The 461,373-nt window shown below is 58.4% G+C and carries 405 protein-coding genes, 13 tRNA genes, 3 rRNA genes, 7 pseudogenes and 1 riboswitch (2 of these 429 running past the window's edge); of the genes and pseudogenes, 264 read left to right on the plus strand and 164 right to left on the minus strand.

Annotated features, from left to right (window positions below; translation table 11 throughout):
* On the plus strand, positions 1–3,669 hold the final stretch of the coding sequence (locus ATI02_RS24180) for a retention module-containing protein (protein ID WP_100847582.1). It extends 4,203 nt beyond the left edge of the window; the window shows 3,669 of its 7,872 coding nt (coding positions 4,204–7,872); its start codon lies off the left edge, out of view; its stop codon occupies positions 3,667–3,669.
* A gap of 229 nt (positions 3,670–3,898) precedes the next feature.
* Here the strand turns inward: ATI02_RS24180 and ATI02_RS32140 are convergent, their stop codons facing one another.
* The 5 genes from ATI02_RS32140 to ATI02_RS24200 all read right to left on the minus strand — a co-directional run bounded on the left by ATI02_RS32140 (position 3,899) and on the right by ATI02_RS24200 (position 9,562).
* Positions 3,899–4,039, minus strand: a complete 141-nt coding sequence (locus tag ATI02_RS32140; RefSeq protein ID WP_157815148.1) for a hypothetical protein — start codon at positions 4,037–4,039, stop codon at positions 3,899–3,901.
* Positions 4,040–4,166: 127 nt separating this feature from the next.
* Positions 4,167–4,526, minus strand: coding sequence for a DUF6124 family protein (locus ATI02_RS24185; protein WP_100847583.1), 360 nt, complete (start codon positions 4,524–4,526; stop codon positions 4,167–4,169).
* Between the two features lie 396 nt (positions 4,527–4,922).
* Positions 4,923–5,501, minus strand: a complete 579-nt coding sequence (locus ATI02_RS24190) for a hypothetical protein (protein WP_146166086.1) — start codon at positions 5,499–5,501, stop codon at positions 4,923–4,925.
* 97 nt (positions 5,502–5,598) lie between these two features.
* On the minus strand, positions 5,599–6,846 hold the full coding sequence (locus ATI02_RS24195; RefSeq protein WP_095191982.1) for an IS256 family transposase: 1,248 nt from the start codon (positions 6,844–6,846) through the stop codon (positions 5,599–5,601).
* The gene (locus tag ATI02_RS24200; RefSeq protein ID WP_100847585.1) at positions 6,818–9,562 is read right to left on the minus strand and encodes a hypothetical protein; all 2,745 of its coding nucleotides are present in this window, start codon (positions 9,560–9,562) and stop codon (positions 6,818–6,820) included. Before ATI02_RS24200 ends, ATI02_RS24195 begins: the two co-directional genes overlap by 29 nt.
* 671 nt (positions 9,563–10,233) lie before the next feature.
* Here ATI02_RS24200 and ATI02_RS33375 point away from each other — a divergent pair.
* Together ATI02_RS33375 and ATI02_RS33380 are read left to right on the plus strand one after the other, a co-directional pair.
* A pseudogene (locus tag ATI02_RS33375) lies at positions 10,234–11,010 on the plus strand (PAS domain-containing protein); the annotation flags it as partial.
* Between the two features lie 114 nt (positions 11,011–11,124).
* Positions 11,125–11,553 (plus strand): annotated as a pseudogene (locus ATI02_RS33380) (methyl-accepting chemotaxis protein); the annotation flags it as partial.
* A 437-nt stretch (positions 11,554–11,990) separates the two neighbouring features.
* Here ATI02_RS33380 and ATI02_RS24210 read toward each other — a convergent pair.
* The 4 genes from ATI02_RS24210 to ATI02_RS24225 form a co-directional block, all read right to left on the minus strand.
* Positions 11,991–12,371: a hypothetical protein gene (locus tag ATI02_RS24210; RefSeq protein WP_100847587.1), complete on the minus strand. Its 381-nt coding sequence runs from the start codon at positions 12,369–12,371 to the stop codon at positions 11,991–11,993.
* 189 nt (positions 12,372–12,560) lie between these two features.
* A complete protein-coding gene (locus ATI02_RS24215) occupies positions 12,561–13,121 on the minus strand; it encodes a hypothetical protein (RefSeq protein WP_100847588.1) in 561 nt (186 codons plus the stop codon).
* A gap of 152 nt (positions 13,122–13,273) precedes the next feature.
* Entirely contained in the window at positions 13,274–14,698 is a 1,425-nt protein-coding gene (locus ATI02_RS24220; protein ID WP_100847589.1) for an MFS transporter, read from the minus strand.
* A gap of 125 nt (positions 14,699–14,823) precedes the next feature.
* Positions 14,824–15,264, minus strand: coding sequence for a PACE efflux transporter (locus tag ATI02_RS24225; protein WP_095668504.1), 441 nt, complete (start codon positions 15,262–15,264; stop codon positions 14,824–14,826).
* Positions 15,265–15,387: 123 nt separating this feature from the next.
* Here ATI02_RS24225 and ATI02_RS24230 point away from each other — a divergent pair, with 123 nt between their 5' ends.
* Positions 15,388–16,260 carry a LysR family transcriptional regulator gene (locus tag ATI02_RS24230; protein WP_095188076.1) on the plus strand — a complete coding sequence of 291 codons (873 nt, stop codon included), beginning with the start codon at positions 15,388–15,390 and terminating at the stop codon, positions 16,258–16,260.
* Between the two features lie 138 nt (positions 16,261–16,398).
* Here the strand turns inward: ATI02_RS24230 and gntR are convergent, their stop codons facing one another.
* A complete protein-coding gene (gene gntR / locus ATI02_RS24235) occupies positions 16,399–17,430 on the minus strand; it encodes an HTH-type transcriptional regulator GntR (RefSeq protein WP_100848492.1) in 1,032 nt (343 codons plus the stop codon).
* 215 nt (positions 17,431–17,645) lie between these two features.
* On the opposite strand from gntR, the gene ATI02_RS24240 reads away from it, so the two are divergent.
* Both ATI02_RS24240 and ATI02_RS24245 read left to right on the plus strand, forming a co-directional pair.
* Entirely contained in the window at positions 17,646–18,179 is a 534-nt protein-coding gene (locus ATI02_RS24240) for a gluconokinase (protein ID WP_095188077.1), read from the plus strand.
* Between the two features lie 82 nt (positions 18,180–18,261).
* The gene (locus ATI02_RS24245; RefSeq protein ID WP_095188078.1) at positions 18,262–19,614 is read left to right on the plus strand and encodes a GntP family permease; all 1,353 of its coding nucleotides are present in this window, start codon (positions 18,262–18,264) and stop codon (positions 19,612–19,614) included.
* Positions 19,615–19,797: 183 nt separating this feature from the next.
* On the opposite strand, the gene alaC is transcribed toward ATI02_RS24245, so the two are convergent.
* On the minus strand, positions 19,798–21,015 hold the full coding sequence (alaC, locus tag ATI02_RS24250) for an alanine transaminase (RefSeq protein ID WP_100847590.1): 1,218 nt from the start codon (positions 21,013–21,015) through the stop codon (positions 19,798–19,800).
* A gap of 154 nt (positions 21,016–21,169) precedes the next feature.
* On the opposite strand from alaC, the gene ATI02_RS24255 reads away from it, so the two are divergent.
* From ATI02_RS24255 to ATI02_RS24265, 3 genes are all read left to right on the plus strand, one after another.
* Positions 21,170–21,832, plus strand: coding sequence for a LysE family translocator (locus ATI02_RS24255; RefSeq protein ID WP_100847591.1), 663 nt, complete (start codon positions 21,170–21,172; stop codon positions 21,830–21,832).
* Between the two features lie 69 nt (positions 21,833–21,901).
* Complete coding sequence (locus ATI02_RS24260; protein ID WP_100847592.1) at positions 21,902–22,396, plus strand: GyrI-like domain-containing protein; 495 nt, start codon at positions 21,902–21,904, stop codon at positions 22,394–22,396.
* A 323-nt stretch (positions 22,397–22,719) separates the two neighbouring features.
* Positions 22,720–23,208: a GNAT family N-acetyltransferase gene (locus tag ATI02_RS24265; RefSeq protein WP_100847593.1), complete on the plus strand. Its 489-nt coding sequence runs from the start codon at positions 22,720–22,722 to the stop codon at positions 23,206–23,208.
* A gap of 183 nt (positions 23,209–23,391) precedes the next feature.
* Here ATI02_RS24265 and ATI02_RS24275 read toward each other — a convergent pair whose 3' ends face one another.
* Positions 23,392–23,877, minus strand: coding sequence for a GNAT family N-acetyltransferase (locus tag ATI02_RS24275; protein WP_100847594.1), 486 nt, complete (start codon positions 23,875–23,877; stop codon positions 23,392–23,394).
* A gap of 141 nt (positions 23,878–24,018) precedes the next feature.
* On the opposite strand from ATI02_RS24275, the gene ATI02_RS24280 reads away from it, so the two are divergent.
* From ATI02_RS24280 to ATI02_RS24290, 3 genes are read left to right on the plus strand one after another with little or no spacing between them, the layout of a single operon-like run.
* A complete protein-coding gene (locus ATI02_RS24280; RefSeq protein WP_095188083.1) occupies positions 24,019–24,444 on the plus strand; it encodes a YybH family protein in 426 nt (141 codons plus the stop codon).
* A 40-nt stretch (positions 24,445–24,484) separates the two neighbouring features.
* Positions 24,485–24,829, plus strand: coding sequence for a YciI family protein (locus tag ATI02_RS24285; protein WP_095188084.1), 345 nt, complete (start codon positions 24,485–24,487; stop codon positions 24,827–24,829).
* Positions 24,822–26,051 (plus strand): RNA polymerase sigma factor, encoded by a 1,230-nt coding sequence (locus ATI02_RS24290; protein ID WP_100847595.1) that lies wholly within the window; start codon positions 24,822–24,824, stop codon positions 26,049–26,051. Before ATI02_RS24285 ends, ATI02_RS24290 begins: the two co-directional genes overlap by 8 nt.
* A gap of 954 nt (positions 26,052–27,005) precedes the next feature.
* Here the strand turns inward: ATI02_RS24290 and ATI02_RS24295 are convergent.
* Positions 27,006–27,860: a LysR family transcriptional regulator gene (locus ATI02_RS24295; protein WP_095188086.1), complete on the minus strand. Its 855-nt coding sequence runs from the start codon at positions 27,858–27,860 to the stop codon at positions 27,006–27,008.
* 89 nt (positions 27,861–27,949) lie between these two features.
* Between ATI02_RS24295 and ATI02_RS24300 the strand changes: the two genes are divergently transcribed.
* The gene (locus ATI02_RS24300; RefSeq protein ID WP_095188088.1) at positions 27,950–28,387 is read left to right on the plus strand and encodes a multidrug/biocide efflux PACE transporter; all 438 of its coding nucleotides are present in this window, start codon (positions 27,950–27,952) and stop codon (positions 28,385–28,387) included.
* A gap of 57 nt (positions 28,388–28,444) precedes the next feature.
* On the opposite strand, the gene ATI02_RS24305 is transcribed toward ATI02_RS24300, so the two are convergent.
* Positions 28,445–29,200, minus strand: a complete 756-nt coding sequence (locus ATI02_RS24305; RefSeq protein WP_100847596.1) for an SDR family NAD(P)-dependent oxidoreductase — start codon at positions 29,198–29,200, stop codon at positions 28,445–28,447.
* A 120-nt stretch (positions 29,201–29,320) separates the two neighbouring features.
* Here ATI02_RS24305 and ATI02_RS24310 point away from each other — a divergent pair, with 120 nt between their 5' ends.
* Positions 29,321–30,217 carry a LysR family transcriptional regulator gene (locus ATI02_RS24310; RefSeq protein WP_100847597.1) on the plus strand — a complete coding sequence of 299 codons (897 nt, stop codon included), beginning with the start codon at positions 29,321–29,323 and terminating at the stop codon, positions 30,215–30,217.
* Positions 30,218–30,340: 123 nt separating this feature from the next.
* On the opposite strand, the gene ATI02_RS24315 is transcribed toward ATI02_RS24310, so the two are convergent.
* Together ATI02_RS24315 and ATI02_RS24320 are read right to left on the minus strand one after the other, a co-directional pair.
* Entirely contained in the window at positions 30,341–31,954 is a 1,614-nt protein-coding gene (locus ATI02_RS24315) for an inorganic phosphate transporter (protein WP_100847598.1), read from the minus strand.
* Positions 31,955–32,249: 295 nt separating this feature from the next.
* Positions 32,250–33,272: a transporter gene (locus tag ATI02_RS24320; protein ID WP_095188096.1), complete on the minus strand. Its 1,023-nt coding sequence runs from the start codon at positions 33,270–33,272 to the stop codon at positions 32,250–32,252.
* A gap of 276 nt (positions 33,273–33,548) precedes the next feature.
* Between ATI02_RS24320 and ATI02_RS24325 the strand changes: the two genes are divergently transcribed.
* Positions 33,549–35,171 carry a methyl-accepting chemotaxis protein gene (locus ATI02_RS24325; protein WP_100847599.1) on the plus strand — a complete coding sequence of 541 codons (1,623 nt, stop codon included), beginning with the start codon at positions 33,549–33,551 and terminating at the stop codon, positions 35,169–35,171.
* 109 nt (positions 35,172–35,280) lie between these two features.
* Positions 35,281–35,721: a hypothetical protein gene (locus ATI02_RS24330; protein WP_100847600.1), complete on the plus strand. Its 441-nt coding sequence runs from the start codon at positions 35,281–35,283 to the stop codon at positions 35,719–35,721.
* A 140-nt stretch (positions 35,722–35,861) separates the two neighbouring features.
* Here ATI02_RS24330 and ATI02_RS24335 read toward each other — a convergent pair whose 3' ends face one another.
* From ATI02_RS24335 to ATI02_RS24345, 3 genes are all read right to left on the minus strand, one after another.
* On the minus strand, positions 35,862–37,037 hold the full coding sequence (locus ATI02_RS24335; protein ID WP_100847601.1) for a GAF domain-containing sensor histidine kinase: 1,176 nt from the start codon (positions 37,035–37,037) through the stop codon (positions 35,862–35,864).
* Between the two features lie 161 nt (positions 37,038–37,198).
* On the minus strand, positions 37,199–37,504 hold the full coding sequence (locus tag ATI02_RS24340) for a PepSY domain-containing protein (protein WP_007917758.1): 306 nt from the start codon (positions 37,502–37,504) through the stop codon (positions 37,199–37,201).
* Between the two features lie 151 nt (positions 37,505–37,655).
* Complete coding sequence (locus tag ATI02_RS24345; RefSeq protein ID WP_100847602.1) at positions 37,656–38,783, minus strand: glycerophosphodiester phosphodiesterase; 1,128 nt, start codon at positions 38,781–38,783, stop codon at positions 37,656–37,658.
* 222 nt (positions 38,784–39,005) lie between these two features.
* On the opposite strand from ATI02_RS24345, the gene ATI02_RS24350 reads away from it, so the two are divergent.
* Positions 39,006–39,332, plus strand: coding sequence for a DUF2025 family protein (locus ATI02_RS24350; protein WP_100847603.1), 327 nt, complete (start codon positions 39,006–39,008; stop codon positions 39,330–39,332).
* Between the two features lie 127 nt (positions 39,333–39,459).
* On the opposite strand, the gene ATI02_RS24355 is transcribed toward ATI02_RS24350, so the two are convergent.
* Complete coding sequence (locus ATI02_RS24355) at positions 39,460–39,774, minus strand: antibiotic biosynthesis monooxygenase family protein (RefSeq protein WP_100847604.1); 315 nt, start codon at positions 39,772–39,774, stop codon at positions 39,460–39,462.
* Complete coding sequence (locus ATI02_RS24360; RefSeq protein WP_100847605.1) at positions 39,771–40,478, minus strand: CTP synthase C-terminal region-related (seleno)protein; 708 nt, start codon at positions 40,476–40,478, stop codon at positions 39,771–39,773. The genes ATI02_RS24355 and ATI02_RS24360 overlap by 4 nt, the downstream gene beginning before the upstream one ends.
* A gap of 15 nt (positions 40,479–40,493) precedes the next feature.
* Between ATI02_RS24360 and ATI02_RS24365 the strand changes: the two genes are divergently transcribed.
* Positions 40,494–41,435, plus strand: coding sequence for a LysR family transcriptional regulator (locus ATI02_RS24365; protein WP_100847606.1), 942 nt, complete (start codon positions 40,494–40,496; stop codon positions 41,433–41,435).
* On the opposite strand, the gene ATI02_RS24370 is transcribed toward ATI02_RS24365, so the two are convergent.
* From ATI02_RS24370 to ATI02_RS24385, 3 genes are all read right to left on the minus strand, one after another.
* The gene (locus ATI02_RS24370; RefSeq protein ID WP_100847607.1) at positions 41,436–41,966 is read right to left on the minus strand and encodes a DUF1003 domain-containing protein; all 531 of its coding nucleotides are present in this window, start codon (positions 41,964–41,966) and stop codon (positions 41,436–41,438) included. It abuts the gene before it with no gap.
* A gap of 186 nt (positions 41,967–42,152) precedes the next feature.
* Positions 42,153–43,472 carry a methyl-accepting chemotaxis protein gene (locus tag ATI02_RS24380; protein WP_100847608.1) on the minus strand — a complete coding sequence of 440 codons (1,320 nt, stop codon included), beginning with the start codon at positions 43,470–43,472 and terminating at the stop codon, positions 42,153–42,155.
* Positions 43,473–43,740: 268 nt separating this feature from the next.
* Positions 43,741–44,349: a TetR/AcrR family transcriptional regulator gene (locus ATI02_RS24385; RefSeq protein WP_100847609.1), complete on the minus strand. Its 609-nt coding sequence runs from the start codon at positions 44,347–44,349 to the stop codon at positions 43,741–43,743.
* A 217-nt stretch (positions 44,350–44,566) separates the two neighbouring features.
* On the opposite strand from ATI02_RS24385, the gene ATI02_RS24390 reads away from it, so the two are divergent.
* The gene (locus ATI02_RS24390; RefSeq protein ID WP_100847610.1) at positions 44,567–45,622 is read left to right on the plus strand and encodes an MBL fold metallo-hydrolase; all 1,056 of its coding nucleotides are present in this window, start codon (positions 44,567–44,569) and stop codon (positions 45,620–45,622) included.
* Positions 45,623–45,661: 39 nt separating this feature from the next.
* Here ATI02_RS24390 and ATI02_RS24395 read toward each other — a convergent pair whose 3' ends face one another.
* Together ATI02_RS24395 and ATI02_RS24400 are read right to left on the minus strand one after the other, a co-directional pair.
* Entirely contained in the window at positions 45,662–45,979 is a 318-nt protein-coding gene (locus tag ATI02_RS24395; protein WP_100847611.1) for a helix-turn-helix domain-containing protein, read from the minus strand.
* Between the two features lie 93 nt (positions 45,980–46,072).
* Positions 46,073–46,840: an AraC family transcriptional regulator gene (locus tag ATI02_RS24400; RefSeq protein WP_100847612.1), complete on the minus strand. Its 768-nt coding sequence runs from the start codon at positions 46,838–46,840 to the stop codon at positions 46,073–46,075.
* Positions 46,841–46,952: 112 nt separating this feature from the next.
* Here ATI02_RS24400 and ATI02_RS24405 point away from each other — a divergent pair, with 112 nt between their 5' ends.
* The gene (locus ATI02_RS24405) at positions 46,953–47,768 is read left to right on the plus strand and encodes a sulfite exporter TauE/SafE family protein (RefSeq protein WP_100847613.1); all 816 of its coding nucleotides are present in this window, start codon (positions 46,953–46,955) and stop codon (positions 47,766–47,768) included.
* Between the two features lie 101 nt (positions 47,769–47,869).
* The gene (locus ATI02_RS24410; RefSeq protein ID WP_100847614.1) at positions 47,870–49,066 is read left to right on the plus strand and encodes a hypothetical protein; all 1,197 of its coding nucleotides are present in this window, start codon (positions 47,870–47,872) and stop codon (positions 49,064–49,066) included.
* Positions 49,067–49,069: 3 nt separating this feature from the next.
* On the opposite strand, the gene ATI02_RS24415 is transcribed toward ATI02_RS24410, so the two are convergent.
* The 6 genes from ATI02_RS24415 to ATI02_RS24440 all read right to left on the minus strand — a co-directional run bounded on the left by ATI02_RS24415 (position 49,070) and on the right by ATI02_RS24440 (position 53,871).
* Positions 49,070–50,059 (minus strand): hypothetical protein, encoded by a 990-nt coding sequence (locus ATI02_RS24415; protein WP_100847615.1) that lies wholly within the window; start codon positions 50,057–50,059, stop codon positions 49,070–49,072.
* Positions 50,060–50,239: 180 nt separating this feature from the next.
* Positions 50,240–50,473 (minus strand): DUF7683 domain-containing protein, encoded by a 234-nt coding sequence (locus ATI02_RS24420; RefSeq protein ID WP_100847616.1) that lies wholly within the window; start codon positions 50,471–50,473, stop codon positions 50,240–50,242.
* Between the two features lie 61 nt (positions 50,474–50,534).
* Entirely contained in the window at positions 50,535–50,765 is a 231-nt protein-coding gene (locus ATI02_RS24425) for a DUF7683 domain-containing protein (protein WP_100847617.1), read from the minus strand.
* On the minus strand, positions 50,762–51,958 hold the full coding sequence (locus ATI02_RS24430) for a colicin E3/pyocin S6 family cytotoxin (protein ID WP_100847618.1): 1,197 nt from the start codon (positions 51,956–51,958) through the stop codon (positions 50,762–50,764). Before ATI02_RS24430 ends, ATI02_RS24425 begins: the two co-directional genes overlap by 4 nt.
* A gap of 238 nt (positions 51,959–52,196) precedes the next feature.
* A complete protein-coding gene (locus ATI02_RS24435) occupies positions 52,197–52,712 on the minus strand; it encodes a BRO-N domain-containing protein (RefSeq protein ID WP_100847619.1) in 516 nt (171 codons plus the stop codon).
* A protein-coding gene (locus ATI02_RS24440; protein WP_095191983.1) for an IS3 family transposase occupies positions 52,709–53,871 on the minus strand; the annotation gives its coding sequence in 2 pieces (ribosomal slippage) (positions 52,709–53,616 and positions 53,616–53,871; 1,164 coding nt in all). The genes ATI02_RS24435 and ATI02_RS24440 overlap by 4 nt, the downstream gene beginning before the upstream one ends.
* Positions 53,872–54,437: 566 nt before the next feature.
* On the opposite strand from ATI02_RS24440, the gene ATI02_RS24445 reads away from it, so the two are divergent.
* Positions 54,438–56,639, plus strand: coding sequence for an ATP-binding protein (locus ATI02_RS24445; protein ID WP_100847620.1), 2,202 nt, complete (start codon positions 54,438–54,440; stop codon positions 56,637–56,639).
* Between the two features lie 11 nt (positions 56,640–56,650).
* Positions 56,651–57,715 (plus strand): histidine kinase, encoded by a 1,065-nt coding sequence (locus tag ATI02_RS24450; protein WP_202864010.1) that lies wholly within the window; start codon positions 56,651–56,653, stop codon positions 57,713–57,715.
* Between the two features lie 92 nt (positions 57,716–57,807).
* Here the strand turns inward: ATI02_RS24450 and ATI02_RS24455 are convergent, their stop codons facing one another.
* Complete coding sequence (locus ATI02_RS24455; RefSeq protein WP_100847622.1) at positions 57,808–58,242, minus strand: very short patch repair endonuclease; 435 nt, start codon at positions 58,240–58,242, stop codon at positions 57,808–57,810.
* Between the two features lie 21 nt (positions 58,243–58,263).
* Here ATI02_RS24455 and ATI02_RS24460 point away from each other — a divergent pair, with 21 nt between their 5' ends.
* Genes ATI02_RS24460 through ATI02_RS24470 form a run of 3 tightly spaced genes read left to right on the plus strand, consistent with a single transcriptional unit; the run spans position 58,264 to position 61,565 of the window.
* Complete coding sequence (locus ATI02_RS24460) at positions 58,264–59,856, plus strand: DNA cytosine methyltransferase (protein ID WP_238156204.1); 1,593 nt, start codon at positions 58,264–58,266, stop codon at positions 59,854–59,856.
* Positions 59,857–59,913: 57 nt separating this feature from the next.
* Complete coding sequence (locus ATI02_RS24465; RefSeq protein WP_100847623.1) at positions 59,914–60,498, plus strand: hypothetical protein; 585 nt, start codon at positions 59,914–59,916, stop codon at positions 60,496–60,498.
* Complete coding sequence (locus ATI02_RS24470) at positions 60,498–61,565, plus strand: DUF262 domain-containing protein (RefSeq protein WP_100847624.1); 1,068 nt, start codon at positions 60,498–60,500, stop codon at positions 61,563–61,565. The genes ATI02_RS24465 and ATI02_RS24470 overlap by 1 nt, the downstream gene beginning before the upstream one ends.
* 63 nt (positions 61,566–61,628) lie before the next feature.
* Here the strand turns inward: ATI02_RS24470 and ATI02_RS24475 are convergent, their stop codons facing one another.
* Positions 61,629–62,879 (minus strand): ribonucleotide-diphosphate reductase subunit beta, encoded by a 1,251-nt coding sequence (locus tag ATI02_RS24475; RefSeq protein ID WP_095191667.1) that lies wholly within the window; start codon positions 62,877–62,879, stop codon positions 61,629–61,631.
* Between the two features lie 553 nt (positions 62,880–63,432).
* Positions 63,433–63,693: a DUF2790 domain-containing protein gene (locus tag ATI02_RS24480; RefSeq protein ID WP_003227290.1), complete on the minus strand. Its 261-nt coding sequence runs from the start codon at positions 63,691–63,693 to the stop codon at positions 63,433–63,435.
* A 417-nt stretch (positions 63,694–64,110) separates the two neighbouring features.
* Here ATI02_RS24480 and acs point away from each other — a divergent pair, with 417 nt between their 5' ends.
* On the plus strand, positions 64,111–66,066 hold the full coding sequence (acs, locus tag ATI02_RS24485; RefSeq protein WP_100847625.1) for an acetate--CoA ligase: 1,956 nt from the start codon (positions 64,111–64,113) through the stop codon (positions 66,064–66,066).
* Positions 66,067–66,738: 672 nt separating this feature from the next.
* On the opposite strand, the gene ATI02_RS24490 is transcribed toward acs, so the two are convergent.
* Positions 66,739–67,986, minus strand: a complete 1,248-nt coding sequence (locus ATI02_RS24490) for an IS256 family transposase (RefSeq protein ID WP_095191982.1) — start codon at positions 67,984–67,986, stop codon at positions 66,739–66,741.
* A gap of 584 nt (positions 67,987–68,570) precedes the next feature.
* Between ATI02_RS24490 and ATI02_RS24495 the strand changes: the two genes are divergently transcribed.
* From ATI02_RS24495 to argR, 6 genes are all read left to right on the plus strand, one after another.
* On the plus strand, positions 68,571–69,344 hold the full coding sequence (locus tag ATI02_RS24495) for an L-arginine-binding protein AotJ (protein WP_100847626.1): 774 nt from the start codon (positions 68,571–68,573) through the stop codon (positions 69,342–69,344).
* A 91-nt stretch (positions 69,345–69,435) separates the two neighbouring features.
* Positions 69,436–70,125 (plus strand): ABC transporter permease, encoded by a 690-nt coding sequence (locus ATI02_RS24500; RefSeq protein ID WP_007912702.1) that lies wholly within the window; start codon positions 69,436–69,438, stop codon positions 70,123–70,125.
* Positions 70,122–70,820: an ABC transporter permease gene (locus ATI02_RS24505; RefSeq protein WP_100847627.1), complete on the plus strand. Its 699-nt coding sequence runs from the start codon at positions 70,122–70,124 to the stop codon at positions 70,818–70,820. Before ATI02_RS24500 ends, ATI02_RS24505 begins: the two co-directional genes overlap by 4 nt.
* Position 70,821: 1 nt before the next feature.
* Positions 70,822–71,934: a succinylglutamate desuccinylase/aspartoacylase family protein gene (locus tag ATI02_RS24510; RefSeq protein WP_100847628.1), complete on the plus strand. Its 1,113-nt coding sequence runs from the start codon at positions 70,822–70,824 to the stop codon at positions 71,932–71,934.
* A gap of 27 nt (positions 71,935–71,961) precedes the next feature.
* On the plus strand, positions 71,962–72,726 hold the full coding sequence (locus tag ATI02_RS24515) for an ABC transporter ATP-binding protein (protein ID WP_003227281.1): 765 nt from the start codon (positions 71,962–71,964) through the stop codon (positions 72,724–72,726).
* Between the two features lie 234 nt (positions 72,727–72,960).
* Positions 72,961–73,941 carry a transcriptional regulator ArgR gene (gene argR, locus ATI02_RS24525; protein WP_095191413.1) on the plus strand — a complete coding sequence of 327 codons (981 nt, stop codon included), beginning with the start codon at positions 72,961–72,963 and terminating at the stop codon, positions 73,939–73,941.
* Between the two features lie 47 nt (positions 73,942–73,988).
* On the opposite strand, the gene ATI02_RS24530 is transcribed toward argR, so the two are convergent.
* A complete protein-coding gene (locus ATI02_RS24530; protein ID WP_100847629.1) occupies positions 73,989–78,956 on the minus strand; it encodes a dermonecrotic toxin domain-containing protein in 4,968 nt (1,655 codons plus the stop codon).
* Between the two features lie 287 nt (positions 78,957–79,243).
* On the opposite strand from ATI02_RS24530, the gene ATI02_RS24535 reads away from it, so the two are divergent.
* From ATI02_RS24535 to astE, 7 genes are all read left to right on the plus strand, one after another.
* Positions 79,244–80,464: an aspartate aminotransferase family protein gene (locus ATI02_RS24535; RefSeq protein ID WP_100847630.1), complete on the plus strand. Its 1,221-nt coding sequence runs from the start codon at positions 79,244–79,246 to the stop codon at positions 80,462–80,464.
* Between the two features lie 205 nt (positions 80,465–80,669).
* Positions 80,670–81,689, plus strand: a complete 1,020-nt coding sequence (gene aruF, locus ATI02_RS24540) for an arginine/ornithine succinyltransferase subunit alpha (RefSeq protein ID WP_100847631.1) — start codon at positions 80,670–80,672, stop codon at positions 81,687–81,689.
* A 51-nt stretch (positions 81,690–81,740) separates the two neighbouring features.
* Positions 81,741–82,766 carry an arginine N-succinyltransferase subunit beta gene (gene astA / locus ATI02_RS24545; RefSeq protein WP_100847632.1) on the plus strand — a complete coding sequence of 342 codons (1,026 nt, stop codon included), beginning with the start codon at positions 81,741–81,743 and terminating at the stop codon, positions 82,764–82,766.
* The gene (gene astD, locus ATI02_RS24550; protein WP_167394921.1) at positions 82,763–84,232 is read left to right on the plus strand and encodes a succinylglutamate-semialdehyde dehydrogenase; all 1,470 of its coding nucleotides are present in this window, start codon (positions 82,763–82,765) and stop codon (positions 84,230–84,232) included. The genes astA and astD overlap by 4 nt, the downstream gene beginning before the upstream one ends.
* Before the next feature lie 142 nt (positions 84,233–84,374).
* On the plus strand, positions 84,375–85,721 hold the full coding sequence (gene astB / locus ATI02_RS24555) for an N-succinylarginine dihydrolase (RefSeq protein ID WP_100847634.1): 1,347 nt from the start codon (positions 84,375–84,377) through the stop codon (positions 85,719–85,721).
* 57 nt (positions 85,722–85,778) lie between these two features.
* Positions 85,779–86,069, plus strand: coding sequence for a hypothetical protein (locus ATI02_RS24560; protein ID WP_016983958.1), 291 nt, complete (start codon positions 85,779–85,781; stop codon positions 86,067–86,069).
* A gap of 12 nt (positions 86,070–86,081) precedes the next feature.
* Entirely contained in the window at positions 86,082–87,092 is a 1,011-nt protein-coding gene (gene astE / locus ATI02_RS24565; protein WP_100847635.1) for a succinylglutamate desuccinylase, read from the plus strand.
* A gap of 152 nt (positions 87,093–87,244) precedes the next feature.
* Here the strand turns inward: astE and ATI02_RS24570 are convergent, their stop codons facing one another.
* A complete protein-coding gene (locus ATI02_RS24570) occupies positions 87,245–87,754 on the minus strand; it encodes a 6,7-dimethyl-8-ribityllumazine synthase (protein ID WP_100847636.1) in 510 nt (169 codons plus the stop codon).
* 101 nt (positions 87,755–87,855) lie between these two features.
* Positions 87,856–88,028, minus strand: a riboswitch (FMN riboswitch).
* 275 nt (positions 88,029–88,303) lie between these two features.
* Here ATI02_RS24570 and ltaE point away from each other — a divergent pair.
* The 8 genes from ltaE (at position 88,304) to ATI02_RS24610 (ending at position 94,416) form a co-directional block, all read left to right on the plus strand.
* Positions 88,304–89,308 (plus strand): low-specificity L-threonine aldolase, encoded by a 1,005-nt coding sequence (gene ltaE, locus ATI02_RS24575; RefSeq protein WP_100847637.1) that lies wholly within the window; start codon positions 88,304–88,306, stop codon positions 89,306–89,308.
* Positions 89,309–89,454: 146 nt separating this feature from the next.
* Positions 89,455–92,073 (plus strand): alanine--tRNA ligase, encoded by a 2,619-nt coding sequence (gene alaS, locus ATI02_RS24580; RefSeq protein ID WP_100847638.1) that lies wholly within the window; start codon positions 89,455–89,457, stop codon positions 92,071–92,073.
* A gap of 92 nt (positions 92,074–92,165) precedes the next feature.
* The gene (locus ATI02_RS24585) at positions 92,166–93,407 is read left to right on the plus strand and encodes an aspartate kinase (RefSeq protein WP_025112914.1); all 1,242 of its coding nucleotides are present in this window, start codon (positions 92,166–92,168) and stop codon (positions 93,405–93,407) included.
* A 186-nt stretch (positions 93,408–93,593) separates the two neighbouring features.
* On the plus strand, positions 93,594–93,782 hold the full coding sequence (gene csrA, locus ATI02_RS24590; protein WP_002554426.1) for a carbon storage regulator CsrA: 189 nt from the start codon (positions 93,594–93,596) through the stop codon (positions 93,780–93,782).
* Positions 93,783–93,844: 62 nt separating this feature from the next.
* Positions 93,845–93,935, plus strand: a tRNA-Ser gene (locus ATI02_RS24595).
* 107 nt (positions 93,936–94,042) lie between these two features.
* Positions 94,043–94,119: transfer RNA gene (locus ATI02_RS24600), tRNA-Arg, on the plus strand.
* Between the two features lie 71 nt (positions 94,120–94,190).
* Positions 94,191–94,267: transfer RNA gene (locus tag ATI02_RS24605), tRNA-Arg, on the plus strand.
* 72 nt (positions 94,268–94,339) lie between these two features.
* A tRNA-Arg gene (locus tag ATI02_RS24610) sits at positions 94,340–94,416 on the plus strand.
* 19 nt (positions 94,417–94,435) lie between these two features.
* Here ATI02_RS24610 and ATI02_RS24615 read toward each other — a convergent pair.
* A complete protein-coding gene (locus ATI02_RS24615; RefSeq protein WP_100847639.1) occupies positions 94,436–94,954 on the minus strand; it encodes a cell envelope protein SmpA in 519 nt (172 codons plus the stop codon).
* A gap of 320 nt (positions 94,955–95,274) precedes the next feature.
* Here ATI02_RS24615 and mgtE point away from each other — a divergent pair, with 320 nt between their 5' ends.
* On the plus strand, positions 95,275–96,717 hold the full coding sequence (gene mgtE / locus ATI02_RS24620; protein WP_095191425.1) for a magnesium transporter: 1,443 nt from the start codon (positions 95,275–95,277) through the stop codon (positions 96,715–96,717).
* Positions 96,718–96,838: 121 nt separating this feature from the next.
* Here the strand turns inward: mgtE and ATI02_RS24625 are convergent, their stop codons facing one another.
* The gene (locus tag ATI02_RS24625; protein WP_003178899.1) at positions 96,839–97,165 is read right to left on the minus strand and encodes an Arc family DNA-binding protein; all 327 of its coding nucleotides are present in this window, start codon (positions 97,163–97,165) and stop codon (positions 96,839–96,841) included.
* Between the two features lie 388 nt (positions 97,166–97,553).
* Here ATI02_RS24625 and phnN point away from each other — a divergent pair, with 388 nt between their 5' ends.
* Positions 97,554–98,123 carry a phosphonate metabolism protein/1,5-bisphosphokinase (PRPP-forming) PhnN gene (phnN, locus tag ATI02_RS24630; RefSeq protein WP_100848494.1) on the plus strand — a complete coding sequence of 190 codons (570 nt, stop codon included), beginning with the start codon at positions 97,554–97,556 and terminating at the stop codon, positions 98,121–98,123.
* Here phnN and ATI02_RS33385 read toward each other — a convergent pair.
* From ATI02_RS33385 to ATI02_RS24645, 4 genes and pseudogenes are all read right to left on the minus strand, one after another.
* A pseudogene (locus ATI02_RS33385) lies at positions 98,098–98,184 on the minus strand (PA3371 family protein); the annotation flags it as partial. The gene phnN and the pseudogene ATI02_RS33385 overlap by 26 nt on opposite strands.
* A protein-coding gene (locus ATI02_RS24635; protein WP_095191983.1) for an IS3 family transposase occupies positions 98,181–99,343 on the minus strand; the annotation gives its coding sequence in 2 pieces (ribosomal slippage) (positions 98,181–99,088 and positions 99,088–99,343; 1,164 coding nt in all). The pseudogene ATI02_RS33385 and the gene ATI02_RS24635, both read right to left, overlap by 4 nt.
* A complete protein-coding gene (locus ATI02_RS24640) occupies positions 99,312–99,515 on the minus strand; it encodes a hypothetical protein (protein ID WP_100847640.1) in 204 nt (67 codons plus the stop codon). The genes ATI02_RS24635 and ATI02_RS24640 overlap by 32 nt, the downstream gene beginning before the upstream one ends.
* A gap of 20 nt (positions 99,516–99,535) precedes the next feature.
* Positions 99,536–99,763, minus strand: a complete 228-nt coding sequence (locus tag ATI02_RS24645) for a hypothetical protein (protein WP_095191763.1) — start codon at positions 99,761–99,763, stop codon at positions 99,536–99,538.
* A gap of 298 nt (positions 99,764–100,061) precedes the next feature.
* Here ATI02_RS24645 and ATI02_RS24650 point away from each other — a divergent pair.
* The 7 genes from ATI02_RS24650 to ATI02_RS24690 all read left to right on the plus strand — a co-directional run bounded on the left by ATI02_RS24650 (position 100,062) and on the right by ATI02_RS24690 (position 108,187).
* Positions 100,062–100,138, plus strand: a tRNA-Arg gene (locus tag ATI02_RS24650).
* Positions 100,139–101,159: 1,021 nt separating this feature from the next.
* Positions 101,160–102,696: ribosomal RNA gene (locus ATI02_RS24660) — 16S ribosomal RNA — on the plus strand.
* A gap of 162 nt (positions 102,697–102,858) precedes the next feature.
* A tRNA-Ile gene (locus tag ATI02_RS24665) sits at positions 102,859–102,935 on the plus strand.
* Positions 102,936–102,965: 30 nt separating this feature from the next.
* Positions 102,966–103,041 (plus strand) — tRNA-Ala (locus tag ATI02_RS24670).
* A 246-nt stretch (positions 103,042–103,287) separates the two neighbouring features.
* Positions 103,288–106,181 (plus strand): 23S ribosomal RNA (locus ATI02_RS24675).
* A gap of 151 nt (positions 106,182–106,332) precedes the next feature.
* Positions 106,333–106,448: ribosomal RNA gene (gene rrf / locus ATI02_RS24680) — 5S ribosomal RNA — on the plus strand.
* The 16S, 23S and 5S rRNA genes sit together here with 2 tRNA genes alongside, the layout of an rRNA operon.
* Positions 106,449–106,885: 437 nt before the next feature.
* Positions 106,886–108,187: an IS4 family transposase gene (locus ATI02_RS24690; protein ID WP_100848404.1), complete on the plus strand. Its 1,302-nt coding sequence runs from the start codon at positions 106,886–106,888 to the stop codon at positions 108,185–108,187.
* 11 nt (positions 108,188–108,198) lie between these two features.
* On the opposite strand, the gene ATI02_RS24695 is transcribed toward ATI02_RS24690, so the two are convergent.
* Positions 108,199–109,407, minus strand: coding sequence for a lysozyme inhibitor LprI family protein (locus ATI02_RS24695; protein ID WP_238156207.1), 1,209 nt, complete (start codon positions 109,405–109,407; stop codon positions 108,199–108,201).
* A gap of 251 nt (positions 109,408–109,658) precedes the next feature.
* Here ATI02_RS24695 and ATI02_RS24700 point away from each other — a divergent pair, with 251 nt between their 5' ends.
* From ATI02_RS24700 to ATI02_RS24715, 4 genes are all read left to right on the plus strand, one after another.
* Positions 109,659–111,263 carry a tetratricopeptide repeat-containing response regulator gene (locus ATI02_RS24700; RefSeq protein WP_095191860.1) on the plus strand — a complete coding sequence of 535 codons (1,605 nt, stop codon included), beginning with the start codon at positions 109,659–109,661 and terminating at the stop codon, positions 111,261–111,263.
* Positions 111,260–111,952 (plus strand): sensor histidine kinase, encoded by a 693-nt coding sequence (locus ATI02_RS24705; RefSeq protein WP_095191859.1) that lies wholly within the window; start codon positions 111,260–111,262, stop codon positions 111,950–111,952. Before ATI02_RS24700 ends, ATI02_RS24705 begins: the two co-directional genes overlap by 4 nt.
* Positions 111,953–112,154: 202 nt before the next feature.
* Entirely contained in the window at positions 112,155–113,396 is a 1,242-nt protein-coding gene (locus ATI02_RS24710; RefSeq protein ID WP_192886542.1) for a glutamine synthetase family protein, read from the plus strand.
* A 69-nt stretch (positions 113,397–113,465) separates the two neighbouring features.
* Positions 113,466–114,842, plus strand: coding sequence for an MFS transporter (locus ATI02_RS24715; protein WP_095191857.1), 1,377 nt, complete (start codon positions 113,466–113,468; stop codon positions 114,840–114,842).
* A gap of 65 nt (positions 114,843–114,907) precedes the next feature.
* Here the strand turns inward: ATI02_RS24715 and ATI02_RS24720 are convergent, their stop codons facing one another.
* The 4 genes from ATI02_RS24720 to flgA all read right to left on the minus strand — a co-directional run bounded on the left by ATI02_RS24720 (position 114,908) and on the right by flgA (position 117,508).
* A complete protein-coding gene (locus tag ATI02_RS24720) occupies positions 114,908–115,654 on the minus strand; it encodes a flagellar brake protein (RefSeq protein WP_095191856.1) in 747 nt (248 codons plus the stop codon).
* Between the two features lie 88 nt (positions 115,655–115,742).
* Positions 115,743–116,210, minus strand: a complete 468-nt coding sequence (locus ATI02_RS24725) for a flagellar protein FlgN (protein ID WP_100847643.1) — start codon at positions 116,208–116,210, stop codon at positions 115,743–115,745.
* Positions 116,211–116,258: 48 nt separating this feature from the next.
* Positions 116,259–116,585, minus strand: a complete 327-nt coding sequence (flgM, locus tag ATI02_RS24730) for a flagellar biosynthesis anti-sigma factor FlgM (RefSeq protein ID WP_077574151.1) — start codon at positions 116,583–116,585, stop codon at positions 116,259–116,261.
* A 161-nt stretch (positions 116,586–116,746) separates the two neighbouring features.
* Positions 116,747–117,508, minus strand: a complete 762-nt coding sequence (gene flgA / locus ATI02_RS24735) for a flagellar basal body P-ring formation chaperone FlgA (protein ID WP_095191853.1) — start codon at positions 117,506–117,508, stop codon at positions 116,747–116,749.
* Between the two features lie 82 nt (positions 117,509–117,590).
* Between flgA and ATI02_RS24740 the strand changes: the two genes are divergently transcribed.
* The 6 genes from ATI02_RS24740 to flgE all read left to right on the plus strand — a co-directional run bounded on the left by ATI02_RS24740 (position 117,591) and on the right by flgE (position 122,641).
* The gene (locus tag ATI02_RS24740; protein ID WP_095191852.1) at positions 117,591–118,523 is read left to right on the plus strand and encodes a chemotaxis protein CheV; all 933 of its coding nucleotides are present in this window, start codon (positions 117,591–117,593) and stop codon (positions 118,521–118,523) included.
* 46 nt (positions 118,524–118,569) lie between these two features.
* Positions 118,570–119,397, plus strand: coding sequence for a protein-glutamate O-methyltransferase CheR (cheR, locus tag ATI02_RS24745; protein WP_100847644.1), 828 nt, complete (start codon positions 118,570–118,572; stop codon positions 119,395–119,397).
* Positions 119,398–119,683: 286 nt separating this feature from the next.
* Positions 119,684–120,094, plus strand: coding sequence for a flagellar basal body rod protein FlgB (gene flgB, locus ATI02_RS24750; protein ID WP_095191850.1), 411 nt, complete (start codon positions 119,684–119,686; stop codon positions 120,092–120,094).
* 3 nt (positions 120,095–120,097) lie between these two features.
* On the plus strand, positions 120,098–120,541 hold the full coding sequence (gene flgC / locus ATI02_RS24755; RefSeq protein ID WP_003227217.1) for a flagellar basal body rod protein FlgC: 444 nt from the start codon (positions 120,098–120,100) through the stop codon (positions 120,539–120,541).
* Positions 120,542–120,556: 15 nt separating this feature from the next.
* Entirely contained in the window at positions 120,557–121,285 is a 729-nt protein-coding gene (flgD, locus tag ATI02_RS24760) for a flagellar hook assembly protein FlgD (RefSeq protein ID WP_095191849.1), read from the plus strand.
* A gap of 30 nt (positions 121,286–121,315) precedes the next feature.
* Positions 121,316–122,641, plus strand: a complete 1,326-nt coding sequence (gene flgE, locus ATI02_RS24765) for a flagellar hook protein FlgE (RefSeq protein WP_095191848.1) — start codon at positions 121,316–121,318, stop codon at positions 122,639–122,641.
* A gap of 1,209 nt (positions 122,642–123,850) precedes the next feature.
* Here flgE and ATI02_RS24770 read toward each other — a convergent pair.
* A complete protein-coding gene (locus ATI02_RS24770) occupies positions 123,851–125,002 on the minus strand; it encodes an ISL3 family transposase (RefSeq protein WP_244196561.1) in 1,152 nt (383 codons plus the stop codon).
* Between ATI02_RS24770 and ATI02_RS32835 the strand changes: the two genes are divergently transcribed.
* Positions 124,925–125,146 (plus strand): hypothetical protein, encoded by a 222-nt coding sequence (locus tag ATI02_RS32835; protein ID WP_238156161.1) that lies wholly within the window; start codon positions 124,925–124,927, stop codon positions 125,144–125,146. The genes ATI02_RS24770 and ATI02_RS32835 overlap by 78 nt on opposite strands.
* 87 nt (positions 125,147–125,233) lie before the next feature.
* On the opposite strand, the gene ATI02_RS24775 is transcribed toward ATI02_RS32835, so the two are convergent.
* On the minus strand, positions 125,234–128,128 hold the full coding sequence (locus ATI02_RS24775) for a ribonucleoside-diphosphate reductase subunit alpha (protein ID WP_095191896.1): 2,895 nt from the start codon (positions 128,126–128,128) through the stop codon (positions 125,234–125,236).
* Between the two features lie 854 nt (positions 128,129–128,982).
* Between ATI02_RS24775 and ATI02_RS24780 the strand changes: the two genes are divergently transcribed.
* Both ATI02_RS24780 and ATI02_RS24785 read left to right on the plus strand, forming a co-directional pair.
* Positions 128,983–129,705 carry a response regulator gene (locus ATI02_RS24780; RefSeq protein WP_100847646.1) on the plus strand — a complete coding sequence of 241 codons (723 nt, stop codon included), beginning with the start codon at positions 128,983–128,985 and terminating at the stop codon, positions 129,703–129,705.
* Positions 129,702–131,312, plus strand: a complete 1,611-nt coding sequence (locus ATI02_RS24785) for an ATP-binding protein (RefSeq protein ID WP_100847647.1) — start codon at positions 129,702–129,704, stop codon at positions 131,310–131,312. Before ATI02_RS24780 ends, ATI02_RS24785 begins: the two co-directional genes overlap by 4 nt.
* 117 nt (positions 131,313–131,429) lie before the next feature.
* Here the strand turns inward: ATI02_RS24785 and ATI02_RS24790 are convergent, their stop codons facing one another.
* Both ATI02_RS24790 and ATI02_RS24795 read right to left on the minus strand, forming a co-directional pair.
* Positions 131,430–132,155 (minus strand): 4'-phosphopantetheinyl transferase family protein, encoded by a 726-nt coding sequence (locus tag ATI02_RS24790; protein ID WP_100848496.1) that lies wholly within the window; start codon positions 132,153–132,155, stop codon positions 131,430–131,432.
* 152 nt (positions 132,156–132,307) lie between these two features.
* A complete protein-coding gene (locus ATI02_RS24795) occupies positions 132,308–133,099 on the minus strand; it encodes a dienelactone hydrolase family protein (RefSeq protein ID WP_100847648.1) in 792 nt (263 codons plus the stop codon).
* A 142-nt stretch (positions 133,100–133,241) separates the two neighbouring features.
* Here ATI02_RS24795 and ATI02_RS24800 point away from each other — a divergent pair, with 142 nt between their 5' ends.
* The 3 genes from ATI02_RS24800 (at position 133,242) to ATI02_RS24810 (ending at position 136,018) form a co-directional block, all read left to right on the plus strand.
* Entirely contained in the window at positions 133,242–133,847 is a 606-nt protein-coding gene (locus tag ATI02_RS24800) for a hypothetical protein (RefSeq protein ID WP_100847649.1), read from the plus strand.
* A gap of 150 nt (positions 133,848–133,997) precedes the next feature.
* A complete protein-coding gene (locus ATI02_RS24805; protein ID WP_100847650.1) occupies positions 133,998–134,675 on the plus strand; it encodes a response regulator in 678 nt (225 codons plus the stop codon).
* Positions 134,672–136,018 (plus strand): ATP-binding protein, encoded by a 1,347-nt coding sequence (locus ATI02_RS24810; RefSeq protein ID WP_100847651.1) that lies wholly within the window; start codon positions 134,672–134,674, stop codon positions 136,016–136,018. Before ATI02_RS24805 ends, ATI02_RS24810 begins: the two co-directional genes overlap by 4 nt.
* Positions 136,019–136,154: 136 nt before the next feature.
* Here the strand turns inward: ATI02_RS24810 and ATI02_RS24815 are convergent, their stop codons facing one another.
* Complete coding sequence (locus ATI02_RS24815) at positions 136,155–137,402, minus strand: IS256 family transposase (protein ID WP_095191982.1); 1,248 nt, start codon at positions 137,400–137,402, stop codon at positions 136,155–136,157.
* Positions 137,403–138,380: 978 nt separating this feature from the next.
* Between ATI02_RS24815 and ATI02_RS24820 the strand changes: the two genes are divergently transcribed.
* Positions 138,381–139,682: an IS4 family transposase gene (locus ATI02_RS24820; protein WP_100848404.1), complete on the plus strand. Its 1,302-nt coding sequence runs from the start codon at positions 138,381–138,383 to the stop codon at positions 139,680–139,682.
* Between the two features lie 100 nt (positions 139,683–139,782).
* Here ATI02_RS24820 and ATI02_RS24825 read toward each other — a convergent pair whose 3' ends face one another.
* Entirely contained in the window at positions 139,783–140,781 is a 999-nt protein-coding gene (locus ATI02_RS24825; RefSeq protein WP_100847652.1) for an AraC family transcriptional regulator, read from the minus strand.
* A 351-nt stretch (positions 140,782–141,132) separates the two neighbouring features.
* On the opposite strand from ATI02_RS24825, the gene ATI02_RS24830 reads away from it, so the two are divergent.
* The gene (locus ATI02_RS24830; protein WP_095188657.1) at positions 141,133–142,467 is read left to right on the plus strand and encodes a dicarboxylate/amino acid:cation symporter; all 1,335 of its coding nucleotides are present in this window, start codon (positions 141,133–141,135) and stop codon (positions 142,465–142,467) included.
* Between the two features lie 144 nt (positions 142,468–142,611).
* On the plus strand, positions 142,612–143,793 hold the full coding sequence (locus ATI02_RS24835) for a CaiB/BaiF CoA transferase family protein (protein ID WP_100847653.1): 1,182 nt from the start codon (positions 142,612–142,614) through the stop codon (positions 143,791–143,793).
* 109 nt (positions 143,794–143,902) lie between these two features.
* Here ATI02_RS24835 and ATI02_RS24840 read toward each other — a convergent pair whose 3' ends face one another.
* Both ATI02_RS24840 and ATI02_RS24845 read right to left on the minus strand, forming a co-directional pair.
* A complete protein-coding gene (locus ATI02_RS24840) occupies positions 143,903–144,397 on the minus strand; it encodes a SprT family zinc-dependent metalloprotease (protein WP_095188655.1) in 495 nt (164 codons plus the stop codon).
* Between the two features lie 148 nt (positions 144,398–144,545).
* On the minus strand, positions 144,546–145,148 hold the full coding sequence (locus tag ATI02_RS24845; protein WP_100847654.1) for a Yip1 family protein: 603 nt from the start codon (positions 145,146–145,148) through the stop codon (positions 144,546–144,548).
* Positions 145,149–145,436: 288 nt separating this feature from the next.
* Here ATI02_RS24845 and ttcA point away from each other — a divergent pair, with 288 nt between their 5' ends.
* On the plus strand, positions 145,437–146,261 hold the full coding sequence (gene ttcA, locus ATI02_RS24850; protein WP_100847655.1) for a tRNA 2-thiocytidine(32) synthetase TtcA: 825 nt from the start codon (positions 145,437–145,439) through the stop codon (positions 146,259–146,261).
* Positions 146,262–146,394: 133 nt separating this feature from the next.
* Positions 146,395–147,069, plus strand: coding sequence for a DNA-3-methyladenine glycosylase I (locus ATI02_RS24855; RefSeq protein WP_095188653.1), 675 nt, complete (start codon positions 146,395–146,397; stop codon positions 147,067–147,069).
* 90 nt (positions 147,070–147,159) lie between these two features.
* On the opposite strand, the gene ATI02_RS24860 is transcribed toward ATI02_RS24855, so the two are convergent.
* From ATI02_RS24860 to arsC, 3 genes are read right to left on the minus strand one after another with little or no spacing between them, the layout of a single operon-like run.
* Positions 147,160–147,585 carry a DUF2069 domain-containing protein gene (locus ATI02_RS24860; protein WP_095188652.1) on the minus strand — a complete coding sequence of 142 codons (426 nt, stop codon included), beginning with the start codon at positions 147,583–147,585 and terminating at the stop codon, positions 147,160–147,162.
* A 1-nt stretch (position 147,586) separates the two neighbouring features.
* The gene (wrbA, locus tag ATI02_RS24865) at positions 147,587–148,183 is read right to left on the minus strand and encodes an NAD(P)H:quinone oxidoreductase (protein WP_095188651.1); all 597 of its coding nucleotides are present in this window, start codon (positions 148,181–148,183) and stop codon (positions 147,587–147,589) included.
* Positions 148,180–148,533 carry an arsenate reductase (glutaredoxin) gene (gene arsC, locus ATI02_RS24870; RefSeq protein WP_100847656.1) on the minus strand — a complete coding sequence of 118 codons (354 nt, stop codon included), beginning with the start codon at positions 148,531–148,533 and terminating at the stop codon, positions 148,180–148,182. Before arsC ends, wrbA begins: the two co-directional genes overlap by 4 nt.
* 113 nt (positions 148,534–148,646) lie before the next feature.
* On the opposite strand from arsC, the gene ATI02_RS24875 reads away from it, so the two are divergent.
* Positions 148,647–149,114 carry a TlpA disulfide reductase family protein gene (locus ATI02_RS24875; RefSeq protein ID WP_095188649.1) on the plus strand — a complete coding sequence of 156 codons (468 nt, stop codon included), beginning with the start codon at positions 148,647–148,649 and terminating at the stop codon, positions 149,112–149,114.
* Positions 149,115–149,245: 131 nt separating this feature from the next.
* Here the strand turns inward: ATI02_RS24875 and ATI02_RS24880 are convergent, their stop codons facing one another.
* A complete protein-coding gene (locus tag ATI02_RS24880; RefSeq protein ID WP_095188648.1) occupies positions 149,246–149,650 on the minus strand; it encodes an META domain-containing protein in 405 nt (134 codons plus the stop codon).
* A complete protein-coding gene (locus ATI02_RS24885; protein WP_100847657.1) occupies positions 149,650–150,084 on the minus strand; it encodes a hypothetical protein in 435 nt (144 codons plus the stop codon). The genes ATI02_RS24880 and ATI02_RS24885 overlap by 1 nt, the downstream gene beginning before the upstream one ends.
* 133 nt (positions 150,085–150,217) lie before the next feature.
* On the opposite strand from ATI02_RS24885, the gene ATI02_RS24890 reads away from it, so the two are divergent.
* Entirely contained in the window at positions 150,218–150,673 is a 456-nt protein-coding gene (locus ATI02_RS24890) for a hypothetical protein (protein WP_100847658.1), read from the plus strand.
* Positions 150,674–150,676: 3 nt separating this feature from the next.
* Here the strand turns inward: ATI02_RS24890 and ATI02_RS24895 are convergent, their stop codons facing one another.
* Positions 150,677–151,666, minus strand: coding sequence for a 2-hydroxyacid dehydrogenase (locus ATI02_RS24895; RefSeq protein ID WP_100847659.1), 990 nt, complete (start codon positions 151,664–151,666; stop codon positions 150,677–150,679).
* Positions 151,667–151,749: 83 nt separating this feature from the next.
* Positions 151,750–154,503 carry a response regulator gene (locus ATI02_RS24900; RefSeq protein ID WP_100847660.1) on the minus strand — a complete coding sequence of 918 codons (2,754 nt, stop codon included), beginning with the start codon at positions 154,501–154,503 and terminating at the stop codon, positions 151,750–151,752.
* A gap of 219 nt (positions 154,504–154,722) precedes the next feature.
* Here ATI02_RS24900 and ATI02_RS24905 point away from each other — a divergent pair, with 219 nt between their 5' ends.
* From ATI02_RS24905 to ATI02_RS24940, 8 genes are all read left to right on the plus strand, one after another.
* The gene (locus ATI02_RS24905) at positions 154,723–155,445 is read left to right on the plus strand and encodes a response regulator transcription factor (RefSeq protein ID WP_100847661.1); all 723 of its coding nucleotides are present in this window, start codon (positions 154,723–154,725) and stop codon (positions 155,443–155,445) included.
* Positions 155,432–156,856 (plus strand): sensor histidine kinase, encoded by a 1,425-nt coding sequence (locus ATI02_RS24910; RefSeq protein WP_095188642.1) that lies wholly within the window; start codon positions 155,432–155,434, stop codon positions 156,854–156,856. The genes ATI02_RS24905 and ATI02_RS24910 overlap by 14 nt, the downstream gene beginning before the upstream one ends.
* 211 nt (positions 156,857–157,067) lie before the next feature.
* Positions 157,068–157,970, plus strand: coding sequence for a cysteine synthase CysM (gene cysM / locus ATI02_RS24915; protein ID WP_167394922.1), 903 nt, complete (start codon positions 157,068–157,070; stop codon positions 157,968–157,970).
* Entirely contained in the window at positions 157,970–159,370 is a 1,401-nt protein-coding gene (gene rlmD / locus ATI02_RS24920) for a 23S rRNA (uracil(1939)-C(5))-methyltransferase RlmD (protein ID WP_095188640.1), read from the plus strand. The genes cysM and rlmD overlap by 1 nt, the downstream gene beginning before the upstream one ends.
* A gap of 76 nt (positions 159,371–159,446) precedes the next feature.
* Entirely contained in the window at positions 159,447–161,690 is a 2,244-nt protein-coding gene (relA, locus tag ATI02_RS24925) for a GTP diphosphokinase (RefSeq protein ID WP_007917476.1), read from the plus strand.
* A 127-nt stretch (positions 161,691–161,817) separates the two neighbouring features.
* Complete coding sequence (gene mazG / locus ATI02_RS24930) at positions 161,818–162,651, plus strand: nucleoside triphosphate pyrophosphohydrolase (RefSeq protein WP_100847662.1); 834 nt, start codon at positions 161,818–161,820, stop codon at positions 162,649–162,651.
* A gap of 24 nt (positions 162,652–162,675) precedes the next feature.
* Positions 162,676–163,218: a DUF2058 domain-containing protein gene (locus ATI02_RS24935; RefSeq protein WP_016987455.1), complete on the plus strand. Its 543-nt coding sequence runs from the start codon at positions 162,676–162,678 to the stop codon at positions 163,216–163,218.
* A gap of 121 nt (positions 163,219–163,339) precedes the next feature.
* Complete coding sequence (locus tag ATI02_RS24940) at positions 163,340–164,671, plus strand: IS4 family transposase (RefSeq protein WP_100847663.1); 1,332 nt, start codon at positions 163,340–163,342, stop codon at positions 164,669–164,671.
* A gap of 50 nt (positions 164,672–164,721) precedes the next feature.
* Here ATI02_RS24940 and ATI02_RS24945 read toward each other — a convergent pair whose 3' ends face one another.
* The 6 genes from ATI02_RS24945 to ATI02_RS24970 form a co-directional block, all read right to left on the minus strand.
* On the minus strand, positions 164,722–164,910 hold the full coding sequence (locus tag ATI02_RS24945) for a hypothetical protein (RefSeq protein WP_007917473.1): 189 nt from the start codon (positions 164,908–164,910) through the stop codon (positions 164,722–164,724).
* A 388-nt stretch (positions 164,911–165,298) separates the two neighbouring features.
* A complete protein-coding gene (gene fabB, locus ATI02_RS24950) occupies positions 165,299–166,519 on the minus strand; it encodes a beta-ketoacyl-ACP synthase I (RefSeq protein WP_003227152.1) in 1,221 nt (406 codons plus the stop codon).
* 11 nt (positions 166,520–166,530) lie between these two features.
* Complete coding sequence (gene fabA, locus ATI02_RS24955; RefSeq protein ID WP_040065317.1) at positions 166,531–167,046, minus strand: 3-hydroxyacyl-[acyl-carrier-protein] dehydratase FabA; 516 nt, start codon at positions 167,044–167,046, stop codon at positions 166,531–166,533.
* 246 nt (positions 167,047–167,292) lie between these two features.
* A complete protein-coding gene (locus tag ATI02_RS24960) occupies positions 167,293–169,197 on the minus strand; it encodes a response regulator (RefSeq protein ID WP_100847664.1) in 1,905 nt (634 codons plus the stop codon).
* Positions 169,194–170,126, minus strand: coding sequence for an ABC transporter substrate-binding protein (locus ATI02_RS24965; protein WP_100847665.1), 933 nt, complete (start codon positions 170,124–170,126; stop codon positions 169,194–169,196). Before ATI02_RS24965 ends, ATI02_RS24960 begins: the two co-directional genes overlap by 4 nt.
* A 1-nt stretch (position 170,127) precedes the next feature.
* Positions 170,128–172,251: a TonB-dependent receptor plug domain-containing protein gene (locus ATI02_RS24970; RefSeq protein WP_095188636.1), complete on the minus strand. Its 2,124-nt coding sequence runs from the start codon at positions 172,249–172,251 to the stop codon at positions 170,128–170,130.
* A 196-nt stretch (positions 172,252–172,447) separates the two neighbouring features.
* Between ATI02_RS24970 and ATI02_RS24975 the strand changes: the two genes are divergently transcribed.
* From ATI02_RS24975 to ATI02_RS25015, 9 genes are all read left to right on the plus strand, one after another.
* Positions 172,448–173,473, plus strand: a complete 1,026-nt coding sequence (locus ATI02_RS24975) for an NAD(P)H-dependent glycerol-3-phosphate dehydrogenase (protein ID WP_095188635.1) — start codon at positions 172,448–172,450, stop codon at positions 173,471–173,473.
* 18 nt (positions 173,474–173,491) lie between these two features.
* Positions 173,492–173,839 carry a DUF4389 domain-containing protein gene (locus tag ATI02_RS24980; protein ID WP_100847666.1) on the plus strand — a complete coding sequence of 116 codons (348 nt, stop codon included), beginning with the start codon at positions 173,492–173,494 and terminating at the stop codon, positions 173,837–173,839.
* Complete coding sequence (sixA, locus tag ATI02_RS24985) at positions 173,836–174,288, plus strand: phosphohistidine phosphatase SixA (protein ID WP_095188633.1); 453 nt, start codon at positions 173,836–173,838, stop codon at positions 174,286–174,288. Before ATI02_RS24980 ends, sixA begins: the two co-directional genes overlap by 4 nt.
* A 203-nt stretch (positions 174,289–174,491) precedes the next feature.
* Entirely contained in the window at positions 174,492–176,147 is a 1,656-nt protein-coding gene (locus ATI02_RS24990) for an AMP-binding protein (RefSeq protein ID WP_100847667.1), read from the plus strand.
* A 31-nt stretch (positions 176,148–176,178) separates the two neighbouring features.
* Positions 176,179–176,619, plus strand: coding sequence for a hotdog fold thioesterase (locus tag ATI02_RS24995; protein ID WP_095188631.1), 441 nt, complete (start codon positions 176,179–176,181; stop codon positions 176,617–176,619).
* Positions 176,620–176,739: 120 nt separating this feature from the next.
* On the plus strand, positions 176,740–177,546 hold the full coding sequence (locus tag ATI02_RS25000; RefSeq protein WP_100847668.1) for an alpha/beta fold hydrolase: 807 nt from the start codon (positions 176,740–176,742) through the stop codon (positions 177,544–177,546).
* Positions 177,543–178,397, plus strand: a complete 855-nt coding sequence (locus tag ATI02_RS25005) for an alpha/beta hydrolase (protein WP_095188629.1) — start codon at positions 177,543–177,545, stop codon at positions 178,395–178,397. The genes ATI02_RS25000 and ATI02_RS25005 overlap by 4 nt, the downstream gene beginning before the upstream one ends.
* A 115-nt stretch (positions 178,398–178,512) precedes the next feature.
* Complete coding sequence (locus ATI02_RS25010; protein WP_095188628.1) at positions 178,513–179,319, plus strand: DUF4892 domain-containing protein; 807 nt, start codon at positions 178,513–178,515, stop codon at positions 179,317–179,319.
* 69 nt (positions 179,320–179,388) lie between these two features.
* Positions 179,389–180,429, plus strand: coding sequence for an AI-2E family transporter (locus ATI02_RS25015; protein ID WP_095188627.1), 1,041 nt, complete (start codon positions 179,389–179,391; stop codon positions 180,427–180,429).
* Positions 180,430–180,812: 383 nt separating this feature from the next.
* Here ATI02_RS25015 and ATI02_RS25020 read toward each other — a convergent pair whose 3' ends face one another.
* The 4 genes from ATI02_RS25020 to ATI02_RS25040 all read right to left on the minus strand — a co-directional run bounded on the left by ATI02_RS25020 (position 180,813) and on the right by ATI02_RS25040 (position 184,664).
* Positions 180,813–181,280: a hypothetical protein gene (locus tag ATI02_RS25020; protein WP_100847669.1), complete on the minus strand. Its 468-nt coding sequence runs from the start codon at positions 181,278–181,280 to the stop codon at positions 180,813–180,815.
* 501 nt (positions 181,281–181,781) lie between these two features.
* Positions 181,782–182,636: a XopAW family type III secretion system calcium-binding effector gene (xopAW, locus tag ATI02_RS25025; protein ID WP_100847670.1), complete on the minus strand. Its 855-nt coding sequence runs from the start codon at positions 182,634–182,636 to the stop codon at positions 181,782–181,784.
* A gap of 229 nt (positions 182,637–182,865) precedes the next feature.
* Positions 182,866–183,915 carry a sensor histidine kinase gene (locus ATI02_RS25035; protein WP_100847672.1) on the minus strand — a complete coding sequence of 350 codons (1,050 nt, stop codon included), beginning with the start codon at positions 183,913–183,915 and terminating at the stop codon, positions 182,866–182,868.
* Entirely contained in the window at positions 183,915–184,664 is a 750-nt protein-coding gene (locus ATI02_RS25040; protein WP_100847673.1) for a response regulator, read from the minus strand. Before ATI02_RS25040 ends, ATI02_RS25035 begins: the two co-directional genes overlap by 1 nt.
* Before the next feature lie 295 nt (positions 184,665–184,959).
* On the opposite strand from ATI02_RS25040, the gene pyrF reads away from it, so the two are divergent.
* Entirely contained in the window at positions 184,960–185,658 is a 699-nt protein-coding gene (gene pyrF, locus ATI02_RS25045; protein WP_167394893.1) for an orotidine-5'-phosphate decarboxylase, read from the plus strand.
* A 126-nt stretch (positions 185,659–185,784) separates the two neighbouring features.
* Here pyrF and ATI02_RS25050 read toward each other — a convergent pair whose 3' ends face one another.
* Positions 185,785–186,789: an NADP-dependent oxidoreductase gene (locus ATI02_RS25050; protein WP_095188663.1), complete on the minus strand. Its 1,005-nt coding sequence runs from the start codon at positions 186,787–186,789 to the stop codon at positions 185,785–185,787.
* Between the two features lie 242 nt (positions 186,790–187,031).
* Between ATI02_RS25050 and ATI02_RS25055 the strand changes: the two genes are divergently transcribed.
* The 4 genes and pseudogenes from ATI02_RS25055 to ATI02_RS33395 all read left to right on the plus strand — a co-directional run bounded on the left by ATI02_RS25055 (position 187,032) and on the right by ATI02_RS33395 (position 191,450).
* Entirely contained in the window at positions 187,032–187,793 is a 762-nt protein-coding gene (locus ATI02_RS25055; RefSeq protein ID WP_095188621.1) for an SDR family oxidoreductase, read from the plus strand.
* 186 nt (positions 187,794–187,979) lie between these two features.
* A complete protein-coding gene (locus ATI02_RS25060) occupies positions 187,980–189,374 on the plus strand; it encodes an aminotransferase-like domain-containing protein (RefSeq protein WP_100847674.1) in 1,395 nt (464 codons plus the stop codon).
* 1,017 nt (positions 189,375–190,391) lie between these two features.
* A pseudogene (locus ATI02_RS33390) lies at positions 190,392–190,592 on the plus strand (HAMP domain-containing protein); the annotation flags it as partial.
* Positions 190,587–191,450, plus strand: a complete 864-nt coding sequence (locus ATI02_RS33395; protein ID WP_374730003.1) for a methyl-accepting chemotaxis protein — start codon at positions 190,587–190,589, stop codon at positions 191,448–191,450. The pseudogene ATI02_RS33390 and the gene ATI02_RS33395, both read left to right, overlap by 6 nt.
* Positions 191,451–192,061: 611 nt before the next feature.
* On the opposite strand, the gene ATI02_RS25070 is transcribed toward ATI02_RS33395, so the two are convergent.
* Complete coding sequence (locus tag ATI02_RS25070) at positions 192,062–192,820, minus strand: hypothetical protein (protein WP_170947233.1); 759 nt, start codon at positions 192,818–192,820, stop codon at positions 192,062–192,064.
* A 384-nt stretch (positions 192,821–193,204) separates the two neighbouring features.
* Here ATI02_RS25070 and ATI02_RS25075 point away from each other — a divergent pair.
* The 6 genes from ATI02_RS25075 to ATI02_RS25100 all read left to right on the plus strand — a co-directional run bounded on the left by ATI02_RS25075 (position 193,205) and on the right by ATI02_RS25100 (position 193,829).
* A tRNA-Glu gene (locus ATI02_RS25075) sits at positions 193,205–193,280 on the plus strand.
* A 2-nt stretch (positions 193,281–193,282) separates the two neighbouring features.
* Positions 193,283–193,358: transfer RNA gene (locus ATI02_RS25080), tRNA-Gly, on the plus strand.
* Positions 193,359–193,462: 104 nt separating this feature from the next.
* Positions 193,463–193,538: transfer RNA gene (locus ATI02_RS25085), tRNA-Glu, on the plus strand.
* Positions 193,539–193,541: 3 nt separating this feature from the next.
* Positions 193,542–193,617: transfer RNA gene (locus tag ATI02_RS25090), tRNA-Gly, on the plus strand.
* Between the two features lie 58 nt (positions 193,618–193,675).
* A tRNA-Glu gene (locus ATI02_RS25095) sits at positions 193,676–193,751 on the plus strand.
* A gap of 2 nt (positions 193,752–193,753) precedes the next feature.
* Positions 193,754–193,829: transfer RNA gene (locus ATI02_RS25100), tRNA-Gly, on the plus strand.
* Positions 193,830–193,961: 132 nt separating this feature from the next.
* Here the strand turns inward: ATI02_RS25100 and ATI02_RS25105 are convergent.
* From ATI02_RS25105 to ATI02_RS25120, 4 genes are all read right to left on the minus strand, one after another.
* Complete coding sequence (locus ATI02_RS25105) at positions 193,962–195,701, minus strand: dipeptidase (RefSeq protein ID WP_100847676.1); 1,740 nt, start codon at positions 195,699–195,701, stop codon at positions 193,962–193,964.
* 196 nt (positions 195,702–195,897) lie between these two features.
* Entirely contained in the window at positions 195,898–196,536 is a 639-nt protein-coding gene (locus ATI02_RS25110) for a LysE family translocator (protein WP_100847677.1), read from the minus strand.
* 1 nt (position 196,537) lies between these two features.
* Complete coding sequence (locus ATI02_RS25115) at positions 196,538–197,308, minus strand: 2OG-Fe(II) oxygenase (RefSeq protein WP_100847678.1); 771 nt, start codon at positions 197,306–197,308, stop codon at positions 196,538–196,540.
* A gap of 88 nt (positions 197,309–197,396) precedes the next feature.
* On the minus strand, positions 197,397–198,023 hold the full coding sequence (locus tag ATI02_RS25120; RefSeq protein WP_095188614.1) for an alanyl-tRNA editing protein: 627 nt from the start codon (positions 198,021–198,023) through the stop codon (positions 197,397–197,399).
* Between the two features lie 90 nt (positions 198,024–198,113).
* Between ATI02_RS25120 and ATI02_RS25125 the strand changes: the two genes are divergently transcribed.
* Positions 198,114–199,112, plus strand: coding sequence for a LysR family transcriptional regulator (locus ATI02_RS25125; protein ID WP_095188613.1), 999 nt, complete (start codon positions 198,114–198,116; stop codon positions 199,110–199,112).
* 144 nt (positions 199,113–199,256) lie between these two features.
* On the opposite strand, the gene ATI02_RS25130 is transcribed toward ATI02_RS25125, so the two are convergent.
* Positions 199,257–199,664: a PA2817 family protein gene (locus ATI02_RS25130; protein WP_100847679.1), complete on the minus strand. Its 408-nt coding sequence runs from the start codon at positions 199,662–199,664 to the stop codon at positions 199,257–199,259.
* Positions 199,665–199,753: 89 nt separating this feature from the next.
* Entirely contained in the window at positions 199,754–202,201 is a 2,448-nt protein-coding gene (locus ATI02_RS25135; protein ID WP_100847680.1) for an acyl-CoA dehydrogenase, read from the minus strand.
* A 249-nt stretch (positions 202,202–202,450) separates the two neighbouring features.
* Here ATI02_RS25135 and ATI02_RS25140 point away from each other — a divergent pair, with 249 nt between their 5' ends.
* From ATI02_RS25140 to ATI02_RS25155, 4 genes are all read left to right on the plus strand, one after another.
* A complete protein-coding gene (locus tag ATI02_RS25140) occupies positions 202,451–203,110 on the plus strand; it encodes a transglutaminase-like domain-containing protein (RefSeq protein ID WP_100847681.1) in 660 nt (219 codons plus the stop codon).
* Positions 203,111–203,153: 43 nt separating this feature from the next.
* Positions 203,154–203,777 carry a glutathione S-transferase family protein gene (locus ATI02_RS25145; RefSeq protein WP_095188610.1) on the plus strand — a complete coding sequence of 208 codons (624 nt, stop codon included), beginning with the start codon at positions 203,154–203,156 and terminating at the stop codon, positions 203,775–203,777.
* Between the two features lie 136 nt (positions 203,778–203,913).
* On the plus strand, positions 203,914–204,846 hold the full coding sequence (locus tag ATI02_RS25150; protein ID WP_095188609.1) for an ABC transporter ATP-binding protein: 933 nt from the start codon (positions 203,914–203,916) through the stop codon (positions 204,844–204,846).
* Entirely contained in the window at positions 204,843–205,622 is a 780-nt protein-coding gene (locus tag ATI02_RS25155) for an ABC transporter permease (protein ID WP_100847682.1), read from the plus strand. The genes ATI02_RS25150 and ATI02_RS25155 overlap by 4 nt, the downstream gene beginning before the upstream one ends.
* A gap of 156 nt (positions 205,623–205,778) precedes the next feature.
* Here ATI02_RS25155 and ATI02_RS25165 read toward each other — a convergent pair whose 3' ends face one another.
* Positions 205,779–206,297: a DUF2062 domain-containing protein gene (locus tag ATI02_RS25165; protein WP_095188607.1), complete on the minus strand. Its 519-nt coding sequence runs from the start codon at positions 206,295–206,297 to the stop codon at positions 205,779–205,781.
* 136 nt (positions 206,298–206,433) lie between these two features.
* Here ATI02_RS25165 and ATI02_RS25170 point away from each other — a divergent pair, with 136 nt between their 5' ends.
* The 12 genes from ATI02_RS25170 to ATI02_RS25225 all read left to right on the plus strand — a co-directional run bounded on the left by ATI02_RS25170 (position 206,434) and on the right by ATI02_RS25225 (position 217,891).
* Positions 206,434–208,668: a DNA internalization-related competence protein ComEC/Rec2 gene (locus ATI02_RS25170; protein WP_100847684.1), complete on the plus strand. Its 2,235-nt coding sequence runs from the start codon at positions 206,434–206,436 to the stop codon at positions 208,666–208,668.
* Positions 208,669–208,769: 101 nt separating this feature from the next.
* A complete protein-coding gene (locus ATI02_RS25175; RefSeq protein WP_167394894.1) occupies positions 208,770–209,405 on the plus strand; it encodes a flagellar polar localization protein PocA in 636 nt (211 codons plus the stop codon).
* Positions 209,402–209,830: a flagellar polar localization protein PocB gene (locus ATI02_RS25180; protein ID WP_095188604.1), complete on the plus strand. Its 429-nt coding sequence runs from the start codon at positions 209,402–209,404 to the stop codon at positions 209,828–209,830. Before ATI02_RS25175 ends, ATI02_RS25180 begins: the two co-directional genes overlap by 4 nt.
* Positions 209,830–210,840 (plus strand): tetraacyldisaccharide 4'-kinase, encoded by a 1,011-nt coding sequence (gene lpxK, locus ATI02_RS25185; protein WP_100847685.1) that lies wholly within the window; start codon positions 209,830–209,832, stop codon positions 210,838–210,840. Before ATI02_RS25180 ends, lpxK begins: the two co-directional genes overlap by 1 nt.
* Before the next feature lie 22 nt (positions 210,841–210,862).
* On the plus strand, positions 210,863–211,048 hold the full coding sequence (locus ATI02_RS25190) for a Trm112 family protein (protein WP_003174668.1): 186 nt from the start codon (positions 210,863–210,865) through the stop codon (positions 211,046–211,048).
* A complete protein-coding gene (gene kdsB / locus ATI02_RS25195) occupies positions 211,045–211,809 on the plus strand; it encodes a 3-deoxy-manno-octulosonate cytidylyltransferase (RefSeq protein ID WP_100847686.1) in 765 nt (254 codons plus the stop codon). The genes ATI02_RS25190 and kdsB overlap by 4 nt, the downstream gene beginning before the upstream one ends.
* Positions 211,809–212,273: a low molecular weight protein-tyrosine-phosphatase gene (locus ATI02_RS25200; RefSeq protein ID WP_100847687.1), complete on the plus strand. Its 465-nt coding sequence runs from the start codon at positions 211,809–211,811 to the stop codon at positions 212,271–212,273. Before kdsB ends, ATI02_RS25200 begins: the two co-directional genes overlap by 1 nt.
* Positions 212,270–213,289 carry a UDP-N-acetylmuramate dehydrogenase gene (gene murB / locus ATI02_RS25205; protein ID WP_095188600.1) on the plus strand — a complete coding sequence of 340 codons (1,020 nt, stop codon included), beginning with the start codon at positions 212,270–212,272 and terminating at the stop codon, positions 213,287–213,289. The genes ATI02_RS25200 and murB overlap by 4 nt, the downstream gene beginning before the upstream one ends.
* 246 nt (positions 213,290–213,535) lie before the next feature.
* Complete coding sequence (locus tag ATI02_RS25210) at positions 213,536–214,006, plus strand: (2Fe-2S)-binding protein (protein WP_034155364.1); 471 nt, start codon at positions 213,536–213,538, stop codon at positions 214,004–214,006.
* Positions 214,003–216,324 carry a xanthine dehydrogenase family protein molybdopterin-binding subunit gene (locus ATI02_RS25215; RefSeq protein WP_100847688.1) on the plus strand — a complete coding sequence of 774 codons (2,322 nt, stop codon included), beginning with the start codon at positions 214,003–214,005 and terminating at the stop codon, positions 216,322–216,324. The genes ATI02_RS25210 and ATI02_RS25215 overlap by 4 nt, the downstream gene beginning before the upstream one ends.
* The gene (locus tag ATI02_RS25220; protein WP_100847689.1) at positions 216,324–217,304 is read left to right on the plus strand and encodes an XdhC family protein; all 981 of its coding nucleotides are present in this window, start codon (positions 216,324–216,326) and stop codon (positions 217,302–217,304) included. The genes ATI02_RS25215 and ATI02_RS25220 overlap by 1 nt, the downstream gene beginning before the upstream one ends.
* On the plus strand, positions 217,301–217,891 hold the full coding sequence (locus ATI02_RS25225; RefSeq protein ID WP_095188597.1) for a nucleotidyltransferase family protein: 591 nt from the start codon (positions 217,301–217,303) through the stop codon (positions 217,889–217,891). Before ATI02_RS25220 ends, ATI02_RS25225 begins: the two co-directional genes overlap by 4 nt.
* An 80-nt stretch (positions 217,892–217,971) precedes the next feature.
* Here ATI02_RS25225 and rne read toward each other — a convergent pair whose 3' ends face one another.
* A complete protein-coding gene (gene rne, locus ATI02_RS25230; protein ID WP_100847690.1) occupies positions 217,972–221,193 on the minus strand; it encodes a ribonuclease E in 3,222 nt (1,073 codons plus the stop codon).
* 699 nt (positions 221,194–221,892) lie between these two features.
* Here rne and rluC point away from each other — a divergent pair.
* The 3 genes from rluC to ATI02_RS25245 are packed head-to-tail and all read left to right on the plus strand — an operon-like array spanning position 221,893 to position 224,515.
* On the plus strand, positions 221,893–222,852 hold the full coding sequence (gene rluC, locus ATI02_RS25235; RefSeq protein ID WP_095188595.1) for a 23S rRNA pseudouridine(955/2504/2580) synthase RluC: 960 nt from the start codon (positions 221,893–221,895) through the stop codon (positions 222,850–222,852).
* Entirely contained in the window at positions 222,839–223,501 is a 663-nt protein-coding gene (locus ATI02_RS25240; protein ID WP_095188594.1) for an HAD-IA family hydrolase, read from the plus strand. The genes rluC and ATI02_RS25240 overlap by 14 nt, the downstream gene beginning before the upstream one ends.
* A gap of 24 nt (positions 223,502–223,525) precedes the next feature.
* Positions 223,526–224,515 (plus strand): S49 family peptidase, encoded by a 990-nt coding sequence (locus ATI02_RS25245; RefSeq protein ID WP_095188593.1) that lies wholly within the window; start codon positions 223,526–223,528, stop codon positions 224,513–224,515.
* Between the two features lie 94 nt (positions 224,516–224,609).
* On the opposite strand, the gene ATI02_RS25250 is transcribed toward ATI02_RS25245, so the two are convergent.
* Positions 224,610–225,188 carry a Maf family protein gene (locus tag ATI02_RS25250; RefSeq protein ID WP_100847691.1) on the minus strand — a complete coding sequence of 193 codons (579 nt, stop codon included), beginning with the start codon at positions 225,186–225,188 and terminating at the stop codon, positions 224,610–224,612.
* A 105-nt stretch (positions 225,189–225,293) separates the two neighbouring features.
* Between ATI02_RS25250 and ATI02_RS25255 the strand changes: the two genes are divergently transcribed.
* From ATI02_RS25255 to ATI02_RS25400, 28 genes are all read left to right on the plus strand, one after another.
* Complete coding sequence (locus ATI02_RS25255) at positions 225,294–225,821, plus strand: YceD family protein (protein WP_095188591.1); 528 nt, start codon at positions 225,294–225,296, stop codon at positions 225,819–225,821.
* Between the two features lie 13 nt (positions 225,822–225,834).
* Entirely contained in the window at positions 225,835–226,017 is a 183-nt protein-coding gene (gene rpmF / locus ATI02_RS25260) for a 50S ribosomal protein L32 (RefSeq protein WP_003179396.1), read from the plus strand.
* A 4-nt stretch (positions 226,018–226,021) separates the two neighbouring features.
* Positions 226,022–227,032, plus strand: a complete 1,011-nt coding sequence (gene plsX / locus ATI02_RS25265) for a phosphate acyltransferase PlsX (protein ID WP_095188590.1) — start codon at positions 226,022–226,024, stop codon at positions 227,030–227,032.
* Positions 227,033–227,155: 123 nt separating this feature from the next.
* The gene (gene fabD / locus ATI02_RS25270) at positions 227,156–228,094 is read left to right on the plus strand and encodes an ACP S-malonyltransferase (RefSeq protein WP_095188589.1); all 939 of its coding nucleotides are present in this window, start codon (positions 227,156–227,158) and stop codon (positions 228,092–228,094) included.
* A 16-nt stretch (positions 228,095–228,110) separates the two neighbouring features.
* Complete coding sequence (gene fabG / locus ATI02_RS25275; RefSeq protein ID WP_095188588.1) at positions 228,111–228,851, plus strand: 3-oxoacyl-ACP reductase FabG; 741 nt, start codon at positions 228,111–228,113, stop codon at positions 228,849–228,851.
* Positions 228,852–229,047: 196 nt separating this feature from the next.
* On the plus strand, positions 229,048–229,284 hold the full coding sequence (acpP, locus tag ATI02_RS25280) for an acyl carrier protein (RefSeq protein ID WP_003175607.1): 237 nt from the start codon (positions 229,048–229,050) through the stop codon (positions 229,282–229,284).
* Positions 229,285–229,392: 108 nt separating this feature from the next.
* The gene (gene fabF, locus ATI02_RS25285) at positions 229,393–230,637 is read left to right on the plus strand and encodes a beta-ketoacyl-ACP synthase II (protein ID WP_100847692.1); all 1,245 of its coding nucleotides are present in this window, start codon (positions 229,393–229,395) and stop codon (positions 230,635–230,637) included.
* Positions 230,637–231,452 (plus strand): aminodeoxychorismate lyase, encoded by an 816-nt coding sequence (gene pabC / locus ATI02_RS25290; RefSeq protein WP_095188586.1) that lies wholly within the window; start codon positions 230,637–230,639, stop codon positions 231,450–231,452. Before fabF (ATI02_RS25285) ends, pabC begins: the two co-directional genes overlap by 1 nt.
* A 3-nt stretch (positions 231,453–231,455) precedes the next feature.
* Complete coding sequence (gene mltG / locus ATI02_RS25295; RefSeq protein WP_095188585.1) at positions 231,456–232,631, plus strand: endolytic transglycosylase MltG; 1,176 nt, start codon at positions 231,456–231,458, stop codon at positions 232,629–232,631.
* Positions 232,632–232,650: 19 nt separating this feature from the next.
* Positions 232,651–233,283 carry a dTMP kinase gene (gene tmk / locus ATI02_RS25300; RefSeq protein ID WP_095188584.1) on the plus strand — a complete coding sequence of 211 codons (633 nt, stop codon included), beginning with the start codon at positions 232,651–232,653 and terminating at the stop codon, positions 233,281–233,283.
* Positions 233,276–234,259 carry a DNA polymerase III subunit delta' gene (locus tag ATI02_RS25305; protein WP_100847693.1) on the plus strand — a complete coding sequence of 328 codons (984 nt, stop codon included), beginning with the start codon at positions 233,276–233,278 and terminating at the stop codon, positions 234,257–234,259. The genes tmk and ATI02_RS25305 overlap by 8 nt, the downstream gene beginning before the upstream one ends.
* A gap of 42 nt (positions 234,260–234,301) precedes the next feature.
* Positions 234,302–234,658 carry a PilZ domain-containing protein gene (locus ATI02_RS25310; RefSeq protein WP_095188582.1) on the plus strand — a complete coding sequence of 119 codons (357 nt, stop codon included), beginning with the start codon at positions 234,302–234,304 and terminating at the stop codon, positions 234,656–234,658.
* A 15-nt stretch (positions 234,659–234,673) separates the two neighbouring features.
* Complete coding sequence (locus ATI02_RS25315; RefSeq protein ID WP_095188581.1) at positions 234,674–235,465, plus strand: TatD family hydrolase; 792 nt, start codon at positions 234,674–234,676, stop codon at positions 235,463–235,465.
* A gap of 243 nt (positions 235,466–235,708) precedes the next feature.
* Positions 235,709–237,040, plus strand: a complete 1,332-nt coding sequence (locus ATI02_RS25320) for an IS110 family RNA-guided transposase (RefSeq protein ID WP_095191980.1) — start codon at positions 235,709–235,711, stop codon at positions 237,038–237,040.
* A gap of 494 nt (positions 237,041–237,534) precedes the next feature.
* Positions 237,535–238,173: a TetR/AcrR family transcriptional regulator gene (locus ATI02_RS25330; RefSeq protein ID WP_007908276.1), complete on the plus strand. Its 639-nt coding sequence runs from the start codon at positions 237,535–237,537 to the stop codon at positions 238,171–238,173.
* Between the two features lie 137 nt (positions 238,174–238,310).
* Positions 238,311–239,279, plus strand: a complete 969-nt coding sequence (locus ATI02_RS25335) for a GTP 3',8-cyclase MoaA (RefSeq protein ID WP_095188579.1) — start codon at positions 238,311–238,313, stop codon at positions 239,277–239,279.
* Positions 239,280–239,449: 170 nt separating this feature from the next.
* Positions 239,450–240,055 carry a DUF4823 domain-containing protein gene (locus ATI02_RS25340; protein ID WP_100847694.1) on the plus strand — a complete coding sequence of 202 codons (606 nt, stop codon included), beginning with the start codon at positions 239,450–239,452 and terminating at the stop codon, positions 240,053–240,055.
* A 15-nt stretch (positions 240,056–240,070) separates the two neighbouring features.
* Complete coding sequence (locus ATI02_RS25345; protein WP_100847695.1) at positions 240,071–240,631, plus strand: DUF1285 domain-containing protein; 561 nt, start codon at positions 240,071–240,073, stop codon at positions 240,629–240,631.
* A gap of 195 nt (positions 240,632–240,826) precedes the next feature.
* On the plus strand, positions 240,827–241,543 hold the full coding sequence (locus tag ATI02_RS25350; RefSeq protein ID WP_100847696.1) for a FadR/GntR family transcriptional regulator: 717 nt from the start codon (positions 240,827–240,829) through the stop codon (positions 241,541–241,543).
* 131 nt (positions 241,544–241,674) lie between these two features.
* Positions 241,675–242,550: an SMP-30/gluconolactonase/LRE family protein gene (locus ATI02_RS25355; protein WP_100847697.1), complete on the plus strand. Its 876-nt coding sequence runs from the start codon at positions 241,675–241,677 to the stop codon at positions 242,548–242,550.
* A 270-nt stretch (positions 242,551–242,820) separates the two neighbouring features.
* Positions 242,821–243,639 (plus strand): SDR family oxidoreductase, encoded by an 819-nt coding sequence (locus ATI02_RS25360; RefSeq protein ID WP_100847698.1) that lies wholly within the window; start codon positions 242,821–242,823, stop codon positions 243,637–243,639.
* Between the two features lie 144 nt (positions 243,640–243,783).
* Positions 243,784–244,788, plus strand: coding sequence for a substrate-binding domain-containing protein (locus ATI02_RS25365; protein WP_095188573.1), 1,005 nt, complete (start codon positions 243,784–243,786; stop codon positions 244,786–244,788).
* Positions 244,789–244,836: 48 nt separating this feature from the next.
* Complete coding sequence (gene araG, locus ATI02_RS25370; protein ID WP_095188572.1) at positions 244,837–246,381, plus strand: L-arabinose ABC transporter ATP-binding protein AraG; 1,545 nt, start codon at positions 244,837–244,839, stop codon at positions 246,379–246,381.
* Positions 246,382–246,393: 12 nt separating this feature from the next.
* Positions 246,394–247,362 carry an L-arabinose ABC transporter permease AraH gene (gene araH / locus ATI02_RS25375; protein WP_095188662.1) on the plus strand — a complete coding sequence of 323 codons (969 nt, stop codon included), beginning with the start codon at positions 246,394–246,396 and terminating at the stop codon, positions 247,360–247,362.
* Between the two features lie 604 nt (positions 247,363–247,966).
* Complete coding sequence (locus ATI02_RS25385; RefSeq protein WP_100847699.1) at positions 247,967–248,680, plus strand: GntR family transcriptional regulator; 714 nt, start codon at positions 247,967–247,969, stop codon at positions 248,678–248,680.
* Positions 248,677–249,675 carry an ADP-ribosylglycohydrolase family protein gene (locus ATI02_RS25390; RefSeq protein ID WP_100847700.1) on the plus strand — a complete coding sequence of 333 codons (999 nt, stop codon included), beginning with the start codon at positions 248,677–248,679 and terminating at the stop codon, positions 249,673–249,675. Before ATI02_RS25385 ends, ATI02_RS25390 begins: the two co-directional genes overlap by 4 nt.
* A gap of 202 nt (positions 249,676–249,877) precedes the next feature.
* On the plus strand, positions 249,878–251,344 hold the full coding sequence (locus ATI02_RS25395; RefSeq protein WP_095188569.1) for a purine-cytosine permease family protein: 1,467 nt from the start codon (positions 249,878–249,880) through the stop codon (positions 251,342–251,344).
* Positions 251,337–252,266, plus strand: coding sequence for a PfkB family carbohydrate kinase (locus ATI02_RS25400; RefSeq protein WP_100847701.1), 930 nt, complete (start codon positions 251,337–251,339; stop codon positions 252,264–252,266). The genes ATI02_RS25395 and ATI02_RS25400 overlap by 8 nt, the downstream gene beginning before the upstream one ends.
* 186 nt (positions 252,267–252,452) lie before the next feature.
* Here ATI02_RS25400 and ATI02_RS25405 read toward each other — a convergent pair whose 3' ends face one another.
* The 4 genes from ATI02_RS25405 to ATI02_RS25420 form a co-directional block, all read right to left on the minus strand.
* A complete protein-coding gene (locus ATI02_RS25405) occupies positions 252,453–252,707 on the minus strand; it encodes a hypothetical protein (protein ID WP_092279308.1) in 255 nt (84 codons plus the stop codon).
* Positions 252,708–252,754: 47 nt separating this feature from the next.
* On the minus strand, positions 252,755–253,090 hold the full coding sequence (locus tag ATI02_RS25410; protein WP_095188568.1) for a hypothetical protein: 336 nt from the start codon (positions 253,088–253,090) through the stop codon (positions 252,755–252,757).
* 82 nt (positions 253,091–253,172) lie between these two features.
* On the minus strand, positions 253,173–254,369 hold the full coding sequence (locus tag ATI02_RS25415; RefSeq protein WP_100847702.1) for an MFS transporter: 1,197 nt from the start codon (positions 254,367–254,369) through the stop codon (positions 253,173–253,175).
* Positions 254,370–254,480: 111 nt separating this feature from the next.
* On the minus strand, positions 254,481–255,134 hold the full coding sequence (locus ATI02_RS25420) for an HD domain-containing protein (RefSeq protein WP_100847703.1): 654 nt from the start codon (positions 255,132–255,134) through the stop codon (positions 254,481–254,483).
* Between the two features lie 110 nt (positions 255,135–255,244).
* On the opposite strand from ATI02_RS25420, the gene ATI02_RS25425 reads away from it, so the two are divergent.
* The 10 genes from ATI02_RS25425 to ATI02_RS25470 all read left to right on the plus strand — a co-directional run bounded on the left by ATI02_RS25425 (position 255,245) and on the right by ATI02_RS25470 (position 263,746).
* A complete protein-coding gene (locus ATI02_RS25425; RefSeq protein WP_095188660.1) occupies positions 255,245–255,724 on the plus strand; it encodes a GNAT family N-acetyltransferase in 480 nt (159 codons plus the stop codon).
* Between the two features lie 160 nt (positions 255,725–255,884).
* On the plus strand, positions 255,885–256,547 hold the full coding sequence (locus ATI02_RS25430) for a hypothetical protein (RefSeq protein WP_100847704.1): 663 nt from the start codon (positions 255,885–255,887) through the stop codon (positions 256,545–256,547).
* The gene (locus ATI02_RS25435; RefSeq protein ID WP_095188564.1) at positions 256,544–257,038 is read left to right on the plus strand and encodes a PAAR domain-containing protein; all 495 of its coding nucleotides are present in this window, start codon (positions 256,544–256,546) and stop codon (positions 257,036–257,038) included. Before ATI02_RS25430 ends, ATI02_RS25435 begins: the two co-directional genes overlap by 4 nt.
* A gap of 5 nt (positions 257,039–257,043) precedes the next feature.
* The gene (locus ATI02_RS25440; RefSeq protein WP_095188563.1) at positions 257,044–257,784 is read left to right on the plus strand and encodes an alpha/beta hydrolase; all 741 of its coding nucleotides are present in this window, start codon (positions 257,044–257,046) and stop codon (positions 257,782–257,784) included.
* Positions 257,777–258,271, plus strand: coding sequence for a hypothetical protein (locus tag ATI02_RS25445; protein WP_095188562.1), 495 nt, complete (start codon positions 257,777–257,779; stop codon positions 258,269–258,271). The genes ATI02_RS25440 and ATI02_RS25445 overlap by 8 nt, the downstream gene beginning before the upstream one ends.
* A gap of 292 nt (positions 258,272–258,563) precedes the next feature.
* Positions 258,564–259,553 (plus strand): 2-dehydro-3-deoxygalactonokinase, encoded by a 990-nt coding sequence (locus ATI02_RS25450; RefSeq protein WP_095188561.1) that lies wholly within the window; start codon positions 258,564–258,566, stop codon positions 259,551–259,553.
* Between the two features lie 19 nt (positions 259,554–259,572).
* A complete protein-coding gene (locus ATI02_RS25455) occupies positions 259,573–260,193 on the plus strand; it encodes a 2-dehydro-3-deoxy-6-phosphogalactonate aldolase (protein WP_100847705.1) in 621 nt (206 codons plus the stop codon).
* 47 nt (positions 260,194–260,240) lie between these two features.
* A complete protein-coding gene (dgoD, locus tag ATI02_RS25460) occupies positions 260,241–261,389 on the plus strand; it encodes a galactonate dehydratase (RefSeq protein WP_095188559.1) in 1,149 nt (382 codons plus the stop codon).
* Between the two features lie 182 nt (positions 261,390–261,571).
* A complete protein-coding gene (locus ATI02_RS25465) occupies positions 261,572–262,882 on the plus strand; it encodes an MFS transporter (RefSeq protein ID WP_100847706.1) in 1,311 nt (436 codons plus the stop codon).
* 60 nt (positions 262,883–262,942) lie between these two features.
* Complete coding sequence (locus ATI02_RS25470) at positions 262,943–263,746, plus strand: IclR family transcriptional regulator (protein ID WP_095188557.1); 804 nt, start codon at positions 262,943–262,945, stop codon at positions 263,744–263,746.
* A gap of 3 nt (positions 263,747–263,749) precedes the next feature.
* Here the strand turns inward: ATI02_RS25470 and ATI02_RS25475 are convergent, their stop codons facing one another.
* Positions 263,750–264,802, minus strand: coding sequence for an NAD(P)-dependent alcohol dehydrogenase (locus ATI02_RS25475; protein WP_100847707.1), 1,053 nt, complete (start codon positions 264,800–264,802; stop codon positions 263,750–263,752).
* A 190-nt stretch (positions 264,803–264,992) separates the two neighbouring features.
* Here ATI02_RS25475 and ATI02_RS25480 point away from each other — a divergent pair, with 190 nt between their 5' ends.
* Positions 264,993–265,883 carry an AraC family transcriptional regulator gene (locus ATI02_RS25480; protein ID WP_100848497.1) on the plus strand — a complete coding sequence of 297 codons (891 nt, stop codon included), beginning with the start codon at positions 264,993–264,995 and terminating at the stop codon, positions 265,881–265,883.
* A 46-nt stretch (positions 265,884–265,929) separates the two neighbouring features.
* On the opposite strand, the gene ATI02_RS25485 is transcribed toward ATI02_RS25480, so the two are convergent.
* Entirely contained in the window at positions 265,930–266,871 is a 942-nt protein-coding gene (locus ATI02_RS25485) for an IS110 family transposase (RefSeq protein WP_100846149.1), read from the minus strand.
* A 427-nt stretch (positions 266,872–267,298) separates the two neighbouring features.
* On the opposite strand from ATI02_RS25485, the gene ATI02_RS25495 reads away from it, so the two are divergent.
* The gene (locus ATI02_RS25495; protein ID WP_100846722.1) at positions 267,299–268,630 is read left to right on the plus strand and encodes an IS4 family transposase; all 1,332 of its coding nucleotides are present in this window, start codon (positions 267,299–267,301) and stop codon (positions 268,628–268,630) included.
* Positions 268,631–268,674: 44 nt separating this feature from the next.
* Here ATI02_RS25495 and ATI02_RS25500 read toward each other — a convergent pair whose 3' ends face one another.
* Positions 268,675–270,339, minus strand: coding sequence for an electron transfer flavoprotein-ubiquinone oxidoreductase (locus tag ATI02_RS25500; RefSeq protein ID WP_095188555.1), 1,665 nt, complete (start codon positions 270,337–270,339; stop codon positions 268,675–268,677).
* Positions 270,340–270,890: 551 nt separating this feature from the next.
* On the opposite strand from ATI02_RS25500, the gene ATI02_RS25505 reads away from it, so the two are divergent.
* The 10 genes from ATI02_RS25505 to ATI02_RS25550 all read left to right on the plus strand — a co-directional run bounded on the left by ATI02_RS25505 (position 270,891) and on the right by ATI02_RS25550 (position 280,325).
* The gene (locus tag ATI02_RS25505) at positions 270,891–271,640 is read left to right on the plus strand and encodes an electron transfer flavoprotein subunit beta/FixA family protein (RefSeq protein ID WP_007908338.1); all 750 of its coding nucleotides are present in this window, start codon (positions 270,891–270,893) and stop codon (positions 271,638–271,640) included.
* Between the two features lie 2 nt (positions 271,641–271,642).
* Positions 271,643–272,572, plus strand: coding sequence for an electron transfer flavoprotein subunit alpha/FixB family protein (locus ATI02_RS25510; RefSeq protein ID WP_095188554.1), 930 nt, complete (start codon positions 271,643–271,645; stop codon positions 272,570–272,572).
* A gap of 80 nt (positions 272,573–272,652) precedes the next feature.
* Complete coding sequence (locus ATI02_RS25515) at positions 272,653–273,474, plus strand: substrate-binding periplasmic protein (RefSeq protein ID WP_100847709.1); 822 nt, start codon at positions 272,653–272,655, stop codon at positions 273,472–273,474.
* A 9-nt stretch (positions 273,475–273,483) separates the two neighbouring features.
* Complete coding sequence (locus ATI02_RS25520; RefSeq protein ID WP_095188552.1) at positions 273,484–273,840, plus strand: DUF4398 domain-containing protein; 357 nt, start codon at positions 273,484–273,486, stop codon at positions 273,838–273,840.
* Positions 273,837–274,649 carry an OmpA family protein gene (locus ATI02_RS25525; protein ID WP_100847710.1) on the plus strand — a complete coding sequence of 271 codons (813 nt, stop codon included), beginning with the start codon at positions 273,837–273,839 and terminating at the stop codon, positions 274,647–274,649. Before ATI02_RS25520 ends, ATI02_RS25525 begins: the two co-directional genes overlap by 4 nt.
* A 201-nt stretch (positions 274,650–274,850) precedes the next feature.
* The gene (locus ATI02_RS25530; RefSeq protein ID WP_100847711.1) at positions 274,851–276,290 is read left to right on the plus strand and encodes an aminotransferase-like domain-containing protein; all 1,440 of its coding nucleotides are present in this window, start codon (positions 274,851–274,853) and stop codon (positions 276,288–276,290) included.
* 78 nt (positions 276,291–276,368) lie between these two features.
* Positions 276,369–276,848 (plus strand): translation initiation factor 2, encoded by a 480-nt coding sequence (locus tag ATI02_RS25535; protein ID WP_100847712.1) that lies wholly within the window; start codon positions 276,369–276,371, stop codon positions 276,846–276,848.
* Positions 276,849–277,014: 166 nt separating this feature from the next.
* The gene (locus tag ATI02_RS25540) at positions 277,015–277,269 is read left to right on the plus strand and encodes a YkgJ family cysteine cluster protein (RefSeq protein WP_095188548.1); all 255 of its coding nucleotides are present in this window, start codon (positions 277,015–277,017) and stop codon (positions 277,267–277,269) included.
* Positions 277,270–277,310: 41 nt separating this feature from the next.
* The gene (locus tag ATI02_RS25545) at positions 277,311–277,916 is read left to right on the plus strand and encodes an START domain-containing protein (RefSeq protein WP_095188547.1); all 606 of its coding nucleotides are present in this window, start codon (positions 277,311–277,313) and stop codon (positions 277,914–277,916) included.
* Positions 277,917–278,231: 315 nt separating this feature from the next.
* Positions 278,232–280,325: an LTA synthase family protein gene (locus tag ATI02_RS25550; protein WP_100847713.1), complete on the plus strand. Its 2,094-nt coding sequence runs from the start codon at positions 278,232–278,234 to the stop codon at positions 280,323–280,325.
* A gap of 60 nt (positions 280,326–280,385) precedes the next feature.
* Here the strand turns inward: ATI02_RS25550 and ATI02_RS25555 are convergent, their stop codons facing one another.
* Entirely contained in the window at positions 280,386–281,717 is a 1,332-nt protein-coding gene (locus ATI02_RS25555) for an IS4 family transposase (protein ID WP_100845361.1), read from the minus strand.
* Between the two features lie 121 nt (positions 281,718–281,838).
* The gene (locus ATI02_RS25560) at positions 281,839–281,997 is read right to left on the minus strand and encodes a DUF3309 family protein (protein WP_169432680.1); all 159 of its coding nucleotides are present in this window, start codon (positions 281,995–281,997) and stop codon (positions 281,839–281,841) included.
* A 300-nt stretch (positions 281,998–282,297) separates the two neighbouring features.
* Between ATI02_RS25560 and ATI02_RS25565 the strand changes: the two genes are divergently transcribed.
* The 3 genes from ATI02_RS25565 (at position 282,298) to csrA (ATI02_RS25575) (ending at position 283,843) form a co-directional block, all read left to right on the plus strand.
* Positions 282,298–283,113, plus strand: coding sequence for an SDR family oxidoreductase (locus ATI02_RS25565; RefSeq protein ID WP_100847714.1), 816 nt, complete (start codon positions 282,298–282,300; stop codon positions 283,111–283,113).
* A 63-nt stretch (positions 283,114–283,176) separates the two neighbouring features.
* On the plus strand, positions 283,177–283,509 hold the full coding sequence (locus ATI02_RS25570) for a YnfA family protein (protein WP_003226957.1): 333 nt from the start codon (positions 283,177–283,179) through the stop codon (positions 283,507–283,509).
* 148 nt (positions 283,510–283,657) lie between these two features.
* Entirely contained in the window at positions 283,658–283,843 is a 186-nt protein-coding gene (csrA, locus tag ATI02_RS25575; RefSeq protein ID WP_095189253.1) for a carbon storage regulator CsrA, read from the plus strand.
* A gap of 5 nt (positions 283,844–283,848) precedes the next feature.
* On the opposite strand, the gene ATI02_RS25580 is transcribed toward csrA (ATI02_RS25575), so the two are convergent.
* The 4 genes from ATI02_RS25580 to ATI02_RS25600 all read right to left on the minus strand — a co-directional run bounded on the left by ATI02_RS25580 (position 283,849) and on the right by ATI02_RS25600 (position 289,115).
* The gene (locus tag ATI02_RS25580) at positions 283,849–284,076 is read right to left on the minus strand and encodes a YheU family protein (RefSeq protein WP_003192759.1); all 228 of its coding nucleotides are present in this window, start codon (positions 284,074–284,076) and stop codon (positions 283,849–283,851) included.
* A 185-nt stretch (positions 284,077–284,261) separates the two neighbouring features.
* On the minus strand, positions 284,262–285,452 hold the full coding sequence (locus tag ATI02_RS25585) for an osmoprotectant NAGGN system M42 family peptidase (protein ID WP_100847715.1): 1,191 nt from the start codon (positions 285,450–285,452) through the stop codon (positions 284,262–284,264).
* Positions 285,453–285,593: 141 nt separating this feature from the next.
* Positions 285,594–287,339 carry an N-acetylglutaminylglutamine synthetase gene (ngg, locus tag ATI02_RS25595; protein ID WP_095189251.1) on the minus strand — a complete coding sequence of 582 codons (1,746 nt, stop codon included), beginning with the start codon at positions 287,337–287,339 and terminating at the stop codon, positions 285,594–285,596.
* 3 nt (positions 287,340–287,342) lie between these two features.
* Positions 287,343–289,115, minus strand: coding sequence for an N-acetylglutaminylglutamine amidotransferase (locus ATI02_RS25600; protein ID WP_100847716.1), 1,773 nt, complete (start codon positions 289,113–289,115; stop codon positions 287,343–287,345).
* 348 nt (positions 289,116–289,463) lie between these two features.
* Between ATI02_RS25600 and ATI02_RS25610 the strand changes: the two genes are divergently transcribed.
* The gene (locus ATI02_RS25610) at positions 289,464–294,389 is read left to right on the plus strand and encodes an NEL-type E3 ubiquitin ligase domain-containing protein (RefSeq protein WP_157815149.1); all 4,926 of its coding nucleotides are present in this window, start codon (positions 289,464–289,466) and stop codon (positions 294,387–294,389) included.
* 26 nt (positions 294,390–294,415) lie between these two features.
* Here ATI02_RS25610 and mnmC read toward each other — a convergent pair whose 3' ends face one another.
* Positions 294,416–296,395, minus strand: coding sequence for a bifunctional tRNA (5-methylaminomethyl-2-thiouridine)(34)-methyltransferase MnmC2/FAD-dependent 5-carboxymethylaminomethyl-2-thiouridine(34) oxidoreductase MnmC1 (mnmC, locus tag ATI02_RS25615; RefSeq protein WP_100847719.1), 1,980 nt, complete (start codon positions 296,393–296,395; stop codon positions 294,416–294,418).
* A gap of 172 nt (positions 296,396–296,567) precedes the next feature.
* Here mnmC and pap point away from each other — a divergent pair, with 172 nt between their 5' ends.
* Positions 296,568–298,082: a polyphosphate:AMP phosphotransferase gene (gene pap, locus ATI02_RS25620; RefSeq protein ID WP_095189247.1), complete on the plus strand. Its 1,515-nt coding sequence runs from the start codon at positions 296,568–296,570 to the stop codon at positions 298,080–298,082.
* 102 nt (positions 298,083–298,184) lie between these two features.
* Positions 298,185–299,369: a thiolase family protein gene (locus ATI02_RS25625; protein WP_100847720.1), complete on the plus strand. Its 1,185-nt coding sequence runs from the start codon at positions 298,185–298,187 to the stop codon at positions 299,367–299,369.
* 112 nt (positions 299,370–299,481) lie between these two features.
* Here the strand turns inward: ATI02_RS25625 and ATI02_RS25630 are convergent.
* Positions 299,482–299,675: pseudogene (locus ATI02_RS25630) on the minus strand (DUF6316 family protein).
* Positions 299,676–299,886: 211 nt separating this feature from the next.
* Between ATI02_RS25630 and ATI02_RS25635 the strand changes: the two are divergent.
* Positions 299,887–300,846 (plus strand): DMT family transporter, encoded by a 960-nt coding sequence (locus ATI02_RS25635; protein ID WP_100847722.1) that lies wholly within the window; start codon positions 299,887–299,889, stop codon positions 300,844–300,846.
* A gap of 122 nt (positions 300,847–300,968) precedes the next feature.
* On the opposite strand, the gene ATI02_RS25640 is transcribed toward ATI02_RS25635, so the two are convergent.
* On the minus strand, positions 300,969–302,363 hold the full coding sequence (locus ATI02_RS25640; RefSeq protein ID WP_100847723.1) for a class II fumarate hydratase: 1,395 nt from the start codon (positions 302,361–302,363) through the stop codon (positions 300,969–300,971).
* A 193-nt stretch (positions 302,364–302,556) separates the two neighbouring features.
* On the opposite strand from ATI02_RS25640, the gene ATI02_RS25645 reads away from it, so the two are divergent.
* From ATI02_RS25645 to ATI02_RS25665, 5 genes are all read left to right on the plus strand, one after another.
* Positions 302,557–303,078: a DUF2059 domain-containing protein gene (locus ATI02_RS25645; RefSeq protein ID WP_095189242.1), complete on the plus strand. Its 522-nt coding sequence runs from the start codon at positions 302,557–302,559 to the stop codon at positions 303,076–303,078.
* A gap of 12 nt (positions 303,079–303,090) precedes the next feature.
* Positions 303,091–303,390: a BolA family protein gene (locus tag ATI02_RS25650; protein ID WP_064391455.1), complete on the plus strand. Its 300-nt coding sequence runs from the start codon at positions 303,091–303,093 to the stop codon at positions 303,388–303,390.
* 152 nt (positions 303,391–303,542) lie between these two features.
* Positions 303,543–304,484 carry an oxygen-dependent tRNA uridine(34) hydroxylase TrhO gene (gene trhO, locus ATI02_RS25655; protein WP_095189240.1) on the plus strand — a complete coding sequence of 314 codons (942 nt, stop codon included), beginning with the start codon at positions 303,543–303,545 and terminating at the stop codon, positions 304,482–304,484.
* A gap of 35 nt (positions 304,485–304,519) precedes the next feature.
* Positions 304,520–305,122, plus strand: coding sequence for a DsbA family protein (locus ATI02_RS25660; protein ID WP_170947248.1), 603 nt, complete (start codon positions 304,520–304,522; stop codon positions 305,120–305,122).
* A complete protein-coding gene (locus tag ATI02_RS25665; protein WP_100847724.1) occupies positions 305,115–306,932 on the plus strand; it encodes an ABC transporter ATP-binding protein in 1,818 nt (605 codons plus the stop codon). The genes ATI02_RS25660 and ATI02_RS25665 overlap by 8 nt, the downstream gene beginning before the upstream one ends.
* Position 306,933: 1 nt before the next feature.
* On the opposite strand, the gene ATI02_RS25670 is transcribed toward ATI02_RS25665, so the two are convergent.
* Complete coding sequence (locus tag ATI02_RS25670; protein WP_100847725.1) at positions 306,934–311,055, minus strand: deaminase domain-containing protein; 4,122 nt, start codon at positions 311,053–311,055, stop codon at positions 306,934–306,936.
* A 216-nt stretch (positions 311,056–311,271) separates the two neighbouring features.
* Between ATI02_RS25670 and ATI02_RS25675 the strand changes: the two genes are divergently transcribed.
* Both ATI02_RS25675 and ATI02_RS25680 read left to right on the plus strand, forming a co-directional pair.
* On the plus strand, positions 311,272–313,731 hold the full coding sequence (locus ATI02_RS25675) for an EAL domain-containing protein (protein ID WP_100847726.1): 2,460 nt from the start codon (positions 311,272–311,274) through the stop codon (positions 313,729–313,731).
* A gap of 79 nt (positions 313,732–313,810) precedes the next feature.
* Positions 313,811–314,572 (plus strand): iron-containing redox enzyme family protein, encoded by a 762-nt coding sequence (locus ATI02_RS25680; RefSeq protein WP_371857629.1) that lies wholly within the window; start codon positions 313,811–313,813, stop codon positions 314,570–314,572.
* A gap of 136 nt (positions 314,573–314,708) precedes the next feature.
* Here ATI02_RS25680 and ATI02_RS25685 read toward each other — a convergent pair whose 3' ends face one another.
* From ATI02_RS25685 to ATI02_RS25705, 5 genes are all read right to left on the minus strand, one after another.
* Positions 314,709–315,635: a GGDEF domain-containing protein gene (locus ATI02_RS25685; RefSeq protein WP_095189234.1), complete on the minus strand. Its 927-nt coding sequence runs from the start codon at positions 315,633–315,635 to the stop codon at positions 314,709–314,711.
* 361 nt (positions 315,636–315,996) lie between these two features.
* Entirely contained in the window at positions 315,997–316,737 is a 741-nt protein-coding gene (locus ATI02_RS25690) for a YciK family oxidoreductase (RefSeq protein ID WP_085710824.1), read from the minus strand.
* 123 nt (positions 316,738–316,860) lie between these two features.
* Positions 316,861–317,532, minus strand: a complete 672-nt coding sequence (gene mupP / locus ATI02_RS25695) for an N-acetylmuramic acid 6-phosphate phosphatase MupP (RefSeq protein ID WP_095189233.1) — start codon at positions 317,530–317,532, stop codon at positions 316,861–316,863.
* A gap of 4 nt (positions 317,533–317,536) precedes the next feature.
* The gene (ubiG, locus tag ATI02_RS25700; protein WP_095189232.1) at positions 317,537–318,235 is read right to left on the minus strand and encodes a bifunctional 2-polyprenyl-6-hydroxyphenol methylase/3-demethylubiquinol 3-O-methyltransferase UbiG; all 699 of its coding nucleotides are present in this window, start codon (positions 318,233–318,235) and stop codon (positions 317,537–317,539) included.
* A gap of 57 nt (positions 318,236–318,292) precedes the next feature.
* Positions 318,293–319,627, minus strand: coding sequence for a TRZ/ATZ family hydrolase (locus ATI02_RS25705; protein WP_100847727.1), 1,335 nt, complete (start codon positions 319,625–319,627; stop codon positions 318,293–318,295).
* Between the two features lie 108 nt (positions 319,628–319,735).
* Here ATI02_RS25705 and mtnA point away from each other — a divergent pair, with 108 nt between their 5' ends.
* The 18 genes from mtnA (at position 319,736) to ATI02_RS25795 (ending at position 342,199) form a co-directional block, all read left to right on the plus strand.
* Positions 319,736–320,812 (plus strand): S-methyl-5-thioribose-1-phosphate isomerase, encoded by a 1,077-nt coding sequence (gene mtnA, locus ATI02_RS25710; protein WP_095189230.1) that lies wholly within the window; start codon positions 319,736–319,738, stop codon positions 320,810–320,812.
* A gap of 423 nt (positions 320,813–321,235) precedes the next feature.
* Positions 321,236–324,025 carry a DNA gyrase subunit A gene (gene gyrA, locus ATI02_RS25715; protein ID WP_100847728.1) on the plus strand — a complete coding sequence of 930 codons (2,790 nt, stop codon included), beginning with the start codon at positions 321,236–321,238 and terminating at the stop codon, positions 324,023–324,025.
* 231 nt (positions 324,026–324,256) lie between these two features.
* Entirely contained in the window at positions 324,257–325,342 is a 1,086-nt protein-coding gene (serC, locus tag ATI02_RS25720) for a 3-phosphoserine/phosphohydroxythreonine transaminase (RefSeq protein ID WP_100848499.1), read from the plus strand.
* Complete coding sequence (gene pheA / locus ATI02_RS25725; protein WP_007908404.1) at positions 325,342–326,436, plus strand: prephenate dehydratase; 1,095 nt, start codon at positions 325,342–325,344, stop codon at positions 326,434–326,436. The genes serC and pheA overlap by 1 nt, the downstream gene beginning before the upstream one ends.
* A gap of 13 nt (positions 326,437–326,449) precedes the next feature.
* The gene (gene hisC / locus ATI02_RS25730) at positions 326,450–327,562 is read left to right on the plus strand and encodes a histidinol-phosphate transaminase (RefSeq protein ID WP_100847729.1); all 1,113 of its coding nucleotides are present in this window, start codon (positions 326,450–326,452) and stop codon (positions 327,560–327,562) included.
* Between the two features lie 28 nt (positions 327,563–327,590).
* Positions 327,591–329,798, plus strand: coding sequence for a bifunctional prephenate dehydrogenase/3-phosphoshikimate 1-carboxyvinyltransferase (locus ATI02_RS25735; RefSeq protein WP_238156303.1), 2,208 nt, complete (start codon positions 327,591–327,593; stop codon positions 329,796–329,798).
* The gene (cmk, locus tag ATI02_RS25740) at positions 329,795–330,484 is read left to right on the plus strand and encodes a (d)CMP kinase (RefSeq protein ID WP_100847731.1); all 690 of its coding nucleotides are present in this window, start codon (positions 329,795–329,797) and stop codon (positions 330,482–330,484) included. Before ATI02_RS25735 ends, cmk begins: the two co-directional genes overlap by 4 nt.
* 119 nt (positions 330,485–330,603) lie before the next feature.
* Positions 330,604–332,289: a 30S ribosomal protein S1 gene (gene rpsA, locus ATI02_RS25745; RefSeq protein WP_100847732.1), complete on the plus strand. Its 1,686-nt coding sequence runs from the start codon at positions 330,604–330,606 to the stop codon at positions 332,287–332,289.
* Between the two features lie 211 nt (positions 332,290–332,500).
* Positions 332,501–332,779, plus strand: a complete 279-nt coding sequence (locus ATI02_RS25750; RefSeq protein ID WP_100847733.1) for a hypothetical protein — start codon at positions 332,501–332,503, stop codon at positions 332,777–332,779.
* Between the two features lie 150 nt (positions 332,780–332,929).
* Positions 332,930–333,226 carry an integration host factor subunit beta gene (ihfB, locus tag ATI02_RS25755; protein WP_003189779.1) on the plus strand — a complete coding sequence of 99 codons (297 nt, stop codon included), beginning with the start codon at positions 332,930–332,932 and terminating at the stop codon, positions 333,224–333,226.
* A gap of 30 nt (positions 333,227–333,256) precedes the next feature.
* The gene (locus tag ATI02_RS25760) at positions 333,257–333,496 is read left to right on the plus strand and encodes a lipopolysaccharide assembly protein LapA domain-containing protein (protein ID WP_100847734.1); all 240 of its coding nucleotides are present in this window, start codon (positions 333,257–333,259) and stop codon (positions 333,494–333,496) included.
* Positions 333,497–333,722: 226 nt separating this feature from the next.
* Positions 333,723–334,799: a dTDP-glucose 4,6-dehydratase gene (gene rfbB, locus ATI02_RS25765; protein WP_192886601.1), complete on the plus strand. Its 1,077-nt coding sequence runs from the start codon at positions 333,723–333,725 to the stop codon at positions 334,797–334,799.
* Positions 334,796–335,692, plus strand: a complete 897-nt coding sequence (gene rfbD, locus ATI02_RS25770) for a dTDP-4-dehydrorhamnose reductase (RefSeq protein ID WP_100847736.1) — start codon at positions 334,796–334,798, stop codon at positions 335,690–335,692. The genes rfbB and rfbD overlap by 4 nt, the downstream gene beginning before the upstream one ends.
* Positions 335,689–336,585, plus strand: a complete 897-nt coding sequence (gene rfbA, locus ATI02_RS25775) for a glucose-1-phosphate thymidylyltransferase RfbA (RefSeq protein WP_100847737.1) — start codon at positions 335,689–335,691, stop codon at positions 336,583–336,585. The genes rfbD and rfbA overlap by 4 nt, the downstream gene beginning before the upstream one ends.
* 49 nt (positions 336,586–336,634) lie before the next feature.
* Positions 336,635–337,558 (plus strand): glycosyltransferase, encoded by a 924-nt coding sequence (locus ATI02_RS25780; RefSeq protein WP_100847738.1) that lies wholly within the window; start codon positions 336,635–336,637, stop codon positions 337,556–337,558.
* Entirely contained in the window at positions 337,555–338,517 is a 963-nt protein-coding gene (locus ATI02_RS25785) for a UDP-glucose 4-epimerase family protein (RefSeq protein WP_100847739.1), read from the plus strand. Before ATI02_RS25780 ends, ATI02_RS25785 begins: the two co-directional genes overlap by 4 nt.
* Complete coding sequence (locus ATI02_RS25790) at positions 338,514–339,539, plus strand: MraY family glycosyltransferase (protein ID WP_100847740.1); 1,026 nt, start codon at positions 338,514–338,516, stop codon at positions 339,537–339,539. The genes ATI02_RS25785 and ATI02_RS25790 overlap by 4 nt, the downstream gene beginning before the upstream one ends.
* 965 nt (positions 339,540–340,504) lie before the next feature.
* Positions 340,505–342,199 (plus strand): acyltransferase family protein, encoded by a 1,695-nt coding sequence (locus ATI02_RS25795; RefSeq protein WP_157815150.1) that lies wholly within the window; start codon positions 340,505–340,507, stop codon positions 342,197–342,199.
* Between the two features lie 253 nt (positions 342,200–342,452).
* Here the strand turns inward: ATI02_RS25795 and ATI02_RS25800 are convergent, their stop codons facing one another.
* The 7 genes from ATI02_RS25800 to ATI02_RS25830 all read right to left on the minus strand — a co-directional run bounded on the left by ATI02_RS25800 (position 342,453) and on the right by ATI02_RS25830 (position 352,522).
* Positions 342,453–344,486, minus strand: a complete 2,034-nt coding sequence (locus tag ATI02_RS25800; RefSeq protein WP_100847742.1) for an HAD family hydrolase — start codon at positions 344,484–344,486, stop codon at positions 342,453–342,455.
* Complete coding sequence (locus ATI02_RS25805) at positions 344,483–345,679, minus strand: glycosyltransferase (protein WP_100847743.1); 1,197 nt, start codon at positions 345,677–345,679, stop codon at positions 344,483–344,485. Before ATI02_RS25805 ends, ATI02_RS25800 begins: the two co-directional genes overlap by 4 nt.
* Positions 345,680–345,722: 43 nt before the next feature.
* Positions 345,723–347,018: a hypothetical protein gene (locus ATI02_RS25810; RefSeq protein ID WP_238156296.1), complete on the minus strand. Its 1,296-nt coding sequence runs from the start codon at positions 347,016–347,018 to the stop codon at positions 345,723–345,725.
* 168 nt (positions 347,019–347,186) lie between these two features.
* Complete coding sequence (locus ATI02_RS25815; RefSeq protein ID WP_100847744.1) at positions 347,187–349,232, minus strand: glycosyltransferase; 2,046 nt, start codon at positions 349,230–349,232, stop codon at positions 347,187–347,189.
* Positions 349,232–350,350, minus strand: coding sequence for a class I SAM-dependent methyltransferase (locus tag ATI02_RS25820; protein WP_100847745.1), 1,119 nt, complete (start codon positions 350,348–350,350; stop codon positions 349,232–349,234). Before ATI02_RS25820 ends, ATI02_RS25815 begins: the two co-directional genes overlap by 1 nt.
* Positions 350,351–350,361: 11 nt before the next feature.
* Positions 350,362–351,684 (minus strand): ABC transporter ATP-binding protein, encoded by a 1,323-nt coding sequence (locus ATI02_RS25825; RefSeq protein WP_100847746.1) that lies wholly within the window; start codon positions 351,682–351,684, stop codon positions 350,362–350,364.
* The gene (locus ATI02_RS25830; protein WP_100848501.1) at positions 351,674–352,522 is read right to left on the minus strand and encodes an ABC transporter permease; all 849 of its coding nucleotides are present in this window, start codon (positions 352,520–352,522) and stop codon (positions 351,674–351,676) included. Before ATI02_RS25830 ends, ATI02_RS25825 begins: the two co-directional genes overlap by 11 nt.
* Positions 352,523–353,818: 1,296 nt before the next feature.
* Here ATI02_RS25830 and ATI02_RS25835 point away from each other — a divergent pair.
* The gene (locus ATI02_RS25835) at positions 353,819–355,813 is read left to right on the plus strand and encodes a polysaccharide biosynthesis protein (protein ID WP_100847747.1); all 1,995 of its coding nucleotides are present in this window, start codon (positions 353,819–353,821) and stop codon (positions 355,811–355,813) included.
* A 416-nt stretch (positions 355,814–356,229) separates the two neighbouring features.
* On the opposite strand, the gene ATI02_RS25840 is transcribed toward ATI02_RS25835, so the two are convergent.
* Positions 356,230–357,168: a UDP-N-acetylglucosamine epimerase PgnE gene (locus ATI02_RS25840; RefSeq protein WP_100847748.1), complete on the minus strand. Its 939-nt coding sequence runs from the start codon at positions 357,166–357,168 to the stop codon at positions 356,230–356,232.
* A gap of 416 nt (positions 357,169–357,584) precedes the next feature.
* Between ATI02_RS25840 and ATI02_RS25845 the strand changes: the two are divergent.
* From ATI02_RS25845 to fabF (ATI02_RS25860), 4 genes and pseudogenes are all read left to right on the plus strand, one after another.
* A pseudogene (locus tag ATI02_RS25845) lies at positions 357,585–357,832 on the plus strand (polysaccharide biosynthesis protein); the annotation flags it as partial.
* 110 nt (positions 357,833–357,942) lie between these two features.
* Complete coding sequence (locus ATI02_RS25850) at positions 357,943–358,278, plus strand: ComEA family DNA-binding protein (protein ID WP_100847749.1); 336 nt, start codon at positions 357,943–357,945, stop codon at positions 358,276–358,278.
* Between the two features lie 210 nt (positions 358,279–358,488).
* Positions 358,489–359,283 (plus strand): SDR family NAD(P)-dependent oxidoreductase, encoded by a 795-nt coding sequence (locus tag ATI02_RS25855; RefSeq protein WP_100847750.1) that lies wholly within the window; start codon positions 358,489–358,491, stop codon positions 359,281–359,283.
* Positions 359,284–359,315: 32 nt separating this feature from the next.
* Positions 359,316–360,590 carry a beta-ketoacyl-ACP synthase II gene (fabF, locus tag ATI02_RS25860; RefSeq protein WP_100847751.1) on the plus strand — a complete coding sequence of 425 codons (1,275 nt, stop codon included), beginning with the start codon at positions 359,316–359,318 and terminating at the stop codon, positions 360,588–360,590.
* On the opposite strand, the gene ATI02_RS25865 is transcribed toward fabF (ATI02_RS25860), so the two are convergent.
* The 3 genes from ATI02_RS25865 to eat all read right to left on the minus strand — a co-directional run bounded on the left by ATI02_RS25865 (position 360,587) and on the right by eat (position 362,941).
* Positions 360,587–361,144 carry a TetR/AcrR family transcriptional regulator gene (locus ATI02_RS25865; RefSeq protein ID WP_100847752.1) on the minus strand — a complete coding sequence of 186 codons (558 nt, stop codon included), beginning with the start codon at positions 361,142–361,144 and terminating at the stop codon, positions 360,587–360,589. The two genes, fabF (ATI02_RS25860) and ATI02_RS25865, sit on opposite strands and share 4 nt — an antisense overlap.
* Before the next feature lie 136 nt (positions 361,145–361,280).
* Positions 361,281–361,448: a DUF2897 family protein gene (locus ATI02_RS25870; RefSeq protein WP_100847753.1), complete on the minus strand. Its 168-nt coding sequence runs from the start codon at positions 361,446–361,448 to the stop codon at positions 361,281–361,283.
* 128 nt (positions 361,449–361,576) lie between these two features.
* Positions 361,577–362,941 carry an ethanolamine permease gene (gene eat / locus ATI02_RS25875; RefSeq protein ID WP_100847754.1) on the minus strand — a complete coding sequence of 455 codons (1,365 nt, stop codon included), beginning with the start codon at positions 362,939–362,941 and terminating at the stop codon, positions 361,577–361,579.
* 400 nt (positions 362,942–363,341) lie between these two features.
* Here eat and kdpF point away from each other — a divergent pair, with 400 nt between their 5' ends.
* The 6 genes from kdpF to ATI02_RS25905 all read left to right on the plus strand — a co-directional run bounded on the left by kdpF (position 363,342) and on the right by ATI02_RS25905 (position 371,404).
* Complete coding sequence (kdpF, locus tag ATI02_RS25880) at positions 363,342–363,431, plus strand: K(+)-transporting ATPase subunit F (RefSeq protein ID WP_007899818.1); 90 nt, start codon at positions 363,342–363,344, stop codon at positions 363,429–363,431.
* A gap of 8 nt (positions 363,432–363,439) precedes the next feature.
* On the plus strand, positions 363,440–365,134 hold the full coding sequence (gene kdpA, locus ATI02_RS25885; RefSeq protein WP_100847755.1) for a potassium-transporting ATPase subunit KdpA: 1,695 nt from the start codon (positions 363,440–363,442) through the stop codon (positions 365,132–365,134).
* A gap of 10 nt (positions 365,135–365,144) precedes the next feature.
* Positions 365,145–367,202 carry a potassium-transporting ATPase subunit KdpB gene (kdpB, locus tag ATI02_RS25890; protein ID WP_100847756.1) on the plus strand — a complete coding sequence of 686 codons (2,058 nt, stop codon included), beginning with the start codon at positions 365,145–365,147 and terminating at the stop codon, positions 367,200–367,202.
* 130 nt (positions 367,203–367,332) lie between these two features.
* The gene (gene kdpC / locus ATI02_RS25895) at positions 367,333–367,878 is read left to right on the plus strand and encodes a potassium-transporting ATPase subunit KdpC (protein WP_100847757.1); all 546 of its coding nucleotides are present in this window, start codon (positions 367,333–367,335) and stop codon (positions 367,876–367,878) included.
* Between the two features lie 130 nt (positions 367,879–368,008).
* Positions 368,009–370,660: a DUF4118 domain-containing protein gene (locus tag ATI02_RS25900; protein ID WP_095189196.1), complete on the plus strand. Its 2,652-nt coding sequence runs from the start codon at positions 368,009–368,011 to the stop codon at positions 370,658–370,660.
* A 48-nt stretch (positions 370,661–370,708) separates the two neighbouring features.
* A complete protein-coding gene (locus ATI02_RS25905; protein WP_095189195.1) occupies positions 370,709–371,404 on the plus strand; it encodes a response regulator in 696 nt (231 codons plus the stop codon).
* Positions 371,405–371,523: 119 nt separating this feature from the next.
* On the opposite strand, the gene ATI02_RS25910 is transcribed toward ATI02_RS25905, so the two are convergent.
* Positions 371,524–372,561, minus strand: coding sequence for a patatin-like phospholipase family protein (locus ATI02_RS25910; protein ID WP_095189194.1), 1,038 nt, complete (start codon positions 372,559–372,561; stop codon positions 371,524–371,526).
* Between the two features lie 216 nt (positions 372,562–372,777).
* Here ATI02_RS25910 and ATI02_RS25915 point away from each other — a divergent pair, with 216 nt between their 5' ends.
* From ATI02_RS25915 to ATI02_RS25925, 3 genes are all read left to right on the plus strand, one after another.
* A complete protein-coding gene (locus tag ATI02_RS25915) occupies positions 372,778–373,056 on the plus strand; it encodes a hypothetical protein (protein ID WP_053122404.1) in 279 nt (92 codons plus the stop codon).
* A gap of 80 nt (positions 373,057–373,136) precedes the next feature.
* Positions 373,137–373,904 (plus strand): CHAD domain-containing protein, encoded by a 768-nt coding sequence (locus ATI02_RS25920; RefSeq protein ID WP_100847758.1) that lies wholly within the window; start codon positions 373,137–373,139, stop codon positions 373,902–373,904.
* Positions 373,905–374,140: 236 nt separating this feature from the next.
* A complete protein-coding gene (locus ATI02_RS25925; RefSeq protein ID WP_100847759.1) occupies positions 374,141–374,935 on the plus strand; it encodes an acyl-CoA thioesterase in 795 nt (264 codons plus the stop codon).
* A 1-nt stretch (position 374,936) separates the two neighbouring features.
* On the opposite strand, the pseudogene ATI02_RS25930 reads toward ATI02_RS25925, so the two are convergent.
* Positions 374,937–375,302: pseudogene (locus tag ATI02_RS25930) on the minus strand (Mpo1-like protein).
* A gap of 164 nt (positions 375,303–375,466) precedes the next feature.
* Between ATI02_RS25930 and ATI02_RS25935 the strand changes: the two are divergent.
* Positions 375,467–376,714, plus strand: coding sequence for an IS256 family transposase (locus tag ATI02_RS25935; RefSeq protein ID WP_095191982.1), 1,248 nt, complete (start codon positions 375,467–375,469; stop codon positions 376,712–376,714).
* 169 nt (positions 376,715–376,883) lie between these two features.
* Here ATI02_RS25935 and ATI02_RS25940 read toward each other — a convergent pair whose 3' ends face one another.
* A complete protein-coding gene (locus tag ATI02_RS25940; protein WP_100847760.1) occupies positions 376,884–378,365 on the minus strand; it encodes a methyl-accepting chemotaxis protein in 1,482 nt (493 codons plus the stop codon).
* A gap of 214 nt (positions 378,366–378,579) precedes the next feature.
* On the minus strand, positions 378,580–379,386 hold the full coding sequence (locus tag ATI02_RS25945) for a TatD family hydrolase (RefSeq protein WP_100847761.1): 807 nt from the start codon (positions 379,384–379,386) through the stop codon (positions 378,580–378,582).
* Positions 379,387–379,622: 236 nt separating this feature from the next.
* Here ATI02_RS25945 and ATI02_RS25950 point away from each other — a divergent pair, with 236 nt between their 5' ends.
* The 3 genes from ATI02_RS25950 (at position 379,623) to ATI02_RS25960 (ending at position 382,141) form a co-directional block, all read left to right on the plus strand.
* A complete protein-coding gene (locus tag ATI02_RS25950; RefSeq protein ID WP_095189189.1) occupies positions 379,623–381,044 on the plus strand; it encodes an MltF family protein in 1,422 nt (473 codons plus the stop codon).
* 107 nt (positions 381,045–381,151) lie between these two features.
* Positions 381,152–381,586, plus strand: a complete 435-nt coding sequence (locus ATI02_RS25955; RefSeq protein WP_095189188.1) for a DoxX family protein — start codon at positions 381,152–381,154, stop codon at positions 381,584–381,586.
* Positions 381,587–381,832: 246 nt separating this feature from the next.
* The gene (locus ATI02_RS25960; protein WP_100847762.1) at positions 381,833–382,141 is read left to right on the plus strand and encodes a hypothetical protein; all 309 of its coding nucleotides are present in this window, start codon (positions 381,833–381,835) and stop codon (positions 382,139–382,141) included.
* Between the two features lie 6 nt (positions 382,142–382,147).
* On the opposite strand, the gene greB is transcribed toward ATI02_RS25960, so the two are convergent.
* Genes greB through ATI02_RS25975 form a run of 3 tightly spaced genes read right to left on the minus strand, consistent with a single transcriptional unit; the run spans position 382,148 to position 385,867 of the window.
* Positions 382,148–382,645 carry a transcription elongation factor GreB gene (gene greB, locus ATI02_RS25965; protein ID WP_003226818.1) on the minus strand — a complete coding sequence of 166 codons (498 nt, stop codon included), beginning with the start codon at positions 382,643–382,645 and terminating at the stop codon, positions 382,148–382,150.
* A 34-nt stretch (positions 382,646–382,679) separates the two neighbouring features.
* On the minus strand, positions 382,680–385,184 hold the full coding sequence (locus tag ATI02_RS25970; RefSeq protein ID WP_100847763.1) for an ABC transporter permease: 2,505 nt from the start codon (positions 385,182–385,184) through the stop codon (positions 382,680–382,682).
* On the minus strand, positions 385,184–385,867 hold the full coding sequence (locus ATI02_RS25975) for an ABC transporter ATP-binding protein (RefSeq protein WP_016770883.1): 684 nt from the start codon (positions 385,865–385,867) through the stop codon (positions 385,184–385,186). The genes ATI02_RS25970 and ATI02_RS25975 overlap by 1 nt, the downstream gene beginning before the upstream one ends.
* 10 nt (positions 385,868–385,877) lie before the next feature.
* Between ATI02_RS25975 and ATI02_RS25980 the strand changes: the two genes are divergently transcribed.
* The 3 genes from ATI02_RS25980 (at position 385,878) to ATI02_RS25990 (ending at position 388,019) form a co-directional block, all read left to right on the plus strand.
* Positions 385,878–386,483 carry an arylesterase gene (locus ATI02_RS25980; RefSeq protein WP_167394895.1) on the plus strand — a complete coding sequence of 202 codons (606 nt, stop codon included), beginning with the start codon at positions 385,878–385,880 and terminating at the stop codon, positions 386,481–386,483.
* Between the two features lie 57 nt (positions 386,484–386,540).
* Entirely contained in the window at positions 386,541–386,834 is a 294-nt protein-coding gene (locus ATI02_RS25985; RefSeq protein ID WP_007955656.1) for a hypothetical protein, read from the plus strand.
* A 213-nt stretch (positions 386,835–387,047) separates the two neighbouring features.
* Complete coding sequence (locus tag ATI02_RS25990) at positions 387,048–388,019, plus strand: L,D-transpeptidase family protein (protein ID WP_100847764.1); 972 nt, start codon at positions 387,048–387,050, stop codon at positions 388,017–388,019.
* A gap of 125 nt (positions 388,020–388,144) precedes the next feature.
* Here ATI02_RS25990 and oprI read toward each other — a convergent pair whose 3' ends face one another.
* Entirely contained in the window at positions 388,145–388,396 is a 252-nt protein-coding gene (gene oprI / locus ATI02_RS25995; RefSeq protein WP_003199355.1) for an outer membrane lipoprotein OprI, read from the minus strand.
* A 636-nt stretch (positions 388,397–389,032) separates the two neighbouring features.
* Between oprI and ATI02_RS26000 the strand changes: the two genes are divergently transcribed.
* Entirely contained in the window at positions 389,033–389,314 is a 282-nt protein-coding gene (locus tag ATI02_RS26000; protein WP_095189182.1) for a GNAT family N-acetyltransferase, read from the plus strand.
* Positions 389,315–389,374: 60 nt separating this feature from the next.
* Here the strand turns inward: ATI02_RS26000 and ATI02_RS26005 are convergent, their stop codons facing one another.
* Together ATI02_RS26005 and ATI02_RS26010 are read right to left on the minus strand one after the other, a co-directional pair.
* Complete coding sequence (locus ATI02_RS26005) at positions 389,375–390,451, minus strand: 3-deoxy-7-phosphoheptulonate synthase (protein ID WP_042560279.1); 1,077 nt, start codon at positions 390,449–390,451, stop codon at positions 389,375–389,377.
* Positions 390,452–390,577: 126 nt separating this feature from the next.
* On the minus strand, positions 390,578–391,021 hold the full coding sequence (locus ATI02_RS26010; RefSeq protein WP_095189181.1) for a PilZ domain-containing protein: 444 nt from the start codon (positions 391,019–391,021) through the stop codon (positions 390,578–390,580).
* Between ATI02_RS26010 and ATI02_RS26015 the strand changes: the two genes are divergently transcribed.
* The 5 genes from ATI02_RS26015 to cysB all read left to right on the plus strand — a co-directional run bounded on the left by ATI02_RS26015 (position 391,020) and on the right by cysB (position 394,987).
* A complete protein-coding gene (locus ATI02_RS26015; protein WP_095189180.1) occupies positions 391,020–391,406 on the plus strand; it encodes a thioredoxin family protein in 387 nt (128 codons plus the stop codon). The genes ATI02_RS26010 and ATI02_RS26015 overlap by 2 nt on opposite strands.
* Positions 391,407–392,360 (plus strand): putative 2-dehydropantoate 2-reductase, encoded by a 954-nt coding sequence (locus ATI02_RS26020; protein ID WP_100847765.1) that lies wholly within the window; start codon positions 391,407–391,409, stop codon positions 392,358–392,360.
* Between the two features lie 31 nt (positions 392,361–392,391).
* Positions 392,392–393,297, plus strand: a complete 906-nt coding sequence (locus tag ATI02_RS26025) for a 5'-nucleotidase (protein ID WP_095189178.1) — start codon at positions 392,392–392,394, stop codon at positions 393,295–393,297.
* A gap of 98 nt (positions 393,298–393,395) precedes the next feature.
* Positions 393,396–393,899 (plus strand): universal stress protein, encoded by a 504-nt coding sequence (locus tag ATI02_RS26030; protein WP_095189177.1) that lies wholly within the window; start codon positions 393,396–393,398, stop codon positions 393,897–393,899.
* Between the two features lie 113 nt (positions 393,900–394,012).
* Positions 394,013–394,987: an HTH-type transcriptional regulator CysB gene (gene cysB / locus ATI02_RS26035; RefSeq protein WP_007908591.1), complete on the plus strand. Its 975-nt coding sequence runs from the start codon at positions 394,013–394,015 to the stop codon at positions 394,985–394,987.
* 9 nt (positions 394,988–394,996) lie between these two features.
* Here cysB and ATI02_RS26040 read toward each other — a convergent pair whose 3' ends face one another.
* Positions 394,997–395,479, minus strand: a complete 483-nt coding sequence (locus ATI02_RS26040) for a GreA/GreB family elongation factor (protein ID WP_042607891.1) — start codon at positions 395,477–395,479, stop codon at positions 394,997–394,999.
* 2 nt (positions 395,480–395,481) lie between these two features.
* On the minus strand, positions 395,482–395,889 hold the full coding sequence (locus ATI02_RS26045) for a hypothetical protein (RefSeq protein WP_095189176.1): 408 nt from the start codon (positions 395,887–395,889) through the stop codon (positions 395,482–395,484).
* A 124-nt stretch (positions 395,890–396,013) separates the two neighbouring features.
* Between ATI02_RS26045 and earP the strand changes: the two genes are divergently transcribed.
* The gene (gene earP, locus ATI02_RS26050; protein ID WP_100847766.1) at positions 396,014–397,156 is read left to right on the plus strand and encodes an elongation factor P maturation arginine rhamnosyltransferase EarP; all 1,143 of its coding nucleotides are present in this window, start codon (positions 396,014–396,016) and stop codon (positions 397,154–397,156) included.
* Positions 397,157–397,204: 48 nt separating this feature from the next.
* The gene (locus ATI02_RS26055) at positions 397,205–397,774 is read left to right on the plus strand and encodes an elongation factor P (RefSeq protein ID WP_028619992.1); all 570 of its coding nucleotides are present in this window, start codon (positions 397,205–397,207) and stop codon (positions 397,772–397,774) included.
* 190 nt (positions 397,775–397,964) lie between these two features.
* Here ATI02_RS26055 and ATI02_RS26060 read toward each other — a convergent pair whose 3' ends face one another.
* The 3 genes from ATI02_RS26060 to ATI02_RS26070 form a co-directional block, all read right to left on the minus strand.
* The gene (locus ATI02_RS26060; RefSeq protein WP_095189174.1) at positions 397,965–398,384 is read right to left on the minus strand and encodes an organic hydroperoxide resistance protein; all 420 of its coding nucleotides are present in this window, start codon (positions 398,382–398,384) and stop codon (positions 397,965–397,967) included.
* 327 nt (positions 398,385–398,711) lie between these two features.
* A complete protein-coding gene (locus tag ATI02_RS26065; RefSeq protein ID WP_170947263.1) occupies positions 398,712–399,176 on the minus strand; it encodes a MarR family winged helix-turn-helix transcriptional regulator in 465 nt (154 codons plus the stop codon).
* Between the two features lie 73 nt (positions 399,177–399,249).
* The gene (locus ATI02_RS26070; protein ID WP_095189567.1) at positions 399,250–400,206 is read right to left on the minus strand and encodes a LysR family transcriptional regulator; all 957 of its coding nucleotides are present in this window, start codon (positions 400,204–400,206) and stop codon (positions 399,250–399,252) included.
* 110 nt (positions 400,207–400,316) lie between these two features.
* On the opposite strand from ATI02_RS26070, the gene ATI02_RS26075 reads away from it, so the two are divergent.
* Complete coding sequence (locus ATI02_RS26075) at positions 400,317–401,066, plus strand: sulfite exporter TauE/SafE family protein (protein ID WP_170947262.1); 750 nt, start codon at positions 400,317–400,319, stop codon at positions 401,064–401,066.
* Here the strand turns inward: ATI02_RS26075 and ATI02_RS26080 are convergent.
* A complete protein-coding gene (locus tag ATI02_RS26080) occupies positions 401,056–401,910 on the minus strand; it encodes a LysR substrate-binding domain-containing protein (RefSeq protein ID WP_170947264.1) in 855 nt (284 codons plus the stop codon). The genes ATI02_RS26075 and ATI02_RS26080 overlap by 11 nt on opposite strands.
* A gap of 96 nt (positions 401,911–402,006) precedes the next feature.
* Between ATI02_RS26080 and ATI02_RS26085 the strand changes: the two genes are divergently transcribed.
* A complete protein-coding gene (locus ATI02_RS26085; RefSeq protein WP_100847767.1) occupies positions 402,007–402,219 on the plus strand; it encodes a DUF1127 domain-containing protein in 213 nt (70 codons plus the stop codon).
* Between the two features lie 64 nt (positions 402,220–402,283).
* A complete protein-coding gene (locus ATI02_RS26090; protein WP_100847768.1) occupies positions 402,284–403,510 on the plus strand; it encodes a winged helix-turn-helix domain-containing protein in 1,227 nt (408 codons plus the stop codon).
* Between the two features lie 98 nt (positions 403,511–403,608).
* Here the strand turns inward: ATI02_RS26090 and ATI02_RS26095 are convergent, their stop codons facing one another.
* Positions 403,609–404,955, minus strand: a complete 1,347-nt coding sequence (locus ATI02_RS26095) for a class II 3-deoxy-7-phosphoheptulonate synthase (RefSeq protein WP_095189572.1) — start codon at positions 404,953–404,955, stop codon at positions 403,609–403,611.
* A gap of 151 nt (positions 404,956–405,106) precedes the next feature.
* On the opposite strand from ATI02_RS26095, the gene ATI02_RS26100 reads away from it, so the two are divergent.
* The gene (locus tag ATI02_RS26100) at positions 405,107–405,862 is read left to right on the plus strand and encodes a spermidine synthase (RefSeq protein WP_095189573.1); all 756 of its coding nucleotides are present in this window, start codon (positions 405,107–405,109) and stop codon (positions 405,860–405,862) included.
* A 110-nt stretch (positions 405,863–405,972) separates the two neighbouring features.
* Here ATI02_RS26100 and ATI02_RS26105 read toward each other — a convergent pair whose 3' ends face one another.
* Positions 405,973–406,764, minus strand: coding sequence for a crotonase/enoyl-CoA hydratase family protein (locus ATI02_RS26105; RefSeq protein ID WP_100847769.1), 792 nt, complete (start codon positions 406,762–406,764; stop codon positions 405,973–405,975).
* Between the two features lie 421 nt (positions 406,765–407,185).
* On the opposite strand from ATI02_RS26105, the gene ATI02_RS26110 reads away from it, so the two are divergent.
* Positions 407,186–408,859, plus strand: coding sequence for a DEAD/DEAH box helicase (locus ATI02_RS26110; RefSeq protein WP_008088238.1), 1,674 nt, complete (start codon positions 407,186–407,188; stop codon positions 408,857–408,859).
* A 117-nt stretch (positions 408,860–408,976) separates the two neighbouring features.
* Here ATI02_RS26110 and ATI02_RS26115 read toward each other — a convergent pair whose 3' ends face one another.
* A complete protein-coding gene (locus tag ATI02_RS26115; protein ID WP_095189575.1) occupies positions 408,977–409,744 on the minus strand; it encodes a DODA-type extradiol aromatic ring-opening family dioxygenase in 768 nt (255 codons plus the stop codon).
* A 101-nt stretch (positions 409,745–409,845) separates the two neighbouring features.
* Between ATI02_RS26115 and ATI02_RS26120 the strand changes: the two genes are divergently transcribed.
* Positions 409,846–410,502 (plus strand): thiopurine S-methyltransferase, encoded by a 657-nt coding sequence (locus ATI02_RS26120; protein ID WP_095189576.1) that lies wholly within the window; start codon positions 409,846–409,848, stop codon positions 410,500–410,502.
* Positions 410,503–410,700: 198 nt separating this feature from the next.
* Here ATI02_RS26120 and htpX read toward each other — a convergent pair whose 3' ends face one another.
* Positions 410,701–411,588 carry a protease HtpX gene (gene htpX, locus ATI02_RS26125; RefSeq protein WP_007908619.1) on the minus strand — a complete coding sequence of 296 codons (888 nt, stop codon included), beginning with the start codon at positions 411,586–411,588 and terminating at the stop codon, positions 410,701–410,703.
* A 303-nt stretch (positions 411,589–411,891) separates the two neighbouring features.
* Complete coding sequence (locus ATI02_RS26130) at positions 411,892–413,103, minus strand: pyridoxal phosphate-dependent aminotransferase (RefSeq protein ID WP_095189577.1); 1,212 nt, start codon at positions 413,101–413,103, stop codon at positions 411,892–411,894.
* A 224-nt stretch (positions 413,104–413,327) separates the two neighbouring features.
* Here ATI02_RS26130 and msrB point away from each other — a divergent pair, with 224 nt between their 5' ends.
* From msrB to ATI02_RS26145, 3 genes are all read left to right on the plus strand, one after another.
* Complete coding sequence (gene msrB / locus ATI02_RS26135) at positions 413,328–413,723, plus strand: peptide-methionine (R)-S-oxide reductase MsrB (protein WP_095189644.1); 396 nt, start codon at positions 413,328–413,330, stop codon at positions 413,721–413,723.
* A gap of 142 nt (positions 413,724–413,865) precedes the next feature.
* Positions 413,866–414,351 (plus strand): glutathione peroxidase, encoded by a 486-nt coding sequence (locus ATI02_RS26140; RefSeq protein ID WP_095189578.1) that lies wholly within the window; start codon positions 413,866–413,868, stop codon positions 414,349–414,351.
* Positions 414,348–414,809: a MarR family winged helix-turn-helix transcriptional regulator gene (locus ATI02_RS26145; protein WP_095189579.1), complete on the plus strand. Its 462-nt coding sequence runs from the start codon at positions 414,348–414,350 to the stop codon at positions 414,807–414,809. The genes ATI02_RS26140 and ATI02_RS26145 overlap by 4 nt, the downstream gene beginning before the upstream one ends.
* Here the strand turns inward: ATI02_RS26145 and ATI02_RS26150 are convergent.
* A complete protein-coding gene (locus ATI02_RS26150) occupies positions 414,793–417,114 on the minus strand; it encodes a hybrid sensor histidine kinase/response regulator (RefSeq protein WP_100847770.1) in 2,322 nt (773 codons plus the stop codon). The two genes, ATI02_RS26145 and ATI02_RS26150, sit on opposite strands and share 17 nt — an antisense overlap.
* 166 nt (positions 417,115–417,280) lie before the next feature.
* Here ATI02_RS26150 and ATI02_RS26155 point away from each other — a divergent pair, with 166 nt between their 5' ends.
* Positions 417,281–418,171, plus strand: coding sequence for an ATP-binding protein (locus ATI02_RS26155; protein ID WP_095189581.1), 891 nt, complete (start codon positions 417,281–417,283; stop codon positions 418,169–418,171).
* Positions 418,168–418,650: a free L-methionine (R)-S-oxide reductase MsrC gene (locus tag ATI02_RS26160; RefSeq protein ID WP_100847771.1), complete on the plus strand. Its 483-nt coding sequence runs from the start codon at positions 418,168–418,170 to the stop codon at positions 418,648–418,650. The genes ATI02_RS26155 and ATI02_RS26160 overlap by 4 nt, the downstream gene beginning before the upstream one ends.
* Here the strand turns inward: ATI02_RS26160 and ATI02_RS26165 are convergent, their stop codons facing one another.
* From ATI02_RS26165 to ATI02_RS26200, 8 genes are all read right to left on the minus strand, one after another.
* Positions 418,651–421,596 (minus strand): HD domain-containing phosphohydrolase, encoded by a 2,946-nt coding sequence (locus ATI02_RS26165; RefSeq protein WP_100847772.1) that lies wholly within the window; start codon positions 421,594–421,596, stop codon positions 418,651–418,653. It lies immediately after the preceding gene.
* A 47-nt stretch (positions 421,597–421,643) separates the two neighbouring features.
* Entirely contained in the window at positions 421,644–425,288 is a 3,645-nt protein-coding gene (locus tag ATI02_RS26170) for a transporter substrate-binding domain-containing protein (protein ID WP_100847773.1), read from the minus strand.
* An 8-nt stretch (positions 425,289–425,296) separates the two neighbouring features.
* A complete protein-coding gene (locus tag ATI02_RS26175) occupies positions 425,297–425,923 on the minus strand; it encodes a response regulator transcription factor (protein ID WP_095189585.1) in 627 nt (208 codons plus the stop codon).
* A 318-nt stretch (positions 425,924–426,241) separates the two neighbouring features.
* A complete protein-coding gene (locus ATI02_RS26180; protein WP_100847774.1) occupies positions 426,242–427,570 on the minus strand; it encodes a deoxyguanosinetriphosphate triphosphohydrolase in 1,329 nt (442 codons plus the stop codon).
* 77 nt (positions 427,571–427,647) lie between these two features.
* Positions 427,648–428,811, minus strand: a complete 1,164-nt coding sequence (locus tag ATI02_RS26185; RefSeq protein ID WP_100847775.1) for an EAL domain-containing protein — start codon at positions 428,809–428,811, stop codon at positions 427,648–427,650.
* A 125-nt stretch (positions 428,812–428,936) separates the two neighbouring features.
* Positions 428,937–429,275, minus strand: a complete 339-nt coding sequence (locus ATI02_RS26190; protein ID WP_095189588.1) for a hypothetical protein — start codon at positions 429,273–429,275, stop codon at positions 428,937–428,939.
* A complete protein-coding gene (locus ATI02_RS26195; protein WP_095189589.1) occupies positions 429,272–429,658 on the minus strand; it encodes a phage holin family protein in 387 nt (128 codons plus the stop codon). Before ATI02_RS26195 ends, ATI02_RS26190 begins: the two co-directional genes overlap by 4 nt.
* 2 nt (positions 429,659–429,660) lie before the next feature.
* Positions 429,661–429,975 (minus strand): ElaB/YgaM/YqjD family protein, encoded by a 315-nt coding sequence (locus tag ATI02_RS26200; protein WP_025113166.1) that lies wholly within the window; start codon positions 429,973–429,975, stop codon positions 429,661–429,663.
* 306 nt (positions 429,976–430,281) lie between these two features.
* On the opposite strand from ATI02_RS26200, the gene ATI02_RS26205 reads away from it, so the two are divergent.
* Positions 430,282–431,490, plus strand: coding sequence for an ammonium transporter (locus tag ATI02_RS26205; RefSeq protein WP_100848502.1), 1,209 nt, complete (start codon positions 430,282–430,284; stop codon positions 431,488–431,490).
* Here the strand turns inward: ATI02_RS26205 and ATI02_RS26210 are convergent.
* On the minus strand, positions 431,487–433,199 hold the full coding sequence (locus ATI02_RS26210) for a cation:proton antiporter (RefSeq protein WP_100847776.1): 1,713 nt from the start codon (positions 433,197–433,199) through the stop codon (positions 431,487–431,489). The two genes, ATI02_RS26205 and ATI02_RS26210, sit on opposite strands and share 4 nt — an antisense overlap.
* Before the next feature lie 207 nt (positions 433,200–433,406).
* Between ATI02_RS26210 and ATI02_RS26215 the strand changes: the two genes are divergently transcribed.
* From ATI02_RS26215 to ATI02_RS26230, 4 genes are all read left to right on the plus strand, one after another.
* On the plus strand, positions 433,407–433,643 hold the full coding sequence (locus ATI02_RS26215) for a glutaredoxin family protein (protein WP_095189591.1): 237 nt from the start codon (positions 433,407–433,409) through the stop codon (positions 433,641–433,643).
* A 112-nt stretch (positions 433,644–433,755) separates the two neighbouring features.
* Positions 433,756–434,073: a transcriptional regulator gene (locus ATI02_RS26220; RefSeq protein WP_095189592.1), complete on the plus strand. Its 318-nt coding sequence runs from the start codon at positions 433,756–433,758 to the stop codon at positions 434,071–434,073.
* 71 nt (positions 434,074–434,144) lie between these two features.
* Positions 434,145–435,035 (plus strand): pseudouridine synthase, encoded by an 891-nt coding sequence (locus ATI02_RS26225; protein ID WP_100847777.1) that lies wholly within the window; start codon positions 434,145–434,147, stop codon positions 435,033–435,035.
* Positions 435,036–435,164: 129 nt separating this feature from the next.
* Entirely contained in the window at positions 435,165–436,496 is a 1,332-nt protein-coding gene (locus ATI02_RS26230; protein WP_100845381.1) for an IS4 family transposase, read from the plus strand.
* 52 nt (positions 436,497–436,548) lie between these two features.
* Here the strand turns inward: ATI02_RS26230 and ATI02_RS26235 are convergent, their stop codons facing one another.
* Positions 436,549–436,770: a YgdI/YgdR family lipoprotein gene (locus ATI02_RS26235; RefSeq protein ID WP_008088233.1), complete on the minus strand. Its 222-nt coding sequence runs from the start codon at positions 436,768–436,770 to the stop codon at positions 436,549–436,551.
* A 78-nt stretch (positions 436,771–436,848) separates the two neighbouring features.
* Positions 436,849–437,451 carry a molybdenum cofactor guanylyltransferase MobA gene (mobA, locus tag ATI02_RS26240; protein ID WP_095189594.1) on the minus strand — a complete coding sequence of 201 codons (603 nt, stop codon included), beginning with the start codon at positions 437,449–437,451 and terminating at the stop codon, positions 436,849–436,851.
* 82 nt (positions 437,452–437,533) lie between these two features.
* Between mobA and moaB the strand changes: the two genes are divergently transcribed.
* Together moaB and ATI02_RS26250 are read left to right on the plus strand one after the other, a co-directional pair.
* A complete protein-coding gene (gene moaB / locus ATI02_RS26245; protein WP_095189595.1) occupies positions 437,534–438,073 on the plus strand; it encodes a molybdenum cofactor biosynthesis protein B in 540 nt (179 codons plus the stop codon).
* Positions 438,057–439,283 (plus strand): molybdopterin molybdotransferase MoeA, encoded by a 1,227-nt coding sequence (locus ATI02_RS26250; RefSeq protein WP_095189596.1) that lies wholly within the window; start codon positions 438,057–438,059, stop codon positions 439,281–439,283. The genes moaB and ATI02_RS26250 overlap by 17 nt, the downstream gene beginning before the upstream one ends.
* Before the next feature lie 60 nt (positions 439,284–439,343).
* Here ATI02_RS26250 and ATI02_RS32415 read toward each other — a convergent pair whose 3' ends face one another.
* The gene (locus ATI02_RS32415; protein ID WP_170947265.1) at positions 439,344–439,652 is read right to left on the minus strand and encodes a hypothetical protein; all 309 of its coding nucleotides are present in this window, start codon (positions 439,650–439,652) and stop codon (positions 439,344–439,346) included.
* Between the two features lie 317 nt (positions 439,653–439,969).
* Between ATI02_RS32415 and yegS the strand changes: the two genes are divergently transcribed.
* A complete protein-coding gene (gene yegS, locus ATI02_RS26260; protein ID WP_100847778.1) occupies positions 439,970–440,887 on the plus strand; it encodes a lipid kinase YegS in 918 nt (305 codons plus the stop codon).
* Here the strand turns inward: yegS and ATI02_RS26265 are convergent.
* From ATI02_RS26265 to ATI02_RS26275, 3 genes are all read right to left on the minus strand, one after another.
* Entirely contained in the window at positions 440,871–441,530 is a 660-nt protein-coding gene (locus tag ATI02_RS26265) for a response regulator (protein ID WP_095189599.1), read from the minus strand. The two genes, yegS and ATI02_RS26265, sit on opposite strands and share 17 nt — an antisense overlap.
* On the minus strand, positions 441,527–442,420 hold the full coding sequence (locus ATI02_RS26270; RefSeq protein WP_100847779.1) for a sensor histidine kinase: 894 nt from the start codon (positions 442,418–442,420) through the stop codon (positions 441,527–441,529). Before ATI02_RS26270 ends, ATI02_RS26265 begins: the two co-directional genes overlap by 4 nt.
* A 489-nt stretch (positions 442,421–442,909) precedes the next feature.
* A complete protein-coding gene (locus tag ATI02_RS26275; protein WP_100847780.1) occupies positions 442,910–443,380 on the minus strand; it encodes a chemotaxis protein CheA in 471 nt (156 codons plus the stop codon).
* A 454-nt stretch (positions 443,381–443,834) separates the two neighbouring features.
* Here ATI02_RS26275 and ATI02_RS26280 point away from each other — a divergent pair, with 454 nt between their 5' ends.
* Positions 443,835–444,770, plus strand: coding sequence for a chemotaxis protein CheV (locus tag ATI02_RS26280; protein WP_064391361.1), 936 nt, complete (start codon positions 443,835–443,837; stop codon positions 444,768–444,770).
* 190 nt (positions 444,771–444,960) lie between these two features.
* The gene (locus tag ATI02_RS26285; RefSeq protein WP_095189602.1) at positions 444,961–445,767 is read left to right on the plus strand and encodes an MOSC domain-containing protein; all 807 of its coding nucleotides are present in this window, start codon (positions 444,961–444,963) and stop codon (positions 445,765–445,767) included.
* 73 nt (positions 445,768–445,840) lie between these two features.
* On the opposite strand, the gene ppnP is transcribed toward ATI02_RS26285, so the two are convergent.
* The 8 genes from ppnP to ATI02_RS26325 all read right to left on the minus strand — a co-directional run bounded on the left by ppnP (position 445,841) and on the right by ATI02_RS26325 (position 455,151).
* A complete protein-coding gene (ppnP, locus tag ATI02_RS26290) occupies positions 445,841–446,125 on the minus strand; it encodes a pyrimidine/purine nucleoside phosphorylase (RefSeq protein ID WP_095189603.1) in 285 nt (94 codons plus the stop codon).
* Between the two features lie 71 nt (positions 446,126–446,196).
* Entirely contained in the window at positions 446,197–446,739 is a 543-nt protein-coding gene (locus tag ATI02_RS26295) for a 3'-5' exonuclease (protein ID WP_100847781.1), read from the minus strand.
* A gap of 58 nt (positions 446,740–446,797) precedes the next feature.
* Positions 446,798–448,759 (minus strand): acetyl/propionyl/methylcrotonyl-CoA carboxylase subunit alpha, encoded by a 1,962-nt coding sequence (locus tag ATI02_RS26300; RefSeq protein ID WP_100847782.1) that lies wholly within the window; start codon positions 448,757–448,759, stop codon positions 446,798–446,800.
* Positions 448,760–448,867: 108 nt separating this feature from the next.
* Positions 448,868–449,665 (minus strand): enoyl-CoA hydratase/isomerase family protein, encoded by a 798-nt coding sequence (locus tag ATI02_RS26305; protein ID WP_100847783.1) that lies wholly within the window; start codon positions 449,663–449,665, stop codon positions 448,868–448,870.
* Positions 449,662–450,819, minus strand: coding sequence for a citronellyl-CoA dehydrogenase (gene atuD, locus ATI02_RS26310; protein ID WP_095189607.1), 1,158 nt, complete (start codon positions 450,817–450,819; stop codon positions 449,662–449,664). Before atuD ends, ATI02_RS26305 begins: the two co-directional genes overlap by 4 nt.
* A 30-nt stretch (positions 450,820–450,849) precedes the next feature.
* Positions 450,850–452,466: a geranyl-CoA carboxylase subunit beta gene (gene atuC / locus ATI02_RS26315; protein ID WP_095189608.1), complete on the minus strand. Its 1,617-nt coding sequence runs from the start codon at positions 452,464–452,466 to the stop codon at positions 450,850–450,852.
* 3 nt (positions 452,467–452,469) lie between these two features.
* Positions 452,470–453,354 carry an SDR family oxidoreductase gene (locus tag ATI02_RS26320; protein ID WP_100847784.1) on the minus strand — a complete coding sequence of 295 codons (885 nt, stop codon included), beginning with the start codon at positions 453,352–453,354 and terminating at the stop codon, positions 452,470–452,472.
* Between the two features lie 12 nt (positions 453,355–453,366).
* Complete coding sequence (locus ATI02_RS26325; RefSeq protein WP_100847785.1) at positions 453,367–455,151, minus strand: acyclic terpene utilization AtuA family protein; 1,785 nt, start codon at positions 455,149–455,151, stop codon at positions 453,367–453,369.
* A 183-nt stretch (positions 455,152–455,334) separates the two neighbouring features.
* On the opposite strand from ATI02_RS26325, the gene ATI02_RS26330 reads away from it, so the two are divergent.
* The 3 genes from ATI02_RS26330 to ATI02_RS26340 all read left to right on the plus strand — a co-directional run bounded on the left by ATI02_RS26330 (position 455,335) and on the right by ATI02_RS26340 (position 457,947).
* Positions 455,335–455,958, plus strand: coding sequence for a TetR/AcrR family transcriptional regulator (locus ATI02_RS26330; protein WP_095189611.1), 624 nt, complete (start codon positions 455,335–455,337; stop codon positions 455,956–455,958).
* A gap of 90 nt (positions 455,959–456,048) precedes the next feature.
* Positions 456,049–456,846 (plus strand): substrate-binding periplasmic protein, encoded by a 798-nt coding sequence (locus tag ATI02_RS26335; RefSeq protein ID WP_095189612.1) that lies wholly within the window; start codon positions 456,049–456,051, stop codon positions 456,844–456,846.
* An 87-nt stretch (positions 456,847–456,933) separates the two neighbouring features.
* Positions 456,934–457,947: a GNAT family N-acetyltransferase gene (locus ATI02_RS26340; protein WP_095189613.1), complete on the plus strand. Its 1,014-nt coding sequence runs from the start codon at positions 456,934–456,936 to the stop codon at positions 457,945–457,947.
* Between the two features lie 144 nt (positions 457,948–458,091).
* Here ATI02_RS26340 and ATI02_RS26345 read toward each other — a convergent pair whose 3' ends face one another.
* Positions 458,092–458,646: an RNA polymerase factor sigma-70 gene (locus ATI02_RS26345; protein ID WP_095189614.1), complete on the minus strand. Its 555-nt coding sequence runs from the start codon at positions 458,644–458,646 to the stop codon at positions 458,092–458,094.
* Between the two features lie 367 nt (positions 458,647–459,013).
* Between ATI02_RS26345 and ATI02_RS26350 the strand changes: the two genes are divergently transcribed.
* Positions 459,014–461,373: the 5' portion of a non-ribosomal peptide synthetase gene (locus ATI02_RS26350; RefSeq protein ID WP_100847786.1), read on the plus strand. 10,639 nt of this gene lie beyond the right edge of the window; the window shows 2,360 of its 12,999 coding nt (coding positions 1–2,360); it begins with the start codon at positions 459,014–459,016; the stop codon falls past the right edge of the window.

Consider the following 461,373-nt stretch of genomic DNA (forward strand, 5'->3'; position numbering starts at 1 on the left):
GATGCCGATGGCGACACCAGCACCGCCAACCTGGTGCTGAATATCCATAACAACGATGATCCGGTGGTGCTCAACGGTCTCGATGTGAATGGCGGCGAACTCACCGTCTACGAGAAAAACCTCAGCGACGGTACCAGCCCTGACACCCCGGCGCTGAGCCAAAGCGGCACCTTCACCGTCACCGCGCTTGATGGTCTGCAAACCCTCACCGTCGGCGGTATTGCCGTGGTCACCAATGGTGTGGCCGCAGGCTTCCCGCAATCTGTTGTTTCGCCGCTGGGCAGCACGTTCACCATCACCGGTTACAACCCGGCGACCGGCGTGGTCAGCTACAGCTATACCCTGGTGGATAACGAAACCCATCCGAATGCCAACGGCGCCAACAGCATCACCGAGAACTTCAACGTGGTGGCGACCGACACCGACGGCAGCACCGCCAGCGGTCAGATCAACGTCAACATCGTCGATGACCTGCCGACCGCCAAACCCGACACCGGCTCGGTGGCGGAGGGTGGCACGGTCAATGTCAGCGTGCTGGGCAACGACATCAGCGGTGCCGATGGCGCGGCCTCGGTGGTCGGCGTGCGCGCGGGCAGCAACACCGGCACCTCGGCCGTCGGCGGCCTCAACAGCAACATCAACGGCGCCTACGGTTACCTGACCCTGGACGCGGCGGGCAACGCCGTTTACCACAGCAACCCGAACTCGGTCAGCCCACCGGGCGCCACCGACACCTTCACCTACACCATCCGCGACAGCGACGGCGATGAGAGCACCACGACCCTCACCATCAATGTTGCCGACAGCAAACTCGTGGCTTCGGTCGATCAGGACGTGACGGTTTATGAAAAAGCGCTCGACCTGACCAAGGACGGCGCGGATCTGGCCCCCGGTACAGTCACCGGCAGCGACCCGAGCAACACCGGCGAAACCGCGACCGGCACCCTGGTGGGTGCGGTTACCGGCGGCACGGGCGCGATCACCTACACCCTGGTCGGCAGCGCCACCGGCACCTATGGGCAGATCCAGCTCAACGCCGACGGCACCTATACCTACACGCTGACCTCAGCACCGAAAACTTCGCCGAACGCCAACGACGGGGCCAACACCCTGAGCGAAAGTTTTACCTACAAAGCCACCGATGCACTGGGTAACAGCACCACCAGCACCCTCGTCGTCAATATCGTTGATGACGTGCCCAAAGCCGTGGCCTCGGATCGCTCGGTGGCGGCGGTGGAAATCGATTCCAACCTGCTGATCGTTCTCGACATCTCCGGCAGTATGGCCGACGCCTCCGGCGTGCCGGGCCTGTCGCGGCTGGCGCTGGCCAAGCAGGCGATCAGCGCCTTGCTCGACAAGTACGATGATCTGGGCGATGTGAAAGTGCAGCTCGTCACCTTCAGCAGCAACGCCACCGACCGCACCTCGGTGTGGGTGGATGTGGCCACGGCCAAAACCATTCTCGCCGGCCTCACCGCCGGCGGCGGTACCAACTACGACGCTGCCGTGGCAGTGATGCAAACTGCGTTCAACACCTCGGGCAAACTCACCGGGGCGCAGAACGTCGGCTACTTCTTCTCCGACGGCAAACCCAACGAGGGCGACATCAACGCTGCCGACGAAGCCGCGCTGAAAAACTTCCTCGATGCCAACAACATCAAGAACTACGCGATCGGTCTGGGCAGTGGCGTGAGCAACGCCAACCTCGATCCGCTGGCCTACGACGGCATCAGCCACACCAACACCAACGCGGTGGTGGTCACCGATCTCAACCAGCTCAACTCGGTGCTCTCGGGCACCGTGCAAGGCGCGCCGGTCACCGGTTCGTTGCTGGGCGAGGGCGGTACTTTTGGTGCTGATGGCGGCTTCATCAAATCCATCGTGGTCGACGGCACCACGTACACCTACGATCCGAAGGCCAACGGCGGCCAAGGCTCACTGGTGCCAAGCGGCGGCGTCAACCACGGCACTTTCAACACCGTGAACAACACGCTGAGCATCGCCACCAACAACAGCGGCACGCTGCTGATCAACCTCGATACTGGCGAATACACCTACACCTCGCAAAAAACCACCGCCGTGGTGATCACCGAGAACATCGGGTTCACCGTCAGTGACAACGACGGCGACCTCGCCAGCTCGACGCTGACCGTGAAAGTGATCCCTAACGCGCCACCAGTGGCGGCGGACGACCACGTCATCACCAACGTGCTGTCGAGCAACATCGTCGTGCCGGGTGAACTGTTGCTGGCCAACGACACCGATCCGAACGGCGATACCCTCAACGCGACGCCAACCAGTTTCAACACCGGTTGGATCTCGAAAGCAGCGGACTTCACCGGCACCGGCGCGATCAGCTTCACCGGCACCAATGCCAACACCGCCGCCAACCAGAACCTGGCCAACGTGCGCAATGCGTTCTCGGCCAACGCGGCAACCATGACCGCCGTGCTGGTGGTCAGCGGCTACCTCGGTGGAGTGAGCAACAGCAACGCCAACGATGAAGATCGCATCACCGTCAACCTGCGCCAGGGCGAAACCCTCAACCTGGATCACAACCTGGCGGCCGGTAACGTCAGCATGGAGTACTCGATCAACGGTGGCGCGTACATTGCGCTGGCGGACGGGCAAACCCTCACCGCGACGTCGGACGGCGTTTACCAGATCCACATCACCAACATCACCAACCCCACAGGTGGTAACGCCAACGGGTCGGAAAACTACCAGCTGACCATGACCCTCAACTACGCCGGGGCGCATGACATCACCCCGGACTACCACGGCACCTACACCGCCAATGACAACCACGGCGGCAGCGACACCGCCGCCGTGACCATCAGCTATCAGGATGGCCACACGCTCACCGGCACAGCGGGGGATGACATTCTGGTGGCCGGCACCGGTAACAACATCATCAATGCCGGTGACGGTAACGATGTGCTCACCGCCGGTTCCGGCAACAACGAATTGCATGGCGGCGCGGGCAATGACTTGCTCTACAGCGGCCCGGGCAACGACCTGCTGGACGGCGGTACTGGTATCGACACCGCGAGCTATGCGCATGCCACCGCCGGAGTCACGGTCAATCTCGGTCTGCTCGGCGCGCAAAACACCCTTGGCGCCGGGACCGACACCCTGACCGGCATCGAAAACCTCGTCGGTTCGAACTTCAACGACACCCTCACCGGCGACAACAATAACAACGTGATCAACGGCGGTCTGGGCAACGACATCCTCAATGGCGGGGGCGGCGATGACCTGCTGATCGGCGGCCTGGGCAACAACACGATGACGGGCGGGGCAGGGGCCGACACCTTCCAGTGGCTCAAGGGCAACAGCGGCCACGACCTCATCACCGACTTCACCCCCGGCACTGACAAGCTCGATCTGTCGCAACTGCTGCAAGGTGAAAACGGCACCACGGCATCGCTCGACGACTACCTGCACTTCACCGTCACCGGCACAGGCGCGTCCGTGATGACCAGCATCGACGTCAGCGCCATGGCCGGCGCCACACCCAACCAGACCATCGACCTGGCCGGCGTCAACCTGGCCAGCCACTACGGCGTAACGCCGGGCGCGGGGGGGATGATTGCCAGCGGGCATGACACAGCGACGATCATCAGCGGCATGCTCAATGATCATTCGTTGAAGGTGGATACCGTCTGATCAAGGCCTGAAACGACAAAACCCGCCGTCCCGGTTGAACGGGACGGCGGGTTTTTTCTGCCTGAAGCGATGTATCGCCTGTGAGTCAGTCTTCGCGGGCAAGCCCGCTCCCACAGGTTTGGCGGTGGGGCAAAGATTTGTGATCGACCCGGATCCCTGTGGGAGGGGGCTTGCTCCCGAATGCGTCAGCCACCACAACACATCAATAAAGGCTTGTCACTGAGGCCTGCTACTGCGGCAGTTCCAGATTATTCAGCACCCGATTCACCGCCAGCTCCCCGAGCATGATCAATTGCGCAGTGCCCAGCACGGTTCTGCGTTGCTTCTGCCTGAAGCGATGTGTCGCCTGTGAGTCAGTCTTCGCAGGCAAGCCCGCTCCCACAGGTTTGGCGGTGGGACAAAGATTTGTGATCGACCCGGATCCCTGTGGGAGGGGGCTTGCTCCCGAAGGCGTCAGCCACCACAACACATCAATAAAGGCTTGTCACTGAGGCCTGCTACTGCGGCAGTTCCAGATTATTCAGCACCCGATTCACCGCCAGTTCCCCGAGCATGATCAATTGCGCAGTGCCCAGCACGGTTCTGCGTTGCGGCGCGGGCAACAGGCGGGCGAAGTCATGGGCGATGGTCTTGGCCGACGCGAGTGTTTCGCAGGCGTCGAGCAGCAATTCCTTGTTTTTGGTGTCGGCAGTCGCGGCATACATCCCGCGGGTTTTACGGGGCGGCGGCGTGGATCCGGGCGGGCAGAGGTAATGATCGAGAGCGCGGTCGGCGGCCTCGTGGAGTTTTTTTGAATCGAGGGATTCGTAGGGGGAGGTGGCGTCGGTTTCGGGTGGGTTGGGTGTGGGTTTGATCATGGTGAAGCTCCTTGATGAATGGAGCTGCCGACATTCGCGGTCAAACAAACAGGGTGGCAGCTGTACGCGGGTTGACCGACCGGACATCAAGGACTCCGGCACACCCGAAGGTGTCCCACGCACAGCCACCGCGACATGATTTCAGGCAATGCCTGAACACGTGCAGGACGCTGCTGCGCCTTGATGTTGGGCGGACGGTCAAATCCGATCACTGATTCGTCAGCGACCGCCCCACAATAGAACCCGCCCCCAAGGCGCACAAGCCGGCGGATTCTGGCGTAGCTGTAGGCAAAGACGCAAGGTTGCGTAGCCTGGAAGGCGTGTCTTCAGGTGTCTTTTAAACAACCTGAGATTGCCAGATAAATAAACCTGCCCCGGTTTTTGCTCCTAAGGCACTTAGCTCGCATAAAGGGCATCCACGAATATGTCATTGTGGTTAGTAAACTCAACCGAAATTATGTTGGCATGGCTCGAGGTATAGGAAACGTAGGCGTGTTGAAACGAGTTGGTGTAAGGCAGGGGTCTGCGAGCAATAATGTTGCCCGCTTCATCCCGGTAAATCACCGCGTCGTTTTCCTGCAACTGATGCGAGTCAATGAGGAAGCTGACGGAGGTTGCCGGGCTGGGGAATGTGAAGCGAACGCTGCCCAGCATGTTCAATGTGCGTGAGCCGAGCAGGGGCGTGTGGTGTTGCCCCGGCAAGAGGTGAGAGCTGGTGATAAAGGTAATGCCTCCCAGGTTGGTGAGAATGATGCCGCTTGGCAGTGTGTAGGGCTGGCCCGTCTGGAAGTAGATCAAAGGTGTGCTGTCGAAGTTTTCGTGTGCTGTGAATGATGGGCGGCGCACCGTATAGACGCTGTCTCGCAAATGCACAGGATTGGATGGCAGGGCTCTGTTGCTCACACTGGTTTTAAGTGTGACGGTGGTGTTGTTCGGCAGGCTTGCCAGAGGTGCACGGGCAATGGACTGGCTCAAACCGTTAATGGTGTCGCTTGCCGTGACCAAATGGTTTGAGAGTGTCAGATTTTTTGTGTGCGGGCCGGTAATGGCCTGCCGTCAGGCAGGCCGGGTTTTACCAGGTCGGCCTGATAAATCGATCTCCGTACAGAATCGCAAATTGGTTCATCGCACTCTTCCAGTCATGAGCCGCCGAGCCCCAGTTTGCCGTGATGTTACGCAGCCCAAGCCAGATCAGCTTGGTCGCTGCGTCATCCGTCGGGAAGTGGCCCCGGGTCTTGATGATCTTGCGTAGCTGAGCGTTGATGCTTTCGATAGCGTTGGTCGTATAGATCACTTTTCGAATGGCAGGCGGGAAGACAAAAAATGGAATCACTCGATCCCAGGCTCGTCTCCAGGCCGCCACCACCGTTGGGTATTGCTTACCCCAAGGGCCATTTTCAAAGGCATCCAGTGCTTCCTCAGCCGCTTCTGCGTTGATGGCTTGATAGATCGGTTTTAGCGCCTTGGCCAGCTCACGGCGCTTGTCCCACGCCGCGTAATCGAGGCTGTTGCGGATCAAGTGGACGATGCATGTTTGCAGCGTTGTTGCCGGAAATACTGCGCTTAGCGCCTCTGGCATGCCTTTGAGACCGTCAGTCACGGCGATCAGCACGTCCTCTACGCCGCGGGTCTTGAGGTCGTTGAAGACCTTCATCCAGAACTTCGCACCCTCGGTGTTTTCGATCCAGATACCAAGAATATCGCGCGTTCCATCGGGTAAAACACCCAGCGCCAAGTAAATCGCCTTGTTGCGGACAAGGCCTTCTTCTCGGATCTTGACCCGCAGCGCATCGAAGAAAATGACTGGGTACATCGGCTCAAGCGGTCGCTGTTGCCACGCACCAATTTCCTCCATCACCTCGTGCGTGACTGAGCTGATGAAGTCATGGGAAACGTCCGTCCCGTATTGCTCAGAGAGGAAAGCGCGGATTTCTCGAACGGTCATGCCTCGGGCATACATGGCGATGATCTTGTCATCAAAACCGGTGTAACGCCGCTCATGCTTGGGGATCAGAATGGGGGCAAAACTGCCATCCCGATCACGGGGAATCTCCAGCCGCAGCGGGCCATCCCCCGTCAAAATCGTCTTGCCCGTTTTGCCATTGCGCTGGTTGGTTTCATCCTCTGGGCGCTGCGCGCCCGGCGGATACCCCAGGTGGTGACCGAGCTCGGCACTCAATGCTCGCTCAATCAAGGCCTTCTTGAAGGCCGCAGAAGCGTCTTCAATAGCCTCTGCGGTAATCAGCCCCTCACCGAACTCTTCGAGCAGCTCCTTGGGGATTTTTGGTAGGTCACGCAGGGGTTTCTTTTTGGTTGGCATACATGCACCTCTTACTCATGTTATGCCCGAACACAAAATTTCTGACACCCCCATATACGTAGGCATAGGCGTTGGCGTGGATGATCGACTCAGCAAAGTATTCTCCAGCCAAAAGCCCTATTTGTGATCTGTATATAGTAGGCAGCGACCACCCATTCCAATCAAAGCCATTGAAGGTCGTGAGTTCATCCAGCCCGGCCTGCACGCTATAAACCCTGGCCTGACACTCCACTGCGTCAACCAACGCAGCCTCCCTGAACAACCCCACCTTCAACACGATCGCCACTTTCGAATCGGCCCGGCACTCGCGCAACCATTGCACCTCAGTCGTGTAAGTCAGCCCCGCACCCTGATCGTGTGCCGCTCCCACCCACTGATCCTTGGTCCGTGAAGTTCCGTCGGTGCGGGTTTCCACATAACTCAACCACACCGGCAACCCCGAACGCTGGAACGGCCATCTGTCACACAACACTTTGGTGGCGTCCTTGATGGTACCGATCTGCAGTTCGGCGCCAGTGAAACCTTCGATCAACGGTGTCGGCATGCTTTGTTGCAGCAACTCGCCAATGCTCAGGTCCAGCGTTTTGGAAGGCGTCTCCTGTCCCAGACGAATCACTTTGTAGCTGACCTTCACCACCTGCTTCAGGTTGGCCCCGGTAATGCCCGCCAGGATGCTGAAATCCACGTATGCCTGACCGTTGACTGACTTGCGCTCGGGAACCGTCGAACCGTCGCCCGGACGGCCGAGAATCGTCAGTTCGATCGTGTCCTCTGGCTTGAACGCTGTCGTCACGACACGCACGGTAAAATCGTCCTGATAACGATTCGGATCGAGCAAACCATTGGGCGCCTCGACAACGCTCGGTTCAAGCAGGCTGGGCAATGGGCTGCCGATGCGCACTTCGCGATATTCGGAGTACATCTCCACGCCGTCACGCCGCAGGTTGTAAAACAGCTTTACGGTGTGGTCCAGATTGAGCTCGACGAAGTGACGGGATAGCGGAATGCGAATAGCGCGTGCCGCCGAGCCTGGCGTCAGTTCGAACGTCCCTTGTGTGCTGCCTTCACGGCTGAAGCCCTGGAAATACCAACTGCCTTGATCCTTGGTGTTGGTCAGAATCAATGGGATGTGATAGATCACTTCGCGATCGGGCGCCGGGTCGAACACGTTGTCGTCGGTGGTGCCTTCCAGAATAGGCGCCGGCAGGAGTTTTATCGGTTCGCCCACCCTCAGGTGTAACGGATCGGAGATCTGCACCACGTTGGTATGCACCTCGTAGGTGACGGTCACACTCAGTCCGGCAAAACGGTCGAGATCCGGCCCTTGGACCAGTCGGGTGATCGGCATGCCGGGTGGCAGGACGCCGACCAGACGTGCATCTTCATAGAGTTCGGTACCGCCGCCGGGCCGGACGGCGTTGATAAACAGAATCACCTGATCATTGGACGCACGTCCGGGGTAACTCGGAATCGTCACCGTGGCCCGCTCAAGATTCAGCGGCAGGTAATTGCCATTGGCCTTATCGATCGACGGAGCGAGCAAAGCATTGAGCTTGCCGGCGATGCGCACGATGGTTTTTTTCGAGTACAGGCGGCCGTTGTTGGTCTGCACCTCATACGAAACGATGGCTCTGCCGTAGGGGATCGCCTTGACGTTGTCATGGGCGACAAATGCTTCATAAGTCCTGCCTGGGGCCGTGACGGGAATCTCGAAGGTCTGCTTAATCGATGTGCCCTCTACGGTTTCACCGGCCCAGGACAAATGGATGATATTGCCCGGTACATAGTTCTGTCGGCTGGTTTGCACTTCAATCTTTACATCCCGACCATTCAAACCCAGGAGATCTATTTCACAGGTGTGGTAATCCGCGTCTTCAACGAAAGGCTCGGGCAGTTTCGAGTCGTCCAGATCGACGTTCACATAGGACGGAGTTGACCAAGGGCCGTTTTCATCGGGCAGGTTATGGGCTTCATCGATAGGTTTGAACATGACTGGCAGCTTGTTCGAGCTTCCCGCATTTTCGATGACAGTACGGCTGACAAACATTTTGATCGGATTGGTTCGCGGAGACTCGGCCTGCTCTTTGGTAACGGTGTGACGGATCGACTCATTGCCCCACAGCAACTCGATGCTGTCGTCCTCTCGCAGGTACTGGTAGGGCTCAATCGTCACCCACGTTCCGGTCTTGGCGCGCTCTGCATCGATGCCACGCTCCGCGACGTCCGGTTCAAGCGTCTGATGCAACCCTGAATGGCTGACGGGATCGGAGTTGTTGTCGACACCCCCGGGGCGAGTCAGCAGCACCAGTACGTTTAGCGGAGCCGAGTTTTCGATATTTCCGGAATAACGCGTGATCCGATAGTGGACGTTTTTGTATGTTCTTGAGAGAAAGTTCTCCCGGCCAATGGTAAACAACAAACGTTTATCGGGGTTGTCGAGGTCCTCCTTGCGGATGAATTTGTAAGCATCAGCACGGTTTTGGGAGGTGAAGAACACTTCAACGGTGTCACCGACTTCTATATTCAGATAGTGGTCGATAGCGCACAGTGCACCGGTGCTGAGTTGATTGATGCCTAAAGCAAAGTCGGCTCCTGTGACGTTTTCAATCATGCCCGCGACCTTTAGGGGCGTGAGGGTTGCGTTCGCCGAATTGTTGAACACACTGAAAGCACCTAACGCGCTAAGGTTTTCTGTCGGCGGAATATAAAGGCTCATGTCTTGGCTCCTGTCGAGTCATGGTCTGGGGGCCGGCTGATCCGGCTAAACCATGAGGCGCCCAGTAGTCGATGCATCACCACTGTCAGAAATTACAGTTCCGACGAACGGCCTCTGCGTTTGCGGCGCTTTTCAAATAATTCTGATGAGTGCCGACGCTCGTTGCACATCGGGTTCATAACCCGGCTGCGCGTTCGTCATGCCCCATTACTTCGACGCCGCCCACCGCCGGCCAATCGAAACCCTGCGCTGAACCGATTCTTGTGCAAAAAGTGCCAGATACTGGCCGACTAGTGGCCTTGCGCAAGGCTTTGCGCTGGCTATGCTGACAGCTAACTAACCATGTCGACCGTCATGTCACTGCCGGTCGGTTAGTCCGTGATCCATGCTGCCAGAGTGCGCAATCCAAGGCACCGACACTGAACCAACAAGGAGCGTCATCTAAATGGAAGTTCTTCAACACGTTAGGGTTGGCCCGCGTGCGGGCTATCAAGAGAAGGATGTCTTGATTAGAGCGTTGCGGCATGGACGCTCCGATTGACCATCATTTATCACCTGACAACGCCTCCCTTTGGAGGCATGCGTGTGCCTGTTCCAAGGAACGTAGTGGTGGATTCTGAAAGACCTGAACTTTCATCAAATCAAAAGACCGCGCTGAAGGTGATACAACCATGTTCAACCTACATCACAAGGCTGATCTGCAGGAAATCGAGCGATTCAGCTGTGCCTTGACCGAGGCCAACGCCAAATTGGCCGCGATCAGTCGTTCGATGGCGATGATCGAATTCACCCCCGAAGGCATTGTTCTCGATGCCAATGAAAACTTCTGCAAAACCATGGGCTACGGCGCTGAAGAAGTGCGCGGCAAGCATCATCGGATCTTTTGCGAAGAGGCGTTCTACCGCAGTGAGGAGTACGTCAGATTGTGGCGTGACCTGGCCCGTGGCGAACCCATCAGCGGGACCTTTTTACGCTTGAACAAAAGCGGCAAAGAGATCTGGCTCGAGGCCAGTTACATGCCCGTGTACGGCCCGGACAAACAAGTCAAAAGCGTGATCAAAGTGGCTTCGGACATTTCCGCCCGGGTTAACAAGGAACACGAAGAGGAAAGCATGCTCGCGGCGATCAGTCGTTCGATGGCGGTGATCGAGTTCACCCCTGAAGGCAATGTGATTACCGCCAACGAAAACTTCCTGAATACCATGCAGTACTCGCTCAACGAAATCGTCGGGCATCACCACAGCCTGTTTTGCCACCGTTCGGAATCCGAGTCAGCGCAATACAAGGCATTTTGGGCTTCGCTCAATCGCGGCGAATATCACTCGCACCGATTCGAACGCAAGAACAAATCCGGGCAGATGGTCTATCTGGAGGCCTCCTACAACCCGTTGTTCGACACCAAGGGCCGCTTGTACAAAGTGGTCAAGTTCGCCAGCGACATCACCCATCAAATGACCACGTTGCAGAACGCTGCGGAATCGGCCCACAGCACGTCGGTACAAAATGACGCCTGCGCGCAAAAAGGCTCACAGGTCGTGCAGCAAACGGTGCAGATCATTCAGGACATCTCCCGCGATCTCAACGAAGCGGCCGTCAGCATCGATGCGGTCAGCAAACAGTCGGACATCATCGGCACCATCGTCCAGACCATCCGCGGCATTGCCGATCAGACCAACCTGCTGGCGCTCAACGCCGCCATCGAAGCAGCGCGGGCCGGTGAGCATGGGCGCGGGTTCGCCGTGGTCGCGGATGAGGTGCGCAGCCTCGCGGCGCGCACCAGTCAGGCGACGCTGGAGATTGTCGAGGTGGTGCGCAAGAACCATGACTTGTCCTTGAGCGCGGTGTCGAGCATGCAATCAAGTCTGAGCCGAACGGGCCTTGGCGTCGAATTGGCGAACGAGGCGGGGGAGGTGATTCTGGAGATTCAACAGGGATCGCGGCATGTAGTGGATGCGATCAGTCAGTTTAATGAGACGCTGCAGTTGAATTGAGTGTCTCAGGGTAATGGCCCCTCTAACTTGAGGGGCAATTGCTGAGTTCAGGAGCTGGAGATATTGATACGCCCTAATACATACGTATATTCGGAATTAAACGCCAATAGGAGACAGCCGGTTGGAACACTCTGTTCGCCTTGGTTATTCTCATTTACGAACAACGCGAAATGTCCTGAAGCGCTCTCGATTTTCTTTCCAGGTCTTCACTCATATTCTTCTTCCTTGCAGATGATTGTCATAGCCCGCCCACATCGCTGCACGCGCGATTCCATGCTCTTTCATGCAAGGCATACCGTCTACTGTCAGAAATTACAGGTGCAGGATGTTTCGCGACGAACGGGCTGTTGAAAATCGCAACCTGGCCCATGCGCTTTATCCTGCACCTGAACAAGGGCGACACTCCATGCCCTTGTTCAAGGCGGCGGATCTCGATATCACGTCAACTTGGCATCAAAATCGCCTTGGATGATAAGCTCCCGTCCCCAGTTGTCATAGTATTTCCCTTTAAACTCACCGCTCCGCGCATTCGTCCCGATTGTTAGTTCTACCGTTCCAACCACGTCGTAGATACGATCAATGCCTCCATGGTTGGTACGATATTTAATTTGCGTTTCCTTATCAGGACCGACCTCCAGTTCATGAACGTTTTCATCAAGTGAAGGGGAGTGAAGAACTTGTAAAAACTTCGAGGATTTGGTCGCCTGGAAGTATTCCTTGGTAAAGGAAACATCCGTTGTGAAGAGGTCTTCCCCGTAGGGCTCGTCGTTATAAGTGGATCTAACGTTGCATTCACCTGTGAATGGACTGTTACTCATGATGAACTCCTGTTCATAGTTTCAAGTCTGTGACCACAGGGGTGATCACGACCCATTGAACAGGGATTTTTTGCAAAAAATCTACTGTCATATCTAACAGGTATCGTGCTGTTTCCGATGAGTGGTCGTATAGTCCCAGAAAGTACACAGGCATACAGGGTCGCGGTGGACCCTGTTGCAATGGCGTGATCAAAGCGCCGCGAGAAACGTGTCCGCCAACTTGTCACTCACCTTGACGTCATTGACGTTTTCTTTTTCCGCCTGCGCCAGTTGCATCTTGTCCTGCATGCGCTGGGCGATCTCTTTGCCGATGGCCAGTTGTTGCGCCGGCGGCATGTTGCGGATGTCTTCTTCGGTAATTCCCAGGTCTTTGAGGATACTGTCGCGCATACGCTGTTCCGGCGATTTGCTCATGTAGTCCTTGAAGGCATCGGTGGCCGAGGTGCCGGTGGTCTGGGTGGCATCGGAGATATCGGTGGTTTGCAGACCGACACGGGTCTTGGCGAATGCCTCGTCGACGTTGTCGCTGATGCGCGTGGCTTCGGCGACTTGCTGGGTGGCGATTTGCGTCGCCGACTCCTGCACCTTGGCGCTGGCATCGGTGGATTGCAGCTGCGTCTGATTCTGCAGCGATTGCAACATGGCGCCGTGCAGGCCGCCCTGCAAACCGGCGGCGGCCGTGGCGGTGGCATCCTCTGCGAGCCGCTTGGGCAAGTGGATTATTTGCGCTTGCTTGGCACTGACCAACATGATGATTGGACCTTGGATAATTGCTGACTGACGTAGGTCAGCAATAACCGTGCCTTGAGTCCAAAGCCCTGTATTTCGGGGGGAATGAGCACTCGCGGTGGTGAGAAGCGGTCATCCCTTGCCGTTCGGCGGCAGTGGATGACCGTCGTTCATCAGCGATGGGCAATGTTTTCCAGTGCGAGATTACGTGTGCGCGGCCCGAAACAGCCAATGGTCAGCATCACGATGAGCATGCTGCTGACGATAAACGCCAACACCCCGGGTGTGCCGAAGTTGTCGAGAAACATGCCGATCAACAGGCTGCTGAACACCGTCGACAAACGGCTGAACGAATAGCAGAAGCCGACAGCGCGGGCGCGGATGTTGGTCGGGAACAGTTCGCTCTGATACGAGTGATAACTGAAGCTCAGCCAGGCATTGCAGAAGGTGATCATCACCCCGCAAAAGATCAGCCCGAGCGCGCTGGTTTGCAAAGCGAACAAGGTGCCGAAGGTCATGGCGCCGAGGGCCGAGCCGACAATTTGCCATTTGTTTTCGAAACGGTTGGCGAACTTCACGAACAGCAACGGCCCGAGCGGGTAGGCGAGGGTGATGATGAAGGCGTACATCAGGCTGTGGGTGACGCTCACGCCCTGGCCGGAAAGCAGCGCCGGCAACCAGTTGCCGAAACCGAAGAAACCGATGGCCTGAAAGACGTGAAACACGATCAGCATCAACGCGCGACGACGGTAGGGCGGTTGCCAGATGTCGGCAAAACGGCCCTTGCCTTCGACGTCGACCGGGACCGTTTCAGGGGCGTCCAGCGGTTTGCCGTGATCCTTCTCGCAACGTGCTTCGATGTTGTCGAGAATCCGATTGGCCTCATCAAAGCGGCCGTGTTGCGCCAGCCAGCGCGGCGACTCCGGCAGACGCTTGCGCAGCCACCAGATAAATAGCGCAAACACCGCACTGGCCAATACCACCCAGCGCCACCCGGAGACGCCGAATGGCGCTTGCGGCACCAGCCACCACGACATCAGCGCCACCGCCGGCACCGATAAAAACTGTATGAAAAATGCGAAGGCAAATGCCGAACTGCGCATGCGTTTGGGCACCAGTTCCGAGAGGTAAGCGTCGATCGTCACCAACTCGATACCCAGGCCGATGCCCACCAGAAAGCGCATGCAGATGATCCCCAGCGCCGAACTCTGAGTGCCCATCAGCACGGTGGCAACGGTGTACCAGACCAGCGCGAAGGTGAAGATCGCGCGCCGGCCAAAACGATCTGCCAACGGGCTGAGCATGCTCGCGCCGATGAACAGGCCGAGGAAGGTTGCCGAGGCAAACGCCGCCTGATCGGAAAACCCGAACACACCCTGACTACCGGTGGCGAAAATCCCGTCGCGGATCAGACCGGGGCTGATGTAGGCAGTCTGGAACAGGTCGTAGAGTTCGAAGAATCCACCGATCGACAGCAGCGCCACCAGTCGCCAGATCGTTGCGACCGCCGGGAGGCGGTCGATGCGGGCGGAAACCTCGGCGGCGCGTATCGGGTCGATGCCGTCGCTTGGCGCGACGGTGGGGGCGTGAGCAGTCATGGGGCTGATCCATTTTTATTGATGGAAAAGCTTAGCCTGCTATCGGAGTTTACGGATTGTGAATATGAGCGGTTTACTCGGGTAAACCGCTGATTTCTCGCAATATCTGTTTACGAATTAACGATTTATGCCGCAGCGGTTGAATCTGGCAACGCCGAGGCTGGCAGGCCGAATACCCGATCAAACAGCCAGTTGAAGGCAAACGTGTAGCACGGGATGAAAATGATCAGTGCCAGATCGAGCAGAAATGCCTGCACCAGGCTGATGTTCATCCACCACGCGATCAACGGAATCAGGAACACGATCAACGTCAGTTGAAACCCGACGGCGTGGGCGATCCGCCGTTTGACCGTGCGGGTGCGCGACTTTTGGCGACTTTCCCAGTGCTCGAACAGGGTTGTGTAAATGAAGTTCCAGGTCACCGCGATGGTGGTGATGATCACCGCCAGCGGCCCGGTGCTGCCCGGCGATGTACCCGACAACAGCGCCAGACCGAGGGCGGAGAAGGTCATGCCGATCACTTCATAGAGCGACACGTAGACCAGTTTGCGTTTAACGCCTTGCATGCGGATTTGCCTCTTTCTTTGAATTCGATTTGCCAACAGAGCTGGCCAAGGCGATGAAAGATAGCTTCAATAGACCTGACAGAAAAAGTCAGTAGCTTTCATATTTATTGATAGGTTGATCTTTTGAATTTCAACAGCGACAGCATCGAACTGTTTCTCGCGGTGATCGAGCGTGGTTCGTTTTCCGCCGCCGCTCGGGCCTTGGGCAAAGTCCCCTCGGCCGTGAGCATGGCCATCGGTAATCTTGAGGCCGAACTGGGCTATCCGCTGTTCGACCGCAGCCATCGCGAGCCACAACCGACGGCGATGGCCTTGTCATTGGTGCCGCATGCGCGGTTGATCGCCGAACAGCTCAAGCAACTGCAAGTCCACGCGGTTGAATTGTCTTTGGGGCTGGAGAGCAAATTGTCGATTGGTGTGGTCGCGGACATTGACCGAAGCCGCTTGCTGGCGGCGATCAGGGTGATTGCCCAGCGTCATCCGCTGCTCGACATAGAAGTGCTGACCGCGCCGCAGGATGACGTGTTGGCGATGTTGCACAGCGGCCGCGTCAGCGTGTGCCTGGCGTTCGCCGGGTTGAGCGTGAACGTGCTGGAGCGGTTTCAGTTTGTCGGCAACGAACGCATGATCGCCACGCTGGCGGCGGACAGTCCTTTGTTGCAGGGGCAGGATCTGTTTCTTGAAGACCTGGTGCATGTGCGGCAGATCTTCGTCGCCAGCCGCGACTTGCCGATCAGCGAGACTCGGCCTTTGGTGGCTGAATCCCACTGGCGCACCGACACGCTGGAAACGGCGATGGAGATGGTCGAGGCGGGATTGGGCTGGGGCAATTTTCCGCTGTCGGTGGTGCAGCCGTGGCTGGACAGCGGACGCTTGAAGCGACTGAATTTCCGCAATATCGAGAATGGACTGGTGCTGCCGGTGCATGCGGTGTGGCTCAAAAGCCAGCCATTGCAGAAGGGTGCCTTGGCGCTGGTTGACTTACTCAGCCATTAGCGTCTGTGAAGATCCAGTGTGGGAGCGAGCCTGCTCGCGAAAGCGTCGTTTCACTCGGCACATGCTTATCTGACACACCGCTTTCGCGAGCAGGCTCGCTCCCACAGGGATGGTGTTTCAACTTTGAATCTGTGGGGGTCAGGTACTTTCGCGGATCTTCAGTTCGAAGCCCATGTCCTCCACCGGGCGCGCCACGCTGTTGCCGGCCATCAACGTCAGCATCTGCTCCGCCGCGCGTCGGCCGATTGCTTCACGCGGGGTGTTGATGCTGCTCAGGCGCGGCACCATGTGCTCGGACATCGGCAAGTCGTTGAAACCCAGAATCGCCACCTGCTGCGGAATCCTGATGCCGTTGCGCAAGGCCTCCAGCAAAGCACCCTGCGCCAGGTCGTCGTTACCAAAAAAGATCGCATCGACATCCGGATGCGCCGCGAGCAATTGCAAAAACAACTCGCCGCCCAGACCCACCGACGAGGAGCGCGGCGTCAGCACTTCCAGGTCCGGGTCATAACGCCCAGCCTTCTGCAACGCTTTGCGAAAACCTTCACCGCGCAACAACGTGCGCTGATCAAGCTGCGCACCGATGTAGGCCAGACGCTTGCGCCCACGGGACAGCAAATGCTCGGCCGCCGTTTCACCGGCACTGAGTTGCGAGAAACCGACGCAGTTCACCCCGGCGGCGCTGTCCAGCTCCATCATGTACACGCAGGGAATGTTGCTGGCCTCGATCATTCGCCGCGAACTTTCAGTGCGATCAAACCCGGTCAGCAGGAAGCCGCGTGGCTGATACGCCATGTAGTTGCGCAGCAGTTTTTCTTCTTCATCACGCGAATAGTGGAAGTTGCCGATCAGCACTTCGAAGCCCTTGGGCGTCAGCACCCGATGGATGGCTTCCAGGGTATCGATGAACAACAGGTTGGATAACGAAGGCACTAAAACCACCACCGAATGGCTCTGCGCTGAGGCCAGGGCGCGGGCGGCAGGGTTGACCACGTAGTTGAGTTCCAGGGCAGCTTTCTGGACTTTTTCCACAAGCTCCGTGGCCACGGTGCTGACCCCGCGCAAGGCGCGAGAAGCGGTAATCGGACTGACCCCGGCCAGGCGGGCAACTTCATTAAGGGTGGGACGGCCGGTGGTGCGGGTATTTTTATCGTTTTTAGGGGTGGTCATCGACGGCTTGCCAAACAAAAATCAAGGCACTAAGGTAGCGCTGTCCTGATGCAGCTGTAAATGCGTAAGCGAGGTCCTGCCTGATCTTCGCTTTTTGGCGTTGGGAACAAACCTGCTGCAACCCAAAAAAACGACAAGAAGGCGTCGGCAACTTCTGCCTGTGCACTAGAGTCATAGCTAGCAAAGGTAGCGCTGTCTGCGCGCTGAGGTGTTATATGAGTCATCCCATCACCGCCCTGGTCATCATGGGCGTTGCCGGTTGCGGCAAGACGTGCGTCAGCGAGGCCTTGTGCCAATTGAGCGGCGCCACTGCCATTGAAGGCGATACTTTTCATCCGGCCGCGAACATCGAAAAGATGAGCGCGGGGATCCCCCTGAACGACGACGACCGTGCCGGCTGGCTCGACAGCCTGTGCGATGAACTGCGTCGCGTCGATGCCACAGGTCAGCGCCCGGTGCTGACCTGCTCGGCCCTCAAACACAGCTATCGCGAAGTGCTGCGCAGTGCCTTGCCAGGCCTGGGCTTTGTGTTTCTTGAGCTGACCCCTGAAGTCGCCGCCGAGCGTGTATCGCACCGCCCGGGCCATTTCATGCCAGCGACGTTGATCGAAAGCCAGTTCGCCACCCTCGAATCGCCCAAGGGCGAGCCGTTGACCCTGGCGCTGAATGCTTCGATTCACAGCGTTGAAGAACTCGCTGCACAAGCTCACGTCTGGTGGCAGGCCAATGGCCTGAAACAGGCGGTATGAGTGTGTTCATGCAGATAGCGCTGTCATCACGACTTCTGATTAACCCGCTTTAATAACAACAACAAGCCAGGAGACACCCCCCATGTTTGGCATGTCCCACGACGCCTACCTGCTGCTCGATGCAGTGGTTACGGTGATCGGACTTATCATCCTGATCACCAAATTCAAGATTCACCCGTTCATTGCCCTGACCATCGCCGCCGCGTTCCTCGGTCTGACCTCCGGCATGCCGATCGGCACCATCATCAAGGCGTTCCAGGACGGCTTCGGTGGCGTGCTCGGTTTCGTCGGCATCATCCTCGCGCTGGGCACCATGCTCGGCAAAATGATGGCCGAGTCGGGCGGGGCGGATCAGATCGCCCAGACCCTGATTCGCGCATTCGGCAAGGACAAAGTCCAGTGGGCAATGATGTTCGCCGCGTTCCTCGTCGGCATCCCGCTGTTCTTCGAAATCGGCTTTGTATTGCTGATTCCGCTGGTGTTCATCGTGGCCCGCCGCACCGGCGTATCGATCATCAAGATCGGTATTCCGCTGCTGGCCGGCCTGTCGGCGGTACACGGTCTGGTGCCACCGCACCCGGGCCCGCTGCTGGCCATCGGCGTGTTCGGCGCTGATATCGGCAAGACCATTCTGTACGGTCTGATCGTCGCGTTGCCGACCGCCATCATTGCCGGCCCGATCTTCGGTACGTTCATCGCCAAGCACATTCCGGGTCACCCGAATCAGGAACTGGTCGATCAACTGGCCCGTGAAAACGATTCCGCCGTTCTGCCGAGCTTCAGCATCACCCTGATCACCGTGCTGCTGCCGGTGTTCCTGATGCTGCTGAAAACCTTTGCTGACGTGGCGCTGCCGGACGGTAACTTCTTCCGCACCTGGATGGACATGATCGGTCACCCGATCTCGGCGTTGCTGCTGGCGTTGCTGCTGTCGCTGTACACCTTCGGCTACAAGCAGGGCATCGGCTCCAACCAAATGCTCAAGTGGCTCGATGCGAGCCTGGCGCCAACTGCGGCGATCATCCTGATCATCGGTGCCGGCGGTGGCTTCAAGCAGATGCTGGTCACCAGCGGCGTGGGCGATGTGATCGGCCACATGGCGGTCAGCGCGCAGATCTCGCCGATTCTGTTGGCCTGGCTGGTGGCAGCGGTGATTCGTATTGCCACCGGTTCGGCTACCGTGGCGACCATTACCGGTGCAGGCATCGTGGTGCCAGTGGTCGGCATGATCCCGGGCGTCAACCGTGAGCTGCTGGTACTGGCCACGGGGGCCGGTTCGCTGATCCTGTCCCACGTCAACGACGCCGGTTTCTGGCTGGTGAAGCAGTACTTCAACATGACCGTGGCTGAGACGTTCAAGACCTGGACGGCGATGGAAACCATCCTCTCGGTGGTCGCGTTGGGCTTTATCCTGTTGTTGTCGATGTTCGTTTAAGCGGCGCTTTCGCAGGCACAAAAAAACCGCAGCGATGCGGTTTTTTTGTGGAGTGTGATTTCACGGCTGAACACAAATCCCCTGTGGGAGCGGGCTTGCTCGCGAAAGCGGTGGGTCAGTCAACATTGATATCGGCTGACACGACGCCTTCGCGAGCAAGCCCGCTCCCACAGGGGGTAGGTGTCAGTTGCCGGATTTCGGGACCAGCCCATCCGCCCGGAACATCCCGCGAATCCCGCGTACCGCCTGACGAATCCGGTCCTGGTTCTCGATCAGCGCGAAGCGCACGTGATCGTCGCCGTACTCACCAAAGCCGACCCCCGGCGAGACGCAGACCTTGGCCTCGGCCAGCAGCTTCTTGGCGAACTCCAGCGAACCCAGATGGGCGTAAGCCTCAGGAATCTTCGCCCAGACATACATCGAAGCCTTCGGATTCTCGACCATCCAGCCCAGCTCGTGCAGGCCTTTGACCAGCACATTACGCCGCTGCCGGTACTGCTCGGCGATGTCGCGCACGCATTGTTGATCGCCTTCCAGCGCGGCAATCGCCGCCACTTGCAGCGGGGTGAACGTGCCGTAGTCGTGGTAACTCTTGATCCGCGCCAGAGCGTTGACCAGCTCCGGATTACCGACCATGAAACCGATGCGCCAGCCGGCCATGTTGTAGCTCTTGGACAGGGTGAAAAACTCCACCGCAATGTCCTTGGCGCCCGGCACCTGCATGATCGACGGGGCTTTCCAGCCGTCGTAGACGATGTCAGCGTAGGCCAGGTCGTGGATTACCAGTACGTCGTACTGCTTGGCGAGGGCGATCACCCGCTCGAAGAAATCCAGCTCCACGCACTGCGCGGTGGGGTTGGACGGGAAGCCGAGGATCATCATCTTCGGCTTGGGGATCGAACCACGAATGGCACGCTCAAGCTCGGCGAAGAAGTCCACACCCGGCACCAGCGGCACCGAACGCACCTGGGCGCCGGCAATCACCGCGCCGTAGATGTGAATCGGATAACTCGGGTTCGGCACCAGCACGGTGTCGCCCTGATCCAGCGTGGCCAGCATCAAGTGCGCCAGGCCTTCCTTGGAGCCGATGGTGACGATGGCTTCGCTTTCCGGGTCGATGTCGACTTCGTAGCGTTGCTTGTACCAGTTGGAAATCGCCCGGCGCAGGCGCGGAATGCCCTTGGACGTGGAGTAACCGTGGGTGTCTTCGCGTTGAGCGACTTGTACGAGTTTTTCGACAATGTGCGGCGGCGTGGCGCCGTCGGGGTTGCCCATGCTCAAGTCGATGATGTCTTCACCACGACGCCTGGCGGCCATTTTCAGCTCGGCGGTGATGTTGAAAACGTAAGGGGGGAGTCGATCTATGCGCGCAAAGCGGCGCGGCGAACCTTGTTCGGCCATTGTTGCCTCGGATAACGTAAGCGCCCGGAACCGTCCGAGCGACGCTGGTCACTGCGGTGACCTGTTGGCGAAGATAAGGGCAGTGATGGCAGACTGTCCAGCCCCCCGGTGTTCAAACAATCGTTAAACGAATTTTTCCCAAGGAAATCGGTAGATGGAATTCACCAGCGGCTTCTTGCTGAGCCTTTCGCTGTGCCTCGATATCGGCGTGGCTAACATTGCCATGATCACGTTGGCGATGCAGCGCGGTTATTTTCAAGGCTTCGCGCTGGGCCTCGGCACCTGTGTCGGCGACCTGATTTACGCGGTGCTGGCGCTGGCCGGGATGACCGTTTTGCTGCAATACGAAACCGTGCGCTGGGTCCTGTGGATCGGCGGGTCGGCGCTGCTGATCTACTTTGCGGCGAAGATGATCTACTCGGCGATTCACCACGAGGCGCTGTTGGCAGAGACGGCTGAGGTCGGGCAGAACTCTCATCGCAAGGAGTTCTTTCGCGGTATCTTTCTGGCCATGTCCTCGCCGAGCGCGATTCTCTGGTTCGCCGCTGTCGGTGGAACGCTGATCGCCCGTTCCGGTGGCGGTGGCCCGGTCAGTTCGGCGCTGTTTTTGGGCGGTTTCCTCTGTGCCGGGCTGCTGTGGTCCGCCGGTTTGTGCTTCGCCGCCAGCCACGGTGGCAAGCTGCTGGGTGATAAACTGTTGCGCTATTCTTACATGGCATCTGCAGCGATCTTCTGCTATTTCGCGGTGTACGTGATCGTATCTGGCTACAACGAATTTGTTGGCTCAGGTGCCGTCGAGCAGTTGCACGCGCTGTAACAGTGCGAATCGCATTGGGCTTTCTATACTCACCGGCCGAACCCCCTATTTTGTTGCAGGAGTCGAGTCATGGATGAGCAAACCCGCGTCGAAGTGGCTGAACCTCGCTTCGAACATGGACACTTCCTGCTGATTGCAGGATTTCGTGGTCGATTTAACCAAGACACTGCGAAAGACATCCCCGCGCTGTGGGAAAAGTTCTTGCCGCATCTGGGAAAGATACAGGGACAGAAAAACGAAGTGACCTATGGGGTGTGCAGCAACTTCGACGGCAAGGGCGGCTTCGATTACATCGCCGGGGTCGAAATCAGCAAGCTCGATGACCTGGACCAGAAGGTGTACCAGTGGGTCGAAGTGTTGCCCCGTCAGTACGCGGTGTTCGAGCACAAGGGACCGCTCGATCAATTGCCACAGACCCTGCAATACATCTACAAGACCTGGCTGCCGACCTCCCACTACGTGGAACTCAACGCCCCGGAGCTGGAGCGTTATAGCGCCGATTTCAATCCGAAGCTGCACACGGGCAAGCTGGAAATCTGCGTGCCGGTCGATACCAGGATCTGAGCCAGCAACGATGAGGCGGATCACTGATCCGCCTCATGCTTTCAACCGCGCTTATTCTTGCCAACACGTCGCGCCCGCAACAGGTCGATGCCCAGGGTGATAAAGCCGAACGTGCTGATGCCCAACACCATCAAAAGGCCAATCTCTACGCTGCTCATAAGCTGTTTCCCCCATGGGTGATCAGAGACACACCGCAGAAATAGCTGCCCGAGACCCGGAAGAAAAGCGCTTATACGCAGGCTTTACGCGGCCCGTATGGATCGATATGAACACCTTATTCCTTTATGCTTTGCGCACTTTTTTCCGCTGATTTCCGAGCTGCCATGAACACCGTCATCCGCCACGTCACGCCTGCCGACCTGGACCGCTGCTACGCCATCGAAACCGTTGCCTACGAAGGCGATGAAGCCGCCACCCGCGAGAAGATCGCGACACGCATTGCGACATGGCCGGAAGGTTTTATCGTGGCCGAGGTGGACGGCGTGGTCGCAGGGTTCGTGAATTCAGGCGCGGCATTCGACGTGCAGATGTCCGACGAGGCGTTCAAGGAACTGATCGGCCATGATCCTGCGGGTCCGAACGTGGTGATCATGTCAGTGGTGGTGCACCCGGATTATCAGGGCCAGGGCCTGGCAAAGCGCTTGATGGCGGATTTCATCGAACGCATGCGCGGGATGGACAAGGCGACGATTCACCTCATGTGTAAGGAAAAACACATCCCGCTGTATGCCGGGTTTGGTTTTGCCTACATCAAACCGTCGGAGTCCGATCATGGTGGGATGGCGTGGCACGAGATGATCCTGACCCTCTGAACAACAACACAAAACCCCTGTGGGAGCGGGCTTGCTCGCGAAGGCGGTGTATCAGTCGCTGAAAATGTTGACTGACACGACGCCTTCGCGAGCAAGCCCGCTCCCACAGGGGAACAGTGGTGTGTTCAGGCTACGTATCAGTAAGGGGTGATCTGTTTGCGCACCGCCCGCTCGTGGGGCGACTTAGAAAAACAGCCCCATGCGCCGCTCGTAACCAATCCGGCCCTTGTACGCTTCGCCGCTGTCGACGTAGCCATGTTTGGCGTACAGCGCGATGGCCGCGTCGTTGTCGGCATCCACTGACAATTCCAGCCCTTTGATCTGCGGCCATGCTTCACGCGCCACATTCGGCAGCGCTTGCAGACACGCCTTGCCATAACCCTTGCCCTGTGCCCGATGATCGACCTGCAACGCATGCAACGTGGCGCTGTGTTCATCAGCCCAGGCTGGCAACACCGGCGGGCGCTTGAGCAGCAGGAACGCCACTGGCACTTCATCCGCCAGCAGCGCAAACCCCTTCACGCCGGGGCCGGGTTTCGACAGCAAGGTATGCAGGGCGCCATGAATGTCGCCGGAGAACTTGATCTGCTCGGGGAGGATTTCAATCGCCTCGACTTGCTGACGCTGCAAAGCGTTCAGGCTGTCGTACGGCACGAGTTGGGCTGACACGGGAATTTCCTTTTTCCTACAAAGATGAGCCTCGGATTCTAGCGACTTTGCCCTCGTTGGAAATTTTTTGTTTCGTCTGTCGATCTGCCGATTCGCCGAACGACTAAAGGTGTCTTCACAACAACAATCACGGAGAACACCATGAGCGCACAGACTGAAATCAAAGCCCTGATCGATACCTATCGTCAGGCCGTCATGACCAAGGACGTCGAGAAAGTCATGGCGTTGTACGCCGACGACATCCTCTCGTTCGACGCGATCAAGGCCCTGCAATTCAAGGGCAAACCGGCTTACCGCAAGCACTGGGTGGAATGCATGGAAATGTGCCCCGGCCCGCACATTTTCGAATTCCACGAAATCGCCATCGAAACCGCCGACAACATCGCCTTCGCCCATTGGGTGGCCAATTGCGGCGGCACCAACGAGAAAGGCGAAACCCAAAGCTGCTGGATGCGCGTCACCGCATGCTATCGCCAGGTCGGCGGGGCGTGGCGGATCGCCCACGAGCATTGGTCGGCACCGTTCGATCCGATGAGCGGCGCGACGCTGTTCGATGTGCAGCCGTGATCTTCAGCCATAGTTGATCCGTTCGAATCAGGAGAACGTCATGAAATATCTATGCCTGGTCTACAGCGATGAACGCCTGCTGCATTCATCGCCCGACAGCCCCGAGGACGCCGAATGCTGGGCTTACGCCGCGTCGGTTCAGGGCAGCGGGCGGATGGTTGCGGCCGAAGCGCTGGAGTCGGTGCAGACCGCCACCACCGTGCGTATGCGTAACGGCAAGCTGTCGATTACCGACGGCCCGTTTGCCGAAACCAAGGAACAACTGGCTGGTTTCTACCTGATCGATGCCAAGGATCTCAACGAAGCGATTCAAGTCGCCGGCAACATTCCGGCGGCGCGGGTTGGCAGCGTTGAAGTGCGCCCCGTGCGCCAGTTGAATGTCTGAGGTCAGGTCGCGGGTCGAGCAGGTCTATCGTGAAGACTCGCGGCGGATTCTGGCGACGCTGATTCGCCTGCTCGGTGATTTCGACCTCGCCGAAGAAGCCTTGCACGAGGCGTTCTTCGTCGCGGTCGAGCGCTGGCAGCGCGACGGTGTGCCGGACAATCCGCGCACCTGGCTGGTGTCCACCGGGCGCTTCAAGGCTATCGATGTGTTGCGCCGGCGCGCACGGTTCAAGGCCTCGCAGCCATTGTTGTTGGCGCAGCTGGAAGAGTTGGAGCAGGCCGACTGGAGTGACGAAGACGTGGAAGACGATCGCTTGCGGCTGATCTTCACCTGCTGTCACCCGGCGCTGGCGGCGGATGCGCAAGTGCCGCTGACCTTGCGTGAAGTCTGCGACCTCACCACCGAGGAAATCGCCCGCGCGTTTCTCTCGGCCCCGGCGGCGATTGCCCAGCGCATCGTGCGGGCGAAAGCGAAAATCCGCGACGCGAAAATCCCTTATCAAGTGCCGAGCCTGAGCGAACTGCCCGAGCGCCTCGACAGCGTGTTGCGGGTGATTTATCTGGTGTTTAACGAAGGGTATTCGGCGTCGATGGGGGCAGAAGTGACGCGCGAAGAACTGACCCGTGAAGCGATTCGGCTGGGGCGGTTGTTGATTGAGTTGCTGCCGGAGCCCGAGGTGATGGGCTTGCTGGCGCTGATGCTGCTGCACGAATCGCGACGACCGGCGCGTACTTCGCCGAATGGCGAACTGGTGTTGCTGGATGATCAGGATCGTTCGCAGTGGGATGCCGGTTTGATTGCTGAAGGCTGTGCGCTGGTAGAAAGGGCGCTGACCACGCGGCGCTTCGGACCCTATTGTTTGCAGGCGGCGATAGCGGCGGTGCATGCCGAAGCGCCCAGTGCCGAGCAAACAGATTGGCAGCAGATCGTCGGGCTGTACGACGTGCTATTGCGCGCGCTGCCGTCACCGGTGATCGAGTTGAACCGGGCGGTGGCGGTGGCCAAGCGGGACGGGGCGTTGGCGGGGTTGACGCTGATTGAAGGGATATTGGCGCGAGGGGAGTTGCAGGATTACCACTTGGCGCATTCGGCGCAGGCGGAGTTTTGTCGGCAGTTGGGCCGGGTGGAAGAGGCGCGGGCGGCGTATCTCCGGGCCCTGGAGCTGACGCGGCAGGCGCCGGAGCGGCGGTTTATCGAGGCGCGGTTGCAAGCGTTGGACTGATCCGAATGGGGCGCTGACCCTACTGGCCTCTTCGCGGGCAAGCCCGCTCCCACAGTGTCCGTGTCGTACACAAATCCAATGTTCAATACAGAACCCTGTGGGAGCGGGCTTGCCCGCGAAGGGGCCAGTAAAGCCAAATCAGAACATCAGGCCTGCTCAGAACCCTGTGGGGCGGGCTTGCCCGCGAAGGGGCCAGTAAAGCCAAATCAGAACATCAGGCCTGCTCAGAACCCTGTGGGGCGGGCTTGCCCGCGAAGGGGCCAGTAAAGCCAAATCAGAACATCAGGCCTACTCAGAACCCTGTGGGAGCGGGCTTGCTCGCGAAGGGGCCAGTAAAGCCAAATCAGAACATCAGGCCTGCTCAGAACCCTGTGGGGCGGGCTTGCCCGCGAAGGGGCCAGTAAAGCCAAATCAGAACATCAGGCCTGCTCAGAACCCTGTGGGAGCGGGCTTGCTCGCGAAGGGGCCAGTAAAGCCAAATCAGAACATCAGGCCTACTCAGAACCCTGTGGGAGCGGGCTTGCTCGCGAAGGGGCCAGTAAAGCCAAATCAGAACATCAGGCCTGCTCAGAACCCTGTGGGGCGGGCTTGCCCGCGAAGGGGCCAGTAAAGCCAAATCAGAACATCAGGCCTGCTCAGAACCCTGTGGGAGCGGGCTTGCTCGCGAAGGGGCCAGTAAAGCCAAATCAGAACATCAGGCCTGCTCAGAACCCTGTGGGAGCGGGCTTGCCCGCGAAGGGGCCAGTAAAGCCAAATCAAAACATCAGGCCTGCTCAGAACCCTGTGGGAGCGGGCTTGCCCGCGAAGGGGCCAGTAAAGCCAAATCAGAACATCAGGCCTGCTCAGAACCCTGTGGGGCGGGCTTGCCCGCGAAGGGGCCAGTAAAGCCAAATCAGAACATCAGGCCTGCTCAGAACCCTGTGGGAGCGGGCTTACCCGCGAATGGGCGCGCCGCTATTCGAGCATCTTGCTCAGTAGCCAGCTCCCCGCCGGCCCCGGCGGATACAGCCGCGACCACAAGGCATCGACAAACACCGGTTTCGGCCAGCCGCGCACGTTCAATTCCACCAGCGTGCCATTGCCGAAACGCCCCACCAGCCAGCGCGGCAGCGGCGCCCAGCCGAAACCCATTTCGGCCATCTCCATCAGCATCAGATAACTCGGCGCCGACCACACACGGCCCTTGCCTCGACTGTCGTACGGATTGATGATCGTCGCCAGGCGCAGTTCGCGATGCTGTTCGAGGATGGCTTGATCGATGTATTCCAGCGTCGTCAGTGGGTGTTCGCGGCTTACAAACAGCGCGATATCAGTACGCTCGGCGACGGTCGAGGTCACCAGATCCGGCGGGTAACTGTCCTGCATCTCGGCAAACGCCAGATGCGCGCGACCGCGTTGCACCAATTCGATCAAGTCGTCGCATTCAGCAATCAGGCATTCCAGTTCCAGATCCGGGTAACGTTGCTCGAACCCGACCAGCGCCGCTTCGAAACGCGCCGACTGATAAGTGTCGGAAATCGCCACGGTCAATTTCGGCTCGACCCCTTGGGACAATTGTCGCGCGGTCATTTCCAGCCGACTGTTGGCCGCCAGAATGGCTTCGGCCCGTTGCAGCATCACGTGCCCGGCCGGGGTCAGCGTGGGTTTGCGGCTGCTGCGATCGAACAGGATCAGATCCAGATCAATCTCCAGACTCGCCACCGCCGCACTGATGGTCGACTGACTGCGCCCGAGTTTGCGCGCCGCCGCCGAAAATGAACCCTGGGTCGCCGCCTGGACAAACGCCAACAGCACTTCTTGCGAAGCCATGAACTATCGCCTTGATCGATGGTTATTGGTTATGAAGTATCGGTTTATGGGTTGATCATGGCAACCATCTTCACTCAAGGAGTCAGGCCATGACTGCCCACAAATCCCTCACTGAACGTATTTTTCAGGCCATCGGTTTCGAACTGCTGGCGATCCTGATCTGCACGCCTTTACTGGCGTGGATCCTGCAAAAACCGCTGCTCGACATGGGCGCGGTGACGGTGTTGATCGCAATGCTGGCGCTGGGCTGGAACGTGGTGTTCAACCGCTTCTTCGACCGCATGTTGGCGCGCCTGAACGTCGCCCACAACGCCTGGGTGCGGGTGGTGCATGCGCTGTTGTTCGAGGGTGGTTTGATCGTGATGGGCGTGCCGCTGATTGCGTGGTGGCTGTCGGTCAGCCTGTGGCAAGCGTTGTTGCTCGACATCGGCGTGTTGCTGTTTTTCCTGCCGTACACCTACGTGTATCACTGGGGCTATGACGTGGTGCGCGAGCGCTTCCTGCTGCGTAACACCTGTCAGGGATAACCCCATTCCTATGAAGGCGCTGCCGCAGGCTGCGCCTACACAGGAAGGTGTTTGCAGTCAGAGAAACATTCCGCCCGAGGCCTCAACCCGCTGCCCGTTGATCCACTGCCCACCCGGCGACAGCAGCAGCGCCAGCGCACCGCCAATATCATCCGGCTGACCGGCGCGGCCCAGCGCGGTGTTTTCGGCGACCATCGCATTCACCGCCGGGTTGTCGCGCACGGTGCCGCCGCCAAAGTCGGTTTCAATCGCACCCGGCGCCAGGGTATTTACGGTGATCTGCCGTGAGCCCAGCTCCTTGGCCTGATAGCGGGTCAGTACTTCAATCGCACCTTTCATCGCAGCGTAAGCACTGGCGCCCGGGATGCTGAAACGAGCAAGACCGCTGGAAACGTTGATGATCCGTCCTCCATCATTAATCAGTGGCAGCAGTTGCTGAGTCAGGAAGAACGGCCCTTTGAAATGCACATTCATCAGCATGTCGAATTGCGCCACGGTCGTTTCGGCGAAACTGACATGCAAACCGACCCCGGCGTTATTGACCAGAAAATCAAACCGCTGACGGTCAAAGTGCTTGAGCGCCTGCTCGACCCGCGCAGCGAAATCGACAAAGCCTTCGCTACGGCCGACGTCCAGTTGCAGCATCACGGCTTTGCCGCCGAGTGCTTCGATTTCGCGCACCAGCGCCTGGGCTTCATCGGCGCGGCTGTTGTAGGTGCCGATGATGTCGATGCCTTGAGCGGCGAGATGCAGGGCGGCGTTTTTGCCCAGGCCACGACTGGCGCCGGTGATCAATGCGATTTTGCGGTTCATGGGGCTTCCTCGATTGCGGTGAGTGATGATGGATCGAAGTTTATTTATCCGCCGACAGGTGATAAACAGGCTTAAATCGGAATCACTGGTCGGTTAAACCGAACAATAAACGGGTGGCCCATGAACAAACTGGAACTGCTGCGCACCTTCGTCCGGGTCAGCGAGTTGTCGAGTTTCACCCTCGCCGGGGAAAACCTAGGCCTGCCGCGCTCTACCGTGTCCGAGCATGTGCAAGCGTTGGAAGCGCTGCTCGGTACGCGATTGCTGCAACGCACCACGCGCAAGGTGCAGGCGACGCAGGACGGCCTGGTTTTGTATGAGCGCAGCAAGGATCTGCTGTCGCACATGGACGAGATCGAAGGTTTGTTCCGCCAGGACGAAGCCTCGCTGGCCGGGCGCATCCGCATCGACATGCCGAACATTCTCGCCCGGCGCGTGGTGATGCCACGGCTACCGCAATTCATGGATCGCCATCCCAATCTTGAGCTGGAAATCAGCAGCACCGACCGCCGCGTCGATCTGCTCAGCGAAGGTTTTGATTGCGTGTTGCGGGTCGGCGCGCAGCCGGATCAATCGGTGGTGGCGCGGCATCTGTGCGACTTGCCGATGATCAACTGCGCCAGCCCTGCGTATCTTGAGCGTTATGGTGTACCGCAGACGCTTGAGGATCTGGCGCAGCATCGATTGGTGCATTACGTCGGCGTGCTGGGTTCGCGTTCGGAAGGGTTTGTTTATGAAGAAAACGGTCAGATACGCCGCGTGGCGATGGCTGGCAGTGTCACGGTCAACAGCACCGATGCTTATGAGGCGGCGTGTCTGGGCGGCTTCGGCATTGTGCAGGTGCCCAATACCGGCTTGCGCTCGCATCTGCAAACCTGCGAGTTGGTGGCGGTGCTGCCGCAATACAACGCGCCGGCGATGGCCGTTTCACTGTTGTATGCGCGGCAACGGCATTTGCCGCTGCGGGTGCGCGCGTTTATGGATTGGTTGGGGGAGGTGATTCGTTCGACCCTCTGACCAACACCACCCATCAAATGTGGGAGGGGGCTTGCTCCCGAAGGCGGAGGGTCAGCCAATGTTGATGTCGGCTGGAACACCGCTTTCGGGAGCAAGCCCCCTCCCACAAGGGTCTTGCGTAGATCAGAAGATTTGGGTGAACAGCCAATACAGGCTGCCCGACAACAAAATCGCCGCCGGCAACGTCAGCACCCAGGCCATCAACAGATTGCGGATGGTCTTCATCTGCAAACCTCCGCCATTGGCGACCATGGTCCCGGCAACCCCCGAAGACAACACATGCGTCGTCGACACCGGCAAACCAAACATGTCGGCAGCACCGATGGTCAGCATCGCCACGGTTTCCGCCGAGGCGCCTTGGGCGTAAGTCAGGTGAGTCTTGCCGATCTTCTCGCCGACCGTCACCACAATGCGCTTCCAGCCCACCATGGTGCCCAGCCCCAGCGCGATGGCCACGGCAATCTTCACCCACAGCGGAATGAACCGCGTGGCGTTGTCGATTTGCTGCTTGAACAGTTGCAGTTTGCCGCTGGTGTCGGCATCGAAGTTGCCGACTTTGTTCTTGTCCATCAGGCGAATGGTTTCGCTGGCCAGGTACATGTCGTTACGCACGTTGCCCATGGCTTCGGCCGGGACTTTCGCCAGCGAGCCGTAGCCTTTGACTTCCTCGCCGATGTGCCCGGTGAGGGCGGCGAGGGCGGGGATCAATTGCGGCGTGGTTTCCTTGCTGCGCATGTAATCCGAGAGGATCGGGCGCGGATCGGCCGGCGCCGGTAGCGGTGAACTTTTTACCAGCGCTTGCTGGGTGACTTGCGCCACAGCGGCGAATTGCAACGATTGCTCCTCCGGCATGGTGCGGTTCAGTGCATAGGCCATCGGCAGGGTGCCGACCAGAATCAGCATGATCAGGCCCATGCCTTTCTGCCCGTCGTTGGAACCGTGGGCGAACGATACGCCAGTGCAGGTCAGGATCAGCAAACCACGAATCCACCAGGGCGGCGGGGTGTTGCCTTGCGGTGCCTTGTACAGCGAACGGTTCTTCACGAACGCGCGCAATGCGAGCAGCAACAGCGCCGCAAAACCGAAACCCACCAGCGGCGACAGCAGCAACGCATAGCCGATCTTGGTGGCCTGCGCCCAATCCACACCGCTGGTGCCGTCACGGCCGTGCATCAGCGCATTGGCCACGCCGACGCCGATGATCGAGCCGATCAAGGTGTGCGATGACGAGGCCGGCAAGCCCAGCCACCAGGTGCCGAGGTTCCACAGAATCGCCGCGATCAGCAGGGCGAAGATCATCGCGAACCCGGCGGACGAGCCGACCTGCAGAATCAACTCCACTGGCAGCAACGCGATGATGCCGAACGCCACCGCGCCACTGGACAGCAGCACGCCGAGGAAATTGAAGAACCCCGACCACACCACTGCCACATTCGGCGGTAGCGAGTGGGTGTAAATCACCGTGGCCACGGCGTTGGCGGTGTCATGGAAACCGTTGACGAACTCAAAGCCCAACGCAATCAGCAGTGCCACGCCAAGCAGCAGGAACGGCGTCCAGGTGGTAACCACCGTGCCGAGTTCGTGCATGTCGTGCATCAGGCTATAGGCGGTGAACAACATGCCCATGGCCAACACCGCAAAAAAGATCACGTAGGTGAACGGGCTGGCTTTCTTGTCGAGGGCAGGCCTGCCGCTGGGGGCGGACGCCGGGCGGGCGGTCAGGGACGGAGTAGCCATGAGCGGACAATCCTGAGCGAGGGAAGGAATGTCGCCCATGATCGTTGCTAAATATTACAGAGAGGCTGCGTCAGATCAGTGTTTGCTTTATTAGCCCGACCACTGATCTGAACAGCTATGCATATCTCCACAGGACTTTCTGCTGAGCCCGGTTTCTGTGACTGGCCCGGCCAATTGTGGGAGGGGGCTTGCTCCCGAAAGCGGTGGTTCAGCCAATCTGATGCCGACTGACACGATGCCTTCGGGAGCAAGCCCCCTCCCACAAGGATCTGTTGTGGGCATAAAGTATTGCGGGTCAGTAATCCCCGCGTTTACGGAAGGCCCAGCGGCCGGCAATCACGGTGAACGTCGCCACCAGCGCGACCAATATCCAGAAGCCTTCCGGGTCCTGCGACAACGGCACGCCCCCGACATTCATCCCGAAGAAACCGGCAATGATGTTGATCGGCAGTGCCAGCACCGTCACCACGGTCAGGGTGAACAATGTGCGGTTGCTCTGTTCGTTGAGGTTGGCGGCGATCTCTTCCTGGAGCAGTTTGATCCGTTCGCCGAGGGCGGTGAGGTCGTTGATGATCAGCGCGAACTCCTCGGTGGATTTGCGCAGCTCCTTGACGTCTTCCTTCTGCAACCACGCGGGCGGGCGATTGAGCAGGCGCAGCAACGAACCCGGCTCCAGCGCCAACAGCCGCTGCAAACGCACCAGCACCCGCCGGTTGGCACCGAGTTCGGCGCGGTTGGTCGACAGCCGCGAGGAGAGCAATTCGTCCTCGACCTGATCGACACTCAGGCTGGTCTTGCGCACGATCTGTGTCAGCACTTCGCCCTGATCGCGCAGCAAGTGCACAAGCAATTCCGAGGGCGAGCGAAAGCGCTCGCCGGCCTTCACCGACGAACGCAGTTTGTCCACCGAGTGCAGCGGTTGCAGGCGTGCGCTGACGATCAGTTTGCTGCGCACGCAGACCCACAGCGTCGACACATCCGAGGAGACCATGCTGCTGAGGTTGAACACCACGTCGTTGACCACCGCCAGCAGCGCCGAGTCGACATGCTCGATGCGCGTCGAGCGCGAGCCTTCGTGCAGCGCCTCGAAAAATTCTTCGGGCAATTGCAGATGGCTTTTCATCCAGCGCTCGCACGCGGCGTGGGCGAGGTTCAGGTGCAGCCAGAGGAATTCGCCGCTGTCGCTGTCGTCCTGCAAGCAGCGCAGGGCGGTCGCCGAATCGACTTCGCGGCCACGTTCGCCGGGCAGAAAACGGAAGCCGTAGAGCAAGCCAAACAGGTCAGGATCGCGATGGCTGATATCGAGGCTGTGGTTCATGAAGGCTCGCTGCGAGGAGGGCGTTAGACGGGGAATTCACAGATTCACCTGAGCCGCATCATCGCAACCGCACATGACGTTTACATGACGGCAAAATGACGCCAAATCAGCGACTTACCGGCGGTCGGATTTATATTCAAGAGCGCTCTGGCACGCCGATCACAGGGACATCAGGTTGCGCGCCATTGGCCACGGGCCAAGGTTCGCCGACAGGGAAGTCCGGCACTATTTCACGCTCGTTTCGGGCGTGCCTCATCCCTGTCTTGAGTACCTGCGATGCTGCAAAAATCCCTGAGAGCGCAAATTCTCGCCCTGCTGAGCGGCAGCCTGATGGCGATGCTGTTGATCGCGCTGGCCTGTTTTCATTTCCTGTCCAACGGCGTGCAAAGCTACAGCCAGTTGATCGCCGGTCCCTTGCACACCTCGCAGCTCATCGACGAAGCCAACCTGCAATTCAAGGTGCAGGTGCAGGAATGGAAAAACGTCTTGCTGCGCGGCAAGCAACCGGCGGACCTGGCCAAATACTGGGGCCAGTTCGAAGATCGCCAGCGCGATGTGCAGAACATTCTCGGTGAACTGGCCGGCCAGAAAGGCATCGAGCCCAGCCTGAAAAACCGCATCGAACGACTGCGCGACGAGCATCGTCAACTGGGCGCCGCCTACCAAAAGGGCCGCGATGCCTACGTAGCGGCCGGCGCCGATCCTGTGGCGGGCGACCTCGCGGTCAAAGGCGTCGACCGCGCGACCAGTGACCAGATGAGCGAACTGGTCAGCGAACTGCGCAAACAGGGCACCGAGCAGTCGGCGTTGATCAGTGCCGAGGCCGATCGCACCGTATTGCTCGGCACCCTGGTGATGCTGGCTTCGAGTTTGCTGATTGGGCTGCTCAGCTTGTGGCTGGTCAATCGCAATCTGGTCGAGCCGATCCGCAAACTGATTGATTACGTCAGCCAATTGAGCCGCGGCAAACTCGCCGAGCGCGTGGTCAGCGACCGTCAGGATGAGCTGGGCAACCTCGCCGCAGCGGCCAACACCTTGCGTGACTTCCTCGCTGAAACCTTCACCCGTTTGCAGCGCAGCGCCAGTGATCTGGACAGCGCCAGCGGCGAGTTGAACGCCATTGCCACGACCATGGCCGGCGGCACCAACGAGCAGTTCAACCGTACCGATCAAGTGGCCACGGCAATGAACGAAATGTCCGCCACTGCTCAGGAAGTGGCGCGTCACGCCGCCGATGCCGCACGGGCCGCCGACGATGCCGACCAGTCCGCCCAACAGGGTGAAAAGGTCATGCAGAGCACCATTCACAGCATCACCCAGATGCGCGGCGAGATCGCCAACACCGCGACGGTGATCCGTCGTCTGGAGGCTGATAGCGGCCGCATCGGCAAGGTGCTGGAAGTGATTCGCGGCATCGCCGAACAGACCAACCTGCTGGCATTGAACGCGGCGATTGAAGCGGCGCGGGCCGGTGAGGCCGGGCGTGGGTTTGCCGTGGTCGCCGACGAAGTGCGCAATCTGGCGCAGCGCACGGCGGAGTCGATCATCGAGATCAACCAGATCATCCAGAGCGTGCAGACCGGCGCGGTGGATGCGGCGCAAGCCATTGATAGCGGCCAGACCCGCAGCGATGAAAGCGTCGAGCAAGTGACTCAGGCCGGCGCGATGCTGGAGCGCATCACCCACGCGGTGGAAGCGATTCGCGACATGAACCGCCAGATCGCTACCGCCCCCGAAGAGCAGACCTCGGTGGCCGAAGACATCTCGCGCAACCTGACTGAAATCACTTCGATCGCCAGCACCAACCTCGACAACGTGCAGCGCACCGAAAGCGCCAGCCAGAATCTGCATAGCCTGTCCGGGCAACTGAACGAAGTCACCGCTCGCCTGAGCGCGTAAGCCGTTGACTGTGTACCGGTTCGGATACCGAGTCGGTACACAGTCGATCTCAAATTGAAGCGACCCGGGTCGATGACCGGTTATCTATAACCGGCATTGGAGTATTTCCATGGTCAGCATCACCTCTGTTTCGATCACTCAGCCTGTCGTCACCTCGGCCAGCAAAGCGGCGGTCAGTGACGCCAATGAAGACACCGCGACCAGCGCAACCGCGAGCAACGGTGTGGCGGCCGATACCCGCAAAATCGCCGCAGGCGGCGCTGCACCGGCGGGCGACAGCGATTCCAGCAGCAGTGAGTCGGACACGGTGAAAGAGCTGCGCAAGCAGATTGCCGAACTGCAAAAGCAATTGCAGGAAGAGCAACAAGCGTTGCAAGCGGCACAGACCAAGCAGGAAAGCGCTGACGCCAAGGCTACCGAAGTGGCCGCCGCCCAAGTACAAGTCACGACCACTTCGGCCTCGCTGCAAACCGCCACGGCGGCGTTATTGCAAGCGTTGCAGGATTCCGGTTCGAGCAGCTCGGGTTCGCTGGTCAGCACGTCGGCCTGAACATCAAGTAATTCCCCCTGTAGGAGTGAGCCTGCTCGCGAAGGCACAGTGTCAGTCGCCTCAGATGTGGCAGACAGACCGCTTTCGCGAGCAGGCTCGCTCCCACAGGGATCTGTGGTGGTCTTGAGTCTTGTGGTTTTTCAGGTCGTGGGCAGGCTAAAGGTAAACAGCGTGCCGCTTTGTGCGGTCGACGCCACATGCAGGCGGCCGCCGTGGGACTGCGCAATCTGGCTGGCGATGTAGAGACCCAGACCGAGGCCGGCCTGGGGCGCGCTGCCGGTCGGGCGCGAGTAGGGCTGGAACAGATGCGGCAGAACCGCCTCGGGAATGTGCCCCTGGTTCTTTACCGCCAGCATCAACGCACCGTGTTCGACCTGAGCGATGACCTCGATCTCGCCCTCCGGGTCGCCATGGGTCACGGCGTTGGCCAGCAGGTTCGACAGCAGTTGGGCAATCCGTCCACGGTCGCAGTGCACACCCTGCAAGTCGCCAATGGTCGCGCTGATCGTGCGTTGGGGATGCACGTTGCGGATCTCCGTTACCACCTGCTGCACCGCTTCGGTCAGGTCCGCGCAGTGCTGGATATCCACCGGAATGCCTTTGCCCAAACGCCCGCGAGCGAAATCGAGTACATCATCTACCAGTCGCGTCGCCCGTTGCGCGCTACCGAGGATGTTGCGTACGCGCACTTCAATGGCCGGGTCCGGATACTTGCGCAGGTGCATTTCGGCGCCGGCGCTGATGGCGAACAACGGGTTGCGCAAATCGTGGCCGAGCACGGCGATGAACTGTTCGCGCAGCTCGCTGTTTTCGCGCTCGGTCTGCAACGCGGTTTCGGTGCGTTGCAGGTTTTCCTCGGTTTCGATTTGCAGCGCGAGCATCCGCGCGAACGATTCCATGGTGCTCTGAATGCTGCTGGACTTGAGCTGTGCCGGGTTCGGATCGAGTGCGCAGATCGTGCCGAAAAACCGCCCGTCGGTGCGAAACACCGGGACCGAGATATAGCTCTCGAACTTGTACAGGCGTGGGGTGTGATGCTCGCGGTAGAGCGGATCTTCGCTGGCCTTGTCGATCACCACCGAAACATGCGACTGACGGATTTCGTGGCACAGCGTGGTGACCACATCCAGTTCGCCACCGACCTGCAAGCCGAACTCCAACTGGTCGAGCACCGCGCAGGTGGTCCACGAGTCTTCGGTCACCCGCGCCACGGCGGCAAAACGCAGGCCGGTCAACTCGCGAATCACCTGAAGGATCGCCGGGACCGCGCTGATGCGACCGACCGTTGCGATGTCTGCTGCCGCTGTCTGCCCCATGCCCATCGCTCTCGGCTGCAATCGTTTATCTGATGGGGGTCATACTAGCGGTCTGATGGCGGTTTTGGCATCCCTTCAGGCGATATCGCGCTTGATAGGCCGGCTGGCGGACGCAAAAAAGCCGCACGATCCTTCGATCGTGCGGCTTTTTTGGGGGGGTATCAGGTGTCTTGCTTGTTGCTCAGCACCTTGCCGGTGGTGGCGTCGAAGTCCACGTCGAACTCTTTGCCATCGGCGGTTTTCAGCTCGACTTCGTACTCATAACCGTTGAAGTGGTTATCCAGGTCGGTGTCGGTGATGGTCGCACCCGGGTGCAGCTTCAGCGCTTCGGCGTTCATCGATTCCAGCGACTTGATCTTGCCGGACTTGACCAATTCAGGGATCTGATCGACGCGAACATCAGCCTGGGCCAGGCCAGCAGTCAGCGTCAGGGCAGCAGCGGTAAACAGGGCAGTCAAAGTTTTCATCGGTTCGTTCCTTGGGTGGCTTATGTGTGTGTTCTGTTGAAGTGGGTTCAGATTAACCAGCGCAACTTAATTCACCCTTAAAACCCCACATCGCGTGCAGGGTTCTTGTAGGCGTGAGCCTGCCCGCGATGCGGACAACCCGGTTTACCGATCAGAAGCCGTTGTTCTTCAACACCTGATCAACACTGGCACTCGCCGGACGCTTGTAGAACTTCAACAGCTCGCTGGCGCGGTTGGTGAAAATGCCATCGACGCCGGATGCCATGACTTTCTCAAAGTCCACCGGCTCATCGACGGTATACACGTGTACCAGCAAACCCTGATCGTGGGTGTACTGGTTCATCCACGGCTGCACCAGATCCGAATAGCTCTGATCGCCGCCCTTGGTCAGCTTCGCCGAAGGACCGGTACCAATGGCGCCCTGAGCCTTGGCGTAGTCGACCCACTGCTTGAATTCAGCTTCGGATTTCGGCGCTTGCTTGCCGTAGAAAGTGTTCTTGTCCTTCTCGCCGGACTCGGCAAAGGTCACTTTCGATTTTGGTTCGATGCTGCCTTCGCCGACCCACAGCAGGAGGATTTTCGGCACTTGCGGCATTTCCTTTTGCAGCAGTTCGAGGCTGTTCTTCTCGAAGGTCTGCAGGATCACCTTGCCTTTGCCTTGACCTACGCCCAGCGCACTTTTCGCCAGTTTCGAGCCGGCAGGGCTCAGCCAGCCGCGATCCTGCAGTTTGTCTTTCAGGTCTTTCTCGATCCCCGGAAACAGTTGTGGCTCCTTGGTCTCGATGTACAGGCCCGGCTTGTGCTGCGGGTTGGCCTGGGCGATGTCGATGATTTCATCAAGGGTCAGAATTTTCAGCCCGGCGTAGGACGGGCGCGCGCGATCCGGGTAGGCCTTGTTGTACCAGCTGCCGGCGTCGAGGGTTTTCAGTTCGGCCATGGTGAACGCCGTGGCCGGGCTGTCCTTGCGGTCAGGGAATTTGCTGGCAACGTCGGTGGTGCGTTGCAGATTGTTGTCATGCAGGGCGAACAGCACGCCGTCCTTGCTGCGTTGCAGGTCCATTTCCAGGTAATCGGCGCCCAGATCGCGCGCCAGTTTGTAGGACGCTGCGGTGGATTCCGGGGCATCGAAGGAAGCGCCACGGTGAGCGATGACCGCTGGATGCGGAATGCCATGCGCCGCGGCCAGTGCGTTGACGTCAGCGTGGCTGGCGGCGTTGGCCTGACCGAGACCGAGCAACAGGCTCAGCACGAGGGCGCTTTTGGTGAAAGTAGCGGGCATGTTCGAGATCCTTTCGCAGGGCATTTTCAAAGACCTACCTTTTAACAACTGAATCGATTACGTGCTATCGCCAGACCGACATAAACGTATTAAAAGCGATTTTTCCTGCACTTTTGTGGCGCCGTTTGCAGTACGCTTGCCCACGGCCGACGCCCCGGCAGAGGGCGCACCGATACTTTTGCCCTGCGTGTAAACCATAGATGATTTTTCGTGAGGTTTACCATGCGCATCACTTCCCAGCTCATCTGCCAGGCCGCCGACGACCTCAAGGGCTTTGTTGGCCTCAACCGCAAGACCGGACAATACATCGTACGTTTCAGCGAGGACTCGTTCGGCATGGATGTGGCGGATGACGGCATTATTCCCACCAGTGAATTTGTCTGGGCGCGGATTTCGGAAACGACCATGACGCTTAAACGCGAATTGATTCAGTTGCTGCTGGATCAGAATATCGATGACCGTATCAACATCAGCGAGCCGTTGCGGGTGTACATGAGCAAGCGCGAAGTGCCGGAGATTGTCGCTGTGCGCAGTCTGGTGCGGGGCTGAAAGATTTGTGTTGAAGCGACTGGCCCTTTCGCGAGCAGGCTCGCTCCCACATTGGATCTGTGCCGTTCACAAATCCCCTGTGGGAGCGGGCTTGCTCGCGAAGCCGGTCTAAAGTGCGCAGCAGCACTCACTGCCCAAACCGATACTCGCGCTCAACCTTGCACACCCGCGTCTGAAACGCCGAATACCAGATCGACCGCCCACGCGCCTGAATCACCCGGTGCTCGGGATGTTGCCGCCACGCCAGAATCGCCGCCTCGCTCTCCCAGTAGGAAATCGTGATCCCGACGCCATCCGCCCCGCGAATCGAGTCAATTCCGAGAAACCCCGGCTGCTCCACAACCAGTTCCATCATGCGCTCGGACGCCTCGGCATAACCGTTGTCGCCCTCGGTGCGGGTCGAGGTGAAAATCACCGCGAAGCAAGGCTCGTTCGGCGTCATGGGGTTTGCTCCGCGCATGCTTCAACGAACGCCCGCACCAGCGGCGGGACCTGACCCTTGAGTGCCGCACGTTCCGGCTGAAACAGCGTCGCGACAAAAAACACATGGTTGTTCAACTCGATCGCCCGCAAATCACCCGCCGAATCATGACCCACGGCGTGGAGCTGATGGCTCAGCAATGCCCGTTCGAACTGCGGATTCACACCGTAGCGGCAGCGATAGCCTTCACGAATCTCGGATGTTTCGTACGCCTGGGCGATCAGCGAACCAGGCACCAGATGAATGCTGTCCACGGCTTCCACCAGCGAGCAGGTCAGTGGCGTGAGCACTGCTTTTTCCGATTCGGGCGAAGTTTCGCCATGTTCGGCATCAGCCCAGCCCAGCACATTGCGGGAAAATTCCAGCACCGCATGCTGAAAACCGCCGCAGGTGCCGAGGAAAGGGCGCTGTTGTTCGCGGGCAAAACGGATCGCCCGCAGCGCACCGGCTTCACTTTTATAGGGGCTGGCCGGCACGCACCAGAAGCCGTCGTAGCCTGTCAGCGGTGTATCGGTGTGGATTTGATCCGTGGCCAGCCAATCGAATGGCACAGCCTGGCCGAGGTGTTCGGCCACCAGACCGAGCGCGACAGGAATGGCCTGGTGGGCAGTGACTTGCGGGTCGTAATCGCCGATCAGGGCGATGCGGGTGGCGCGATTTTCCATGGGAGTTCCCTGCGCTTGTTGATTGATGGGGCTCACTATAGATTGGCGCTCACGCACTCAACATTGGCGTTTGCCCAAGTGATCAATGCATCGACGCACTATCGGCTCGACTATCCGGATCTGGCCCTGATCCTCGCGTTGGTGCGCGGCGGCTCTCTGGCCCGTGCCTCACAACTGTTGAAGGTCGACGTCTCGACGGTGTTCCGTGCTGTTCGCCGTCTCGAAGCTGCGCTCGGCCAGCAACTGTTCGAAAAAAGCCGTGCCGGTTACCTGCCAACGACGCTCGCGCAGACGCTCGCCGAACAGGCCGAACGCGCCGAGCAGGCACTGGACGCCGCGCGGATCGGCGTGGAGCAGGGCGGTGAAGTGGTCAGCGGCACGGTGCGCCTGACCTGCACCGACTCGGTGTTACAAGGTTTACTGTTGCCGGCACTGGCGCAGTTCATGCCCAACTACCCGGCGCTGACCATCGAATTAAGCACCTCCAACGATTTCGCCAACCTCAGCCGACGTGATGCCGACATCGCTATGCGCCTGACGCGCACACCGCCGGAGCATCTGGTCGGACGGCAACTGGCGAAGATTTCCTACCGCGTCTGCGCCAGTGAGCGCTATCTGCAGACTGTGGATGCCACGGATCTGGCGGCACTGACCTGGATCGCCCCGGACGATTTCCTGCCCGATCACCCGACCATCGCCTGGCGCCGTCAGCAATTGCCTGGGGTCACGCCGGGTTACCGCTGCAACAGCATGCTCTGCGTCACCGAACTGGTGCGCGCCGGCCTCGGTGTCGCGGCGTTGCCGGACTTTTTGATCAGCGATGGCTTGCAGGCGTTGAGCGAACCGCTGCACGGCTACGACACCGCGCTGTGGTTGCTGACCCGACCGGATTGCCGGGCATTGCGCTCGGTGGTCACGTTGTTCGATGAGCTCGGACGGGCGTTGCGTTTACCCTGATCAACGCTGTGGGTTCTGGCAAACGTGGGCGTGTAGTTCGCTGGTCAGGCCTTCGATGCGTTCGGTCAGGCTTTTGGTCATTTCGGTGAGGCGGGTGTTTTGTTCCAGCAACGCTAACAATTGCGCGGAGTTCTGCGCCGCCTCAGCCTGACGTTCTGTATTGGCCTGTGCCAGCGCTTCGCGGTGCTGCGCATCAGCGTCGGCCTGTGCCTTGTCCCGCGCGGCCTGGCGGGTTTGTGCGAGCAGGATCAGTGGCGCGGCGTAGGCCGATTGCAGGCTGAACGCGAGGTTCAACAGGATGAACGGGTAAACGTCGAACGTGGTCACGCCAAACGCGTTCAGACAGACCCTCAACACGACGATCAGCGTTTGTGCGCCGAGAAAGGTTGGCGTGCCGAAGAACCGCGCGAACGCTTCGGCGCGCAAGGCGAAGGTATCGTTGCCGAAGGTCGTGTTCAGGTGGGCGTGGGGGCGGTGGAAGCGCAGGTGATCGACGGGGGCGGCGGATGTCTCGGGTTTCTCGGTGTTCATGGTGTACTCGGCAGGACTTGGGACGTGTCGTCACTATAGCTCTGCGTTGTGGCGGCCGGCCCCTTCGCGGGCAAGCCCGCTCTCACAGGTTCAGCGGTCGTACACAAAATGTGTGGTGACTCATTCCCTGTGGGAGCGGGCTTGCCCGCGAAGGTCGCGACTCGGTCTATCGACCCTGCACAACCCTCAATTCGGCGCCCGCTCATTGGCAAACATGCTCACTGCCTGCACCGCTTCACTGGCGCCATCACGAATCTGCAAGATCACCGTACCCGCCTGATCCGCCAGTTCAACGCCCTGAGCCGCGCGATCGCGGGTGTCGTCCATGCTCTTGATGGCCTGGCGGGTTTCACTCTGGATCAAACCGATCATGCTGGAAATCTCCGCCGTCGAGCCGCTGGTACGCGCCGCCAGTTGCCGCACTTCATCGGCCACCACGGCAAACCCTCGGCCCTGTTCACCGGCTCGCGCCGCTTCGATGGCAGCGTTGAGCGCCAGCAAATTGGTCTGGTCGGCAATCCCGCGGATGGTGTTGACGATGGCCGTGATCTGCTCGGAGCGTTCACCCAGTTGCGCGATCAGCGTTGAGGATTGGGCAATGTCCTCGGCAATTTCGCGCATCTCGCTAGCGGCTTGTTGAATGACCTGGGTGCCTTGTTCGGCGACCTTCCGGGTCTCGACCGAGATGTGATAAGCGGCGCTGGCACTGCGCGCATCTTGCTCGTGTTGTTCGACCCGCGCGGTGACGTCCGAAGCGAATTTCACCACTTTGCACAAACGCCCGGAGGCGTCGTAAACCGGGTTGTAATTGGCCTCTAGCCAAACGGTCTGGCCGCGCTTGTCGATGCGCTCGAACTGGCCCTGGAAGAACTCGCCATGATTCAACCGCCGCCAGAAATCCTGATACGCGCTGCTGTTGACCAGTTCCGAGGTGCAGAACAAACGGTGATGTTTACCTTTGAGCTCGGCGAGTGTGTAGCCCATGCGCGTGAGAAAATTCTGGTTGGCGGTGATAACGCTGCCGTCGAGGTTGAATTCAATCACCGCCATCGCCCGGTCGATCGCCTCTAACTTGGCGTTGGCCTCGCTTTCCTGTTGCACCTTGGCCGTCACGTCCATGGCGTACTTGACCACTTTCACCACGCGTCCGGAGGCATCCTTGATCGGGTTATAACTGGCTTCGAGCCAGACCGTCTGGCCTTGGCTATTGACGCGTTCGAACGTGCCGGATTGAAACTCACCGTTTTTCAGGCGTGTCCACAACTCGGTGTACTGAGCGCTGCGGCCAAACTCAGGGGTGCAGAACAGACGATGGGGCTGGCCGATCGCGTGTTCGGCGCGGTAACCCATGGTCTTGAGGAAGTTGTCGTTCGCGCTCAACACGACGGCGTCGAGATCGAATTCAATCACCGCCATGGAGCGGTTGATGGCATCGAGCAGGCCATTTTGTTGAGTGAGGGTTTGCTGAAGGTCGTCGAGGGCAGATTTGTGGCGATTAAAGAACATGGCGCAGTACCTGGAAGTAGGGAAAGACTGGGTTTTGTCCCTGTTTCCGCGTGGGCAGACCAAGCCGAGGGGGTGGCATTGGCCGCAAATTGCCAGCATCCAGGCTGACGGGTGAATCTTATGCAGACTTATTGGTTCCGTACAAGAAACTGCTGTTCTGAAATTGTATGAAAGTGTTCAAATGCAAAACGTGTAGGCATCCCGACGCTTTACACATCAGTGTCCTTCCAAGGCATTTAATCAGCGGCTCGCGCAGGAGAGGGGCGATTTAGAGCTGATAGTGCGCCAGAAACATCTCCAGCGCCGATTCGGCCACGTTGCGCTGCGTCGCTGTGTCGAGCGGCGGCTGGCCCATGGAAATCTGCGGCCAGAAACCGAACGACTTCAGCAGGCCCTGCACCTGGTGTGCGGCGAAATCCGCGTCTAGCGGTTTCAATCGGCCGTCCGCCTGAGCGGCGCGAATCCACACGGTCAGGCCTTCTTCGCGCTCACCCATGCGCGCCACCATGTTCTGCGCGCGCTCCGGTGAGTGGATGGTCGCGGCAATCGCTACACGCGCCAGGCTGAGGAAGTTGTCATCGGCCATCAGTTGCAGTTTGGCCAACAACATCTGCCGTAACTGATCGTGCAGCGGCTGATCAGGGCGATAAATGATCGACTGCTCGGCGCTGATCCGCGCCCATAACTGGTTGAGAATTTCCGCGAACAGCTCTTCTTTGCTGGGAAAATGGTTGTACACAGTGCGTTTCGACACGCCGGCGGTGGCCGCGATCTTGTCCATGCTGGTGGTCTCGAAACCATTGGCGCGGAATTCGGCAATCGCCGCCTGAATGATGGCTTCGCGTTTACGGTCGGTGAGGCGCTGTGGGACTGTCATAAGTACGCTTTCGGCAGGAAGAGGGTGAAATTACACTTGGCAGTTTACTTGTCATCAAGATTGATGCAACCTAGAAACTACACCGGATAGTGTAATGTCGCGTTAATCCTCGCAACCTAAAAGACAGACAGTCCGGCTAATGCGTGCGTGCCTTGGCCATTTATCGTCCCACCGTGGAAAAACGCGAATTGCGCGGTTTTTCAGGAGTCATTCAGTCATGGCCAATCCAATATCTACAGCGGACAACACCTCCACGCCTGAAGCCTCTCGACAGGATCAAGGCCTGTTTCGCAATCATGCGCCGGTGCAACGCGAAGGCGTGCGCAAAATGCTGCGCATCATGTGGAACATGATCTTCCACAAACCGCGTAATACTCGACCTGCTGCGCCGATCCCGGTACAGCCACTGACCCGCGAAGACCTGCTGGCCGCGCCGAACCACAGCGTCTATCGCCTTGGCCACTCGACCTTGCTGCTGAAGATGCAGGACAAATTCTGGATCACCGACCCGGTCTTCGCCAAGCGCGCTTCGCCGGTGCAATGGGCCGGGCCGAAACGCTTCCACCAGCCGCCGATCAGCCTCGACGAGTTGCCACCGATCGAAGCGGTGATCCTGTCCCACAACCACTACGACCACCTCGATTACGAGGCCGTGCTGCGGCTGGCGGTGAAAACCAATCTGTTCCTGACCCCGTTGGGCGTCGGCGACACCCTGATCAAATGGGGCATCGACGCCAACAAGGTTCGCCAGTTCGACTGGTGGCAAGGCACCGAAGTCGCCGGCATCCGCTTCATCGCCACGCCGTCGCAACACTTCTCCGGCCGCGGCCTGTTCGACAGCAACAGCACCCTGTGGGCGTCGTGGGTGATGATCGACGGCGACACCCGCATCTTCTTCAGTGGCGACACTGGTTACTTCGACGGCTTCAAACGCATCGGCGAACAATTCGGCCCGTTCGACCTGACCCTGATGGAAACCGGCGCCTACAACGTCGAATGGCCACACGTGCACATGCAACCGGAAGAAACCCTGCAAGCCCACCTCGACCTCAAGGGCCGCTGGCTGTTTCCCATCCACAACGGCACTTTTGATCTGGCGATGCATGCCTGGCATGAACCGTTTGATCGGATCCTCGCACTGGCCTGGGAGCGCAGTGTTTCGATTACCACGCCGCAGATGGGGGAGGCGTTCAACATCGCTCAGCCGCAGCGTGGGAATGCGTGGTGGATGGGGGTTGAAGGGGAGAGTGAGGGAGTGGTGCAAAACGCCTGATGTTTTGCATCCGGTTCGTTCCTGGGAGAGCGAACCGGCTCATTCCGCCATCGCATAATCCCCACGCCCCACTGATTCCGCAGGCACCCCGTTCAAACTCGCACTCCGCCCCGGCGCAAACCCCGGAAAGAACACCAACCCCCGCGACTCAAATCGATACGCCAGCGCCAGACGCGCCGCATCCGCCACCTCTTGCTGCGCTTCAAAGCGCTGAATGTCTTCCACCGAAACCTCTGCTTCCCGTGATAGCTGTTCCACGCTCCAGCCCAGCATCGCTCGGGCCTGGACGCAGTGGGTCGGGGTGAACTGGAAAAGGGCAATGCGTTCGAGGATGTGGTTCATCGCAAGAGAGGCCATGGTGTGCTCCGGGCTCAAGAGTGCTGATTGAAAATGTACTGTGTTTTTGTACAGTTGTTTTCGGCCGGGATCAAACGCATTTTTTGATTTGCCCTAATTCGCCGCCTCCAACCAGACGGACGGTGGCTGACCAAGGGTGCGCCGGAACATCGTCGAGAACGCCGCCGGGCTCTCGTAACCGAAATCCAGCGCGATCCTCGTCACCGCTTCACCGGCTGCCAACCGTGCTAGCGCCAGCACCACGCAGGCCTGCTGGCGCCATTGGCTGAACCTCAAACCAGTCTGCTGCCGAAACAGTCTGTTGAAGGTGCGCAAGCTTATGTGTAACTGCTTGGCCCAGTGCTGTGGCGAGTCATGGGCGTTTGGTTGATGCAGAAAGTACTGACATAGCGCGAGGAGCTTTCCGTCAGTCGGCAACGGAATGTGCAGGGGCAACGGGGCACTGCGTACCAGTTCATGCAGCAACAGGTCGATCAACGCGCCGTCCCGTCCGTCGAGGTCATAGGTCAGCGGCGCTTGCACTGCGTCCATCAACAAGTGGCGCATCAACGGCGAGACACTGATCACCTGGCAGCGCGGCCCCAAATCCACTGTTCCCGGCTCGATGTACAAACTGCGGGTGCTCACGCCCAGCATCAACACCTCATGCGCCACCCCCGGCGGAATCCATACAGCCCGTTGCGGTGGCACCACCCAGTTGCCGTCATGAGTACGGACCTGCATCACGCCGGTCGCGCCGTACAGCAACTGTGCCCGTCGGTGCGTATGAAATGGCAGCAGATGGCCGTGGGAATAGTCGGTGCCGATCGCCACCACTTGGCGCGGCGTGTCATCCAGCAGATTGATCGAAACATTGCGCATCGAGCGGCACCCAGCGATTGGCGTAAATGCAAACATTATTGGCTGAGTTGCTGAAGCAGGCCAAGTCGCGCCACTCTATCGTCGACCGTTCTCCACCATCGGAAGACGCGCCATGTTCTACCTCCTGCTGACCCTCTTTGGCTGCCTGACCGGCATCACCGCCGTGCTGTTTGGTTTCGGTGGCGGCTTCGTGGTTGTGCCGCTGCTCTACCGGATGCTCACCGCCAGCCACGGCGCCGACGACCCTATTGGCCAATCGGCAATGCACATCGCCGTCGCCACCTCGACCTGCGTGATGATCGTCAACGCACTCATTGCCACGGATAAACATCGGCGCGCGGGTAATCTCATTCGGCATTACCTATGGCCGTTGGGCGGGTTCATTGCGGTGGGCGCGATCATTGGCGCGACAGCGGCCGTGTGGGTCAGCGGCGAAGTGATCCGTTATGCCTTCATCGCCTACCTCGGCGTGACCATCGTCGATTGTCTGCTGCGCCGCGGATTTCTCACACACGCCGCAGACCTCATCCCGCGCCGACTCGGCAATACGGAAACATCTGCCGGCGGTGTAGGCATTGGCGCTATCGCCACGTTCCTTGGTGTAGGAGGAAGCGTCATGACCGTGCCGCTGTTGCGCCGCTGTGGACTGAGCATGTCCCAGGCCACATCCATGGCCAATCCGTTGAGCGTGCCGGTGGCATTGGCCGGGACCCTGACGTACATGGCGCTGGCCGGGTTTAGCGAGACGGATCTGGGGGCGTGGTTTATCGGGTATGTGGATTTGCTGGCGTTTTCAGTGCTGACGGTTGGGTCGTTGCTGGGCATCCGATTGGCCACGCCGTGGATTGGGCGGATACCGGATCGGGTGCATGCGTGGGTGTATATCGGGTTGTTGGTCATCGTTCTGACGGCGATGGCGATGAAGTAGTGTCTCGATTCCTACAGGCAACACCGCCATAATCCAACCCCTTAATTTACCAGCGCCGATCTCACTTCGGCGCCGCCTCCGCCTCTTTCAAGGATCGATCCATGCTCAAGGGACTGCTGCGCCTGGCGCCATTCACCGCTGCGCTGTTCTCACTGCTATCCACCGCGCACGCCGAAGATAACCGGCTGGTATTCACCGGTACGTTGGGCAAAATGCCAATCGTGTTCGAAGTCGATACCAGTGATCCGGAGCAAGTCACCGGTCGCTACTTCTATGAAAAATTTCACCGCGATCTGGAGCTCAACGGCACGCTGAAAAATGACGTCCTCGTGCTCACAGAGGGCAGCAATCGTATGGATCCGGACAGGCCGTTACCGACCCTCAAACTGCAACAGATTGATGGCGGTTGGAAGGGCGAATGGCAAAACCCGAAAGGCAAAAAGCTGCCCGTACTGGTCACCGATACGCCACTTCCCGAAGTGCCGGCGAATGCACTGCCCTACATCGCCAAGTTGCCCAAGAGCGAGCCTTATGAATACCTGCGCCTTCAGGGCCTGAAACTCAAACCCGGGAAAAAACAGGACTTCATGGGCTACACCCTGCAATGGTGGGAAGAGCCTGATACCAAGATGACCATGTTCAGCATCGAGTCCGGTCTGCCCAAAGAAGATCTTCAACGGGTTAACCAGCAACTACTCGGGCGCTTGTGGGACGAGGCCATCAGTTACTACGGTTGCCAGTTGCGAGGTCGCGGCTATGCCGAGTTCCTCCAGGACGTCACCCCGACGTTTATCTCGCCCAGTGTGATCAGCCTGAACATTTCCACCAGCTATGACTGCGGCGGCGCACACCCGGACTTCGGCGATTCGCCGCTCAACATCGATGTAAAAACCGGCCACCCGCTGTCGCTTGAAGATGTGCTCTGGGTGGGCGAGGGGCAGCCAATCCTTCACGCTGATCGCTACAGAGGCGGTGACCAGCCCTTGACCGAGGCCGAAGACGCGGCGCGTTCAAAGTATCAGCGCGAAATCTTCAAGCCGTGGCTGATCAAACAACTCACCGCGCTGTACCCGGATGAAATGAAGAAACCGACAGGCGGAGATGAAGACAGTTGCGACTTCACCAATGAAGACAACTGGAGCTATTCCAACTGGCACTTCACCGAAAAAGGTTTGTACATCGGAGCGTACTTCGCCCGCGTAGAACGCGCCTGCGATTCACCCGACTGGTCGATCCTGCCGTACTCGCTGATCAAACAACACCCCGGCGCCATCAAACTGCAACTGCCTCAGGGCTAACCGTCACTCCAGCCCCGGCGCTTCACGAATAATGAAGTGATCCAGGTTCTCGATATTGGCATTGAAGACCTCGAAAGGCTTTTCGGGGTTCTTCTTGCCGGGCACCTGCTTCAACTCCGGCGTCACGCCATAGAAGAAACAGAACAACGCTTTGTCGCTATCCACCGCGTGCTTGATCTCTTCCAGAAACGCCTTGCGCTTGCGGTAGTTGTCGATCAGCTTCTTGTTCAGATAAACGCTGACCGGGTACGGCTTCTTCTTACTGTCCTCGGGCTTCTTGAACCAGACCTTGTCCTCGAAATCGATACGGAAACTGGCACCGCTGTGAAAGTCCTCAATCTTCTTGATCCGCCCCCAGTAAATCAGCCCCTTGTTGTCCGTCAGATACTCAATCTTCTTGAAGAACGAACTGTACGGCGCCGAATGCTCGCCGACCTTCAACGGCATGCGCTTGAGCAACTCCTTGTCCGCGAAGTTCGACACAAAACACTCCACCGGATGCGCAAACACACTGGTCTTGTCCGGCGCCGATTCACGACTCGCTGACTCTTTATCACTCACCGCCGCCACTCGCACCGGATCATCGCGCAACACATCCGCCGCCACCGCTGGCGCGGCAGGCTTGCGCACATACTCACGCCGGGTGAGCAATAACTCTGACGGGAAGTGTTCCTCCCGCCCGTCATCCCCCTCGCCATCCGCCGTCTCAACACCCGATGCCGACGCCTTCAAACTCACATACGGACAACCCGCCACATGCTGCGTCGTGGGCAGATTCTTGAAGTGCGGCGTGCGCACGTAATTCACGTTCTTGGCGTTGAACGTGCCCAACTCGTTGGAAGCCTCGAACGCCGAACGACACGCATCGTTGGGGCACTGGAAGTGTTCCTTCGCCGAGTCGAACGCCACCGTCTCATCGAAATTGAGATCGCGAACGTCATAGATCGACAACTTGTCGTCGAGGCTGAGGCAGTAGGCGAGATCGAATTTCATGGCGGGGCTCGAATCCTTGAGTGGGGGAGGGGTATTAATAGCGGGAGGCGGGGCGCGTTGCACTGATTGTTTTCAGGATGATGCAAAACCTGTGGGAGCCAGCCTGCTGGCGATTGGTGGGATCAACTCAATCGTTGATCCCGACAGCAACCTCGCATGACGGTGCAGGCGAGTAAATTTTTAGTTTCCGTAGCTAGCGAGTTGGTAATCGTATTGAGGATCGTAGAAGGAACTTCCGGTTAACGTTTCCAGTTGTGCTAGCTGCTGAAAATCAAGATCGTGACCGTAGAGTTCGTCTTCTGCGTCATTCCATTTCATGATGACTCGCAGCTGCTCGATAGCCTCTGCCGAGATAGGCACTTCGAAAATCAGAGCTTCGGTGGATCGATCAAACGCATAAATTACGTGAGTCATGGTTCTATCCTTCTCTTTGGAGAGGCCGGTTTGTTCTGCTCACCGGTGTCAGAACCATCGTTTACACATTGCAGCTGAGCTGAAATTTATAAGCAGGGTTATAGATTTCTTTCCCCAGTAGTTTTTCCAGGGCTCCAAGCTGTTCGTGCGAGAGATCGTATCCCTCCCATCCTTGTTGTTCCACCGTCCATTCCATGATGGTTTTTATCGCCTGATCTGATCCACTTGGGAGTTCCTCTTCAAAAGCCAGGAAACCGCTTTCTTTATCAAATGCCTCGATTAGATAGATCATGGTTCTACTGTCCTCTTGCCGTCCGCTGGTTTGGTTTGCGCGCCAGTTGCTGGGTCATACTCACCGAGATGGCGACCTCGTTTGTCATACATCTCGACAGTACCGTGTTGTGAATCCCATTCAAAAATCAGTCCTTTTCTGTTTTTCCATCGCTTTCTAAGCCCGCCGCCTCCTTTAACGGAAGTCTTACGATCTGCCTTGATCGCATCCGGGAACGCTGCAAGTCCGGGCGGTGCCGGATGATATTTGTGATCAGAAACACTCACCACAATATAAACCGGCCTGACCCCCGAACTCTCCGGAAACACCAGAATGAAATCCTTGTACTCCGGTGGATAAACCGGATTCACAAGGATGTCGTTCGCCGCTTTTGTTGGCGGGTAAACCCAGATATGCGGGGCCTGCGGGGCGGCTTCCAGAGCAGGAATGCCGAGGATGTCGGAGCCGTCAACGGCGGGTGTCCAGATCAGCTCGACGCCTTCACCCAGATTGGCGACGTACTGGCTGTCGCGGGTTTCCAGCTTCACAACATCGACCATTTCCCAGTCGCGATTCTTGCCGGTGTAGAAGGCATAACCTTTGAGATTGCCATCGCTTTGTTGCTCGATGCGCAGGCGAACACGGGTGCGGGCCTGCTTGAGGGCGCGCAATTGTTCCTCGGTGTAGAGAGCACTGTCGCCCAGGCTGGGCGTCCAGAGCAAAGCGACCATGCCGGTCATGAGTGCGGCACCGGTAGCGCCAATGGCGGCTCCAAGACCTATTGCTGGTGTGGCGAGTGTCGGGCTGCGAAGAGCAAGGCGCCCAAGGCCGAGTGAAACGGTACTGCCGCTGATGGTTTGCAGGTTCAGCAGCCCGGTATCATCGGCCTCACGGGTACCGAGCAACGCGAATTCGCCGTAATCCCTCAGGCTGTCGGTCGGTACCATCCCGGAGGGATTCGAGTAATCAATGATCGCGTCCGGCAGCTTGCAAGACTTCGCGAACACGCACCCAGCCCGGACCGCCTCGTCTTTTTTGACAGCGACCTGACGGCTGCGCTCAAACGCATCCTGCCGGGCGAGCATGGCCTCGTAAGCGTTCTGCCTGGCTTCGCGCTCGGCTAGTTCGGTAGTGTTCATGAACCGGTAGGTGACGTGATGCCCGTCGCCCGAAGGTGGGTTCCTGACCCGGGGAATATCCTTTTTGCCAGCCACTGATCATCCTTTCGTTCATTTATCGGTCCACCGGAAAGAAGCCGGGCGACGTTAACGAAGGTGATGCATTGAGGCTGTAGGACGGGTCTTGGATCAGGTTAGGAATTGTCGCTGTTGGATTTTGGGGGCCGCGCAGGTCTCTGGGGGAGCGGCAGGCTTCGCCTGTCTGGTCGACATCATCAACTCGTTACCACAAAAAATCCGCTGCTTAAAAATCAAACAGCGGACTCTGAAAACATCAGCATCTACGCAGCAATCGTGAAGCCTTACGCCACCAAGACTCATGACGATTGAACGGATCATCCGCCAACAAACAAGGCATATCCCGCAACCGAATCCACGGCTCATCCTGCCAGTGCAGCGTGCTCAACGACATCTGCGGCCAGCTCAAAACACTCAACGTCGGTCGCTCAACCGAGCGCGTCGCACGAGCGTCACGCAGCGCAGGCACAACCTGATGCGTCAGCCATTCACGAAGCTGTCGATACTCAGGGCAGTAGTGATAGATCAGCAGGGCGTACACGCCAGACTCACTCACCATCCATTGTTCTTCGGTTTCGCCGAATATCTCCACGCACATCATCTGCCGCTGATCAGCGTCGAGTTTGCGCAACTGGCGCTCATCAAGATGTTTGCCCATCAACCGGCCCAGCTCCTGGACGCAGAACCACGCCTGGTTCTCAACCAAAAGGGCGTGCAGGTGGGTTTTGTTGCGGGTGAAACGAGTCGGAAGAAGTGGTTCTGTAGTGGTCAACTAATCCCGGACACGACGTTAAGTTTTTTCTCGGCCTGAGCTGGGGCCAGTCCGTTGTTGAATTGGTGCGGTCTAATCCAGTTGTACCGATGCATCAGGTAATGACTGATGTCGCGGTGCGCTTCTTGAGCTGTCATGTAGCCCACGGTCGGTATCCATTCAGTTTTCAAGCTGCGAAACACACGCTCCATCGGCGCGTTATCCCAGCAGTTTCCACGACGGCTCATGCTTTGGCGCATGCGGTAACGCCAGAGCCGTTGGCGAAACTGGCGACTGCCATATTGCGAGCCCTGATCCGAGTGAAACAGAAGCCCTTGAGGCCTGCCACGCTGTTCGTAAGCCATGTCCAACGCCTTGATGACCAGATCCGCATCCGGCTTGTTCGACAGCGCCCAGCCCACCACTCGGCGCGCGTAAAGATCCATAACGACAGCCAGGTAATGCCATTTCCCTTGAGCCCAGATGTAGGTGATGTCGCCACACCAGACCTGATTCGGCGCCGGCACATCAAACTCTCGATTCAATATGTTCGGAATGTCAGGCCGCTCAACCGTCGCTTGTTTGTAGGCATGTGATCCAGGTTGTTTACTGACCAACTCCAGTTCCCGCATCAGGCCTCGCACCTTGAACCGCCCAATTTGCTCGCCGTCTTCCTGCATCATCGACACGATGCTGCGGCTACCGGCGGCGCTTCGACTTTGCGTAAACAGTTCGTTAACCCGGCTGCGCAACCGAAGCCGCTCAACGTCTGGAGTTCGGCGCCTGAGACGATGGGCGTAGTAACACGAACGAGTGACGTCAAAGACTGCGCAAAGCCAATCAACCGGCTCTTGGGGGCTCAGTTGATCAATCAGCGCGTGCGCTCGTGCTCTTCCGACATCAAGAGCGCGGTAGCCTTTTTTAAAATGGATTTCTCCCGCTCAAGTCGAGCGATTCGAGCTTCCAATTCCTGGATTTTCTGTTGCTCTGGCGTCAGCGCTTTACTCTGCGGAGTAACGCCAGTGCGCTCCTGCTGAAGCTGATTAACCCAGCGGCGCAACGCGGACTCAACCACACCAAGCGAGCGGCTGGCTTCGATATGGCTATAGCCTTGATCGAGCACGAGGCCTGCGGCCTCGCGTTTGAATTCAGCGGAAAAAGAACGACGTTGTTTGGTCATCAGACACCTCTATCTGGCGAGCATTCTCGCCTAAATGGGTGTCCGGTTTCATTAGACCACTACATTCAGACATGACATGCCTCCTGACCTGGAAGCACGGGATTCGAACGGCGGCTACAGCAATTCACCTTCATCATGAAGGTTGGATAGTCAGGCATTTCCATTTACCTCTGGCTGCTTTCTTAGGGCATTCGTTAGGGTGTCGGGAGTTAAGAAACCCACCAGAGACGGGCCGGACATATTCCCCTTTCGGGTCTTGTATTCGCCCACTCCCGACATAACGGGATTTTTCGCAGGCGTAGAGAAACCGCAGACGAAAAAAAGCCGCATGACTGTCGGGTGCGGAGGACCGCTCTGGTTTGTAGAGTTTCTTAGGCTCGGAGCTGAGGTTAGCCTTAGAAAAAAAGGGGGTCAAGCATACGGTCCCTGACTAGACCATTACTGTTGTTGCTTCGGCGTTTTGCAATGATGGCACTTGATGTACATTGTCAGACGACACCAAACTGATGGTTAGCCGGCGAGGCTAAACGTTGCATGGCTTATGTAACGGTTCATAGGGAGTGAAGATGGCAAAGCTAAGGCCCAGAGCAAGGATCGTACGAACAATTGGAGACCAATTAATAAGCGGCCCAGAAGCAGCTCTGATTGAATTGGTGAAAAATGCTTTCGACGCTGATTCTCCTTCCGTGCATATCAAGATAGCTCCGCCGGAGGATGGCAAAGGAAACGATGACGAGGGATCGATTACGGTCGTGGATGCTGGGCACGGTATGAGTGCGGCTGATCTCCTAGATAAGTGGTTTGAACCAGCCACCAGTGACAAGGTTACTAGGAAGTCAAGCCCCGAAAAAAAACGAACCATGCTAGGTGCCAAAGGAGTTGGTCGATTTGCAACGGCGCGATTGGGCAAGAAGCTACATCTAAAAACTAAAAGCATCGACTCGAATGGTTCATTAGAAGTAAGTGAAATAGTTGTTGATTGGGACTTGTTTGATAAGACTCTTTATCTTGATCAAGTTGATATTGATATTTCTACTAGGCTTGGAAGTAAGGATGAGTGTCCAGGTGTTACTCTGGAAATCACCGGGCTTCGGGATCTATGGACAAAAAAGCAACTTGAGTTACTTGTGAGGGAGTTGCGGCGCCTGGCTTCACCAATAAAGGCTCGCGAAGATGAATTTAAGATATATCTGGATATAAGCTCATTTAAAAAAGACGTTCATGGATTTGACGGGCAAACTATTGTTGCTGGAGCTCTAGAAGGAGTGGAAGGCGTCGAAGATGAATCGTTTGATCCGCAAGAAATAAAGCCATTCGCGATTGACAAAATATTCCACTATATGGTTGAGGGGCAATTTGATAGCGATGGTGGGTTCGCAGGATACTTTATAAATCAGAGAGGTGATGGTGTTCGGCAAGAAATAAAAATTTCAGCGACGGAGCCAACTTCCGAAGAATCTAAGTGTGGTGCGGTCTCGTTGCGGTTAAATATATACGATCGCGAGAGTGAGGCGGTAGTTGAACTATTTGAAAAGCTAGGGCTGGGGGGGATTGGGCGCCTAGATGCAAAACGAGTATTAGATGAGAATATAGGGATTGGTATATATCGTGGCGGTTTTCGCATCAGACCATATGGCGATGCCGAATCGGACTGGCTAGAGCTAGAACGGATGCGTGTTCAAAATCCTTCTAAAAAGCTGGGTTTGAACCAAGTCTGGGGATTGGTCGAAATAAAGGATGAAAAAGAGTCTGGCTTAGTAGAGAGAAGTAGTCGGGAGGGGTTGGAGCACAATGGAGCATTTCTACGACTGAAGCGACTCGTAGCTGAGCTGTTAACTCATATTGAAGCAATGCGCCAAGACTTTAGGCAGGCTGCTGGCTTAAGTAGGAAGTCCGCAACTGATACGGAGTCAGTTCGCAGCAAAGCTAACTTGAGTGCGACTACCCGTGCTGTCGCAACTCTTCCTGCCCAGTACAGAAATAAAATAGAGCGGGCAATGAAAGCTGATAGCTTAGCTTTGAAAACGTCTATTGCAGAACTAGAGACTTACCAGCAAGCGCTTTCCTCTAGATCAACACTTGGGCTTGTTGTTGCACAGATACTGCATGACGGCAGACGCTTTCTATCGGATATCGCCACGCGATCTAAGCGATTGTCTGACGGCGCACCTCGGCTGAGAGAAGAATCCAAGTTTGGTGATCATTTTCGCTCTGTTTTTGGAAAAGAGGCTTATTCCATACATCATTCTTCCGGACAGTTAAGTAAGTTGTTCAAAGCTCTCGATCCGATATCAGGAAAGAGAAGAGGTCGAAGTCAGATTTTTAAAGTAACTTCTGTATTGGATCGGTGTATTAGTTTTTTTAGCGACAGCATTGCTGAAGCATCAATCGCGCTCGAGATGCCGGACGAAGAACTACACCCTCATGTAATCGGCTTTGAATCAGACTTGATGGCAGCGCTGATAAATATTATAGATAATGCAATCCATTGGTTAAGTGTTAGTCCTGAGCATCCGAGGCAGCTGGCTTTTTCTGTAAGTATGTCTAAGAAGTATGTGAGAATTGCTGTTTCGAATAACGGCCCTCTGATTGCAGATCGCTTTCATGGGAATTTATTTCATCCAGGATTCTCCCTCAAGACAGAGGGGTCGGGTATTGGGTTGGCTATCGCTAGGGAAGCAATGAGAGCAAGCAAAGGAGATGTCGCATTTGATCCTCTAGCAGATCAAACGACTTTTGTAATTGAAATGCAGAGAGCTTCTATATAATGAATTCACCAGTGATTACTTTAAAAATTTTAATTGTAGAAGATGAAGATTCAAAGCTGGTGGAATGGCAAGATGCGATAGATTCGCATAATGCAGACTCTGAAGCTAAAGGGTTCTCTATTGATTTTCTAGCTTCTAAAACAGTTACTGGTGCTAAAGAACTGTTAGATCTCCACCGGTTTGATGCGGCAGTGGTTGATTTACGCTTGCAGACTGAGGTCGGTGTTGCTGCAAATAACAGTGACGGGAACATATTTGTACGTCACCTGATAAGCGCATTGCCAATGGGGGTCGCGGTATATACCGGTCAGCGTGTAGATGCTGATGTAGGTAGCTATGGTAGCCCTCAGGTTGAAGTTATGGATAAGGGGGACGGTTTTGATCAGGTTTTTAATTGGCTGACGAATAACAAAGATGTATTCTTAAAGTTGCGTGGGGTTAAAGCGACGTATAATAGAGAAACCGCGAAGATCTTCTATAAGTCAATTTGGCCTCGCTGGCAGCACTGGACATCAGATTTATCCCAAGATCTAACAGAAGTAGTAGCAAGGCACGTAATTGCACACGTGCATGATGCGCTCTTGGTTGCTGGTGGAGATTCGACTCATCCTGAAGAGACATATTTCGTTCCTCCTATGAAAGAGCGTTTGGATACTGGAGATTTGGTTGATTTCGAGGGGCGGAAGTGGATAGTGGTTTCTCCTCGATGCGATTTAGCGAATCAAGGAAAAGTAAAAACTATTCTCATGGCTGCCTTGGAAGATATATCGGGAAAGTGGGGAGTGTTAATAGCTGCTAATTCAAATACTTCTCGAGATAAAGTTAAAAAGCTCATTCAGCATGATGGATCTTTAAAGCAACATTTTTTGTTGCCGATGCGCGACGTTTTTTCAGTGCCGCAGGGGCCTTGGATGGTTCAGTTTGATGATATCTGTGCGTTGCCTTCAGAGAGGGCTTTAGTCGAGTTAGTTCCATTAAGATTTGCGTCATTATCACCTATGTTTGTGCCGTCATTAGTTGAGCGTTTCGGGGGGTATTTTAGTCGGATAGGCACGCCCGGGTTTTCAAGCGAGTAAGCAAGTATGGGTAAAGAATGATGCATTCATTATGGGTGCATTGTTCTATGTTTCTAAAATGCGTATGGGGTGAGTGTGGGGTGAGTGTGAGGTTATGGCCAGGACTGGTAATGTATTTCCATATTAGGTATCACCGCAATTAGCCATTCTAAATTCAATGATTTGTCTCTCGTGCCACATTCCCATATGTCAAGCACTCGCCAGCCATTTCTAAGTAAAGTGTTTCTATTTTTGATATCTCGAGTTATATTGTCTAAGAATTTTTTTGACCAGAATTCTTTTCTGGTTGCAGGTGTTGAGCTTAACCTGCATCGTGGATGTCGGTGCCAGAAGCACCCATTTACAAATATGCAAAGACGATACCGCTTTATGACGATATCGGGTTTTCCAGGAATGCCTGCTTGATGGAGTCTGTACCGAAAGCCGTGCGAGTATATAAATTTTCTTACTTTGATTTCTGGCGAAGTATTTTTATTTTTTATGTTGGCCATAAATTTCGATCTAGTCGCAGTGCTAACGATATCCATGATTAACTCCTAAGTTGGTTTATGAGTAGTAAGATCTTTGAAGGTAATATGAAGTCCCCGAATCCAATTCAAATTGTAGATCTTTTTGCGGGGCCGGGAGGCCTAGGTGAAGGCTTTTCGTCTTTTTACGAAGGGCGACGCTTCAATATTATTGTTTCAGCGGAGGCGGATCCGGTCGCAAGAGAGACCCTTAGGCTACGAGCATTTTATCGACTTCTAAGAAATAAAAAATCACCTGCTTTAAAGGACTATTATGACTTCTGTAATGGTTACTCTCCACAGCCATGGACCTCTGCTAGCGAAGGTGAGTGGGAAAAGGCTGGAGAGGAAGCGAAGTGTATTACGTTAGGCACCAAAGCGGGAGATGACGAACTTGATAATATTCTTGATTTTAAGCTAGACGAGAGTCGACCTTGGGTGCTTATAGGTGGTCCACCTTGTCAGGCATATTCTCTGGCGGGAAGATCAAGAAATAAGAGTAAAGCAAACTATACTCCTGAGGGAGATCATCGCCATTTTTTGTATAAAGAGTATTTGAGAATAATTCAGGAACGTCAGCCTACGGTTTTCGTTATGGAGAATGTGAAAGGTATACTTTCTTCGAAAATTGACGGTGAGAGTATTTTTCAGAAAATTCTGCAAGATCTCTCAGATCCCGATAAGGCTTTAGGTGTTTCTCGTTCAGGTAAGAAGTATAGGATTTGTTCTTTTGTCAGTGATAGCGCCGCAGGGGCGGGTGTCGGTTACGAGATTGATCCTCGCGAATATATAATACGAGCGGAAAAATACGGTATTCCTCAAGCTAGGCATCGAGTTATTCTACTTGGTATCGCTGTTGATAGTAATGAGGATGTGCCAGCTTATACGAAGCTTGAAAACTTTTTTGAACCCCTAAGCGTTCGTGACGTTATTAAAGATCTTCCGAAGATTAGAAGCCGGCTTACGAAGCAATCTGATAGTGATAATGTCTGGCGAAGCGTAGTTTTAAGAGAGTTGGATCAGCTCATAGCTAGTGTAGATGCAAAGAGAAATGAAAGTTTGTCTTTGGAATTAGGCGTAGTGCGTAGTACTTTAATTAACGGTGAATTGAACGTGGGGGCGTTGCGTTTTCCCGATTATAATCCAGATGCCAGTAGCCCGTTAGGGGGTTGGTTTCATGATGATGCGTTAGAGCGATGGTTAAACCATGACGCGCGTGGTCATATGACTTCTGATCTTCGTCGGTATATATACGCAGCGTCTTTTGCAAAGGTTAATGGCTACTCCCCAAAAGGTCATTTGGAATTTAATTTACCAGGTCTGGCCCCGGCGCATAAAAATTGGGAGTCTGGAAAGTTTAGTGACCGTTTCAGGGTTCAGTGTGCCCAATTTCCCTCCACGACAATAACCAGTCATATCTCTAAAGATGGCCATTATTTTATCCACTACGATCCCGCTCAATGCCGAAGCTTGAGTGTTCGGGAAGCTGCCCGTCTACAAACATTCCCAGATAACTATTTTTTTCAGGGGAATCGGTCCCAGCAGTATCACCAAGTAGGTAACGCGGTTCCTCCTCTGCTTGCTTATAAAATAGCTTCTGTGGTCTCTGAGGTTTTAAATGGGGTCGGGGTGTAAGAGCTGATCTTAACTTTCTACCTGTTTTTTGATGATGTTGAACTTTGAGCGATTTTAATGGATTACTTAAAGGCTATAAAGATAGGTAAGGATGCGAACACTCCTTATAATGAAATTGCGCGAAAAATTTTTTTGACATTTCCCACTCATGCATTTATAGGAAATGAGGAGCATCAATATTCCGTCTATAATGAGATATCTAAATTTTTTGATGTTCCAATTAGCTCTGTTCACGTTGCAGGATCGGCAAAAATAGGTAAAAGCATTCATAAGGGGCGTGATTTCGAACCCGGTATTTCGGATTTAGACATCGCTATTATTGATGTTCGCTTGTTTTTAAAGTATATGGAATATGTTTGTAAGGTTTCAAAGAATTACACAGATTTAACTAGGTTTCCTATGGTGGGGATTACTTCTACTTGTGAGTCTTACTTGAAGTACTTATCAAAAGGGATTTTTCGACCTGATTTGATGGTTAATGGAGAAAAGCGGGCGGAAATTAATAATTTTTTTGGCGTTTTGTCTTCGAAGTATAGTGGTCTTTTCAGTTCTATAAATGCTGCTGTATATATGTCTGAAGCGTTTTTTGAGAATAAGCAAAGATCTGTTATAACGAATGTTGTTAAAAGTGGGGTTTACTGATGGTTGAGTATAGAGTGCGATCAGTTTCGCTTTTGAATTTGGTGAATGATATTAAGGCGGGGCGTTTGATCCCTGATGCTTATTTTCAAAGAAACCTGGTCTGGCGAGATGTTCATAAAAAGGATTTTATAAAAACTATTCTTCTGGGATTTCCATTTCCGCAAATTTTCATATCGAAAGGTAAAGTTGATGTTGAGACTATGTCTACAGTTTCATGCATAGTCGATGGGCAGCAGAGAAGCGATGCAATAGTAAATTTTATTGCGGATAAGCTCGAAGTTGAAGGCGCTAAATATAGCGATCTTCCTGAAAAACAGAAGTCTGAATTTCTGAAATATGAAATCGCGGTAATTGAACTTGATCTGGAGAATGATGATCCAAAAGTTCAAGAGATATTTCAACGTATCAATCGCACTTCGAACTCACTAACGTCTATTGAGAAATTAGCTTCGCAATACTCTACATCGGATTTTATGTTAGTGGCGAAGTTTCTTTCTGATCACATTTCTTTGGACAGAAAAGAGGAGGATGACTTTCGAGAGGATCCTAATGTTCCAGAGGAGTTCTATTTGTGGGCCAATTCGAAAAACATTAAAAATTTTTCTAAGTTGGTTAATGAGAAGGGTGTATTTAATAGTCATGAAATAGCGCGAAAAACAAACTTGATGCACGTTTTGAATATCATTTCTGCAGTGATTGGTGGATTTTCAAATCGAAATGAGAAAGCGATCCAGCATCTAGATGATTACGCTACGTCATTCAAGGAGCGAGATGTAGTCGTCGATGCTTTAGAGAGAGCGGCTGACTTTATCCTGAAAGTTGGTTTTAGAGGGAAGTCGTATTGGTTGAATAAAGCTAATTTCTTTTCCCTGATTATTGCCGTCGTGTCACTTCAGGAGCAAGGCAATATTTTAGATCCCTCTAAGGTAAAATTGATTCTCGATTCTTTCGAACGTACTCTTCCTGAGGATTATAAGTTGGCGGCGACTGAGGCAGTTAATAGCACTAGAGCGCGCCAATTAAGAAATAAGTATCTGATCGATCAGTTGAGTCGTGGTCTTAAGTGAGTTTTGTTTTGGCTAAACATATAAAAAAGGCCTCTATCGAGGCCTTTTTCGCGGGTGGAAGTATTAATCCCAGCTAAGCGCCCCACCAGTTTGGTATTCGATCACGCGAGTCTCAAAGAAATTCTTCTCTTTCTTCAAGTCCATAATCTCGCTCATCCAAGGGAACGGGTTAGTCGTCCCTGGGTACTCTTCTTTCAAACCAATCTGCGACAAACGACGGTTAGCGATGAACTTCAGGTAGTCCTCCATCATCGCCGCGTTCATACCCAACACCCCGCGAGGCATGGTGTCGCGGGCGTATTCGATTTCCAGCTGCGTACCCTGCAGGATCATCTGGGTCGCTTCTTCCTTCATTTCGGCATCCCACAGGTGTGGGTTTTCGATTTTGATCTGGTTGATCACGTCGATGCCGAAGTTCAGGTGCATGGATTCGTCGCGCAGGATGTATTGGAACTGCTCGGCGACGCCGGTCATTTTGTTGCGGCGGCCCATGGAGAGGATCTGGGTGAAGCCGCAGTAGAAGAAGATGCCTTCCAGAACGCAGTAGTAGGCGATCAGGTTGCGCAGCAACTCTTTGTCGGTTTCGACGGTGCCGGTTTCGAACTTCGGATCGGAGATCGAACGGGTGTATTTCAGGCCCCAGGTGGCTTTTTTCGCGACCGATGGGATCTCGTGGTACATGTTGAAGATCTCGCCTTCATCCATGGCCAGCGATTCGATGCAGTACTGGTAGGCGTGGGTGTGGATCGCCTCTTCGAAGGCCTGGCGCAGGATGTACTGGCGGCATTCCGGGTTGGTGATCAGGCGGTACACGGCCAGCACCAGGTTGTTGGCAACCAGGGAGTCGGCGGTGGAGAAGAAGCCGAGGTTGCGCATGACGATGCGGCGCTCGTCGTCGGTCAGGCCTTCCGGGTTTTTCCAGAGGGCGATGTCGGCGGTCATGTTGACTTCTTGCGGCATCCAGTGGTTTGCGCAACCGTCCAGGTACTTCTGCCAGGCCCAGTCGTACTTGAAGGGTACGAGTTGGTTGAGGTCGGCGCGGCAGTTGATCATGCGCTTTTCGTCAACCGCGACACGGGCGGAGGCGCCTTCGAGTTCGGCGAGGCCTTCGGCGACGTCGAGGGAGTTCAGTGCAGCCTTGGCGCGGGCCACGGCGGCCGAGTCGTCGGCGGTGACGGCGCGGGCTTCCAGCGCTGCGGCGCCGCCAGCGTTGTCGAGGCGGTCCATGTTGGCTTCAGTAGCGTGGCCGGCGTTGGCGCCTTTCACTGCTGCTACTTCACTGTCTTCTTTGTCGAATTCGTCCCAGCTCAGCATGACGTGTCGTCTCCTGCGTGAGGGCCTGTCGCCCCGTGTGAAACCTGATTGGTTGGTTTTTCACACGGTCGTACAGACCGCGTTGGATCTTAAGGAATCGTTTTTTGCAGCAGCTAAGGCAGGCAATAAAACAGAATTTTGTTCGGGGTTCCGAGAGCCTCTGACGGGCGCAGCTCGCGTTGAACGCTGCTGCGGGGCTTCAGATGGGCTGTTCATCCCTGTAAGGGAATATTGCTGTCCCGATTAGGGCGGCATTATAGGGAAAAAAAACGGGCTGTGCTGAGGCGAATCCGCGCATGGAGCGGTCGGGGAGTGTGGTTTTTCAGTGAGAGCGTGGGTTTACAGGGCTTTGCCGGGGATAGATTTTTTTTCGCAGAAATTTCGTATTTGTGGATTTGCTCAAAAAATGAACAAAAAATCGGCTTTTTCACTACATCTAGTGTTTTGCAAGCATTTTTGACGGCTTCAGACACAACTGAGCCCGACCGAAGTCGGGCTGGAATCGACCCTCAATGTTGCGCTGAGAGATCCAATTCGGTGCAGTCTGAACGCATCAATTGGTGCAGCCGTTGCCCATGACGCTGTAACGCAGGATGTGACGCTGGCCCTTCGAGTCGTCGTATTCCATTTTCATCGGAACCACTTCGCAGACGTTTGGCACTTCGCTCATCGATACAACGTTGGCGATGTCCAGGTGAGTCGAGTAAGTGTATTCCTCGATGGCCGGTTGTTGCTGTGCGACATCAGTCGGGACCTCATCTGCCATGGCGGTTGCGCACAGACTGCTGAGGGCCAGAACCAATAAAGCTTTCATTTCAAATTTACCTTTTTGAGGTCGAGTGGGGTCACGCAACCTTTTTGGGGTTGCGTGTGGAACTTCAGTGCTTTGTTTCATTACTTGGAGAGCTGGATTAACGGCCTTCGTGGGGGCTGTATCGTTGTTAATCGCTTTGCCTTGTCGGCGAGGTGAATTTTAGGGAGGTGGGGTGGGGGTAAACAGAGCGGGTTTTGATAAACACCTTTGGCAGATTTGGTAACAATCGCCGGAAGATCAAAAGATCGCAGCCTTCGGCAGCTCCTACAAGGGCCGTGGGGCGTGGGGTTGAGGGTTTTGGCTCGGTAACGCCACGACTTGTAGGGGCTTGTTACTACCATCGTCGAATGGTTCTATGGGGCCGCTCCGGCTACAACGGGGTCATACAAAAACAACTATTACACCGAGGTAGGAAAGATGAGTGCGGCTTCTCTGTATCCCGTTCGTCCCGAGGTTCTGGCTAACACGCTGACTGACGAGGCGACCTACAAAGCCATGTACCAGCAGTCGGTCGTCAACCCTGACGGTTTCTGGCGCGAGCAGGCCAAGCGTCTCGACTGGATCAAGCCTTTCACCACGGTGAAACAGACGTCGTTCGACGATCACCACGTCGACATCAAGTGGTTTGCCGATGGCACCTTGAACGTTTCCTACAATTGCCTCGACCGCCATCTGGCCGAGCGCGGCGATCAGGTCGCGATCATCTGGGAAGGCGACGATCCTTCCGAAAGCCGCAACATCACCTACCGCGAACTGCACGAGCAAGTGTGCAAACTCGCCAACGCCCTGCGTGGTCAGGACGTACACCGCGGCGACGTGGTGACCATTTATATGCCGATGATTCCCGAAGCCGTGGTCGCCATGCTGGCCTGCACCCGGATCGGCGCGATTCACTCGGTGGTATTCGGTGGTTTCTCGCCGGAAGCCCTGGCCGGTCGCATCATCGACTGCAAATCGAAAGTGGTGATTACCGCTGACGAAGGCATTCGTGCCGGCAAGAAGATTCCACTCAAGGCCAACGTCGACGACGCGCTGACCAATCCGGAAACCAGCAGCATCCAGAAAGTCATCGTGTGCAAGCGCACCGGTGGTGACATCAAGTGGAACCAGCATCGCGACATCTGGTACGAAGACCTGATGAAAGTGGCGGGCACCGTCTGCGCGCCGAAAGAGATGGGCGCTGAAGAAGCGCTGTTCATCCTTTATACCTCCGGCTCCACCGGCAAGCCGAAGGGCGTGCAGCACACCACTGGCGGTTATCTGTTGTATGCGGCGATGACCCACGAGCGTGTGTTCGACTACCGTCCGGGCGAAGTTTACTGGTGCACCGCCGACGTTGGCTGGGTCACCGGCCACAGTTATATCGTCTACGGCCCGCTGGCCAATGGCGCGACCACGCTGCTGTTCGAAGGCGTGCCGAACTATCCGGACATCACCCGGGTGGCGAAGATCGTCGACAAGCACAAGGTCAACATCCTCTACACCGCGCCGACCGCGATCCGCGCGATGATGGCCTCGGGTCAGGCCGCTGTTGAAGGCGCGGATGGCAGCAGCCTGCGTCTGCTCGGTTCGGTCGGTGAGCCGATCAACCCGGAAGCGTGGGATTGGTATTACAAGAATGTCGGCAAGTCGCGTTGCCCGATTGTTGATACCTGGTGGCAGACCGAAACCGGCGGCAACATGATGAGCCCGCTGCCGGGCGCTCACGCGCTGAAGCCGGGTTCGGCGGCACGGCCATTCTTCGGTGTGGTGCCGGCGCTGGTCGACAACCTCGGTAACATTATTGAGGGCGAGGCTGAAGGCAATCTGGTGATTCTCGATTCGTGGCCAGGTCAGGCGCGCACGCTGTATGGCGACCATGACCGTTTTGTTGATACCTACTTCAAGACCTTCCGTGGCATGTACTTCACTGGTGACGGTGCGCGGCGTGATGCCGATGGTTACTACTGGATCACCGGGCGTGTGGATGACGTGCTCAACGTGTCTGGCCACCGCATGGGTACGGCCGAGATCGAAAGCGCGATGGTTGCGCATCCGAAAGTCGCTGAGGCGGCGGTGGTCGGTGTGCCGCATGACATCAAGGGGCAGGGCATTTATGTCTATGTCACGCTGAAGAATGGCGAGGAGGCGAGCGAGCAACTGCGTCTGGAGCTGAAGAACTGGGTGCGCAAAGAGATCGGGCCGATTGCTTCGCCGGACGTGATCCAGTGGGCGCCGGGGCTGCCGAAGACCCGTTCGGGCAAGATCATGCGCCGCATTCTGCGCAAGATTGCTACGGCTGAGTACGACGGGTTGGGCGATATTTCGACTCTGGCGGATCCGGGTGTGGTGCAGCATTTGATTGATACGCACAAGACCATGAATGTGGCTTAAGCATTCGGTCTGATGCATTGAAAAGCCCCGTCCGGTGTTTGCCGGGCGGGGCTTTTTTATGTCTGGAGGTTTTGGGGTGGCTGGGCTGGCCCCTTCGCGAGCAAGCCCGCTCCCACAGTTGGAATGAGTTCCAGCCGTTGGGGTGGGGGGGGCTGTGAGTATTGGTTCGATTTATGTGGTGGCTGGGCTGGCCCCTTCGCGAGCAAGCCCGCTCCCACAGTTGGAATGAGTTCCAGCCGTTGGGGTGGGGGGGCTGTGAGTATTGGTTCGATTTATGTGGTGGCTGGGCTGGCCCCTTCGCGAGCAAGCCCGCTCCCACAGTTGGAATGAGTTCCAGCCGTTGGGGTGGGGGCGTCTGTGAGTATTGGTTCGGTTTATGGGGTGGCTGGTTTGGCCTCTTCGCGAGCAGGCCCGCTCCCACAGTTGGAATGAGTTCCAGCCGTTGGGGTGGGGGTGTCTGTGAGTAGTGGTTCGGTTTATGTGGTGGCTCGGCTGGCCTCTTCGCGAGCAGGCTCGCTCCCACAGGTAGATGGCAGTCCAGCTGTAGGAATACATTCCAATGGTGGGAGCGGGCTTGCTCGCGAAGGCAATTTGTCAGGCGCTGGTGTAGTCGAGAGTGTCAGATTTTTTGTGTGCGGGCCGGTAATGGCCTGCCGTCAGGCAGGCCGGGTTTTACCAGGTCGGCCTGATAAATCGATCTCCGTACAGAATCGCAAATTGGTTCATCGCACTCTTCCAGTCATGAGCCGCCGAGCCCCAGTTTGCCGTGATGTTACGCAGCCCAAGCCAGATCAGCTTGGTCGCTGCGTCATCCGTCGGGAAGTGGCCCCGGGTCTTGATGATCTTGCGTAGCTGAGCGTTGATGCTTTCGATAGCGTTGGTCGTATAGATCACTTTTCGAATGGCAGGCGGGAAGACAAAAAATGGAATCACTCGATCCCAGGCTCGTCTCCAGGCCGCCACCACCGTTGGGTATTGCTTACCCCAAGGGCCATTTTCAAAGGCATCCAGTGCTTCCTCAGCCGCTTCTGCGTTGATGGCTTGATAGATCGGTTTTAGCGCCTTGGCCAGCTCACGGCGCTTGTCCCACGCCGCGTAATCGAGGCTGTTGCGGATCAAGTGGACGATGCATGTTTGCAGCGTTGTTGCCGGAAATACTGCGCTTAGCGCCTCTGGCATGCCTTTGAGACCGTCAGTCACGGCGATCAGCACGTCCTCTACGCCGCGGGTCTTGAGGTCGTTGAAGACCTTCATCCAGAACTTCGCACCCTCGGTGTTTTCGATCCAGATACCAAGAATATCGCGCGTTCCATCGGGTAAAACACCCAGCGCCAAGTAAATCGCCTTGTTGCGGACAAGGCCTTCTTCTCGGATCTTGACCCGCAGCGCATCGAAGAAAATGACTGGGTACATCGGCTCAAGCGGTCGCTGTTGCCACGCACCAATTTCCTCCATCACCTCGTGCGTGACTGAGCTGATGAAGTCATGGGAAACGTCCGTCCCGTATTGCTCAGAGAGGAAAGCGCGGATTTCTCGAACGGTCATGCCTCGGGCATACATGGCGATGATCTTGTCATCAAAACCGGTGTAACGCCGCTCATGCTTGGGGATCAGAATGGGGGCAAAACTGCCATCCCGATCACGGGGAATCTCCAGCCGCAGCGGGCCATCCCCCGTCAAAATCGTCTTGCCCGTTTTGCCATTGCGCTGGTTGGTTTCATCCTCTGGGCGCTGCGCGCCCGGCGGATACCCCAGGTGGTGACCGAGCTCGGCACTCAATGCTCGCTCAATCAAGGCCTTCTTGAAGGCCGCAGAAGCGTCTTCAATAGCCTCTGCGGTAATCAGCCCCTCACCGAACTCTTCGAGCAGCTCCTTGGGGATTTTTGGTAGGTCACGCAGGGGTTTCTTTTTGGTTGGCATACATGCACCTCTTACTCATGTTATGCCCGAACACAAAATTTCTGACACCCCCGTGTAGTCCCGGCCAGAAACCGAAACCACCCAGCCAATAATTATCGATTTGCGCCGTAAGACATTTCCCGCTGTTACCCGCCCTCATTCCCGTAACCATATGTGTAACCACCCGCGCCAAATCGGGGCAAAGGGGAACGCATCGCCCCGTTTTAGAGCCTCAAAACCCCGGGTGAAAAATAAGACACAACGCTGCGCTTGCCGGATTAGAAGGGTTTGCGAATAATAGGCCCGCAATTTGCAGCATAGATCGGTTCACAATCTTTCGCTCTTGCATGAATTTGCAAGGCTGTCAATGCGCTAAAGTCGCTTTCTCTGTGCATCTGTAATTAGTTGTCGCATTGAAGAAATATCGGCTTCTGGCCTGTCGTTAGAATGCCGGTCACTGGCTCATCGTGGCTGACGTTGAAACCCCTGACGGTTTCAATGGGAAATTTCCCACCGATGCAGCAACCGATTTTCCGATTCACCCATTCGCATATTGGGCTGTTGCTCACTCTGCCGTTTTTGCCCTTTACCGATGGAGTCCCAAGATGAAGAAACTTGTGCTGCTTGGCGCCCTGGCACTGTCCGTGCTGTCGCTGAATTCCTTCGCTGATGAAAAACCTCTGAAGATCGGTATCGAAGCGGCTTACCCTCCGTTCGCCTCGAAAGCGCCGGATGGCAGCATCGTTGGTTTCGACTATGACATCGGCAACGCGCTGTGCGAGCAGATGCAGGTCAAGTGTGTGTGGGTCGAGCAAGAGTTCGACGGTCTGATCCCGGCACTGAAAGTGCGCAAGATCGACGCGATTCTGTCGTCCATGTCGATCACTGAAGATCGCAAGAAGTCCGTGGACTTCACCAACAAGTACTACAACACCCCGGCTCGTCTGGTCATGAAGGCCGGTACTCAGGTCAGCGAAGGTCTGGCTGAGCTCAAGGGCAAGAACATCGGCGTGCAACGTGGTTCGATCCACGAGCGCTTCGCCCGCGAAGTCCTGGCCCCGCTGGGTGCCGAGATCAAGCCATACGGTTCGCAGAACGAGATCTACCTCGACGTGGCCGCCGGTCGCCTCGACGGCACCGTGGCTGACGCGACCCTGCTGGATGACGGTTTCCTGAAAACCGACGCTGGCAAAGGTTTCGCCTTCGTTGGCCCGGCATTCACCGACGTCAAATACTTCGGCGACGGCGTAGGCATCGCAGTGCGCAAGGGCGACGCCCTGAAAGACAAGATCAACACCGCTATCACGGCTATCCGTGAAAACGGCAAATACAAAGCAATCCAGGACAAGTACTTCGCCTTCGATATCTACGGCAAGTAATACGTCTCTGCGACAAGTCCGAAATGGCGCAAGCAACAGGATCTCTGCGGTTTGCGCCATTTTTTCATCCCAACTTTCGAGGACCTGAATCATGTTGAAAGGCTACGGGGCTGTCATCCTCGATGGCGCATGGCTGACGCTTCAGCTCGCCTTGTCGTCCATGGCTCTGGCCATCGTTCTCGGGCTGATCGGTGTTGCGCTGCGCCTGTCGCCGGTGCGCTGGCTGGCCTGGCTGGGCGATCTGTATTCCACGGTGATCCGCGGGATTCCCGATCTGGTGCTGATCCTGCTGATCTTCTACGGCGGTCAGGACTTGCTCAACCGCGTGGCGCCGATGCTCGGCTATGACGACTACATCGACCTGAACCCGCTGGCCGCCGGTATCGGCACCCTCGGTTTCATCTTCGGTGCGTACCTGTCGGAAACCTTCCGGGGCGCGTTCATGGCGATCCCCAAAGGTCAGGCCGAGGCGGGCATGGCGTACGGCATGAGCAGTTTTCAGGTGTTCTTCCGGGTGATGGTGCCGCAGATGATTCGTCTGGCGATTCCCGGCTTCACCAACAACTGGCTGGTACTGACCAAGGCCACCGCGCTGATTTCCGTGGTCGGTCTGCAAGACATGATGTTCAAGGCCAAGCAGGCGGCAGACGCCACTCGCGAGCCTTTTACCTTCTTCCTCGCAGTGGCGGCGATGTACCTGGTGATTACCAGCGTGTCGTTGCTGATCCTGCGTCAACTTGAGAAGCGCTACTCGGTAGGCGTAAGGGCGGCTGATCTATGATCTTCGACTACAACGTCATTTGGGAGGCCATGCCGCTGTACCTCGGCGGCCTGCTGACCACCCTCAAATTGCTCGCGCTGTCGCTGTTTTTCGGTCTGTTGGCGGCACTGCCGCTGGGCCTGATGCGCGTCTCGAAGAACCCGATCGTCAACGGCGCCGCGTGGCTGTACACCTACGTGATTCGCGGCACGCCGATGCTGGTTCAGCTGTTCCTGATCTACTACGGTCTGGCCCAGTTCGAAGCCGTGCGGGAAAGCTTCCTCTGGCCATGGTTGTCCAGCGCCACGTTCTGTGCGTGCCTGGCCTTCGCGGTCAACACCAGCGCCTACACCGCGGAAATCATCGCCGGCAGCCTCAAGGCCACGCCGAACGGTGAGATCGAAGCGGCCAAGGCCATGGGCATGTCGCGCTTCAAACTGTACAAGCGCATCCTGCTGCCATCGGCCCTGCGCCGGGCGCTGCCGCAGTACAGCAACGAAGTGATCATGATGCTGCAGACCACCAGTCTGGCGTCCATCGTCACCCTGATCGACATCACCGGCGCGGCGCGTACCGTCAACGCGCAGTTTTATCTGCCGTTCGAGGCTTACATCACCGCCGGCGTGTTCTACCTGTGTCTGACTTTCATTCTGGTGCGCCTGTTCAAGCTGGCCGAGCGACGCTGGTTGAGCTATCTGGCCCCAAGGAAGCATTGATATGGAACGCATCGATCATGTATTGCCGTGGAACCATTTAGGCAGCGAGCGCCAGGTTTCGGTGTTCCGCTTCGGCAGCGGCGAGCGCAAGGCCTACATTCAGGCCAGCCTGCACGCTGACGAATTGCCGGGCATGCGCACCGCCTGGGAGCTGAAAAAACGCCTCGCCAAACTTGAAGCCGACGGCTTGCTCAAGGGGGTGATCGAGTTGGTGCCTGTGGCCAACCCGATCGGCCTCGGGCAGTTGCTGCAAGGCGCGCATCAGGGGCGGTTCGAGGCCGGTAGCGGCAAGAATTTCAATCGTGATTTTGTCGAGCTCAGCGCGCCGCTGGCCGCCGGGCTGGAAGGGCGTCTGGGCGATGATCCGCACGCCAACATCCGCTTGATTCGTCAGGCGATGAGCGATCATCTGGCGGCATTGCCGCCGGCCAGCAGCCAGTTGCAAGGCTTGCAACGCATCTTGCTCAGCCATGCCTGCACGGCGGATGTGGTGCTTGATCTGCATTGCGACTGTGAAGCGGTCATGCACATGTATGCCTTGCCTCAGCAATGGCCGCAGTGGCGCTCGCTGGCGCAATATTTGGACATGAAGGTGGCTTTGCTGGCGGAAGATTCCGGTGGCAGTTCCTTTGATGAAGCCTGCTCGCTGCCGTGGCTGCGCCTGGCACGGCAGTTTCCTCAAGCACAGATTCCTTTGGCCTGCAGCGCGACGACTCTGGAGCTGGGTGGCCAGTCCGACACCGGACGTGAGCAGGCGATCAACTGTGCCGAAGGCATTCTGGCGTTTCTCGCCGAACAGGGTTTGATCGGTGGTGAATGGCCTGCCGCGCAGCACGAGGCTTGCGAAGGCATGCCACTGGAGGGCACGGAAATGCTCTTCCCGCCTCACGCGGGTGTCGTGACGTTCCTGCGCAAGCCGGGGGAATGGATTAACGAGGGTGAGGCGCTGTTTGAAGTCATTGATCCTTTGACGGATAAGGTGAGCATTGTCTGTGCCGCCACGTCCGGGGTGTTGTTTGCCGTTGAACGACTACGTTATGCCCAAGCAGGCTTCTGGCTGGCCAAAGTGGCGGGGCGCGACGCGCTGCGTCACGGCCACTTGCTGAATGACTGATCCACTGTTTTTGTGAGAACCGACCGCATGTACAAACTTGAAGTCCAAGACCTGCATAAACGCTATGGCAGTCACGAAGTGCTCAAGGGTGTTTCCCTGAAAGCGGCAGCCGGCGATGTGATCAGCATCATCGGCTCCAGTGGCTCCGGCAAAAGTACTTTCCTGCGCTGCATCAACCTGCTCGAGCAGCCGCACGCGGGCAAGATCCTGCTCAATAACGAAGAGCTGAAACTGGTGGCGAACAAGGACGGCGCGCTGAAAGCCGCTGATCCGAAACAGCTGCAACGCATGCGCTCGCGCCTGTCGATGGTGTTCCAGCATTTCAACCTGTGGTCGCACATGACCGCGCTGGAAAACATCATGGAAGCGCCGGTCCATGTACTGGGTGTATCCAAGGCCGAAGCCCGCGAAAAAGCCGAGCATTACCTGAACAAGGTCGGCGTGGCCCATCGTAAGGATGCGTTCCCGGGGCATATGTCCGGTGGCGAGCAGCAGCGTGTGGCGATTGCCCGTGCGCTGGCGATGGAACCGGAAGTGATGCTGTTTGACGAGCCGACCTCGGCGCTTGACCCGGAGCTGGTCGGCGACGTGCTGAAGGTGATGCAGGCGCTGGCTCAGGAAGGTCGCACCATGGTCGTCGTGACCCATGAAATGGGCTTTGCCCGTGAAGTGTCGAACCAGTTGGTGTTCCTGCACAAAGGTGTTGTTGAGGAAAGCGGCAACCCGCGCGAAGTGCTGGTTAATCCGCAATCGGAACGCCTGCAACAGTTCCTGTCGGGTAGCCTCAAGTAAACAGCGCTGCCGTTACGCACCAAATTAGGTCATGCTTCGCGACCTGAAGACTTGCTCGACCCCCTGTGGGAGCGGGCTTGCTCGCGAAAGTGGTGTATCAGTCGACATCATTGGTGTCTGATCTATCGCATTCGCGAGCAAGCCCGCTCCCACAATGGATCTGCGACAGTTTCGATTTCGGGCTAGCATTGGCCCTTGCCTTCATCACCGTTGTTCGTTTCGGATCGCCCGCCCATGACTGCCCATCGAATTGGTTTCCTGATTTGGCCCAGCACTAAAGCTCTGACTTTGGCTCTGGCGGAGGAGGCCTTGCGCGTTGCGCAGCGGGTGCACCCGGACGTGGTTTACGAACTGTCGTTCTTGCAGGCCGAGCCGCCCGTCGAAGGTGCCTGGCAGTTGCCCGGCGAGCCGTGGGCCGGCAAGCTGGAAAACTTCCAGAAACTGTTCCTGCTCGCCGACGAGCCGCCCACCGCGTTGGCCTCGCCACTGAGCAGCGCGCTCAAGCAACTGGTGCGTGCCGGTTGCGTGATCGGTGGCTTGTCTGCCGGTGTCTACCCGTTGGCGCAACTGGGTTTGCTTGACGGTTATCGCGCTGCCGTGCACTGGCGTTGGCAGGATGATTTCGCCGAGCGTTTCCCGAAGGTCATCGCCACCAGCCATCTGTTTGATTGGGATCGCGATCGCCTGACCGCGTGTGGCGGCATGTCGGTACTCGACTTGTTGCTGGCGGTGCTGGCCCGTGACCATGGTGCGGAACTGGCCGGAGCGGTCTCGGAAGAGTTGGTGGTCGAGCGCATCCGCGAGGGCGGTGAGCGTCAGCGTATTCCGTTGCAGAACCGTCTCGGCTCCAGTCACCCCAAGCTCACCCAGGCGGTGTTGCTGATGGAAGCCAACATCGAAGAGCCGCTGACCACCGACGAAATCGCCCAGCATGTGTGCGTGTCCCGTCGGCAGTTGGAGCGGATCTTCAAGCAATACCTCAACCGCGTGCCAAGCCAGTATTACCTGGAACTGCGCCTGAACAAGGCCCGGCAGATGTTGATGCAAACGAGCAAGTCGATCATCCAGATCGGCCTGTCGTGCGGCTTCTCCTCGGGGCCGCATTTCTCCAGCGCCTACCGCAACTTCTTCGGTGCCACGCCACGGGAAGATCGCAACCAGCGGCGCAGTAGCAGCCCGTTTGAATTGTCGTCGGTACCCACCGAGCGCGGTTGAAGGGTCAATGGTCATGAGCAAGCGACCTCGCCCATGAGCGTTTGTGCCTAGCGCCTTACCAGGCGCTCCTGGCCTCCAATACCCAGATCATTGCCCGTACGCCGGTAATAGGCGTTGATGCGTTCCACGCTTTGCGCGTTGAACGGATTGTTGCCAAAGTTCATCAGGTGCTTGGCATCGACCTCCATGAGTTCGACGGGCATTTCGCTGATTGCGTTACTGCTCAGGTCAATCAGTGTCCAGTTGCCCATGGCCAATAAGCCGGTCGGGACCTCGGTGATGCCGGTTGAACTCAGATCCAGCAGCGCCAGATTGCTCATGGCGCTTACCTGGGGCGTGCGGCCCAACGGGTTGTCACGAAGACTGAGCATCTCCAGTTGTTCCATGCCGGCCAGGGCGTCCGCGCTGGCTTCGGTCAACGTGATTGCGCATTCAGGCAGGTTCAGCGCACTCAGTTGTGGCATGGCGAAAACCGCCTGCGGTATGTCGTCCAGTCGGTAACCGCGAATCGTCAGCTCTTGCAGTTTGGTAAAGCGCTCGAGAAAGCCACCGACGCGGGTGACGAAGTTTTCCGGGCTGGTCAGGTACAGCGTGGGCACGTGGCTGAAGTCCGCTGTCAGCACCGGCAGATCACCCATGATTGCGGTATGTGAAGCGAAGCCGTATTCACCTTCAGGCGCATCGGTTTTCGGTATTTGCCGCCAGCAGTCTTCCAGCGTGCTCTGGAATTCGTTACGCCGCATCTGCTCGGCGCTGATCTCGGCTGCACTGAGCGGGGCGCCACTGACGGGGTGAGTCAGCGGCGTGTTTTGCGACCACTCGCGCAGGTCAACCAGCAACTGTTCAAGCTCGGCCTTGCGCCGTAGCAGTTCCGCCCGACCGTCAATCAGGGTGCCGGGCAATTGATAGACAAAATCGCTCGCCTCTTCCTTGTCCAGATTGGGATACAGCTCTTGGGTCTGAACGATATCCGCCTGATCGACCAGCACTTCGAAACACTGCCCGGTTCGTTGGTAGTGCGTTTTGATCTGCTCGCGAGCGGCGTTGCTCAGGTGTGGATTGTTGGCAAAGCTGATGCCGTCGCTGCGCTCGGAAGACAATTCGAAGAGCCAGTCCGGCAGCTCGCTGATGTTGTTGTCGTCAAACACGCCAATGCTCAACTGCGGGTGATTTTGCAGGCCCTCGGGGACGTGGCTGATACCGGTGTTGCTGAGTTCCAGAAGGTACAGCTTCGGCATGCTTGCGATGTCGGGTGGCAAGTTTAGTTGTGGGTTTTTCGACAAGTCCAGAAACCTCAGCGCGCGCAGCGATGAGAGGATTGTTTGGCTGGCCGGGGTGAGCACCAGCTCGCATTCGCTCAAGATCAGGTCATTGAGTGCCGGCATTTGCGAGAGTGCCTCTGGCACGCCGGGCAGCTTGAAATCGATCAGGGCCAGGCGCCGCAGTTCGCTGAACTGCTGCAAAAACGCATTGACGCCGGTTGTCCCGGAGTGGCCGTCCAGAGTCACCGCACTGATATGGCTGAAGTCCCCGGACAGGACGGGCAGGTCGCCCAGTATCGGCTGGGAGAAATTGATGATGTGGCCGGATGCAGGGCCTTCTTCTTCATCATGAAAGGCGGTTTCCCTGCGCCACGCGCGCATGATCTGTGTTCTTAGCGCTCGGCGATTGCTGATTTGCGCGGAGGTTTGCCAGGCATCGAGTGCTTCTCCGGTGATCGGGTGCAGGGCCGGCGGATTGTTGGCCCAGATTTGCAGCTCATGTTGCAGTTGAAGGTATTCGTCAGTCAGTCGTGACAGCACGGCGCGCGGATTCGATCCGAGGTGGCGCAGCATGGTCGCAATTTCCCTGTCGCTCAGGGCTGGATACAGCAGGCGGATTCGCTCCTTCAGCGAGAGCACTTCGGGCGTCACCCGGGGGTAGCCCGCCCGGCCCAACAAGCGCAGGGCATCGACCTGCGGTTCGACAGGCTGGATGTTCAGGGCGATGCGAAGCGCATCTCGCGCCAGTGGTTTTTCCTGCACCAGCCGTTTGAGTTTCTCTGCTTCGCCGATGTTCAGCTTCAGTGCATCACGCTGTGCGTCGGGCAGTGCTCGCAGCACGCTGTCGTACAGATCCGATGTCCCGTGCAGCGGCTGACCCTGACTGTCGAAAGGTTGGTATCGAGCGCCGTCCTGTCGCACCAGCACTTTGTGAATGGGCGCATTGGCGTGACCGATGCTGTCCAGTTCCGGGCCGTCGAATGATCCTTGGCGCACATCAATGCGAACCTCGTGGGACCAGCCGGGCAGCGTTTCCAGGCTGTGCAGCGCCAGCACGTCGGTTTGCGCCGGTTCCACCGACGCCAGAGCCAGCCCTTCATAAGCACGGGTCACCAACACCTCCTGCCTGACGAGTCGGGTGAGTTTCTCCAGCCGTTCGGGCAATTGGCCCTGGGCGATCTGCAGCACTTCGCGTCCGCTGGCGTTGTGCAGCATTTCCTGCGCCACGCTGAGGGGTAATGGCGGATCGCTTTGCACAAGTGTCTGCACCTGAGCGTCGGCGCTTTGTTCGAGCAGCCGGTAGCGCGATTCAAACAGTGCGCTGCGTTGCGCTCGCGCGATCTGCGCCAGGGTGTCGCGCAGGTTGCGCGTACGCCAATCAAGAGACTTGAACGGCTTGCCGAACTCCTCGTTTAACAATTGGCCGATTTGGTTTTCGGTGAGCTGTTGCAGCAACGTTTTGAGTACGTCGCCGTCCGCCAACTGGTTTTGACGAAGCTCGATGAGTCGACTGTATTCACTCGCTGAGGATTGCCAGAGCACCTGTCCCTGGCTGTCCAGCAGGCGTAGCGCCTGGTCTTTCGGCCAGCGCTCGGCTTCGCTGAGGAGTTGCAATTGTGTGGCCGGATCAGCGCTCAGGTATTGCTCAGGTACGTCACTGGCGATCTGGTCGATGAAGCGTTGCAGATCCTGATCAATCCTGAAGCGTTTGAGGGTGTCGGCCAGCAGTGGCGGCGGTGCTTCTTGATTGACATGCATTTTGCGCAAGGCATCTTCGGAGCAGCCGCTGACTTGAAGAATCTGTTCGCGCTGTGCGGGCGCAATGGCGTCGACAACAGGCCCGATACGTTGCAGCAGCGTGTCCTTTTCCCAGCTCAGCGGTTGTTCGAGTTCGGTGTGCCAGGCGCCGTGACCATTGTCGCGCAACACCGGTTTGTAAGCGTCGGGGCGGGAGGGATGTTCGATTCGATAGCTGTGGCTGTGCGGATCCTGGCTGACCTCGAAGTGATCGCCGTCCAGGCGCAGCACCTGTTTGCCCTGATGTTCGTGCAGACCCAGTGCGTTGGGGGTGGAATTCTCGGGCAGCGAAATTTTCTGTTTGTAAGGCGTGAGGTCGGGCTTCCAGTAGGTTTTCTTGCCCTTGGCGCCGCGAACGGATTTGAAGCGGTCGATGAACTGCACGATTTCGCGTGGCAGTACCCGGCGATACTCACTGGCAATCACCGCGCCACCGGCGACAAACAGGCCCAATTGCAGCAGTGCTTCGGTCATCGCCATCAAGTGCTCAAAGGCTTCGCTGGTTTGCCCCTCTGCCCAGTCAACGATGCCTTCAAACGTTTCGTCGAGTATTTGGAACGCCATGTACGCCATCATCAATTCGCCAAGAAATGGCACAAACGGCATGGCGACAAATGACGCAATGTTGAGCAGGGTCTGGGCGATATCGACCACGGAGTCCCAGAACGCCCAGCGCGCTTTTTGATCGACCCTCGCCGTCGGCACGGCAATGACGCGCGCATCATTGAGAATCTTGTCCAGATTGCTGTGGTAAAGCTGCTGCCAGAGATCACCGCTGATCACCGACGCCTCGAGATGCAGGTCGGGGTTGTCGATGGGCTCGCTTCGCCACGCGGGCAGTCCGCTGCCGGGTGCGGGTGAATGAAGCGTCAACTGGCTCAGGCAGCGGTTCAGTTCACTGAAGAAGTGACCGCGTTGTTCATGCGCGACGAACCTGCTGAAAAAGTGCTGGTAGTCGGGCGAGCGCAGTTGTCGGGTGAGTTCAGTGGCAAATTCGCTGGATGAGGCATATTCCTTGAGCGGATGTTCGGGGTCGTCCGGGATGTACACCACCACGGGCGTGGTTTCGCGGCTTCGTTGCAAATCTGCGGCAAACACCCGAATGGCGCTCAGTGGCGTGGCCAGTAGCGTCAACTGGTGACACAGGACCGGCAAGCGATTGAAGCGCAAACCTTGCAGCCCATCGAGCAAACCTTCGATCGTCCGCGCAAAGCCTTCCTGGATGTCGTTGTTCATCCGTGCGTATTGCAGCGCTGCCTTGAATGCCGCTTGTTGGCTGGCATCGACTTTTCGCCGTAGCGCAGCGGCCACCTTCGGGTCGTTCAGACCCAGTTGCTCGTTGAGGTGCTGTTGATACAGGCGACCGATGTCCAGCTCCCGGCACAGCCGGGTGAATGCCGGGATCCCCAGGGTTTTATCGAGCGAGGGCAGCGTTTCGAATCGGCCAGCCTGATCCGGCTCGGTGATGAACGCCGAAGCGGGTTCGTACGCCCCCTCAAGTGTTTCGTGCTCTTCGAAGTTGTGCAGGGCGGCGTCAAGCAGCGACACCGTCCAGGTGCGCGCAGCGCCCAATGACAGCGAGGTATAGAGGCGCAAACAGGTTTTGCGCACGTCCAGGTCGGTGATGCCGAACTGCGCGCGCAGTGCTTCGAGCAGCAACGGCTCGGCGAACGTAGCGGCGTCCTGCAGCTTTGCCAGTTGCCGGTCGACCTGGTTCTGCGCGATCCAGTGGCGGGCATTGAGCTTCTTCAGTGTGTCGTGGTGCCTGGCCGGCTGGGCCTTGAGCTTGCTGTCGAGCCTTGGGGCGGTGCGGCGTAACGCCTGGCGCCTGGCCGCGGCTGCGCGGGTCAGCCAGTCGGGCATGCAGTCTTGCAGGGGCGCGTAATGCTCGTCGTGGTGTGCGGGCTGCCAGCTCTGCTCGGCATCAATTGGCAGATCTTGTGGGTCGGGTCGCAATGGAGAAGTCCTTGAACGGAGGGTTTTGATGTTCAAGGGAAACAAACGCTGCGCAGGGTCGTGCGGTACATATTTATAGGGCCCTTGCGAGGCTGTCTGTAAACTGGCACGCCGGTTTAAACTGCGCCTTTGCGACCCTATATGTCGCATTGCCGTAAACCCGGGAAAATCCGGGGTTTGCGCTATAAGAAGTTGTCGCTTGGCGACAAGGCCGGGCTGAAAACTGTCCTTACAATCCTCACCAAGCTCGCCAGTTTCAGGCGGGTGCTTCTCATCAGGAGACTCCGATGTCCGTTGAGCACGCTGCGGTACAACGCGCCGATTTCGACCAGGTTATGGTTCCCAACTACGCGCCTGCCGCTTTCATTCCGGTGCGTGGCGCCGGTTCCCGCGTCTGGGATCAGGCCGGCCGCGAGCTGATCGACTTTGCTGGCGGCATCGCCGTCAACGTATTGGGCCACGCGCACCCGGCGCTGGTCGGTGCGCTGACCGAGCAAGCGAACAAGCTGTGGCACGTTTCCAACGTGTTCACCAACGAGCCCGCCCTGCGCCTTGCGCACAAGCTGATCGACGCCACGTTCGCCGAGCGCGTGTTCTTCTGCAACTCCGGCGCTGAAGCCAACGAGGCCGCGTTCAAGCTGGCCCGTCGCGTGGCGTTCGACCGTTTCGGCAGCGAGAAGTACGAAATCATCGCCGCGCTGAACAGCTTCCACGGCCGTACCCTGTTCACCGTTAATGTCGGTGGCCAGTCGAAGTACTCCGACGGTTTCGGCCCGAAAATCACGGGCATCACCCACGTTCCTTATAACGACCTGGCGGCGCTGAAAGCCGCGGTTTCCGACAAGACCTGCGCGGTCGTGCTGGAACCGATCCAGGGCGAGGGCGGCGTACTGCCGGCCGAACTGGCTTACCTGCAAGGTGCCCGCGAACTGTGCGACGCGAACAACGCGCTGCTGGTGTTCGACGAAGTGCAGACCGGCATGGGCCGCAGCGGCAAGCTGTTCGCCTACCAGCATTACGGCGTGACCCCGGACATCCTCACCAGCGCCAAGAGCCTGGGCGGCGGTTTCCCGATCGCGGCGATGCTGACCACCGAAGCGCTGGCCAAACATCTGGTCGTCGGCACCCACGGCACCACCTACGGCGGCAACCCGCTGGCGTGCGCTGTCGCGGAAGCGGTGATCGACGTGATCAACACCCCTGAAGTGTTGAATGGCGTGAATGCCAAGCACGACAAGTTCAAGACCCGTCTGCAGCAGATCGGCGAGAAGTACGGCCTGTTCACTCAGGTGCGCGGCCTCGGTCTGCTGATCGGTTGCGTGCTGAGCGAGGCCTGGAAAGGCAAGGCCAAGGACATCTTCAACGCCGCTGAAAAAGAAGGCCTGATGATCCTGCAAGCCGGCCCGGACGTGATCCGTTTCGCCCCGAGCCTGGTGGTGGAAGACGCCGACATCGATGCTGGCCTCGACCGCTTCGAGCGCGCTGCCGCAAAACTGACGCAAGCCTGATAGACCCTTCGACGCCTGAGCTTCTCGGGCGTCGATCAAAATTTTTGATACCGGGCGAACTCCATTGTGGGAGCGAGCCTGCTCGCGAAGAGGGCGTGTCAGTCAACATTTTTGCTGACAGATAGACCGCTTTCGCGAGCAGGCTCGCTCCCACAGTATCCGGTGTTTTTTTCAGTAAATTTTTATAAGAGAAAGGAGTGACACCATGCTGGTGATGCGCCCCGCGCAAATGGCTGATCTGGGCGAGGTACAGCGTCTGGCTGCGGACAGCCCGATTGGTGTCACTTCCTTGCCGGATGACGTGGAACGTCTGAGCGACAAGATCGCCGCGAGCGAAGCCTCGTTTGCCGCCGAAGTGAGCTTCAACGGTGAAGAGAGTTACTTCTTCGTCCTCGAAGACACCGCCACCGGCAAACTGGTCGGCTGCTCGGCCATCGTTGCTTCGGCCGGTTACTCGGAGCCGTTCTATAGCTTCCGTAATGAGACCTTCGTCCACGCCTCCCGCGAGCTGAAGATCCACAACAAGATCCACGTGCTTTCGCAATGCCACGACCTGACCGGCAACAGCTTGCTGACCAGTTTCTACGTGCAGCGTGAGTTGGTCGGTTCGCCCTGGTCGGAACTCAACTCCCGTGGTCGCCTGCTGTTCGTTGCCAGCCACCCGGAGCGTTTCGCTGATTCGGTAGTGACCGAGATCGTCGGTTACAGCGACGAGAACGGCGACTCGCCATTCTGGGACGCCATTGGTCGCAACTTCTTCGACCTCAACTATGCCGAGGCCGAGCGCCTGTGTGGCCTGAAGAGCCGCACGTTCCTCGCCGAGCTGATGCCGCATTACCCGATCTACGTGCCGCTGCTGCCGGATTCCGCTCAAGAAGCGATGGGCCAGGTGCACCCGCGTGCGCAGATCACCTTCGACATCCTGATGCGCGAAGGCTTCGAGACCGATCACTACATCGACATCTTCGACGGTGGCCCGACCCTGCATGCACGTGTTTCGGGGATCCGTTCGATCGCCCAGAGCCGTGTGGTGCCGGTGAAGATCGGCGAGCCGGTCAAAGGTGCCGGGCGCCAGTATCTGGTGGCCAACGCGCAGTTGCAGGATTACCGCGCCGTGTTGCTTGAGTTGGACTACGCGCCGGGCAAACCGGTGACGCTGGATATGGAAGCGGCCGAAGCCCTGGGCGTCGGTGAAGGTGCCAGCGTGCGCCTGGTGGCGGTTTAACGCCTTAGCGAGTTTCACGGGTGGCGAAGGCGGCCCGTTTGAGGAGATAGCATGATTGTTCGTCCCGTACGCAGCAGCGATTTATCCGCGCTGATCGACCTGGCCCGCAGCACCGGCACCGGCCTGACCACATTGCCGGCCAACGAAGAACGCCTGACCCACCGGGTCGGCTGGGCCGAGAAGACCTTTCGCGGCGAAGCCGGCCGTGGCGACGCGGACTACCTGTTCGTGCTCGAAGACGACGACGGTCGCGTGGTGGGGATTTCTGCCATTGCCGGCGCCGTCGGCATGCGTGAGCCGTGGTACAACTTCCGTGTCGGCCTGACCGTCAGCGCCTCGCAAGAGCTGAACATCTATCGCGAGATTCCGACGCTGTTCCTCGCCAACGACCTGACCGGCAACTCCGAGCTGTGCTCGCTGTTCCTGCACGCCGATTACCGCACTGGCCTCAACGGTCGCATGCTGTCCAAGGCGCGGATGCTGTTCATCGCCGAGTTCCCGGAACTGTTCGGCAACAAGATCATTGCCGAGATGCGCGGCGTGTCCGATGAAGCCGGCCGTTCGCCGTTCTGGGAAAGCCTGGGGCGCCACTTCTTCAAGATGGAATTCAGCCAGGCCGATTACCTGACCGGTGTCGGCAACAAGGCCTTCATCGCTGAACTGATGCCGAAATTCCCGCTGTACACCTGCTTCCTGTCGCCCGATGCGCGCAACGTCATCGGTCAGGTTCACCCCGACACCGAGCCGGCGCTGGCGATGCTCAAAAGTGAAGGTTTCAGCTATCAGGGTTACGTCGACATCTTCGACGCCGGCCCGGCCATCGAATGCGAAACCAGCAAGATCCGCGCAGTGCGTGACAGCGAAGCGCTGGTGCTGGCCATTGGTACACCGGGCGATGACGCTACGCCGTTCATCATCCATAACCGCAAGCGCGAAGATTGCCGCATCACCGCTGCGCCGGCCCGTCTGGCCGCCGGCACTCTGGTGGTCGATCCGCAGACCGCCAAACGTCTTCAACTCAACGCGGGCGATCAAGTGCGCGCCGTGGCGTTGTCCGCTGCTCGGGAGTCGAAATAATGAATTCGCTATACATCGCAGGTGAATGGCTGGCCGGTCAGGGCGAAGCTTTTCAGTCGCTGAACCCGGTGACCCAGCAAGTGCTGTGGTCGGGGGAGGGCGCCACCGCCGCTCAGGTCGAGTCGGCCGTGCAGGCTGCGCGTCAGGCTTTTCCGGGCTGGGCACGTCGTTCGCTGGACGAGCGCATCAGTGTTCTCGAAGCGTTCGCTGCTGCGCTGAAAAACCACGCCGACGAACTGGCCCGCACCATCGGTGAGGAAACCGGCAAGCCGTTGTGGGAAGCCGCGACCGAAGTCACCAGCATGGTCAACAAGATTGCGATCTCGGTACAGAGCTACCGTGAACGTACCGGCGAGAAGAGCGGCCCGCTGGGCGACGCCACCGCTGTACTGCGCCACAAGCCGCACGGCGTGGTCGCGGTATTCGGCCCCTACAACTTCCCCGGTCACTTGCCCAACGGCCATATCGTGCCGGCGCTGCTGGCCGGTAACAGCGTGTTGTTCAAACCCAGCGAGCTGACCCCGAAAGTCGCCGAGCTGACGGTCAAGTGTTGGATCGAAGCCGGTCTGCCGGCCGGCGTTCTGAACCTGCTGCAGGGCGCGCGCGAAACCGGCATCGCGCTGGCGGCGAACCCGGGCATCGACGGTTTGTTCTTCACCGGCTCCAGCCGCACCGGCAATCATCTGCACCAGCAATTCGCCGGGCGTCCGGACAAGATTCTGGCGCTGGAAATGGGCGGTAATAACCCGCTGGTGGTCGATCAGGTCGCGGATCTGGATGCAGCGGTTTATACGATCATTCAGTCGGCGTTCATTTCTGCCGGCCAGCGCTGCACCTGTGCCCGCCGTCTGCTGGTGCCGCAAGGCGCGTGGGGCGACAGCCTGCTCAAGCGTCTGGTTGAGGTCAGTGCGACGATTGAAGTCGGCGCATTCGATCAGCAACCGGCGCCGTTCATGGGCTCGGTGATTTCCCTCGGCGCGGCGAAAGCGCTGATGGATGCTCAGGAAAATCTGCTGGCCAACGGCGCGGTGTCGCTGCTGGCGATGACTCAGCCGCAGGCGCAATCGGCGCTGCTGACGCCGGGCATTGTTGATGTGACGGCTGTGGCCGAGCGTCCGGATGAAGAACTGTTCGGTCCGCTGCTGCAAGTGATCCGCTATACCGATTTCGCTGCTGCGATCAGCGAGGCCAACGACACCGCTTACGGTTTGGCCGCCGGTCTGCTGTCCGATTCCGAAGATCGCTATCAACAGTTCTGGCTGGAAAGCCGCGCCGGTATCGTCAACTGGAACAAGCAGCTGACCGGTGCCGCGAGCAGCGCGCCGTTTGGCGGTGTCGGTGCCTCGGGCAACCATCGCGCCAGCGCTTACTACGCGGCGGATTACTGCGCGTACCCGGTGGCCTCGCTGGAAACGCCGAGTCTGGTGTTGCCTGCCACCCTGACACCCGGCGTGAAGATGGCGTGATGCCCATTCGCGAGCAGGCTCGCTCCCACATTGGAATGCATTTCCCTGTGGGAGCGAGCCTGCTCGCGAAGGCCGCGCCTCGGTCGCACTGAACAGTTAGTTACTGAAGCCTATAACAACAGATTCTCGTGGAGCCTCGCTGATGAAATCCTATGAAGTCAATTTTGACGGTCTAGTGGGGCCGACCCATAACTACGGCGGTCTGTCCTACGGCAACGTTGCGTCCCAGAGCAACAGCCAGCAATCGTCGAATCCGAAGGAAGCGGCGCTGCAAGGCCTGGCAAAAATGAAAGCGCTGATGGAAATGGGCTTTCAGCAAGGCGTGCTGGCGCCACAGGAGCGTCCGGACGTGGCCGCTCTGCGCCGTTTGGGTTTCAGCGGCACCGACGCTCAAGTGATCGAACGCGCCGCCAAAGAAGCCATGCCGCTGCTGGTCGCCAGTTGCTCGGCGTCGAGCATGTGGGTAGCCAACGCCGCCACGGTCAGCCCGAGTGCCGACACCGCAGACGGTCGCGTGCATTTCACCGCCGCCAACCTCAACTGCAAATATCACCGCAGCATCGAGCACCCGACCACCAGCCGTGTACTCGGCGCGATGTTCGCCAATCAGCAACACTTCGCCCATCACGCCGCATTGCCGGCGGTGGCGCAGTTTGGTGATGAAGGCGCAGCGAACCACACGCGTTTCTGCCGCGAGTACGGCGAGGCCGGTGTCGAGTTCTTCGTGTTCGGTCGCAGTGCCTTCGACAACCGTTTCCCGGCACCGCAAAAATACCCGGCGCGTCAGACCCTCGAAGCCTCGCAAGCGGTTGCCCGTCTGCACGGTCTGCGTGAGGAAGGCGTGGTTTACGCGCAGCAAAACCCGAACGTAATCGATCAGGGCGTGTTCCATAACGACGTGATTGCTGTGGGCAACGGCGAGGCGCTGTTCTACCACGAAGACGCGTTCCTCGACACCGAACAGATGCTGGCCGAACTGCAAGGCAAGCTCGCCAAGGTTGGCGGTAACTTCCAGTCGATCTGCGTGCCACGTTCGGCGGTCACCGTGGATGACGCCGTGCGTTCGTACCTGTTCAACAGCCAGTTGCTGTCGCGTCCTGACGGTTCGATGCTGTTGATCGTGCCGCAAGAGTGCCAGGCTAACGAGCGCGTGTGGGCCTACCTGCAAAGCCTGACCAGCTCCGGCGGGCTGATCCGCGAAGTGAAAGTCTTCGATCTGAAGCAGAGCATGCAGAACGGCGGTGGCCCGGCCTGCCTGCGACTGCGCGTCGCGCTCAACGAAATTGAACTGGCGGCGGTCAACCCAGGCGTTATCATGACGGCCCCGTTGTACGGTTCATTGACCGCATGGGTCGAAAAGCACTACCGCGACCGCCTGAGCGAAACCGATCTGGCGGACCCGCAATTGCTGCTTGAATGCCGGACGGCACTGGATGAACTGACGCAAATCCTTAAACTGGGCGCGGTTTATCCATTCCAGATCAATTGATGGCCGGCACGCCGCCTGAACGCGGCGCGCGGCTTGTCTCCCCAAGAGAGTAAAAACATGAGCGATTCCCTGCAGCTGATCCTTGAAGACACCGACGGCACGCAACTGCAAACCTCGTGCACCCGCGTCGCGGTCATGTGGCAAGGCAAAGAGCTGTGGATCCAGCAGGACGGCCGCGGCCAACTGCTGATCGGTGTGGACGTCGAAGAAGGTGACGCCGAGTACGCCAACCTGCTGCTGCGCCCATTGGCGACTAATCTGGTAAGTCTGCAACTGGAAATGGAACCGGCTGACGTCGGCGACGACGAAGACCACGTGCACGGTCCGGATTGCAACCACGATCACTAAGGAAACCGCTCTATGCTCGCCCTCGGCAAACTGCTTGAACTGACCCTCGCCGGCCGTGAACCGGCGGAGAAGACTCAACTGACTGTCGAAGGCGTGCGCATGCGCTGGCTGAGCGAAGGTGCGCTGGAAGTCCGGCCACCGCAAGCGCGCGACAATGGCCTGGACCTGCTGCTGTCGGCGGGTATCCATGGCAACGAAACAGCGCCGATCGAGTTGCTTGATCGGCTGCTGCATGACATCGCTCGCGGCGACCTGAAGCCGCGCGCACGCATTCTGTTCCTGTTCGGCAATCCCGAGGCGATTCGCAAAGGCGAGCGCTTCATCGAGCAGGACGTCAATCGGCTGTTCAACGGCCGTCACGAACAAAGCAGCGGCAGAGAAGCGCTGCGTGCCTGTGAGCTGGAACGGCTGGCGGCGAGCTTCTTCAGCCTGCCGGATCGCCAGCGGTTGCATTACGACCTGCACACCGCCATTCGCGGCTCGAAGATCGAGCAATTCGCCCTGTATCCGTGGAAGGAAGGTCGCCAGCATTCCCGTCAGGAGCTGGCACGTCTGCGCGCTGCGGGCATGGAGGCGGTGCTGTTGCAGAACAAACCGTCGATCGTGTTCAGCTCGTATACCTACGACAAGCTCGATGCCGAGTCTTTCACGCTGGAATTGGGCAAGGCGCGGCCATTCGGGCAGAACGATGGAGTCAACGTTTCGCTGCTGGAAACCCGTCTCAAGCAGATCATCGAAGGCACCGAGCCGGAGCGGGCAGAGCAAGGGCTGGATGGTTTGCAACTGTTCAGTGTGGCGCGGGAAATCATCAAGCACAGCGATGCGTTCCGCCTGAACCTGCCGGCGGACATCGAGAACTTTTCTGAATTGGATGTGGGTTATGTGCTGGCCGAAGATCTGGCCAATACCCGTTGGGTCATCGAGGAAGAGGGCGCGCGCATCATCTTCCCCAATCCCAAGGTCAAGAACGGCTTGCGGGCGGGCATCCTGATTGTCCCGACCGGCGACGAAAACCTCGCCTGATAGCGACATCTGAATCGGCACAAAACCAATGTGGGAGCGAGCCTGCTCGCGAAAGCGGTCTACCAGTCAACTTGTCGTCGGCTGGCTATCCCTCTTCGCGAGCAGGCTCGCTCCCACATTTGACTTGAGTGAGGTTAAAAACTCACTCGACGTTACACGGCGACAGCACGCGGCTCTGTACGACGCAGCGCACGAACCTTCTGCAGCGTATCCGCGCAAGTCCGTGCCGCTTCCTGACCCTTGTGCACAAAGTGCTCAAAGAAGAACTTCTGATGCTCTTCACCGGCATGGAAGTGATGCGGGGTCAGGGATACCGAGAACACCGGCACTTCCGTTTCCAGCTGCACCTGCATCAGGCCGCTGACCACCGACTGAGCGACGAACTCATGACGGTAGATGCCGCCGTCCACGACCAGGGCTGCCGCGACGATGCCGGCGTAACGACCGGTCTTGGCCAGCAGCTTGGCGTGCAGGGGCATTTCAAAGGCGCCGCCGACTTCGAAGAAGTCGATGTCCGATTCCTGATAACCCTGAACGAGCATTTCGGCGAGGAAGCCTTTGCGGCTTTGGTCGACGATTTCCTTGTGCCAGCAGGCCTGGATGAACGCAACGCGCTCGCCGTGAGGGTGTTTGCTTTTGCTATCGATAGCGGTGGGTTGCATGTTCTGACTCCTGTTTGTGTGAAAAACAGGGCGTTATGAATCGAAAGGGATTCAAGGGTACGCGCGAGCGCAGAAGCGCACGGACGGCCCTTTGGCGTTAATCCCGTTCTCTCTTCATCCGGACTATGACCGTCGGCCCCGGGATCACACCGGGTCTGCTGACCTTGCCGCCGTGCACCGCCCAAAGCCGTGTCCGTCGCCAAGCGCTCGCGGGCTATGCGCATTGCGCGCAATTACCGCCGGTGGGGAATTGCACCCCGCCCTGAGAACGTTTTCGCCGCCCTTTTGTCGGCGGCGCAGCGTTTTTAACACATATTTTCGGGCCCTGCACAGAACCGGTGGGAGCGAGCCTGCTCGCGAAAGCAGTGTGTCAGTCAGTAGATGTGTCACTGAAAGACTGCTTTCGCGAGCAGGCTCGCTCCCACATGGATGGCGTGTTCTCAAGAAGTAACCTGACCTTTTCGCGCTCAAGGGTTGATTAATCGGCGCGATGACCGCAGTAATTCACCTTCATAAAGGGATTTCCCCTGCTGACTTGAGGCCAGGTTCATGAGCGTTATCGATCTTCGCAGCGACACCGTCACTCAACCGACTCCCGCCATGCTCGACGCGATGAGCAGCGCCGCCACCGGTGACGACGTGTACGGCGAAGATCCGACGGTCAATCGTCTGGAAGCCGAACTGGCAAAACGGCTGGGTTTCGCCGCTGCGCTGTTTGTGCCGACCGGCACCATGAGCAACCTGCTCGGGCTGATGGCGCATTGCGAGCGCGGTGACGAGTACATCGTCGGCCAACAGGCGCACACCTATAAGTACGAGGGCGGTGGTGCGGCAGTGCTGGGTTCAATTCAGCCGCAGCCGCTGGAAGTGCAGGCCGACGGCTCGCTGGATCTGGATCAAGTGGCCGCCGCGATCAAGCCGGATGACTTCCACTTTGCCCGCACCCGACTGCTGGCGCTGGAAAACACCATGCAAGGCAAGGTGCTGACGCTGGAGTATCTGGCCCGGGCACGCAAGTTCACTCAGGACAACGGTCTGCAACTGCACCTGGACGGCGCGCGCTTGTACAACGCGGCGGTCAAGCTGGGCGTTGATGCCCGGCAAATCACTCAGCATTTCGATTCGGTGTCGGTGTGCCTGTCCAAAGGCCTTGGCGCGCCGGTCGGCTCGGTGTTGTGCGGTTCGGTCGAGTTGATCGGCAAAGCGCGTCGTCTGCGCAAAATGGTTGGCGGCGGTATGCGTCAGGCCGGATTGCTGGCAGCGGCGGGGCTGTACGCGCTGGATCACAACGTCGAGCGTCTGGCGGATGACCACGCCAATGCGCAATTTCTTGCCGAAGGCCTGCGTGGTGCAGGCTTTAGCGTCGAGCCGGTGCAGACCAACATGGTTTACGTGCAAATGGGCGACAAAGCCGAGGCGATCAAGGCATTTGCCGCCGAGCGCGGAATCAAATTGAGCGCCGCCGCGCGTCTGCGCATGGTCACGCACATGGACGTCAATCGCTCGCAAATCGAGCAAGTGATCGCGACATTTGTCGAGTTTTCGCGCAAGTGACAGCGTTAGCCGTCCAATTGACCGTTTCTATCGTATAAACACGCTGTACCCCGCGCGCAGGGCCGATATAATGCGGCCCTTTGCCGTCGCTTCGTCTGTTGACGTTTCGCACAGGCCTTTGGCCGCAGCCTCCGTGGAAGAACCTAATGAAAAGCGCAGAAATCCGTGAAGCCTTCCTTCGCTTCTTCGAAGAGCAAGGCCACACCCGTGTAGCCTCCAGCTCTTTGATTCCGGGCAACGATCCAACCCTGCTGTTCACTAACGCGGGGATGAACCAGTTCAAGGACTGCTTCCTGGGCCAGGAAAAACGTGCGTACACCCGCGCAACCAGCAGCCAGAAATGCGTGCGTGCCGGTGGCAAGAACAGTGACCTGGAAAACGTCGGTTATACCGCTCGTCACCACACATTCTTCGAAATGCTCGGTAACTTCAGCTTCGGTGACTATTTCAAGCACGACGCGATCACCTTCGCCTGGACCTTCCTGACCGGCGTTCTGAAACTGCCGAAGGAAAAACTCTGGGTCACCGTTTACGCCTCCGACGACGAAGCGTATGACATCTGGACCAAAGAGATCGGTGTGCCGGTCGAGCGCATGATCCGCATCGGCGACAACAAAGGCGCGCCGTACGCCTCCGACAACTTCTGGACCATGGGCGATACCGGCCCGTGCGGCCCGTGCACCGAGATTTTCTACGATCACGGCGACCACATCTGGGGCGGCCCACCGGGCTCGCCGGAAGAAGACGGCGACCGTTACATCGAGATCTGGAACAACGTATTCATGCAGTTCAACCGCACCGCCGATGGCGTGTTGCATCCGTTGCCAGCGCCGTCGGTGGATACCGGCATGGGCCTGGAGCGGATCAGTGCGGTGATGCAGCACGTCAATTCCAACTACGATATTGACCTGTTCAAGAACCTGCTGAAGGCCTCGGCTGAAGCCATCGGTTGCGAAAACGGCGATCAGTCTTCGCTGAAAGTGGTGTCCGACCACATTCGTTCGTGCGGCTTCCTGATCGCCGACGGCGTGCTGCCATCCAACGAAGGTCGTGGCTACGTACTGCGCCGGATTATTCGTCGCGCCTGCCGTCACGGCAACAAGCTCGGCGCCACCGGCAGCTTCTTCTACAAGATCGTCGCGGCGCTGGTCGCCGAGATGGGCGAAGCGTTCCCGGAACTTAAAAAGCAGCAGAGCAACATCGAGCGCGTACTCAAAGCCGAAGAAGAGCAGTTCTCCAAGACTCTGGAGCACGGCCTGAAGATTCTCGAGCAGGATCTGGCTGAACTCAAAGGCACCGTGGTGCCAGGCGACGTGGTGTTCAAACTCTACGACACCTACGGTTTTCCGATGGACCTGACCGCGGACATCGCCCGCGAGCGCAGCCTGACTGTCGACGAAGCCGGTTTTGAGCGTGAAATGGAAGCCCAGCGTGTTCGTGCGCGCTCGGCCAGCTCGTTCGGTCTGGACTACAACACGCTGGTCAAGGTTGATGTGGCCACCGAGTTCACCGGCTACAAAGACACCAGCGGTTCGGCGAAAATTGTCGCTATCTATAAAGAAGGCCAGTCGGTCGACGTCTTGAATGAAGGCGAAGAGGCGGTGATCGTTCTGAACCAGACGCCGTTCTACGCTGAATCCGGCGGCCAGATCGGTGATTGCGGTTATCTGCAGGCGAGCAACGCGCGTTTCGACGTTCGTGACACCACCAAGACCGGCGGCGCCTTCCTGCACCACGGTGTGCTGGATTCCGGCAGCCTGACCATCGGCGCGCCCGTGGAAACCCACGTCGATGCCGAGGTGCGTCACGCGACTTCGTTGAACCATTCGGCCACCCACTTGCTGCACGCTGCATTGCGCCAGGTGCTGGGCGAGCACGTTCAGCAGAAAGGTTCGTTGGTGGATAGCCAGCGTCTGCGTTTCGACTTCAGCCACTTTGAAGCGATCAAGCCTGAGCAGATCAAAGCGCTGGAAGACATCGTCAACGCCGAGATTCGCAAGAACTCCGCTGTTGAAACCGAAGAAACCGACATCGAAACCGCCAAGCAGAAAGGCGCGATGGCGCTGTTCGGCGAGAAGTACGGCGACAACGTGCGTGTGCTGAGCATGGGCGGCGATTTCTCCGTCGAGCTGTGCGGTGGCATCCACGCCAACCGTACCGGCGACATCGGCCTGCTGAAAATCATCAGCGAAGGCGGTGTGGCATCGGGCGTGCGTCGTATCGAGGCAGTCACCGGTGCCGCGGCACTGGCCTACTTGAACGCCGCAGAAGAACAACTCAAGGAAGCGACCAGCCTGGTCAAGGGCAGCCGCGACAACCTGATCGACAAGCTGTCGGCTGTGCTGGAGCGCAATCGCCAACTGGAGAAGCAACTCGAGCAGTTGCAAGCCAAGGCGGCCAGCGCTGCGGGCGACGATCTGTCGAGCGCGGCACTGGACGTCAAAGGCGTGAAGGTTTTGGCCGCACGTCTGGATGGTCAGGACGCCAAGGCGCTGCTGGCGCTGGTCGATCAGCTGAAAAACAAACTCGGCCGCGCAGTGATCCTGCTCGGCAGTGTCCATGAGGAAAAGGTCGTTCTGGTTGCGGGCGTAACCAAAGACCTGACTGGCCAACTCAAAGCCGGTGATTTGATGAAACAGGCTGCTGCGGCAGTGGGCGGGAAGGGCGGTGGTCGTCCGGACATGGCGCAGGGCGGCGGTATCGACGCCGGCGCGCTGGATGGAGCACTGGCGCTGACCGTTCCATTCGTCGAGCAAGCTTTATAAGACGGTCCGTCGGGCGCGCAGTCTAGTGGCGGGCCCGGCGGCTGTTTGAGTTGATTATTTGGGCGCCCTTCATGGGCAGAGGCGGCTTTGAAATGGCTTTGATCGTACAGAAATTTGGAGGCACCTCGGTCGGCACTGTCGAGAGAATCGAGCAGGTCGCCGACAAGGTTAAGAAATTCCGCGATGCCGGCGATGACCTGGTGGTCGTGTTGTCTGCAATGAGCGGCGAAACCAACCGTCTGATCGATCTGGCCAAGCAAATCAGTGGTGACGTGCAACCGGTTCCGCGTGAACTGGACGTGATCGTTTCCACCGGTGAGCAGGTGACGATTGCCCTGTTGGCCATGGCGCTGATCAAGCGCGGTGTGCCGGCGGTGTCGTACACCGGTAATCAGGTGCGGATTCTGACGGACAGTGCGCACAATAAAGCGCGTATCTTGCAGATTGATGACCAGAAGATTCGTGGTGATCTGAAGGCGGGCCGCGTTGTCGTAGTCGCCGGTTTCCAGGGCGTCGACGAGCACGGCAACATCACTACGCTGGGTCGTGGCGGTTCCGACACTACCGGTGTGGCACTCGCTGCTGCGCTGAAGGCTGACGAATGCCAGATCTACACCGACGTCGATGGTGTCTACACCACCGACCCGCGTGTCGTGCCGGTCGCTCAGCGTCTGGACAAGATCACCTTCGAAGAGATGCTGGAAATGGCCAGCCTCGGTTCCAAGGTGCTGCAGATCCGTGCGGTGGAATTCGCCGGCAAGTACAACGTTCCGCTGCGCGTACTGCACAGCTTCAAGGAGGGTCCGGGCACCCTCATTACTATTGATGAAGAGGAAACCATGGAACAGCCGATCATTTCCGGCATCGCTTTCAATCGCGATGAAGCCAAGCTGACCATCCGTGGCGTGCCAGACACCCCGGGTGTGGCGTTCAAGATTCTCGGCCCGATCAGTGCCGCGAACATCGAAGTCGACATGATCGTGCAGAACGTTGCGCACGATAACACCACCGACTTCACCTTCACCGTGCACCGCAACGACTACCAGGCCGCACAGACCGTGCTGGAAAACACTGCTCGCGAGATCGGTGCCCGTGAAGTGGTTGGCGACACCAAGATTGCCAAGGTCTCGATCGTTGGCGTCGGCATGCGTTCCCACGCAGGCGTGGCCAGCCGCATGTTCGAATCCCTGGCGAAAGAAAGCATCAACATCCAGATGATCTCGACGTCGGAAATCAAGGTTTCCGTGGTGATTGAAGAGAAATACCTGGAACTGGCCGTGCGCGCTCTGCACACGGCTTTCGAACTGGATGCTCCGGCCCGTCAGGGCGAGTAATTCCGTTTCTTGAAGGGCGCGGTCGGACCGCGCCCTTTATTTTTGAATGGCGCGAGCCCTGAACTGTTCTTTTGCTCGTGCTGGTCAATACTCAGGCATGTAGGGCTACGATCGCTCCGGTTGTAGGTCGGGTGCCTTTTTTTTGCAGACTGTTGTCCCTGAAATGAAATGCGTGAGGAGAAAGGTATGCTGATTCTGACTCGTCGGTGCGCAGAAAGCCTGATTATCGGTGATGGAGAAATCACCGTGACCGTGCTCGGCGTTAAAGGAAATCAAGTGCGCATCGGTGTGAACGCTCCGAAAGAGGTTGCCGTGCACCGTGAGGAAATTTACCTGCGTATAAAGAAAGAGAAGGACGAAGAACCAAGCCATTAATTTTTATCGATTTTTATGTTTGCAAACGGGGAAAAGGTTGGTTAAGATACGCCCCGTGTTGCGGAGAGCTGGCCGAGTGGCCGAAGGCGCTCCCCTGCTAAGGGAGTACACCTCAAAAGGGTGTCGGGGGTTCGAATCCCCCGTTCTCCGCCATTATTTGCTTAGTACGTCGTAATCTGGCTTTTTCTGTAAGTTGTTGAAATTATTAGAAAAAGTGGTTGGAATAGAGATTAGACGGGCTATAATGCGGCGCAACAAATGCACTCGTAGCTCAGCTGGATAGAGTACTCGGCTACGAACCGAGCGGTCACAGGTTCGAATCCTGTCGAGTGCACCATTTAAGAGTCAGTTACAGCGATGTAAATGACTTGGCTCCAACCAGATGTGATCTGGTCTAAAAACACAAATGCACTCGTAGCTCAGCTGGATAGAGTACTCGGCTACGAACCGAGCGGTCACAGGTTCGAATCCTGTCGAGTGCACCATTTAAGAGTTGTTTGCAGCAATGCAGGTGACTTGGCTTCAATCAGTTGTGGTCTGGTTTAAAAACACAAAATGCACTCGTAGCTCAGCTGGATAGAGTACTCGGCTACGAACCGAGCGGTCACAGGTTCGAATCCTGTCGAGTGCACCATATACCGAAAAGCCCGCGTTTAACGCGGGCTTTTTGCTTTCTGCGATTTGGCTTTCCCTTTCACGCATCCCTTCTCATCGAAATCGACTTGAGCACTTCGGCCTCGTTTGAGGTCGTACCGATAGCTCGTCGTCGAAGTCCGAATATTGACCTTGTCCGGTTTGCCGAGCGCGCTTTCGACGTCCTGCTGGTTCATGCCGGCAATGATGCGTCGATTGATGATCGCTTCGCGTCGCTGTCTGGCATCTATCAGATTTGCGCACTTGTCTTGCGCGCGCCCAACAATACCCGGTTCTCGACCGCGGGCTTTCATACCGGATTTTTCTTCGTGGTCGTGCTCCGGCATGATCGCTACGACCGATCCGGGCGAGTAGGGGTGTACTTCCTGAACTGAGCGTTGTTCACCGCTCGCACAACTCATGCTGGTGAAAGTGACGCTGCCGTCGGGCGCTTCACATCGGTGAAGGCTGGTCGCTGCCCCGGCGGGCGGTAGGCAGAGCAGGCTGGTGAGTACAAAACGAGTTGTTTTCGATGGCATTCGACGTCCTCCATGACGATCTATGCTCAAGGGTAGTCGCTGCATTTTTCATTGTCGGTGTGTTTTCTTTTCAGGATGAGTCGTCGCATCTGCATGGATCAGGACGGCGCTCAGTTTGTTTCGCAAGCGCTTGTTTCGGCCACGATTTTTTAACGTTTAAAACCGTCAGGCGGTGTATCATTGCGCCCGTCAGCCCCGCCGGGGCTTATGGAATACCTCCATGGACTTACCCAGTAGTTACTCAGTACCCCGTTTCACCAATCATGAATTGACTGATTGAATCTTCCGGCGTGCCCCGCTGCTGGGAGTGGAGTTCGCCTATGTCTGAAATCGAAGTAAAGAAAACACAGGAAAGCCTGCAGGATCGCCTGGCTCAAGTCGTCGAGCTGCTGCAGCGTCAACGGGTCGTCGAAGACCTGACTCATCGCCAGGAAGGCGCTCATCACGACCGGGTCGAAAACCTGGTTCACCGGCAAAATCTCGTCGAGCTGCAACGCAAGCTCGATGATCTGCACTCCGCCGACGTAGCCTACATTCTCGAAGCCTTGCCACTGGACGACCGTCTGACGCTCTGGCAGTTGGTCAAGGCTGATCGCGACGGCGACATTCTTCTCGAAGTATCCGATTCCGTCCGTGAAACACTGATCGCCGACATGGACGATCACGAGCTCCTGGCTGCTGCCAAGGACATGGATGCCGACGAACTCGCTGATCTGGCCTCCGAGCTGCCGCGAGATGTCGTCCATGAGTTAATGGAGACGCTGGACCAGCAACAACGCGAGCGAGTGCGCTCGGCCTTGTCTTATGACGAGGAGCAGGTCGGTGCGCTGATGGACTTCGAGATGGTGACCATTCGTGAGGATGTCAGTCTTGAAGTGGTTTTGCGTTACCTGCGGCGTCTCAAAGAGTTGCCCGGTCATACCGACAAACTGTTTGTGGTCGATTACGACGGCGTGCTCAAGGGTGTGCTGCCGATCAAGCGTTTGCTGGTGAACGATCCGGAGAAACAGGTTGCTGAAGTAATGGCCAGCGATCCGGTGAGTTTTCATCCGGATGAAGATGCTTATGACGCTGCTCAGGCGTTCGAGCGTTACGACTTGATCTCTGCCCCGGTGGTCGACAAAAACGGCAAGCTGATCGGCCGTCTGACCATCGATGAAATGGTCGACCTGATTCGTGAGGAAAGCGAAAGCGAAGTCCTCAATATGGCAGGTCTTCGTGAAGAGGAAGACATCTTTGCTTCGGTCTGGAAATCCTTGCGCAACCGTTGGGCATGGCTGGCGGTGAACTTGGTCACTGCGTTTGTCGCCTCGCGTGTGATCGGTCTGTTTGAGGGGTCGATCGAAAAGTTGGTAGCGCTGGCGGCATTGATGCCTATCGTAGCGGGTATTGGCGGTAACTCCGGCAATCAGACGATCACCATGATCGTTCGTGCGATGGCACTCGATCAGGTCAGTACCGGCAACACATCGCGACTGATGCGCAAGGAACTGGCCGTGGGCTTGATCAATGGCTTGGTCTGGGGCGGGGTAATCGGTGTGGTCGCCTATCTGCTTTATGGCAGTTGGTCGCTGGGTGTGGTGATGACCGCAGCGATGACACTCAACTTGCTTCTGGCGGCGCTGATGGGGGTGTTAATCCCTATGACTCTGGCCAAGTTGGGTCGTGATCCGGCGATGGGGGCCAGTGTGATGATTACTGCCATGACCGACAGTGGTGGCTTTTTCATCTTCCTCGGGTTGGCCACGATCTTCCTGCTCTGATTTGTTGTAATAGAAAGCCCGCGCTCATTGGCGGGCTTTTTTATGTCCGGTATATCTGCCAGCCCAAACGCTGGGCAAAGAAAAGCCAGCATTCACGCTGGCTTGAGATATTTGGTTCGGCTCAGGACGCGTCTGCGGCCATTTCGGCGTCGTGGGCGATCAGCGACACCAAAGCGTTTTGCTGGCGGTGAGAGAGTTGACGGAATCGTTGCAGCAACTCGCGCTCATGCAACGAAAGCTCGGGGCTGTCTAGGCGCATGCTCAGCTCTTCGCCCAGTGCGCCTTCCTGAATAAGACTCTGCTCAAGGCGCGCAATGATTTCGGAGTTCATGCTGCGATGATGATTGCGAGCCACCTCGGCAATGCGTTCACGCATTCCGTCTGGCAGACGTACGACGAACTTGTCAGCCGTACGGCTGGAATAAATTGCCTGTTTCAATGGGCGCATATATTTAACCGGTTAGTTCAGGGGAGCGGTTCTCGGGATTGGCCGCAGGATGTGTTTTAGGACAAGCATCCGCACCAAATGGTTCAACGTGAATTGTTGAGAGGCGCGCATCATGCCTCAAAATTGCCAGATCATTGGCGTCAATTCTGTGACAAATATTGAGCCGGATAAAGGCGTAATGCCAGCACCAATTATCAGAAATGCGGACTGGTTTGAAAACTTTGCCTAGTCTCGCGTCACTGTCCGCTTCCAAGCGCTCATCAAATGATGTCCGAAGACATCAGGGCGTGCATTCTATGCGGATTTAGATCCTTGTTCCTTACCTGTACAGAATAGTGGCAATTTGCCGATTTACTAGTGCTGAGGCATGTCGGAGGGCGTTTTCAAGATGGGTGGCAGGCTTATTTATCTGATGGGCCCCTCGGGTTCAGGCAAGGACAGCCTGATCGAAGCCGCGCGTGAGCCTTTGCGTTTGTTGAGCTGCGAAGTGATGCGTCGGGTGATTACGCGTTCGGCGGAATCGATGGGTGAAGATGCGATCGGCGTGACGCAGGAGGAGTTCGAGCGCCGTCTTCGCGAAGGTGGCTTCTCTCTGGTATGGCATGCCAATGGTTTGTCCTATGGGATTCCAGTAGAAATGGATCAGTGGTTGAAAGCGGGGCGACATGTATTGGTGAACGGCTCTCGCGCCAATCTGCGGCAAGCGCAAACACGCTACCCGTCACTGTTACCCGTTTTATTGACAGTCAAGGATGAGGTGTTGCGAGAGAGACTGCTCAAGCGTGGTCGAGAAACGATTGAGCAGATCGATGCGAGGCTTGCCCGCAACGCTCTGTTCAAGGAAAGGAGGTCAAGTGACAGACCTGTGTGTCTTATCGACAACTCCGGCGACTTGCCTGACGCCGTCAGTCAGCTGCTCGATTGGGTAAGGGTTAACGCAATACTGGGTCGAACTTGATTTTACGTCCGGCAATCAGTGCTAATACGAACAGCACCGCAAATACGCCTGTAGTGGTCAACTAATCCCGGACACGACGTTAAGTTTTTTCTCGGCCTGAGCTGGGGCCAGTCCGTTGTTGAATTGGTGCGGTCTAATCCAGTTGTACCGATGCATCAGGTAATGACTGATGTCGCGGTGCGCTTCTTGAGCTGTCATGTAGCCCACGGTCGGTATCCATTCAGTTTTCAAGCTGCGAAACACACGCTCCATCGGCGCGTTATCCCAGCAGTTTCCACGACGGCTCATGCTTTGGCGCATGCGGTAACGCCAGAGCCGTTGGCGAAACTGGCGACTGCCATATTGCGAGCCCTGATCCGAGTGAAACAGAAGCCCTTGAGGCCTGCCACGCTGTTCGTAAGCCATGTCCAACGCCTTGATGACCAGATCCGCATCCGGCTTGTTCGACAGCGCCCAGCCCACCACTCGGCGCGCGTAAAGATCCATAACGACAGCCAGGTAATGCCATTTCCCTTGAGCCCAGATGTAGGTGATGTCGCCACACCAGACCTGATTCGGCGCCGGCACATCAAACTCTCGATTCAATATGTTCGGAATGTCAGGCCGCTCAACCGTCGCTTGTTTGTAGGCATGTGATCCAGGTTGTTTACTGACCAACTCCAGTTCCCGCATCAGGCCTCGCACCTTGAACCGCCCAATTTGCTCGCCGTCTTCCTGCATCATCGACACGATGCTGCGGCTACCGGCGGCGCTTCGACTTTGCGTAAACAGTTCGTTAACCCGGCTGCGCAACCGAAGCCGCTCAACGTCTGGAGTTCGGCGCCTGAGACGATGGGCGTAGTAACACGAACGAGTGACGTCAAAGACTGCGCAAAGCCAATCAACCGGCTCTTGGGGGCTCAGTTGATCAATCAGCGCGTGCGCTCGTGCTCTTCCGACATCAAGAGCGCGGTAGCCTTTTTTAAAATGGATTTCTCCCGCTCAAGTCGAGCGATTCGAGCTTCCAATTCCTGGATTTTCTGTTGCTCTGGCGTCAGCGCTTTACTCTGCGGAGTAACGCCAGTGCGCTCCTGCTGAAGCTGATTAACCCAGCGGCGCAACGCGGACTCAACCACACCAAGCGAGCGGCTGGCTTCGATATGGCTATAGCCTTGATCGAGCACGAGGCCTGCGGCCTCGCGTTTGAATTCAGCGGAAAAAGAACGACGTTGTTTGGTCATCAGACACCTCTATCTGGCGAGCATTCTCGCCTAAATGGGTGTCCGGTTTCATTAGACCACTACAGCCGCATCCGATCAGAGGCAGCGATATTTCGGTTTCCTCGAATAGCGAAAGATGCATGACGCCACTCAATAAGCCGAGGATCAGAAATCCTGCTGCTGATTTAGACATGCTGTACTCCTGAAAATATTTCAAAAAACAAGACGATCGCTTGCGTGCGCTGACAGCGTCTGCTCAGGCGAGCTCGCTACTCGGAGCTCAACGATCTGATTGCTCAACACCGCCAATTGCGGTGTTTTCTGCACCTGCAAGTAATGCGGCATACGCTGAGCGATCGGCGCGCCCTTTTCGAGCGAGAAGTGGAAACCCACCAAAATCGCCAAAGCGATCGCATTGGCAAGCACAAGAGTAGTGTTCATGGCGTGGCGCTCCGATTGTTCTTCTTTCTATAGAACAGGCAAAGCAGCCGTCGTGCCAATAGTCTAACCGCTACTAAGTCCTTTAAAAACAAGCATTTGAGAAGGTTTTCCTAATTATCCTGGTTGCAATCTGCAATGATAGCTTTTTGGGGTAGTGCAAAATGCACGGTAATTCTTCCCGCAGCACTGCAAGGCGCCTGCCTACACTTAAAAGTCCTACGGATGACATGACAAATTAGGGCTTGACCGTTAACATGCTCGCCGTCCGTCGCTCATCATCTAAAAGCGACAATCGTGTGTCTCAGTAGCTCAATTGGATAGAGCATCCCCCTCCTAAGGGGAAGGTTGGCAGTTCGAACCTGCCCTGGGACACCATCTGATTCAGGCCTTCCTGGCCATTTTCTCTCCACTGCGTTTCTCTGTGATAGCAGCGTGGCGGCTGAGAAATAATTAAAGCCCCCTTCGAATGATCTGCAGGGGGCTTTTTCGTATTCACCGCTCAATGAAGATGCAGATGGTAGATCTGCTGGAACTCTTGTTGAGTGTGCAAGAGCTCCTGTTCTCCCTGCTGCGGTCGTACTCATGAGTGGTGTGATTTCAAAAGATCGATGACTTTGAGTTAGGGGCCGAGCCATCGGCTTTGCCAGCATGCTGAACGCTTGCGCGCTTCTCGGGGCGGGGGCAGTTGCTCAAGTCGATCTGCCGTCATCCCGGGAACCTCAACCAGGTACTCGTCGACAATCGTTCTCTTCGTGATCAGCGGCGAGCGGTTCGAGTGGTTCTCGGGCGCGGATCTGCTGTGCCTTCCTTTATATAGAGGGGAATTTTAAGTCTTTTGGAGAAAGGCGAAATTAACGGTTGACGGCAGATTCCAGACGTCTATAATTCGCCCCACTTCCGGCGCAGTCGAAACGGAAAACTCCTTGAGATTCAATGAGTTATACGGTTTTCGATAGCGGATTGCTTCAGTTCATCGAAGCCTGGAAGGAGTTGAAAGAGCGATAATGTTTGGCTCTTTTAACGGTTCGATCTTCTCGGTCGAAAGCGGAGAAAAAGAGGTGTTGACAGCAGCGTGTAACGCTGTAGAATTCGCCTCCCGCTAACGAGAGATCGGAAGCGCAAGTGGTTGAAGTTGTTGAAGAATTCTTCGAAAACTTCTGAAAATAATCACTTGACAGCAAATGAGGCTGCTGTAGAGTGCGCGCCTCGGTTGAGACGAAAGATCTTAACCAACCGCTCTTTAACAACTGAATCAAGCAATTCGTGTGGGTGCTTGTGGAGTCAGACTGATAGTCAACAAGATTATCAGCATCACAAGTTACTCCGCGAGAAATCAAAGATGTAACCAACGATTGCTGAGCCAAGTTTAGGGTTTCTTAAAAACCCAAAGATGTTTGAACTGAAGAGTTTGATCATGGCTCAGATTGAACGCTGGCGGCAGGCCTAACACATGCAAGTCGAGCGGATGAAAGGAGCTTGCTCCTGGATTCAGCGGCGGACGGGTGAGTAATGCCTAGGAATCTGCCTGGTAGTGGGGGACAACGTTTCGAAAGGAACGCTAATACCGCATACGTCCTACGGGAGAAAGCAGGGGACCTTCGGGCCTTGCGCTATCAGATGAGCCTAGGTCGGATTAGCTAGTTGGTGAGGTAATGGCTCACCAAGGCGACGATCCGTAACTGGTCTGAGAGGATGATCAGTCACACTGGAACTGAGACACGGTCCAGACTCCTACGGGAGGCAGCAGTGGGGAATATTGGACAATGGGCGAAAGCCTGATCCAGCCATGCCGCGTGTGTGAAGAAGGTCTTCGGATTGTAAAGCACTTTAAGTTGGGAGGAAGGGCAGTAAATTAATACTTTGCTGTTTTGACGTTACCGACAGAATAAGCACCGGCTAACTCTGTGCCAGCAGCCGCGGTAATACAGAGGGTGCAAGCGTTAATCGGAATTACTGGGCGTAAAGCGCGCGTAGGTGGTTTGTTAAGTTGGATGTGAAATCCCCGGGCTCAACCTGGGAACTGCATTCAAAACTGACAAGCTAGAGTATGGTAGAGGGTGGTGGAATTTCCTGTGTAGCGGTGAAATGCGTAGATATAGGAAGGAACACCAGTGGCGAAGGCGACCACCTGGACTGATACTGACACTGAGGTGCGAAAGCGTGGGGAGCAAACAGGATTAGATACCCTGGTAGTCCACGCCGTAAACGATGTCAACTAGCCGTTGGGAGCCTTGAGCTCTTAGTGGCGCAGCTAACGCATTAAGTTGACCGCCTGGGGAGTACGGCCGCAAGGTTAAAACTCAAATGAATTGACGGGGGCCCGCACAAGCGGTGGAGCATGTGGTTTAATTCGAAGCAACGCGAAGAACCTTACCAGGCCTTGACATCCAATGAACTTTCCAGAGATGGATTGGTGCCTTCGGGAACATTGAGACAGGTGCTGCATGGCTGTCGTCAGCTCGTGTCGTGAGATGTTGGGTTAAGTCCCGTAACGAGCGCAACCCTTGTCCTTAGTTACCAGCACGTTATGGTGGGCACTCTAAGGAGACTGCCGGTGACAAACCGGAGGAAGGTGGGGATGACGTCAAGTCATCATGGCCCTTACGGCCTGGGCTACACACGTGCTACAATGGTCGGTACAAAGGGTTGCCAAGCCGCGAGGTGGAGCTAATCCCATAAAACCGATCGTAGTCCGGATCGCAGTCTGCAACTCGACTGCGTGAAGTCGGAATCGCTAGTAATCGCGAATCAGAATGTCGCGGTGAATACGTTCCCGGGCCTTGTACACACCGCCCGTCACACCATGGGAGTGGGTTGCACCAGAAGTAGCTAGTCTAACCTTCGGGAGGACGGTTACCACGGTGTGATTCATGACTGGGGTGAAGTCGTAACAAGGTAGCCGTAGGGGAACCTGCGGCTGGATCACCTCCTTAATCGACGACATCAGCTGCTGCATGAGCTCCCACACGAATTGCTTGATTCATTGAAGAAGACGAAAGAAGCAGCCTGTATCGGTTTGTAGCTGAGTTGGTTAGAGCGTACCCCATGCTTTGTGGTTAAGAGCAGGGTGAGGTCGGCCTTAGTAGCTCGAAATTGGGTCTGTAGCTCAGTTGGTTAGAGCGCACCCCTGATAAGGGTGAGGTCGGCAGTTCGAATCTGCCCAGACCCACCAATTTTGTGTGGGAAACGCCTGTAGAAATACGGGGCCATAGCTCAGCTGGGAGAGCGCCTGCCTTGCACGCAGGAGGTCAGCGGTTCGATCCCGCTTGGCTCCACCACTACTGCTTCTGAAGTATAAAGCTTAGAAATGAGCATTCCATCGATTCGATGGTGGATGTTGATTTCTAGTCTTTGACTAGTTCGTTCTTTAAAAATTTGGGTATGTGATAGAAAGATAGACTGAACGTTACTTTCACTGGTAACGGATCAGGCTAAGGTAAAATTTGTGAGTTCTCTTAATTGAGAAATTCGAATTTTCGGCGAATGTCGTCTTCACAGTATAACCAGATTGCTTGGGGTTATATGGTCAAGTGAAGAAGCGCATACGGTGGATGCCTTGGCAGTCAGAGGCGATGAAAGACGTGGTAGCCTGCGAAAAGCTTCGGGGAGTCGGCAAACAGACTTTGATCCGGAGATGTCTGAATGGGGGAACCCAGCCATCATAAGATGGTTATCTTGTACTGAATACATAGGTGCAAGAGGCGAACCAGGGGAACTGAAACATCTAAGTACCCTGAGGAAAAGAAATCAACCGAGATTCCCTTAGTAGTGGCGAGCGAACGGGGACTAGCCCTTAAGTGGCTTTGAGATTAGCGGAACGCTCTGGAAAGTGCGGCCATAGTGGGTGATAGCCCTGTACGCGAAAATCTCTTAGTCATGAAATCGAGTAGGACGGAGCACGAGAAACTTTGTCTGAATATGGGGGGACCATCCTCCAAGGCTAAATACTACTGACTGACCGATAGTGAACTAGTACCGTGAGGGAAAGGCGAAAAGAACCCCGGAGAGGGGAGTGAAATAGATCCTGAAACCGTATGCGTACAAGCAGTGGGAGCCCACTTTGTTGGGTGACTGCGTACCTTTTGTATAATGGGTCAGCGACTTATTTTCAGTGGCGAGCTTAACCGAATAGGGGAGGCGTAGCGAAAGCGAGTCTTAATAGGGCGTCTAGTCGCTGGGAATAGACCCGAAACCGGGCGATCTATCCATGGGCAGGTTGAAGGTTGGGTAACACTAACTGGAGGACCGAACCGACTACCGTTGAAAAGTTAGCGGATGACCTGTGGATCGGAGTGAAAGGCTAATCAAGCTCGGAGATAGCTGGTTCTCCTCGAAAGCTATTTAGGTAGCGCCTCATGTATCACTGTAGGGGGTAGAGCACTGTTTCGGCTAGGGGGTCATCCCGACTTACCAAACCGATGCAAACTCCGAATACCTACAAGTGCCGAGCATGGGAGACACACGGCGGGTGCTAACGTCCGTCGTGAAAAGGGAAACAACCCAGACCGTCAGCTAAGGTCCCAAAGTTATGGTTAAGTGGGAAACGATGTGGGAAGGCTTAGACAGCTAGGAGGTTGGCTTAGAAGCAGCCACCCTTTAAAGAAAGCGTAATAGCTCACTAGTCGAGTCGGCCTGCGCGGAAGATGTAACGGGGCTCAAACCATACACCGAAGCTACGGGTATCATCTTCGGATGATGCGGTAGAGGAGCGTTCTGTAAGCCTGTGAAGGTGAGTTGAGAAGCTTGCTGGAGGTATCAGAAGTGCGAATGCTGACATGAGTAACGACAATGGGTGTGAAAAACACCCACGCCGAAAGACCAAGGTTTCCTGCGCAACGTTAATCGACGCAGGGTTAGTCGGTCCCTAAGGCGAGGCTGAAAAGCGTAGTCGATGGAAAACAGGTTAATATTCCTGTACTTCTGGTTATTGCGATGGAGGGACGGAGAAGGCTAGGCCAGCTTGGCGTTGGTTGTCCAAGTTTAAGGTGGTAGGCTGAGATCTTAGGTAAATCCGGGATCTTAAGGCCGAGAGCTGATGACGAGTGTTCTTTTAGAACACGAAGTGGTTGATGCCATGCTTCCAAGAAAAGCTTCTAAGCTTCAGGTAACCAGGAACCGTACCCCAAACCGACACAGGTGGTTGGGTAGAGAATACCAAGGCGCTTGAGAGAACTCGGGTGAAGGAACTAGGCAAAATGGCACCGTAACTTCGGGAGAAGGTGCGCCGGTGAGGGTGAAGGACTTGCTCCGTAAGCTCATGCCGGTCGAAGATACCAGGCCGCTGCGACTGTTTATTAAAAACACAGCACTCTGCAAACACGAAAGTGGACGTATAGGGTGTGACGCCTGCCCGGTGCCGGAAGGTTAATTGATGGGGTTAGCTAACGCGAAGCTCTTGATCGAAGCCCCGGTAAACGGCGGCCGTAACTATAACGGTCCTAAGGTAGCGAAATTCCTTGTCGGGTAAGTTCCGACCTGCACGAATGGCGTAACGATGGCGGCGCTGTCTCCACCCGAGACTCAGTGAAATTGAAATCGCTGTGAAGATGCAGTGTATCCGCGGCTAGACGGAAAGACCCCGTGAACCTTTACTATAGCTTTGCACTGGACTTTGAATTTGCTTGTGTAGGATAGGTGGGAGGCTTTGAAGCGTGGACGCCAGTTCGCGTGGAGCCATCCTTGAAATACCACCCTGGCAACTTTGAGGTTCTAACTCAGGTCCGTTATCCGGATCGAGGACAGTGTATGGTGGGTAGTTTGACTGGGGCGGTCTCCTCCTAAAGAGTAACGGAGGAGTACGAAGGTGCGCTCAGACCGGTCGGAAATCGGTCGTAGAGTATAAAGGCAAAAGCGCGCTTGACTGCGAGACAGACACGTCGAGCAGGTACGAAAGTAGGTCTTAGTGATCCGGTGGTTCTGTATGGAAGGGCCATCGCTCAACGGATAAAAGGTACTCCGGGGATAACAGGCTGATACCGCCCAAGAGTTCATATCGACGGCGGTGTTTGGCACCTCGATGTCGGCTCATCACATCCTGGGGCTGAAGCCGGTCCCAAGGGTATGGCTGTTCGCCATTTAAAGTGGTACGCGAGCTGGGTTTAGAACGTCGTGAGACAGTTCGGTCCCTATCTGCCGTGGACGTTTGAGATTTGAGAGGGGCTGCTCCTAGTACGAGAGGACCGGAGTGGACGAACCTCTGGTGTTCCGGTTGTCACGCCAGTGGCATTGCCGGGTAGCTATGTTCGGGAAAGATAACCGCTGAAAGCATCTAAGCGGGAAACTTGCCTCAAGATGAGATCTCACTGGAACCTTGAGTTCCCTGAAGGGCCGTCGAAGACTACGACGTTGATAGGTTGGGTGTGTAAGCGCTGTGAGGCGTTGAGCTAACCAATACTAATTGCCCGTGAGGCTTGACCATATAACACCCAAGCAATTTGCGTCGAAGAGACCAGATTGCGGTGTGTGAAGACGAAACGAACCGAAAGTTCGATGTTCACAAACACCGACAGCTGTCACATACCCAATTTGCTGAAGCGAGGCCATCAGGTCACGACTCAGTACCCGAATTTCTTGACGACCATAGAGCGTTGGAACCACCTGATCCCATCCCGAACTCAGCAGTGAAACGATGCATCGCCGATGGTAGTGTGGGGTTTCCCCATGTGAGAGTAGGTCATCGTCAAGATTAAATTCCGAAACCCCAATTGCGAAAGCAGTTGGGGTTTTGTTTTGCCCGAAGGAAAGTTCTTATCCCTGAACAACCTGCCCCGGGCTTCAGCGCTTTTGTCGGTTTGCAAAAAAGCCCCGAACAGGATGACCTGGGGGGGCTCTTTCTGACTCAAGTGCTGGATCTACTCTGCGTCCGCGGCACCGCCTCCGACTTTACCAATCGAGGTACTGATCTCCGTGATGCGACGGCGGCCATTCACCTCGTAGCTGCGTTCCTCTTCTATTGATTCCGGCTTGCGTAAGCTCAATTGCCCAAACAGCCCATGTTTCTCGCTCTAAGTGCCATCCCTTTCAAGGTCTTAGGTAAAATCCCCTGATACTTCAGCCAGGAGGACCCGAACGATGTGGGCCGATGTTCTAGCGCGTTTCGAGAAAAAAGCACCTGCCAGTGTCATGGCCAAATTGGCGCTGGAGCAGGCCATTGCGCCTGAGTGGATTGATCAGGTCTTCGAAGAGCATCGGCAACGGCAGTATTCTCGTGAGCTACTGTTCTCGACCATCATCAAGCTGATGTCCCTTGTTTCATTGGGCTTGAAGCCATCCCTGCACGCCGCCGCGCGGCAACTGGAAGATCTTCCTGTCAGTTTGGCTGCCCTCTACGACAAGATCAGTCGTACTGAACCTGCGCTGTTACGCGCTCTGGTCACAGGTTGTGCGCAACGTCTGACTCCGACCATCAAGGAGCTGGGCTGCACCAAAACGTTGCCGGGCTGGCAGCTTCGAGTGGTGGACGGCAATCATTTGGCTTCCACTGAGAAACGTCTGGGCGCTCTACGCCATGAGCGAGGCGCCGCTCGTCCTGGCTTTTCGGTGGTTGTTTACGACCCCGATCTCGATCAGGTCATCGACCTTCAGGCGTGTGAGGATGCCTACGCAAGCGAGCGTGTTTGCGTGCTGCCTCTACTGGCCAATGCCGAGCCAGGCCAAGTGTGGCTGGCTGATCGACTCTATTGCACGCTCCCGGTCATGGAGGCTTGTGAGCAGGTCCAGACATCCTTTGTCATTCGTCAGCAAGCCAAACATCCACGCCTGATTCAAGAGGGTGAGTGGCAAGAACCCGTGCCTGTGGAAACAGGCACTGTGCGTGAGCAGATCATCCAGGTCAGAGGCGGTTACCAATGTCGGCGTGTCGAACTGACGCTTCATTCGCCAACAGACTCGGGTGACAGCAGCTTGATGTTCTGGAGCAATCTACCCCAAAGCGTCAGCGCACAGCAGATCGCGCAACTCTATCGCCGTCGCTGGAGCATTGAAGGCATGTTCCAGCGACTGGAAGCGATCCTGGAAAGTGAAATCGAAACTCTTGGCAGCCCAAAGGCTGCCTTACTCGGGTTCGCCACTGCGGTGTTGGCCTACAACGTCCTGGCCGTCCTCAAACGAAGCGTCGAGCAAGCTCACCGGGATACCCAGCCTGACGGCTGGGAAGCCTCGATCTATCACTTGGCGGTTCAGGTCAGGAGTGGTTATGAGGGAATGCAGATTGCGCTGCCTTCGGAATATCTTCCCGTCATTCCTCTGGAAAAACTGGCCCAGCGCTTACTAGAGCTGGCCAGCAACATCCAACCCAAACAAGTTGCGAAAAGCCCCCGTGGCCCCAAAGTGCCTAAGCCCAAGACATGGGTCCAAGGCACGGCGGTGCATGCGCATGTTTCAACGGACAGAGTAATCAAGGCTGCCAAAACTAAAAGACCTTGAAAGGGATGGCTCTAAGTGCCGAACCAATTGTTCAATCGCGCAATAAAACACTCAGTACCAATGATTACCGGGAAGTCGGCAACGGACTCGACTGCGTAATACCCAGCACCGTAGCCGTAATACTCCTCCTCGCTATCCTTGGCAGACTGAGGAATGGGGCAGATCGGTTGTCTCTCTTGTCTCGTACCAGATAGTTCTTCATCCATCGTGGCCAAGCCTTGAGTGAGTGCCTGTTGCAGTTCAGGCTTGAGCTTGTAAGTGATGTTGTTGCCGTTGTGGTGCTGGGTGCGGGGGATGCGCAGTTGATAGCGGTAGTGAACGGTGACGATGGGCACTTCGCGGTTCATTTGCAGGGGGCTGAGCAGGTACACCTGATCGACACCATATCCACTGTCTCGGTAGGCGGCGTAGACCTTGCCGCGCACGGTTATCCAGTTCACCGACTGGTTGGCACCACGATCGTTAGTGGAGTACAGCGAACTGCCAACGCCTGACTCCTTATCAAGAGCAGCCGTTCTGCGGGTAAATCGATCGCCGTCACGGCGATAGGTTTCGAATAACGTGAATAGGCCGGTGCCACCTATATAGGTCTGAACGATGAGGTCGCGCTGTCCGTCGCCGTCCAGATCAAACAACGTAAACGTGATTTGACCAAGCTCGGTATGGGCGTTCAGGTTCGAGGCGAGCAAGGCGCTCCATTCATGCCGACTGACACCCTTTGGGACTGCTTTGGGAACGTGAGTCTTCTCCGAGTATTGATCGTCATCAGGCTCGGAGGAAAATGAAGTCTGACGGGTTTTGATCGCCAAGGAGTCGAGTGTTCGCTCCAGGGCAAACTCCGGATCGTTTTCGCTGGCCGCCCGGATGCGTTTTTGCAGATCGTCCAGAACCTGTTTATCGAGGTCGCTCGGTTTGAAGACAACAGCCTCCTTCCACTGCGCTTGCAACAACTGCAAACGCTCGCGATAGCTTTGCTCCAGGCAAGTATCTTCAACGCAGTCGTTGCGTGCTTTTAGCCAAAGCCGTTGAGTGCTCTTGAGTTCAGCTTGGCCATCACTGGAAGCCTTCATCAATTCCCGATAAACCGTTCCCATCTGTGTATCCAGTTCGTACACGATTTTATTGGCACAAATAGTCTTTTCAACGGTGTTCGCCGCTTTTGTGCAGTCCATTCCAGCCGCCGTCGCCTCCTGGATAATCAGAAGAGCACAGGCGGACACGATGCAGCGTCCTTTGCTGTACACGAGGTAAACCCTGTATCGGTAGAGTAGAAGGCGCGCAGAGTAATCGCTGCGCAAGGAATCTTGAAGTGCTTGCTTCAGGGAACGTCACTTGTGGCCGATAACCCGATCGGCTCTTGCAATCTCATCGGCCGCGAATGAAATCACTTGATAGCATTTTGCCTGCAGTTATCATCTTCGCGCCTGTAAAAGCCCTCGGTACTTTTAATTCAATTGCCTGGAAATCTTCGATGCTGTCGTATCACCAAAAGAGTTTTCTGATCGTCGATGATTTCTCGGATTTCCGCAGCTCCGTGCGCTCGATGTTGCGCGAGTTGGGGGTCAAGGACGTGGACACCGCCGACACCGGTGAGCAGGCGCTGAAGATGTGTGCGCAGAAGTCCTACGATTTCATCCTGCAGGATTTCCATCTCGGCGACGGCAAGAAGAACGGCCAGCAGGTACTCGAAGACCTGATGCTGGAAAAACTCATCAGCCACGAAGCCGTGTTTGTCATGGTCACGGCCGAGACCAGTCAGGCGATGGTGCTCAGTGCTTTGGAGCACGAGCCGGATGCGTACCTGACCAAACCGTTCAACCGTTCTGGCCTGGCCCAGCGGCTGGAGCGTCTGGAGCAGCGCAAGACGTTGCTCAAACCTATTCTGCAAGCCCTCGACCGTGGCAAACCGGTCGAGGTGCTCAACGCGTGCATCGCTCTGTGCAAACAGGACATCCGTTATTCGCCGCTGTGCCTGCGCTACCGTGCTGATGCCTTGCGCGACTTGAATCAGAACGAAGCACTGGAGCGTCTCTACGACAGCATCATTGCTGACCGGCCGTTGCCGTGGGCGTTTGCCGGGTTGGGCAAGTTGCTGTTCAAGCGCGGGCAAGTGGCTCAGGCCAAAGGCGTCTACGAAAAAGCCTTGAAAGTGTTCCCGATGATGCCAGCGCTATATGACGGGATGGCCGACGTGCTGGTTTCCGAGGGCGATACCAAAGGCGCGCAGCGGGTGCTGGAAGAGGCGATTCGGCTGTCGCCGCTGGCGGTGCGTCGACAGGCGTTGCTCGGCAAACTGGCGATGACCAACGAAGATTTCGATACGGCCTCGCGGGCTTACCGTCAGGCCGTATCGCAGGGCGCGCAGTCGCGTTTCAAGGATCCGGAAAGCAACCTCGGCCTGGCCCATGCGCTGATCAGCAAAGGCAGTGAGCGCGGTCTCGACACGCGCACGCGACTGGAGATCAACACAACGCTGAGCGCCGTGGCCAAAGAGAACCCGACCGACCCCGGTTTGCAGATTCGCGCGCGTTTGATGAAGGCCACCAGTCTGCTGCTCAACGACGCCGAAACCGCCGACAAGCTCACCGAGCAGGCCATAATGCGCCTCGACGGCATGGAACAGTTCATGAGCCCGGAAGCCGCGCTGCTCGTCGCCAAGCAGTTGCAGATGCTCGGTCAGGCCGAGGCGGGCACCTCCATGCTCAAGAGCTGCGCGGAGATCTACGGCGACGATCCGGCGGTGATGAAAGACATCGCCAAGCTCACCGATGACCCGACTATTCTCAGTTCCAGCAACGCCGCCGCCGACCTCAACCGTCAGGGCGTGCGCGTGTACAAGACCGGTAACCTGGTGGAGGCCCGCGAAGTCTTCCGCAAGGCGCTGAAAATGCAACCGAAGAACATCAGTATCGCGCTGAACATGGCCCAGTCGCTGCTGCACGGCACCGACACCAGTGTGCCGTCGGCGGAGCTGGAAGAATGTCGGGCCTGCCTGAAAATGGTCGGTCTGATGCCCGACACTGACGCGCGTTACTCGCGTTATCAGAAGCTGAAAAGCAAGGCGTTTGGCGAATGAACCAAGACAAGCAGGCTCTGGATTTTTCCACGGTGATCGCCTCCACCGTTCACGATATGAAGAACTCGCTGGCCATGCTCATGCAGGCCCATAGCCAATGGCTGGCGCGTTTGCCCCAAGCGCAGCGCAGCGGCACGGAGCAGGGCGTGATCGACTTCGAATTCGCTCACCTCAACGGCATGCTGGTGCAACTGCTCGGGCTGTATAAGCTCGGTGTCAATCAGATGCCGTTGCAGCCGGCATATCACGAACTGGATGATTTCATCGAGGCGCAACTGGCGGCGCATCAAGAGGTGTTTGCCAGTCGCGGGATCATCGCCACGTATGAAGTCGATCCGCTGAGTCCGTTGGGGTTCTTCGACCGTGAGCTGGTCGCTTCGGTGCTGGGCAACTGCATCAACAATGCCATTCGTTATGCCCGCGAGTCGCTGCTGATTACTGTCAGCGACGAGGCCGGGCAACTGGTGGTGAGCATCAACGATGACGGCGATGGTTATCCGGCCGAGATGCTTGAGCGTCAGAACGATTACGTGCAGGGCATCAATCACAGCAGCGGCAGCACCGGGCTTGGGTTGTATTTCGCGGCTCGCATCGCCGCGTTGCATCAACGTAATGGCGTTGAAGGACGCACGGAAATTCGCAACGGCGGCCCGTTGGGCGGCGGGGTGTTCAGTCTCTACCTGCCGTGATGCAAGGCTTTTTGTTTGACGCTGCTTGATATTCCGAACGGCCGGAGCCTATTTTGTACGGGTCGCCGTTCGCGGCTCGCACAACAACAAGGATTGCGTCATGACAACCGATGGCCAAGGTTCACTCGCACAGCGATTGACGGGCATTGATGAGATTGAATGTGTCACGCCGGATTTGAATGGCGTACCGCGTGGCAAGGTAATGACCGCCGAAGGCTTCCTCGAAGGACGGCGTTTGCAGCTGGCACGGGGTGTGCTGCTGCAATGCATCATGGGCGGTTATCCACCAGCGCGTTTTTACGGCGGCGATGACGGTGACCTCGCGCTGATTGCCGACCCAGACCAGATTCATCCGTTGCCATGGAGTGACGAAGCCCGTGCCCTGGCGATTTGCGATGCCGACGAACTGACCGGCGAAAGCTCCAACCTGTCGACCCGTGGCCAACTGAAGAAAGTCATCGCCCGTTACGCGGCGCGCGGCCTGGCGCCGGTGGTGGCGACCGAGCTGGAATTCTTCGTCTTCGCCCCGAATACCGATCCGACGCAACCGTTCCGCCCGCCAGTCGGCATTGATGGGCGCCGCGAGGATGGCTTGTCAGCGTTCAGCGTCAGTTCCAACAACGGTCTGCGGCCGTTCTTCAGCGAAGTCTATAAATGCATGGCCGCCCTCGGTCTGCCGCGCGATACCTTCATGCATGAAATGGGCGTCAGTCAGTTCGAGATCAACCTGTTGCACGGTGATCCGCTGTTGCTGGCCGATCAGACATTCCTGTTCAAGCATCTGCTCAAAGAAGTCGCGCTCAAGCATGGCCTGACCGTGGTGTGCATGGCCAAACCGCTGGCGCATACGCCGGGCAGTTCGATGCACATTCACCAGAGTCTCGTCGACATCGCTACCGGCAAGAACGTCTTTAGCGATGCCAACGGCGAGCCGACTGCGATGTTCCGTCACTTCATCGGTGGGCAGCAGGCCGGCATGGCCGATTTCACGGCGTTGTTTGCACCGAATGTGAACTCCTATCAGCGCCTGTGCCATCCCTATGCTTCGCCGAACAATGCCTGTTGGTCGCACGATAACCGTTCCGCCGGGCTGCGCATTCCGGCCAGTGCGCCGGTCGCCCGTCGGGTCGAAAACCGTTTGCCGGGTGCCGATGCCAATCCGTATCTGGCGATCGCCGCCAGTCTGGCCGCCGGTTTGCATGGCATCGAGCATGAGCTTGAGCCGAGCGCAGCGATTCAGGGTGAGTTCGAAGTACCGGACAATCTTGCGCTGCCGTGTACCTTGCATGCCGCACTCGAGCGTCTGAAACGTAGCCAATTGGCGAGGGAACTGTTCGGACAGGAGTTCATCGAAGGCTACATCGCTTCGAAGACCATGGAGTTGACCAGCTTCTTTGATGAAATCACTCCCTGGGAACGACGTGTTCTAACAGCCCAGGCCTGACGTACCGCCGCCATCGGGCTATCGTTTTGGTAGCCCGATATTTACTGCAAGGAGCCGCTCGGAACGCCGATGCGCCAAATCTGGAAATCCTTTCGAGCCCTGTATTTCGCCTCGCTGATGATGTTGATCGGCTCAGGCCTTTTGTCTACTTATCTGGCGTTGCGCCTGGCTGCTGACGATGTCGACGGCCTGTGGGTCGGTGCGTTGATGGCGGCCAACTATTTCGGCCTGGTGCTGGGCGGCAAAATCGGCCACCGGTTGATCGCCCGGGTCGGGCATATCCGTGCTTATTCGGCGTGTGCCGGGATTGTCGGGGCGGCGGTGCTTGGCCATGGTCTGGTGGACTGGTTGCCGGCGTGGCTGGTGCTGCGGACGATCGTCGGTCTGGGCATGATGTGCCAGTACATGGTGATCGAGAGCTGGCTCAATGAGCAGGCCGACGCCAATCAGCGCGGTCTGGTGTTCAGCGGCTACATGATCGCGTCGTATCTGGGGCTGGTGTTGGGGCAACTGATTCTGGTCATGCATCCGGGGCTCGGTCTTGAACTGCTGATGCTGGTCGCCCTGTGCTTTGCGCTGTGTCTGGTACCGGTGACGCTGACACGGCGGATTCACCCGGCGCCATTGCATCCTGCGCCGATGGAACCCCGCTTCTTCATCAAACGCGTGCCGCAGTCCTTGAGTACGGTGCTCGGGGCGGGTTTGATCATTGGCTCGTTCTACGGTCTGGCGCCGTTGTATGCTTCGCAGCAAGGGCTGTCGACCGAACAGGTCGGTCTGTTCATGGGTAGCTGCATTTTTGCCGGACTGCTGGTGCAGTGGCCGTTGGGCTGGTTGTCGGACCGTTATGACCGCGCGCTGCTGATTCGTTGTTTTGCCGGGTTTCTGGCGGTGGCGGCATTGCCGCTGGCGATCCTGCCGCAGGTGCCGCTGGAGGTGCTGTTTGTGGTCGGCTTCCTCTGTTCGCTGGTGCAGTTCTGTCTGTATCCACTGGCGGTGGCGTTTTCCAACGACCACGTCGAAGGCGATCGCCGGGTATCGCTGACGGCGATGCTGCTGGTGACTTACGGGGTCGGTGCCAGTATCGGTCCGCTGGCAGCGGGTGTGTTGATGAAGTTCTTCGGTAGCCAGAGCCTGTACGCGTTCTTCAGTTTCTTTGCCCTGGTACTGGTGTGGCGGATACGCCCGAAAGCCGTGACCAACCTGCACCAGGTCGACGATGCGCCGTTGCATCACGTGGCGATGCCGGACAGCATGTCCAGCTCACCGCTGGTAGCAGCCCTCGACCCCCGTGTGGATGAGCAAGTGGTGCAGGAGCAGATGCAGAATACAGTCGCGCCGGAACCTGAGACCGAGACAGACAAAGAGCCTGAGCCTGAGCCAGTAGCAAGCCCGGACGACGACAGCGAAAAACCCACTCCGGACATCAGTGGCGCCAGGCCTTGAGAATCCGTCGAACATAAAAAAGGGCAGTCCCGCCAAGGACTGCCCTTTTTATTTGCGTGTTCGAATCACAGGTCGTCTTTGTCGAATCGCCGCGCTTCACGCTGCAATTGGTAAACGAAGCGCTCAACGTTGCGAGCCGCCTGACCACTGATGTTGTGGAAACGCAGGCCGGCAAAGGTGATGTTGAGTTTTTCTTCGAAGTGCAGATACCGAAGCTCAACGGAGACCGGCTGATTGCCGAACAGCGGCGGGGCGATCATGCGATCGTAGACCTGACCCAGTTGCAGGCGTTCGGTGATGTCACCTTCAAAGCGCAGCTTGCAACCGGTGGCGGAAATATCCAGCAGCTTGCCGTTGATCGGCGCCTTGAGCTTTTCGCCGCCCAGTTCGACGCTGACCAGGTCGGTGAGCTTCAATGCGGCGCGGAAGGCGTTGCGGCGCTGGTGGTAAACCACCTCGGTTGGCAGCTCGCCAGTGTAAAAGCGGTCGCCGTCGGACTCTTCGATGTTCAGCGTGCCGGTGCATTCCCAGGCAATGCGCACACCTTCGTGGAAACCTTCGACCTTGAACGGCTCGCCGGCGAGCAGGAAGCGCTCGCCGTCGCGCGGGATCATTTCGTCCAAGGCGATCGAAGCGCTGTCGCGGTCGACTTTGATCAGGTAGCTCTGAAAGCGCTGGCTGCGTTCATGAAACGTGATGATCAGTGGGTCGTGGCTTTCTTGCAGCTGGCGCAGATTGCTGGAGATTTCCAGTGGCGTGGTGAGCACCTTTGGGGGCTGCGGAGCATCATCCGCGCTTAGGGTGTTGGACACGGTTTATCACTCTCCAGACAAAATATGACGACTGGCCATCATTTTGCCAGCATGTTTCGCGAGTTGATAGGGCTGGCGCATCAACGGCTTATGCCTGGCTGAATGTACGCGGCTTGGCGGGCTTGGCAAAAGTGCCTCTGGCGTCATACAGCGCTGGCGGTTCGCCCCCGGTGAGGATTTTCAGCTGATTGGCCGTGGAGGCCTGCTGAATCTGGATCGACTGGCCATTTTTGGCGTTGGCAGCCTGGCATTGAGCGATGAGATCGGTCAGTGCGTCGCCTTGCGTCATCAACTGCTCGCCAATGCTCGACTGGCTGGCCAGTTGTTCGAGACCTTGACGATCCGTCGACAGACCGAGGCTGGCGAGGATTTCGCTGCGTTTGCGGCCATGCTGTTCAAGCAGAATGATCAACGCCTGTTTGCGCGCCAGAATTTCTTCCAGCAGTGGCATGTCACGACCGTGCAAAGCGATGGATTCGGTTTGCAACAACTCCAGCAATTGTTGAGCTGGAGCAAAGTCGTCGTTGATCAGTTGCAATAAATTAGTGTCGTGCATGGCTGGCCTTGGGTTTTAAGCGTCCAAAAGCCTGGCGCAGGCGAAGGCCTAGCGCTGGGCTTCGAAGTTGAGCAGTTTGCTGGCTACACGGTTGCTGTCGACTTTATAGCTGCCATCGGCAATCGCGGCTTTCAACTCGGCCACACGGGCTTTGTCGACGGCAGGCTGATCGCGCAGCTTGTCAGTGACCTTCTGCAACTGTTGAGCCTCATTGCTGAGGTGTACCGATTCCCCGCTTTTTGCGGTACTGGCCGGTTCGGCCTGGGTATTCAGCGGCGCGGAGGTACCGGTTTCAGCGGTTTCCTTGGCGTTGCTGGTACGTGTACTGCCCGTAAGTGACGAGGAGCTGTTCAAACGGCTGAAATCGATGACCATGATAAAAACCTCTGGGAATTTGGAAGCTTGCCATGTTTTCGGCCATCCCCTGGAAAACTTTAGGCACATTTTACCAATGAGCCTGCATGCGCCAGCGCGTGTCCTGCTGCGGCACAGTTTAGGGAAGCGACGGGGTCCGCGCCAGTTTTCTCACGAGGCTTTTACATGGCCACTTCCACTTGGCCTGGCGCGATGACCTGCGCCTTGATGACTCGATTGGAGTTGAGGTTTTTTACCCTGATCTGTTCTTTCAGACCACCATTGGCCAGCGCTTCGCCGGGCATGCGTACGGCGAGTGTGCCGCTGCGGGCGATGATGACCACTTGATCACCCTTGCGCACGACTTCCGCCTGTTCGAGATGGACCAGGGTAATGACCTGATCGGCGACCGTTGGTCGGGTTAATTTCTGCCCGATCGCTTCGTCTACCGAGGTCAGAAAACCTTGATTGATCACGCTGACATCGCGTTCGCGCAAGGTCACGTCTTGCGGCTCGATAATGCCGGCGCGTTTGAGGGGGCGGGTCGTGGTGACAATCTCGCGAAACAGGCGGACTTGAGCGGGTACGAACACTGTCCAGGGCGAGGCGCCCTCACAGCGAACCTTGACGGTTACCCGCCCCAACGGACGTGCCGGACTCTCCAAAGACGCTGTCAATTCCTTGTCGCACATGGGCATGCGCATGCGGGGGTCGAGCTGCTTGACCTCGATTTCGTAACGGCCTTGCGTTTGACTGGAAGCCAAATAGTCTTCTACGGTGAATTCAAGAAAGCCCTGAGTGACGCCGATAAGCATGTCAGGCAAGGTAACCGTATCAGCACCGGCAGGGCTGCCAGCGAAAAAGAGGCAAACGGCCAACATCGCGCAAACACGTTTGCGGGTGCGGGATGTCAGGTGTCGGAAAAATGTCGTTTGAGCGTTCATACGGGTTAAAAAGCAAGCGCCGTGCCGTTTAGCAATAAATGTGCGTCGCAACAACACTTGGCGTTGGTGTAGGAGTCTGGGCATGGCTGGTGTAATGGATTCGGTAAACCAGCGCACGCAACTGGTAGGGCAGAATCGCCTGGAGCTGTTGTTGTTCCGTCTCGACGGTCAGCAGCTCTACGGGATCAACGTGTTCAAGGTTCGGGAAGTGCTGCAATGCCCGTCGCTGACGTTGATGCCCAAATCCAGTCCTGTCGTGTGCGGGGTAGCAAATATTCGGGGGGCGACCATTCCGATCCTTGATCTGGCAATGGCGACCGGCTCCGGAGCGTTGAAAGACAAGAACAGTCCGTTCGTGATCATCACGGAGTACAACACCAAGACCCAGGGTTTCCTGGTTCGCTCGGTGGAGCGCATCGTCAACATGAACTGGGAAGAGATTCATCCACCACCCAAGGGCACGGGGCGCGATCATTACCTGACCGCTGTGACTCGGGTGGACAATCAGTTAGTCGAAATCATCGACGTCGAGAAAGTGCTGGCGGAAGTTGCACCGACGCCGGAAGCGATTTCGGTGGGTGTGGTCGATGTCGAGACTCAGACCAAGGCGTTGTCGCTGCGGGTGCTGACGGTCGATGACTCGTCGGTGGCGCGCAAGCAGGTCACGCGGTGCCTGCAGACGATCGGCGTCGAGGTAGTGGCGTTGAACGATGGCAAGCAGGCGCTGGATTATCTGCGCAAGCTGGTCGACGAGGGCAAGAAGCCGGAAGAAGAGTTCCTGATGATGATCTCCGACATCGAGATGCCGGAGATGGACGGGTACACACTGACGGCGGAGATTCGCGGTGATCCTCGCATGCAAAAGCTTCATATCATCCTGCATACTTCGTTGTCGGGGGTATTCAATCAGGCGATGGTCAAGAAAGTCGGTGCCGATGACTTCCTGGCCAAATTCCGCCCTGATGACCTGGCATCCCGGGTAGTCGACCGGATCAAAGCAGCAGATATCAGCTGAGAGCGTTTTGCTCTTGGCGGTCAACACGATTTAAGAGGCGGCATCATTGTCTACGGGTAATTTGGATTTCGAACAGTTCCGGGTCTTCCTGGAAAAAGCCTGTGGCATTTTGCTCGGTGAAAACAAGCAGTACCTGGTCTCGAGCCGTCTCAACAAACTGATGGAGCAGCAAGGCATCAAGTCTCTGGGTGAGCTGGTTCAGCGCATCCAGACCCAGCCGCGCAGCGGTTTGCGCGAGCAGGTGGTCGATGCCATGACGACCAACGAAACCCTGTGGTTTCGTGACACCTATCCGTTTGAAGTCTTGAAGAACAAGGTGCTGCCCGAAGCCATCAAGGCCAGTCCCAACCAGCGTCTGCGGATCTGGTCCGCAGCCTGCTCGTCGGGTCAGGAACCGTATTCGTTGTCGATGTCGATCGACGAGTTCGAGCGCAGCAATCTTGGCCAGTTGAAGATGGGGGTGCAGATTGTTGCCACGGACTTGTCCGGCCTCATGCTGACCAATTGCAAGACCGGCGAGTACGACAGCCTGGCGATCGGGCGCGGTCTGTCCCCCGATCGTTTGCAGCGCTATTTCGACCCGAAAGGGCCGGGCCGCTGGGTGATCAAGGCGCCGATCAAGAATCGGGTAGAATTTCGCTCGTTCAACTTGCTCGATAGCTATGCAGCGCTTGGCAAGTTCGACATCGTGTTTTGCCGCAACGTGTTGATCTACTTCTCTGCTGAAGTGAAGAAAGACATCCTGTTGCGCATTCACAGTACGTTGAAGCCGGGCGGCTATCTGTTCCTTGGCGCTTCCGAAGCGTTGAACGGCTTGCCGGATCATTACCAGATGGTTCAGTGCAGCCCGGGGATTATTTACCAGGCGAAGTGATTGCATCGGCGACACAAAAAACGGCAGGTCCGCAAAGGCCTGCCGTTTTTTTATGCCTGAAATATATCCACCACACACCTCAAATCCCATTGTGGGAGCGGTGGTGGTCGTGAGAGAGGCAGTCAAGCGGCAGAAAAGCGGCATCCGGCGGAAACCGGTTGCCGCTTTTCTGGCATTGCCGCCTTGCCGACTCCGCGCAAAGCCCCTGATTACGGGCACTTCTCACATTGGCACGCCGCTTGCTAAAGCTCAGTTACGAAAAACCGGTCACCCGAAGGTTCCCGACATGAGCATCAGCTTCGATAAAGCGCTCGGCATTCACGAAAAAGCCCTCGGCTTCCGCGCTCAGCGTGCCGAAGTCCTGGCCAACAACATCGCCAACGCCGACACCCCGAACTACAAGGCTCGGGATCTGGATTTCTCCAAAGTGCTTGAGGCGCAGACCGAGAAAACCAAGAGCGGCGGTACGTTCGCCCTGAACATGACCAACAGCCGTCACATCGAGGCTGAAGGTCTGGGCAATGGTGATGAGTCGCTGATGTATCGCACGCCGATGCAACCGTCGATCGACCAGAACACCGTGGACGCGCAGCTTGAGCAATCGAATTACGCGGAAAACGCGGTCGGTTTCCAGGCCAGCTTCACGCTGCTCAACAGCAAATTCAAAGGGCTGGTATCAGCCCTGCGCGGAGAGTAATCCATGTCCCTGTCCAGCGTTTTCAACATTGCCGGCAGCGGCATGAGCGCACAAACTACGCGTCTGAACACCGTGGCTTCGAACATCGCCAACGCCGAAACCGTCTCGTCGAGCATCGACCAGACCTATCGCGCCCGTCACCCGGTGTTCGCCACCATGTTCCAGGGCGGCCAGAACAGCGGCAGCAACTCGCTGTTCCAGAGCCAGGACGCCGCCGGTCAAGGCGTGCAGGTACTCGGCGTAGTCGAAGACCAGAGCAATCTCGAAGCGCGTTACGAGCCGAACCATCCGGCCGCTGACGCCAAAGGCTACGTCTACTACCCGAACGTCAACGTGGTGGAAGAAATGGCTGACATGATTTCCGCGAGCCGTTCGTTCCAGACCAACGCCGAAATGATGAACACCGCCAAAACCATGATGCAGAAGGTACTGACCCTGGGTCAGTAATAAGGGGCGACTGCCATGAGCGTTACCGATACCACCAGCGGCCTCAGCCTGAAAGACATCTTGGCGAACTCGTCGAGGAAGACGAGCAGCACCACCACGGATGGCATTGCAGCAGCGACCAATAGCACCACCGGCGGCAAAGCGCTGGGCAAGGATGCGTTTCTGCAACTGCTGGTTACCCAGCTGAAAAACCAGAACCCGCTCGACCCGCAGGACAACAGCGCCTTCGTTGCGCAGTTGGCGCAATTCAGCAGTCTGGAAGGCATTACCACGCTCAACACCACGGTCAGCTCGCTGGCTGGCAACTACAACTCCTCGCAGGCGTTGCAGGCGTCGTCGCTGGTGGGTCGCAACGTGATTGTGCAGACCAACACCGCCCAACTCGACGATCCGAGCAAAGGTCTGACCGGCACGGCGACGGTCCCATCGTCCATCGCCGGTGGCACGGTGACGATTACCGACAGCAGCGGCAAAACCGTACGCACCATTGATCTGGGGAGTCGCGCAGCCGGCGCTGCCAGCTTTACGTGGGACGGCAAGGACTCGTCGGGCACCGTGGTGCCGGTCGGCACTTACACCTTCAAGGCCAGTGCTGCGATCAACGGCACGGCGACGGATCTGGCGACCTACCTGCCGGCCACCGTCAACAGCGTGACCATGAGCCAGTCCGGTGGCGAGCTGATGCTCAACCTGGCCGGCAAGGGCTCCGTTGCCCTGTCCAAAGTACAAACCATTGGTATATAGAGCCGACTAACCGGCACAAAGGAGTGGAATATGTCTTTCAATATCGGCCTTAGCGGTCTCTATGCAGCCAACAAGCAACTGGACGTAACCGGCAACAACATCGCCAACGTCGCGACCGCCGGTTTCAAATCGTCCCGCGCAGAATTCGAAGATGTTTATTCGTCGACTCGCCTGGGCAGCGGCAGCAAGGTCATCGGTAACGGTGTGCGCCTGGCCAACGTTTCCCAGCAGTTCAACCAAGGTGACATCAACAACACCGGCAACGTGTTGGACATGGGCATCAACGGCTCCGGCTTCTTCACCATGAGCAACAACGGTTCGATTTCCTACACCCGTGCCGGTACGTTCAAGGTCGACAACGCTGGTTACATCACCAACACCAACTACACCTCGCGTCTGCAAGGTTACGGTGTGGATGCTAACGGCAAAATCATCAACGGCGTGTTGACTGACTTGAAGATCGACACTTCGAACCTGGCACCGAAGTCGACTTCGGCAGTGGGTTCGAGCATCAACCTGAACTCGTCGGCACCGGTGATCGTCGATACTGGCACCAACGCCGTCAAGTTCGATCCGAGCAAGCTTGAGACCTACACCAAGTCGTTCAGCACTCCGATCTATGACTCGCAGGGTAACAAGCACGACATGGATCAGTATGTTGTGAAGACTGGCGAAAACACATGGAAGGTTTACACCCTGGTGGATGGGCGCAATCCGGACGCAACCGGTAGTAACCCACTCACGACCCCTCCGGTTGCTTCGACGCTGACGTTCGACTCTGCTGGCAAGTTGACTCAGGTCAGCACGCCAAGCACGCCGACCCCGATCATCAGCAGCGACCTGAAGATGACTGGCTGGGTGCCCGGCACCGTGACCAACGGTGTCTTTACGCCTAACGGCGCGGCTGCCAATCCGAATGGCGTAACCATTTCGATGGCCAAGACCACTCAGTACAACGCTGACACCTCGCGTACGATTCCGACTCAGGATGGTTACGCCACTGGCCAGATCACTAACCTGACCATCGACGGCACTGGTACTTTGTTCGCCAACTTCAGCAACAACCAGAGCAAGGCCATCGGCCAGGTTGCACTGGCGAGTTTCACCAACGAACAAGGCCTGCAGGCTGTTGGTGGTACCGGTTGGAAAGAGACTTTCGCGTCGGGTATTCCGGGCTACGATGCGCCGAAGACCGGTACGTTGGGTGAGGTAGTGTCCAACTCGCTGGAAGAGTCCAACGTTAACCTGACCAACGAGCTGGTTGATCTGATCAAGGGTCAGAGCAACTATCAGGCGAACGCGAAGACTATTTCGACTCAGAGCACCATTATGCAGACCATCATTCAGATGACCTGATTCTGGGTTTTGGCTGTACAGGGAGCCCCTCTTTTTGAGGGGCTTTTTTGTGGGCGCTGTTCTTGGCGACCTTTGGGCCGACCATGCTCTGGTTGGTTGGGTGAATATCCGTTGCTGCGGTGAGGGCGGCTTAGGGTTCCGCCCTGACGGCGGGTCACTTTTGACAAACGCCTCAAAAGCAACCAAAAGGGCTTTACCCTGACGTACGGCCCTCGCTTAGGCTCGGGTTCCTTCGTTACGGAATTGATCCGGGCGCATCGCCTCCGGTTTGCTTCGCTGCACCTCCTCTCGATGTGTTTGGCTGCGCCAAACGGTCGCTGCGCTCCCACCCCCGGATCAATCCCTCCACTCAGCCTGCCGACGGGCTCCGAGATCAAGATCAAGATCAAGAGCGGTACTCGAGCTTGCGCTCATTGTGTTGAGTGGGGCGGCATGCGCCGCGTACGGGGTGTACTCATTTTCTTGTGGGAGCTGGCTTGCCAGCGATGGCGGCCTGCCAGCCGACCAGGCTCTGGCGGGTGTACTCGATCCCATTGTGGGAGCGAGCCTGCTCGCGAAGGCGGCCTGCCAGCCGACCAGTTTCTGGCGGGTGTACTCGATCCCATTGTGGGAGCGAGCCTGCTCGCGAAGGCGGCCTGCCAGCCGACCAGTTTCTGGCGGGTGTACTCGATCCCATTGTGGGAGCGAGCCTGCTCGCGAAGGCGGCCTGCCAGCCGACCAATATCTAACAGATGTAATCAACCCACCTGTAGGAGCTGCCGAAGGCTCGGGCCGCGATCGGACGATCTTTTGATCTGCTTTGGCTTTGGCTTTGGCTTTGGCTTTGGCTTTTGATCTTGCTCTTCAGGCCCATCGGCAGGCCGAGCGAAGGTGTTCATCCGGGGGGTAGGCGCGTAGCGCCGTGCGGCGAAGCCGCATTCATCGAGAGGAGGTGCAGCGAAGCAAACCGTAGGCGATGCCCCCGGATGGACACCGTAGCGAGGGAACACTGAGCCTAGGCGAAGTGCCGTACGTCAGGGTAAAGCCTTTTGGGTTACCTTTTCGGCGTTTGGAAAAGGTGACCCGCCGTAATGGCGGAACCCTAATCAGCCATCACCGCAGCAACGGATATGCCCCCAAACCCAAAAAAACAAAATCAAAAGATCAGCAATGGCGGCCTGTCAGCCAACCGACATCTATCTGGCTCAACATTGATGCAAAAAAGGTTCTTCACGGATTACCGGGAAAGACGCTCTTGATTTTCATGAAAAAGAATTCGCTATCCCGGTAACCGTACGCCATCCGTTTGATAACCTTTATTCGATTGTTTATGCCTTCCAACTGCCCCGTGTGCATCGGCCAGCGAACCCGGCTGACGATTCCCCGCCAGTAACCCTTTAGCCGTTTGGCGAACAGGATCAGAGCCGGTATCGCGCTTTCATCAGCGTGGCGCAGCCATTGCTTCCAGGCTGATCTCCAGCCCCAGGCGGTACTTGGCGTCCAGAGCGTTTTGAGTTCAGCGTTCATCAAGTAGACCGTCATCAACGCTTGGTTGGCCGCCAGCAAATCCTCCAAGCGGACCTGTTGCTCCGGTGTTTTCAGGTTCTGCGGGTTGCGCAGGAGCAGCCAACGCGCTTGCTTGATGACCTTTCGGGCCGGCTTGTCGTGACGCAGTCGATTGGCTTCGTCGACGCGAACCCGATCAATCACCTCTCGGCCATATTTGGCCACCACATGGAAAAGATCGTAGACCACTCGCGCTTTTGGGCAGTGCTGACGAACCTCCAGATCAAAAGCGGTGTTCATGTCCATTGCCACCGCTTCGATTCGGGCGCACCCCTCTGGCCCCAGCTCTTCGAAAAATGGCCTGACCGCCGCCCGGCTGCGGCCTTCGCCGATCCACAGCACCCGTCGCGTATCCGCATCCAGAACAACGCTGGCATAACGATGACCTTTGAACAATGCGAACTCGTCCATCACCAAACGTCGCGGTTGCGCCTTTGGCAAAACGCTCAATGCTGCTTGCAAGGCTCGACGCTCCAGCACCCGAACGGTCTCCCAATGCAGCCCAAACATCTGCGCTACGTGCAACGTGGGAAGGCGTTCACAGGCTTGAATGACCGCCTCTGCCAGACGCCGTGTCATACGGGCATAGCGATCCAGCCAACTGACGGCCTCCATGCGTTTGCCACAGTCGCGGCAACCAACGCGTCGGAGCAAAACGCTCAGGCGTACTGCGCGACCGAGAATGGGTAAATCACGAATGACTCGCTGGCAATACTCATGCGTGGTTGAACAGGGTTTTTGGCACCCACCACAGGAAGGGAATCGGGTGGCGTGGGGTGTAAGATCGATCTGGAGGGCATCACCATCAGGCTTGATCGTGACGACAGAAAAGCCCTCCCAAAAAGGAAGGAAAGTATTAATATCGCGCATAAGAACGCCGGTTTGTTAGATGTGTTTGCTCGCACGAACATCATCAAGCAAATCGGCGTTCTTGTTTCTGTGTTTCCCGGGATTCCGTGAAGAACCAAAAAAAAGCCCCCGACAAACCAGAGGTCTGTCAGGGGCTTTTTTCATTCAGGTGTCTTTCGGCACCTGAACGGGCTCAGCTTATTGGCAAGCTTCGCAATCCGGCTCGTCAATCGCGCAAGCCTTTGGCACTGGAGCAGGACCGGCAGGTGCTGCCAGAACCGAATCGTCGCCGTGGTTGCCGCCGCTGGAAACAGCGTTCAGCTTGCCGGTGTTGATGGTCGACTTCTCGGTGCTGGTCGCGGCCAGGGCACGGAGGTAGTAGGTGGTTTTCAGGCCACGGTACCAGGCCATGCGGTAGGTCACGTCGAGCTTCTTGCCCGAGGCGCCGGCGATGTACAGGTTCAGCGACTGGGCCTGGTCGATCCACTTCTGACGACGGCTGGCGGCGTCAACGATCCACTTGGTGTCCACTTCGAAGGCGGTCGCGTAGAGCTCTTTGAGTTCTTGCGGGATGCGCTCGATCTGCTGAACCGAACCGTCGTAGTACTTCAGGTCGTTGATCATGACCGAGTCCCACAGACCGCGAGCCTTGAGGTCGCGAACCAGGTACGGGTTGATCACGGTGAATTCGCCCGACAGGTTCGATTTCACATACAGGTTCTGGTAGGTCGGTTCGATCGACTGCGATACGCCAGTGATGTTGGCGATGGTCGCGGTCGGTGCGATGGCCATGATGTTGGAGTTACGAATGCCTTTCTGAACACGGGCGCGAACCGGTGCCCAGTCCAGGGTTTCGTTCAGGTCAACGTCGATGTACTTCTGGCCACGCTGTTCGATCAGGATCTGTTGCGAATCCAGCGGCAGGATGCCTTTGGACCACAGCGAACCGTTGAACGTCTCGTACGCGCCGCGCTCGTCGGCCAGGTCGCAGGACGCCTGGATCGCGAAGTAGCTGACCGCTTCCATCGACTTGTCGGCGAACTCGACGGCAGCGTCGGAACCGTAGGCGATGTGCTGCAGGTACAAAGCGTCCTGGAAGCCCATGATGCCCAGACCTACCGGACGGTGACGGAAGTTGGAGTTCTTCGCTTGCGGCACCGAGTAGTAGTTGATGTCGATCACGTTGTCGAGCATGCGCACGGCAGTGTTCACGGTGCGTTGCAGCTTGGCGGTGTCCAGCTTGCCGTCGACGATGTGGTTCGGCAGGTTGATCGAGCCCAGGTTGCAAACGGCGATCTCGTCCTTGTTGGTGTTCAAGGTGATCTCGGTGCACAGGTTCGAGCTGTGAACCACGCCGACGTGCTGCTGCGGGCTACGCAGGTTGCACGGGTCTTTGAACGTCAGCCATGGGTGGCCGGTTTCGAACAGCATGGACAGCATTTTGCGCCACAGGTCTTTGGCCTGGATGGTCTTGAACAGCTTGATCTTGCCCGGGTACTCGGACAGTGCTTCGTAGTACTCGTAACGCTCTTCGAAGGCTTTACCGGTCAGGTCGTGCAGGTCCGGTACTTCGGATGGCGAGAACAGGGTCCACTTGCCGTCATCGAAGACACGCTTCATGAACAGGTCAGGGATCCAGTTGGCAGTGTTCATGTCGTGGGTACGACGACGATCATCACCAGTATTCTTGCGCAGTTCGATGAACTCTTCGATGTCCATGTGCCAGGTTTCCAGGTAGGCACACACAGCGCCTTTGCGCTTGCCACCCTGGTTAACGGCAACGGCGGTATCGTTGACTACTTTGAGGAACGGAACCACGCCTTGCGACTTGCCGTTGGTGCCTTTGATGTACGAACCCAGAGCACGAACAGGCGTCCAGTCGTTGCCCAGGCCGCCGGCGAATTTCGACAACATGGCGTTGTCGTGGATCGCGTGGTAGATGCCCGACAGGTCATCCGGAACGGTGGTCAGGTAGCAGCTCGACAGCTGTGGACGCAGGGTGCCGGCGTTGAACAGGGTCGGCGTCGAAGCCATGTAGTCGAAGGACGACAACAGGTTGTAGAACTCGATCGCACGGTCTTCTTTCTGCTTCTCTTCGATCGCCAGGCCCATGGCCACGCGCATGAAGAAGATCTGCGGCAGTTCGAAACGCACGCCATCCTTGTGGATGAAGTAACGGTCGTACAGGGTTTGCAGGCCCAGGTAGGTGAACTGCTGATCGCGCTCGTGGTTGATCGCCTTGCCCAGTTTTTCCAGGTCGAAGGTGGCCAGCACAGGGTTCAGCAGTTCGAACTCGATACCTTTGGCGATGTAGGCCGGCAGGGCCTTGGCGTACAGGTCGGCCATTTCGTGATGGGTGGCGCTTTCGGCGACTTCAAGGAAGTTCAGGCCTTCGGCACGCAGGGTGTCCATCAGCAGGCGGGCGGTCACGAACGAGTAGTTCGGCTCACGCTCAACCAGGGTACGGGCGGTCATCACCAGGGCGGTGTTGACGTCGGTCAGGGCCACGCCGTCGTACAGGTTTTTCAGGGTTTCGCGCTGAATCAGGTCACCGTCTACTTCTTCCAGGCCTTCGCAGGCTTCGGTGACGATGGTGTTCAGGCGGCCCATGTCCAGCGGCGCGAAAGTGCCGTCGGCACGGGTGATGCGGATCGACGGATGCGCGTTGACCGCTTCTTCGGCCGGAGCGTGGGCAGCGCGTTCTTTCGAACGACCGTCACGGTAGATCACGTAGTCGCGAGCGACTTTCTGCTCGCCGGCACGCATCAGGGCCAGTTCGACCTGGTCCTGGATTTCTTCGATGTGGATAGTGCCGCCCGAAGGCATGCGACGTTTGAAGGTCGCGGTGACTTGTTCGGTCAGGCGGGCAACAGTGTCGTGGATTCGCGACGAGGCGGCAGCGGTGCCGCCCTCAACTGCGAGAAACGCTTTGGTGATAGCGACGGTGATCTTGTCATCGGTGTAAGGAACGACAGTGCCATTGCGCTTGATCACGCGCAGTTGACCAGGCGCGGTAGCTGCCAGATCCGAATTCGAATCAGCGGCCTGCGGCAAGGTGCCCTGCGGGTTCTCGCGAGTTGTGTCGGTTTGCATGGGGGATTTTCTCCACATTCTCTATGTTTGTTTGGGCACCATCATGGTGCTCACCGTTCTGTCCCGAAGCACTACAACCGACGAGCGTCGGCCTAACAACTTCGGAGCAGTAGGAAAAAGGCTACATCGCCGCATCCCTGCCGAAGTTTTGGTTACGAGCCTGCGCTCGAACCGGATTCCTTCCCGGGTGACAGTAATGACTGCAACACCCATACCGTTCTTTGCCTTTTGCAGCTAAAAAAACGGTGCCATCCGCAAGCGCGGTTTGGGCTTCGAAAAACTTGTTTCGTTCAACTGGAAACTTGCCATAAAGCGCTTGAGTTTCAGGTCTGAAATGTGGTTGGGCTTTTTAGTCGAAAACCCCATATGTAGGGTCTCTGTTTTCGCCGTGCTACAAGATAATGCGTTTCAGGGGGGGAATGCAACGGACAGCCTGTGGATAAACCTGTGCGTAAATTGTGTAAGAAAGCAGGAAAACGCGTGTAGGCCACGAACCCACTGAGCTAGACCGTTTGTCACTGTTTTTTCACCCGGAAAAACGCTTCAGCGGATTTTTAAGGGCGCGAACCCTATCACAAAAAACCGCCTTGTCCGAACGCATTTACCGACTTGTGTTCTGGCGGTACGCCGTTTATACAATCAGGCCATGTGAGCGCGATTTTATCCTCCAGAAACATGACAAAAACACGGGAGGATTGAAAACTGTGGGAGCGGGCTTGCTCGCGAATGCGGTATGTCAGATGACTAAGAGGTTGGCTAACACGACGCCTTCGCGAGCAAGCCCGCTCCCACAGGGAATTGTGTTGAGTCAGACGTTCCTTCTTATTAATAACAATAGAAAGCAGAGGTCACCGGTGGAGCAACAAGCCTTTCAGGTATTGATAGTCGAGGACGATCAGCGTCTGGCCGAACTCACTCGCGACTACCTGCAAGCCAATGGACTGCGCGTCGAAATCGAAGGCAACGGTGCGCTGGCGGCGGCGCGGATCATCAGCGAGCAACCGGATCTGGTCATTCTGGATCTGATGCTCCCCGGCGAAGACGGCTTGAGCATCTGCCGCAAGGTGCGTGACCGTTATGACGGGCCAATCCTGATGCTCACCGCGCGTACCGATGACGCAGACCAGATCCATGGCCTCGACCTCGGCGCCGATGATTACGTGTGTAAACCGGTGCGCCCGCGCCTGTTGCTGGCGCGAATCCAGGCGTTACTGCGACGCAGTGATACACCGGAGCCGAGCGCGGAGAAAAGCCGTCGCCTGCAATTCGGCCCGCTGGTGGTCGACAACGCCTTGCGCGAGGCGTGGCTGAGCGACAACGGCATCGAGCTGACCAGTGCCGAATTTGACTTGCTCTGGCTGCTGGTGTCCAACGCCGGGCGGATCCTGTCCCGTGAAGAGATCTTCACGGCGCTGCGCGGCATCGGCTACGACGGCCAGGACCGTTCGATCGATGTGCGCATCTCACGCATCCGCCCGAAAATCGGCGACGACCCCGATCACCCGCGACTGATCAAAACCATCCGCAGCAAAGGCTATTTATTTGTCCCTGAAGCCTGCGCAGACCTGGCGCTGTGAACTCGATCTTCCTGCGCATCTATGGCGGCATGTGTGCAGCGTTGATTCTGGTGGCGGTGCTCGGCGTCCTGGCGCTGAACCTGCTCAATCAGGTGCGCAGCGAGCAATACCGCGAGCGCCTGGCCCATGGCACGTTCTCGCTGATGGCCGACAACCTGCAACCGATGAATCAAACCGAGCGCCACCGGGCGCTGCTCGTGTGGGAGCGTTTGCTCGGGATACCGCTGGCGCTGAAGACGTTTGCCGAGACCGGCCTCGACCTGACCCAGCGCACCCGTGTGCTGCGCGGTTCGGCGTTGGTGGAACAGACCGGCCCGCACGCTGCAAAGGTCTATCGACTGGTCAGTGACAAAGAACAGCTAGTGCTGGTCGGAGAGGTACAGCAGATCAGCGAGCAACTGGCGCGGGCGACTATTTATCTGCTGGCCGATGAACTGGTGCGCGTGCCTGTGGCCGATCAGCCCAAGCGGTTGGCGCAGATAAAGGAAGAGAAGGGCTTCGGTTTCGATCTGCGTCTGGTCACAGTGAACGACGCCGACATGGACGAAGACCAGAGCCGTCGCGTGGCCGAGGGCGACACGGTGATGGCGCTGGGCAAGGGCGGTGATTCGATCCGGGTGTTTGCCGGCATGGTCGGCACGCCGTGGGTGCTGGAAATCGGCCCGCTGTATCAGATGAACCCGTATCCGCCGGAGTGGCTGGTGTTGATCGCCGCGCTGGGCCTGAGCCTGATCGGTCTCATCGTTTATTTGCTGGTGCGCCAACTGGAGCGCCGCTTGCGCGGTCTCGAAGCGGCGGCCACGCGCATCGCCAAGGGCAGCCTGGAAACCCGCGTGCCGGCGCGTGGTGCCGACTCGGTCGGGCGGCTGGCTTCGGCATTCAACGGCATGGCCGAGCACTTGCAGCAATTGCTGGCGATCCAGCGGGAACTGGTGCGCGCGGTGTCCCATGAGCTGCGCACGCCGGTGGCGCGCCTGCGTTTCGGTCTGGAGATGATCGGCTCGGCGACTACGCCGCAAGCGCTGGAGAGGTACCGTGAAGGCATGGATCACGACATCGAGGATCTCGATAAGCTGGTCGATGAAATGCTCACCTATGCACGACTGGAGCAAGGTTCGCCGGCGCTGACGTTCCAGCGCATCGACCTTGATGCGTTGGTCAATCAAGTGATCGAGGAGTTGGCGCCGTTGCGCGCCGAGGTCACGGTGCAGCGCGGCTTGTGCTTGTCGGCTGCCGATAATGACGACGCCTGGGTCGAGGCCGAGCCGCGCTATCTGCACCGGGCGTTGCAGAATCTGGTGAGCAACGCCACGCGCCATGCGCATTCGAAGGTCACGGTGAGTTATCAGGTCGGGCAGTTGCGCTGCCGGGTGGACGTCGAGGACGACGGGCCCGGTGTGCCGGAAGTAGCGTGGGAGCGGATTTTTACCCCGTTCCTGCGCCTGGATGATAGCCGCACCCGGGCCTCGGGCGGGCATGGGCTGGGGCTGTCGATTGTGCGGCGGATCATCCATTGGCATGACGGCCGGGCGATCATTGGCAAGAGCAAGAGTCTGGGTGGGGCCTGTTTCAGTTTGAGTTGGCCGAGGAATCAGGAGCGCCGCTGAACCCCGTAGTGGCTGGACGCTAGCTTTCGCGAGCAGGCTCGCTCCCACAGGTGAAATGCATGCCAAATGTGGGAGCGAGCCTGCTCGCGAAGAGGGCTGCACAGGCGCCGAAGATCTTCAGGCCTTGATGCTGACCAGACTCAACAACTGCCCATCCTGCACCCCGAACTGCGCATCCAGTTCAGTGCCGCTGCACCACTCACTCGACAGATCCGTCAACAGGCGCAAGCGCACATTACCGTCGTCAGCCCACTCCAGCACTTCGGCATGCTCGAAGTAAAAGCGCTTCTGCACGATCGGGTAGAGCGCCTTGAACAAACTCTCTTTCACCGAAAACGTCAGCGTCACCCACAACGCCATTTGGTCTCGCGATCCCGCCGCCATGCGCTGCATTTCTGTTGGCGTCAGGATTTCCCCGGCCAGGCGTTCAGCGCGTTCTGTGTTGAGCAGGTTTTCCAGGTCCATGCCCAAGCCTCGCCAATGCTGCTTGTTGGCGACAATCGCCGCCGCGCGGCCGGTGCTGTGGGTGATCGAACCGCAGATGTGCGTCGGCCACACCGGAGCGCGGTCCTCACCAATCTCAGGAACCAAACCGCTGCCTTCCAATTGGTGCAACGCTGCACGAGCGCAAATTCGCCCGGCGAGAAATTCCGCCTGCCGTTTGGCCACCGAGCGCTGAATGCTTGGTGGCGGCTCAATGGCGCTGCGCTGGAAGTCATCGCCGAGCAGTTGCGACGGGTCGAAATGAGTGCTGAGCAGCACGGTGTCGGGCAACACCATGGGCAACGGCCAGTGGGCATCGAGCGGGGTGCAGCAGGCGGGGAAGGCGGGGGTGAGATTCATGGCGGACATTTTGCCGGTTAGTCGAGACAAGGTCGAGATCAGCGGTGCGGCTTTCGCGAGCAGGCTCGCTCCCACACTGGATCAATGTCGCACAGAAGATCCTATGTGGGAGCGAGCCTGCTCGCGAAGGCCGCGCCGCGGTTTCTACAGACTCAACCAAATATCTTCTGGAAGAACGCTTTCATATCCGCCCAGGATTTTTCATCTGCAGCCTTGTTGTAGCCGATATCCGGGCCACCGTGCTCGCCATGGCTCAGACGATCGGCATCCGGATTGGTGAAGCCATGCTTGGCGCCATCCAGGCTGACGAACTTATAGTCTGCACCGGCCTTGTCCATTTCCGACTTGAACGCGGTGACGTTGTCCGGTGTGACCATGCTGTCCAGCGCGCCATGCTCCACCAGAATCTTTGCCTTCACACTGCCAGGTGTCGCCGGTGTCTTGGTCGCCAGTGCGCCGTGGAAACTCACGACCCCTGCCAATGGCTCACCCTGTCGCGCGGCATTCAGCACTACGGCACCGCCGAAGCAGTAACCGATGGCCGCGAGTTTATTCACGTCGGTCTGCGGCTGTTTCTTCAGCAGATTCAGCCCGGCCTCGAAACGCTTGCTGGATGCGGCGGCGTCCTGGGTCGCCGCCTGCATGAACGCCATTGCATCTTTCGGGTGCTCGGTGTTCTTGCCTTCGCCGTACATATCAATCGCCAGTGCGCTGTAGCCGAGTTCGGCCAGATCCCGCGCGCGGCGCTTGGCGTAATCGTTCAGGCCCCACCACTCATGCACCACGACAACGCCCGGGCGTTTGCCTTTGATCGCGTCATCGTAGGCGTAGTAGCCAATCAACTTCGTGCCGTCGGCGCTCTGGTAGGGGATTTCTTCGGTCTTGATCGCCGCTTGGGTGAGGCTGCTGACAGCCAGCAAGGTGAGGGCGAGGAACAGGCGCATGGTCGGTCTCCATATCGAAAAGTGGTCAGCACAGCCTAGTCGATTTGGTTCAGGTCAGGTTCAGAGAGCGTTCAGGGGCGGTACAGGGGCGGGTCAGTAACCTTGCGCCATACCCAAACAGCACTGTGCAAGAGGAAATACCATGACTCGTTTAAACAAACTGCTGCTGGCAATGACCGTTATGAGCGCCAGTATCGCCGCCCAGGCCGACACCACTTCGAACTTCGCCGGCCTGACCTTCGGCCAGACCAGCGACAAAATCGACAAGTCCCATGCGCTGAACAACAACCTCGATCACCCTAACGCCACCGGCGCGATCGACGGCAACAACACTTACGGCGTACGCCTTGGTCAGCAAAACTCGCAAGGTCGCTACTACGCCACCTACGACAACGTGTCCGGTTCGCACAATGGCATTAAACTGCGCCAGGAAAACCTGCTGGGCAGCTACGATCTGTTCTACCCGGTGGGCAGCACCACCAAATTGTTCGGCGGTGCAACGGCGGGTTTGACCAAGTTGACCCAGGAGTCGCCAGGCTATAGCCGCGACAGTGACATCGGTTACGCCGTCGGCGGCCAGTTCGGTGTGATGCAGCAAGTTTCGCAAAACACTTCGGTGGAACTCGGTTACCGTTACCTGCGCAGCAATGCCAGCACCGAGATGAGCGAACGCGGTGGCAGCAAGCAAGGCTCGCTGGACCTGACAAGTAGCGCGCAGACTTACCTGTCGGCCAACTACTTTTTCTAAAGTGTTGCCGCCAGGCTAAATGTGGGAGCGAGCCTGCTCGCGAAGGCGATGTGTCAGTCGACATCTTTATTGACTGATCCACCGATTTCGCGAGCAGGCTCGCACCCACAGGTGTGTTTTTGGAGATTTTGATTCGCCCGGGAGAGCGTCATGAAACTATTGGTCGTCGAAGATGAAGCGCTGTTGCGCCATCACCTGCAAACCCGTCTGAGGGAAAGTGGTCACGTGGTCGAATCCGTGGCCAATGCCGAAGAGGCGTTATACCAGACCGGACAGTTCAACTTTGACCTGGCAGTGATCGACCTCGGTCTGCCGGGCATGGGTGGTCTCGACCTGATCCGCCAGTTGCGCTCGGGCGGCAAGACCTTCCCGATCCTGATCCTCACCGCGCGCGGCAACTGGCAGGACAAGGTCGAAGGCCTGGCTGCGGGTGCCGACGACTACGTGGTCAAGCCGTTCCAGTTCGAAGAGCTCGACGCGCGCCTGAATGCCTTGCTGCGCCGCTCCAGCGGCTTCACCCAGTCGACCATCGTCGCCGGCCCGCTGTTGCTTGATCTCAATCGCAAGCAAGCGAGCCTCGACGAGCAACCGCTGGCGCTGACTGCGTACGAGTACCGCATCCTCGAATACCTGATGCGCCATCACCAGCAAGTGGTGCCCAAGGATCGTTTGATGGAGCAACTCTATCCGGACGACGACGAGCGCGATCCGAACGTGATCGAAGTGCTGGTCGGCCGCTTGCGCCGCAAACTCGAAGGCCCGGCCGGGTTCAAACCGATCGACACCGTGCGCGGCCTCGGCTACCTGTTCAATGAGCGCTGCACTTGATTCGTTCTCTTCGCGTCCGGTTGATGCTCGCCGCCACCACGTTGGCGGTGTTGTTCATGCTCGCCTTGCTTCCGGCGATGCAAGGCGCGTTCAGCCTGGCGCTACAGGATTCGATTGAGCAGCGCCTGGCCTCGGACGTCACCACGCTGATCTCTGCCGCGCGCATTGAAAACGGCAAACTGGTCATGCCCTCGCAGTTGCCGGATGAGCGTTTCAACCTCACCGACTTCCGTCTGCTGGGTTACATCTACGACCGCGAAGGGCATCTGGTGTGGCGTTCGAAAGCCACTCAGGAAGAGCAGATCAACTACAAACCGCGTTACGACGGCCTCGGTAACGAGTTCGCGCGAATTCGCGAGGCCAACGGACAGGAATTCTTCGTTTACGACGTTGAGGTGAAACTGCTTGGAGGCAAAAGCGCGGCGTTCAGCATCGTCGCCCTGCAACCGGTGCGCGAGTACGAAAGCACGCTGGAAGGTCTGCGCGAGAATCTCTATCTGGGCTTCGGCGCCGCTTTGTTGGTGCTGCTGGCGCTGTTGTGGATTGGCCTGACGTGGGGGTTGAAAGCCTTGCGCCAACTCAGTCAGGAGCTGGATGAAATCGAGGGTGGCACGCGTGAAAGTCTTACTGAGCAACATCCGCGTGAACTGTTGCGTCTGACGGGGTCGTTGAACCGTTTGCTGCTCAGTGAGCGTCAGCAGCGCAGTCGTTATCGCGATTCTCTGGATGATTTGGCCCACAGTCTGAAAACGCCGTTGGCGGTGTTGCAGGGTGTCAGTGAGGACATGGCGCAGCGGCCCAAGGATGTTGATCAGGCGTGGGTGCTGCAAAGTCAGATCGAGCGTATGAGTCAGCAGATCAGCTATCAGTTGCAGCGGGCGAGTTTGCGTAAAAGCGGGCTGGTGCGGCATCAGGTGCGGTTGCAACCGGTGCTGAAAAGTCTCTGCGATACGCTGGACAAGGTCTATCGCGACAAGCGTGTGCAGGTGGCGTTTGATTTGCCCGAGCACTGTTATGTGCCGATCGAGCAGGGCGCGTTGCTGGAGATGATGGGGAACTTGCTGGAGAACGCTTATCGGCTGTGCCTTGGCGAGGTGCGGATCAGCGTGCGTGAGAGTCTGGCCGGGGTTGAGTTGTGTGTTGAGGATGATGGACCGGGGGTGCCGCCGGATCAGCGGGCGCGGATTCTTGAGCGTGGGGAGCGTTTGGATCGCCAGCATCCGGGGCAGGGGATCGGGTTGGCTGTGGTGAAGGACATTATTGAGAGTTATAACGCGAAGTTGATGTTGGGGGATTCGCCGATGGGGGGGGCTGCTTTCAGGATTCATTTTCCTGCTGTGTGATTTGGTTTTGGGTGTGTATCCGTTGCTGCGGGTGTTGATGATTAGGGTTCCGCCCTGACGGCGGGTCACTTTTGACGAGAGTGTCAGATTTTTTGTGTGCGGGCCGGTAATGGCCTGCCGTCAGGCAGGCCGGGTTTTACCAGGTCGGCCTGATAAATCGATCTCCGTACAGAATCGCAAATTGGTTCATCGCACTCTTCCAGTCATGAGCCGCCGAGCCCCAGTTTGCCGTGATGTTACGCAGCCCAAGCCAGATCAGCTTGGTCGCTGCGTCATCCGTCGGGAAGTGGCCCCGGGTCTTGATGATCTTGCGTAGCTGAGCGTTGATGCTTTCGATAGCGTTGGTCGTATAGATCACTTTTCGAATGGCAGGCGGGAAGACAAAAAATGGAATCACTCGATCCCAGGCTCGTCTCCAGGCCGCCACCACCGTTGGGTATTGCTTACCCCAAGGGCCATTTTCAAAGGCATCCAGTGCTTCCTCAGCCGCTTCTGCGTTGATGGCTTGATAGATCGGTTTTAGCGCCTTGGCCAGCTCACGGCGCTTGTCCCACGCCGCGTAATCGAGGCTGTTGCGGATCAAGTGGACGATGCATGTTTGCAGCGTTGTTGCCGGAAATACTGCGCTTAGCGCCTCTGGCATGCCTTTGAGACCGTCAGTCACGGCGATCAGCACGTCCTCTACGCCGCGGGTCTTGAGGTCGTTGAAGACCTTCATCCAGAACTTCGCACCCTCGGTGTTTTCGATCCAGATACCAAGAATATCGCGCGTTCCATCGGGTAAAACACCCAGCGCCAAGTAAATCGCCTTGTTGCGGACAAGGCCTTCTTCTCGGATCTTGACCCGCAGCGCATCGAAGAAAATGACTGGGTACATCGGCTCAAGCGGTCGCTGTTGCCACGCACCAATTTCCTCCATCACCTCGTGCGTGACTGAGCTGATGAAGTCATGGGAAACGTCCGTCCCGTATTGCTCAGAGAGGAAAGCGCGGATTTCTCGAACGGTCATGCCTCGGGCATACATGGCGATGATCTTGTCATCAAAACCGGTGTAACGCCGCTCATGCTTGGGGATCAGAATGGGGGCAAAACTGCCATCCCGATCACGGGGAATCTCCAGCCGCAGCGGGCCATCCCCCGTCAAAATCGTCTTGCCCGTTTTGCCATTGCGCTGGTTGGTTTCATCCTCTGGGCGCTGCGCGCCCGGCGGATACCCCAGGTGGTGACCGAGCTCGGCACTCAATGCTCGCTCAATCAAGGCCTTCTTGAAGGCCGCAGAAGCGTCTTCAATAGCCTCTGCGGTAATCAGCCCCTCACCGAACTCTTCGAGCAGCTCCTTGGGGATTTTTGGTAGGTCACGCAGGGGTTTCTTTTTGGTTGGCATACATGCACCTCTTACTCATGTTATGCCCGAACACAAAATTTCTGACACCCCCCTTTTGACAAACGCCTCAAAAGTAACCAAAAAGGCTTTGCCCTGACGTACGGCCCTCGCTTAGGCTCGGGTTCCTTCGTTACGGAATTGATCCGGGCGCATCGCCTCCGGTTTGCTTCGCTGCACCTCCTCTCGATGTGTTTGGCTGCGCCAAACGGTCGCTGCGCTCCCACCCCCGGATCAATCCCTCCACTCAGCCTGCCGACGGGCGCTCTAAGATCAAAAGCGGTACTCGAGCTTGCGCTCATTGTGTTGAGTGGGGCGGACTTCGCCGCGTGCGGGTTGTACTTGTCTCCTCTGTAGGAGCTGCCGCAGGCTGCGATCTTTTGATCTGGCTTTCGCTGTTTTGTGGGAGCTGGCTTGCCAGCGATGGCGGCCTGACAGCCGACCAGGCTCTGGCGGGTGTACTTGATCCCATTGTGGGAGCGAGCCTGCTCGCGAAGGCGGCCTGCCAGCCGACCAATATCTAACAGATGTAATCAACCCACCTGTAGGAGCTGCCGAAGGCTCGGGCCGCGATCGGACGATCTTTTGACCTGCTCTGGCTCAGGCTCAGGCTCTGGCTTTTGACGTTGCTGTTGATCTCCAGGCCCATCGGCAGGCCGAGCGAAGGTGTTCATCCGGGGGGTAGGCGCGAAGCGCCGTGCGGCGAAGCCGCATTCATCGAGAGGAGGTGCAGCGAAGCAAACCGTAGGCGATGCCCCCGGATGGACACCGTAGCGAGGGAACACTGAGCCTAGGCGAAGTGCCGTACGTCAGGGTAAAGCCTTTTGGGTTACCTTTTCGGCGTTTGGAAAAGGTGACCCGCCGTAAGGGCCATCCCTTTCAAGGTCTTAGGTAAAATCCCCTGATACTTCAGCCAGGAGGACCCGAACGATGTGGGCCGATGTTCTAGCGCGTTTCGAGAAAAAAGCACCTGCCAGTGTCATGGCCAAATTGGCGCTGGAGCAGGCCATTGCGCCTGAGTGGATTGATCAGGTCTTCGAAGAGCATCGGCAACGGCAGTATTCTCGTGAGCTACTGTTCTCGACCATCATCAAGCTGATGTCCCTTGTTTCATTGGGCTTGAAGCCATCCCTGCACGCCGCCGCGCGGCAACTGGAAGATCTTCCTGTCAGTTTGGCTGCCCTCTACGACAAGATCAGTCGTACTGAACCTGCGCTGTTACGCGCTCTGGTCACAGGTTGTGCGCAACGTCTGACTCCGACCATCAAGGAGCTGGGCTGCACCAAAACGTTGCCGGGCTGGCAGCTTCGAGTGGTGGACGGCAATCATTTGGCTTCCACTGAGAAACGTCTGGGCGCTCTACGCCATGAGCGAGGCGCCGCTCGTCCTGGCTTTTCGGTGGTTGTTTACGACCCCGATCTCGATCAGGTCATCGACCTTCAGGCGTGTGAGGATGCCTACGCAAGCGAGCGTGTTTGCGTGCTGCCTCTACTGGCCAATGCCGAGCCAGGCCAAGTGTGGCTGGCTGATCGACTCTATTGCACGCTCCCGGTCATGGAGGCTTGTGAGCAGGTCCAGACATCCTTTGTCATTCGTCAGCAAGCCAAACATCCACGCCTGATTCAAGAGGGTGAGTGGCAAGAACCCGTGCCTGTGGAAACAGGCACTGTGCGTGAGCAGATCATCCAGGTCAGAGGCGGTTACCAATGTCGGCGTGTCGAACTGACGCTTCATTCGCCAACAGACTCGGGTGACAGCAGCTTGATGTTCTGGAGCAATCTACCCCAAAGCGTCAGCGCACAGCAGATCGCGCAACTCTATCGCCGTCGCTGGAGCATTGAAGGCATGTTCCAGCGACTGGAAGCGATCCTGGAAAGTGAAATCGAAACTCTTGGCAGCCCAAAGGCTGCCTTACTCGGGTTCGCCACTGCGGTGTTGGCCTACAACGTCCTGGCCGTCCTCAAACGAAGCGTCGAGCAAGCTCACCGGGATACCCAGCCTGACGGCTGGGAAGCCTCGATCTATCACTTGGCGGTTCAGGTCAGGAGTGGTTATGAGGGAATGCAGATTGCGCTGCCTTCGGAATATCTTCCCGTCATTCCTCTGGAAAAACTGGCCCAGCGCTTACTAGAGCTGGCCAGCAACATCCAACCCAAACAAGTTGCGAAAAGCCCCCGTGGCCCCAAAGTGCCTAAGCCCAAGACATGGGTCCAAGGCACGGCGGTGCATGCGCATGTTTCAACGGACAGAGTAATCAAGGCTGCCAAAACTAAAAGACCTTGAAAGGGATGGCCGTAAGGGCGGAACCCTAATCAGCCATCACCAAAAAAACGGATATACACCCCAACCCCAACCCCAACCCCAACCCCAACCCAAACTAGCCTCACTGCTCCTGAGCCCGATAAGCCCCCGGCGTCAGTCCTGTCCACTTCTTGAACGCCCGGTGAAACGCCGACGGCTCGGAAAACCCCAACTGCTCGGCAATCTGTTGCAACGACAGATCCGCCCGCCCCAAATGGTAGATGGCGATATCCCGCCGCAACTGATCTTTCAACTCCTGAAAACTGGTGCCTTCCTCACGCAAGTGCCGGCGCAGCGTCTGCGGGCTGATGTGCAGGTGCGCGGCCACAGCCTCCAGGTCCGGCCAGCGCGCACTGTCGCGGCTGAGCAAGCGGCGCAGGCGGCTGCTCAGGCTGTCGCCATCATCCGGGCGCGAGAGCAAGTCAGCGGGGGAGCGTTCAAGGAAGTGCTTGAGAGTGCGTTCGTCCTGCAACAGCGGCATTTGCAGGTAGCGGCTGTGAAACAGCAGGCTGCTTTGTTCGGCTGAAAACACCAAAGGGCAGGGGAACAGCAGATCGTATTCAGCGCCATGCGCAGGTTTCGCATAGCTGAAGGTTGCCTGCTCCAGGCGGATTCGCTGGCCGATCAGCCAACTGCCGAGGCGATGCCAGATCACCAGCAGGCTTTCGGTGAGAAAGTGATCCGGGTCCCACAACTGCGAATCGTCGAGGCTCAGGCGCACCCATTCGTCTTCGCGTGTGAGGCTCAGGCGCGGGGCTTCGGGGAATAGGCTGTAAAAAAACAAGCCGCGTTGCAGAGCCTTCTCCAGGTTGCGGCAATGAATCGAGGCGTGGCACATCATGGCGAAGCTGCCGGGTTTGCTCGGTGCCTTGCCAAAACCCAGATATTCATCATCCAGCGCCAGCCACAGGCCCTGGAGCAAACGGGTGAACTGCTCCGGGGCGATACGCGCACGAGGCTCGTCAAGCAATTCCGGGCTGATCCCCAATTGCAGCAGCAGGCCCGAGTAGTCGAACCCGAGGCGACGTGCGCCACCCAGAGCGGCGCGGGCGAAATGGCTGGCGATGGTGCGTTCGCGCATAAGTAGCTGATCCTTCCTCAGGCGCCGGATGGTAGCCGGGGTCGGAACGGGCAACAAGGCGGATTTCCGCCAAATTGTAGGACGAGATTCGGTGAGTTGGCGGAAAACCGCCACATACAAGTCACCGGACAGTGACACAAATGAACCTGTAATCCCTGATATCAAAAGGCTTGCAGGCAATCGCACCAAAGTGGCACGGCGTTTGCGATACAAGCCACAGAAGCGTGCGTTTGGCCCTGATGGAAAACGCTGCTCCAACAACAAATCCCTCCAGTGCAGGAGGGTTCGCAATTTAAGGTTTTGCGGACAACAGATGGAAGTTGCCCCGTGGGACTCTTGAGGAAATTTGCAATGACGACTCGTCAGCCACTCTACAAATCCCTGTACTTCCAGGTGATCGTTGCAATCGCCATCGGCATCCTGCTCGGTCACTTCTACCCACAGACCGGTGTGGCCCTCAAGCCGCTGGGTGACGGGTTCATCAAATTGATCAAAATGGTCATTGCCCCGATCATTTTCTGTACTGTTGTCAGCGGCATCGCCGGCATGCAGAACATGAAATCCGTGGGCAAGACTGGCGGCTACGCGCTGCTGTACTTCGAAATCGTTTCCACCATTGCCTTGCTGATCGGTCTGGTTGTAGTCAACGTCGTGCAACCGGGCGCCGGCATGCACATCGATGTCACCACCCTGGACGCCTCGAAAATCGCCACCTATGTGACGGCCAGTAAAGACCAGAGCATTGTCGGTTTCCTCCTTAATGTGATCCCGAACACCATCGTCGGTGCATTCGCCACCGGTGACATCCTGCAAGTGCTGATGTTCTCGGTGATCTTCGGTTACGCCCTGCATCGCCTGGGTTCGTACGGTCGTCCGCTGCTGGATCTGATCGATCGCTTTGCCCACGTGATGTTCAACATCATCAACATGATCATGAAACTGGCGCCACTCGGAGCGTTCGGTGCGATGGCCTTCACCATCGGTGCCTACGGTGTCGGCTCGCTGGTGCAGTTGGGTCAGTTGATGATCTGCTTCTACATCACCTGCGTGCTGTTCGTGGTGGTGGTGCTGGGCGCGATCTGCCGTGCCCACGGTTTCAGCGTGCTGAAACTGGTGCGTTACATCCGTGAAGAACTGTTGATCGTACTGGGTACGTCTTCGTCCGAATCGGCACTGCCACGCATGCTGATCAAGATGGAACGCCTGGGCGCGAAGAAATCCGTCGTGGGTCTGGTGATCCCGACCGGTTACTCGTTCAACCTCGACGGTACGTCGATCTACCTGACCATGGCGGCTGTGTTTATCGCTCAGGCGACCGACACCCACATGGACATCACTCACCAGATCACTCTGCTGCTGGTGTTGCTGCTGTCCTCCAAAGGCGCTGCCGGTGTGACCGGTTCGGGCTTCATCGTGCTGGCGGCCACGCTGTCGGCCGTCGGTCACCTGCCGGTGGCCGGTCTGGCGCTGATCCTGGGTATCGACCGCTTCATGTCCGAAGCCCGCGCGCTGACCAACCTGGTGGGTAACGCCGTTGCCACCATCGTTGTCGCCAAGTGGGTGAAAGAGTTGGACACCGATGTACTGCAAGCCGAACTGGCTTCTGGCGGTCGCGGTATCTCCGATGAGCGTGAAGAAGACGACCTGGGTGTGGCTGAAGGCCCAACCCCGAGCAATGTGAAGTAAGCATCGCTTGAATGAAAAACCCGCTCCGGCGGGTTTTTTCTTGCCTGCAATTTGAGCGCAACGGTCATGTTTGCTGACACATACGGTGATTGCTGTGCGCGGCATCGCTGCCTAGGCTGAGTGCATCGCACAAGGAGTTCGCCCATGTCCGCACCGCTGGCCTCATTGAAGATTCTCGATTTCTCGACCCTGTTGCCGGGCCCGTTTGCTTCGCTGCTGCTGGCGGACATGGGGGCTGAAGTTTTGCGCATCGAATCGCCGACCCGCATGGATCTGCTGCGGGTGTTGCCGCCCCACGATCAGGGGATGTCGGCCAGCCACGCTTATCTCAATCGCAATAAACGAAGCCTGGCACTCGACCTCAAACAGCCCGAGGCACTCGGGGTGGTCAAGCAGTTGCTCGCCGATTACGACATCGTGCTCGAGCAGTTTCGCCCCGGTGTGATGGAGCGCCTGGGTCTGGGTTATGAGGCGTTGAAGGCGATCAACCCAAAGCTGATTTACGTGTCGATCAGCGGTTACGGCCAGACCGGGCCGTACAAGGATCGTGCTGGGCATGACATCAACTATCTGGCGCTGGCCGGACTCTCCAGCTATACCGGTCGCGCCGACAGCGGGCCGTTGCCCTTGGGCATGCAAGTGGCGGATATCGCCGGTGGCTCGCTGCACGGAGTGATCGGGCTGTTGGCGGCGGTGATTGCGCGCCAGCAAACCGGGCAGGGCACGCACCTGGACGTGAGCATGACTGACTGTGCGTTCAGCCTGAATGCGATGGCCGGCGCCGGGTATCTGGCCTGCGGCGAAGAGCCGGGTTGGGAAGAGCAGATGCTCAATGGCGGCAGTTTTTATGATTACTACCGTTCTCGCGATGGCCGCTGGATGTCGGTGGGCAGTCTGGAGCCGGGCTTCATGCAGCAATTGTGTGCGGCGCTGGGCCGGCCGGAGTTGGCGGTGCACGGCTTGTCCCCCAAGCCTGAGCAACAGCAGGCATTGAAGGAAGCGTTAAAGGTCGAGTTCGAGCGGCATGACTTTGCTGAGCTGTGTGCATTGTTTGCCGGGATTGATGCGTGTGTCGAACCGGTGTTGAGTCTGGGTGAGGCGGTGCAGCATCCGCAATTGCAAGCGCGGGAACTGGTGACGCAAGTGCCGCGAGGGGATGGGACGACGCAGGCGCAGATCGCGTGTCCGCTGAAGTTTTCCGAAGGATTACCGGCGCCTCGGCATGTCGGGGCGGCGTTGGGGCAGCATACGGATCAGGTGTTGGGAGAGTTGGGGTTCAGTGCTGAGCGAATAGTTGAACTGCGCCGAGCCAAGGTCATTCTCTAGTGTCTGTACCTGCCCTTTCGCGAGCAGGCTCGCTCCCACAGGTGACTGCGTTCCAGGGTGGGAGCGAGCCTGCTCGCGAAGAGGGCAATATGAACGACACAAACCTCAATTATTCGACGCGCATCTCACCACTGAACACCAAAGTGTTCCGGCAGCGCCGACACAGATACCGCCGCCCCTGTCTGACCAGGCTATGGCGCTGCGCCGAAAACGGAAAATCACTTTCCGCACATGGGCATTTGTAGATATAGCGGGTCACACTGCGGCGTTTGATTGCGTAGGTGTGGCAGCGATCCGGCGGCAGTTCGTAAACGCCGCGCATGATCAGTTGCCACTCCTCGCCGTGGGGCTGGATGCGGTCGCCGAACAACTGATGGGCGATCAAGTGGGCGACTTCGTGAGCCACGGTCTGCTTGAGGAAGTGTTCGGTGTTTTCCCGGTACAGCTGCGGGTTGAAGCGCAGCAGGTTCTCGTGCAGATGCGCGACCCCGGCTTTTTGCCCGCGCAGCTTGAGGCTCACCACTGGGCGTTGGAAATGACGTTTGAAAAAGGATTCAGCGAGTTGGTAACAGTCTTCGACGCGGGTATTGAGTTGCTCGGGCATGCTTGATGGATCTCCAGAGGTGTCGAGTATGCCGCAACCTCCCGGACTTGCGAATCGCTGACCTGCCGAATGGTCATCCGCCAAACGAGAAGGCCGCCTTGCGGCGGCCTGTATTGGCAGATCTTGTTTTTCTCGGGGGGGAATCATGTCAGTTGGTATACACCGGCCCTACGCCGAGGCCCCAGACGATCACGGTGAACGCCATGATGGCCACCAGCACCACCAGACCCACCGCTAGCACTGAACTTGAAAACAGAAAGCCCTCGTCCGAGGGAATGTTCATAAAGGTCGGCAATCCCACATACAGCAGATACACCGTGTAGCAGATGGCCGCCGTGCCGACGATCATCCCCAGCCACATATGCGGATACAGCGCCGCCAGCCCGCCGACAAACAACGGTGTCGCGGTGTAGGTGGCAAATGCCACGCAACGGGCCAGGCTCGGGTTGGCGTCATAAGTGCGGGCCATCCAGTGCACAAAGGCACCCATGACCGCGACGCCGCCGAGCATCGCCAGGTACGACATCACGGTCATCCAGATGGCGCTTTCGACCGTGAGCATCACCGGTGCGCGATTGCCGATCACCCAGCCGACCTGCGTGGTGCCGATGAATGCCGATACGGCGGGGATCGCCGCCAGAATCAGTGTGTGCGTCAAGTACATGTGGCTGATGCTTTTCTCTTGGTCGCCACGGATTTCCTTCCATTCCTGATCGGGGTGGGTAAAAAGTCCCACTACGTGATGGATCATGCCAGTCACTCCTCTTGTTATTGCCATCGCCCCCCAACGGAGCGCCTACGGGCCAATGAGGCCGAGCAAATTCAGGTCTTCAGATGTGTGCGACCTTACGTCGCAGTATAGAAAGGTCTTAACCGCACCGGGACTAGGGGGTTAGAGCAAATCGCGCTGTAAACAGGGGGCTTAATCGCCTTGAGGTCTGTAAAGACCGAATTGGCCAGTCGCGACAACCCGTGAGCACAAACCAGGGGTTTTTGCGTAAAATGCCCGCCTTTCGTCACACCTCACGGATTTCGCGTCATGGGCACTCTTACGGTCAACCAGAACAAACTGCAAAAGCGCCTGCGCCGCCTGGCCGGCGAAGCGGTCGCCGACTTCAATATGATCGAAGACGGCGACAAGGTCATGGTCTGCCTGTCCGGGGGCAAGGACAGCTACACCATGCTCGACGTGCTCCTGCACCTGCAGAAGGTTGCCCCGATCAAGTTCGAGATCGTCGCGGTGAACATGGACCAGAAGCAGCCGGGCTTCCCTGAGCACGTGCTGCCGGCCTACCTGAAAGAGCTGGGCGTCGAGTACCACATCGTCGAGAAAGACACCTACTCGGTGGTCAAGGAACTGATCCCGGAAGGCAAGACCACCTGCTCGCTGTGCTCGCGCCTGCGTCGCGGCACGCTGTACACCTTTGCCGATGAAATCGGTGTGACCAAAATGGCCCTCGGTCATCACCGCGACGACATCGTCGAGACGTTCTTCCTCAACATGTTCTTCAACGGTTCGCTTAAAGCCATGCCGCCGAAGCTGCGCGCCGATGACGGCCGCAACGTGGTGATCCGTCCGCTGGCGTACTGCAACGAGAAAGACATTCAGGCTTACTCGGACTTGAAGCAATTCCCTATCATCCCGTGCAACCTCTGCGGTTCACAGGAAAACCTGCAGCGTCAGGTGGTCAAGGAAATGCTTCAGGACTGGGATCGCAAGACCCCGGGTCGAACTGAAAGCATCTTCCGCAGTCTGCAGAACGTGGTGCCGTCGCAACTGGCCGACCGCAATCTGTTCGACTTCACCAGCCTGAAGATCGACGAGACAGCGGCTTCGCGGTTCGTCAATGTCGTCAATCTCTAAACCCGATCACTGTGGGAGCGAGCCTGCTCGCGAAGGCGTCATGTCAGCCAGCATCAATGTTGACTGACACACTGCTTTCGCGAGCAGGCTCGCTCCCACATTGGTTTCTTCGCTTTATTCATCAGGAGAGGGCATGCGCGATTACAAGTGGCTGCACGAATACTGTCTGAACCGCTTTGGTTCAGCGGCTGAACTGGAAGCCCATCTGCCCGTTCCCAAGACCCCGGCACAACTGCGCAAGATCAGCGACGACCGCTACCTTTCGACCATGGCCCTGCGCGTGTTTCGCGCCGGGCTCAAGCACAGTCTGGTGGATGCCAAGTGGCCGGCCTTCGAAGAAGTGTTCTTCAAGTTCGACCCGGAAAAAGTCGTGCTGATGAGCGCCGAGCACCTTGAACGGCTGATGCAGGACACGCGGATCATCCGTCACCTGGGCAAGCTCAAGAGCGTGCCGCGCAATGCGCAGTTCATTCTCGATGTGGAGAAGGAAAAGGGCAGTTTCGGCGCGTTGATCGCCGACTGGCCGGTGACCGATATCGTCGGTCTGTGGACGTACCTGAAAAAGCACGGCCATCAATTGGGCGGGTTGTCGGCGCCACGGTTTTTGCGCATGGTCGGCAAGGATACGTTTGTGCCGAGCTACGACGTGGTCGCGGCGCTGAATGCGCAGAAAGTCGTCGACAAGGCGCCGACCAGCCTGCGCGATCTGGCCATTGTGCAGAACGTGTTCAACCAGTGGCATGAAGAGAGCGGCGGCCGGCCGATGAGCCAGATTTCGATGATGCTCGCGTACACCGTGAATCATTAAGACCGCGTCGCCCCATTCGCGAGCAAGCCCGCTCCCACATTTTGGAATGCGTTCCCCTGTGGGAGCGGGCTTGCTCGCGAAGGCGTCAGCTCAGGCGACGCTGATCTCGCCTTCACCCGCCAACTTGCGATTCAACTGATACCGCCACCGCACATACAGCAGCGCCGAGCAGAACACCGCCAGGCTCGCGACCATCTCCAGCACACCAAACCACTGCCGGTTCGGGTCATACGCCGCCAGTGCGCCTTTGATGAAATACAGATTCACCACAAAACACATCCACGAGTGCCCGCGTGCGCTGCCCATGATCATTGCCGGGGCGAGGACGAGCCACGGGATCAATTCGACCAGCAGAATCACCCACGGTCGCGCGCCATGCAGGTCGGCGAAGATCAGGTAATAGGCGGCGAGCAACCCGGCGAGGGCGAAGAAGCTCAGCAGACTGAGCACCCGCATCGCTTTCACACGGGGCTCAAGCCACTCGACGGCGGGCAGGATTTTCGGCTTCTTGGCCACTTCAGTCCTCCAGTTTCTGCGCAGTCTTGGCCAGACGCAGGCCGAGTGCTCGGCACAGCGCCACTTCGTGCTGATCAAGGCCTTTTTTGCCATCCGCCCCAGCGTGATGGCTGGCGCCGTAAGGCGTACCGCCGCCCTGGGTTTCCAGCAGCGCCGACTCACTGTATGGCAGGCCGGTGATCAGCATGCCGTGGTGCAGCAGCGGCAGCATCATCGACAGCAGGGTGGTTTCCTGGCCGCCGTGCAGGCTGGCGGTGGAAGTGAAAACCCCGGCCGGTTTGCCGACCAGTGCGCCGGTCAGCCACAGATTGCTGGTGCCGTCGAGGAAGTACTTGAGCGGGGCGGCCATGTTGCCGAAACGGGTCGGACTGCCCAGCGCCAGACCGGCGCAGTTCTTCAGGTCATCGAGGGTGGCGTAGAGCGCGCCTTCGTCCGGGATGTCCGGGGCAACCGCTTCGCATTCGGTGGAAATCGCCGGCACGGTACGCAGGCGCGCTTCGAGGCCGGCCTGCTCGACACCGCGAGCGATTTGCCGGGCCATCTCGTTGGTCGAGCCGTTGCGGCTGTAATACAGAACCAGAATGTACGGTGCGCTCACGGCAGCAACTCCAGGATCTGCTCCGGTGGACGGCCGATGACGGCTTTGTCGCCGACTTCAAGGATTGGCCGTTCCATCAGCTTGGGATGGGCCGCAATGGCTTCGATCAATTGTTTCTCGGTGAGACTGGCGTCGGCCAGGTTCAGGGTTTTGTATTCATCTTCCCCGGTGCGCAGCAGTTGCCGTGCACTGATCCCCAGCTTGCCGAGCAAGGCCTTGATTTGCGCGGCGTCCAGCGGAGTTTCGAGGTAACGCACGACGTTGGCGGTCAGGCCACGGGCTTCAAGCAGTTCCAGTGCGCCGCGGGATTTCGAGCAGCGCGGATTGTGATAAAGCGTCAGATCGGTCATGGCGGGTCGCTTCTGGCGTAAAGTGGCGGTTATTCTAACTGTGCAGCGCCCAATCCAGAACCTTCAGAGGCGATGGGTCGCAGGCGCCTTCAAATTTTCACAAGGAACACGACATGACACGGCGATTGGCAGCGGCATTGACGATACTCGGGGCGTTGATGCTGGGGGGCTGCGGCAATGACTATGGCATCGACCAGAATGGTCAGAAAGTGGCGTCCGAGCGTCTGGACAAGCAATGGGTGGTGCTCAATTACTGGGCCGAATGGTGTGGGCCATGCCGCACGGAAATCCCGGAGCTCAACCATTTGGCGGATGAGCTGAAAAGCAAGAACGTCGGTGTATTCGGAGTCAACTTCGACAACGTGCAGGGTGAAGAGCTCAAGAGCGCCAGCGAGAAACTGGGCATCAAGTTCACCGTGCTGGCGCAGGATCCGGCGGAGTTGTTCGACTTGCCGCGCAGCGAGGCGTTGCCGGTGACGTACATCATCGACAACAAGGGCAAGGTGCGGGAGCAGTTGCTGGGTGAGCAGACGGCGGCGGGAGTGATGGCGAAGCTTGAGGCGTTGCAGGCGACCAAGTAGCCCGTTTCCAGTCAGGCTCATTCCCACGCTCTGCGTGGGAATGATGCCCGGGACGCTCCGCGTCCCTGAGACGCAGAGCTTCACTTGATGCATTCCCACGCTGGAGCGTGGGAACGATCAGCGTGAGGGGCTTAACCCTCTTCCAGCCACCAGCGCAGCGGCTTGCCTTGCGCCGGCCAGAAGCGCATCTGTTCGATCGGCGAAATATCCCAGCGCTCGACGTGTTCCAGCGCTTGCAGGAAGCGTTGTTCCTGCTCCATCAACGCTGGCGCACACAGTTTGCGGGTCTTGCCGATCTTGCCGAAGCTCAGCTTGTCGCCATCGAGCGTGTACGGCGCGAACCAATGGTTGCAGCCGCCGTTACCGTAGGCGCGACCGTCATCGCCCAGGGTCACGGTTAGATGGCTGTAATCCATCAAGGGCCGTTCGCCGATCCACTCCAGAATGTAGCTGCGGTTCTGTTGCAGTTGCACAGGCTCCGCGGCGCAGCCCGCCAGGCCAACACCGACCAGAGCGGTCAGGGCAAGGCGTTTCATCACGCAGGCTCCTGGCATTTCGGGCACAGGTGCTTGTCGCCAACGGCTTTCCAGCCCAGCTCGGTGATGCGCGCAGTGGCGGCCGGTTTTTCTGCGGTTTTACCCAGTTTGGCGTCGACGGCGAATTCAAAGCTCAGCTCTTTGGCGCAGCTGTCGCAGTTGACCTGCCAGGTATGGATCGCCAGTTCGCCGAACACCGGGCCTGTGGTCATCGCGGTCCATTGGCCCGGCGGGTTGATCAGGTGGCGGACGGTTTCGACGGTCAGGCGCATGGACAAATCCTTGCTGCCTTTGAGGGTGACCAACAGTGCGTCACCGATGCGGATCGAGCCACCATTGCCGGTGACCTGATAGCGGCCCGGAACGAGGGCGCGGCATTCGGTGAGGGTGTGTTGCGGGTTCATCAGGGTGTAGCGGAAATCGTGTTCGACCATGGGTCCTCCAAATATGCGCGACATGCTAGCACGGGCTTGATTGCAGAATGATGCGCGCGTGCGACCTTCGATCCGGTTCAAATCGACTCGCGCACATGGCAAACTGCCGCCCTCGACTCTGAAGGAACGGAACATGGCGCTGATCGAATGTTATGAATGCAAGCGGAGCATCAGCTCCGAAGCCCAGGCGTGCATTCATTGTGGAGCTCCGATGGCGGAGTACCAGGCCCACGCACAAGCGCAGACCGAAGGCGAATCCGCTCAGGCGTCAACGATTTCCTTTGGCAGTCTGCCGCGTAACAGAACGGTTCCGGAGGCTGTCATTTCTCCAGCGGCGCAGCCTTTGCCAAAAGTCATGCCGGCCGCAGCGGGGCGTCGGCGCCGGCAACAGGCCGCGCAAGCGGTTGAGCCACAAATCAATCCAGATGGCAGCCGCCCGGTGGAAGGCTGGTTGAAGATCATGGTGTTCCTGTTGCCGATGGTGTTCGTCTGGTTCCTGCTGCGCAGCGGCCACTCGGCGAAGCAGCGCTTTTTTGGCTTCGGCTGGCTGGCACTGTTGATTCTGGCGTCCTCTCTGTCACCGAAATAAGTATCAACCCTCGACCTGGTTCTGCGGCGTTCCCGCCGCCCAGGTCGCGATGTTGTGCAGGGTGGTCGCGGCAATCGCGCCTAACGCCTCATGCGTCAGAAAGGCCTGATGCGCGGTGATGATCACGTTGGGAAACGTCAGCAAGCGCGCCAGCACATCGTCCTGCAATGGCAGATCGGAACGATCCTCGAAAAACAGCTGCGCCTCTTCTTCATACACATCCAGCCCCAGATAACCGAGCTGACCGTCCTTCAAGGCGTCGATCAGCGCCGGCGTATCGACCAGCCCTCCGCGACCGGTGTTGATCAGCATGGTGCCCGCTTGCAGGTGCGCCAGTGAGTCGCGGTTGATCAGGTGTTTGCTCTGTGCATTGAGCGGGCAGTGCAGGCTGATGATGCGCGATTGCGCGAGCAGTTCCGGCAGGCTCAGATAACGCGCGCCGAGCGCCAGAACATCGGGGTTTGGATACGGATCGTAAGCCAGCAACTCACAGCCGAAGCCGTGCATGATTTTCGCGAACGTGGCGCCGATCTGCCCGGTGCCGACGATGCCGACGGTCTTGCCGACCAGATCGAAACCGGTCAGGCCGTGCAGGCTGAAATCGCCTTCGCGGGTGCGGTTGTAGGCGCGGTGCAGGCGACGATTGAGGGCGAGGATCAGCGCCACGGCATGTTCAGCCACGGCGTGCGGCGAGTAGGCCGGGACACGCACGATGGCCAGGCCGAGGCGTTTCGCAGCGCCCAGATCGACGTGGTTGTAACCGGCCGAGCGCAGGGCAATCAGCCGTGTACCGCCGGCGGCCAGACGCTCCAGCACCGCGGCACTGAGGTCATCGTTGATAAAGGCGCAGACCACTTCGTGCCGGTCGGCCAGGGCCGCGGTGTCGAGGCTGAGTCGGGCCGGTTGGAAATGCAGTTCGATATCCGCCGGGCAATCGGCGGCGAGGAAACTCTCGCGGTCGTAAGTCTGGCTGCTGAAAACGATCGTGCGCATGACATCCTCCTGGAGCGTTGACGCGGGCTCACATGAGCCGCGACAACTTTAGCGCTGTCCGCGCGGGTCGGCATTGCTTTGGGTCAGGCGCTGATCCTGGCTTGCGTGGCCAGGCGATTGATCGCCCGTTCCAGTTCATCCAGCGCGGTCGGCGCTTTCGGGTCGTTCTGTTTGAGCAGGGTCTCGCTGCGCTGGCAGGCAGCGCGCAGTTGCGGTACGCCACAGTAGCGCGTGGCGCCATGCAGGCGATGCACCCGTTCCAGCAAGGCGTTCTGGTCATGACTGTCGCGGGCGTTGCGGATCGCTTCGCGATCGGCTTCCAGCGAGGCGAGCAACATCGCCAGCATGTCCGCCGCCAGATCCGCTTTGCCGGCAGCCAGACGCAAGCCTTCTTCGTGGTCGAGTACTGGCAGTTCATGACTGCCTGCCGCGCTGTCATTGACCCGTTCCGGCCCTTGATTGCGCAACGCCAGGCCGGTCCACTTAAGCACCACCTGCGCCAGTTGCCGTTCGCTGATCGGCTTGGTCAGGTAGTCGTCCATGCCGCTTTGCAGCAATGCGCGTTTTTCGTTCGCCATGGCGTGGGCGGTGAGGGCGACGATCGGCAATGGCGTGCAATGCCGCTCGCTTTCCCACTGACGGATGGTTTCAGTGCTCTGGCGCCCGTCCATGCCCGGCATCTGCACATCCATCAGCACCAGATCGAACGATTCACTCTGCACGGCTTTGACCGCTGCGTAACCGCTTTCCACCGCGAGTACCTTGGCCCCCATGTCTTCGAGCAGCGTCTGCACCAGCAACAGGTTGGCCGGGTTGTCGTCGACACACAGTACCTTTGGTGCCCGGCTCGACAGCGGTTCGCCAGGCTCGTTGCGCGGCTGGCGCGGGTTGGCCAGATCCGACAGCACCCGCCGCAGTTTGCGCGTGCAGGCCGGTTTGGCCTGCAACTGACTGTGCGGATTGGGCACCGACAGATGGAACAGTGTCTGCTCGGTGGTCGGACACAACACCAACACCTTGCAGCCGAGGTGTTCGAGATCCCAAATGTGCTGGTTCAGGCGCTCCGGCAGCATGTCATTGCTGGTGATGCCGATGACTGCCAGATCAATCGCCTGATCAGTCTGATGGGCGCCGGTGACGCCATTGGCCAGGCTTTCCAGGGTGTTGAACGGCGTAACGATGAGGCCACAGTCTTCCAGTTGATGCTGCAGGGCCTGACGTGCCAGTTCGTGATTTTCCAACACTGCGACGCGGCGTCCGAGCAGCGGCGCTGATGGCAGGTCTTCGGCATCGTCGCGGGTTTTCGGCAGGCTCAGGCTGATCCAGAATTCCGAGCCTTCGCCCGGTGTGCTGTCGACACCGATCTCGCCGCCCATCTGTTCGATCAGACGCTTGGAAATCACCAGCCCCAGACCGGTGCCGCCGGGTTGCCGCGACAGTGAGTTGTCGGCCTGGCTGAATGCCTGGAACAACGCACGCACGTCCTGATTCGACAGACCGATGCCGGTGTCTTGAATGCTGATGCGCAACTGCACGCTGTCTTCGTGTTCTTCTTCGAGCATCGCCCGGGCAACGATGGTGCCCTCGCGGGTGAACTTGATTGCGTTGCTGACCAGGTTGGTGAGGATCTGCTTCAAACGCAGCGGATCACCGACCAGCGACAACGGCGTGTCGCGATAGACCAGGCTGACCAGTTCAAGCTGCTTGGCGTGAGCAGCAGGGGCGAGAATGGTCAAGGTGTCCTGCAGCAGGTCGCGCAGGTTGAACGGAATGTGGTCGAGTACCAGTTTACCGGCCTCGATCTTCGAGAAGTCGAGGATCTCGTTGATGATCCCGAGCAGGCTGTCGGCAGATTTTTCGATGGTGCCCAGATAATCGAGCTGGCGCGGGGTCAGTTCGCTTTTCTGCAATAGATGAGTGAAGCCGAGAATGCCGTTGAGCGGCGTACGGATCTCGTGGCTCATGTTGGCGAGGAATTCGGATTTGATCCGGCTGGCTTCCAGCGCCTCTTTACGGGCCAGATCCAGTTCGATGTTCTGGATCTCGATGGTTTCCAGGTTCTGGCGCACGTCTTCGGTGGCCTGATCGACGCTGTGTTGCAGTTCTTCGCGGGCGTTCTGCAGAGTGCCGGCCATGCGGTTGATGCCCGATGCCAGTTCATCCAGCTCCTGGCTGCCGAGCGGCGGCAGGCGGGTTTCCAGGTGGCCGTCCTTGAGTTGTGCGACGGCCTGCTTGATCTGGCCCAGCGGCCGATTGATCGTGCGGCCCATGCGCAACGCGAGCAGCGCGGCACCGGCCAGGCCGGCGGCGATCAGCAACAGGCTGGCAAACAGGCTGCGATAACCGCGCAGCAGCATGCCGTTGTGCGACAGCTCCAGTTCGACCCAGCCAAGCAGGCGCTCGGATTCTTCGGGAATCAGTTCGCCAGCGAGGTTGCGATGCTTGCCGAACACCGGCATGAGATAACGCGTTGCATCGTTGCCGCTGCGCCGTTGCAGATGGGCACTGTCGCCGCTTGGCGCCTGATTGAGCATGGTCGGGCCGGCGTGGGCAAGCGGCGAGCGATCGGGCGCGAGGAAGGTCACCGCGCGCACATCCGGTTGTTCAAGGGACTGAGTAGCGATGCGCTCGAGCAGGTCGCTGTTGCCATGGCCCATGGCGGGCGCCACCAGCGGCGCCAGTTGCTCGGCGATCATTTCGCCGCGCTGCATCAGTTGGGTTTGCAGGTCGGCCTGCTGCGTCCAGGTGAAATAACCACCCAGCACCAGCGCCATCAGGCTGGTCGGCAACAAGGTCAGCAACAATACGCGACCTTTGATTCCCAGTTTCTTGAGCACGCCTATCTCCTGCATCCCGCTGATCTGTTGACTCACACGTACATCCGGCACGCGACATGGGCGCAGTGTAGCGATTTGCTCGCGGGCAATCTCCGGAAAAATGCTGTCCTCGTTAGTCAGCGTTCAAGAGGGCGTTCGTCTGACCACTGAACCTTGTGTTGCCCGTTGTCCGGCAATCTTGAATAATTGCCTACAACTGAGAATTACTTGCAGATACTCATGACTCCTGTTTCCGTTGGCCCGCCACGCATCCTTTCCATCGAAGACGATCCGGTCCTCGGTGCCTATGTTCACGAACATCTGGGGCGCAGCGGCTTTCAGGTGACCTGGTGCCAGAACGGTCAGGAAGGCTTGAGCATTGCCCGGCGCCAGCCGTTCGACGTGGTCTTGATGGACATTCTGCTGCCGGGGCTGGACGGCTTGAACGTGCTGACCCAACTGCGCCAGAGTCATTCGACGCCCGTGTTGCTGATGTCGGCTCTGGGTGCCGAGGCCGATCGCATCAGTGGTTTTCGACTGGGCGCCGACGATTATTTGCCCAAGCCGTTCAGCATGGCCGAGCTGCATGTGCGCATCGAAGCGATCCTGCGCCGGGTGGCTCTTGATCGTCGTCCCGCCGCTCTCGCTGTGCCGGTGGCGACGGGCACGTTGCACTTTGACGATGAGCAGTGCGACGTGTTCTTTCGCGAGCGAGCCGCCGGCCTGACCCGCAGCGAATTCCGCCTGCTGGAAACCCTCAATCGCAATGATGAGGAAGTGCTGAGCAAAGCCTTCCTTTATCAGCATGTCCTGCAACGTGGCTACGCGGCCCATGATCGTAGCCTCGACATGCACATCAGCCAGATCCGCCGCAAACTCAAGGCCATCGGTTACACCGACCGCGAAGTGCGCACGGTGTGGGGCAAGGGCTACGTACTGAGTGGCGCTGATGAAGATCTCTGAGTTGCCGGGGCGTCATTCGCTGTTCTGGAAACTGGCCTGCCTGCTGGTGGCGTTCTGTCTGCTGATGATCTGGCTGAGCTGGTCGTGGGGCCGTTATATGGAACAGCGCAATCAGTTCCTCTCTAACGAGGCGCGCGGCACGCTTACGCGTTATGCCGCTGAAGCGGAGCGGGCGTGGCAGCAAGGGCAGCGCGACGGCATTGATAGCTGGTTACAGAGCATGGAATTGCGCGAGGCTGCCTGGGTCGGCGTGATTGGCGGTAATTTGCAGTCGCTGAGCAATGAGCCGCTGAACGATCAGGAAATCCAGCGCCTGACCTTTCTGCGCGGGCTCGATTGGCCGATCCACAAGCAGGGGCGGCCGTGGCTGCGCATCCCCTTTCCCAAGGAACCGTCCGCCGGCAGTCTGGTGATCGAACTGCCCGAGCGTTTTCTGCCGGGCAAATACCGGGTGTTCTGGCGAGTTATCACCAACGGTGTGATTCCGGGGTTGTTCACCTTATTACTGTGCGTCGGCCTGTATCGTTTGCTGGTGGTGCCGTTGAACAACTTGCGTGAGCAGGCCAACGCCTGGCGCGCCGATCAATTGAACGTGCGGCTGTCGAGCGGCATCACTCAGCGGCCGGACGAACTCGGTGAGCTGGCTCGGGCGTTCGACTCGATGTCCGAACGCCTGCAAAGCACGGTCTCCCTGCAACAGCAATTGCTCCGCGACCTTTCACATGAATTGCGTACGCCGTTGAGTCGACTGCGCGTGGCCAGCGAAAGCGAGCAGGGGCTTGGGCAACTGCGCGAACGCATCGGTCGTGAAGTCGACGGCATGCAACGGCTGGTCGAAGATACTTTGCAGTTGGCGTGGCTGGACACGGAGCGTTCGCCGTTGCCGGACGAAGCGATCCAGATTCAGGCGTTGTGGGAAATGCTTACCGACAACGCCTGTTATGAAAGCGGCTGGCCGAGTCTGCAATTGCAGTGCGCGGTGGAGGCGTCGTGCTGGGTGCGCGGCAATCTCAACACGCTGGCGCAGGCGCTGGAGAACATTTTGCGCAATGCCATTCGTCACTCGCCCGAGGGCGGGATCGTGCGTCTTGATGGACGCCGGGATGGCGATTACTGGCATCTGTGGCTGGACGATCAGGGCGGCGGGGTGGCTGACGCGGATCTTGAGCGGATCTTTTCGCCGTTCACTCGCCTCGACGGCTCGCGGCCCGGTGATGGGGGGTTTGGGCTGGGGTTGAGCATTGCCAGGAATGCGGTGCAGCGCCAGGGCGGGAGGTTGTGGGCGGAGAATAGCGGGGCGGGGTTGCGGTTGAATTTGCGGTTGTTGGCTGATGAGGGTGTTGCGCCGACTGACGCCTTCGCGAGCAGGCTCGCTCCCACATTGGAACTGGGTTCACCGCAGATTGTGTGATCAACGCTGATCCCCCTGTGGGAGCGAGCCTGCTCGCGAAGAGGCCATACGCATCACCGCCAATTAAGATGACACCGCAAAAGTCGCACCACTGGCGCGACTTTTAATCCCTTATTCCCATAAACCATAAGCACCGCACTTTGCGTGATATGGCCTGCGCAGGTTTGCCGGTATGATAGGCGCCCCCGCACGTCTGGATTGCGAATACGCCATGACCCTGCAGTACCCAACCATCGCCGATTGCGTCGGCAACACTCCGCTGGTGCGTTTGCAGCGCCTGCCCGGTGCCACCAGCAACACCCTATTGCTCAAGCTCGAAGGGAACAACCCTGCGGGTTCGGTCAAGGACCGTCCGGCGCTGTCGATGATCACCCGTGCCGAGTTGCGCGGGCAGATCCACGCTGGCGATACGCTGATCGAAGCGACCTCGGGCAACACCGGGATCGCCCTGGCCATGGCTGCCGCGATCAAGGGTTACAAGATGATCCTGATCATGCCGGACAACTCCAGCGCCGAGCGCAAAGCGGCGATGACCGCTTACGGTGCCGAGCTGATTCTGGTCAGTCAGGAAGAGGGCATGGAAGGCGCTCGCGATCTCGCTCAGCGGATGGAAGCCGAAGGCCGTGGCAAGGTGCTCGATCAGTTCGCCAACGGCGACAACCCCGAAGCGCACTACACCACCACCGGCCCGGAAATCTGGCGTCAGACCCAGGGCACCATCACTCACTTCGTCAGCTCGATGGGCACCACCGGCACCATCATGGGTGTGTCGCGCTACTTGAAAGAGCAGAGCGACAACGTGCAGATCGTCGGTCTGCAACCGATGGAAGGCTCGGCCATCCCCGGCATTCGCCGCTGGCCGCAGGAATACCTGCCAAAGATTTATCAGGCTGACCGCGTCGACCGTATCGTCGACATGGCGCAAAGCGAAGCCGAGGACGTCACCCGGCGTCTGGCTCGCGAAGAAGGCATCTTCTGTGGTGTGTCCTCGGGCGGTGCGGTGGCGGCGATGCTACGCCTGTCCAGAGAAGTTGAAAACGCAGTGATCGTCGCGATCATTTGTGACCGTGGCGACCGTTACCTGTCGACCGGCATTTTCGACGCGCCCAACTGATGGCCAAGCACGAGAGAGGCCTGCGCTTCCAGCCCACCGGCGGCAGCAAGGCCCCGCAAATCCCGACCGGCAAGAAGCAGCGCTTGAGCATCGAGCGCCTGGCCAATGACGGTCGCGGCATCGCGTTTTTCGAAGGCCGCACCTGGTTTGTCCTCGGCGCCCTTGCCGGTGAAGAGGTCGAGGCGCGAGTGCTTGGCGCTCACGGCAAAGTGGTCGAAGCACGCACCGAACGCGTGTTCAGCGCCAGCGAACTGCGCCGCCCGGCGCCGTGTCAGCACTCCGGTCGTTGCGGTGGTTGCAGCGTTCAGCATTTGCCCCACAGCGAACAGCTTGCCCTGAAACAGCGCATGCTCGCCGAGCAATTATCGAAGGTCGCCGGTGTCGAACCGCAAGAGTGGGCGGCGCCGTTGACCGGCCCCGAGTTCGGCTATCGGCGGCGTGCCCGCGTCGCCGTGCGCTGGGACGTGAAAGCGAAGAAGCTGGAAGTCGGTTTCCGCGCTGCTGGCAGTCAGGACATCATCGCGATCAGCGAATGCCCGGTGCTGGTACAGCCCTTGCAACCGATCATGACCCGTTTGCCGGAGATGCTCCGTCGCTTGAGCAAACCTCAGGCACTGGGGCATGTGGAGTTGTTCAGCGGTTCATCGCTGGCGGTGTTGCTGCGGCACATGGCGCCGTTGTCCGAAGCGGATCTGACGATCCTCAAGGACTTCTGCCAATTCCATGAAACGCAACTGTGGCTGCATGGCGAAGGTGAACCGCAACCGGTCGATGCCGCGCAATCGCTGGGCTATCGCCTGGAACAGTGGGATCTGGATCTGGCTTATCGGCCGGGGGATTTCATCCAGGTCAACGCTGGCGTCAATGAAGCAATGGTCGCGCAGGCGCTGGACTGGCTGAAACCGACTCGCGATGAGCGCGTGCTGGATTTGTTCTGCGGTCTTGGCAACTTCGCGTTGCCGCTGGCCAAAGCCGCTCGCGAAGTGGTCGCGGTGGAGGGTGTGCAGACCATGGTCGAGCGCGCCGCGGCGAACGCCGCTAGTAACAATTTGCATAATACAAAGTTTTTTCAAGCCGATTTATCCCAGCCTCTGGCCGATGCCGAGTGGATCGCAAACGGCTTTTCTGCGGTACTCTTGGACCCACCGCGTGACGGTGCTTTCGAGGTGGTGCGCAAGCTCGCGACCCTGGGTGCCAAGCGGCTGGTTTATGTGTCGTGCAACCCGGCAACGCTGGCGCGCGACACGGTTGAATTGATCAAGCAGGGCTACCGGTTAAAACGTGCCGGGATTCTCGATATGTTTCCTCAGACGGCACATGTCGAGGCCATGGCGTTATTTGAAGCGAGCCAGGATGGCTCGTCTGATCCGTCTGGTCTGCCCGTGCCGCGCTCGCATTAGCCCCGCGAGCGCAAACGGGCGTTGAAGGTCAGCGATTTGACGCATTGAATCTGCGTCGTAGGGAAGGTAAAGCAAGATGGTACAGGTGAGAGCACACCAGCCGATCAACACTGACGGCAGTATCAATCTCGAGGCTTGGCTCGATCATGCGGTCAGTGTCGATCTGGCACTGGATCGCGAAGCCTTGAAAGAAGCCTGCGAGTTCGCTCGCGAGGCCGAACAACAGTCCAATGCCAAGAAGAATCTGTGGGCCGAAGGCTCCGGCAGTTTCAGCACCGGCCTGGAAATCGCCGAGATTCTCGCCGACCTCAAGCTCGATCAGGATTCGCTGGTCGCGGCCGTCCTGTATCGCGGCGTTCGCGAAGGCCAGATCGAACTTGCGGCAGTCGGCCAGCGCTTCGGTCCGGTGGTCGCCAAGCTGATCGACGGCGTGCAGCGCATGGCCGCCATCAGCGCCAGTCTGAGTCCGCGTCAGTCGATGGTCATGGGCACGCAAGGGCAGGTGGAAAACCTGCGCAAGATGCTCGTGGCAATGGTCGATGACGTCCGTGTCGCCCTGATCAAACTGGCCGAACGTACGTGCGCCATTCGTGCGGTGAAAACCGCTGACGACGAAAAACGTAACCGTGTCGCCCGGGAAGTCTTCGACATCTATGCGCCGCTCGCGCACCGGCTCGGCATCGGTCATATCAAATGGGAACTGGAGGACTTGTCCTTCCGTTACCTGGAGCCTGACCAATACAAACAGATCGCCAAGTTGCTCCATGAGCGACGGCTGGATCGCGAGCGCTTCATCGCCGACGTGATGACCCAGCTCAAGGATGAATTGCAGGCCACCGGCGTCGATGCCGACATCAGCGGCCGGGCCAAACACATCTATTCGATCTGGCGCAAAATGCAGCGCAAGGGTCTGGAATTCAGCCAGATCTATGACGTGCGTGCGGTGCGCGTGCTGGTCCCGGAAATGCGCGACTGCTACACCGCGCTCGGCATTGTCCACACCCTGTGGCGGCACATCCCGAAAGAATTTGACGACTACATCGCCAACCCGAAAGAGAACGGCTACCGCTCGCTGCACACCGCCGTGATCGGCCCGGAAGGCAAGGTGCTGGAAGTGCAGATCCGCACCCACTCCATGCACGAAGAAGCCGAACTCGGGGTGTGCGCGCACTGGCGCTATAAGGGCACCGACGTCAAATCCGGCTCCAATCACTACGAAGAGAAAATCTCCTGGCTGCGTCAGGTGCTCGAGTGGCACGAAGAGTTGGGCGACATCGGCGGTCTGGCCGAACAGCTGCGGGTCGATATCGAACCGGATCGGGTGTACATCTTCACCCCCGACGGGCACGCCATCGACTTGCCGAAGGGCGCGACGCCGCTGGACTTCGCCTACCGCGTGCACACTGAAATCGGTCATAACTGCCGTGGTGCGAAGATCAACGGGCGGATCGTGCCGCTCAACTACAGCCTGCAAACCGGTGAGCAGGTCGAGATCATCACCAGCAAACACGGCACGCCGAGCCGTGACTGGCTGAACTCGAACCTGGGTTACGTCACCACGTCGCGGGCGCGGGCGAAGATTGTTCACTGGTTCAAGTTGCAGGCGCGTGACCAGAACGTCGCCGCCGGTAAAACCCTGATCGAACGCGAACTGACGCGTCTCGGCCTGCCGGCGGTGGATTTCGACAAGTTGGCGGACAAGGCCAATATGAAAACCGCCGAAGACATGTTCGCCGCCCTCGGCGCCGGCGACCTGCGCCTGGCGCAACTGGTCAACCTGGCGCAGCAACTGGTCGAGCCGGAACGCGGTAACGAACAGTTGGAGCTGATCCCGCGCAAAGCCACCGGTTACAAACCGGGCAAGCGTGGCGACATCCAGATCCAGGGCGTCGGCAACCTGATGACGCAAATGGCCGGCTGCTGCCAGCCGCTGCCGGGCGATGCGATTGTCGGTTACATCACTCAGGGCCGTGGCGTGAGCATTCACCGCCAGGACTGCGCCTCGGTGCTGCAACTGGGCGGACGCGAGCCAGAGCGCATCATCCAGGTCAGTTGGGGCCCGGTGCCGGTGCTTACCTACCCGGTGGACATCGTCATCCGCGCCTACGACCGTTCCGGTCTGCTGCGTGACGTCTCGCAGGTGCTGCTCAACGAGCGGATCAACGTACTGGCGGTCAACACCCGCTCGAACAAGGAGGACAACACCGCATTGATGTCCCTGACCATCGAGATCCCGGGTCTGGATGCACTGGGGCGGTTGCTCGGCAGGATTTCCCAACTGCCGAACATCATCGAAACGCGGCGTAACCGTACGCCGTGATGTGGCTTCTCTGTGGGAGCGAGCCTGCTCGCGAAGAGGGCGTGTCAGTCGACAACATAGTTGCAGACACACCGCTTTCGCGAGCAGGCTCGCTCCCACAGTGGTTTTGTGGTGAGACAGAAGAATGATGTACAGCCTTGAAGACCTGCTCCATCTCATGAACCGCCTGCGCGATCCGCAGTACGGTTGCCCGTGGGACATCAAGCAAACCTACGCGACCATCGTCCCGCACACCCTCGAAGAAGCCTACGAAGTGGCCGACGCCATCGAGCGCGGCGACTTCGATCATTTGCAGGGTGAGTTGGGCGATCTGCTGTTTCAGGTCGTCTATTACAGTCAGTTGGCGCAGGAAGAAGGGCGCTTTGAATTCGCCGGGGTGATCGACAGCATTACCCGCAAGCTGATCCGTCGTCACCCGCATGTGTTTCCCACCGGCGATCTTTACGCGCCGCTGGACGTGCCGCGCTTGAGCGAAGAACAGGTCAAGCAGCGCTGGGAAGAGATCAAGGCCGAAGAGCGCGCCGAGAAATCCGCCGCGCCAGAGCAACTGTCACTGCTCGACGACGTGCCTGCCACGTTGCCGGCATTGTCCCGTTCAGCCAAGTTGCAAAAGCGCGCAGGGCAGGTTGGTTTTGACTGGCCGGATGCCTTGCCCGTGTTCGACAAAGTGCGCGAAGAGCTCGATGAAGTGCTCCAGGCCATGTCCGAAAACGATCCGGTAGCGGTGGCTGACGAAATCGGCGATTTGCTGTTTTCCGTGGTCAATCTGGCCCGGCATCTCAAGGTCGATCCGGAAACCGCATTGCGTGGCGCCAACGGCAAGTTCGAAAGACGGTTCCGATTTATCGAACAGGCATTGCGCGACACCCACCGTCCCATAGAAGATTGCACCCTCGAAGAGTTGGACGCCCTGTGGGGTGAAGCCAAACGTCAGGAAAAGAATTTGCCCGGCTGCGGCTGAGCAACTGCCCAAGTGAGTAAGCACATGAGTATTTCCCTTCGCGATCAGTTGCTCAAAGCAGGGCTGGTCAACCAAAAGCAGGCCAAGCAGGTCAGCAAGGACAAACAGAAGCAGCAGCGTCTGGCCCACAAAGGTCAGATCGAGCTGGACGACTCGCAGCAGCGCGCCGCCCAGGAAGCGATGGCCGAGAAGGTCAAGCGCGACCAGGAGCTGAACCGTCAGCAGAAAGAGAAAGCCGAAGCCAAGGCGCGTGCAGCGCAGGTCAAGCAGTTGATCGAGGTTTCGCGTCTGCCGAAGCTGACCACCGAGGACTACTACAACTTCGTCGACGACAAGAAGGTCAAGCGCATCTCGGTCAACACGCTGATGCGCAACAAGCTCAGTAGCGGTTCGCTGGCGATCGTCCATCATGCCGGTGGCTACGAAGTAATCCCGCGTGAGGCGGCCCTGAAGATCCAGGAGCGCGATCCGCAGCGCATCGTGCAGCTCAACGTGCAAACCGAAGAAGTCAGCACCGAGGACGATCCGTACGCGGCCTATCAGATCCCTGACGATCTGATGTGGTAAATCGATAGAGCTGTAACAACGACAAACCCCGCTCATGGCGTAATGCTGTTCACTTAAGCATTTGAATCCTCGCCGGGCTTCTTCGAAAATCCGATGTCAGATCTCTGGCATCGGATTTTTTATGTCTGTTCAACAGGACTTGCTCGACCTCGGCGACCTTTTCAACTTCTGTGACTTGAGCACATTCACTCAAAATATTCCCATCGAGTGGGTCGCGTCTGCGCTGGATCTGTCCAGCCAAGCCACTATCCGACGGCGTCGCTTGCCTGCCGACCAAGTGCTCTGGCTGGTGCTCGGCATGGCATTGTTTCGCGACGAGCCCGTTCATGAGGTCGCCCGACGTTTGAACATCTGCGCCCAAGGTCTGGCTTCTGACCATCTGTTGGCCCGTAGCGGTGTGACCGAGGCCCGCAAGCGGCTGGGGGCCGACCCGGTTGAGTGGTTGTTTCGCAAAACGGGTACTCAATGGGGCGCGCAGCGCTATCCCGATGATGCCTGGCAGGATCTGCAAGTATTTGCAGTCGATGGTGCGCTTCTGCGCACGCCGGATACACCGGAGTTGCGAGACCATTTCGGTTCTGGAAACACCTCGACCGACCGCCAGACTCCCTTTCCCATGCTGCGCCTGGTGGCGCTGATGAATGTGCGTTCACACCTGATCCTGGATGCACAGCTTAGCCCTTACCGACGCAGCGAAATGCGTCTGGCCGATGAGTTTTTGCAGCAGATCCCCGACCACTCCGTGACGTTGTTCGATAAAGGGTTCTGGAGCGCCGATCTCATGCTCAGCCTGAGCGGCGACGGCAGTCACCGTCATTGGCTGATTCCGGCAAAAAAGGGATTGGTTTGCGAGGAGGTAGCCCGTTACAACGCGCATGATCGTTTGGTGCGTATGAACGTGTCGCCGCAAGCCAGAAAGCGAAATCCGACTCTTCCTACACACTGGGAGGCGCGTGAAGTCAGTTATGAAATTCAAGGCAAAGTAAAAACAGTCATGACGTCGTTGCCGGCCAAGATCTACAGCACCAAGTCTGTTGCCAAGCTTTATCAGGAGCGCTGGGAAATCGAATTGGGCTTCAGGGATATCAAAAGCTCAATGCAGCAAAACGCAATGACCTTGCGCAGCAAAAAGGTCGATCTGATCTACCAGGAAGTGTGGGGGTTGTTGCTGGCTTACAACGTGATTCGTCGGGAGGCAAGTCAGGCAGCAGTCGCGTTTGGTCGAGCGCCGTCGGACATCCGTTTCAAGCCGGCTTGCCAGTACATCGCCGTGCAGTTGATCGTGATGGCAGCGGCCAATCCTGTTTCAGCGACGGGTAGACGGTTGGCGGAACTTAGAAAAGGCGTTGGCGGGCTGTTTCTGGATCACCGCCCAAGGCCTTCGAGGCCAAGGACGGCGAAGATTTCAAAAACCCGGTTTCCGGTGGACCGTAAGGCTGCTCCGCTTAAGTGAACAGCATTACGCTCATGGCGGGGTTTGTCGTTTTCAATGCTGTGGTTGAATCAGGCGGATTTCAGATCCCGCTGCTGCTCTTGCACTTCGAGTTCGGCCTTGTAGTTGTGGGCGTCGATTTCGTTGTGGAACATCCCGACCAGCAAGTCTTGTTGATGCACGTCCCAAATCCGGATACCGGCGGCTACGCCTTCATGGGACATGTGTGAATCGTCGCGTTCAGTTACTTTTACAGTCATCTGCTAGCTCCAAATCTCAAGTTATCTGCAGCAAGGCGTGTGCAGGACTCTTTTATAGAATTTGTTAGGCAGCTAAGTAAACCGGTGATTCACGCAAGGTGTTGTTGCGTTTTTTGCAACAGTGCTGCAGCCCGCGCAATCCGCGACATTCGGTCGCAGGGCAGAAAGTTTCATGACAGAAGTTTCATTTTCATAAGCACTGAAACCCATTGTGGGAGCGAGCCTGCTCGCGAATTCGGTGGGTCAGACGACGATAGGGTGACTGGAATATCGCATTCGCGAGCAGGCTCGCTCCCACAGGTTTTTGCGGTGTGGCTGCTATTTTCTGCAGGCCAAAAAAAACGCCCCGAACCAGTCGGGGCGTTTTCATGTGTGGCTCAGCGGGGAATTACTTGCCTTCCCAGCGCTTCAGTACCAGCGTGGCGTTGGTGCCGCCGAAGCCGAAGCTGTTGCTCATCACGGTATTGATGGTGGCGTTTTCGCGGGTCTTGGTCAGCACCGGCAGATCGGCCACTTCAGGGTCCAGTTCGTCGATGTTGGCGGAACCGGCAATGAAGTTGCCTTCCATCATCAGCATGCAGTAGATCGCTTCGTGAACGCCGGCGGCGCCCAGGGAGTGACCGGACAGGCTCTTGGTCGAGCTGATCGCTGGTGCCTTGTCGCCGAACACTTCACGCACACCTTTCATTTCCGCAACGTCGCCGACCGGAGTCGAGGTGCCGTGGGTGTTCAGGTAGTCGATCGGAGTATCAACGGTGGACATCGCCATCTGCATGCAGCGGATCGCGCCTTCGCCACTTGGGGCAACCATGTCGTAGCCGTCGGACGTCGCGCCGTAGCCAACGATTTCCGCGTAGATCTTCGCGCCACGGGCCAGAGCGTGTTCCAGCTCTTCAACCACAACCATGCCGCCACCGCCAGCGATGACGAAACCGTCACGGTCGGCGTCGTAGGCGCGGGAGGCTTGTTCCGGGGTGTCGTTACGCTTGCTGGACAGTGCGCCCATTGCGTCGAACAGGAACGACTGGCTCCAGTGCTCCTCTTCACCGCCACCGGCGAAAACGATGTCCTGTTTGCCCATCTGGATCTGTTCCATGGCGGTACCGATGCAGTGAGCACTGGTGGCGCAGGCAGAAGCGATGGAGTAGTTCAGGCCCTTGATCTTGAACGGCGTGGCCAGGCAAGCGGAAACGGTGCTGCTCATGGTCCGCGTGACGCGGTATGGACCGACGCGCTTGACGCCTTTCTCGCGCAGGATGTCCAGCGCTTCCATCTGGTTCAAGGTGGACGCGCCGCCCGAGCCGGCGATCAGGCCGGTACGCGGGTTGGACACTTGCTCTTCGGTCAGGCCGGAGTCAGCAATGGCGTCTTTCATGGCCAGGTAGGCGTAAGCCGCTGCGTGGCCGACGAAGCGATAGATCTTGCGATCGATCAGCTCTTCAAGGTTGAGGTCGATGGAGCCGGAAACCTGGCTACGCAGACCCATTTCGGCATATTCCGGGTTGAACCGGATGCCAGGGCGGCTTGCACGCAGGTTAGCGGAGACGGTCTCTTTGTCATTGCCCAGGCACGAAACAATGCCCAGACCAGTGATAACGACGCGGCGCATGCGAATAACCCTTAGAAGTTGTCAGTGGAGGTGAACACGCCGACGCGAAGGCCTTCGGCGGTATAGATTTCGCGACCGTCGACGGTCACCGAACCATCGGCGATGGCCAGGTTCAGCTTGCCCTTGAGGACGCGTTTGATATGAATGTTGTAGGTGACTTTCTTGGCGGTCGGCAGCACCTGACCGAAGAACTTCACTTCGCCCGAACCCAGCGCACGGCCGCGGCCCGGCAGGCCTTGCCAGCCCAGGAAGAAGCCGACCAGTTGCCACATGGCATCCAGACCCAGGCAGCCCGGCATCACCGGATCGCCTTCGAAGTGGCACGCGAAGAACCACAGGTCAGGGTTGATATCCAGCTCGGCGACCAATTCACCTTTGCCGTACTTGCCACCTTCTTCGCTGATATGGGTGATGCGATCCACCATCAGCATGTTCGGCGCGGGCAGTTGCGCGTTACCTGGGCCGAACAGCTCACCGCGACTGCAGCGCAGCAGGTCTTCCCGAGTAAAGGCGTTTTGTTTGGTCATGCGAGCTCCTCAATAATCCCATGCGGCAGGTGGGGCAAATCTCCCGACCGTTCGAAGCGTTCATGCCTCGAACCGGCAGCCTACTCATAGACTATTGCGTTGTGGTGAAAGTCACAGCACCAAGGACATGAATGTACACTTGTGCACTGAAATTTTTATTCAAGCCCCTTTTGAGGCTTGTTCGGGTGCCTAAGACTGCCGCACTTTCGCTTTCCACGCCAGTCGCAGATGGTCGAAAAACCGTCACTACTGCACCCATCGCTGCAGAATCTGCTGTAGGTCATTGCGTTTGAACGGCTTGGCAAGGTAATCGTTCATGCCGGCCGACAGGCAGGTTTCCCGGTCGCCCTGCAAAGCGTTGGCCGTCAGCGCGATGATCGGTACATCGCCGCGGCTGGGCAGGCGGCGAATCTGCCGGGTGGCCTCGTAGCCGTCGATGATCGGCAAACGGCAATCCATCAGAATCACTTCGTAATCGTTGCCCTCGGCGCTACGTACTGCCTGTGCGCCATCGGTGGCGACATTGACAGTAAAGCCCAGGCTGCGAAGCATTGCTTCAATGACCGTCTGGTTCACCGGGTTGTCTTCGACCAGCAACACGTTGCGCCCTTCGCCGTGGCGGCCGCCGTCCAGCGTGCGCGGCGTGGTCAGCTGCGGTAACGCCTGCTTATAAAGTGCCAATGGAATTTCCAGGGTGAACACTGAGCCCAGGCCTTCCTCGCTTTGCGCGCGCAATGTGCCACCCATGCGCTCGGCGAGCGTACGGGCAATCGGCAGGCCGAGACCGGTGCCGCCGTAACGCCGGGAGATTGAACTGTCCGCCTGCTGGAAGGCGTTGAACATCAGCTCCAGACTTTCGGACGAAATACCGATGCCGCTGTCGCGCACCGAGCAGGTGAACCACAGCAGTTCGTGATCCAGCGATTGCCACTGCGCCTCGATACTGACCCGGCCCTGTTCGGTGAACTTCAAGGCATTGCCGACCAGGTTGACCAGAATCTGCCGGATCCGTGTCGGATCGCCTTGTACCTGCAAGCCGCGCATATCCTCGGGAATCCGCAGATTCAGGGTCAGGCCACGTTGCACTGCGCTGTGCTGGAACGACTGAGCGCAGGCGCCGATCAGTTCGGCGAGGTTGAACGGAATGTGCTCAAGCTCAAGCTCGGAACGTTCGATACGCGAGAAATCGAGGATGTCGTTGATGACCTTGAGCAAATGCTCGGTGGATTCCGAGGCAAGCGCGGCGTATTCGAGCTGCTCTTCAGTCATTTCAGTTGTTTCAAGCAATTGCAGCATGCCCAGCACACCATTCATGGGCGTGCGCAGTTCATGGCTCATCATCGCCAGAAAATCGGATTTGGCGTTGTTGGCCTTTTCCGCTTCCTCGCGGGTCTGGATCAACTGCGCCATGGCCTGCTGCTGTTCCCGACTGGCCTGTTCCAGCGCCTGGGCGAGGTTGTTGATGTGCTGCGACAGGGCGCCCAGTTCGGTGTCGTCGACAATCGGCAGCGGCGTTTTGAAGTCGCCGTCCTGAATCGCCTTGACCGCATTGCCGATATCGTGGATCGGCTGCGACAGGCTACCGGCCAGGCGTCGTGCCACGACGAAGGTGAAGAGCAGGGCGAACAGCGCGAGAATTGCGGCCTTGAGCAAGATTTCCTGTTGACGCTGACTGAAGGCGTCGTTGGACAGCCCGACGATCACGCGCCCCAGATAATCCTCATTGGCAGCGCCACTGCTGACTTTTGTGTCCTGAAAAAAATCAGTGTTCAAAGCGATTCGTTGCAACCGCACCGGCGCCTGGAACACTTCTACCTGATGCGGTCGCCGGTGGGCGTCCGCCGGTTGTTCGACATACACCAGAATCCGGTTGGCGCTGTCCTGTACCTCAAGAAAACGCACGTTGGGTGTCGCCAGCGTGGCCTTGAGCAAACTCTCCAACACTTCGTTGTTGCCGGAAATCACCCCGTATTCGGTCGCGGGCGCCAGCTGGTTGGCGATCAATTGGCCGGTGTGGTTCAGCTCCTGACGCAAATCCTGGATGCGCACGAAGGTGAAGAAGCTGATCAGCAACAGGGTCAGCAACAGTGCCGGGCCCAGGCTGATCAGTTGGGTGCGGGTGTTGATGTCCCAACGGCGACGAAAACTCATGGGTGGCGTTCTCCTTCTGCCATCGCTCTGGCGACAGATGCATCATCCAGCGGTTCGATCCCTAATGAACGAGCCACCTGCGTATTACTTGAGACTTTAAAACGTTCGGGATAGAGCGTTCGCGGCCAATGGGCCGGGGGCTGGTCGAGCAAATGGTCGAGCACGCCGAGCCAGTCGCTCTGGTCGCTGTAACTGCTTGCCAGGCTACCCGCGCGCACAAATGCGACGTTCGGGCCGACCAGCGCCAATTGTCTTGAGTAACTGCTGAGCAGCAGGTTTTTCGCGGTTTTCGGGTTGTACAGATCGGGATCATCAAGCCCCAGTAACACATCGCTGTTTTTCAGAACGGCTTGCAAGGGGCGACTGTCGTGGGTGTTGTCCCAGCGCTGGCTGACGATTTCCAGATTCAGTGGCGTGGCGGCCAGGTGCAGCTCTTTGAGGAGGAATTCGCTGTGCTCATCGAACAACACGCCAACCCGTCGCGCCTGCGGCAAGATACGCCGGATCAATTGTAGTTGCCGGCCCAGCGGCGGATCGCTCCACAGCAAGCTCAGGTGCGAGGGTTGCGTCGAACCGAGGCGTTGTCGGGCTTGCAGACGGCTGATGCGTAACACCAGTGTCGCCGGGCCCTGGGATTCTTGCAGGCGCCAGTCGAAGCTCGGCAGGTCGAGCAGAATCAGGCGCAGGCTGGACGGCAATTTGCCCGGCGCCGGCAGGCTGGCCAATGGCTGGAAGCGTACGGTGTCGGTCGGGCGTAATTCACTCAGCGCCTGAACGAAGGCCTGCACGCCGGGGCTTTCTTCGGCACCTGTCAGCAGGATGTCGGCGGCTTGTACCGCCACGCCATGCAGCCACGCCGTCAGAAACACACACAGCCCGGCCAGCCAATGAGCCAGCGTTGGCGTCTTGCGCGTCAGGCCGTAGCGCACCTTAGAACTCCAGCTCGGCACTGAAGTACATCACGCGGCGTTGGTCGTAATTGTTATCGATGAACGTGGTGGGCTCATGGTCCAGACGTTGTTGCAGCACACCGGCCAGTTGCAGATGAGCCTTGCCCAAGGCGATGCGTTTGGCGATGCGCGTGTCGAGCCGTTCGAAGCGGTAGCCGTTGAGCGCGTTGTCGCCGTAATAGAAGAGGGCGCTGTTCCAGCCGTGGCCCCAATCGCGCAGCCAGCCGGCGGAGCCGCTGTTGCTCGCGGTGAATTGCTGATCCAGCGGATTACTCGCCTCGGCGTCGACATAGGCATAAGTGAAACGCAAGCGATCGGCCTGGCTCACACGCCAGTCGAGTTGGGTTTCCGTGCCGCGAAAACGTGAGCTGTTGGCGTTGCTGGCGATGTATTGGTTATTGCGCAGCGGCTCGCTGATCATGCCGGTGATCTCGTCGTAGAACAGCTTCACGTCCAGCGCCAGCCCCCATTCGGCGAAATAGCCGTTGTAGCCCAGTTCCCGCGAACGCATGTGTTCCTGATCGAGATCGCCGGGGCCGCGGGTCTTGACGAAATAGCGCGCCGAAGACTGGCCATACGCCAAGGGCCGCAGATTGCTGACCTGATAACTCCAGTTGACGTTGTTCTCGAACATGTCCGGCGAGCGGATCGCTTCCGAGTACACCGCGCGCAGACCGTGGCGCGGATTGATCAGGTAATTGACCGCGAAGCGTGGGGTCAGCGAACTGCCGATCAATTGCGTGTCTTCGAACATTGCGCCGCCCTGCAACAGCCAGTGTTCACTGGCGCGCCACTCCAGTTGGCCGAACGCGCGCCACGTGGTGTCGTCCAGCGTGCCGTTGAAGTAGGTCTCGGAGTCGGCCCGGTCGTAACGATAGTTCATGCCGCTGACCAGGCGCAGGCTGTCGGACAGGCTGAGGGTGTCTTGCAATTCGAGGTCGTAACGCGATTCTCGGGCGCTCTGGTCGATATCGCCGCACAGGGTTTTACTGGCGCCGTTGCGCCACTGATCGAGCACGCGATTGGCCAACGTCATTTGCTGCGCGGTGCCTGTTTCAGGGCCGGGACCCAGGAAACGGGTGATATTGCGCGCCAGACGTTCGGTGTAATTCGGGTCGATTTGCCACAGCTGCGTCAGCTCGGGGCTGAACGACACCTCGGCGTCGCAGGCGCGCCAGGTTTGCTGGCGATCCCAGTGCTGTGCCGAGCCTTGTATATAGAGGCTGTGTTCGGGATTGATGTCGAGGTTCCAGCGCACCGAACCGGCGTAATCCTTGGCGACTACGTCGGAATTGTTCCCGGCGTCAGTAATCCCCGAGAACACCGGGCGGTAGGTGTAGGGCCGCTGGTTGGTGCCATCCTTTGCGTTGACCTGCCAGTCGAGGCTCTGGTTTTCATTCAACGTCTGGCTGACGGCGAGACTGAAACGGTTCAAGCGGCGGCTGTCACGGTAGTCGGCGCCGGTTCGATCGGTATCGAATCCGTCATCTTCCTGACCGGACAGCGACAAGCGCAGGTCGCCGCCATTCCATCCCTTGCTCTGGCTGGCATAGAAGTCATTGATGCCAAGTTGGCCGCGAGTGATCTTCAGCCGCGTGCCATGGCTGTCTGCCGGATGACGCGTGATGATGTTGACCACCGCCATCAGCGCATTGGCGCCGTAACTGACGGTGTTCGGGCCGCGAAACACTTCGATGCGCTCGATGTCCTCGATGGCCACCGGAATATCGCTCCAGTCCACCGTGGCCAGGCCTGCGCGGTACACCGAACGGCCGTCGATCAACACCTGCATGCGTCGCGCTTCGCTGGCGTTGGTGCCGTGGTAATTGACCGCTGCCTGATTGCCGCTGATGTTGCCGACCATCATCCCAGGGACCAGCCGCAGCAGTTCGCTGATGTCACGGGCGCCGCTGGCGGTGATCAGTTCGCTGTCGAGCACGGTCATGCTTCCCGGCACTTCCGCCGGCGTTTGCTTCAGGCGTGTGGCCGTCAGCACCTGCGGCAATGCCTCACTGTCCATGAACAGGTCGTCCGCCAGTAATACCGGGCTGAACAGCAGCGCCAGCAGGAGGGACGAACGCGATGGGGGAAGAGCAAAAAGCACGACACGGCCTATAGAGCGAAGAATTGGCGCGCATGTTAACCGAGGGGCGCGACTTTTCCAGTCACGTTGCGGGCATTTTCCTAGGTTTTATGGGTCTTCTTCCTACAAGTATCGGTAATTGACGCGGGGGCTGGCCGCGACCGGGTCGCCCCGTATAATGCCGCCATCGCCACTGGTATGGATTAACGGATTGCATATGACTGAACAGCGCCCGATTGCGGTCCTGGGAGGCGGAAGTTTTGGTACCGCCGTGGCCAATCTTCTGGCCGAGAACGGCCATCAAGTCTTGCAGTGGATGCGTGACCCCGAGCAGGCCGAGGCCATCCGGGTCAATCGCGAAAACCCGCGTTACCTCAAAGGCATCAAGATTCTGCCGGGCGTGACCGCGGTCACCGACCTGCAAGCCACGCTCGATGCCTGTGACCTGTGCTTTGTTGCACTGCCGTCCAGCGCGTTGCGCACGGTGCTGGCTGCCCACGCCGAGCGGCTGAGCGGCAAAATGCTGGTCAGCCTGACCAAAGGCATTGAGGCACACACCTTCAAACTGATGAGCCAGATTCTCGAAGAGATCGCCCCGCAGGCGCGCATCGGCGTGTTGTCCGGGCCGAATCTGGCGCGGGAAATCGCCGAACATGCGCTGACCGCCACGGTGGTCGCCAGTGAAGACGAAGAACTCTGCAAGCAGGTGCAAGCCGCACTACACGGCCGCACCTTTCGCGTTTACGCCAGCGCCGACCGCTTTGGTGTCGAGCTGGGCGGGGCGTTGAAAAACGTTTACGCGATCATCGCCGGCATGGCGGTGGCGCTGGAAATGGGCGAGAACACCAAGAGCATGCTGATCACTCGAGCCTTGGCCGAGATGACCCGGTTTGCGGTGAATCAGGGCGCCAACCCGATGACCTTCCTCGGTCTGGCTGGCGTTGGCGATTTGATCGTGACCTGTTCGTCGCCCAAGAGCCGCAACTACCAGGTCGGTTTCGCCCTCGGTCAGGGCCTGAGCCTCGACGAAGCGGTATCGCGCCTCGGTGAAGTCGCCGAGGGAGTGAATACCCTGAAAGTGCTCAAGGCCAAATCCCAGGAAGTTGGCGTGTACATGCCGCTGGTCGCCGGGCTGCACGCCATTCTGTTCGAAGGACGCACGCTGGAGCAGGTGATCGGTCTACTGATGCGGGCCGAGCCGAAAACCGACGTCGACTTTATTTCCACCAGTGGTTTCAACTGATTCAGCAGGGAACGACACATGAACGATCCGAAAACCGAAGCCAAGTACGAATCCATCCTTCTGCGGGTGTTGTGGATGATCGTCTACGTGCTGGTCTGGCAAGTGGCGCAGTTCATCCTCGGCGCGGTGGTGCTGGTGCAGCTGATCTATCGTTTGATCTATGGCGCCCCAAGCGCCAGCCTGATGAACTTCGGCGATAGCCTGAGCCAGTTTCTGGCACAGATTGGCCGTTTCGGCAGTTTTCACAGCGACCAGAAACCCTGGCCGTTCGCTGACTGGCCAACGCCGCGTACCCCGGAAGGTGAAGCGCCACACGTCGTGCCGCCAGCACCGCATCCGGCCCGAGATGAGGAGCCCAAGCTATGAAACTCTGGGTATTGCGTCACGGTGAGGCCGTGCCTTACGGCTCGTGCCCTGATTCCGAGCGGGAACTGACCGATCACGGTCGTAAGGAAGCGTTGAGCAGCGCGGCCCGATTGATCGGCCAGCCACTGACGGCGATCTACGCCAGCCCTTATCTGCGTGCGCAGCAGACTGCACAGATTGTCCGCGAGGCGCTGGGTTTCGAGCCGGAGATTCGCACGGTCGAGTGGCTGACGCCGGAGGTCGATCCCGACAAGGTGACCGATCAACTGGTGTCGGTGAGTAACGTGCTGCTGGTCAGCCACAACCCGCTGGTGGGCAACCTGCTCAGCTATCTGCAACATGGCGCCGGATATCCACCGGAGAAGGTCAGCACCGCTGGCCTGGCGGAGCTGGAAAGCCCTGAGCTGCTGATCGGTTCGATGACGCTTAACAGCCTCAAACATCCATAACGCTGATCCCTTTGTGGGAGCGAGCCTGCTCGCGAAAGCGCAGTGTCATTCACAACTTAGGTGTCTGAAACGCTGCCTTCGCGAGCAGGCTCGCTCCCACATTGGTTCTCTGTGTGCCGGAAATTATTTGTTTGAATTTTCCAACCAAGCACTTGCTTGGTTGACTACGCTTGCTCCAGACCCAAAAAACAGGAGCGAGTCGCATGTCTGCCGCCTTCCGTTTGCCGCTGGACGTGTTTTACGGACGTGAAGCCCGGCACCCGCGCCAGCGCTTTCTCGTGCAGCCCATCGGTGGCGGGCAGATCGAGACGCTGACCTGGGCCGATGTCGGTCATCAGGCCCGCTGCGCCGCACACTGGCTGCGTGCCCGTGAATTGCCGCAAGGCAGCCATATCGCCCTGATCTCGAAAAACTGCGCGCACTGGATCATTGCCGATCTCGCGATCTGGATGGCCGGGCATGTTTCGGTGCCGCTCTATCCCAATCTCACGGCTGACTCCATGGCGCAGGTGCTCACTCACTCGCAGAGTGTGCTGGCGTTTATCGGCAAACTCGACGATTGGCCCGGCATGTCGAAAGGGCTGCCGTCGGGTCTGCCGACCATCAGCCTGCCATTGCATCCGCCCGGGACGTTCGATTTCAGCTGGGATGACCTGCAGCGCGGCTCGCCGATCCAGGACGACCCGCGTCCCGCCGCCGAGCAACTGGCGACCATCATCTACACCTCCGGTACCACCGGCCTGCCCAAAGGCGTGATGCACAGCTTCGCCAATCTCGGTTTCGCCACGACCCATGGTACGCAGTTGTTCGGGCTCAACGAGAATGACCGACTGCTGTCGTACCTGCCGCTGTGCCACGTCGCCGAGCGCATGTTCGTTGAGCTGGCTTCGATCTACACCGGGCAGACGGTGTTCTTTGCTGAAAGTCTCGACACTTTCATCACTGACCTCAAGCGTGCGCGGCCGACGGCGATGTTCGGTGTGCCGAGGATCTGGACCAAGTTCCAGATGGGCGTGTACAGCAAGATCCCGGCACAGCGTCTGGATTTCCTTCTTGGTCTGCCGTTCATTGGCAAGCGGGTCGGACACAAAGTTCTCGCTGGCCTGGGGCTGGATGCATTACGCGTGGCCCTGTCCGGCGCCGCACCAGTACCGCAGACCTTGCTCACCTGGTATCAGAAGCTCGGGCTCGATGTGCTGGAGGTCTACGGCATGACCGAAAGCTGCGGCTACTCGCATATCTGCCTGCCGGGCCAATACAAACAGGGTTGGATCGGCAAGCCGTGCCCGGAAGTCGAGGTGCGCATCGACGAGTCGGGCGAGGTACAGGTGCGCAGTCAGGCGAACATGCTTGGCTATTTCAAGGAACCGCAGAAAACCGCCGAGACCCTGACCGAGGACGGTTTTCTGCGTACCGGCGACAAGGGCGAACAGGATGCGCAGGGGCGGCTGCGCCTGACCGGGCGACTCAAGGAAATCTTCAAGACCAGCAAGGGCAAATACGTCGCTCCGGCACCGATCGAAAATCGCCTGGCGGTGCATTCGCGGATCGAGCAGGTATGCGTGGTCGGGGACGGTCTGAGTGCGCCGCTGGGGTTGTGCGTGCTCTCGACGGTCAATCAGGAGGAGCCGCGGGCAAGTCTGCATTCGAGTCTGGAGAAGCTGCTGGAGGAGGTCAACGCTGTGCTCGACAAGCATGAACGTCTGCGCCGCCTGGTGGTGGTCAAGGACAGTTGGGCGGTGGAGAACGGCTTTCTCACACCGACGCTGAAAATCAAACGCAACGTCATCGAAGACACTTACGGTGCGCGCTTCGAAGAATGGAGTGAGCGCAGCGAGGTGGTGCTGTGGCAGGATTGAGCGACCACTAAAACAACAAAGGAAGTCTGCGATGAGCCTGTGGCGTACCACTCCCGACATCGAGCAGTTGAACGCAATCCAGAAAAACACCATCGGCGAAGTGCTCGACATCCGCTTTGAAGCGTTCGATGAAGAGTCGCTGACCGCGAGCATGGTCATCGATCACCGTACGCATCAGCCTTACGGTTTGCTGCATGGCGGGGCATCGGTGGTGCTGGCGGAAACCGTCGGTTCGATGGCCAGCTATTTGTGTATCGACGCCAGCAAGTTCTATTGCGTGGGGCTCGAGATCAACGCCAACCATTTGCGCGGCCTGCGCAGTGGCCGGGTGACGGCGGTGGCCAAGCCGATTCATCTCGGCCGTACGACCCATGTTTGGGATATTCGCCTGACCAGCGACGAAGGCAAGGCCAGTTGTGTGTCGCGGTTGACCATGGCGGTGGTGCCGTTGGGTGAGCAGCCGCCGCGTTGATTACCGATTTGCCCATAGCTTTGACCTGACTGTCATCATTCCTGGCAGTTACGGTCATTGCTGTAGGGCGCGGTCTTACGGACAATCAACGCCACGTTCCCCGCTCATGGATTTGCCCGCATGTCGCAACCGATCTTTTTCGCCCACGCCAACGGTTTCCCTTCGGGCACCTATGGCAAGTTGTTCGCGGCGCTGGCGCCCGAGTACCGGGTTGCGCATCTGGAGCAGCATGCTCATGACCCGCGTTTCCCGGCAGATGACAATTGGTACCACCTCGTCGACGAGTTGATCCACCACCTGCAGCAACAGGATCAGCCGGTGTGGGGCGTCGGTCATTCTTTCGGCGGCGTCCTGCATTTGCACGCGGCGCTGCGTTGCCCTGAGCTGTATCGCGGCGTGGTGATGCTTGATTCGCCGGTGCTGACCAGGACCGATCAGTGGGTGATCCGCGCGGCCAAGCGCTTTGGTTTTATCGACAAACTGACACCGGCCGGGCGCACGTTGGGGCGGCGCGAAGAATTCGCCGATCTCGCCAGTGCACGCAGCTATTTCGCCGGCAAGACCTTGTTCCGTGGTTTCGATCCGGAGTGTTTCGACGCTTACCTGCAACACGGCTTGCACAAGGTCGGCGACAAGCTGCGCCTGCGCTTCGATCCGGCCACGGAAATCAGCATCTATCGCGGCGTGCCGCACACCAGCCCCGGGCGCACTCGTCAGTTGCAGGTGCCACTGGCGGTGGTGCGTGGGCACAAGAGCAACGTCGTCATGCGCCATCACACCCGTTTCGTCTCGCGTCTCGCCCAGGGCGAAGCGCTGAGCATGCCCGGTGGCCACATGTTTCCTTTTGAGCGGCCGCAAGACACTGCGCGGTTGCTGAAGAATCTGTTTAACCGTTGGGAAAGTCGCCAGGACAAGGATTGCGCATGAGTCAGACCGTCGAAGAAGTGCGCCTGAGCCTGCCGCATATCGAGTTGGCCGCGCATTTGTTCGGCCCCGAGGACGGCTTGCCGGTGATCGCGCTGCATGGCTGGCTCGACAACGCCAACAGCTTTGCCCGTTTGGCGCCGAAGCTCAAAGGCCTGCGCATCGTTGCGCTGGACATGGCCGGGCACGGGCATTCCGGGCATCGGCCGAATGGCGCCGGGTATGCACTGTGGGACTATGCCCATGACGTGCTGCAAGTCGCCGAGCAACTGGGCTGGAAGCGTTTCGGCCTGCTCGGGCATTCGATGGGGGCCATTGTTTCGCTGGTACTGGCAGGCTCCTTGCCGGATCGCGTCACGCATCTGGCGCTGATCGACGGTGTAATTCCTCCTACAGATAAAGGCGAAAATGCTGCCGAACGCATGGGCATGGCCCTGCAAGCGCAACTGGATCTACGCGAGAAGCGTAAACCGGTCTACAGCACCCTCGACCGTGCCATCGAAGCGCGAATGAAAGGTCTGGTGGCGGTCAGTCGAGAGGCCGCAGAACTGTTGGCTCAGCGCGGCTTGATGCCGGTGCCCGGTGGTTACACTTGGCGCACTGATAATCGCCTGACCCTGCCATCGCCCTTGCGCCTGACCCAGGAGCAGGCGATGGCCTTCGTCCAGCGCATCGAATGCCCGGCGCAACTGGTGGTCGCGGCCGACGGCATGCTGGCCAAACATCCGGAGCTGCTGGAGCGTCTACCCTTTAGCCGGGAACAGCTGCCCGGCGGGCACCATTTGCACCTTAACGACGAGGCTGGTGCCGACCTTGTCGCAGACTGTTTCAATCGCTTCTTCGCCATTCCTTGACTTGCTGCGGGCAACTGTCGAGGCTGGGCGGGTTGAAATGGGAGACAACCACGATGGATTTCTATACCGCTGCAACCCCGAATAGCCAAGTCATGCCGATCCGATGAGCCTGACTATGCGCTCATTCAGTCTGCTGGCGCTGTGCTGTTTCAGTTCCGTTTCGTTCGCCGCCGATGTGCCGGGCAGTCAGGATCTGCAGATCGTGCCGCGCCTGGCCGATGCGCAAATCGTCGACTATCGCCCGCCCGTGGAGCTGGAGCGAATCTACCCGTTGGGTTCGATTCGCAAGATCAGCGGCCAGTTGCGCTTCGATAGCCAGGTCACGGCCCGTGGCCAGACCACGTCGGTGACTTACGAGTTGCCACCCGAACACTCCGCCACCGAAGCGTTTACTGCCGCCCGCGAAGCCCTGCAAAAGCAGGACGCCGAGTTGCTGTTCTGGTGTCAGGCCCGTGACTGCGGCGAAAGCAGCCTGTGGGCCAACGAGGTGTTCGGTAATGCCAAGTTGTACGGCGCCGACGAGCAACAGGCCTATCTGTTGCTGAGATTGGCCGCGCCGAAGGACAACACACTGGTGGCGCTCTACAGCATCACGCGCGGCAATCGAAAAGCCTATCTGCATGTCGAGCAGTTCGAGGCAGGGGCGCCGCTGGGCAATTTGCTGCCGACCTCCGCGACCCTGTTGCGCCAGCTTAAAAGCACCGGTGAACTCGACTTCCCCAAACTCGTCAATGATCCGGATGACACTTGGCTACGGCTGATTTCCCGTGGCTTGAACCTCGATACCACGCAGCGCGTGACGCTGTCCGGGCCGAAAGCCGAGGCCTGGCGCCAGGCATTGATCAATCAGGGCGTGCGGGCGGCGCGGATGGAAACCGGCAGTGTCGACGGCGTTGGCCTGCGCATCGATCTGTTGCGATAAGCTCTGGCAGGCGAACATGCGCGGCATGTTCGCCTACTCTTTGCCTGACTGACCTTTTCGAGACCTTACATGCTCAATAACGATCGACTGCTGGTGCAGATTCTGCTGCTGGTGCTGTTTGGTGCCAGCCTGTGGGTGATGGCGCCGTTCTGGTCGGCGCTGTTCTGGGGGGCGGTACTGGCGTTTGCCAGTTGGCCGTTGATGCGCCTTCTGACCCGCCTGCTCAATGGTCGCGAATCGCTGGCTGCGGCGATTCTGACCTTGGGCTGGATGTTGTTGGTGGCGGCGCCGCTGGTCTGGCTGGGGTTCAACCTCGCCGATCATGTGCGCGATGCTACGGCGTTCATCAAGGATGTGCAGGTCGATGGTTTGCCCGAGGCGCCGACGTGGTTAGGTGGGCTGCCGTTTGTAGGTGAACGGCTGGTCGGGATCTGGAACAGCATCGATCAACAGGGCGCGGCGTTGATGGTGTCGATCAAGCCTTATCTGGGGCAGGTCGGTAACTGGCTGTTGGCGCGCAGTGCGCAAATCGGCGGCGGGATTCTCGAGCTGACGTTGAGCATCGTTTTTGTATTCTTTTTCTACCGCGACGGGCCGCGTCTGGCGGCGTTCGTGCATGGTTTGCTGGAACGTTTGATCGGTGATCGCGCTGGCTATTACATCGATCTGGTGGCCGGCACGGTGCAGCGGGTGGTCAACGGGGTGATTGGCACGGCGGCGGCGCAGGCGGTTCTGGCGTTGATCGGCTTTTTGATTGCCGGGGTGCCGGGGGCGCTGGTGTTGGGGATTGTGACGTTTCTGCTGAGTCTGATTCCGATGGGGCCACCGCTGGTCTGGGTACCGGCCACGGCCTGGCTGGCGTGGAAGGGTGAGTACGGGATGGCGGTGTTTCTCGGGATCTGGGGGACGTTCATCATCAGTGGCGTGGATAACGTGCTCAAGCCTTATCTGATCAGTCGCGGCGGGAATCTGCCGTTGGTGATTGTGTTGCTTGGGGTGTTTGGCGGGTTGATTGCGTTTGGGTTTATCGGGTTGTTTATCGGGCCTACGCTGTTGGCTGTTGCCTATAGTTTGTTGACGGATTGGAGTAAGAGTCAGGCTCGGGTTTAGGTGTTTGGTTGCGATTTTTTTTGGGTGAATATCCGTTGCTGCGGTGTTGCTGATTAGGGTTCCGCCCTGACGGCGGGTCACTTTTGACAAACGCCCGGAATGCCGGCCCAGCCAAAAGTAACCAAAAGGGCTTTACCCTGACGTACGGCCCTCGCTTAGGCTCGGGTTCCTTCGCTGCGGGATTGATCCGGGCGCATCGCCTCCGGTTTGCTGCGCTGCACCTCCTCTCGATGTGTTTGGCTTCGCCAAACGGTCGCTGCGCTCCCACCCCCGGATCACTCCCTCCACTCAGCCTTCCGACGGGCGCTCTAAGATCAAAAGCGGTACTCGAGCTTGCGCTCATTGTGTTGAGTGGGGCGGCATGCGCCGCGTGCGGGGTGTAGTCATTTTCTTGTGGGAGCTGGCTTGCCAGCGATGGCGGCCTGACAGCCAACCAGTTTCTGGCGGGTGTACTCAATCCCTGTGGGAGCTGGCTTGCCAGCGATGGCGGCCTGACAGCCGACCAGTTTCTGGCGGGTGTACTCGATCCATGTGGGAGCTGGCTTGCCAGCGATGGCGGCCTGACAGCCGACCAAGCTCTGGCCGGTGAACTCGATCCCTGTGGGAGCGGGCTTGCTCGCGAAGGCGGCCTGACAGCCAACCAAGCTCTGGCGGGTGAACTCGATCCCTGTGGGAGCTGGCTTGCCAGCGATGGCGGCCTGACAGCCAACCAAGCTCTGGCGGGTGAACTCAATCCCTGTGGGAGCGGGCTTGCTCGCGAAGGCGGCCTGACAGCCGACCAAGCTCTGGCGGGTGAACTCGATCCCTGTGGGAGCGGGCTTGCTCGCGAAGGCGGCCTGCCAGCCGACCAATATCTAACAGATGTAATCAACCCACCTGTAGGAGCTGCCGAAGGCTGCGATCTTTTGATCTGCTTGGCTTTGGCTTTGGCTTTGGCTTTTGATCTTGCTCTTCAGGCCCATCGGAAGGCCGAGCGAAGGTGTTCATCCGGGGGTAGGCGCGTAGCGCCGTGCGGCGAAGCCGCATACATCGAGAGGAGGTGCAGCGAAGCAAACCGTAGGCGATGCCCCCGGATGGACACCGTAGCGAGGGAACACTGAGCCTCAGCGAAGTGCCGTACGTCAGGGTAAAGCCTTTTGGGTTACCTTTTCGGCGTTTGGAAAAGGTGACCCGCCGTCAGGGCGGAACCCTAAGCAGCCGTTACCGCAGCAACGGATATGCCCCCAACCCCACACCCACCCCCACCCCCATGCAAGAACCGCCCAACGCCACGATCCGTTGATCTTGCTATTGATTCAAAAAGCAAAATCAAAAGATCGCAGCCTCGTTTCACTCGACAGCCAGTAGGCGAGTTACGTAGCGACGTTGAGGTACTTGCCCACCGGCGCAGCATTATCCAGCGAGTACTGCTTGCTCAAGTTGGCAATCATGCGGTTCAACGCTTCGGAGCGGGTCTGTGCGCTGGCAGTCTGTTCTTGCTCAGGACGTTCACGCCCCGCCTGCAGAGCCGCTTTCAATTCATCGCTGCTGACGCCACCGCTGCTGTCGCTGTCGAGAACCTTGAGCAACGCGGCGCTGGTGTCGGTGCTGGTCGTCGAGGTGCTGTCGCTGGCCTGCAAGGCGCTGCTCGGTTCTGTCGCCGTAACGCTGCCGTCACCATCGGCATCGAGCTGGCTGAACAGCTCGTCGCTGTTCACTTGTGGCGGCGGTGGTGGTGGCGGGGTCAGGCTGGCGGTGAGTTCGTCCTGGCTGACGGTGCCGTCCTTGTTCTTGTCCAGGGCCGAGAAGATTTGGTTGCTGTCGGCGGTGCTGCCGGCACTGGTCAGGCCAGTGCTCAGTTCGTCGCTGCTGATGGCGCCGTCGCCGTCGCTGTCGAGTGCGCTGATCAGGGCGTTGGCCAGTTCCGTGTCGGGCGCCTGGTCGTGCGGCGGGGGTGGTGGGGGCGCCATGGCGGTCATTTCTTCGGCGCTGAGGTTGCCGCTGCCGTCGCTGTCCAGGTCGCCGAACTGTTTGCTCAGGTTGACCAGCAGGCCGTCGTCGGACTTTTGTGACAGGGCGCTATTCAGTTCGTCCTGATCCACCGCGCCGTCGCCGTTGCTGTCGAGTTTGGCGAACAGGTCTTTTTGCAGTTGCTGGCTGCGGGCGTTTTGCGTGGAGGTGCTGCTGGTGCTGGTATAGCTCGTGTAGTTGCTGACGCTACCGATCATCGGGCTCACTCCTCGGACTGGAAAGCCGGTGGGTGTACCGGCTTATGCAGCCTCAAGGGGCAAGTTGTCGTGGGTATGTGGGGTTTGTACCGGCTGGTACACACGAGAACAATGCTGAACCCCTGTGGGAGCGAGCCTGCTCGCGAAGAGGCCGGAACATACAACAGAGATGCTGGATCAACTGACGCCTTCGCGAGCAGGCTCGCTCCCACAGGGTTTTGTGTGTTTCTCAGGGGCGAGGCAGGCGGATGACTGCGGTGAGGCCACCACCTGGGGTTTCTTCCAGGTTCAGTTGTCCACCCAAACGCTGCGCCGCTTCCCGGGCAATGGTCATGCCCAGACCGACGCCGCCGGAGTTGCGGTTGCGCGAGCCTTCCAGGCGATAAAACGGTTCAAACACCGCCTCGCGTTTGTCCTCGGCAATCCCCGGCCCATGGTCGATCACGCGGATCAGCAGTTGCTCGCGCTGATCCAGCAATTCGATGCGCGCCTGGCCGGCATAGCGCAGGGCGTTGTCCATCAGGTTGTTGATGCATGATCGCAGCGCCATCGGCTGCACCTGCATCGGTGTGCAATGACCGCTGACTTGTGCGTCCGCGCCTTGATCCTGAGCGTTTTCGCACAATGACTCGACCAGCGCCTGCACGTCCATCAGTTGCAAGGCTTCGCTGGTGCGTTGCTCGTGCAGGTAGGTGAGGGTGGCGTCGAGCATGGCGATCATGTCGTTGAGATCCTGACGCATCTGGCTTTGTAATTTGTCGTCGTTGATGTTTTCCAGGCGCAGTTTCAATCGTGACAGCGGCGTGCGCAGGTCGTGGGAGACGGCGCCGAGCATGCGTGCGCGCTGCTGCACTTGCTCGCGAATGCGTTGTTGCATCAGGTTGAAGGTGTGCGCCGCTTGCCGTGCTTCCCGGGGGCCGGATTCGTCGAGCGGTGGGCTGTCGAGGTCTTCACTGAGGCGTTCGGCGGCGTCGCTCAGGCGCTGGATCGGGCGACTGAGCAGCTTGGCGCCATACCACGCGGCGATCATCAGCGTGATGAACTGAAAGGTCAGCGGCACGACCGGTCCGCCAAACCATGGACGAGGGGGGCGGGGCGGGTAGCGCGGATCCTGTGGCGGTCGTTGCCCCTCGGCGTTTTGCGAAAATTCCGGAGGCGGTGGTGGCGGTGGCGGGCCGTAGAGATGAAACCAGGTAAAAGCCAGCAGGTGCGCCAGGACGATCGCCACGAACAGCACGCCAAACAGGCGACCGAACAGCGTGTCAAAGCGCGCCCGCATTAGCCGATGTCCCTGGCGTCGAACAGGTAACCCTCACCGCGTACGGTTTTGATCAACTGCGGGGCCTTTGGATCGTCGCCGAGTTTCTGCCTCAGGCGTGACACCAGCAGGTCGATGCTGCGATCGAACGCTTCGATCGAGCGACCGCGGGCGGCGTCGAGCAATTGTTCGCGGCTGAGCACCCGGCGCGGGCGTTCGATAAACACCCAAAGCAGACGGAATTCGGCGTTGGACAGCGGCACCACGAGGCCATCGTCGGCGATCAGCTGACGCAAAACGCTGTTCAGGCGCCAGTTGTCGAAGCGAATGTTCGCCCGTTGCTCGGTACGGTCATCACGGACGCGGCGCAGAATGGTCTGGATCCGTGCCACCAGTTCGCGCGGTTCAAACGGTTTGGCCATGTAGTCATCGGCGCCCCGTTCCAGACCGATGATGCGGTCGGTGGGCTCGCAGCGGGCGGTGAGCATCAGGATCGGGATGTCCGATTCGGCGCGCAGCCAGCGGCAGAGCGACAGGCCGTCTTCGCCGGGCAGCATCAAATCCAGCACCACCACATCGAAATGCTCGGCCTGCATTGCCTGACGCATGGCCGCGCCGTCGGTAACGCCGCTGGCGTGAATATTGAAGCGAGCGAGGTAATCGATCATCAGCTCGCGGATCGGCACGTCATCATCGACGATCAGGGCGCGGATGCTCCAGCGCTTGTCGTCTTTTGGCTCATCATTCACGGTGGTTTGGGTGTTGTGCATGGGGCTGTTCATCTGCCATTAGGCCGCCAACCACAAAGATGGGCTGCGAGGTGGTGGTTTCAGCATAGGCGTCCGGCGGTGAGGCGGGAAGTGCTGATGTAAGGACGTGTTGCGGCTGGCGAGGGTAGCCGGGGCGCTTGTTGGCGGCGTGTCCGCTGTGTATCGAGTTCGACACAATAGCCGCGAGCGCTATGCTGATCACGGCCGGAGCGACGATTTACCGATCATCGGGTGCCGCGCCGTCGCCGGTTCCGCTACAATGCGCGCCGATTTCGACCTGCCTGAGAGCCCATTCATGTCCGCCTGCCAGACTCCTATCATCGTCGCCCTGGATTTTCCCACCCGTGACGCCGCACTGAAGCTGGCCGACCAGTTGGACCCGAAACTGTGCCGGGTCAAAGTGGGCAAGGAACTGTTCACCAGTTGCGCCGCCGAAATTGTCGGCACCCTGCGTGACAAGGGTTTTGAAGTGTTCCTCGACCTGAAATTCCACGACATCCCCAACACCACCGCGATGGCCGTCAAAGCCGCCGCCGAGATGGGCGTGTGGATGGTCAACGTGCATTGCTCCGGTGGCCTGCGCATGATGGCGGCCTGCCGTGAAGAGCTGGACAAGCGCAGCGGCCCGCAACCGTTGCTGATCGGCGTGACTGTGCTGACCAGCATGGAGCGAGAAGACCTGGCCGGTATCGGTCTGGATATCGAGCCGCAGGAGCAAGTGCTGCGTCTGGCTGCACTGGCCGAGAAAGCCGGGATGGACGGGCTGGTGTGCTCGGCGCTGGAAGCTCAGGCGCTGAAAACCGCGCATCCGTCGCTGCAACTGGTGACCCCGGGGATTCGCCCGGCGGGCAGCGCGCAGGACGATCAGCGCCGCATTCTGACCCCGCGTCAGGCGCTGGATGCCGGCTCCGATTATCTGGTGATTGGCCGTCCGATCAGCCAGGCGGCGGACCCGGCCAAGGCGCTGGCCTCGGTAGTCGCTGAAATCGCCTAAGCAACGCTGAAGATCCAAATGTGGGAGCGGGCTTGCTCGCGAATGCGGTTGGTCATTCAACATTAATGTCGACTGATCCAGCGTATTCGCGAGCAAGCCCGCTCCCACATTGGTTTTGCGGTGGCTTTAGATCTTCAACACCAACTTGCCAAAGTTCTCACCGTTGAACAGTTTCATCAGCGTCTCCGGGAACGTCTCCAGCCCCTCGACAATATCTTCCTTGCTCTTGAGCTGACCCTTGGCCATCCACCCGGCCATTTCCTGCGCGGCACTCGCGTACTGCGCGGCATAGTCCATCACCACAAACCCTTCCATTCGCGCGCGATTGACCAGCAGCGACAGGTAGTTGGCCGGGCCTTTGACCGCTTCCTTGTTGTTGTACTGGCTGATCGCGCCGCAGATCACCACTCGCGCTTTCGGCGCCAAGCGACTCAGCACGGCGTCGAGGATGTCACCGCCGACGTTATCGAAATACACGTCCACGCCTTTCGGGCATTCGCGCTTTAGCCCGGCCAGCACGTCTTCGTTTTTGTAGTCGATGGCGCCGTCGAAGCCCAGTTCATCAATGAGGTATTTGCTCTTGTCGGCACCACCGGCAATGCCGATCACGCGGCAGCCTTTGATCTTGGCGATCTGCCCGGCAATGCTGCCCACCGCCCCCGCTGCGCCGGACAGCACCACGGTGTCGCCAGCCTTCGGCGCGCCGACTTCAAGCAAAGCGAAGTACGCGGTCATGCCGGTCATGCCCAGCGCGGACAAATACACTGGCAACGGCGCCAGTTTCGGATCGACTTTGTAGAAACCTCTGGGCTCGCCAAGGAAATAATCCTGCACGCCAATGGCTCCGTTGACGTAGTCCCCGACCGCAAACCCCGGATTGTTCGAAGCAACGACTTTGCCTACGCCCAGGGCACGCATGACTTCGCCGATGCCGACCGGCGGGATGTAGGACTTGCCCTCATTCATCCAGCCACGCATGGCCGGGTCGAGGGACAGGTATTCGTTCTTCACCAGAATCTGTCCCGCGGCCGGTTCGCCCACCGGCACTTCCTGATAAGTGAAAGTCTCGCGGGTCGCGGCGCCCACCGGGCGTTTGGCGAGCAGGAACTGGCGGTTGGTCTGGTTGGTCATGGCCTGCACTCGAGCTGAAATGAAGCCTTGTTGATAGACCTTCAGCGGCGATGTCGCAAGGTCGGCTGATGCGGCGAATGCATACCGATCCAGTGCAGTGATAGTCACCGGCACGGGTTTATCACTGCAACGCATGGGCGCATAAACAGCCTTTTGATAGTGCTGACGTACAGCTGGCCGCTGTGGCTATGCTGCAAATATCCAGTCTCGCCCCTGCATCTATCCCGTTCGAGGACATAACAATGAGCATGACGTTTTCCGGTCAGGTTGCCGTAGTCACCGGAGCCGCCAACGGCATCGGCCGCGCGACCGCCCAGGCATTCGCCGCCGAAGGTTTGAAAGTGGTGGTGGCCGATCTGGACGCTGCCGGGGGCGAGGGTACGGTGGCGCTGATTCGTACAGCCGGCGGCGAAGCGACGTTCGTGCGCTGTAACGTCACCGTCGAAAGCGAAGTGAAAAATCTGATGGACGAGGTCATCAATACCTACGGCCGTCTCGACTACGCCTTCAACAACGCCGGAATCGAAATCGAGAAGGGCAAACTGGCCGAGGGCTCGATGGATGAGTTCGACGCCATCATGGGCGTCAACGTAAAAGGCGTCTGGCTGTGCATGAAGTATCAGTTGCCGCTGTTGCTTGCCCAAGGTGGCGGGGCTATCGTCAACACCGCGTCTGTGGCTGGGCTCGGGGCGGCGCCGAAGATGAGTATTTACGCAGCGTCGAAACACGCGGTGATCGGTCTGACCAAGTCGGCAGCCATCGAGTACGCGAAAAAGAAAATTCGCGTCAATGCAGTGTGCCCGGCGGTGATCGACACGGACATGTTTCGCCGCGCTTATGAGGCCGATCCGAAGAAGGGTGAGTTTGCCAACGCGATGCATCCGGTCGGGCGCATCGGTACGGTCGAGGAAATTGCCAGTGCAGTGCTGTACCTGTGCAGCGACGGTGCGGCGTTCACCACCGGTCATTCACTGGCGGTAGATGGTGGCGTTACCGCGTTCTGAAGCGCATCGCTGAAACAAGCCCGCATTCCTGCGGGCTTTTTTGTGTCTCACGCTCAGTTCCGTGATCCGTTAAACAATGTGTATCAAATGGTTAGAACAGTCGCTTTTGGCGGCGTTGTCGCACAGCCTGTGCGGCGCGGCTGTGATTTACTGCCGCCAGCAAAACGGACAGGAGTTTGCGAGCTCATGGAATTGAGAATTGACCGACAGGCAATGGTGCCGGTCGTGCAGCAGATCGTTGACGGAATGATCGACTGGATCTCGCGAAGTCGGGTGCCGCCGTCCACACGTTTGCCCTCGGTGCGGCAAATTGCGCGGTCCAATCTGCTCAGCCAGTCATGTGTCGTTGAAGCCTGTGAGCGCCTTGTGGCGCAAGGCATTCTGGCCTCCGGTCAGGGCTTGGGGTTCAGGGTGGCAGCGGCGCCCGGGAGGGTCGCCGGCAGCGGCGACTCGGTGACGTTGCAATACGCTCAGGCGACTTGCGCCGCGCTGTGCGGGCGGGGGGGCAGGTTGCCGCTGGGCGGCGGAGGCCTGCCCGAAAACTGGCGCGAATCCGATGACCTGAGCTACGCGATCCGCCAGGTGGCCCGCACCGACATGGCCAGTCTGTTCAACTACAGCACGCCATTAGGGTTGCCGGCGCTACGCGAGCAGATCGTCAAACGACTCAGACTCGTCGGAATCGACGCCTGCGACAGTCAGGTGCTGACCACGAGTGGCGCCAGTCACGCGCTCGATCTGATTGTGCGCACGCTGTTCAAGGCTGGCGATTGTGCGGTGGTCGAGAGCCCCGGATACGCCCCCCTGTTCGATCTTTTGCGCCTGCACGGCGTACGCTTGCTCGAAGTTCGACGCACACCGAACGGGCCGGATACCGATGGGCTGCGGGTGTTGCTGCAGCAGTGCCGGCCGGTCGCCATGTTCATCAACAGCCATCATCAGAACCCTACAGGCACTTGCCTGAGCTCCGCCGTCGCGCAACAGGTGTTGCAGCTGTGCGCGGCCCATGATGTGCGCGTGATCGAAGACGATGTCTACGCCGATTTGCACAATGGCAACGGTACACGGCTGGCGGCACTCGACGAACGGGTGATCTACGTCGGCAGTTTCTCGAAAACCCTGAGCAGTTCCTTGCGAGTCGGTTTCGTGCTGGCCGATTCAGCGCTGATAGACCGGCTTACCCAGGTCAAGTTGATTTCCAGCATGGGCGCTTCGGGATTCAGTGAGGCGGTGCTCGCCAGTCTTCTGGCCAGCGGCGCCTATCGCAAACTGGTGCAACGTCAGCGTCAACGTCTGAACGCCGATCGAGCCGCTGCACTGCAGGCGCTGGAGGACGCCGAATGGGAAGTATTCGGCAAACCGATGGGGGGCTTGTTCATCTGGGCGCGTTCACCGTTGACCGACCCCGTTCGTCTGCGTGTACAGGCGCAGGCTAACGGCGTTGAACTGGCAACCCCGGGTGTCTTCAGTCCCGCTGGTGAAGCCAGTGAGTGGCAGCGTATCAATGTGGCTTATGCCTGTGATCCAAGAGCTAGGCAGTTTTTTCGCAAGACCGGTGCGGATCGACCTCGAGTGTTCTGAAAACGACGCGTGCGTAGCTTTTTGCCATTATTCCGACGCCAGAGACTTGTGCTGGCGGATGGCCGTTGCGAATCTGCGTTGACAGACTATGGCAGGGGACTACGCGCAATGATTTCGGCCGTGCAAGGACGTTTTGCCAACCTCGGTATGGCGAAAAAACTGGGTGTCGGGTTTGTCCTGGTGCTGCTGTTGACTGCGCTGGTGGCAGGCATGGGTGTCTGGTCTCTGCAAACCATCAGTCAACGCTTCGACGGGCTCAAGCAAATGTCCTCGCTCAACAGTGCACTGCTCAAAGTGCGGCTGCTGGAGCAGGACTACGCCTTGCACAGTGAGCCGAAAACCGCCGATGCCTTGCACGAAGGCATTGCTGCTCTGGTTGCGCAGGCTGAGCAACTCAAGGCGCAATCGCCGGCCAACGTGCCGGTGATGAACGATGTCGAGGCGTCGTTGGGAGCCTATCGAAAAGCCTTCGATGAGTTCGTCTCGTTGACTCAGGCCAAGGAACTGGCGCTGGAGATGGCCAGTTGGTCGGTCTCCAGTGTGGCCAACAACCTTGACGTGTTGCAGGCCGGGCTGGCCGATGATGGTGCGTACACCTTGAAGGACAGCGAGGGTAAGGACGGCGCGCAGTTCATCGAGCAGGCCAGCCAGGTCAGCCAGGTGTCGAGACTGATGCTGCAAGCGATGAACGAGGCGCGTATTCGTCTGGATCAAAGCCGCAAGGGCGATGCCGACAGTGCCGGCAAGGGCAACATCGAACAGGCCGCGCAAGCCCGGGAGCAGGCCGAGGCACTGAAATCCACGGTCAAGGACGAGGGGTATCTGACGGTACTCAACGAAGTCTCCGGGCATATCGTCGGTTTCAACGAGAAACTCGCCGAGTACACCGCGCTGCTGGCGCAGGAAAAAACGGTCTACGAGCAATTGCGCCAGCGTGCCGCGCAAGTGGTGAATCGGGTCGATCAGGCTTACGTCGTCGAAGACGCGACCATGCAGGAGGAGCTGAAAAAGAACTCGATGTTGATTGTTGGCTCCTCAGCGCTGGCGCTATTGGTCGGGTTGATCGCAGCGTGGGTGATCACTCGGCTGATCGTCGCACCATTGCGCAGTGTGATTGATGTCGCGCAGCGGATTGCCGCCGGTGATTTGAGTGCCACCGTGGAGGTGACTCGGCGTGACGAGATTGGCCAACTGATGTTGGCAATGCAGCAGATGGGAGCGGGGCTGCGCACGATTGTCAGTGGCTTGCAGGCCGGGATTGAGCAACTGGCCAGTTCGGCGCAATCGCTGTCGGCGGTGACCGAGCAGACCAACCTTGAAGTGAGCAGTCAGAAGGAGGAAACCGAGCAGGTCGCCACGGCGATGAACCAGATGACGGCCACCGTCCACGATGTTGCGCGCAATGCCGAAGAGGCGGCTCAGGCGGCACAGACCGCCGACGACAAGGTTGAGGGTGGTCAGCAGGTGGTGCGCCAGAGCATGGCGCGCATTGAACAGCTTGCGGATTCAGCGACGTCTGCCAGTTCCAGCATCGAAAGCCTCAGTGCCGAAATTCAGAATATCGGCACGGTGTTGGGGGTGATCAAGAGCGTGGCCGAGCAGACTAATCTCTTGGCGTTGAATGCGGCGATTGAGGCGGCGCGGGCCGGGGAGCAGGGCAGGGGATTTGCGGTGGTGGCCGATGAGGTTCGCGCGCTGGCCCGGCGCACGCAGCAATCGACCGAGGAAATCGAGCGGCTGGTCAGTGCATTGCGGGCGGCAGCGCATTCATCGGTGCAGCAGATTCAGAGCAGTGGTGAGTTGGTGAAGCTGGCGGTGAGTGATGCGCTGCAGACCGAGAGTGCGCTGGGTAGTATTGCGGCGGCGGTTTCGTTGATTCAGCAGATGAATCAGCAGATTGCGGCGGCGGCCGAGGAGCAGAGTTCGGTGGCGGAGGAGATCAATCGCAGTGTGACGAGCATTCGCGCGAGTGCGGATCAGTCGTCGATTGCGATGCACGGGAATGCGGCTTCCAGTGTTGAACTGGCGCAGTTGGGGAGTGAGTTGCGTGGGATGGTTGGGCATTTTCGGCTTTGACGCTTTGGCTTGGCGGCCTTTGGGCCGACCATGCTTGGGGTGTTTTTTGTGAATATCCGTTGCTGCGGGTGTTGCTGATTAGGGTTCCGCCCTGACGGCGGGTCACCTTTTCCAGACGCCGAAAAGGTAACCCAAAAGGCTTTACCCTGACGTACGGCCCTCGCCGTGGCTCGGGTTCCTTCGCTGCGGGATTGATCCGGGGGCATCGCCTCCGGTTTGCTGCGCTGCACCTCCTCTCGATGTGTTTGGCTGCGCCAAACGGTCGCTGCGCTCCCACCCCCGGATCAACCCCTCCACTCAGCCTGCCGATGGGCGCTCTAAGATCAAAAGCGGTACTCGAGCTTGCGCTCATTGTGTTGAGTGGGGCGGACTTCGCCGCGTGGGGAGGTACTTGTCTCCTCTGTAGGAGCTGCCGCAGGCTGCGATCTTTTGATCTTGCTTTGCCCTTGTGTGGGAGCTGGCTTGCCAGCGATGGCGGCCTGACAGCCGACCGTTCTGGTGCGGGGGTACTCGGTTAAAACTGTGTGCGACCTTGCTCGCGAAGGCGATCTTTCAAACAACCCGCCCACAAAAAAGCCACCTCTCGGTGGCTCCTCTTTCAACATTTGCGATCAGTCGTAGATCACTTTTTTCTTCCACTCGGCATCTGCATCGACTTCTTTGAGCCCCGTCGTCAGTTGGTTCTCTTCACCTTCGACCGGCGCGATCTTGTCCATGACTTGAGCGTTGGCACGGGCCAGCAGTTTTTCCAGGTATTGCAGTTGTTCGGAGTAGATCTGCGGGTCCTGTTGTTTGCGCAGGTATTGCACGCCGCGTTCGAAGGCGAGGCGGGCCTGGCCGGGCTGGTTTTGTTGCAGGGACTGTTGGCCCAGGTTGTTGAAGAACTCGATGTGCAGCAGCACCAGGATGTGGCGGACTTCGCGGATCCACTGTTTGGCTTCGTTTGGCGGCAGGAAACCATCGTGGGCGGCGCGGGTGATCTGGCCGTGGAGGGCTTCGAGCAGGAAGCGCACGTCTTTGGCTTTGGCCTCGGTCAGGATCGGTGCGGGCGGGTTGTTGACCGGGATCGATTCGCCTTGGGCAACCAGCGCGCTCAGTTCGGTAATGCGTGCTTTCGTCGTCGCACTGGTTTTTTCCAGATTCAGCAGGCGCTGACAGACGTTCAGTTCCAGGCGGGTCAGCAGCAGCTTGAGTGCCGGGGTCATGAACTGGCCGGGGAAGGTCTCCGTCAGTTCGCCGCAGCGGCGCAGGCGGTCGTTGAGTTCGACCTTGGTACGGATCTTCTCTACCTTGTTGTTTTCCACCACATGGTTCATGTAGCCAATGGCGATCAGAATTGCGATCCCGGCTACGACTAGCAGGGTGATCATGAGTGGTGTCACCGGTAAGACCTCTTTATAGGGTTCGCATGCGAGTGTAGTGGCTTGGCATATAAGCGCCTAGCGCCGCTCGACGAGTTGGAACGGCGGGTTCAATCTGTATCGGCCAAGCGCTGCTTATATGAATGCTGGCGCATGATGTGCAGATTGCCACCACTGTGTTGTGGACTATAACGTCTTGGCGAGTGTCGGAATATAGGCGTCAAACCCCAAGCGACGGAAAAGCCTGCGCCGTCCCTTAAAGCAGGTCGAAGTCATTGATTTAAATAAATTTATATCAGGGGGTTGACGACCTCTCAATCCATCCATAGAATGCGCGCCACTTGCAGCGTAAAGCACACAGCGAAGCGCGGCAGGCAGTGAATGTTGTAGTGTGTCCCCTTCGTCTAGTGGCCTAGGACACCGCCCTTTCACGGCGGTAACAGGGGTTCGAGTCCCCTAGGGGACGCCATTGCGGGAATAGCTCAGTTGGTAGAGCACGACCTTGCCAAGGTCGGGGTCGCGAGTTCGAGTCTCGTTTCCCGCTCCAATTTTAAACAATATTGCTTTCGGGCAGTGTTGAGTGAAACCAGAACCAAGTTTTCGGATGCGGATCTGGACACCGAAACACACACCATGTGTTCCGGGTAGCGTGTCCCCTTCGTCTAGTGGCCTAGGACACCGCCCTTTCACGGCGGTAACAGGGGTTCGAGTCCCCTAGGGGACGCCATTTGCGGGAATAGCTCAGTTGGTAGAGCACGACCTTGCCAAGGTCGGGGTCGCGAGTTCGAGTCTCGTTTCCCGCTCCAAATTCAAAAACGCCGCTCGGTAAGAGCGGCGTTTTTATTTTAGTGAAAGTTGTAGCCTGTCCCCTTCGTCTAGTGGCCTAGGACACCGCCCTTTCACGGCGGTAACAGGGGTTCGAGTCCCCTAGGGGACGCCATTGCGGGAATAGCTCAGTTGGTAGAGCACGACCTTGCCAAGGTCGGGGTCGCGAGTTCGAGTCTCGTTTCCCGCTCCAAATTAAAAAAACGCCGCTCAGTGATGAGCGGCGTTTTTGTTTGTGCGTGATTTGTGCGCGAAAAAGAACCTTCGGGTCTTTATCTGTATTTGCACCGCGATGGACCCACTCAATAGTGGGTCCGGGTAAAGGTCAGAGTTTCGGCAGTTGCCCGACACGCCCCATCATTTCTGTCACGATCTGCAAGTCCAGCAGGAACTGGTCAACGGTCTTGAACTCACCATCAGTGTGGCCGGTGTATTTCACTTCAGGTCGGGCCAGGCCGAACTGCACACCGTTCGGCAGTTCATGAACGGAGGTGGCGCCGGCAGAGGTGCCGAACTCGTGTTTCATGCCCAGGTTCTCAGTGGCCACCGCCAGCAGTGCTTTGACCCATTCGCCTTCAGGATTGCGATACATCGGTTCGGCGATCGAGTAGGTGAAGTCCACGGCAACTTGGCTCTTTTTGCTCCATGCCGCTAGCTTGTCGGCGATTTCCTTCTTTAGTACTTCCGGGGATTTACCCTTTGGAACGCGCAGGTTGACGGCCAGTTTGAACGCCTTGTCGTCCATGCCAACGTAGGTCAGCGAAGTGGTCAGCGGGCCCATGAATGAGTCCGAAAACCCCACGCCGAGCTTTTTGCCCAGATAATCCAGACCCCAGTTGTCGGCGGCATAGCGGGCTGCATCGGTGAACTGGTTGTGCTTGAGTGCGACTTTGCCGTCGAGACTGTCAATGAAACTCAGCATCCGGGCGACCGGGTTGACGCCGGACTCGGGTTCCGAGGAGTGAGCGGAAACCCCGGTAACGGTGAGTTTGACATCGTTGCCATCGACCTTGGCCGCTACCTGGAAGTCGCCACCGTTGTGTTTGGCGAACTCATTACCGGCCTTTTGCAGGCTCGCGGCCAGTTCGGCAGGGGTGTCGGTGACCAGTGTGGCCACCGAAACGGACGGGATCTGATTGGTTGCCAGTCCGCCGGTCATCGAAGTGATTTCCGCGCCTTTGCCTTCCCCTTTGCGCTTGGGAAAGTTCGCCATGACGGTGCCGTAGCCCTTCTCGGCAATGACCACCGGGTAGCCGCCATCCAGCGCCATGTTGTAGTTCGGCGTCGGATTGTGTTCGAAGTAGTAAGGAATCGCGTCGCCGCTGGTTTCTTCGGTGGTGTCCACCAGCAGTTTGAAATTGCGCGCCAGCGGCAGTTGCTCTTCCTTGATCACCTTCATGGCATACAGCGCGACGACGATGCCATTCTTGTCGTCTTCGGTGCCGCGGCCATACATGCGATCACCGATCAGGGTGACCTTGAAGGGATCAAGTTTGGTGCCGTCTTTGAGCACCCAGTTTTCCGGGGTGACTGGCACTACGTCGGCATGGGCGTGAATGCCCACGACCTCGTCACCGCTGCCGTCCAGAGAAATTTCATAGACGCGGTTGTCGACGTTACGGAATTTGAGATTGAAGGATTCGGCCAGGTTCTTGATCTTTTCAGCGATCTTGATGAACTCGGGATTGTCATGCTGGGCTACGCCTTCTTTCTGGAAGGTCGGGATTTCCACCAGTTCGCGCAGGGTTTCGAGGGCCGCTTTGCCGTACTTGATCCGGGTATAGAGGCCCAGCAGGCGATTGATTTCGTTCTGCTGTTCGGAGGTCAGGGTTTTGTTTTCGAGAAAAGCGTTGATCGCCGGGGCGAGATTGTCGGTTTTGCTCAACTCGCTTTTGCCTACAGCGCCGAGAAACTGATGGAAATCAGTGACCGTCGCATCGTTGAAGGTCTTGAGGATAGCGGCACTTTGCTGTGCGGTGATATTGGCTTGGGCGGGCAGGGCAATTGCTGAAAGACTGGCCAAAACCAAACTGGCAGCGGCGAGACGCTTGAGAGAAAAATCCATTGCGATGGGCATTCCTTTGCAGGCAGTTGAGTGGGAAGTGTTTGAAAGTTGAAACAAATCTTTTCCAAGCTAACACCGCGAAGGTGTTTAAGGGGAGCCCCTGAAGTGCGATGCGTCGCACAGAAACGCAAAAGCGGCGCACAAATGAAAAAGGCCCGATCGGTGCAACTGACCGATCGGGCCTTTTGTCTGGGGGTTACATCGACAGCACCAGCCTGCCGGCAAACAGAATCAAAATCACGCCCATGCTGCGCTCGAACCAGTGGCCCATGCGCATAAACAGGACTCGAACGCGGTTGCTGGAGAAAAACAATGCAACGACCACGAACCACAGCGCATTCACCAGACACATCCATAAACCGTACAGCGCCTGAATCTGCAAGGGCGTGGTCGCGCTGATGATCGTGGTGAAGATCGCCAGGAAAAACAGCGTGGCTTTGGGGTTGGTGGCATTCGTCAGAAAACCGGTGCTGAAAGCCTTGAACAGTGATTGCTCGATCACCGGCTCATCAGCCGCTTTTTCGCCTCCAAGTGTGGTTTTGGGTTTGCTGCGAATCAGGCTGATGCCCAGATAAAGAATATAAGCACCACCCACCACCTTGGCCACTGTCAACAACCAGGGTGTGGTGTGCATCAAGGCGCCAACGCCGAGCAACGTGTAGAGAACATGCACGGAAATCCCCGCGCCGATACCCAGTGCCGTGCAGATCCCGATGAGCCTGCCAAAACGCACGCTCTGGCGGATGGTGACGGCGAAATCCGGGCCGGGAGCGACCACCGCCAGAAAGTGGATAGTGGCGAGCGCCAGAAATTCGCCCAGGTAATTCGATAGCATCTCAGCTCCAGAAGGTCAGGGGTGAAGCATTGCCGCGATAGCCGACAAAGAAGGAAAGGCTCAGGCGCGGATCGGCCACACCGGGGGTTACCGAGTGCATGCAGCGCGAATTGAACATGATGAAATCGCCGGGTTTGGGCCGTACTTCGAGGGTTGGCGGGCCGAGCAAGGCTGGGTCGATGCCATAGCTGTCGCCGCGCATCTCGTCGAACTGATCTGGCGTAATGTCCTCGTCCCACATCTGCAACGCGCCCCCCTCAGTTGGCATGTTGAGGTACACGTTGCAGGCAAATTGCGCTTCGAGACTGCGGGCCTGAAAGCTCTCCGGGGCGTCCTTGGCGAAAATGTCGTGGTGGGCGAGGAAGCACACGCCGGGTTTCACCACGCGCGACAGACCGACATACATTTTGCGACCGTAGAGGTTTTCCAGATGCGCGCCGGCCGGCCACGATTCATCGAGCATGCAGCGCAGCGTGTCGACTGGCGAGGAGTAGGGCGCGCAGCGATTGCGCAGTTCGGCGATGTTGCTGGTGGCGCGTTCGAAGTAATCCTCTATCAGCAGCGGCTGGTTTTCTGCCTCGTAAAACGCCATGCCGATGCGACCGATACTCGGTGCATTGATGTAATCCTCAAAGCCTGGAGCGAGAATCTTGTCGCCAATCTGGATCGCCAGCGGTTCGGGCAAAAAGCCTTTGACGCGAATGGCGAGGACTTCTTCGTTGGCCAGTTTTTTTATGCACGTCTCATCGAGACGCTCGACGTCTAGCATCATTTTTTTAGGTCCATCTATCGATAGTCAACGGAACCGGCGAATGCGGTTCCCCGGCGCCGGACGCTGCCTGAGGCGGCGTCCGAAATGCTCAAGCCACGCTGTAGTGGACGGACAACGTGCCCTTCTTCTGTGAAAGGGACGCGATCGTGACGGTGCCCAGATCCTTCAGGCTGCGTACATGGGTGCCACCACAGCCATAGGCCGGCAGTTCACCGAAACCGACTTCCCGCGCACCTTCGCGCAGAGAAATCAGGCGTGGCAGGTCGTGCTTGATCCACTGCTCGACACCGTGTTGAACGGTTTGCGCGTCGATCTCTTGAGCGCCGTCGCCCGGTTTGAATTGCACCCGGCCTTCGTCTGGCCAGTGGTGTGCCTTGATCGGTGTCCAGCCCATGGCCTGAACAAAATGCCCGATCAGATGCCCGGCCGAATGCATACGGGTATTGAAGCCGCGGCGTTGTTCATCGACCCGAATCATGGTCATGCCAGGTTTTACCGGTCGGTCGACGTAATGCACGATCCGCTCCGGTTCCTGTACCACTCGCAGTACCTGGCTTTCGCCGATCCAGCCGGTATCGCACGGTTGGCCGCCACCTTGCGGATGGAACAGGGTGGCGCGCAGCACTACCGCAAACTCGTTCTCGTGGGGCGTGCAGTCGAGGACTTCCACATTGGCCTTGAGATCATCACTATGGAAAAAGAGGCGAAGCGTCATATTCCATGTCCTTATTAAAGTTTCTGTTTTTATTATATGAATCGTGTAATAACGTGATAATCCGCTCAAACATCAAAGGACTTGTGCGCTGTGAGCATAAATCTTCCGTTACCACTGCTCGGCGAAATGGCGATTTTCGTCAAGGTCGTGGAGACCGGCAGCTTCTCCGAGGCAGCGCGCCAACTCGGTTCGTCGCCGTCCGCCGTCAGTCGTAGCATTTCGCGACTGGAAAAGGCTCTGGCCACGCGATTACTGCAGCGCACCACGCGCAAGTTGCGCCTCAGTGATGGTGGCGAAGAGGTGTTCAAGCGCTGCCAGGAGATGGTCAGCGCCGCCAAGTCAGTGATGGAAATCAGTGGTCAATTCACCCATGAAGCCGAGGGTCTGGTGCGGGTCAGCGTGCCGAAGGCGGTGGGGCGTTTCGTCATTCATCCGCACATGCCCGAGTTTCTGCGGCGTTATCCCAAGGTAGATGTGGAGTTGCTGCTGGAAGATCGGCAGGTCGATCTGATCGACGATCATGTTGACCTCGCGATTCGCATCACTGATCGGCCGCCAGCCGGACTGGTCGGGCGGCAACTGCTGACCATCGATCATTTGCTCTGCGCCACCCCGCAATATCTGGCCGAGCACGGCACGCCGACCCATCCCCACGACTTGCTCAATCACAGCTGCATTTATCTGGGCGAAACCCCGAGCGACGCGCGCTGGAAATTCAAGAAAGGCACACAAGCGGTGACGGTGGGTGTGCGTGGTCGCTATGCCGCCAACCACACCGGGGTGCGGTTGGGCGCGGTGTTGCAGCACATCGGCATTGGCAGCCTGCCTTATTTCACCGCACGTTATGCACTGGAGCAGAAGTTGGTGGTGCAGGTGCTGCCGGACTGGACTTTCCTGGCTTCCTACCACGGCGGCCTGTGGCTGCTGCATTCGCCGACGCGCTACCTGCCGCCCAAGCTGCGGGTGTTTATCGATTATCTGGTGGAGTGTCTGCAGAAAGAGCCGACCCTCGGCAAACCGGGGAAGGCCGGTAGCGCCAGTAACGCTGCGATGGCATACGAGCTGCCGGAGAGCGAGGGATTGTTGTAGCGCAAAAGCAAAAGATCGCAGCCTTCGGCAGCTCCTACAGGAGAATACGTTGCTATGTAGGAGCTGCCGAAGGCTGCGATCTTTTGATCTTAAAAAAGGCCCGCATGAACAGTCATGCAGGCCTTTTTAATGGCTGGACGAAAATCAGTGCTTGCTGTCCTGAGCGGACATCGCCAGCAGCTGTTTTTCCTGATTCCAGTCGAACGGTTCATCGTTCTGTTCAGCTTCAAAACGACGTTCTTCCAGCGCCTGATACAGGTCGATTTCTTCATCGGCCAGGTAGTGCAGGCAGTCGCCAGCGAAGAACCACAGCAGATCCCGCGGGATCAAGTGGGCAATTTGCGGGTAACGGGTAATCACTTGAGTCAGGATGTCCTGGCCCAGGTATTGGCTTTCGATCGGATCGATAGGTAATGACGCCAGCAGTTCGTCGAAGCGCTCCAGGAACAAGGCATAGCTTTCTTCGGGAACCTGTTCGGCCTCACCTACGGCGACCAGGATACTGCGCAGGTGGTCGAGCAATACAAGATGATCGGCAACGACGTTGGACACGAGATAAGTCCTCAAGAGCAAAACGGGCGCGGGAGTATAAAGCTCCTGCACCCATTTTTCACAAATAAACAGCTACACGGCTGTCAGGATCAGCGGACTTTGCCCTCCGCCAGTTTCAGTTCCTCTTTATCGAAATCATCGACATCGATCACCTTGCGCCGCGCCGCTTCGGCCTCGCGCAGGCTTTGCGCTTCCACCGGTTGCAGCACCCCTGCCTCCAAAGCCGCATCGATCGCGTGTTCGCCTGCGGCCGGTTTGACCTGACCGCTTTTCAGCGAGGTGTGCAGCTTTTTGTGCAGCGGTTGCGCGGCGTTCAGCAGGTCGCTGGCGTGTTGCAAGGCACCCACCGCATCGTCCGCCGATTGCGGGCGATAGCAGCCGGCAAGCAGCTCTTCCAGCGCCGGATCACCCTTGGCCCGGCCAATAACACCGGCTACTTCGGCACCGAGCTTGTCCGACGGGCCTTTGTGGCGCCGACCGAACGGGAACACGATCACCCGCAACAGACAGCCGAACACCTTGTTCGGGAAGTTGCTCAGTAGTTCGTCCAGTGCGCGTTCCGACTGGCCGAGGCTTTCTTCCATGGCCCATCTGAAGAGCGGCTCCATGTACGCCGGCGAATCCAGATCGTGATAACGCTTGAGCGCGGCGGAGGCCAGATACAGGTTGCTCAACACATCGCCCAGACGGGCCGACAGGCGTTCACGGCGCTTCAGTTCGCCACCCAGCAACATCATGCTGAAGTCGGCCAGCATGGCGAACGCCGCGGCCTGACGGTTGAGAGCACGGAAATAGCCTTGGCTGATTTTGTCCCCCGGCGCATGTTCGAAATGGCCGAACCCAAGGTTCAACACCAGCGTACTGGCGGCATTACCCACGGCGAAGCCGATGTGCTTAAGCAGCAAGCCGTCGAACTCTTTCAGCGCCTGATCCTTGTCCTCGCGACCCGCCAGGGCCATTTCCTTGAGCACGAACGGATGGCAGCGAATCGCGCCCTGACCGAAGATCATCAGGTTGCGCGACAGGATATTCGCACCCTCCACAGTGATGAAAATAGGCGCACCGTTCCAGCTGCGCCCCAAATAGTTGTTCGGCCCCATGATGATTGCCTTGCCACCGTGCACGTCCATGGCGTGGCTGATGCACTCGCGACCGCGTTCGGTGAGGTGGTACTTGAGGATCGCCGACAGCACCGACGGTTTCTCGCCCAGATCCACCGCGTTGGCGGTGAGCATCCGTGCGGCGTCCATCATCCAGGCGTTGCCGCCGATGCGTGCCATCGCCTCCTGAATACCTTCGAACGCCGACAGCGGTACGTTGAACTGCTCGCGAATCTGCGCGTATTGACCGGTCACCAGGCTGGTGAACTTGGCCGCGCCGGTGCCGACTGCCGGCAACGAGATCGAACGCCCGACAGACAGGCAATTCATCAGCATCATCCAGCCTTTGCCGAGCATCTCCTGACCGCCGATGAGGAAGTCCAGCGGGATGAACACATCCTTGCCGGAGTTCGGGCCGTTCATGAAAGCGGCGCCAAGGGGCAAGTGACGACGGCCGATTTCCACGCCCGCGGTATCGGTGGGAATAAGTGCGAGGCTGATGCCGAGGTCTTCCTTGTCACCCAGCAGGTGATCCGGGTCATACGCTTTGAAGGCCAGGCCGAGCAGGGTTGCTACCGGGCCGAGGGTGATGTAGCGCTTTTCCCAGTTCAGGCGCAGGCCAAGCACTTCCTGACCTTCCCACTGGCCTTTGCAGATGATTCCGGTGTCGGGCATCGCGCCAGCGTCGGATCCGGCAAGCGGGCCGGTGAGGGCAAAACACGGGATGTCGTCGCCACGGGCCAGCCGGGGCAGATAGTGATTGCGTTGCTCGTCGGTGCCGTAGTGCAACAGCAGCTCGGCGGGGCCGAGGGAGTTGGGCACCATGACCGTGGAGGCGAGGTCGCCGCTGCGGGTGGCAAGTTTCATCGCCACTTGCGAGTGGGCATAGGCAGAGAAACCTTTGCCGCCGAACTCCTTGGGAATGATCAGCGCGAAGAAGCCGTGTTCCTTGATGTGTGTCCATGCTTCTGGTGGTAGATCCATCGACTGGCCGATCTGCCAGTCAGTGACCATCGCGCAGAGTTCTTCGGTCGGGCCATCGATAAAGGCCTGCTCTTCTTCGCTCAGCTGCACCTTGGGATAGGACAGCAGTTTGTCCCAGTCCGGACGGCCGCTGAACAGCTCGCCATCCCACCACACGGTGCCGGCATCGATCGCGTCGCGTTCGGTCTGCGACATCGCTGGCAGGGTTTTCTGGAACCAGTTGAACAGCGGCGCGGTGAAATGTTTGCGGCGCAGGTCAGGCAGCAGCAACGGCGCGGCGACCACCGCCAGAACGACCCAGAACACCAGCAACAACCAGCCCGGCGCGTGACTGAAAATCCCCATCGCCAGCAGGTAGACGGCAACGATGCCCAACGCAGGCAGCGGGGCGATGCGCCGGTGGGCGAGATACGCCACGCCAACGATCAAAACCAGTATCCACAACAACAGCATATTCAGTCCTCCGTGAACCAAGGCAAATCGACCCTCCAGAGCTTAGACGGCATCTGCAAAACCGGGTGGTCAGAGCAAGGTGATTGAAATCGTGGGAAACCCCGGATGGTTTTCGTAGGTTCGGTGGGCAACACGTGTGGGAAATCGTTCGCTGATCCCGCGTCTTCGCGTGCATGTTTGGCCGAAACGTCGTTATCTCTGTGCTTGAGCTGTCGCTAGACTCGGGGCTCACCCAGGAGATCTGTCGTCATGCGCGAGTATCTGAGTCCCGGCCGCTTCATCGATAGTGACCACCCGGCGGTGGTGGAGTTCGCCGAACAACACCGTGGTACCAGCCGAAATCCGCTCGAGCAGGCGATCAGTCTTTATTACGCCGTGCGCGAGGCGGTGCGCTACAACCCCTACACCTTCAGTCGCGATCCGCAAACCTTGCGCGGCAGTTACGCGTTGGCGGTGGGGGAGAGCTACTGCGTACCGAAAGCCACGCTGCTCGCAGGCTGCGCCCGCCATTGCGGGATCGCGGCGCGCATCGGTCTGGCGGATGTCAGAAATCATCTGTCGACCCCGCGTCTGCTGGAGTTGCTCAAAAGCGATATGTTCGCCATGCATGGCTATACCGAGCTGTTTCTCGACGGGCGCTGGGTCAAGGCAACACCGGCGTTCAACCAGAAACTCTGTGAATTGTTCAATGTGGCACCGCTGGACTTCGACGGGGTCAACGACAGCGTTTTCCACCCGTTCAATCGTGACGGCGCGCAACTGATGGAGTATCTGGTTGATCACGGCCAGTTCGCCGATATGCCGGAAACCTTCTTTTTCGAGCATCTGGAAAAGTGCTATCCGCATCTGTTCGGCGATCATCAGCCGCAACTGTTGGGTGACATGCACAGTGATGTAAGCCGTCTCTGATCCGGCGTATGCTGCCTGCCCACGCATTTGCAAAGAGGCGGTCATGCTGAAGATCTGGGGAAGGAAGAACTCATCGAATGTCAGGAAGCCATTGTGGGCCGCCGAGGAACTGGGTCTGGCTTACGAGGCGATTGATGCCGGCGGTGCATTCGGCGTTGTCGATACGCCCGAGTACCGGGCGATGAACCCGAATGGTCGGGTGCCGGTGATTGCGGACGACGGTTTTGTGCTGTGGGAATCCAACGCCATCGTCCGTTATCTGCTGGCCAAACATGCGCCGAACAGCACTTGGTATTCGGCCGACCCGCAAGCGCGGGCCATCGCTGACAAGTGGATGGACTGGACCACCTCGAGTTTTGCCGGACCCTTTCGCACAGTGTTTTGGGGTGTTTTGCGTACTCCAGTCGACAAGCAGGACTGGCCAGCCATCAATGCCGCGATCAAGGAATGCACTGAACTGCTGAACATGGCAGATCAGGCACTTGCCAGCCAGCCTTACTTGTCCGGCAGCGAAATCGGCATGGGCGACATTCCACTTGGCAGTTTCATTTATGCCTGGTTCGAGATGCCCATCGAACGCGCGCCGCAAGCGCATCTGCAAGCCTGGTACGAGCGCCTGAAACAGCGTCCGGCGTATCAGAAAGCAGTCATGACCGCGTTGACTTGATAACTACTATCGACACGCTTGACTGTACTTGTGCGGCGTCGGCAAGCACCATTGCGCTCGTGCGCCGCGGTTGTATCCCTCGCCGTGCGCCCTTATTTATTCTTTTCTTCCCTTCACCATGGTGCGTAAATCAGATATGAGTTCCGCTCTGTCCATCCGGCAGCTAACCAAAACCTACGGCAACGGGTTCCAGGCCTTGAGTGGTATCGATCTGGACGTCGCCGAAGGTGACTTTTTCGCGTTGCTCGGCCCCAACGGCGCCGGCAAATCCACGACCATCGGCATTCTCTCCACCCTGGTGAACAAGACCAGCGGCACAGTGAATATCTTTGGCAATGACCTGGACAAGAACCCGGCAGCGCTCAAGCGCTCGATCGGCGTGGTGCCCCAGGAATTCAACTTCAACCAGTTCGAAAAGACCTTCGATATCGTCGTGACCCAGGCTGGTTACTACGGCATTCCGGCGAAGATCGCCAAGGAACGCGCCGAGCAATACCTGACCCAGCTCGGCCTGTGGGACAAGCGCGATGTGCCGTCGCGGTCGCTGTCCGGCGGCATGAAGCGTCGCTTGATGATCGCACGTGCGCTGGTTCACGAGCCGCGCCTGCTGATCCTCGACGAACCGACTGCCGGGGTCGACATCGAGTTGCGCCGTTCGATGTGGACGTTCCTCACCGAACTGAACCAGAAAGGCATCACCATCATCCTCACCACGCACTATCTGGAAGAGGCTGAGCAGTTGTGCCGCAACATCGGCATCATCGACCACGGCACAATCGTCGAGAACACCAGCATGAAACAACTGCTGGGCCAGTTGCACGTCGAAACCTTCCTGCTGGACTTGAAACACGACTTGAACGCCGCGCCGCAATTGATCGGCTATCCCGCCCGGTTGATCGACAGCCATACCCTGGAAGTCCAGGTCGACAAATCCGCGGGGATCACCGCGCTGTTCGGCCAACTGGCCCTGCAGAACATCGAAGTGCTGAGCCTGCGTAACAAAACCAATCGCCTCGAGGAGCTGTTCGTGTCCCTGGTGGAGAAGAATCTGTCGAAGGTGGCGGTATGAGTTCCGAATTCCGTCCCAACCTCGTCGCGCTACAAACCATCGTTTACCGCGAGGTCAAACGCTTCACCCGGATCTGGCCGCAAACCCTGCTGCCGCCGGCAATCACCATGGTTCTGTACTTCGTGATCTTCGGCAACCTGATCGGTCGGCAGATCGGCGACATGGGTGGCTTCACTTACATGGAGTACATCGTGCCGGGGCTGATCATGATGTCGGTGATCACCAACTCCTACGGCAACGTGGTCTCGAGCTTCTTCGGCAGCAAGTTCCAGCGCTCCATCGAAGAGCTGATGGTCTCGCCGGTATCGCCGCACACGATCCTGATCGGCTTCACCATTGGCGGCGTGTTGCGTGGTCTGATGGTTGGTGTGATCGTGACGATCCTGTCGCTGTTCTTCACCCATTTGCAGGTACATCATCTGGGCGTGACCGTGCTGGTGGTGGTGCTGACGGCGACGATCTTTTCGTTGCTGGGCTTTATCAACGCCGTGTTTGCGCGCAACTTCGATGACATTTCGATCATCCCGACCTTTGTGCTGACGCCGCTGACCTACCTGGGGGGCGTGTTCTACTCAATCACTTTGCTGCCACCTTTCTGGCAGACCGTGTCGCTGGCCAACCCGGTGCTGCACATGGTCAACGCCTTCCGCTACGGCATTCTCGGGGTGTCGGATATCCGTATCGGTATTGCGATCACCTTCATGCTGGTGGCGACCGTGGTGCTGTATCTCGGTTGTGCGCGGTTGCTGGTGAGTGGGCGCGGGATGCGGACCTGATCCAAGACCGCGTCTAGCGCTTCGCGAGCAAGCCCGCTCCCACAGGGGATCTGTGTTACGACGCAGACCCCCTGTGGGAGCGGGCTTGCTCGCGAAGGCGTCAGTCCAGACAGCACAAAACAAAAACGGCCTCCCATTGCGGAGGCCGTTTTGCATTCACGACATGCGTTTCTTCTTGCGCCGCGCCCATTGCCGCGCCACCCACCAGCGCCAATACATCATTACCACGAAGTAGGCGAGGGCGCCCAGTACCAGCCCGACCACCACCGAGCCCAGCAAAAACGGCTGCCACAGCGTCGACAATTCGCCGCTGATCCATTCCCACGTCAGCGCATCCGGCAAATGCCGTGCGGGCACATCCATCAGCCACGCGCCGGCCTGATAGGTGCAGAAAAACACCGCCGGCATGGTGATCGGATTGGTCAGCCACACCAGGCTGACGGCAATCGGCATGTTGCCGCGCACGGTGATTGCGAGCGCGGCAGCCACCAGCATTTGCGCCGGAATCGGCAGAAAAGCGGCAAACAGACCGACCGCCATTGCGCGCGCAACCGAATGACGGTTGAGGTGCCAGAGGTTCGGGTCATGCAGCAACTTGCCGAGAAAGCGTAAGGATTTGTGTTCCCTGATGCTCGTCGGATCGGGCATGTAACGTTTGAATAAGCGCCGGGGCATAAGGCTTCTCGGTCGGTTAAGGCGGCAAGTATGTCTGGATTCTACGAAGCCCCCATTCAGACTTTGTGACAATTGTTGACGACGGTCGTGCGAAAGAGCCGCTATGCCTAAGTGCGGGACTCTCAAGGACGGCCTTATGCGCACAGGGATGATGGCGCTGGCAGTCGGTCTGCTCGCACCTGTTTTTATGCCGGCCTTACCGCCGGTCTGGTTGATGCTGTTGTTGCCGGTCGTGGGTTTGATATTGCTGCCGTTTCGCAGCTATCCATTGGCTTTTTTTCTGTTGGGTTTCACTTGGGCCTGTGCCAGCGCGCAATGGGCTTTGAATGATCGCTTGCCGGTCGAACTCGACGGCGAAACCCGTTGGCTCGAAGGGCGGGTGGTCGGCCTGCCGCAAAACAGCGAAGGCGTGGTGCGTTTCGAATTGGCTGATGCGCGCTCGCGTCACGGCCAGCTGCCGCCGCTGATGCGTCTGGCCTGGTACGCCGGGCCGCCGGTCAATAGCGGTGAGCGCTGGCGCCTGGCGGTCAAGCTCAAGCGCCCGAGCGGTCTGCTCAATCCGGACGCTTTCGATTACGAAGCCTGGCTGCTGGCGCAGCGCATTGGCGCGACCGGCACCATCAAGGATGGCCAGCGCCTGAGCGCGGCGCGATGGGCGTGGCGCGACAGCATCCGTCAGCGCTTGCTGGCGGTCGACGCGCAAGGGCGTGAAGGCGCGCTGGCAGCGCTGGTGCTGGGTGATGGCTCGGGGCTCAGTCGTGAGGATTGGCAGATTCTGCAAGACACCGGCACCGTGCATTTGCTGGTGATTTCCGGCCAACACGTTGGAATGCTGGCGGCGGTGATGTACTTGCTGGTCGCCGGGTTAGCCCGTTACGGTCTCTGGCCGCTGCGTTGGCCTTGGCTGCCTTGGGCTTGTGGTCTGGCATTCGCGGCGGCGCTCGGTTACGGGCTGCTCGCCGGTTTCGACGTGCCGGTGCGACGGGCCTGCGTGATGGTCGGCCTGGTCTTGTTGTGGCGTCTGCGCTTTCGCCATCTCGGCGCGTGGTGGCCGCTGTTGCTGGCATTCAACGGCGTGCTGTTGCTCGATCCGCTGGCCAGTTTGCGCCCCGGTTTCTGGTTATCGTTCGCGGCGGTGGCTGTCTTGATCTTCACCTTTGGCGGCCGCCTCGGCGCGTGGCGCTGGTGGCAGACATGGACGCGGGCGCAATGGCTGATTGCAATCGGTTTGTGTCCGCTGCTGATGGCGCTGAACCTGCCGATCAGCCTGAGTGGGCCATTGGCGAATTTGCTGGCGGTGCCTTGGGTCAGTCTGGTGGTGCTGCCACCGGCGCTGCTTGGGACGTTATTGCTGCCGGTGCCTTATGTCGGTGAGGGGCTGTTGTGGCTGGCCGGTGGTTTGATCGACGGGTTGTTTCAAGGTCTGGCCGTGATCGCCGGGCACTGGCCCGCGTGGATTGCCCCGTCGATTCCCGTGTGGGCGCTGGTTATCGCCAGTCTCGGTGCCGTGCTGTTGCTTTTGCCGCGAGGTGTACCGCTGCGTCCACTGGGTTGGCCCTTGCTGTTGATTCTGGTCGTTGCGCCACAGACACAACTGGAGGAAGGTTTGGCGGACATCTGGCAGTTCGATGTTGGTCAAGGGCTGGCGATTCTGATCCGCACCCGGCATCACACCTTGCTCTACGACGCCGGGCCGCGTTTCGGTGATTTCGATCTCGGTGAACGCGTCGTGCTGCCGGCCCTGCGCAAACTGAACATTGAGAAACTTGATCTGATGCTGCTCAGTCATGCCGATGCCGACCATGCTGGCGGTGCTCTGGCCGTTGCGCGCGCGTTAAAGGTGGGGCAGGTGATAAGCGGTGATCCGCCAGGCTTGCCGGCCGAACTGAACGCCGAAATCTGTGCCAGCGGCCATCGATGGCAATGGGACGGTGTCAGTTTTCAACTCTGGCAATGGTCGGACGCCCACGACAGCAACCAGCGCTCTTGCGTGTTGCAGATCGACGCCAACGGCGAGCGCTTGCTGCTGACGGGTGATATCGACACTCATGCCGAGCGCCTCTTTCTGGAAAGCCCACTGGCGGTTGCGACGCAATGGCTGCAAGCGCCACACCACGGCAGCCGCAGTTCCTCATCAATGGCTTTGCTCAAAGCGTTGAAACCCGCAGCCGTGCTCATTTCCCGAGGCCACGGCAACTCGTTCGGCCATCCACACCCGACGGTTGTTGCGCGTTATCGCAAACAGGGGCTGCGCATTTACGACAGCGCCGAGCACGGTGCCATTCATCTGCAACTAGGCACTTTCGAGTCGCCCCGGACGATGCGTCAACAACCGCGTTTCTGGCGTGATTCACCCGCGCTTGGCCGTTGATCGGAGCACGGACGAATGTGGCATCACGGTCGTCGGAGCAGCGGGTCTTAATCGCGAACCGGTATGGTAAAGTGGCGCACTTTTTCGAGGGGACTGTCACTGTGTGGGAATTGGTCAAATCCGGCGGCTGGATGATGTTGCCGATCATTCTGAGTTCCATCGCGGCGATGGCGATTGTCGCCGAGCGCCTGTGGACCCTGCGCGCCAGCCGCGTCACCCCCGAGCATCTGCTGGGCCAGGTCTGGGTCTGGATCAAGGACAAGCAGCTCAATAAAGAAAAGCTCAAGGAACTGCGCGCCAACTCGCCGCTGGGGGAAATCCTTGCCGCAGGCCTGGCCAACTCCAAACATGGCCGCGAGATCATGAAAGAGTGCATTGAAGAAGCCGCCGGGCGTGTCATCCACGAGCTCGAACGCTACGTCAACGCACTGGGCACCATCGCCGCCATGGCGCCGTTGCTGGGGCTGTTGGGTACCGTATTGGGCATGATCGATATTTTCAGCGCCTTCACCGGTTCCGGTATGACTACCAATGCATCGGTACTGGCTGGCGGTATCTCCAAGGCGCTGATCACTACCGCAGCGGGCCTGATGGTGGGTATTCCGGCGGTGTTCTTCCACCGGTTCCTGCAACGCCGCATCGATGAACTGGTGGTGGGCATGGAGCAGGAAGCGATCAAGCTGGTTGAAGTGGTGCAGGGCGACCGTGACGTCGACCTCGCCGAGGGCCGCGCGTGAAATTCCGTCGCAAACCCCGGGAAACCGTGGACATCAACCTCGCGTCGCTGATCGACGTGGTGTTCATCCTGCTGCTGTTTTTCGTCGTGACCACCACGTTTACTCGCGAGACTCAGTTGCGTGTAGACCTGCCGGAAGCGGTCAGCGGCTCGCCGGCCGAAGATCAGCAGCTCAAGCAGATCGACGTCGCCATCAGCGCCGAGGGCGTGTTTTCGGTGAATAACAAGATTCTGCCGAAGAACGATCTGGCGACCCTGATGGAAGCCATGCAGAAGGAATCCAACGGTGATACCAACATGCCGTTGTCGATCAGTGCCGATGGCAAGACTCAGCATCAATCGGTGATCACCGCCATGGACGCGGCCGGCAAGCTCGGTTTCAGCCATCTGCGCATGACCACGGTCGAGGCGGCGCCCAAATCCTGATGAGCCTGTCCGATCGCTTGCTCGCCGCATGGTACGAAGGGCACCCGGCCCTGACGCTGCTGCGACCGCTGGAAATGCTCTATCGCCGCGTCGTGGTCGGCAAACGTCAGCGCTTTCTCGATGGCGAAGGCGAGATCTATCAGCCGCCAGTGCCGTTGATCGTGGTCGGCAACATCACCGTCGGCGGCACCGGCAAGACGCCGATGATCCTCTGGCTGATCGAACATTGCCGGCGCAGGGGTTTGCGCGTCGGCGTGGTCAGCCGTGGCTACGGCGCCAAACCGCCGCATCTGCCGTGGCGGGTCGAGGCGCAGCAAAGCGCGGACATCGCCGGCGACGAACCGCTGCTGATCGTCCAGCGCACCGGCGTGCCGCTGATGATCGATCCTGATCGCAGCGCGGCGGTCAAAGCCTTGCTCGCCAGCGAACCGCTGGACCTGATCCTGTCCGACGACGGCATGCAGCATTACCGTCTGGCGCGCGATCTGGAACTGGTACTGATCGACGCCGCTCGTGGTTTGGGCAACAAACGCTGCTTGCCGGCAGGTCCACTGCGTGAGCCGATCGAACGTCTGCAAAGCGTCGACGGCGTGTTGTTCAACGGCGCGACGGCTGATCGCGACGACGGATTCGCCTTTCGCCTTCAACCCACTGCGCTGGTCAATCTGCGCAGTGGCGAGCGCAAGTCGCTCGATCATTTTTCTGCCGGTCAGAGCGTGCACGCGGTGGCCGGGATCGGTAATCCGCAACGTTTCTTCAATACCCTCGAAGCGCTAGACTGGCGACCAGTCCACCATGCGTTTGCCGACCACGCCGAGTACAGCGGGCAGGCCTTGAATTTCACGCCGTCATTGCCATTGGTGATGACCGAGAAGGACGCGGTGAAGTGCCGCGCCTTCGCTGCTGCCGACTGGTGGTATCTGGCGGTCGATGCGGTGCCGTCGCCGGCCTTCGTGGCCTGGTTCGACACCCAACTGATGCGCCTGCTGCCCGATCGGCTTTTGCCTTAACTCTTTATTCCAGGGAATGTTCATGGACACCAAATTGCTCGATATCCTCGCGTGCCCTATCTGCAAAGGCCCGCTCAAGCTCAGCGCCGACAAGACCGAACTGATCAGCAAGGGTGCTGGCCTGGCCTACCCGATCCGCGACGGCATCCCGGTGATGCTCGAAAGTGAAGCCCGTACCCTGACCACCGATGAGCGTCTGGATAAATGACCACCGCCTTCACCGTTGTCATCCCGTCGCGTTACGCCTCGACCCGTCTGCCGGGCAAGCCGCTTCTGGACATTGCCGGTAAGCCAATGATCCAGCACGTCTGGGAACAGGCGAGCAAAAGCAGCGCCAGCCGTGTGGTCGTTGCAACTGACGATGCGCGAATCGTCGAGGCCTGCAAGGGGTTTGGCGCTGAAGTGGTGCTGACCCGTGAAGATCACAACTCCGGCACTGATCGTCTGGCCGAAGTCGCGGCGAAACTGGGCCTTGAGCCTGACGCGATCGTGGTCAACGTGCAGGGCGACGAGCCGCTGATCCCGCCGAGCGTGATCGATCAGGTTGCCGCCAACCTGGCGGCCCACACCGAAGCGCGCATGGCCACCTTGGCCGAGCCGATCGAAGACGTGGCAACCCTGTTCAACCCGAACGTGGTCAAGGTCGTCAGCGACCTTAATGGTCTGGCGCTGACCTTCAGCCGTGCAACCTTGCCGTGGGCGCGCGATGCGTTTGCCAAAAGCCGCGAGCAGTTGCCCGAAGGCGTGCCATACCGTCGGCACATCGGCATTTATGCCTATCGCGCCGGTTTTCTCCAGGACTTCGTAAGCTGGGGCCCGTGCTGGCTGGAAAACACTGAGTCGCTGGAGCAACTGCGTGCCCTTTGGCACGGCGTGCGAATTCATGTCGCCGATGCGCTGATCGCGCCGCCAACCGGTGTCGACACCATCGAAGACCTCGAGCGCGTTCGTCGCCTGCTGGAGGCCTGATGCGGGTTCTGTTTGTGTGCCTGGGCAACATTTGCCGGTCACCCACCGCCGAAGGCGTGTTGCGTCACAAATTGCGTGAAGCCGGGCTGGCGGACCAGGTCGAAGTGGCCTCTGCTGGCACCGGTGACTGGCACGTCGGCAATCCGCCGGACAAACGCAGCCAGGCTGCGGCCAAAGTGCGTGGTTATGATCTGTCGGCGCAACGCGCGCAGCAGGTCAGCCGTGCCGATTTCGCCAGCTACGATTTGATCCTGGCCATGGACAACAGCAACCTGCGCAATCTCAAGGCGTTGCAACCGTCCACCGGCAAGGCCGAACTGGACCTGTTTCTGCGTCGGTATGCCGGGCTGGTCGATGAAGTGCCGGACCCGTACTACGACGGCGACCAGGGTTTCGAGCAGGTGCTGGATCTGATTGAAGCGGCCTGTGAGCAACTGTTGATCGAAGTGAAGGGGCTGTTATGAGTTTGCTGGTGCAACCGCAGGTTTCCCTGAAGCCGTTCAACAGTTTTGGTGTGGACGTTCGCGCGCAATTGTTCGCCGAAGCCCACAGCGATGCTGATGTACGCGAAGCCCTCGCGTATGCCGAGTCTCACGATGTGCCATTGCTGGTGATCGGTGGCGGCAGCAACTTGCTGCTGACTGCTGACATTGCGGCGCTGGTGCTGCGCATGGCCACTCGCGGTATCCGCGTGATCAGCGATGACGGCAACCGTGCCGTGATTGAAGCCGAAGCGGGCGAACCGTGGCATGGGTTTGTGCAACATACCTTGGCACAGGGGTTGGCCGGGCTGGAAAACCTCAGCCTGATCCCTGGCACCGTCGGGGCTGCGCCAATGCAGAACATCGGTGCCTACGGTGTTGAGATCAAGGATGTATTCGCCGGGCTCACCGCGCTGGATCGTCAGACCGGCGAGCTGCGCGACTTCACCCTGGAAGAATGCAACTTCGCCTACCGCGACAGCCTGTTCAAGCAGGAGCCAGGACGTTGGCTGATCCTGCGGGTACGCTTCAAGCTCGATCGCGTTGCACATCTGCATCTGGAATACGGCCCGGTGCGTCAGCGCTTGACCGAGCAGGGCATTGAGCAGCCGACGCCCACAGACGTCAGCCGCGCGATTTGCAGTATTCGAAGCGAAAAACTGCCCGACCCGGCGGTGCTCGGCAATGCCGGCAGCTTCTTCAAGAATCCGCTGGTGTCGGCGGCACTGGTTGAGCAGATCAAGGCGCAGCACCCGGATCTGGTGGCCTACGCGCAACCGGACGGGCAAATGAAACTGGCCGCCGGCTGGTTGATCGAGCGGGCCGGATGGAAGGGGTTCCGTGAAGCCGATGCTGGCGTGCACAAGTTGCAGGCGCTGGTGCTGGTCAACTACGGCGCGGCGACCGGGCTGCAATTGCTCGATCTGGCGCAGCGTATCCAGAAAGATATTGCCGAGCGTTTCAATGTCGAACTGGAAATGGAGCCCAATCGTTATTGAAGCTACGCTTTCCAGGCACCCTCCAAAGCCCTGCACTGAGTAAAAAGTGCAGGGCTTTTTTGTTAACGCTGGGTTAACTTAGCGACCTAACGATATAAACCATTTGCTCCACCAAAGGCCCGGTGCAGACGTTTTCGTCAGCGCAAGAGAGCCTGATTAGCCTGAGTTGATCTGCGAACCCGCCGCTGATGTTTCCGGCGGCAGATTGCTCGACCCCATAACCTCCAAAAATATGCGGGCGTGCCCATGATTACCCTGAAACTCAACGGTCAAGACCATTCTCTAGACGTCACTGAAGACATGCCGCTGCTCTGGGCCATTCGTGATGTCGCAGGCTACAACGGCACCAAGTTCGGTTGTGGCATGGGCCTGTGTGGCGCCTGCACCATTCATATCGACGGCTTGCCGGCACGCAGTTGCATTACGCCGATCGGCTCCGTGGTCGGGCAGAACGTCACCACCATCGACAACCTGCACGCTGATCCGGTCGGGCAAGTCGTCCAGCAAGCCTGGCTCGACAGCGCCGTGGCCCAGTGCGGTTTCTGTCAGGGCGGGCAGATCATGTCGGCCACCGCGTTGCTGAAAACCAACCCGAACCCGAGCGACGAGCAGATCGAAGAAGCGATGGTCGGCAACATCTGCCGCTGCGGCACCTACAACCGGATCAAAACCGCGATCCGCCAGGCGTCCACCCACCTGAAGGAGGCCAAGGCATGAGTCGTCTACCGAATGATTTCGCCCTGAGCAACCTCAGTCGCCGCGGTTTCCTCAAAGGTGTTGGTGCCACCGGCGCACTGGTGCTGGCAGCCAGTTGGGGTTGGCAGGACGCGTTGGCCGAGGACAAGCCAAAGAAATTTGGCGCCGATGGCATGCCCAACGGCTGGATTGATGATCCGAAGGTGTACGTCAGCATCGCGGCTGATGGCACGGTGACCGTGGTGTGCAACCGTTCCGAGATGGGGCAGGGCGTGCGCACCAGTCTGACCATGGTCGTAGCCGATGAGCTGGAAGCGGATTGGGCCAAGGTGAAAGTGCAGCAGGCGCCGGGTGATGAAGTGCGCTTCGGCAATCAGGACACTGACGGGTCGCGCAGCATGCGTCACTGGTACGAGCCGATGCGTCGCTGCGGGGCGGCGGCCCGGACCATGCTGGAACAGGCTGCTGCCGAGCAATGGAAAGTGCCCGTTGGCGAATGCCACGCGCAGTTGCACAAAGTCATTCACAAACCGTCCGGTCGCGAGCTGGGCTATGGCGAACTCGCCGCTGCCGCCAGTGCGTTGGCAGTACCGGCGCGCGACAGCCTGCGCCTCAAGCAGCCGGCGGAGTTTCGCTACATTGGCAAGGAAGGCACCAAAGCCATCGACGGTGACGACATCGTCAACGGTCGCGCGGTGTACGGTGCCGATGTACATTTCGACGGCATGGTCTACGCCACGATTGCCCGCCCGGCGGTGTATGGCGGCAAGGTCAAATCGCTGGACGACAGCGCCGCGCTGAAAGTCCCCGGCGTGCTGAAAGTCATTCAGATCGAAAGTCGTCCGCTACCTTCGGAGTTCCAGCCGTTGGGCGGTGTGGCAGTCGTTGCCAGTAACACCTGGGCGGCCATCAAGGGCCGCGAAGCGCTGAAAATCGAGTGGGACGACGGCCCTAACGCCAGTTACGACTCGATTGCCTATCGCAAAGAGCTGGAAGCCGCTTCGCTGAAACCCGGCAAAGTGGTGCGCAATACCGGCGATATCGACAAAGCCCTGAGCGGTGCTGCCAGCACCCTCGAAGCTTCTTATTATTTGCCGCACCTGGCGCAGGCGCCGATGGAACCGATGGTCGCGATCGCCCGTTTCAAGGATGGTGTCTGCGAGGCTTGGGCACCGAGTCAGGCGCCGCAGGTTACCCGTGAGCGCATCGCTGAGCGCCTCGGGCTGGCGTTCGATAACGTCACCTTTAATGTGACGCTGCTGGGCGGTGGTTTTGGTCGTAAATCGAAGCCGGACTTTGTCGTGGAGGCCGCGATTCTCGCCAAAGAGTTCCCCGGCAAAGCCGTGCGGGTGCAGTGGACGCGGGAAGATGACATCCATAACTCGTATTTCCATACCGTGTCCGCCGAATACCTTAAGGCCGGTGTCGCCAAGGACGGCATGCCGTCCGGCTGGCTGCATCGCACCGTGGCGCCGAGCATTACTGCGCTGTTCGCCCCGGGCATGAACCATGAAGCGGCCTTCGAGCTGGGCATGGGCTTCACCAACATGGCCTATGCCATTCCCAATGTGCGCCTGGAAAACCCCGAAGCCACGGTACACACGCGGGTTGGCTGGTATCGCTCGGTGTCGAACATTCCCCACGGGTTTGCGATCCAGAGTTTTGTCGATGAACTGGCGCACAAGGCCGGTGTTGATCCGCTCAAGTACCAGATCAAACTGCTTGGTCCGGATCGACAGATCGATCCGCGCACTCTGAGCGAAGAGTGGAACTACGGCGAATCCCCCGAGCGCTATCCGATCGACACAGGGCGTATGCGCACCGTACTGGAAACCGCGGCCAAGGCTGCCGGTTGGGGACGCAAGTTACCCAAGGGCCGGGGTCTGGGGCTGGCGGTGCATTACAGCTTCGTCACCTATGTGGCCGCGGTAATCGAAGTCGAGGTCAAGGACGATGGCACGCTGATCGTGCACAAGGCTGATATCGCCGTCGATTGCGGGCCGCAGATCAACCCTGAGCGCATCCGTTCGCAGTTCGAGGGCGCCTGCGTCATGGGCCTCGGAAACGCGGTGCTGGGTGAAATCAGCTTCAAGGATGGCAAGGTGCAACAGGACAATTTCCACATGTACGAAGTGGCGCGCATGTCGCTGGCGCCCAAAGAGGTCGCGGTGCATCTGGTGACGCCGTCGGGCGACGTGCCGTTGGGCGGTGTCGGAGAGCCAGGCGTGCCGCCGATTGCGCCGGCGCTGTGCAATGCGATTTTTGCCGCCACCGGCCAACGCATCCGCAATCTGCCAGTGCGTTATCAGTTGCAGGGCTGGCAGAAGGCGCAAGCGTAATGGACAGTGTCGATCTCAACGTCCTGCGCAGCGTGCTCGAATGGCGCCGCGCCGGGCAGCGCGTAGTGCTGTTCAGCGTCGTGCAGACCTGGGGCACCGCGCCCCGGGCACCCGGGGCCATGCTGGCACTGCGCGAAGACGGCGTGGTGATCGGCTCGGTGTCGGGCGGGTGCGTCGAGGATGATTTGATCGCCCGCCTGCACGACGGGCGCATCGCCATCGACGGGCCGCCGGTGCAATTGATTACCTACGGCGTCACCCGGGAAGAGGCGGCGCGGTTTGGGCTGCCTTGCGGCGGCACCTTGCGCCTGACTGAAGAGCGGGTCGGCGATCCATCATGGGTTGCTGAACTGCTGGCACGTTGTGAAGCCCATGAAATTGTTGCCCGTGAGCTGAACATCGAAACCGGCAAAGTGGTTCTGACGGGCGCGAGCAAGTCGGATTCGCTGGTGTTCGACGGCAAGACCCTGCGCGCCATTTATGGCCCGCGCTGGCGGTTGCTGTTGATCGGCGCCGGGCAGTTGTCGCGCTACGTGGCAGACATGGCGCGACTGCTGGATTTCGAAGTGCTGATCTGCGATCCGCGCACCGAGTTTGTCTACGGCTGGGAAGAGCATCATGGTCGTTTCGTTCCGGGCATGCCCGATGACGCGGTGCTGAGCATCCAGACCGATGAGCGCACGGCAATTGTCGCGCTGACGCACGATCCACGCCTGGATGACATGGCGCTGCTTACCGCGCTCGATTCGCCGGCCTTTTATGTCGGCGCCCTGGGTTCGCGGGTCAACAGTCAGAAGCGTCGGGACAATCTGGCTCAGCTAGGCTTGTCGGAACAGGCCATCGCTCGGTTGCATGGGCCGATTGGTTTGCACATCGGCAGTCATTCGCCGGCGGAAATCGCCTTGTCCTTGTTGGCGGAAATTGTCGCGATCAAGAACGGCGTCGAGTTGAAGCAGAAGAAGTCACTGGAGGGCGCATGAGTCGATCCATCGGTGTGATTGTGCTGGCGGCGGGCGAGGGCAGTCGCTTTCGCCAGGTGGCGGGAGCGGACAAGGACAAGTTGCTGGCCGATTGCACCGGACGTGATGGTGCGGTGCGGTCGGTGATTGAGCAGGTGCTGGTGAATCTGCCGGCCAGCCTCGACAAGCGCGTGCTGGTGACGACTGAAGCGCGTCCGCAGGCGATGCGCATGGCGCAGGCTTATGGTTGTGACGTGGTTTCGATTGAATCGACTGGCATGGGCGACAGTATTGCTGCGGGTGTGGCGGCGTGTCCGGATGTGGATGGCTGGCTGATCGTGCTGGGCGATATGCCGTTTATCTTGCCATCGAGTATCGAGCGAGTGGCGGCGGCAATGGCCGACGATGCGGTGAGCGTGCCGGTGCAGGAAGGCGAGTTCGGGCATCCGGTGGGGTTTGGCCGTTCGTTCGGGCCAGGGTTGTTGGGTTTGAACGGTGATCGTGGGGCCAGGCCGTTGTTCAAGCAGGGAAGGGTGGTGGAAGTGGTGGTGGATGATCCCGGGGTGTTGTGGGATATCGATGTGCCCGAGGCATTGGTGTTCAAGTAACGGCAAGAGCTTTCGATTTTCAAGGGCATAAAAAAGCCCCGCCTGACGAATCAGGCGGGGCTTTTTATTGGCTTTTGGAATCAGACGAGCGGTTTATGCTCGTGTTCTTTTTCCTGGGCCTCTTCGTTGTGTTCGACCGCGTCCTGAACGGAGCGTGGTGCTTCAGCGATCACCGACTCAACCACGGCTTCTTCAGCAACCGGGGCAGGCGCTGCCTCGATCACTTCAGCAACCACTGGTTCAGCAGCAACCGGAGCCGCAGCGGCAGCCAGTTCGGCTTCCTTCGCCAGACGCTCTTCTTCACGTTTGCGACGACGCACTTCGCGTGGATCGTTTGGCGCGCGACCGTTTGGCGCCAGAGCGCTGACCGGAGCCGCTTCAACGACCGGAGCAGGTGCTTCGGCAACCACTGGCGCTTCGATGACCGGTGCTTCAACGACTGGCGCTGGAGCCGGTTCGGTAGCCTTGGCTTCTTCAACCACTGGCGCTTCGAATACAGGCGCTGGAGTTTCAGCGGCGGCAGGCTCGGCAACCCAGTTGAATGCAGTCTGCTCTTCGCGAACTTCACGCACGGTTTCGGTCACGGTTTCAGCGACGGTTTCGACAACCGGCTCTGCAACTTCAAACGCGTCAGTGACGACATCAGGCTGCGCAAAACCTTCAAACTGCGGCTGGGCTTCGCGAACCGGAGCGACTTCAACTTCCGGAGCAGCAGTCATTTCCACTGGCGTGGTTGCTTCAACAACCGGCGCTTCAACTGGAGCGGTTTCCAGCGTAGCGGCGGTAGCGCGTTCGGCTTGCTCGTGTGCCTGTGCTTCGGCTGGAGCGCTGATCACGCTGCTGGCAACAGCGGCGGTAACGGCCAGGCCGGCAGCCAGATCGGCAGTGTCTGGCGCTTCAGCGTTTTCGCCGGACTCGGACTCTTCCGAACCTTCGATCACGTTGCCGTTGGCATCACGCTGACGCTCACGACGGTTGCTGCGACGACGCTGGCCGCGGGAGCGACGACGTGGGCGATCGCCTTCGGCGTTCTCCGAACCGTCTTCCGGCAGTTGCTCTTCGTTGGTGTTCACTTCGTCTTCAGCAACGGCGGCAGCGGCCTGTTCGGCGCGCGGTTGACGCTCTTCACGCGGTGGACGCGGGGCGCGCTCTTCACGTGGCTGACGGGCCGGACGCTCTTCAGTGGTTACGGCAGCAGCGGCTGCAGCAACTGGAGCGGCATCCAGAGGTTCGCGCAGTTCGCGCACACGCTCTTCACGCTCGCCACGTGGCTTGCGGTCTTCACGTGGAGCACGTGGTGCACGTTCTTCACGTGGAGCGCGTGGTGCGCGCTCTTCGCGGGCAACTGGCGCTTCGGTACGGGCTTCGCGCGGCTCGCGGACTTCACGGGCTTGACGCTCTTCACGCGGCTCACGTGGGGCGCGCTCTTCACGCGGTGCACGTTCTTCGCGCGGCTTGCGCTCTTCATCGCGGCGACCGTTACGGTTGCGGCTCTGCTGACGACCGTTGCGACGCTCTTCGTTGCGAGCAGGGCGTTCGGTAGCCGGTTTTTCAACCACGACCGGAGCGGCAGGCTCTTCTTTAGTAGCGAACAGGCTGACCAGCGACTTCACCAGGCCTTTGAACAGGCTTGGTTCTGGCAGGGCAACCGGCGCGGCAACGGGTGCCGGTGCAGCCACTTCGGCCGGGACCGGAGCATTGGCGCGGGCCGGAGCAGTCTTCACTGCGGCTTCCTGGCGAACCAGAGTGCGGGTCGCGGCGGCTGGCTGAACTTCTTCAACTTCGGCAGCAGCGGCAGCAATTTCATAGCTCGACTGGCCGGTAGCAGCTTCCGGGCTGTCATCACGCAGACGCTGAACTTCGAAGTGCGGCGTTTCGAGGTGATCGTTCGGCAGAATGATGATACGAGCGCGGGTGCGCAGTTCGATCTTGGTGATCGAGTTGCGTTTTTCGTTGAGCAGGAACGCTGCAACCGGGATCGGCACTTGTGCGCGAACTTCGGCAGTGCGGTCTTTCAGGGCTTCTTCTTCGATCAGGCGCAGGATTGCCAGCGACAGTGATTCAACGTCACGGATGATGCCGGTGCCGTTGCAACGCGGGCAAACGATGCCGCTGCTTTCGCCCAGCGATGGGCGCAGACGCTGACGGGACATTTCCAGCAGGCCGAAGCGCGAGATGCGGCCGATCTGCACGCGAGCGCGGTCAGCTTCCAGGCATTCGCGGACTTTCTCTTCCACGGCGCGCTGGTTCTTGGCAGGTGTCATGTCGATGAAGTCGATGACGATCAGACCGCCGATGTCGCGCAGGCGCAACTGACGGGCGATTTCTTCAGCGGCTTCAAGGTTGGTCTGCAGGGCGGTTTCTTCGATGTCGCTGCCTTTGGTGGCGCGCGCCGAGTTGATGTCGATGGACACCAGGGCTTCGGTCGGATCGATGACGATGGAGCCGCCGGAAGGCAGTTCGACGACGCGCTGGAAAGCGGTCTCGATCTGGCTTTCGATCTGGAAACGGTTGAACAGCGGAACGCTGTCTTCGTACAGCTTGATCTTGCTGGCGTACTGCGGCATCACCTGACGGATGAACGTCAAGGCTTCGTCCTGGGCTTCAACGCTGTCGATCAGCACTTCGCCGATGTCCTGGCGCAGGTAATCGCGGATGGCGCGGATGATCACGTTGCTTTCCTGATAGATCAGGAATGGCGCGGAGCGATCCAGCGAGGCTTCTTTGATGGCGGTCCACAGTTGCAGCAGGTAATCGAGGTCCCACTGCATTTCTTCGCTGCTGCGGCCAAGGCCGGCCGTGCGCACGATCAGACCCATGTCGGCTGGAGCAACCAGGCCGTTCAGCGCTTCACGCAGTTCATTGCGCTCTTCGCCTTCGATGCGACGGGAGATACCGCCGGCACGCGGGTTGTTCGGCATCAGCACGAGGTAACGACCGGCCAGGCTGATGAAGGTGGTCAGGGCTGCGCCCTTGTTGCCACGTTCTTCTTTTTCGACCTGAACGATGACTTCCTGGCCTTCGCTCAGGACGTCCTTGATGTTGACGCGGCCTTCAGGGGCTTTCTTGAAGTATTCGCGGGAGATTTCTTTGAGGGGCAGGAAGCCGTGGCGCTCGGAGCCGAAATCGACAAAGGCAGCCTCAAGGCTTGGTTCGATGCGAGTGATGCGGCCTTTATAGATGTTGGCCTTCTTCTGCTCGCGTGCACCGGATTCGATGTCCAGGTCGTAGAGGCGTTGGCCATCTACCAGTGCAACACGCAACTCTTCGGGTTGAGTTGCGTTAATCAGCATTCTTTTCATGTAGTACCGTCGGTTTCCGGGCTGCCGGAAACGGCGTTCGGCACACACGACTTCTCACGGTCGGTGTCAGGTGCGTCGGGAGTGGTTGGCCATTCCCGTGTCCAGCGATGTGCGGCCAATTGGGCCGATACCGCGACGTACGCGTCCTGCTTGCTGTGGCTACTTAAGCACTCAGTCAGGAGGAGGAATCAACCAGCGGCTGTGGACGAGATGAAGCGTCTTGATAAAGCCTATTGCTACACAGTCCAGCGGTTGTGCATCTCCACCCTACACGTATCCCTGATAATTCGGGTGCTGCCGCGCGCAGAATCCGCAGCGGGTTGGCATTTACCGTGAGCTCCGAAAGGGGAGGTCACGCATCATGGCTAATTTAGGCGTTGTTTCCGAAGCGTTCGCTCGGGGTCATTCGCAGCTGACTGCACTTTGTGAACTGGCCTTGAATGTGTGCCTGTCAGGCGAGTAAAAACTCTGCTCGACGGTGTAATTCAGGCCTCATGTCACCTGCGCTTGTTACAACTGCAAACTCCACCGTTACGTAGCGAAAGCCCCGTAGGACGGCCTCGCGTCCTGGTGAATTGCGTTGGTCAGGGCCGGTTTTTGACCGTGGTGCCGCTGTCCAGGCCGCTTTTGGCGGCGTTCGCGACTATAGCAGCAATGATTAAGTGCTTCAATTCCATAAAAATTGTTATCATCCGCGGCATGACAACTACTGCCCCTTCGACTCCAGGCGTTCAACTGCTTGAAGTCTCGCCGGAGTATGCCGGCCAACGAATCGACAATTTTCTCCTCGCTCGGCTCAAAGGCGTGCCCAAGACCTTGATTTACCGCATTTTGCGCAAAGGCGAAGTACGGGTGAACAAAGGTCGGATCAAGCCCGAATACAAGCTGCAGGCCGGTGATATCGTGCGCGTGCCGCCGGTTCGCGTGCCTGAGCGTGACGAGCCGGTGCCTCTGGCCCAAGGCTTGTTGCAGCGCCTGGAGGCCTCGATTGTCTTCGAAGACAAAGCCCTGATTGTGATCAACAAGCCCGCCGGCATTGCGGTTCACGGCGGCAGCGGCTTGAATTTCGGCGTCATCGAAGCCTTTCGTCAGTTGCGTCCGGACGCCAAGGAGCTGGAGCTGGTTCATCGCCTCGACCGTGACACCTCCGGCCTGCTGATGATCGCCAAGAAACGCAGCATGCTGCGTCACTTGCACGAAAAACTGCGTGGCGATGGCGTCGACAAGCGCTACATGGCGCTGGTTCGTGGCAACTGGGCGACCTCGATCAAGCAGGTCAGTGCGCCGTTGCTCAAGAGCAATCTGCGTTCTGGCGAACGTATGGTTGAAGTCAACGATGAAGGCAAAGAAGCCCTGACCGTGTTCAAGGTGCTGCGTCGCTTCGGCGACTTCGCCACCATGGTCGAGGCCAAGCCTGTCACCGGGCGTACTCACCAGATTCGCGTCCACACCTTGCACGCCGGGCATTGCATCGCTGGCGACAGCAAGTACGGCGATGACGATTTCACCAGGGAAATCCGCGATCTGGGCGGCAAGCGCCTGTTCCTGCACGCTTACATGCTTACCGTGCCGCTGCCCGACGGTGGCAAGCTGACCTTGCAGGCGCCGGTTGACGAAATGTGGGCCAAGACCGTGGAGCGATTGAGTGCGCCCATCTGATTACAAACTGCTGATTTTCGATTGGGATGGCACGCTGGCTGACTCCATTCATCGGATCGTCGAGGCCATGCACTCGGCGTCCGGGCGCTCCGGTTTCGAGTTGCGTGATGATTTTGCCGTAAAGGGCATTATCGGTCTGGGCTTGCCCGAAGCGATTCGCACCTTGTATCCCGAAATCAGTGATGCCGAGATGACCGCGTTTCGCGAGTATTACGCCGATCACTACATCGCCGCAGAAGCCGTGCCTTCGCCGTTGTTCGAAGGTGTAGTCGAGTCGATGGCGTCCTTTCGCGAGCAGGGTTATCACCTCGCGGTGGCTACCGGCAAGAATCGTCGCGGGCTGGATCGGGTGCTCAAGGCCAATGGCTGGGAAGAGTATTTCGATATCACTCGCGCTGCCGATGAAACTGCGAGCAAGCCGCACCCTCTGATGCTGGAGCAGATCCTCGCTCATTGTTGTGTGCGCCCGGAGCAGGCGTTGATGGTCGGTGATTCGTCCTTTGATCTGCTGATGGCGCGTAACGCGGGAATGGATTCTGTGGCTGTCAGCTATGGTGCGCAATCGATCGAGTCGCTGCAGCAGTTCGAGCCGCGCCTGTCGATCGACCGTTTTTCCGAATTGCATGCCTGGCTGGGGAAGCAGGCTTAATACGTTTTTGCTGGGGTGGATGGCATGACCGACGAATGGAAAGCACCGGCCAAGGCAAGTGCCGACGGCGGTGACGAGAAAAGCTGGAAGCTGTTGGAAAAGACCCTGCTCGCCGGTGTGCAAGAGCAGCGTCGTTCGCGGCGTTGGGGGATTTTCTTCAAGCTGCTGACGTTTGTTTATCTGTTTGTTGCGTTGATTCTGTTCACGCCGCTGATGGACATGGAAAAGAGCGCCACGCGCGGGCCCAACTACACCGCATTGATCGATGTCACTGGCGTCATTGCCGACAAAGAGCCGGCCAGTGCCGACAATATCGTCGGTAGTCTGCGTGCGGCGTTTGAAGACAAGAAGGTCAAGGGCGTGATCCTGCGGATCAACAGCCCCGGTGGCAGTCCGGTGCAGTCGGGTTATGTCTATGACGAAATCAAGCGTTTGCGTGGCCTGCACCCGGATACCAAGCTGTACGCGGTGATTTCCGATCTGGGTGCGTCCGGTGCTTACTACATCGCCAGCGCGGCGGATCAGATCTACGCCGACAAGGCGAGTCTGGTCGGTTCCATTGGTGTGACGGCGGCCGGTTACGGTTTTGTCGGCACCATGGAAAAGCTTGGCGTCGAGCGTCGCACATACACGTCCGGCGAGCACAAGTCGTTCCTCGATCCGTTCCAGCCGCAGAAGCCTGAAGAAACAGCGTTCTGGCAAGGTGTGCTGGATACCACGCACAAGCAGTTCATCAATAGCGTCAAGCAGGGTCGTGGCGATCGCCTGAAAGACAAAGAGCATCCGGAGCTGTTCTCCGGGCTGGTCTGGTCGGGCGAGCAGGCGCTGCCGCTGGGCTTGATCGATGGCTTGGGCAATGCCAGTTCGGTGGCGCGTGATGTGATCGGCGAGAAAGAACTGGTGGACTTCACCGTCCAGGAATCGCCGTTTGATCGTTTCTCGAAGAAGCTGGGTGCCAGCGTGGCTGAGCAGTTGGCGATGTGGATGGGTTTCCACGGGCCTTCGTTGCGTTAAGTCGACGGTAGATCAAAAGATCGCAGCCTGCGGCAGCTCCTACAGGGTTACTCATTCCCCCGTAGGAGCTGCCGAAGGCTGCGATCTTTTGCTTTTAGGGGATTGGCACGCCTTCGACGGTCAGCATGTCGATCAGGCGGATCAGCGGCAGGCCAATCAAGCTGGTGGCATCCGGGCCTTCTGTGGACTGGAACAGGCTTACGCCCAAGCCTTCAGCCTTGAGGCTGCCGGCACAGTCATAAGGTTGTTCGATGCGCAAGTAGCGCTCAATGCGCGCCTGATCGAGTTGGCGCATATGCACGGTGAATGGCACGCAGTCGACCTGGCATTGGCCGGTCTGGCTGTTGAGCAGGGCCAGGCCGGTGAGGAAGGTCACGCTGGCGCCGCTGGCAGCCATCAGCTGTTCGCGGGCCTTCTCGAAGGTGTGCGGCTTGCCGATGATCTGTTCGCCGAGGACGGCCACCTGGTCGGAGCCGATGATCAGGTGAGCGGGGTGGCTGTCGGCCAGCGCCCTGGCTTTCTGTTCTGCGAGGCGTTTGACCAGCTCGATTGCCGATTCCCCCGGGCGGTGACTTTCGTCGATGTCCGGCGAGCTGCAGGCGAACGGCAAGTGCAGGCGGGCGAGTAATTCACGGCGATAAGTCGAGCTTGAAGCGAGTAATAAAGGCAGCATTCGCGTCTCCTGAGGCAGGCACGAATTCTAGCGGACACACGCAAGTGACGGACAGGGCACAATTTCCTTTGACATGGGTGGGTGCATCCCTATAATGCTGCGCCTATGTTGAATGACCCGATTCCACCTCACGTTGACCCGCGCAAATTGGCTGACCGTGGCACCACCCTTCAAGGTGAACTGCTGCTGGCCGATTTGAAGAGACTCTGCGACCCGCTTTCCGACAATGTCGGTACGGTGCAGGCGAAATTCGTTTTTGAACGAGATGAACGTAAATCTGTGGTGATCCACAGCTTTATCGACACCGAAGTCAAAATGGTTTGCCAGCGTTGTCTTGAGCTGGTCACCCTGCCGATCCACAGCGAATGCAGTTACGCTGTAGTGAAGGAGGGTGCGAATACCCAGTCGTTACCGAAAGGTTATGACGTGCTGGAACTGGGCGAAGATCCATTGGATCTGCAGTCACTGGTCGAGGAAGAGCTTTTGCTCGCTTTGCCCATTGTGCCTGCTCATCATCCGGAAGAATGCCAGCAGCCGGCGGGAGCAGATGAGCCCGAACCGAGCGAGGACGAGGTAACGCGGTCCAACCCGTTCAGTGTATTGGCGCAGTTAAAGCGTGACCCAAACGTTTAGGAGTTAATCAATTATGGCTGTTCAGCAGAACAAAAAATCCCGCTCTGCCCGTGACATGCGCCGTTCGCACGACGCTCTCGAGGCTAGCACCCTGTCTGTAGAAAAAACCACTGGTGAAGTTCACCTGCGTCACCACGTATCGCCAGAAGGCGTATACCGTGGCCGTAAAGTGATCGACAAGGGCGCTGACGAGTAATCACTTGTCTGCTCAAGTCATCGCGATTGACGCAATGGGCGGGGACTTCGGTCCCCGCAGCATTGTTGAGGCCAGCCTTGCTTGCCTTTCTGCTACGCCCTCGCTGCACCTGACCCTCGTCGGTCAACCCTCTCTTCTTGAAGAATTGATCAACGGCCAATCGGCTGCCGATCGCGCGCGCCTGACGATCGTTCCGGCGAGCGAAGTCATCACCATGGATGAAAAACCGACTCAGGCCCTGCGTGGCAAACCTGATTCGTCGATGCGTGTCGCCCTTGAGCTGGTGCGTGATGGCAAGGCTCAGGCTTGTGTCAGTGCGGGCAATACCGGTGCGCTGATGGCGCTGTCGCGATTTGTACTGAAGACATTGCCCGGCATCGACCGGCCTGCGATGGTTGCTGCAATCCCGACACAGAAAGGCTATTGCCAGTTACTTGATCTTGGCGCCAACGTCGATTGCAGCGCAGAACATCTGCTGCAATTTGCGGTAATGGGTTCGGTGGCGGCGCAGACGCTGGGTATCCCCCGTCCGCGCGTGGCGCTGTTGAACATCGGTACCGAGGACATCAAGGGCAATCAGCAGGTCAAGCTGGCGGCGACGCTGTTGCAGGCTGCGCGAGGCATCAACTACATCGGCTTCATCGAAGGTGATGGCTTGTATCGCGGCGAGGCGGATGTCGTGGTGTGTGACGGCTTTGTCGGCAATATCCTGCTCAAGTCCAGCGAAGGTCTGGCGACGATGATTGCTGCGCGCATCGAAGCGCTGTTCAAGAAAAATCTTGCCTCCCGTGCCATCGGTGCCCTGGCGTTGCCACTGATGAAGCGCTTGCAGGCTGATCTGGCGCCGGCGCGACATAATGGCGCAAGCTTCCTCGGTTTGCAGGGAATCGTAGTGAAGAGCCACGGTTCGGCTGGGGTGCAAGGCTTTCAGAGTGCGATTTCCCGTGCACTGATCGAGATTCAGGAAAATCTTCCTGAGCGCCTCCACGGTCGTCTTGAGGATTTGTTGTCTTAGGCGTTTTCGTCGGACAATGCTTAAATGTGACCGCCCGGTTCAAAGGGTCATCCAACTGTCAGTTTCTTGCGTCCCCCAGCGGGGCGTCATTTTCCGACGACAAGATCATTAGGGGCTTGTTACATGTCTGCTTCCCTCGCATTCGTCTTTCCAGGACAGGGTTCGCAGTCCCTCGGCATGCTGGCCGAGCTGGGCGCGCAACATCCGCTGATCCTCGACACTTTCAAAGAAGCATCCGATGCTCTGGGCTATGACCTTTGGGCACTGACCCAGCAGGGTCCGGAAGAGCTGCTTAACCAGACCGACAAAACCCAACCGGCCATTCTGACCGCTTCGATCGCCCTGTGGCGTCTGTGGCTGGCTGAAGGTGGCGCGCGTCCGGCTTTCGTCGCCGGTCACAGCCTGGGTGAATACAGCGCGCTGGTTGCTGCTGGTAGCCTGACACTGGCTGACGCGGTGAAGCTCGTCGAGCGCCGTGGCCAGTTGATGCAGGAAGCGGTTCCAGCCGGGCAGGGCGGCATGGCTGCCATTCTCGGTCTGGAAGATGCTGACGTTTTGGCTGCCTGTGCTGAAGCTGCGCAAGGCGAAGTGGTCAGCGCGGTGAACTTCAATTCGCCCGGCCAGGTCGTGATTGCCGGTGCCAAGGCTGCTGTTGAGCGCGCCATCGAAGGCTGCAAGGCCCGTGGTGCCAAACGTGCCATGCCACTGCCGGTGAGCGTGCCGTCGCACTGCGAACTGATGCGTCCGGCTGCCGAGCGCTTTGCCGAATCCATTGCCGCCATCGACTGGCAGGCGCCGCAGATCCCGGTGGTCCAGAACGTCAGCGCCCAAGTGCCGGCCGATCTGGAAACCCTCAAGCGTGATCTGCTCGAACAACTGTACAAGCCAGTTCGCTGGGTCGAGTCGGTACAGACTCTGGCCGCGAAGGGCGCGACCAATCTGGTCGAATGCGGGCCGGGCAAGGTGCTTGCCGGTCTGAACAAGCGCTGCGCCGAAGGCGTTGCGACTTCCAACCTCAATACCCCAGACGCTTTCGCTGCCGCTCGCGCAGCGCAAGCCTGAATCAGGAGAAGCTTGCATGAGTCTGCAAGGTAAAGTTGCACTGGTCACCGGTGCAAGCCGCGGTATCGGCCAGGCTATCGCACTGGAACTGGGTCGTCAGGGCGCCATCGTTATTGGCACCGCGACCTCTGCCAAGGGCGCTGAGGCGATTGCCGCTACGCTGAAAGAGCACGGTATTCAGGGTACTGGTCTGGAACTGAATGTCACCAGCGACGAATCGGTCAGCAAGGTCATCGCGAGCATTCAAGAGCAGTTCGGTGCGCCGGCGATTCTGGTGAATAATGCCGGTATCACCCGCGATAATCTGATGATGCGCATGAAAGACGATGAATGGTACGACGTGATCGATACCAACCTGAACAGTCTGTATCGCCTGTCCAAGGGCGTTCTGCGTGGCATGACCAAGGCGCGCTGGGGTCGAATTATCAGTATTGGCTCGGTGGTGGGTGCCATGGGCAACGCAGGCCAAGTAAACTATGCAGCCGCCAAGGCCGGTCTGGAAGGTTTCAGCCGTGCAATGGCGCGTGAAGTCGGTTCGCGTTCGATTACGGTGAACTCGGTAACCCCAGGGTTTATCGACACCGATATGACTCGCGAGCTGCCGGAAGCACAGCGTGAAGCCTTGCAGACGCAGATTCCGCTGGGTCGTCTGGGGCAAGCTCAAGAGATCGCGTCTGTGGTCGCTTTTCTTGCATCCGACGGTGCGGCATACGTCACTGGGGCTACAATCCCGGTGAACGGTGGGATGTACATGTAAGTAAAATGTGACGGATTGCTTCAAAAAAATGTCATACGAGCTGTCTAAAATCCGTTATAAAGCTGCAATCTATTTATAGGCAGAGGGCCGCAGGGTTTGAGGAGTGAAGCTTTCAGTTGAAAAGCTGAAAAGTCTTTCTATACACTTACCCACTGGCCAGCTGCCTGAATTTGTCCATTAGGAGTGAAAACAAGGTATGAGCACCATCGAAGAGCGCGTCAAGAAAATCGTTGCCGAGCAACTGGGTGTTAAAGAAGAAGAAGTGGTTAACACCGCTTCCTTCGTAGAAGACCTGGGTGCCGACTCCCTTGACACCGTTGAGCTGGTGATGGCTCTGGAAGAGGAATTCGAGACCGAAATCCCTGACGAAGAAGCTGAGAAGATCACTACTGTACAAGCTGCAATCGACTACGTTACTAGCCACCAGGCGTAATAGTTTGTAATCGTTGTTTGCTGTCATGGAAAAACCGCACTGCCATCATGGCGTGCGGTTTTTTCTTTAGGCCTGATGCAAAATCGTCATTTGAAAAAGGAGAGTGCTGTGTCGCGTAGACGCGTCGTAGTCACCGGTATGGGTATGTTGTCGCCACTGGGCACGGATGTGCCGAGCAGTTGGCAGGGCATTCTGGCTGGCCGCAGTGGCATTGGTCTGATCGAACACACCGACCTTTCTGCCTATTCCACCCGCTTTGGCGGCTCGGTCAAAGGCTTCAATGTCGAGGAATACCTGTCGGTCAAGGAAGCGCGCAAGCTCGACCTGTTCATTCAGTACGGTCTCGCGGCGGGTTTCCAAGCCGTGCGCAATGCCGGTCTGGAAGTCACTGACGCCAACCGTGAACGCATTGGCGTGGCCATGGGTTCGGGCATCGGCGGTCTGACCAACATCGAAGAAACCAGCCGTACTCTGCATGAGGCGGGCCCGCGTCGAATTTCGCCCTTCTTCGTGCCAGGCTCGATCATCAATATGATTTCCGGTTTCCTGTCCATCCACTTGGGTGCCCAGGGGCCTAACTACGCTATCGCCACAGCGTGTACCACCGGTACGCACTGCATCGGCATGGCGGCGCGCAACATCATGTACGACGAAGCCGACGTGATGATTGCCGGCGGCGCCGAAATGGCTGCGTGCGGTCTGGGCATGGGCGGCTTCGGCGCGTCCCGTGCGCTGTCGACCCGCAACGACGAACCGACTCGCGCCAGCCGTCCGTGGGACAAGGGCCGTGACGGTTTCGTTCTGTCCGATGGTGCTGGTGCGCTGGTGCTGGAAGAGCTCGAGCACGCCAAGGCGCGTGGTGCGACCATCTACGCCGAGCTGATCGGTTTCGGTACCAGCGGTGATGCTTTCCACATGACATCGCCACCTGCTGATGGCGCCGGTGCAGCGCGCTGCATCACCAATGCGCTGCGCGATGCAAAAATCAACGCTGATCAAGTGCAATACATCAACGCCCACGGCACTTCGACTCCGGCCGGTGACCTTGCCGAAGCCAACGCGATCAAGTCGGTGTTCGGCGATCACGCCTACAAACTGGCGGTCAGCTCCACCAAGTCCATGACCGGTCACCTGTTGGGTGCTGCGGGGGCGGTCGAGGCGATTTTCAGTGTGCTGGCGATCAACAGCCAGGTCGCACCGCCTACCATCAACCTCGAAGAGCCTGATGAGGGCTGCGATCTCGATTTTGTGCCGCACACCGCGCGCACTATGGATATCGATGTCGTGCTGTCCAACTCCTTCGGTTTTGGCGGCACCAACGGCACCCTGGCGTTCCGTCGGTTCGCAGGCTGATGGACAGCTGGGTCGACGGTCAACCGGCTGACGCTTTGTCGCTGAAAGATCGCGGCCTGGCTTACGGCGATGGTCTGTTCGAGACCATCGCCGTGCGTGGCGGCCAACCGTTATTGCTGGATCGACACCTGACGCGACTGGCTGAGGGCTGCACGCGTCTGGCCATCGCGGCCGATATCGAACTGATTCGCCAGGAACTGCTGAGCTACGCGGCAGCGATGGGCGAGGGCGTGCTCAAGCTCATCCTCACCCGTGGCGACGGTTTGCGTGGTTATGCGCCCGATCCCGCGGCGCCGGGCCGACGTATTCTGCAAGGCAATCCTCCCGCCGCTTATCCCGCTGTGCATGCTGAACAAGGCATTCGCCTGTTCCCGTGCAGCACCCGCTTGTCCAGACAGCCTTTGCTGGCAGGACTCAAACACCTCAATCGACTGGAACAAGTGCTCGCTCGCGCCGAATGGCAAGACAGCGAACACGCCGAAGGCTTGATGCTCGATCAGGCCGGCCGGGTCATTGAAGGCGTGCTCAGCAATCTGTTTCTGGTGCGTGACGGTGTATTGGTCACCCCCGATCTGAAGCGCTGTGGTGTGGCCGGTGTGATGCGCGCGGAAATATTGTTTCAGGCCGCGTCATTGGCCATCCCCAGCCAAATCGCCGACATCAGCCTCGAACAGCTGCAATGGGCCGATGAAGTGTTTGTCTGCAACAGCGTGTATGGCGTCTGGCCGGTACGCGCCTACGCTGCACTGAGCTGGCCGGTTGGCCCGCTCACCCGTAAACTGCAAACCATTGCCCGCGCCCTACTGGATGCCTGATTTGTGAGACGTAAATTTTTGCTGCTGCTGGAAACCGGACTGGTTCTGGCAGGGCTGCTGTTGGGCGCCAGCGCCTGGAAGATTCACTGCGCACTGGAACAGCCCCTGAACATCACGCAGGAAGAACTGCTGGATGTGCCCAAAGGCTCCACGCCGACCCGTACCTTCCTTGGACTCGAAAGCGATGGCGTCATCAAGGACGCTTTCTGGCTGCGGATCTATTGGCGTTTCAATCTCGCCGGTACGCCCATTCACACCGGTGAATACCGCATGCAGCCAGGCATGACCGTCAATGGTCTGATTGACTCGTGGAAGCGTGGCGACGTGGTTCAGTACAGCCTGACCCTGGTCGAAGGCTGGAATTTCCATCAGGTACGCGCTGCTTTGGCGAAAGACGAAAAAATCGAACAGACCCTCAACGGTTTGAGCGACAGCGACGTCATGGCGAAGCTTGGCCATAAGGGCCTGTTCCCGGAAGGCCGCTTCTTCCCGGATACCTATCGCTTCGTGCGCGGTGTGTCCGATACCGAACTGCTGAAAAAGGCTTTTGACCGTCTCGACGAAGTGCTCGCCAAGGAATGGGAAAAGCGCTCCGTCGATGCGCCTTACAAGGAACCTTATCAAGCGCTGATCATGGCTTCGCTGGTTGAAAAGGAAACCGGCGTGCCACAGGAACGTGGTGAGATTGCCGGCGTCTTTGTGCGTCGGATGGCGCTGGGCATGCAGCTGCAGACCGACCCGACGGTGATCTATGGTTTGGGTGATCGCTACACCGGCAAGCTGACCCGCGCTCATCTCAAGGAGCCGACGCCGTATAACACCTACGTGATTCCTGGTTTGCCGCCAACGCCGATTGCGATGGTCGGGCGTGAAGCCATTCATGCGGCGCTGAATCCGGTGGAAGGTACCAGCCTCTACTTTGTGGCCCGTGGCGATGGCAGCCATGTGTTCTCCGACGACCTCGATGCACACAACAGTGCAGTGCGTGAATTCCAGCTCAAGCGCCGCGCGGATTACCGCTCGAGCCCCGCGCCAGTGGCCACGCCCGAAGCCGCTCCGGCAGGCGAAGACTCGATCCCGGCGGCATCACCGGATACCACGCCGGGGTCGTTACCGCCGGTTGCGCCTCAGGAATCCGCGCCGACCCCGGATGCCACCGCACCACAAAACACGCAATGACTTTGATTAAGGACTGCCTGTGACTGGCTTGTTTATTACCCTGGAAGGCCCGGAAGGCGCCGGCAAAAGCACCAACCGCGAATACCTCGCCGAGCGCCTGCGCGCTGCGGGGGTCGAGGTGCTGCTGACCCGCGAGCCCGGTGGTACGCCGCTGGCCGAGCGGATTCGCGACGTGCTGCTGGCCCCGGCCGACGAAGTCATGAACCCTGACACCGAGCTGCTGCTGGTGTTTGCCGCGCGTGCCCAGCACCTGGCCGAGGTGATCCGCCCGGCGTTGGCCCGTGGCGCGGTGGTGCTGTGTGATCGTTTCACTGACTCGACTTACGCCTATCAGGGCGGCGGCCGTGGTCTGTCGCTGGAGCGTATCGCCACGCTGGAAGCTTTTGTACAGGGTGATCTGCGCCCGGACCTGACGCTGATTTTCGATCTGCCGGTGGAAATCGGTCTGGCCCGTGCCAGTGCGCGTGGTCGCCTTGATCGTTTCGAGCTGGAAGGTCGGGCGTTTTTTGAAGCGGTGCGCAGTGCGTTCCTCAAGCGTGCTGAAGCCGATCCTGCGCGCTATGTGCGCATTGATGCCGGTCAGCCATTGGCCAAGGTTCAGCAATCGCTGGATACTTTGCTGCCGAACTTGTTGGAGCTGGCCCGTGGCTGAGGCCTACCCATGGCAAGACAGCCTCTGGCAGCAACTGGCCGGGCGTAAACAGCACGCCCACGCCTATCTGCTGCATGGCCCGGCCGGGATCGGCAAACGGGCACTGGCGCAGCGGCTGATGGCCAGTCTGCTGTGCCAGCGGCCGACGCCCGAAGCGTGCGGCGAGTGCAAATCCTGTCTGTTGCTCAGGGCCGGGAGCCACCCGGACAACTACATTCTCGAGCCGGAAGAAGCCGACAAGGCAATCAAGGTCGATCAGGTGCGCGATCTGGTCAGTTTCGTGGTGCAGACCGCGCAACTGGGCGGGCGCAAAGTTGTGCTGATCGAGCCAGTGGAGTCGATGAACATCAACGCCGCCAACGCCTTGCTCAAGAGTCTTGAAGAGCCGTCTGGCGATACCGTCCTGTTGTTGGTCAGTCACCAGCCAAGCCGATTGCTGCCGACGATCAAGAGCCGCTGCGTGCAGCAGGCGTGTCCCTTGCCGGGCGAGGCCATGAGCCTGCAATGGCTGGCCCAGGCGCTGCCGGAGTGTTCCGCAGAGGAGCGTGTCGAACTGTTGACGCTGGCGGCTGGTTCGCCGCTGGCAGCGGTCAGCCTGCAATCCCAAGGTGTTCGCGACCAGCGTGCGCAGGTAGTCGAAGGGGTGAAGAAACTGCTCAAGCAGCAGCAATCGCCGACGCAACTGGCCGAGGAATGGAAAAGTATTCCGATGCTGCGGCTGTTCGACTGGTTCTGCGATTGGTCGAGCCTGATCTTGCGCTATCAACTGACCCAGGATGAAGCTGGCCTGGGTCTGACCGATATGCGCAAGGTTGTGCAGTACCTCGCGCAGAAAAGTGCGCAGGGCAAAGTCCTCGATATTCAGGACTGGATTCTTGCCCAGCGGCAGAAAGTCATGAGCAAGGCCAACCTGAATCCAGCGTTGCTGCTGGAGGCGCTGTTGGTGCAATGGGCGGGATTGCCTGGCCAAAGATAAGAATGTGTACCTAGACTCTGAACATCAGCAGTGGAGGTCAACATGAATGAACCGATAAGCCCGGGGCCGCGCAACGGCATCCTGTCCCTGACCATCAAGGACAAGTCGGTGCTTTACGCCGCCTACATGCCGTTTATCAAAAACGGTGGCCTGTTCATCCCGACCAACAAGAGCTACAAGTTGGGCGACGAGGTGTTCATGCTGCTCAACCTGATGGATGAAGCAGAGAAGATTCCGGTGGCCGGCAAAGTTACCTGGATCACCCCCAAAGGTGCGCAAGGCAACCGCGCGGCGGGTGTCGGCGTGCAGTTCAACGATGGCGACAACACCGCCCGCAGTCGCATCGAAACCCATCTGGCCGGAGCCCTCAAGTCCGACCGTCCCACTCATACGATGTAAGTTGCAGTCTTTTTTATGCTCGTAGATTCCCATTGTCACCTTGATCGCCTCGACCTTGCCGCCCACGACGGCTCGCTGGATGCCGCACTCGATGCTGCCCGGCAGCGCGGAGTAGGGCACTTTCTGTGCATCGGCGTCAGCGCCGACAACGCCGCCGACGTCAAAGCCCTGGCTGAGCGTTATGACGACGTTGATTGCTCAGTTGGCGTGCATCCGCTGGACGTGCAACCGGGCGCAGCCCCGGCACTGGACTGGCTGTTGCATGAACTCAATCATCCAAAAGTGGTGGCGATCGGTGAAACCGGTCTGGACTATCACTACGAGCCGGAAGCCGCCGAGCTGCAACAGGAGTCGTTCCGCCTGCACCTGCAAGCCGCGCAGCAGACAGGCAAACCCGTAATCATCCATACCCGCGGCGCCCGCGCCGATACCCTTGAGCTGCTGCGTGCAGCAGCATTGCCCCAGGCCGGAGTGCTGCATTGCTTTACCGAAGACTGGGAGATGGCCAAAGCGGCGCTGGACATGGGTTATTACATCTCCCTGTCGGGGATTGTCACCTTTCGCAATGCCGATGCGCTGCGCGATGTCGCGAGCAAGGTCCCGGCCGATCGACTGCTGGTGGAAACCGATTCGCCGTATCTGGCGCCGATCCCTTATCGCGGCAAACCGAACCTGCCGCAGTATGTGCGCGAAGTGGCGGAGTTTTTGGCGATGCTGCGTGGCGAAAACTATGAGCGATTTGCCGAGCAGACCACCGAGAACTTCAAGCGCCTGTTCCCGCTGGCCTCCGTCAAATCTGCCCTGTAGGAGGGGCCGCCCCGTCTTCGACGCCGCGCTGTCGCGCAGCAAACTGGGGCTAGAGTAGAAGAGCGCGCGCGGGGCAGAGACCGTCATTAGCACTGGTGTGACAGCACCCGAGTAGGAGAGTGGTCCGCACGGTATCGGCGTGGAGTCGCTGAAGGCACGGCATGCCGTGACCTCGTATAAGAGAGTGAACCCCTTCGCCACCGTGTACCCCGCGCGCGCTTTTCAATCCTGCGAGGAATTGTCATGGCGCGCAAGAACCAAAAACGCTTTGAGATTGTTCATCACGACTGCGCCGGCATCGATGTGGGTAGTCGTGAGCATTGGGTCGCGGTCAATCCTGATCGATCCGATCCGCCTGTTCGTAAATTTTTGACCTTCACCGATGACCTGATCGCGCTGGCCGACTGGCTTGAGTCGTTGAAGATCAAAGTGGTGGCCATGGAGGCGACCGGCGTTTATTGGATTCCTCTTTTCGAAGTGCTCGATGCCCGGGGATTCGAGGTTTATCTGGTCAACTCGCGGGCGACGCGACAGACCTCCGGCCGCAAATCCGATGTTCTGGATTGCCAGTGGATCTGGCAACTGATGACGCACGGCCTGTTGAGCGGGGCTTTTCGTCCAGCCGATGAAATTTGCTCGATGCGCTCGCTGGTACGGCAACGTGCCAATAAAGTCGCCGATCAAGCCAAAACCATCAACCGCATGCAGAAAGCCCTGAGCCAGATGAACATCCAGCTGGCCAATGTTATCAGCGACATTAGCGGCGTGACCGGGATGAAAATCCTCCAGGCAATAAATCAGGGTGAGCGCGATCCTCACGCTCTAGCCGCCTTGCGAGATCGGCGTATCAAGGCAGACCACGCCACCATCGCCCGCAGCCTGCACGGCAATTGGCGCATGGAGCACCTGCATGCACTACGTCAGGAACTGGCGTGCTACGACTTTCTGGAAACACAAATCGCCGAGTGCGACAGGGCCATCGCACAAGCGCTTGAACGACTGCCCGTGCGTCAGGAAGAAGTCCCAGCGGCGTGTAAAGCGCTTCGCAACACTCATCGCTCGGCTGCGCAACAGACGGCCCTGCATCAGGCATTGGGCCAGGTGATGGGCGTGGATTTAACCGCCATCCCCACGATCGGGGTGGATACCGCGCTGGTGCTGGCCAGCGAGTTGGGCCCGGACTTGTCACGCTTCCCGACCTCACAACACTTTTGCTCATGGTTGGGTGTCGCGCCGCCAACCCGAATATCGGGCGGCAAACCTCTTCCGGGCAGAGCACCGAAGGTCATCAATCGAGCGGCTCAAGCGCTCAAGCAATCGGCTTCTAACGCCCGAAACGACAAAAGTTTTATCGGTGCCAGCCACCGGGCACGCTTAAGCAGAATGGATACGGGCTGCGCCATCAAAGCAACCGCCCATCAACTGGCTCGGCTGATTTACGCCATGCTGACCAAGGGACAGCCGTATGTTGAGCAAGGTTTGGAAGCTTACGAAGAAAAAAGCCGCAGCCGGCAACTGCGCGCCTTGGAACGCAAGGCACGCAAGCTGGGGATGCAGTTGGTGATGGCTGGATAGAATTTAGAGCAAAAACAATGCGTTATTTTTTGTTTGATAAGAGCTGCCGCAGGCTGCGATCTTTTGATCTTGTTTTTGACAGGCAAGATCAAAGGATCGCAGCCTGCGGCAGCTCCTACAGGTTTGATATCCAGGTGGCTCGGATAAAGGTCAAAACGCAGGCAAAAAAAACCCGGGTTCTGGGGGGGGAATCCGGGTTAAGACCATTAGGAGTAAAACAAAGGCACGCGGTCCCTTGGTACCTTTATCGGCGCGGCACTTGGGGGAGATGCCGCCCGACAGTTCAAGTATTGATCAGTCTGGCGTGCAGTCCAGTGAGCCGGTCGGGGTTTTTAAACAAATTTGGAATACGTTCGCTTCAGTTGAGTTCTCATTGCGCCCAAAACGTTCTCAAAACGAACAAGAAACACAGATATGGTCGGATGATCCGTGCATTTTTGCGCAAGTTAGGCATAATACGCGGCTTCGAATTTTGACCCTTCAGACCTTTTCTTATGCACAAAGAACCTCGTAAGGTCCGTGAGTTTCGTCGCCGCGAGCAAGAAATTCTCGATACCGCGCTCAAGCTGTTCCTCGACCAAGGTGAAGACAGTGTCACCGTCGAGATGATTGCTGATGCCGTGGGTATCGGCAAAGGCACGATCTACAAACACTTCAAGTCCAAGGCCGAGATCTATCTGCGCCTGATGCTCGACTACGAGCGCGATTTGAACGAGCTGCTGCATTCGGCCGATGTCGACAAGGACAAGGAAGCACTGTCCCGCGCCTACTTCGAATTCCGCATGCGCGACCCGCAGCGCTATCGCCTGTTCGATCGCCTCGAAGAGAAGGTGGTCAAGGGCAATCAGGTGCCGGAAATGGTCGAGGAGCTGCACAAGATCCGTGCCTCGAACTTCGAACGCCTGACCCTGCTGATCAAGGGCCGCATCAGCGAAGGCAAGCTCGAAGATGTGCCGCCGTACTTCCACTACTGCGCATCCTGGGCGCTGGTGCATGGCGCGGTAGCGCTGTATCACTCGCCGTTCTGGAGCAATGTGCTGGAAGATCAGGAAGGTTTCTTCCAGTTCCTGATGGATATCGGCGTGCGCATGGGCAACAAGCGCAAGCGCGACCCGGAAACGCCGAGCAGCTGAGCCATTCACCTCCCTTATTGCGCCATGATTTCGCTACATGGCGCAGTACCGCAGGAATATACTCAGGCATAGGGCTTGCTAAAACTTGATTTGTGAGTCAAGTTTTAGCGGCTCGATTTTCTATCGCCGGAGTGATCATGATCGTTGACCGTCAAGGCAGGCGCTTTCGCAATTTGCGGATCAGCCTGACCTCAGCCTGCAATTACGCTTGTACCTACTGCGTGCCCAATGGCAAGCGGCTGGTGGCTGCGCAGGATGAACTGTCGGCCGAAGCCATGGCGCGGGGCGTTGAATACCTGATCGAAGCCGCCGGCATCGAGCGTCTGCGGATTACCGGTGGCGAGCCACTGGTCAGCCCCAAACTCGAATCGTTCATGACCGCCGTCGGCAAGATGGGCCTGGACGACATCAGCCTGACCACCAATGGTCAACTGCTCGCGAAAAAACTTCCGCTGCTGGTGGACGCCGGTTTGCGCCGGATCAACGTATCCCTCGATACCCTCGATGCCGCCGCGTTCCGCAGCATCGCCCGTGGCGGCGATCTGGCCACCGTGCTTGATGGCATGGATCAGGCAGCCGCCGCCGGGATGAAAATCAAGGTCAACATGGTGCCGTTGCGTGGGCAGAACCTCGATCAGGTGATGCCGCTGCTTGATTACTGCCTGGACCGTGGTTTCGAACTGCGCTTCATCGAATTGATGCGCATGGGCCATCTGGCCAAAGACTCCAATGCCTTTTTGCAACAGTTCGTCAGCCTGCAACAATTGCTGGAGCTGATCGGTGAGCGCCACGAATACGCTCAAACTGACGCACCGGTCGATGCCACGGCCGTGCGGTACGCGATTGCGGGGCGGGGCAACTTTGGCGTGATTGCCAACGAAAGCGTGCCGTTCTGCCGAACCTGCTCGCGCTTGCGCCTGTCGTCCACCGGTTGGTTGCATGGCTGCCTGTCGTCGAGCAACCGTCATTACGTCGGTGATCTGCTCGACAAACCACGTCATCAGGCGTTGCCGGCCTTGCAACGGCTCTTGGTCAAAGCCTTGGGTGACAAGCAGGAAGTGGCATTCTCCGGTGGCGCGACCATCATGAAAATCATCGGCGGTTGATATTCCCATTCGCGAGCAGGCTCGCTCCCACATCTGGAATGCTTTCCACTTGTGGGAGCGAGCCTGCTCGCGAAAGCGTCCTGTAGATCGACGAAGTTCCCGAGCTGGCGCAAAAGCTGCATCCAACGGCCATTCGCCGGTTTTCCGTCACCGGCCTCTGGAGGAATAGGATGCGTAGCCTGGTTTTGCTGCTGGCCGTTTTGGCGCTTGGCGGCTGTATGACTGTCAGCGATATGGCCGAAGGCACTCGCTATCAGATGAGCGACGCGGGGCTGTTGGATCACAGCGACAGCCGCCGCGTGAACAACCTCCGCATTCAGCCGGACTCGTTCATCTACATCGCCCAAGGTGCGTTTGCGCCGCCGGGTGGCTCATCTCCGCGGCCCAACGTGGTGGCTGAAGAAGCCTTCAAGGGCTTCGTCGAATACTTCCCGATGGTGCGCCGTGCCCGTGCGCCGGAAGGCCTCGATCAGGCGATGGGTGAAGCCCGCGATGCCGGTGCCCATTACCTGCTCTATACGCGTTTCGCCAAGGCTGACGACCGCATCGGCAATTCCGATGAGTGGCTCGATCAGGAATACGTGGATCGCCTGGGCATTGATGGCGGCGTGATTCAGATCATGTTGATCGAGACCAACACCCAGTATTTGATTGATACTGCACGGATCAAGAGTCGTGGCGGTTTACTGACGTTCCACGACAACAAACCCGAAGACCTGATCGGCCCACCGCTTGCTCAATATGCACGCAGCCTGCTGGGGATCGGCGACCAATAAGCCAAGGAGTACGCCATGAGTGGCCCGCAAAAAGCCAATGACCTGCTGGGGCAAATCCCCAAAACCAAAGGCCTGCCGCCGGTGCACTTGTGGAACCCGGACTTCTGCGGCGACATCGATATGCGCATCGCCCGCGACGGCACCTGGTATTACCTGGGCACGCCGATCGGGCGCAAGCCGATGGTCAAGCTGTTCTCCACGATCATTCGCCGCGATGGCGATGATTACTTCCTGATTACTCCGGTGGAGAAGGTCGGGATCAAGGTCGACGATGCGCCGTTCGTGGCGATTGCCGTCGAGGTCGAAGGTGAGGGCGAGGCACAAGTGCTGCGCTTTACCACCAATGTCGACGAGACCGCAGAGGCCGGACCGGAGCATCCGATTCGTGTCGAGATCGATCCGGCGACTCAAGAGCCCGCCCCGTATGTGCATGTACGCACCAACCTTGAAGCGCTGATCCACCGCAATGTGTTCTATCAACTTGTGGAGCTGGCGGTCAGTCGCGAAATCGATGGGCAGCGCTGGCTCGGCGTGTGGAGTGGCGGCGAGTTCTTCCGCATCGGCCTCGAACCGTAATATCAAACCAAATGTGGGAGGGGGCTTGCTCCCGAATGCGGTGCATCAGTCGATACATAAGGCGACTGTCACACCGACTTCGGGAGCAAGCCCCCTCCCACATTTTGATTTTTGGAATGCCTGGAAAATCCCGATTGACTCTTAATCGTATGATGATTAGCGTGATCACCCATCGCGATCCGCTTTGAGGTGTTCATGTCCAGCAGCTTTCACGCATCAACGGTCGACTGGCTCGGCAGCTGGATCGCCGCCGGCCAGGTGAAACCGGGGCAGACCATCAAGGTCGAGGCTGATCTGGGCGAACAGCTCGGGGTCAGCCGTACGGTCATCCGCGAAGCCATCAAGACCCTCGTCGCCAAAGGCATGCTAGAAGTCGGGCCGAAAGTCGGTACCCGCGTGCTGCCGGTGCGGCGCTGGAACCTGTTCGATCCGCAAGTCGTCGGTTGGCTGTCACGCAACGGCTTGCCGGAAAATTTCGTCGATGACTTGCTCGACCTGCGCCGCACCATCGAACCGATGGCTGTGCGCTGGGCCTGCGAGCGAGCGACCCTGGAACAGATTGAAGCCGTGCAACTGGCCTATAACGCGCTGGAGCGGGCGGTCGACAGCAGCACCGATTACAACCGCGCCGACCAGACGTTCCACGAATGCATTCTCGCTGCCAGCCACAATCAGTTCATCGAACAAATGGTCCCGGCCCTCGGCGCATTGCTCGCGGTGTCGTTCGAAGTCTCTGCCGCCGACCCTGATGAACTGCGCCGCACCTTGCCGATTCACAAAGACATGGCCGACGCCATCGCCGCCCGGGATTCGGCGCGAGGGGTGTGGGCCTGCATGACGCTGATCGACAATGCGGACCTGGCGATCAAACGGTTTTATCCGAAAGTCATGACCGACAAAAAAGCCAGTTAATCCAATTTTCCTGTGGGAGCGAGCCTGCTCGCGAAAGCTGTGTATCAGGCAACTCATGCAATGACTGACACGACGCTTTCGCGAGCAGGCTCGTTCCCACATTAATTAACAACAAGATCCGAGGAGTTGATATGCCGTGGACCGCCCTGACCCAACACCGCGCTCAACTCGGCGAAGGGCCATTCTGGGATGCACCGAATCAGGCACTGTACTGGGTGGATATCGCCGGCAAACAGGCTTTGCGCCTGATCGGTCAGAACGTGCAGATCTGGCAGATGCCCGAGCACATCTCGGCATTCATCCCCTGCGCCAGCGGCGATGCGCTGGTAACGCTGAGCACTGGCGTCTATCGACTGGATCTTGATTCTCCCGGCCTCGAACCACGCCTGACCCTGTTCTGCGTCGCCGATCCGCAACCTGGTAACCGTCCAAACGAAGCGCGCTGCGACGCTCAGGGCCGACTGTGGCTCGGCACCATGCAAAACAACATCGGCGAGCAGGGTGAAGACTTGCCGATCATCCGCCGTTCCGGTGGCCTGTTCCGTATCGATCCGGATAAACGCGTGACGCCATTGCTGCGCGGATTGGGCATTCCCAACACTTTGCTGTGGAGCGACGACGGCACCACGCTGCTGTTCGGTGACAGCTTTGATAGCACGCTGTATCGCTATTTCATTCACGCCGACGGCAACCTGGACGCCGCTCAAACCTGGTATGGCCCCGATCAACAGGGTGGCCCGGACGGGTCGGCGATGGATGCCGAAGGCTATGTGTGGAACGCCCGTTGGGACGGCAGCTGTCTGTTACGACTGACGCCGGATGGCGAGGTTGATCGCAAGATCGATCTGCCGGTCAGCCGCCCGACCAGTTGCGTGTTCGGTGGTGAAGACCTGAAAACCCTGTACATCACCAGTGCCCATAGTCCGCATAACCATCCTTTGGATGGTGCTGTGCTGTCGTTGCGGGTGGATGTCGCAGGAAAGCTCTGTACACGGTTCGCGGGCTAAATCCCAAAATATGGGATGCAAAATTATATATTGAGATTATTTGGCGGTCGGGTTTATAGTCGGCTCCAGCAGTAACACGCACTCACACTTAAAAAGAACAAAACAGGTGAAGTGATGCAGCGAATGTCTATCGCACTCCCCAATGGAGTCCGCGTCTTGCAACAGCTCAATGCTGTCATCGGCGCCTGCCTGTTTTGTATCAAACGCCTTTCGGACCGGACATCGTCAGATGCCCGGTTTTTTTGCGCTTGCGAACAGGAGTCCTGAGCCATGGCTGAACCTCTTTCCCTGCCGCCGGTGCCCGCACCGCCGAAGGGTGAGCGCCTGAAAAACAAAGTCGTGCTGTTGACTGGCGCCGCCCAGGGCATCGGTGAAGCCATCGTCGCCGCATTCGCCTCCCAGCAAGCCAGACTGCTGATCAGCGATATTCAGGCCGAGAAGGTCGAGCAGGTCGCCGCCCATTGGCGCGAGCAGGGTTTTGACGTGCAGGCGCTCAAGGCAGATGTGTCGCGTCAGCAGGATCTTCACGCCATGGCCAGACGCGCTGTGGAGTTGCACGGCCGCATCGACGTGCTGGTCAACTGCGCCGGAGTCAACGTGTTCCGTGATCCACTGGAAATGAACGAGCAGGACTGGCATCGCTGCTTCGCCATTGATCTGGACGGCGCCTGGTATGGCTGCAAAGCGGTGCTGCCGCAGATGATCGAGCAGGGCGTCGGCAGCATCATCAACATTGCCTCGACCCATTCCTCACACATCATTCCCGGCTGCTTTCCGTACCCGGTGGCCAAGCACGGCTTGCTTGGCCTGACCCGTGCGCTGGGTATCGAATATGCGCCGAAGGGCATTCGCGTCAACGCCATCGCCCCGGGCTATATCGAAACGCAGCTCAACGTTGATTACTGGAACGGTTTCGCCGACCCGCACGCCGAGCGTCAGCGCGCCTTCGATCTGCATCCGCCAAAACGCATCGGGCAGCCGCTGGAAGTGGCGATGACGGCCGTGTTTCTGGCCAGCGACGAGGCGCCGTTCATCAATGCTTCATGTATCACCATCGATGGTGGCCGCTCGGTGATGTACCACGACTGAGCGAACGGGTTTCATGCGGATAAGTCCGCTTGAAACCCAATCATCATACGATATGACTATTTTCGACAGGCTTTGCAGTAACACGCTTCGAACGCTTTAACGCTTTTCAAATATTGCTCAAAAAAAATAACAAGGAGTCAGCTTATGAAACGTCGTTTCGGGATTCGTACCCTGTGCACTACCGCGCTGGCGGTCAGCGCCTTCAGCCTGAGCAGTGCGCTGCTCGCTGCCGATGCCGTGAAAATCGGTTTTCTGGTCAAGCAGGCCGAAGAGCCGTGGTTCCAGACCGAATGGGCATTCGCCGAGAAAGCCGCCAAGGACAAGGGTTTTGAACTGATCAAAATCGCCGTGCCGGATGGCGAGAAGACCCTGTCGGCCATCGACAGCCTGGCGGCCAACGGCGCCAAGGGCTTTGTGATCTGCCCGCCGGACGTGTCCCTCGGCCCGGCGATCATGGCCAAAGCCAAACTCAATGACCTCAAAGTGATTGCCGTCGACGATCGTTTCGTCGACGCCAACGGCAAGTTCATGGAGGACGTGCCGTACCTCGGCATGGCCGCGTTCGAAGTCGGCCAGAAGCAGGGCGCCGCCATGGCCGCTGAGGCGAAAAAGCGCAACTGGGACTGGAAAGACACCTTTGCTGTGGTCAACACCTACAACGAACTCGACACCGGCAAGAAACGCACCGACGGCTCGGTCAAAGCCCTGGAAGAGGCCGGCATGCCGAAAGACCACATTCTGTTCGCCGCGCTGAAAACCCTCGACGTGCCGGGCAGCATGGACGCCACCAACTCGGCGTTGGTGAAACTGCCGAGTGCGGCGAAGAACCTGATCATCGGCGGCATGAACGACAACACCGTACTTGGCGGCGTGCGCGCCACCGAAGCTGCCGGGTTTGCTGCCGCCAACGTGATTGGTATCGGCATCAACGGCACCGATGCGATCGGCGAGCTGAAAAAGCCCAACAGCGGCTTCTTCGGGTCGATGCTGCCAAGTCCGCACATCGAAGGCTACAAAACCGCCGAGATGATGTACGAGTGGGTCACCACCGGCAAAGAACCACCGAAATACACGGCGATGGACGACGTCACCCTGATCACCCGCGAGAACTTCAAGCAAGAGCTGGAAAAAATCGGCTTGTGGAACTGACGGCAACGCCGGCCCGGGCAACCGGGCCGTTTGATTGAGGTGGCTTAAATGCACGCGCAAGTACAGACAACACAACACAACGCTGGCGGCAGCCTGCGCTTCAACGGGATCGGCAAAACCTTTCCTGGCGTGAAAGCGCTGGACGGCATCAGCTTCGTCGCCCATCCCGGCCAGGTTCATGCCTTGATGGGCGAGAACGGCGCCGGTAAGTCGACCCTGCTAAAAATCCTCGGCGGCGCTTACATCCCGAGCAGCGGCGAGTTGCAGATCGGCGAGCAGACGATGGCGTTCAAATCCACTGCCGACAGCATTGGCTGCGGCGTGGCGGTGATTCACCAGGAACTGCATCTGGTGCCGGAAATGACCGTGGCCGAGAACCTGTTTCTTGGTCACCTGCCCGCCAGTTTTGGCCTGATCAATCGAGGTGCGCTGCGTCAGCAAGCGTTGAGCTGCCTCAAAGGTCTGGCCGATGAAATCGATCCGCAGACCAAGGTCGGACGCTTGTCGCTGGGCCAACGGCAATTGGTGGAAATCGCCAAGGCGCTGTCGCGTGGCGCCCATGTGATCGCCTTCGACGAGCCGACCAGCAGCCTCTCGGCCCGCGAGATCGATCGTTTGATGGCGATCATCGGTCGCCTGCGTGACGAGGGCAAAGTCGTGCTCTACGTCTCGCATCGCATGGAAGAAGTGTTCCGCATCTGCGACGCGGTGACCGTGTTCAAGGACGGTCGCTACGTGCGCACGTTCGAGGACATGAGCCAGTTGACCCACGATCAACTGGTGACCTGCATGGTCGGACGCGACATTCAGGACATCTACGATTACCGCAACCGTCCGCGCGGCGCAGTGGCGCTGAAAGTCGACGGCTTGCTTGGCCCGGGGCTGCGCGAGCCGATCAGTTTCGAGGCGCACAAAGGCGAGATTCTCGGGCTGTTCGGCCTGGTCGGGGCAGGGCGTACTGAATTGTTCCGCTTGCTCAGTGGTCTTGAGCGCAACACGGCCGGCCGTCTCGAACTGCGTGGCCATGAACTGAAATTGCGTTCACCCCGTGATGCGATTGCTGCCGGGATTCTGCTGTGCCCGGAGGATCGTAAAAAGGAAGGGATCATTCCGCTGGCCAGTGTCGCCGAGAACATCAATATCAGCGCCCGTGGCGCGCATTCCGGTCTCGGTTGCCTGTTGCGCGGCCTCTGGGAAAAGACCAACGCCGACAAGCAGATCAAGGCGTTGAAAGTGAAAACGCCGCACGCCGGTCAGCAGATCAAATTTCTCTCGGGCGGCAATCAGCAGAAAGCCATTCTCGGCCGCTGGTTGTCGATGCCGATGAAAGTCCTGCTGCTGGACGAACCGACCCGTGGCATCGACATCGGTGCCAAAGCCGAGATCTACCAGATCATCCATAACCTCGCCGCCGACGGCATTTCGGTAATCGTGGTGTCCAGCGACCTGATGGAAGTGATGGGCATCTCCGACCGCATCCTGGTGCTGTGCGAGGGCGCCCTGCGCGGCGAAGTCAGCCGTGACCAGGCCAATGAATCCAACTTGCTGCAACTGGCTTTGCCGCGCCACCGCGCTGACGGCGTGGCGAACTGAGAGGTGACTATGATGACAACCCAGAAAGAAACCCTGCCGACCCAGCGCAAACCTTTGGATATGCGGCGCTTCCTCGATGATTGGGTCATGCTGTTGGCGGCCGTCGGTATCTTCGTGGCCTGCACGCTGCTGATCGACAACTTCCTCTCGCCGCTGAACATGCGGGGTCTGGGCCTGGCGATTTCCACCACCGGGATTGCGGCGTGCACCATGTTGTATTGCTTGGCGTCGGGGCACTTTGACTTGTCGGTGGGTTCGGTGATTGCTTGCGCCGGCGTGGTCGCGGCGGTGGTGATGCGTGACACCAACAGCGTCTTCCTCGGCGTCAGTGCGGCGCTGGTGATGGGCCTGATCGTGGGTTTGATCAACGGCATCGTGATTGCCAAGCTTCGGGTCAACGCGTTGATTACCACGTTGGCCACCATGCAGATCGTCCGAGGCCTGGCCTACATTTTTGCCAATGGCAAAGCGGTGGGCGTCTCGCAGGAATCGTTCTTTGTCTTCGGCAATGGCCAGTTGTTCGGCGTACCGGTGCCGATTCTGATCACCATCGTCTGCTTCCTGTTTTTCGGCTGGCTGCTGAACTACACCACCTACGGGCGCAACACCATGGCCATCGGTGGCAACCAGGAAGCGGCGTTGCTCGCCGGGGTTAACGTTGATCGGACCAAGATCATCATCTTCGCCGTGCATGGCGTGATTGGTGCGCTGGCCGGGGTGATTCTGGCATCGCGCATGACTTCCGGGCAGCCGATGATCGGCCAGGGTTTTGAGCTCACGGTGATTTCCGCTTGCGTGTTGGGCGGGGTTTCGCTGAGTGGCGGGATCGGCATGATTCGGCATGTGATTGCCGGGGTGTTGATTCTGGCGATCATCGAGAATGCGATGAACCTGAAGAACATCGATACGTTTTATCAGTATGTGATTCGCGGTTCGATTTTGCTGTTGGCTGTGGTGATCGATCGCCTCAAACAACGCTGATCCGATTCTCCTCAGGACTGGATTTCAACACGCGAATCTATGGGAGCTGGCCAGCGATTGCGTCAGATCATTCAACAGCAACTTTGAATGTTCCGCCGCCATCGCTGGCAAGCCAGCTCCCACAGGGATTCGCGGTCAGCACTAAACGTCGGTTCACCGCAAAAATTGTGGGAGCGGGCTTGCTCGCGAAGGCGGTGTATCAGTCGACGAAAATGTTCACTGACACTCCGCCACCGCTGGCAGCCGGCTCCCACAGGGATTCGCGGTCAGCACTGAACGTCGGTTCACCGCAAAAACTGTGGGAGCGGGCTTGCCAGCGAAGGCGGTGTATCAGTCGACGAAAATGTTCACTGACACTCCGCCTTCGCTGGCAAGCCAGCTCCCACAGGGATTCGCGGTCAGCACTGAACGCCGGTTCACCGCAAAAACTGTGGGAGCGGGCTTGCTCGCGAAGGCGGTGTATCAGTCGACGAAAATGTTCACTGACACCCCGCCTTCGCGAGCGAGCCCGCTCCCACAATGGACTGCGTCATTCCCCCGCCTTCTGTCTGACCCCTGAAATTTCCCTTGCCCGCCCGCACCCGTTTCGGTTATCACTTTGTACATGATTAGACAGGTACGATTTGACAAGAAACAACGGGTGGTCGACGAACTCGTCCGACGCATCGAGAGCGGCCTCATGGAGGACGGCTTTCTGTTGCCCGGCGAGCATCAGTTGGCTCAAGAATTCAAGGTCAGCCGTGGCACGTTGCGCGAAGCGCTGGCCGAATTGAAGCGGCGTAAATACATCGCCACGCAAAGCGGAGTCGGCTCGATCGTCACGTTTGACGGTGTCGCGCTCGACCAGCGCAGCGGCTGGGCGCAGACGCTCGCCGACAGCGGGGCGTTGGTCAACACCGAAGTGTTGCGCCTGGAGGCCGTGACCCGACCCGATCTGCTTTCGCGGTTCGGCACTGACCAATTCATCACCCTCGACCGTCGTCGCCGCTCCAACGACGGCACGCTGGTGTCCCTCGAACGCTCTTTGATGCCAGCGACTGGCGGCCTGGAAAGCTTGCCGCGCGTGGGGCTGATCGACAATTCCCTGACCATTACCTTGGCCGCCTACGGCTACATCGGCGAACGCGGCGATCAGTGGATCGGCGCCGAACCGCTGAATGCCGAAGATGCCGAACTGCTTGGCCGCCCGGTCGGCACCGTATTCCTCAAAGCCTTGCGCACCACCTACGACCGGCAAAACCGCTTCATGGAACAGGTCGAAAGCCTGCTCGACCCGGTGCATTTCCGTATGCACCTGCAATTTGGAGAATCGAAATGACCACGCTCAACCGTGCCCTGGGCGCTTTCTATGGCTTGGCCCTCGGTGATGCGCTGGGCATGCCGACGCAATCGCTGAACCGCGAAACGATCAAGACCCGCTTCGGCCAGATCATCGATCTGCAAGACGCAGGTCCCTTGCAACCGATTGCCGCGAACATGCCCAAAGGCTCGATCACCGATGACACCGAACAGGCGATTCTGGTCGGCGAGTTGTTGATCGAAGGCAAGGGCCGGATCGAACCGGCAGTGCTGGCGCAACGGCTGATCGAATGGGAAGCCGAAATGCAGGCCAAGGGCTCGCAGGACTTGCTCGGCCCGTCGACCAAACGCGCTATCGAAATGATCCTCGCCGGCCATTCGCCGGAAGAGGCCGGGCGCTATGGCACCACCAATGGCGCGGCGATGCGGATTACCCCGGTGGGGATCGCCGCGGATGTCGCCGACCCCGAGCGCTTTATCGCGGCGGTGGTGCAGGCCTGTCAGGTGACGCATAACACCACGCTGGGAATTTCCAGCGCGGCGGCGGTGGCGGCAGTGGTCTCGGCCGGGATCAATGGCATGGATCTGGGCGAGGCGTTGAACCTCGGTCAGCAGATTGCTCAGCAAGCAGAATCCCACGGCCATTGGGTTGCCGGTGGCCGCATCGCTTCGCGTATCAGTTGGGCACGCACCATCAGTGTCGATAGCGACAAGGCGTTGCTGGCGGATCTGCTGTACGACGTGATTGGTACTTCGGTGGCGTCGCAGGAGTCGGTGGTGGTGTCGTTCGCGCTGGCGCAGCAAGTGGCGGTCGGTGAGATGAGCGCATTTGATGGGTTATGCATGGCGGCGAGCCTCGGTGGCGACACCGACACCATCGCCGCGATACTCGGGGCAATGCTTGGGGCCTGCCTGGGCCTTGAGAGTTGGCCTGCTGAGATGGTTGCAACGGTGAAAGCCGTCAATGATCTTGAGCTGGAACCGTTGGTGCAAGGACTGTTGGCCTTGCGCTGACTAGTCTGGCGCCTTCGCGAGCAGGCTCGCTCCCACAAGGATCACGCTGTATCTGTGGGAGCGAGCCTGCTCGCGAAGGGCGCGCTGCAATTGTTGAATCATTCACCCGCAATGGATCGCACAGACAGGCCCAGGATGGCCGGGATGTCTTGTCGTTTTGCGTCATTGCCACAACCACAAAAAAGGCAACAGGAGCACTTTCATGAGTTCATCAAACGCCGGGCCAAGCGCCGGGCAACTGGAAACCCGCGGCATCGAACCGGTGCCGGAAGCCGAGTGCAACGGTCATCCGCTGCAACTGTTCTGGGTCTGGTTCGCCGCAAACATTTCCATTCTCGGCCTGCCGCTGGGCGCCACGCTGGTCGCGTTTCGCGGCCTGGCGATCTGGCAGGCCATCATCGTTGCGATCATCGGCGCTGCCGGTTCGTTTGCAGTCGTCGGGATCATCTCGATTGCCGGCCGTCGTGGCCGCGCGCCGAGCCTGACCCTGTCGCGAGCGATCTTTGGTGTGCGCGGCAATATCGGCCCGACGCTGGTCTCGCTGATGTCGCGCCTGGGCTGGGAAACCGTCAACACCACCACCGCCGCGTTCGTCTTGCTGTCGCTGTGCTCGATCCTGTTCGGCTCGCCAGTGGAAGCGAAGAGCGCACCGGTGCTGACGCTGATCTTCATCGCGATTTTCGTGCTGCTGACCCTGTCCGTCTCCGGCCTCGGCCACGCCACGTTGCTGGTGATTCAGAAGTGGGCGACTTATGTGTTCGGTGCGCTGAACATTTTGGTCGGCGGCTTCCTTTGCGCGACCATCGACTGGACAGCGGTGTTCAACGCCACGCCGGCGCCGATGAGTGCAATGATCATCGGCATCGGCACCATGGCCGCCGGCACCGGGATTGGCTGGGCCAACGCTGGCGCCGACATGTCGCGCTATCAACATCGCAGCGTGAAGGCTGTGCGCCTGGTCGCTTCGGCGGCGTTCGGCGCCGGCATTCCGCTGGTGCTGCTGATCACCCTCGGTGGTTTGCTCTCGGTGGGCAACAATGACCTTGCCTCGGCGACTGACCCGATCGTGGCGATCCGCGACATGCTGCCGACCTGGATGGCCGTGCCGTACCTGATCACCGCGTTTGGTGGCCTGCTGCTGTCGAATAACCTGTCGGTGTACTCCGCCGGTTTGACCACGCTGACCCTGGGCCTGAAGGTCAAACGCGTCTACGCCGTGGTGGTCGACATCGTTGCGATCTTCGCCGGTTCGATCTACTTCATGTTGATCGCCGACAGTTTCTACGGCCCGTTCATCACTTTCATTTCCCTGCTCGCGGTACCGATCACCGCGTGGGTCGGGATCTTCGTCGTCGACCTGATTCACCGTCATTACTACAGCCCGAAAGACTTGCTGGATGTCAGCCCGAGCAGCGCTTATTGGTATCACGGCGGTATCGAGTGGCGTGCGTTCGGCGCATGGGCGATTGCCATCGTTCTTGGCTTCAGCTTCACCACCATCGGCACCACCGCGGAAAATGTCTGGTTCAAAGGCTTCCTGTCCGACTCGTGGCTGGGCCACAACGGTCTCGGCTGGATCGTGACGTTCGTGGTCGCCGGTGGCATTTACTGGGTACTCGGTGGGGCGAAAGATCGCCGCGCCGCGCAAGTCGAGAATGCTCATGCCTAAGATGTTGCACACCGGCCAGGTGATCATCGACCTGGTCATGGCCGTGGAAAAACTGCCGCAAATCGGCGGTGATGTGCTGGCGCAGTCTGCCGGTTTCGAAGCAGGTGGCGGCTTCAACGTGATGGCGGCGGCAGTGCGTAACGGTCTGCCGGTGGTCTATCTCGGTCGCCATGGCACCGGTCGCTTCGGTGATCTGGCGCGCGAGGCGATGAACGCGGAAGGCATTCACATCGGCATCAACACACCCGCGCAAAGCGACACCGGTTTGTGTGTGGCGCTGACCGATGCTTCGGCCGAGCGCAGTTTCATTTCCTACATCGGCGCCGAAGGTGAAGTGACGATCGAGGATTTGAACAGCGTCGCCGCCGAGGCCGGGGATTATGTCTACGTCAGCGGTTACAGCCTGTTGCATGAAGGCAAGGCGCAGGCGTTGCTCGACTGGACACTGGCCTTGCCCGCCAGCATCTACGTGGTGTTCGATCCGGGGCCGTTGGTGGAATCGCCGGATTCGCCGTTGATGCAGGCATTGCTGCCGCGCATTGATGTGTGGACCAGCAACAGTGTCGAAGCGCTGTGCTTTACCGCAGCTGAGAATATTGGCGATGCGCTGGATCGTCTTGCCGAACATCTGCCAGCGGATGTGCTGATGGTGGTGCGCGACGGGCCGCAAGGTTGCTGGATTCATCAGCGTGGCGAGCGTCGGCATGTGCCTGGGTTTGCCGTCAAAGCGGTGGACAGCAATGGTGCCGGTGATGCCCATGCCGGGGTGTTTGTCGCCGGGTTGGCGCAAGGGTTGAACGCGCATGAAGCAGCGCGGCGGGCGAATGCGGCGGCGGCACTGGCAGTGACACGCTGGGGGCCGGCCACTTCGCCGGGGAGTGCTGAGGTTGATGCGTTGATCAGCCAGACTCTCGGCGACTGAACTGCCGCTATCGCTGGCAAGCCAGCTCCCACATTGGAGCTGTGCCAAGCACAAACCCCTTTAGGAGCTAACGCAGGCTGCGATCTGATCGTTCCCACGCTCTGCGTGGGAATGCAGCCGGGGACGCTCTGCGCCCCACAGCTAAAAGATCGCAGCCTGCGGCAGCTCTTACAGGGGCAGACGTTGTCAGCTATCGAGCTTGCGCGCCGCTTCAACCCCAGCCGCACTGAGCTTGATCGGCAGGTTCAGCGAATGTTCGCCGGCCTCGTTGCAGGTCACATGACCATGGTGGATCAGTCCGCGATCCTGTAAGGCGGCGAGGGCGCTGGCGACGACTTTCTCGCCCCGATAATTGTCCAGCACCTCCTTGCCCAAGCCGCTCGGGTGGGCGTGCAGCAGGCGGGTGAGGACTTCTTTTTCCAGGTTTTTATCGACGTTCATGGTTACCTCTTCATTGGATTGAATAGGACGCTCGCGTCGGCGAACTGCTACTGACCGGACCCTTCGGAACCCGAGCCACCGGTGGTGGTTTTCGAGCCGACGCCGGGGCCGGCATTATCTGGCGATGCCGGGGAGTCGGGGGTGTTCATGCCGCCCTGGCGACCGGGGTCACTGCCTTGCGTGCGCGGGTCGGTGCCGGTGGCCGGTGGCTGATTGATCAATGGCACACCGGAACCATCGGTGTTCATGCCCGGAGCGCTATTGATGGCCGGCGCACGCGGTGGGGTCGGGTCGGTAGGGCCGGTGCCTGCAGCGGTTGCAGCGAAGGCTGCGGGGCAGAGCAGGGCGGTGAAGACAAGAGCGGTCAACCTTGACGGAATCATAGGGCTTCTCCAGTGATTGGAATCCTTACCCTTTGTTGGTCTGCCCGCAAACCGGATTGGTGCCTGAGGAACGACGAACGGTCTAAATCACCTGCGCGGTTTTGATGTTGATCCGGCGCCAGAGCAGTCGGCCGAGGGTGATCAACCAGTTCACCAGCGCGACCGCCAACACCGTGAGCAGCAGCGTTGCCATATCGTGTTCAACGATGATTTTCCCGGCCAGTAACGGAAAGCCGAAAACGCCGATGAAGTAGGCAAGACTGAACAGCAGCAGTGCCTGCGACGTCGTGCCATTCGGTGCTTCGTTGGCGGCCAGGCCGTTGATCACCGAATAAGTCAGGCCGTAACCGACACCGAGCATCACCGCCGCCAGCAGATAAGTGAAACCGCTGTGGACGCCGAACGTGAACAGCACAATCGAGCCGAGCATCAACCCCGACAGCAGACAAGACGCACGCAGCGGATCACGCTTGACCACGAAGCCTGCGATCAGCATCCGGCTACTGATCGCCGCACCCATGAAACCGAGAAAGAACAGCGAGTAATCCAGCGAGCGGGCCGCGGCATAACTGGTCTGGAAACTCGACAGGCCACCGAACACACAACCGCCAAGGCCGACCATGATGATCGGAAACAGAGCGCGGGAGCCGAGCACTTGGGTGGTCGCTTGCCAGGTGATTTTCGCCGCTGAGGTGGCTTGGGTACTTTGCAGGCGAGCACCGAGACGCCAGAACAGCAGCACGCCGATCAGGCTCGCCAGTGCCGCCAGATAGAACGCCGACGTCACCGGCAAGCCCAGCGCACTGGCCGCGCGCCCGAGCAGCGGGCCGCTGCCGATCCCGGTCATCATGCTCCCAGACAGCAAGGCAAAATATTTCGCCCGCTGCGCCGGGGTCACCAGAGTGGCGACGATAATCGGCCCCAAGGTGTAAAACATCCCCCAGCCCAACCCCAGCAACAGACCGAAACACAGCAACAGGTGACCGACCCCCGGCGTCATCGCAAAACCGAGGCTGGCCACCACCAACATCAGGCCAAACAACGCGATCGAACGCGCCGCGCCGAGCAGATCGGACAGGTGCCCGGACACCAGCACCGCCGCAAACGTGCTGAGCATCGCCGCCGAAATCACGCTGCCGGCATCGTGTTCGTTGCCGCCGCGCGAGCCAATCAACAACGCCAGCAGAAACGTCGAGCCGTAGGACAGCGACAGCAGATAACTGGCGAGGCAGAACAGGCCGAACAGCTTGCCCGACACCTTGGGTGTGGCTTGAGACATGACGCGGTTCCTTGACCGGATACATTGGCTGCCCTCTATCTAACACGCCCGACGCCAGGCTTAGATCTGAGCTTGGTGAAGTCAGGATCGTTGCGGGCCGGAGTAATGCGTTCAGACGATGCCAATCTCTTCCTTGAATTGCTCCATGAAACCTTTCAGACGTTGATGACGGATCTGCGCCAGACGCTGGCCGGCGGCGGTCTGGAAACCGTCGGCAAGGTGCAGCAGTTTGGTCTGGAAGTGATCCAGACAGAAGCGTGTGTCGTTGTAATCGCGATGTTTTGCCTCCGGATCCTGCGGGTCGTACAACGCCGAGCCCATGCGTCCGGCGACGTAGAAAGTGCGGGCGACACCGAGCATGCCCAGCGAGTCGAGACGGTCGGCGTCCTGGACGATTTTAGCTTCCAGGGCGACGGGCGTGATGTTGGCGGAAAAGCTGTGGGCTTCGATGGCGTGGGCGACAGTCTTGATTTTGGCTTCGGGCCACCTCAGGTCGGTCAACACGGCCGACGCTTTTTCCGCTGCCAGACGCGAGGCTTGCGCGCGCAGCGGCGAGTTTTTCTCGACAGCCACGCAATCGTGCAGCAGCACCGCCGCGAGCAATACTTCAAGATTTCCGCCTTCCTCGGCCTGCAAGGTGCGCGCGTTGTGCCACACCCGTTGCAGGTGCGCGAGGTCGTGGGCACCGTCGTCTGAGGGTTCGAGGGCGTGAGGAAGCAGTTCTTCAGCAAGGGGCATCAGAGGAATAAAAGCGCTGGCAGACATAAACATTCTTTCAGTTGAGGTGGGTGTCGGTGGCGAGGGAGCAAGCTCTCTCGCCACAAAAGCATTGGCGCCTTAGTATGGCGCTTTCCATTTTCCAACAAGGCCCGTCCATGTCGATCGAGATCCGCCCGGCGACCCCTAGCGATGCACCGCAAATCCTCGCGTTCATCACCGAACTGGCAGATTTCGAAAAGGCCCGCCACGAAGTGATTGCCAGTGTCGCCGACATCGAGCGCAGCCTGTTCGGCGAAGGCGCCACCGCTCACGGCCTGATCTGCCTGCGCGATGGTCTGCCCATCGGTTTCGCGGTGTTCTTCTTCAGCTATTCGACCTGGCTCGGCAGCAACTGCCTGTACCTCGAAGACCTCTACATCACCCCCGAACAACGCGGTGGTGGCGCCGGCAAAACCCTGCTGCGGCATCTGGCAAAAATCGCCTGCGACAACGACTGTGGCCGTTTCGAGTGGAGTGTCCTGGAGTGGAATACCCCGGCCATCGACTTCTACAAATCCCTCGGTGCCCAACCGCAGGAAGAGTGGGTGAGGTATCGCATGGATGGCAAGGTGTTGCGCGAGTTCGCCGAAGGTTGATCAGCAATGGTGGCAATCCAATGCTAATTCGATTGTCGCCAGCCCTCTAGTCCGGCATTCTACGCGCCATTTTTGCGCGCTCACGGACGACACCTGCAATGCCTCTGGCACTCTTTCTCCACGCTCGTGGAGCTTTAGTTGCGTCACCGAGTGATCGGCGATGAGCGGACTACGGGCGTCAATGTGTCTGTATGGCCTGGTGAAAAACTCGGGCTCGACCGACAACCCCCAGCGTCAACCAGTCGATATTCTCTGCATGACAAATCGTGCGGGCGGCAGCGCCATTCGTGCGTTCGTGTCACGCCTCGATGCCGAGTTGATGACGCGCAGTGCCGGGCTCGCCGACTACCGCGTGATACCGCTACGCACCTTCGATCCGACGGCGTTTATCGACGCTCATCAAGGTTGGCTGACGCTGCACGTCTGTTGCGGTTTCGTCGCCCCTGCCGGGCATTCGCTGCTCAAGGACGGCGGGTTGATGCCGATGGGCTGGTACGTCTATTCCGAGATCGGCCAGTGGACGGCCCAGCATCATCTCGACCTCGGCGCACAAATGGCCGAACTGCTGCAATCGACTTACGAGCGTAATCACCTGCGCAACTACAACGTCTGGCTCAACGAACTCGACAATGCGACGCCGGCCGAACTGGCCTGGCAAACCGACGAAGCCTGGCGGCACCTGCAAACCACCGCATCACCCGACAGCCGAGAGCATTGCCACGCCCTGTTCGACCCCGTCGACAACCGCTGGCGCTTCGCCGCGACCGACATCGATATTCATCCGCCGCACCCGGAACCCCTGAAGCAAGGAGCTTTGAATTGAGTGGTAAACCCGCTGCACGCGTCACCGACCCGACCGCCTGCCCATTGCCAGGCCATGGCACCAACCCGATTGCCTCCGGCTCGCCGAACGTCTTCTTCGACGGCCTCGCCGCCGCGCGCATGACCGATAAATCGGCGTGCGGCAGTCCGATCACCGGGGCAGTTTCCGGCACGGTATTCATCAATGGCCTGAATGCCGCAACGCTGGACAGCACCGGAGGCCACGGCAATGTCGTGGTTGGTGGTTCGGGCACTGTGATTATCGGCCAGAGCGGCGGTGGGGCGGCGTTTAGCGGGTTGTTGCCGATGCCGGTGCATTTCAATGATCGGATGCAGGTAGTCAACGAGATAACGGGAGAACCCATGCCCAATCATCCTTACGCAATTCAACGCGGCGACGGACGTGTCGAGCACGGCATTACAAATGATGCGGGTTTCACCCATACGGTGAGCTCGCACATACCCGAATCCATCAAGTTGTTCGTGGAGTAGGTTCGATGACTGCTGAAAACCCTGATTTGAAAGGATGCCAAAGGCTGGTCGTGACCCATGACTTGACCTGTAAAACCGATGGAACGGTTAAGCAGGCTACGGTTACTCCGAAAAAGATTGTGCTGTTTTTTGTGGGTGGAGCGGGCGATAAAGAAAGTTATTACGGAACCGGGCCTAACAATAACGTTGCCGAAGCACTGAAAATCTTTGTGAAGAATATGGATGCGGAGGGACTCTGCGCGGATACGTACGACGCACACCATATTGGCTATAACGCGTTCATCAGTGAAGACGGGCTCAAGGCAAGCGTATTGGATAAAATTTCAGACCTTACGACACCGGTCTACATTATCGGACACAGTCTGGGAGGGTGGAACGGGGCTCACTTGTCAAAAGTCCTGGCCGACAAGGGGTACCGAATTCCGGTACTGGTAACTCTTGATCCGGTCGGAGAAGGACAGATTGTATGGGGTATTTCCAATATCTATCAGAAAGAACCTACGCCTAAAACTGAATATTGGGTGAATGCAAGAGCCGACGCCAAGGACTGGAATTTTTCTGACCTTGTGGCAGATTTCGGAGAGCAGTGGGATATGAAAAGCGGTCCGAACATGAATGGCAGAGTTGACGTGAACCATGCGGATGCCTGGGCAATTTATATTGCCGATCTTGGGACGGGGATGTCAGCCAGAGATGTTTTGATGGAGTCGGTGGTGTTGCATTTTAAAGGGAGGAAATGTGCGTAATTTAATTTTGTTTTTGATGTTTTCGCTGTGTGCTTCATGTGCGATCAGCCACGGAAAACCTACTGCCAAAATCGAATATCTGGGCGTCGAGCGATACCTGGACCGAAATATCTATCAAGTCAGATTTTCATCCGATGTCGATGTCGACAAACTATTCAAGTCAAAAATAAGCCAGTCTTTGCTCTGCTCTTTGGGTGAGGGGATGGATTTCTCGCAACCGCGCAATCTGAATCAGTATGGTGAGGGCTGGATTGAAACCGTTGCGCCTGCTGACGGAACAGCCTTCAAAGCGGATCTGATGTTTCGCAGAGTGAAAGACTCATCGAGTGACACGCTGATGAGCAGCGAGGATTTACGCACTGTGTTAGCGGGCCGACAGTCAATCGCATGCAAAGTCAGAATCAACTCCTACTCTTACAAAATTTACTATTCAGACGTGATGAACATTCCTGTTGCTGATCTGTTAAAGGAAATCAACAAGTACTGAGAAGGGGCTTCCTGCCTGATCGCAGGAAGCCTTGATCCGGTTTAACACGCCTCTGTCGTTCCCAGTTGCCACTGAGCAACCCATCAAGCGCCTTTCGCACGGAAACCTTGAAAGCTCCGGCCTTCTTTTTATCGAAGGCCGCTTTCCAGTAGGCGTAACCCTGACTGAAATCCGCAGCCTGCTCGCTCTTGTTTATCTCATAATGTGGGATTGATATTTATATATTGAGATATGACAGCTCGTGGGTTTATAGTCCGTCGCACTCACTGCCAAAAACAAAACAGGTGAAGCGATGCTGGCGCAATTGATCGCGCTCGATTGGGGGACGACCTCATTACGTGCTTACAAACTCGCGGCGGGCGGTGTGGTGCTGGAGCAGCGCGCGCTGTCGTCCGGGATCATGCAGTTGCCCAAGACCCCGCGAATCATCAACGGTCGCGAATGCGCCGACGGTTTTGAACTGGCCTTTGATGAGGTGTGTGGCGACTGGCTCGATGCGCAACCGGATCTGCCGGTGATCGCTTGCGGCATGGTCGGCAGCGCGCAGGGCTGGCGTGAAGCGGCCTACTGCGAGACGCCGGCAAACGTCGCCAATCTCGGGAACTCCTTACAAACATTGATCAGCCTTCGCGGCACACCAGTGCATATCGTGCCGGGCGTGATTCAACGTTCGCGTCTGCCGAATGTGATGCGTGGCGAAGAGACTCAAGTCCTCGGTGTGCTGCAGAATCTTCCGGCCGAAGCGGGCAGCGACTTGTTGATCGGCCTGCCGGGCAGCCATTCGAAATGGGTGGAAGTGGTCGATGGCCGCATCACCCATTTCGATACCTTCATGACTGGCGAAGTATTCGCCGTGCTCAGCGAACACAGCATCCTCGGCCGTACCCAACTGCAGGGCGCGACGTTCGACGGTCAGGCGTTTGACCGGGGCGTGCAGGTGGCGCTGTCGGCGGACGGTGAACTCGGCGTGCTCTCGAATTTATTCAGTGCGCGAACGCTGGGCCTGACCGGTGAACTCAGCCCGACGGCGCAAGCGGATTACCTGTCCGGCCTGATGATGGGTCATGAACTGGCGGCACTCGCCACGGTTCAGCGGCATCGACGCAACAGCGTGCATCTTCCTTCGATCATCCTCATCGGTAACGCGCAACTCTGCGCGCGCTATAGCCGTGCCCTCGATGCTTGCGGTTTCGCCAAGGTCACGCTTGCCGAACAGGCCACCGAGCGTGGCTTGTGGCAACTGGCGCTGGCCGCCGGACTGATCGATTCCTCATCCCGTTAACCCTGACTGGAGGCCTGACATGCTCAAGCAAGCATTGGCACAAAACGGTCTGATCGCGATCCTGCGCGGCCTGCATCCGCAGGAAGCCGCCGCTGTCGGAGAAGTCCTGTATGCGGCCGGATTTCGCGTCATCGAAGTACCGCTCAATTCCCCTTTGCCGTACGAAAGTATCCGCATCCTGCGCAAGACCTTGCCCGCCGATTGCCTGATCGGTGCCGGTACGGTGTTGACGCCGGAACAGGTCGAGCAAGTGAAAGAAGCAGGCGGCCAAGTGATTGTCATGCCGCACAGCGATGCCAAGGTCTTGCGCGCAGCCAAAGCGGCGGGGCTGTTGCTGTCGCCGGGTGTCGCCACGCCGACCGAAGCGTTCGCGGCGCTGGCGGAGGGCGCGGACATTCTCAAGCTGTTCCCGGCTGAGCAGATGGGCCCGGCGGTCGTCAAAGCCTGGCTGGCGGTATTGCCGGCCGGGACGATTCTGGCGCCGGTCGGTGGCATCACCCCGGACAATATGCAGGCGTTCATTGATGCTGGGGTGAAAGGCTTCGGCCTTGGTTCCGGCCTGTTCAAACCGGGCATGACGCCGGAGCAAGTGGCGGTCAATGCCAAGGCCTACGTGGCAGCGTGGAAGGCACTTCGTTAAGACTTTTTAGCGCTGCGTGCGCTGCATCTAATAAGAGAGACAAAAAGATGAAAATCACCAAACTCACCACCTTCATCGTCCCGCCGCGCTGGTGTTTCCTCAAGATCGAAACCGATGAGGGCGTCACCGGTTGGGGCGAGCCCGTAGTCGAGGGTCGTGCCCACACCGTTGCCGCTGCCGTTGAAGAATTGTCCGACTACCTGATCGGCAAAGACCCACGCAACATCGAGGATATCTGGACGGTGTTGTACCGCGGCGGCTTCTATCGTGGCGGCGCAATTCACATGAGTGCACTGGCCGGTATCGATCAGGCGCTGTGGGACATCAAGGGCAAGGCCCTCGGTGTGTCGGTCAGCGATCTGCTCGGTGGCCAGGTGCGCGACAAGATCCGCGTGTATTCGTGGATCGGCGGCGACCGTCCGGCCGACACCGCACGCGCGGCGAAAGAGGCGGTGAGCCGTGGTTTTACCGCAGTGAAAATGAACGGCACCGAAGAACTGCAATTTCTCGATACCTTCGAAAAAGTCGACCTCGCCTTGGCCAACGTGGCCGCCGTGCGTGACGCGGTCGGGCCGAATGTCGGCATTGGCGTCGACTTCCATGGTCGGGTGCACAAGCCGATGGCCAAGGTGCTGATGAAGGAGCTCGACCCGTACAAACTGATGTTTATCGAAGAGCCGGTGCTCAGCGAAAACTACGAAGCGCTGAAGGAGCTGGCGCCGTTGACCAGCACGCCGATTGCGCTCGGTGAGCGGCTGTTCTCGCGCTGGGACTTTAAACGGGTGTTGAGCGAAGGTTACGTCGACATCATCCAGCCGGATGCGTCCCATGCCGGCGGCATCACCGAAACCCGCAAGATCGCCAACATGGCCGAAGCCTACGACGTGGCCCTGGCGTTGCATTGCCCGTTGGGGCCGATTGCGCTGGCGGCGTGTTTGCAACTCGACGCGGTTTGTTACAACGCGTTTATCCAGGAGCAAAGCCTGGGCATCCATTACAACGAGAGCAATGACTTGCTCGACTACGTGAAGGACCCGCGGGTGTTCGATTACGACAAGGGCTTCGTGAAGATCCCGAACGGGCCGGGGCTGGGCATCGAGATCAACGAGGAATACGTGATCGAGCGTGCGGCCGTCGGCCACCGCTGGCGCAACCCGATCTGGCGCCATGCCGATGGCAGTTTTGCCGAGTGGTGAGTCCCTTCTGACTCCCCACCATTCTTCTGTGGGAGGGGGCTTGCTCCCGAATGCGGCGTGTCAGCTAAATGAATGTCGACTGATACCCCCTCTTCGGGAGCAAGCCCCCTCCCACCGTGTTGATCTCCATGGATGGGAGATTTGCGTCATGACCTCAATAAACATAAGAAGAGGCATCTCTCATGCAACCGCAAACCCTCACCGGGCAGGCGTCTTTAGTCACGCCTAGCCGCAAGCGGTTTTTCATCATGGTGTTGCTGTTTATCACCGTGGTCATCAACTACCTCGACCGCAGCAACCTGTCGATTGCCGCGCCGGCCCTGACCACTGAACTGGGCATCGACCCGATTCACGTCGGGCTGATTTTCTCCGCCTTCGGCTGGACCTACGCCGCCATGCAGATCCCCGGCGGCTGGCTGGTGGATCGGGTGCCGCCGCGCATTCTGTATAGCGTTGCACTGTTGCTATGGTCGCTGGCCACGGTGATGCTCGGTTTCGCCGCCAGTTTCATTGCGCTATTCGTGCTGCGCATGGCGGTCGGTGCGTTGGAAGCACCGGCCTATCCGATCAACAGCCGCGTGGTCACCACTTGGTTTCCCGAGCGTGAACGCGCCACGGCGATTGGTTTCTACACGTCCGGGCAGTTCGTTGGATTGGCTTTCCTCACCCCGGTACTGGCTTGGCTGCAACACGAATTCGGCTGGCACATGGTGTTCGTCGCGACCGGTGCAGTGGGCATCATTTGGGCGGCGATCTGGTACGCGGTGTATCGCGAGCCGCGGGATTTCAAAGGCGCCAATGCTGCAGAAATCGATCTGATCCGCGAGGGTGGCGGGTTGGTGGATATTCAGGCCGAGAGCGCCAAGGTCAAAGCCAGATTCAGTTGGGCCGATCTCGGCATCGTCCTGACTAAGCGCAAGTTGTGGGGTATCTACCTCGGCCAGTTCTGCCTCAACTCGACGCTGTGGTTTTTCCTGACGTGGTTCCCGACCTACCTGGTGAAATATCGCGGCATGGACTTCATCAAATCCGGCCTGTTGGCGTCGCTGCCGTTTCTCGCAGCGTTCGTCGGCGTGTTGTGTTCGGGGTTCTTTTCCGACTTTTTGATCCGTCGTGGTTACACCGTCGGTTTCGCGCGCAAGTTGCCGATCATTGGCGGGCTGCTGATTTCCACTTCGATCATTGGCGCCAACTTCGTTGAGTCAACGCCGCTGGTGATTGCATTTCTGGCGCTGGCGTTTTTCGGCAACGGTCTGGCGTCGATCACCTGGTCGCTGGTGTCGACGCTGGCGCCGGCGCGTCTGCTCGGCTTGACCGGTGGGGTGTTTAATTTCATCGGCAACCTGTCGGCGATTGCCACGCCGATCGTGATCGGTTTCCTCGCCAGTGGTGATTCCTTTGCCCCGGCGATCACCTACATCGCGGTTCTCGCACTGATTGGCGCGTTGTCCTACGTGCTGCTGGTGGGCAAGGTCGAACGTATCGAGTTGTAGTGCTCTGCGTCGGGCGACCATAATGCCGCCCGTTCCCTCGCTTAACGGTAAAGGCTGGATATGCAGGAAGACGCCCCGGAAAAAACCAAGGACGCCGCGCCCACCGGCACTCAGACGCTACTGCGCGGATTGGGTGTGGTGCAGGCCGTGGCCAGTGGCGCCCGTGATCTCAAGGAGATTGCCCGGCTGATCGGCACCACGCGTAGCACCACCCATCGGCTGGCCAGTTGTCTGGTGGATGAGCGCTACCTGCGCGTGGTGCCGCAAATCGGTTATCTGTTGGGGCCGAAGTTGATCGAGCTGGGTTTCCAGGCACGTGAAGAGTTGCCGCTGGTGACGTTGGCCGGACCTTATCTGGATGAGTTGTCGGCACTGACCGGTGACACCGTTCACTTGGGCATTCGTGAAGGCGATGAAGTGCTTTATCTGCTGAAAAATCCGGGGCGCAACGGCCCGGAAATGCGCTCGCGGGTCGGCCATCGCATGCCGCTGGCGCGGACCGGGATCGGCAAGGCGTTGATGCTCGATGACGCGCCACAAGACTGGCAGAGGCTGTACGACATCAGCCTGCCGGCGGGTGGGAAAAGTCAGTTCTGGCCGCAGCATCCCCAGCAGTCGTGGGAACAGCTTGAGCAGCGGATGACCGAATACGTGGCCGGTGGCTATGCGTTCGATCTGGAAGACAACGAACCGTCGATCCGCTGCGTGGCGGCGCCGATTCGTGATGCGAGCAAGGGCATTGTGGCGGCTATCAGCATTGCCAGCACCGTGCCATACATGCCGCTGGAGAAGATGGCCGAGCTGATTCCCCTGATCAAAGGGGTCACAGCCCGGCTCTCGGCGGAGCTTGGCTTGAAGGTCTGAGGGTCAGACTTTCAGGGTCGCCATGTCGATCACGAAGCGATACTTCACGTCACCGGCGATCATGCGGGCATAAGCCTCGTTGATCTGGCGGATGTCGAGCATTTCGATGTCGCAGGTGATGTTGTGCTCGGCGCAGAAATCCAGCACTTCCTGGGTTTCGGCGATGCCGCCGATCAACGAACCCGCCAGCACGCGGCGGCTCATCACCAGTTTGCCGGCGTGTACCGGTGGATCAACCGGCTCGATCAGACCGACCAGAATGTGTACGCCGTCGAAACGCAGGGTGTCGAGGTACGGGTTCAGGTCGTGCTGCACCGGAATGGTGTCGAGCAGGAAGTCGAAGTAACCGGCGGCCGCTTTCATCTGCTCGGCGTCGGTGGACACGATCACATGATCGGCGCCCTGACGACGGCCTTCTTCAGCCTTGCTCGCCGAACGGGTGAACAGCGTCACTTCGGCGCCCATCGCTTTGGCGAACTTGATGCCCATGTGGCCGAGGCCGCCCATGCCCAAAATACCAACCTTGTCGCCAGCCTTGACGCCGTAGTGCTTGAGCGGCGAATACGTGGTGATGCCGGCGCAGAGAATCGGCGCGGCGCTGGCCAGTGCCAGTTTTTCCGGGATGCGTACCACGAAGTGCTCGCTGACGACGATGCTGTCAGAGTAGCCGCCCATGGTGTTGCTGCCGTCGACCCGGTCCGGGGTGGCATAGGTCATGGTCGGGCCTTCGAGGCAATACTGCTCAAGGTTCGATTGGCAGGCTTCGCAGGTGCGGCAAGAGTCGACCATGCAGCCAACGCCGACCAGATCGCCTACTTTGTGTTTGGTGACATTCGCACCGACGGCGGTGACTTTTCCGACGATCTCATGGCCAGGCATCAACGGGTAAACGGCGATGCCCCATTCGTTGCGAGCCTGGTGGATATCGGAGTGGCAGACGCCGCAGTACAGGATCTCGATCGCCACGTCGTCGGCCCGGGGGCTGCGGCGTTCGAATTTCATCGGGGCGAGGGGAGTGGTGGCCGATTGGGCGGCATAGCCGATCGCGGTATACATGTGAAACCTCGCAAAAGCAGTGACAAGTGAGGCGGCGCATTCTGGGCGCCGTGCGCCTGTCCGGCCATGACGATTCCTCCGGGTCTCATGCCTAATCCTCCGGCATGCGGCTTTGATCGGTCGCATTGGCAAAAGGATCTGCGATGATGCTTTCATCCCTTTTTCCGTGATTTTTGTGAAGAACATGTCGATGCAATTGACCCGTCACCTTGATGCCAATGCCACGCTGGTTTCGCTGATCGAACCGCTGGCGCTGCGCGATGGTTACAGCCAGACCGGGTTACCCGGTGTGCAGGTGTTGCGCGCCAGTTGCGATGTCGCCCGTGGCCCGCATATTTATGAGCCGAGCCTGATGATCATCGCCCAGGGCAGCAAACTGGCGTTCCTCGGACCGCGCACCCTGGAGTACGGCGCGGGGCATTATCTGATCCAGGCACTGCCGGTGCCTTTCGAGTGCGAAACCTTTGCCTTGCCGGATGCGCCGTTGCTGGGGATTTCGGTGGCGATCGACCGCGTCTTGCTTGGCGAATTAGTGCTGGCCATGGGGCTGGCGCCAGGGCGGCACATTCCGGCGCAGACCCCGGAGTCGATGACCTCGGTGGTGCTTGACGATGACATGCGCGGTTGTGTCGAGCGGCTGCTGCAATGTCTGCACGATCCGCTGGAGTGTCAGATTCTCGGGCCGGCGCGAATTCGCGAATTGCTCTTCGTCGCCTTGCGCGGGCCGCAGGCTGATGTGTTGCGGGCGCTGGTCGAGCAGCAGGGGCAGTTTGCCCGGGTGGCGGCATCGATCAGCCATCTGCATGCGCACTACACCGAGCCGTTGAACGTCGAGACATTGGCCGGTTGCGCGAACATGAGCGTTTCAACGTTTCATGAGCATTTCAAACGCAGCACGTTGTTGTCGCCGGTGCAGTATCTGAAGCGTTTACGGTTGTTGAAAGCGCAGACGTTGTTGGTGGCGGAGGGGCTGGGTGTGGCGCAGGTGGCGCATCGGGTCGGGTATCAGAGTACGTCGCAGTTCAGTCGCGAATATAAGCGCTACTTTGAGCGCAGCCCGGGCGATGAACGCGCGGCTTGATCAATACAAATCCCTTGTGGGAGATTCTATGGTTGAGGGGAAGCCCTCAACTGACTTTTGTCTGATATTCGCTTTGCCCTTTCAGCAAGGCGAATACCACCCGAGCAAGTTTGCGAGCCAGCATCACCAACGCCTGCGTGGTGCTGAAACCCCGTGCTCTCTGGGCTTCGTAAAACCCTTTCCAGGCTATCGTACGGCTAGCCGACATCGCTGCGTTGTGCAAAAGTCGGCGGGCCTCGGGGTCTCCGCGCTTGGTCAAGCTGCGGCGACCGTCCTTTTGCCCTGATTTCGATACCCGTAAATCCATGCCCAGGAAGGCGATAAACGCATCCGCGTTGCTAAATTCTCCCCGCTGAAACGCCGTGAGCAGGCGCGCTCCGGTCAGAAATCCAATGCCCTCAACTTTCAGGCAACGCTTCAATTGGCCGAGCAAACCGGCTTGTTTGAGCTGATCGTTGATCGTCTTTTCGATCATCGTTTCAAGCCGCTGCATGGATTTTATTTGTTCAGCAAAAGCTGCCTTCAACAGCGGCTCATTCGACCAGCTCTGCACTAGGCCGACCCTTGCCTGGACCAAAGCCGCGCGGCGGCGGAAAAGGCTCAGGAGCTGGCGGTACAGCGGTGATGGCGGGGTCCAGGGGTGCAACTCCTCGGCTTCGTTCTTCAGGTAACGGGCCAGCAGCTTGGCGTCCAAGGCGTCGGTTTTGGCGCGGATCTTCACGCCTTCGCGGTAGTGTTTGAGTTCATAGCCGCCCACCATGTAAATCGTGCAACCGGCCGCATAGGCCAAATCAGCGAATTCCAGGTGGTAGATGTTGGTTGCCTCAATGGCAATAGACACGGGGACGAGCAAGGCCTTCAGCCACTGCTTGATGGATGTTTTGGTATTGGGAATCGCTTCAAGCAGATCGCTATCGGCCTGATAAATCACCAGTTCATTTTTGGCGACATCCACGCCAACGATCGGATTTGATAGAGCGACTGGCATTGCCACAGGATTTCCTCCGGGATAAGGTTTGAGCACTTGAAGGGCTCACCCAGAGGCGCAGGCTTGTTCCTATCGTCGGTCTAGCCAGATGCATTCTTTATCGGCGCTTGGGTGAAAGGAGGAGGGGCGAAATCTCCCACGGTCTGTGCTGCGTCAACAGTCAGAATCGAGCCTTGTCCCTCCTCCTCCCTTCAAGTCCTACCATACAAGCGAGCCTGCTCGCGAAAGCGGTGTATCCGTCGACGTCATCGTTGTATGACACATTGCTTTCGCGAGCAGGCTCGCTCCCACCGTTGTTTTGTGATGTTACTGGAATCGAGGGCAACAAAAAGGCCCCCAATTCGGGTAATGCTGTTCACTTAAGCATTTGAATCCTCGCCGGGCTTCTTCGAAAATCCGATGTCAGATCTCTGGCATCGGATTTTTTATGTCTGTTCAACAGGACTTGCTCGACCTCGGCGACCTTTTCAACTTCTGTGACTTGAGCACATTCACTCAAAATATTCCCATCGAGTGGGTCGCGTCTGCGCTGGATCTGTCCAGCCAAGCCACTATCCGACGGCGTCGCTTGCCTGCCGACCAAGTGCTCTGGCTGGTGCTCGGCATGGCATTGTTTCGCGACGAGCCGGTTCATGAGGTCGCCCGACGTTTGAACATCTGCGCCCAAGGTCTGGCTTCTGACCATCTGTTGGCCCGTAGCGGTGTGACCGAGGCCCGCAAGCGGCTGGGGGCCGACCCGGTTGAGTGGTTGTTTCGCAAAACGGGTACTCAATGGGGCGCGCAGCGCTATCCCGATGATGCCTGGCAGGATCTGCAAGTATTTGCAGTCGATGGTGCGCTTCTGCGCACGCCGGATACGCCGGAGTTGCGAGACCATTTCGGTTCTGGAAACACCTCGACCGACCGCCAGACTCCCTTTCCCATGCTGCGCCTGGTGGCGCTGATGAATGTGCGTTCACACCTGATCCTGGATGCACAGCTTAGCCCTTACCGACGCAGCGAAATGCGTCTGGCCGATGAGTTTTTGCAGCAGATCCCCGACCACTCCGTGACGTTGTTCGATAAAGGGTTCTGGAGCGCCGATCTCATGCTCAGCCTGAGCGGCGACGGCAGTCACCGTCATTGGCTGATTCCGGCAAAAAAGGGATTGGTTTGCGAGGAGGTAGCCCGTTACAACGAGCATGATCGTTTGGTGCGTATGAAAGTGTCGCCGCAAGCCAGAAAGCGAAATCCGACTCTTCCTACACACTGGGAGGCGCGTGAAGTCAGTTATGAAATTCAAGGCAAAGTAAAAACAGTCATGACGTCGTTGCCGGCCAAGATCTACAGCACCAAGTCTGTTGCCAAGCTTTATCAGGAGCGCTGGGAAATCGAATTGGGCTTCAGGGATATCAAAAGCTCAATGCAGCAAAACGCAATGACCTTGCGCAGCAAAAAGGTCGATCTGATCTACCAGGAAGTGTGGGGGTTGTTGCTGGCTTACAACGTGATTCGTCGGGAGGCAAGTCAGGCAGCAGTCGCGTTTGGTCGAGCGCCGTCGGACATCCGTTTCAAGCCGGCTTGCCAGTACATCGCCGTGCAGTTGATCGTGATGGCAGCGGCCAATCCTGTTTCAGCGACGGGTAGACGGTTGGCGGAACTTAGAAAAGGCGTTGGCGGGCTGTTTCTGGATCACCGCCCAAGGCCTTCGAGGCCAAGGACGGTGAAGATTTCAAAAACCCGGTTTCCGGTGGACCGTAAGGCTGCTCCGCTTAAGTGAACAGCATTACCCAATTCGGGAGCCTTGTTGTTCAGCGGTTCAGCTTACATGTTCGGGTAAGTCGGGCCGCCAGCGCCTTCCGGCGTGACCCAGGTGATGTTCTGCGAAGGATCCTTGATGTCACAGGTCTTGCAGTGCACGCAGTTCTGGGCGTTGATCTGGAAGCGCTTCTCGCCGTCTTCCTTGGTGATCACCTCGTACACGCCGGCCGGGCAGTAGCGCTGCGCCGGCTCGTCGTACAGCGGCAGGTTTTTGCTGATCGGAATGCTCGGGTCGGTGAGCTTGAGATGGCACGGCTGTTCTTCTTCGTGGTTGGTACCAGAGATGAACACCGAGCTCAATTTGTCGAAGCTGAGTTTGCCGTCCGGCTTCGGATAGTCGATCTTCTTGCAGTCGGCCGCCAGCTTCAGGCAGGCGTAGTCCGGCTTGGTGTCATGCAGGGTGAACGGCAGTTTGCCGCCGAAGATGTTCTGATCCAGCCAGTTGAAACCGCCGCCGACGATGGCGCCGAACTTGTGGATCGCCGGGCCGAAGTTACGGCTGGCGAACAGTTCGTCGTAGAGCCAGCTCTTCTTGAAGGCGTCGACGTAAGTGGTCAGTTCTTCAGTGCCATCCTTCTCGGCGAACAGCGCGTCAGCCACCGATTCAGCGGCGAGCATGCCGGACTTCATCGCGGTGTGGCTGCCTTTGATCTTGGCGAAGTTCAGGGTGCCGAGGTCGCAACCGATCAGCGCGCCGCCCTTGAAGACCATTTTCGGCAGCGAGTTCAGACCACCTTTGCAGATGGCGCGAGCGCCGTAGCTGACGCGTTTGCCGCCTTCCAGGTACTGCGCCAGCACCGGGTGATGTTTGAGGCGCTGGAACTCGTCGAACGGCGACAGGTAAGTGTTGCTGTAGGACAGGTCAACGATCAGACCGACCACCACCTGATTGTTTTCCAGGTGATAGAGGAACGAGCCGCCAGTGTTCTCGGTGCCCATGATGTCCAGCGGCCAGCCGGCGGTGTGTACGACCAGGCCAGGCTGGTGTTTGGCCGGATCGATTTCCCAGATTTCTTTCAGACCGATGCCGTAGTGTTGGGCGTCGGCATCGCTGTCGAGGTTGAAGCGCTTGATCAGTTGCTTGCCGATGTGACCACGGCAGCCCTCGGCGAACAGCGTGTATTTGCCACGCAATTCCATGCCCGGGGTGTACAGGCCTTCTTTCGGGTTGCCTTCGCGGTCGACGCCCAGATCACCGGTGATGATCCCGCGCACGATGCCGTTTTCGTCGATCAATGCTTCCTGAGCGGCGAAGCCCGGGTAAATTTCTACGCCCAGGTTTTCGGCCTGCTGGGCCAGCCAGCGGCAGAGGTTACCCAGCGAGATAATGTAGTTGCCTTCGTTGTGCATGGTCTTGGGCACAAAGAAGTCAGGAATTTTCTGCGCGCTGTCGGCGTTTTTCAGCACGAAAATGTCGTCGCGGGTGACCGGCGTATTCAGCGGAGCGCCGAGTTCTTTCCAGTCCGGGAACAATTCGTTCAGAGCGCGTGGTTCGAATACGGCACCGGAAAGGATGTGTGCGCCGACTTCGGAGCCTTTTTCGACCACGCAGACGCTGATTTCCTTACCGGCTTCGGCGGCCTTCTGCTTCAGACGGCAGGCGGCGGACAGGCCAGCGGGGCCGGCACCGACGATGACCACGTCGAATTCCATGTATTCGCGTTCCACAGGCTATCTCCTACTCAAGGCTCAACAGTTTTTTTTCTATTTTGGAGGTTTGGTGTCGCATCCAAATTGCCTTTACGTTAACGTCAAGGGCAGTAATGGAGAACCCACCTTTCTCTCTAGGGGGCGCATTATATCTACACCACTCTGAGCGTCCAATACAAACGTTTGTTTGAATCGGCTCCAGCCCAGAGAAATCAAAGAAGCGCGGCTTATGAGTGACCATTTTGCCGTATTGACCGGAATAGGCGTTCCGGTCAATATACGGGCGGTTTTGCGCTCGCCGTAGGCAGACTGGCGGTTTCAAGAGCACCTCTAAAGACAGGGCGTAGGCAGTACAAGGTGAAGCGCAGCGCAGGTCTGGCGCGCAGTTTACACACCGTGAAGATCAATGACTTGTCGGTCACCACTGACGAACGGTCATCGGATTTCGCAGCGTGGAATCACCCCGCACACAAGCCGGCGTTTTTAGAGGTGCCCTTGCAACCCGATGAGCATCAACCGCCAGGTTCGCCTAGGCGACTTTCTTTTCACCGGAGAGTAACGAGGAATCCATGAAGGTTCTTGTAGCTGTCAAACGCGTTGTGGATTACAACGTCAAGGTTCGCGTCAAGGCGGACAATTCCGGCGTAGACCTCGCCAACGTCAAGATGTCGATGAACCCGTTCTGCGAAATCGCAGTGGAAGAAGCCGTACGCCTGAAAGAAAAAGGTGTTGCGACTGAAATCGTCGTCGTCTCCATCGGCCCGACCACCGCTCAGGAGCAACTGCGTACCGCACTGGCTCTGGGTGCCGACCGTGCCATCCTCGTCGAATCCGCTGAAGATCTGACTTCGCTCGCCGTGGCCAAGCTGCTCAAGGCTGTGGTCGACAAGGAACAGCCTCAGCTGGTGATCCTGGGCAAACAGGCGATCGACAGCGACAACAACCAGACCGGCCAGATGCTCGCTGCACTGAGCGGCTACGGTCAGGGCACTTTCGCCTCGAAAGTCGAAGTGTCCGGCGACAGCGTTGCCGTGACTCGCGAAATCGACGGCGGCGCGCAGACCGTTTCCCTGAAACTGCCGGCCATCGTCACCACCGACCTGCGTTTGAACGAGCCGCGCTACGCGTCCCTGCCAAACATCATGAAAGCCAAGAAGAAGCCTCTCGAAGTGCTGACTCCGGACGCTTTGGGCGTTTCCACCGCCTCCACCAACAAGACCCTGAAAGTCGAAGCGCCGGCTGCACGCAGCGCGGGCATCAAGGTCAAGTCGGTGGCTGAACTGGTCGAGAAACTGAAAAACGAAGCGAAGGTAATCTGACCATGACTATCTTGGTAATCGCTGAACACGACAATAAAGTGCTGGCCCCGGCCACGCTGAACACCGTGGCTGCTGCTGCCAAAATTGGCGGCGATATCCACGTACTGGTAGCAGGTCAGGGCGCTGGCGCCGTGGCTGAAGCCGCTGCGAAAATCGCTGGCGTGAGCAAAGTCCTCAACGCTGACAACGCCGCTTACGCGCATCAGCTGCCGGAAAACGTTGCTCCATTGGTTGCAGAGCTGGGCAAGGGTTACAGCCACATCCTGGCTGCCGCCACTTCCAACGGCAAAAACATCCTGCCGCGCGTTGCTGCTGCGCTGGACGTTGACCAGATCTCCGAGATCATCTCGGTCGAAAGCGCCGACACGTTCAAGCGCCCGATCTACGCCGGTAACGCCATCGCTACCGTGCAATCGACCGCTGCGATCAAAGTGATCACCGTGCGTGCTACCGGTTTCGACCCGGTGGCTGCTGAAGGTGGTTCGGCTGCCGTTGAAGCAGTCGCTGCTGCTCACGACGCTGGCATCTCCAGCTTCGTCGGCGAAGAGCTGGCCAAGTCCGATCGTCCAGAGCTGACCGCTGCCAAGATCGTCGTTTCCGGCGGCCGTGGCATGCAGAACGGCGACAACTTCAAACACCTGTACGCTCTGGCTGACAAGCTGGGCGCTGCCGTGGGTGCTTCGCGCGCCGCGGTCGATGCAGGTTTCGTCCCGAACGACATGCAGGTCGGTCAGACCGGCAAGATCGTTGCGCCACAGCTGTACATCGCCGTCGGTATCTCCGGCGCGATCCAGCATCTGGCCGGCATGAAAGACTCCAAAGTGATCGTTGCGATCAACAAGGACGAAGAAGCGCCGATCTTCCAGGTAGCTGATTACGGTCTGGTAGCGGATCTGTTTGAAGCAATCCCTGAGCTGGAGAAGCTGGTCTAATCCAGCCGCTTCACTTATAAAGAGCCCGACCTTTTGGTCGGGCTTTTTTTTGACTCGGATTTGAGTGGGAGCGTTTAGCCATGGATCTGCGCCGCAGGTTGTTATTAGGATTGATCCTCTTGCCGGGAATGGCTACGGCCGCCGGCAAGTGCGAGCGCCTCGTCGTCACCGGCAGCCCGGATGCGCCGCCGTACCTGTGGCAAGACCCGCAGAATCCCAAGCACTTGATCGGTGCCAGTGCCGATCTGTTGCAGCAAGTCGCCAAAGACCTGGGCATCAAGGTCGAGTTGCTCTACGCCGGCAAACGCTCGCAGGCACTTGATGAAGTGCGCAGTGGGCGCATGGACATGCTGGCCGATGCGCCGCTGACCTTCAATGAGCTGGAGAACCTCGACTACATTTACCCGCCAATCCTGCAGAACGACTATCTGGTGTGGACCCGCAAAGGCTCGACACTGGCATACAGCGAAGCCAAAGACCTGCTTGGCCATACCGGTGGTTTGTCGGAAAAGTCTCGAATGACCCAGGCATTCGGCTCTTTCGCCGATCAGCAATTGACCCTTACCCGGTCAGCCAACCTCACCCAGGCCTTTCAGAAACTTCTGCTGGGCGAGGTGGAATATGTACTCGCCGGTCGCTACTCGGGCATGGCTGCCGCGCAGGCGTTGGGCATGGCCAATGATTTGCTGGCCTTCGAGCAACCCATTGATCGACCGGGGCTGTTTCTGGCGGTTTCGCATAACTCGGCATGCAACGATCCGTGGTTGCGCGGACAGTTGGCCAAAAAGATGACAGAATTGCCCGCGTCCGGACTGACGGAAGCTGCGCTGCAACGCAATATCAAGCGCTGGAAGGCGCAACAGCAACAGCCGCAACAACCCGTCAGTGCCCCAAAACAGTAGGGATTCTTAGTGAGTATTCGACCTCTTTTCGCGGCTGTGGCCGTTCTGGCCATGGCCGGTTGCGCAACCGATCCGGCACCCAATGAACAAATGCGCCTGACCGAGCAAACCATCGCTCAGGCCAAAGCCGTCGGCGCCACCGCCGATGACGTGCCGGAAATGAAACTGGCCGAAACCAAGTACAACCGGGCCAAGGGCAACATGGCCGACGAGTCCTATCGGAATGCGCGTATGCGTGCCGAACAGGCAGAGCTGGACGCCCGTCTGGCCGAAGCCAAAGTGCTGACGCAAAAAAGCGAAGAGCAGGTCAATGTACTGAACACGCGTATTGCTCGTTTGCGCAAGCAACTGGGAGATGCCAAATGAGCCTCAAGTCCAAAGTGCTCGGTGGTCTGCTTCTCGCCGGTTGCGTCAGCTTCTACGGCTGCGCCGGTCAACACAGTGAATCCGCTCTGCAAGAGGCCAGCGCCGACTTTCAGAAGGTCAAGGAAGACTCCAATGTGCTGCGTATCGCGCCGAAAGACGTGATCCGTGCCGGTGAATCCCTGGCCCGCGCTGATCGCCTGTCAACTTATTGGGGGAGCGGTTCGGACGTGGTGCATTACGCCTACCTAAGCCAGCGCTACAGCGAGATCGCTCGCGAGCACACCAATAAGGCGCTCAACGAAGAGCGCGCAGCCAAGCTCGAACTGGAGCGTCAGCGCCTGCAATTGGCCCTGCGCGAATCGAAACTGTTGAGCGTGCAGCAGCAGGGCAAATGGCTCGAAGAACAGATTGTCGCGTTGGCCACCACGCAGACCGATCGTGGCCTGGTGATGACCCTCGGCGACGTGTTGTTCGACACCGGTGAAGCGGAGCTGAAAAACTCGGCCAACCGCGTCGTTCTGAAGATCGTGCAGTTCCTGCAATTGAATCCCAAGCGCGTAGTGCGTATTGAGGGTTACACCGACAGCACCGGTGGCAAACAGGAAAACCTCAAACTGTCTCGCGACCGCGCGCAGTCAGTCGCCGACGTGCTGATGGACCTGGGCATTGAGGACAAGCGCATTCAGGTTGAAGGCTACGGCGATGAGTACCCGGTGGACGCCAACGCTTCCGAGCGTGGACGTGCACAGAATCGCCGGGTGGAAATTGTGTTCTCCGACGAAAAAGGCCAGCTCGGCGCCGCCCGTTGAGGGCAGCGTCTCTGGAAAGCCCGGGCTGTCATGCAGCACCGGGCTTTTTTATGCCTGTCGATTGGCTCGCACATCAATACAGTTGCAGCTGACACAGCGCTGTATGGTCGACTAGAGTGACAACTGTCCCAGTACACTTCTAAACTGTTCCGGTATTGTTTCACACAAGAATAAAATGCCCGTGAAATCGAGTGCTGCGTCATGACCAATCTCTTGCTCTATCAACGTATTGCTCAGCAACTGGCCGAAGACATCCGCCGTGGTGTCTATCAACCGGGGGAGCGCGTGCCTTCGGTGCGCAAGATGAGTTCGCAGCTCAACGTCAGCCATGCGACGGTGTTGCAGGCCTACGCCAACCTCGAGGATCAGGGGCTGATCCGCGCGCGGCCGCAGTCTGGTTATTACGTACACCAGACGCCGGCGCTGACAGCACCGACGCCTGACATTGCCCGAGTTGAACGGCCAGGTCTGGTCACCCGCAGCAGCATCATTCAACAAGTGCTGGTCGAGTCGCGCCGCGAAGGTGTCTTCCCGTTGGGTGCCGCGGTACCGAGCGTTGACTATTTGCCGGTGCGGGCACTGCACCAGCAACTGGCCAAAGTCACTCGCTTCCACAGCCCGCGCGCATTCAGCTATATGTTCAGCCCGGGCTTCGAGCCACTACGCCGGCAAGTGGCGATCCGCATGCGCGATGCCGGTGTGGTAGTTGATCCCTCGGAAGTGGTGATCACCCACGGTTGTGTCGATGCCTTGCAGATGTCGCTGCGAGTGCTGACCCGGCCGGGCGATCTGATCGCCGCCGAGTCGCCGACCTATTACGGTCTGCTGCAACTGGCCGACCTGCTGGGCCTGAAAGTCATCGAGATCCCCAGTGATCCGGCCACCGGCATGAGCCTCGAAGCCCTGCAACTGGCGGCCAACCAATGGTCGATCAAGGCGCTGGTGCTGACCACGCGCCTGAGCAATCCACTGGGCGGTACCATGCCGGAGGAGCGGCAGAAACAGTTGCTGCGCCTGGCCTCTGATTTCGATATTCAGATCGTCGAAGACGACATCTATGGCGAGTTGATGTTCGAGCAGGGCCGTACCAAAGCGCTCAAGGCGTATGACCGGCTTGATCGGGTGATCTACTGCTCCAGCTTCTCCAAAACCCTGTCGCCTGGTGTCCGCATCGGCTGGATGATTGCTGGCAAGTACCAACAGGAAATCCAGCGCTTGCAGACCTTCAGCACACATTCGGCGTGTAGCGTCACGCAAATGGGGATTGCCGCCTATCTGGAAAACGGCGGTTATGACCGGCATTTACGGTACATCCGCCAGGAATACCGAAAAAACCTCAGTGCGTTCCAGTTGGCGGTGCAGCAGTACTTCCCCGAAGGCACGCAAATGACCCGGCCCACGGGCGGTTTCATTCTGTGGGTGAGTCTGCCGGGCAGGGTCAATACTCAGGAATTGCATGTCCGTGCGTTGCAGCAAGGCATCAGCATCGCACCGGGGCTGATCTTCAGTAATACCGAGCAATTCAACCACTGTATCCGCCTGAACTGCGGCATTCCGTGGAACCGCGAAGCGGAGCGGGCGTTGATGACGCTGGGGCTGTTGGCGACCCAACTGTGTCAGGAAGCGGCTGGCGGATTCTGAACGAGCGGTCGGTCATGCTTGTCTTGTGGCGCTCAACAAGCGAGCATATGGCCCTCTGCCGTTAGTATCGTTGGGTCCATGAAAGCGATTTTTTCTGCCGCCGGGGTTGTGCTTTTTTCGCTGATGATCAGTCATGCGCCGCAGGTGCTGGCGGCTGCGGTTCAGGATAAACCGGCAGCGACGAGCCAAGCGCAGAAGCCGGCGGCGAGTAAAAAAACCGTCCCGGTAAAAAAAGCCCAGCCAAAGAAAGCTGCTCCGGTGAAGAAGCGTCCGCCGGTGGCCTCCAAATCGAAAGCCGCCAGGGAAATAGCAAAGTCCAAACTGCCGTCAGCGAAGCTGGATCTGAGTTTGCCCAAGGACATGGTTGAAGAATTGAAGCCGCCTGGCACTGTCATTTCGCCTAAGCGCGAGCCGATTCTGCCGAAGATGTTTGGGGAAAAAGACAGCGGATTCCAGCTCAATGGGCGTTTGCTCAAAAACGAAATGGACTTGCAACTGCGCAACGAGGAGCGTCGGGATGTTGAAGGCGCAGCGCTTGATTTCGAGTTCAAGCAGTAAATACCACCCATCTGTGACCCGCGAAGCAGACGCTTTGTCGGAGACTGGTCAGTCACATTCACTTATCCGTAAAAACCCCGGTACAGGGAATTTGAAACAGCCGTTTTAGCGGTTACTCTGTTCGGCGTCCCTTTTACACATTGCCCGTCGCGAGGACTTGTTCGTCATGAAATGCCGTGAAGGCTGTGGCGCTTGCTGCATTGCCCCTTCCATCAGTTCGGCGATACCCGGCATGCCTGATGGCAAACCTGCCGGCGAACGTTGCGTGCAACTTTCGGTCGATAACCTGTGCAGCATTTTCGGTCGCCCGGAGCGTCCGGCTGTCTGTTCGGGCTTCGCCGCCGATATCGAGGTGTGTGGCAGCAGTTCGCAAGAAGCGATCAGATTGATCGGCTGGTGGGAGCAAATGACGGCGGCGTGATGTGTCAAACGAACGGAACTTCAACAATAAGGAATAAGACTATGGGTTCGCTGCATCGTATCGCTGTGTTGTGTGGTTTGACCGCCGTGCTGGCCACTTCCGCCGCTCAGGCTGAAGACTGGAAAGTCGCCAAGAACGAGGACGGCATCAAGGTCTCCCTAAGCGAAGTGCCGGGTTCGGACTACAAGTCCTATCAGGGCGTCGCCCTGATGAAGACCACCGTCGCCAAGCTGCGCGCACTGCAGGAAGACGTCGCCGGCGCCTGCGCCTGGATTCACGAGTGCAAGACCCAGAAACTGCTCAAGCATGAGGGCGACAAGAGCTGGACCTATAGTCAGTTCAATACGCCTTGGCCGGTAACTCCGCGTGACTCGGTGATTGAAGTCACCACCGTCGAAGGTGCCGACGGCAGCCTGACCCGCAACCTCAAAGGTCTGCCGACGTACGTTCCTGAAGAAAAAGGCTTTGTCCGCGTGCAGCAGGTCATAGGCTTCTGGAAGTTCGTACCGAAGGGCGACCAGGTTGAAGTCACTTATCAAGTGCACACCGAACCAGGTGGCAGCGTGCCGGCGATGGTTGCCAACAAGTTTGTTGTTGATGCTCCGTTCAAAACCCTTAAAGCCTTGAAAGAGCGCGCCGAGAAGTAATCGCCGCCCATTCAGCAAAACGCCCCGATCAATTCGGGGCGTTTTGTTTTGTAGCTTTATTGTGTTTCCAGATATGCGTTGAACGAAATTTTCACAATGCGTTCAAGACAATTCGCCCGCGCTGTTTGCACCCTGTCCCTGTCTGCCGTGGCTTTAAATGAAAGTGTCTGGTAGCGGGTCAGTAATCAATGGCAATGGTGCGGATGATCGTGCAACATTTGCGCACCGCGCACGCCCCGGGGCCTGGAATGGCCAATAGAGGGCATGGCGCCGCTGTATTTTGCAACTTCAACTTCCAATGGGTCCTAAAACGACATGGCAAACCCGGACGCCCTGAATCAGCAGCGATCTTCCACTCGCCTGCTGCAACCGACCGTCAAATCGCATCTGGCTTACACGCTGCTTTGCGCGCTGGTCATGATGGTGATGTTTTCCGTGCTGCGCCTCGCGCTGCTGGTCTACAACCGCGAGATGATCCTCGACACCCCGGCCTCGACTTTCCTCGAAGCCTTCGCCAACGGCCTGCGTTTCGACTTGCGCCTGGTGGTCTACGTCTGCATTCCGCTGGTGCTGGCACTGTTCAGTGCCCGCGCCATGGCGGCGCGTGGCTTCTTCCGTCTGTGGCTGACCGTCGCCTCAAGCATCCCGCTGTTTCTCGGCCTGATGGAGATGGACTTCTACCGCGAGTTTCACCAGCGCCTCAACGGCCTGGTGTTTCAGTACGTGAAGGAAGATCCGAAAACCGTGATGAGCATGCTCTGGTACGGCTTTCCGGTGGTGCGCTATCTGCTGGCCTGGGTGATCGGCACCGTAATCCTGACCCTGGCGTTCAAGGGCGCCGACCGTGCCACGCGGCCGCGCGGGCCGTTCAGCGGTGGCAGCGTCAGCACTCGCCAGGTGGCTCCGTGGTACATGCGCCTTGCAGTGTTCGTGGTTTGCCTGCTGATCTGCGTAGTCGCGGCCCGTGGCACCCTGCGCCAAGGCCCGCCGATGCGCTGGGGTGATGTCTACACCACCGATTCGAACTTCGCCAACCAGCTCGGCCTTAACGCCACGCTGTCGCTGATCGAGGCCGCCAAGTCCCGCATGGGCGAGGATCGCGACAACATCTGGAAAGCCACGCTGCCGCAGGAGCAGGCGCAGAAAGTCGTGCGTGACATGCTGCTGATGCCTGACGACAAACTGGTCGATGCCGATATTGCCGCCGTGCGCCGTGATTACACGCCGCCGGCCGATAAGACCCTGCCGATCAAGAACGTCGTCGTGATCCTGATGGAAAGCATGGCCGGTCATTCGGTTGGCGCCTTGGGCGCACCGGGTAACATCACGCCTTACCTGGACAAACTGGCCAAGGAAGGTCTGCTGTTCGACCGTTTCTTCTCCAACGGTACGCATACCCACCAGGGCATGTTCGCGACCATGGCCTGCTTCCCGAACCTGCCAGGCTTCGAATACCTGATGCAGACGCCGGAAGGCAGCCACAAGCTGTCCGGCCTGCCGCAGGTGCTCAGCGCCCGTGACTACGACGACGTCTACGTCTACAACGGCGACTTCGCCTGGGACAACCAGTCGGGCTTCTTCAGCAACCAGGGCATGACCAACTTTGTTGGCCGTAACGACTTCGTCAACCCGGTGTTCTCCGATCCGACGTGGGGCGTGTCCGACCAGGACATGTTCGACCGTGGTCTGCAGGAGCTCAAGGCGCGGGAAAACGGCAAGCCGTTCTACGCGTTGCTGCAAACCCTGTCCAACCACACGCCGTACGCTTTGCCGACACCATTGCCGGTCGAGCGTGTGACCGATCGCGGTTCGCTCAACGAGCATTTGACCGCGATGCGTTACTCGGACTGGGCGCTGGGTCAGTTCTTCGAGAAGGCGCGCAAAGAGCCTTACTTCAAGGAAACCCTGTTCGTGATCGTCGGCGACCACGGTTTCGGTAACGAACGCCAGATCACCGAAATGGATCTGGGCCGCTTCAACGTGCCGATGCTGATGATCGCACCGGGCATCCAGGAGAAGTTCGGTACCCGCGACCACACCGTGGGCACGCAGATCGATATCGTGCCGACCATCATGGGGCGTCTGGGTGGCGAAGTACGTCATCAGTGCTGGGGTCGCGACTTGCTCAACCTGCCGCAAGGCGACACCGGTTTCGGTGTGATCAAGCCATCGGGCAGCGAGCAGACTACTGCCATCGTTACCGCTGACGAGATCCTCGTACTGCCGAAAGAGAAAGAGATGGCACCGAAGATCTGGAAGTATCAGTTGGGCGCAAATCCGAGTGCCGAGGTTGTTCCGGATGCACCGCGCACCGCCGAGTTGAAACTCAAACTCGAAGCGTTCCTGCAAACGGCGACCAAGAGCTTGATGGACAACACCGCCGGTGTGGTCCACGGCACGCCGGACTGATCGATCTGTAAAAGAAAGCTTCGCGCAATAAAAAAGAGGCCCTGAAAAGGGTAATGCCAGTCAGTTAAGCTGACTGGCATTTTTGTTTTTGATCGGATACTTCGGCGATTTGAGCCTGATTGCCCGAGGATAAATGCGCTCCTCGCGTCGATGTGGCAGGACATAATGCGGGGCTGAGGCATGCAACTCTGCGAGATATTTGGGGATGTTCCCCGAACGATCCGCAGAAACGCCGTTGATAAACCCCAAGATCGCCCAAGTGCACGCGGTGAAGCTCAGTTCGCATGGATGGATGCCTGGACAATGGCGGCTCATCTCCACCATCTGATAACGCAACAGGTTGTAGCCCAACAACACGCCCCACAGTTCCTGCTCAATCATTTCGGGCGTCTTGCTGCGCAGCGTATAGCTGCTGTTCAGCAGGGTCTGCTTCATTTCTCTAAACCCTAACTCGATCTCCCATCGCTGGCTGTAGAGATCGACGATTTCGTCGGACGGGAAGCGTAATGAGTCGGCCATCGACGTCAGTATCTGACAAACCTTGCCCTTGACGGTTTTGCTCAGAAGCCGCGCAGTCAGGCGCTCCGGCAATCCAGGCCATTGCTTGCGGGCCTGCGGCGAAGTACTCAACGAGACCACAGCATCGTGGCGCCCCAAACGCTGAAGCACTTCGTACTGCGAGCCTTTTTTCAGCGGCATCAACCAATGTCGCTCGATGCCTGCTTGCTGCCATTGATGCAGCAACCCCAAGGAATAAAAGCCGCGATCGAACAGCGTCAGCGAGTGATCGGGGGTGGTTTCGATCAGTTGCTCCGCCAGTTTCATCTCGTTGCTGCGATAGCCGTCAAACGCGCTGCCAATCAGTAAGTGACTGGTCAATTCCATTTGGCAAACCATGCGCACCTGAGGAAAACCAGTATCGCCATGCTGGTTGCTGGCGGAGTCGTAACGCGCACGGTTTTCCGGTGTATCGGGCGTACGCCAGACGACGCCGTCGACACCCAGCAAGCGCAACCCGGCCCAGGTCGGATGACTGGCCGCTTCATGCCAGCTTTTCTGAGTCAGATCGAAGACTTGTCGTACGGCCTCGCTGCCCAGCCGCTGACGGGCTTGGACTACGGCGCTGGGCGCGACCAGCGGACGTTGCCCAGGCAGCATGATGTTCATGCGACTGACCACATCCCACGCCGACATGCGTCGAAAAAACGCCATGGAGATGACGCACCAAAGCATCATTTCCAAAGGTAAGCGTCGCCTGCGCAAAGTGGCTACACCGGCCTGCTCCAATGCCTGTTCGACCAGAGATGGATCAAGCAACGAGTCCAACCCTTCGAGGGAGTTGGGAGTCGAGACGAAGTTGTGGGTGAGTTCCAGTGCCCGAGCCAGACGCATAAAAAAATCCGATGCCTATTCAGGCATCGGATTTTGATTTCTTGCGGCCAAAGGTCAAGCAAAAGGGCTTAACTGATCGGCATTACCCTGAGAAGGGCCTCTTTTTTTTACGTTTGAGTCGTTATATCCGACCGAGTAACAACAGCACCAGCAGCACGACCAACACCACGCCGATAATGCCCGATGGACCGTAACCCCAACTTCTGGAGTGCGGGAAGACTGGCAGACCACCGATCAGCAACAGGATCAGGATAATGATAAGAATTGTGCCCATGTCTATTTCCTTGTTGAAAGTGTTCGAGAAGTCTTGGTGTTCAAGGGCGACTGGAGACTAAGTATTTCCAGACGGCTTATAAATTCCGACTGGTGCGCGTGACAGAAAATTCAATGTTTTTTTAATGTATTTGGATCGCGCTCTTATTTCCTTTTCCACTGCTGCAAGTTCAGAACTTAGTCCCTCTCAACGGATCAAACGCGCCACGGTTTGCCCCCACCATTCAGCAATCTGATGGAGCGAGGCTGGCGGCTGATCCTTCGCTACACTCGGCGCATCTTCCCAAGAACAACAAGGCTGTCCGCTATGCAAAATCGCATGATGATCACTGGTGCAGGCTCGGGCCTGGGTCGCGAAATCGCGCTGCGCTGGGCGCGTGAAGGCTGGCAACTGGCCTTGTCCGATGTCAGCGAACCCGGCCTGCAGGAAACCCTGAAAATGGTCCGTGAGGCCGGTGGTGACGGCTTTGTTCAACGCTGCGATGTGCGTGATTACAGCCAGCTCACCGCGTTCGCCCAGGCCTGTGAAGAGAAACTCGGTGGCATCGACATCATCGTCAATAATGCTGGCGTGGCGTCTGGCGGGTTCTTCAGCGAACTGTCGCTGGAAGACTGGGACTGGCAGATCGCGATCAACCTGATGGGCGTGGTCAAGGGCTGCAAGGCGTTTTTGCCGCTGCTTGAGCAAAGCAAGGGCAAGATCATCAACATCGCCTCCATGGCCGCGTTGATGCAAGGCCCGGCGATGAGCAACTACAACGTTGCCAAAGCGGGCGTAGTGGCCTTGTCAGAAAGCCTGTTGATCGAACTGGCACAGCAGGAAGTCGGCGTGCATGTGGTGTGTCCGTCGTTCTTCCAGACCAATCTGCTCGATTCTTTCCGTGGTCCGACCCCGGCGATGAAGGCGCAGGTTGGCAAGTTGCTGGAGAGTTCGCCAATCACCGCTGCGGACATCGCCGATTACATCTATCAGCAAGTGGCTGCCGGCGAATTCATGATCCTGCCCCACGAGCAGGGGAGAATGGCCTGGGCGATCAAACAGAAGAATCCGCAACTGCTCTACAACGAAATGACCTCCATGGCCGAGAAAATGCGCGCCAAGGCCAAACAGAGCAACGGCTGAACTTGCCCCACAAGTGCGGCGTGGTTAGGGTGGCCGCAATGGTCACCCTGTCGAGACGCGTCAATGCTCAATTATCTGTGGTTCTTTCTCGCGGCACTGTTTGAAATCGCCGGTTGTTTTGCCTTCTTCATGTGGCTGCGCCAAGGCAAAAGTGCCCTGTGGGTGATCCCCGCGCTGCTCAGCCTGACCTTGTTCGCGCTGTTGTTGACGCGTGTTGAAGCGGCCTATGCCGGTCGTGCCTATGCCGCTTATGGCGGGATCTACATCGTGGCGTCGATCGGCTGGCTGGCTGTGGTCGAGCGTGTTCGGCCGTTGGGTTCGGACTGGATCGGCGTGGCGCTGTGCGTGATCGGTGCCAGCGTGATTTTGTTTGGTCCACGCTTTTCTGCCGCTTGAGGCGAAGCCTGTATAGCGATTTGCAGGAAATATCTGAAGGGCACTGCGCTACGACGTTGTAGGGCATTACTGATTTGCCCGCGACGCATTGTAGAGCCGCCGCAAGCCGCGCATCTTCAGGGTTCGTTAACCTTGAAGGACGAATCTCATGCTTGTGCTCAGCCGTGTCGTTGGTGAGTTGATCTCAATCGGTGATGACATCACCTTACGCGTTCTGTCAGTGAACGGCTCCAGCGTGCGCTTTGGCGTCGACGCACCGCAGAAGGTCAACGTGCACCGCGCGGAGGTCTATGAGCGAATCCAGCGCAAGCAGGCCACGCAAAAAGTGCGCTGAGGGTTTCAATCGAACAGATGCTTGGGCACATCGTGCTTGAGCATCAACTGGCACTGCTCGCTTTCCGGGTCGAAGACAATCAGCGCCTGGCCCTTGGTCAGCGCCTGGCGTACGCGCAGCACGCGGGTTTCCAGCGGCGTGTCATCGCCATTGTCAGTGCCATCGCGGGTGACGAAATCTTCGATCAGGCGGGTGAGGGTGTCGACTTCAAGCGCGTCGTAGGGAATAAGCATGGGCACCTCGGCTAAATCAATGGCGGGATGCTACGGCGATTGGCGATCGACTGCCAGTTTTGTGCTGCTTGATCTGGCCCCTTCGCGAGCAGGCTCGCTCCCACATTTGGAATGCGTTTCCCTGTGGGAGCGACGGTGCGACGATTCGACCTGCTCGCGAAGGCGATGGCTCTGGCAACAGAGATTTAATTGTCCGAGCGCTGCCCCACCAGACTGTCCACTGGCGGCACTCGCGTTTCGCTCTCCATCTGCGTGTCATGTTCGATCTGATGACTGAAGCGATCCAGCGAAGCATTGGCCGGCGCCGCATCGCTGGCGAACACCGGAGGGCTCAGGATGTACGCCCCGAGCAAGCGACTCAGCGCTGCCAGACTGTCGATGTGCGTGCGCTCATAACCATGGGTCGCATCGCAGCCAAAGGCGAGCAGGGCGGTTCGAATGTCGTGGCCGGCGGTCACCGCCGAATGTGCATCGCTGAAGTAGTAGCGGAACAGGTCGCGGCGCACCGGCAGTTCGTTTTCCCCGGCCAGACGCAGCAAGTGCCGCGACAGGTGATAGTCGTACGGCCCGCCGGAATCCTGCATCGCCACGCTCACCGCGTGTTCGTTGGAATGCTGTCCGGGTGCGACCGGTGCGATGTCGATGCCGACGAACTCGCTGACGTCCCACGGCAATGCTGCCGCCGCGCCGCTGCCGGTTTCTTCGGTGATGGTGAACAGCGGATGGCAGTCGATCATCAACTCCTGGCCGCTGTCGACGATGGCTTTAAGCGATGCCAGCAGCGCAGCGACGCCGGCCTTGTCATCCAGGTGACGGGCGCTGATATGGCCGCTTTCGGTGAACTCCGGCAGCGGATCGAACGCCACCACATCGCCGACGCTGATGCCCAGCGAGTCGCAATCGGCCTTGGTCGCGCAGTAGGCATCGAGGCGCAGTTCGACGTGATCCCAACTGATCGGCATCTCATCCACGGCAGTGTTGAACGCATGCCCGGAAGCCATCAGCGGCAACACACTGCCGCGAATCACGCCGTTGTCGGTGAACAGGCTGACACGACTGCCCTCGGCAAAACGGCTCGACCAGCAGCCGACCGGGGCGAGCGTCAGACGCCCGTTGTCTTTGATCGCCCGAACGGCGGCACCAATGGTGTCGAGATGCGCCGAGACCGCGCGATCGGGACTGTTCTTTTTACCCTTGAGCGTGGCGCGAATGGTGCCGCGCCGGGTCATTTCAAAAGGGATGCCGAGTTCTTCCAGACGCTCGGCGACGTAGCGCACGATGGTGTCGGTGAACCCGGTTGGGCTGGGAATGGCGAGCATTTCCAGAAGGACTTTTTGCAGGTAGTTGAGATCCGGTTCGGGGATTTGCGTGGTCATGGAAACTCCTGATGGGTTGAGCACTGATCGTTCCCACGCTCGGCGTGGGAATGCAGCCCGGGACGCTCGGCGTCCCAAGAGAGGACGCAGAGCGTCCGGTGAGGCGTTCCCACGCCGAGCGTGGGAACGATCAGGAAATGTTCAGACAACCGGCTGACTGTGCGGAAACAACAAATCGACAAACCGCTCAGCCGTCGGTTGCGGTTCATGGTTGGCCAGGCCTGCGCGTTCGTTGGCTTCGATAAACACGTACTCCGGTTGATCCGCCGCCGGCACCATCAAATCAAGGCCGACCATCGGAATATCCAGTGCGCGCGCCGCCCGCACCGCCGCATCCACCAAGGTCGGATGCAGAATCGCCGTGACATCCTCCAGCGTGCCGCCGGTGTGCAGATTCGCCGTGCGCCGCACAAACAGATGCTCGCCCGCGGGCAAGACGCTGCTGTAGTCGTAACCGGCCGCATGCAAAGTGCGCTGGGTTTCGTGATCCAGCGGGATTTTGCTTTCGCCACCCGTGGCCGCTTGCCGGCGTCGGCTCTGGGCTTCGATCAGCGCACCAATCGAATGCTGACCATCGCCGATCACTTCCGCCGGACGACGAATCGCTGCCGCCACCACTTCAAAACCAATCACCAGAATCCGCAGGTCGAGACCTTCGTGGAAACTCTCCAACAGCACTCGGCTATCAAATTGCCTGGCCGATTCGATGGCCTGCTGCACCTCTTCGATGCTCTGCAAATCCACCGCGACGCCTTGGCCCTGTTCTCCGTCGAGTGGTTTGACCACCACCCGCTGATGCTCGTCGAGAAAGGCCAGATTGTCGTCGGCGTTGCCGGCCAATTGCTGCGCGGGCAGCTTGAGCCCTGCGGCTTTCAGCACTTTGTGAGTCAGGCTTTTGTCCTGACACAAGCTCATGCTGATCGCACTGGTCAGGTCGCTCAGCGATTCGCGGCAACGCACTCGGCGCCCGCCATGACTGAGGGTGAACAGTCCGGCTTCGGCGTCATCCACTTGCACGTCGATACCGCGACGATGGGCCTCTTCGACGATGATCCGCGCATAGGGATTGAAGTCGGCTTCCGGCCCTGGGCCGAGGAACAGCGTCTGATTGATGCCGTTCTTGCGCTTGATCGCGAAGGTCGAGAGGTTGCGGAAACCGAGTTTGGCGTAGAGGTTTTTCGCCTGGCGGTTGTCGTGCAACACCGATAGATCCAGATAGCTCAGGCCGCGACTCATGAAGTGCTCGATCAGGTGCCGCACCAGCACTTCGCCGACACCGGGGCGCGAGCACTGCGGATCAACCGCCAGGCACCAGAGGCTGCTGCCGTTTTCCGGGTCGTTGAACGCCTTGTGGTGATTCAGGCCCATGACGCTGCCGATCACCGCGCCGCTGTCTTCATCCTCGGCCAGCCAGTAAACCGGGCCGCCCTGATGACGCGGGGTGAGCAGCGTCGGATCGATCGGCAACATGCCGCGCGCCTGGTACAGGTGATTGATTGCCTGCCAGTCCGCGTCACTTTGCGCACGCCGAATACGAAAGCCGCGAAATACTCGGGTGGACGGGCGATAGTCGCTGAACCACAGGCGCAGGGTGTCGGACGGGTCGAGAAACAGTTGCGTCGGTTCGAGGCCGAGAATCTGCTGCGGCGCGGCGACGTACAGGGCGATATCACGCTCGCCGGGCTGCTCGTTGAGCAGCTCCCGGGCCAGTGTCGCCGGGTCGGGAAAAGTATGCCCGATCAGCAACCGGCCCCAGCCGCAATGCACGGCAATCGGGGCGGTGGCGAGTTCGCTGCCGTCTTCGGCCAGACGCGCCTGCAAACGTTCATACGACGGAGTCTGGCCGCGTATCAGGCGTTGGTTAATGGCCGTGGCGTGGGGTTTCATCAATCAGATTCCTTGTTCACTGAGCCACAGGTTCAGGGCCGCCAGTTGCCACAGCTTCGAACCGCGCAACGGCGTCAGTTGGCCTTGCGGGTCAGTCAGCAGTTTGTCGAGCATGGCCGGGTTGAACAGGCCGCGATCCTGGCTCGGATCAAGCAGCAGTTCGCGCACCCAGTTCAGCGTGTCACCCTGCAAATGCTTGAGGCCAGGCACCGGGAAGTAGCCCTTCTTGCGGTCGATCACTTCACTTGGAATGACCCGTCGTGCGGCTTCTTTCAGCACTTGCTTGCCGCCATCAGGCAGCTTGAATTTGCCGGGAACCCGCGCCGACAGTTCGACCAGTCGATAGTCGAGAAACGGTGTGCGCGCCTCCAGCCCCCAGGCCATGGTCATGTTGTCGACGCGTTTGACCGGGTCGTCCACCAGCATCACCGTGCTGTCCAGACGCAGGGCCTTGTCCACCGCCTCATCAGCGCCGGGTTGGGAGAAATGTTCCTTCACGAAGTCACCGGCGGCGTCATTGGCGGTCAGCCATTTCGGTTGCACAGTGGCGGCGTAGTCGTCGTAGCTGCGGTCGAAAAATGCCTCGCGATACGTCGCGTAAGGATCGGCCGCGCCGTCCACTTGCGGGTACCAGTGATAACCGGCGAACAGTTCGTCAGCGCCCTGGCCGCTCTGCACCACTTTGCAGTGCTTGGCCACTTCGCGCGACAGCAGATAGAACGCGATGCAGTCGTGGCTGACCATCGGCTCGCTCATCGCACGGAACGCGGCGGGCAATTGTTCGATGATCTCTTTCTCGTCGATGCGCAGTTGGTGATGTTGGGTGCCGTAGTGCTTGGCGATCAGGTCGGAGTACTGGAACTCGTCGCCGCGCTCGCCACCGGCATCCTGGAAACCGATAGAAAAGGTCGACAGGTCTTCCACACCGACTTCACGCAATAGACCGACCAACATGCTCGAATCGACACCGCCGGACAGCAATACACCGACATCCACGGCCGCGCGTTGACGGATCGCCACGGCTTCGCGGGTGCTGTCGAGGACGCGGTCGACCCAGTCTTCGAGGGTCAGATTTTTTTCGTCATCGTGGGGGCCGTACGGCAAGGTCCACCAGGTTTTCTGCTCGGTGGTGCCATCGGCTTCAACGCGCATCCAGGTCGCTGGCGGCAGTTTTTCGATGCCTGCCAGCAGCGTGCGCGGTGCAGGCACCACGGCGTGGAAATTCAGGTAATGGTTCAGCGCCACCGGGTCGAGGATCGGGTTGATATCACCGCCCTTGAGCAATGCCGGCAGGGCCGAGGCAAAGCGCAAGCGCTGGCCGGTGCGCGACAGGTACAACGGCTTCACGCCGAGACGGTCACGGGCGATGAACAGACGCTTGGCGTCGCGCTCCCAGATGGCGAAGGCGAACATGCCGTTGAGTTTTGGCAGCAGTGCTTCGCCCCAGGCGTGATAGCCCTTGAGCAGCACTTCGGTGTCGCCACCGGAATAGAAGGCGTAGCCCAGCGCTTCGAGTTCGGCACGCAGTTCCGGAAAATTGTAGATCGCGCCGTTGAAGGCCAGTGACAGGCCCAACTGGCTGTCGATCATCGGCTGCGCCGAGCCGTCCGACAGGTCCATGATTTTCAAACGGCGATGGCCCAGAGCAATCGGCCCTTGGGCATGGAAACCCCACGCGTCAGGCCCGCGAGGTGCCAGGTGATGGGTGATGCGTTCTACCGCTGCAAGGTCTGCAGGTTGTTGATCAAAACGTAACTCGCCAGCTAATCCGCACATAAAGTCCTTACCGGTTTTTCCGTTGGGGAGAGGGGTCAAGCCGTACCTCGCAAAGGGCGGGTACTCAGAAACTGACCTGCTGCGGTAAGTGGAGTTTTAGAACGATAAGTTATAAGTGGGCTTGTCTGACCGGCGGACCATTAGCAGATTCAACGCTTATCCGTGCGGTATATAGATAGGGCAAACATTGCAATTTCTGCTCTGAACAGCGGAAAACCGTGCAGTTATTCGTATTTTTAATCAAAGCGCAGGATCGATAGGGTAAAGGCTCGAACCAGCAATAAAGGAATATTGCCGATGCCGACTGAAGAGAAAAAAGTACCCTCCGCGCCATTGACGCAGACACAGATGCTGGCTGCTTTTTTGCAGGCCACCGGCGATCTCGACACCGCCGAGGCCTTGCAAAAAAGCCTGCCGCCATGGCTGCTGAAAACGTCACCGGCCACGCTGGGAGCCGTCGACAAGACGGCTCGTGATCTCGACGCAATCAGAGAGAAAGTAGACGTCGAACTGAAGCGCTTGCAACCGATGAAAGCTTTCTGCATCAACGCTCTGAATACTGCGCTGAGCGAGAAGTGGCAGGACGTGGAGTTCGACGTCGAGCATGACCATCTGGAACTGCCCGGTGCCGATTGTGATTGTGCACCGGCCCCGGAAACGGCGGGAGTACAAAACCTGATCGCGACCACCCAGGCGGTCAACGCCACGACGCAGGCGGGCAGTGCCGCCGTTCAGACCGCGGCCGCCAAGGTCCCGACCGTTGAGACGGCTTCGGTTTCGCCAGCGCCGGGTGCGCCTTCTGCCCAAGCCAAACCGGCCCAAGTCAGCATTCCCCCGGCGACACAGTCACTGCTGGAAGCGGCGATGCAAAATTTCACCGCCGATGAAGAGACGGCGGACGGCTTTCCGGCTGGCAGCGTCGTCAGTGTCGACAGCGCGCCGCAAGGCATCGACGGGCTGACTCCGCAGGCTTTCGCCAAAGTGTGTCGCACGCTGGATCTGGGCAAGCGCTACCAGGCACACTTCGAACAGGTTTTCGGGCTGCGCGACAAGGACAACAACGCCGTTGTCGGTAGTCGTGTGAGCGAAGACATTGGCACCCTGAAGAAGCTGCAACTGCAACTGGATGTGAACCTCGCTCTGGCGAAAAAACATATCACGCCAGCGGGTGGCGAGACTTTGCAGCGGCTGATCGACGCGAATGGCGTGGTCAGCGCGCAAACCCTGCATTACCGCAATCAGCCGTTGATCATGCAGGGTATCGAAATTCGAGACAGTTGCATCTGGGGCGTGGTGGTGTTTTCGCTGCGCTCGATCGAAACCCACCCCAACGAATGGTGCCTGGTTTACATGCCTGGCGAGCCTGATCGACCGGTTTACGATTACCCCAGTTTCGCCTCGTTCAAGGAATACCTGACGCTGAAACTGAGTGTGAGACGCTACAAGGATTACTTTGCCAACAGCCTCGACGAAGACAACAAGGTCGACTTCTTCAAGGCGTACGCCGACAAGCGCGATCTGGGCACCATCAAAGCGCTGCCGATCACCGTTTCGCTGGTTGATTTCATGGTGCAAAGCCATCTCGGCAAGCTGCAGATCGATGCGCGCAAGCTCGTCGTACCGACTACGGACGTGGATGAGGAAGCACGCAAAAAGCGACTGCTCAATTACCTCGAAGTCAGTGTGACTGTCGCTTCTCTGGCTGGGTTTTTTATTCCGGTACTCGGCCAGTTGATGATGGGCGTCGCTGTGGGGCAACTGCTGGGCGAAGTTTTTGAAGGCGTCGAGGACTGGGGACAGGGTGATCGACAGGAGGCTTTGGCGCACTTTCTCAGCGTGGCCGAGAACATTGTGCTGATGGGCGCCACGGCGGGCGGGCAGAAAATCATCGGGTCGCTGGTGAAAAAAACCGTGCGCGCGCACCCGGAGTTTTTTGCCGGGTTTGCGGCGATTCTCGATCCCGCCGGCAAGGCACGCTTGTGGCGCCCGCAACTGGCCGCCTATGCGCAATCAATGCCGCAGACTGCAACTGCGCTCATTGACGCCAAAGGCTTCTTTCACGTACGGGGCAAGACCTTTGGTCGAATCGGCGATTTGTTGTACGCAGGTCAACACTCCGCCGAATCGAAGACCTGGCGCCTTGAACATCCGACGCGCAAGACGGCCTTCGCGCCTGAGCTGCAAGAAGGGGTTGAAGGAGGCTGGCGCCATCCGGCCGAAGAGGCCAGCCAATGGGCCGGCTCCGGCTACACGCTCAAACGTATTGATCCAACGCTGGCCAGCGTTGAGGATCTTCGTCTGGATATGATGCGCCGGCTCACGCAAACCCCCTATGACGAATTGCATCGTACGTTCGAGGAAAATTTGTCGCTGCCGCCGCGGTTACGCGACACCATCGAGCGTTTCAGTCTTGAACGCCGGGTGCGCGATTTTATCGCCGACATGCAGGCGGGAAATGCTCGAAGCACCCGCTATACCCAAGAGCAGCTGTATACCTTGCCCAAGCTCAAGCAATGGCCGACTGACCGCTACATCAAGGTCATCGACGACAACGAACAGGTCATTGCAACCTACCCTCAAGTGCAGGCGCAGGACGATGCGCTCAGTGTCGTCGTCACTGAAGATCAGTTAAGCAGCGGCGAGTTGCTCAAGACTGTCGTCAAGGGGCTGTCGCAGAAGGAAGTGACGACCTTGCTCGGCGCCAAAGTTGCCAGCAGCGAGCAGAGCGTACAACTGGCGAAAAAACTCGGCGCCGCCGTCAAAGCCAATCAGCGGCCGTTGTTCGAGCAGCTCTATCAAACCTACGACCAAAGCGACGTCGACGAAGTCCTGAAACTGCGCAAGCTGTATCCCGATCTCCCCGTGCGCTATGCGCAGGCATTGATTGACCGGGCGTCGAGCGTTCAACGGACGTTGCTACGGGAGACTGGTCGGGTATCAATGGAGCTTGCACAGTCGGTTCGCCAAGCCAGCCACAACGTTCGCCTGGATCGAGTGTTGGCCGGATTTTATCTGCCTGATATAGCAGATGGCTATACCGAGAAGCTGGCGATCCAGATGCTGCCCCGCCTGACTGGATGGAGCCCGGATGTGCGCCTTGAGTTGCATGAAAGTACGCTCACAGGGACGATACTGGAGGCGACCGGCAAAGAGTCGGCGATGCTGCTCGATACCTGCAAACTGGTGAAATCCGCCAAGGGTTACGAAGCATTCGACGGTAACGGGCTCTCGTTGGGACTGGCACCTGCCGGCCCGGACAGTTTGTACGAAGCGATCCTCAAGGCTCTTCCTCCAGGTAGACGTACCGCTGCCGGTTTCCCCAATCCGACAGCGAGTAACAGTGCGAGATTGCGCAACCGACTTCTTGAGACGGCTTTGGTCGAGCGTGAGCAAGGTGCGCGGATGGTGGCCGGTGGTGAGTTCGAGCCGGTGATCGCAGAGCCGAACTGTGTTCAGGCTGACCCACCCTTATTTTCTTCTCGCCATGGCCGGACCTTGCTGCGCAAGGTGCGCAAACTGTTTCCTTTATTTACCGAAGCGCAAGCCGAGGCGTTTCTCGACAACCTTGGTGACGACCCCCTGACACGTGCCAACCGGGTCAAACAGTTGCGCCTCGATCTGCAGAGCTTGCGCGAAACATTGGGCACCTGGAGCGAACAAAAGGACGAAACAGCGGATGCGGCGCAAGTCCGCGATCAGTTCAAAAGCCGGCAGGAGACGGCTTTTCGGATTGAGGACTGTTTCCGCCGCCGAATTCTGTTGCCTGATGCGCAGGGCAGACCTGTTTGCGGCCTCAAGCTTGACGGCATGCGCGTCGGCAGTCTGCCGTCGCTGCCCGCCGAGGTCAGCTTCGAACATGTCCGAGAGCTGTCGCTGAAGAACATGCAGTTGGGCGATGACATTGGCGGGTTTTTAAAATTTTTCAAACAAGTCGAGACGCTGCAACTGGACGCCAATCAACTCACAGCGCTGCCCCAGGCCTTGTCGCTTATGCCCGAACTCAAATGGCTGAGCCTGGCCGACAACAGCATCAAACTCACCGAACAATCACTCGCGCAGCTGGCCGGCCTGCGCACGCTGTACAGCTTGAATCTCAGCGGAAATCGCCTGGGGGCCACGCCCGATGTCGGCAAGATGTTTGATCTGCGCTACCTGTCTCTGCGTAATACTCATGCCACGGAGCTGCCCAAAGGGCTTTCGCGCTTGCCCAATCTTGACCGCGTGGATCTGCGCAACAATGCCATCAAGCAATTGCCGGCCTGGTTGTTCGACACGCCCAGACAGTTCAGCGAGACGATCAACCTGCGCCATAACGAGCTGTCACAGGCCAGCAGTGATTTATTGACGGCATACCGTGACCGCACGGGTATCGGTATGGGCTACCTGGAAGACGATCTGGCGCGCCTGGATGAACAACAGGCACGCTCGCTCTGGTTCAAGGAGATCGCCGGCACCCAGTGGGCCCGTCGCGAACCGATCTGGACAGCGTTCAAGGATGAGCCGGCCGCCGAAGGGTTGTTCCATTTGCTGGCCGAGTTGGGCAGTACCGCTGACAGTGTCAGGGTCAACGAGGACATGACCCGTCGCGTCTGGGACGTGCTGGAAGCGGCTGAGTCCAATGCCACGTTGCGAGAACAGGTGCTGGACCTGGCCGCCAATCCGATCAACTGTACCGATTCGGCAGCATTGAACTTCAGTCATCTGGAAGTAGCCGTCGAGGTCGATAAAGTGACCCGCGACGGCAGGGCATCGACGGCTGCATTGCTCAAACTGGGCCGCGGTTTGTTCAGGCTCGAACAACTGGAACAGATCGCTCAGGAGCATGTGAAGCAAAATGCGAGTGTCGATCCGCTGGAGGTCAGTCTGGCTTACCGCACCGGGCTGGCAGAACATTATGAGTTGCCGGGCCAACCGCGACACATGCGCTTCGCGGCACTGAGCGGCGTGAAGGCGACGGATCTGGAATCGGCCAAAAGCCAGGTAGACGCTGCTGAAATGTCCACCAAGTGGAAAGATTTCATCGTGCGTCAGCCCTTCTGGTGCGATCACCTGAAACGCAATGATCCCTCGAAGTTTTCCGCCATAGATGAAATCCATGCACCCAAAATACAAGCGCTGTTCGACAAGGCCGATACGCTGACAAGTGCCGAATACCGCAAACAAATGGATGGATTAATGATGCACAAAGAGCAGGCCGAGAACGAGGTGTTCAGAAGCCTGACCACCGAAGCATTGCGTGTGGGGGATGTCGGGATCTGCGCGATTCCAAACTGATATGTCACCGGTGTCGGCGAGCGGATTTACTTACCCCTGATCAACCGCCGCAAGGCAAAACGATTGGGGTGACACGCCTCAGCCACACTGCGCGGTAACGGCAGCGGTTCGTTGTCCAGCCAGGCGGCGAGCAGCTCGCCGGACAGCGGTGCAGTGATCAGCCCCCGCGAGCCATGGCCGCTGTTGACGTACATACCGTCGAGCCATGGGCAAGCGATGTCCGGCACTTGCCGGGCATCCTTGGCCAGTGCGGCATACGCCTGAGTGAAGGCTTCGTGGTCGGCCAGCGGGCCGACGATCGGCAGATAGTCCGGGCTGGTGCAGCGAAAAGCCGCACGGCCCTGAAGGTCTTCGACAGCCTGTTCGCTGATGTTCAGACGCGCGACCAGATCGCTGGAGATCTCTTCGAGCATTGCCAGATTGCCTTGGTGTTCGGCGCTGGTCGGGGTCAGGTCGTCGCTGTTGAAATCGAAGCTGGCGCCCAGCGTGTGTTCGCCCAGCCGTGCAGGTGCGACATACCCCTCGGCGCAGACCACCGTGGCCAATGCCTGACTTTGCGCGGTCTGGGCGAGGCGGGTGATCTGCCCGCGAATGCGCTTGAGTGGCAGCTCGGCGCTTTGCGCAAAGCGCTTGATCTCCGCAGCACCGGCCAGCACCACGACGGCGGCGCTGGCGAGCAAACGGTCGCCGTCGAAAGCCTGCCATTGGCCATCGACCTTGCGTAGCTCCAGCACGTCATGATGGCTGAGCAGCTCGATATTCGGCTGCGCGGCGTGTGCCTGGCACAGCGCCGGCGGGTGCACCCAGCCGCCCTCGGGATAGTACAGGCCACCATGGGCCAGGCCCACGCCGGCACGGGCCTGCGCTTGGGGTTGATCGAGCCACTGCAACAGGTCGTGCGGGAATGCCTCGGCCAACTGCGCGTGACGCTCGGCTTCTTTGCTGTTGAACGCCAGTTGCAGCACGCCGCAATCGTCCCAGTCGGTACCGCGCTGCAGGCTCTCGAGCAGGCGGCGGGTGTAACCAAAGCCGCTGACGATCAGTTGCGACAACGCCGTACCGTGAGCAGACAGTTTCAGGTACAACACGCCCTGCGGGTTGCCCGAGGCCTCTTGCGCCACGGCATCGTGGCGTTCGAGCAAACTCACTTGCCAGCCGCGCGCCGCGAGGCTCGCCGCGGTGGCACAACCGGCCAGACCGGCGCCGATCACCAGGGCCCGACGTTCACCGCTCAGCGGCGCTGGGCGCGCGAACCAGGGTTTCTCGGCGGCGGGTGGCGGCACTTCCTGGGGCCAGCCAAGGAACTCGCCACGCAGGATTTCCCATTTGTGGCCGATGCCTGGCGTGCGCTTCATCTTGAACCCGGCGGCGTTGAGCAGGCGCCGCACCCAACCGGTGCTGGTGAAGGTGCTGATGGTCGAGCCGGGCGCCGCCAGTCGGGCCAGTTCGACGAACAGTTCGGCGGTCCACATGTCGGGGTTTTTCGCCGGGGCAAAGCCGTCGAGAAACCACGCATCGATCTGCGCATCAAGCTGCGGCAGTTGCTCCAGGGCATCGCCGATCAGCAGCGTCAACGTCACACGACCATTGGCCAGGGTGATGCGCTGAAAGCCCTGATGAATCGCCACGTAGTGCTTGAGCAACTGATCGGCCAGCGGTTTGAGTTCTGGCCACAACGCCAGCGCGCGTTGCAGGTCGGCCGGGCTTAACGGGTACTTTTCGACACTGACAAAATGCAGGCGCGCACCTGCCACCGCGTGTTGTTCGAACAGTTGCCAGGCGCAGAGAAAATTCAGCCCGGTGCCGAACCCGGTCTCACCGATGACCAACCGCCCACCCGCCGGCAACGCCGCGAAGCGCTCGGCCAGACGGTTTTGTTCAAGGAACACATAGCGGGTTTCATCCAGCCCCGACTGATCGGAAAAATACACGTCATCGAACACTCGCGAACGCGGGCGTCCCTGGTCATCCCAGTCGAGTTGGGCGTGGGGCAATACAGGTTTCATGGCAGGCTCGGCAACGACAAGGCGGCCATTCTAGCTGATCGCGCAGGTGCTGCTTGATCCATGGCAAGGCTTGCTCGCGATGTCTCAAGGACAATCCACCGCCCGCGGGAATTTCTGCGCCGCGCCTGTGCCCAATCCGCTAGTCTTGCTGAATTCTGGAAGGAGCCGTCCAATGTTTGAATCCGCTGAAATCGGTCACGCCATCGACAAAGACACCTACGAGGCTGCCGTTCCTGCGCTGCGTGAAGCGCTGCTCGAAGCGCAGTTCGACTTGCAGCAGCAAAAGCGCTTTCCGGTGATCGTATTGATCAACGGCATCGAAGGTGCGGGCAAGGGCGAGACGGTCAAGTTGCTCAATGAGTGGATGGATCCGCGCCTGATCGAAGTGCGCACCTTCGACCAGCAGACCGATGAAGAGCTGGCGCGGCCACCGGCCTGGCGTTACTGGCGGATGCTCCCGGCGAAGGGGCGGATGGGGGTTTTCTTCGGTAACTGGTACAGCCAGATGCTGCAGGGGCGGGTGCATGGATTGTTCAAGGATCCGCGCCTGGATCAGGCGATCAATGCTGCCGAGCGTCTGGAAAAGATGCTCTGCGATGAAGGCGCACTGATCTTCAAGTTCTGGTTCCACCTGTCCAAGAAACAGATGAAGGCCCGGCTCAAGTCTCTCGCGGATGACCCGCTGCACAGTTGGCGCATCAGCCCGCTGGACTGGCAGCAATCGCAAACCTACGACAAGTTCGTCAAATACGGTGAGCGCGTGCTGCGCCGTACCAGTCGTGACTACGCGCCGTGGCATGTCATTGAAGGCATGGACGCCAATTACCGCAGCCTGGCGGTCGGCAAGATTCTGCTTGAGGGCCTGCAAAACGCCCTGAAGCGTCCGGATGTGCACACCGAAGAAGTCAACGCTGCGCCACTGGGCACGGCGGTCGATCAACTCAACCTGCTCGACAGCCTCGACCTTACCCAGCGCCTGGAAAAGAAAGATTACGAAGAACAACTGATCACCGAGCAGGCGCGGCTGTCCGGGCTGATGCGCGACAAGCGCATGCGTCGCCACGCGCTGGTTGCAGTGTTCGAAGGGAACGATGCGGCAGGCAAGGGCGGGGCGATTCGCCGGGTAGCGGCAGCCCTCGATCCGCGCCAGTACAGCATCGTGCCGATCGCCGCGCCGACCGAGGAGGAGCGGGCGCAGCCGTACTTGTGGCGTTTCTGGCGGCACCTGCCGGCGCGGGGCAAGTTCACCGTGTTCGACCGCTCCTGGTATGGCCGCGTGCTGGTGGAACGTATCGAAGGCTTTTGCAGCCCGGCCGACTGGCTGCGCGCGTACAGCGAAATCAATGACTTTGAAGAGCAGATCGCCGACGCCGGGGTGATCGTGGTCAAGTTCTGGCTGGCCATCGACAAGGACACGCAGATCGAGCGTTTCCAGGCGCGCGAAGAGATCCCCTTCAAGCGCTTCAAGATCACCGAAGACGACTGGCGCAACCGCGACAAGTGGGATGCCTATCGGACGGCGGTGGGCGACATGGTCGATCGCACCAGCACCGAAATCTCGCCGTGGACGCTGGTCGAAGCCAACGACAAACGCTGGGCCCGGGTCAAAGTGTTGCGCACCATCAACCGAGCGCTGGAAGAGGCGTTCGAGAAGTCGGACAAGAAGGCCAAAAAGCACAAGGACTGAGCCGATGGGCACGCATACGCGGGGTGAATGATTGTCGCGGTCGGTCATTTGGTGGGCTTATGCTCGAACCACTCTCAACCGACAACAGCAATGAGGTATGCCATGCGTGAAGTGGTGATCGTCGACAGCGTCCGGACCGGCCTGGCCAAATCCTTTCGCGGCAAGTTCAACCAGACCCGCCCCGACGACATGGCGGCGCATTGCGTCAATGCGCTGCTGTCGCGCAATGACATCGACCCGGCCAGCGTCGAGGATTGCATCGTCGGTGCCGGCTCCAACGAGGGCGCGCAGGGCTACAACATTGGCCGTAACGTCGCAGTGCTTTCGCAACTGGGCACTGGCGTTGCAGGGATGACCCTCAACCGCTTCTGTTCCTCGGGCTTGCAGGCGATTGCGATTGCCGCTAACCAGATCGCCTCGGGGTGCAGCGACATCATCGTCGCCGGTGGCGTCGAGTCGATCAGTCTGACCCTGAAAAGCGTCAACACCGATCACCTGATCAACCCGCTGCTCAAGCAGCAGACCCCGGGTATCTATTACACGATGGGCCAGACCGCTGAAGTGGTCGCGCGACGTTATGGCGTCAGCCGTGAAGCGCAGGACCGTTATTCCCTGCAAAGTCAGTTGCGCACCGCCCAGGCGCAGGCCGCCGGGTTGTTTGATGACGAAATCGTGCCGATGGCGGTGAAGTACCGGGTCGAGGACAAGAACAGCGGCGAAGTGCAGATCCTCGATGGCATCGTCGAGCGCGACGACTGCAACCGTCCGGACACCACTTACGAAAGCCTCGCCGGATTGAAGCCGGTGTTTGCCGACGACGGTTCGGTAACGGCGGGCAACTCGTCGCAACTGTCCGACGGTGCGTCGATGACGCTGGTCATGAGCCTGGAAAAAGCCCTGCAACTGGGGCTCAAGCCGAAAGCGTTTTTCCGTGGTTTCACCGTCGCCGGTTGCGCGCCGGACGAAATGGGCATCGGCCCGGTGTTCTCGGTGCCGAAACTGCTCAAGGCCAAGGGCTTGCAGGTGGCGGATATCGATTTGTGGGAACTCAACGAGGCGTTCGCTTCGCAGTGCCTGTACGCCCGGGATCGGCTGGAGATCGACAATGACAAATACAACGTCAATGGCGGGTCGATTTCCATTGGCCACCCGTTCGGCATGACCGGGTCACGGCAGGTCGGGCATCTGGTGAGGGAGTTGCAGCGGCGCAATCTGCGTTACGGCATCGTCACCATGTGCGTGGGCGGCGGGATGGGGGCGACGGGGTTGTTTGAGGCGGTACGCTAGGCTCCAAAGAGTTTGTTGTTCGTTCTAGCGCTTTCGCGAGCAGGCTCGCTCCCGCATTTGGAAGGCATTTCAACTGTGGGAGCGAGCCTGCTCGCGAAGGAAGCACCGCGGTTTATCTGTTGGAATCCAAACCTGCATCCGCGCGATATAAGCCTTTATCTCCTGCTCGGCTTTCTCATGACTGTCAAACGGCCCTTCAAGGGTATTTTCCCGAGTGCTGAAAAACAGTTCGCCATTGACCCGGCACACCCGGTCGCTGCGAAAGTGCGTGGCGGGGGCGGGATCCTGGCGGCGCATGCCTAACATGGTCGGTCTCCTTTTTGTGATGCGCTGAAACGGATCCAATGAGCTTATGCCTGAAGCACTTGGGATGCCTGCCCAGCCGATCAACGGCGCATCGTCAATTTAATGCTGCGACCTGCACAGTTTCATTCACGGCGTGTCCCGAACTGTCCCTGTGTCGCGTCCTGCACTGCGCCTAGAATGATCGCTCTTGTCAGCAGGCTTCGGGGTTCGCATGCATATTTCATCGGGTCGCTGGGTGTACGGCTTGTTCCTGGCGCTGCTGACGGCGTTTCTGTGGGGCATCCTGCCGATCAAACTCAAACAGGTGTTGCTGGTGATGGACCCGGTCACGGTGACCTGGTTTCGCCTGCTGGTGTCCGGCGGTTGCCTGTTCATTTATCTGGCGTCGACCAAACGCCTGCCGAGCCGCAAAGTGCTCGGCCCCAAGGGTGGCTGGCTGGTGCTGATGGCGGTGCTCGGGCTGGTGGGGAACTACGTGCTGTATCTGATGGGGCTCAACCTGTTGAGCCCCGGCACCGCGCAGTTGGTGGTGCAGATGGGACCGATCATGTTGCTGATTGCCAGTCTGTTTGTGTTCAAGGAGCGCTTCAGCATCGGCCAGGGCATGGGGCTGGCGGTGTTGTTGATCGGTTTTGTGTTGTTCTTCAATCAGCGGCTGGCGGAGTTGCTGACCTCGCTCTCGGATTACACCGCCGGCGTGCTGCTGGTGTTGTTGGCATCGACGGTCTGGACGTTTTACGCGCTTGGGCAGAAGCAATTGCTGACGGTGTGGAATTCGTTGCAGGTGATGATGGTGATTTATCTGTTCTGCGCGTTGTTGCTGACGCCGTGGGTGCATCCGCTTGAAGTGTTGCAGTTGAGTCCGCTGCAGGGCTGGCTGCTGTTGGCGTGCTGCATGAACACCCTGATCGCTTATGGTGCGTTCGCCGAGGCGCTGGCGCACTGGGAGGCATCGCGGGTCAGTGCGACGCTGGCGATTACGCCGCTGGTGACGTTTGGCGCGGTGGTGATTGCCGCCGGGGTCTGGCCGGAATATGTGCATGCCGAGCAGATCAATGGCCTGGGTTATGGCGGGGCGGTGCTGGTGGTGCTGGGGTCGGCGCTGGTGGCGTTGGGGCCGTCGTTGATTGCCGGGTTGAAGGCGCGGCGCATGCGTATGGCAGCAGGTTAACCGCGTCATCGTTCTTCGCGAGCAAGCCCGCTCCCACATTTGAGCGTAATCCCATGAGAGGAATGCATTCGAATGTGGGAGCGGGCTTGCTCGCGAAGACTGACTTTCAGTCGCTACAAACCTCAGCCCTTGGCGCCAGCCTCGATCATGTTCTCCGGCCGCACCCACGCATCAAACTGTTCATCGGTCAGATACCCCAGCTGCAGCGCCGCTTCTCGCAAGGTCAGCCCTTCGCTGTAAGCCTTCTTGGCGATTTCCGCCGACTTGTCGTAACCGATGTGCGGGTTCAGCGCGGTCACCAGCATCAGCCCGCGTTCCAGATGTTTGGCCATGACTTCGGCGTCTGGCTCAAGACCGGCAATGCAATGCTGCTGGAAGTTGCTGCAGCCATCGCCGAGCAGGCGGATCGATTGCAGCAGGTTGTGGATGATCACCGGTTTATAGACGTTCAACTGCAAGTGACCCTGGCTCGCGGCAATGCCGATTGCCACGTCGTTGCCCAGCACCTGGCAGGCGAGCATCGACAGCGCTTCGCACTGGGTCGGGTTGACCTTGCCGGGCATGATCGAGCTGCCCGGTTCGTTGGCTGGCAGTCTTACTTCGGCAAAACCTGCGCGCGGGCCAGAACCCAGCAGACGCAGGTCGTTGGCGATTTTCATCAATGCCACGGCGAGGGTCTTCAGGGCGCCGGACAGACTGGTCAGCGGCTCATGCCCGGCCAGCGCGGCGAACTTGTTTGGCGCGGTGACAAACGGCAGGCCGGACAACGCCGCCAGTTCCGCCGCAATCGCCTCACCGAAGCCATGCGGTGAATTCAGTCCGGTACCGACCGCAGTGCCGCCCTGCGCCAGTTCACACACCGCCGGCAGTGCAGCACGGATCGCTCGCTCGGCGTAATCGAGCTGCGCGATGAAGCCGGACAGCTCCTGACCGAAGGTGATCGGGGTGGCGTCCATCATGTGCGTGCGCCCGGTTTTCACCAGTTTCATGTGCCGCGCGGCGAGTTCGGCCAGGCCGCCGGACAGCTCGGCAATCGCCGGCAGCAGTTGTTCCTGCACGGCTTTGACCGTGGCGATGCTCATGGCGGTGGGGAAGCAGTCGTTGGAGCTCTGCGAGCGGTTGACATGATCGTTCGGGTGCACCGGCGTTTTGCCGCCGCGCGGGTTGCCGGCCAGTTCGTTGGCGCGACCGGCGATCACTTCGTTGACGTTCATGTTGCTCTGGGTGCCGCTGCCGGTCTGCCAGACCACCAGTGGGAACTGGTCATCGTGCTGGCCGTCGAGCACTTCGTCGGCAGCTTGTTCGATCAGGCGGGCGATGTCGGCGGGCAGGTCGCCATTGCGGTCGTTGACCCGGGCGGCGGCTTTCTTGATCAGGGCCAGGGCGTGCAGTACCGGCAGCGGCATGCGTTCCTGGCCAATGGCGAAGTTGATCAGCGAGCGTTGCGTCTGAGCACCCCAGTAGGCGTCGTCCGGGACTTCGATCTGGCCCAGGCTGTCGGTTTCGATACGGCTCATCGTGCACACTCCTGTTGGTCTGTTTGCGCTGGTTAGGCCAGGTCTGGCCCAGGTGGTTCCATCAATCCGATTGTTGACCGGTCAAACCCCGCCAATCAAGCGCGGCAAGGCTCGGGGGTTGAGCCATAGCGTTTGTTAGGCGCAGAATGGTCGCCCTTGGGGTTTTACCTCGTTAGCTAGAAAAGGAAACTCGATGACTCGTCTTCGTGCCATCTGTACCGCGGTTGCACTGGTTTGCGCCAGCGGCCAGGTGCTTGCCGATACCGCCAGCCACAATGCCAGTGCCGAAGCTTTCCTGACCCTGGCGCACGCTGACAAACTGGGCACTCCGGTGTACATGCAAGTGCAGCAAATGTTTGCTCAGCGTTTTGAGCAGACCAAAGCCCCGGAATCCAAGAAAGCCACGCTGGAAACCTACCAGGCCAAGGCCAACGCCGCCCTGGATCAGGCCATCGGCTGGAACAAGCTCAAGCCCGACATGGTCAAGCTCTACACCAGCAACTTCAGCGAATCGGAGCTCAAAGACCTGGTCGCTTTCTACAAGTCGCCACTGGGCAAGAAAGTCCTGGAAAAAATGCCGCAGCTGACTCAGCAATCGGCTCAGATGACCCAGGCCAAACTGGAAAGCGCGGTACCGGTAGTCAACAAGCTGCTGGAAGACATGACCAACGAGCTGGCCCCGAAAGGCGCTGCTCCGGCCAAGAAAAAGCCGTAAGCGGAGTTCGTGATGACCATGCAACAACGCATTGAATCGACGCTGGCGCTGCTTCAGCCCGAACACCTGCAAGTGCTGGACGAAAGCCACATGCACAGTCGCGGGTTACAGACCCACTACAAGGCTGTGGTGGTCAGCGCGCAGTTCGACGGCCTGAACCGGGTCAAGCGCCACCAGAAAGTCTACGGCACGCTCGGCGAGCTGATGGGCGAGTTCCATGCGTTGGCGCTGCACACCTACACCCCGCAGGAATGGGCAGAGATCGGCGCCGCTCCGGCGTCGCCGACCTGTGCTGGCGGTAGCAAACATTAAGATCAAAAGATCGCAGCCTGCGGCAGCTCCTACAGGTGGCTGCCGCAGAGGGTGATGTTTTTTGCTAGAATCCGCAACGCGCCGCTTACCCGGCGCGTTTTTTTTCGTATCCGGTTCACCCTTTGCGAGGGTAGCCACCTGGAGAAATACCCATGACACAACCGATTGTCGTGGCGGCACTGTATAAGTTCGTCACCCTCGAAGATTACGTCAACCTGCGCGAGCCGCTGCTGCAAGCGATGGTCGACAACGGCATCAAAGGCACCCTGCTGATCGCAGAAGAAGGCATCAACGGCACGGTTTCCGGCACGCGCGAAGGCATCGATGGCCTGCTCGCCTGGCTCAAGAACGATCCGCGCATGATCGACATCGATCACAAAGAGTCGTACTGCGACGAGCAGCCGTTTTACCGCACCAAAGTCAAACTCAAGAAAGAGATCGTCACCCTCGGTGTCGAAGGCGTCGACCCGAACAAAAAGGTCGGCACCTACGTTGATCCGCAAGACTGGAACGCGTTGATCAGCGACCCTGAAGTGTTGTTGATCGACACGCGCAACGATTACGAAGTGTCGATCGGCACCTTCGAAGGCGCCATCGATCCGAAAACCACCAGTTTTCGCGAATTCCCCGACTACATCAAAGAGCACTTCGATCCGGCCGTGCACAAGAAGGTCGCGATGTTCTGCACCGGCGGCATTCGTTGCGAGAAAGCCTCGAGCTACATGCTGGGCGAGGGTTTCGAAGAGGTTTACCACCTCAAGGGCGGCATTCTGAAATACCTCGAAGAGGTGCCGCAGGAAGAAACCAAGTGGCAGGGTGACTGCTTTGTGTTCGACAACCGTGTGACTGTGCGTCACGACCTCAGCGAAGGCGACTACGATCAATGTCATGCCTGCCGCACACCGGTCAGCGTTGAAGATCGCACCTCCGAGCATTACGTGGCTGGCGTCAGTTGCCCGCACTGCTGGGACACGCTGAGCGAGAAAACCCGCCGCAGCGCCATCGATCGGCAGAAGCAGATCGAACTGGCCAAGGCGCGCAATCAGCCGCATCCGATCGGCTACAACTACAAGCAAGCATCCTCCGAGGCTTAACCATGTCTGCGCGCCTGCTCTATGTGATGGATCCGATGTGTTCCTGGTGCTGGGGGTTTGCTCCGGTGGCCAAGGCACTGGTTGAGCAGGCGCAAGCAGCCGGGGTCGAGCTGCATCTGGTGGTCGGCGGCTTGCGCACCGGCAGCGGCGCTTCGCTGGAGCCGACCACTCGACGTTACATTCTCGAACACTGGCAAGCGGTCACCGAGGCCACAGGCCAAGCGTTCAAGTTTGAGGGGGCGTTGCCTGACGGTTTCGTCTATGACACCGAGCCTGCCTGCCGCGCGATTGTCACCGCGCGCAGCCTGGCGCCGGATTGCGCGTGGAAACTGGTCGGGCTGATCCAGCAGGCGTTTTACGCTGAAGGTCGCGATGTCACCCAGGCCAGCGTGTTGGTCGAGCTGGCAGAACAGGCGGGTGTACCGCGCATCGAATTTGCCGCGTTGTTCGATCATGCTGATCAACACAAAGCCACTCAGGCCGATTTCAGCTGGGTGCAGGACCTCGGCATCGCCGGTTTCCCGACCTTGCTCGCCGAACGCAATGGCCAACTTGCGCTCTTGACCAACGGCTATCAGCCGCTCAGCGAACTGTCGCCATTGCTCGGCCGATGGCTGGAGCGCGCGGCCTGTGTCTGACCCGGCCGATGACACGCCAGCCGTCAAGCGCGTCGACCGGCTGAGCTGGGCAGAAGTCCGGCGTCTGGCACTGCATCACAAAAAATCCCTGTGGATCGCCAACGGCGTGGCCGTGCTGGCGACGCTGTGCAGTGTGCCGATTCCGTTGTTGCTGCCATTGCTGGTGGACGAAGTCCTGCTCGGCCATGGCGATGCGGCGCTGAAAATCATGAACCATGTGTTGCCGACGATGTGGCAGCAAGCAGCGGGTTATATCGGCCTGATGCTGCTGGTGACGTTGACCCTGCGTTGCAGTTCATTGTGTTTTGGAGTGTTGCAGTCGCGGCTGTTTGCGCGGCTGGCCAAGGACATCGTCTATCGCATTCGGGTGCGCCTGATCGAGCGCCTGAAACGGATTTCCCTCGCTGAATACGAAAGTCTGGGCAGCGGCACGGTCACCACGCATCTGGTCACGGATCTGGACACCCTCGACAAATTCGTCGGTGAAACCCTCAGCCGGTTTCTGGTGGCGATGCTGACACTGGTCGGCACCGCGAGCATCCTGATGTGGATGCACTGGAAACTGGCGCTGCTGATCCTGTTGTTCAATCCGCTGGTGATCTACGCCACGGTGCAGTTGGGCAAACGCGTCAAACACCTGAAGAAGCTGGAGAACGACAGCACGGCGCGCTTCACTCAGGCATTGAGCGAAACGCTCGATTCGATTCAGGAAGTGCGCGCGGGCAACCGTCAGGGTTATTTCCTCGGCAGGCTCGGTTTGCGCGCGCAGGAAGTGCGTAACTACGCGGTCAATTCGCAGTGGAAAACCGACGCCTCCAATCGCGCCAGTGGCTTGCTTTTTCAGTTCGGCATCGACATCTTCCGCGCGGCGGCAATGCTCACCGTGCTGTTCTCCGACCTGTCGATCGGCCAGATGCTCGCGGTGTTCAGTTACCTGTGGTTCATGATCGGCCCGGTGGAACAATTGCTCAATCTGCAATACGCCTACTACGCGGCGGGGGGCGCATTGGCGCGGATCAACGAATTGCTGGCGCGGGCCGATGAGCCGCAGTATCCGGGCGGTGTCGATCCGTTCAAGGGCCGCGAAACCGTGGGCATCGAGGTGCAAGGCCTGTGCTTCGGTTATGGCGATGAACTGGTGCTGGATCAACTGAAGCTGTCCATTGCTCCCGGCGAAAAAGTTGCCATCGTCGGTGCCAGTGGCGGCGGCAAAAGTACCTTGGTGCAATTGCTGCTGGGCCTGTATACGCCGTTGGCCGGGACCATCCGCTTTGGGGGTTCGACCCAAGAGGAAATCGGCCTGGAGACGATTCGCGAGAACGTTGCCGTGGTGCTGCAGCATCCCGCGCTGTTCAACGACACCGTGCGCGCCAACCTGACCATGGGCCGCACCCGCAGTGACGAAGCTTGTTGGCAGGCACTGGAAATCGCCCAGCTCGACGCCACCATCCGTGCGTTGCCGCAAGGCCTGGACAGCATCGTCGGGCGTTCCGGCGTGCGTCTGTCTGGCGGCCAGCGCCAACGGCTGGCAATTGCGCGGATGATCCTCGCCGAACCGAAAGTGGTGATCCTCGATGAAGCCACCTCGGCCCTCGATGCCGCCACTGAATACAACCTGCATCAAGCGATGGCGCGGTTCTTGAGTGGCCGTACCACGCTGATCATTGCTCACCGTTTGTCAGCGGTGAAGCAGGCGGACCGGGTGCTGGTATTCGATGGCGGGCAAGTGGCCGAGGATGGCGGTCACCAGCAACTGATCGCCGATGGCGGCTTGTACGCCAAGCTTTATGGGCATTTGCAGCGGATGTAAGTCATCCCCACAACACCTTCAACCCATCCACTGCTCCGTCATAAGCAAATTCTTTGAGAACTACCGCGCAGCTGTTGCACGGCGACAGGGTAGTGGCCACGTCAATCGACTTGATCATCTTGTTGTCCGGGTACTTTTGCCGGAGCACGCTGATCAGCTTGGCTTCGCTGTCCAGTGAAGTCGGTCGGCTGGTGAGTTTCGCGGTATAGGCATTGACGTCCTTTATCGTATGCGGGATGGCCAGAAGCTTTCCGTCAGGCGAGACGTTTAGCGACGTCCTGGCGAATGTCTGGCCGGCATCGACGTTGAAGTACGTGATGTCGTTGACGTTGATGCTGTCCGAACGGCCCAATGGTTCGAACAAGGGCAATTTCCCGGTCAGCCCTTGCCCGCCTGAAACACTGACATAAACCTCGCGCTTGCCGGTCGAGGTCACAATGTCGGCACAGGCGATATTTCTGGGGTTTTCGGTTTGAAATTTCCGCGGCAGCAGTCGTTGAAGTTTTAGCATCGACTGATTGATTTTCAGATCACTGTTCGCCGTCACGTTGACGACTTTCTCGGAGAATAAGGTATCGAAGATTTCTGCGGTTTTCTTGCGCAAGGCTTCTGGAGCGTCCTTGCTGCGGGACCAGGACGCTGCTCCGGTCTCAAGTTTGCTGACAATCATGCGTGTGGAATGATCGAACATCACCGCTTCTGCCGGACTGGTGTCGACCTTGAGCAGTTTGAGTGTATCCGGCGGTGTGATATGGTCGCCGATGGGAATGGCTATTTCATCCATGGTTTTCAACGCGTGTTCGATTTGTTCAACCCCGTGGATGCGGGCGATGTTATTGGCATTGAGCGATCCGGTATAAACCGTCTTCAACTCCTCTACCAAGTCTGAGCTGACAGCCCTGTTCAATGTAAAGCTATCGGGAATAGCAACTGCAAGGCGTTCGTTGATATAAAAGTCGCCATCGCTCAGTCGGGTAAAGACATAGTGTTTTGAGTTGTCTTTCGCCGTCACGAGGATCGCACCCACTTCCAGGGTATCGAACTTACCCCCCTGTTCGTAGGGCAGGTTGACCTTGATTCGAGCAAAAATGCCTTGTTGTAATTGCAGTGAGGCATCGAGCGACTTGTAGCGTTTGATGGCGCTTGTCCACAACGGTTGTTTGCGGATGGCCGGGCTATAAATAATGTCACCAAACCAGGGGGCCCAGCCTTTTGTTTCATCGATAGGGTTTTCTGGCAGTGGGGCCGGATCTCGGGTGACATAAACGGTTTTGCAAACGGCGTCCGGAGCACGGCGCACCCGGCACGGCAGGGCTTTGAACCGTGCCTGATCATTGATCATGTCGGCGCGGCGCAGTTGATTGCCATCCAGTCGATAGGGCGTGCCATCAATCAGCATTGTGGTGCTGCCATCGACTTCAAGCAGGTCGTGAATACGGGCGTGTTCTGGAACCTCTGTCACCACGCGGGACTGGTCAAGAGGCTGGGTCTTGAAGGTTGACCGGCCTTGCACAAAGTTTTTGCCGTGGCGGCTCAGGCGGGGGCCGTAGGGTAGAGACGTTACAGGATCCACCAAGTGAAAGCGCTGAAGGTCCACAGTGCTGGTATTGCGCACCAGCACATCGTCGATGCCGTTGATCGTTGCCAGTTGATCACCTGGGGTCAGCGGCCGCCAGCGCCCGGGATCGACGGCCTGGGGCAGGTTGTGATTGAGCCGGTAACTGTCGGTGTGTGCCAGTTTTCTGAATGGGCGAATACCCAGCTGGCTAGTGATTTTCAGGCCCTTCCAGGCGCCATTGCCCAACATCTTCAGCAACGGCCGGACGCCGCCCAGTGGGTTGAGATTTTTCAACGAGCTGATCAGCAGGTTACTCGCCAGCTTTGAAAACGCAGGCAGGCTGGCTTTGAGTGCAAGGTGCGAGGCTCCGGTGGCCACCCTGATCAAACGCACGCACCCTGAGAGGAATTTGCCGATGGGTAACACGAAGCCAACGACTTCCAGACCCAGCCCGATGCTGCCCCTGATTATCCTGAAAGTATCGCCCGATGCGATGTCCTCTATGTTGCTCCAGAACGGCACTGTTTGTTTGACCCGCTCCATGGCCAACTCTTTAAGAAGCACAATCGGCTCTGGTCGGTCGCGCAGGGTGTCAAATGTGGTTATGCCGCGAGCGCGGGCATGTAATGCCTTTTCGTCTACGTAGAGGAAATTCGACGCGATGTAGTCGGCCACGGTGTCGAGTCGCGGCAGTGGGGGCGTTACTTCAGGTTGCGCAGGCGCGGCGTCAGGTACTTCGCCTAGGCTGGACAGGATCGCTACGCAATACGCGCCTTCGACAGGTGGCTTTCCATCCAGGTGCGCGGACCAGTCCAGCCGCAACGACATGCTGAGATCAAGCGCAGTTGATTGCCCCGGAACAGGCGTGTGAAACGCAATATCCTCGACTACACCGTAGGATGTATGGGTCACCCGCAAGGTGGGTCGGCAACGAATGAAACCAGCGCTGGGGATGAGTTCGTAGTAGGTGATTTTCTCACCCTGAATAACCTGTAGCACAAAACCTTTCCTTGCCCGGACCTGCTCCTTGTCTTTGGATTTCTTCGAAAGCAGGCTCAGTACGCGCACTTTGCCCTGCTCCAGCGCCTGACGGTCGGCCAGTGGCAGTGAGTTTAGCAGGCTGCTAATCAGGGTTTTATAGGCGTTGCGGATACTTGAAAGGTGTTTTTTGAAGTCGCTTTCAAACTGATTGTTGATTTCCGGCAACGTGTTTTGCCTGCCGTAAAAAAACTGCTGCCGGTAAACGCCTGATAGGTCCTTGCGCTGCGACTGAACGCCGCGCTGGTGGTCGACGCTGATCCAGTGGTCGGTGCGTGTCTTGCCATCGGCAGCGGTGACAAACCATTTTTTTCCACTGTCGAACTGCCCGTCGGCATACACATCGAGGAAGGCGTGCCCCGGCACTTTGAATGAGGGGCTGTCCATGAACCGATTGCTGTCGTGCTCGTCAGCCAGTAATTTGCGCCCGTCCGATTCGAAGGCTGCCGCACCGAACAGACGATCTTTAGCCTCTTTGGCCATGTTCATTCTGTCAGGGCACGGTAGTGTCAGTGCGAGCACCGCCTGCGTCAGGCGTTCGTTGTGACTGTCCAGCGCGGTGATCGCCACCTGCATATCATTCTGGTCGTAATCGAATGTGGGGCGTGATTGAACGATACCTTTGCAGATCGCCCACTCCAGTGCCGGTATCAAGCGCAGTCGAGCAATGTCTTGCAGTTGTTCGGGTGATGCATCGGTACTGCGTTTGAGCGGCAGATCGACCAATTGCTGAAAGGACAGCGGTTGCGATCGATCCTCGTCGGGCTCATCCGCCAAGAGCACGCCGTGCATGAAGTTCACCCACACGAGCGAACTTTTGTAGGGCAGCTCGGCCGGTATGTCGCGCACGGCGAAGTCTTTGGAAAGGCGGGTTTCGTAGACTCGGGCGAGCAGGATTGCTTCTTTGCGGTTGGCAACCCTTTGGGTGTCCAGCAGGTGTTGTTCAAAATCGGCGCGTAGCGTCTGGTAGCTTTTGCCCCAGTGGGCCGGGTCGTCCCAGCGGAATCCGGCGACTTCCTGTGGCTCATCCGCCGAGGGGGCGTGCAAATAAAGGCAGATCGCTTTGCATGCCAGTTGATGGCGTACCGATGCCGGTGCTTTCTCGCCGACGCGCGCGCCGTACCACTTGAGGGTTTTCAGCAGGCGCTCTGTCAGGTCCTCGGTACTGGCCGCACTCAGTACCTTCTGCAGGAATACGGAAGGCGTCGCACGCAGTTCATCCGCCGAGGCAGAGGCGAGCACCGAAGCGCCGAGATGGCCGATCAATGAAGGTTTGCCAGCCAGAAAGGTACGTACGGTTTCGATGATTTGCCAATGGATGCGTTTGCGCTTGAGGTCGTCGACAGTGAGGTTTTGCACAAGATCGGGCGTTTTGCGTTGCAATGCTTTGAATCGCCTTCGATCCTGAGCGTTAGGAGGCTGGACGAATTCTTCGATGTTCGGGCTGTCGTCAAGTCCGAGCGCCTGGGTGGCGCGAAACTCGGCGATGACCGGTGTGTCGGATAACGTTATAGGTGTATCGGTCATATCGCACTCCTTCGTAAGAGTCCCCAAATGGGTTCGGGGAGTCGGAATGCTCAGTAAATCGGTGTTGAAACCACCGCTGGCGGTATATATGTATGCCCCCGGCCTGTGCTGTATTGAGGCGAATCTGCGGCTTGCTCTAATCGGGATCGCCTCCTAGTCTTGGGGGGATGGTCTGATAGGGAAGAATGATCAGGCAGTGACCATGCAAGGAACCCCATGAAGCAAAAGCGGACTCTCGGAACGCCACGGCTGTTGGGCATCGTCTGGCCATTCATTGCCGTTGTGTTGTTTCAGGCGTTATTGGGGGGTGTGAGTCTCTACGTCCTGTCGGCCGTTCGCGGTTATGTCGCGGGTGAGAGTCTGTGGTCCAAGGGCCAGAAAGACGCCATCTATTATCTGAACCTGTACGCCGACAGCCGTGACGAGGCGATTTTCCTCAAGTACCAGAATGCGATTGCCGTGCCTCAGGGCGGGCATCAGCTGCGGGTGGCTCTGGATCGCCAGCCGCCGGACCTGCAGTCAGCGCGCGAGGGCATTCTCAAGGGCGGCAATCACCCGGACGATGTCTCCAGCGTGATCTGGCTTTACCTCAATTTCCGTCATTTCAGTTACCTCGAAACCGCCATCGACCGCTGGACGGTGGGCGACGCTTACCTCGTGGAGCTCGACAGCTTGGCGCGCGAAATGCACCAGCATATCGTCGCGAACGCGGCCAGTGATGCCGATATCCACCGCTGGAAAGCGCAGATTTTCGCGATCAACGACGGTGTGACTCCGGCGGCGAAAGCGTTCAGTGATGCTTTGGGCGAAGGTTCGCGGATGATCCTGCGCCTGCTGCTGGTGACCAATCTGGCCACCGCGCTGGGGCTGATCGTGCTGGCGCTGTTGCGCACCCACAAACTGCTCAAGCAACGGCATGCGTTCGCCGAGGCGCTGCAGTTGGAGAAGGATCGGGCGCATATCACTCTGCAATCGATTGGCGACGGGGTCATCACCACCGATGTGAGCGGTGCCATCGACTATATGAACCCTGCCGCCGAAGCCTTGACCCACTGGAAAGCCGAGCAGGCGGCCGGGCTGCCGCTGGCGGCCTTGTTTAACCTGCTCGACGACAACGCTCAGGCCGAAGGGCTGACGTTGATCGAGCACATTCTCAGCGGTCAGCTCAGTGGTGGCAGCGAACATTCCAGACTGATCCAGCGCCTGGATGGCAGTACGGTTTCGGTGACGCTGGTCGGCGCGCCGATCCGTAACGCCGGCAAGGTCAGTGGCACCGTGCTGGTGTTGCACGACATGACGCAGGAGCGCCAGTACATCGCCAATCTGTCCTGGCAGGCGACCCACGATGCGCTGACCGGGTTGGCCAACCGGCGTGAATTCGAGTATCGCCTTGAGCAGGCGCTGCACAACCTCACGCGCCAGGCCGGGCGCCATGCGCTGATGTTTCTCGATCTCGATCAATTCAAATTGGTCAACGATACTTGTGGCCATGCCGCTGGGGACGAGCTGTTGCGGCACATCTGCACGCTGCTGCAGTCCGGCTTGCGCGAGGGCGACACCCTCGCTCGCCTGGGCGGTGACGAGTTCGGCATTTTGTTGGAGAACTGCGCGCCGGACGCGGCCGAGAAGATTGCCGAGAGCCTGCGTCAGACTATTCAAAACCTGCACTTTGTCTGGAAGGGGCGGCCCTTCCAGACCACCGTGAGTATCGGTCTGGTGCATATCGCGCAAACCCCGACCACCCTCGAAGCCTCGCTGCGCGCTGCCGACATGGCTTGCTACATGGCCAAGGAAAAGGGCCGTAATCGGGTGCAGGTCTACCATGCCGACGATTCCGAGTTGTCCCTGCGCTTCGGCGAAATGGCCTGGGTGCAACGCTTGCACATGGCGCTGGAGGAGGACCGTTTTTGCCTGTACGCCCAGGAAATTGCGCCGCTCAAACCCGATGACAAAACGGGTGGGCACATTGAAATTCTGCTGCGCCTGCACGATGAAGCCGGCCGGATGATTTTGCCTGACAGCTTTATCCCGGCCGCCGAGCGCTATGGTTTGATGAGTCAGTTGGATCGCTGGGTAGTGCAGAACGTATTTAAGGTTATTGCCCAATGTATTAACAAAGAACATCAAACACCCTTGGCGATGTGTGCGATTAATCTTTCAGGCATTACTATCGGAGATGACGCTTTCTTACACTTCCTACAAGAACAGTTTGTTAACTATGCGATACCGCCTGAAATGATTTGTTTTGAAATTACAGAAACCAGTGCAATTTCAAATTTAGGCAGCGCTATTAGATTTATCAATGAACTCAAAGGCTTGGGTTGCTACTTTTCGTTAGATGACTTTTGTGCCGGAATGTCTTCATTCGCTTATCTGAAACATTTACCTGTAGACTTCCTGAAGATCGACGGGAGTTTCGTAAAGGATATGCTGGACGACCCGATTAACCGCGCAATGGTCGAAGTGATCAATCACATCGGGCATGTCATGGGTAAGCAAACAATTGCCGAGTTTGTTGAAACACCGCAGATCGAGCAGGCATTGCTTGAAATCGGCGTGGATTATGCTCAGGGTTATGTCATAGAACGCCCGCAGTTGTTTACCTGTGCCAGTTTGCAAAGTCGGCCCGCCAGACCGCAACCGCTGTTATTCAAAGCGCCTGGCACGTTCCGTTGAAGTCTCTTGCCGATCCTTACAATCACAAATCAAAAGGAGCCGAACAGTGATCGACACATTCAACCGAACCGGACCCCTCATGGAAGCTGCAAGTTATCCTGGCTGGGCACAACAGCTGCTTCAGGATTGCAGCGCGAGCAAGCGCCGGGTTGTCGAACATGAACTTTACTTGCGCATGCGTGATAACAAGCTCAGCGCCAAGACCATGCGTCAGTACCTGATCGGGGGCTGGCCGGTGGTCGAGCAGTTTGCGTTGTATATGGCGCAGAACCTGACCAAAACCAAATTCGCCCGCCACCCCGGTGAAGACATGGCGCGGCGCTGGCTGATGCGCAACATTCGCGTTGAACTCAATCACGCCGATTACTGGGTGCATTGGAGTCGCGCGCACGGTGTAAGTCTGGAAGATCTCCAGGCCCAGCAAGTGCCGCCGGAGTTGCACGCCTTGAGTCATTGGTGCTGGCATACCAGTTCTGCGGATTCGCTGATCGTGGCGATTGCGGCAACCAACTATGCGATCGAGGGCGCGACCGGGGAATGGTCGGCGCTTGTCTGTTCCACGGGCGTGTATGCCGCAGCGTTCCCCGAAGAAGATCGCAAGCGGGCGATGAAGTGGCTGAAGATGCATGCGCAATACGACGATGCGCATCCGTGGGAAGCGCTGGAGATTATCTGCACCCTGGCCGGCATGAACCCGAGCAAGGCCCTACAGGCCGAACTGCGTCAGGCAATCTGCAAGAGCTACGACTACATGTATCTGTTCCTGGAGCGCTGCATGCAGCTTGAGACGTCCGAGCGCTTGTTGGTCAATCGTGAGCGCAGAGTCGTAGTCGAAAGCTGATCTTTCGGCTAGTCGTAAACCAAAGTGGGAGCGAGCCTGCTCGCGAGAGGGTGTGTCAGTCAGTCGTTGATCGACTGACACACCGCTTTCGCGAGCAGGCTCGCTCCCACACGGTTTTGTAGAAGGCGGGAAGGGATCAGCCGGCCATCGCCAACCGGTTCCGCCCCTCACGCTTGGCCACGTACAACGCGCTGTCGGCGCGACGCAACAGGCTTTCTGCCGATTCCCCAGGAAGCAGGGTCGAGCACCCCAGGCTGACCGTCAGCTCGATCAACTGGCCATCGGCATAATATTCCGCCGCCTGCGCCGCATAGCGCAGCCGCTCGCCAACCATTGCCGCGGCTTCACGGCTGGTATTGGACAGCAGAATCAGAAACTCTTCGCCGCCATAGCGAAAGACCATATCGACGTTGCGCAATTGCCCCTTGATCGACGCTGCCACGGCTTTGAGCACATCATCGCCGGCACTGTGACCGTGACTGTCGTTGACCCGTTTGAAGTGGTCGATATCGAGCATCAGCACCGACAACGGTTGCAGATGCCGGCGTGACATCTCAATTTCGCGTTGCAGTGTCTGCTCCATCGCGATTCGATTGCCGGCACCGGTCAACGGGTCGCGCAGCGCGCTTTGTGTTGCGGCGCGATAGAGCAGGGCGTTGCGCATCGGGTACAGCAACGATGACAGCAGGGATTCGAGGTTGCCCTGATCCTGCTCGCTAAAACGCAGATTGCGGCGAAACACCAGTTCGCCCATGTGTTCGCCTTCATGGCTGAGGGTGTAGCTGACCGAATGGTGACCGCGAGCGCCGAACTCCAGGCGCAGATCGCTGCCCTGATGCAGATAGCTCAAGGCATCCAGCGGCACAAGACGCTGAACTTCGCGGAAAAACAGACCGAGGATTCGTTGCGGCTCAAGACTGGTTTGCAGTTGCAGGCTCAGTTGCTGGCGTAATTGCGCCAGACTGGTCGGGCGTTCCAGGAGCGGAGGCAACTGACCAAAGCCCAGGCGTTGCAATTTGGCACTGTCAAAGTCAATTGCATTGGTCTGGGAAGGTGATTTCATATGGCGTGAGCCCCTAAGCAGTAAGTCTGTCTTACAGGCTGGGTGAGAGCGGCTATGGGCTGCGCGTCATACTGATCCATCAGTCCCGTAGGACGTTTGGCGTAAGTTTAGTCTGCCTGATGACGATTAGTCAGCTATCGAATCAGGCCTGGCCCCATTGCCTTCACACGGCATGCTTTGAGGAAATTTAGAGCGAAAGTCGTGCCATTCGGTTCGTTTTTATTTAAAGCCATAAAAATCAACGGCTTGGAAATAAGGCGCGGGGAGGGGTGTTGGATATTTGACTCGATTGTGACGGTCATGAGCGGCAAATGCATGCCGCGACGGGAATCCGTCACGGCAACAAATGCGACGTATGGCACTACTGGGCGTTGAACGCCTGGCCGTTGATGCCCGTGCTGTCCGGGCCCATCAGGTACAGGTAGACCGGCATGATCTCTTCCGGGGTCGGATTGTTCAGCGGGTTTTCCCCCGGATAAGCCTGCGCGCGCATGCTGGTGCGTGTACCGCCGGGGTTGATGCTGTTGGAACGCACAGGCGCGACGCCGTCGACTTCGTCGGCCAACGTTTGCATCAGGCCCTCGGTGGCAAACTTCGACACGCCGTAAGCGCCCCAGTAAGCGCGCCCTTTGCGTCCGACGCTGCTGGAGGTGAACACCACCGAAGCATCCTGAGACAGCTTGAGCAGCGGCAACAACGTGCTGGTCAGCATGAACATGGCGTTGACGTTAACCTGCATGACGCGCATGAAGTTTTCGCCGGACAACTGCTCGATCGGCGTGCGCGGGCCAATGATCGAGGCGTTGTGCAGCAAACCGTCGAGGTGGCCGAATTCGCTCTCGATCATCGCCGCCAGTTCATCGTACTGATGGGGCAGGGCGGTTTCGAGGTTGAACGGGATCACTGCCGGTTGCGGGTGGCCCGCGGCTTCGATCTCGTCATAGACCTGCGTCAGATTGGCTTCGGTCTTGCCCAGCAGCAACACGGTTGCGCCATGCGCGGCGTAGGTTTTTGCAGCGGCCGCACCGATGCCACGACCGGCACCGGTGACCAGAATGACCCGATCCTTGAGCAATTCGGGACGAGCGGAGTAATCAAACATAAAAACCTCACAATCCATTAATAGCTAAAAGATCGTCCGAACGCGGCCCGAACCTTCGGTAGCGCCTACAGAAAATCACAATCAGTGTAGGAGCTGCCATAGGCTGCGATCTTTTGACTTTGATCAGCAACTGCAGAGCGCGCTGTCCAAAACCTTGCGCAACTCCAGCGGATGATCCACCACTACGTCCGCTCCCCAATGCCGCGGGTTGTCGTCCGGGTGAATGTAGCCGTAGGTCACTGCGGCCGTTTTGGTCCCGGCATCACGCCCCGACTCGATGTCACGCAGATCATCGCCCACAAACAGAACCGTCGACGGATCCAGATCAAGCATTTTGCACGCGAGGATCAAGGGTTCCGGATCCGGCTTGCTGTTCTTTACATGATCCGGGCAGATCAACAGTGCCGAGCGCTCGGCCAGCCCCAGCTGTTGCATGATCGGCTCGGCGAAGCGCAACGGTTTGTTGGTCACCACGCCCCAGATCAGGTTGGCCTTTTCAATGTCGGCCAGCAGTTCGCCCATGCCGTCGAACAGCTTGCTGTGCACCGCGCAGCCGACGAGGTAGCGTTCGAGGAACTCCAGGCGCAACTCCTCGAAGCCCGGCGACTCCGGGTCCATCGAAAACGTCACCGCGACCATCGCTTTGGCGCCGCCGGAAATCTCGTCGCGGATGTGCTTGTCGTTCATCGCAGGCAAACCACGATCCGCGCGCATCGCCTGGCAGATGGCGATGAAGTCCGGCGCGGTGTCGAGCAGGGTGCCGTCCATGTCGAAAAGAACTGCTCTGATAGCCATCGGCTTACTCCTCGCGCAGGGTCTGGATCATGTAGTTGACGTTAACGTCACTGGCCAGTTTGTAGTGCTTGGTCAGCGGGTTGTAGGTCAGGCCAATGATGTCCTTGACGGTCAGGCCGGCCATGCGGCTCCAGGCACCCAACTCGGACGGGCGGATGAATTTCTTGAAGTCATGTGTGCCGCGCGGCAGCAGCTTCATGATGTATTCAGCGCCGATGATGGCGAACAGGTAGGCCTTCGGGTTGCGGTTGATGGTCGAGAAGAACACCTGGCCGCCCGGCTTGACCATGCGGAAGCAGGCGCGGATGACCGACGATGGATCTGGCACGTGCTCGAGCATTTCCAGGCAGGTCACCACATCGAACTGCTCGGGCATTTCTTCGGCCAGCTCTTCGGCGGTGATCTGGCGGTACTCGACGCTGACGCCGGATTCCAGTTGATGCAGTTGCGCGACCGCCAGGGGCGCTTCGCCCATGTCGATGCCCATCACTGTGGCGCCGCGCTGGGCCATGGCTTCGCTGAGGATGCCGCCACCGCAACCGACGTCGAGGACTTTCTTGCCAGCCAGATTGACGCGTTCGTCAATCCAGTTGACCCGCAGCGGGTTGATGTCGTGCAGCGGTTTGAATTCGCTTTCGCGGTCCCACCAGCGATGGGCCAGGGCTTCGAATTTGGCGATTTCGGCGTGGTCGACGTTGCTCATGTTCAATTCCTCGAAAAACTTGAAAAAGGTTGTAGCCCCGGAGTGTGGCCCGGGTGTTTACGATTCGGTATGGCCGCTGATGCGCTGGCCCCAGGCTCGGGCAACAGCGCCAAGCTGTTCTTCATCCATGCGGGTCAGGCGCCGGTCATCGAGCAATTGTTTGCCGGCGGCCCACAGGTGTTTCACGCAATCGCGGCCGGTGGCATATATAAGCTGTGAAACCGGGTCATACACCGGTTGCTGCGCCAGGCCGGACAGGTCGAACGCGACGATGTCGGCGGCTTTGCCGATTTCCAGCGAACCCGTTTCGGATTCGATCCCCAAGGCCCGTGCGCCGTTCAGTGTGGCCATGCGCAGGGCGCGATGGGCATCGAGCGCGGTGGCGGAACCGGCGACGGCTTTGGCCAGTAAGGCGGCAGTGCGGGTTTCGCCGAGCAGATCCAGATCATTGTTGCTGGCCGCGCCGTCAGTGCCGACCGCGACATTCACGCCAGCCTGCCACAGGCGCTCGACGGGGCAGAAGCCGCTGGCGAGTTTCAGGTTCGATTCCGGGCAATGGATGACGTTGGTGTTGCTTTCTACCAGCAACGCCAGGTCGTCATCGCTGATCTGGGTCATGTGCACGGCCTGGAAGCGCGGGCCGAGCAGGCCGAGGCGGCCAAGGCGGGCGAGCGGACGTTCGCCGCGCTGCTCTACGGCTTGCTGGACTTCGAAAGCGGTTTCGTGGACGTGCATGTGGATCGATGCGTCCAGTTCCTCGGCGATGACACGGATTTTCTCGAGGTTCTCGTCGCCGACGGTGTAGGGTGCATGAGGGCCGAAAGTAATCTTGATCCGCTCGTGATGCTTCAGATCACCGAACAGCTCGACGCCCTGACGAATGGCCTCGTCGGCACTGCTGGCGCCAGGGATCGGGAAATCGAGGATCGGAATGGCGATCTGCGCGCGGATGCCGCTGTTGTGCACACGCTCGCTGGCGACTTTCGGGAAGAAGTACATGTCCGAGAAGCACGTGATGCCACCCTTGATCTGCTCGGCGATGGCCAGATCGGTGCCGTCGCGGACAAACGCTTCATCGACCCATTTGGCTTCGGCCGGCCAGATGTGGTTTTCCAGCCAGGTCATCAGTGGCAGATCATCGGCCAGGCCACGGAACAGCGTCATCGCTGCGTGGCCGTGTGCATTGATCAGGCCCGGAGCGAGCAGCACATCCGGCAATTCGCGCACTTGCGTGGCGTTACACTTCAATGCTTCGGCGCGCGGGCCGATAAACACGATGCGACCGTCGCGGATGCCCAGGCCATGCTCCTTGAGCACAACGCCTGCAGGTTCGACGGGTACCAGCCAGGTCGGCAGCAATAATAAGTCGAGCGCAATGGCAGGTTTCGGCATCGAGGGTCGGTTCCAGTGCTTTTGTAAAGGAGGGCGAAGTATACCCGAGCGTCTTCGCGGGGGGATCGCTATAATCGGTGGCTTTTGTTCATGAGTGCGGGGTGAGGGATGCGCGATCGACTGTTGGCTGCGGAGAAAGTAAAGGCCATCGATTGGCGAGATGGCGCGCTCCACCTGCTGGATCAGCGTATTTTGCCGTTCGAGGAAACCTGGATCGCCTACACCAGCGCCGCCGGCGTGGCTGAGGCGATTCGCTCGATGGTGGTGCGTGGCGCGCCGGCCATCGGCATCAGCGCGGCCTATGGCATCGTGCTCGCGGCTCGCGCGCGAATTGCCGAAGGAGGCGACTGGTACGCGGCGCTGGAAGAGGACTTCGCTCTGTTGGCTGATTCCCGTCCGACCGCGGTCAACCTGTTCTGGGCGTTGAATCGCATGCACGATCGGCTGGATCGCTTGAAGGACAATGCCGATCCGCTGGTGGCACTGGAAGCCGAAGCCATCGCGATTCATGAAAGCGATCGCGAAGCCAACCTGACCATGGCACAGCTCGGTGTCGATCTGATCCGCAAGCATCAGGGCAATGCGCAGGCGATTCTCACCCACTGCAATACCGGGGCGCTGGCGACCGGTGGTTTCGGTACGGCGCTGGGGGTTATTCGCGCGGCTTTTCTCGAAGGCATGGTCGAGCGCGTTTATGCTGACGAAACCCGTCCGTGGCTACAGGGTTCGCGCCTGACCGCGTGGGAGCTGGCTAACGAAGGCATCCCGGTAACGCTGAATGCCGACTCTGCTGCCGCGCACATCATGAAAACCAAAGGCGTGACCTGGGTGATCGTCGGCGCTGACCGCATCACCGCCAATGGTGACGTGGCCAACAAGATCGGCACCTATCAACTGGCGGTCAATGCCATGCACCACGGTGTGCGTTTCATGGTCGTGGCGCCGAGTTCGACCATTGACATGCACTTGGCCAGCGGTGACGACATTCCGATCGAGGAGCGTGATGGCGCCGAGTTGCTGGAAGTCGGTGGCAAGCGTGTCGGCGCTGATGTTGAAGCGTTCAACCCGGTGTTTGACGTAACCCCTGCTGACTTGATCGATGCCATCGTCACCGAAAAAGGCATCGTCGAGCGTCCGGATACCGCGAAAATGGCCCAGTTGATGTGCCGCAAGCGCCTGCACTAACGCACTGTTGTGTCTGACAGGTCGCCATCGCTGGCAAGTCAGCTCCCACAGGTTTGTGCTCGGCATTGTTCCTGTGGGAGCTGGCTTGCCAGCGATGAGGGCGTTAATGTCAATAAACATCGCAAAACCAAGCCCGAATTCTGCATTCGAAGAAGCTCTAAGCTTCTCTCGTCCCCCTTTAAGACGATTATCGGTCAACTAACTATGCTCCATGCGCTTGTGGGGGATAGGTGCGTGGCGGCGATTGTGGTAGCATCCGGCGTTTTCCGAGGCAGTCCCACGGGGTTGTCTTCACTGCGCAAATCCAGGGTTCAACTTGTTGATTTGTCGTAAGTCGGCGCATGGCACTCAGCCTGCATTGACGAGCTTCGTGATCCCTATGGATATGACGAGGTTTCACCAGAAAAAGGAATCAGGCTTCTCATGGGCGAACTGGCCAAAGAAATCCTCCCGGTCAATATCGAAGACGAGCTGAAACAGTCCTACCTCGATTACGCGATGAGCGTGATCGTCGGCCGTGCACTGCCGGATGCGCGCGATGGCTTGAAGCCCGTGCACCGTCGAGTGCTGTTCGCGATGAGCGAGCTGGGCAACGACTTCAACAAGCCGTACAAGAAATCTGCCCGTGTTGTCGGTGACGTGATCGGTAAGTATCACCCGCACGGTGATACCGCGGTTTACGACACCATCGTCCGCATGGCGCAGCCATTCTCGCTGCGTTATCTGCTGGTCGACGGTCAGGGCAACTTCGGTTCGGTGGACGGCGACAACGCCGCGGCCATGCGATACACCGAAGTGCGCATGACCAAGCTGGCGCACGAACTGCTGGCTGACCTGCATAAAGAAACCGTGGACTGGGTGCCGAACTACGACGGCACCGAAATGATCCCGGCGGTCATGCCGACCCGTATTCCCAACCTGCTGGTCAACGGTTCCAGCGGTATCGCCGTGGGCATGGCGACCAACATCCCGCCGCACAACCTCGGTGAAGTCATCGACGGTTGCCTGGCGCTCATCGACAATCCCGAGCTGACTGTCGACGAACTGATGCAATACATCCCCGGCCCGGACTTCCCGACCGCCGCGATCATCAACGGTCGCGCCGGCATCATCGAAGCCTACCGCACCGGTCGCGGGCGCATTTACATGCGTGCGCGTTCGATCGTTGAGGACATCGACAAGGTCGGTGGCCGTCAGCAGATCGTTATCACCGAACTCCCTTACCAGTTGAACAAGGCGCGTCTGATCGAGAAGATCGCCGAGCTGGTAAAAGAGAAGAAACTCGAAGGCATTACCGAGCTGCGTGACGAGTCCGACAAGGATGGTATGCGCGTGGTGATCGAGCTGCGTCGCGGCGAAGTGCCTGAGGTGATCCTCAACAACCTCTACGCCCAGACCCAGCTGCAATCGGTATTCGGCATCAACATCGTTGCGCTGATCGACGGCCGTCCGCGGATCCTGAATCTCAAGGATCTGCTGGAAGCCTTCGTCCGTCACCGTCGCGAAGTGGTCACCCGCCGCACCGTGTTCGAATTGCGCAAAGCGCGTGAGCGTGGGCACATTCTCGAAGGCCAGGCTGTTGCCCTGTCGAACATCGACCCGGTGATCGCCCTGATCAAGGCTTCGCCAACTCCGTCGGAAGCCAAGGAAGCGCTGATCAGCACGCCTTGGGAATCCTCTGCGGTGGTGGCGATGGTTGAACGTGCCGGTGCTGATTCGTGCCGTCCGGAAAACCTTGATCCGCAATACGGTCTGCGCGAAGGCAAGTACTTCCTGTCGCCAGAGCAGGCGCAAGCCATTCTGGAGCTGCGTCTGCACCGTCTGACCGGTCTGGAGCACGAGAAGCTGCTGGCCGAGTATCAAGAGATCCTCAACCAGATCGGCGAACTGATCCGCATCCTCAACAGTGCCGTGCGCCTGATGGAAGTGATCCGCGAAGAGCTGGAAGTGATCCGCGCCGAATACGGCGATCAGCGCCGCACCGAGATTCTCGATGCACGTCTCGATCTGACGCTGGGCGACATGATCCCGGAAGAAGAGCGCGTCGTGACCATCTCCAACGGTGGCTATGCCAAGACCCAGCCATTGGCTGCGTACCAGGCTCAGCGCCGGGGCGGCAAAGGCAAATCGGCGACCGGCGTCAAGGATGAGGACTACATCACTCACCTGCTGGTTGCCAACAGCCACACCACGCTGCTGTTGTTCTCCAGTAAAGGCAAGGTGTACTGGCTGAAGACTTACGAGATTCCTGAAGCTTCGCGTGCTGCACGTGGTCGTCCACTGGTCAACCTGTTACCGCTGGACAAAGACGAGACCATCACCGCGATGCTGCCGGTGGATCTCGAGGCGCTGCAAAAACGCGCTGGCGACGAAGATGAAGACGATGCCAGCGATGAAATCATGGACGGCGAAGTGGTTGAAGGTGAAGAAGCTGTCGAGCTGGAAGAAATCGACGGCGATACGCCCGAATTGATAGCTGCGCGGACCGGTGAGTACATCTTCATGGCGACGGCTTCCGGTACCGTCAAGAAGACCCCGCTGGCACGCTTCGCCCGTCCGCGTTCCAATGGCCTGATCGCCTTGAAGCTGAAGGAAGGCGACACGTTGATTGCGGCTGCCATCACTGATGGCGCGAAAGAAATCATGCTGTTCTCCGACGCTGGCAAGGTGATTCGTTTCGCTGAAGCTGCCGTGCGTGAAATGGGTCGTGGCGCTCGCGGCATTCGCGGCATGCGGATCCTCAAGGATCAGAAGCTGATCTCGATGCTGATTCCTGAGTCGGGCGCGCAGATCCTGACCGCTTCCGAGCGTGGTTTCGGCAAGCGCACCGCCCTGAGCAAGTTCCCTCGCCGCGGTCGCGGTGGGCAGGGTGTAATTGCGATGGTCACCAAGGAGCGCAACGGCAAGCTGGTCGGTGCGATCCAGGTGCAGGAAGGCGAGGAAGTCATGCTGATTTCCGACCAGGGCACGCTGGTGCGGACCCGTGTTGATGAAGTGTCCAGTCTGGGTCGTAACACCCAGGGTGTGACCCTGATCAAACTGGCCACTGATGAAACGCTGGTCGGTCTGGAGCGGGTTCAGGAGCCGTCGGAAGTCGAGGGCGAAGAGCTCGAAGGTGAAGAGGGGCTGGTGTCCGGCGCGGAAGTCGTGATTGACGACGTTGCCGAAGATCAGCAACTCGACGCCGCAGCTGACGAAGAACCGCAGGAATAAGCGGACAAGCGAGGGGGCGGATGAGAATTCGCCCCCTTGTTATTTGTCCGGTATGAAATTTCGACATCATGGAGATCCCCTGTGGGAGCGAGCCTGCTCGCGAATGCAGGCGCTGCGGTACCTCTGACGCACCGCGGTGATGCATTCGCGAGCAGGCTCGCTCCCACAGGGCCGTGTTGATCGGTAGTGTGATTTATTGCGTGATACCACCAAATCAGAGCGAGATTGGATGTGAGCAAGCGAGCCTATAACTTCTGCGCCGGTCCTGCGGCGCTTCCTGAAGCTGTCCTGCAGCGCGCCCAGGGTGAACTCCTTGATTGGCACGGCAAGGGCCTGTCGGTCATGGAAATGAGCCATCGCAGTGATGAGTTCGTGTCCATCGCGACCCAGGCCGAGCAGGATCTGCGTGACCTGCTGAATATCCCTTCGAACTATAAGGTGCTGTTTCTGCAGGGCGGCGCGAGCCAGCAGTTTGCACAGATCCCGCTGAACCTGCTGCCTGAAGGCGGCTCTGCCGACTATATCGACACCGGTATCTGGTCGCAGAAAGCCATTGAAGAAGCGTCGCGCTACGGCCACGTCAACGTCGCCGCAACCGCCAAGCCTTACGATTATTTCGCCATCCCGGGCCAGAACGAGTGGAGCCTGTCGAAAGACGCCGCTTACGTTCACTACGCGCCGAACGAAACCATCGGCGGTCTGGAATTCCAGTGGATTCCGCAAACCGGCGACGTGCCGCTGGTGGCCGACATGTCCTCGGACATCCTTTCGCGTCCGGTTGATGTCTCGCGTTTCGGCATGATCTACGCCGGTGCGCAGAAGAACATTGGTCCGAGCGGCATCGTCGTCAACATCATCCGCGAAGACTTGCTCGGCAAGGCGCGCTCGCTGTGCCCGACCATGCTCGACTACAAGGTCGCAGCCGACAACGGCTCGATGTACAACACCCCGCCGACCCTGGCCTGGTACTTGTCCGGCCTGGTGTTCCAGTGGCTGAAAGAGCAGGGCGGCGTCGAAGCGATCGCCAAACTCAACGACGTCAAACAGCGCACGCTGTACGACTTCATTGACGCCAGTGGTCTCTACAGCAACCCGATCAACAAGTCGGATCGCTCGTGGATGAACGTGCCGTTCCGTCTGGCCGATGACCGTCTGGACAAGCCGTTCCTGGCCGGTGCCGAAGAGCGCGGTCTGCTCAATCTCAAGGGTCACCGCTCGGTGGGCGGTATGCGCGCCTCCATCTACAATGCCGTCGACATCACTGCAGTCAATGCGCTGGTGGCCTACATGGCTGAATTCGAGAAGGAACACGGCTGATGTCCGAGCAAGAACTCAAGGCACTGCGCGTTCGCATTGACGCTCTGGACACCAAAGTCATGGAGCTGATCAGTGAGCGTGCGCGTTGCGCCCAGGAAGTCGCGCGAGTAAAGATGGCCTCGCTGGCCGAAGGCGAAGTGCCGGTGTTCTATCGTCCCGAGCGTGAAGCTCAGGTGCTCAAGCGTGTGATGGAGCGTAACCAGGGGCCGCTGGGCAACGAAGAGATGGCGCGGTTGTTCCGCGAAATCATGTCTTCGTGCCTGGCGCTGGAGCAGCCGTTGAAAGTGGCCTACCTCGGGCCTGAAGGCACTTTCACCCAGGCGGCGGCCATGAAGCACTTCGGTCACGCAGTGATCAGCAAGCCGATGGCGGCGATCGACGAAGTGTTCCGTGAAGTGGCCGCCGGTGCGGTGAATTTTGGCGTGGTGCCAGTGGAAAACTCCACCGAAGGCGCAGTCAATCACACGCTGGATAGCTTCCTCGAGCACGACATGGTGATCTGTGGCGAAGTCGAGTTGCGCATCCACCATCACCTGTTGGTCGGTGAAAACACCAAGACCGACAGCATCAGCCGCATCTATTCCCACGCGCAGTCGCTGGCCCAGTGCCGCAAGTGGCTGGACGCGCATTACCCGAATGTCGAGCGCGTGGCGGTGTCGAGCAACGCCGAAGCGGCCAAGCGGGTCAAAGGTGAGTGGAACTCGGCGGCGATTGCCGGCGACATGGCGGCCGGGCTGTATGGCCTGACCCGTCTGGCCGAGAAAATCGAGGATCGCCCGGATAACTCCACGCGCTTCCTGATGATCGGTAACCAGGAAGTGCCACCAACCGGTGACGACAAGACTTCGATCATCGTGTCGATGAGCAACAAACCCGGCGCGCTCCACGAGCTGCTGGTGCCGTTCCATGACAATGGCATCGACCTGACTCGCATCGAGACCCGCCCGTCGCGTAGCGGCAAATGGACCTACGTGTTCTTCATCGACTTTGTCGGCCACCACCGTGATCCGTTGATCAAAGGTGTGCTGGAAAAGATCAGTCAGGAAGCAGTGGCACTCAAAGTGCTGGGTTCCTACCCGAAAGCGGTTCTGTAAGGGGCGGTAGTCAATGAGTGGCAATTTCCTCGCTCTGGCACAGCCGGGCGTGCAACAACTTTCGCCGTACGTTCCGGGCAAGCCTGTGGACGAACTGGCGCGCGAGCTGGGTCTGGATCCGGCGAAAATCGTCAAACTGGCGAGTAACGAAAACCCGCTGGGCGCCAGCCCGAAAGCCTTGGCGGCGATCCGCGAAGAGCTGGCCGAGCTGACGCGTTATCCGGACGGCAATGGCTTTGCGCTGAAATCCTTGCTGGCCGAGCAGTGCCGCGTTGAGCTGAACCAGGTCACCCTGGGCAATGGCTCCAACGACATTCTCGAACTGGTGGCGCGGGCCTATCTGGCGCCGGGCTTGAATGCAGTATTCAGCGAGCACGCGTTCGCGGTGTATCCGATCGCCACTCAGGCGGTCGGTGCGCAAGCCAAAGTGGTGCCGGCCAAGGATTGGGGGCATGACCTGCATGCGATGCTCGCCGCCATCGACGCCAACACCCGCGTGGTGTTCATCGCCAACCCGAACAACCCGACCGGAACCTGGTTCGGTGCCGAGGCGCTGGACGAATTCCTGCAGGATGTTCCAGGGCATGTGCTGGTGGTGCTGGATGAGGCGTACATCGAGTATGCCGAAGGCAGTGATCTGCCGGACGGTCTGGACTTCCTTGCGGCGTACCCGAATCTGCTGGTCTCGCGCACCTTCTCCAAGGCCTATGGTCTGGCAGCTTTGCGCGTCGGCTATGGTCTGTCTACCCCGGTAGTGGCTGACGTGCTGAACCGTGTTCGCCAGCCGTTCAACGTCAACAGCCTGGCGTTGGCTGCGGCTTGTGCAGCATTGAAGGATGACGAGTATCTGGCGCAAAGCCGTCAACTGAACGAATCCGGCATGCAGCAATTGCAAGCAGGCTTCCGTGAGCTGGGTCTTGGCTGGATCGAGTCCAAAGGCAACTTTACTTGTGTTGACCTTGGTCGGGTGGCGGCTCCAGTGTTTCAGGGCTTGCTGCGCGAAGGCGTGATCGTGCGTCCAGTGGCCAACTACGGCATGCCGAATCACCTGCGGGTGACCATTGGTCTGCCGGCGGAAAACAGCCGCTTCCTTGAAGCGCTGCGCAAGGTTCTGGCTCGTGGGTGATGTCACTGCACTGCAATCTGCTGCACCTATGATCGGTCGCCTGGTGGTGGTCGGTCTGGGGTTGATCGGTGGTTCGTTTGCCAAAGGCTTGCGTGAAAGCGGCGTGTGCCGTGAAGTGGTCGGCGTTGATCTCGACCCGCAGTCGCGCAAGCTGGCGGTCGAGTTGGGCGTGGTGGATCGCTGTGAGGAAGACCTGGCAGTGGCCTGTCAGGGTGCTGACGTGATTCAACTGGCGGTGCCGATTCTGGCCATGGAGAAAGTGCTCGCGCGGTTGGCGAGTCTCGATCTGGGGCAAGCGATTGTGACGGATGTCGGCAGCGCCAAAGGCAATGTGGTGCGCGCTGCGACCGAGGCGTTCGGCGGTATGCCGGCGCGCTTCGTGCCGGGCCATCCGATTGCCGGTTCCGAGCAGAGTGGGGTGGAAGCCTCCAATGCCGAGCTGTTCCGTCGCCACAAAGTCATTCTCACGCCGCTTGAGCAAACTGATCCAATGGCGCTTGCCGTGGTCGATCGTCTATGGCGCGAACTGGGTGCCGACGTCGAGCACATGCAGGTCGAGCGTCACGATGAAGTGCTGGCTGCAACCAGTCATCTGCCGCACTTGCTGGCCTTCGGTCTGGTCGACTCGTTGGCCAAGCGCAATGAAAACCTTGAGATCTTCCGTTACGCTGCCGGTGGTTTCCGCGATTTCACAAGAATCGCCGGAAGCGACCCGGTGATGTGGCACGACATCTTCCTCGCCAACCGCGAGGCTGTTTTGCGCACACTCGATACATTTCGCAGCGACCTCGACGCCTTGCGCGACGCGGTCGATGCAGGGGATGGGCACCAATTGTTGGGCGTTTTCACTCGCGCCCGGGTTGCCCGCGAGCATTTCAGTAAAATCCTGGCCCGCAGGGCCTATGTGGACGCTATGAATTCCAACGATCTGATCTTCCTGGCTCAACCTGGTGGCCGCCTGTCCGGTCGGATTCGCGTACCGGGTGACAAATCGATTTCCCACCGTTCGATCATGCTCGGCTCGCTGGCCGAAGGCGTCACCGAAGTCGAAGGTTTCCTTGAGGGCGAAGATGCTCTGGCGACCTTGCAGGCATTCCGTGACATGGGCGTGGTCATCGAAGGCCCGCACCATGGCCGCGTGACTATCCATGGTGTCGGCCTGCATGGTCTGAAGCCTGCGCCGGGCCCGATCTATCTGGGCAACTCCGGTACGTCGATGCGTCTGCTGTCCGGCCTGCTGGCCGCGCAGAACTTCGACAGCACCCTGACCGGCGATGCTTCGCTGTCCAAGCGTCCGATGAATCGCGTGGCCAATCCGCTGCGCGAAATGGGCGCCGTGATCGAAACCGCCGCCGAAGGCCGTCCGCCGATGACCATTCGTGGCGGGCACAAGCTCAAGGGCCTGACCTACACCATGCCGATGGCCAGTGCTCAGGTGAAATCCTGCTTGCTGCTTGCCGGTTTGTACGCTGAAGGCAAGACCACTGTTACCGAGCCTGCGCCAACCCGTGACCACACCGAGCGCATGCTGCGCGGTTTTGGCTACCCTGTGAGCGTCAATGGCGCCACGGCGTCGGTCGAATCCGGTGGCAAGCTGACGGCGACCCATATCGAAGTGCCAGGCGACATCTCGTCGTCGGCGTTCTTCCTGGTTGCTGCTTCAATCGCTGAAGGTTCGGAGCTGGTGCTGGAGCACGTTGGCATCAACCCGACCCGTACGGGTGTGATCGACATCCTGCGTCTGATGGGCGCTGACATTACTCTGGAAAACCAGCGTGAAGTCGGCGGCGAACCTGTAGCAGACCTGCGCGTGCGGGCAGCTAAACTCAAAGGTATCGAAATCCCGGAAGAGCTGGTTCCGCTGGCGATCGACGAATTCCCGGTGCTGTTCGTAGCCGCCGCCTGTGCCGAAGGGCGCACTGTGCTGACCGGTGCCGAAGAGTTGCGAGTCAAGGAATCGGACCGTATCCAGGTCATGGCGGACGGTTTGCTGGCGCTGGGCGTCAAGTGCGAGCCGACCCCGGACGGCATCATCATCGACGGCGGCCAGATTGGCGGCGGCGAAGTGCATGGTCACGGCGATCACCGTATTGCCATGGCGTTCAGTGTGGCGTCCTTGCGTGCCACTGCACCGATCCGCATCCATGATTGCGCCAACGTCGCGACGTCGTTCCCGAACTTCCTCGCGCTGTGCGGGCAGGTTGGTATTCGTGTGGCACAAGAGGCTCAGTCGTGAAAAACATTGCACCGGTCATCACCATTGATGGGCCAAGCGGCTCGGGCAAAGGCACTGTGGCCGGGATTCTGGCCAAACGTCTGGGCTGGAATCTGCTGGATTCCGGTGCGCTTTATCGCTTGCTGGCTTTCGCTGCGCACAATCATGGCGTCGACCTGACCAATGAAGAGTTGCTCAAGCAACTTGCCGCTCATCTGGATGTTCAGTTCATCGCGGCGACCGACGGTCAATTGCAGCGAATCATCCTGGAAGGTGACGAAGTCAGCGATGTCATCCGCACTGAAAGCGTCGGTTCCGGCGCTTCTCAAGTGGCTGCATTGCCGGCCGTGCGCGAGGCGCTGCTGCAGCGCCAGCGTGCTTTTCAGGAAGCGCCGGGCCTTGTCGCCGATGGCCGCGACATGGGCACGGTGGTTTTTCCGAGTGCGCCGCTGAAGATTTTCCTGACCGCCAGTGCCGAGGAGCGGGCGCGCCGTCGATATTTGCAGTTGAAGGGCAAAGTCGAGGGTGTTAGTCTGTCGAGTCTGCTAGATGAGATCCGTGCACGCGACGAGCGTGACACCCAGCGAGCGGTAGCCCCGCTTAAACCGGCGGCTGACGCCATACAGCTGGATTCCACGGAGTTGTCCATCGATCAGGTGCTTGAACGCATCATGAGCGAGATCGCCATTCGCGATATCGCCGGGTGACCAAGAAGGCGGCAGGGGACCAGTCATAGTCCTGCGGCGCTTCTTCTATATGAAACTAACCCACACCGTCTGGGGTGTGGAGATGGGCGTATCCTTCGCCCTCATTTACAGGAATTAAAATGAGCGAAAGCTTTGCGGAACTCTTTGAAGAAAGCCTAAAAACCCTGAACCTTCAGGCAGGCTCCATCATCACCGGTGTTATCGTTGATATCGATTACCAGGCTCGCTGGGTAACCGTTCACGCTGGCCTGAAGTCTGAAGCACTCATCCCGCTTGAGCAGTTCTACAACGACGCTGGCGATCTGACTATCAATGTCGGTGACGAAGTTCACGTTGCTCTGGACTCGGTTGAAGACGGTTTCGGTGAAACCAAGCTGTCCCGTGAAAAAGCCAAGCGCGCTGAGTGCTGGATCGTTCTGGAAGCTGCCTTCGCAGCCGAGGAAGTGGTCAAGGGCGTTATCAACGGTAAGGTTAAAGGCGGCTTCACTGTCGACGTTAACGGCATCCGTGCGTTCCTGCCAGGTTCCCTGGTTGACGTCCGTCCAGTGCGCGACACCACGCACCTGGAAGGCAAAGAGCTGGAATTCAAGGTCATCAAGCTGGACCAGAAGCGCAACAACGTTGTCGTTTCCCGTCGCAGCGTCCTGGAAGCCGAGAACTCCGCCGAGCGTGAAGCTCTGCTGGAATCCCTGCAGGAAGGCCAGCAAGTCAAAGGTATCGTCAAAAACCTCACCGATTACGGCGCATTCGTCGATCTGGGTGGCGTGGACGGCCTGCTGCACATCACCGACATGGCCTGGAAGCGCATCAAGCATCCTTCCGAGATCGTCAACGTTGGTGACGAAATCGACGTTAAGGTTCTGAAATACGATCGCGAACGCAACCGTGTTTCCCTGGGCCTGAAGCAACTGGGCGAAGATCCATGGGTTGCTATCAAAGCCCGTTACCCAGAAAGCACTCGCGTTACCGCACGTGTAACCAACCTGACCGACTACGGCTGCTTCGCTGAGCTGGAAGAAGGCGTTGAAGGCCTGGTACACGTTTCGGAAATGGACTGGACCAACAAAAACATCCACCCTTCGAAAGTCGTACAAGTCGGCGACGAAGTGGAAGTTATGGTTCTGGACATCGACGAAGAGCGTCGTCGTATCTCCCTGGGCATCAAGCAGTGCAAATCTAACCCATGGGAAGATTTCTCTGGCCAGTTCAACAAGGGCGATAAAATCTCCGGCACCATCAAGTCGATCACCGATTTCGGTATCTTCATTGGTCTGGACGGCGGCATCGACGGTCTGGTTCACCTGTCCGACATCTCCTGGAACGAAGTTGGCGAAGAAGCTGTTCGTCGTTTCAAGAAGGGCGACGAGCTGGACACCGTTATCCTGTCGGTTGACCCAGAGCGCGAGCGTATCTCCCTGGGTATCAAGCAGCTGGAAAGCGACCCGTTCTCCGAGTACGTCTCGGTTAACGACAAAGGCGCAATCGTTACTGGCACCGTGAAAGAAGTTGACGCCAAAGGCGCCATCATCGTTCTGGCCGACGATATCGAAGCGACTCTGAAAGCCTCCGAAATCAGCCGTGACCGCGTTGAAGACGCGCGCAACGTTCTGAAAGAAGGCCAGGAAGTAGAAGCCAAGATCATCAGCGTTGATCGCAAGAGCCGCGTGATCCAGCTCTCCATCAAGTCGAAAGACGATGCTGAAGAGAAAGAAGCTATCCAGAGCCTGAAAGAGACTCCGGAAGCTGCTACCGGCGACACCACCATGGCGGCACTGCTGCGCCAGGCAATGGCCAAACAGAACTAAGTTCTGCTTGATCATGAAAAAGGGCGACTTCGGTCGCCCTTTTTTGTGCCTGCGATTTGATGGGTTTTGCCTTTTGTGCGAACCGGTGCTGCTTTTGAAACCATTCCGTAAGCCTGATTGTCTGTTTCTCTAATCGGATCAATCGCCTATTCGCGACTAAGCTTGGTCTTAAGCGTGTAGTGGTCGGGCGTAGCCTGGCATAAGGAAGTGGATGAACAAGTTTATTGTCTTCATAGCGGTATTGGTTTTGGCGGGCTGTACTACGAGTGCCAAGACGCATGCGGTCCGTGGTGTCAGCGGTATAGAGGTTGACTGCTCTGGGCTGGGGTCTGGCTGGGAAAAATGTCAAAAGCGTGCGGCGAAGGAGTGCAAGGGGGCGGGCTATAAGGTGATTACTCGATCTGACGATGCCAAGGATGACGACGATTATCCTTTTGGCTTTAATCCCGCGGGGTTCGTGACTCGCACCATGCTGGTGATGTGCCGCTAGATCTGCGGTCTCCCGGCTTGGCGGGATGCCCTGAAAATGGGCGTAGCGATCCCGTGGAAGATATGTCAATCCCTGGGCTGTTCAAAATCTTCCGGGCGTGCTAAAACCTTTCAAGCGCTGATCTAGCTGCTTGAAAAAGAAGGGAAAAATATGACGAAGTCGGAGTTGATCGAACGAATTGTCACCCATCAAGGGCTGCTCTCATCCAAAGATGTGGAGCTGGCCATCAAGACCATGCTTGAACAAATGTCCCAGTGTCTGGCTACGGGTGATCGCATTGAGATCCGTGGCTTTGGCAGTTTTTCTTTGCACTATCGTGCGCCGCGCGTCGGGCGTAATCCGAAGACCGGGCAATCGGTTAGCCTTGACGGCAAGTTTGTTCCGCATTTCAAGCCGGGAAAGGAATTGCGTGATCGCGTGAACGAGGAAGAGGAGGAGGGGGTTTGACAGTCGTTATCTTTACACAGGGAGTAACCCATGCGTAACCTCAAGCGCATACTTCTTGGTGTTTTTATTCTTTTGCTGGTGTTGGTGATTCTGGCGTTTGTTCTCGAGAATCAGCAGTCGGTATCTTTATTGTTTCTCGGTTTGTCCGGGCCTCAATTGCCGGTCTCGCTGTTAGTGGTTTTGGCATTGCTCATCGGCATGTTGATTGGGCCGATACTTGGCTGGTTTCTGGGGCGCTCGTCCAGAGCAGGGCGCAAACGTCTTGTCTGAAAACGACAGGTGTAGGGCATCTGTCGAAATTGCGTCTTTGCCTGTCTTTATCCATTAGTAAAACGTTCGTTAAGCTGTAAAATGTAGCCCTTGTTCGACAGTGCCTTGATTGCGCGTTCGATTCAGACTGACTCTGACGGAAGCCTCGGATTTGATGGCTTCTGCATTCATGGATTAGACGGTGCTCGTTGATCGCGCCGTCCGCAGCTCAAGGGTATGGTTTCGCGTGAAAATCCTAGTTACCGGCGGCGCCGGGTTTATCGGCTCGGCAGTCATCCGTCACATCATCTCCAATACCAGCGATTCTGTCGTCAACGTCGATAAGCTGACTTATGCCGGTAATCTGGAATCGTTGGCGCAAGTCAGTCAGGACTCGCGTTATGTGTTTGAGCGCGTTGACATTTGCGATCGTGATCAGATCGATCGTGTTCTGCGTGAACACCAACCGGATGCGATCATGCATCTGGCCGCAGAGTCCCACGTTGATCGATCGATCTCGGGTCCGTCCGAGTTCATCCAGACCAATATCATAGGGACGTACACATTGTTGGAAGCCGCGCGCCATTATTGGGCGGCGCTGGATGATGCGCGTAAAGCAAACTTCCGTTTCCATCATATTTCGACCGACGAAGTTTATGGGGATCTGGAAGGTCCTGAAGATCTGTTCACCGAAACCACGCCTTACCAGCCAAGCTCGCCATACTCGGCTAGCAAGGCCAGCTCCGATCACCTGGTTCGTGCCTGGGCCCGCACTTATGGCCTCCCGACACTGGTTACTAACTGCTCGAATAACTACGGACCTTGCCATTTTCCTGAGAAATTGATCCCGCTGATCATTCTCAATGCGCTGGAAGGCAAGGCATTGCCGGTCTACGGCAAGGGCAATCAGGTTCGCGATTGGCTCTATGTCGAAGATCATGCCCGTGCATTGTACAAAGTCGTGACCGAAGGCGTGATCGGCGAGACTTACAACATCGGTGGTCATAACGAAAAACAAAACATCGAAGTCATCCACACCCTGTGTGCACTGCTTGATGAATTGCGACCGGATTCCGGTCACTGCCCTCACGCAAGTTTGATCACCCATGTGCAGGATCGCCCGGGGCACGATCAGCGCTACGCCATTGATGCGGGCAAGATTCAACGTGAATTGGGCTGGACACCGAAAGAGACATTTGAAACCGGCATCCGCAAGACGGTCGAATGGTATCTCACCAATACTGAATGGGTTGCTCATGTGAAGAGCGGCAGCTATCAGCAGTGGATTGATCAGAATTACAGCGCTCGTTCGGACAAGGCATGAAGATTCTCCTGCTGGGAAAAAATGGCCAGGTCGGCTGGGAGCTGCAGCGCTCCCTCGCACCGCTTGGAGAGTTGGTCGCGCTTGACCGGCATTCGGTCGATGGTTTGAGTGGTGATCTATCCGACCTTGATGCATTGCGCGCGACGATCCGGCGGGTATCTCCCGACGTCATCGTCAACGCCGCCGCCTATACTGCTGTCGATAAAGCGGAGTCAGATAAAGAACTGGCCGATCGTGTGAACGGTGAGGCCAGTCGGGTCATGGCGGAGGAAGCGGCATCCCTGGATGCCTGGCTGATCCACTATTCGACCGACTACGTGTTCAGCGGCGAAGGCTCGACGCCTTGGATAGAAACCGACGCAGTTGCTCCCGTGAACCACTACGGCGCCAGCAAGCTGGCTGGAGAGCAGGCAATTGCCGCCTCGGGTTGCAAGCATCTGATCTTCCGAACCAGCTGGGTCTACGGTGCTCGCGGCAACAACTTTGCCAAGACCATGTTGCGGCTGGCGAAGGAGCGCGAATCGCTAGGGGTGATAGCCGACCAGATCGGCGTCCCGACCGGTGCGGACCTGATTGCGGACGTGACCGCTCTGGCGATCCAGCAGGCAATGCATCGCCCCTCCACGCTGTCGGGGCTCTATCATCTGGCGGCTGCCGGTGAAGTGTCCTGGTATGGCTACGCCAGTTTGGTGATCGGTTTTGCCAAGGCCCACGGTGAAGAGCTCGCTGTCACCGCCATCAATCCGATTGATACCAAAGCTTATCCAACACCAGCGCGCCGCCCGTTGAACTCACGTTTGAATACGCAGAAGCTGCGCGATAATTTTTCTCTACACTTGCCGGATTGGCAAAGTGGTGTAACTCGAATGCTTATGGAAGTTCTCAATAAATGACCACTACAAACCGTAAAGGCATCATCCTCGCTGGTGGTTCGGGCACTCGGTTACATCCTTTGACGCTTGGTGTTTCCAAGCAGATGCTGCCGATCTATGATAAACCTATGATCTTTTATCCTCTGTCAGTGCTGATGCTTGCGGGAATGCGAGAAATCCTGATCATCTCCACTCCGGAGGATTTGCCTTGTTTTCGGAAACTTCTGGGTGATGGAGGCCTGTATGGCATCAAGCTTACCTACGCCGAACAGCCTAGTCCGGATGGTTTGGCGCAAGCCTTCATAATCGGTGAAGAATTCATCGGCAATGATCCTTGCTGTCTGATCCTTGGTGACAATATTTTCTATGGTCAGCACTTCTCGGACAACCTGCGTTCTGCCAACGATCAAGAGCAAGGTGCAACCGTATTCGGCTACCACGTCTCCGATCCGGAGCGCTTCGGTGTTGTTGAGTTCGACAAAGCCGGTCGTGCACTGAGCATTGAAGAGAAACCGCTGAAGCCAAAATCTAACTACGTGGTAACGGGCCTTTACTTCTACGACAACAAGGTCGTTGAGATTGCCAAGAGCATCAAGCCGTCCTCGCGCGGCGAGTTGGAAATTACTGATGTCAACCGCGCCTATCTTGAGAAGAATGCTCTGAGCGTCGAAATTCTTGGTCGCGGTTTCGCCTGGCTCGACACCGGTACTCATGAGTCTTTACTTGAAGCCAGTCACTTCGTGCGCACTATCGAGCAGCGTCAGGGCCTGAAAGTTGCTTGCCTGGAAGAGATCGCTTACAACAATGGCTGGATCACCCCGGAGCAATTGGGTGCACAGGCAGAGCGTCTCAAGAAGACTGGCTATGGTCAGTACCTGCAGAGGTTGTTGGTTAGTGTTTCCACTGACCTGTGAGCGTCCTCCTTTCGATTTAAAGTGTTAAACCAATGCAAGCAGGATTGGCATGCCAGTAAAATACCCACAGGTAGCAGTTCTGCTGGCTGCGTACAACGGGATGCGGTGGATCGAAGAGCAGATTGCCTCGATCCTGAGTCAGTCAGCGGTAGATGTTACCGTCTATATAAGTGTTGACCCTTCGACAGACGGCACCGAAGCCTGGTGCGCTAGCTTCTTTGCTGAACGCAGCGATGTGGTTTTGCTTCCGGCTGTCGGCAATTTCGGTGGTGCAGCACGCAATTTCTTCCGTCTCATCCGTGATGTAGATTTCGAGGGTTATGACTTCATCGCGTTCTCGGATCAGGATGACATTTGGCACTCAGACAAACTCGAGCGGGCTACCCAGACTTTGCTGACGCGTGAATTTGATGCGTATTCAAGTAATGTAACGGCTTTCTGGCCGGACGGTAAAACACATTTGTTGGACAAGGCGCAACCGCAAGTTGCCTGGGATTTTTTGTTTGAGGCTGCTGGGCCGGGTTGTACTTACGTGCTTAGCAAGAAATTGGCGGATTCGCTGAAGGACTCCGTGCTTGCCAATTGGCAGCGATTACAGGAAGTCAGTTTGCACGACTGGTACTGTTACGCCTTCGCCCGAAGTCAACAATTCAAATGGTTCATCGACCCGGTGCCATCCATGCTGTATCGCCAACATGATAGTAATCAAGTAGGGGCTAATACTGGATTGGCTCCTTTGATTTCCCGATATAAAACGATTCATGATGGTAGGTGGTTTACTCAGGTTCGATTGATTGCTTCATTGGTGGGCCAGAGCAGAGAACCTTTTGTTGATGCCTGGCTGGAATTAGGGCGCAGGCAGCTATTGACGCTTTCCTTTAACGCTTGGATATGTCGGCGACGGTTTCGCGATAAGGTGTTCTTCTTTTTTATCTGTTGTACCACTGCAGTTGTTGGAAAGAGGACTAAATGAAAGGCCCACAAGTTTTGGTGACGGGGGCGAGCGGATTCGTTGGTGAGGCTTTGGTCTTCAGGCTTTTACTCGATAAAAAATTCACCCCGGTTGCCGCCGTGCGCGGTGTTACACGATTGCTTGGTTTGTGTCGGGTAGTCCCATTCGATCTTACGGACACAACTGCATCGCCGGCCTTGAATGACGTTCAGGTAGTGATCCATGCTGCGGCTCGAGTGCATGTGATGAACGAAACCTCAATGGACTCTCTTTCGGATTTTCGCAAAATCAATGTGGACGGAACCGTTAGGCTCGCCCGAAAGGCTGCCGAGTCAGGGGTAAAACGATTTATTTTTATCAGTTCAATCAAGGTTAATGGCGAAAGCACCGCACCATGGAGTTCTTTTAAGGCTGACGATCCTCCAGCACCAGTAGATCCGTACGGAGTCTCGAAACAAGAAGCTGAAGATGCTTTGAAGCAGATTGGCCTGAGCACGGGAATGGAAGTTGTTATTATCAGACCACCACTTGTGTATGGCCCGGGGGTGAAGGCCAATTTTTTAAGCATGATGAGTTGGCTTCATAGAAACATACCTTTGCCGTTGGGGACTATTAATAATCAACGCAGTCTGGTGGCGCTTGATAATCTTGTTGATCTAATCGTGACCTGTATCGATCATCCTGCGGCAGCAAATAATATATTTCTGGTTAGTGATGGTGAGGATCTATCTACAACTTTGTTGCTTCGGCGTATGGCGCGAGCCTTAGGCACGAAAGCATGGTTGCTGCCGATACCTGATTTTGTGTTGAGTTTAAGTGCTTCACTCCTGGGTAAAAAAGCAGTTGTTCAACGTTTGTGTAGTTCGTTGCAGGTTGATATTAGCAAAACATGTGATGTTTTAAATTGGCGTCCCTCGGTAAGTGTGGATAAAGCTTTACGCAAAACCGCCGACTATTATCTGGATAAGTTAACGAAATGACTTTTTGGCTGTTACTATCTGCTGTGCTCGCAAGTTCGTGGTTGCTGACCTATGTCTTGCGTCGTTATGCCTTGGCCAAGAGTTTAATGGACATACCAAACGAGCGTAGTTCCCATACTGTGCCTACGCCTCGCGGAGGCGGGGTGGCTATTGTGGTGGCATTTGCAGGGGCGCTGCCAATGTTGGCTGCTTTGGGGTTGCTTGGTATGCCTTTGCTTACAGGATTACTGGGCTCGGGAATTTTGGTGGCGCTTATAGGCTTCGCCGATGATCATGGTCATATTGCTGCTAGATGGCGGCTGCTGGGGCATTTCATTGCAGCTGGCTGGGCGCTGTACTGGCTTAATGGTCTCGCATCCATTTCATTTTTTGGTACGGCGATTGACTTGGGTTGGTTCGGCAATGTGCTCGCGCTGATTTACCTTGTCTGGATGCTGAACCTCTACAATTTCATGGACGGGATTGATGGCTTGGCCAGCGCTGAGGCCATATGCGTATGTCTGGGGGCATGTGCGTTGTATTGGCTGGGTGGTTACGCCAACCTGATATGGGTTCCGTTCGTTTTAGCTGGAGCGGTGGCTGGGTTTCTATGCTGGAATTTTCCTCCCGCGCGCATCTTTATGGGAGATGCGGGCAGTGGATTTCTAGGCTTCATCCTCGGTGGTTTAGCGCTCCATGCGGCTTGGACAGCGCCGGAATTGCTTTGGAGTTGGTTGATTTTGCTCGGGGTTTTCATTGTTGATGCTACCTGGACGTTGCTGCGACGTTTGATGCGTGGCGACAAAGTTTCTCAGGCGCATCGCAGTCACGCTTATCAGTACGCATCCCGTCGTTTCAAGAGTCATCGAGTCGTGACGCTTGGGGTTGTCGCCATTAATGTTGTCTGGCTGGTGCCAATTTCGATGTTTGTTGGGCTGGGATTGCTGAGTGGAATGCTCGGAGTGTTAATTGCGTATACTCCGCTTGTCTTTATAGCCTGTTTGTTTAATGCGGGAGCGTTGGAGGAAAAGGCTGATTCTTGAGCAAATGCTCTGGTTGTATTACCTTTCCTGTTTGGGTTTTGGCGTGTTGGTGATACGCAGGGTAAGTTAAAGCTTTTCTACTGGTCTCGCGGAAACAATGCACTATTTTATGGCGCATCGGGAAGCCTGCTTACTACTGATGCGGATAAGTTGTCTGAGTTGAATCAGCGTTGGATTGACGCTGTCTCTGAATATCCAGGCGCTTATTTGGTTCATCGGCTGGAAAATTTTTCGGTGCTGCTCCGTTGGGGAGAAACGACTACGGCAGTTGTTGCGACCCCACAACAGTCGATAACCCTTATGGCTTGAGTTCACGGTAACAAATTCTCAGCGTGGCTTGCGTCTCAAACAGGTGTTATTTTTTTCCATGGATTTATCTGGTCGTTCTGATTGCAGCTACGGGGATCCTGGTTTGTCTCAAGTGGAACAGAGTGCTGGGTCCAGCCTGGGAGGGGCCGCGATAGCCTTTGTATTACCTCACGTACTCATTGCTCCTTCTGCTGGTTTACACCTAATTCTGTGCGTTGATATTGGCGTTCTTTGCAATTGCCGAGATGTTACGACGGGTTGCTGCCAAGGCGATGAGGGCGGGTTGATACGGCTCGGCTGGGTCCCCTCTGACTCGTTAAGGTAAAAGCCCCGTTATGGGATAAGGATGCATAGGTCACTTGCGCGGATAGAAAATGAGCGACATGGCTAGTGCAGTCAGGCGCTCCCAATTCAATCGGTGTCGCTGATTCTGGAGTTTAGGGGTATTGAGCTCGGCGATTTACAGTGAACCGATGATTTGGTAGGAACCCTACCGCACAGGTACAAAAAGGCCGGCAACTGGGCGGGCGCTCGCTCGGGAGGATCTGGAGCAGTTGCTGCGATGTGGTGGGCATTGGTTTTCTCCAGCGAAAAAACTAGTGGTCCAGTGCTATCATGTGCGCTGACGAAAAAACATAACGGACTGGTCACCTATCGTGCAAAAACACGTTCCTATCGGAGAGCGCAGCTTGTGGGCACTCTTCCTATCGATGCCTATTGCCTACCTGTTAACCTCAAAATTATTACCGTTTATTGTGGTGACTTTGTTCGGAGTCCAAACCTCCATAATCGAATTACAGGCAATAGGAGCGAAATCTGCCGATTCAAAGGGGGCAGAGGTGTGGATTGAAAGGCCTCAGTACATGGATGGCACAGTGCCTGCCGGATGGGAGACCCGCGAAAACAGGCTGGTTTCCTACATTCCTCCATATGGCCCTCTTACTTTAGAAGTGCCTTCTAACAGTCCAGGCCTTGAGTTTGTCAAAACCGATTGGTCGGGGCATGCATCAATAAAAATCGGCGAAGCGAAAAGTACAGTCGATCTTTATAGTAAGTCTGAATCGAAGGTATCAATCTCTGGTCATGAACTGCTGCTAAAATCCAAGGGTATATTCGTTCCGTTCGTGGCGGTTGTTTTTTTTACACTGCTGGCTTTTATGATGCTCATCACCCACCGCTTTCTCCGCGTTGATGGCGCTCTCTCGATAGTGGTGGATCGGCCTGTCGGCTCCAAGAACCTAAAGTATGACTCACGCCTTGACCATCTCCGTTTTTTGGCCGCAGCAATGGTGATTTTTTATCACTGTTTTACCGATAACTTTGGTCTTGGTCATAGCACCTATAACCCTCTTTTGGGGCTCGTCGAACAAGGGCATATGGGTGTTGGGCTCTTCATGGTACTTAGCGGTTATCTGCTCACGAAAATTGCTTCAGGAAAAGAAATAAATTATTTTGACTTTATAAAAAATAGAGTTATACGGATCTATCCGCTGTATATACTTTGCGTCCTGATAGTGCTGTGCGGATGGCGACTTGACTACTCATTTACGCAGGCACTCAGCTTGTTTTTTCCATTTGTAAATGCCTTGCAGGACGTAAAGCTTCCATTATTTGGTCATCTCTGGACAATTGCAGTAGAATTTCAGTTCTATCTAATATTTCCTTTTCTAGTTTTATTCTTGGATAGATTTGGCCCGAGATACATTTTAGGTCTTGTCGCGCTCACTATATTTTTCAAGTATCTCATGTGGGTGAAGATGGGGTCAGTGACCAATGTGGCTTATATAACATTGCTAGGCCGCATTGATCAGTTCGTTATTGGTATGACTGCTGCTTATTTGACCAAGCGATACTTGGCAGAGAGCAAGGTGTCGACTGCGTGGCTTGTTGCTGCAATCGCAGGCTCCGCGATTGTAATGAGTATTTTCTGCGGGCAGAAAGGATTGATCGGAATTGACCAGTCCTGGCTGATGGCGTTTTGGCCATCCATCGAGGCGGTGATGTGGGCTACCCTGATCGTCAGCTACTCGCATGCACGAATTCGGATCCCGGAAGCTATCAATGTAAGCCTAGCGCGCTTAGGTCAGCTTAGCTTCTCTATGTATTGCATGCACTACGTCGTGATTCCATTCACTAATTCCCAGTTCGTTCGCATTGGGCAGGCACCCGGTGGGTTGGCTGATGTCCTAGCGCAGACTGCCTTTCTAACGGTTCCTGCCATCGTGATCTTCTCTATGCTGACTTACGGGATTATTGAGAAGCCATTCTTTACCCTCAAGAAAAAGTACGCCATGCCATCCCCGGCGGAGCGATCTTTGCGCCAAGAGAACGAACGTGAAAGCGTCAAGTGATTGGACGTTCAGGACAGATTAGCTCTTTCGGAAACCTGTCTGCGTATGTCGCTCACCTTAACCGGTCAGCCAAGACGGTGATGAGTTCCCTTGTAAGCACCCAATGATTACCACGTTAAAATGTGGGGTTCGTGGAGCGCATAGCTTCTCAGAAGTTGGCGTTTAGACCGCATACAGTTGAAACCTGATGCTGCGTTCCCGATTTTCATCAGGAGCCTGCATGCTGCGAATCGACGCCAAAGTCGGAGGCAAGCTACTGCCTGCGAGATTTCATCCGATAACGTTTGACTGCGTTGGCCACCGTGAAGAGTGCAATAAGCACGGTTTTGTGCACGGGACCAATTCCATTGAGATGCTTGATTCCGGAGGTCCATTGAACTCGACGGATGTAGTCCATCACCTGTCGACGCGAAGTGCTACTGAATGGGGAAAGAAAGATCGTTGATAGTGCCGGAGCCTGATTCTTCTGGAAGATATCACCGAAGCCAAAAACGTCGTGTTGAGGTGTATGGATGAAGATCTTTGCCAAGTCAGCATCCGGATTGACACTGAGTTTTTTCCAGACATGCACAGCCGACGCACGCAGTTCTGCGGAGCCCACCACGTAACGCTCCAGGTAGGGTCCCCATATTTGGGCAGCCAGTGCGACGCCCTCTTGGAAGTGAACCGAAAATTCACTGTGGGAACTGTTTTCCTCAGCTGAGACGTTGCGATACGCAGTAACCTTGCCTTGCGACCTTACGTACTTCTCGGTGCTGCCCATGTTTGATGTGCACAGCATTTCAAGTACAGCAAACGCTTCAAACAGCTTGCCTGTATCAGCATCAGCCAGCTCATCAGCACCGTAGGCACGCTTTGAAACATTCGACGCTTGGGGATTTAGCATCTTTCGCAGACCGAGATACATTCCGTGAAAGTGTGTCGCGGGCTTTATCCGCGCAAGATTGTCCTGGATTGTCCCGCGCCAGCCAATATCAACCAGGCCGACTTTGTCGTTCTGGGAAATACCTTTTTCTGTAAGGTATTCGTTCAATAGCTCACGTTGTTCCAGTGTCTTTTTGTTTACGGCAGCCGTGAATTCCGGCGCCCGGATCAGCTTGCTTAATAACTCGTTTTCATCAGGGCGCTCAATAACGTCCGAGGCCTCTAGCCCAACCTCAGATAAAAGGTCAGCAAAGTCCGCGTGTTCCAGACCCAGCGTGGAAAACAACCCGGAAACCTTTTGCGAGCGGTTCAGGCGCCAAATACGATTGAACTCGTCATTCGAGACTTCTTCCATTGAAGCGACGAACGTAGAAAGTCGACTGACCTCAAGCTCCGCATATGCTGGCAATTGATGCCCAAAAAGCGTCTGATCTGGAAAGACAATTTCGTATATACGGCGAAAAAATTCGCCTTCTCGGGTAAGAAAAAAGACTCGATCCAGACGCTCAGCGACCGCCTGCTCGGCAATCCACAAGACAAAGCCCAAGAACAGTGGAGCGGCCTCTGCTCCGAAACGAAACGCTGCCGCTTCGGTCTTTTGCCGCGCGGGTATTGACGACTCCACTGCTTGGATACTGAGCTGTCGAAGATGCTGGAACAGCGCCTCACGCGAAGCAAACAGGCTCTCTCGCTCTTCCCTGGCCGCGTGAGATTTATCCGGCACGAATGAAATGCCGGTAACGCCCAGCTGCGCCGGGGACTCTACATCCGACCAAGGATGATCGCCTACATGCACATGTTCGTGAGGAGTGATCCCATAGACCTCGTGCACATGCTTGAACAGCGTTCCTGAACGCTTATTCAAGCCCACGTCACACGAACTCAAGCCATCCTCAAAGAGATGACTGAGCCCCTTCTGCTCGAGCAAGTGTTTGAGCATGTCAGAGGTCATGTAGAAATCAGAGAGGAATATCGTTCTTTCGGCAGAGTGCTGCTTGAGAAATTCTTCGATATCCGGATCCTGGAAAGTACGGCGCACTTCTACTGAAAGCTCATAGTCGGCAAAGCGCTGGGGCAGACTCTCATCGAAGGGAGAGAGCAGAATTGTCTCCAGCCATTCCTTGAATACGTGAACGATTTCGTACTCTTCGTCCTTGTTTGCTTCTCGAGCTGTCCGCGCAAGACGGGCTTCTGTATCCACCCGTGCCTTATAGATATCCCAGTAGCCCGTGTACAGCGGTTTGAAGTGACCAAACAGCTCGAAAAATACATGAGCAGCAGTCGCCAGCTTGATGCATTCAGGGTGGCAATCTCTTCTAAGCAAGGTGTCCCAGACATCAACCGTCTTGATTTTGTAGATCATCGTACTTCTCGCCCACCAAAAATCACTTCACCCACTGCTTCCAGCTGTTTGATCCGAAGCTTGAGCCATGCGGGGAGTTTGGCGGCAAGTCCACTGAGTTTATGACGGCGAACGACCCAGCGATTTGAATTGAGACGCTGCTTTTCCTGAACGGAGTACTCGTTGAACGCTTTTACAGTCAGCTCTGTAAAAACAGATTTTTCCATGAGCGGACCTTCCAAACTCTTCTCTACCCATTCGCAGAAAAGAGCCGAAGATTCATGCCAGGAAGGCCAAATGTCGGCCGTCTGGCGCGCCCCTTCCTGAAGCCGAGAAAGCTCCGCACGGTCGCATATGAGTTTTTTTAGGGCTTTGACGACGCCGTCAGTGTCGCCAGTGGAGACAACGACCGCATTTTTTCCATTAACGATATATTCGTCATGTCCGGAAACATCAAAAACTACAGCGGTGCCGCCACAGTGAAACAGCTCAAGCGGCGGACCAAACATTCCTTCAACCGTACTGAGCTTGATCAAAATATCGCAAGAGCGATAAATTTCGGCAGTCTTGACCATGGGCACCCGGGAAAACACCCGCGAGACCCCGGGAAGCCACTTGATGGGGGAGCCCGTCAGTACCCAGATGTCTTTCGCACCGGCCTCTCTGGCTAATCGAACACCCAAGGCCGTATTTTTGAATGAGACACCAAAATGTCCCTCTACCAGAATTCTGGGTTGCGCATCAGTAGGGCGAGGAGCGCTTGCGACACCCTTTTGTGAGTACACATCCTTGCGAACACCGTTGCGTACCAGAGTGGTATCCCGATTGAAATCGTCTTTCAGGTAATGCTGGATCCACGTAGCTTCAGTCACGTATTCGATTGGGAAGTGGTAGGTAGCGTCAACCAAAGCACGCAATGGCCCTTCCGATTCAGGATAAAACCTGGACTCGATCGACTGTACGAAATACGCATACCTTCTGGCGTCGAAATTGCCAAGTTCAAAAGCAGTTTTCCACCATGTGGCGATAACCAGGTCGAAAGACTCTTGCTTGGCTTCTTCTATGGGCAGGCAACGGAGCTTCGGCGCTTCGTCGTGCCAGGAAAGCGTCGCCGCCGAAAAAGGTTCCTGAACCGCCAGCGTTACGTCATATCCATGATTACGCAGGTAGCTGGCATGTTGAATGATGACGTATGTGCCACCGCTAATAGCCATCGAGCCTACGAGAAAACAAATTCTTCTATCGTTCAATTTATGATTACTTCTGAAAATAGCGGATTAATCCATATAAGTTGGCTATTGGGCGGCCAACCCGCTCATCGAGCTTCTTCCATGGCCAGAACCCAAGCAATCCTCGTCCGTTGCGCCTCAGGACGGTGAGCATGAACTTCAACCTATCAGAAAAGCTCGGGACCTTGTGCGCACCGGTAAAGAAAGAGCGCTCAAACACACCGTAGTTTTCAACATGAAATACTGAAGAAAACCAGTCGATCTCGGACTGTGAAGGTTGGAAAACCAAGCGCGCGTGTCTGCGAGCGATTTGCTCAAGACGTAGCGACTGCGTACCGGCTTGCAGTGTCATGGCTTCCAGCAACTGGTTGTAACGAGCGAAGATATGACGCTGAACAGGAAACACCAGAGCCTCCAGCATCTCTTGCTCATGGAACGTGTCATGGACGGCACTAGCCCTACCATTAGTGTCTATTTGGTAGCTGGCCGCTGAACCATGATCTGCTGCCAAAAGAATTTCGAACAGGGCGCGATTTTCATTAAAGACATGAAACCGCGATGTACGGCCTGCAATGGACGAAAATAGAAGGCCGTGCTTGGCGTTCGCAGAACCTGCCGCCCCTGGTGCAATAAGCCCGATGTAGTATCCCGTAACTGATTTGACTGGCGATGCCGCTCCCTTGCACAACAGTGCGTAAAGGTTGTCCTGAATCGTGCCCTTCCAGCCGACATCCACGACCACAAGGTTTTCGGGAGCATCACCTTCCGAGAGGGTCGAAAGATACTGCCCAAATGCCTTTCGACGACTCAGCCGTTGCTCGTCATATACCGCAATGAATCGCGGCAACGCCTTAAGTCGGGAGAAGAGGTCGCTTTCGGGAAAGTCCTCCTGTCTTTGATTCGACTGTTCAGTCGTCAGGCCCAGCAAGGTCGACAGCTCTGTACAGAACTCATCCAGCCCAAGGCTCGAGAGAAACTCCAGCAGCGACATTCGCCGATATTGCCTGAAAAGCGTTTCGAACCGCTCTTCGCTCAACGCATTCAGAGAAGGCAGCAGCGTTGATCTGCGAGAAACCTCCAGATAACGGCTCTGAATCGGGACACCCACGCGAACGCAGTAGCAGTCGAACATTTGCTTGAGCGGTTGTCCCTCTCTGGAGAGAAAGAATACCTGCTTGACGCCGTTCTCGATGAGTTTGCGATGCAGTTCGCTCACCCAATACAGGAGCGTGTCTGCCATTTCTCCGAAAAGTTCGAACGAATCAGATTTTCCTTCAAAGCTAGCTCCTCTGATGTCACTCGTCGCCGATGGAGGTTTTTTCACTGCATATATTCCGTGTAGTGGGATCGATGTCGATTAGCGTTTTGAGGGGTGTGATAGCGGGTAAGGCAGGTTCATCCGGTAGACTGCGGTACTGGAATGACTGCGCCAACCTACGCTCAAACCGTTTTGCATGCCGCAGGCTGATCCGAGCCTGCGGCATCCCCGCTTTCAAGTACGGCTGTCGATCTCTGTAAGGCTTTCAAAGTACTGACCAAACTTCGCAGCCTTTATAGACCAGTCCCACTCTTTGATTCTTTCAATGTTTTCTGTTGAAAGCCGAGTCAGCAACGCAGGCTCTTCGACGAGCTTGCGGATACTGTCCTTGAGCGCTTCAACCGTTCTCTCAGGCAAGATAAAGGCTTTCTGCAACTCACCGAAAGCCTGCGGCACGATGCCGACATCAGTACTGATAACCGGTACCCCGCAGGCCATCGATTCCAGAACCGGGTTAGGCGTACCTTCTATCTTCGACGTACATACATAGACGTCGATCTTTGAGTAGTAGTTAGGCATCTGGTCATGGGGAATGAATTGATCCTGTCGGTCAGCGAACAGGCTTTTTACAGCAAAACCTTCTTGTTGAAGTTGCTCAATTGCTGGCTTGAGGATCGAATTCACGCCTTTGAAGTCTTCGAGCTCTGCCGCCCACTTACTGTTTCCAACCCAGCCAATGACGAGCTCACGCTGACCGACTTCTCGAAGGCGTTCAATATTCATGGGCATGAATTTTGTCAGGTCGACACCATCCTCGATTACTCGGGTGGGTTCGGGATAGCCGCTTACTTCGGAATAAATGCTGTTTAACTTTTCAGAGCCTACGGTGTAGCCTGCGACTATCTCGGTAAAAAGATGGGCGCGGCCACTGAGTTCGTCTTCTTCCAGAAGCAGGTGGTCGTAAACACTTGTGCTGAGCTTTTTAGTGGCAATAAAGCGCTCATGGAACAGCTCATATGGCATGCCAAGGCTTTCAACATAACTTCTGTAATACGGCGTGCCAATGAGTGTTAAATGTTCTCTCCAGAAGAAGTGCACGATGTCACAGTCTTCGGTCATCATGAATATTTTGTCGATGTTATCGATGATATCCATCGGTATCACAACGAAATCAAACTGCTCACTCAAATAGCGTTCCAGTTGCCGGGCGATATTTCCAAACGCCCAGTTATCCGTATCGATGATCAGTGCGATTTTCGTCTTTTCATGCTCTGCCGATACCACCTTTACGGGAGCGGAAATGTGATCGGCTTCATTGTTGAGCCCCAGTTCATCGTGCCGTGACTGGACCCAGTGGTCTACCGCATCACCCCAGATCTTGAAACCGTGTTTTGCCTCAAGATGCATCGCAGACTTGTGAAGAACACCGCGAGAAAAACGTTCTTTTTCATAGTTGCGATCAGCGTCTGAATCAGGCATCGGGTGGTCATGCACCAAAGCGCATACCGATGCGCAACCGACTTTGTAGCCCTGCTGGAACAGGCGTACCGAAAAATCGATATCCTCGAAGCCAACAAACATATCCTCGTCATAACTACCGACACGAGCGAACGTGTCCTTGTTAACGACGCAAGCACCACCAAACAGGAAAGTCCCGAGGAACGGCTGACTGAAAACGTCCTGTATTTTTGTCTGCAGGGATGCGCTTCCTGCACCGATATGAAGTTCGCCCTCCTCATAGGACACATAAACGTGACCGCCCCTGGCGAAGATTGTTTGACCATCTGGGTCCAGCAAGGGAAGGCTCATGAAATGACAGCCAAGAACTGCTAGATCATTCTGAATCTGCTTTAGCGGATTCATCGTGAAGTAGATATCGTTGTCCAGACACATCAGCCATTCCGTCGTGACGTGTGGAATGGTTCTATTACGGCCGCCTGAAACACCGAAATTTTGCCCAAGCTCAACAATACGGGTGCGGAAAGATAGCGTTTTGCACGCCTCGCGCATCCGCTCGATTTCTTCTGCCGAAGAGCCGTTATCGATGATCAGCACTTCACCGGCGAAATGCGGCAAGAACTCTTCAATGGACTTGAGCAGCTTGATCGATAGCGACGAGCGGTTCATCGAAAGGAAAGAGATCGTTAGGTTCTCGCCACTACTGCCGATGTTCGGCCCCGTCTCCCGCCAGGCATCAGACGCCAGAAGCGCGTGCGCATTGTCATAAACGTAGAGCCCGCGCGAAAGCCCCGGGATGATATCCAGCCCTAGAACTTTCATTAGTTAGGGTTCCCGCGAACAATTCTGAAGGCCTTTTTTATCAGCGATCGAGCATGGCGAGGAACCAGTCCACCCAAACGGAGATAACGGTCATAACCGACTCGCATTTGATCACGTTCTGCGGTCACTCTTGCCACTTCGGCCTGAAGCGCAAGCTGAGTGGAATTGAACACATGCAATCTTTCTTTTACCAGTTCGTTTTCCGCCAGCGTTGCCTGATAGTTAAGACGTGTTTTTCTCAAGTCCGCCTTAAGCGTATCAGCTTCCATTTGAAGGGCTGTCAAACCCTGATGGAGAGTGTCCACCTTCAATCGTTCGTCCACAAGCAATGTGCCATCCATTGCATGAACCATGCGCGCATACGCGTCCATACTAATCGGGAAAATAGCAGCACCATTAGTGATTTCAGGTGCATTCCAGATGCCGAAATAATAGCTGCAGTTCTCAGTATTAAATTCCGGTTTTTCACCACCATTTACAAGGTATGCACCTTGGACTGAGTTGTATTTCATCCAGCTATCAGGGACAGTTTCATAGTCTCGCTCGATATCTAGCGACGTTGAGCCGAATCCAAAGACCGCGGTGCCTATGCTCCAGTTAACGTTGTCTCCCAGTACGCTGCTGGCGAGATGTTGAAACTCTTCGAATCGGTATTTGCGCAAGTGGTACGGGTTGCGCTGATGTTCTTCCGGGAAATACCAATAGTCATTTGGGCAACTAATGATAATGATCGCGTCTTTCTTTGCGACGCGTTTCAGTGATTGTAAATAGGCTGCCGGATCTTCAATGTGCTCAATTGTTTCACACGAAACGATTACGTCAAAATATTCGGGCGGAAACTTGTCTTCGATGGTTGTCGCGTCAGCCGCAGTAAACTCGATCCCAGTACCACCAAACGAACGAGTAGCGCGATTCACTGCATCGACGAACACATCTACGCCGACGACTTCTTCGGCTCCAGCCTGCTTTAAGAGGTAACTGCCATAACCCTCGCCACAGGCGATATCCAGGACTCGCTTGTTTTTAACAAAGGGCGTGGCAACCGAGTATCTTGCGAAATGGATTGACGCTTCTATGTTCGCTCTCTCTGGAGCAGAGTTGATATCTAACCGTTCCATTTGTGGCCTATTCAAATACTGTTGAGATCGTTTGGTTGAAAATTCCACTGCCGCGGAAGGCTCAGCATGCCAACCGCCTTGAAGTTATCTTCAACACGGAATGAACACGCATTTTTTGCTTCTGCGTAAGTAATGAATCCAACATTGTCGTTAATCGCTACCCGCCACTTGTACTGACCGCTCAGCAGAGGCAGATCTGCAAAGTCAATCGATACAGTTCCTGCGCTCGAGGAGCGGTAGGCCGGGATTTTGTCCATCAGTGTGGTAGCACCACAGAGATACAGTTCATCATGTCTGTAGAGATTGAAGACGAAACTGATCTCTTCCGGCGGTGTGTCAACCAGTGCGACGAAATCGAAACACACACTTACAGATTGCCCGGTTGTCACGGTTTCCAGTGCCGTGCCCTCAGTATCTGTCAGGCGTACATCCGTAATTTTAAACAGCTGATCCGCAGATTCGTTATCACTTGGAGTCGCTTTAAGGGCGACACTTTTTTGTTTGTCGGCATCTGAGTCGCAGGTTTGGTGACTTTCATCGATGGCCGCTGCTGCGAGTGTGGCTGCAAATGCTGCAGTGGTACTTTGAGCAACCTGAGCCTCCATTTCGATCATGTATTGATCAATGACTCTAGGTGCAGGCCCGAACATGACTTGTCGGCCTTCTTTCAGGTACAGCGCTCGTTCACACACCGATTTAACTTGATACTGGTCGTGGGATACAAAAAGGATAGTACAACCCCGATCACGTATTTCGTAAAATTTCGACAGGCAACGTCGCTGGAATGCCGCATCACCGACTGCAAGAATTTCATCGACGATCAATATTTCGGGTTCAACGTGAACAGATACCGAGAATGCAAGCCTGGCAAACATACCGCTCGAGTAGTGTTTTACAGGGCTGTCGATAAACTGCCCGATGTCAGCAAAGCCGGCAATTTTATCAAATCGATTATCAATTTCTTCTTTTGATAATCCAAGAATCGACGCGCTCAGATAAACGTTTTCACGCCCTGTAAACTCCGGGTTGAAACCAGAGCCGAGTTCAAGCAAAGCTGACAAACGACCTTGCCGCTCTACGTGACCGTGCGAAGGAGTAAGCGTCCCGCAGATGATCTGCAACAGTGTGGATTTCCCAGAGCCGTTGCGCCCCACAATACCGACGGTTTCCCCTTTCTTGACATCAAAGTTGATATCCCGCAGCGCCCAGAACTCATCGCTGGGATTGGTAGCGCCTTTCCAGAGTATTTGCTTCAGTCGGTCTTGTGGTTTTTCATAAAGATGATAAATCTTTGATACGCCCGCAACCGAAATTGCCAAGTCATTAGAGGACATCAGCAAACCCCTTTCTTGTCTTCTGGAACCAGATATAGCCTAGCCATGCAATGCTGACTGCGCAGAGTGTGTAAACCGCCAAGCCCTGAAAGTTTGGGAGTCTCCCCCATATCATCACTTCCCGTGCTTGCTCAATAATGAAGGTGAGCGGGTTGATCATCAACCATGGACGTACGGCCTCAGGCAATGATGTGGCAGGGTAGAAAACTGGGGAAAGAAACATGAGCACGGTAGTGAAAAGACCAATGGTTTGAGCCACGTCGCGTAAATACACGCCCAGTGAAGCGAGAAACCAGGCCGCCCCTAGCGAGAGTATGATGAGTGGCAATATTACCAATGGTATAAATACAGCGGTCCATTGAATAAAACCGTTGAAAATCAAGAAGGCGATCAGTAGAACAGCAAGACTTACTGTCGCATGGAAAAGTGCCACGCCAATACTGATAGCCGGAAGTATTTCAATAGGGAATACAACTTTTTTGACGTAATTAGCATTGTCCAGGATCAGTCTTGGAGATCGATTCAAGATTTCTGAAAATAAACCGTGAACGATCATGCCTACGAATAATATAACGGCGAAATCAGTCTTGCTATCAGTCCCGCCCGTGCCCCAGCGCGATTTGAACACCACTGCGAAAAAGAAGGTGTATACCAACAACATCAGTACCGGGTTAAAAAAAGACCATGCCAAACCCAGCATCGACCCTCGATACCGTCCGATTACCTCTCTCTTTGTCATTTGCAGAATGAGTCGACGATTGCGCCACAAACACGAAATCAAGGTGACCGGAGAAACTGAATGCTTGCTATGTGGGTTGACCGGTGTTGCCTTTTGCATCGATACACTCACTTTTTGAATCCTTTGGGGGGTTGCTCTGCCTGCGTCAATAATCTGCGTGCATAGTTTCAGTGCAGAGTTCAGCACACCAATCTGATTGTTTGCTTGCAAATGCCAGGTCGACATCGCGAGCCACCTTGCATCCCAGCGCGGCTTAGTATAAGCGAATCACAGAGCCAATTTTTTTTTCAAGGATTGGTCGCCGACAGGGCATGACGCTTTGCTGCGGAAAATGTTGTAGGTCTCCATAAGCACTCGCTGAGGAACTGGGTCCCCCTGTTTTACGCAACAAGCGCTAAAATCTCGCGATTGAAGGGGCGTGGGTAGCAAATGATTTGAGTGGATCCACCAGAAAGCTCTTGCCAGTGTCGGTGCAGAGAGTGATTGGCGCCTTGGATAGGGTTTGCTTTCTCTGAAAAGATACTGCCGGAGGCTGCATTCGCCCCTTGGAGGCGACAGAATCCAAACGTATGGACGCAAGTGTAACACCCTCGAATTAAGTCGTATAACCCCTAAATTATTCGTAACCGTCCATGATCCGCCACATTCAAACCGAGGCCTGATCTTCGATGCGGGCACCCGATTTTCTGTAGGGAAGCAGCGCCTCGCCACGCGGCCTGGGCCACAGTGAAACGGTTTGTTTCTACCTCAAGCCAGTCGGCCTCCGAAAATCCGTCGACGGTCTCGTCGCCCTGGCTGAGCTGGAAACTTGAAGCAGCCGTGTTCAACCTGGCATTTGTCGTTTTTTCAATAGCCCTCGCACTGAGCGTAAGGTCGCTGATCTCGAAGAGCAGAATACGCTGTTACGTCAGCACTTGTTCGGCTGTAGATGGGGGGCGCCGCTGAATTGGTAACACCCCAAATGGCGCTCTTTAGCGAGGTCGAAGCATCGCTGATACCTGTTGCTGAACAGGCCGATGAGGAGGTCGTCACGTCGGCTGGGCACGGCAAGCGCAGGCCGTTTCGGTAGGCGTGCTGTTTATCAAGGCCATCCGCGAATGCCCCGAGCGTGAGCTGATCTGCTATTGCGGGTGTCGCAAACATGTTGTCGGCGAAGCTCCTCATATAGACGTGCAAGTGGTTTTGTGATCCTCTGCCTGAGCCAGCTTGGCGAAGGATTAATTTTGCTAGCGGCCTTAGTTGTTGAGTGTCCCGCAGGCATGCATACGTATGGTGTGCGATCATTGATCTTTGGACAGTCTCTATCGTCAGTTTTAAGGTGATGAGGGGAGGTGTTTATGTACAATGACGTATCAGAACCAGTGATAAGGGACAGGCTTGGCAGGTCAAATACTTATGGACAAATTTAGAGTTTTTTTACTGGGTCTGCCTCGTAGGCAAAAAAGATTGTTACAGGTGGCCACTGATACGGTGCTGGTTTGGTTTGCGCTATGGCTTGCCTTCATCGTTCGTCTGGGCATCGACGACATGTACAATCCCCTAAAGGTCCATTTCTGGCTCTTCGTGTGCGCGCCAGTGGTGGCCGTCCCTCTCTTTGTCCGCTTCGGTATGTACCGAGCGGTTATGCGTTACTTTGGTAATGACGCGTTGATTGCAATCATCAAGGCCGTCAGCCTCTCATCACTGCTCCTCGCGGTCGTTGTCTATTGGTACAGCAATCACGAAGCCGTGGTGCCACGTTCCATTATTTTCAACTACTGGTGGTTGAGCCTCGTCATAATTGGCGGGCTGCGTCTTTGTATGCGCCAATATTTTATGGGTGACTGGTTCACCGCCGCCCAGCATGTCCCGTTCACCAATCGTGACAATGGGCTGACCAAGGTGGCCATCTATGGAGCCGGTGTTGCGGGCAATCAACTTGTTGCTGCTCTGCGTATGGGCCGGGTTATGCGGCCTGTCGCTTTCATTGACGATGATACAAGCATTATGGATCGTTCGATTGCTGGCTTACAGGTTTACAAGCCCAAGCATATTCAGCAAATGATTGATGTGACGGGGGCGGAGGAGATTCTTCTAGCCCTGCCGTCTTCTACTCGAGCGCGACGTCGGGAGATTCTCGATCTTCTGGAAGGCTTTCCGCTTCACGTTCGCAGTGTGCCGAATTTTACCGATCTGGCGAGTGGCCGGGTGACGGTCGATGACATCCAGGAGGTTGATATCGCCGATTTACTGGGGCGCGATTCTATTCCGGCGCAACCCGATCTGCTGGCGCGCTGTATCAAGGGTAAGACGGTGATGGTTACAGGAGCCGGTGGGTCGATTGGTTCGGAGTTGTGCCGGCAGATTTTTTCCATTGGTCCGACCACGCTTTTGTTGTTCGAGCACAGTGAGTTCAATCTTTACAGTATCTTGTTCGAGCTTGAGCAGCGTATTGCCCGTGAATCACTGTCTGTCCGGTTATTGCCTATCTTGGGTTCCATTCGTAATCCCAATAAGCTCTTTGATGTAATGAAGACTTGGAATGTGGACACGGTCTATCACGCAGCAGCGTACAAACACGTTCCCATGGTTGAACACAATATCGCCGAAGGCGTGCTGAATAATGTTATTGGGACCCTCAATACCGCTCAGGCTGCATTGCAGGCAAGTGTTGCGAACTTTGTACTGATTTCCACAGACAAGGCGGTGCGCCCCACCAATGTAATGGGTAGCACCAAGCGGCTGGCCGAATTGATCCTTCAGGCTCTGAGTCGGGAGATTGCGCCGGTATTTTTCGGCGATAAGGCTAACGTATCGCGGGTAAATAAAACCCGATTCACTATGGTCCGGTTTGGCAATGTGCTGGGTTCTTCCGGCTCAGTGATTCCTCTGTTCCATAAGCAGATCAAATCGGGTGGGCCGTTGACGGTCACCCATCCGAAAATCACCCGTTATTTCATGACCATCCCCGAGGCGGCGCAACTGGTAATTCAGGCAGGATCGATGGGGCAGGGCGGTGACGTGTTTGTGCTCGATATGGGCGAGCCGGTTAAGATTGTCGAGCTGGCGGAGAAGATGATTCACCTTTCGGGTTTAAGCGTTCGCTCTGAAAAAAATCTTCACGGTGATATCTCAATCGAATTCACCGGCCTGCGCCCAGGCGAAAAGCTTTACGAAGAGTTGCTTATTGGTGACAACGTGGCAGCAACCCCGCATCCAATGATCATGAGTGCCAATGAAGATCATCTGCCTTGGGAGGTACTCAAGGCTAGGCTGACTGAGCTGCTTGCTGCCGTTGAGCTGGATGACTATTCCCGGGTTCGTCAATTGCTGCGCGAGACAGTCAGTGGCTACACACCAGATGGCGATATCGTCGACTGGATTTACCAGCAGCGTCGCCTCGAACCCTGACCCCAAATATACGGCGTACCTTGAGGGCGGCGGGCTTTTTACGTCGATGGATGGGTTGCTAAAGCTCAAGGGGGGGGCGCGACAAAGTTGAGGTCGGTCAAGTAACTAAAGTTGTTATTTGAACTCAGTGAGCGCGGATCTTATGGGCGCCCTGCAACAGTCATGATTAAAGAAAATACCCAGTATCGAATTATGTAGGGTATTTTCGTCATTGTCTGAGTGCAAGGCGACTCTATTCAACCAAATCACTCTTTTTTATATCTTCCACTTCTGAATATCAGCTTATTTGCATGCGCGATGCAGGGTGTCCCCGCTCCTTATCGTCACCGTGCAAATATGAAGAGGTGGAGCCGTTGCCTTGAAAAGCATCAGAAGCTAAGTTTTTACGTGATCTGGTGTCAGTATTCTTTAAGAATTCAACTAGTCTCTGTGCCCAATAGTCGGGCTAATCCAACCTTCATCGGTGTCTGCTCGGGGAGCTGAAATCTTTCAAGTAGTCGTTGGTTATTTGCCCGCGAGTGGCGAATATCTCCGGAGCGCGCTGAACCATAGCTCACTGGTGGCAGTTCTCCGACTACTTCGGCCAATGTTTCCAGCATCTGATTGAGTGTGGTGGCTTGATTCATTCCGACGTTGATTGCGCCCACTTCGACCTGCGGCGCTTCGATGGCTTGCACCAACACCTTTACTAAATCTTCCACATAAACAAAGTCTCGGGTTTGTTCGCCGTCGCCGAAGACTGTAATGGGTAGACCTTTATGTGCCCGCTCGCTGAAAATACTAATCACCCCCGAGTACGGTGACGAAGGGTCTTGGCGTGGGCCAAAGATATTGAAAAAACGGAACACCACCGGCTCAAGAGCATGCTGGCGTCGGTAGAAGTCGAAGTAATACTCGCTCGCCAGTTTGTCCGAGGCATAGGGTGTTAACGGCGCCTTAGGTGTCTCCTCGTCGATAGCCTGTCCTTCTCCATTGTTGCCGTAAACCGCTGCACTGGAGGCAAATACCACGCGTTTGACTTCCGCTTGGCGCATAGCTTCGCAGACGTTCAAGCTACCTATGAAGTTACTCTGGTGGGTGCGTACAGGATCGTCTACTGAGGCTTGGACCGAAGCCACTGCCGCTAAGTGCACAACTGCCCGACAACCGATCATGACCCGAGCAACCAGAGCGGCATTGGCTACATCGCCCTCGACAAATTCGACGTATGGGTTTTCTTGCGGCAGGTTGCTGCGTTTTCCGGTGGACAAGTCATCGAGAATTCGCACTGCGTAGCCTTTGGCGAGCAAAGCATCGGTCAGATGGGAGCCAATAAAACCGGCGCCGCCGGTGATTAAAATAGGGGCGTTAGCCATGATGGTAAACCTATTGAATGATGTCGGGGGTGTTGTGCTGTGAACACAATTTGTGCCCTGAAATACGCAGTTTTTGCGAGCGGAGCCAGATGCAGTGGATCTTGGATGGTGTAAGTCTGTACGGTTTCCTGATGCTCGGCGAGAGTAAGTGTCCCATAACGACGCTACGCAATCGAGTTGTGTTTGTGCTCAACAGTCTTTCTGCGTTCGTTTTCTCCGGTTTAGAAGGATTGATGCCAGTGCGGTGTTGACGCGCTGGTAGAGCAGCGTCTTACTCACTCTATGCCTTTAAAAACGCTCGATGTAGTGGGATAGGTTTTGGTATTTCGACATGTGCGACGGTGCTAATGTCTCTGCCAACGTCGAGATCAGGATGATAGTGTTTTGGTCGGCGCTGTCCGAGGCTTTTCGCCCAGGAAAAAATCTATGAAGAGTTGCTGATCGGTGTCGACGTGGCAGCCCAACATCAGATGATCATGAGCGCCGATGAAGACTATCTGCCTTGGGATGTACTCAAAGTTCGCTTGAGGGAGTTGCTGTTCGCTGTCGATCAAGATGATTACTCCCGCGTCCGCCAGCTCCTCCGAGAATCCGTCTCCGGCTATACCCCCCCGACGGTGAGATCGTCGACTGGATCTACCAGCAGCGCCGTCTCGAACCCTGATTGTTTCACATCCTGTAACGCACGCATTTTTGACTTGTCCCCACCATGACCTACTTTTGAGAGGCAGCTTCGGAAAAGCTGCTTTCTCAAATGATGATGGAGCGTCACTTATGCGTACCGGTTACTTCTACTCCTTGGTTTTTGCCTTCCTCACCAGTGCCTCGATTGCTGCGATTGCAGCGCCCGTCGCGCCATCGGAGCCAGTGAAGGCGCCGATCGTGATGGACGCTGCGGCATCTTCCCAAACTGCGAAAATCAATCTCAACGAAGCCGACTCGGCGACTCTGCAAAAGGAACTGTCAGGCGTAGGCGAGGCCAAGGCCAAGGCGATTGTTGCGTATCGTGAAACAAACGGACCATTCGCATCGATCGATGAATTGCTGGAAGTAAAAGGTATCGGCAAAGCAATCCTGGATCGCAATCGCGATAAGCTGGAAGTGAACTAAGCTGATTGTTCAACGCCAAGGGGCCGGTCATTGACCGGCCTTTTTGTTTTTCTGTTCGCGAGTTTGGCAGGGAAGGCGAAGGGAACGCTCGTCGGATAGCAAAAAATTACGGCTATCATATTTGCTTTGGATTATGCCTATAATAATTTCCACGCGCTCTGCATCAAAAGGATTCAGAGGCGATCCCTCAAGCATTTCAGGAGTACGGTCATGAATTCTGTTGCGTCCCAAGGTACGGCTCTGGTCACTGGCGCTTCGTCCGGTATCGGTGCGATTTACGCTGAGCGGTTGGCAGCGCGCGGGTTCGATTTGTTGTTGGTCGCCCGTGATCAGGAGCGACTGGAGAGTGCCGCGAGTCAATTGCGTGCCGCCCACGGTGTTCAGGTCAAAGTGCTCAAAGCTGATCTGACGCAAAAGGATGACGTGCTCAAACTTGAACAGCGCCTGCGCAGTGATTCAAGCCTCAGCCTGTTGGTCAACAACGCCGGCGTGGCGGCTGACGGTCTGTTGGCCAACGCCAATCTGGATAACCTGGAGCGTCTGATCCAGCTCAATATCACCACGGTCACTCGCCTGGCCTCGGCGGCGGCCGCCAGTTTCGCCAAGGCCGGTCGCGGCACGATCATCAACATCGCCTCGGTGGTGGCGCTATTTCCAGAGCGCTTCAATGCCACTTACAGCGCCAGCAAAGCTTACGTGTTGAGCCTGACTCAATCGCTGAATGCCGAACTCGACGGCACCGGAGTCAAGGTGCAAGCAGTGTTGCCCGGCGTGACCCGCACAGAAATCTGGGAACGTTCCGGGATCGATGCCAGCGGCATTCCGACAGACATGGTGATGGAGGCCGGCGAGATGGTCGATGCCGCGCTGGCAGGTCTGGATCAGGGCGAACTCATCACCATCCCTTCGTTGCCGGATGCCGGCGAGTGGGAGGCTTATGTCGCCGCGCGTCTCGTGATGGCACCGAATCTGTCCCGCAGTTCGGCGGCCCGTCGCTACAAGTAAGTTCTTTTGAATCGGTCAGAGGTACACGCGATATGGATCAGCGTCGAGTAGTCGTCACGGGCATGGGCCTGGTATCACCCTTGGGCAGCGACGTCGAAGTCGTTTGGCAGCGGTTGCTGGCCGGGCGTTCTGGATTGCGCAGCTTGCCGGATGCGGTGGTCGCTGATTTGCCCGCGAAAATTGGTGGTGCGGTGCCAACCCTGGAAGAGGACGCCGAGGCGGGGTTCGGTCCTGACCGTGCCACGCCGCCTAAAGAACAGAAGAAGATGGATCGTTTCATTCTGTTCGCGATGGAGGCTGCTCGGCAGGCGCTGGAGCAGGCGGGATGGCATCCATCCGAGGCAAAAGATCAAGAGCGTACGGCGACGATCATCGGTTCCGGTGTCGGCGGCTTTGGTGCGATTGCCGATGCAGTACGTACCACTGACAGTCGCGGCCCCCGACGACTGTCGCCCTTCACCATTCCCTCCTTTCTGGTCAATCTGGCGGCCGGGCACGTGTCAATTCAGCATGGTCTCAAAGGGCCGTTGGGCGCACCGGTGACTGCCTGCGTTGCCGGGGTTCAGGCCATTGGTGATGCAACGCGATTGATTCGCGCCGGTGAAGCGGATATCGCGGTGTGCGGCGGGGCGGAGGCAGCAATCGATCGGGTCAGTCTGGCGGGGTTTGCGGCGGCACGGGCGCTGTCCAGCGGCTACAACGACACACCTGAACGTGCTTCACGTCCATTCGACAGCGGTCGTGACGGTTTTGTGATGGGCGAAGGCGCGGGTCTATTGGTGATCGAATCTCTGGAACACGCCTTGGCACGTGGCGCACAACCCTTGGCCGAACTGGTCGGTTACGGCACTACGGCCGACGCCTATCACCTGACAGCCGGGCCTGAAGACGGCAGTGGTGCGCGGCGAGCAATGGAACTGGCTCTGGCTCAAGCCGGTATCACGCCGGAGCAGGTGCAGCACCTGAACGCTCACGCCACTTCCACGCCGGTAGGCGATCTAGGCGAGCTGGCGGCCATCAAGAGTGTGTTCGGCTCGCAGAACAAAATCGCCGTGACTTCGACCAAATCCGCGACCGGACATCTGTTGGGTGCTGCCGGCGGGCTCGAGGCGATTTTCACGTTGTTGGCGATTCGTGATCAGGTGGTACCGCCGACACTTAACTTCGAAAATCCCGATCCTGCCAGTAAAGGCGTGGACATCGTCCACGGCCAGGCCCGGTCGATGCCGATCGAATACGCCTTGTCCAACGGCTTCGGTTTCGGCGGCGTGAATGCCAGCGTGCTGTTCAAACGTTGGCAGGCTTAATCTTCGGACCGCTTGAGATGGTCGCGGGTGACGTCGAGGATGCGCTGGGCAAAGCCGGCATCCGCGACGCTGCGTGACAGCAAAAGAGCGCCGACCAGCGTCGACATGATGACGATGGCGCGGTCGGCGCTGTTGTCACCTTCAAGGGTATTTTCGATCTGCTCAAGACGCGCGTTGAGCACCGCGTCGCTGGTGGGGCTGGGCTGCCCGCGCAGGCCGAGCTCTGAAGAAATGGTCAGCAGGGGGCAACCTTCATCCGGTGAGGTCTGGTGCCATTCGGAGAGATAGGTGTCAATGAACAACTCAAGCGAGTTGTCCTGAGCAAAGATTTCCGCGCACAACCCGGCGACCTGCGCACCGGCCTCCTGCAAGGCTTTTTCAACCAGATCATCCTTGGACTTGAAGTGCGAATAAAAGCCGCCATGGGTCAGCCCGAGCGCTTTCATCAACGGTTGCAAACCTGTCGCGCCAATCCCGTCCTTGCGAAACCGTGCTGAAGCTTCCTTGATGATGCGCTGATGGGTCTGGGCTTTGTGATCCTGCGAGTAACGCATTTCGACTCTCCGCGACAAGGCCACCATCTTAACCACTGAAAATTAGATGGTGACTGTACTTCTACTTCTAAAAAACACGCAGATAAGTCCAAAGCGTCGAAAAAACACAAACCCCGCCGGTTGGGCGGGGTTTGGTTCAGCGGTCTTGCGCTTCCTTGGCGTCCGCTTCGGCATTGCGTTGTGCAACGCGCTTGCGTTCTTCATCGGTCAGTTCGACCTTGTTGGCGGTGTCTCGCAACATCATCAATCCGCCAACGATCGAGCCGATTGCAACAACCAGAATCAACCAGGCATACCAGGGCATAACGGCTCTCCTTAATGGCAGATCGACGGGCGAGGATTTCGCCGTGCGATGCTGCATACCACTTTTGAGCGAAATGACTTCGCAGTGGTTCCATTCTAGGCCCGTTATGCCTGGCGCACCGAAGTCTCTCAATGCCCGGTCAGCATCGCATCAGCCGGCGCGTTGGCGCGAAGTTGCCCGGTGAGCAGGAAGTAGCCGAAACCCACCGCCATGAAGCCGAGGAAAATCAGCCCGATCAAGGTGTTGAACCAAGCCATGGCTACCAGACAAACCACTGCCAGCACCAGTGCAATCAGCGGTATCAGCGGATAGCACGGTGCGCGAAAAGTACGTTCCAGATTCGGCTCGGATTTACGCAGCTTGAACAGGCTGAGCATGCTCATGATGTACATCACGATCGCGCCGAACACCGCCATGGTGATCATCGCCGCCGTGAGGGTCATGCCGCCGAGGTTGATCAGGCCATCGCTGTAGATCGCAGCGATGCCGATGATGCCGCCGGCGATGATTGCCCGGTGCGGCGTCTGGAAGCGCGACAGTTTCGCCAGCGATGCGGGCAGATAACCGGCGCGGGCGAGGGCGAAGAACTGGCGTGAATAGCCAAGAATGATTCCGTGGAAACTCGCCACCAGCCCGAACAGGCCAATCCATACCAGCATATGCAGCCAGCCGGAGTTGTCGCCGACCACGGTTTTCATCGCTTGCGGCAGTGGATCGTTGATGTTGGCCAGGGTGCGCCAGTCGCCGACGCCGCCGGCGAAGAACATCACGCCCATCGCCAGTAACACCAGAGTCAGGATGCCGCTGATGTAAGCCTTCGGAATCGTGCGTTTCGGATCTTTGGCTTCTTCGGCGGCCATGGCCGCGCCTTCGATGGCGAGGAAGAACCAGATGGCGAACGGGATCGCGGCAAACATCCCGGCAATGGCCGGTGCCCCGAACACATCCGAACCGGCCCAGCCATTGAGCGCGAAGTTACTGAAGCTGAACGCGGGTGCGACCACGCCCATGAACACCAGCAGTTCGGCGACGGCGAGCACGCAGACGATCAGCTCGAAGGTTGCCGCCAGCTTCACGCCAAGAATGTTCAGGCCCATGAACACGATGTACGCGCCGACTGCCGCGTGTTTCGGATCAAGTGCCGGAAATTGCACATTCAGGTAAGCGCCGATGGCCAAGGCAATGGCGGGTGGGGCGAAGACAAATTCGATCAGTGTCGCCAGCCCGGCGATCAATCCGCCTTTTTCACCAAATGCTCGACGGCTATAGGCGAACGGCCCGCCCGCGTGGGGAATCGCGGTGGTCAGTTCGGTGAAGCTGAAGATAAAACAGGTGTACATGGTGGCGACCATGAACGAGGTCACCAGAAAACCCAGCGTTCCGGCCACACCCCAGCCATAACTCCAGCCGAAGTATTCCCCGGAAATCACCAGCCCCACGGCAATGCCCCACAGGTGCAGCGTGCCCAGTGTGGGTTTGAGTTGTGTGTTCATGCGGTTGCTCCCTGAACGGTTTGGAAAGCTCGGGAGGAGGGCGTTTGCAGTGTGCGTGCCATCGCTGTGAAACAAGTCGTAATAAGTTGAAAGCTGTCGTATCGAGGATGTTCGCGGGGGGATTGCCGCTTTTTGTGCGCCAGTTGGGTGCGATGCTGGCGGTTATGCCGTCTTCGCGAGCAGGCTCGCTCCCACAGGGGAATGCATTTCAAATTGTGGGAGCGAGCCTGCTCGCGAAGAGGCCCGCCCGCACAGCGCAAAAACCACCTGTAACGCCCGCATAAACCCACTCTTTACGCTTTCTTTATGTCCAGCCAACACCCTCGCTCTCGTTCCTTTACAGCCTCCTTTCCGACAATGCCTCCACACGCGGCAATACGCCGTAACACGGAGATCTTCCATGAGCGTTCTGGACGGGGTGTCACTGCTACTGGCAGTGGGGCTGTTCATTTATCTGTTGGTTGCGCTGTTGCGCGCGGATCGGAACTAGGAGCGGCTATGCACAGTTATGACTATTGGCTGATCCTCGCGTTTTTCGCGGTGGTTCTGTTGCCGGCGCCGTTCCTCGGGCGCTTCTACTACAAAGTGATGGAAGGCCAGCGCACCTGGTTGACGCCGATTCTTGGCCCGGTCGAGCGCGGTTGCTATCGCATCGCCGGGGTTGATGCGCAAGCCGAACAGAGTTGGCAGAAATACGCGCTGGCCCTGCTGGCGTTCAACCTTGCCGGTTTCCTGCTGCTGTTCTCTATCCTGTTGTTCCAGGATCACCTGCCGCTGAACCCGCAAAACCTGCCGGGTCAGGAGTGGACGCAGGCGTTCAACACCGCGGTCAGTTTCATGACCAACACCAACTGGCAGTCCTACAGCGGTGAAGCGACCCTCAGCTACCTGAGCCAGATGGTCGGCCTCACCGTGCAGAACTTCGTCAGTGCCGCCACCGGCCTCGCCGTCCTGGTTGCGCTGTGCCGCGGCATCGGCCGCAAATCCGCCCAGACACTCGGCAACTTCTGGGTCGACATGACCCGCGCCACCCTCTACGGCCTGCTGCCGCTGTGCTTGTTGCTGGCGCTGTATCTGGTCTGGCAGGGCGTGCCGCAAACCTTCGCGCAGTATGTGAATGCGGTGACCATGCAAGGCGTTGATCAAGTGATCCCGCTCGGCCCGGCCGCCAGCCAGATTGCGATCAAGCAACTGGGCACCAACGGTGGTGGCTTCTTCGGCGTGAACTCCGCGCACCCGTTCGAGAACCCGAGCGCGTGGAGCAACCTGTTCGAAGTCGCCTCAATCATCCTGATCCCGGCGGCGTTGGTGTTCACCTTTGGCCACTACGTCAAAGACCTGCGCCAGAGCCGCGCGATCATCGCCTGCATGTTGGCGCTGTTCCTGATTGGCGGCGCGACTTCGCTGTGGGCCGAGTACCAACCCAACCCAGCCCTGAACAACGCCGCCGTCGAACAGACCGCACCGCTGGAAGGCAAGGAAGCACGCTTCGGCACCACCGCCACGGTGTTGTGGTCGGTGACGACGACGGCGGCTTCGAACGGCTCGGTCAATGGCATGCATGACAGCCTCAACCCGCTCAGCGGCATGGTCGCGCTGGTCAACATGATGGTCGGCGAAGTGATCTTCGGCGGCGTCGGCGCGGGGCTCTACGGCATGTTGCTCAACGTGTTGATCGCGGTGTTCCTCGCCGGTCTGATGATCGGCCGCACACCGGAATACCTCGGCAAGAAATTGCAGGCGCGGGAAGTGCAATTGCTCGTGGTGACCCTGCTGGTGATGCCGATTGGCGTACTGGTACTTGGCGCGATTGCTGCGACTTTGCCAGGCCCTGCGGCGACCATCAGCAACCCTGGCCCGCACGGTTTCAGTCAGTTGCTGTACGCCTACACCTCGGCCAGCGCCAACAACGGTTCGGCGTTCGGTGGTCTGAGTGCGAACACGCCGTTCCACAACCTGATGCTCGGTCTGGGCATGTTGATCGGTCGCTTCGGTTACATCCTCCCGGTGCTGGCATTGGCCGGTAGCCTGGCGATGAAGAAAACCGCACCGATCGGCCAGAACAGCTTCCCGACCCATGGCCCGCTGTTCGTGACCCTGTTGACCGTGACCATTTTGCTGGTGGGCGGCCTGACCTTCTTGCCGACTCTGGCGCTCGGCCCGATTGCCGAACACCTGAGCATGGGCTTCTGAGGACTGAATGATGAATATGCCCGCAATCAAACCCGCCGCCGTCAAGGCGCCGGAACAAGCGAAAACCGCGATCTCGGCGTTGTGGCGTCCGGCGCTGGTGCAAGCTTTCGTCAAGCTCGACCCACGGCAATTAAAGCGCTCGCCGGTGATGCTGGTGGTCGAACTGACCGCGATTTTCACCACCGTGCTGTGCTTCATTCCCGACGCCGATGTGCCGACCTTCGTCGCCGCGCAAATTGCATTGTGGCTGTGGTTCACCGTGCTGTTCGCCAACTTCGCCGAGGCCTTGGCCGAAGGTCGCGGCAAGGCCCGCGCCGACAGTCTCAAGGCCGGCAGCGAAGGCCTCAGCGCCCGCCGCAAACAGGCCAATGGCAGCTTTCAGGTCGTGCCTGCTGCCAGCTTGCGTAAAGGCGATATCGTGCGCGTCGAAGCCGGGGAGATGATCCCCGGTGACGGCGAAGTCATCGAAGGCATCGCCGCTGTCAACGAAGCGGCGATTACCGGTGAGTCTGCGCCGGTGATCCGTGAGTCCGGCGGCGACCGCTCGGCGGTCACCGGCAACACTCGACTGGTGTCGGACTGGTTGCTGGTGAAGATCACCGTCAATCCCGGCGAATCGACCCTCGACCGCATGATCGCACTGGTCGAAGGCGCCAAGCGCCAGAAAACCCCGAACGAAGTGGCGCTGGACATCCTGCTGATCGGCCTGACCCTGATCTTCCTGTTGGTGGTCGTCACCCTGCAACCGTTTGCCCACTTTGCCAACGGCAGCCTGCCGCTGGTGTTCCTCGTGGCGCTGCTGGTCACGCTGATTCCGACCACTATCGGCGGCCTGCTTTCGGCCATCGGTATCGCCGGGATGGATCGTCTGGTGCGCCTGAACGTGATCGCCAAGTCCGGCCGCGCGGTGGAAGCAGCGGGCGACGTGCATGTGCTGCTGCTGGACAAGACCGGCACCATCACCTTCGGTAACCGTCGCTGCAGCGCGGTGTATGCCGCGCCGGGTGTCACGGGTCGCGATCTGGCGGAAGGCGCGTTGTTCGCCTCGCTGGCGGATGACACCGCCGAAGGTAAATCCATCGTCGAGTACCTGCGCGGCCTGCACCCGCAGCCTGAACCGGCGCCGGAAACCTTGACCGCCGTGCCGTTCAGCGCCGAAACCCGCTTGTCCGGTGTTGACTATCAGGGCCGTGTTTATCGCAAAGGTGCGGTGGATTCGCTGCTGAGTTTCCTTGGCCAGAAACGCGCTGATCTGGCACCCGCGCTGTCGCGGGAAATCGACAAGATCGCGCAGAGCGGCGGCACACCGTTGCTGGTCTGCGCCGACGGCAAACTGCTCGGTGCGATCCATCTCAAGGACGTGGTCAAACCAGGCATCCGCGAGCGTTTTGCCGAACTGCGCAAACTGGGGATTCGCACCGTAATGGTCACCGGCGACAACCCGCTGACCGCTGCCGCCATCGCTGCTGAAGCCGGCGTGGATGACGTGCTGGCTGAAGCGACCCCGGAGAAAAAACTGGCGCGCATTCGTCACGAGCAAAACGACGGTCGCCTGGTTGCCATGTGCGGCGACGGTGCCAACGATGCCCCGGCGCTGGCGCAGGCTGACGTGGGTATGGCGATGAACGACGGCACCCAGGCAGCGCGTGAAGCGGCGAACATGGTCGACCTCGACAGCGACCCGACCAAGCTGCTCGACGTGGTGCAGATCGGTAAGGAATTGCTGGTGACTCGCGGCGCGTTGACGACCTTTTCCATCGCCAACGACGTGGCCAAATACTTCGCGATCCTGCCGGCGCTGTTCGCCTCGATCTACCCGCAACTGGGCGTGCTGAACATCATGCACCTGACCAGTCCGCAGAGCGCGATCCTGTCGGCCATCGTCTTCAACGCGTTGATCATTGTCGTGCTGATTCCGTTGGCATTGCGTGGCGTGCGCGTGCAGGCGGCGAGCGCGGCGGCGTTGCTGCGACGCAATCTGTTGATCTACGGGGTGGGCGGGATTCTGGTGCCGTTCGTGGGGATCAAGGCGATCGATATGTTGCTCACGGCGTTGCATCTGGTTTGACGCCATCGCGAGCAGGCTCGCTCATACATTTGAAGTGCGTTCCCCTGTGGGAGCCAGCCTGCTGGCGATGAACTCGACACGGTCCAACTGATTAACGCGGTATCTGCTTTTTGAATTCGAGGATCTTGAAATGTCCACAATGATACGTCCGGCCCTGAGCCTGCTGGTGCTGATGACCCTGGTCACCGGCGTCGCCTACCCACTGGTAGTCACGGGCGTTGCCCAGGTCGCGTTCCCCGCTCAAGCCAATGGCAGTCTGGTCCACGATGCCGACGGCAAAGTCCGTGGCTCATCGCTGATCGCGCAGGATTTTGTCGGCGATGCCTGGTTCCACCCACGCCCATCTGCCGGTGCGTTTGCTACCGTGTCCAGCAGCGCAAGCAACCTGGCGCCAAGCAATCCGGCGCTCGCCACGCGAGTGATCGACGACGCCAACAAGTTGCAAGTCCCTGGGCAAGGCCCGGTGCCGCTGGCGCTGTTGACCACCTCGGGCAGCGGTCTCGATCCGCACTTGCCACCGGCGGCAATTGCCTATCAACTGGCGCGAGTTGCGGCCGCACGCAATCTGCCGGTGTCGACCGTGCAGCAGTTGCTTGATGCCCACATCGAACAGCCGCTGGTGGGGCCGCCTGTGGTGAATGTGCTGGAGCTGAACATGGCACTGGAAAAACTCTGAATCGGCGGCGCGGCCATTCGCGAGCAGGCTCGCTCCCACAGGAATACGCGTTCCAAATGTGGGAGCGAGCCTGCTCGCGAAGAGGGCCGAAAGAACACCGCATAACTATCAGGAAGAGAGAGCATCAAGCATGAGCGATTCCGGCCGCGCCGACGCGCTGTTAGCAGACCTGCCCCGCGATGGCCGCGGCCGGCTCAAGGTTTTCCTCGGCGCCGCGCCCGGCGTTGGCAAGACCTACGCGATGCTTCAGGCCGCGCACACCCAACTGCGTCAAGGCGTCAAAGTCATTGCCGGCGTCGTCGAAACCCACGGCCGCGCCGAGACTGAAGCGCTGCTCGGCGGCCTGCCGCAGCTGCCTTTGGTGCGCTCGGAATACCGTGGGGTGATGCTCGAAGAAATGGACCTCGACGGCATCCTCGCGGCCAAACCGAAACTGGTGCTGGTCGATGAACTGGCTCACAGCAACGCCCCCGGCAGTCGCCATGCCAAGCGCTGGCAAGACATTCAGGAACTGCTCGCCGCCGGCATCGACGTGTACACCACGGTCAACGTCCAGCACCTGGAAAGCCTCAACGATCAAGTGCGCGGCATCACCGGTGTGCAGGTACGCGAAACCCTGCCGGACTGGGTGCTGCAAGAAGCCTACGAACTGTTGCTGATCGACCTGCCACCGCGTGAATTGCTTGAGCGTCTGCGCGAAGGCAAGGTCTACGTCCCGGAGCAGGCTCGGGCGGCCATCGATGCCTTCTTCACCCAGACCAACCTCACCGCATTACGCGAACTGGCGATGCAAACCGCCGCGGCGCAGGTCGATAATGACCTCGCCCAAGGCTATCGGCAACTCGGCCAGGCAGCACCGGCCGTACGCGGTCGTTTGCTGGTCGGGGTTGATGGCGATGCCCAGGCCGAACGCCTTGTGCGTCATGCCAGTCGGGTTGCGCAACGTCGGCATCTGCCGTGGAGTCTGGTACACGTCGACAACGGCACGGTAAGCGACGAGCAATCACGCCTGCGCCTGCAAAGTGCCCAGCAACTGGCCGAACGCCTCGGCGGCGAAGTGGTGTTGCTGCGCGCCGGTGAAGTGGCGAAAACCCTGATCCAGCACGCCGCTGAACGCCGCGCGAGTCTGGTGCTGGTCGGCCAATCGCGGCCGCGTCTGCGTCGTCGCCTGTTCGGTGGCGGTCTGGCCGCACGGCTACTGCGTCAGGGCCATGGCCTGGAAATCAACGTCCTCGACAGCGATCAGGAGCAGCATCAACCGCGTCAGCGATCCGCACCGACACTGGTGTGGTTCGACTATGCGTTGGCGCTGCTCGCCACAGTGTTGGCCACTGCCTTGGCGTGGGCGGTGTCGAGTGTGTTGCCGCTGCCGAACATCTCGCTGGTGTTCCTCGCGGCGGTGTTGCTGGTGGCGGTGCGCAGCAGCCTCGGCCCGGCGCTGGCCTGTGCCGCGTTGTCGTTTCTGACCTACGACTTTCTGTTCATTCCGCCAAATTTCTCGTTCAGCATCCAGCGCGAGGAAGATGTCCTGACCTTGCTGTTCTTCCTGCTGATGGCGGCGCTCACCGGCAACCTCGCCGCGCGTCAGCGTCGGCAATTGCAGGCGTTGCGCGATACCCAGGAAGAGACCACCGAGCTGCTCGACCTGTCGCGCAAACTCACCGCTGCCACCGACCGCCAGGCCGTGGTCAGCGCCGCGGCGCAACACCTCAACGGCTGGAGCGATCTGCAACTGTGCCTGCTCAACCGCGACGGGCAGGGCGGCTGGAAAGTCGAGACCGGTGGGCCGCTGGAGTTCACCGAATCCGAGCGCGCCGCCGCCGACTGGGCCTGGCAGCACGATCAACCGGCCGGTATGGGCACCGGCACCTTGCCATTCGGTCGCTGGTGGTGGTGGCCGCTGTCGGTCGAGGACGGGCCGTTGGCCTTGCTTGGTGTCTGCGCCAAAGAGGGTCAGACCCTGAGCGGCCAGCGTCGTCGTTTGCTGACTGCACTCAGTCAGCCATTGGCGCAAGCACTGGCCCGCGCGCAACTGGCCGATGATCTGGAAGCGGCGCGCCTGCACGGCGAAACCGAGCAATTGCGCAGCGCCTTGCTGGCCTCGGTGTCCCACGATTTGCGCACGCCGCTGACGTCCATGCGTGGCAGCATCGACAGCCTCTTGGCGCTGGGCGAAGCGATCCCGCTGGAAGATCGTCGCGAACTGCTCGAAGGCACCCGCGATGAGGCCGAGCGCCTTGATCGCTACATCCAGAACCTGCTCGACATGACCCGCCTCGGCCACGGCGCGCTGAAGCTGGCGCGAGACTGGGTGTCGCCCGCCGACATCGTTGGCAGTTCGCTCAATCGTCTGCGCGCGGTGCTGGCGCCGCTGCAGGTCAGCACCGAGGTGCCGGCGCAGTTGCCGCTGCTGTTTGTGCATGCGGCGCTGATCGAGCAGGCGCTGGTCAATGTGCTGGAAAACGCCGCTCGGTTCTCGCCGGCCCACGGTCGCTTGCAACTGAGTGCGGGAGCGAATGAGCAAGAGATTTTCTTCGCGGTCAGCGATGAAGGGCCGGGTATTCCCGAAGACGAACGAGCGAAGATTTTCGACATGTTCTACACCGCCGCGCGCGGTGATCGCGGCGGGCAGGGCACCGGCCTCGGGCTGGCGATCTGTCAGGGCATGGTCGGCGCTCACGGTGGGCGAATCAGCGTCGCCGACGGCATCGACGGGCGCGGCACCTGCATCACCTTGCACCTGCCGTTGCAGACGCAACCGGGGATGGACGATGAAGGCTGAATCCGACTGCACTACTCTCTTGCCAATCTTTTTTGTTGATGTGAATTCATGAGCCAGACCGCGACCATTTTGGTCATCGACGACGAACCGCAGATCCGCAAATTTCTGCGCATCAGCCTCGCTTCACAGGGCTACAAAGTGCTGGAGGCGGGCACAGGCGCCGAAGGGTTGGCGCAGGCAGCACTGAACAAACCGGATCTGCTGGTGCTCGACCTGGGTCTGCCGGACATGGACGGCCAGCAAGTGCTGCGCGAGTTTCGCGAGTGGGCCACGGCGCCAGTGCTGGTGCTGTCGGTGCGCGCCAGCGAAGGGCAGAAAGTCCAGGCGCTGGATGGCGGCGCCAATGACTATGTGACCAAACCGTTCGGCATTCAGGAGTTTCTTGCGCGGGTGCGTGCGTTATTGCGTCAGGCACCGGCCGGAGAAGCGCAGCAGGCGGCGCTGAATTTCGGCCCGCTGACGGTGGATCTGGCCTATCGACGCGTATTGCTCGACGGCGTCGAAGTGGCGCTGACCCGCAAGGAATATGCGGTGCTGGCGCAACTGGCGCGGCATCCGGGGCGCGTGATTACCCAGCAGCAATTGCTCAAGGATATCTGGGGGCCGACGCATACCGAGGACAGTCATTATCTGCGGATCGTTGTCGGGCATCTACGGCAGAAACTGGCGGACGATCCGACGCGACCACGGTTTATTGTCACTGAAGCCGGGGTTGGCTATCGGCTGTTGAGTGATGTTGGCTGATCTGGCCTCTTCGCGAGCAGGCTCGCTCCCACACTGGATCTGCGTCGTTCACAAATCCCCTGTGGGAGCGAGCCTGCTCGCGAAGATGTCATCAAACACACTCGAGAAATCAGGCCCGATCAACCCTGCTCACTTTCATACCGATCCAGCGTATCCCGGGCAATCTCGCGACCCAGCGCGATCAGCTCCGGCGCCTTGTAAAACTCGAAAAACCGGCAGACCCGTTTCGGTACGTTGATCAGGATATCCGGCGGATACCCGGCAATCTTGTATTGCGCCAGCGAGGTCTGCATCACCTCGAAACTCTGGTTGATCAAATCCAGCAGCGAGGCCGGCCCGACGTTATCGATGATGAACGAGCCGGTGGCGGATTTCGGCGCGCCTTCGTGCTCGGGCGCGGCGGCGGGTTGCTGGGCTTCGGGTTCGGCGCCTTCGAGCCACGGATTGATAGCGGCTGCCTCTGCTCTCAAAGCTTCCTGTTCCAGACGCAATAATTGTTCGGCCTGGGTGCGACGGAACGGCATCTTCGAGCCCAGCGAACTGATCAGGCTGTCGAAGCGCGAGCGAAACGCTGGCGGGCGCTGGATCACCGGCAGTTTGTAATGCCGCTGGTTGGTCGAGTTGAGATTGACCGCAATGATCAAATCACAGTGGCTCGACACCACCGGCACGATCGGCAGCGGGTTGAGAATGCCGCCATCGACCAGCATCCGGTTGCCTTGCATCACTGGAGTGAAGAGGCTGGGAATCGCCGCCGAGGCGCGCATGGCTTGATGCAGGCAGCCTTCCTGAAACCAGATTTCCTGTTGGTTGGTGAGGTCGGCGGCCACCGCGGTGTAGGGGATGCGCAGATCCTCAATGTTGATATCGCCGACGATCTTGCGGATCTGGCCGAAAACCTTTTCACCACGAATCGCGCCGAGACGGAAACTCACGTCCACCAGCCGCAGCACGTCGAGGTAATCCAGGCTTTCGATCCAGTTGCGGTATTCGTCGAGTTTGCCGGCGGCATAGATTCCGCCGACTACTGCGCCCATCGAACAACCGGCAATGCAGGCGATGTCGTAACCGCGGCGTTCAAGTTCTTCAATGACCCCGATATGGGCGTAGCCCCGGGCGCCTCCGGAGCCCAACACCAGTGCGACACGCTTTTTCATCAAACTTCCTCCCGACAAGGTTGCACAATGCACTTATCGAGCGGACGGCTCAATCGTCAAGGTCGTCCTGTGCGCCGGTGACGTCGTTTTTACGTTACGGCCTGACCACTCGGCGCTATCCTTTTTGCCACCGCAGATTCGCGCTGGGGCAAGGCACTTTTTCGCCGCCCGACCGTCTTACCTGCACCACTGTTGACCTATTTTGAGGTGTGAGAGATGAAAGCCTGGATCTGTGTGCCGTTGATTGCCTTGGCATTGGCCGGTTGCGCCGGGAAAACCGCTTACCGCGACAGCTGCGGCAGCCAACTCGACACCGCATGGCATGAGCTGGACCTGGCCAAGGCCGAAGGCTTTGCCGGCACCGTCAGTTATTCCAAGGCGCTGTCCTTGCTGACGGCCGCCAAGACCCAGCAGCAATTCGAAGGTTTCGAAGGTTGCGCCAGTAAGGCCGAGAAGGCGCGTTTTTACATTCGCGAATCCCGCGCCGGTCGCTAAGCTGCTGACATAGCGCAAGCGGGGCGAGGCTGCGAAGTTGCAGACTCATCCCTGAAGCCATTTCGAATCAGGAGCAAATGATGTCTGCGTTGGTTGACCGGTTGGTGGCTCACATCCTGAGCCTGGAAGTGCGGCTACTGGCCTGTCAGGCGAGATTGACCGCACGCACTGATCCCGAGGCGCTGCACGATCTGCGCACCACGGTGCGGCGCTTGCGCAGCCTGTTGCGGCCGTTGCGCGGCTTGCCGGGTGTTGAGCAACTGGAAGGGGCAGCGTCGGCGGTCGGCCAGGTGACCACGCCCTGGCGCGATCGCGAAGTGTTGGCGGCGTACCTGCTCGAACACGATCAACCCGTTGCTGCGCAAAAGCGCATGGCGCAGATGGCCGAAGCCTATCCGGCGCTGGCGGCGAGTCATGAGGTGGCGTCGCTGCTGATGATTCTTGACGCTTTCCCGCGATTCCTGCGTGCCTCTCAGCGTCAGGGCCTATTGAAAGGTCTGGATAAACGCATCGAAAAACGCCTCGGCAAGCAATGGCACAAACTCGATGAGGCGCTGCACGATCCGGCCCACGACCGGCATCGCCTGCGTCTGCTGATCAAGCGTGTGCGTTACGGCATCGAAGCCTATCCCGAACTGGATCGCCTGCCGGAAGCGGCGCTGCCACGCTTGAAGTCTGCGCAAGGTGCGCTGGGCGATTGGCACGATTGCTGGCAGTGGCTGGTGAAAGCCGAGCTGGAAACCGATCTGCAACCGTGTGTTGCCACATGGCAGGCGGGTTTGATCAAAGCCGAGGCCAAAGCCGATCGTGTGCTCGAAAAACTCAACAGCACCTGCTTCAAATCCTGAGACCAGCACATCACCCCTTGTGGGAGCGGGCTTGCTCGCGAATGCGGTGTGCCAGATAAGTATCTATCGACTGATACGCCGCTTTCGCGAGCAAGCCCGCTCCCACAGGGGATTTTCAGTGTGGCTGATGTGGGTGTACGGCCTATCTGTCAGCCCATTTGACCGGAATAGACGCTGCGGCGCTCTGCCGGGCTAGTTAAGATCCCTGCATTCTCTTTTTGCTTTCTGAGGTTGCCATGCGCTTTTGCGATCTGCTCGATGCCGTCCGCCGTCAACCGGAACTGACGATTCCTGCCGAATGGGGTCAGGGCCGTGCCAGTTTCGGCGGTCTGGTTGCCGCGCTGCAATATGAAGCCATGCGTGCGAAAGTCCCGGCGGATCGCCCGGTGCGTTCGCTGGCGATTACCTTCGTCGGACCGGTCGAGCCTGAAGTCCCGGTGAGCTTCGAAGTGCAGGTGCTGCGCGAAGGCAAAGCGGTCAGCCAGGTCATGGGGCGGGCGATGCAGAATGGCCAGGTCGTGACGATCGTCCAAGGCAGTTTTGGCGCTTCGCGGCCCTCGGAGGTGGCAGTCCAAGCGTATCCGGCGCCTTCAATGAATCACTGGGACGAATGTCAGGAATTACCTTACATCAAAGGCGTGACCCCGGAATTCATGCGCCATCTGGCGATGCGCTGGAGCGTTGGCGGCATGCCGTTCACCGGCAATCAATCGCGGCTGAAGGGGGGCTGGGTGCGGTTACGCGGGGATGTCAAAGAAGAGCCGGTCAAAGAGGCGCATCTGCTGGCTTTGGTGGATGCGTGGCCGCCCGCGCTGTTGCCGTATCTGAAGAAGCCTGCACCGGGCAGCACGTTGACCTGGACCATCGAATTCGTACAGCCGCTACGCGACTTGAGTACGCTGGACTGGTGCCAATACCTCGCCGACATCGAGTACGCCGCCGATGGCTACGGCCACGTCGCCGCCAAGTTGTGGAGCGCAGAAGGTGAATTGATTGCGATGAGTCGCCAGACCGTCACGATCTTCGCCTGAATCAATGCCGACGGTGACGCTCGACCCAGGCGCGCCACCAGCCGCCACTGAGAAACAAGCGCGCAAAGGTCAGAAACTGCTCGACCCGTAAACGCGAGACGGCATCTTCACGATCACCGAAAGGCTCGCAGGCTTACGCCTCCAGGCTGTGCCCGTGGCGCTGCAGACCCAGCGCCGCGATGATGCCGATCACGCCGATGGCCACACTGGCCAGGCTCAGGCTGAACACTCCGGACACGATCAACAGAAATGCCACGATGAACAACGGCACGGCAATCAGGTGCAGCACCCGATGGGTCGGATGCTGGTGATTGTTCGGGTACGCGCGCCATTGCCACGCGGGAAGGCTGGGGTGACGTTTGCCCATGTTGACTACTCCTCGATCCATGTTGAACACATGCTTGAAGAATAGGCCTGGGCGGGAAGGGCGGCGAATCAAGGTTGGCTATTGAAGTGATAGGCGTCATCGCTTGATTCGAGGGGGTGTCAGAAATTTTGTGTTCGGGCATAACATGAGTAAGAGGTGCATGTATGCCAACCAAAAAGAAACCCCTGCGTGACCTACCAAAAATCCCCAAGGAGCTGCTCGAAGAGTTCGGTGAGGGGCTGATTACCGCAGAGGCTATTGAAGACGCTTCTGCGGCCTTCAAGAAGGCCTTGATTGAGCGAGCATTGAGTGCCGAGCTCGGTCACCACCTGGGGTATCCGCCGGGCGCGCAGCGCCCAGAGGATGAAACCAACCAGCGCAATGGCAAAACGGGCAAGACGATTTTGACGGGGGATGGCCCGCTGCGGCTGGAGATTCCCCGTGATCGGGATGGCAGTTTTGCCCCCATTCTGATCCCCAAGCATGAGCGGCGTTACACCGGTTTTGATGACAAGATCATCGCCATGTATGCCCGAGGCATGACCGTTCGAGAAATCCGCGCTTTCCTCTCTGAGCAATACGGGACGGACGTTTCCCATGACTTCATCAGCTCAGTCACGCACGAGGTGATGGAGGAAATTGGTGCGTGGCAACAGCGACCGCTTGAGCCGATGTACCCAGTCATTTTCTTCGATGCGCTGCGGGTCAAGATCCGAGAAGAAGGCCTTGTCCGCAACAAGGCGATTTACTTGGCGCTGGGTGTTTTACCCGATGGAACGCGCGATATTCTTGGTATCTGGATCGAAAACACCGAGGGTGCGAAGTTCTGGATGAAGGTCTTCAACGACCTCAAGACCCGCGGCGTAGAGGACGTGCTGATCGCCGTGACTGACGGTCTCAAAGGCATGCCAGAGGCGCTAAGCGCAGTATTTCCGGCAACAACGCTGCAAACATGCATCGTCCACTTGATCCGCAACAGCCTCGATTACGCGGCGTGGGACAAGCGCCGTGAGCTGGCCAAGGCGCTAAAACCGATCTATCAAGCCATCAACGCAGAAGCGGCTGAGGAAGCACTGGATGCCTTTGAAAATGGCCCTTGGGGTAAGCAATACCCAACGGTGGTGGCGGCCTGGAGACGAGCCTGGGATCGAGTGATTCCATTTTTTGTCTTCCCGCCTGCCATTCGAAAAGTGATCTATACGACCAACGCTATCGAAAGCATCAACGCTCAGCTACGCAAGATCATCAAGACCCGGGGCCACTTCCCGACGGATGACGCAGCGACCAAGCTGATCTGGCTTGGGCTGCGTAACATCACGGCAAACTGGGGCTCGGCGGCTCATGACTGGAAGAGTGCGATGAACCAATTTGCGATTCTGTACGGAGATCGATTTATCAGGCCGACCTGGTAAAACCCGGCCTGCCTGACGGCAGGCCATTACCGGCCCGCACACAAAAAATCTGACACTCTCTGATTCGATGTTGCTTGGGCTGACGCCATCGCGGGCAAGCCCGCTCCCACAGGGTATTTGTGAACGACGCAAATCCAATGTGGGAGCCAGCCTGCTGGCGATGAGGGCCTCAGAGTTTCAACTGCCCGATTGCCTTGCTCAATTCCCCGGCCAACGTCGCCAACTCATTACTGGTGGTCGCCGAATCCACCGTCTGCTGCACCGTGTTCTCGGTCACATCGCGAATACTCACCACTGCGCGATTCATCTCCTCGGCCACCTGACTCTGCTGTTCCGCCGCCACAGCAATCTGCGTGTTGCTCTCACGCATCTGCGCCACTGCCCCAGTGATTTCCGCCAACGCCTCGCCAGCCTCCTGCGCCTGCTGCACGCAGTCGTCGGCCTTATAGGAACTCTCCTGCATGAAATCCACCGCATCGCGCGTGCCAGCCTGCAACGCCGACACCATGCTGGTGATCTCATCGGTCGAGGTCTGCACGCGCTTGGCGAGGTTGCGCACTTCATCAGCAACCACCGCAAAACCGCGACCCATCTCACCGGCCCGCGCCGCTTCAATGGCGGCGTTCAACGCCAGCAGATTGGTTTGCTCGGCGATGCTGTGGATCACGCTGACCACGCCGTTGATCTTCTGACTGTCTTCGGCCAGACGCTGGATCATCTCGGCGGTCTGCTGCACGCCGCTGGACAGCCCGGCAATCGAAAGCTGCACCCGCGCGACCACCTGCTGACCGCTGCCGGCCAGGCCGTCGGCAGTCTGTGACAAATCGCGGGTGGCGCCGGCGTGTTGGGCGATGTGGTAAACCGTGGCGGTCATTTCGTTGATCGCGGTGGCGGCCTGGTCGGTTTCGCTTTGCTGGCCGAGCATGCCGTGGCGCACTTCGTTCATGCTCGATGCCAGGCGTGCAGCGCCGACATCCAGCTGCCGTGCGGTGTTGGCGACGGTGGTGACCACGCGTTGATAGCCGGCCTGCATGGCGTTGAACGCATTGGCCATCTGCCCGACCTCATCCTTGCCGACCAGCGGGACACGGGCGCAGAGGTCGCCGCTTTTTTCAACGTGCAACATCACGTCTTTCAACGTGTTGAGCTGGCTGAGCAGGAAACGGATCAGCAGTTGTGAAGCACAGAGCATCGCCAGCATCAGGATGAACACCGCCACCGCGTAGTTGGCGAAACGCTCGCCAAACACTTGCGTCAGGCTTGGCCCATAGGCGATGATGGCGACTTTTTGGCCGTCGGCACGGCTGAACACTTCGGCGCCCATCAGCGGGTTTTCGCCGAATACTGGCAGGTGATTGATTTCGTTCCAGCCGTTGCTGTCGGTGATCTCCAGCAGCGGTTGATCGTTGAGGCGTGGGGCTTCGCCGCGTTTGAAGGTCAGCACCTGTTCAGTCTTGGGCAGCGCCTGCCCGGCCGGCCAGGCCTTGAGCAGTTGTGCCTGGGCTTGCGCCGACGCTTGTGAGGCGTGACTGCGGGCCTGCTGTTCGAGCTGTACGGCATACAGCACCAGCAGCAGGGTAGTGACGAAGGCGACCGCATTGACCGCCCAGAATTTGTATTTCAGCGAGATATTGCTAAGCCAGGCACCCATGGAGGTCTTCTCTGATAGCGGAAACAGCATTGGCAAGGTGCCAGCATTGTGCCGCTATGCAGGTCTGCAGATCTTGATATGGGTCAACAGGCAACACTGCAAACCCCCTGTGGGAGCGGGCTTGCTCGCGAAGGCGGCGTGTCAGTCGATGTTTCTTTAACTGAACCACCGCGTTCGCGAGCAAGCCCGCTCCCACAATGGGGTTTGTGTTGTGTCAGGGGAGGGGGCTCAGGTTGAAGAACGCGCGGGCACACGCGGTGGTATGCGCCGCCAGATCTTCCTCGGTTTCACCCCGATGCAGCGCCACTTCACGCAGCACTTCAGTCAGATACGCCGGTTCATTGCGCCCGTTTTTCGGCTTCGGTCGCAAGGTGCGTGGCAGCAGATAGGGCGCATCGCTTTCCAGCATCAGCCGTCCACGCTTGATTTCTTTGACCAGCGGATGCAAATGCGTGCCCCGGCGCTCGTCGCAGATCCAGCCGGTAATGCCGATGTGCAGATCCAGATCGAGGTAACTGAACAACGCCTTTTGCTCGCCGGTAAAGCAATGCACCACGGCGGCGGGCAATTGATCACGGAAGTCTTTCAGAATGTCCAGCAGGCGCTGACTGGCATCACGCTCATGCAGAAATACCGGTAATTGCAATTCGACGGCCAGCGCCAAATGTTCTTCGAGGACTTTTTCCTGTTGCGGGCGCGGCGAGAAGTCACGATTGAAGTCCAAGCCGCATTCACCCACCGCCACCACGTTCGATTCGTTGAGCAAACTGCGCAGACGTCGGGCGCTGTCTGCGTTCCAGTCGCTGGCCGAATGGGGGTGGATCCCGGCGGTGGCGAACAGTCGTTGGCCGCTCTCATCCAGTTGCTGGCATAGCTCAAGCGCCTGTTCGCTGCCCTCGACGCTGGTGCCGGTCAGCACCAGTTGGCAGACCCCGGCGGCGTAGGCGCGGTCGAGTACGGCCTGGTGTTTGTCGGCGAAACTTGGGTTGGTCAGGTTGACGCCGATATCGATGAGTTGCATGGTTGCTACCTCGGGCCGAAGGCCGGGAAGCATACCAGAGCTGTAGATTCATAAGAAAAGCCAAGAACTACAACGACTTATGATTGTCTGTTGAGGCCGCGAGACCGCTGGTGTTGGCGCAAAAGCCATCATTGTGCCAGTCTCTCGCACTTTACCAGCGCTCCAGGCGCTCTGTTTTCGTCGGTGATGTCGACCGCTCAGCGGTGATTTCGCCCCGTATTCTTTCCGGAGAGTGGATGCATCGTCCCTCGGTGTTGTTGCTGTTGTGTGGATCGCTGCTGCTGCCGATGACGGCGGTTGCGCGCCTGCCCGGGCCGCTGCAAGCCGTGCCGGCGGCGAAAGTGCGCGATCTGTCGGAGATTCGCAGCAGTCGCGTGCTGCGGGTGCTGGTCAACCAGAGCCGCAACAGCTCCGGCGAAGTCCAGGGCCAGGCCATCGGCGTCGAATATCATCGCCTGCGCGCCTTCGAGCAATACCTCAACGGTCACGCCCGTGACGGCCAGGAAATCACCCTCAAGATCATTCCCAAAGCCAAGGATCAACTGCTCGGCGCGTTGCAACGCGGCGAGGCGGATCTGGTCGCGCCTGGCGAGTTGCTGGAGCTGCAACCGGGCCATGCGGTGGCCAGCAGTTCGCCGATCGCCAGCAACGTGCCGTTGATGCTGGTCGGCATCAAGGGCGAGCGGCGCTACACCAAGGTCGAGCAACTTTCCGGGAAAACCCTCGCGTTGCCGACCGGCAGTGCAGCAGGAGAGGCGGTCAGCCAGATCAACCAGAAACTTGCCTTGCACAAACTGGCACCGATCAAGATCGAATGGGTCGATCCGACGCTGGCAGTCGAAGACGTGCTGGAAATGGTTCAGGGCGGGATCTTCCACCTGACCATCGTTGAGCAACCGATTGCTGAGCGCTGGGGCAAGATCCTGCCGAAGCTGCGCTTCGATCGGCAAGTGATGATCAGCGAGCCGGGCGAGGAATATTGGTTTGTGCGCCGCGATGCCTCGATGCTGCGGGCGAGCATCGATCGCTTCCTGACCGGGTACAAGAAACCCTCGAACGAAGACGCGGCGTTTCTGCGCATTTATCGGCGTCTCTATCAAGTTCACTATCCATTGGCCAAGGCCGACCGTCAGCGCCTGGAGAAACTACGCCCGACCCTGCAAAAACACGCCCAGGCGCAAAACATGGACTGGCTGAACCTGGCCGCGCTGGCGTTCAAGGAATCGGCCCTGCAACCCAATGCGCGCAGCGGCAGTGGCCCGACCGGTTTGATGCAGATCACCCCGTCCGCCGCGCAACGGGTCGGCGTCAACAATATCCAGAATCTCGATGCGAATGTGCAGGCCGGGGCCAAGTACCTGGCGATGATCCGCCGCAAATTCTTCAATAGCCCCAAGCTCAATGAGCGCGAACGCATGGCCTTCACGCTGGCGGCCTACAACATCGGCCCGGAGCGGGTGCAAGGTATGCGCGCCGAAGCCCGGCGCCGTGGGCTGAATCCCAATCAGTGGTTCTTTCAGGTTGAGCGCATCGCCATGGAGCAGGTGGGAATGGGCGCCGTCAGCTATGTTAATAGCGTGAACAAGTATTACTTGGCGTTCGACCGGGAGCGGGAGTCGTTGGAGCCCGGTGGACAGAAAGTTGTCTCACGCAAATGATCAGATAAATTGATTGTTATAGCGGGATTTTTGCGCTTTTAACATGAGAATAACTGATTAATATGGCGGCCAACCACACACACTTCTCGCAAAACAAGGAATGCACCATGAGCTCTCTGATCAACAAGGTACTGTTCACCCGCGCCGGTTACGGTCTGACCATCCTGCGCATTGCTGTCGGCGTGATCTTCGCCGCCCACGGCTCGCAGAAGCTCTTCGGCCTGTTCGGCGGTTACGGTCTGGCCGGCACCGCGCAGTACATGGAAAGCCTGGGACTGACACCGGGGTATCTGATGGCCACACTGGCCGGCGGCATCGAGTTCTTCGCCGGTCTGGCCTTGATCATCGGCCTGCTGGTGCGCCCGGCAGCATTGGGTTTGACCGTCCTGTCGCTGGTGGCGATCTTCACCGTGCACATCAGCAACGGCCTGTTCATGGCCAACAACGGTTACGAGTTCGCCTTGGCTTTGCTCGGTGGCAGCCTAGCGGTGCTGATCGAAGGCGCCGGCAAACTTTCGGTGGACCGCGCCATCGCCGGTTGACCGCTCTGGCTCAAGCAAAGGCCCGCATTGTCGGGCCTTTTTTGTTGGCGCTGATTCTTGACACTGATCGGTCACGTTCTCTAGGATGTTGCTCATGCGCCGATTTAAACAGCTACTTGCGGGGCGCCAGGTGACTTCAACAGTTGCCGTCAGAAGCCGGAACAGGGCTTCGAAATACCGCTAAAGCGCTGGTTCGGTGTTGCCTCTCACCTGCCATGCAGACTTTTGAGGCAGAGACACGACACGATGAATGCACTACGCCCTCCAGCACGTCCCGCGCCGATCACGGCACATATCACCCAGCGCAACCCGAAAATCCTGCTTGGCGGCAAACATCAGCCGACGCTATTGCGTTATCTGGATGGCTGGCCACGTCGCAGCGGTGGTCCTGCTGCGTTCCTGATTCAGTTTGTCGAAGATGGCGAGTCACTGGCGCGGTTTGCCAATGACAGTTTTGACCTGGCCGTGATTCAGGCACCGAGCGCGGAAGATGCGCCGGAAATGATCAAACAACTGACCCGCGTGGCGCGCCAAGGCTTGATCACTCGCCGCTGATACGGTTTACGGATAGTCGATGGCGACGATGTAAACGAATTGCTCACCGGTTGGCGTCTGCACCCGCACTTCGGCGTCCAGCGCCTTGCCGATCAAGGCCCGGGCCAGTGGCGAATCAATGCTGATCAGACCCAGTTTCAGATCCAGTTCATCCGGGCCGACGATGCGGTAGCGCGATTGCTTGCCGTCTTCGTCTTCGATGGTCACCCACGCACCGAAGTAGACCTTGTTCGGATCGCTGGGTTTTTCGCTGACAACCTTGAGCGCTTCCAGGCGTTTGGTGAGAAAGCGCACACGGCTGTCGATCTCGCGCAGCATCTTTTTGCCGTAGGTGTACTCGGCGTTTTCCGAGCGATCACCTTGCGCCGCCGCCTCGCTGACCGACTGCGTCACCTGCGGGCGACGCACATGCCACAGCTCATGGAATTCGGCACGCATCCGCGCTTCACCTTCAGGGGTGATCAGCGCGGTGCCGGCGGTGCGGGGAGGGCGATAACGGCTCATGGCAACTTCTTGTGAGAGAGACGACTGAAGTCTATCAACCCTCGCGCAACACTGTCAGCGGACTTGCGTTGAGCGCCCGGCGCGTGCCGAACACACCGGCACCACCGATCAGTGCAGCGCCAAGCAGCGGCAGCACCAGCAGCCACGGATGCGGATGCCACGGCAGATCGAAGGCGTAGCGATACAGCACCAGACTCACCACTTCCGAACCGATGGCCGCCAGCAAACCGCTGACCGCACCGAGCAGGCCGAACTCGATTCGCCGCGCCTTGATCAGCAACTGCCGCTCCGCACCCAGCGCACGCAACAGCGCGCCTTGGCGAATGCGTTCATCCAGGGTTGCCTGCAAGCCGGAGAACAGCACGGCCATGCCCGCCGCCAAAACAAACAACAACACATATTCTACGGCCAGGGTGACCTGGGCGAGGATGCTGCGCAGTTGCTCAAGCAGCGCTTCGACCTGCAGGATGGTCACCGCCGGAAAGGCGCGCGACAACTCGACGATCTGCTGGTCGTGACCCGGGGCCAGATAGAAACTGGTCAGGTAGGTCGCCGGCAAGTCCTTCAGGGTGCCCGGCTGGAAGATCATGAAGAAGTTTGGCTGGAAGTTGTCCCAGTTGATCTCGCGCAGGCTGGTGACTTTGGCTTCACGGTTGACTCCGCCGACGCTGAACACCATGTGATCGCCGAGTTTGAGTTTCAGGCTCTCGGCGACTTTGCCTTCCACCGACACACCCGGGATTTCGTCCGACGGTTGCTCGCTCCACCACACGCCGGAAGTGAGTTTATTGCCAGCGGGCAAGTCAGCGGCCCAAGTCAGGCTCAGGTCGCGTTGCACCGCGCGGTCACCGGCGGAATCCTTGCTGACGATTTGCTGCACGGGGTCGCCGTTGATGCTGATCAACCGGCCCGGCACCACTGGATACAACGGCGCCGCTTGCGCCGAGACTTTGATCAGGTGATCGGTGAAGGCCTGTTTGTCCGCCGGCAGGATGTTCAGAGCAAAGTAGTTCGGCGCGTTTTTCGGCAACTGGTTCTGCCAGGTATCCAGCAGTTCACCACGCAGCAGCGCGATCAATGCCATCGACAGCAGGATCAGCCCAAATGCCAATGATTGGCCGGCAGCCGCCAACGGATGGCGCAACAATTGGCCGAGGCCAAGGCGCCACGGCAGCGACGCACGGGCCAGCAGGCGGCGCAAACTGTTCAGCAGCAACAGCAGCAGTCCGCCAAGGATGACGGCTGCGACGACTCCGCCGCCGAGCAGGGCGAACGTCAGCAGCAGATCAAGACTTAGACGCCACATGATCAGACCGAGGGCGCCTAATGCGGCGCCATAAACCATCCAGGTGCTCGATGGAATGGGCAGCATGTCACGGCGCAGCACACGCAGCGGTGGGACACGACCCAGCGCGGCGAGCGGCGGCAGGGCGAAGCCTGCCAGTGCCACCAGTCCGGTGCCAATTCCGGCGATCGCCGGGAACAGGCCACCCGGCGGGACATCGCTTGGCAGCAGGTCATGCAACAACGCAAACAAACCCAACTGCGCCAGCCAGCCAAGCAGCGCGCCGCTGAGACTGGCGAGCAGGCCCAGTACGGTCAACTGCACACTGAACAGCAGCATGGTTTCCTGGCGTGACAAACCGAGGCAGCGCAGCAGGGCGCTGGCATCGAAACGGCGGCTGGCGAAGCGGTTGGCTGACAGCGCCACAGCCACCCCGGCCAACAACACCGCGACCAGACTGGCCATGTTCAGATAACGCTCGGCCTTGCCCAGCGCACCGCCAATCTGCCGGTTGCCGTCGCGAGCGTCTTGAATGCGCTGATTCGCCGCCAGTCCCGGTTTGATCAGTTGCCGATAGGTTTCCAGCGCTTGTGCTTCGCCGCGCCACAGCTCTCGATAGCTCACCCGGCTGCCGGGTTGCACCACTCCAGTGGCAGCGAGGTCATCGAGGTTGATCATGACCCGTGGCGTCAGGCTATAAAAGTTGCCGGCACGATCCGGCTCATAGGTCAGCACCCGCGCCAGCTTCAGGGTTTTCATGCCGACATCGATGCTGTCGCCGATTTTCAGATCCAGTGCGGAGAGCAGGCGTGCCTCGACCCAGGCTTCGCCCGGTTGCGGTTCGCCGCCGGTTTCTTCAGTGGCGAAAGGTGCGGGTGCACTCTTCAGTTCGCCGCGTAAGGGATAGGCGCGGTCAACCGCTTTGATACTCGACAACTGTATGCCGTTGTCGGTGGCGATGACGCTGGAGAACTCCACCACTTGCGCATGATTCAGGCGCAATTCGGTGCCGCTCCTGATCTGTTCCTCACGGGCCGGCGAGCTGCCTTCCAGCACCAGATCGGCGCCGAGAAACTCGGTGGCGCGCAACATCATTGCGCCGTTGAGACGGGCGCCGAAGTAGCCGATGGCAGTGCTTGCCGCCACCGCCACAACCAATGCAAAGAACAGCACCCGCAGTTCCCCGGCGCGGGCATCGCGCAGCAGTTGGCGAATGGCGAGGCTGAACAGGCGCAACAGCGGCAAGCGTGCCATCAAGGCTCCAGAGGGGCGACCAACAGCCCGGCTTCAAGACGGATCAGGCGCCGGCAGCGATGGGCCAGGCGTTCGTCGTGGGTCACCAGCACCAGGGTGGTGCCGCGTTCCTTGTTCAATTCGAACAGCAAGTCGCTGATGCGCTCGCCGGTGTGGCTGTCGAGGTTGCCGGTGGGTTCGTCGGCGAACAACACATCAGGTTCGGCGGCAAATGCCCGGGCAATCGCTACGCGTTGTTGTTCGCCACCGGAGAGCTGACGCGGTGAATGCGTCAGGCGCTGGCCGAGGCCGACCCGTTGCAGCAATTGGGTGGCACGCTCGCGGGCGTCTTTGCGGCCATCGAGTTCCAGCGGCAGCATGACGTTTTCCAGCGCGTTGAGGCTGTCGAGCAATTGGAACGATTGGAAGACGAAACCGACATGTTCGGCACGGATGCGCGCACGCTGGTCTTCGTCAAGATTGCTCAGGCCTTGGCCGGCGAGGGTGACTTCGCCGCTGCTCGGCAGGTCGAGGCCGGCGAGCAGGCCGAGCAGGGTGGATTTGCCGGAACCGGACGCGCCGACGATAGCGAGGCTGTCGCCCTTGTTCAGTTCCAGGCTGAGTTCGTGCAGGATAGTCAGTTCACCTTCCGCGCTGGGAACCACTTTGCTGAGGTTCTTCGCGGTGAGAATGCTTGCGCCCATGGAGAATCCGATGCGTGTGTGGTTTTTGAGTGCTGGCCTGGCCTTGATGTGCATGGCCCAGAACGCAGCGGCGGGTACTGTCCTGATCGTTGGCGATAGTATCAGCGCCGGTTTCGGACTGGATACCCGCTTGGGATGGGTATCGCTGCTCGAACAACGGCTCAAACAGGAGGGTTTCGACGATAAAGTGGTCAACGCCTCCATCAGTGGCGACACCAGTGCCGGAGGCCAGGCGCGCCTGCCGGCGCTGCTTGCAGAGCATAAGCCTGAGCTGGTCATCCTCGAATTGGGAGGCAATGACGGCCTGCGCGGAATGCCGCCAGCTCAATTGCAACAAAACCTTGCGGCGATGATCGACAGCTCCCGCGAAACGGGGGCCAAGGTGTTGTTGCTCGGCATGCAATTGCCGCCCAACTACGGCAAGCGTTACACCGATGCTTTCGCCGAGGTCTACGGCAAGCTCGCCGACGATAAAAAGATCCCGCTGGTGCCGTTTTTCCTCGACGGCGTGGGCGGCCATCCGGACTTGATGCAGGCCGATGGTCTGCACCCGGCGGCAGGGGCTCAGGGCAAGTTGCTGGAAAATGTCTGGCCGACGCTAAAACCGCTGTTATGAGGCTTTTCTAGTGGCAGGCTTTCGGCTAATGTGGCGCCCCCTTATTTGGAGCCCCCGATGCCGCGTTCTGCCTGGTCCCTGTTTGCCTACCAACTGATCGAGCCTGACGAGCAGCTGGATCTGTTCGCCTGCCAGGAAGTGCGGGTGCATCTGGTGACCCGTCAACTCGAATTGGGCGGCTCGGCCGACCGCACCCTGTGCGGCAGTCTGCTGCCGGCGCAGCCGCGCTGGTCGAGCGTGGATCGCCGGGTGTTTCAGGATCAGCGCCTGTGCTCGTTGTGCCGGGCGATTCTGGAGTCGCAGAAGCGTGGGACTTCGCCGATCTGGCCGGAACTGCGTTTCGAGCTCTGACTTTGTGGGAGCGGGCTTGCTCGCGAATGCGGTATTTCAGTCGCAGTAATGTTGACTGACACGGCCCCTTCGCGAGCAAGTCGAATCGTCGCACCGCCGCTCCCACCCAAAGCACCTTGCATCGCCTGTTGCAGGGTGAGCTCCCCGAATTCCCGAGGCGCGGTGTACAATCGCGCTCTTATACCCTTGTTGATCATGCGAAGGATTTTCCGGATGTTGCCGCGCTTTCCTGCCGTCACCCGCTGCCTGTCACTTGCCGCCCTGTGTGTGGCCGGTCCCGTTGCTGCATTGGAGTTTCCCCTGCCACCACCCGGTGAAGACATCATCGGCCAGGTGCAGGTGATCAAAGCCAGGTACGAAGACACCTTCGCCGACCTGGGCACAAAGTACGATCTGGGTTATTCGGAAATGGTCGCGGCCAACCCGGGCGTCGATGCCTGGTTGCCGGGCGCCGGTACCGAAATCGTCTTGCCGACGCGTTTCATCCTGCCGCCGGGCCCGCGTGAAGGCATCGTCATCAACCTTGCCGAATACCGCCTCTACTACTTCCCGAAAGGCCGGAACGTGGTGTACACCTTCCCGCTGGGTATCGGTCGTGAGGGCTGGGGTTCGCCAATCGCGCACACCTCGATCATTGCCAAAACGCCGAACCCGACCTGGACGCCTCCGGCGTCGATCAAGGCCGAACACGCCGCTGACGGTGATCCGCTGCCAAACGTGGTGCCGGCCGGTCCCGACAACCCGCTGGGCCCGTTCAAGTTCACTCTCGGTACACCGGGCTACCTGATCCATGGTTCGAACAAGAAGTTCGGCATCGGCATGCGCACCAGCCACGGCTGCTTCCGCATGTTCAACAACAACGTGCTGGAAATGGCCAGCATGGTGCCGGTCGGTACCTCGGTGCGCATCCTCAATGATGCTTACAAGTTCGGGCGCAGCGGCGGCAAGGTCTATCTGGAAGCGCACACGCCGATCGACGACAAGGGCAACCCGTCGGTGGTCGACAAGCACACCGCTGTGATCAACGCGATGCTCAAGCGTGAAGACGTCACCAACAACCTGCGAATGAACTGGGATGTGGTGCGTGACGTGGTCGCGGCAGAAGATGGCTTGCCAACGGAAATCGGCACGCCGAATACCTCGGCGCCGATTGTCTCGAGCGCACCGATCGACTTGCAGCAGTAAGGTCTGATCCAGAACCCGCCGATGCGTGAAGCATCGGCGGGTTTTTTAATGCCCGGACAAAAGCTTCAGGCACAAAAAAGCCGACCCGAAAAACGGGTCGGCTTGATAACAATCCCGAGGGATTATTACTTGCGGCTAGCTTTGTCCAGCATGCGCAGAGCACGCTCGTTAGCTTCGTCAGCAGTCTGTTGTGCTTTTTGAGCAGCAGCCAGAGCTTCATCAGCTTTACGGTAAGCTTCGTCTGCACGAGCCTGGGAGCGAGCAGCTGCGTCTTCAGTAGCGGTCAGACGTGCTTCGGTTTCTTTCGATGCGCTGCTGCAACCGGTAGCCAGAACTGCGGCCAGAGCCAGAGCAGAGAATTTCAGAACGTTGTTCATCGTGTTCCCCTTCAAGGACTTTCAATTAAGTGGCTGTCTCCTCCGATTGAGGAAATAGCCGGCGTACATACTACCCATTACTTGTAGTAAGTAAACTGACGTAGAGCAAGAAGCAAAAAAAATTGTAGGCGTTGATTCTTTTTCGAGCAACTTTTAACTGAGCTGTTTAAAAAATATCCAGCTACAAGCCCCGAGCTGAGCGAGTTATTGAGAAAAAGTTCCCGTTGCCGCGCACTGTTTTGCAGCGGTGGGGAAAGTCTGTCTAGATGAATTTGTCCATACTTTCATACGGATTCTGCGGACGGCTTCGCTTATCTTTGTCCATGTTGAGGTGACTTTAAAAAAGGTGGCACGTCTTAAGTCTCAACATCCGGCAATGTTCAGGTAAGCGGCCCGGGATTATCTTCTCCCAAGCCATCCCTGCGTCTATCGGAGCAACCCGCCTCAACCCCCTTGATGACGAGCGCACCTTGAGCATTTTCGCCAATGGTGCCTACTATTTATCAGGTGCTCGGTTGCGCGAGATCGGTGTGGCTCTTCTCGGTGTCCATCAGGCACAGGGTGGCGTAGATGTTCCTTCGCCGGAAAAACATCGGTAAGGTAGGGGTCAGAATTCAAGACCCGCAAGGAGTAGTGATGAGCGAGGCGTTGTCCATCCACCATGACCAGGCTGGTCATCAGTTCGAGACCAGTGTGGACGGTCATCGTGCCTACCTGACATACATGGATCTGGGAAAGCAGACCCTGGATATCTATCGCACGTTTGTGCCCAACGCCCTGCGCGGCCGAGGCATTGCGGCGGCGCTGACCGAAAGCGCGCTGCAATACGCTGAAGAAATGGGTTACACGGTGATCCCGTCGTGCTCTTACGTCGAGCGCTACATGGAGCGTCATCAGCGGCGTGCCGCCAAGATCTGAACAGCACACACAAAAACGCCGGGCAATGCCCGGCGTTTTTTTATGCCTGTAAAACGCGTATCAGCTGCGCTGGCGTTTTGGCAGAACATCCTTGAGCTTGGCGTGCATGCTGCGCAGGGTGTTCTCGGTGGCGGACCAGTCGATGCAGGCATCGGTGATCGACACGCCGTATTGCAGGTCGGCGAGGTCTTTGGGGATCGCCTGGCAGCCCCAGTTCAAGTGGCTTTCGACCATCAGGCCGATGATCGACTGGTTGCCTTCGAGGATCTGGTTGGCGACGTTCTCCATCACCAGCGGTTGCAGGGCCGGGTCTTTGTTGGAGTTGGCGTGGCTGCAATCGACCATGATGTTCGGCTTGATCTTCGCCTTGTTCAACGCCTGCTCGCAGAGGGCAACGCTGACCGAATCGTAGTTCGGTTTGCCGTTGCCCCCGCGCAGCACCACGTGACCGTAGGCATTGCCTTTGGTGGTGACGATGGACACGCCACCTTCCTGGTTGATCCCCAGGAAACGGTGCGGGCTGGACACCGACTGCAGCGCGTTGATCGCTACAGTCAGGCCACCGTCGGTGCCGTTCTTGAAACCAACGGCCGAAGACAGGCCGGAAGCCATTTCACGGTGAGTCTGGGATTCGGTGGTACGCGCGCCGATGGCCGACCAGCTGATCAGGTCCTGCAGATACTGCGGGGAGATCGGGTCGAGGGCCTCGGTGGCGGTTGGCAGGCCTTTCTCGGCCAGATCCAGCAACAACTGGCGACCGATGTGCAGACCGTCCTGAATCTTGAACGAGTCGTCCAGATACGGATCGTTGATCAGGCCTTTCCAGCCGACAGTCGTGCGCGGCTTTTCGAAATACACGCGCATGACCAGATACAAGGTATCGGAGACTTCCGCGGCCAGCACTTTCAAGCGTTCGGCGTATTCGTGGGCAGCCTTGATGTCGTGGATCGAGCACGGGCCGATCACTACGAACAGACGGTGGTCGGTGCCATCAAGAATGTTGCGAATGACTTCGCGGCCCTTGGTGACGGTGCGCAGGGCGGCGTCGCTCAGAGGGATATCACGCTTGAGCTGATCGGGAGTGATCAGGGTCTCGTTAGAGGCGACGTTTAGGTCGTTGATCGGTAAATCAGCCATCGTTTACTCGTCAGGTCACGGGTGCCGGCCGCCATCCCCCGCGCGGCGGAGCACAGCAGATTTAAGCGCGTCGGGGAGCGGAACCTTAGCGCGTCGGGCGCTGCTCGACAATGGGCAAACGCCGCTTTAATCCAGCACTGGCTGGGCAAAAGCCTTGCGAACGCTGTCTTGGGAGAACTCGTCGGCGTGCTGCTCGACCCATTGCAGGGCCAGCGCCTGATTATCCTGCAGGTCATTGTGGGTGTCGTTCATGCGGCAGTAGCGTTCGATCTGACACACTTGCTCACCCATTCGCGCGCTGAACAGGGTTTGTTCATCCGTGAAGGCGATCCCCACGAGATAGCCTTTTTTACGGCGCAAACACCACGCCACATAGCCCGGATAGCAGATATCGGCGTTGAGCGTCGGCAGGCGCACTTGTAGCGCTGTGCCATGGCGCCAGGCACGGTGGTAATTGCAAGCGATGCCGCCGAGGCTGATAGTGTGCAGCTGTTGCCTGGAAATGCACTCAGGCTTGAGCAAGGTTAATTCAACCGGCACTTCGTCCGGATGAGGAATAAAACGTCCCATGAGCACAGACTCCCTGTGTCGGCCATTTGACATTGTTTCCCCCAGTATAGTGGTCGAATCCGAGCTGACCGATTTCGACGCCGACCAGCGGCTGTTGGCGATGGCAGGCGTTTCGCTGGTGATTTTCACCAGTGTCGGCTGCGCCAGTTGCCGCTATGCCCGCGAGGTATTGCCCGGTCTCGACCTGGCGGTGGATCGCCTGTGCTGGATCGACGCCGGCGACAGCGGCGGCCTGGTGGAGCGTTATCAGGTCTTTCATTTGCCGGCGCTGTTTGTCGTGCGCGACGGCGAGTTCTTTGGCGCGTTGCACACGCGCCTGACAGCCGATGCGCTGAACGCGGCAGTGGCGCAGGCATTGGGTCGAATTGCAGAGGAGTTGCCATAAATGGGGACAATCAACAAACCGGTCGTGGGGATCATCGGCACTGGCGCCATCGGCGGGTTCTACGGATTGATGCTGGCGCGCGCTGGCTTCGATGTGCACTTTCTGTTGCGCAGTGAGTTTTCGGCAGTGGCCGAGCGCGGTTTGCAGGTCAACAGTGCGGTACATGGCCCGCTGACGCTGCACCCGGTGCAGGCCTATTCGGTGGCTGAAGACATGCCCAAGTGTGACTGGCTGCTGGTCGGCGCCAAGACCACCAGTTCGGCAGGTCTCGCTCCGGCGATCATTCAAGCGGCCAGGCCCGATGCGAAAGTGCTGGTGCTGCAAAACGGTCTGGACGTCGAGGACAGTTTGCGTGAGTTGCTGCCTGAATCCCTGCATGTGTTGGGTGGTTTGTGTCTGGTCTGCGTGCATCGCGACGGGCCGGGGCAGATTACCCACCAGGCCCTCGGCTCAGTAAACGTCGGTTATCACAGCGGCCCGGCAGTCGGTGACGCGGCGCGCATGGCGTTGGTCGAAGAGGGCGCCGGACTATTCCGCGCCGCGGGTATCGACTCCCAGGCAATGCCCAATCTGCAGCAGGCGCGCTGGCAGAAACTGGTCTGGAACATTCCCTACAACGGTCTCTCGGTGCTGCTCGGCGCAAGCACTACGCCCCTGATGGCTGACGTCGACAGTCGCGCATTGATTCAGGCGATGATGGCCGAAGTGGTACAGGGCGCGCGGGCTTGCGGTCACGAGATCCCGCCCGGTTATGCCGAATACCTGTTCATGATGACCGAGAAAATGCCCGACTACTGGCCGAGCATGTACCACGATTTTCAGCACAAGCGACCGCTGGAACTGCAAGCGATCTATGCGCGTCCATTGGCAGCGGCGAACGCGGCGGGGTGTGAACTGCCGCGCATCGAAGCGCTGTATCGAACACTGAGTTTTATCGACCGACGTAACACTTGAGTCGGTTTTATGGGGAAGGCAGGGGGAACGCATGGCCAAGAACATCGATGACAAACTGGTGCTGGCAATTTCGTCGCGCGCCCTGTTCGACCTGAGCGAGAGCCACAAGGTCTACCTGTCGAGCGGCGTCGAAGCCTATCGGCAATATCAGATCGAGCATGAAGACGAGATCCTCGCGCCGGGCGATGCCTTCCCGCTGGTGGAGAAACTCCTGAACCTGAACAGTCGCCTCGGCCGCGCACGGGTCGAGGTGATTCTGGTGTCACGCAACAGCGCCGACACCGGCCTGCGCGTTTTCAACTCGATTCATCACTATGGCCTGGCGATTTCCCGCGCGGCGTTCGTCGGCGGGCGCAGTCCTTATCCGTATCTCAAAGCGTTCGGTTGCGACCTGTTTCTCTCCACTCATGCCGAAGATGTGCGCGCGGCACTCGATGCCGGTTTCGCTGCAGCGACCATTTTGTCCGGTGGCGCCAGCCGCGCGGCCAGCGACGAATTGCGCATCGCCTTCGATGGCGACGCGGTGATTTTTTCCGACGAGTCCGAGCGGGTCTATCAGTCCGGCGGGCTGGAGGCGTTTCAGGCCAAGGAGCGCGAATCGGCGCGCGAGCCATTGCGCGGCGGGCCGTTCAAAGGCTTTCTGGCTGCGCTCAATCTGTTGCAGCGCGAGTTCCCCGACGACGACTGCCCGATCCGCACGGCGCTGGTCACCGCGCGTTCGGCGCCGGCGCATGAGCGGGTGATTCGCACGTTGCGTGAGTGGGACATTCGCCTCGATGAATCACTGTTTCTCGGCGGCCTGACCAAGTCGGCGTTTCTCGAAGCGTTTGCCGCCGACGTGTTCTTTGACGATCAGACAGGTCACTGCGAACTGGCCCGCGAAGTGGTCGCCACCGGCCACGTGCCGCACGGCATCAGCAACGAACCGCCGATCTAAAGCCCCTGTGCTTCAAGACGTTGCGTGGCCCGTCGTACTCGCCAAGGCACTGCTAAGCTGAATCAAATCTCCGCCATGTTGGCTTGCGAGGAGGTCATATGATTCGTTCGATGCTGTATGCCACTGACCTCGGTCTGTACGCACCGTTAGTGATGCAGCATGCCCTGGCATTGGCGCGAACGTTTAATGCCGACTTGTATGTGGTGCACGCGGTGGAGCCGATGGGGCTGTTTGCCGAGTCGGTGTTGCAGAGCTATCTCGACGAGCAGGCACTGAACGAATTTCATAGCCAGGGTCTGAAAACAGTCATCGCCAATATCGAGCAGCGGGTGCTGGAGAGTTTTCGTGAGGAGCTGGGCGATGATGGCGAGCAGGATCTGCAACGCATTCGTGCGGTGCGTGTGGTGCAGGGCGATCCCTCGCAGGTGATTCTCGACCAGGTGCAGAAACTCTCCGTCGATTTACTGATCGTAGGAAGTCACAGCCATGGGGTGGGCGCGGAAACGCCGTTGGGGCGCACGGCGGCGCGGGTCCTGCAATTGGCCAAGGTGCCGGTTTATCTGGTGCCGCTGGTGGAGCGTCGGCGGCGGGAGGATCGCTGAGGCAGGAATAATGGCGCTTTGACAAAAAAGTTCTAGATTTATTCTTCGAACCATTAATATAGTTATATACCGTCGCTGATGCCCGTGGCGTCTACCTGCTTTGAGGGATACATATGAAGCTTCAACAATTGCGCTACATCTGGGAAGTGGCGCACCACGACCTCAACGTTTCCGCTACAGCCCAAAGCCTTTACACCTCGCAACCGGGCATCAGTAAGCAAATCCGTCTGCTGGAAGATGAACTCGGCGTCGAGGTATTTGCCCGTAGCGGCAAGCACCTGACCCGCGTCACACCTGCCGGCGAGCGCATCATCACCACCGCCGGTGAGATTCTGCGCAAGGTTGAAAGCATCAAGCAGATCGCCCAGGAATTCTCCAACGAGAAGAAAGGCACCCTGTCGATCGCCACCACTCACACCCAGGCACGTTATGCGCTGCCGCCGGTGATCAGCAACTTCATCAAGCAATACCCGGACGTGGCGCTGCACATGCATCAGGGCTCGCCGATGCAGATTGCCGAAATGGCCGCGGACGGCACCGTCGATTTCGCTATCGCCACCGAAGCACTGGAACTGTTCGGCGATCTGGTGATGATGCCGTGCTACCGCTGGAACCGTTGCGTGGTTGTACCGCAGGGCCACCCGCTGACCAAGCTGCCGAAGCTGACTCTCGAAGCGCTGGCCGAATACCCGATCGTGACTTACGTGTTCGGTTTCACCGGCCGTTCGAAACTCGACGAAGCGTTCAGCCATCGTGGCCTGACGCCAAAAGTGGTGTTCACCGCTGCCGACGCCGACGTGATCAAGACTTACGTGCGTCTGGGGCTGGGTGTGGGCATCGTCGCCAAGATGGCGGTTGATACCAAACTCGATAACGATCTGGTGGTGCTGGATGCCAGCGAGCTGTTCGAATCGAGCATCACCAAGATCGGTTTCCGTCGCGGCACCTTCCTGCGTGGTTTCATGTGCGACTTCATCGAGAAGTTCGCGCCGCACCTGACCCGCGAAGTGATGGCCAAAGCGATCCAGTGCCACAACAAGCAAGAGCTGGAAGAGCTGTTCGATGGCGTCGAACTGCCCGTCCACTAAGTCCCTGGTTCAGAGCACCTCGGTGACAGCAAACTGTTGCCGGGTGCCCGCCACCAGAATCTCCACCTCATCGCCTTCGAACTTGCCCAGCAGGCTTTTGCCCAGCGGTGAGCGTGGCGTGATGACGGTGATCGGCTGACCGACCACGTCGACTTTCAGGCCTGCTGCATCCGGCGCCAGAAACAGCCATTGCTCTCGGCCCTTTTCGTCTTCCAGGCCGAGCAGGGCACCTACCTCAATTCCACGGTTTTCGTCATACGCTCGCAGCGTCAGGTTCTGGCACAGCGCCAGTGACTGGCGGATTTCTTCGACCCGTTTCGCTTGCCCGGCGGCCAGATACGACGCCTCAAGCCCAAGGGTGTCGTACTTGTTTTCAGCGATGTTCTCTTCGTGGGTCGCGGTTTCGTAAGCGGTTTGCGCCGCACGTTCGGCGATGTCGAGATCGATGCGCAGTTTGTCGAGAATCAGTTGGTGGACGCTGTGTTTGTTCATGATCAATCGCAGAATTGCAAAACGTTGGCGCGACTTTTTTCGCTGGGCGCGGTCTGGTCCTGTTGCAGCCAGAACTGGCATTTGGGGCTCGACTGGTTGCGGCTGCTGCTACGCGCCTGATCCAGACGATTCTGCTGCTCGCTCTTGCGCAGGTTTTCTTCGTACTGATCAAACAGCGGGCTCTGCGGTGGCGCATCTGGCACGGCTTGCACCGCCGGCGGCTTGGCCAGTTGCTGCACAGCCTGGGCGACCGGCGTCAGTTGTTCGTTGAACAGCAAGCGCGAGAGCAGCCAGCAGGTCAGGGCAATCGCGAGGAAACCCAGCCACATGCCCAAGGCAATGCTGCCGGTCAAATGCAGCGCGCTAAGCTGAACGGGCAAGGGGCGACGCGGGTTGGGACGGTAGGGCATGGCTGCCTCCTGGCGAATGGTTGCGGGCAAGCGGCGATTGTCGCACGAAGATTAATCGCCGTCGGCTCTTCTGCACGAGCTCATTTATGCGGACAATCGGTGCTTTTGCCAACGGGAGACTCGAATGCCGGAATTGAAAGCCCGCTGGGATATTTTTTGCACCGTGGTCGACAACTATGGCGACATCGGTGTGACCTGGCGCCTGGCCCGGCAACTGGTCGCCGAGCATTCGCTGACGGTACGCTTGTGGGTTGATGACCTGCGTGCGTTCGAGCGCATTTGCCCGCAGATCGACATCAACGCCACGCAGCAATGGCAGCAAGGCGTCGAGGTCCGGCACTGGCCGAGCGAGTGGCAACAGACCGATGCCGCCGATGTGGTGATTGCCGCGTTTGCCTGCCAACTGCCGAGTGCTTACATGGACGCCATGTCCGAGCGCGAGAAACCGCCGCTGTGGATGAACCTCGACTATCTCAGCGCCGAGGACTGGGTGATCGGCTGCCACGGCCTGCCGTCGGTGAAATACAAATCGGTGCAGAAGATCTTCTTCTTTCCGGGCTTCCAGCCAGGCACCGGTGGGTTGCTGCGTGAACGAGGTTTGCTCGAACAACGTCGGCAGTTTCAACAGGATCCCGCAGCGCAGCGACAATTGCTGCAAGGTCTGGGGATCGAGCGCGCGCCTGACGCACAGTTGATTTCGCTGTTTGCCTACGAGAACGCGGGGTTAGCCAGTTGGCTGGATGTATTGGCCGCCGACGCGAGCCCCACTCATTTGCTGGTGCCAGAGGGGCGAATTCTCGGCGATGTCGCGCGCTGGCTCGGGGTGGAAACCCTGTCCGCCGGGGCGATCCATGTATGCCAATCACTGACCGTGCAGGTGCTGCCATTCGTCCGCCAGGATCAATACGATCATCTGCTCTGGTGTTGCGATTTCAACGCAGTGCGTGGCGAGGACTCGTTCGTCCGGGCGCAGTGGGCGGGTCGACCGATGCTCTGGCACATCTATCAACAGGACGAAGATATCCACCTGGACAAGCTCGATGCTTTCCTTGCGCTCTATACGAAAGGGCTTTCGCCGAAAGCTGCCGAGGCGATGAACGGTCTGTGGCAAGCCTGGAGTGCCGGCCAGCCTATTGGGCAACACTGGCTAGCGGCCCGTGAACATTGGCCAGAACTGCAGGAAAATGCCGAAGCGTGGTGTCTGGAACAAGGCTTGCAGGTCGATCTCGCCACGGCGCTGGTACAGTTTTACCTAAATTGGATATGATACGCGGCCTAGATTTTTGTAAATCCCATCCAAATTCGGATATTCGCAATGAAAACTGGTAAAGAACTGAAACCCGGTACCGTGATCCGTCTCGAAAACGATCCTTGGCTGGTTCAGAAAGCTGAATTCACCAAGTCGGGCCGTAACAGCGCGATCATGAAGACCAAGCTGAAAAACCTGCTGACCGGTTACAAGACCGAGATCGTTTACAGCGCCGACGACAAACTGGACGACGTGATCCTCGACCGCAAAGAAGCGACCCTGTCCTTCATCAGCGGCGACACCTACACGTTCATGGACACCACTGACTACACCATGTACGAGCTGAACGCTGAAGACATCGAAGCTGTTCTGCCTTTCGTTGAAGAAGGCATGACCGATGTTTGCGAAGCGATCTTCTTCGAAGAGCGTCTGGTTTCCGTAGAGCTGCCGACCACCATCGTGCGCGTAGTTGACTACACCGAAGGTTCGGCTCGCGGTGACACTTCCGGCAAAGTCATGAAGCCAGCCAAGCTGAGCAACGGTACTGAGCTGCAAGTTGCCGACTTCATCGAAATCGGTGACAAGATCGAAATCGACACCCGCGAAGGCGGTTCCTACAAAGGCCGTGCCAAATAAGCACTGCTTTTTACGGAAAGAAAAAGCCCGACCATTGAGTCGGGCTTTTTTGTGCCTGCAATTTCACCTTCAACACCTATCCCCTGTGGGAGCGAGCCTGCTCGCGAATGCGGTGTGACATCCAATGCAGCGTTGTCTGACAGAACGCCTTCGCGAGCAGGCTCGCTCCCACAGGGGTTTTGCGTTTATCTCAAACGGTGATGTGCAGGCGCACGTCAACGTTGCCACGCGTGGCGTTGGAGTACGGGCAGACCTGGTGAGCCGCTTCGACCAGGCTTTGCGCGTCAGCTTGTTCCAGACCCGGCAGGCTGATGTGCAGGTCGATGTCCAGACCGAAACCACCGGGGATCTGACCGATACCGACGTGAGCGGTAATCGAGGCGTCGTCGGGGATTTTACGTTTGGTCTGGCTGGCGACGAATTTCAGTGCGCCGATGAAGCAGGCCGAGTAGCCGGCAGCGAACAGTTGCTCAGGGTTGGTCGCTGCGCCGCCAGCACCGCCGAGTTCTTTCGGGGTGGCGAGTTTGACGTCGAGGACGTTGTCACTGGAGATCGCACGACCGTCACGGCCGCCAGTGGAAGTTGCGATTGCGGTGTAGAGAGTTTGCATGGTGTGGGCCTCGTTTCAGTGTCGTTGATTGTGCTAACTGTTTGCGCGCTAATTAAGTCGAGGTGAATGTAGCTCGCCAATGTTTAGTGCGCAAGATGTTTTTTTGAAAAAGTCAGTCTTGGCAATCGGCAATGCGTGTCGAGAGCTTCAGGGCACGCATTCCAGAGCAGATGAAGGCGATGAACGATGATCAAAAAAATTGTGAAGGCGACGGGTTCGCCTGTAGGAGCTGTCGAGTGAAACGAGGCTGCGATCGTTTGATCTCGTCTTTTTAAAAGCAAGATCAAAAGATCGCAGCGTGCCGCAGCTCCTACATGGATGCCGTCGTCAGTTCAGGCTGTCTTGCAGATGGCTGCGCAATACCTGCAATTCTGCTTGCAGATTCTGCAGGCGCTCCAGAGTGAAGCCGCTGGCGCCGAGAATGCATTGCGGAACGGTCTTGGCCTTTTCTTTCAGCGCCCGGCCCTGGGCCGTCAGTTCGACAATTACAACCCGCTCATCCTCTCGGCTGCGGGTGCGGCTGAGCAAGCCTTCACCTTCCAGCCGCTTGAGCAGTGGCGTCAGCGACCCCGGATCCGTCAGCAGCCGAGCGCTGATTTCTCCTACCGTCAAACCATCCTTCTCCCACAGCACCATCATCGCCAGATACTGCGGATAGGTCAGGCCCAGCGCTTGCAGCAATGGTTTGTAGACCTTGGTCAGCATCAGTGAAGTGGAGTGCAGGGCGAAGCAGGCCTGATTATCCAGCAGCAGGTCTTCGCAGTGGTCGGTAGTGTTGCGGTCGGTGGTCATGTGTAAACCTTGATCAGTGATGCTCATGAATCTAGCGCTCGAATCTTTAATGCGCCAGATAAATATCCCGCCGTTAGTGGCGGCCCAAGTCCCTTTGCAGGGCCAGATCCCACGGCGGCACCGGGCTGAAGCGAGTCTTGAGGTACTCCAGCAACAAGCGGCTGCGTGAGTGGGGTTGCTGCTCCATCCGCAAGGCGTAAATGCCAGTAGTCTCCGGTTCCGGCAGTCCGTTTTCACAAAACAACGGCAACAATTCGCCGCGCAGCAGGTATTCGCTGGCCAGCCAGGTTGGCAAGTGGGCGATACCCAGACCGGCCAAAGCGCCGCATACCAGCGCTTCGGCGTTGTTGGCGCTCATGCGGATGCGCGCGGGGCGATGCAGCTGCATCTGGCCGTCCTGCTTGAAGCGCCAGGCGAACGGCGGGGCGAGACCGTCCCAATCCAGACCGTCATGTTCGCTCAACTGCGCAGGATGATTCGGTACTCCGCGGCGCTTGAGGTAGTCGGGACTCGCGCAAGCGATACGCACCATGCTCGCCAGTGGAGTGGCAACCAGTCGGGTATCGGCCATTTGTCCGGCGCGTAGCACCAGATCAACCTTGCCCAGATTCGAGCCGTGCATGTCGACGAAGCTGTCGATCAGGTGCAACTGCACATCGAGCCCCGGATACAGCACCAGAAAGTCGGCAATCACCGGTGCCAGGTGTCGGCGCCCGAATGCGGCCGGCGCATCGATGCGGATCAGGCCTTCCGGCGCACTGCTCAAGGACACCGCTTCGGCCCGGGCCAGTTGCAATTCGGCGACGATCCGCCGCGCCCGTTCGGCAAAGGCCAGACCGGCCGGCGTGGCGCGCACGGCGTGAGTGCTGCGGATGAACAGCTGACTGCCGACAGCGCTTTCCAGACTGTCGATGCGTCGCGCGACGGCAGACGGCGTCAGTGGATGAAGACGAGAGGCGGCAGAAAAGCTTCCGCTTTCCAGTACATCGAGAAACAGCCCGAGTTGCTCGGTTAACTGGTTGGGATTCATGTCGGTTCAGTGCTTGTGCGAAAGTGGCATAGCCATTGTGCGTTGTTGTGCGTTTCCCCGCTAGCCGAGACTGCGTAGGATGAATCGCCTGACGTAAGAGGAATTCGGCTGTGATGGAGTTTTTGTTGTATCTGCTGTTTGGTGCTGCCCTCGGCACACTCGGTGGCATCTTCGGTATCGGCGGCGGCTTGATCGCGATTCCGTTGCTTGGCGTGTGGTTTGGTCTCGATCAGCAGATCGCTCAAGGCACGGCGCTGGTGATGGTGGTGCCGAACGTGATGCTGGCGCTGTGGCGCTATCACCAGCGCAATCGCATCGAGCTGCGTCATGCGTTGCCGTTGGCGTCGATGGGCTTCTGCTTTGCGTGGATCGGTTCGATCTGGGCTGTGGGCATCGACGCGCAGACCATGCGCATCGGTTTCGTCGCGTTCCTGGTCGCGTTGTCGGCCTACAACCTGCTGAAGATGTTCGGCGAACGCCCGGCGCCGACGTCCGAGATGCGTTATTCCTGGCCATGGCTGGGTGTACTTGGCGCGGCGTCCGGGACCATGGGCGGCTTGTTCGGTGTTGGCGGGGCGGTGGTGGCGACGCCGGTGCTGACCAGCCTGTTCGGCACCAGCCAGGTCGTCGCCCAGGGGTTGTCGCTGGCGCTGGCATTGCCGAGCACCGGCGTGACATTGGTGACCTACGCGGTACACCACGAAGTGGACTGGATGATCGGCCTGCCGCTGGCCATCGGTGGACTGGCCAGCATCAGTTGGGGCGTGAAAGTCGCCCACGCCATGCCGGAAAAACGCCTGCGTGGGCTGTTCTGCGGCTTTCTGGTGCTGTGCGCGGTGATGCTCGCCTTTAAAGTTTGAAGCCTTCGACGATGTGCTCGGCCAGGCATTCGGTGATCGGCGACGGATTGTTCAGGTTGCGGATCAGCATGATGCTGGCCTCGGGCAACAGCGGCAAATCTTCGCCGGCACCGAGAATGCGCATGTCCGGGGTGATCAGGCTTTCCAGTTGCGCGGTGATCGCCAGACCCGCGCTCACCACCGCCATCAGCGCCGACAGGCTGGTGCTGTTGTAGGCGATACGGTAATCGCGGCCCATCGCGTCCAGCGCATTGCAGGCCCACAAGCGGCAGAAACAATCACTGTTGAACATCGCCAACGGCAGTGGCGTTTGCTCGTGGGCGCTGAAGTTTTGCGCTTCGGCCCAGACGAAGCGCTCCTTGCGCAGCAACTGGCCGATCTCGTTGCCCGGCTCGCGGGTGACGATCGACAGATCCAGGTCGGTGCGTTGCAGAAGCTGTTTGGTCGACTCGCAATGCACTTCGATCTGGATCAGCGGATAGAACTGCGCGAAACGCGACAGAATCCCCGGCAGAAAGCGCATCACATAGTCGTCAGGCGTGCCAATCCGCACCGTGCCGACCATGTGCGGCTCGCGCAGGGTGTTGAACACTTCACTGTGCAGCTTGAGGATGCGCCGCGCATAACCGAGCAGCACCTGGCCTTCGGCGGTCAGGCGCACCTGACGCCCGTCACGCTCAAACAATTGACGCTGCAACACGTCCTCTTCCAGACGCTTCATCTGCATGCTCACCGCCGATTGCGTGCGGTTGACCATTTCGCCAGCGCGGGTGAAACCGCCCTGATCGGCTATCGCGACAAAGGTGCGCAGGACATCGGTATCGATACTGGGGTAAGCCGACAATTGATGAATCTCCGTGATGCATGCCATCAGAAACATTCGTTGGATTGATCTTAGCGCTGGCGCGAGACTTGAGCCATCCACAAAGGAGGTCACACGATGAAAGGTCAAACAGAGTACGTAGACGAAGCCCGCCAAGGCCATATGGTTTCTGACCTGCTGCACAAGTTTAGCCGCTGGTACGAACTGCACCGTGAGCGAGAGATGCTTGCCAGTCTGAGCGACGAAGCGCTGAAAGACATTGGGGTCAGTCGTGCCGACGTTGAACACGAGTCCGTGCGGCCGTTCTGGGACGACCCGATGCATAAATGATGAGGCCATCGCTACACAAAACCTTCTGGACTGAGGTAGGTTGCGAGCAGACAAGGAGATGCTCATGCCCGCGACACTGTCCTTTTCCCTCAAACAGGCGCGACGTCTGGCGCTGGCTGCCCAAGGGTTCAACGGGCGCCAGCCGCCGAACGTCAACGCAGCTCACGTCAACCGGCTGATCGAACGGCTGGGCCTGCTGCAAATCGACTCCGTCAACGCCGTGGTGCGCTCGCACTACCTGCCGCTGTTTTCCCGTCTGGGTTCCTATTCTTCTGATTTGCTCGACCAGGCTGCCTGGAGTTCGGGGCGTCGTCGCACGTTGTTTGAGTATTGGGGGCATGAAGCATCGTTGCTGCCGATGTCGATGTACCCGTTGATGGGCTGGCGCATGCAACGGGCCAGAAATGGCAGAGACATTTATCAGCAACTGGCGAAGTTTGGTCTTGAACAGCAGGACGTTGTACGCCGGGTTTTAAGTGCGGTCGAAGAACGCGGTGCATTGGGCGCGGGCAGTTTGTCGACCCGGGAAGACAAGCCCGGTCAGTGGTGGGACTGGAGTGCGGAGAAGCATGCGCTGGAATGGCTGTTCGCTGCCGGTGAGGTGACGGTGGCGGGGCGCCGTGGCTTTGAGCGTTTGTATGATTTGCCGGAGCGGGTGATTCCTGCATCAGTCCTGCAGCAGGCATTGCCTGACGAGGCCGAGGCGCAGCGTGGTTTGTTGCTGCATGCGGCGCAGGCGTTGGGCGTCGGCACTGAAAAGGATCTGCGCGATTACTTCCGCCTGAATCCGGGAGATGCGCGTCCGCGTCTGGCGGAACTGGTCGAGAACGGTCAGTTACAGACCTGCGAGGTAGCGGGCTGGCGGCAAATCGCCTATTGCCTGCCGGAACCGAAAACCCCTCGCAAAGTCCCGGCCAGTGCCTTGTTGTCACCCTTCGACTCGTTGATCTGGGAGCGCAGTCGCACCGAGCGTCTGTTTGATTTCCGCTATCGGCTGGAGATCTACACGCCGCAAGACAAGCGGGTTTATGGGTATTACGTGCTGCCGTTTTTGCACAACGAACGGATTGCGGCGCGGGTGGATTTGCGCGCCGAGCGGGCAGCAGGGCGGTTGGCGGTGCATGCGGTGCACGAGGAAGAGCCGGGGCTGGATGATGAGGGGATGTTGGCGCTGGCGTTGAGTTTGCAGCGGATGGCGGATTGGTTGGGGCTTGCGCGGGTGCAGCTCAATTGTCAGCGTGAGAGTGCGGGGCGGTTGCGGGTGGCATTGGCTCAAAGCGGTGGTGACTGAACAGACACCTTCGCGAGCAGGCTCGCTCCCACATTTGATTTGTGTACGACACAGATCCTGTGTGGGAGCGAGCCTGCTCGCGAAGGAGGCGACGCGGTTTAGCGGCGAACCTGCTTCAGGGTCTCAGCAATCAAAAACGCCAACTCCAGCGACTGGTCGGCATTCATCCGCGGATCACAGTGCGTGTGATAGCGATCAGACAACCCGTCTTCAGTAATCGGCCGCGCCCCACCGATGCACTCGGTGACATTCTGCCCAGTCATCTCGATGTGAATCCCGCCGGCATAACTGCCTTCAGCTTCGTGCACCTGGAAGAACTGCTTCACCTCGCCCAGGATCTGCGCGAAATCGCGGGTCTTGTAGCCGCTGCTGGCCTTGATGGTGTTGCCGTGCATCGGGTCGGAACTCCACAGCACCTGCTTGCCCTCGCGTTGCACCGCGCGGATCAGCGCCGGCAAGTGATCGCCGACCTTGTTCGCGCCCATCCGCGCGATCAGATTCAGGCGCCCAGGATCGTTGCTCGGGTTGAGCACGTCGATCAGGCGGATCAGGTCGTCCGGGTTCATGCTAGGGCCGACTTTCACGCCGATCGGGTTGTGCACCCCGCGCAGGAATTCGACATGCGCGCCGTCGAGCTGACGGGTGCGGTCGCCGATCCACAGCATGTGCGCCGAGCAATCGTAGTAATCGTTGGTCAGGCTGTCGCGACGCACGAAGGCTTCTTCGTAATTCAGCAGCAGCGCTTCGTGAGCGGTGAAGAAACTGGTTTCGCGCAGTTGCGGTGAGCTGTCCATGCCACAGGCGCGCATGAACGCCAGGGTTTCATCGATGCGGTCGGCCAGGTGGCTGTACTTCTCGGCCAGCGCGGAGTTGGCGATGAAATCGAGGTTCCACTTGTGCACCTGATGCAGATCGGCAAAGCCGCCCTGGGCGAAGGCGCGCAGCAGGTTCAGGGTCGCGGTGGACTGGTGATAGGACTGCAGCAAGCGCTCGGGATCCGGCACGCGGCTCTTTTCGTCGAAGCCGATGCCGTTGACGATGTCGCCACGGTAGGCGGGCAAGGTCACACCGTTGATGGTTTCGTCGTTGGCCGAACGCGGCTTGGCGAACTGGCCGGCCATGCGCCCGACCTTGACCACCGGGCAACCGGCGGCGAAGGTCATGACGATGGCCATCTGCAGCAACACTTTAAAAGTGTCGCGAATCTTTGCCGCGGAGAACTCGGCGAAGCTTTCCGCGCAATCGCCACCCTGCAGCAGGAATGCCCGGCCCTGAGTCACCTCGGCGAACTGACGGCGCAGTTCCCGCGCTTCGCCGGCAAACACCAGCGGCGGATAACTGGCCAGGGTTTGCTCGACCTGGCGCAGATGCGCGGCGTCGGGGTATTGGGGTTGTTGCTGGATCGGCAGGGCGCGCCAGCTGTCAGGGCTCCAGGGTTGGCTCATCACGGTCTCTAAGGTTCTACGCACGGAAGGCCATGGTATCAGCAAATTAGTGCGTGACCTGTTCCCGCCCCATCGCCGACAATCGCAGCTTTGCCACGGCGCCACAGCGGTGCCATCGCGTCACCGCGCCCGGTGACCATCAGGAGACGAAATGACTGAGGAGCGCGTCGAGCATCTGCTCGCCGAAGTACAGGATGAGTTCGGCGTGATTCGCGTGCTGGAAGTGGCCGATTACCGCTTTCTCGAGTTCGGCGATGCGATCGAGCAGAGCTGCGTGTTCACCGCCGACCCGAGCTGGCTGGAGTACGACTACACCCGGGCGATGCTGATTGGCGCGTTGTGCCACGAGCACCCGGAAAGTGCGTTGTTCCTCGGGTTGGGCGCGGGCACGCTGACGCAGGCCTGCCTCAAGTTCCTGCCGCTGGAAGATGTCGAAGCCATCGAACTGCGCCCGGACGTGCCGCGTCTGGCCATTGAATACTTGGGGCTGGATGACGATCCGCGCCTGTACATTCGCGTCGGCGATGCCCTCGAACTGCTACCGAGCGCCGAGCCTGCGGATCTGATTTTTGTCGACCTCTATACCGATGTCGGGCCGGGTGTCGGGCATCTGGCCTGGAGTTTTCTTGGCGACTGTCAGAAACGCTTGAACTCGGGCGGCTGGCTGGTAATCAACCAATGGGCCACCGATGACGGCAAACCACTGGGGGCGGCGTTGTTGCGCGGCCTCTATCACCGGCATTACTGGGAACTGCCGGTGAAGGAGGGCAATGTGATTCTGATTGTGCCGGCGGATCTGGATCAGGCGCTGGACATGCAGGCGCTGACTGACCGGGCCGAAGCGCTGGCGCCGCAGTTGGGGTATTCGTTGCAGTCGTTGATCAAGGCGATTCGCCCGGCGACTTGAGTGGTCAGAAATGGCCCTCTTCGCGAGCAAGCCCGCTCCCACACTTGAAATGCATTCCAAATGTGGGAGCGGGCTTGCTCGCGAAGAGGGCCTGAAGAGCACCACACTTCTCAGATCCCTTTGAAGATGCCCGGGCGCCGTTCAACCAGCGACTTGATGCCTTCCTTGGCATCCTCACTACTCAGCAACTTTTTCACCAGCGCCGGCAACCCCTGCGCCGCCGCTGTCTCACCTTCGTATCGGGCCTGGCGGGCCGACATCAACGTCGCCTGCACCCCCAACGGCGCCTGTCGGGCAATTCGCTCAGCCAGTTCAATCGCCCGGGGCAGCAAGTCCTCGCTGGCCATCACCTCCTGCACCAAGCCCAGGCGCAGCGCATCGTGCGCGTCAAACTCATCCCCGGTCAGCAGCCAGCGCATGGCATTGCCCCATCCGGCCACCTGATGAAAACGCAAAGTCGCACCACCGAAAGGAAAGATCCCACGCTGCACTTCCATTTGTGCGAAGCGGGTATTGCTCGCACACAGGTTGATGTCAGCCGCCAGCATCAGCTCGATACCGATGGTCAGGCAATAACCCTGCGCCGCGACAATTACCGGTTTGCTCACCCGTGGCCCAACGAAAACACCCCAGGGATCGCAGCCGCCGGTCGGAACCTGCCAGCCTTGAGCGAGTGCGGCGCTTGCATTGAGCAGATCCAGACCGGCAGTAAAGTGCTCGCCATGGCCGAACACCACCGCCACCCGCGCCTCGCGATCCGCCTCGAATTCGCCGTAGGCCAGGCTCAGCTCATTGAGCAGGTCGAGGTCGAAAGCGTTGCGTTTGGCCGCTCGGTCCAGGCCAATCAGCAGGACATGGCCACGACGTTCACGGCTGACGCGGCCGGGGCAGGACTGATTCATGGATAAATCCTCGGGCGGGAAGGGTGGGTGCAGCGACCGTATGCCGCACATCGATGAATCGGTTAAGCGCCATCGCCAGCAGGGCCGGGCCTTTGAAAAATAGACCGTTGTGTCATTATCCGCAAAACCCCGTTACACAGCGGTGATACACGTATTCAGGCATTAAAAAAAGCTCCCTTTTCGGGCAAAATCCGGTATAGTGCGCGCCGGCCTTTAACCGGGCCGCGTTTAGGTAGCGCATTTTCCCGAAGTCAGCTTCGACTGCACGTCCGCACTGCGGGCTCTTCCTTGACGATTCTTTTTCATTCATTCGTTTTCGCAAATCCCCGCCGACAAAGCTGCCAGGGCGACTCTTGAGTCTCAACACGGCATGCGCAGCTTTGGAGCATGGGTCTTTGCGGATGCACTTAGAGGCAGACCCATGACCCAGGAAACCGGCGGATTCGCCGCTTTTAATCTTAACCCGAATATTCTTGCAGCCGTCGCAGCGACCGGCTACGAAGAGCCTTCGGCGATTCAGCAGCAATCGATCCCGATCATCATGGCCGGCCAGGACATGATTGGCCAGGCGCAAACCGGTACCGGTAAAACCGCCGCGTTCGCACTGCCTATTCTGCACCGCATCGATCCTGCCAAGCGCGAACCGCAAGCCCTGATCCTGGCGCCAACTCGTGAGTTGGCGCTGCAAGTAGCAACCGCTTTTGAAACCTACGCCAAGCAAATGCCGGGCGTTACCGTTGTGGCCGTTTACGGCGGCGCGCCGATGGGCCCGCAGCTCAAGGCTATCCGTAATGGCGCACAGATCGTTGTCGCTACCCCGGGTCGTCTGTGTGACCACCTGCGTCGCGACGAGAAAGTCCTGTCGACCGTGAACCACCTGGTTCTCGACGAAGCTGACGAAATGTTGAAGCTGGGCTTCATGGATGACCTGGAAGTCATCTTCAAGGCTCTGCCAGCGACCCGTCAGACCGTTTTGTTCTCGGCGACCCTGCCGCAGTCGATCCGCGCCATTGCCGAACGCCACCTGCGCGATCCGCAACACGTGAAGATCCAGACCAAGACCCAGACCGTTACCGCGATCGAACAGGCTCACCTGTTGGTTCACGCTGACCAGAAGACTTCGGCCGTTCTAAGCTTGCTGGAAGTGGAAGATTTCGACGCCCTGATCATGTTCGTGCGCACCAAGCAAGCGACCCTGGATCTGGCCAGCGCCCTCGATGCCAAAGGCTACAAAGCCGCTGCGCTGAACGGTGACATCGCCCAGAACCAGCGTGAGCGCGTGATCGACTCGCTCAAAGATGGCCGCCTGGACATCGTTGTCGCGACCGACGTTGCTGCTCGTGGTCTGGACGTTCCGCGCATCACCCACGTATTCAACGTGGACATGCCGTACGATCCGGAATCCTACGTTCACCGTATCGGCCGTACCGGCCGTGCCGGTCGCGAAGGCCGTGCGCTGCTGCTGGTGACTCCGCGTGAGCGCCGCATGCTGCAAGTGATCGAGCGTGTAACCGGTCAGAAAGTGGCTGAAGTTCGCCTGCCGGACGCTCAGGCTGTTCTCGATGCACGCATCAAGAAACTGACCAACAGCCTGTCACCGCTGGTCGCTGATGCCGAATCGACTCACGGTGAACTGCTGGATCGTCTGACCGCTGACATCGGCTGCACCCCGCGTGCTCTGGCTGCTGCTCTGCTGCGCAAGGCCACCAATGGCCAAGCGCTGAACCTGGCTGCAATCGAGAAGGAACGTCCACTGGTGCCGAACAACGCACCGCGTGGCGACCGTCCTGAGCGTACCGGTGATCGTCCGGACCGTGGTGATCGCGAGCGTCGCGCGCCAATGCCTTTGGGCGAAGGCCGTGCCCGTTGCCGTACCGCGCTGGGTGCGCGTGACGGTATCGCCGCCAAGAACCTGCTGGGCGCCATCCTCAACGAAGGTGGTCTGGCCCGTGAAGCGATCGGTCGCATCCAGGTGCGTGACAGCTTCAGCCTCGTCGAGCTGCCGGAAGATGGTCTGGACAAACTCCTGACCAAGCTGAAGGACACTCGCGTTGCCGGTAAGCAGCTGAAACTGCGTCGCTATCGCGAAGATTGATCTGCCCCTGGGCTGATTGATCGAACATAAAAAATCCCCGACTGGTTCGGGGATTTTTTTTGCCTGTCTTTTGGGTTAACACAAAGCCCTGTGGGAGCTGGCTTGCCAGCGATGACGTTAGCCGAAACGATAGATATCCATACCCAGCGCACCCATCGTGAACCCCTTGTGCGCCACACTGAACTCACCCCCGGCTCCCCGGGCAAAATACAACGGCAACAAATGCTCATCACTCGGATGGCTGCGCACCGCGTTCGGCGCCTGCTGACGGTAGTCGTGCAGTGCGGCTTCATCACCCGTCGCCAGTTTATCGATTACCCAGTCACGGAACGCCCTTGCCCACGGCTCGACGCTCTCTGGGCCTGCATGCCAGTCCAGTTCACGCAGGTTGTGGGTGATGCTGCCAGAACCGATGAGCAGAATCCCCTGTTCACGCAGGCCTGCCAACGCCCGGCCAACACGGGTTTGCAGCGCCGGGCCAGCGCGACTCGGCAGTGAAACCTGCACCACTGGAATATCCGCCTGCGGGTACATCAGCGACAGCGGCACCCAGACGCCGTGATCGAACGGCCGTTGTGGGTCGAGGCGTGCAGGCAGGTTGTTGGTGGTCAGAAGGTCGGCGACCTCTGCCGCCAGTTGCGGATCGCCCGGGGCAGGGTACTGCACTTCAAACAGCGCCTTGGGGAACCCGCCGAAGTCGTGCCAGGTCTCGGGTTGCGCATCGCTGCTGACCAGCAACTCGTGGCTCTCCCAATGCGCGGAGACGATCACGATGGCTTTCGGTCTTGGCAGTTCGGCGGCCAGTCCTGCCAATGCCGGGCCGCTGGCGCCGGGCTCCAATGCCAGCATGGGTGAACCATGGGAAATAAACAGGCTGGGAAGCATGATGGGTTCCTGAGCGTTAAGATGGCTCATCTTCAGTCAGTTCATTGATCTAAATCTAATATAAGTTTTAACGCTTTTTGATCGAATTTTTAGGGGGATGCATGCAGCCTGAGTTTTGGCACAAGAAGTGGGCTTCGAACCAGATCGGCTTTCATTTACCTGAGGTGAACCCGCATCTACAGCGGCATTGGCCGGAGCTGCCACTCCCTGCGCAGGCGCGGGTGTTGGTTCCGTTGTGTGGGAAAAGTCTGGATTTGCTGTGGCTGGCCGGGCGTGGCCATCAGGTGCTCGGCGTCGAGTTGTCGGAAAAGGCCATTGAGGACTTTTTCAGCGAGCATCAGGTACAGCCGCAGATCAGCGACAAAGGCGCGTTCAAGGTCTACCGCAGCGACTCGATCGAGTTGTGGTGCGGTGATGTCTTCGCGCTGACCGCAGAGGATGTGGCGGATTGCACTGCCCTGTACGACCGGGCGGCGCTGATTGCCTTACCGCCGCCGATGCGTGAGCGCTATGCGGCGCATCTTCAGCAGATCCTGCCGCGTGGTGTGCAAGGGCTGTTGATCACGCTGGATTACGATCAAGCGCAGATGCCCGGGCCGCCGTTTGCAGTGGCGGATGATGAAGTGCAGCGGTTGCTGGGCGGTGGCTGGCAGATGCAGATGCTGGAAGAGCAGGATGTGCTGAGTGAGGGCGGGAAGTTTCTGCAGGCTGGGGTGACGCGGCTGGAGGAGCGGGTTTACCGTATTTCGTCTCGTTAGTTTGTGTTGGCTGTTCCGGCCTCATCGCTGGCAAGCCAGCTCCCACAGTGATCTGCGTCGTATCAGAGATCTAGAGATCATCACAAAACCCTGTGGGAGCTGGCTTGCCAGCGATGGAGTCAGTAGGAACAACCCAATTACATCGCCAACAAAAAAGGCCCGCATCACTGCGGGCCTTCTTGTTTTACGCCAGTCTGATCAACCGCGACGACGCAGGGCGTCGATACGCTCTTCCAGCGGCGGGTGGCTCATGAACATGCGGGCAAAGCCCTGTTTGATGCCACCGTTGATGCCAAAGGCATTCAGGGTGTCTGGCATGTGCACCGGCAGGCCCTGTTCGGCGCGCAGGCGTTGCAGCGCACCGATCATCGCGCTGGTGCCGGCCAGGCGTGCACCGGCTTCGTCGGCGCGGAATTCGCGTTTGCGCGAGAACCACATGACGATGGCGCTGGCGAGAATGCCCAGTACCAGCTCGGCGAAGATGGTTGCCACGTAATAGGCAATGCCCTGGCCCTCTTCGTTCTTGAAGATCACCTTGTCGACGAAGTTGCCGATGATCCGTGCAAAGAACATCACAAAGGTGTTCACCACGCCCTGGATCAGCGCCAGGGTGACCATGTCACCGTTGGCAACGTGGCCGATTTCGTGGGCCAGCACGGCTTTCACTTCATCGGGCGAGAATCGCTCGAGCAGGCCCTGGCTGACGGCGACCAGTGCGTCGTTCTTGTTCCAGCCGGTGGCGAACGCGTTCGCTTCGTAGGCCGGGAAAATACCGACTTCGGGCATCTTGATCCCGGCTTCACGGGACAATTGCTCGACCGTCTGCAGCAGCCATTGCTCATGCCGGGTACGTGGCTGGCTGATGATCTGGGTGCCGGTGCTCATCTTCGCCATCCACTTGGAGATGAACAGCGAGAACAGGGAGCCGGCGAAACCAAAGACCGCACAGAAAACCAGCAGCTGACTAAGGTCGAGATCAACCCCGTTGGCCGCCATGAACCCGTTGAAGCCGAACAGGCTCAGGGTGATGCTGGCTATCAGCACGACCGCCAGGTTAGTGGCCAAAAACAGCAGGATGCGCATCATGGTTGTAGAAATCTCCTCAAGCTAAAGATGTAGCGTACTGCGGGGTATATAAGGTGCTGCACCGGGCTATTCAACCGGGTGACTATTTCAAACTGTGTCCTACAGCCGATTCTTTGGTGCGCTCCCCGTTTCCCACGACAGACTCCGATACGTACGACGGACAGTCGCGACCCGTCGCCATTGCCTCAGGCGCAGGAAAACGGTACGAATCGCAAGTGTAGAAGGCTTGTGGAAGCGGGGAATGCAGAAGTGTTGCTGAATCAGACAGTGCGCAACGTTCGGTCGTTGCGCACTGCTGGCCAGTTACTGGCGGTAGGACTTGAGGAAGTTGCCGATGCGGCCGATGGCCATCTCCAGTTCATCCACGCGGGGCAGGGTGACGACGCGGAAGTGATCCGGCCAAGGCCAGTTGAACGCTGTGCCTTGCACCACCAGCAGCTTTTCGGAAAGCAGCAAGTCGAGGACGAATTTTTCGTCGTTGTGGATCGGGCAGACCTTCGGGTCGATTCGCGGGAATGCATACAGCGCGCCCATCGGCTTCACGCAGCTCACACCTGGAATGTCGTTGAGCAACTCCCAAGTGCGGTTGCGCTGCTCCAGCAGGCGACCCTGCGGCAACACCAGATCGTTGATGCTCTGATAGCCGCCCAGTGCAGTCTGGATCGCATGCTGGCTCGGCACGTTGGCGCACAGGCGCATGTTGGCCAGCATGTCGATGCCTTCGATGTAGCTCTGGGCATTGTGTTTCGGCCCGGAGATCGCGATCCAGCCGGAGCGGAAGCCGGCCACGCGATAGGATTTCGACAGCCCGTTGAAGGTCAGGCACAGCAGGTCCGGAGCCAGGGATGCGGTGCAGATGTGCACGGCGTCGTCATACAGAATCTTGTCGTAGATCTCGTCGGAGAACACCACCAGATTGTGTTGGCGGGCCAGTTCCAGCATGCCCAGCAACACTTCCTTCGAATACACCGCACCCGTCGGGTTGTTCGGGTTGATGATCACCATGGCCTTGGTGTTCGGGGTGATCTTGGCCTTGATGTCGGCCAGATCCGGGAACCAGTCGGCGCCTTCGTCGCACAGGTAATGCACGGCGTTGCCGCCGGCCAGGCTCACGGCAGCGGTCCACAGTGGATAGTCCGGCGCCGGCACCAGCACTTCGTCACCGTTGTTGAGCAGCGCCTGCAACGACATCACGATCAGCTCGGATACGCCGTTGCCCAGGTAGATGTCTTCAATGCCGACACCTTCAACATTCTTCTGTTGGTAGTACTGCATCACCGCCTTACGCGCGCTGAACAGGCCTTTGGAGTCGCTGTAGCCTTGGGCGGTGGGCAGGTTGCGGATCACATCCTGAAGGATTTCGTCCGGCGCTTCGAAACCAAACGGCGCCGGGTTGCCGATGTTCAGCTTGAGGATGCGCTGGCCTTCCTCTTCCAGTCGTTTGGCGTGCTTGAGCACCGGGCCGCGAATGTCGTAGCAGACGTTGGCGAGCTTGTTCGATTTGCTGAACTGCATGGCGATGTGATCCCGAAAATGAACGATCCAGACGGCGGATGGACAACCGTACTGGGATTCCTGCGTCTTCACGCAGGCGGACGTCTTGAGCCGTGGCTTTTAGAATCCGTTTGAATGCGCTCGGTCTGACTGCCAGACTGGCGCGTGACGAGGCGCAATCATACGTGCCGCCCGATCCGTGGAAAAGGTACAGATCGGGCTTTTTCAGCCGCTGAGGTGTGATGATGGAAAAGTTGGAAAAAACCCTGGAAGAATGGAAAGCCATGCTCGATCCGCAGCAGTACGAGGTTTGTCGCCTCAGTGCGACCGAGCGCCCGTTCTCCGGTAAATACAACGCCACCAAAACCGACGGTGTTTATCACTGCGTCTGCTGTAGCGAAGCGCTGTTCGATTCCAGAGCCAAGTTCGATTCCGGATGCGGCTGGCCAAGCTTTTACGAGCCAATCGGCGCTAGCGCCATGACCGAGATCCGTGACATCAGCCACGGCATGATCCGCACCGAAGTCAAATGCGCCCGCTGTGACGCGCACTTGGGACATGTGTTCCCGGATGGCCCGCCACCGACCGGTTTGCGTTATTGCATCAACTCGGTGTGCCTGGATCTGGTGCCCCGCGAATAAGTTGCACAATCGAGCGGTTTGATTGACGTTTCCGTAGGAGCTGCCGGAGGCTCCTACACGGGAGTAATCCTGTTAATTAAATTGCACACAATTCAATTGCTCGCTATTTTTGCTTCTTCTTCCTGATCACAGAGTGCCGACCATGAGCGACAACCTGCTGGATATCCCGTGCACCACCATCAAGGGTGAGCAAAAGACCCTGGCTGATTTCGCCGGCAAAGCCGTGCTGGTGGTCAATACCGCCAGTAAGTGCGGATTCACCCCGCAATACAAGGGGCTGGAGGCGTTGTGGCAAACCTATAAGGATCAAGGCCTGGTGGTGTTGGGCTTTCCATGCAACCAGTTCGGCAAGCAGGAACCGGGGAACGAGGGGGCGATCAGCGAGTTCTGCGAACTGAATTTTGGAGTCAGTTTCCCGCTGTTCAAGAAGATCGAAGTGAACGGCGCCGGCGCTCATCCATTGTTCGTGCAATTGAAGAAGCGTGCGCCGGGTCTGCTCGGTTCCCAAGGCATCAAGTGGAACTTCACCAAGTTCCTGATCGGCAAGGATGGTCAGTTGGTCAAGCGCTTCGCCCCGGCCACCAAGCCGCAGGATCTGAGCCGCGAGATCGAAGCCCTGCTCAAATGAATAAGCTGCCCGTTGATTCGCTGAAGCTCGACAGTCAGTTGTGCTTCAAGTTGTATGCCGCATCCCGGGCGGTGATTCGCGGTTACAAGCCGATGCTTGATCAGCTCGGCCTCACCTATCCGCAATATCTGGCGATGCTGGTGTTGTGGGAGTGGCAGCAGAGTGCGCCGGAGCAACCGACGGTCAAGGCTTTAGGCGAACGTCTGGCGCTGGATTCCGGCACGTTGACGCCATTGCTCAAGCGCCTGGAGCAATTGCAACTGGTACAGCGTCAACGCTCGGCGCGGGATGAGCGTGAAGTGCATCTGAGCCTGACGCCCGCTGGGCAAGCGTTGCGCGAGCAGGTCGGGCCGCTCAAGGCCCGACTGCTCTGCGACAGCGGCGTGGATCTGGACCGGCTGGACGAATTGCGCGACGGTCTCGATCATTTGCTGGGCCAGATCAAGGCGCTGTCTTAGTCGCAATCCACTGATCCAGCAGCGCCGCCAGTTCTTCGCGACGAAACGGCTTGGCCAGATAGTCGCTCATCCCTGCTGCGCGGCAGCGTTCGCGCTCCTCAGACATGGCGTTGGCCGTCAGGGCGACGATCGGCAAGTTCGGCCAGCGTCCGCTCTGGCGAATCTGCCGGCTCGCTTCGTAGCCGTCCATCACTGGCATGTTGCAGTCCATCAGCACCAGATCGAACTCCTGATACTCCAGTTGATCCAGCGCCTCCGCGCCATGGGCAGCGACGACGACATCACAGCCGAGTTTGCCGAGCATGCCTTTGGCGACCAGTTGATTGACCGGATTGTCCTCGACCAGCAATACCCGCCCGCGTCGCACCGATGGTGATGTTTCCAGCTGTGCATCGTTGATGGTGGCGACGTCAGGGTTCAGGGTGCGCCGCAGGTTCTGGTAGAGCGCGTTACGCGCGAGCGGGCGTGCCTGTTGTTGCAGAGGGACGAGGGCCGCGGCTTCTTCGCTGGGGAGAAAACTGCCGTAGGCCGTCACCAGCAGAATCGGTGCGGCGAGGGTTGGACGCAGCCCGAACAGGCACTCCGGACAATCGGTAATCAGCACATCAGGACTCAGGTTCAACAGCGAGTCATCGATGGTGCGTTGTTCGTACTCGAGGCCCCAGACCGGCAGCAGACTCTTCAACAATTCTGCCAAACCGCTGCTGGCGGCGGTGATGGCGAGAACTTTCCCGTGCAGGGGGGGCACCGCCAATGCGCGGGTATGACAGGGCAGCGGCAGTTCTGCACAGAACTGGCTGCCAAAACCGATCTCGGAACTGATGGTCAAGCGGCCCTGCATCGCTTCGCAGAGGTTGTAGGTCAGGGCCAGCCCAAGCCCCGTGCCGCCGTACTGACGGGTGATGCCGGCCCCCGCCTGAGTGAACGGCTGGAAGATCTTCACCTGGGCTTCCTGCGCGATGCCAATACCGGTGTCGCAGACTTCGATGCGCACGCCGTCCTTGTGGGTCGACAAGCGCACATCCACTCGACCGAAGCGGGTGAATTTCAGCGCATTGGACAACAAGTTACTGACGATCTGCCGAACCCGGGTCGGATCGCCGAGCACCAGCGCGGGGAAGTGCGGATCGATCAGGCAGGTCAGTTCGACACTTGGCGCCGCATTCTGCGACAGCAGGTTGGCAGTGTCCTCGATCAATGAACCGAGGTCGAACGGGATATGTTCCAGTTCGAGCTGCCCGGCATCGAACTTCGACAGGTCGAGAATATCGTTGAGCAACTCCACCAGCACCTTGCCGGAGTCGTGGGCGATCGACAGCTGTTGCTGCTGTTCGGCATTCAATGGTCCGTCGAGCGACAGGGCGATCATCCCCAGCAGGCCGTTGAGCGGTGTGCGGATTTCATGGCTCATGTTGGCGAGAAACGCTGAGCGGGCTTCGGCCATTTCCAGGGCCGTGCTGCGGGCGACTTCGAGTTCCTGGTTGGACTGGCTGAGGCGGGTGTTGATCGCCTTGAGTTCGGCGGTGCGCGCCGAGACGATGTTTTCCAGTTGGCCGAGGTAATCGGTCAGACGGTTTTCCGCATTGCGCCGCTGCTGGATCTCGGTGGCGATGTTCTCGAATTGCTCATTGGCGACTTTGACCAGCACACCGATTTCATCGTTGGCGTGCCCGGCCGGGCATTCCAGCGTGGTTGGCTCCGCGCTGCGCGGATCACGTCCGCTGAGTTCGCGGATCACCCGTACCAGCGGTTTGGTCAGCATCACGTAAAACAGTGCGAGCAGCAGCCCGGTCAGGATCAGGCTGCGGGCGAAGCCGTTCAGCAAGGTGATTTCTGCCCGGCGCAGGAAGCGGCTGCCGAAGGCATAGGTGTCGACTTCCAGGCTGAGGACTCCCAGTGACTCGTTGGGCAGATGATCCAGATACAGGCGGTCTTCGAACTGGCGCTTGGCGCCGAAGAGAAAATCGCTGATCACCCGATAGCCGCTTTGCGACTCGGGCCGTTTGACGCTGGCCAGCACGGTATTGTCGTTGTCGGTCAGTTGTGCCGAAATGATTGCCGGTGAGCGCAACAGCCCCAGGGTCAACTCCTGGGCCAGCTCTGCGTCGATGTTGTAGGCGATACGTGAAGCCGGGTTATGGCTGATTTCCAGCAAAGACAGGATTTCACGGTTGATGGAGGCGTCTTCACTGGCATAATCGATGCCGATTTGCAGCAGGCTGAGCAGCGTGCCCAGAATGAACCCGACCAGCACAGTAAGCCTGGCTTGTTTGTAAGACAGCCGGTGGGTGAATTTGATATCCATGGGGTGTTGAACCACTTCCGTTTCCCTTCGCTGCTCAAGCATAGTCGATCATGTATCGATACCGAGGTTCCCGAATCGCCTTGTAACAAGGCGCGCGGCGGGAATATTGATCTGCGTGTCGTCGCTGGATCGTCATCATCACTGTGAACGTGCCCGAGGAGAAGACGTGGATTCCCGATTGAATGCTTTTCTTGAACGCGCCGAGTCGGTTCTGGCGCGGATCGAACCACTGTTGCCGGCACTGCGCCCGGAGATTGACTGGAACACTTGCCTGGCTGCGCGTTGGCAGCGTGATGGCCGCAGTGGATACCTGCTGCCGCTGGAAGTCAGCCTCGACATGCGCCTGTCCGACCTGATCGGCGTTGACCGGCAACTCGAGCAACTGGGGCGCAACACCCAACAATTCCTCGACGGCATGCCGGCCAACCATGCGCTGCTGTGGGGTTCGCGTGGTACCGGCAAGTCTTCGCTGGTGCGGGCGTTGCTTGCGGAACATGCCGGCGCGGGCCTGCGCCTGATCGAGATCGAGCGCGATCATCTGGCGGACCTGCCGCGGGTGGTCGAGCAGATCGCGAAACTGCCGCAACGTTTTGTGCTGTTCTGCGATGACTTGTCGTTCGAATCCGGTGAAGGCGATTACCGCGTGCTCAAAAGCGTGCTCGACGGCTCGCTGGAGCAAGCGCCAGACAACGTTTTGCTGTACGCCACTTCCAATCGTCGCCACCTGGTACCGGAGAAGGAAAGCGACAACGAGAACTGGAAACGCGTCGACGGTGAGCTGCACCCCAGCGAAGCGGTAGAAGACAAGATCGCGCTGTCGGACCGCTTTGGGCTGTGGTTGTCGTTTTATCCGTTTACCCAAGAACACTTCCTGAATGTCGTCGAACACTGGATCGGCCAGTTGGCCGCCAAGGCCGGCCTGAGCTGGCAGCGCGACGAAGCGCTGGACATCCTTGCCGTGCGTTGGGCCACCGGCCGCGGCAATCGCAACGGACGTTGCGCGTACCAATTCGCCCGTTACTGGGTGGGACTGAAATTGTTGGAGCACAAGGCATGATTGATTTGCAACAGAGCGGCCAGGGCCTCGAAGGCTATGGCATGTTGGCCGCGCAACTGGAGTCGCTGCTGGCTGACGAGCGCGATTTTATCGCTAATGCCGCGCAGTTTTCGGCATTCCTGTTCAACCAGCTTGATGACCTGAACTGGGCCGGTTTCTACCTCAATCGTAACGAAGAACTGGTGCTCGGTCCGTTCCAGGGCCAGATCGCTTGCGTGCGCATTCCGTTTGGTCGCGGTGTGTGCGGCGCGGCGGCAGCCAGCCTGCAGACGCAACGGGTTGAAGACGTGCATGCATTTCCCGGCCACATCGCCTGCGACAGCGCATCGAACAGCGAACTGGTGGTGCCGCTGGTCAAGGACGGTCGCCTGATCGGTGTTCTCGACCTCGACAGTCCGAAACTCGCGCGTTTTGGTACAGATGACCAGGCTGGAATCGAGCACTTGGCGGCTATCTTCCTGCGCCTGACCGACTGCTGATCAGCGGCTGAGGCCAGCCTTGTGCAACAGGCTGGCCGTATCCACGGCATCGATCTGGCGTGGATCGAGAAAACGCTCGGCGTACTGCATATACACGCCGTCATTGATAAATAAGCCAAACAGCTGTGCATCAATGTGTGCCTCGCGGCACATGGTGGCCATGATCCCGAGTGCTTCACTCAACGACTTGGCTTTCTTGTAGGGCCGGTCGGCCGCCGTCAGCGCCTCGAAAATATCGGCAATCGCCATCATCCGCGCCGGCAGGCTCATCTCTTCGCGCTTGAGGCGTTTCGGATAGCCGGTGCCGTCCATTTTTTCGTGATGGCCACCGGCGATTTCGGCAATGCTGTCGAGATGGCCGGGGAAGGGCAGGTGGCTGAGCATCATGATGGTCTGCACCATGTGGTGATTGATGATGTAGCGCTCTTCACGGGTCAGCGTGCCGCGAACGATGCTCAGGTTGTACAGCTCGCCACGATTGTACTTGTTGTCCGGTACATCCAGTTTGAAGCCCCACGGATTATCCTTGGGGATCAATTCATTGGGATCACGTTCCAGCAGATGTTCGGGCTTGTCCGCCAGTAACGGTTCGCTGACCGGCAAGCTCGGCGCAGGTGTTCGTGTCTGGCGGCGGTTTTCTGCCCATGACACACCCAGACGGTCATCCAGTGTACGCATCCAGGTGCGTCGGCCGAGACCCGCGAGGCGCTGCAGGTCTGCTTCGGCCATGGCTTCACTGCCCAGATTGCAGCGGGCGACAAATGCAAAATCGTCATCCAGTTCCGCCAATGTCGCATCACGAATTTCGCCCAGTGACGTTTCGTCTCCTCCCAAGGTCCGCGCCTGCCAATAACTGATCCACGCATCGCGCTTGAGCACTTCGAAGCGGGTGCGGATCTCGTGGATGCGATCGTTGAGGGTTTCCAGTTTGGTGGCCTTGTCGACCACGTATTCCGGTGTCGTGACCTTGCCGCAGTCGTGCAGCCAGGCGGCAATGTGCAAAGCCTCCCATTCATCCTCGGTAGGCTGATAGGCACTGAACGCAGGGGTCTGACTGGCTGCGGCGGCCTGGGCGAGCATCAGGGTCAGCTCCGGTACGCGCTGGCAATGGCCGCCGGTGTAGGGACTCTTGGCGTCGATGGCCCCGGCGAGCAGTTGAATGAACGCATCCAGCAGTTGCTTCTGTCTGGCCTGCAGACGCTGGCTTTCGATACTCACCGCGGCCGCACCGGACACCGCTTGCAGGAAGGCGATACGGTCGGGCCGCAATTTTTCCAGGTCGGCCGGGGTGCCGCTATCGCCTACCAGCAGAATCAGCAGGCCAATGGTTTCGTTGTGGCGGTTACGCAGGCGAATGCCGATCAGATGCACCCTGGGCGCGGTCATCGCCAGCAGAACCTTCTGCAAATCGCCGGCGTGTTCGAAACCAAGGCTGATGACCACATTGTCGGCGCCGATCAGTTGCTCAAACCACGCCGGCCCCTGTTTTTCTTGCAGGTCCTGACCCTGGATGTCGAACGCTTCCAGCGCTTGTGGCGCGCCATCAATGATCAGCCCATAGGGCTCCATGCGATTGCCATCGCTTTCGCGCAGATAGATCAGCCCAGCCTGTGCCTGGGCGATCTGAACGGTTTCGAACAACACCCGTTGCAGCAACGGGGCGAAGCGGGTTTCCGCGCACAGACTGTCGGTGATCCGGAAGAAGCTGGCCAGAGTGTCTTTCATCCGGGCCATCGAGACGCTCAGTTGATCGACTTCCAGTACCGGTGAACGCCGGGTCAGCGGAAAGTTGAAGTCGAAACTGCGGATCGCGTCGGCTTCCTTGACCAGCGCATGCAGCGGTTTGACCAGAATGCGCGAGATCAACCAGCCCAATGGCAGGCACAGCAGCAGCGTGGCCAGGGTCACCAGCGCACCTTGCCAGCGCATGCGGTAGGCGTCGACCAGCAATTCGTCTTCCGGCACCAGTAACGCCAACTGCAATCCTTGCGGGCCGCCTTCACGCATGCTGCTGCGGGCGACGATCCATTGCCGGTCATTGGCCTTGAGGCGATTGCCGGTGAGGGCGCCGGAGAGGAGCGCGTGCAGGCTTGGGCTCAGGTCGGCGGCTTTGGCCAGATGAGCGGTGCGGTCGTCGACGATCAAGCGGCTGCTGTCGGGATAGGCCACCGCATTGCCGTCGGCATCGAACAGGACGATTTCGGTGGACGGGGTGACGACGTGTTTGCTCAACGTCGCGGACAACGCGGCCAGTGTCAGGTCGGCGCCGATTACCGCGTGTTCACCGCTGCGCCGGGCGAGGGTGGTGCCGACATTGTGGGTGGAGAAAAATACATAGGGCTCGGTGGTGATCTGCCCGGCCTGCTGACGGGCGTCGGTAAACCAGGCGCGACTGCGCGGATCGTAGTTGTCCTCGGGGTTGTCCCGACGGCTGATGGCGGTCAGCGCCTGGTCAAAGAACAGTGATTGCGAGTGAGCCTTGCCTTGTGCGTCGTGCTCGATGCTCCAGACCTGGTAGCTAGCTGCTTCCGGCGCCTTGAGCAGTGCTTTGAGTGCGGCGTTGCGCAGTGGCCGCACCATGAAGAAGTCGCCATTGGCATAGCCCAGATACAGCGAGGCCAGATTCGGGTTGTCGGTGAGTGACTGGCTGAACGGTCGGAGCAACGGCAAGCGCTGGTCGAGCCCTGCGGCCTGAGTGGCGGGGTTGACCGCCAGCAGGCTCAACAGATGGCGGATCGGCTGATAAGTGGCGGACAGGTCGGTGCGGACATCCTGCTCGATCCGGTCGAACAGTTTTTCGCTGCTCGACAGGATGATTTGCGTGGTCTGGTGATAATTGAATAACCCCAACACCACCCCGGTGAGCAACAGGAGAAAAGTGAACATGACGCTGATGTGCACGTGCAGCGGCAACCGGCGTTGCTCCGGGCGCAGTGGGCTGGGCATTTCGGGTTCTCCATGATGGTTAACTCACTGCTCAGCGCCAAGCATAGTTAAGCCCCGCTCATTCTGCTTTGTTCGGTCAGCAGCAGTTGTTGCTGCAGCGCTTGCTCCAGATCGAGCATCGCCAGATTGCTGGCTTCGCGTCGTCGACGGATCTCCTCGGCTGGCAATGTCTGCTGGCAAGCCTGCTCCAGTGCATCGCAGCAGGTGATGAGTTGCCTTGCCTGAGCGATGCGTGCCGCACCTTTGATTTTATGGGCGAGGAGTGCCAGCGCCTGATGATCGGTATCCGGCGACAATCCCAGCAACTCCTGACGATCGAGGCGATTACTGTTGAGCAACTCGGTCATCAGCCGCAGCGCCTGAGCCGGACTGCCTCCTGTCAACACACTCAAACCGTCAAAGTTGAATGTCTGGCTCGGGATCGACGGGCAAATGCCGCTGACCCATTGGCTCAGGACACTCAGGCTCAGCGGCTTGAACAGGCAATCGTTCATCCCCGCCTGTTTGCAGCGTTGAATCTCTTCCGGCAAGGCGTTGGCGGTGAACCCCAGCACGGTGCACGGTGGTTGCTGCAACTGTTTCTCGTGCTGACGAATGGCACGGGTCAATTCGTAACCGTTCATCAGCGGCATGTTGCAGTCGGCGATCACCAGGTCGAATTGCCCGTTTTTCCATCGTTCGAAGCCACTGCAACCGTCCTGCGCAACGCTGAAGTGATGGCCGAGAAACTCCAGTTGCTGACACATCAGCAGACGATTGGCAGGATGATCGTCCACCACCAGAACGTTCAGGGGCAATGAGTGGGGCGGTATCGCCGGCGCGACTTTTTGCGGCGCCGTTTCCGCCGGCAAGGTTTCGATGGGCAGGGAAATGATCACCCGGGTACCGATGCCCAGTTGACTGCTCAGTTGCAGCTGTCCGCCCATCATCTGGCACAGGCTGCGGCTGATGACCAGCCCCAGTCCGGCGCCGCTGCGGCTGCGCTGGGTACCGTTGTCAGCCTGGGCAAAGGGTTCGAACAGGCGCTGTTGATCCTCGGCGCTGATGCCGACACCGCTGTCCTGTACGGTCAGCTGGATCAGTGAGTGTGCCTGATCGCCGCCGGTGATCAGGTCGAGGGTGATGCGCACATGCCCTGATTCGGTGAATTTGATGGCATTGCTGATGAGGTTCGACAGCACCTGCTTGAAACGCAGCGGGTCAAGTTGCACATCGACGGACAGCTCTGGCGGATTGACCGTCAACAACAGGGACAGGTTTTTCTGCCGGGCCAGACCGTCGAAAATACGCACCACCGAGCTGACGGTGGCGATCAGGTTGACACGCTCGGGGCTCAGGCTCAGACGTCCGGATTCGATGCGGGCGATGTCGAGAATGTCGCCGATCAGCCCCAACAGGTCCTTGGCTGAGTGGTAGGCGGTGTCGATCGATGAACGATCGGGGTGCTGCGGGTCGATGCGCCTGAGCGTCAGTTCTAGCATGCCGATCACGGCATTCATGGGCGTTCGGATCTCATGGCTCATTGTGGCGAGAAAGGTGCTTTTGGCCCGATTGGCATCGACCGCCTGATCTTTGGCGGCACGCAGATCGTCCATCAGCTGGCGACGCTCGCTGATGTCGATCCAGCCGCCGATGATGCCCTGGACGTCGCCGCTGGAGTCGCGGTAGGGCAGGATCCAGTGATAAATCGTCAGGCGCTGATTGCCGATGTGCAGCGGCCGGTCGAGTAGCAGCGGCTCGCCTTCAGCGACGACCCGTTGGTAATCGGCGTGAAAGGCGCGGGCCTCGAAAACGTTGCTCAGGGTGCCCTCCATCACACTCTTGCCTATCACTTCTTCACGCCGGGCGTTGAATACTTCCAGGTAACTGTCGTTGCAGCTTTGCAGTAATCCCGCTCGGTCACGTACGTAAATCGGGTGCGGCGTACCATTGACCAGCGAGCGCATGAACTCGAACTGATCGCTCAAGGCCCGTTCGGCGGTCTTGCGCTGAATGATCTGGTGGCGCATGTAGGCGTTCCACGCCAGTAACACCGACAGAACCAGGCAAGCACCGAGCATCACTTGATAGAACAGGCGTTGGTAGTTGTGCCAAGTACTTTGCGAGGCGGTCGAGTAACCGCGCCAACGGCCATTGATCACGCCCAGCTCTTCGGGGGCAATGCTTAGCAGTGCTTTGTTGATGATCGACGCCAGCTCGGTGTTGTCCTTTGCGGTCGCTAACGAGAAAGCGGCCTGACCGGTACCGAGGGTGGTAGTGATCTGTAGCGGGCGCTCGAAAATGCGCGATGAGATGAAGTAGTTGGCGATCACCAGCGAATTCACCGCGCCGTCGACCCGGCCTTCGGCAAGCATGGCGACGGCGCTGAAGGTGTCCTGAGTTTCGATGAGATGGATGCGCGGAAACTCGCGGCGCAGGTACTCGACCATCGGATTGCCCTGAGCGATCGCCACCTGCTTGCTCTTGAGCTGACCCAGATGTGAGGGGCTGTCTGCGCTCTTGCGGGTCAGCAGGACATAGGAGTTCTCCAGATACGGGCGACTGAAGATCAACGTCTGTTCACGTTGGGTGGTCGGCAGCAAGGCTGCGATCAGATCGGCCTGATGGCTGTCGATCTGCTGGATCATCTCGGCATCGTTACGACTGCGCCTGACCTCGAAGCGCAGGCCGGTCCGCAGGCGGATCAGTTCCAGCAGGTCGGCGCTGATCCCGCGAAAATTACCGTCGCCGTCAAAGAAGGTCAGCGGCGCGAAGGCCTCGTTCACCACTACGCTGACCACGGGATGTTGTTTGAGCCATTGTGCTTCCTTTGGGCTCAACTGCAGTTTTTGATCCGTCAGCAGCAGGTCGCTGCCGGCGCTCCAGCGTTTGGCGATGTTGTCACGTTCGCTGCGTGGCACTGCCTTGAGTACGGTATCGATGATGCCCAGCAATTGCGCGTTGTTGCGTCGCACGGCGAAGCCGAATCCCTGAGCTTCCTGTTTACCGAAATTGGCCATGCGCACGTTATTGAGGTAGCCCTTGTTGATCATGTAATGCGTGGACAGGGTATCGCCAAGGAACACGTCGGCCTGGTCGAACGCCACCGCGTTGATTGCGTTCTGATACGAGGGATAACAGGTGATCAGTGCCTTGGGGTAAAGCGCCTTGATTTCGGCCAGCGGCAGGTAGTGATAGACCATGCTCAGGCGCAGTCCGGCCAGGCCCTCGCTGAGGGTGCGGGTTTCGCCTTCGCGGGTGACCAGCACCGGCTGGTCGACGGCATAGGGTTCGGAGAGGGCGAGGTTGGCATTGGCGGCTTCGAAGCCGTTCGCCGTGCCGAGCAGATCGACTTGCCCATCAAGCAACGCCCGGATCGCGGCATCCCGTGAAGTAAAGCGTTTGACCCGAATCGGCAAGCCTGTAGCCTGACTGAGCAACCCCGCATAGTCGGCCGTCAATCCTTCGTAATCGCGACCGCTGACCGTCATGTCGAAGGGCGGGTAATCAGGTGTCGAGGTGCCCAGTATCAATTCATTACGGGTCAGCAGCCACTGTTGTTGCGGCAGATCGAATACCACCGGTATCGACTCGTTCGCCGATCGACTGAGCAACGCGTAGTCGGGGGACGCCGAGGGCGCGGCAAACACTGGAATACTCAGGCACAGGCAAGCACTCAAAACAATCAGGTAGTCCATCAATCGACTGGGCATGTTGGCTCTCACACGAGTGCGTTACGTTTGGCCATCTCGATAAGTTCTACAAGGGACTTGGCTTTGAGTTTTTGCATCAGGCGTTTTTTATAGGTGCTGACCGTTTTGTTGCTTAGAAACATGCCTTTGGCAATTTCCTTGTTGGTGCGTCCCTGGGCAAAGAGTTGCAATACCATCAGCTCGCGATCATTGACGGCCTTGAATAATTCAAGTTCGGCATAGCGCACATCATCACTGCGTACCGGATTCAGTGCCTGGCTGGGAAAGTAGTTGTAACCGGATAGAACAGCTTTGATCGCACTGACCAGTTCACTCAGATCCTCTTGTTTGCACACATAACCCGAGGCGCCCGATTGCATGCAGCGGATGCCGAACAGCGTCGGGCATTGCGCCGTGAGGATCAGGATCTTCAGCGGTGAACCCATGGCGTTGAACCGGGCGAGGACTTCGAGGCCGTCGAGCTTGGGGATGCTGACGTCAAGGATGACGAGGTCGGGCATGCATTCGCGAACCATCTGCATGGCATCAACCCCATTATCGGTTTCGCCGACAACCTTATAACCTTCATGCTCCAGCAACATTCGAACGGCAAGACGGATGACCGGGTGGTCGTCGACAATAAAAACGGAGTTCATAATCAAATCCCATACGAGCGCGAATAAAGCGCGCACCTTAGCTCAGTTGACTGAGTGGTCGCATGGACTGACATGGCTCTAGTGGCTATATAGGAAAAGTCCTACAAGTAAAGAAGATTGGCCCTACCACTGAACTGGGCTGTGCGTAAGTAGAGAACACTTTATTTGTTGATTGATGTGATGAAAGTTATCTGCAAGTTGCCGATGAAAATTCATGTTGTGTTTTGTTTAAAAGTTGCGACGTTTAATCGATTTTCATGCATGGCGATAAAAGGCCAGGCTCGACCGGCCTGGACGGGGCCGGTCGAGCGTCGCCGTTCAATGATGGGAGCGCCCGGTCATTTCCAGTGCCATGTCGCTGGCATAGCTGTCGGTCATGCCCGCGATGAAGTCGATCATGCGCAGAAATGAAGCGTGCAGCGGGCCGTGCGGGTCAGGCGCATTATTGCCCAGCAGATCGAGGATCCTGCGGCTCTTGAACGACGGCGTACGGCCGTTGTGTTGTTCCAGTGCTGCACCGCAGAACGCGTTGAGGAGAATTTCCAGCGTGGTGTAGGCGCCGATTTCATGCAACGTTTTGCGTTTATCCTGAAAGATCTTCTTGCGGGCAATGTCCTTGGCGTTCAGCACGCAACGCTTGGCCGGACCGTGCATGTGTTCCACCAGGTCGCCGGCCAAGGTACCTGCGAGCAACGCGTCCTGTTGCTCGACAAAGGCGCGTGCGGCAGCGTTGGTCAGATGCTCGATGGCTTTGCCGCGCAGAATCGCCAGTTTGCGCCGGCGCGAATCCTGCGGGCCGAGCTGGCGATAGGTTTCCGGAAGATCATCACCGACCAGGCCGAGTAGCAGCGACTCGACTTCGGCGTAGTCCAGCAACTCCATCTCCAGGCCATCTTCCAGATCGATCAGCGCGTAGCAGATATCGTCGGCGGCCTCCATCAGATACACCAGTGGATGCCGCGCCCAGCGCTGTTCTTCCAATTGCGGCAGGCCAAGCTTGTGGGCGATCTGCTCCAGCAGCGGCAGTTCGCTCTGATAGCAGCCGAACTTGTGTTTCTTGTAACCCAGGGAGTCTGCGTGACGTGCGGTCCACGGGTATTTCAAGTACGTGCCCAGGGTCGCGTAGGTCAGGCGCGTGCCGCCATCGAACTGGTGATACTCCAACTGTGTCAGTACCCGAAAGCCTTGGGCATTACCTTCGAAATTCAGGAAGTCGCCGCGTTCGGCGTCGCTCATGGCGTCCAGCCAGCCGCGTCCGGCGGCCTGTTGAAACCAGTGGCGAATCGCGTCTTCGCCGGAGTGCCCGAACGGCGGATTGCCGATGTCGTGGGCCAGGCAGGCCGACTGCACGACCATGCCCAGATCGCTGGGGTCGCACCATTCAGGCAGGGCGCTGCGCAAGGTTTCACCGACCCGCATGCCCAGCGACCGACCCACGCAGCTGACTTCCAGAGAGTGGGTCAGGCGCGTGTGAATGTGGTCGTTGCTCGACACCGGGTGCACCTGAGTCTTGCGGCCCAGGCGGCGGAAGGCTCCGGAGAAGATGATGCGGTCATGGTCTTTGTGGAACGGGCTGCGGCCAAGTTCTTGCGGGCTGTGCAGCGGCTTTCCGAGGCGTTCGCGGTTGAGCAGGGTCTGCCAATCCAAGGCTGGTTCTCTCCGTCTGATGACTGTGGGGGGTGTTCTCCTAGCTTCCCGGTTCAGACTCCAGGCTGCAAGCGTAACTACAGGCCGGCAGCGTCAATATCGATCAACAGCAGGCGCTCACCATTGTCAAAAAACTGCCCGGCCGTCAGACAATACTGATTGCTGGTGGCATCGCGGTAAGTGTTGGACAGCGTCAGGCGCCGCTCCTCCCAGCCTTCGGCGAGCAAATGATAGAAGTACGGACGCCATGACCAGTTATGGCCCAGATAACGGTTGTCGGCGACCCAGCCGTTGTGGCGCCATTCAAGGTTGGGGGTGAGCTGTGTGCCTTGGCGGTCGCACTGATAAAACCGCAGCAACCACGGAAAGGCATCCAGTTGTGGCAAGGCGCTGAGCGGCGCATGGGCTTGAGCCCAGGTCTGCAGGATCGCCATCAATGCGCTGAGTTGCTGGCGCATCTGCATCAATCGCCCGCGCTCGGCCAGTTTCTGTTGCACATAGCGTTGGCGCAGTTCGGCAAAACGCGGCACAAACGCGTCTGTGGAGTAGAACGCTGCCTGCGCCCGAGCGAACAGAAACCCCTGGACATAACGCGCTCCGCATTCCAGAGCGAAATTCAGTTGGGCCTCGGTCTCGACCCCTTCGGCGATGATCCAGCAGCCGGTTTTCTCTGCCATCTGCGCCAATGCCTTGACCACGTCACAGCTCGGCCCGCCAAGGGCTGCGGCCTGAAACAGGCGCATGTCGAGTTCGAGAATGTCCGGCTGCAACGCCAGTACCCGATCAAGCTGCGAGTAGCCGGCGCCAAAATCGTCAATGGCGATGCGTGCACCCGCCTGGCGATATCGCGCAACCACTTCCGTCAGGCGTTGACTGTTGCCGCCCAGTTCAGTGATTTCGAAAACGATGCGTTGCGGATCGACACCGTGTCGCGCCAGTTGTTTGAGGCTGGGCAGGGCTTGGTCAGGGCGCAGGCGACTGATCCAGCGCGGCGACATGTTCAGGCTGAGAAACCACTCGGCAGGGGCTTCATGCAGACGGCTCAAGGCGTTGTCACGGATCTGCCGATCAAGGCGGCGCAGGGCGATGGCTGGGGTGCGCGGGTCAGTGAACAGCGGCCCGACCGAGGCCAGTTGACCATCGGCCTGACGCAAGCGGCCCAATGCTTCGACGCCGGCAATACGTCCCGTGGCGGTATCGATAAAAGGCTGAAAGCAGGCGAGCGGTTGCCCGTCGATCACGGGGCCTCCTTAGTTGTTCTTGTTCTGATGGAACCCTGTCGACCGGATAGGCATTCAGGACTGAACCTCTGGGTAAAAGAGGTTCATCCCGACGCTATTGCAAGAATGCAGCCAGCTGCAGTGACTCAGCGTTTGCCCGAGCTTTGCATGACCAGTTTGATCAATGGACCGAGGCTGGTGCCGAGGCGAATCAGGCGGGTCAAACCACCGGTACCGCCGCTTTTCGCGCCTTTGCCGGTGATAAAGCCCAGCAGCGTCACGGCGGCCACGCCCCACAACGGCGCGTGTTTGATGCCGAATCCGCCCTGCAGGTTCTGCGTCATGCCGCGCATTCGCTGCAGGGGTTGCAGCACTTGCCCGGCCTCATGGCGAATTTCCTGTCGGTGCATTTCCATGCGCAGACGGATCAGCGCCTTGCGCATTTCCCGGCGTGAGCTGTTGTGTGGAAGTTCAGGCAGGCTCATGGCAGCAGGCGCTCCCGGTCATTGGCCAATTCTTCCAGGGTGCCGTGGAAGGGCGAGGATTCATCGAAGACCGCAGCCTTGAGGCGCAACCCGCAGAAGGCAGCTGCCAGCGTATAGAACACACACAGGCCGATGATCGCAGGCAGGCGATAAGTGTCCCAGAACACAATCAGCACCAAAGTCGACAGGCCGACCAGCAACAGCAGCGCGAACACCAACGCCAGTCCTGCAAACAACAGCAGGCTGACAGTGCGGGCTTTCTGCTCCTGCAATTCGATGCCGAACAATTCGACATGACTGTGCAGCAGACCAAGGACGGCGGCGCCCAGGCGCCGCGTAGAGGAACGGGTGCCCGGAATCGGGCCGGATTCGCCGATCGACATAATCAGCGCCGAGTGGCCAGCAGGCCAATCAGAAAGCCTACGCCGGCAGCGATGCCAACCGACTGCCACGGGTTGGCCGATACATAGTCTTCGGTGGCGGTCACTGCAGCCTGGCCACGATCACGCAAAGTGTCTTCGGTCAGCTTCAGGGTTTCGCGCGCACGCAGCAGGCTGTCGTGGATTTGCTCACGCAGTTCATCGGCCTGGTCGCCGGCCAGGGTGGCGGTGTGCTCGAGCAACCGTTCGGTGTCGGCGACCAGGGTCTGGAAGTCGTTCATGAGGATTTCTTGAGCAGTCTTTGCCTTGATGCTGGCCATGGGTGGATCTCCGTAAGTGGCGTCTGAAGCGTTCGAGTATGAGCCTTGTGTGAAGGTTCAGTACAAATGACTGGTACAGCTTTTGCTACGTCGTGGTGCGTTGTCCGGCGAGTGTGCGTTGTTGTCGGGCAGCGCGCCGGGAAAACCTTAACTCAAATAATCCCGGTTCGTGTCAGGACATCAACCTTGTGCGCCAAAGCGGTTCATCGGACAGGCATATCCGTGACTGCCGGGTCGCAACTTGGCGCATGAATTGTCCGCATGAACCGCTTTGGTGCCTTTTTTCAGCCTTCAGGTCTGCCCTCCATGGAAAATCTGCAAAGCGCTGTGGACACGCTGGTTCACAGCTCCAATACGTTGTTCATACTGATCGGCGCGGTCATGGTTCTGGCGATGCATGCCGGCTTCGCTTTTCTGGAAGTCGGTACGGTGCGGCAGAAAAACCAGGTTAACGCGCTGTCGAAAATTCTCAGTGATTTCGCGGTGTCGACGCTGGCCTATTTCTTTATAGGCTATTGGGTCTCCTACGGTGTCACCTTCATGCAACCGGCGGCAGTGCTGAATGCTGATCACGGTTATGGGCTGGTGAAGTTTTTCTTCTTGCTGACCTTTGCTGCTGCTATCCCGGCGATCATTTCCGGCGGTATCGCCGAGCGCGCGCGCTTCGTTCCGCAGTTGTGCGCGACGGCGCTGATTGTCGCGTTCATCTACCCGTTTTTCGAAGGCATGATCTGGAATGGCAACTACGGCCTGCAAGCCTGGCTGGCGGCGAGTTTCGGCGCGGCGTTCCACGATTTCGCCGGTTCCGTGGTGGTGCACGCCATGGGGGGCTGGCTGGCGTTGGCGGCGGTTTTGCTGCTGGGTCCACGTCACGGGCGCTATCGCGATGGTCGTCTGGTCGCGTTCGCGCCGTCGAGCATTCCGTTTCTGGCGTTGGGCTCGTGGATTCTGATTGTCGGCTGGTTCGGATTCAACGTGATGAGTGCGCAAACCTTGCAAGGTGTCAGCGGTCTGGTCGCCGTCAATTCGTTGATGGCGATGGTCGGTGGCACGATGGCGGCGTTGATCGTCGGGCGCAATGACCCGGGGTTTCTGCATAACGGGCCATTGGCCGGATTGGTGGCGATCTGTGCGGGTTCGGACCTGATGCATCCGGTCGGTGCACTGGTGACGGGGGCTATTGCCGGGGCGCTGTTTGTCTGGTGCTTCACGGCCGCACAGGTGAAATGGCGTATCGACGATGTCTTGGGTGTCTGGCCATTGCACGGTTTGTGCGGTGTGTGGGGTGGGATTGCCTGTGGGATTTTCGGCCATACGGCGCTCGGCGGCCTGGGGGGCGTCAGTCTGATCAGTCAGTTGATTGGCACTGCACTCGGTGTGGTGGTGGCGCTGGTGGGCGGCTTTGTCGTGTACGGCGTGATCAAGGCGCTGCACGGGCTGCGCCTGAGTCAGGAACAAGAGTATTACGGCGCTGATCTGGCGCTGCACAAGATCGGCGCAGTGAGTCAGGATTAAGTCTCCTCATCTTCGGCGCCGGGATAAAAGCCATGCAGCAGGCGATAACGGTCACTGCGTACCTGGTCGACTTTTTCCTGCACCTGGCGCGCCGCAAAACCGAGCATGATCAAGGCGTGGGAGGCGAGCATCAGGCTTGATTCCAACAGCTCCGGTACCACTTCGGTGGCGCCGGCGGCTTTGAGTTCCGCCAGTTGGCTGTCGTCGCGGGTGCGCACCAGAATCGGCACCTGATCATTGAGTCGACGTGCTTCCCTGAGGACGCGCAGGGCGACGTCGGTTTGATCGACGGCGATCACCAGCAACCTTGCGCGCAGCAGTCCGACGGCCGTCAGCAAGTCGCCACGTGAAGAGTCGCCGTAATGGACCTCACTTTCGCCAAGGGCCGCCTCCTGGATCCGTACCGGGTCGTTGTCCAGTGCAATGAAAGGCTGATTCGCATTGCGCATGAAGCGGCCGATGGATTGCCCGACGCGGCCGTAGCCGCATATCACCACATGCTTGTCGAGTTCGGCGTTCAGTGCGCTGATCTTTTCGATCTGTGCTTCCTGATTGGGTTTGCGATGCAAAGCGGCGGCTATTCGCGGTGCCGCGCGTAGCAGCAGAGGGGTCAGCAGCATCGAACAAAAGGTCGCTGCGAGCAGAAGTGCACCGAGTTCAGCCGGCAGCATCTGGTTTTGCTGCATCTGCGCCATCAAGGCAAAGCAGAATTCACCGCCCTGCGCCAGGGCGAGGCCGCTGCGCCAGGCGGTCTCATTGTCGTTACCCCGCCATTTCACCAGCAAGGCCACGACGATACCCTTGATCAGCATCAGGCCGACGGTCAGGCCAACGATCAACAGACTGTGGCTGATGAACAGTTGCAGGTCGATCAGCATGCCGATGCTGACGAAAAACACCCCGAGCAGAATGTCGCGAAAGGGGCGGATGTCGGCTTCGATCTGGTGTCGGTAATGGCTTTCGCCGAGGAGCATGCCGGCCAAAAATGCGCCGAGGGCAGGGGACAGCCCCAGCAGATGAGTCAGCCAGGCGGTCAGCAGCACAATGACCAGCGCCAGCAGCACGAACAACTCTGCCGAGCGCGAGGCGGCTACTTCGTGGAACAGGCGTGGCAACAACCAGCGACTGGCCAGCAGCAGACCGAAGAACAGCACTATGGTTTTCGTCAGGGTCAGTGGCAGCGCCCAGTACCAGGCCTGATCGCTACTCCCCGCAAACACCGGCACAAGGGTCAGCAACAGAACGGCGACCACGTCCTGAAACAGCAAGACACCGACGGCGTTCTGACCGTGACTGCTGAACACCTCACCCAGGCTGCTCAGTTCCTTGGTGACAATAGCCGTCGACGACAATGAAAGGCCGGCGCCGAGCAATAGCGCCGGGGTCAGCGGCATCCCCAGCAACATCAGCAGCAGACCGAGCAACGCCGTGCTGATCAGCACTTGCTGACTGCCCAGGCGAAACACCACTTTGCGCAGCGCGATCATTTTCGACAGGGAAAACTCCAGGCCCAGGGAAAACAGCAGGAACACAACTCCCAGCTCAGCCACGTCGGGCAGGTGTTCACTCTCGTTGACCCAGTTGAATGCCGTTGGCCCGACCAGCAGTCCTACGCACAGGTAACCCAATACCGGTGGCAGGCGCAGACGACGGAACAGGGCAATCATCACGAGGGACGACGCAAGGATGATCAGCAGGTTGGCAAACACAAGGCACTCCAATGTCAGGCTCTGGCTTCTCAAGCGTAGAGGCAAAAAGCGCGGGAGCATCGCCTGATCGGCATTTCTGTGAACTGATGTGTGTCAGGGTTTTGTGCGTGAGCCGCAGTCGTTGGCTTTAAAGCCTTTGGGCGGGGTGGCTCGACGGGTTTTCAGGTGCGGCCTAGAATAGACGCACTAATTTTTGGTTGAGCAATCATGCTTCCTGAATGTCAGCTGTTCGGCACCTTGGGGTGTCATCTCTGTGAAGTCGCCGAAGCCATGTTGATGGAGTTTGTCGAGCGCGGGCTATTGGTCGAGCTGGTGGATATCGCTGACGACGAGTCATGGTTCGAGGCTTACAGTTTGCGCATTCCGGTGCTGCGCCGAGTTGACACCGGGGCGGAACTGGGCTGGCCGTTCAGTGCCGATCAGGTCGTGGCGTTACTTCGCTAACCGTTTTTTTGCTTCGTCCCACCGGTCGCCACCCGTCATCCATTGCTTGGCACTTTCCGGCTTATTCGGTTACTGTATGTTCATACAGTAATTGCGTGAGAGGGACGAAACCGTGGTCAATGTCGAACAGTTGAAAAACAGCGTGAACCGGATGTCGGTTGACGTGGTGCGCGAGGCCGTCCTCGAGTTGCGCCTAGACGGGCTGGTCACGGAAGGCAAGACACCCTTCAACAAGCTGCATTTCAACACCTGCTTTGCCGAGATCGAAGCTTTGTTTCAGCGCGCCGGTTATCACAGGCAACTGGACGTGGTCGGTTATCAGGGCTTGCTTTATGCCTTGTATGATCCGGGGCGCTGGGAGGCCGTCGATGTGCTGCGCTGGCTCAAGGAGTTCACCGAGGCCGCGGCACTCAAGTCGATTCCAGCCTGAGCATTGGGCACTAGGTTCGTTCCCCTCAGTGTTGGATAATGCCGGCCTGCCTTGAGGGTTTGTATTTTCGTATGTCCACGTCAACATTTTCTGCTGCACAGAATCAGGCCAGTACCCTATATCTGCCGCCGGGTACCTGGTCGACTGTCCTCGATTGCCTGTGCGAGCACTTCAGTGCCATCGGGCGCGAGCAATGGCTGGATCGGATTGCTCGGGGGCGGGTGCTGGACGGCAACGGCCAGCCGATCCCGGTGGACTTGCCCTACAGGGAAGGTCTGCGCATTCATTACTTTCGCGAGGTGCCGGACGAGAAGCCGATTCCGGTGGTCGAGTCGATTCTCTATGCGGACGAGCACTTGGTAGTGGCCGACAAACCGCATTTTCTGCCGGTGACGCCTGCCGGCGAGTATGTCGAACAAACGCTGCTGCGCCGATTGATCCGCCGTCTGGACAATCCGCATCTGGTGCCTTTGCACCGGATCGATCGGCATACGGCGGGTCTGGTGATCTTCTCGGCCAACCCCCAAACCCGTTCCGCTTATCAGTCGTTGTTCCCGACGCGGCAAATCGAAAAACGCTACGAAGCGATTGCTCCAGCCTTGCCCGATCTGACTTTTCCGTTGGTTCACAAAAGCCGTCTGGTGGATGGCGAGCCGTTTTTCCGGATGCAGGAAGCACCGGGGGTCAGCAACACCGAAACGGCAGTGGAGGTTCGCGAGAAGTACGGCGATCTGTGGCGCTATGCTCTGTTCCCGGTGACTGGCAAGAAGCATCAATTGCGCGTGCACATGACCGCGTTGGGCGCCAGTATCTGCAATGACCCGTTCTATCCGGATGCGTTGAAAGACGTCGTCGATGACTATGCCAGGCCGCTGAAGCTATTGGCCCAAGGGCTGCGGTTTATCGACCCGGTAACAGGCGAAAAACGCGAGTTCGAAAGTCGTATTACCTTGCAATGGTGATCGCCAGGCGTGTTTTCGAGCGCCCATGAAAAAGCCCGCATGAATGCGTAATGCTGTTCACTTAAGCATTTGAATCCTCGCCGGGCTTCTCCGAAAATCCGATGTCAGATCTCTGGCATCGGATTTTTTATGTCTGTTCAACAGGACTTGCTCGACCTCGGCGACCTTTTCAACTTCTGTGACTTGAGCACATTCACTCAAAATATTCCCATCGAGTGGGTCGCGTCTGCGCTGGATCTGTCCAGCCAGGCCACTATCCGACGGCGTCGCTTGCCTGCCGACCAAGTGCTCTGGCTGGTGCTCGGCATGGCACTGTTTCGTGACGAGCCGGTTCATGAGGTTGCCCGACGTTTGAACATCTGCGCCCAAGGTCTGGCTTCTGACCATCTATTGGCCCGTAGCGGTGTAACCGAAGCCCGCAAGCGGCTGGGGGCCGACCCGGTTGAGTGGTTGTTTCGCAAAACGGGTACTCAATGGGGCGCGCAGCGCTATCCCGATGATGCCTGGCAGGATCTGCAAGTATTTGCAGTCGATGGTGCGCTTCTGCGCACGCCGGATACGCCGGAGTTGCGAGACCATTTCGGTTCTGGAAACACCTCGACCGACCGCCAGACTCCCTTTCCCATGCTGCGCCTGGTGGCGCTGATGAATGTGCGTTCACACCTGATCCTGGATGCACAGCTTAGCCCTTACCGACGCAGCGAAATGCGTCTGGCCGATGAGTTTTTGCAGCAGATCCCCGACCACTCCGTGACGTTGTTCGATAAAGGGTTCTGGAGCGCCGATCTCATGCTCAGCCTGAGCGGCGACGGCAGTCACCGTCATTGGCTGATTCCGGCAAAAAAGGGATTGGTTTGCGAGGAGGTAGCTCGTTACAACCAGCACGACCGTTTGGTGCGCATGAAAGTCTCGCCGCAAGCCAGAAAGCGAAATCCGACTCTTCCTACACACTGGGAGGCGCGTGAAGTCAGTTATGAAATTCAAGGCAAAGTAAAAACAGTCATGACGTCGTTGCCGGCCAAGATCTACAGCACCAAGTCTGTTGCCAAGCTTTATCAGGAGCGCTGGGAAATCGAATTGGGCTTCAGGGATATCAAAAGCTCAATGCAGCAAAACGCAATGACCTTGCGCAGCAAAAAGGTCGATCTGATCTACCAGGAAGTGTGGGGGTTGTTGCTGGCTTACAACGTGATTCGTCGGGAGGCAAGTCAGGCAGCAGTCGCGTTTGGTCGAGCGCCGTCGGACATCCGTTTCAAGCCGGCTTGCCAGTACATCGCCGTGCAGTTGATCGTGATGGCAGCGGCCAATCCTGTTTCAGCGACGGGTAGACGGTTGGCGGAACTTAGAAAAGGCGTTGGCGGGCTGTTTCTGGATCACCGCCCAAGGCCTTCGAGGCCAAGGACGGTGAAGATTTCAAAAACCCGGTTTCCGGTGGACCGTAAGGCTGCTCCGCTTAAGTGAACAGCATTACGCATGAATGCGGGCTTTCTTGTATCGGGTATCGACCTGGAGCTTACAGCTCTTTAACAGTGCGAACCTGATCCTTGTTGATGCGGGTTTCTTTGCCGTCCAGCTGTTTGAACTCGTAGAAGCCCGAATCATCATCGTATTTCGGGGTGTCGACGGCCTGGATTTCGCGACCATCATTCAAGGTGATCACTGTCGGCGAGGAGCAACCGGCGAGGGTTGCCAGGCCCAGTGCGAGCATGAGAGTGGCGAGGGTCCGTTGAGTCATGAGTGTGTCTCCGAATGGAATATCTTTTGGTTACTGAGCTTGAGACGTATACAAGGCGTGAGAGTTCCTTGAAGGCTGTCAGTCTGACACAGTGTTGTGCGAATGTAACAGGTCCGGGGTGTTGAGGTTGGCCAGTCGCGGGTCGTTGTCAGGGCACTGCAAGGCCTTGGCGCCGAGCTCGCGCATCACCCGGCCAGGGCTGCGTTCGCCAGCGTTCCAGGCGGTTTCGAATGCTGGCAGGAGGGCCACCGGAATCACGCACAGCAAAGGTTCCCAATGCTCGTCGTGGCGCAACATTAAAGGTTTGTCAGGATGCTGATTGGCGGTTTCACGCATGGTGTGCAATAGCGCCTCATCGACACGCGGGACATCGCATGGCAATACCAGCAGGTGCGAATGGCGCGCGGCTTTCAGGCCAGCGCGAATCCCCGCCAACGGCCCGGGAAAGTCGCCTTCATCGTCCACCACCAACTGATCGGCGAAGGGCGCATAGCGCTCGCGATTGCGATTACACGAGATGATCAAGTCATCGGTCAATGGACGAGTCTTGCGTTGTAAATGCGCAATCAGCGGCTCGCCCAGCCACTCCACCAGGCCTTTGTCCTGACCACCCATGCGTTGACCGCGTCCGCCTGCCAGAAGCAGGATGGAGCAGGGCGGCAGTTGCGTTATCGAGGTCATGGCAGCTTCTCCTGAGGGGCGGCGAAATAATCAGGCGCTGTGATATAACACCCAGCTGTTTCTCCTACAACTGGACGAGCCTATGAAAGCCAAGGCTGATGTACCTTTCGTGCCGCTTAATATTGCGGTACTGACTGTCAGTGATACCCGAACCTTCGAAACCGACACTTCAGGTCAGGTCTTTGTCGATCGCTTGACGGCCGCCGGCCACCGTCTGGCAGAGCGGGTGCTGCTTAAAGATGACCTTTACAAAATCCGCGCGCAAGTCGCCAACTGGATCGCCGACGATGTCGTACAGGTCGTGCTGATCACCGGCGGTACCGGTTTCACCGGTCGCGACAGTACGCCGGAAGCTGTCGCCTGCCTGCTCGACAAACAGGTCGACGGGTTTGGTGAGTTGTTCCGTCAGATCTCGGTCGCCGATATTGGTACCTCGACCGTGCAATCGCGTGCGCTGGCCGGTCTGGCCAATGGCACGCTGGTGTGCTGCTTGCCGGGTTCGACCAATGCGGTGCGCACCGGTTGGGATGGCATTCTGGCTGAGCAACTGGATGTTCGGCACCGTCCGTGCAATTTCGTGGCTCATCTGAAACAGGCGGCGCCTTGTGAATCCCGTGGGTAAGCCGGGCAAGACCGGCAGCTTGATGCCTGTTGAAGCAGCATTGGCGCGGCTGATGGAAATGGCTGAGGCATCGCCGATTGTCGAGCATGAATATTTGTCGCTGGCGCAGGCGCAAGGGCGGGTGCTGGCTGATGATCTGATCTCGACCCTCGATCTGCCACCCTGGCCCAACAGCGCAATGGATGGCTATGCCTTGCATCTGGCCGACTGGACCGGTGAGCCGATGCCGGTCACTCAAAAAGTCTTCGCCGGGCAGGCTCCCGAGCCTTTGAAACCCGGTACGTGTGCGCGGATTTTCACCGGGGCCCCCGTGCCTTCCGGTGCCGACTGTGTAGAAATGCAGGAAAACGCCGAGGTCCAGGCCGATGGCCGCGTGCGCTTCATAGAGGCCATTTCAGTTGGACAGAACATCCGCGCGCAAGGCCAGGAAACCACCGTCGGCGAGTTGATTCTGCAGGCCGGGACCCGGCTTGGCCCGATTGAGTTGGGGTTGTCCGCATCGCTGGGCTGCGCCGGGCTGAATGTAGTGCGCAAGGTTCGCGTAGCGGTGATTTCCACCGGCGATGAACTGGTCGAGCCGGGCCAGACCCTGGGGCCCGGGCAGATCTATAACAGCAATCGAGTCGTGCTGTGCAACTGGTTGCAACGGCTCGGTTGCGACGTGGTCGATGCCGGGATTCTTCCCGATGACCTGGCCATTACCCGCGAACGGCTGGGAGAGTTGCAGGATGTTGACCTGATCCTTTCCACGGGTGGCGTTTCTGTCGGCGAAGCTGACTTTCTCGGGATCGCCTTACGCGAAGAGGGTGAACTCGCACTGTGGAAGCTGGCGATCAAACCCGGGAAACCGTTGACGGTAGGTCACTTTCGCGGTGTGCCGGTGATTGGTTTGCCCGGCAATCCGGCGTCGACTCTGGTGACCTTCGCCCTGCTGGCCCGCCCCTATCTGCTGCGCCGCCAGGGCGTCACTGATCTTGAACCGTTGAAATTCCCTGTGCCTGCCGGCTTCGCGTGGCCTCAAGCCGGTAACAGACGCGAATATTTGCGCGCACGCCTGGAGCAAGGGCAGGCAATCATTTACCGCAATCAAAGTTCAGGTGTCCTGCGCAGTGCCGCCTGGGCCGACGGGCTGGTAGAGGTTCTGGAGGGGCAAACGCTTGAGGCCGGAGAGTTGGTGAACTTCATCCCGCTGAGTGATCTGCTGGGCTGAGCAGTTTGCCTGGAGAGCGCAGGCGGCGGTTGATGACAGCCGCCCCTGCACTCAAGGCAATCAATGGCCGATCAGTGTGACAAGCTGATCAAACCGGCTGTTGGCCACCCATCCCAGCAGACCCATAGCCACGGCGGCAGCTCCTGCCGAATAGGCAAGTCGGTGCTTGATCGATTTGACGTCAGTCCTGACTTCGTCCATATCCCGGCGAATGTACTTGAGGTGGGTTTCCAGCTCGGCGAAACGCGGTTCCATATCTATTTCTCCAGTGGCTTTGGCGCTGTGTCTGAAATCATTTTTCGGTGCGGCTCGACCTTCGGCGACAGGCGCTACCGGACTCACTGGTTTTCTGGCTTCAGGGCTTCGCATGAAAACATCCGCCTGCTGGTTCAATTCCACACTTGCGGCCGAAGCCCTCATTCGATCTGTCGAGCACCGTGAAGGTGTATCCACTCATTACATTCACATCCTTGTGTGTTGTCAGATTGGCGATCAATATCGCCGGCACACGGTGAACCACTGGCATAGTCAGGTCAATTAAGCCGATTCCTCTTGTTTTGTAAGAAAAAATACCGCCCTGTAGGACGAGCGAGCCAGCTGCTTGAATTAATTGTGATTCTTGCGGCTTTTTTCTGAGCTGTAATGGTCAAGATGTTTCATACCCATTCAATGCGAGAGTGACCGTTATGAGTGAACACAGGGCGCTGTTGATTCTGCACGGCAAGCAGGCACTCAACGAAGCGGTGCGTGCTGCCGTCGAAAGCAAGCGCGAGCAGGGCTGGGAGTTGGCGGTAAGGCTGACCTGGGAGGCGGGGGACGCCCAGCGTCTGGTGGAGGAAGCGTTGGCGCAGGGCTTCACGCGAATCATCGCCGGGGGCGGCGATGGCACCTTGCGTGACATTGCCGAAGCGCTGGCCAAGCACCCGCGTAAAGCCAGTCTGGTGCTGTTGCCGCTGGGCACGGCCAACGATTTTTCCCGCGCGGCGGGTGTTCCGCTGGAGCCCGCCGAGGCTTTGGCGTTGCTGGATACACCGCCCTCTGCCATCGACTTGGGTGAGGTGGGCGGGCAGATCTTTCTCAATATGGCCACGGGTGGCTTTGGCAGTCAGGTCACGGCCAATACCTCGGAGGACCTGAAAAAAGTCCTCGGCGGCGCGGCTTATCTGTTTACCGGTCTATCCCGCTTCAGCGAATTGCATGCTGCCTATGGCGAGTTGCAGGGGCCGGATTTCCACTGGTGTGGGGAACTGCTGGCGCTGGGCATCGGTAACGGTCGCCAGGCCGGGGGAGGGCATGTGTTGTGTCCGAATGCGCTGGTGGATGACGGCCTCCTGGACATCAGTATCTTGCCGGCACCGCAGGAGCTGGTAGGCACGCTGAAGAATCTGCTCAGCGACGGCTTCGGGATCGACAACATGTTTGTCCGAGCCCGGTTGCCGTGGGTCGAGATCAAGGTCGCAGAGGGCCTGTACATCAACCTTGACGGCGAGCCGCTGGAGGGCGAAAGCATGCGCTTCGAGGCGCGTTCAGCGGCGATAGAGGTGCACCTGCCGCCGAACTCACCACTGTTGAGCGGCAGGCCATCTGTCAATCATCAAGACTGATGATCTGCTCACGTACCGCAAACAGCACCAGGCCTGCCACATCGTAGATCTGCAGACGCTTCATGATCTGCGAGCGGTGGGTCTCGACTGTTTTGATGCTCAAACCCAGACCATTGGCGATTTCCCGGGTGGATTTGCCACGCACGATCAGGCGCAGGATTTCCAGCTGGCGCGCCGTCAGATTGTGCGAGTCGGCAACTTCGGGCTGCTGCTTCTGGTTGCGGATCAGGGCCTGGTTGATCACCGTGTGAGCGATCGCCGGGCTCAGATAACGCTCATTGTTGCGTAAGGCTTCCAGCGCGTGCTCAAGTTCGGTGGCGGTGGTGTCCTTGAGCAGATAGCCATGGGCACCAGACTCCAGCGCCTGCATGATCAGCGCCGGGTCTGTGTGCATCGACAGGATCAGCACCTTGCTCTGCGGACGTACCCGCTTGAGCCGTTGCAGGGCTTCCAGACCGCCGGTTTCCTTCATGGAAATATCCAGCAGCACGATATCGGGGTTCAGATGCTCGACCATTTCGAGCAACTGCGAGCCATCGCTGGCCTCGCCGATTACCGCGTAGCCGGGAATATCCAGTACCAGAGCGCGCACGCCGGCCCTGATCAGCGAGTGGTCATCCACCAGAAGTAAGTTACAAGTCAACGCATAACCTTATTCGTACTGGCCCGCTCGAGTGCACGGGGCGCCCAGGGGAAAAGTGCTTCGATTTGTGTGCCTTTGCCCGGTTCGCTGGTGACCAGCAAAGTGCCGCCCAGTTGTTCGACCCGTTCGGCCATCCCGGCCATGCCCCGTTGTCCTTCGCGTCCCGGATCGGCAGCCGGAGCGAATCCCAGCCCGTCATCGCTGATTAGCAATGTCAGGCCTTGCGGTAGACGTTGTACGCGGATCAGCAGATTACGCGCCTGTGCATGGCGCAGGATATTGGTGACCGCCTCCTGGGCGATGCGAAAGGCGGCGACCGCCATTTCTTCTGGAATGCCATTGAGGCGCTGCTGGCAATCGAGGCTCCAGTGCACTGAAGTATTGGCCAGTGTCTTGAGCAAATGTGCACGCAGGCTGGCTTCCAGGCCAAGGCTGGTCAATTGGCGCGGGTTGAGAATGGCGGAAACGTCGCGGACCTTGTTCAAGGTTTCTTCGAGCGTTTCGCAGAGTGTGGAGCATTGCGCTTGCAAATCTTCCGGCAAACGCCTTTTCAACCATTCGCTTTGCAGTTTGGCGGCCGTCAGCAACTGGCCTATGTCATCGTGCAGTTCACGGCTGAGTCGGTGGCGTTCGTTTTCCTGGACTTCGAGCAAGCGGTCAGCAAGTTCCTGAGGCTGGAACTTGATGGATTTGCGTGATAAGCGATATTGCACCCAGACACACCCCGTGGCAGCGATGTTGACCAGCAGCAGCCCCAGGCTAAGTGGCGCAGACAGACCATAGGTCAGCAGGCTGCCAAGTGCTGCGACGACGCACAGGATGAGTGTGAACCGGCGTGCGTTTTCCCGGGAAGGTGGCCATGTAGTGAGTGACTTGAGGCTGGCGTACATAACGGATGGAGCCAATGGATGTTCGCTGCGGGTAGACCGTCCGGAGGCTGGCAGGTCTCTGTCTGAAAATGCTGTCAATTATGTTATTGATTTCAACGCTGTGCAGTCAGCGATAGTCAATCGCCAACTTCGCTGGCGATCTGTCACTGAGATCACGGTGCCATTAATGAAGGCAACTAGCGGGCGGCATAATACCACTTAAGATACCGTTGGTCGCGCTCACTATATATATCCAGTGAGTCAGGAAATACGCCTTGCTGGACGCGGGTTCCATAAAGCAGAACAGCCGTTTTATTGTCTTTGATGAATATCGATATTGCCTGAAGTCGGGTTGTTGCACACAGGCAAACCCTTAGGCCGGCGAGAAAAATCCGCGTGTTGTTTGTGTGAGTATTTAATTGGAATTGTCGCTTGCAGGTATGCGGCTACTCAAATGCGACATCCAGTTCCATGGTTTATGCACCCTGGCGATGCAATAAACACGTCGATTCAGGCCTGGCGCTCCGACCAGGATGCGATCGGCAGGGACTTGCTGGAAGCTGCGGGTTGAAACTGACGCTGACTGACTTGAAACGCGAAGGCCTCGATCAGGGCGTTCTGCTCGCTGCTATCGAGGCTCAATTGCCCCGTGGTGTGATCAACCAGCTCAATCTGCCAAGCCATCAACGTGAAACAGTCCTGCAATGCCTCCAGCGCCTGAGCGTGCAAGTCGACGTAGTCCGGTGCGTGGTTGAGCAGGCTGTGGATGTGCAGGGAGAACTCGCAAACCGCCTCAAGTGCCAAGGCTTCGGCCCTGCTGGCGAGCTTGAGGAGGCTGGTGAGCATGCAGTCGATGGCGTCCTTGTCGTTGCTGATCAACTGCAAGTGACTGAGGCATTCTTCGGACTTGGCCAGGAGCCTTTCAGCCTCGACAAGAAATTCGGGGAAGCGTTGTGCCCAGTCTTTACGATCGATCGGCATGCTTATCTCCACCGCGTCATGTCTGATGAGGGAATGCCGTGCGTGCCGACGATCATGAACCGACGAGAGATCGCGCCCTGAGCTGCAAGAGCACAGGTTTTGGGTTTCAAGAGGATGTGTTTCCACTGAACTGCGATCACACACAATAGCCTGACTCCGTTCATGCAATGAGAATGGCGTCACATTAATGGCTATTGGATATTGCGAACATCAGGTTGGGCCTGATTGTGACTAGGGGAATCCCTTAGTCGCGGGAACCTGTGGCGCAAACCGAGGTCGCGCTGCAGAAAAAGGTAGCAGATGAAATCCGCAGCGCCAGTAAAGCATGATGTTAATATGACATCAATGGGTGGTTATGGCATTTTGATGGTGATTTTTACAGGGATCAAGATTCGTCATTGTCAGCCGATAAGCCCTGTTAGTGAATTCATCAGAACAAGCCCAGGAGTCATTGATGGCCGGCATTCTCGACACGGTAGACCAACGCACGCAACTGGTGGGTGAGAATCGCCTGGAAATTCTCATGTTTCGACTGGCCGGGCGCCAATTGTTCGCGATTAACGTGTTCAAGGTTCAGGAAGTCCTGCAACTGCCGAAGTTGACCCTGATGCCCCAGCGGCACCCGTTTGTCTGCGGCGTGGTCAACTTGCGTGGGCAAACCCTGCCGGTGATCGACTTGTCCCAAGCCATCGGCATGCGTCCGCTGGTGCCGGGCCCCAACAGCACCATCATTGTCACTGAGTACAACCGTTCGGTGCAGGCCTTCCTGGTCGGCGGCGTTGACCGCATCGTCAACATGAACTGGGAAGCCATTCTGCCGCCGCCGACCAGCGCCGGACGTCAGCATTACCTGACGGCGATCAGTAAGGTCGACGATCAGTTGGTGGAAATCATCGACGTCGAGAAAGTGCTTGCCGAAATCGTCCCGTACAACGCCAAGGTATCGCGCGAAAAGCTCGATGATCCGGTGCTGGAGCGAGCCCGCGGCCGCGAAGTGCTGTTGGTGGACGACTCCAACGTGGCCCTCTCGCAATTGCGCGACACCCTCGGCCAGCTCGGCGTGAAAATGCACATCGCCAGCGATGGTCTGAAGGCGCTGAACATGCTCAAGGCCTGGGCTGACACCGGCGTGAACATGACCGACAAACTGCTGATGATCTTCACCGACGCGGAAATGCCGGAAATGGACGGCTACCGTCTGACCACCGAAATTCGTAACGATCCGCGTCTGCGGGGTCTTTATGTGGTGCTGCACACTTCGCTGTCCGGCAGTTTCAACGACTCGATGGTGAAGAAGGTCGGCTGCGATAACTTCCTCTCCAAATTCCAGCCGGACAAGCTCGTCGACGTTGTGCGTCAGCGTCTGATGCTCGACGAAGTGCCGGCCTGATCACAACACCAACGCTTGTGTAGGCGCTGTGGAGTGAAACGAGGCTGCGATCTTTTGATCGTTAAGATCAAAATCAAAAGATCGCAGCGTGCCGCAGCTCCTGCAGTGTCGTGCAGTATCCAGACTCAGCCTTTGATTCGCCAATCAAGCTCGTATAGGGTGGCCTTTTTTGCCCACCAGGGAGTTGGCCATGCTGCGTCTGAGCGCGCTTTATCGTTACCCGTTGAAATCCGGCAAGGGCGAGGTTCTGCAAGAAATCGGCCTGGACAAGCTGGGCCTTGATGGCGATCGACGCTGGATGCTCGTGGACGAAGCCAGCGGCCGTTTCCTGACTCAGCGCGCCGAGGCGAGGATGAGCCAGTTGTCGGCACTGTGGAATGCGCACGGCGGACTGGTCCTGAGCGCGCCCGAACACGCGTCGATCGAAATCGCCTTGCCGGGCAATGACGCCGAACTGCGTGGCGTGACCATTTGGCGTGACACCTTGCGGGTGCCGGACGCTGGCGAGGAGGCGGCGAAATGGGTCAGCGACTTCATCGGTAAGCCGACCCGTCTGGTGCAAGTGCCGCTGGATCGCGCGCGGATGACCCAGGCAGGTTTCGGCAAGGACGACGACCAGGTTGCCTTCGCTGATGGTTTTCCATTGTTGTTGATCGGTGAAGCATCGCTGCAACACTTGTCACAACAGGTTGGACGGCCGCTGGAAATGCTGCGCTTTCGACCGAATCTGGTCATCGAAGGCAGTGACGCGTATGCCGAAGACAGCTGGAAACGCATTCGTATCGGCGAGGTCGAGTTCCGCGTGGTCAAGTCTTGCTCGCGTTGCATACTCACCACCATCGACCCGCATACCGGCGAGCGCAGTGCTGATCGCGAACCGCTGGCCACGCTGCAAAAGACGCGTGCGCAGGCTGATGGTGCGATGTTCGGGCAGAATCTGGTGAATGACAGCAATGGTCGACTTGTGGTCGGGATGCCGGTGGAGATTCTCGAGTAACCCGTTAACGAGGCAAAAAAATGCCCGTGTTTTTAAACACGGGCATTTTTTATTGTGCTGCGAAAGCCGCGGATTAACCGCGGTACTCGCACAGGTAAGCGGTGTCGACCGCGACTTTCAGCTGGAACTTGCTGTTGGCCGGTACGTTGAACTGGCTGCCGGCGACGAAGGTTTCCCAGTCGCTGCTGTCTGGCAGTTTGACGGTCAGAGCACCGGATACCACGTGCATGATTTCACGCTGGGCAGTGCCGAATTCGTATTCGCCCGGGGCCATGACGCCGATGGTCGCCGGACCTTCAGCGGTGCCAAAGGCGATCGACTTGACGGTGCCGTCGAAGTACTCGTTGACTTTAAACATGGGCGATTCCTCGAAAAGGGCTAAAAAGTGGGGCGGCCAGTATGCACAAGGCGTTTAGCGCCGTCACGCCCCTAAAGCGGCAGAACCAGCGGTAGCAATCGCGCAGTGTTGCGCGCATCTTCCAGCGCCCGATGTTGCTGGCCACTGAACTGCATGCCGGCCAGTTGCAACGCGCCGTTGAGCCCCAGCGGCCGCTCCAGGCGCCGGGCTTTGGCGAAGCGTTGCTTGAGGTTCATGTGTGGCACCCGACTCAACACGCTGTCGAGTTGCAGCCGCTGCCATTCCTGCAGTAACTGTTTGCGATCGTAATCGCCCCAACTGGCCCAGCCTTCGAGGCGTGTCTGATGCTGGCCGAGCCAGCGCTCGAAGGCTGGCCAGACGTCCGTCAAGGGTTGCGCTGTGTCGATATTGGCCTGGGTGATGTGCGTGAGCTCGCGACAGAAGGGCGTGAGCAACGGCCTCCGCGTCGGTTTGACGAAGCGTTGGAAGTGATCCTGTTCGCGCCCGGCACGGTCGACCAGCGTGGCGCCGATCTCGATAATTTCCATCTCTGTGACCGGCCAGCCACCCTCATCGGTGGTGGCTTCCAGATCTATGACCAGCCAGTGGGGCATCGCAGGGTTCCTGATTTCCGCGTCCTGATAGATCAGAGCGTAGTCAAATCCTGGCGACTCACTCGACCTGCAACAGAACCTGACGATTTTTTACCTGATCGCCGACTTTGACCTGCACCCGCTTGAGTACGCCGTCGATGCCAGCCTTGAGCGGGTGCTCCATTTTCATTGCCTCCAGCACGACCAGCAACTGACCTTTGCTGACTGGACTGCCTTCGCTGACCAGTACGTCGACGATGGCACCGTCCATCGGCGCCTTCAAGGTGCCGGAGCTGACGCTGGTCTGACTGCCGATCACCGCATGAGTTCGATCCTCCAGGCGCAGGCTGCCGGGGTGAGTGAACAGCCAGAGGTGCCCGGCGTCGAGGCGATAGGCGTGGCGTTGGCGCAGGCCGTCGATCTCCAGCGTGAGCGAGGTCGCGCTGTGTTCGATGAGTGTCAGTTCGAGGCTGCGTTCGGCGGTTTTCACCTGAATCAGGTTATCCGGGAGTTTGTGCAGTTGCAGGTTCCAGTTTTGCTCATCCAGCCCCAGTCGATAGTGCAGCGGGACGCTGGCGTTGTTGCGCCAATGGCTCAAGGGGGGCCGGTGCTGTCGAGCGCCCGCCTGGTAGAACAGCACAGCGGCGATGGCCAGTTCCTCGGCACTTGGCGTGTACGTGTGCAGGCTTGGATGATCGTTGAAATGCTGGGGGATGAACCCGGTGCTGAATTCGCCACTGATGAACTGGGGATGTTGCAGCAGACTTTCGAGTAGTCGCTGATTGCTTTGTACGCCAAGCAGAACAGTGTCCTGCACCGCACGCAGCAGTTTGCGTCGCGCCTCTTCTCGGGTGGCGCCGTGGGCAATCAGTTTGCCGAGCATCGGGTCGTAGAACGGGCTGACCGATTGCCCTTCGCACAACCCATGATCGATTCGCGCACCCTGTTGCAGGGCCGGTTCCCATGCTTCGATGCGGCCGGTTTGCGGGAGAAAATCCTGCGCCGGATCTTCGGCGTAGAGGCGCACTTCCATGGCATGGCCATTGAGCACAACTTGCTCCTGTGTCAATGGCAGAGGCTGCCCCTCGGCGATCGATAACTGCCACGCGACCAGATCCAGCCCCGTGATCAATTCGGTCACCGGGTGCTCCACTTGCAGGCGGGTGTTCATCTCCAGAAAGTAGAACTGCCCGCGCGCGTCGAGCAGAAACTCAACAGTGCCGGCGCCAACATAATTGACTGCGCGCCCGGCCTTGAGCGCCGCTTCGCCCATGGTCTGGCGTAACTCGGCAGTCATGACCGGGCAGGGCGCCTCTTCAATGACTTTCTGATGGCGACGCTGGATCGAGCAGTCGCGCTCGCCGAGGTAGATCAGATTGCCGTGGTGATCGCCAAACAGTTGTACTTCGACGTGTCGCGGCTCGATCAGTGCTTGTTCGAGGATCAATTCGTCGCTGCCAAATCCGTTCAGGGCTTCTGAGCGGGCCGTTCGCAGTTGCGCTGGCAGTTCCGACGCGTTGTGCACCAGGCGCATGCCGCGCCCGCCGCCGCCAGCGCTGGCCTTGATCATCAGCGGATAGCCGATGCGCTCGGCTTCACGCAGCAGTGTCGCGTCGTCCTGCTCTGCGCCTTGGAAGCCTGCGATACACGGGACACCGGCGTCGAGCATGGCGAGTTTCGACAGGCGTTTGCTGCCCATCAGTTCAATCGCCTCGGCGCTCGGGCCGATGAAAATCAGACCGGCCTGTTCGCAGGCGCGGGCGAACCCGGCGTTTTCCGAGAGAAAACCATAGCCGGGGTGGATCGCATCGGCACCGCTGCGGCGGGCGGCGTCGAGAATCGCGGGGATGTTCAGGTAGGACTGCTGCACCGGCGCCGGGCCGATGCGCACGGCTTGATCGGCCATTTGTACGTGCAGTGCATCGGCGTCGGCGTCGCTGAACACGGCGACGGTGCGGTAACCCAGGGTCTGGGCGGTGCGCTGGAGGCGGCAGGCGATTTCACCGCGGTTGGCAATCAGGATTTTGTGCATGGCGGGCATGGGCTGTTCCCTCAAAAGTTGCGGTGTATGTGCTGGCCTCTTCGCGAGCAGGCTCGCTCCCACATCTGGATGCGTTCCCTTGTGGGAGCGAGCCTGCTCGCGAAGCTTTTAGGTGGCCCACCCGGGTTTGCGTTTTTGCATGAACGCCAGGGTGCCCTCGACGCCCTCGGCGCCAGTCACCGCTTCGCTGAACCACTGCGCCGCTTCATCGAGCAACTCACTCGATGGCTGTCCCGCACTGGCCAGCAGCAATTTTTTAGTCATGGCATTCGTCTGCGGCGCACAACACAAAACATGCTGCAGCACCTCATCGAGCCGCTCGGCCAGTGCCTGCGCATCCTGTTCGACAAAGTGCACCAGCCCTAAACGTCGCGCCTGATGGCCGTCGAATCGCGCAGCGGTCAAGGCCAGTCGACGCGTTTCTGTCAGGCCGATGCGCTGCACTACAAACGGCGCAATCTGCGCCGGCAGCAGGCCGAGGCTGGTTTCCGGCAGGCCGAATTGCGCCTTGTGATCGGCAATCGCGATGTCGCTGACACAGGCCAGACCGAAACCGCCGCCCATCACCGCGCCTTGCAGCAGGCAGATCAGCACTTGCGGCGTGTGCTGCGCCTCTTCCAGCAAAGCGCCGAACGCGCGGTTCAACTCTCGGTAAGCATCGGCACCCTGAGCGCGGGCATTGGCCATGTCCTTGATGTCGCCACCGGCGCAGAAATGTCCGCCACTGCCGCTGAGCACCAAGGCACGGACAGCGCGGTCGTCGTGCACCGCCGCCAACACGGCACGCAGTTCCGCGACCATTTGCAGGCTCATCGCATTGCGGCTTTCGGGTCTGTCGAGGGTGATGTGCAGCACGCCGCCATGCAGTTCCAGCAACAGCGTCTGGCAATCAGGGAGGGTGCTCATTTCTTTTTCCCCGGCAGAATGCCCATCAGTTTGCAGATGATCCCCAGCATGATTTCGTCGGCGCCGCCGCCAATCGACACCAAGCGCACGTCGCGGTAGGCGCGGGCCACCGGGTTGTCCCACATGAACCCCATGCCGCCCCAGTATTGCAGGCAACTGTCGCTGACTTCACGGCCCAGACGCCCGGCCTTGAGCTTGGCCATCGAGGCCAGGCGTGTGACGTCCTGACCTTTGATGTACTGCTCGGTGGCCTGATAGACCAGTGCCCGCAGGCATTCGATTTCGGTCTGCAATTCGGCGAGGCGGAAATGGATCACCTGATTGTCGATCAGCGCATTGCCGAAGGTTTTGCGCTCCTTGCAATACTCGATGGTGCTATCGACGCAATACTCCAGGCCCTTGATCATGTTCGCCGCGCCGAACAGGCGTTCCTCCTGAAACTGCAGCATCTGCATCATGAAACCGGCGCCTTCGTGGCCGATACGGTTGCGCTGAGGCACGCGCACATTGTCGAAAAAAACCTGCGCGGTTTCCGAACTGCGCATGCCGAGCTTGTCCAGGTGCGAGCTGAGACTGATCCCCGGCGTGTTCATCGGCACCATGATCAGCGACTTGTTGATGTGCGGCTTGTCGTCGGAGGTGTTGGCCAGCAGGCAGATGAAATCGGCACTGGGCGAGTTGGTGATCCACATCTTGCTGCCGTTGATCACATAGTCGTCGCCGTCCTTGCGCGCGGTGGTTTTCAGCCCGGCGACATCCGAGCCGGCACCGACTTCAGAGACGCCGATGCAGCCAACCTGCTCGCCGGTGATCGCCGGGCGCAGGAATTCGTCGCGCAGTTCATCGGAGCCGAAGCGGGCGAGGGCGGGCGTACACATGTCGGTCTGCACGCCGATCGACATCGGAATGCCGCCGCAATGGATGGTGCCGAACTCTTCGGCGGCGACAATCGAATAGCTGTAATCGAGGCCCATGCCACCGAATTTTTCCGGTTTGGAAATCCCCAGCAAACCGAGGTCACCGGCCTTGCGAAAAATCTCGTGGATCGGAAAACGCCCGGCCTTTTCCCATTCCTCGACGTGCGGATTGATTTCGCGTTCGACGAACTGGCGGACGGTGCGGCGCAGCGCTTCGTGTTCCGGGGTGAAGATCATTGTTATTGTTCTCCGTAAGGTCCGTGGCGATCAGAACCGGCTGACGCCGAAGCTGTTGGGTTGCAATGTGCGAATGTCGGCTTCGTGGCAAATGTCCAGCAAGTAGCCGAGCAGCGTGCGCGTGTCGCGTGGATCGATCAGCCCGTCATCCCACAGGTTGGCGCTGCCGTAAAGCGCGGTGGATTGGCTGTCGAGTTTCTGCGCGGTGACCTGTTCGAGCATGTCGAGCATTTTCGGATCGGGCACGAGGCCGTCCTTGAGTTGCTTGGCCTCGGTGACAATGCGCAGCACTTTGCCGGCCTGCGCGCCCCCCATCACTGCGGTCCGGCTGTTGGGCCAGGCAAAGATAAAGCGTGGATCGAGGCCACGTCCGCACATCGCATAGTTACCGGCGCCGTAGGAACCGCCGACGACCATCGTCAGTTTAGGCACCCGCGCATTGGCCACTGCTTGAATCAGTTTCGAACCGTGTTTGATCACACCTTGCTGTTCGGACTCGGTGCCGACCATGAATCCCGTGGTGTTGTGGAAAAACAGCAGCGGCGTCTGGCTTTGATCGCACAGCTGGATGAACTGCGCGGCCTTGCTCGCACCGTTCGGTGTGATCGGGCCGTTGTTGCCGATAAAGCCGCAGGCACGGCCCTGAATCTTCAGTTGGCCGCAGATGGTTTGCTGATCGAACTCGCCTTTGAATTCGAGGAAATCCGATTCATCGGCGATGCGCGCGATGATTTCGCGCACGTCGTAGGGCTTTTTCGGATCGTCCGGGATCAGGCCCAGCAGTTCGTCGATAGGGTAGAGCGGCTCTTTGTATTGCGGCTCCGGCAGCCATGGCAGTTGTTCATTCCACGGCAGCATGCGCAGGATTTCGCGAACCTGACGCACACCGTCGGCATCGTTCTCGGCCAGGTATTCGGCAGTGCCGGCGACCTGCGCGTGCATCTCGGCGCCGCCCAGTTCTTCGTCGCTGGCCACTTCGCCGGTCGCCGCTTTGAGCAGCGGAGGGCCAGCGAGAAACAGCTTGGCTTTGCCGCGCACCACCACCACGTAATCCGACAGCCCCGGTTGATAAGCGCCGCCCGCCGTGGCCGAGCCGTGAACCACGGTGATCTGCGGCAAACCCATCGCCGACATGCGTGCCTGATTGGCAAAGCTGCGCGCGCCTTCGACGAAAATTTCCGCCGCGTAATTGAGATTGGCACCACCGCTTTCGGCGAGGGTGACTACCGGCAGTTTGTTTTCCTGGGCGATCTGCTGCAGGCGCAGGGATTTTTTCAGGCCGCTGGGCGAGATAGTGCCGCCCTTGATTGCACTGTTATTGGCGACGACCATGGCACGCACGCCGGACACGTAACCGATACCGGCAATCAAGCCGCCGCCGGCCGCACTGCCGTCCTTGTCATCGTGAAGCTTGTAACCGGCGAGGCTGGCCAGCTCGAGGAAGGGCGCGCCGGGATCGAGCAGCAGATTCAGGCGTTCGCGGGGCAGCAATTGCCCGCGCTTGTCGAATTTCGCCTTGGCTTCGGCGGCCTTGTTCAGCAAGTTCTGTTCGAGTTGTTGCACTTGCTCGATGGCCGTGAGCATCGCCGCGCGATTGCGGGCGAAGGCTTCGCTGTGCGGATCGAGTTGGGACTGGATCTGCGCCATGGCTTACTCCTTGTCCTTCAATACGTCGGGACGAAGCACTTCGGGTAAGTACGCCCGATGGAAACCGTTGAACGACTCGCTGGGCGTCGCCTTATGCAGCGGCCACGCACGGCTGCCGAGGCTGGCCGCGCCGTCGATTTTCAAGGTGCTGCCACTGATGAATGCCGCCGCGGGGCTGAGCAGAAACACAATCGCCGCACTGACTTCCGATTCGGTGCCGATACGCTTGAGCGGCACATGCTCGCGCAGGGTCGGAATCACCGCTTTGAACGCGCCGTCGTAAGTGTCCATGCCGCTGGACGCAATCCAGCCCGGCGCCACCGCGTTGACCCGCACCCCGGCGTAACCCCACTCGAACGCGGCGGTTTTGGTGAGGTTGTCCATGCCCGATCGTGCAGCGCCCGAGTGACCCATGCCGGGCATGCCGCCCCACATGTCGGCGAGCATGTTGACGATGTTGCCGCCGTGCTTGCTCATCGACTGGTTGAACACTTCCCGCGCCATCAGAAAGCCGCCGACCAGATTGGTGCGCAGCACGGTTTCGAAACCTTTCTGATTGATCGAGGCCAGCGGCGACGGGTACTGGCCACCGGCATTGTTGACCAGTCCGTGGATCGGCCCGTGTTCTGTGATCAACTCGGTGATCAGCAGTTTGACGGCTTCTTCATCGCGGATATCGCACGCTTTCCAGTGCGCGCGACCACCGTCCTCGGCGATCTCGGCGGCCACTGTTTGCAGCTTCTCCGGCTTGCGCCCGACCAGCAGTACATTGGCGCCGAGGGCGGCGAGTTCATGCGCGGTGCAGCGCCCGATACCGCTGCCACCACCCGTGACGATGATGGTTTGGCCGCTGAACAGATCGGCTTTGAAAATCGACGCGTAAGCCATGTAAACAGTCCTCTAGTCGAGCTGGTCGGCGATGCTCTGCGGCACCGGGATCTGGATTTCCAACAGTTGCTGGGCGAAGGCTTTGCCTTGCGGGTCGATGCGTAGACTGGCCACGCCGCCGCCGCCGAGGGCGTTTTCCAGGAGAAAATTCAAACTGTGGGTGCCGGGTAGATACCAGCGTTCGACCCGGCCATGAATCGGATCAAGGACGTGGCTCATCCAGTCAACGATCACTGCCGGTGTCAGCGCTTCGGCGATCCACGGCAGGTATTCGGGCTGGCGGGGGAGGACGCCGATATTGCTGTGGTTGCCCTTGTCCCCGGAACGCGCCACGGCCAGTTTGACCAACGGTACGCTGGCGTCCGCGCCGCCCTGGGGTTTGGGTGGGTGATGGGGCAGGGGCAAATCCCGGGTGTCGAGTTCGGTCGGCGAGGGCAGGGTGAACGGATGTTTTTCACCGGCCAGTTCGATGTGCAGGTCGCAGCGACTTTTATCGATCAGAAACGAGAACAGGCGGATCAGCGGATACACCGTCGGTCGCCCGCCGACGATGCCGGTCAGTCCCGGCGCCATACCGGTGGCGGCTTGGGCGATTTCTCGAGAGAAAAGAATCAGCGCCTGTTTGTTCGGATGCCGCACGGCGAGTTTGATCACCACTTCGCGGCTGTCACGACGCTGGCCGTGGGGGCCATAGGTAGCTTCGCTGCCGAGCAGTTCAATGTTGGTTTCGCTATAAGGCCCAAAGCCTCGTTGACTGAACATCTCGGCGGTCTTGTCGAGGATCGCCTGGCTGACGCGCTGTGCTTTTTCCACCGCGTCGATGCCGGCGATCAGGCAACTGGCGGTGCAGCGAAAGCCGTCCGGATAGGTGGCGCTGACCTTGTATTTGTCGCTGGGAGGCAGGCCTTTGGCGCCGTGCACATGCACCGCGTTCTTGCCTTGTTGCTGAAGTCTGACCTGACTGAAATCGCAGACCACATCGGGCAACAGATAGGCCTGAGGATCGCCGATCTCGTAAAGCATCTGCTCGCCGACGGTCAGCGGTGTGACCAGGCCGCCGGAGCCTTCGGGTTTGCTGACGATGAATTGGCTGTCGGCGCTGACTTCAACGATCGGAAAACCGATGTGTTCGTAGTCCGGCACGTCGCGCCAGTCAGTAAAATTGCCCCCCGTGCATTGTGCGCCGCATTCGATGATGTGCCCGGCCAGGGCGGCCTGGGCCAGTTTGTCGTAGTCATGCCACGACCAGCCGAATTCATGCACCAGCGCGGCGCTGACCACGGCGCTGTCGACGACTCGACCGGTGATGACGATATCGGCGCCCAGTCGTAGCGCCTCGACGATGCCCGGTGCGCCGAGGTAGGCGTTGGTCGACACGCACATCGGCGGCAGTGGCGCGCCAGTGAACATTTCGCTGATGCCGGTGAGTTGTCTGAATTGCGCTTGCAGGTCATCGCCGAGCAGCACGGCGATCTTGAGTGCTACACCCGCCTTGTCGCACGCCGCTTGCAGGGCGGCGGCGCACGCCTGCGGATTGACTCCGCCGGCGTTGCTGATGACGCGGATGTTCTGCTCGGCCAGTTGCGGCAGCAGCGGGGTGAGCACTTCGACGAAGTCGCTGGCGAACCCGGCCAGCGGGTCTTTCATGCGTGCGCCGGCCATGATCGACATCGTGATCTCGGCCAGGTAATCGAATACCAGATAATCCAGGCGCCCGCCGGCCACGAGCTGTGCGGCGGCGGTCGACGTGTCACCCCAGAAAGCACTGGCGCATCCGATGCGGACGGTTTTGGGCATGTTTATCTCCGACTCAGGAACCTGCGACAGAAGTGTCTGGAGGCTACCAAGCAAGCGCTTGGTTTGTAAACAGCTGAAGTATCTTCTGCCCAAGCGCTTGCTTGGTCGCCGCCGGCGGCTTAAATTGCGCGCAACCCTGCGGTTTCAGGGGGCAACAGACTGATCGACTGTAGGAGAGAACGGGTGGACGAGCAAAAAGCCCTGAGGGTCATGCGCGAATTGGTCGACGAAGGCCAGTTGACCGACCCGGACAGCGCCCGTGGCAAATTGCTGCAAGTGGCGGCTCACCTGTTCCGCAACAAAGGGTATGAACGTACGACGGTGCGCGATTTGGCCGGCGCAGTGGGGATTCAGTCGGGGAGTATTTTCCACCACTTCAAAAGCAAAGACGAAATTCTGCGCGCAGTGATGGAAGAAACCATCCGCTATAACACCGCACTGATGCGTGCGGCACTGGCTGAGGCCGGCAATGTGCGCGAGCGCGTGTTGGCGCTGATACGCTGCGAATTGCAGTCGATCATGGGCGGCAGCGGCGAAGCGATGGCGGTATTGGTTTATGAATGGCGCTCGTTGTCAGAGGAGGGCCAGGCCAGAGTCCTCGCTTTGCGCGATGTCTACGAAGATATCTGGCTGCAGGTGCTCGGTGAGGCCAAGGACGCGGGGTTTATCCGTGGCGACGTATTTGTTACCCGACGTTTCCTCACAGGGGCTTTGTCCTGGACCACCACCTGGTTCCGTGCTGGCGGCAGTTTGAGTCTTGATCAGTTGGCCGATGAAGCGCTGATACTGGTTCTGGAAGAGCGTTAGCGCTTTCTATCGGTTCGGGAAACTGGCTAACTGGGCGAAACCGCCTAGCTTGAATGCATTGATCGGTATTTTTTCGGGGAGTGGGGTGTTTTGAAGTCTTCGCCAATTCGGACGGCCGCGGTGTTTTTGCTCGCAGCGCTGGCGGCATCATCGGTGTTGTCTGTCCAGGCAGCGCAACTGGTTCGGGTCGGCGCTGCGCATTTTCCGCCTTACACCGTTCGCCCTGAAAACGGCGCCGACACGGGGCTGTTACCTCAATTGGTCGAGGCGTTGAATCGCCTGCAACACGACTACCAGTTCGTGCTGGTGCCGACCTCGATTCCGCGACGTTTCGGTGATTTCAAGCAGGGCCGGATCGACATGGCGATCTTCGAGAACCCTGATTGGGGCTGGAAAGAGATTCCCCACACCGACGTCGATATGGGGCTTGAGGACGCTGAAATCTTCGTTGCTCAACGCGAAAGCGGTCGCCAGCAAAGCTACTTTGCCGATCTCAACGGCAAACGTCTGGCGCTGTTCAGTGGTTACCACTACGAATTTTCCAACTTCAACGCCGATCCCAAGTTACTCGCGCAAAACTTTAACGCCACCCTGACCTACTCCCACGACAGCAACCTGTTGATGGTGCTGCGCGGGCGCGCGGATATCGCACTGGTGACCCGTTCATATCTGAGTGATTACCTGCTGCGCAATGAGAAGGTGCGTGACGAGTTGCTGGTGTCGCAACGCATCGATCAGGTCTATCACCACTATGCGATTCTGCGTCCGACCGCGCCGATCACTGGGGAGGAGTTCGGCAAGCTGCTGCAGGGGCTGCGCGATAACGGCGAGATGCTGAAGATTTTCGAGCCCTACAGGATCGCCGTGGTGCCGGTGCCTCGTCGTTGAGGCACTGATTTGTGCGCAACGCCTAAATTTCTCTTTCCGGATCACGTCCCATCGTTGAACTGTCGACGATTACCGTGAGCCCGACCCATGTCCAATCTGAATGAGCTGACTGCCCTGGCCTTGCCTTCGGGCAGTCAGTTGCTAGCCGATGTCACCGAAAGCCGTCTGAGCCTGAGCCTGGACGGGCAGCCGCTGATCCGGCTGCGCCTTGATCGTGAGGCCAAAGGGCCGATCCACATCGATGAACGTTTTGCGTTGCCGCCAGGTCAGGCACTGTGGGCGGCGTGTTACTGGTTGTTCGCTCGCGATCCTGCGTGTCAGCAATTGACTTGGCTACTGGATCAGCCGCCGACCGAAGCTTTGCTCAGCGGATTGTTGGTGAGCACTGAAGTGGCGGGGGAATATCGCTGTGAGCGTTCGCTGTTCTGGCAATTGCCGCAACCGTGGCTCGGCACTTCTCTGACCGGCAGCTATCCGCAGCAAATGGTCATCAGCCAGGGTAAGCGTCATCCGTTGCGTCCGGTCAAACCGCGCGGTGAAGTCTATCGGCGTTTCGATGCGCGACTCGGTGCGTGGATTTCCCTGCGCACGGTCGAGATCGAGGAAGACCTGCCGCGCTTCAACCGCTGGCAGAACAGCCCGCGCGTTGCCAGTTTCTGGCAGGAAGAAGGCACGATCGAAAAGCATCGTGAATACCTCAGCAAACTCGACGCCGATCCGCACACGCTCACCCTGATCGGCTGTTTCGACGATCAGCCGTTTGCTTATTTCGAAGCCTATTGGGCCAAGGAAGACCGCATTGCGCCGTTCTACGATGCCGACAATTACGACCGTGGCATTCATATGCTGGTGGGGGAAGAAGATCACCGCGGCCCGCATAAAGTGGCGAGCTGGCTGTCGGCGCTGGTGCATTACCTGTTTCTGGATGATCCACGTACCCAGCGCGTGGTCGCCGAGCCGCGTGCCGACAACGCGAAGATGATCGGCCACATGCAAAACCAGTGCTTCCACTGCGAGAAAGAGTTCGACTTCCCGCACAAGCGCGCGGCGCTGATGATGCTGGGGCGTGAGCGGTTTTTTGATCGGTGCAAACTGGCTTGATGATGGGGCCTCAGGATCTCGGTGATCCTGAGGTCGCCTTCGCGAGCAGGCTCGCTCCCACATTTAACCGTGTTCTTTCAGGAGAAATGCAGTCGAATGTGGGAGCGAGCCTGCTCGCGAATGAGGGCGTCAACACTTCTCTGATTATCGACGACCCACCGCCACCGCATCCCGACGACTGCCCGACACCTTGCGGCAGTGCACCAGCGCATCGCGAATCATGAAGTTGACCAAAGTCGGCGAAACGCCGAGTTCCTTGGCGATGTCCTTTTGCGGCACGCCATGCAGACGGTACATCTCGAATGCATAGCGAGTGCGACTCGGTAGCTCGGTCAGCGCATCGGCGATGTGTTCCAGGGTCGAGAAGTTGATGTGCGAGGTTTCCGGCGAAGCACCTTGAATAACCACGTTCAGCCCTTCCTCTTCAGGGCCGGAATATTTCTGCTCCAGCGCCTGTTTGCGGTAGTGATCGATGGCGAGGTTGCGCACGATCTGGAACAGATAACTCAGTTGGGCTTTGATCGACGATGTAATGGGTGGCGCCGACTGCAGTCGGAAAAACGCATCCTGTACCACATCTTCGGCGCGCGACCGGCAGCCGGTAATACGCGCTGCGATTTTGACCAGAATCAGTCGATTGTCGACGAATGCCTGAAGTAGCGGTGAATCGCACCTGCTTGTGGATACTTGTTCCGTCATGGAAATCACCTTGCTGCCAATTGGTTCGTGGGGCGCCTGGGGGAGGGGGCGTCCTACACATCGAGCGACAAATTATGTTGAATGATAATGATTGTCAAATGAGAAAGAGAAGTAATGCTCTGGTTCGGTGCAATCTGAGAACTGCGACACGCCGCCGCAGCCCGGCCCTATTGGTGATCCGCCTTGGCGACTAATTATTTCCAGACGTCATCCGTTCTCATTGGTGAACGGTTCCGGGTAACGAGCCCCGGCCAGACAGCATTCCCATGCCTTGCGCGGTCGGCGTAGACCGCGCCCTGCATGCCCTTGAGGGGCGTGACGCAGCAACCCGATTCCACTAGCAAGCCGAATTCAGGCAGGAAACCTCATGACCGACGCGTTCGAACTTCCCAGCACCCTGGTCCAAGCCCTTCAGCGCCGCGCGGCCCTGACGCCGGATCGGCTGGCCCTGCGCTTTCTCGCCGAAAGCGAAGAGCAAACGGTGGTGCTCAGTTATCGCGAACTCGATCAGCGCGCCCGCACGATTGCTGCCGCCCTGCAAGCCGAGGCTGAATTCGGTGATCGCGCCGTGCTGCTGTTCCCCAGCGGCCCGGACTACGTCGCGGCGTTCTTTGGTTGCCTGTACGCCGGGGTCATCGCGGTACCGGCCTATCCGCCGGAATCGGCCCGCCGTCATCACCAGGAGCGCCTGCTGTCGATCATTGCTGACGCCGAACCGCGCCTGCTGCTGACCAGCGCCGACCTGCGCGACGCCTTACAGCAGATCGAAGGCGCGCCGCCGTTGCTGTGTGTCGACACTCTCGACAACGCACTCGCCGAAGGCTGGGTTGAACCGACCCTGCCGGCCGATCACATTGCCTTTTTGCAATACACTTCCGGCTCCACTGCACTGCCCAAAGGCGTGCAGGTCAGCCACGGCAATCTCGTCGCCAACGAACTGCTGATTCGTCACGGTTTCGGTATCGATGCGAACCCGGACGACGTGATCGTCAGCTGGTTGCCGCTGTACCACGACATGGGCTTGATCGGTGGTCTGCTGCAACCGATTTTCAGCGGCGTGCCGTGCATCCTGATGTCGCCGGCGTACTTCCTTGGTCGGCCACTGCGCTGGCTCGAAGCAATCAGCCAATACGGCGGCACCATCAGCGGCGGGCCGGATTTCGCCTACCGCCTGTGCAGCGAGCGAGTCAGCGAATCGGCGCTGGAGCGCCTCGACCTGAGCCGCTGGCGCGTGGCCTATTCCGGCTCCGAACCGATTCGTCTCGACACCAATGAGCGCTTCGCCGAGAAGTTCGCCGCATGTGGCTTCAGCGAAGACAGTTTCATGGCGTCCTACGGTCTGGCGGAAGCCACGTTGTTCGTTGCTGGCACGCCGCGCGGCACCGGCATTCCTGCGCTGCGCGTGGACGACCAGGCCTTGGCGCAGAACCGTGCCGAGCCCGGCGACGGCAGCCCGATCATGAGCTGCGGCATCAGCCAGCCGGAACACGCGGTGTTGATCGTCGAGCCCACCCACCTGCAAGAGCTTGCCGACAACGCCGTCGGCGAAGTCTGGGCCGCCGGGCCGAGCATTGCTCTCGGTTACTGGCGCAACCCGGAGGCCAGCGCCAAGACTTTCGTCCAGCACGCGGGGCGTACCTGGCTGCGTACCGGTGACCTCGGTTTCATGCGTGACGGCGAACTGTTCATCACCGGTCGCTTGAAAGACATGCTGATCGTGCGCGGCCACAACCTCTATCCGCAGGACATCGAGAAAACGGTCGAAAGCGAAGTGGAAGTGGTGCGCAAGGGCCGGGTCGCGGCGTTCGCGGTCACTCAGGATGGTGAAGAGGGCATCGGCATCGCTGCGGAAATCAGTCGCAGCGTGCAGAAAATCCTCCCGCCCGAAGCGCTGATCAAAGCCATTCGCCAAGCGGTGGCCGAGGCGTATCAAGAGGCACCGAGCGTGGTGGTATTGCTCAATCCGGGCGCGCTGCCGAAAACCTCCAGCGGCAAATTGCAGCGTTCGGCCTGCCGCAACCGCCTGGCCGATGGCAGCCTCGACAGCTATGCAGTGTTTCCTTCGACCCCTTGCGAAACCCCGGATGCGCCGGCAACCGCCTCGGAGCTCGAAGCCCTGATCGGCAAGATCTGGGCTGAGCAACTGAACGTCAAACAGGTCAACGCCGACGATCACTTCTTCCTGCTCGGCGGTAACTCGATCGCCGCGGCGCAAGTGATCGCTCGCGTGCGTGAAGAACTGCGTCTGGAGCTGAATCTGCGCCTGTTGTTTGAAGCGCCGACCCTGTCCGCATTCGCCGCCGCTGTGGCGCAACAGCAACAGGATGGCGGCAGCGCCCAAGGCGAAATCTGCGCGTTGTCACGCAGCGAGCCGATGCCCCAATCGCTGGCGCAGAACCGCTTGTGGATCACTTGGCAACTCGACCCGCAAAGCAGCGCCTACAACATTCCCGGCGCCCTGCGTTTGCGCGGCGAACTCGACGAAGACGCATTGCGCGCCAGCTTCCAGCAACTGATTGAGCGCCACGAATCCTTGCGCACGCGCTTCTTCGAACGTGATGGCGTGGCGTTGCAACAGGTCGACGCGACAGCAGAGTTCAACCTGCAACTGATCGACATCAGCGACCTGCCGGCCCATGAGCGCGAAGCCCGCGCCCAGCAGATCCGCGAAGACGAAGCGCGCACGCAGTTCGATCTGGAACAAGGCCCGCTGCTGTGGGTGACGCT

The organism is Pseudomonas baetica (assembly GCF_002813455.1).
Lineage (GTDB): Bacteria > Pseudomonadota > Gammaproteobacteria > Pseudomonadales > Pseudomonadaceae > Aquipseudomonas > Aquipseudomonas baetica.

Excerpts from the sequence above, each read along its gene's own strand:
- ATI02_RS26060 (WP_095189174.1), bottom strand. The coding sequence starts at position 398,384 with ATGCAAACTCTCTACACCGCAATCGCAACTTCCACTGGCGGCCGTGAC.
- ATI02_RS24425 (WP_100847617.1), bottom strand. The coding sequence starts at position 50,765 with ATGATCTATCTAATCGAGGCATTTGATAAAGAAAGCGGTTTCCTGGCT.
- ATI02_RS26030 (WP_095189177.1), top strand. The coding sequence starts at position 393,396 with ATGATTCGTTCGATGCTGTATGCCACTGACCTCGGTCTGTACGCACCG.
- ATI02_RS24200 (WP_100847585.1), bottom strand. The coding sequence starts at position 9,562 with ATGAGCCTTTATATTCCGCCGACAGAAAACCTTAGCGCGTTAGGTGCT.
- ATI02_RS24890 (WP_100847658.1), top strand. The coding sequence starts at position 150,218 with ATGGCGCTGATCGAATGTTATGAATGCAAGCGGAGCATCAGCTCCGAA.
- ATI02_RS24360 (WP_100847605.1), bottom strand. The coding sequence starts at position 40,478 with ATGGAAAATCGCGCCACCCGCATCGCCCTGATCGGCGATTACGACCCG.
- ATI02_RS24645 (WP_095191763.1), bottom strand. The coding sequence starts at position 99,763 with ATGAACACTACTCTTGTGCTTGCCAATGCGATCGCTTTGGCGATTTTG.
- ATI02_RS24355 (WP_100847604.1), bottom strand. The coding sequence starts at position 39,774 with ATGACGCCGAACGAGCCTTGCTTCGCGGTGATTTTCACCTCGACCCGC.
- ATI02_RS25800 (WP_100847742.1), bottom strand. The coding sequence starts at position 344,486 with ATGATCTACAAAATCAAGACGGTTGATGTCTGGGACACCTTGCTTAGA.
- ATI02_RS24335 (WP_100847601.1), bottom strand. The coding sequence starts at position 37,037 with ATGGGGCAGACAGCGGCAGCAGACATCGCAACGGTCGGTCGCATCAGC.
- ATI02_RS24350 (WP_100847603.1), top strand. The coding sequence starts at position 39,006 with ATGCGCATCACTTCCCAGCTCATCTGCCAGGCCGCCGACGACCTCAAG.
- ATI02_RS24845 (WP_100847654.1), bottom strand. The coding sequence starts at position 145,148 with ATGATCCATCACGTAGTGGGACTTTTTACCCACCCCGATCAGGAATGG.
- ATI02_RS25210 (WP_034155364.1), top strand. The coding sequence starts at position 213,536 with ATGATTACCCTGAAACTCAACGGTCAAGACCATTCTCTAGACGTCACT.
- rluC (WP_095188595.1), top strand. The coding sequence starts at position 221,893 with ATGACAACTACTGCCCCTTCGACTCCAGGCGTTCAACTGCTTGAAGTC.
- ATI02_RS24470 (WP_100847624.1), top strand. The coding sequence starts at position 60,498 with ATGGTTGAGTATAGAGTGCGATCAGTTTCGCTTTTGAATTTGGTGAAT.
- ATI02_RS26280 (WP_064391361.1), top strand. The coding sequence starts at position 443,835 with ATGGCCGGCATTCTCGACACGGTAGACCAACGCACGCAACTGGTGGGT.
- ATI02_RS25040 (WP_100847673.1), bottom strand. The coding sequence starts at position 184,664 with ATGCACAACACCCAAACCACCGTGAATGATGAGCCAAAAGACGACAAG.
- ATI02_RS24320 (WP_095188096.1), bottom strand. The coding sequence starts at position 33,272 with ATGAACCACAGCCTCGATATCAGCCATCGCGATCCTGACCTGTTTGGC.
- ATI02_RS25660 (WP_170947248.1), top strand. The coding sequence starts at position 304,520 with ATGTGTTCCTGGTGCTGGGGGTTTGCTCCGGTGGCCAAGGCACTGGTT.
- ATI02_RS25455 (WP_100847705.1), top strand. The coding sequence starts at position 259,573 with ATGCTCAAGCAAGCATTGGCACAAAACGGTCTGATCGCGATCCTGCGC.
- ATI02_RS25410 (WP_095188568.1), bottom strand. The coding sequence starts at position 253,090 with ATGATTCCGTCAAGGTTGACCGCTCTTGTCTTCACCGCCCTGCTCTGC.
- ATI02_RS26205 (WP_100848502.1), top strand. The coding sequence starts at position 430,282 with ATGGAAAATCTGCAAAGCGCTGTGGACACGCTGGTTCACAGCTCCAAT.
- ATI02_RS24975 (WP_095188635.1), top strand. The coding sequence starts at position 172,448 with ATGACTGAACAGCGCCCGATTGCGGTCCTGGGAGGCGGAAGTTTTGGT.
- ATI02_RS25600 (WP_100847716.1), bottom strand. The coding sequence starts at position 289,115 with ATGTGCGGATTAGCTGGCGAGTTACGTTTTGATCAACAACCTGCAGAC.
- aruF (WP_100847631.1), top strand. The coding sequence starts at position 80,670 with ATGCTGGTGATGCGCCCCGCGCAAATGGCTGATCTGGGCGAGGTACAG.
- ATI02_RS25050 (WP_095188663.1), bottom strand. The coding sequence starts at position 186,789 with ATGACCAACCAGACCAACCGCCAGTTCCTGCTCGCCAAACGCCCGGTG.
- ATI02_RS25815 (WP_100847744.1), bottom strand. The coding sequence starts at position 349,232 with ATGAAAGTTCTAGGGCTGGATATCATCCCGGGGCTTTCGCGCGGGCTC.
- yegS (WP_100847778.1), top strand. The coding sequence starts at position 439,970 with ATGAGTGAACACAGGGCGCTGTTGATTCTGCACGGCAAGCAGGCACTC.
- ATI02_RS25670 (WP_100847725.1), bottom strand. The coding sequence starts at position 311,055 with ATGACCGATACACCTATAACGTTATCCGACACACCGGTCATCGCCGAG.
- ATI02_RS25640 (WP_100847723.1), bottom strand. The coding sequence starts at position 302,363 with ATGAGCCGTATCGAAACCGACAGCCTGGGCCAGATCGAAGTCCCGGAC.
- ATI02_RS25545 (WP_095188547.1), top strand. The coding sequence starts at position 277,311 with ATGGGTTCGCTGCATCGTATCGCTGTGTTGTGTGGTTTGACCGCCGTG.
- ATI02_RS24995 (WP_095188631.1), top strand. The coding sequence starts at position 176,179 with ATGAGCCTGTGGCGTACCACTCCCGACATCGAGCAGTTGAACGCAATC.
- ATI02_RS25330 (WP_007908276.1), top strand. The coding sequence starts at position 237,535 with ATGCACAAAGAACCTCGTAAGGTCCGTGAGTTTCGTCGCCGCGAGCAA.
- ATI02_RS24455 (WP_100847622.1), bottom strand. The coding sequence starts at position 58,242 with ATGGATATCGTTAGCACTGCGACTAGATCGAAATTTATGGCCAACATA.
- moaB (WP_095189595.1), top strand. The coding sequence starts at position 437,534 with ATGAAAGCCAAGGCTGATGTACCTTTCGTGCCGCTTAATATTGCGGTA.
- ATI02_RS25780 (WP_100847738.1), top strand. The coding sequence starts at position 336,635 with ATGCCAGTAAAATACCCACAGGTAGCAGTTCTGCTGGCTGCGTACAAC.
- ATI02_RS26095 (WP_095189572.1), bottom strand. The coding sequence starts at position 404,955 with ATGAGCCAACCCTGGAGCCCTGACAGCTGGCGCGCCCTGCCGATCCAG.
- ATI02_RS25170 (WP_100847684.1), top strand. The coding sequence starts at position 206,434 with ATGCGCACAGGGATGATGGCGCTGGCAGTCGGTCTGCTCGCACCTGTT.
- ATI02_RS26045 (WP_095189176.1), bottom strand. The coding sequence starts at position 395,889 with ATGCCCTACCGTCCCAACCCGCGTCGCCCCTTGCCCGTTCAGCTTAGC.
- ATI02_RS24500 (WP_007912702.1), top strand. The coding sequence starts at position 69,436 with ATGTTGAAAGGCTACGGGGCTGTCATCCTCGATGGCGCATGGCTGACG.
- ATI02_RS25335 (WP_095188579.1), top strand. The coding sequence starts at position 238,311 with ATGATCGTTGACCGTCAAGGCAGGCGCTTTCGCAATTTGCGGATCAGC.
- ATI02_RS25690 (WP_085710824.1), bottom strand. The coding sequence starts at position 316,737 with ATGTTTGATTACTCCGCTCGTCCCGAATTGCTCAAGGATCGGGTCATT.
- relA (WP_007917476.1), top strand. The coding sequence starts at position 159,447 with ATGGTACAGGTGAGAGCACACCAGCCGATCAACACTGACGGCAGTATC.
- ATI02_RS26225 (WP_100847777.1), top strand. The coding sequence starts at position 434,145 with ATGTCCACGTCAACATTTTCTGCTGCACAGAATCAGGCCAGTACCCTA.
- ATI02_RS25225 (WP_095188597.1), top strand. The coding sequence starts at position 217,301 with ATGAGTCGATCCATCGGTGTGATTGTGCTGGCGGCGGGCGAGGGCAGT.
- ATI02_RS24715 (WP_095191857.1), top strand. The coding sequence starts at position 113,466 with ATGCGCCAAATCTGGAAATCCTTTCGAGCCCTGTATTTCGCCTCGCTG.
- fabB (WP_003227152.1), bottom strand. The coding sequence starts at position 166,519 with ATGCGCCGCGTCGTTATCACTGGTCTGGGCATTGTTTCGTGCCTGGGC.
- ATI02_RS26105 (WP_100847769.1), bottom strand. The coding sequence starts at position 406,764 with ATGAATCAGTCCTGCCCCGGCCGCGTCAGCCGTGAACGTCGTGGCCAT.
- ttcA (WP_100847655.1), top strand. The coding sequence starts at position 145,437 with ATGGGCACTCTTACGGTCAACCAGAACAAACTGCAAAAGCGCCTGCGC.
- ATI02_RS26065 (WP_170947263.1), bottom strand. The coding sequence starts at position 399,176 with ATGACCACCGACCGCAACACTACCGACCACTGCGAAGACCTGCTGCTG.
- ATI02_RS25470 (WP_095188557.1), top strand. The coding sequence starts at position 262,943 with ATGCAGGAAGACGCCCCGGAAAAAACCAAGGACGCCGCGCCCACCGGC.
- ATI02_RS24895 (WP_100847659.1), bottom strand. The coding sequence starts at position 151,666 with ATGCGCACGATCGTTTTCAGCAGCCAGACTTACGACCGCGAGAGTTTC.
- ATI02_RS26235 (WP_008088233.1), bottom strand. The coding sequence starts at position 436,770 with ATGACTCAACGGACCCTCGCCACTCTCATGCTCGCACTGGGCCTGGCA.
- araH (WP_095188662.1), top strand. The coding sequence starts at position 246,394 with ATGACAACCCAGAAAGAAACCCTGCCGACCCAGCGCAAACCTTTGGAT.
- kdsB (WP_100847686.1), top strand. The coding sequence starts at position 211,045 with ATGACCACCGCCTTCACCGTTGTCATCCCGTCGCGTTACGCCTCGACC.
- ATI02_RS24225 (WP_095668504.1), bottom strand. The coding sequence starts at position 15,264 with ATGCAAGGCGTTAAACGCAAACTGGTCTACGTGTCGCTCTATGAAGTG.
- ATI02_RS24475 (WP_095191667.1), bottom strand. The coding sequence starts at position 62,879 with ATGCTGAGCTGGGACGAATTCGACAAAGAAGACAGTGAAGTAGCAGCA.
- ATI02_RS24710 (WP_192886542.1), top strand. The coding sequence starts at position 112,155 with ATGACCGCCGAAGGCTTCCTCGAAGGACGGCGTTTGCAGCTGGCACGG.
- ATI02_RS24535 (WP_100847630.1), top strand. The coding sequence starts at position 79,244 with ATGTCCGTTGAGCACGCTGCGGTACAACGCGCCGATTTCGACCAGGTT.
- ATI02_RS24265 (WP_100847593.1), top strand. The coding sequence starts at position 22,720 with ATGAACACCGTCATCCGCCACGTCACGCCTGCCGACCTGGACCGCTGC.
- ATI02_RS25345 (WP_100847695.1), top strand. The coding sequence starts at position 240,071 with ATGAGTGGCCCGCAAAAAGCCAATGACCTGCTGGGGCAAATCCCCAAA.
- ATI02_RS25165 (WP_095188607.1), bottom strand. The coding sequence starts at position 206,297 with ATGCCCCGGCGCTTATTCAAACGTTACATGCCCGATCCGACGAGCATC.
- araG (WP_095188572.1), top strand. The coding sequence starts at position 244,837 with ATGCACGCGCAAGTACAGACAACACAACACAACGCTGGCGGCAGCCTG.
- ppnP (WP_095189603.1), bottom strand. The coding sequence starts at position 446,125 with ATGTTTAAAGTCAACGAGTACTTCGACGGCACCGTCAAGTCGATCGCC.
- ATI02_RS25355 (WP_100847697.1), top strand. The coding sequence starts at position 241,675 with ATGCCGTGGACCGCCCTGACCCAACACCGCGCTCAACTCGGCGAAGGG.
- ATI02_RS25450 (WP_095188561.1), top strand. The coding sequence starts at position 258,564 with ATGCTGGCGCAATTGATCGCGCTCGATTGGGGGACGACCTCATTACGT.
- rne (WP_100847690.1), bottom strand. The coding sequence starts at position 221,193 with ATGAAAAGAATGCTGATTAACGCAACTCAACCCGAAGAGTTGCGTGTT.
- ATI02_RS24790 (WP_100848496.1), bottom strand. The coding sequence starts at position 132,155 with ATGAATCTCACCCCCGCCTTCCCCGCCTGCTGCACCCCGCTCGATGCC.
- ATI02_RS25920 (WP_100847758.1), top strand. The coding sequence starts at position 373,137 with ATGTCTGCGTTGGTTGACCGGTTGGTGGCTCACATCCTGAGCCTGGAA.
- ATI02_RS24370 (WP_100847607.1), bottom strand. The coding sequence starts at position 41,966 with ATGAACACCGAGAAACCCGAGACATCCGCCGCCCCCGTCGATCACCTG.
- ATI02_RS25215 (WP_100847688.1), top strand. The coding sequence starts at position 214,003 with ATGAGTCGTCTACCGAATGATTTCGCCCTGAGCAACCTCAGTCGCCGC.
- ATI02_RS25960 (WP_100847762.1), top strand. The coding sequence starts at position 381,833 with ATGAATGCACTACGCCCTCCAGCACGTCCCGCGCCGATCACGGCACAT.
- ATI02_RS25480 (WP_100848497.1), top strand. The coding sequence starts at position 264,993 with ATGCAATTGACCCGTCACCTTGATGCCAATGCCACGCTGGTTTCGCTG.
- astA (WP_100847632.1), top strand. The coding sequence starts at position 81,741 with ATGATTGTTCGTCCCGTACGCAGCAGCGATTTATCCGCGCTGATCGAC.
- ATI02_RS25035 (WP_100847672.1), bottom strand. The coding sequence starts at position 183,915 with ATGCGGGCGCGCTTTGACACGCTGTTCGGTCGCCTGTTTGGCGTGCTG.
- kdpC (WP_100847757.1), top strand. The coding sequence starts at position 367,333 with ATGTCCACAATGATACGTCCGGCCCTGAGCCTGCTGGTGCTGATGACC.
- ATI02_RS24405 (WP_100847613.1), top strand. The coding sequence starts at position 46,953 with ATGTTCTACCTCCTGCTGACCCTCTTTGGCTGCCTGACCGGCATCACC.
- ATI02_RS25010 (WP_095188628.1), top strand. The coding sequence starts at position 178,513 with ATGCGCTCATTCAGTCTGCTGGCGCTGTGCTGTTTCAGTTCCGTTTCG.
- ATI02_RS26190 (WP_095189588.1), bottom strand. The coding sequence starts at position 429,275 with ATGAGCCTGCCTGAACTTCCACACAACAGCTCACGCCGGGAAATGCGC.
- ATI02_RS25675 (WP_100847726.1), top strand. The coding sequence starts at position 311,272 with ATGAAGCAAAAGCGGACTCTCGGAACGCCACGGCTGTTGGGCATCGTC.
- rpmF (WP_003179396.1), top strand. The coding sequence starts at position 225,835 with ATGGCTGTTCAGCAGAACAAAAAATCCCGCTCTGCCCGTGACATGCGC.
- cysB (WP_007908591.1), top strand. The coding sequence starts at position 394,013 with ATGAAGCTTCAACAATTGCGCTACATCTGGGAAGTGGCGCACCACGAC.
- ATI02_RS26040 (WP_042607891.1), bottom strand. The coding sequence starts at position 395,479 with ATGAACAAACACAGCGTCCACCAACTGATTCTCGACAAACTGCGCATC.
- ATI02_RS24980 (WP_100847666.1), top strand. The coding sequence starts at position 173,492 with ATGAACGATCCGAAAACCGAAGCCAAGTACGAATCCATCCTTCTGCGG.
- ATI02_RS25525 (WP_100847710.1), top strand. The coding sequence starts at position 273,837 with ATGAGCCTCAAGTCCAAAGTGCTCGGTGGTCTGCTTCTCGCCGGTTGC.
- ngg (WP_095189251.1), bottom strand. The coding sequence starts at position 287,339 with ATGAAACCCCACGCCACGGCCATTAACCAACGCCTGATACGCGGCCAG.
- ATI02_RS24260 (WP_100847592.1), top strand. The coding sequence starts at position 21,902 with ATGGATGAGCAAACCCGCGTCGAAGTGGCTGAACCTCGCTTCGAACAT.
- lpxK (WP_100847685.1), top strand. The coding sequence starts at position 209,830 with ATGAGCCTGTCCGATCGCTTGCTCGCCGCATGGTACGAAGGGCACCCG.
- ATI02_RS25530 (WP_100847711.1), top strand. The coding sequence starts at position 274,851 with ATGACCAATCTCTTGCTCTATCAACGTATTGCTCAGCAACTGGCCGAA.
- ATI02_RS24415 (WP_100847615.1), bottom strand. The coding sequence starts at position 50,059 with ATGAAATTCGATCTCGCCTACTGCCTCAGCCTCGACGACAAGTTGTCG.
- ATI02_RS26215 (WP_095189591.1), top strand. The coding sequence starts at position 433,407 with ATGCTTCCTGAATGTCAGCTGTTCGGCACCTTGGGGTGTCATCTCTGT.
- ATI02_RS25315 (WP_095188581.1), top strand. The coding sequence starts at position 234,674 with ATGCTCGTAGATTCCCATTGTCACCTTGATCGCCTCGACCTTGCCGCC.
- ATI02_RS24880 (WP_095188648.1), bottom strand. The coding sequence starts at position 149,650 with ATGAAACGCCTTGCCCTGACCGCTCTGGTCGGTGTTGGCCTGGCGGGC.
- ATI02_RS24570 (WP_100847636.1), bottom strand. The coding sequence starts at position 87,754 with ATGCAACCCACCGCTATCGATAGCAAAAGCAAACACCCTCACGGCGAG.
- ATI02_RS24505 (WP_100847627.1), top strand. The coding sequence starts at position 70,122 with ATGATCTTCGACTACAACGTCATTTGGGAGGCCATGCCGCTGTACCTC.
- ATI02_RS25135 (WP_100847680.1), bottom strand. The coding sequence starts at position 202,201 with ATGCTGTTGTTGTGGATACTGGTTTTGATCGTTGGCGTGGCGTATCTC.
- ATI02_RS24795 (WP_100847648.1), bottom strand. The coding sequence starts at position 133,099 with ATGCGCCTGTTCCTCGCCCTCACCTTGCTGGCTGTCAGCAGCCTCACC.
- kdpA (WP_100847755.1), top strand. The coding sequence starts at position 363,440 with ATGCACAGTTATGACTATTGGCTGATCCTCGCGTTTTTCGCGGTGGTT.
- ATI02_RS26150 (WP_100847770.1), bottom strand. The coding sequence starts at position 417,114 with ATGGATATCAAATTCACCCACCGGCTGTCTTACAAACAAGCCAGGCTT.
- pyrF (WP_167394893.1), top strand. The coding sequence starts at position 184,960 with ATGTCCGCCTGCCAGACTCCTATCATCGTCGCCCTGGATTTTCCCACC.
- ATI02_RS25635 (WP_100847722.1), top strand. The coding sequence starts at position 299,887 with ATGCATATTTCATCGGGTCGCTGGGTGTACGGCTTGTTCCTGGCGCTG.
- ATI02_RS26110 (WP_008088238.1), top strand. The coding sequence starts at position 407,186 with ATGACCCAGGAAACCGGCGGATTCGCCGCTTTTAATCTTAACCCGAAT.
- ATI02_RS26115 (WP_095189575.1), bottom strand. The coding sequence starts at position 409,744 with ATGCTTCCCAGCCTGTTTATTTCCCATGGTTCACCCATGCTGGCATTG.
- ATI02_RS25535 (WP_100847712.1), top strand. The coding sequence starts at position 276,369 with ATGAAAGCGATTTTTTCTGCCGCCGGGGTTGTGCTTTTTTCGCTGATG.
- acpP (WP_003175607.1), top strand. The coding sequence starts at position 229,048 with ATGAGCACCATCGAAGAGCGCGTCAAGAAAATCGTTGCCGAGCAACTG.
- ATI02_RS32415 (WP_170947265.1), bottom strand. The coding sequence starts at position 439,652 with ATGCGAAGCCCTGAAGCCAGAAAACCAGTGAGTCCGGTAGCGCCTGTC.
- ATI02_RS25955 (WP_095189188.1), top strand. The coding sequence starts at position 381,152 with ATGAGCTCTCTGATCAACAAGGTACTGTTCACCCGCGCCGGTTACGGT.
- ATI02_RS24220 (WP_100847589.1), bottom strand. The coding sequence starts at position 14,698 with ATGACTGCTCACGCCCCCACCGTCGCGCCAAGCGACGGCATCGACCCG.
- ATI02_RS24315 (WP_100847598.1), bottom strand. The coding sequence starts at position 31,954 with ATGGCTACTCCGTCCCTGACCGCCCGCCCGGCGTCCGCCCCCAGCGGC.
- ATI02_RS26305 (WP_100847783.1), bottom strand. The coding sequence starts at position 449,665 with ATGAGCACCCTCCCTGATTGCCAGACGCTGTTGCTGGAACTGCATGGC.
- ATI02_RS24495 (WP_100847626.1), top strand. The coding sequence starts at position 68,571 with ATGAAGAAACTTGTGCTGCTTGGCGCCCTGGCACTGTCCGTGCTGTCG.
- ATI02_RS25190 (WP_003174668.1), top strand. The coding sequence starts at position 210,863 with ATGGACACCAAATTGCTCGATATCCTCGCGTGCCCTATCTGCAAAGGC.
- ATI02_RS24725 (WP_100847643.1), bottom strand. The coding sequence starts at position 116,210 with ATGCACGACACTAATTTATTGCAACTGATCAACGACGACTTTGCTCCA.
- ATI02_RS26300 (WP_100847782.1), bottom strand. The coding sequence starts at position 448,759 with ATGCCCGCCATGCACAAAATCCTGATTGCCAACCGCGGTGAAATCGCC.
- ATI02_RS24840 (WP_095188655.1), bottom strand. The coding sequence starts at position 144,397 with ATGCCCGAGCAACTCAATACCCGCGTCGAAGACTGTTACCAACTCGCT.
- ATI02_RS25580 (WP_003192759.1), bottom strand. The coding sequence starts at position 284,076 with ATGCTTATTCCCTACGACGCGCTTGAAGTCGACACCCTCACCCGCCTG.
- ATI02_RS25915 (WP_053122404.1), top strand. The coding sequence starts at position 372,778 with ATGAAAGCCTGGATCTGTGTGCCGTTGATTGCCTTGGCATTGGCCGGT.
- ATI02_RS26085 (WP_100847767.1), top strand. The coding sequence starts at position 402,007 with ATGAAAGGTCAAACAGAGTACGTAGACGAAGCCCGCCAAGGCCATATG.
- ATI02_RS25120 (WP_095188614.1), bottom strand. The coding sequence starts at position 198,023 with ATGACGCTTCGCCTCTTTTTCCATAGTGATGATCTCAAGGCCAATGTG.
- ATI02_RS25440 (WP_095188563.1), top strand. The coding sequence starts at position 257,044 with ATGACTGCTGAAAACCCTGATTTGAAAGGATGCCAAAGGCTGGTCGTG.
- mnmC (WP_100847719.1), bottom strand. The coding sequence starts at position 296,395 with ATGAAACCTGTATTGCCCCACGCCCAACTCGACTGGGATGACCAGGGA.
- phnN (WP_100848494.1), top strand. The coding sequence starts at position 97,554 with ATGGGTGGCAGGCTTATTTATCTGATGGGCCCCTCGGGTTCAGGCAAG.
- ubiG (WP_095189232.1), bottom strand. The coding sequence starts at position 318,235 with ATGAGCAACGTCGACCACGCCGAAATCGCCAAATTCGAAGCCCTGGCC.
- flgE (WP_095191848.1), top strand. The coding sequence starts at position 121,316 with ATGTCTTTCAATATCGGCCTTAGCGGTCTCTATGCAGCCAACAAGCAA.
- ATI02_RS24340 (WP_007917758.1), bottom strand. The coding sequence starts at position 37,504 with ATGAAAACTTTGACTGCCCTGTTTACCGCTGCTGCCCTGACGCTGACT.
- ATI02_RS26000 (WP_095189182.1), top strand. The coding sequence starts at position 389,033 with ATGAGCGAGGCGTTGTCCATCCACCATGACCAGGCTGGTCATCAGTTC.
- ATI02_RS25155 (WP_100847682.1), top strand. The coding sequence starts at position 204,843 with ATGAGTTCCGAATTCCGTCCCAACCTCGTCGCGCTACAAACCATCGTT.
- astB (WP_100847634.1), top strand. The coding sequence starts at position 84,375 with ATGAAATCCTATGAAGTCAATTTTGACGGTCTAGTGGGGCCGACCCAT.
- ATI02_RS25555 (WP_100845361.1), bottom strand. The coding sequence starts at position 281,717 with ATGCGTCTGGCTCGGGCACTGGAACTCACCCACAACTTCGTCTCGACT.
- ATI02_RS25505 (WP_007908338.1), top strand. The coding sequence starts at position 270,891 with ATGAAGGTTCTTGTAGCTGTCAAACGCGTTGTGGATTACAACGTCAAG.
- ATI02_RS25245 (WP_095188593.1), top strand. The coding sequence starts at position 223,526 with ATGACCGACGAATGGAAAGCACCGGCCAAGGCAAGTGCCGACGGCGGT.
- ATI02_RS25475 (WP_100847707.1), bottom strand. The coding sequence starts at position 264,802 with ATGTATACCGCGATCGGCTATGCCGCCCAATCGGCCACCACTCCCCTC.
- csrA (WP_095189253.1), top strand. The coding sequence starts at position 283,658 with ATGCTTGTGCTCAGCCGTGTCGTTGGTGAGTTGATCTCAATCGGTGAT.
- astE (WP_100847635.1), top strand. The coding sequence starts at position 86,082 with ATGCTCGCCCTCGGCAAACTGCTTGAACTGACCCTCGCCGGCCGTGAA.
- ATI02_RS25835 (WP_100847747.1), top strand. The coding sequence starts at position 353,819 with ATGGACAAATTTAGAGTTTTTTTACTGGGTCTGCCTCGTAGGCAAAAA.
- ATI02_RS26130 (WP_095189577.1), bottom strand. The coding sequence starts at position 413,103 with ATGCAGTTCAGCAAATCGAACAAGCTCGCCAACGTCTGCTACGACATT.
- ATI02_RS25945 (WP_100847761.1), bottom strand. The coding sequence starts at position 379,386 with ATGCAACTCATCGATATCGGCGTCAACCTGACCAACCCAAGTTTCGCC.
- ATI02_RS24380 (WP_100847608.1), bottom strand. The coding sequence starts at position 43,472 with ATGTTCTTTAATCGCCACAAATCTGCCCTCGACGACCTTCAGCAAACC.
- ATI02_RS26230 (WP_100845381.1), top strand. The coding sequence starts at position 435,165 with ATGTCTGTTCAACAGGACTTGCTCGACCTCGGCGACCTTTTCAACTTC.
- ATI02_RS25870 (WP_100847753.1), bottom strand. The coding sequence starts at position 361,448 with ATGCCCTGGTATGCCTGGTTGATTCTGGTTGTTGCAATCGGCTCGATC.
- ATI02_RS25250 (WP_100847691.1), bottom strand. The coding sequence starts at position 225,188 with ATGCTGCCTTTATTACTCGCTTCAAGCTCGACTTATCGCCGTGAATTA.
- ATI02_RS24625 (WP_003178899.1), bottom strand. The coding sequence starts at position 97,165 with ATGCGCCCATTGAAACAGGCAATTTATTCCAGCCGTACGGCTGACAAG.
- ATI02_RS25550 (WP_100847713.1), top strand. The coding sequence starts at position 278,232 with ATGGCAAACCCGGACGCCCTGAATCAGCAGCGATCTTCCACTCGCCTG.
- ATI02_RS24400 (WP_100847612.1), bottom strand. The coding sequence starts at position 46,840 with ATGCGCAATGTTTCGATCAATCTGCTGGATGACACGCCGCGCCAAGTG.
- flgD (WP_095191849.1), top strand. The coding sequence starts at position 120,557 with ATGAGCGTTACCGATACCACCAGCGGCCTCAGCCTGAAAGACATCTTG.
- ATI02_RS25340 (WP_100847694.1), top strand. The coding sequence starts at position 239,450 with ATGCGTAGCCTGGTTTTGCTGCTGGCCGTTTTGGCGCTTGGCGGCTGT.
- ATI02_RS24390 (WP_100847610.1), top strand. The coding sequence starts at position 44,567 with ATGGCCAATCCAATATCTACAGCGGACAACACCTCCACGCCTGAAGCC.
- ATI02_RS24960 (WP_100847664.1), bottom strand. The coding sequence starts at position 169,197 with ATGAGTTTTCGTCGCCGTTGGGACATCAACACCCGCACCCAACTGATC.
- ATI02_RS26160 (WP_100847771.1), top strand. The coding sequence starts at position 418,168 with ATGATTGATTTGCAACAGAGCGGCCAGGGCCTCGAAGGCTATGGCATG.
- ATI02_RS25405 (WP_092279308.1), bottom strand. The coding sequence starts at position 252,707 with ATGAACGTCGATAAAAACCTGGAAAAAGAAGTCCTCACCCGCCTGCTG.
- greB (WP_003226818.1), bottom strand. The coding sequence starts at position 382,645 with ATGAGCCGTTATCGCCCTCCCCGCACCGCCGGCACCGCGCTGATCACC.
- ATI02_RS26015 (WP_095189180.1), top strand. The coding sequence starts at position 391,020 with ATGAGCACAGACTCCCTGTGTCGGCCATTTGACATTGTTTCCCCCAGT.
- ATI02_RS25840 (WP_100847748.1), bottom strand. The coding sequence starts at position 357,168 with ATGGCTAACGCCCCTATTTTAATCACCGGCGGCGCCGGTTTTATTGGC.
- ATI02_RS24420 (WP_100847616.1), bottom strand. The coding sequence starts at position 50,473 with ATGACTCACGTAATTTATGCGTTTGATCGATCCACCGAAGCTCTGATT.
- mazG (WP_100847662.1), top strand. The coding sequence starts at position 161,818 with ATGTACAGCCTTGAAGACCTGCTCCATCTCATGAACCGCCTGCGCGAT.
- ATI02_RS25905 (WP_095189195.1), top strand. The coding sequence starts at position 370,709 with ATGAGCCAGACCGCGACCATTTTGGTCATCGACGACGAACCGCAGATC.
- ATI02_RS25970 (WP_100847763.1), bottom strand. The coding sequence starts at position 385,184 with ATGGCACGCTTGCCGCTGTTGCGCCTGTTCAGCCTCGCCATTCGCCAA.
- ATI02_RS25495 (WP_100846722.1), top strand. The coding sequence starts at position 267,299 with ATGTCTGTTCAACAGGACTTGCTCGACCTCGGCGACCTTTTCAACTTC.
- ATI02_RS24210 (WP_100847587.1), bottom strand. The coding sequence starts at position 12,371 with ATGAGTAACAGTCCATTCACAGGTGAATGCAACGTTAGATCCACTTAT.
- ATI02_RS26175 (WP_095189585.1), bottom strand. The coding sequence starts at position 425,923 with ATGAACTCCGTTTTTATTGTCGACGACCACCCGGTCATCCGTCTTGCC.
- arsC (WP_100847656.1), bottom strand. The coding sequence starts at position 148,533 with ATGACCGATCTGACGCTTTATCACAATCCGCGCTGCTCGAAATCCCGC.
- ATI02_RS33395 (WP_374730003.1), top strand. The coding sequence starts at position 190,587 with ATGGGAGCGGGGCTGCGCACGATTGTCAGTGGCTTGCAGGCCGGGATT.
- ATI02_RS24855 (WP_095188653.1), top strand. The coding sequence starts at position 146,395 with ATGCGCGATTACAAGTGGCTGCACGAATACTGTCTGAACCGCTTTGGT.
- ATI02_RS24800 (WP_100847649.1), top strand. The coding sequence starts at position 133,242 with ATGACTCGTTTAAACAAACTGCTGCTGGCAATGACCGTTATGAGCGCC.
- ATI02_RS26025 (WP_095189178.1), top strand. The coding sequence starts at position 392,392 with ATGGCCAAGAACATCGATGACAAACTGGTGCTGGCAATTTCGTCGCGC.
- ATI02_RS24875 (WP_095188649.1), top strand. The coding sequence starts at position 148,647 with ATGACACGGCGATTGGCAGCGGCATTGACGATACTCGGGGCGTTGATG.
- ATI02_RS24805 (WP_100847650.1), top strand. The coding sequence starts at position 133,998 with ATGAAACTATTGGTCGTCGAAGATGAAGCGCTGTTGCGCCATCACCTG.
- ATI02_RS26345 (WP_095189614.1), bottom strand. The coding sequence starts at position 458,646 with ATGACGGAACAAGTATCCACAAGCAGGTGCGATTCACCGCTACTTCAG.
- ATI02_RS26165 (WP_100847772.1), bottom strand. The coding sequence starts at position 421,596 with ATGCCCAGCCCACTGCGCCCGGAGCAACGCCGGTTGCCGCTGCACGTG.
- ATI02_RS25820 (WP_100847745.1), bottom strand. The coding sequence starts at position 350,350 with ATGGAACGGTTAGATATCAACTCTGCTCCAGAGAGAGCGAACATAGAA.
- ATI02_RS24940 (WP_100847663.1), top strand. The coding sequence starts at position 163,340 with ATGTCTGTTCAACAGGACTTGCTCGACCTCGGCGACCTTTTCAACTTC.
- ATI02_RS25685 (WP_095189234.1), bottom strand. The coding sequence starts at position 315,635 with ATGAAATCACCTTCCCAGACCAATGCAATTGACTTTGACAGTGCCAAA.
- ATI02_RS25940 (WP_100847760.1), bottom strand. The coding sequence starts at position 378,365 with ATGGGTGCCTGGCTTAGCAATATCTCGCTGAAATACAAATTCTGGGCG.
- ATI02_RS25140 (WP_100847681.1), top strand. The coding sequence starts at position 202,451 with ATGCGCGAGTATCTGAGTCCCGGCCGCTTCATCGATAGTGACCACCCG.
- ATI02_RS25865 (WP_100847752.1), bottom strand. The coding sequence starts at position 361,144 with ATGCGTTACTCGCAGGATCACAAAGCCCAGACCCATCAGCGCATCATC.
- ATI02_RS24825 (WP_100847652.1), bottom strand. The coding sequence starts at position 140,781 with ATGCGCGAACGCACCATCGCCAGCCATTTCGCCCGCGCCGCTCTGGGT.
- ATI02_RS24465 (WP_100847623.1), top strand. The coding sequence starts at position 59,914 with ATGGATTACTTAAAGGCTATAAAGATAGGTAAGGATGCGAACACTCCT.
- ATI02_RS24775 (WP_095191896.1), bottom strand. The coding sequence starts at position 128,128 with ATGCAAACCGACACAACTCGCGAGAACCCGCAGGGCACCTTGCCGCAG.
- ATI02_RS25735 (WP_238156303.1), top strand. The coding sequence starts at position 327,591 with ATGATCGGTCGCCTGGTGGTGGTCGGTCTGGGGTTGATCGGTGGTTCG.
- ATI02_RS24510 (WP_100847628.1), top strand. The coding sequence starts at position 70,822 with ATGGAACGCATCGATCATGTATTGCCGTGGAACCATTTAGGCAGCGAG.
- ihfB (WP_003189779.1), top strand. The coding sequence starts at position 332,930 with ATGACGAAGTCGGAGTTGATCGAACGAATTGTCACCCATCAAGGGCTG.
- mtnA (WP_095189230.1), top strand. The coding sequence starts at position 319,736 with ATGCGCGATCGACTGTTGGCTGCGGAGAAAGTAAAGGCCATCGATTGG.
- ATI02_RS24345 (WP_100847602.1), bottom strand. The coding sequence starts at position 38,783 with ATGCCCGCTACTTTCACCAAAAGCGCCCTCGTGCTGAGCCTGTTGCTC.
- ltaE (WP_100847637.1), top strand. The coding sequence starts at position 88,304 with ATGAGCGTTATCGATCTTCGCAGCGACACCGTCACTCAACCGACTCCC.
- rfbA (WP_100847737.1), top strand. The coding sequence starts at position 335,689 with ATGACCACTACAAACCGTAAAGGCATCATCCTCGCTGGTGGTTCGGGC.
- cysM (WP_167394922.1), top strand. The coding sequence starts at position 157,068 with ATGACCCTGCAGTACCCAACCATCGCCGATTGCGTCGGCAACACTCCG.
- ATI02_RS24490 (WP_095191982.1), bottom strand. The coding sequence starts at position 67,986 with ATGCCAACCAAAAAGAAACCCCTGCGTGACCTACCAAAAATCCCCAAG.
- rlmD (WP_095188640.1), top strand. The coding sequence starts at position 157,970 with ATGGCCAAGCACGAGAGAGGCCTGCGCTTCCAGCCCACCGGCGGCAGC.
- ATI02_RS26295 (WP_100847781.1), bottom strand. The coding sequence starts at position 446,739 with ATGCCCCACTGGCTGGTCATAGATCTGGAAGCCACCACCGATGAGGGT.
- ATI02_RS25220 (WP_100847689.1), top strand. The coding sequence starts at position 216,324 with ATGGACAGTGTCGATCTCAACGTCCTGCGCAGCGTGCTCGAATGGCGC.
- ATI02_RS25015 (WP_095188627.1), top strand. The coding sequence starts at position 179,389 with ATGCTCAATAACGATCGACTGCTGGTGCAGATTCTGCTGCTGGTGCTG.
- rfbD (WP_100847736.1), top strand. The coding sequence starts at position 334,796 with ATGAAGATTCTCCTGCTGGGAAAAAATGGCCAGGTCGGCTGGGAGCTG.
- ATI02_RS25320 (WP_095191980.1), top strand. The coding sequence starts at position 235,709 with ATGGCGCGCAAGAACCAAAAACGCTTTGAGATTGTTCATCACGACTGC.
- ATI02_RS24330 (WP_100847600.1), top strand. The coding sequence starts at position 35,281 with ATGGTCAGCATCACCTCTGTTTCGATCACTCAGCCTGTCGTCACCTCG.
- ATI02_RS25650 (WP_064391455.1), top strand. The coding sequence starts at position 303,091 with ATGACCATGCAACAACGCATTGAATCGACGCTGGCGCTGCTTCAGCCC.
- ATI02_RS25980 (WP_167394895.1), top strand. The coding sequence starts at position 385,878 with ATGCGTGTGTGGTTTTTGAGTGCTGGCCTGGCCTTGATGTGCATGGCC.
- ATI02_RS24215 (WP_100847588.1), bottom strand. The coding sequence starts at position 13,121 with ATGTTGGTCAGTGCCAAGCAAGCGCAAATAATCCACTTGCCCAAGCGG.
- earP (WP_100847766.1), top strand. The coding sequence starts at position 396,014 with ATGCCGGAATTGAAAGCCCGCTGGGATATTTTTTGCACCGTGGTCGAC.
- ATI02_RS24585 (WP_025112914.1), top strand. The coding sequence starts at position 92,166 with ATGGCTTTGATCGTACAGAAATTTGGAGGCACCTCGGTCGGCACTGTC.
- ATI02_RS25055 (WP_095188621.1), top strand. The coding sequence starts at position 187,032 with ATGAGCATGACGTTTTCCGGTCAGGTTGCCGTAGTCACCGGAGCCGCC.
- atuC (WP_095189608.1), bottom strand. The coding sequence starts at position 452,466 with ATGGCGCAGATCCAGTCCCAACTCGATCCGCACAGCGAAGCCTTCGCC.
- flgM (WP_077574151.1), bottom strand. The coding sequence starts at position 116,585 with ATGGTCATCGATTTCAGCCGTTTGAACAGCTCCTCGTCACTTACGGGC.
- fabG (WP_095188588.1), top strand. The coding sequence starts at position 228,111 with ATGAGTCTGCAAGGTAAAGTTGCACTGGTCACCGGTGCAAGCCGCGGT.
- ATI02_RS24310 (WP_100847597.1), top strand. The coding sequence starts at position 29,321 with ATGAACAAACTGGAACTGCTGCGCACCTTCGTCCGGGTCAGCGAGTTG.
- trhO (WP_095189240.1), top strand. The coding sequence starts at position 303,543 with ATGACACAACCGATTGTCGTGGCGGCACTGTATAAGTTCGTCACCCTC.
- ATI02_RS25705 (WP_100847727.1), bottom strand. The coding sequence starts at position 319,627 with ATGCCGAAACCTGCCATTGCGCTCGACTTATTATTGCTGCCGACCTGG.
- ATI02_RS25805 (WP_100847743.1), bottom strand. The coding sequence starts at position 345,679 with ATGGCTATTAGCGGTGGCACATACGTCATCATTCAACATGCCAGCTAC.
- ATI02_RS26020 (WP_100847765.1), top strand. The coding sequence starts at position 391,407 with ATGGGGACAATCAACAAACCGGTCGTGGGGATCATCGGCACTGGCGCC.
- ATI02_RS26320 (WP_100847784.1), bottom strand. The coding sequence starts at position 453,354 with ATGGCTTACGCGTCGATTTTCAAAGCCGATCTGTTCAGCGGCCAAACC.
- pabC (WP_095188586.1), top strand. The coding sequence starts at position 230,637 with ATGGACAGCTGGGTCGACGGTCAACCGGCTGACGCTTTGTCGCTGAAA.
- ATI02_RS25850 (WP_100847749.1), top strand. The coding sequence starts at position 357,943 with ATGCGTACCGGTTACTTCTACTCCTTGGTTTTTGCCTTCCTCACCAGT.
- ATI02_RS24820 (WP_100848404.1), top strand. The coding sequence starts at position 138,381 with ATGGCCAAATTGGCGCTGGAGCAGGCCATTGCGCCTGAGTGGATTGAT.
- ATI02_RS25000 (WP_100847668.1), top strand. The coding sequence starts at position 176,740 with ATGTCGCAACCGATCTTTTTCGCCCACGCCAACGGTTTCCCTTCGGGC.
- ATI02_RS24815 (WP_095191982.1), bottom strand. The coding sequence starts at position 137,402 with ATGCCAACCAAAAAGAAACCCCTGCGTGACCTACCAAAAATCCCCAAG.
- ATI02_RS24245 (WP_095188078.1), top strand. The coding sequence starts at position 18,262 with ATGTTTGGCATGTCCCACGACGCCTACCTGCTGCTCGATGCAGTGGTT.
- ATI02_RS26340 (WP_095189613.1), top strand. The coding sequence starts at position 456,934 with ATGTCCAATCTGAATGAGCTGACTGCCCTGGCCTTGCCTTCGGGCAGT.
- ATI02_RS25060 (WP_100847674.1), top strand. The coding sequence starts at position 187,980 with ATGGAATTGAGAATTGACCGACAGGCAATGGTGCCGGTCGTGCAGCAG.
- ATI02_RS25935 (WP_095191982.1), top strand. The coding sequence starts at position 375,467 with ATGCCAACCAAAAAGAAACCCCTGCGTGACCTACCAAAAATCCCCAAG.
- ATI02_RS24885 (WP_100847657.1), bottom strand. The coding sequence starts at position 150,084 with ATGGTCGAACACGATTTCCGCTACACCCTGATGAACCCGCAACACACC.
- ATI02_RS25680 (WP_371857629.1), top strand. The coding sequence starts at position 313,811 with ATGGAAGCTGCAAGTTATCCTGGCTGGGCACAACAGCTGCTTCAGGAT.
- ATI02_RS25975 (WP_016770883.1), bottom strand. The coding sequence starts at position 385,867 with ATGGGCGCAAGCATTCTCACCGCGAAGAACCTCAGCAAAGTGGTTCCC.
- ATI02_RS25990 (WP_100847764.1), top strand. The coding sequence starts at position 387,048 with ATGTTGCCGCGCTTTCCTGCCGTCACCCGCTGCCTGTCACTTGCCGCC.
- flgA (WP_095191853.1), bottom strand. The coding sequence starts at position 117,508 with ATGAACGCTCAAACGACATTTTTCCGACACCTGACATCCCGCACCCGC.
- ATI02_RS25570 (WP_003226957.1), top strand. The coding sequence starts at position 283,177 with ATGCTCAATTATCTGTGGTTCTTTCTCGCGGCACTGTTTGAAATCGCC.
- ATI02_RS24385 (WP_100847609.1), bottom strand. The coding sequence starts at position 44,349 with ATGACAGTCCCACAGCGCCTCACCGACCGTAAACGCGAAGCCATCATT.
- ATI02_RS25415 (WP_100847702.1), bottom strand. The coding sequence starts at position 254,369 with ATGTCTCAAGCCACACCCAAGGTGTCGGGCAAGCTGTTCGGCCTGTTC.
- flgC (WP_003227217.1), top strand. The coding sequence starts at position 120,098 with ATGTCCCTGTCCAGCGTTTTCAACATTGCCGGCAGCGGCATGAGCGCA.
- ATI02_RS24395 (WP_100847611.1), bottom strand. The coding sequence starts at position 45,979 with ATGGCCTCTCTTGCGATGAACCACATCCTCGAACGCATTGCCCTTTTC.
- kdpB (WP_100847756.1), top strand. The coding sequence starts at position 365,145 with ATGAATATGCCCGCAATCAAACCCGCCGCCGTCAAGGCGCCGGAACAA.
- ATI02_RS24295 (WP_095188086.1), bottom strand. The coding sequence starts at position 27,860 with ATGGCTTCGCAAGAAGTGCTGTTGGCGTTTGTCCAGGCGGCGACCCAG.
- ATI02_RS25465 (WP_100847706.1), top strand. The coding sequence starts at position 261,572 with ATGCAACCGCAAACCCTCACCGGGCAGGCGTCTTTAGTCACGCCTAGC.
- ATI02_RS25760 (WP_100847734.1), top strand. The coding sequence starts at position 333,257 with ATGCGTAACCTCAAGCGCATACTTCTTGGTGTTTTTATTCTTTTGCTG.
- ATI02_RS25105 (WP_100847676.1), bottom strand. The coding sequence starts at position 195,701 with ATGGATTTTTCTCTCAAGCGTCTCGCCGCTGCCAGTTTGGTTTTGGCC.
- ATI02_RS25360 (WP_100847698.1), top strand. The coding sequence starts at position 242,821 with ATGGCTGAACCTCTTTCCCTGCCGCCGGTGCCCGCACCGCCGAAGGGT.
- murB (WP_095188600.1), top strand. The coding sequence starts at position 212,270 with ATGAGTTTGCTGGTGCAACCGCAGGTTTCCCTGAAGCCGTTCAACAGT.
- ATI02_RS24195 (WP_095191982.1), bottom strand. The coding sequence starts at position 6,846 with ATGCCAACCAAAAAGAAACCCCTGCGTGACCTACCAAAAATCCCCAAG.
- ATI02_RS24410 (WP_100847614.1), top strand. The coding sequence starts at position 47,870 with ATGCTCAAGGGACTGCTGCGCCTGGCGCCATTCACCGCTGCGCTGTTC.
- ATI02_RS25565 (WP_100847714.1), top strand. The coding sequence starts at position 282,298 with ATGCAAAATCGCATGATGATCACTGGTGCAGGCTCGGGCCTGGGTCGC.
- ATI02_RS25430 (WP_100847704.1), top strand. The coding sequence starts at position 255,885 with ATGAGCGGACTACGGGCGTCAATGTGTCTGTATGGCCTGGTGAAAAAC.
- ATI02_RS25610 (WP_157815149.1), top strand. The coding sequence starts at position 289,464 with ATGCTGGCTGCTTTTTTGCAGGCCACCGGCGATCTCGACACCGCCGAG.
- eat (WP_100847754.1), bottom strand. The coding sequence starts at position 362,941 with ATGAACACACAACTCAAACCCACACTGGGCACGCTGCACCTGTGGGGC.
- ATI02_RS26010 (WP_095189181.1), bottom strand. The coding sequence starts at position 391,021 with ATGGGACGTTTTATTCCTCATCCGGACGAAGTGCCGGTTGAATTAACC.
- ATI02_RS26285 (WP_095189602.1), top strand. The coding sequence starts at position 444,961 with ATGCTGCGTCTGAGCGCGCTTTATCGTTACCCGTTGAAATCCGGCAAG.
- ATI02_RS24185 (WP_100847583.1), bottom strand. The coding sequence starts at position 4,526 with ATGATCAAACCCACACCCAACCCACCCGAAACCGACGCCACCTCCCCC.
- ATI02_RS25540 (WP_095188548.1), top strand. The coding sequence starts at position 277,015 with ATGAAATGCCGTGAAGGCTGTGGCGCTTGCTGCATTGCCCCTTCCATC.
- ATI02_RS25150 (WP_095188609.1), top strand. The coding sequence starts at position 203,914 with ATGAGTTCCGCTCTGTCCATCCGGCAGCTAACCAAAACCTACGGCAAC.
- mgtE (WP_095191425.1), top strand. The coding sequence starts at position 95,275 with ATGTCTGAAATCGAAGTAAAGAAAACACAGGAAAGCCTGCAGGATCGC.
- ATI02_RS26145 (WP_095189579.1), top strand. The coding sequence starts at position 414,348 with ATGAATAAGCTGCCCGTTGATTCGCTGAAGCTCGACAGTCAGTTGTGC.
- ATI02_RS25985 (WP_007955656.1), top strand. The coding sequence starts at position 386,541 with ATGCCGCGTTCTGCCTGGTCCCTGTTTGCCTACCAACTGATCGAGCCT.
- msrB (WP_095189644.1), top strand. The coding sequence starts at position 413,328 with ATGGAAAAGTTGGAAAAAACCCTGGAAGAATGGAAAGCCATGCTCGAT.
- ATI02_RS26100 (WP_095189573.1), top strand. The coding sequence starts at position 405,107 with ATGACTGAGGAGCGCGTCGAGCATCTGCTCGCCGAAGTACAGGATGAG.
- mobA (WP_095189594.1), bottom strand. The coding sequence starts at position 437,451 with ATGACCTCGATAACGCAACTGCCGCCCTGCTCCATCCTGCTTCTGGCA.
- oprI (WP_003199355.1), bottom strand. The coding sequence starts at position 388,396 with ATGAACAACGTTCTGAAATTCTCTGCTCTGGCTCTGGCCGCAGTTCTG.
- ATI02_RS24705 (WP_095191859.1), top strand. The coding sequence starts at position 111,260 with ATGAACCAAGACAAGCAGGCTCTGGATTTTTCCACGGTGATCGCCTCC.
- ATI02_RS24910 (WP_095188642.1), top strand. The coding sequence starts at position 155,432 with ATGAAGATCTCTGAGTTGCCGGGGCGTCATTCGCTGTTCTGGAAACTG.
- ATI02_RS25625 (WP_100847720.1), top strand. The coding sequence starts at position 298,185 with ATGCGTGAAGTGGTGATCGTCGACAGCGTCCGGACCGGCCTGGCCAAA.
- ATI02_RS25510 (WP_095188554.1), top strand. The coding sequence starts at position 271,643 with ATGACTATCTTGGTAATCGCTGAACACGACAATAAAGTGCTGGCCCCG.
- ATI02_RS24945 (WP_007917473.1), bottom strand. The coding sequence starts at position 164,910 with ATGACTGTAAAAGTAACTGAACGCGACGATTCACACATGTCCCATGAA.
- ATI02_RS24290 (WP_100847595.1), top strand. The coding sequence starts at position 24,822 with ATGTCTGAGGTCAGGTCGCGGGTCGAGCAGGTCTATCGTGAAGACTCG.
- ATI02_RS24690 (WP_100848404.1), top strand. The coding sequence starts at position 106,886 with ATGGCCAAATTGGCGCTGGAGCAGGCCATTGCGCCTGAGTGGATTGAT.
- fabF (WP_100847751.1), top strand. The coding sequence starts at position 359,316 with ATGGATCAGCGTCGAGTAGTCGTCACGGGCATGGGCCTGGTATCACCC.
- ATI02_RS26275 (WP_100847780.1), bottom strand. The coding sequence starts at position 443,380 with ATGCCGATCGATCGTAAAGACTGGGCACAACGCTTCCCCGAATTTCTT.
- ATI02_RS24445 (WP_100847620.1), top strand. The coding sequence starts at position 54,438 with ATGGCAAAGCTAAGGCCCAGAGCAAGGATCGTACGAACAATTGGAGAC.
- ATI02_RS25900 (WP_095189196.1), top strand. The coding sequence starts at position 368,009 with ATGAGCGATTCCGGCCGCGCCGACGCGCTGTTAGCAGACCTGCCCCGC.
- ATI02_RS24300 (WP_095188088.1), top strand. The coding sequence starts at position 27,950 with ATGACTGCCCACAAATCCCTCACTGAACGTATTTTTCAGGCCATCGGT.
- ATI02_RS25070 (WP_170947233.1), bottom strand. The coding sequence starts at position 192,820 with ATGATCACCCTGCTAGTCGTAGCCGGGATCGCAATTCTGATCGCCATT.
- ATI02_RS24560 (WP_016983958.1), top strand. The coding sequence starts at position 85,779 with ATGAGCGATTCCCTGCAGCTGATCCTTGAAGACACCGACGGCACGCAA.
- ATI02_RS25790 (WP_100847740.1), top strand. The coding sequence starts at position 338,514 with ATGACTTTTTGGCTGTTACTATCTGCTGTGCTCGCAAGTTCGTGGTTG.
- pheA (WP_007908404.1), top strand. The coding sequence starts at position 325,342 with ATGTCCGAGCAAGAACTCAAGGCACTGCGCGTTCGCATTGACGCTCTG.
- ATI02_RS24905 (WP_100847661.1), top strand. The coding sequence starts at position 154,723 with ATGACTCCTGTTTCCGTTGGCCCGCCACGCATCCTTTCCATCGAAGAC.
- ATI02_RS26005 (WP_042560279.1), bottom strand. The coding sequence starts at position 390,451 with ATGGCTGATTTACCGATCAACGACCTAAACGTCGCCTCTAACGAGACC.
- ATI02_RS25200 (WP_100847687.1), top strand. The coding sequence starts at position 211,809 with ATGCGGGTTCTGTTTGTGTGCCTGGGCAACATTTGCCGGTCACCCACC.
- ATI02_RS25785 (WP_100847739.1), top strand. The coding sequence starts at position 337,555 with ATGAAAGGCCCACAAGTTTTGGTGACGGGGGCGAGCGGATTCGTTGGT.
- ATI02_RS25115 (WP_100847678.1), bottom strand. The coding sequence starts at position 197,308 with ATGATGCTAGACGTCGAGCGTCTCGATGAGACGTGCATAAAAAAACTG.
- atuD (WP_095189607.1), bottom strand. The coding sequence starts at position 450,819 with ATGATCTTCACCCCGGAACACGAAGCGCTGCGCCGCACCGTCCGCCAG.
- fabA (WP_040065317.1), bottom strand. The coding sequence starts at position 167,046 with ATGACCAAACAAAACGCCTTTACTCGGGAAGACCTGCTGCGCTGCAGT.
- ATI02_RS25750 (WP_100847733.1), top strand. The coding sequence starts at position 332,501 with ATGAACAAGTTTATTGTCTTCATAGCGGTATTGGTTTTGGCGGGCTGT.
- ATI02_RS24480 (WP_003227290.1), bottom strand. The coding sequence starts at position 63,693 with ATGAAAGCTTTATTGGTTCTGGCCCTCAGCAGTCTGTGCGCAACCGCC.
- flgB (WP_095191850.1), top strand. The coding sequence starts at position 119,684 with ATGAGCATCAGCTTCGATAAAGCGCTCGGCATTCACGAAAAAGCCCTC.
- ATI02_RS25400 (WP_100847701.1), top strand. The coding sequence starts at position 251,337 with ATGCCTAAGATGTTGCACACCGGCCAGGTGATCATCGACCTGGTCATG.
- csrA (WP_002554426.1), top strand. The coding sequence starts at position 93,594 with ATGCTGATTCTGACTCGTCGGTGCGCAGAAAGCCTGATTATCGGTGAT.
- gntR (WP_100848492.1), bottom strand. The coding sequence starts at position 17,430 with ATGACCACCCCTAAAAACGATAAAAATACCCGCACCACCGGCCGTCCC.
- ATI02_RS24700 (WP_095191860.1), top strand. The coding sequence starts at position 109,659 with ATGCTGTCGTATCACCAAAAGAGTTTTCTGATCGTCGATGATTTCTCG.
- ATI02_RS26120 (WP_095189576.1), top strand. The coding sequence starts at position 409,846 with ATGCAGCCTGAGTTTTGGCACAAGAAGTGGGCTTCGAACCAGATCGGC.
- ATI02_RS25385 (WP_100847699.1), top strand. The coding sequence starts at position 247,967 with ATGATTAGACAGGTACGATTTGACAAGAAACAACGGGTGGTCGACGAA.
- ATI02_RS25925 (WP_100847759.1), top strand. The coding sequence starts at position 374,141 with ATGCGCTTTTGCGATCTGCTCGATGCCGTCCGCCGTCAACCGGAACTG.
- hisC (WP_100847729.1), top strand. The coding sequence starts at position 326,450 with ATGAGTGGCAATTTCCTCGCTCTGGCACAGCCGGGCGTGCAACAACTT.
- ATI02_RS26325 (WP_100847785.1), bottom strand. The coding sequence starts at position 455,151 with ATGCCCAAAACCGTCCGCATCGGATGCGCCAGTGCTTTCTGGGGTGAC.
- pap (WP_095189247.1), top strand. The coding sequence starts at position 296,568 with ATGTTTGAATCCGCTGAAATCGGTCACGCCATCGACAAAGACACCTAC.
- alaC (WP_100847590.1), bottom strand. The coding sequence starts at position 21,015 with ATGGCCGAACAAGGTTCGCCGCGCCGCTTTGCGCGCATAGATCGACTC.
- ATI02_RS26170 (WP_100847773.1), bottom strand. The coding sequence starts at position 425,288 with ATGCCCAGTCGATTGATGGACTACCTGATTGTTTTGAGTGCTTGCCTG.
- ATI02_RS25825 (WP_100847746.1), bottom strand. The coding sequence starts at position 351,684 with ATGTCCTCTAATGACTTGGCAATTTCGGTTGCGGGCGTATCAAAGATT.
- ATI02_RS24255 (WP_100847591.1), top strand. The coding sequence starts at position 21,170 with ATGGAATTCACCAGCGGCTTCTTGCTGAGCCTTTCGCTGTGCCTCGAT.
- ATI02_RS26200 (WP_025113166.1), bottom strand. The coding sequence starts at position 429,975 with ATGGCCAGCATCAAGGCAAAGACTGCTCAAGAAATCCTCATGAACGAC.
- ATI02_RS24460 (WP_238156204.1), top strand. The coding sequence starts at position 58,264 with ATGAGTAGTAAGATCTTTGAAGGTAATATGAAGTCCCCGAATCCAATT.
- dgoD (WP_095188559.1), top strand. The coding sequence starts at position 260,241 with ATGAAAATCACCAAACTCACCACCTTCATCGTCCCGCCGCGCTGGTGT.
- kdpF (WP_007899818.1), top strand. The coding sequence starts at position 363,342 with ATGAGCGTTCTGGACGGGGTGTCACTGCTACTGGCAGTGGGGCTGTTC.
- ATI02_RS24325 (WP_100847599.1), top strand. The coding sequence starts at position 33,549 with ATGCTGCAAAAATCCCTGAGAGCGCAAATTCTCGCCCTGCTGAGCGGC.
- ATI02_RS26055 (WP_028619992.1), top strand. The coding sequence starts at position 397,205 with ATGAAAACTGGTAAAGAACTGAAACCCGGTACCGTGATCCGTCTCGAA.
- ATI02_RS24285 (WP_095188084.1), top strand. The coding sequence starts at position 24,485 with ATGAAATATCTATGCCTGGTCTACAGCGATGAACGCCTGCTGCATTCA.
- ATI02_RS25830 (WP_100848501.1), bottom strand. The coding sequence starts at position 352,522 with ATGCAAAAGGCAACACCGGTCAACCCACATAGCAAGCATTCAGTTTCT.
- ATI02_RS25395 (WP_095188569.1), top strand. The coding sequence starts at position 249,878 with ATGAGTTCATCAAACGCCGGGCCAAGCGCCGGGCAACTGGAAACCCGC.
- ATI02_RS26140 (WP_095189578.1), top strand. The coding sequence starts at position 413,866 with ATGAGCGACAACCTGCTGGATATCCCGTGCACCACCATCAAGGGTGAG.
- ATI02_RS25950 (WP_095189189.1), top strand. The coding sequence starts at position 379,623 with ATGCATCGTCCCTCGGTGTTGTTGCTGTTGTGTGGATCGCTGCTGCTG.
- ATI02_RS25145 (WP_095188610.1), top strand. The coding sequence starts at position 203,154 with ATGCTGAAGATCTGGGGAAGGAAGAACTCATCGAATGTCAGGAAGCCA.
- ATI02_RS26070 (WP_095189567.1), bottom strand. The coding sequence starts at position 400,206 with ATGAATCCCAACCAGTTAACCGAGCAACTCGGGCTGTTTCTCGATGTA.
- ATI02_RS25910 (WP_095189194.1), bottom strand. The coding sequence starts at position 372,561 with ATGAAAAAGCGTGTCGCACTGGTGTTGGGCTCCGGAGGCGCCCGGGGC.
- ATI02_RS26270 (WP_100847779.1), bottom strand. The coding sequence starts at position 442,420 with ATGTACGCCAGCCTCAAGTCACTCACTACATGGCCACCTTCCCGGGAA.
- ATI02_RS25485 (WP_100846149.1), bottom strand. The coding sequence starts at position 266,871 with ATGCCAGTCGCTCTATCAAATCCGATCGTTGGCGTGGATGTCGCCAAA.
- ATI02_RS24830 (WP_095188657.1), top strand. The coding sequence starts at position 141,133 with ATGACGACTCGTCAGCCACTCTACAAATCCCTGTACTTCCAGGTGATC.
- ATI02_RS25420 (WP_100847703.1), bottom strand. The coding sequence starts at position 255,134 with ATGTCTGCCAGCGCTTTTATTCCTCTGATGCCCCTTGCTGAAGAACTG.
- fabD (WP_095188589.1), top strand. The coding sequence starts at position 227,156 with ATGTCTGCTTCCCTCGCATTCGTCTTTCCAGGACAGGGTTCGCAGTCC.
- ATI02_RS25310 (WP_095188582.1), top strand. The coding sequence starts at position 234,302 with ATGAATGAACCGATAAGCCCGGGGCCGCGCAACGGCATCCTGTCCCTG.
- htpX (WP_007908619.1), bottom strand. The coding sequence starts at position 411,588 with ATGATGCGCATCCTGCTGTTTTTGGCCACTAACCTGGCGGTCGTGCTG.
- ATI02_RS24835 (WP_100847653.1), top strand. The coding sequence starts at position 142,612 with ATGTCCGCACCGCTGGCCTCATTGAAGATTCTCGATTTCTCGACCCTG.
- ATI02_RS24240 (WP_095188077.1), top strand. The coding sequence starts at position 17,646 with ATGAGTCATCCCATCACCGCCCTGGTCATCATGGGCGTTGCCGGTTGC.
- ATI02_RS24615 (WP_100847639.1), bottom strand. The coding sequence starts at position 94,954 with ATGCCATCGAAAACAACTCGTTTTGTACTCACCAGCCTGCTCTGCCTA.
- ATI02_RS24990 (WP_100847667.1), top strand. The coding sequence starts at position 174,492 with ATGTCTGCCGCCTTCCGTTTGCCGCTGGACGTGTTTTACGGACGTGAA.
- ATI02_RS25645 (WP_095189242.1), top strand. The coding sequence starts at position 302,557 with ATGACTCGTCTTCGTGCCATCTGTACCGCGGTTGCACTGGTTTGCGCC.
- rpsA (WP_100847732.1), top strand. The coding sequence starts at position 330,604 with ATGAGCGAAAGCTTTGCGGAACTCTTTGAAGAAAGCCTAAAAACCCTG.
- ATI02_RS25425 (WP_095188660.1), top strand. The coding sequence starts at position 255,245 with ATGTCGATCGAGATCCGCCCGGCGACCCCTAGCGATGCACCGCAAATC.
- ATI02_RS24935 (WP_016987455.1), top strand. The coding sequence starts at position 162,676 with ATGAGTATTTCCCTTCGCGATCAGTTGCTCAAAGCAGGGCTGGTCAAC.
- acs (WP_100847625.1), top strand. The coding sequence starts at position 64,111 with ATGAGTGCGGCTTCTCTGTATCCCGTTCGTCCCGAGGTTCTGGCTAAC.
- ATI02_RS25515 (WP_100847709.1), top strand. The coding sequence starts at position 272,653 with ATGGATCTGCGCCGCAGGTTGTTATTAGGATTGATCCTCTTGCCGGGA.
- ATI02_RS24305 (WP_100847596.1), bottom strand. The coding sequence starts at position 29,200 with ATGAACCGCAAAATCGCATTGATCACCGGCGCCAGTCGTGGCCTGGGC.
- ATI02_RS24640 (WP_100847640.1), bottom strand. The coding sequence starts at position 99,515 with ATGTCTAAATCAGCAGCAGGATTTCTGATCCTCGGCTTATTGAGTGGC.
- mupP (WP_095189233.1), bottom strand. The coding sequence starts at position 317,532 with ATGGCTATCAGAGCAGTTCTTTTCGACATGGACGGCACCCTGCTCGAC.
- ATI02_RS25365 (WP_095188573.1), top strand. The coding sequence starts at position 243,784 with ATGAAACGTCGTTTCGGGATTCGTACCCTGTGCACTACCGCGCTGGCG.
- ATI02_RS25255 (WP_095188591.1), top strand. The coding sequence starts at position 225,294 with ATGTTGAATGACCCGATTCCACCTCACGTTGACCCGCGCAAATTGGCT.
- gyrA (WP_100847728.1), top strand. The coding sequence starts at position 321,236 with ATGGGCGAACTGGCCAAAGAAATCCTCCCGGTCAATATCGAAGACGAG.
- sixA (WP_095188633.1), top strand. The coding sequence starts at position 173,836 with ATGAAACTCTGGGTATTGCGTCACGGTGAGGCCGTGCCTTACGGCTCG.
- ATI02_RS24740 (WP_095191852.1), top strand. The coding sequence starts at position 117,591 with ATGGCTGGTGTAATGGATTCGGTAAACCAGCGCACGCAACTGGTAGGG.
- ATI02_RS25855 (WP_100847750.1), top strand. The coding sequence starts at position 358,489 with ATGAATTCTGTTGCGTCCCAAGGTACGGCTCTGGTCACTGGCGCTTCG.
- ATI02_RS24515 (WP_003227281.1), top strand. The coding sequence starts at position 71,962 with ATGTACAAACTTGAAGTCCAAGACCTGCATAAACGCTATGGCAGTCAC.
- ATI02_RS26090 (WP_100847768.1), top strand. The coding sequence starts at position 402,284 with ATGCCCGCGACACTGTCCTTTTCCCTCAAACAGGCGCGACGTCTGGCG.
- ATI02_RS24280 (WP_095188083.1), top strand. The coding sequence starts at position 24,019 with ATGAGCGCACAGACTGAAATCAAAGCCCTGATCGATACCTATCGTCAG.
- ATI02_RS25390 (WP_100847700.1), top strand. The coding sequence starts at position 248,677 with ATGACCACGCTCAACCGTGCCCTGGGCGCTTTCTATGGCTTGGCCCTC.
- ATI02_RS25350 (WP_100847696.1), top strand. The coding sequence starts at position 240,827 with ATGTCCAGCAGCTTTCACGCATCAACGGTCGACTGGCTCGGCAGCTGG.
- ATI02_RS26195 (WP_095189589.1), bottom strand. The coding sequence starts at position 429,658 with ATGTCGATCGGCGAATCCGGCCCGATTCCGGGCACCCGTTCCTCTACG.
- argR (WP_095191413.1), top strand. The coding sequence starts at position 72,961 with ATGACTGCCCATCGAATTGGTTTCCTGATTTGGCCCAGCACTAAAGCT.
- ATI02_RS25585 (WP_100847715.1), bottom strand. The coding sequence starts at position 285,452 with ATGACCACGCAAATCCCCGAACCGGATCTCAACTACCTGCAAAAAGTC.
- ATI02_RS25005 (WP_095188629.1), top strand. The coding sequence starts at position 177,543 with ATGAGTCAGACCGTCGAAGAAGTGCGCCTGAGCCTGCCGCATATCGAG.
- xopAW (WP_100847670.1), bottom strand. The coding sequence starts at position 182,636 with ATGATCGGTAGCGTCAGCAACTACACGAGCTATACCAGCACCAGCAGC.
- alaS (WP_100847638.1), top strand. The coding sequence starts at position 89,455 with ATGAAAAGCGCAGAAATCCGTGAAGCCTTCCTTCGCTTCTTCGAAGAG.
- ATI02_RS25110 (WP_100847677.1), bottom strand. The coding sequence starts at position 196,536 with ATGCTATCGAATTACCTGGGCGAATTTCTGGCGCTCGCCACTATCCAC.